This window comes from Yersinia enterocolitica (genome assembly GCA_002082245.2).
Taxonomy (GTDB): domain Bacteria; phylum Pseudomonadota; class Gammaproteobacteria; order Enterobacterales; family Enterobacteriaceae; genus Yersinia; species Yersinia enterocolitica_E.
The window spans coordinates 4,152,176-4,613,548 of the sequence record NBTC02000002.1 but is presented as its reverse complement, the minus strand read 5'-3'; the positions used below and the strand labels follow the sequence as shown (position 1 = coordinate 4,613,548).

Here is a 461,373-nt window from a genome sequence, read left to right as displayed (position 1 = left end):
AAGCACGCCTGTGGACAAAAAAACTGAGGCTGAAGCCGCGCAAAAGGCCATCAAAAATGCAGCGGCAGCACAGCAGGTAGCTGATGACGCAACCAAGAAACATCAGTCTGCCGACGCTGATTTTAATAACATTGAGCTTAAGGTTACTGCTGCCAATAAGATTAAAACTGACGCTGCGGATAAGCTCGCCACCAGCGCCACAGAAATGAACAATGCGGCAGCAGCATTAGCTAATTTAGAGACAGTAACGACTACGACTATTGATATACCTGCATTTGAGCAAAAAATTGCCAGCACTGAGCAGCAAACCGTCGCTACCGGAACCTTTGCAGTCGATACCCAAGTATCAGGCGGCACACAAAATGTGGAAAAAGACGGCGAAATCATTAACAGCGTGATTAGCGAAGATGGCACCGTAACGTTGGCGCTTGGCGCGTTGGCAAATAGTACTGTTATCACCAAAGGCATTATGGAAAATAACGGTGGTACGGATAAAAATACCAATATTGGTGCAGAAGGTCAGTTGAGCCTTAAAGGGATAAGTGAGACTGAACGAGCCAAATCAGAAGGGGCTATTGTTGCCAAAGGCGGCCAGGTTACAGCGGGAGATTATTCTTTTGTCAGTGATATGGTCAGTGAAGGTGACATTACTGCCAAAGATAAAGCTGTTATTTCTAAAGCCATCATCAACGGTGGGAACTTAACCCTGCAAAGCCAAGCTATCGCAGCAGATACCACGCTGAATGGCGGTGTTTTCACCGTTGAAGCTGGTGCGGGAGCGATACGTACGACTATCAATGATGGCGAATTCGCGGTTAATGACAAGGCGAGTGCTTATAAAACCACACTTGAGAACGGTACCTTCACTTTGGCGAGCGGTGCCACAGCAGAGTATACGACGGTTAATGGCGGCAAGTTCATTGTTAACGATGGTGCCACGGCCGAGCATACCGAACTGAATAACAGTCATTTCGAGCTTGCTGGTAGCGCAAGCGCCCATTATACCACGGTTAATAACGGTGCAGAATTCACCGTTATTGGCGATGCGAAAGCTGACAACACCACGGTAAACGGCGGTATCTTGAAGCTTAAGTCGCGCATGCAAGCCAATAAGATATTGGTTGAAGACGGTTATGCGCTGATCTACAGTTCGCTGAAAGACGCGGAGTTAAATGGCGGTACCACCATTTTCACCCAAACTGCCGCAGTCGAAGGGACTATTGATGCCAACCAAGGCAGCTTCCTGAGCGTCCATGACGGTGCAGTAACCCAGAATGCAGACCTGAATTTAGCCGGTAACATGGTGCTGGTGGCCGAAGATGCACCTTATGTCAGGCTACACCCAACTTCCCGTGCGGCCTTTAGCGCCATGAATGGCAAACCCGCTAAATTCGCCTTTAAAGATGTCACGCTAGCGGGCGGCTCTATCGATATGAGCCAAACAAAAGCGCAACTGACCATGAACTCATTGGCAGGTAACGGTAGCTTTAACTTAGGTTCAGCCCTGCACAGCCATACCACGGCACCACTGAATGTAACGGGTGATGCCAATGGTGATTTCAACGTTCAGATCGATGCCAGCGGTGTTGCTCCGGCTAACCTGAATGTCGTTGATGTACAGGGTACCAATAACGCGCGCTTTGCACTGGCTAATGGCCCGGTAGATCTGGGTAACTATAAGCACAACCTAGTCAGTAATGGTCAAGGCGGCTTCAAACTGGTAGCCGATAAAGCAGCTCTGACACCAAGCACCGCTGGTGTGCTGGCTGTCGCCAATACCATGCCGGTTATCTTTAATGCTGAGTTAAGTTCAATTCAGAATCGTTTGGATAAGCAAAGTTCGTCAGCTAACGAAAGCGGTGTGTGGCTCACTTACCTGAACGACAGCTATAACGTGAAAGGCACAGCAGCCAACTTCAACCAGAAGTTGAATGGCATGACTTTAGGTGGCGATAAAGCCATTGATTTAGGTAATGCCGTATTCAGTATCGGTAGCTTCGCCAGCTACAGCAGCTCAAATATCAAATCTGATTACCAGAGCAGCGGCAGTGTGGAAAGCAACTCATTGGGTGCTTACGCGCAATATTTGGCTAACAGCGGTTATTACATTAATGGTGTGCTGAAAACTAACCAGTTTAAACAGAACCTCAGTGTGACTGCTAAAGGCGGCAGCGCCACCGGCAATACTAACTTCTCCGGTCTGGGTCTGGCCATGAAGGTAGGTAAACATATCAATATCAATGAGATGTATATCTCTCCTTATGTCGCGCTGAACACCTTTAGCTCCGGCAAGAGCCAGTACCAACTGTCTAACGGCATGGAAGCACAGAGCCAAGGCGCACGTTCTACCACTAGTACTTTGGGGATGAACACCGGTTATCGCTTTGTGTTGAATGGTGGTACTGAAATTAAGCCTTACGCTATCTTCTCAGTGGATCATGACCTGATGGCCAGCAACAAGGTGATGGTTAACAACGAAATGTTTGATAACAGCCTGAAAGGGACCCGAGCTAACGCAGGTGTGGGGGTCAATGTAAACCTGACCTCTAACCTGTCAATCGGTTCTGAAGTGAAAGTCTCTAAAGGTAAAAACATTGCGACCCCAATGACCATTAATATGGGCGTTGCTTACACCTTCTAAATAACACGTTAAGTTCTTCATGTAGCAATGAGAATGGTGTGTCAAAAAAGGGAGCCTGTTACGGCTCCCTTTCCTATATCTAGCTAACCTGACCCGCCAACAGCGAGTTAATGGCTGGTCGAGGGAATCACATTTCTCAGCCAACTGCCCCAGCGGCGCTGATAAAACGCCTGCGTATGGGTCATCAGATAGTGGCTTACCCCACGCTCTTTCTCATTAACCAGACAGAAATCGACCGGGCGATCATCCGGTGCATGGTCACTGGCCACATTGCCCGCTTCCTGAATTAGCTGGTCTATCTCTTCGGGCGAACCATCCACTTCTAACCCAATCAGTAAGTTAGCTTGCTCATCCACACTTTTATCATGCATCAATGCTAGAAAAGCACGCCGCACCGGTTTGCGCTGGCTGAACAGTTGGATCAACGCATCAACCATCGCCGCCGGATACTCTTCCGGCTGGCCCAACAAGATTTGGCTCTCTTTATCCACCATCATTTCAGCCGGTTGGGCTAAACCGCCATTTTCCAATAGCATCGCCACTTCTTGCGGCCAAAACTCTTTGCCATGTTCTGATTTCGGGTTCAGGAACAGATGTGCACCCTGTGTCATTTCAAATAACACTCGTACTGGCATAGCAACAAAAGGCTGCTTTTCGAGGTCAGTTTGCTCATCCTCAGCCTGGCTCAGCGCCTGTTGCAATACTTCTGGCGAACTGAAGAAAGGAATAACTGATTCACCATCCTGCTTTTCCCAATGCAGAATATTGACCCCATTGCCCGCAGTGAAGGTCATCTCGCTATCCTCACCGCCCGGTTCTGAGCCGGCCACCAGCACTAACACCGTGGCGTCCAGTAACGTGCGGAAAAAAGCAGTGCGATAAATTGACTCAGTTGCCGCCAATTTTAGCAACGACTCCAGACTCTGGTCCTCATCATGGTGGTGATCATGGTTATCATCGGCAGGTGGTTGTAGCAAACTCATCTTGTACTCCGAAAAACGTCAAGCAGATCGAACAAAGGGACGTAAATGCGCCCCATTAGTAGCTTACAAAGCCAAACGAAGGGGAAGCGCGCCGTTCGGGTCGTAGCGGCATGAGCCGCCGGAGTGCCCGTGGGTGTGCTAGCCCCTTCATTCACCAAACTTACTGTTTTGCTTTCGCCAACAACAAATTAGCAATGGTACGAACACCTAAACCTGTAGCACCGGCAGACCATTGTTCAACCGCACTTTTACGGTAAGTGGCAGAGCAGTCAATATGGAGCCAACCTTGTTGGTAGTTTTTCACAAAATGCGACAGGAATGCGGCGGCAGTACTGGCACCCGCACTGTAGGCAGCGCCCGCCACATTATTCAATTCAGCAAAGTTAGATGGCAACTGGCTGCGATGGAATTCCGCCAGCGGTAAACGCCAGAAAGGTTCATGTTCACTTTGCGCGCTGTTCAGCAGCGCTTGTGCCAGTTCATCATCAAAGCTGAACAGAGCATGGTAGTCGTTACCCAATGCCGTTTTGGCCGCACCGGTTAAAGTGGCAGCATCTATAATCAGCGGTGCGTTTTGTTCAGCGGCATCAATCAGGCCATCAGCCAGTACCAGACGCCCTTCAGCATCGGTATTCATGATTTCTACAGTTTTACCATTGCGGTAACGGATAATATCACCCAGTTTAAAGGCATTACCGCTAACCATATTGTCGGCACAACACAGATACAACTTCACACGCTGTTTCAAGCCACGCGCCGCCGCCAGGGCCAAGGCTCCCGTCACGGTGGCTGCACCGCCCATATCGGATTTCATCGAGTCCATGAACGCACTCTGCTTCAGGCTGTAACCGCCGGAATCAAATGTAATTCCTTTACCTACCAGACAGGCCATTACCGGCGCATCAGGATTACCGGTTGGGTTATAATCCAAGGCCAGCAATACCGGTGCACGATCAGATCCACGACCCACGGTATAGATCCCAGCATAACCCTGCTCGCGTAGATCTTCGCCTTTGGTAATACGGTAACTGACCGCATCGCACGAGACGGCACACATCAAATCAATGGCATTTTTAGCCAATTGCTCTGGACCTAAGTCTTCCGCCGGTGCGTTGATCGTGTCGCGCACCCAATCGATAATTTTTATGCGTTGTTTCAGTTCAGTTTTTTCGTTCTCTGGCAGTTCTGCCCACTCCACGCTGCGCTGACCTTTTGGCCCACGGAACCCTTGCCAAAATGCCCAACTTTGCTCCAACCCCCAGCCCTCGCCAGCCAGTTTTATGTGCTTAATTCCCTGCCCATCTATTTTGCGCGCAGCACGTTGAATCGCACCTAATTGACCGTTGTCCGTCAGGTGGATAGTCATCCCTTCAGCATCGGTACTCAACAGCGCTTTCTCGCCCCAACGGGCATCTGCCGGATTATGCGACAGGGATACTTGCATCAATTCTGTTGTCATTATTACCTCGTTATTATTTTTTGCTGTTATTCAGCTAGTTATACGCAGCCCTGTGTTGACTGCGGCGGACCCAATAATATTTCTTTGTATAAGGTATCAGATCAGGTACAAAAAAGGCCGCTTTCGCGACCCTACGATACTCACTCAAACTCATCCAACCACACTAATAGAATGGCCTCTAGCACTTTTTCATTCGATTTCTGCGGATCGTCGTCAAAATCTTCCAGAGAGCAAATCCATTGATGCATATCGGTAAAACGCACAGTTTTCGGATCGGTATCCGGGAATCTGTCGTAGAGTGCTTCACCGATTTCCCGAGTATCTTGCCACGTTAAGCCCATATCAATGCTCCCGCGCATGGTTAATGGTATAACGCGGGATCTCAACTACCAAGTCTTCGTCGGTCACTCTGGCTTGGCAGCTCAGGCGACTCTCCGGCTCCAGACCCCAGGCTTTATCCAACATATCATCTTCCAACTCACTGCTTTCTGGTAAGGAATCGAACCCTTCACGCACCACGCAGTGGCAGGTGGTGCAGGCACAGGATTTCTCACAGGCATGCTCAATATCGATCCCATTGCGCAAGGCAACGTCGAGTATCGTCTCACCTTGGGTTGCTTCCAGTACTGCACCATCCGGGCAAAGGTCTTTATGGGGCAGAAATACTATTTTGGGCATGATTAAACCTCATCCACTGAATGACCAGCCAACGCACGGCGAATGGAAGCATCCATCCGGCGCGCAGCAAAATCTTGCGTTTGCGCATCTAACGCTTTGATCGCAGCTTCGATTGCGTGTGGGTCGTTACCCTGCATCTGCTGCTGTAATAAGGCCATCGCCTGAGCGATAGCGGTACTTTCTTGCTCACTGAGTAATGCTGCATCTTCTGCCAATGCGCCTTGTAAACTCTCCAGCACACGGGATGCTTCGACCTGTTGTTCCGCTAACTTACGCGCACTGACATCACTTTGCGCATTCGCCATCGAATCTTTAATCATATTGGCAATTTCATCATCAGATAGTCCATAGGATGGCTTAACCTGAATCGATGCCTCAACACCGGTGGACTTCTCCATCGCGGTAACACTCAATAAACCGTCAGCATCTACCTGGAAAGTAACACGAATATGCGCACCACCTGCAGGGAGTGGCGGTAGGCCACGCAAGGTAAAGCGGGCTAATGAACGACAATCTTGCACCAATTCACGCTCGCCTTGCAGCACATGGATGTTCATCCCACTCTGCCCATCTTTAAAGGTGGTGAACTCCTGCGCGCGGGCCACTGGAATAGTGGTATTGCGCGGAATAACTTTTTCCACCAGGCCGCCCATGGTTTCCAGCCCCAATGAGAGCGGGATAACGTCAAGCAGCAGCATGTCACTATCGGGCTTATTACCCACTAAAATATCGGCCTGGATGGCGGCACCGATTGCCACAACTTTATCGGGATCAATCGAGGTTAGCGGCGTGCGGCCAAAGAATTGCCCGACTTGCTCACGCACCAGCGGCACACGGGTTGAACCACCAACCATCACCACTTCCAGCACCTCATCAGGAGTCACTGCGGCATCTTTCAACGCACGGCGACAAGACATTAATGTCCGTTTGATTAACGCTGCAATCAGCGATTCAAACTGCCCACGGGTTATTTGCCCCTGCCAGCCAGCAACAGAGACATCTACAACCTCGGCGTCACTCAACGCGATTTTAGCCGCGATCGCTGCATCAAGTAATTGCCGCTGAATACCATGATCATCACGGGAGTCAATACCTGCTCGTTCACGCAGCCAATCGGCTAATAGATGGTCAAAGTCATCGCCCCCCAGGGCAGAATCACCACCGGTTGCCAACACTTCGAACACACCACGGCTCAAACGCAAAATAGAGATATCAAAGGTGCCACCGCCAAGATCATAAACGGCAATCACCCCTTCCTGACCTGAATCCAGGCCATAGGCAATTGCCGCTGCGGTCGGCTCATTAAGCAGACGTAATACATGTAGCCCCGCCAGACGTGCCGCATCTTTGGTACCCTGACGCTGAGCGTCATCAAAATACGCCGGCACAGTGATCACGACACCATCCAGATCACCACTCAGTGCCGCTTGGGCACGTGCAGACAATACTTTAAGAATATCAGCAGACACCTGGATCGGATTCACCAACCCGCTGGCAGTCTGGATCATCGGCAAGCCATTTTCGCTGGGCTGGAATTGGTAAGGCAGATTAGGATAGCGCTGTACGATATCTGCCAAAGAGCGACCTATCATACGTTTAATTGAACTGATGGTATTGACTGGGTCCAATGCCGCCAAATTGCGGGCATTCCAACCAACATCAATACTATTTGCTTGATAATGAACCACTGAGGGCAAAAGATCCCGCTGTTGCTCATCAACCAGCGTTTGTGCTTTACCGCTACGCACGGTGGCGACCAATGAATTGGTCGTACCTAAGTCTATGCCTGCGGCCAGCCGACGTTGATGCGGCTGCGCAGTTAAACCAGGCTCACTAATTTGTAATAAGGCCATGTTGAGCTTCCATCAATCTATACTCGTCATACTTCAAGCTGCATATTCGTTGGCTACGTTCGTTACTCGGCCCATCCATAGGCCTCGCCTCTACGAGGCCGCTGCGAGCAGCGTTCAAATCTGCTCCCGGCAGATTTGTCACCGGAATCATTGACACCCGTCAATTCATCGGGACTCATTCACTTGCCGCCTTCCTGCAACTCGAATTATTTAGAGCATATAAAAACGTTAGTGACGCGCCCTAATAAGAAGTAGCTGGGCATTGCAGTCATCAATAAATTGAATTTTATTTATTCTTATCAATTAGATACAATTTCATTACCTTATCAGGCACTCAGGAAAAGTCATCAAACAGGCGCTCTTCAAGTTGTTCAACCTGCTGTTGTAACTTATCCAAAAAACGCAATTTACGCACAGTATCAGCCGCCAGTTCCCACTGTTGCTTATCCAGTTGCTCCACCATTTGCTGACTGCGCGTTTGTGTCATCAATGCTAAGCGGCTACCGAATGCAGCAAGCTGCGTTTCAGCATCGGGTTTGCGTTCAATCTCATCAAGCTCTTCACGCAGTTCCAACTGCTCTATCAGAAACGCAGTATCACGCATGGTGTGCTGTTCATTGCCTAAATCAAAACCCTGCAAAGATAACATATACTCGGCACGTTTTAACGGATGCTTGAGGGTTTGGTAAGCGTCATTGATGGTTGCGGCTTGTTGCAACGAGGCTAAACGCTCGCGTTCAGGCTGGTTAGCAAAACGGTCAGGGTGGAATTGACGTTGTAATTCCTGATAGCGGGTAGTGAGTTGGTTGCCGTCAACCAGATAGCGGGGCGGCAGCCCGAACAATGTGAAGTAATCCATAGCATGCTCTGGAATATAGTGATGACTTAGCAAATATTATACAGCCCTCTTGTTATGCAAGAGAGCTGTATGAAGCACAAGTGCCTGAGGTAGAAACAAAAACAGGAGTCAGACGTTAAAGCTTTCACCACATCCGCACTCACTTGAGACATTCGGATTGTTAAACTTAAAGCCTTCGTTCAGCCCTTCCTTGACGAAATCTAATTCGGTGCCATCAAGATAGACCATGCTTTTGCCGTCGATGATCACTTTCACACCTTTGTCTTCAAAAATGACGTCATCGTCGTTCATTTCATCAACAAATTCGAGTACATATGCCATACCAGAGCAGCCCGATGTCCTTACGCCCAAGCGCAGACCCAAGCCTTTACCACGGTGATTTAAAAAGGCACTGACCCGTTGTGCAGCACTGTCGCTGATTGATATCGACATACACCTTCCTCAACTCTGCTAACAATTGATAACCTATGTTACAACTACTTGGCAGTATGTTTGCTTTTGTAGTCGGCGATAGCTGCTTTAATGGCATCTTCTGCCAGAATCGAGCAGTGAATTTTGACTGGCGGTAACTCCAGTTCTTCAGCGATTTGAGTATTTTTGATCGCTTCAGCCTGATCGAGAGATTTGCCCTTCATCCATTCAGTTACCAGAGAGCTGGAAGCAATGGCTGAACCGCAACCATAAGTCTTGAAACGAGCATCTTCAATAATACCGGCTTCGTTGACTTTGATCTGCAATTTCATGACATCACCACAAGCGGGTGCGCCAACCATGCCACTACCAATAGTAGGGTCTGCGTTGTCGAATGAACCGACGTTGCGTGGATTTTCGTAATGATCGATTACTTTTTCGCTGTAAGCCATGTGATTACTCCTGAGTCTTAAAGTCTGGAATTAATGGTGAGACCATTCAATGCTGCTGATATCCACGCCCTGTTTGAACATATCCCATAACGGGGACAAATCACGCAGACGGCCAATAGATTTACGCACCAGTGCAATGGCGTAGTCTACCTCTTCTTGAGTGGTGAAACGCCCCAGAGAGAAACGAATTGAACTGTGAGCCAGTTCGTCGTTCATCCCCAACGCACGCAACACATAAGAAGGTTCCAGACTCGCGGAGGTACAGGCTGAACCTGATGAAACAGCCAGATCTTTCAGTGCCATGATCAGCGACTCACCTTCAACATAGTTGAAGCTAATGTTCAGAATGCCAGGTGCGCCATTCTCTAAATCGCCATTCAGGTAAACTTCTTCGATATCTTTCAAACCATTCCACAAACGCAGGCGCAGTGAGCGCAGACGCGCAGCTTCGCTTTCCATCTCTTCTTTGGCGATACGGTAAGCTTCACCCATACCGGCTATCTGATGGACTGGCAAGGTGCCTGAGCGCATACCACGCTCATGACCACCACCGTGCTGTTGTGCTTCGATGCGAATGCGTGGTTTACGGCGAACAAACAGCGCGCCAATGCCCATCGGACCATAAACTTTATGGGCTGAGAAGGACATCAAATCAACTTTCAGTTTGCTCAGATCAATCGGTAATTTACCAACACTTTGCGTTGCATCGACGTGGAAAATGATCCCGCGACTGCGGCACATTTCGCCGATTTCAGCGATATCCTGCACCACACCGATTTCATTATTCACGTGCATGATAGAGACCAAAATGGTGTCTTCACGCATGGCCGCTTCAAGCTGTTTCAGGTCGATAATACCGTTTGACTGTGGTGCCAGATAAGTCACGTCGAAGCCTTCACGCTCCAGTTGACGACAGGTATCCAGCACCGCTTTATGTTCGGTTTTACAGGTGATGATGTGCTTGCCTTTCTTTTGATAGAAATTAGCCGCACCTTTTATTGCGAGGTTATCAGACTCAGTTGCACCGGAGGTGAAGACAATCTCACGAGGGTCAGCACCTACCAGAGCAGCAATATCATTACGTGCAATATCAACGGCTTCTTCTGCCTGCCAACCGAACTTATGAGAACGCGAGGCGGGGTTACCGAAAATACCGTCCAGAGTCAGATACTGCATCATTTTTTCAGCGACACGAGGGTCTACCGGGGTGGTTGCTGCATAATCCAGATAGATCGGTGTCTTTATTTTTGATTCGGTCATTGCTCTTATGCTCCGTACATCACTTCCAAAACGTAAAATTCCGCAGATTCTGCTTATGCGCGCAGATTGACGTTAATCGTCTCTTGCGGTCGGCCATTAGCCGTACGGCGCGTATCGTTATTCTGACGATCCGCAACCTCTAGGATATCTTGGTTATTCACCAGCTCTGCCAGCGTAATATTGTTGAGGAAGCTGCTGATGCGCTCACTCAGATCACGCCACAAGGTGTGAGTCAGGCAACGATCACCGCCCTGACAGCCTTCTTTACCCTGACAACGGGTAGCATCGACAGATTCGTCTACGGCGGTGATTACTGCACCTACCGCGATTGCTGATGCATCTTTGCCCAGCAGGTAACCGCCACCTGGACCACGAACGCTGGCAACTAAGCCATTTTTGCGTAACCGTGAAAACAGTTGTTCCAAATAGGATAATGAGATCCCTTGGCGTTCAGAAATATCTGCCAGAGGAACTGGCCCGTCCTGGGAATGTAATGCCACATCAAGCATGGCGGTCACGGCATAACGGCCTTTGGATGTCAGTCTCATAGCTAAAATTACCTGTTGGTGAAAACAAGCCAGAATTCTGACATTCTTGACTGTTTTAGTCAACTATTTAACCTAGTAATTTACTCAAGTATTATTAACCTATTCCATTTTGAATAATATGGCAGGATTTTAATAATAACCAATTGATATAAAACCTTATTTTTTGTTATCTAACGCACTTTCACCCGCATCATGCTGTGGGTATTTATCCTGTTTTTCAATGGATGTCAGCATACCGCGCAAGATATTTAGCTCTTGAGCCTCTGGGCGTGCACGGGTAAACAGACGGCGCAATTTACTCATAATCTGGCCTGGATGTGCCTGTCGGATAAAACCAGTATGGGATAACACCTGCTCCAAATGCAGATAAAAGCGCTCCAGATCATCTACCAAAGGATAAGGAGCTTCCTCTTCTTCTATTACCGGTGCCGCAGCCGGCTGGCGATCAAGGAATGCTACCCGCACTTCATAGGCTAAAATTTGTACCGCCATCGCCAAATTTAATGAACTGTATTCGGGGTTTGCCGGGATCGCCACATGATAATGGCATTTCTGTAGTTCATCATTCGTCAGCCCTACCCGCTCGCGGCCAAATACCAATGCAACCGGAGCATGTTCTGCTTCGTGGGCGCTGCGCACACCACATTCACGCGGCTCTAACATTGGCCAAGGCAAGGTGCGTGAACGGGCACTGGTACCGACAACCAGACTACACCCAGCCAATGCTTCATCTAAAGTATCGACAATAGTAGCATTACCAATGACATCACTGGCGCCGGCAGATAGCGCAATCGCCTGCGAATCGGGTTTGACTAAAGGGTTAACCAGATACAAGTTGGTTAATCCCATGGTTTTCATGGCTCTGGCTGTTGAACCCATATTGCCGGTGTGCGAGGTTTCGACCAAAACGATACGAATATTGTGTAGCATACAAACTCTGAAGATAACGGGGAATCGCCATATCTTAACACAGACATATACCCAAGCTACTTCGAGTTGCAGGCAGGCGGCAACCGAGTGAGTCCCTGGGAGCTTAGATAACTAAGTGACCAGGGCAAATAAGGGCAGCCAACACCTCTGCATCTTGAAGGGTGACGGGTATAGGCATTTATCAGAACCCCTGCTATACTGCGCCCCGTTTCTCGTTCTTTAACATCCTAGTGGAAGATACCCATGCATCCGATGCTGACTATCGCCATACGCGCTGCGCGTAAGGCCGGTAACCTGATTGCCAAAAATTATGAAACCCCGGACGCTGTCGAAGCGAGCCAGAAAGGGACTAACGACTTTGTTACTAATGTAGACCGTGATGCAGAGCGCCTGATTGTCGAGGTCATCCGTAAATCTTACCCAAAACACACCATTATTGGTGAAGAGTGCGGTGAGTTGGTTGGTGAAGACGATGATGTACAATGGGTTATTGATCCACTGGATGGCACTACCAACTTCATCAAACGCCTCCCTCATTTCGCTGTTTCTATCGCTGTACGCATCAAAGGCCGTACCGAAGTGGCAGTCGTTTATGACCCAATGCGTAACGAATTGTTTACAGCCACCCGTGGTCAGGGCGCGCAATTAAACGGTTATCGTCTGCGCGGCACCAATGCTAAAGATTTAGACGGCACTATTCTGGCGACCGGCTTCCCATTCAAAGTAAAACAACATGCGCCAGCTTATCTGCGCGTGGTGGGTAAACTGTTTGAACAGTGTGCAGATTTTCGTCGCACCGGTTCAGCGGCGCTGGATCTGGCTTATGTGGCCGCTGGCCGTGTTGACGGTTTCTTTGAGATTGGTCTGAAGCCATGGGATTTTGCTGGTGGCGAACTGTTGGTACGTGAGTCTGGCGGTATCGTGACTGACTTTGCTGGCGGTCATAACCATTTCAGTTCTGGCAATATCGTAGCCGGTAATCCACGTATTGTTAAATCTATCGTTCAAGCGATGAGCGATGAGATTAGTGATGCATTGAAACGTTAATATCATATACCCGTCATCTTTCAAATTGCAGGTGTGTTGGCTGCTCTCGTTCACCCGAATCACTTACTCGAGTAAGCTCATCGGGGTTCTCTTGTTTGCCGCCTTCCTACACCTTGAAATCTATAGGGTATATACGCATCCAGCCATATAAAAAAAGCCAGTCGGCTAATCCTGACTGGCTTTTTTCATTGTTAACTTTAGCGGCCAAAGGGCCGTATGCCGCCGATAAACTCCGGCTGACTAGAAAGATAGAGCAGCACACCGGCAAACAGCAGAATAATCCCGCCGGTTAATGCCAGAGTAGACCACGCAATAGCCCCCCAGGCTACCGGTGCACGATTACGGCTTAAGTACACCGCCAGACGCCGCGCATAATGGACAAACAGCGCCAGTAGCGAAATGGTCAGGGATGTTCCGATTGCCATCGCTATCGCTGACAAAATCCCCCACCCGTAGACGCCGATCACTTTGGCAAATAACAGCACCATAATCGCGCCGGAACAGGGCCGCATCCCCATCGCCAGAACAATCGCCAGACGAGTGCGCCAGTCATCACCAGCTTGTAGCTCTTGAGCACTAGGGAGATGGCGATGCCCACAACCACAATGGTCACTATGAACATGGTTGGCAGGCAACGGTTGTATACGTTGGATGCTGACTTTTTGCGGTTTGAGCAGTTTAATCTGCTGATAAAGACGCTTTAAGGCCCGTAAACACAGCAAAACCCCCAGTGCGATAACCAGCAGAAAACTGCCCTTCTCCAACCAGAAACTGCTTTGATGCAAATACCGTGATGAGAGTTGTAAAACACCCAGCAGTAACGTTACCAACAAGATAGCCACACCACCTTGCAATAGTGAGGCGGCAAAAGTTAGCTTCAGACTCTCTTTTAATTGTGCCGGATGGGTCGCCAAATAAGTGACAATCACCACTTTGCCATGCCCCGGCCCCATTGCATGCAATACGCCATAAATCAGGCTAAACATCATCAATGTAAAACCGGTCTGATGGGGATTAGCTTTAACTTGTTGCAGTAATTGGGCCATCTGCTGATGCATGCTTTTCTGCCAAACGACTGTTTTGAAAAGCATCTCAGGCCAATAAAGCCATGCCAGCTGGGCTGCACCGGCTAAGATCAGTAAAAACAGTATTAGCGGCCATAAATTTATCAGCCAGTGCCGGGGGCGTGAAACTGCCGTGATACCTACTGACATTGTACGGTAACCCGCTGTGCAAACTGTTTTCCTAGTTCCATGTCTTCTCCTGGCGAATCACTTTTATCCAACGATAATGCATACGCTTGTAACGAAGCATTGGGATCTGGGGTAAATAAGGTTAACTGGCAACTTTTATCCATGTCAGTTGATAACCTTACCGCCTTGTTGCCCGCATAGGTCATGTCAACAAAATAGGTCGGGTCGTAAGTGGAGATGATGAAAGGCTTCCCCGCCAACGGTTGGGGTTCTGCCAGTGGCAAAATAAACTCTAAAACTGCCTGATGCCCCTTGCGGGATAAGTGATACTCTGTTGGTAAGTTTTTATATTTCACCGGTTTACCGTCACGATAAATATCGGTGAAATAATGCTGCCCCAGCACATTAGCCATCACTTCAGCCGCCAGTTTTTTCCAGATTTCAGAGTCACTTTTGGCATTTTCTGCATCATATAACAGATCGGCAGATGTGATTTCATCCATAGTCCATACCATTTTCATCCCCACCAGCATCTGTTTATCGCTAACGAAAGTGGCATCCATATCAATAAAACTGTGCGGATGGGCCTGCGCCAACTGGCTATAAACAAAAATCCCCCCCGCCAGCAGCAAAGCTATCAGTCGTTTAACCATCATATTGTTATAGTATAACATATCACACATTAATCAATCCTTAGATATTTTATGATGTGCCAAAAGTCATTGGTGTTACCGGCAGGCAGTCAGCTAACGACCCTATAGCTCAAGCACTGCGGGGAAAACTGTGATGTAAGTTATAAGTCGATGTAAAAGCCCAGAGCCCCACTAAACCGAATAGAATCTCTTTTGCTATGCTTAAGCCTGATAAACAACAACACATTCATCACGGAAGGTTATATGAGCTTGGACACTCCCTCTGTGCCCCAGTTATCCGATCAACCGCTATCCGGTCAACAACGACGCTGCCATATGGTGCTGATGCTATTCATGCCTGCACACAAGGTACAACTGGACACCATCAGCCAATTCAATGGCGTCGGGCTAGCGACTACCCGGCAAGATATAACCGAGGTTGCTAATGAAATCCAGCGTTTCTACCATTTGCAGCTTAGCGCCGATAGTGACGATAGTTGTCTGATTCACGGTAGCCATCTTGATAAAAGGCTGTGCCTAATTCATTGGCTACGGCGTGGGTTACGCTATTGCCCGCATTTCGTTGAGAACCAGTTTGCTCCCCACCTGTATCAGGCTTTGTCATGGGATAACACGGTGCTATCGCAGCATCTGCCACAGATAATCAGCCAATGTGAACCCCATCTCAGTCGACAGTTAAATGAAAAAGACCGTCAGTTTTTACAACTGTATTTGGCTTATTGTGCTTGGGAAAATCGACAGCAGGTGTTGCCGGAATTATCACCCACTCAGCAACAGTGGTTAGAATGCAAACCCGCACTGGCGGCGGCTGACAGCTTGTTTGATTCATTTAATCCGTTATTAGGTCATGCGCTGAATAGAGTTGAACGGGATATGCTGATTCTGATGCTAACGATGATTAAAGCACACAGCTATCACAGCACTCAATCAGCGGAAGATGCCCGTCTAATCAACGCCATTCACCAATTGATCACGCATTTTCAGCAACTTTCGGGGATGACACTCAGTAGCAATGAAGCACTTATCAGCCAACTTTTTGCCCATCTCGCTCCCGCAATTGAGCGCTGTTATTTCAATATCGGGATTGATAATTCTTTGTTGGAAGAAGTTATCCAAAAATACCCGCGGCTGTTACGAACCACGCGACAGGCGCTGGCTACTTTTGAACAGGAATATCAGATTCAATTTTCTGTCGACGAAGTCGGTCTGATTGCCATTAGCTTTGGTGCCTGGCTGATGCAGGAAAATGCATTACAGGAAAAGCAGATTTTACTGCTGACGCGGAATAACCCAGAATTGGAAGAGCAAGTGGAACAGCAGGTACGTGAGTTAACCTTACTGCCATTACATATTAAATATTTGCCCCACGACGTTTATCTGCAATCGGGTGCCCCGCCCGGTACTACTGTGGTGCTCACACCGTATGCCGTACGGCAACCTGAATCAACGCCCCCGCTGATTCAGGTACTACTACCGCTCACTGAGCAACAAAACAAGCAGTTACGCAGTGTGTTGGAGCTGCCTTAACTGGCAGACTCTGGCTGACTCGGCACTACCCGAGGGCGAATAAACAGTGCCGGGATCACAATCAATGCCATAACCCAGAACACCCCTCCCTGATAATGCTCAAACAGGAAACCGGAGATCACCGTCATGACCGCAATTCCCCCGCCCATCGCCAGTGCAGAATAAACTGACTGTAAACGGATCACATCCGGCCCACGTCGCGCGGCAATAAAACGCATGGCTGCCAAGTGGCAGACAGTAAACGAGCCACAATGTAAAATCTGAATCAAGATCAACCACGGCAATTCGGTGGTTGATGCCATTAAGCTCCAGCGCACTATCCCGGTGATCGCCGAAAGCAGTAATAAGCTGCGGGCAGTCCAGCGGCGAAATAGTACATTGCTAAATGCGAACACCAGAATCTCAGCGACCACGCCCAACGACCATAAATAACCAATGGTGGCGGCGGAATAACCAGCATCTTTCCAGTAAATAGAGCTAAAACTGTAATAACCGGCATGCGCACCTTGTAATAGGGTCACGCAGAGTAAAAAACGCCAGACCTGTGGCTCAGACAGTAATACTTTCCAGTGGGTGGCGACAACATTACGATGTTTAATCTCACCCTGCGGCATAATACTGGGTTTGAGGAGCGCCCCGAGTAACATGGCGGCGATACCGAAAGTCAGGCTATAGAGAATAGCCGTGTGGCCCCAAACAGAGACCAGCTTACCGGTCAATGCCGAACCGATAACAAAAGCCAGTGACCCCCACAGCCGGACCTTGCCGTAATCCATGGTTATCTGTTTCTGCCAGGTGGCTGCCAACGCATCGGTCAGTGGCACTAGTGGGCCAAAAAACAGGTTAAAACCCGCAATAACCACCATCAACCAGGCCCAACCATTACCAAACCAAAAACCCACCGCAAAGGCCAATGTCAGTAGTGCCAAAATTCGGATTGCTGTCACCAGATGAGAAGGATCTTTGACGCTGGGGGCAATGATCAGACTGCCAAGGAAACGGGAGATTAAACCGGCACCCAGCAAGATACCAATGGTTTCCGGTGGAATGCCTTCCCCTTGTAACCAGATGCCCCAAAAAGGCAGGAAAATGCCATAAGAAAAAAAATAGGTGAAATAGCTGAGCGACAGCCAACGTGTTGATTGCAATACCATGAATCCCTCCAGGCTCAGCCCGATACTGTGACAGAGGCCTCTTCCGCTGGCAACGTTGTAATTATGCAAACATACAGTTTGAGATGAGCTTCACATTTAAATAGGGTAATTTACAAAGTAACAACAGATTGCGCGGCCGCTATCGCATCGTTACATTCACGCTACAGATATCAATATCAGATATAAAAAAACCCGCATTCGCGGGTTTTCATTACAGCTTAACGATATCCAGCAATATTATGCGTAAACCGGTAAGCGGGCGCAGATAGCCAGTACTTTCTGTTTCACGCGCTCAATGGTTGCTTCATCGTTGATGTTATCCAACACATCACACATCCAGCCAGCCAGTTCGCGAGATTCCGCTTCTTTGAAGCCACGGCGGGTAATCGCTGGGCTACCGATACGCACGCCTGAAGTCACAAACGGACTTCTTGGATCATTAGGTACGCTGTTTTTGTTCACGGTAATATTCGCACGGCCCAAAGCGGCATCGGCGTCTTTACCGGTGATCTCTTTATCCACCAGATCCAACAGGAACAGGTGGTTCTCAGTACCACCAGAAACCACTTTATAGCCGCGCTCCTGGAACACTGACACCATCGCTTTGGCATTGTTAACTACTTGTTGCTGGTAAATTTTGAACTCAGGCTCCATGGCTTCTTTCAATGCTACCGCTTTACCGGCAATAACATGCATCAATGGGCCACCCTGGTTACCAGGGAAAACAGAAGAGTTCAGTTTCTTGTACAGATCTTCATCACCGCCTTTCGCCAAGATCAAACCGCCACGTGGGCCAGCCAATGTTTTGTGCGTGGTCGTGGTAACGACATGTGCATGTGGAACTGGGTTAGGATAAACGCCAGCAGCAACCAGACCTGCTACGTGAGCCATATCGACAAAGAACCATGCGTCGATGCTATCAGCGATTTCACGCATTTTTGCCCAATCAACGATACCGGAATAAGCGGAGAAGCCACCGATAATCATTTTTGGTTTATGAATTTCGGCCTGACGCGCCAGATCTTCATAATCAATCTGACCAGATTCATCGATACCGTAAGGTACGATATTGTACAGTTTACCGGAGAAGTTAACCGGTGAGCCGTGGGTCAGGTGGCCGCCATGGGCCAGGTTCATCCCCAATACAGTATCACCGGGTTGCAGCAATGCAGAGTAAACAGAGACGTTTGCCTGAGAACCGGAATGTGGCTGAACGTTAGCGTAATCGGCACCGAACAACGCCTTAGCACGGTCAATGGCCAGTTGCTCAACAACGTCAACATACTCACAGCCACCGTAGTAACGTTTGCCTGGATAACCTTCAGCATATTTATTCGTCAACTGAGAACCTTGCGCCTGCATAACACGCGGGCTGGTGTAGTTCTCAGAGGCAATCAGCTCAATGTGCTCTTCCTGGCGCACCACTTCTTGCTCCATTGCACGCCATAAATCTGCATCATAATCGGCAATGTTCATTTCACGCTTTAACATCCGGCTCTCCTGACTTAGCTAACAAGTTATACCTAGTGGGCTACCCGTTTGGGTTCTAGCCCACAGTGTAAACTGTTTCCCCCCCGGTAAGATAGGTCTTGACAGAGGTTTTTACGCAAACGATTGGCTTCAGACTGCGTAAGGCTTTGACCTGTTCAGACTTCATCCAGTGCAACGGAATTATCCTCATATTCATCATGTGATTTTTTCACATTCTGTGAGCTGACACGTCAAGGTAATCCCTTATAAGTGGAATCTGCATTTACAAATTAGGGTGCAATCTATAAGATGCATTTAAAATACATGTATTGATTTACACACTATAATACCCAAAGTAATTAGCGTGACAGCGAGGCTCGTAGATGGGCCGAGTAACAAAACCGCTGTGACGCCGAGTACCACGGGAATAAGGAGCACACCATGCTAGATAACCAAACCATCGCTACCGTTCAGTCCACCATTCCGTTACTTGCAGCCACCGGCCCCAAACTCACTGCACATTTTTATGATCGCATGTTTGAGCACAACCCTGAGCTGAAGCACATTTTCAATATGAGTAATCAGTTTAATGGCGATCAGCGTGAAGCTCTGTTTAATGCGATTTGCGCCTATGCAGCCAATATCGATAATTTGGCTGCACTACTGCCCGCTGTTGAGCGTATTGCTCAGAAACATACCAGCCTGAATATTCAACCTGAGCACTATGCCATTGTCGGCCATCATCTGATCAGCACTCTGGATGAGATGTTCTCCCCCGGCCAAGAAGTGTTAGATGCCTGGGGTAAGGCCTATGGTGTGTTGGCAGATGTTTTTATTCAGCGAGAAAGTCAGATTTATCAGCAGGGAGAGGCCAGCACCGGTGGCTGGCGGACCTTACGCCGTTTTCGTATCATTAAAAAAGAGATGCAGAGCGAGGTGATTTGCAGCTTTGTGTTAGCGCCGGAAGACGGTGGCCGGGTATTGGATTTCAAACCGGGGCAATATCTGGGGATTTATATTGAAGATGAACAACTTGAATATCAGGAAATCCGCCAATACTCCCTCACTGCGGCACCCAATGGCAAGACTTACCGTATTGCGGTGAAACGCGAAGAGCAAGGCACAGTTTCTAACTATTTACACCAGCAACTGCACGAAGGAGATAGTGTACGTATCGCTCCCCCTCGTGGCGATTTCTTTCTCGATATCTCACCAGAAACGCCTGTTGCATTGATTTCTGCCGGTGTCGGCCAGACGCCAATGTTAAGTATGCTCAATACCCTTCATGATAACCAACATGCAGCGCCGATACATTGGCTACATGCCGCTGAAAATGGCCGGGTACACGCGTTTGCCGATGAAGTCGCGACCCTTGCACAGAATATGCCGAATCTTAGCCGCCACGTGTGGTACCGCGAACCCACCGCTCAGGACCGTGCCGGTGATGATTATCACAGCCAAGGGCTGATGGATCTCAGTTCACATCAGTGGCTGGCGGCCGATCCCAATAGACATTATTATTTCTGTGGCCCGCTGGCATTTATGCAATATGCTGGCAGCCAGTTATTGGCGCAAGGGGTAGCATCCGCGCATATACATTATGAATGTTTCGGCCCACATAAAGTCATCTAACTATTGAATTTATCATCGAGAGGCTGCTCAGCCTCTCCTCTATTTCTGTTCTAAAAAAACCATCTGGTTATTACGTTTAAATTTGGTAGAACGTGATACAGATCTCATATATCCTACCTTAATATTGCCACGATGAGACATTCGGATGAATGTCTAGCTATCCATACAACTAAAATTAATAGTGTGGCTACAATTATCCCCTTACTATTTATTACTCGGTAATAGATTTTATTGCTGAGTGAAATAAGGCTGAATTGACCTACCATGAGTAAGAAATTCATAAAAAAAGAAGGGTTGGCATTGGTATCCATGGCGCGCTATTTAATTGGTGAGCGCCCCGGTAATCGACTTAAAACCATCGATGAATTATCAGAAGATTTCGGTATCTCAGTCGGTGTAGTTCAGCACGCATTAAAAGTACTGGAAGCTGATGGGGCGATCATCGTTGAGCGTCGAGGCCGTAATGGTACCTTGCTTATTGACCTGAATATGCCGCAGTTACTGCAACAGGCTGATTTAGGCAATATGGTATGCGCCATGCCACTGCCCTATACCAAGCTTTATGAAGGCTTGGCCAGCGGCTTAAGAGAACAATTCACCCTACTTCCGCTCTATTTTGCCCATATGCGCGGGGCCGAAGTACGTATCGAATGCCTGATAGATGGTGTCTACGATATGGCCGTCGTATCGCATCTGGCAGCGAAAAGTTATCTGAACGAAGGGAAAGTGTCACTGGCATTAAATCTGGGTAATGGCTCTTACGTGGACGGCCACCAGCTTATTTGCCGCCCTGGTGAGCAGCACAAAATTCGGCGGGTGGGATTGGACCCGCGCTCACCCGACCAATGTTTGCTGACTGACATTAAATTTGCTGGCCAACCCATTGAGCGGGTTGAATTACCTTATAGTGACTGTATCGCACATATTAACCGTGGTGATATTGATGCTGCTATCTGGAATCTGGCCGAAGATATTCCTCATGAACACTTGCAGGCGATCAAATTACAAGGTGATGAGCGATATATTCAGGCTTCGCAGGCGGTGATCCTCATCCGGCCAGATAACCATCCAATCAAATTATTACTGGAAAAAGGCATCAATGAGGCATTGTTGCTTAACCATCAGCGGGCAGTACAAAATGGCGAGATAGAGCCTCGCTATTAATATTATTTGCCTGGCTGCAAACTAAGCCATTTTCAGGAGGTCAACTCTTTGGAAATTTGTATTGATGCGCGTCTTAATATTCTGTGTCAATCAGGGGTTATCGATACCGACATTGGTCAAGGTTTAGACCAAGTTATCAACCGCTTAGAGAATTTTTGGCAACTACCGGTTAGGGGTGAGCAGGGCATGATGGCCATTACCCATATGGCGAATGCATTAATGCGCACCCGCCGGGGCGAAGAGATCCATGCCCTGGATCCGGCGATATTAGCGGAAATTACCCAAAGTGAAGAAATTTACTATATCCGTGAGATCAATCAGGATTTATTGGCCTATTTTTCACTAAAACCGACAGAAAACGAAATAGGATATTTACTCGCGAACCTTTACGGTCTATACCTTTCTAGTGACATACCTCCGCTGCGCTGAAATGAGCTTCGCGGATGTGTCGTTAAACAAACAACATCAGGGTCTTTTTTCACTAAATATTCAAAATAATAATAATTTAGCAAAATAATTCTGCCTCGGGCGCCCTTAGGACATCAAATGTTTTTAAAAACCCTTTTAAAACAAAATACTAAATTAATCGATGCCGCTATCTCATATTGGCAACAGGGGGAAATTTATCCAGACAGCTATGTTATTGACGTCGAACAAACTGAGGCCAATGCCCGTCTACTGGTTGAAACCGCCAGTCGGTACCAGATAAAACTGTATCTGATGAGTAAACAGTTTGGGCGTAACCCTGAACTATGCCGCCGTCTGCTGGCATGTGGTTTTCAGGGAATGGTCGCGGTTGATTTTAAGGAGGCGCGGCAACTATACCGCCATGCTATTCCTGTCGCTCATGTAGGTCATTTAGTACAGCCGCCCTCAGCAATGGTCGAGGAGATAGTGCGCCAGCGGCCAGAGGTCATTACTGTTTTCTCGTTGGAGAAGGCACTGGAGATCTCTCAAGCCGCGTACCGCCAACATACTATCCAACCGCTGATGCTGAAAGTATCTCAGCCCGGAGACGTACTGTATGCCGGGCAGGAAGCCGGTTTCGCCTTAGAAAATTTACCCGTAACTATTGCTGCCATCAATGAAATGCCAGCCGTGCGCCTGGTCGGGATAACACACTTCCCTTGCATGCTGTATGACCCCCACTCGCGCCAGACCTTGCCGACCGCTAATATGCATACCTTGCTGGCGGCCCGCGATATCCTGTTGGCACAAGGCGTTAACATTCAACAGATCAATGCTCCGTCAGCCACCAGTTGCACTACCCTGCCCCAATTGGCTCAATTAGGCGTGACACACAGTGAACCCGGGCATGCCCTCACCGGCACTATCCCCGCCAATCAGCATGCTGACCAACCAGAACAGATTTCTATGCTTTATCTGTCTGAAATCTCACACCATGTAGCTGATAGCAGCTATTTTTTTGGCGGCGGTTATTATCGCCGTGGCCATTTGCAAAACGCATTAATTTGGCATGACAATCAGTTCAGCCAACGCGCGGTATCTCCGATTGAAGATAGCAGTATCGATTACTGCCTGCGTTTGGCCGGTAAATTCCCAATTGGTAGCCCAATTATCATGAGTTTCCGCACTCAGATATTTGTTACCCGCAGTGACGTGGTATTGATGGATGGAATTCAGAGCGGAAAACCCCGGCTACTGGGCTGTTACGACAGTCAGGGTAATCAACTCAGGTAAAACAAGAAGCCAATGCTTTAGCCCTGGTAATAGGTTCTAATGATGGTCTTATTGAATGATATGGCCGATAAACAATATTGTTACTGTACTGATTGATAAAACTGCCGATATATTAGTTGTCGATATCGTAAGCACTACTAATGAAATTATGCATTCAGTAATAAAAAACTGCCGATATCTGGATGAAATTTCGCCCCTATACAAACCCTCTTCGGAGCCTACCCGATGATCAATCCTAACGGATACACCTACGCACACGAGCATCTCCACATTGATTTGTCTGGATTTAAAAATAATCTGGACTGTCGCCTCGATCAATATCAGCCGATTTGTGACGAAATGCGTGAACTGGTGAGTAAAGGGGTACTGAACATCATCGAAGTGACCAACCGATACATGGGCCGTAACCCTCAGTTTTTATTGAATCTGATGCGTGACAGTGGCATAAATATCATCGCATCAACCGGTTACTACACTGACAGTTTTTACCCGCCGAGGGTGCGTGAAAGTAGCGCACAGCAATTGGCACAAACCATGATTGATGAGATCGAGACAGGTATTGATGGCACGGCACTAAAAGCGGGCGTCATTGCCGAGATAGGGACCAGCGAAGGGGTTATTACCCCTGATGAGGAGAAAGTGTTTCATGCTGCAGCATTGACTCATCATGCAACTGGCCTGCCCATCTCAACCCATACCAGTTTCAGTACCATGGGATTGCAGCAAATTGCACTACTCAAACAACATGATGTACCGCTCGATCGCGTCGTTATCGGCCATTGTGACCTGAAAGAGCAAACTGATCTTATTGTGCAAATGATCGAGATGGGCGTGTATGTCCAATTCGACACCATAGGTAAAAATAGTTATTTCCCGGACCAACGCAGGGTCGCGATGTTAGTGGCGTTGGCTGAACGCGGGTTGCTGGACAGAGTCATGTTGTCGATGGATATCACCCGTCGCTCACATTTAAAAGCGAATGGCGGTAGCGGGTTTAGTTACTTAGTTGATTCGTTTGTTCCCATGTTACTGGCCGCAGGGATTTCCCACGCTCAGGTGGAAATGATGTTGCGCCACAATCCTAATAAATTTTTCGCCACGCAAGGAAAGTGATTATGAAGAAGATTGGCATTGCCGGGCTGCAACGAGAGTTAATACGCGAAATGATTGAGCAGACGGCACCTAATACCTTTGAGACATTTATTCTCTCGGACATGGATGCGGCTATCAAAGTGAAAGAAGGTCAATTGGACTATTATATCGGTGCCTGTAACACTGGTGCTGGAGCGGCATTATCAATGGCTATCGCGATTATTGGTTATAACAAAAGTGCCACTATCGCCAAGCCTGGAATCAAGGCGAAACCTGAGCAAATAGAGAAGTGGGTGACTGAGGGCAAAGTGGCATTTGGCTTATCCGTCGAACATATTGAACATGCAATCCCACTACTGATTACACAGTTGCGCTAAAGGGGACACCACCGTGGATTATATTCATATTGTTGTGGTTGCTCTGCTGACAGGGATGACCGCGCTGCTTTCTCACCGTTCCGTTGCCGTGTTTCATGACGGTATCCGCCCTATTTTGCCACAGTTGGTTGAAGGGAATATGAGCCGCCGTGAAGCGGGGAGTATTGCTTTTGGTCTGAGTGTGGGTTTTATCGCCTCAGTCGGTATCTCATTTACCCTCTCGACCGGCTTACTTAACTCCTGGTTACTGTTTTTGCCAACTGACATCATTGGTGTGCTGGCAATCAATAGCTATCTGGCATTTGCTCTGGGTGCTGCGTGGGGTATTTTGGCCCTTACCAGCTTACCGGCAGTTAATACTGCGCTCACCTCATTACCAGTGAATTTTATCGGTTCTCTGGGGGAGTTGAGTAGCCCAGTGATATCCGCCTTTGCCCTATTCCCGTTGGTGGCTATTTTCTACCAATTTGGCTGGAAGACTGCGGTTATTTCCGCCTTTATCGTGCTGCTGACCCGTCTGCTGATTACCCGTTTCACCGGGCTATTCCCTGAATCAATTGAAATTTTTGTCGGTATGATTCTGCTTATCGGCATTGCCATTGCCCAAGACTTACGGGCAAAAACCCACCTGGGAGGTGGTGGCGGACACTCGGTATTTGAAGAGCGAACCCAGCGAATTATTAAGAACTTGCCGATGCTGGCGGTAGTGGGTGGATTAATTTCAGCCGTCGCCAGTATGAAGATTTTTGGTGGTAGCGAAGTATCAATTTATACACTGGCAAAAGCTTACGCGCCGGGTATCACGCCGGAAGAGTCATTGGCATTAATCCATCAGGCATCACTGGCTGAGTTTATGCGTGGCCTCGGATTTGTGCCGCTGATTGCTACTACGGCACTGGCGACCGGTGTTTATGCCGTTGCAGGTTTCACTTTCGTGTTTGTGGTCGGTTATCTGGTTCCAAACCCCTTACTGGCAGGGATAATCGGCGCGGTGGTGATATCACTGGAAGTGCTAATGCTGCGTTCCATCGGAAAATGGTTAGGCCGCTTCCCATCAGTACGTAATGCGTCTGATAATATCCGTAACGCCATGAACTTGCTGATGGAATACGCGCTGTTAATCGGGGCAATTTTTGCGTCGATCAAGATGGCCGGTTATACCGGTTTCACTATCACTACCGCCTTATATTTCCTGAATGAAGCTATTGGTCGCCCGGTGATGAAGATTGCCGCACCAGTGGTGGCGGTGATTCTTGCCGGTATCGTGTTGAACCTGTTCTACTGGCTGGGGTTATTTGTTCCAGCATAAATCCTTGGTACTTGAAGTTGCAGGGGTGTTCGCTTGCGGCCTACCTGCAACGCCAATTACTTCGAATTTAGGCGTAAAAAAAGCCCGCTTGTGGAAACGGGCTTATTATCACGTCAATAGATGGGAAAAAGTGCCGAATGGGTCGTAGCAGCGTGCCCATCGGTGCCGTCTCTCCACCAGTCGCCAAATTTAAATCGCTTCTTCGTCTTGCTCACCGGTGCGGATACGCACCACACGAGAGACATCAAATACAAAGATTTTGCCGTCGCCAATTTTACCTGTCTGGGCCGTTTGCATAATCGCTTCAACGCAGGTATCGACAATATCGTCAGCAACCACAATTTCTATTTTTACTTTTGGCAGGAAATCCACCATATACTCAGCGCCACGGTACAGTTCGGTATGCCCTTTCTGGCGACCAAAACCTTTTACTTCTGTCACTGTCATCCCGGTGATACCGACTTCAGCCAGTGCCTCACGGACATCATCCAGTTTGAATGGCTTAATAATCGCGTCAATTTTTTTCATGGTGAATCCCTGTTTTACCAATTCTTGCGGCCAAAGCCTGATGTAATCGGATAGCGTCTATCTTTACCAAAATTGCGGGCAGTAATACGTGGCCCGACAGCCGACTGACGCCGCTTATATTCATTGATATCTACCAGGCGAATGACCTTACGCACGATAGTTTCATCAAAACCGTCTGCGACCAAATCAGCCACCGACTTATCCTGCTCGACGTACCCTTCGAGAATAGCGTCCAAAATATCATAAGGTGGCAGACTGTCCTCATCTTTCTGATCAGGAGCCAACTCAGCAGACGGTGGACGAGTAATCACCCGCTGTGGAATCACATAAGAGACGGTATTACGGTATTCCGACAGTTTAAACACCAAGGTCTTTGGCACATCTTTCAATACATCAAAACCACCGGCCATATCACCGTACAGCGTGGCATAGCCCACCGCCATTTCACTTTTGTTACCGGTAGTTAATACAATACTGCGACGCTTGTTAGACAAGGCCATCAATACGACACCGCGGCAGCGTGCCTGTAGATTCTCTTCCGTGGTATCGCGCCCTGTTCCGGCAAACATCGGTGCCAGTTGGCCCATAAAAGCATCAAACATCGGCTCGATGGACAGCACATCAAATTCAATACCGAGAATTTCAGCTTCTTCTTTAGCATCCGCAATACTGATATCGGCGGTGTAGCGGAACGGCATCATCAATGCCTGGACTTTATCTTTGCCCAGCGCATCAACTGCAATCGCCAGTGTCAGCGCCGAGTCAATCCCACCGGACAAGCCCAGTACCGCGCCATTAAACCCATTTTTGGTCACGTAATCACGCACCGCCAACACCAGCGCTTCATACACTTGCGCTAATGGCGGTAACTCTGCGACAGGGGCCGTCATAGGGACCACATTGCACTCATTCAATTGCAATAAGGTAGTCTGTTCCGCAAAAGCCGCCAAACGATGCGTCATATTACCCGCCGCATCGAATACCTTGGAGCAACCATCAAAAATCAGCTCATCCTGCCCACCAATCTGGTTGAGATAGACCAATGGCAACCCGGTACGCTGGCAATGTGCTGCCATCAGAGTTTTACGAATATACGGTTTTTCACGGTTATATGGCGAGGCATTGATCGACAATATCACCTCTGCACCGGCAGCTTTAGCGGCATCTACCGGGCCATCGAACCATAAATCTTCACAGATAAGCAGCCCCAACCGGTAGCCATTCAGTTCCACGACACAGCTTTCATGACCGGCAGAGAAATAACGTTTTTCGTCGAACACACCGTAGTTAGGCAATTGTTGTTTAAAATAGCGCCCTAGCAATTTACCATCAGCAAACAGGGACAATGCGTTATACAAGTTGCCCTCTTCGCGCCACGGATGCCCCACCAGTATCGCCGTATGCTGCGTTGCCGCCTGCAAACGATCCAGTTGCGCTTCACAACGTTGATAAAAATCATCACGATACAGCAGATCTTCTGGCGGGTAACCGGACAAAGCCAGCTCGGAGAACATAACCAGTGAGGCACCCGCCTTCTGCTGCTCATTTAAGGTTTGCAACATACGTTCAGTGTTGCCTTCAATATCGCCAACCAGCCAATTCAACTGGGCTAACGCAATGGAAAGTGATCTGCTCATTTGTATTTAAACTCTATTTCAGCTTTATCAGGGAATAACTATTGCCACGCATTCACAATAATTATTCTTTAAAATCATTGGCATCCAGCTCATGGCGCGACAATAACTTGTAAAACTCGGTACGGTTACGCCCCGCCATCCGGGCAGCCTGGGTCACATTACCGGTGGTGATTTGTAGCAGCTTACGCAAATAATTCAATTCGAACTGATTACGAGCTTCAACAAAGGTTGGTAATGCCGTGTTTTCCCCTTCCAGTGCCTGCTCAACCAATGCTTCACTAATGACCGGAGCTGAGGTGAGTGCCACACATTGTTCAATCACGTTGACCAATTGACGCACGTTACCCGGCCAACTGGCGGTCATTAACCGCTTCATAGCATCAGTTGAGAAACTGCGGACAAAGGGCTTATGCCGCTTAGCTGATTCACGTAATAGATGATTAGCCAGCAGCGGGATATCTTCTGAGCGCTCATGCAGTGCCGGGATCTTCAGATTCACCACATTCAAACGATAGTAGAGATCTTCGCGGAATTCATTTTTTGCCATGGCTTTAGGCAAATCACGGTGGGTGGCTGAAATGACCCGCACATCGATACTTAAATCACGGTTACTGCCCAGCGGACGCACTTTGCGTTCTTGCAGCACTCGCAGTAATTTAACCTGTAAAGACAGTGGCATATCGCCAATTTCGTCTAAAAACAGCGTGCCGCCTTCTGCGGCTTGAAATAGCCCTTCACGGCTACTGACCGCACCGGTAAACGCGCCTTTAGCATGACCAAACAGTTCTGACTCCAACAACTGTTCCGGCAATGCACCACAGTTAATGGCGATAAAGGCTTTTTTCGCCCGAGGGCTGGCAGCATGGATAGCTTGCGCCAGAACCTCTTTACCGGTTCCACTTTGCCCGATAATCAGCACACTGACGTCAGATTGCGCCACCATTTTGGCCTGCTCCAGCAGGCGCAACATAACCGGGCTGCGGGTCACTATCTCTTCACGCCAGGTATCATCACCGGCAGGAATAGAAAGCTCTAAAGCTGCATCAATGGCTTTATACAAAGCATCGCGATCAACCGGTTTGGTCAGAAAACTGAACACCCCTTGCTGGGTGGCAGCCACCGCATCAGGGATAGAGCCGTGGGCGGTCAGGATAATCACTGGCATACCTGGCTGATGTTTCTGAATTTCGACGAACAGCGCCATGCCATCCATTTCATCCATACGCAAATCACTGATAACCAAGTCTATCTTTTCACGCATTAACAAACGCAATGCTTCCTGGCCGCTTTCAGCCGTGGTGACATTAAACCCTTCGCTGGTTAAACGCATCCCCAGTAACTTAAGTAAGCTGGGGTCGTCATCAACCAGCAGTAGATTGGCCGGTTTGCGTGGCGTCATGAGATTCCTTATTGGTGGCAGGTGGTACATCCGTTGGTGGTACCACTGGCGGAGTATAAGTATCAGCCGGTTTTTCTACCGATTGTGGGGCCGCTTTAGTATCAGCTTGAGGCGCTGTCGGCTTGGTTTCTGCCGGTTTGGTTTCAACCGGTTTAGCTTCAGTCGGTTTGGCTTCAACCGGTTTAGCTTCGGTCGGTTTGGCTTCAACCGGTTTAGCTTCAGTCGGTTTGGCTTCAACCGGTTTAGCTTCAGTCGGTTTGGCTTCAACCGGTTTAGCTGGCTCAACTTTGGGCTGTGGTTTAGCTTCTAGCGGTTTCGGCACGATGGCTGGTTTGCTATCCACATCCGTTTCTGGAATTTCATTCTGCAACTGCTTGCGTGATGAAAGCTGCCGTTCGATATCAGTCAGGTTTTCCAGCTTACGGGTAGTATCCAGTAAGTTATATTGCAACCGGACCTGGCTTTCTCGCAGGCGATCAATCTGGGTGTCCGATTCGTCCTGTAAGCGCTGGTAGCGAATGCGCTCTTCTGCCAGAGAGATGCGCAGCACCTGTTGCTCACGCCATAGCTGAATCAGTGGGCGCACAGCGCCAGGGACGCTTTGGCTATAACTGTTCAAACGCTCAACCACTTGACGACGTTCCGCCATTGAAGGCTCGGCACTGCTGACTAAAATGCCCTGCTTGAAGGCCGAAGGCCATGCCACTACCGGCAATGACTTCGCTAATGCTCGCGCTTGAGTAGACCCCATACGCTCTGCACAGTCCATTGCCCGTAGCCAGTACAGGGAGTTTTCCAGTGTCTCTTTATCATCAAGATCCCACAGCACATCGCAGGATAAGGTCCGATAATCAACGATTTTCGTTTCCGGTATGACCAACTGCACTGCTTGTGAAAAACGGCTACTGGCGGGATTATCAGTACATCCGGTAAGTAAGAGTGGGGCCAGCAACAATGCTCGCCAAAAAATACCCGTACCAGATTTGCCCGCGGGCATAGCTGCCGCAATTGATGTCGGACATGATAAAAGGACGGTCTTTTTAATAATGCGGCTCATAGACCATTTGTACATTATTCATTCATTCTCGGCGGTTAATGGCAATTCAACACGAAAGCAAACCGCAGCGTAATCAACAGCTACCAGTTGCAAGTCGCCCTGCATACGTCTGATGCAGTCCTGAGCAATACTCAGCCCCAACCCACTACCTTTGACGGCCCCTTTTCGCTGATGGCTTCCCTGATAAAAAGGCTCAAATATCATGGTTTCTTCAGAACGCGGGATCGGCGCCCCGGTATTGGCAATATCAATTTGTACGCGGTTATCTACCCGACGGCTGCGAATCCAAATGGTACCGGATTCCTCGCCATAGTGCACCGCATTGGAGTAGAGATTATCCAATACCCGCATTAATAATGTCGGATCTGCCCAACAAATGTCCGCTTGCAGATCCGTCTCAGTATGTAGAGTCTTGGCCCGTGCGGGTAAACTATGGGCTGAGATAACATCCTCAACCATTTCCGCCAGTTCAACATTCTCATGTTCACCGGGGCCGTCTGCCAGTTTACGGTTATAGTCTAATAATTGCTCAATCAATAATTGCAAATGACGACTGCTGTTATCAAGGATTGCCACAACTTCTTTTTGATCTTGCGTCAATGGCCCGGCAACCTCATCCGCTAACAATTCGGTCCCTTCGCGCATACTGGCGAGTGGTGTTTTCAATTCATGAGAGATATGGCGCAAAAACTCGTGGCGCTGTGACTCTAACCACGCTAAGCGCTCGCTGAGCCAAATAATACGCTGTGCCAGTGAGCGTAACTCGCGTGGCCCTTTAAATAGCGCCGTATTACCTAATGGTCGCCCTTCACCTAAGCGATTAATCATCCGCTCAATGCCTTTAACCGGCCCGATTATCATCCGGGTGAATAACACCACTAACAGCACACTGACCAAAAACAGCAACAGGGATTGCCAACCAAAGAATTGCCCACGTTCGGCAATATCTTTTTGTAATTGCTGACCGCGGGAGAAAATCACATCGCGCGTTGCCTGTACCATTTCGGCATTGGAGCGGGAGAACTGCTCTAATAGCGTTGACGCATTTTGTTCCGGGCCACTATTTTTACATTTAATATCAGAAAGTTGTGTCAGTAAACTGCTCAGAGTCTGATAGTAACGGGCATCTGGCAGGATAGAGGCGTGCGCATCAAGCATTTGAGCGTACTGTTTACGTTGGTGCTGATATAACTTTGCCAGTGTTGCATCATCTAATACACAGTACTGGCGATAACTACGCTCCATTTCGAGCGCCACACTGGTCATCGCCTCACTGCGCCGCGCATCTGCCAGCGTAGTACGATTAATGTCGGCCGCCTGCGTGCTTAGATGGTCAAGGCTTTGATAAGCCTGATATGCCAGCACCAATAAAGGTAACAGCACCAACAGAAATGCCATGAGCACCAATTGACGTAAAGAACGGGGGAATAAACGCCATCTTTTCAACGAAATCATCTCATTACCTATCATTCTGTGGTGATGCTAACTGACTGCGTGAGGATTACAATGCTTGTGCCCCAATTACCCGTCATATTTTAAGTTGCAGGTGTGTTGATTGCACTCAATAACCCGAATCACTGACTGATGTCAGCTCATTGGGATTAATGAGCCTCATCCTTGAGGCTCACCCTGCGGGCTAGCAGAAATGTTGTTCAAATCGGTTCCCGACCGATTTGTATCTCGTTTGCCGCCTGCCCACAACTTGAAGTCTATTGGGTATGTACCAGGAACAATGTCTCTTGATTGAGATAAAAAAAAAGCACCTGGCTTTGAGCTAAGTGCTTTTAATTAATGCGGCTTGTCCATTATCGTCAGAATCATCATCAGACCTGCTTTTATTGTTATTTGCAGTAAAAACGGCGAGCGTAGCGTATCTTTGACCATAATATACCCTAAATAATTCGAGTTGCGGGAAGGCGGCCAGCGCACATGCAGCTTGAAGTATGGCGGGTATAGATGTGACAACGGGGCAATAAATTGCCCCGTCGCAGAATATGTGGATGCCCTTAAGCATCGTCTCCAGTTTGATGAAGCCGAAGCAATCATCGGGAGGATGAGACGAATAGCATCCAAACATGTCCAAAATTGATGAACCATTCATCACAGCAGGACATAGGCGGTACCTCACTCAACGTGTCGTCCGATGTTTGATAAAGTGAATTCACACGATATCGGTTTGGTGGACGATAGGTACCAGTCTTAGGCATCATTCGATGGTTTATGAAGCGCATATTCCGCTTAACTGCGGGACTATCATAATAAGTTGAATGAGCAACTGTAAGTAATAATGCAGCTTGCGTGCCAAGTTTATTAAAAATAAATTAAGATTATGATTTAAAAGAAAAATAAACTTATTGAGCCGATTATTATCCACGTAATGCCCGCCAACTTGCATCAATTACTGCTGTTTTGTCGCCAATCCCCGACAGCAATCCCCTTATTAAATAAAAATGATATAAATCAAATATTTATATGTCTCCTATTTGAGACAGGTTGCAGGGCTTTTGTCGCAATTTACCGACAAAACAATAAAGACATTTAAAATCAGTAAGTTAAAAAATATAGTGGCATTTAATTATCCGTGCATCTTTTGACCGCCCGTTACTCTTCCCTTTGGAGGCATGCTGTTTAAATCATTATTACTTTATAAATTATGAGGTTTGATAACTCACAAATATGAGTAACGTTGATTACTTGACTCAGGTACCGACAAGAAATTGCCAAAATGCAGCAAAAGAAAACACAGACAGCGACACTTATTGATAATCGCTCTAAAAATATGACCTTGTTTTTAGTGAACTTGCCACCTGGGAACTATCGATTAGTCGTTACAGGATTGGCAACCGACCACCAGATTTCTAGCAAAACCTTTCATATGACATTAGCGAATCAGACCACGGGGTATGACTCAATTTATTAAAGATAAATGAATATATCTTAAGCCCTTATCAGCATGCGTAAAAAAGGGGCATCAACTGATGCCCCTGTTATCACAATCAAAGCCGATTCACTTAACCTAATTGCTTACGCGCATTACGGAACATACGCATCCACGGGCTATCTTCGCCCCACTCTTCTGGATGCCAGGAGTTACTGACGGTGCGGAAGACCCGCTCTGGGTGCGGCATCATTACTGTTGCCCGCCCATTGGCGCTAGTCACCGCAGTAATCCCGTGAGCTGAGCCATTCGGGTTAGCCGGATAAACCTCGGTCACCTCACCCTGATTATTCACAAAGCGCAATGCCACCAGATTGTTCTGCTCAAGCTGCGCCAGATGGGCCGCATCACGCACTTCAACCCGCCCTTCACCGTGAGAAACAGCAATTGGCAGGCGAGATCCGGCCATATCTTGCATAAACAGCGATGGGCTATTGGCCACTTCAACCAAGCTGAAACGCGCTTCAAAACGATCAGACAGGTTGCGGACAAAGCGTGGCCAATGTTCAGCCCCTGGAATAAGTTCACGCAGATTAGACATCATCTGACAACCGTTGCAGACCCCCAAGGCCAATGTTTCTGGGCGATGGAAGAAGGCTTCAAACTCATCACGAACCCGGTTGTTAAACAGTATCGATTTTGCCCAACCTTCACCCGCCCCCAGCACATCACCGTAAGAGAAACCACCACAGGCCACTAAGGTCTGGAATGATTGCAAATCAGTTCGGCCGGCCAGCAGGTCACTCATATGTACATCGATTGCATCAAACCCGGCACGATGGAAGGCGGCAGCCATTTCTACGTGGGAGTTAACCCCCTGCTCACGCAATACGGCCACTTTTGGCCGAACCTGCTTGATGATATAAGGTGCGGCAATATCTTCTGCGGGATCAAAGGTCAGTTGGACATTCAGGCCCGGATCAGTTTCAACCTGTTTAGCTTGATGCTCTTGATCAGCACAATCAGGGTTATCGCGCAGCCGCTGCATTTGCCAGGTAGTTTCTGCCCACCACAAGCGCAGAGTACTGCGTTTCTCGCGGTATACCACCTCAGTGCCACTGCGAATATCGAAGCTATCCCCCTCAACAGCACGGCCCAGATAGTGAACACAGTTTGCCAGACCGTGGTCTGCCAGAATTTTTTCCACCTCAGCACGCTGTTCAGCACGTACCTGAATCACTGCTCCCAGCTCTTCATTAAACAGCGCCGCCAGCGCGTCATCACCCAAGGTGTGAATATCAACCTGCACCCCACAGTGACCGGCAAAGGCCATTTCAGCCAGTGTCACCAGTAAGCCGCCGTCAGAGCGATCGTGATAGGCCAGTAATGCCTGAGAGGCCACTAAGCACTGCATCGCATTAAAGAAACCTGCCAGTTGCTGTACATCGCGCACATCAGCAGGTTTATCACCTAACTGACGGTAGACTTGCGTCAGGGCGGTTGCACCCAGGGCATTGTGGCCAGCACCTAAATCAATCAGTAACAGCGCGTTATCGCCTTTATCAGTGCGTAACTGTGGTGTCACCGTATGGCGAACATCTTCGATACGGGCGAAAGCAGTAATGACCAGAGAGAGCGGTGAGGTCATTTCGCGCTGCTCATCACCTTCCTGCCAGCGGGTTTTCATCGACATGGAGTCTTTGCCCACCGGGATGGTAATCTCCAGCGCAGGACATAGCTCTTCGCCCACCGCACGCACCGCCTCGTACAAACCGGCATCTTCACCCGGATGACCGGCTGCTGACATCCAGTTAGCTGACAGTTTAATGCGCTTTAGCTCACCAATCTGAGTGGCCGCGATATTGGTCAGTGCTTCGCCTACCGCCAGACGGGCTGAGGCGGCAAAGTCTAGCAATGCCACTGGCGCACGTTCACCCAATGACATCGCTTCACCATAGTAGCTGTCCAGACTGGCACTGGTAACCGCACAGTCGGCCACCGGAATCTGCCACGGGCCAACCATTTGATCACGTGTCACCATGCCGGTCACACTACGGTCACCGATGGTAATCAAGAAGGTTTTCTCTGCCACTGCCGGTAAATGCATCACCCGTTTGACCGCATCAGCGATGCTTATCTCAGCACGTTGCAATGCATCACCCTGTGCCTGAAGGCGGGTGACATCACGCAGCATCTTCGGCGTTTTACCCAGCAAGACATCCAAAGGCATGTCAATTGGTTGATTATCGAAGTGGCGGTCATTCAGTGTCAGATGTTTTTCTTCAGTGGCTTCACCTATAACGGCATAGGGCGCACGTTCACGGCGACAAATTTCATCAAACTGAGCCATCTGCGCGGGGGCAACAGCCAGAACATAACGCTCCTGAGACTCGTTACACCACACTTCCAGCGGGCTCATGCCCGGCTCATCATTGAGGATGTCACGCAGCTCAAAACGGCCGCCACGACCACCATCACTGACCAGTTCTGGCATGGCATTAGATAAACCGCCCGCACCGACGTCATGAATAAATAGAATCGGGTTGTGGTCACCTAACTGCCAGCAACGGTCAATCACTTCCTGACAGCGGCGTTCCATTTCCGGGTTATCACGTTGTACCGAAGCAAAATCCAGATCCGCATCTGACTGACCCGATGCCATGGAAGAGGCCGCGCCGCCACCCAGACCGATATTCATCGACGGGCCGCCGAGCACCACCAGCTTGGCACCGACTGTTATCTCGCCTTTTTGTACATGGTCGGCCCGAATATTACCGATGCCACCGGCCAGCATGATCGGCTTGTGGTAGCCACGTAACTCAGTGCCGTTATGACTGTTGACGCGCTCTTCATAAGTACGGAAGTAGCCCAGCAGCGCCGGACGGCCAAATTCGTTGTTAAAGGCCGCGCCGCCCAGTGGACCTTCGGTCATGATATCCAGCGCAGTCACAATCCGATCCGGCTTACCGAAATTCTCTTCCCACGGTTGTTCAAAACCGGGAATACGCAGGTTAGAAACAGAGAAACCCACCAAACCGGCTTTAGGTTTAGCGCCACGCCCGGTAGCACCTTCATCACGGATTTCGCCACCAGACCCGGTAGCAGCACCCGGCCAGGGTGAAATTGCCGTCGGATGGTTATGAGTTTCTACTTTCATCAGGATATGCGCCGCTTCCTGATGGTAATCATAAACGCCATTATCAGGTGCAGCAAAGAAGCGCCCGACCTGAGAACCTTCCATCACCGCCGCATTGTCTTTATAGGCTGACAACACGTAATCCGGCGTGTGTTCAAAGGTATTTTTGATCATTTTAAACAGTGTCTTAGGCTGAGAAACACCGTCAATTATCCAATCTGCATTAAAGATTTTATGCCGACAATGCTCAGAGTTTGCCTGAGCAAACATATACAGCTCAATATCCGTCGGGTTACGCCCCAGACCGGTAAAGGCGGCCAGCAAATAGTCAATTTCATCTGGAGCAAGAGCCAGGCCCAGCTTAATATTAGCCAGCTCCAGTGCACTGCGGCCCTGCGCTAAGATATCCACCCGTTGTACTGGGGCAGGTTGATGATGAGAGAATAACTGCTCTGCTTGCTGCAAATCGGTGAATACCGTTTCCATCATGCGGTCATGCAGCAGCGCCGACAATTGCTGCCATTGGCTTTCATTCAGGTCTGGGCCTTGAATATAGAAAGCCAGGCCACGTTCCAGACGCAGAACCTGTGGCAACGCACAGTTGTGCGCAATATCCGTCGCTTTGGAAGACCACGGAGAAATGGTCCCCGGCCTTGGCGTAACCAGTAACAAACGCCCTTCTGGCGCATGTTCAGGGAGAGAGGGTCCATACTTAAGCAGCCGTTGGAGCCTGGCGTGTTCATCAGCACTTAACTGAGCGCTAACATCGGCAAAGTGAACATATTCGGCGTAGATATCACTCACCAAAAGGTGAGCATCCAGGCAACGGGACAGCAGTTTGGTAATACGAAAAGCCGACAAAGCGGGCGAACCACGCAGTATTTCCATAATCTAAGTTTCTCTCTCTTCGAAGCGACTGGAACAGCACTTCATTGGGCGCAGCATTTATTGGCGCAAAACAGGGGAAAACGCGGGCATTATAGTGAATCTACGCCTCCGACGAAACCGTTTGCGTAGCTATTATTAATAATTGAGTCAGAAATTGTCGTTATCTAGAGAACACCAATACTGAATAAATAAGCTCGCAATAAAGTTGCACACTGACGATTTGTTGCGCAAAATGCCACTCCACTGGGGTTTTAACCATGTCGATTCTTACTTCACAACACACACATAAAGAGCGCTGCCGAGAGATAACTATTTGACGCGCATAAAATTAAATTACTTTGTTATCGGTGTAGTTGCCTTACTTCTGGCCCTCGCGCTGTGGCCCAATATTCCCTGGCGCAGTAGTCAAGAAGGACAACTAGACCGTATAAAAGCCCGTGGCGAGCTACGTGTTAGCACGATTAGCTCACCACTTATCTACTTTACCGGAAAGGATGGCCCTTCCGGTCTTGACTATGAGCTAGCCAACCGTTTTGCGGACTATCTGGGGGTTAAGCTCGTCATTACCCCTCATCATAATATTGATGACTTGTTTGATGCACTTGATAACGATGATGCAGACATGCTGGCTGCCGGGCTAATTTATAACCGTGAGCGTCTTAATCGGGCGCGTACTGGCCCTGCCTATTATTCAGTCTCGCAACAGTTAGTATACCGATTGGGTAAACCACGACCAAAATCATTCAGTGATCTAAAGGGTCAATTGATTGTCGCCTCTGGATCGGCCCATATGACCACCCTCAAACAACTTAAGCAGAGCAAATATCCCGATCTTAACTGGGGATCATCCGTTGATCGTTCTGGCAAAGAGTTACTGGAACAGGTCGCGGACGGCAAACTTGACTATACCCTGGGTGATTCGGTGACAATTGCCCTACTGCAACGCATCCATCCGCAATTAGCGGTTGCCTTTGATGTTACGGATGAAGAGCCAGTAACTTGGTATTTCCAGAAAGGGGACGATGATAGCCTGTATGCCGCCATGCTCGATTTCTACAGCCAGATGGTTGAAGACGGTAGTCTGGCGCGGCTGGAGGAAAAATATCTCGGCCATGTCGGTAGCTTTGATTATGTCGATACCAAAACCTTCCTGTCAGCCATCGACAGTGTGTTGCCCTCTTTCCAATCCTTGTTTGAAAAACATGCCGGGGAAATTGACTGGAAACTGCTGGCGGCGATTGCTTATCAGGAATCCCATTGGAACCCACAAGCCACCTCACCGACTGGCGTGCGGGGGTTAATGATGCTAACCCGCGCCACAGCAAATGGTTTAGGGGTTAAAGACCGGGTTGATCCTGAGGAAAGCATTAAAGGCGGTTCCATTTACTTGCAGCGGTTAATGCAAAAAGTGCCGGAGACCATTCCAGAAGATGAGCGTATCTGGTTTGCGCTGGCCGCCTATAATCTGGGTTATGGTCATATGCTGGATGCTCGTCGCCTGACTAAAAATCAGAATGGTAATCCAGACAGTTGGGTTGATGTAAAAATGCGCCTACCGATGTTGAGTCAAAAGCGCTACTACCCAAGTACCACTTATGGCTACGCCCGTGGCCATGAGGCTTATAACTATGTGGAAAACATCCGTCGTTATCAGGTCAGTCTGGTGGGATATTTGCAGGAAAGAGAGAAAAAAGCAGCCCAACATGCCGCTATCGAAGCTGAGCTGGGTAAAGCTTATCCGGTTGTCGGCCCAGGCTGGTCAATCAATAACTAACATGATGCGAAAACACGTAACTAACCAATAGATTTCAATATGCTGCCAGCAGTGGCCTCCTAGACGCAAGGCCCACGGATGGGCCGAATCATGGCTGCCGCGCGAGTTTCAACGCCTTTTGCTGCTCACGTCGTAGGCGGAAAAAAGCACTTAATTGGTGGGAACACGTCTCTGCCAGTACCCCGGCACTGACCTCTATTTGATGATTCATCCCCGGATGGCGCAAGATATCCACCAGCGAACCGGCAGCACCGGTTTTTAAATCATTGGCCCCATAGACCAAGCGACGGATCCGGCTGTGTATCATGGCTCCGGCACACATTACGCATGGCTCCAGCGTCACATATAGCGTGGCTTCCAGCAGACGATAGTTCTGCACCACCTGCCCGCCTTGCCGTAGCGCCATGATTTCTGCATGAGCGGTAGGGTCGTTATCGCGAATAGACTTATTCCACCCTTCGCCAATCACCTGGTTGCCCAGCACTAACACCGCGCCAACCGGGACTTCTCCCTCTTCTTGTGCCCGCAGAGCCAGCGTCAACGCCCGTAGCATCCAGTACTCATCACTGTATTCAACAGGTAAATCAAATTCAGAAAACAAACTTTTATCAGCAGACACATTAACCTCTCTGGTACTTTGGCGGCGTGCATTATACACAGCCAGCGACAACCGCTATACCCACTATCTCCAATATAAAGTAGCTCAGTCCATAATGATCGGTTAATGTTCCGGCAGGATATAAATCATTCCTGATATAAATTATCAGCATATGGAAGCCAGCTACATGAAGCTCAGCAAGAAAAATGCCGCGGTAGTACGTAAAACCCTGAATGGATGGGCCAGTGAAGGCGTTATCCCTGAGGAAGAGCATCAACGTTTGTTACAGAATATCGATGTTCAACCGTTTGACTGGCGCAGATTAGCCGGTTACGCCTTTCTTGCCGCACTGGCTTCGCTGGTTATCGCCATTGGCAGCCTGATGGCTGATACTTTCTTACTCAACTGGATAAGCCAGTTTTTCCGCTTTGATCCCCCGGTACGGGTGGTGGTCACGGCGATATTGGCCGCCGTATTTTACGGCTGGGGCTTTAACCGCCGCCGGCGAGATCCCAGTAAGATCTACAGTAATGAAGCCGTACTCTTTCTCGGCGTAATATTTACCGCAGCCGCCATCGGCCAACTCGGTGAGTGGTTGGATAATGGTAGTGGCCGCATCTCAGTATTACTGCTGTTGGGTACCGTCATCTATGGTGTGGTGGGCTGGTTTGGTCGTGCGCCATTAGTATGGCTATTTGCCTTGCTGTCACTGGGTAATGCGTTTGGGGCAGAAACTGGCTATTTGTCCGGTTGGGGTGCCTACTGGCTGGGAATGAGCTACCCGATACGCTTTATTGCTTTTGGCCTGCTACTTTGTGCAGCGGCACTGGTGTTGCAACCGCAGTTGGCACAACGTCGGCTAGATCGGGTGTCACAGGCGATGGGGCTGCTTTATCTGTTTATTGCCCTGTGGTTATTGTCTATTTTTGGCAATTACGGTGACCTGGACTATTGGTATCAAGTGCGCCAGATAGAGTTGCTGCATTGGAGTCTATTGTTTGCCATTGCCGCCAGCGTCGCTATTTGGCTGGGACTAAAACGAGATGATGCCATGTTGCGCGGCTTCGGCCTGACATTTTTGGCCATCAACTTGTATACCCGTTTCTTTGAGTTCTTCTGGGATGCGATGCCGAAAACTATCTTCTTCCTGCTGCTCGGCATTAGCTTGTGGTTACTGGGTCGGCATGCCGAACGAATATGGCGGCTCGGCCACCATGATAATGACGTCACACACTAGAGCCAAAACCACTTAAAATGGCGAATGACTGCAATGGGCGTTTATTCTAATTGCTGTAATTCGCCGCTTTTACTGACCCGCCAGCGATGCTCGCAAAAATACAATAGTGGGTTATCCTGCTTGCTGTCCGAGTATCCGCTATAAAGTTTCAGCGGCGATCCCAAACGCTGTTCCAGTTGCACCACTTTCTCTGGCCCCAAACAGCGCAGAGGTAGTACCCAGCCGCCATTACGCCGCGCCATGCGGCTACCGACCAACCGCAAACGGTGAATAAACGCCGAATCATGATAAACCTGCTCCACCAGCCGTTGCGGCGAGCCAGTTATCAACCATACCTGTGCGTCATGGCTCTCCAAATATTGGCGCAAACGCATCACGACCACGGGAAATTCGGTAACTTTTTGGCGAAAATCATTCACAAAACGTAATTCCAAATCTTTCAAATGCGCTTCGCGCCGACCGAAGGTTATCGCCCACAGTAACAGGCTCATTGGCCAACGAGCGCAACGACCGCCCTGCAGCAATCCCAACCCAATCACCGGCAGTAATGGGACCACCAGCAACAGATTTAGCGGCAAATGTCGCAACAAAAAACGCAAAAAACTGCCAAACATGTCCTGTTGATGTAACGTGCCATCCAGATCAAAGAATACAATGCGTTTGGCGTTTTCTGATAATGCCTCGGCCGTCCCCTCGCGGTTACTGTCAGTTTGCTCAAAGGTCGATGTGGCCTGCTCTGCGCTCAAACGTTACTCCTCAGGATCATTGAATCCCATAAACCAGTTAAATATGAAACCTGCAAGTATGGTGACAATCATCGCGACTAAATACAACATCACTTTGCCTGCGGCATCGAGGCCAATTATCAACGAGTGCTAATCCCCTGAGTGTGAGTCTTACAATGCTGCACGCAAATAGCCATTATGTTGCTGTAGATCCTGGCGAGCCTGCTCGGCACTCACGCCTTTCAGAATCATCAAAATGGCTGGTTTTACGTCAAACTCGGTTTGTGATAAGGCATTTTCAGCCTCTGCACGGCTGGCCCCGGTGGCTTCAACCACAATACGACAAGCGCGATCAACCAACTTCACGTTGGTCGCTTTCACATCTACCATCAGATTTTGATAAACCTTACCCAGTTTCACCATCGCCCCAGTGGATAACATATTCAGCACCAACTTTTGTGCAGTACCCGACTTCATACGCGTAGAGCCAGTGAGGGCTTCCGGCCCTACTACCGGTGAAATCGCAACCTGAGCTTCTTGCGCGATAGGAGAGTCTGGGTTACAAGAAATAGCCGCCGTTGGGCACCCAAGTTGGCGGGCATAGCGTAGCGCACCGATGACATAAGGCGTGCGACCAGAAGCTGCCAGCCCGACCACCATATCAGTTGCCATCAGCTTTAAATCTTGCAGATCCCGCACACCGAGCGCGATATCATCCTCAGCACCTTCCACCGCTTTGAATAAAGCACCCGGGCCACCGGCAATTAGACCAATCACCCTGCCATGAGGCACACCAAAGGTCGGTGGGCATTCGGAAGCATCCAGCACGCCGAGCCGACCACTGGTACCGGCCCCCAGATAAATGAGCCGACCACCTTGCTTTAAGGACTCCGCGGCTAAATCTACCGCTTGAGCGATAGCCGGTAACACCAAACGAATGGCCTCCGGCACTTTGCGATCTTCATCATTAAAGCAGGTCAACATTTCGAGCGTAGAGAACTTATCCAGCTCCATCGTGGCCGGATTACGACTTTCTGAAATCAATGATCCTAGATTCATGACATATTCCTCTTTGAATATTTAATTCGTAAAATTAAATATATAATTGAATATTATATTCTATAAAGCGACTGTTTTCTTGCGCCATTCATCGAATGATCAGCAAAAAAGGGTGCTATGCTCCATCACTTGCCCTTTATCTTGAGTCTTTCCGGGTATTATTAAGTTCTCCCGCATTCAGGAACTGATTTATGAGTAGTCTTCTTCGCATTCGTCAGCTTTATCCAACGCTGGCACAAAATGACCGTAAGTTAGCCGATTTTCTGCTAACCAATCCTGAGCAGGCACGTCATCTTAGTTCGCAAAAGTTGGCGCTGCAAACCGGGGTTAGCCAATCTGCAGTGGTTAAATTTGCCCAAAAATTAGGCTATAAAGGCTTCCCGGCGCTAAAACTAGCCCTGAGTGAAATTGTCGCGGCCCCTGCACAGGCAGTGACACTGCATAATCAGATCTTGAGCACTGACAGTTTAAAAATCGTTGGGGAAAAACTCCTGAGCGAGAAAGCCGCAGCACTACGGGCTACCTTGGATATCAATAGTGAAGAACGACTTACGCAAGCATTAGAGATGTTATTGTCGGCACGACGGATTATTCTAACCGGTATAGGTGCTTCGGGGCTGGTGGCAAAAGATCTGGCTTATAAGTTACTGAAAATAGGCATTATGGCGGTCTCCGAAACCGATATGCATGCACAACTGGCCGCCGTACAAGCATTGGATGCACGGGATTTACTGCTGGCTATCTCATTTAGCGGCGAACGCCGTGAGATAAATCTGGCGGCTGAAGAGGCACAGCGTTGTGGTGCCAAAGTGCTGGCATTGACCAGTTTTTCCCCCAACAGTTTGCAGCAACGTGCCGATCATTGCTTATATACCATTTCGGAAGAACCCGCGATTCGCAGTGCCGCGATCTCCTCTAGCACCGCGCAATATGCTCTGACTGATCTATTATTTATGGCGATGATCCAACAAGACTTGGAAAGAGCGCAGGCGAGTATTAAGCACAGTGCGGCACTGGTAAAAAAACTGGTCTAAGGATACCAGAGGGGTATAATCCCCCGCAGTTGAGAATACCCGACCTAAGGTAAGAGAAAGCATGGCCCTGTTGATCACTCGTAAATGTATTAATTGCGACATGTGCGAGCCGGAATGCCCTAATGAGGCAATTTCCATGGGTGCAGAGATCTATCAGATTGATCCGATGCGCTGTACGGAATGTGTCGGTCATTACGAAACACCAACCTGCCAGTTGGTCTGTCCTATCGATAATACGATTGCTATCGATCCTGCCTGGGTTGAGAGTAACGAACAATTGTGGGATAAGTTTGTCCAACTGCATCACGCCGAACGTTTGTAATCCCCGCAGCAAGACTCGTTTTTAATACCAACAATATATTCGCGCATAACAAAAAGGGCGGCATTCGCATGCACGCCCCTGCTCTCTTTCACCACTATTCGCGGCTAAAACGGGCCTAGCTTTCAATAATTACGGTTGCGCAGGCATAACGTCGTTCATCGGCCAGCGTTACATGTAAGGATTTGACACCCAGCTCAGCGGCCAATTCTGCCGCGCGCTGATGTAAACGCAGCGTCGGCTTACCCAGTGCATCGTTAACAACTTCAAACTGATTAAATGCCAAGCCATTACGAATACCAGTACCAAATGCCTTGGCCGCGGCCTCTTTAACGGCAAAGCGTTTTGCCAGAAAACGAATTGGCTGCTGATGCTGCTGATAGTGCTGCCATTCCGATGGGCTAAGGATACGCCGCGCCAGTTTTTCGCCACTGCGCTCCACCACCGCTTCAATCCTTGAAATTTCAACAATATCAGTGCCTAACCCCAAAATCGCCATTAACGACGCGCTTCCCGCATTAATACTTTCATCTCAGTAACGGCAGCCGCAAGGCCCGTCATTACTGCCTGACCAATAATTGCATGGCCGATATTCAGCTCATGAATCTCTGGTAAGGCTGCGATCGGTTGCACATTGTGATAGGTCAGGCCATGACCGGCATTCACTTTCAACCCTTTGCCTGCGGCATAGGTCGCAGCTTTGGTGATACGCACTAATTCAGCTTGACGCACCAAATCGGTGGTGGCATCTGCGTACGCGCCGGTGTGGATTTCAATATAAGGGGCACCCACAGTAACGGCTGCATCAATCTGGCGCATATCGGGATCGATAAACAGTGACACCAGAATGCCGGCCTCAGATAATCGGCTCACCGCAATGGTCATTTTATCGAGTTGACCGGCAACATCTAGCCCGCCTTCGGTGGTAACTTCTTGGCGTTTTTCCGGCACCAGACAGCAAAAGTGCGGTTGTAACTCACAGGCAATATCAACCATTTCATCGGTAACCGCCATCTCCAGATTCATGCGGGTCTGGATAGTTTGGCGCAAGATGCGTACATCTCGATCAGTGATATGGCGGCGATCTTCACGTAAATGCACGGTAATACCGTCGGCACCCGCTTGCTCGGCAATAAACGCGGCCTGAACAGGGTCGGGGTAAATGGTCCCACGTGCATTTCGTAATGTCGCAATGTGATCGATATTGACGCCCAACAACAAATCAGCCATGACAGCCCTCCAGATATGGATGCATCTTTAATAGGTCAGTGAGCACGCAAAAACCGGCCCTTAAACGCATAAGTGCCTTGCAGTTTACACCGACTAGACTGTCAGCGGATAGGTTACTGTACGGGAAAGTTGATGATGGGCAGTTTAAAAATGAAGGTATTGCTACTACGGCACTGGATCCGCTGGTGGCTTAATCACAAACTGACGAAACAGTTCGCGACTTTTTAACGGTTTACCCCCCAAATAGGGTTTGAGGGCGATGCGGGTGAAGCGCTTGGCTGCACGTAAAGTATCGGCATCAGGAAATTCACGGTTAGCCAAAGCCGATAATTGGCGGCCAGTAAAGCTATAGTGATCAACCACCAAGCTGGCGATAAATCCTTTTTCTTCCCGATAGCGGTAGGTCATGGTCTCAGACACCGGCTGACCACTCCCCGCACAGTGGAGAAAATCCACACCATAGCCAAGATGAGCCAATATCGCCAATTCAAACTGGCGCAGGGCATATTCGGGCGATCCATCACTGCCTGCCAAAGCCTGTAAGCAATGCAGATAATCGAAGAATAAAGCAGAGTAATTGGTTTGATGTTCTAACACGCGGGAAAGCAGCTCATTGACATATAAACCGCTATACAACATAGAGCCAGTCAATGGAAGAGCCAGTGATACTGGCTCAGCACTGCGTAAGGTTTTAACTTCACCACGCCCGGTCCAGCGAACCAATAATGGCGTAAAAGGCTGCAAGCAGCCTTTTAGATTGGAGCGGCGACCCCGCGCACCTTTGGCCAGCACCCGCATGCGGCCCTCTCCTTCAGTAAATAAATCCAGCATCAAACTGGTTTCACTGTAGGGTCGCCCATGCAGGACAAATGCGCGTTGCCAACCGTCCATTGGCAAGTCTTACTTCAGATCGTCGGTATAGCCTAAGCTGCGCAATGCACGTTCGTCATCTGCCCAGCCTGATTTCACTTTCACCCACAGCTCAAGATGCACTTTTGCTTCGAACATTTGTTCCATGTCCTGACGGGCTTCAATACCAATGGTCTTGATTTTCGAACCTTTATTACCGATGACCATTTTCTTCTGGCCTTCGCGTTCAACCAAAATCAGCCCATGGATGTTATAACCACCGCGCTCATTTGGGACAAACTGTTCAATTTCAACTGTGACTGAGTAAGGTAATTCCTCACCCAAGAAGCGCATCAACTTTTCGCGAATGATTTCTGACGCCATAAAACGCTGAGAGCGGTCAGTGATATAATCTTCCGGGAAATGATGACCCGCTTCCGGCATAAGCTTGCGCACGATGCCAGCGATGGTATCCACGTTCATCCCTTTCTCGGCAGAGATTGGTACGACGTCCAGGAAATTCATCTGCTTACTTAAGAACTGAATATGGGGCAACAGCTTGGTTTTGTCTGTTACGTTATCAACTTTGTTGATCGCCAATAATACCGGGCATTGTAAACTGCGCAGCTTATTAACAACCATTTCATCGTCGGCAGTCCAATTGGTGCCTTCGACTACAAAAATCACTAATTCCACATCACCGAGAGAGCTGCTTGCCGCGCGATTCATTAAGCGGTTAATCGCGCGTTTTTCTTCAATATGCAGTCCCGGGGTATCAACATAAATGGCCTGATAAGGCCCTTCAGTATGGATCCCCATAATACGGTGGCGTGTGGTTTGTGGTTTACGTGAAGTGATGGAGACTTTTTGCCCCAACAGTTCATTTAGCAAAGTAGATTTACCCACATTCGGGCGACCTACAATTGCAATAAAACCACAATACGTTTTTTCTACTTCGCTCATTCAAGCTCCAACTGTTTCAGCGCTTGTTCCGCTGCCGCCTGCTCAGCTTTACGGCGACTTGAGCCGGTACCTATTACCGGTTCATTCAAGCCACTCACCTGGCAGTGGATAGTAAATTCCTGGTCATGTGCTTCTCCGCGAACCTGCACAACCAGATAAGAGGGCAATGGCAGATGACGGCCTTGCAAATATTCTTGCAAGCGCGTTTTCGGGTCTTTCTGCTTATCACCTGGGCTGATTTCTTCCAACCGACTGCGATACCAGTCGAGAATCAGCCGTTCAATCATATGAATATCGCTATCGAGGAATATACCGCCAATTAAGGCTTCGACGGTATCTGCCAAAATTGATTCACGGCGGAAACCACCACTTTTCAATTCACCCGGCCCAAGGCGTAAACATTCACCGAGGTCAAATTCACGGGCCATTTCAGCGAGTGTATTTCCTCTAACCAATGTGGCACGCATCCGACTCATGTCCCCTTCATCGACACGGGGAAAGCGACGATACAGCTCATTGGCAACAACGAAACTTAATATAGAGTCACCCAGGAACTCCAAACGCTCATTGTGTTTGCTACTGGCGCTACGATGAGTCAGTGCTTGCAGCAAGAGCTCCTGCTGTTGAAAAGTGTAGCCCAGCTTCCGCTGTAGCCTGTTTATTACGATGGGGTTCATGAGTTACCAATAGATCAAGAATGCGTCAAAAACTACAGCATACGGAACAGGTCTGATCCGCCAATATTGCAGGACAAAACTGTTTCGTTTGCAGTGGCTCCCATAAAGAAGCCAACTTTTATCGCTCGAAGGGTTATTCTACAACGAGTGGAAATATAATGCTGCGTTTAAATACCCTGCTTACTTGAAGTTGCAGCAGTGCTAGCGGCGTTCAAATCTACTCCCAGCAGATTTGTCACCCGAATTACTGACTTTTGTCGGTTCATCGGGATGTGCTCGTTTGCTACCTGGCTGCAACTCCACCATCTGGGTATAGCCGATACTAATGAATTCCACCAATTCGACTTAAACGAACACCCGTTGGCCATTCACCTTCTTGCTTTTCAAAACTCATCCAAATAGCAGTGGCCTTGCCAACTAGATTACGTTCCGGCACAAACCCCCAGAAGCGGCTATCTGCACTGTTATCCCGGTTGTCGCCCATCATAAAATAATGACCTTCCGGCACCACCCAAACCCCTAAAGGCTGGTTAGGTTGTTGATAATAAGCGCCTATCTGCTCCTGACGCCCAGGGACGGTCAGAATATGGTGTGCCACCGGTCCAAGAGTTTCGGTGCGCTCACGCAAACGTACCCCACCATCAGGCACTGCCTGATTTGTCGGGATTTGGAAGAAGCCAGCAGAAGCCTCGCCATTGCCGCTATAGCGGAATGTCTGCACAAAATCGCTTGGCTCAGATGCACTGTAAGTAATTGGCAACGCACTATCACAAGAAGTACCGGTATTACATGCAGGCTGCACCGTCACTTCCTTGCTGATTGGATTATAGCTAACGCGGTCACCCGGCAAGCCCACTACACGTTTGATATAGTCCAAACGCGGATCGAGCGGATATTTAAATACCGCGATATCACCACGTTTTGGATGTCCCGTAGGGATCAGCGTAGTTTGCGTGATGGGATCTTTAATACCATAAGCAAACTTCTCAACCAGGATGAAGTCACCGATCAATAGCGTTGGCATCATCGAACCAGAAGGGATCTGGAACGGTTCGTAAATAAACGAACGAACGATAAATACCAGAGCTAACACCGGGAAGACTGAAGCACAAGTCTCTATCCAGCCAGGCTGCCTTGCCGCCTGTGCTAAAGTCTTATTATCTACAGCACAACCCGTTTGTGCCTTGATCGCCGCAGTTTGCGCATTAACTGCCGCAATTTTTGCCTGGCGAGCCGGTCCCCATTTAAACCGCTCGAAGCACCAGATAATCCCTGTCAGCAGTGTTGCTATCGCTAAAATCAAGGCAAACATGTTAGCCATCAAAACTCCTTATTTACTGTCTTTTCCAACGTGCAGAATAGCCAGGAAAGCCTCTTGCGGTAATTCAACGTTACCGACCTGTTTCATACGTTTTTTACCGTCTTTCTGTTTCTGCAAAAGTTTCTTCTTACGGCTAACGTCACCGCCATAACACTTCGCCAGTACGTTTTTACGTAACTGTTTCACAGTAGAACGGGCAATGATGTGGTTACCGATAGCAGCCTGAATTGCAATATCAAATTGCTGGCGCGGGATCAATTCTTTCATTTTCTCAACCAGATCACGGCCACGGTATTGCGCATTATCACGATGGGTAATAAGCGCCAGCGCATCTACACGCTCGTTGTTGATTAACACATCAACACGCACCATGTCAGAGGTCTGGAAACGTTTGAAATTGTAATCCAGCGAGGCGTAGCCACGGGATGTCGACTTCAGGCGATCGAAGAAATCGAGCACCACTTCAGCCATCGGAATTTCATACGTCAGCGCCACTTGGTTACCGTGGTAAACCATGTTGGTCTGCATACCACGTTTTTCAATACACAACGTGATGACGTTACCCAGGTATTCCTGCGGCAACAGCATATGACACTCAGCAATTGGCTCGCGTAGCTCTTCGATGTTGTTCAACGCAGGCAGCTTGGATGGGCTATCAACGTAAACAGTTTCCTGACTGGTGGTGATCACTTCATATACGACCGTCGGTGCGGTGGTGATCAACTCCAGATCGTACTCACGCTCCAGACGCTCCTGAATGATCTCCATGTGCAGTAAGCCAAGGAAGCCACAGCGGAAACCAAAGCCCAATGCGGTGGAGCTTTCTGGTTCGTAGAACAAAGAGGCGTCATTAAGACTCAACTTGCCCAGTGCATCACGGAAAGCTTCATAATCGTCTGAACTAATAGGGAACAGACCTGCATAAACCTGTGGTTTTACTTTCTTAAAGCCAGGTAATGACTTCTCCGCCGGGTTACGGGTCAGAGTCAATGTGTCGCCGACCGGTGCGCCTAAAATGTCTTTTATCGCACACACCAACCAGCCAACCTCACCGCAGTTCAACATATCGCGATCTATACGTTTTGGTGTAAAAATACCGAGGCGCTCAGCATTATAACTCTGCCCGGTACTCATTACTTTAACCTTATCGCCTTTACGCAATGAGCCATTTTTAATACGAATTAACGATACAACACCCAGATAATTATCAAACCAGGAATCGATAATTAGCGCTTGCAATGGACCATCAGGATCACCCTCTGGCGGCGGAATATCACGCACCAAACGCTCAAGGATATCGGGTACACCTACACCAGTTTTCGCTGAGCAACGTACCGCATCAGTCGCATCAATGCCCACGATGTCTTCAATTTCTTCCGCAACACGCTCAGGGTCAGCAGCCGGCAGGTCGATTTTATTTAAAACAGGAACCACTTCCAGATTCATTTCCATCGCGGTGTAGCAGTTCGCCAGCGTTTGTGCTTCAACGCCTTGCCCTGCGTCAACAACCAGCAACGCCCCTTCACAAGCCGCTAAGGAGCGGGAAACTTCATAAGAGAAGTCAACGTGACCAGGGGTATCGATAAAATTGAGCTGATAGGTTTGACCATCTTTAGCATGGTAATCAAGCGTCACACTCTGTGCCTTGATGGTAATACCACGCTCACGCTCCAGATCCATAGAATCCAGTACTTGAGCGGCCATTTCACGCTCAGATAATCCGCCACAAATCTGAATAATACGGTCCGACAGTGTCGACTTACCGTGGTCAATATGGGCAATAATAGAAAAGTTTCTTATGTGCTTCATTTATATGAATTTTTCTCTAGTCGTTGTCTTTAATTAATTATTGGTGGACACAGCGATGGACTCAAACCCAAAACTACCCACATAAATATGCACGCATCTTACACTGTAAGTCTGCCTCGTGAAAGGCATCACACTTAGCTTGTTAGCTGATTTATCCTGTAAAAATGTATCAACGCCTTACCTTACATCGCTATTGATAGTACATACTCTTAGCGCTGTTCCGTGCTGATATCCCGGTAAAAATAGTTTAATACCAATAACTTTATTGTGCCTATCGCTTATGAAGCGTGCTAGTGTCTATTATTTAACTGATTATAATCAGCACGATAGATACCCTATCCGCCTAATTTAGGGGTGCATATATTTCTATTTTGTCGAACTGATGATTAATTCATTTTCGGAAAATGCTCATTTACCCGGTTGGATAATAATTTAAAGTATTCATGTGACTTTATAACAACCAAGTGAAATATCCTCTTGGCGGCCATATGGAGAATATTATGATTGATGAAGGAAAAATACTGAGCCGCCATGAGTTTAGAAAAAATAACTCCAGAGCCACTATCGTCGCAATAATACTTATATTAGTATTTAGTTTTATAATAATTACCTTATCAATAGCGACATCTATTTTTTCAACCCCATCAATTCTTTCGATCTTATGTGTCGCTATTGCAGCTATCTCGCTGAGTACCTTCCTGTATTTGCGCTTACACTGTAATCCAATGTTTACCTACTTTCTTTATGAGAAAGGAGTACGGGTCTTCAATCATCACAGTGGAAATGTCTATTTTATTACATTTAATAAAATACAATACATTCATAAATACCATACAGGAGTAAACCCTAATGGCAAAATTAACACAATGGCATTTCGCACCTCTAAATTGCAGCCATGGAATATTATAATTAATAATATAACTAATGCTTACCCGCTGATAAACACAATAATCCATCAACAAGTCATGCATGTCGGGATAGTAAGTTTAAACTCTTTATCCCGAGGAAAAAAAATAGTATTTGATGTAATTAAAAAGAATGACAACTGGCTAAAATCACTCATATACCATGGTCTTTTAAATGTAATCATGGTGAAAAATGTTCAGATAGATACAACTCCACTTTCACTTAGTGCACACTCATTAATTACAACAGACGGTATTATCAGCATTGAAGACATCCTGCGTGTCGAGACGTTACGCGAGAAAGATCATGATAAAATACGCTTATTTGATGCTAAAGGTAATATACTTTTCTCAGTAGATTACTCAGCGCTTATCAGTGCCGATCTTTTTATTGCTTTAGTTGAACATATGATACAGAACCGTATTCCGGCCTATCATGGGTAAGAGGAAAGGAATTATTCTGTTACTGAATTCGTATAGTCGTTGGGGGTAAACCAATCTGTAGAATCATTGGTTGATAGTCACTCTGTCCTTCAATTCTGCTGGCTAATGTTCTGGCGAGCAAAAAACCTAGCCCCGCACCTAAAATAGCGCCTAGAGCAGTAAAAGCATCGGTGACAAATAAAGCCTGAAATAAACCGCCACCCGCAATCAATCCGGCTAAAGGCGTTAGATAAACCAAAGAAGCAGAACGTAATAAACTCCCCTCACTAATACCGACTTCAACCTTTTGGCCAGGTTCAAGCGGTTGCGAGATAGCTATTTGTAATTGGTGCTCCGACTCCGGCCCCAATTCATTTAATAAATGACTACCGCATCCAGTGCGCGCATTGCAACTCCCACAACCAGACTGTGGTTCACAACGCAATAGAGCAACACCATTTTGCCACGAAATAACTGTAGCCCATTCTTTCATCATTTTGTTGATTCCAAAACAATACTGTCAGCGATACGTTTTGCAGTTGTAGGCGGAAGCTCGCCAACTATGGTAATTTCAACATTATTACGAGCTTCAGTATGCACAGTTCTACGACCTTGACGTAAGGATTGCTCTGAAGGCGCATCTTTACCTGCCGGATTTATATTTACTGAAAAACTGAATAACCCATCAGAATATAATCGTGATTCTGTTGGTGCCTCCATATTCGGTAATGTACGGCGACTGCGTGAAATCTCGGAAACACCTTCCGGCAACCAACGTGGGGCCCAGGTAAAATCAACCTTGGTTTTAGCAGGTAATGCAAGTAATGGCGGTAAAGAGAGCTTTACCAGACCTTGCAAAATATCCTGAATAGGTTCACCGATAGCAAAAGAAATCACACGAAATTGCTCAAGTGTTTCACCATCACGATCTAACAAATCTACCCGCATTGGGAGTTTGCTCGTTTCATCCATCCAAATAATATAGCTGTATCGGGTACTGTCACGGGCGACTACCCGAATAACCTGACATGGTCGGTCTGCAATACGGGCACGGCCAAGTGCAATATAGTTATAGTATTTTGACAGTTTTTCAAAATCGGGGAATACGATAGACGGTAATGCATCAACTATATGTTCACCCGCCAGAGTGAAAGCATCGAAACCAGGTTCGAAATAACTTATTTCATTACCACGCTGTAAGATCTCAGTACGTGGGCCATCCATACGCAGCAATTGCGCAAAGGTTTTTTTATCTAAAATAGCATGTCGATAGCGAAGAGAATCAATCCCTTGCTTATTAACATTAATGTAGGATAGCTCATAGTTGAGCGACTGGCTGGCACTGCTCATTTCCTGCAACATTGCTATCGGCGTCGTTTCCGCCGAAGCAATTGTTGGCATGAACAGGCTGCCCGTCATTAAACAGACGGAGAACCAAAGTTGCTTCATTACTGCTGCTGCATTCCTAAGGACTGAGTTCCGGGAACCTGAATAGCGGCTTGTGTCGATGTTGAAGGCTGCTGCAACACGTCAGTTTGTGGCAAGCGGCGTTGCAATTCAAAATCTTGCAATTGAGTCATCATATTGACTCGCCGACGTTGCTCCTGAACCTGATGCTGTTGAGACGTTCCGAAAGAACCATCAGCAGGCACACCAAAACTTACTGGCGAGGCTTTACCCATCATCGGTAAGGTATTAAATGCAGGTGATTCTGGTTGCAAATTACCTGATTCGGGCTGGTTGTATTGTTGAACCCCAACAATTACCGCTAGAGAAACACACGCGGCAACCCCAACCTGAGTAATCTGGCTGGCCCATGGGCGAACTTTTTGCCAGAAAGGCATTTTCTGCCAGACATGAGGTTGTGGCTGAGATTCAGGCACAGCAATAGGTACAAAACGAGCAGGCTCGTTTTTGAGTGCCTCTGCGACTCGGCTGGCGATATCCAGATGCAAGACTTCACCAACATCCCCCCGCAGGGTATCACGGATTAAATGGTAGCTCTGCCAGCTTTGCTGCAATGCTTTATCTTTCGATAAAGAACCAAGCAGCTCACTATCAAGAGTTTCTCCGTCCATCAGAGCGGAAAGCTTTTCTTTCTGCATGCCAAATACCCTTTATGTGTCCGCTTATCGCTGAATTAGCGGCTGAACTTTATTATCGATAGCCTCTCTGGCACGGAAGATACGGGAACGAACAGTACCGACCGGACAGTCCATAATCACAGCTATCTCTTCATAGCTTAGACCATCTAACTCCCTGAGTGTAATTGCCATCCGCAGATCTTCAGGAAGTGACTCTATGGTTTTAAAAACTATCTGCCTCAATTCTTCAGACAACATTAAGTTCTCAGGGTTCGATATTTCTTTCAATGCACCCGCATTTTCGTAATTTTCAGCATCATTTGCATCCACATCACTGGATGGTGGGCGCCGCCCCTGAGCAACTAAGTAATTTTTTGCTGTATTCACAGCAATACGGTAAAGCCACGTATAGAAAGCGCTATCGCCACGAAATGACTCCAATGCACGATAAGCTTTGATAAAAGATTCCTGAACTACATCAGGGACATCACCCTGAGGCACATAGCGGGATACAAGGCTCGCAACCTTATGCTGGTATCGAATTACCAGTAAATTGAACGATTGCTGATCACCTTTCTGGACCCGTTCAACCAGCATCTGATCCGTTAACTGCTCGCTCATCCGAGGTGAACTCTCCCGAAATCTATCCTCACGCTAAAAGTAGTACTGCCAGCCATATCTTTATTTTCCTGAGCAAGCACACGCTTGGAGTTTATAAAAATTGCAAAGTTCCATGTTGCCAGATTATTTGTCTGAATATTCTTTAGACATCTTATAGCCATAGCTTTTGCTCTGGCAGATAGGCTAACATGAATTTCACTCTTCTTCTGCACACATCATACGATATGCAATCATCATCTGAACACGTTAGCGATGTATTGATCATCGGGAGTGGCGCTGCCGGTTTGTCATTGGCTTTACGCCTGGCGCCACATTGTAAAGTAACTGTTCTCAGCAAAGGGCCACTTAATGAAGGTGCCACTTTTTATGCTCAGGGAGGTATTGCTGCCGTTTTTGATGAAACTGACAGCATTAGTTCACATGTCGATGACACCCTGATTGCTGGGGCCGGGCTTTGTGACAAAGACGCCGTAGAGTTTATTGCCAGTAACGCCCGCTCTTGCGTGCAATGGCTTATTGATCAAGGCGTCCTGTTTGATACCGAAACCAATGCCAGCGGCGAAGAACGTTATCACCTTACCCGTGAAGGCGGCCATAGCCATCGCCGTATACTGCATACTGCTGATGCTACAGGTAAAGAAGTAGAAACTACCCTGGTAGGTAAAGCAAGGACCCACCCTAACATTTTAGTGAAAGAACGCTGTAATGCTGTCGATCTTATCACGTCCAATAAAATTGGTCTGACGGGCACTAAACGTGTGGTCGGCGCTTATATCTGGAACCGGGAGCTTGAGAAAGTTGAAACTTTTCGGGCTAAAGCGGTCGTTTTAGCTACCGGTGGTGCCGCCAAAGTTTACCAATATACCACTAACCCCGATATCTCTTCTGGCGATGGTATCGCCATGGCATGGCGTGCTGGGTGTCGTGTCGCTAATTTAGAATTTAACCAATTTCATCCTACCTGCTTGTTCCATCCGCAAGCGCGTAACTTCTTACTGACCGAAGCATTACGTGGCGAAGGTGCTTACCTTAAGCGCCCTGACGGCAGCCGCTTTATGCTTGATTTTGACCCCCGAGGGGAGTTGGCCCCGCGTGATATCGTCGCCCGCGCCATAGACCATGAGATGAAGCGCCTTGGTGCTGATTGTATGTATCTGGATATCAGTCATAAACCGACTGATTTCGTGATGCAACACTTCCCGATGATCTACGAAAAACTACTGTCGCTCGGTATCGATCTGACCAAAGAAGCCATTCCTATCGTACCTGCTGCTCACTATACCTGTGGCGGTGTAATGGTAGACCAACATGGGCGTACTGACCTGGATGGTTTATATGCGATTGGCGAAGTCAGCTATACCGGCTTGCATGGCGCTAACCGCATGGCTTCTAACTCTCTACTCGAGTGCCTGGTGTATGGCTGGTCTGCCGCTGAAGATATTCTTATGCGCTTGCCACATGCCAAATTGGCGAAACATTTGCCAGACTGGGACGAAAGCCGTGTTGATAACTCTGATGAACGTGTCGTCATTCAGCATAACTGGCATGAACTGCGTTTATTCATGTGGGATTACGTCGGTATTGTGCGCACCACCAAACGCTTAGAGCGCGCTTTACGCCGTATCAACACATTACAGCAGGAGATTGATGAATATTATGCCAACTTCCGTATCTCCAATAATCTGCTGGAATTACGTAACCTCGTGCAGGTCGCTGAGTTAATCGTGCGCTGTGCCATGGAGCGAAAAGAGAGCCGTGGTTTGCATTATACGCTTGATTATCCTGATCAAATAGAGAATCCACAGCCTACCATTCTCCATCCATAATAGCTTTTCAGGGCGCGTTTCACTATCGCGCCCTGCTTATCCTGATTTTTGACTTATCACTACAACCACTTATCACGATAACTAATAGTTGAGATAAAACTCGCTGATCAACTGACAAAATTCAGGGGAATAGACCCCTTCAGATTGACGCAAAGCTAAATGCTGATACTCCGTCTCTCCCGTCTGGCGCGATAACGTCAATAACATTCTATTTAGCGGCTTACCAGGACGATCCCTGATGTCTACTTGGCAGTGAACGAACCAGTTTTGTTGAATAGCAAGGCGGGAGAGTTCAATTCCCAAGTCATGAGGTAAAACCACACAAAACGCACCGCTCGGTGTGATAAGCTTCTCAGCACAGTTTAGTAAAGCATCATGCGTTAAGGAGCCGGTGTAACGCGCAGTATCGCGGGCCTCATCCCGGCAGGCGACCGCCGGAGCAAAATAAGGTGGATTGCTGACAATCAGATCATACTGATGAGGGTGGTTTTCAGCAAACTGGTGCACGTCCTGCTGATAAATACGAACCCGCTCAGCCCAGGGAGATGACGCCGCATTGCTGCTTGCCTGCCGTGCGGCTTCTGGCTCCAGTTCAACGCCATCAATCAATACCTCAGATGTTGAACGTTGAGCAATCATTAGAGCAATAAGTCCACTGCCACAACCGATATCCAGCACTTTACGGGCTTTTTCCACCGGCACCCAAGCCCCAAGTAGAACACCATCAGTGCCTACCTTCATCGCACAGCAATCATGTGCCACAAAGAATTGTTTAAAAGTGAAACCACCACCACGTAACACCGGTTTTTTTTTCAATTGTTCGCCCACATTAGTCACCAGAATCCATAACCGGCGTAGCATAGGACAATATGATTGAAGGGAAAAGACATCATTACAGCTTAAACAGGTGAAGAATTCGGCTAACCCGTCTATAATCGGCGCCCCAAGTAGAGGAAGACCATGACTGTAACCAATTTTTCCGAACTCGATCTCGATGAACGCCTGATTGACGCACTGCGCGACAAAGGCTATGAGCGCCCTACCGCCATTCAAGCTGCGGCTATTCCGCCAGCTATGGATGGGCGCGATGTATTGGGTTCGGCTCCAACAGGTACTGGCAAAACTGCCGCCTTTTTGCTGCCTGCCTTGCAGCATTTGCTCGATTTCCCACGCAAAAAATCTGGCCCGCCACGGATACTGATCCTGACGCCAACCCGTGAATTAGCCATGCAAGTTGCGGATCAAGCCCGTGAATTGGCCAAGCATACACAACTGGATATCGCCACGATCACCGGCGGTGTGGCTTATATGAACCACGCGGAAGTGTTTAGTGAAAATCAGGATATCGTTGTTGCGACCACTGGCCGCTTGTTGCAATACATCAAAGAAGAGAACTTTGACTGTCGGGCAGTAGAAACCCTGATTCTGGATGAAGCCGACCGTATGCTGGATATGGGCTTTGCGCAGGACATTGAAACCATCGCCGCAGAGACTCGCTGGCGTAAACAAACCTTACTGTTCTCCGCCACGCTTGAAGGTGAAGCTATCCGTGAGTTTGCGGAACGCATCCTGAATGAGCCGGTAGAGTTGGAAGCCGATCCATCTCGTCGCGAACGTAAAAAAATTCAGCAATGGTACTATCGTGCTGACAATATCGAACACAAAACCGCGCTGCTAGTGCATCTGCTCAAGCAACCGGAAGTGCAGAAATCCATCATTTTCGTCAGAACCCGTGAAAAGGTACACCAACTGGTCAGTTGGCTACGTGAGGCCGGAATTAACGCCTGGTTCCTCGAAGGTGAAATGGTTCAGGCGAAGCGCACCGAAGCCGTTATTCGTTTAGGCGATGGCCGGGTTAACGTTCTGGTTGCCACTGATGTGGCTTCACGCGGCCTCGACATCGACGATATCAGTCATGTATTCAACTTTGATCTGCCGCTGACATCTGACGTCTATCTGCACCGTATTGGCCGTACTGGCCGCGCCGGGCGCAAAGGTGTTGCTATCTCATTAGTTGAAGCGCATGACCATCTATTGCTGGGTAAAATTGGCCGTTATCTGAACGAACCATTGAAGCCACGGGTTATTGATGAATTACGCCCGACCAGTAAGGCACCAAGCGAAAAAACCACCGGTAAGCCTTCTAAAAAGGTTTTAGCAAAGCGTAAAGAGCTAAAAGAAGCCAGCAAAGAGAAGGTAAAGGTTAAGGTACGTCACCGCGATGCCAAAAATGTTGGTAAGCGGCGTAAGCCAAAGGAAAAACCTGATACCAAGAGTGCTGATTGATTTAGCATTCTTGCGAAGAAGCCGCTTACAATAGCGGCTTTTTTATTATCAGCACGATGGCGACAACCTTACTGTATTTCGCACTCAAGTTGCGTTTTAGCCTATCCGGCTAATATTCTGCTACTGCTGATAAATCTCAGCGAGTTTCTTCCCGCGCAGCCAGGTATTCAATTGCTGGTGTTTTTGTTGCATTTCAGCACTTTGAATATTCAAAGGCGTCATGGCAAAATATTGTTGAAAGGTCGCCCCCTGCTTGTTGCGTAATTCAGGATCAGCACCGGCTTTTAATAGCCGCAATGCCAGATCTGGCGCATTGGTTTTGCCCGCTAAATGCAGTGGTGTATCCCCCATCCGATCAGCCATATTCGGATCGACCCCAGCAACTAACAGCAGGATAACCTGAACTCCGCGCCCCGCCATAACAGCCGCAGCCAATGGCGTCGCCAGTGTCACACTATTGCGCGCATTAGGTTTCATACGACCTTCAAGTAAAATTTGCAGGTAATGCGCATCTTGCACACTAGCCGCCGTATGCCAGGCGGTATCACCCTGCATGCCCGACTGAAATGGATCAGCATGCTCTTGCAGCAACGCCGCTAAACTTTCTGGCTGTTGGTTGAGAATAGCCCACTGCATCAGGGTTAGCGACCGATCACCTTGCTGCTGCAACAACTTTTCATTTGCTAACTGATGGATCTGTTTTACATCTCCGTGGACAATCGCATCAGCGATCGGTATTACAGTCGGATCAGTAAAAGCTGTATTAATATCTGTCATCGCCTGCCCCTCAAAACTTATTAATGGCATCAAAACACCGTAGATGGCATAACGCAAATGGCGCCTCACCCTCATTGCCAGTGTCGATTCAGGCATACTGCCGCTCCCAAGGTTGTTGTTCACTCATTGAGCTGATCACTTTATCAATACTGTGTGCCGATAAGCGGCGTTCAAGGTGCTTATGTGGCAGCCAATCATCTATCCCTGTGAGTTTGTCACTATTTGTCAGAGTGATTTTATGGCCTACCGCATCAGGAATTAACCACGTAGATTCCTGTGCATCTGTCAGCAAATCATATTGTTCGCTATAGCAGCGCACACCACCGTTTCCTGCTGAAATCCGTGCTTGAGTGGGGTCCATACCAAGGCGATTTATGGTATGGTCTGAAACACCCGCGGCATTAAATGTCACCGCAAATGTTCCACTCGCTAATGCTGCGGTCGCCGCCAAACCGCCCCCCAATGAGTGCCCGGTAATCACCAGCGCATCACCAAATGCCATTTTTGCTGTTTTCCCTACAGCAACGGCTTGATTATACTGTACATCATCGTAGCCAGTGGCTTGCCGGATGTTACTTAGCCAATCATTTACATCATTAGTACCGGCAAAGGATAAAACATACTGCTGATTATCATGATAAATCCCAGCCTGAAATCCTGAAGCACTATTAAATAAACTCGCCGGATCTATTCCCGCAGCCAGTAACTCACCATCACTCAAACGTGTAAACCCGCCGATGCTCCCAGCAGCAGGAGCGTAAACATCTTTAGCGAGTAATGCTAATGAATAGTCCCCTTGCTGTGATCCTTGTCCATTTGATATCGCAACATGCTCACTCCCCGTCGCAGATCCGTTACTTCGTGTCAGGCTAACGTTAGCTTGCATACTGTAACAAAGCTCATTACCTGCCAGCGTTGCTGCTGTATGATGAGTCGGTTGTCCCACTGAAGGCTTGTCCGCGGTGGTGACATCCCTCTTTGGCAGTTCCGATGGGTTCACTTGACTCATTAAACCTACTAATGCAGTAGGCCCAATCAAACTGACAGGTCCACTCATGCCAACTCCTTGTCGAAAGATAATCCAGATAATTAGTTCGGCGTTATGGGTTTATCTATCGACACATCGGATGAGTTCTTAAATGGAAATGATAAGATTTACTTATAAATATAGAGAAGTGTGATCGTTATCAAATTTATCGACCACTAAATAGCAGAGATGAAAAAGGGAGCCGAAGCTCCCTTAGAATTTTTGAATGACTTAAACGTTATGACAAAAATTACAGACTTTCAGTGAAAGTACGAGTAATCACATCACGTTGTTGTTCTGGTGTCAGGGAGTTAAAACGCACTGCATAGCCAGAAACACGAATCGTCAACTGAGGATATTTTTCTGGATTTTTCACTGCATCTTCCAGTGTTTCGCGGCGCAGAACGTTAACGTTCAAATGCTGACCACCTTCAACACGCACTGTTGGCTGCACTTCCAGTGGAACTTCGCGATATTCAATCTGGCCTAACTCACTGGCAGGAACTATCTGATCTTCGGCATAACCCGCTTTAGCGCAAACGCAGCGCAATTCAGATTTTTCATCATCCAACAGCCAAAAAGAGTTCAGTAAGGCTTCATTGTTAGCTTTAGTAATTTGAATACCAGTAATCATTTGGTGCCTCCATAATGCGGATATAAATTCCAAGGGGGAGAAACTATCTTGGTTATTTGGTAAAACCATTGTTGTCTTATTGTTCTGTATACCAGTCAGACCGTCGCAATTCTTTGACTTAAATCAATCTTTCGGCCATGTCAGTAATAACTCCATCGGCAAATTTATGTTTTATATCAATTTTATCAAAACAACTGACAGCAAATATTTTTGTAAATTTTCAACATTTCTTTGCATAAAGAGGTCAAAAAATCATCATTACGTCACAGAGTCAGGTTTAACGGTTTCACTCACCGGTTTGAACCGGTAAGCTAACGCACATCAATACTTTGCAGAAACCAAGGAGAGTGTTTATGTCTGCCTCCCTTACCTGGCACGATGTGATCGGCCTGGAAAAAGAACAGCCTTACTTTAGAGATACACTGGCCTATGTGGCAGCAGAACGCAGTGCTGGCAAGACTATCTATCCTGCGCAAAAAGATGTATTTAACGCATTCCGCCTGACTGAATTGGATCAGGTTAAAGTGGTTATTTTAGGGCAAGACCCCTACCACGGCCCCAATCAAGCACATGGATTATCATTTTCTGTGTTACCTGGTGTGCCGGCGCCTCCCTCTTTGGTGAACATGTACAAAGAGTTGGCTACCGATATTCCAGGCTTTGAGCGCCCCAATCATGGCTTCTTGCAAAGCTGGGCCGAACAAGGGGTATTGCTGCTCAATACCGTGCTAACCGTTGAAGCAGGTAATGCGCACTCTCATGCTAACCTTGGTTGGGAAACCTTCACTGATAAAGTCATTGCAGCCCTGAATGAACATCGTGATGGGGTGATTTTTATGCTGTGGGGAGCACATGCCCAGAAGAAGGGCCGGATCATTGATACCCAACGCCACTTTATTTTAAAAGCGCCGCACCCATCGCCGCTGTCTGCCCATCGTGGTTTTCTTGGTTGTAAGCACTTTTCACAAGCAAATCAGCTACTGCAACAGCACAATCAACAAGCTATTGATTGGCAACCAAAACTACCAACAGCAGATTAAAATACCAAGATAGTTAAATAAAAAAAGGCACCCGAAGGTGCCTTTTTCACGTCAGGACACCTTAAGCTTTCGCTTTAGATACCGCAACCATTGCCGGGCGTAGCAAACGGCCATTTAGCGTATAGCCTTTTTGCATCACCATCATCACATGATTTGGTTCATGATCAGCAGATTCAAGCATCGTCATTGCCTGATGAACATCAGGATTAAACGGCACATGGGTATCAGCGACAACCTCAATGCCGAATTTACCTACTGCATCGAGCAGTGATTTCAGCGTCAACTCGACACCTTCAATCATCGAAGTCAGTTCGGCATTGCTTTTATCAGCAGTATCCAGTGCACGTTCCAGATTATCGATCACTGGCAATAATTCAGATGAAAATCTTTCCAGTGCAAACTTATGCGCTTTTTCAACATCCAATTCAGTACGACGACGGATATTCTCAACTTCAGCCTTAGCGCGTAGCAAGCTTTCGCGCTCACGCTGTACGGCTGCAGCCAACTGCGCTTCAAGCTCGGCAACACGCGGATCTACACCTTCACCCGTCTCTTGTGTCGCTTCCACTTGCTGCTCTGCTGCATTTTCCATTTCTTCCGAGACTTGCTCGTTTGGTGTTTTCTGTTCTTTACTACTCATGGATATCTCCGCGTTTTAGCATTAATCTCGCTACTTGGCTTATTATGGGGATCAAAACCGGGGATTCAAGGGAACCGGTCATAATGTGGGGTAAAAGACGCCCCAGTAAGGAAAATCACGGCAATGAATAATAAAAGATTCAATTGTATTGGTATTGTCGGTCACCCACGGCATCCGGCGGCACTTGCCACCCATGAGATGCTCTACCACTGGTTAAACGCCAAAGGTTATGACGTGATGGTTGAACAGCAGATCGCCAAAGATCTAAATTTAACCGATGCCATTACCGGCAGCTTGGCTGATATTGGCCAAAAAGCCGATTTAGCCGTGGTGGTCGGGGGCGACGGCAATATGCTCGGTGCCGCGCGAGTACTCGCTCGCTATGATATCAAAGTCATCGGTGTCAACCGAGGCAATCTGGGCTTTCTGACTGATTTGGACCCGGATAATGCCCAACAACAACTTTCAGATGTACTGGAAGGCGAATACCTAAGCGAACAACGCTTCTTACTAGAAGTACAAGTGACTCGTACCAATCAGCAAAGCCGCATCAGCACAGCAATCAATGAAGTGGTTTTGCATCCGGGTAAAGTGGCACATATGATTGAATTCGAAGTGTATATCGATAACCGCTTCGCTTTTTCTCAACGTTCAGACGGCCTGATCATTGCCACCCCTACCGGCTCGACGGCTTATTCGCTCTCGGCTGGTGGCCCAATCCTCACCCCCACCCTAGACGCCATCGTATTGGTCCCGATGTTCCCACACACTCTAACCGCCAGACCTCTGGTCATTAATAGTAGCAGCACCATCCGATTGAAGTTTTCGCAAATCACCAGCGACCTAGAAATAAGCTGTGATAGCCAGATAGCACTACCGATTCAGGAGGGTGAAGAAGTATTAATTCGCCGTAGTGATTTTCACCTTAATCTTATTCATCCAAAGGACTACAGTTATTTCAATACGTTAAGTACAAAACTAGGCTGGTCGAAAAAATTATTCTAAAAAGTGCCGCAAGGACTTTACTGTATATAAAACCAGTTTATACTGTATTCAAATACAGCCATGTGTTTATGTACAGGAGATTTACCATGCTGGCCCAATTAACCATCAGTAATTTTGCAATTGTGCGTGAGTTAGAAATCGATTTTCAACCCGGGATGACAGCAATTACTGGCGAAACAGGGGCAGGTAAATCTATCGCCATAGATGCATTGGGGTTATGCCTTGGTAGCCGCTCAGATGGCAGCATGGTGCGTTTAGGTGCAACGCGTGCTGATATTTGTGCTCGCTTTTCACTGACAGACACCCCATCGGCCCGACAGTGGTTGGAAAATAACCATCTTGATGACAGTAATGAATGCCTATTGCGGCGGGCTATTGGAACCGATGGCCGCTCAAGAGGCTTTATTAATGGTACGGCAGTCCCCCTGTCACAACTGCGAGAGTTAGGCCAACATCTCATCCAGATTCACGGCCAACATGCCCATCAGTTGCTATTAAGACCAGATCATCAAAAACAGCTATTAGATGCCTACGCAGATCAGTCTGCTTTGCTGAGCGAAATGAAAGCAGCCTATCAAATCTGGCACCAAAGTTGCCGGGCACTGGCACTCCATCAACAGCAATCTCTGGAACGTAACGCCCGAAAGGAATTATTGCAATATCAGTTGAAAGAACTAAATTCATTTGTCCCACAAGCGGGGGAATATGAACAAATTGATATCGAATATAAGCGTTTGGCAAACAGTGGGCAGTTGTTGTCACTCAGCCAACAAGCCTTACAATTGCTGTCGGATGATGAACAGAATAACATTCTCAGCCAGCTCTTCTCAGCCAAACACCAGTTAACCGAACTGGCTGGCATGGATGAACAATTTAATAATTTATTAAATATGCTAGAAGAGGCTTCTATCCAAATCAGTGAAGCCAGTGATGAGCTACGCCATTATGCGGAGCAATTTGATATGGACCCTAACCGTTTGTATGAATTGGAACAACGGTTATCTCGTCAATTAAATCTGGCCCGTAAACACCATGTAGCACCAGAAGAGTTACCCTTGTTTCACCAGCAATTGCTGGATGAGCAAGAACAGCTGTCACGGCAAGAAAACGACCATGAGCAACTCAGCCACGCGGTAAATACTCACTATCAACACGCGTTAGAGATAGCTAACCGGTTGCACCAAGAACGCCAGCATTATGCTGATGAATTGGCCGCGCTAATTACCGAAAGCATGCATGAATTATCAATGCCACATGGCCAATTCACGATTGACACCCATTTTGAGCCAGAGCACCTCAGTGCTGAAGGGGCGACCCGCATTGAGTTCTGCGTCACTACCAACCCAGGTCAACCGCTACAAGCACTGGCCAAAGTCGCCTCCGGTGGTGAACTGTCTCGCATCGCATTGGCGATTCAGGTGATTACAGCGCGTAAAATGGATACTCCTGCGCTTATCTTCGATGAAGTTGATGTTGGTATCAGTGGACCAACGGCAGCCATAGTGGGCCGCCTGTTGCGTCAGCTTGGTGAATCGACTCAGGTTATGTGTGTGACCCACCTTCCACAAGTTGCGGGTTGTGGCCATCAACATTTCTTTGTGAGTAAACAAACCGATGGCACTGAAACCGAAACCCATATGCATCGGCTAGATAAAAAAGCCCGCTTGCAAGAGTTGGCGCGCCTTCTGGGCGGCAGTGAAGTGACGAAAAACACCTTGGCAAATGCAAAAGAATTGCTCGCAGCATAGAAAAGATTAACTTTTTTCCTTTCCAGAGGTCATACAGGTGCCCTGTAAAGGTTTCCAACTGCTGCAAGGTCTATTATCATCGTCATCCTACGCCCTAAAGGAATGTGATTACTATGCGCTGTAAAATGCTGACTGCCGCCGCTGTGATGCTTGCAATGCTTACTGCGGGTTGTTCAACGCTGGAGAAGGTGGTCTACCGGCCTGATATTAATCAGGGTAACTATTTATCACCTAATGACGCGTCCAAAATTCATAAAGGTATGACCCAGCAACAAGTGGCATATACCTTAGGCACACCAATGCTACAGGACCCGTTTGGCACCAAAACCTGGTTCTATGTGTTCCGCCAACAACCTGGCCACCAGAAAGTAACACAACAGACGTTGACGTTGACCTTTGATAGCAGCGGCGTGCTGACTGATATCAAAAACGAACCAACATTAGCAGGAAATTAATTTATCCGAAGATTGCAGAACAGATGAAGGGAACGAATACTGATTATGGTTTTAGGCAACAAGCCGCCTAATGCTTATGCAACCATAGGATGGCGTACGCTTTTTCTTCGATAGCAGTTCAGGGCTACAATAAAAATAAGGCACAGACGGTGCCTTATTTTTTTGCCTGTTCGGCGCGTTGTCGGCGTAACTCTTTAGGGTCTGCGCTCAGAGGGCGATAAATCTCAACACGATCACCCGTGGAAAGCTTATCTCCCAGCTTTACCGGGCGGCTGTAAACACCCACTTTATTTTTTGTCAGATCAATATCTGATCGTAACTCAAGTAAACCTGATGCTTTGATAGCATCCTCAACAGTACTGCCAGCCTCAAGTGAAACAGTCCGCAAATATTGGCGTTCAGGCAAGGCATAAACCACCTCAACGCGAATCTCAGACACTGTATACCTCTTTAGCACGTTGAGTGAACGCCTGCACCATATTGCCAGCTAATTCCTTGAATATTTTACCAAAAGCCAACTCAATCAGCTTATTGGTAAATTCAAAATCCAGGTGCAGTTCAACTTTACAAGCATCTGCACTTAATGGGGTAAAATGCCATCCGCCCATTAATTTCCGAAATGGCCCATCTACCAATTGCATATTAATGCTCTGGTTATCAGTCAATGTATTGCGTGTAGTAAACGTTTTACTGATACCAGCCTTGGCGACATCAACTGCGGCCGTCATTTCATTTTCAGTAACATCAAGCACCCGGCTGCCGGTGCAACCAGGCAAAAATTCTGGATAAGAGCGAACATCATTAACCAGTTGATACATCTGTTCTACGCTAAACGGAACCAACGCAGAGCGGCTAATCTGTGGCATAACATTTCCTGTGAGACATAAAACGCGCTGATAATACCATTTATCTACCGCCAGACAAAAAATCTGCTAGGCATTCTACGCAACAAATGAGACAAAATGCACAGGCATCCTGCGGGAAAGGATTTCATTCGCCTCCGCATACAGTATAATGATCAATACTATGACAAAGAAAAAAGCATACAAACCCGGTTCCGCAACCATTGCGCAAAATAAACGAGCCCGCCATGAATACTTCATTGAAGAAGAGTTCGAAGCGGGTCTTGCGCTGCAAGGTTGGGAAGTAAAATCTCTGCGTGCTGGCAAAGCCAACATTAGTGATAGCTACGTAACCTTTAGAAATGGCGAAGCCTTCTTGTTTGGCGCCACCATTACGCCGTTGAACGTTGCGTCGACTCATGTTGTCTGCGAGCCAATGCGTACCCGTAAACTGCTGCTAAACAAACGCGAGCTGGATTCGCTGCTCGGTAAAGTTAATCGCGACGGTTTTACCGTAGTTGCCCTTTCCGTATATTGGAAAAATGCTTGGGTTAAAGTTAAAATCGGTGTCGCAAAAGGTAAGAAAGATCACGATAAACGTGATGACATCAAAGATCGTGAATGGCAGGTCGATAAAGCCAGAATAATGAAACACGCTAACCGTTAAGTCTCTGGCTTATCAGCGTATAGTTCTGGTATACTATAGAAGTTCTTTGGGGCTGATTCTGGATTCGACGGGATTCGCGAAACCCAAGGTGCATGCCGAGGTGCGGAGGCCTCGTAAAAAACCGCAAAAAAAATAATTGCAAACGACTCGCAATACGAATCTGCTGCTTTAGCAGCTTAATCAGCCTAAGAAACTGAAGGTTCCCTCTCTCCCTAGCCTCCGCTCTTAGGACGGGGATCAAGAGAGGTCAAACCCAAAAGAGCTCGTGTGGAAACCTTGCCTGGGGTTGAAGCATTAAAACTAATCAGGATAGTTTGTTAGTGGCGTGTCCGTCCGCAGCTAACCGGCGAATGTAATGACTGGACTAAGCATGTAGTGCCGACGGCGTAGTAATTTCGGACGGGGGTTCAAATCCCCCCAGCTCCACCACTTTTAGTTTTACCGAAGTATAGTAAAGTCTACTAAGCCCGCATGGAACCAGCCTTGTGGGCTTTTTTACGTCTATAGTAGTCTACCGAGAATTGCTAGAAACCACTACTTATGGCACCCTCCTTGGGACCCAACACAAAGGGTCCAAAACTTGAGGGTCCCAAAATGGCAAAACTCGCAAAAAAACTCACGGATACTGAAATCAAAAGCACTAAACCTTCAGACAAAGAAATCAACTTGTTTGACGGTGATGGCTTAATGCTAAGAATCGCCCCCCTCTCAAGGGGTGGAAAGAAAAATTGGTATTTCAGGTATGCAGTGCCAGTAACTAAAAAGCGAACAAAGGTAAGCCTCGGAACCTACCCCCACCTCACGTTAGCAAGAGCAAGAGTTTTGCGGGATGAATACCTATCCTTACTTGCCAATGGCATCGATCCACAAGTCCATAACAACGATAAAGCTAATGCATTAAAGGATGCTACTGAGCACACGCTCCAAGCCGTTGCTCGAAAGTGGTTAGATGAGAAGGTAAAGACATCAGGTATATCCAAAGACCATGCAGTAGACATCTGGCGTAGTCTTGAACGAAATATCTTCCCCGGATTAGGCAATGTTCCTATCAAAGAGATCCGGCCTAAGTTATTGAAGCAGCATCTTGACCCAATTGAACAACGCGGTGTATTGGAAACCCTGCGCCGAATCATTTCCCGCCTGAATGAAATCTTCCGCTGGGCAGCGACAGAAGAACTTATTGAGTTTAATCCTGCTGATAACCTCGGTCAGCGTTTTAGTAAACCTAAAAAGCAAAATATGCCCGCCCTTCCCCCCAGCGAACTACCAAGATTTATGGCTGCACTGGCGAATGCTTCCATACGGCTGGAAACACGTATGCTGATTGAATGGCAATTGCTTACTTGGGTTCGCCCCGGAGAGGCTGTTCGTGCGCGTTGGGCTGACATCGATACAGAGAACAAAATCTGGAACATACCCCCCGAATTTATGAAGATGAAACGTCCTCATAAGGTGCCGCTCAGCAAAGAAGCTCTTCGTATACTCGAAAATATGCAGCCTATCAGCAGCCATCGAGAGTGGGTATTTCCCAGCATAAAAACCCCACTGACCCATATGCATGAGCAAACAGCCAATGCAGCGTTGATCCGTATGGGGTTAGGTGGTGAATTGGTTGCCCACGGTATGCGATCTATCGCAAGGACAGCAGCAGAGGAATGCGGTAAATTCAGGACGGAAGTTCTTGAATCGGCTTTGGCTCATACTAAAAGCAGTGAGATTATAGCCGCTTACAATCGTGCAGAGTATCTCGTCGAAAGAGCAGATCTTATGCAATGGTGGGGGGATTATATTCAAGTGCAAAAACATAAGGCTATTGCTGCGTGATGATATTGCTCCCATGCACTACTTTAACTCACTCAAAAGCCTATTCTTCTCTTAATGACTATGAATAAGGAGCATGAGCGACTGGCTATAGAAGCATAACATTACGACAGCGCAGATTATTTAAATTGCAAGTATGCGATTGAAATTATTCCATTTGATTGACCAATATCTTGAAAAAGATAAGGTTCAATAGGCAGATTTCAAAGAGAATGTTACTTTAAAATTTCTATAGTATAGTGACATAACCATACTCTTTAAGGTGTTTTTATGAATACTACACACGATCCTATCCGTCATATAAAATACTTAAGGCAGTCCCTATCTCAAGATAATGAAGCTATAGGTTTCTTCCTTTCCGCAGGGTGTCCACTGTCAGTCGATATGCCTGAAGATGAATGGCCATTAATACCTGATGTAGTTAATCTTACAAAACACATCCACAAAGAATTGATTGATAATCAACAATATACAAAACTCATAACGGAATTAGTTAAAGCTGAAAAAGATAAAGATAATATCGAAGATATTCTTAGTTTTTTGCGGGGGCTTGTTTCTGTTTCTAAAGGAGGAGAAGTTAGAGGGTTAAGTGAAGAACATCTTGCAGGCCTAGAGAAATTGATATGTGAAAAGATAGCAGTAAAAATAGATGTTATTCTGCCAAATGAAGAAACTCCATATCACAAACTGGCTAAATGGATACGTTCTATTGATAGAAAAATCGCGGTGGAAATTTTCACAACGAACTATGACCTTTTGATGGAACAATCGCTTGAGGAAATGGAAATACCATATTTCGACGGCTTTGTTGGTGCCAACAATCCATTCTTTGACCTAAGAGCATTAGAAGATAATTTAATACCAAAACACTGGTCAAGACTTTGGAAAATTCATGGTTCAATAAACTGGTGCCAAAAGAATATAGGTAATCAAAAGAGAGTTTATAGAACTCATCCGAATCATAAAGAATCATCCCATTTAATATACCCTTCACACCTTAAATATGAAGAAAGTAGAAAAATGCCATATTTGGCTCTATTGGATCAATTGAATAGATTCATTAGAAAAAAATCATCCTTTCTTGTCTTATCCGGTTATTCATTTAACGATGGTCATTTGAATGATGTCATTGTAAGTGCACTAAAGTCAAACCCTACAGCTATGGTTTTAGGATTAATGTATGGTGATTTTAATATTAATGGAAAAGAAAAATATCCTGAAGCATATCGATTAGCTAAAAATCAACATAACTTAAATGTGTGGACTAACGATGCTGCCATTATTGGTACAAATTATGGAAAATGGTTTTACAATGAAAACAATGATGATGACAAAGAGATTTTCAGTTTTATAAAAAGAATTAGCTCAGAAGAGCATAACCAATGTAACTCAAATGTTAGCTTTGGTGATTTTAAGGATTTTACTACATTCTTACAAAGAATCATTGGTTCTATTAAGGATTGAAACCATGTCTGATAAAGAATCTTATTTAGGTAAAGTTCAAGATGTAAATGGAACAACTGTAAGCGTATCATTATCAAAAGACTCACTGAGTGGTTTCATATATATAGATGGTCAAGGATATAGAGCCGGACAAATAGGTAGTTTTGTCAGAATACCAATCGGGTTCAATAATTTATTTGGAATAATCAGTAAGGTCGGAGCAAGCGCATCTCCATTAGATACTGATGAAAATACACAAGTAGATAATAGATGGCTTAGAATACAACTTATTGGTGAAGCACAAAGAAATGGTTCATTTCAGAGAGGACTATCACAATATCCAACTATCGGTGATAACGTTCATCTTGTATCAGAAAAAGAATTAAAACAAATTTATGGACAACCCGATGAAGGATATTTCGTCAAGATTGGCCACATATCAAATGCAGATTCAATACCCGCGCTCATTGATATTAATAAACTCATAACCAGACATTCTGCAGTAGTTGGCACTACAGGCTCAGGAAAATCTACTACCGTTGCCAGTTTAATTTCCGCATTATCTGAAAGTGAAAAATATCCGTCTGCTAGAATAATTATGCTTGATCTACACGGCGAATATGGTCGATGCTTAAAAGATAGGGCTAATATCTATAAAGTCAATGCAGACCCAATCGTAGGAGAAAAAGAGCTTTATATACCTTATTGGGCACTGAATTTCGATGAACTTTCAGAAGTCTGCTTTGGGGGGATTGACTCGGAAAAAGAAAGAAATATATTACTAGAAAAAATACAAAAAGTAAAAAGCGAATCACTTAAAAGGAAGCCACGAAATGGCTCAAACCAAGATACCCTAAGTGCTGACTCACCGATTCCTTTCAATCTACATTGTTTATGGCATCAGTTATATACTGAAACCTTTGGAACATACATTAAAACACAAGGGAAACAACCTCTTGAAACCTTAGCTTATGAAACATTGATCGATGGTTCAGAGCTAAAGGGTAATGCGTTATCTGGAGTTCCCCCTATATTTAAGAATGTATCAAACGAAGCTGGCGCGACTAAAATAAATTACTTACCAACGCCACTTACGTTAGGTAAGCAGTTACAAGCCTTAGGTTCAAAGCTCAGAGTCCCTCGGTATGATTTTATTTTTAAACCGGGTCAGTGGACTCCATCAATAGATGGAGATATACAAAAAGATTTGGATGAATTACTAAAGGGATGGATTGGTGATAAACCAGTAACCATTCTCGATTTGTCTGGCGTTCCTTCTGATATATTAAAAACCATCATAGGTGCTGTTTTACGAATATTATATGAAGCACTTTTTTGGGCAAGAAATCTATCTCAGGGTGGTAGACACCGACCTTTACTAATAGTTATGGAGGAAGCTCATAACTATTTAAATAGTCAAAATGATAGTATGGCATCACGAATGGTGAAAAGAATTGTCAAAGAAGGAAGAAAGTATGGAATAGGGACAATGGTTGTAACTCAACGCCCTTCAGAAATTGATTCAACAATACTTTCACAATGTGGAACTTTCTTTGCCCTACGTCTTAATAACGCTTCAGATCGCAGTCATATAACCTCAGCCATGTCAGATAATCTTGATGGATTAACCAGCATGCTCCCAATTCTCAGAACGGGAGAATGCATTGTGTTAGGAGAAGCAGTCAAATTACCAATGAGGACATCAGTAATCCCTCCCCCCAAAGATCGACGACCCGATAGTCAAGATCCTATTGTATATGATATTCTACCGCAAGACGATTCAATGAATCCCGGTGGTTGGAATATATATCCGGAAAAAGAACCAAACTATGCTGAAGTTATCGAAGCATGGAGATCTCAAAGTCCAAGAATAAGTAAAGTAAAACTATAGAGGAATATATGAATAGACAACCGGTAGTGTCAAGTAATATCCGTAGCGTTGGTTATGACGCTAATGATTCAACCTTAGAGATTGAGTTTAATAACGGTGCTATATATCAATACTTTGATATCCCTCAAAATATTTACTCGGATCTAATACATTCAGATTCTGTTGGTGGGTATCTTGCCAGACATATCAAAGGACACTTTAGATTTTCTCGCGTATAGGTCAAACACTAAAAAGGGCCATTTGGCCCTTTATCCTTCAGTTAAAGGGCCAAATGGAAAAATAACACCCCAAATTTGTGGCAACTATATCAACTCATAGAGCTGTAAATAACCCCCATCCACTGACATATTAGATACGCCATTGAAATACCCCCACTTAAATAATTATTCGCATCTAATAATATTTAAAATATTTACTCTTGCTTATCAATATTTTTCAAGAAAATATATCACCCGCTAATTTAATGCGAATTTAACCTTTGCCTCTAAAATGTTTCGAATGTAATAACAAACTTAGCATAAATTTTTTATCTATATTCATAACATAATAACAGACTGCTATATCAGCTATATCTACTAACTACACGCTGTTGCTGACCATGATGCAGAATAAACCATATGACATTTTTCCCAATTTACGCACGATTCGCAGGAAGGTGTCGTGACTCCAGCCCAGCCAGTTTGTAAGGTGCAATAATTGCCATAGTTAGAACCTCCCGGTTGCGTCCAGTAGCGTGCTACAGGGATTTTATTCGCTGAACATACAGGATTACTCCCGTAAATAACTTCGACCTTTCCACCTGACCCCCAAACACCGGATTGACAAGACAGCATATCCCCTGCACTTGAGCGGCCAATAAGTCCATTGGGTGAGCAAGCAGCACCAGATACAGCAATCCCATTTATCTGCACATACTCATCTGATGTAATACGCCCTGTCGATTGAATATAACCAGAATAAACACGCTTACTGTTAATATCCGAAGTCGTATTGATATTACCGGTTGCGTTAATAACATTATTAACCTGAACCACACCGCCGTAGGTTGAAGCACCACTGACCGATAAGGTAGATCTTACTTCTACAGGGCCAGTCAAAGTCGAATTCCCTATAACAGTTAAGGCATCGCCAACATTGGTTGACCCTGTCGATTTTAATATCTCAGCCATCACAGTGCCTGCAGCGGTAATATCTTTGGCGTTATTAATACTTTTGCTGCCCATATTCAGATCTCCCGTCATTGGCAATGTGCCATCACGGCGCAAATAAACCGAATACATTGATGAATCATAACCCACACGATAGGCCAATAAACCTTCTGTAGTAATATTGCTGTAATCAGATGATTTTTCATTCCATTGACCACCATAGCCAGAAGCTACAGTGGGGGATCGGGTCATTCCGCTGTCTATTCCTGCCGATTGCATCGCTTTACCAAGGAGATCATATCGAACTTTTCCTCCTTCATTCCATATTGCCGTTGTCATCACAAGGCCGTTAATCACATAGTTTGGGGCAATACCTGAACGTTTCAATAAAATCTTATATGAAGATTTATTTGCATTTATCCCGGTATAACTGACAGGCAATAGTCCTTCATTAATTAATGTCTGATAAGTGATTTCACAACCATTGGATGAACAAACTCTTGGCCCCGGATCATTGGATTGACTGGTGCTGCTTGTCAGGGTTGAAAGCTTGTCATAGCGAATACTGATATAGCGGTTAACCGCTTCACCGACTTGCTTTATCTGCGCTCCTACCGTATTAGCGATAGCAACTTCTTGCTCATTTTTCATATTCTGAAATTTAATAAAAGCCATTGCAGTACCAACTCCTAAAACCAATACCAACTCTAATAAGGAAAATCCTTTTTTATATTGTTTAATCATTTTCGCGTCCTTTTTTATTTTCACGTAATCATTAATTAACAAAAATAAAAAAGAGGTCAATAGTGATGGAGGACATAATGAGGGAAATAGTGAATTAATTTAACTACCGCGCCCTCTGGGGCTTGGTCAACAGTTCACCGACCTAAAAGTAAATTTTAAGTCGGTTCACCGTTTGGACGTGAAAGGATTATTTATTGATAAAGGTATTAATGTAGATTTTTCCTTGCTGTTTGAGTTTTTCGATATCACTCTCACGAAGATTAGATATGTTAAGTAAAATACCATACACTAACTCTTTATCTACATAACCAATATCACATCCCAAGACTTTGGCAACCTCTGCACCAAAAATTATTTTCTGACGCGTATTTTCTTTTTTTGTTTGTTGTTTCTTTTTTGCTTCCAAGAAATATAATCGTTCTTGTGCTGCGGCAATTTGTTGTTTAATTGTCTTTTCTGTCATAAATCCCCCTTAGTATTTATTTTTATTTCTGTAAGGGATATTCACACTTTCATGATCAGAACTCAGTTGTTTCTTTATTGATTTTATCTTCAATCGAAACTTACTTTTCTCTTGTCTCTCTTTTGCTTTTTCCCTTATATATATTATTGTTTTTTCTGCTTCTAAATAGGCTTTTTCAAAATCAGTAAAGATCCCGTCATCAAGCAGCCTTTTGGCTTCCAAATCGATAGCCTCATCGTTTTTTTTAAACATATATGCCCCTTGTATTTTACTCCTTTTTTATTCATTAGCATATTTACAATAAAAATCAATATTATAAGTGATATTTATTTCACTATCCATAAGCTCAATAGTCCAATATTAATTCCCCACATTATTGCATTAACGCCAAGTAAAATTAATGCCACGTCGTCAAGTTCACCAAGTCTCATATTATTTCCTTTTTATATTCTCTCTTTATTATCTACATCATATTTATTTAAATAACAAATTATTGATAACATTAACTGCCATTAATCCGCCATGAAACGTATTTATGCAACACGATTTTAGATAATAGTTATTTACGAAACCTCTTACTCACCACGTTACTTAATTTATCTCATTAGTTATTTTATTTTCATAGCCTAATAGATAACTCGTCTTGTCCTTCGGGAATTCATTGGAAGGCATCTAATATCATTAACGGATGACATCTTCCTTTAATCTATATTGCGCCGCTTAATTCGGCGTTTTGTTTTCTCTTTATTTACAGCCTTTCATATTGGTTGTATTAATTAATAAGGAGAGCTTTTACATTGTTATCAAAACAATGCCCACTTATACACTCACTTCGTGAGTGTGTGGGGTCTACCGACGGTTGCCTGCCGCAGGCTAAAAGAAAAACCAAGGTCAACACAAAAGTTTTTCTTGCGAAAAACTAACAGCAGCATGGTTATATTTGAGGTGTATATTTTATGGCTATTTTTCATCTGGAGTTTAAAATTGTGAAACGCTCAGAGGGCATGTCTTCCTGCAGAAAGGCAGCTTACCATGCGCGTTGCAGAATAACAGATGATCGCACTGGCAATACCTATGATTTCAGCCACCGTTCTGATTTATTCCATCATCAGATATTAGCGCCTGTTTCAGCCCCCTCTTATATTACTGAAAGCTCAACAGCCCTATGGAATGAAGTTGAAAGAGTCGAGCGCCAGAAAGATGGTCAGACAGCCCGTTATTTTGATGTTGCTATTCCCTGTGAGCTAAACAACGGGGACAAAATAAAACTGGTGTTGGAATACTGCCAAAATAATTTTGTCGATAAGGGAATGATTGCCGATATCGCTTTCCACGATCTGGACAGTAATAATCCCCATGCACATGTGATGTTGACGTTAAAGCCAATTACGGCTGAAGGCTTTGGCAAAAAGGATAGAGGTTGGAATGAGAAGAAAAACGTGATCCTATGGCGCGAAGCGTGGTCTACCCTCACCAATGGTTATCTTGAAGCCGCTGGCACTGAAGAACGTATTGATCACCGTTCTATTGATGCTCAACACAATGAAGCCTTGGAAAATGCCGCTATTACCTTGGATGTTGAAGACAAGGCGTTATGGCTTGCCAAGGCAACGTTAACCAGTCGTCCCCCGATGCAGCGTATTCACCGTGCTAAGTGGAACAACAAGAGTGTTCAGGAAAACCGTGCTGCTGAACAGGCTGTTCGTGATGAGATGAAACAGGAAGCTCAGGTTACCTACCGAACCTTTAAAGATCTGGACCAACAGATCATTGTTGACCTCAGAAGCTTCACCGTGTCCGAGTTGCCTGAGCCTGTTGAAATCGTATTGCCTGAAACGGGTTCGCAGTCATCATCAGAAGACCAACAGCCAGTTCTGGTTGCCCCAGTACCTCATGCCCGCACTAAATTGAGAAACCCATCCTCAGCAAAAACCAGAGTTGGTAAACGCGCTCCTGTTAAGTCCAAGAAGAAAAAAATTGAACCTCGTCAGGATGGTATCTTCAAGCGTTTTACTCTGTTGGTCGTGGATTTCTTCAAGGAGAAATTTATTTGGGCCAAGAAGAAGCCTGTTGCTCCTGATGTTGAGCACGATAAGCGCATTGCTGAAAACTATGTCTTTGATGAGGTGCTGGGTATCTATGTTCCCCGTGTTGAGTTTGAGAAACGAGCAAGGTTTAACAGTGATGACTATCTACCGACGAAGGAGGAAATCAATCGTTTTCCAAGTCGCTACAAGCAGGAAAAACAAGATATTGATAACCGCATGAAACTCACACCATCCATGCAATCAAAGCAAACCGGAAAGAGCAATGTTTCAAGACTACGACCTCCGGGTTATAGGGATATATAACGATCGTAGACAATACAATATTCTTTTTAATTCATTGGCAATAATGTATCATTAATAATGAATTATACCTTACAACTAAGGATCATATTTTGTTAACCATTAACGAAATAAAAAAAGAAGCAATTAGGTTTCGGGAGTTGATCGAAAAATGTGATAAAGATAACACCTGTCTTGTTATCGATTCTTTTCCAGTTATGAGTTGCAAATTATCCTCAATGCTTCTTTCCTATCATTTTCTGACATTATGGCCTGAACTTGAGTTAAGAGGAGTAAGTGCTACGACTGGAAAAAATAGCCAAATAAGTCACTATTGGCTAGAGATTAATGACTTTGTAATTGATATAACAGGGGATCAATATAACCTTATTGATGACATAGAGCTAAACAAAAAGATTATACAAAGCAGACCATTCCCTGCCGTACATGTATCACATATCAAAGAAAGCTATCTCTATAAATTATTTAAAATTAGAGAAAAAGAGTGTTTAGTGTGCGGATTTCCTACAATTAGAGAGTGTTTTATAGAAGAAATGGAACGTGGGTATAGCCAATTATTGAATCAAGAAAATGGATGATAGTAATAAAATGGCATCTTACTTTAAAAGTTATCGTTATTATCTTCAGCTTAAAGTTAGCTGAATACATAGGGGAGATGGGCGTGATTTTTGTCGAACAACTTGAGTCTCATACTGGTTGTGGGATTGCGGTAGCAGCAATGCTAATGTCGAAACCTTATTCTGAAGCCAGTGACGTTGTTAAAAAATCAAGCTTTGTAATTCAAACCTTAAAATTACAGTAAGTCAAATGCGGCAGATTCTCAATCATATATTTAATGTGAGAATCCAAGGGCGTCAAGTCTCATCATTTGTTATAAATAAAAATTATGTTTGCTATTGTAGGTATTTAGGATCAAAAAGCTACCATTGGATAATATATACAAATGGTAAATATTATGATCCCTTAGAAAAAGGACCAGAAAAATTCACTAAACATATGATAACATCGTTATTCGAACTTCCTGATAGCTTTCTTTAAAATCAACACCTATTTAACTAACTTTGCCATACAATACTAGTCTCAGTCATAGAAATAATAAAGCCATGCATCACAAAACCATTTTATCTCTTCATATTCTGATAAATACTCATAACCAATAATATTTTCTTTTAGATATGATTCTTGTAGTGGTGTTAACTCCTTAAGCAGGATGTGCATTAAATCCTCTGAAGGATATTTATCAAACTCATCTCTTTTTATTCTTGTCTTATTTTCAATAATCACTAATGCTTTTAATATTTCATCTAAAACTTCATTTTGCTTATCACTCATTATTAACTCCTTTGTTTATTATTATATACATTGCAAGTGAAATGAATGTCAAATATATCACATGATATTTTATTGTTTATTTTAAGATTGAACATTTATTAATGAGGTTATGAACGCTATGTACCACATCAAAAAACCACGCCTGCTTAATAAGACGTGGTTCAGGTTTACTCGAAATACTGATATTACATTCTTCGCCTGAAAACAATATTATCTTTAAAAGCGATCTTACCTACAACAAACCCTACAACAGCAATTATTGGCATACTGATTACAGTTCCGGCAATCCCTGCTGCCATACCTATAAAAGCAGACAGTCCAAAGGACAGCAGGATAATGAAAAAGGCATACCAACTGGGATAAGTGCCATACAATACTGAAGCTTGGCACCCTGTGCAGACGTGAACTCCACGCAAGCTCTCTTTGAAACAGTACGGGCATTTAATTGTATTATTTTCCATTTATCAATCCTTCTTAAACTTCACACCCTGATATATGATGCCACCATTGACTTTTTCGATTTTAAAAGTCCAAGCACCGAGATCTTTATTTTGTGTTTTGGCAACATAGACAGGCTTTTGACTTTCATCCCAGCTTTTCACGGTGAATACTCCGTCTTTGAACTTGATCACGTCTTTCTGAATATCAAGCCTCACGCCATATTGAGGACTTTCATAACTGCCATAGATACCATTATCACCGCAACCGGATAACAGAGCCGCAAGACCAACAACGAATAAAAAATTACGCATAGATTTAATCCTTAATTAATGGTTAATAGTGCCGTTGCTCAATACAACGAGACGAACCGGCATATCGGCATTGTTTGCCGTTGCGAAACCACGAACTTCGAAATTATTGATAGTCCCGGTAATACTGACCTTCTGACCCTTCTTGTAAGTCAGAACAGCATCATCCAGCCCGGAGTAGTAATTGATCCACACCATACCGCCGCAATAGCTGGTATCTGATGTTTTGAAGAGCAGGTAATAGTTGGCATGAGCGGCTTTTGGCATACCATTGAGCATATCGCTGGCACTCCTGCCTTTAGTAACTTCAAGAACAGTGGCATTAGCAATTGAGATCCGTTTACCCGTCCAGTTCTTTTCTGCTGCCATGGCATTTTCTTCATAGTCCTTACAGACAGGACCAAGGCCAGCAACTGAGGATGCCGGGCCGGTATCTTGTTTTGCTGTGGAAAGACCTAATGCGTTATCTACTGTTCCGTTCAATGAGGATAACGAGGTATTAATCGCCCCATTGACCTTATTCACGCCTTCATTAAGTTGCTGGCACCCTGATAAAGCTATAACCGTCAGTGCCAGCGATAGCGCAATGCTTTTACTCATACACACCCTCGAAAGAAGTCAGTTTGAGAGGATAAAGGCCGTTCCGGCACCAATAAGATGGCTCTATACGAGGCATCGATTGATACGAAGGAACAAACCAACTTTTTAACCAATTGATAGGATTAAATTATTTTTGTTTTTCGTCATATCGTTTGTAACGATCAAAATCAAACTTATGATAGGTTTTACCTATCACATATAAATTATCGATCGTTATTATCAATTAAAAACCCGATCGATTAGAGTTTATCAATCGTTAAAAACTATCGATATTGATTTATAGATCGTTTTAATCGATCATTTTCTTGCTATATTGAAAGTGGATGAGTAGAGTGAGCTGAAACTCAGAGAGCGATTTAATGGCTATTTGAGTAAAACAGATGAAAAAGTCATCTGATAATATGTAGTTATTCATACAATATCAGGGAAAGTTTTAACAACTTAAAGATCATGATTTATATAATGACTTAATAACAAGAAAGGCCAGCATTAGACTGGCCTTATTAAGACAAGAGATGTTTCAATTATTTCCTCCTCAAATTTGAGTTTTATCTAAGCATTTAATATGTTTCATAAAAATAAAATATTACCAAAGCACTGCAAACCAAATACATTGAGTGATTTATATTTATTGGTATTTTTATCTTTAAATTTAACACCCGGTTTTAGAAGAAATTTCCTGATATCATTGCTCTCTTCGTTTTAGCAGAAACTTATTGAGATCTTTTTTGAAAACATCTTTATCTTATGAGCTAAAGCTCATGGTGCTGTCGCACGGCTACGCCCCAACGATGATATCAAAATTTTTTCTTCACTCGGTGAAGTAGTTTGCATCTATTTCAATGCTAAATATGAAGGTAAATGAAACAACAGTGAAGAAATAGTATCATTATCAATAAAAGATTACTCTTAATCCCATATATCGGAAAAATATCAATTGATAGCAGCGCTTTGTGATTGTCATTAACAATCACTCTGCTGTGAGGAGCTTGCCTCCGATAATGATGGATTTATCCATAAAAAATCGCGGCGTAGCCGCTAATGCAATAACACGGAAAAACAAATTAACAGAACGTCATTGGGTGCCATTTTATTCGGTACTCGATAAATAAAAAGAAAATCCCGTCATCTGTTATAAAAATCTAGGGCGAACGCCAAATCCTCTTATCTCTTATATTTCTTATACTTCTTAAGGGGGAATAACTCATTTAGTAACAATAAGTTAGAAGTCTACTTTCTTCATTATTGTAGATCTTTCTTCACGATTGTAGATTTTTCTTCGTGATTGATGGTGATTACTTCATTATTGATGGTATTTACTTCATTACTCCTATAAGAAATGAAGATAAAACTTCAAACTATATTTGACATTTCTGTTAAAAATATTATATAGATTAAAACATAATAATAAAAAGGAGTATTTATGGCTGGGAAAACATTTAACCAAAATCCATTTATTTTCGAAGATGATATTGAAATAGAAACCAGAGGCCGAAAAAGAACTGTGGCGCGTGGAGAGAAGTTTCAAACACCCGAAGGTGATAAATATGAAAAAGTCATCCACTCGATACAAGAAGTGGATAAAGCCAAGTTCGTAAAAATATTCATATCACGAGTCCGGGTGTTATTTGATCTAACCCTTACCGGCAACAAGCTTTTTTATATTTTTATGTTCGTGATGTCTGACGTCATTGGTAAGGATGAAGTCTATATGAACTTTGAAAAAGCAAAAGACATTGCAGCTCAATGTGACTTTAATTTATCTAACCCTGTTTACTATAGGGGCATCAAAGAACTTATTGATAAAAAGATCATCGCACAAAGTAAATCAAAATATATCTATTACATTAACCCTGCAGTTCTTTTTAATGGTGATAGAGCCAAGTTTATTGAAGAGATTAGAGTCAAGGAAGAAAAAAAGCTAAAGTAATGTATAATACAATACTAAGAAAAACCGCAGATTATCTATACCGGCCTCGTTAGAGGCCAGATATCAATCATAATGGTTAGACTAACCCTTCACTTATTTTTTCTTTCAGGATAACACAGAGCGTCTCTATGACTTGGTCTAAATCTACCTCATCAAGGTTTTCGTTATATCCATAGGTCTCAACCATATTTTCAAAGTTATTGAATATATACATAACGATATTGTTTATCAGAAGTTTCAATAAAACATCGTTGTTTAATGAATCAGTTCCATTACCATTATAATAGCTGCTGATTTCATCAATACTTTCCTGACATGCTATTAAGGATACTGCATAGAAGAAAAATGAATCTTTATTTTTAAAATCTTTGACAGTTAATCTATTTTTCATTTAACACCTCATTATATTTAGTTCAAATTGATGGCGTAGTTCTATCAACCCCTTTCGGGGCTAAATAAGCATTGATGGTATTTTTATTAACTTACGACATTCGTTAATATATGACTAATGTTCTTATTGAAAATCAGCACTCGTTTATTTCTAATACCTCTGTGTGAGTTTCAAACAGTGCTCTTTTCACTGCTTTGAAATCAACATCTGCTAGTTTTTCATCTGCGCCATAACGTTTGACATAGTGATTAAAGTTTTTCTCTATGAGACTTATTATTTCTGAAAAGAATGCATCCATAAATGGAATATTCATTGCTCGATCACAAAATACACTATAACTTTCTTCTGTATCACTGACCGCCTCTATATAAATCTTCATTGATAACACATAAAAAAACTCTGTTGCTGTATTTTCAAAAGTTTTAATCTTCATATTTATCACCTTATTTTAGTTAAAAGAATTCCATACAGTTTTCATCTGTATTTTTATAACGATATTTTTATTTTACGATATTTAAATATCAGGCCGATTTATTTCGGGATAAATCAATCATCTGATCAATCCATTCATCTATTTCACTCTCGACAAATGCTATTGCACGCTCACCAAGTTTTATAGGTTCAGGGAAACGATCTTGACTAATAAGTTTATAGATCCAAGCTTTGCAAAGACCCGTTCTTTTCAGTACTTCAGGTAAACGGATAAATCTTTTTCTTTCTGTCATACATTTCTCCATTGTTGTTTTGATGGAGGTAGTATCTTCAGATCGCTTATGACGATCAACTCTCAAAAAGCACGAATTGATCAAGATATGGGGGATTTTTAGATAGATTAGAGATGGGAATAGCGAAAGCCAGTTACCGTGGGCTTTGAAGCATTTTTGCAAAAAGTGCTATTTTTTTACTCTATTTGAAGTTATTTAATATTTTGTTATTTATCATGCAGTTAATTTCTTTGAGTTTAAATTCTGAACTATCATCTGTTATTCATCTTGCTTCAGGCTATAAAAATGTTTGGGTAGGTGTAAGATTTATCACTGAACGTTAAACATGCTATCTCTGACCCTAATAGGTTTTGATGCTTGTCGTGAGTTCAACTCCTCGGCATCAATGCTATCGATGATTTTAACGCTGAAAAACGACACAACTTTGCTCATGTTGTTTCTTTGGTCCCTTCATTGAACCCTCAATTAAATATAAAAACAAAATAGTTATAAAAATCAATTTATTATAAGTTTAATTACAGGGACCCCAGCACTTTTGATAGGACAGTGACCGGACAGTATCATATAAACCAGTGACTTATGATAAATGACCGGATGAAGCACTGACCTAGTTTGGACCAAAAGGATACGTAAAAAATACGCGGCTCCTTTGAAGATTAAAAAGCCTCTGCTAACCCAGAGGTTTTTTTTCGCCTATAGATCGCCGTCATGGGGTGTCGGGGGTCGGAGGTTCAAATCCTCTCATGCCGACTAAATATCCCAAAGAAAACCAATCCGTTAGGGTTGGTTTTTTGTTTGTGGGATTTGGCAATGGTAAATTAATGGTAAGAGAATGGTAAAACTCCGTCTATATTTGGTCGCTATGGCTCAATATGTCTATTCAGTGTTGAGCCCCATTCACTACTTACCACCTTCATCTCACAACCGGTAATTCAGCCCACCCGGGATAGCATCTCACGTTTCATCTGCCATGCTTTCTGTATGCCTTGTCCGGCAAACCACACCTTTCCTTTGTCTGACCTATTAATATCGTCTAGCGCAGCCATCAGCACTGCACTGTTAATTTCTGGCTGATTATCATCAAATAATCCTAATTGAGCGATGCCCTGGCTGTAGAAATTACCTAGCATTACCCCGCTATTTTGATAACGATAGCATTTCCTATATTGCTGATAATATGGAATCAGGCTGGTTCTGCTGTAAACCGATAACCGGTAGTATCACTACTGAAAAAACTAAATTTTATGCCATTAAAAATGGTTGAGCTTGGTTCATTATCTTTTGTGCTGCTCTTATTCATTGCCATCAGTTTCATCATTATTATTCCTGGCTCACCCGTTTTCATCGTATTTTCTCCCAGCGTGGCGGAGAAAGCCGAAACAACCACAGCGCCAATATCTATACCAGACTTAGCAGTCCCATCGCCGCTTGTTATCAGGGTTATCTCTGATAATTTTTGACTGGGTTTGTCGATCGTTCCCACAATAACCAAATGATCATTAAAGGCATAATTGAACGTATTCTTAACTCCATTTTTTTTAAAATTAATTTTTAGTCTAAGCGAACTATTAGATGTTTCTAAGTTGGCATTCATTCTTTTTTCAAAAATGTCCGGGCTAATACCCAACGTCTTTATGCTTTCATTATTATCAGGATTGCGAGGTTCCTCTATAAGCACTTGAGGCGCGATTGATTTCGTCTTTTCTTCATGCTTATCAATTGTTTTTTCTGGTATAGTCGTTGTGACGGATGAGCGAGAGTTGGCTGATGTCAATATTGTCTCTTCCGGTATCGGGATTACCACAATAATCAAAAAAGTAAAAGCAACAACTGTACCAACAATAACCCCACTTGTTTTACTCATCAAGTCTCGATGCCCTTTATGAATGAAATATTTAGCTAAAAATTTAGCAACAATCACCCAGATTACTAGTGTTGCTATTAGTATTAATAGTTCTTTCATTTAGACTCCATTCGCTATTATTTGGCTTTAATCTGTTTACCACTCTGAATATTTAAGGTGGGTTTAATATTGAATTAACTCAGAATTAAAGTCTGTTTTGCTGTGATATACCATTCCATAACAGCAGAGATCTACCATAGATCTCCGTCCCAGTCATTGAATTATCGTTATTTGAGCTTGTGCTGATATTGCCTATCCGGTTCCTGCAGACAAACGACTTGCTGTCATTGAAAGCTTTGCCGGTGTGTCGTGGAACATCCCGCAGCCATAAGTTGTATGATCCGGTATAGTCTAAGTCCCGCCAGAATGTTAGCTTTCTACAGAAAGTACCGATACTTCGATCCACTAGATAAATATTTCAAATGAAAAGCCACCGGCTTATAAGGCCAGTGGCTTAAACTCGTAGGTGGTTAAAATCTCTGATGAGTATCCTTCTTTGGATACTTAATCGAATACGCCATTTATTACTGATGCAACAATCGCTGTACTTAATGTAATAAGTACTAAGTCATTGCCAACTATACGCCACTCATATCCTGGGTAAGCAGGTAGCTGCCCCAGTAAAGATGCAGGAACTGCTTTCTTAGCGATGCCTGGTGGAAGCGGCTTACCCCGTGCCAGATTTTTAGCGATACCGGGAGGTAATGACTGATAACCAGTCAATCCGTAATTAACAGCTAATGGGCGCACACGGTCATAGGTTAGATTTACTGAAACTAAATTATCACTACCATTTTTGGCTTTACTCCCCTTATTAGCGGGTCCATTGCCCCCACTATTACCGTGGTTTCCGCCACTGTTTCCGTGTCCACCGCCATTCCCATTACCGGGATTAGCTATGGAAGGGGCTGAAGATAACGATAGAGAAGCAATCAGCGCTAATGCGATCACAGACAAACGGTGCTTAAACATTTTCTATTACCTTTGCTAGTCGCTATATATAAATTAAATCTAGTTAATCCTATCTATATAAGCCATATAGAATGGTCTTATTTCATACAATGAAGCGGTAGCTGTAAAATACTAAACCTAAGAACACCACCATTAGCAATGGTAACTAATCAACATCGCGCCATATTTTTATCCCCCACCTTTTGGTGAGACAATTATTCAGGCATGAGGAATATCCTCATAATTTCCATATTGAACTTTATTTGCTATAGGAGTTAACTGAACGTACATATTGAGATAGAGGACCCTGTTATGCTCATTTATGGTGTTTTTGGTCGCCGCTTGGGTGTTAAAAGTGTTGCCAATGAATGGCAGCTATTCCGAGTAGATTGCAATGAGGGGAAATCATCTCGAATATATGACGTCATTATTCCTTCATTTTTGACTGAGGAGGAAATAGCTGCGTGGTTAGCTGATATCTACCATGAAGCCGCGAGTGAAAAACACCCCGATGTAAAAAGGATAAAATGAGTCGCTACAAGGGATGTTGGACAGAAATAATTGCCGCAGCGGAACAAATACCACCAGCCAAGCTAGCCTTAACTTTTGCGGTCATTTATACCTCGGCCTCGATTTTTTTTAATGCTTTACCAATTACCTCAACAGTCGCTGGGCGTTTATCCCCGCATCACTTTCCTACATGAGGATACGTTTAGGAATGCGACACGGATCTTAACTCAATTTTCATCAAAAAATACAATATATTCAAACGCCCAAAAACATAATAACGAACTCTCTTTATTAGTTAAAAAGCCTCAAAAGCGAGGCCTGAAAAGTGATTGCTAATACTGTTAGTTTATTAAAATTTAATGAATCAAATATAGATATCTATATTGCCATCTTGTGCTTTTATCTGGTCTACGTTCTCAATAGCACTACTTTTCCCATCATGCTTTTGCTGCGCTTGTTGTGCCTGACGACGTAACAACTCAGCCAGTTGCTGCTGTAACATCGTTAATTGAGCTTGAATACTTTTTCGCTGATCTTCTGACATATCAATGCCATCTTTGAGTTTTTGCGTAACCTCAGCGATTTTTGCTATTACATTCTTTATCTGAGATGCCAAATCATTTCCTGCACTTGCAGTATTCTTGCTGCCATTTCCCGTCGTTGCTGCTATTGGTAAACTCGCATTTATACCCATCGGACATATCCTTATCACTCGCTAAGTCAGTATAATGATTATCGGCAAAGGGCGACTTTATGTTAATAATTTCAGCAATCCAAATATGACCCCAATCTATAGCCACGCTGCTCAATGGCTTGCTTTAATGCCGGCGACGTCAGCACGTCCAACTCGGTCAAGCGTGGATAACAATAGCCGCTGGTCATGAGGATGTTATCAACAAACGCCGGATGGCACATAATCTCAAGTGAGTTAATTGCTTTTTGACTGGCATTTTCCAACAACCGCAAAAATGTCTGCTCAGATAAAGCCTCACCATAAAAACCGGCATCGAACCACTCACTGCTTCGCGGGTTATTAAGCACAATCTCATGCCGCTGTACTTCATTGCGATCAATACGCAGTGGAAGAGATTTCTCGTGGGCAAAAGCAACAACCAGCGGATAAATTTGCGGCAACATATGTATATGATGATGGCTGTCGATGTGAGTGGGTGCACGGCCGAAGACAGCAACAAACTTATCAAACTGAGCCGCCAACTCCCGAGCTATCTCGCCAGGATTCAGCTCACCCGCTTCGGCGCGTTGCCACAACCATTTGCCCAGAGCACCGCTGGCATCAACTAATGATGGCATTGACGTTAACGGCCGCCCGTAAGTGAGAACAAAATGCATCCCCACAGCCAACGTTGGATTTTGCTTACTCAGTTCCGCTGCATGATAGATATCCGCACAATTCATCATCGCTGTAGTCGATGAGACAACACCATGCCGGAATGCTTCAATGATTCCGTAATTTTGACCTTTGCATAGACCAAAATCATCAGCATTAACAATAAGTAACTTTTCCATTGAGGGTACCTTGTCAGGCCATTCCAGTAGCAGCTATCTGGCCGGAAGCTAATCGGATAACCCCTCTCTGACGCAGTTGAATTTTTTGCGATAGTTCCCCGGCGTAAAAGAGGTGAGTTTTTTGAAGTTTTTAATAAATAACGTGGTATCGCTGTAACCTGCTTCAAAAGCAATGTCAGAGACCAGATAATTTGTCATTTCAAGTTGAGTTTTAGCAAAGTTAACTCTGATTTCATTGATAATCTGCATCGGCGTTTTTTGGTAATAACGCCGGGTAGCGCGGGTCAAATACTCTTGGGTTTTGCCAGACAGTTCGATCATATTCACCAGCGCTTTTTCACCAAACATCGACTTATCATGCATTTTGTCGATACTGGTCTTCAGCCACAGTGGAATATCGTCGTTAGTGTCACTTTCTTTATGATGGCTGATGCGGTTAGTAACATAAAAAGTCAGCAGTTCTACCAGTTCAGTAAGCTCATCGTCCCTAAAGTGTGGCGCAGAAATTGCCGATTCAATATAAGAGAGAAAATCACCCTTTAGGCGATAAGCCTGAGAGGCCACAATAGGCCGCGATAATAGATGAGAATAGTGCTCTTCAAAGAAGGTTTTACTTATTCCCACATTCAGAATACGGGTAGCACCAAACTCATAGAAACTTTTATGATGGGACCCCATCGGAATAAAAACAAAATCGCCGCGCTCTAAAAAGACTCGCTTACCGTTTATTTCCTGATAACACATACCGGTTAATATCAACGTATATTCATAATAATCATGCTGATGTAAGCCGGTGGCACTTTCCGTTTTGTTATAAATAAACAGATGGAATTCTTTTCCGTTAAAAAAGTCTTTTTGACGTACTAACCTGACTTCCATCTTATTTACCTTCACCCTCGTTCAAAATAGCCAATGTGTTAGACAAAGTTCACTGTAACTTTCGATGCAATTCGATCAACTCATCAATTAACTCTCTGGCTAACATTGCCGTCATCAAATGATCCTGAGCATGTACCAGCACCAATGTTACTTTGGTTTTCCCCTCACCTTGATCAGCTTCAATCAACCTGGTCTGAACTAAATGTGCTTCATTCAGCGCCAGACGAGATTGCACCATCAGCTCATCCGCTTGGGAAAAGTCACCCGCCTTGGCTTGTTTCAGAGCCTTGTAGGCCAAACTTCTGGCTTGCCCGGCGTTGATAATCAGCCCCATAACCACATCTTCCATCTCATCGGTAGGCTGCACCTCACCCACGATTTTATCTAAATCAAACATGCTATTGTTACTCCGTAAATTAAAGCCATTAATTAAAACCATTCTGCCTGGCGACATCAGCAAACCAGTAGCCACTTTGTTTCAATACTCGCGTCTGGTCGGCAATATTCAACCGAACTAAACCATAGCGGTTTTTGTATGCATTGAGCCAAGACCAGCAATCAATAAAGGTCCACAGATGATACCCTTTACAGTTACTGCCCTCTTGTAATGCTTGATGTAGCCACTTCAAATGTGCACGGATAAATTCGATGCGATACTGGTCATCAACCCTACCTGATGGCGTGATAAACTGCTCTTCGCCCTCAACACCCATGCCATTCTCAGAGATATAACACGCAATATTGTTATAATTCTCTCTTAGATTTTTCAGGATGTCATACAGCCCTTTTTCGTAGATTTCCCAACCACGATGCGGGTTGATTTTGCGCCCTTGCATCGCATAAAAACTGAACAAATCCTCCAGCGTTTTCACCAGCCCTCGAGGGGTTGGGATATCTTTCGCCTGAACCCGTCTTGGCTGATAATAGTTAACCCCTAACAGATCAACGACGCCCGCCGCAATGCACTGGCAATCACCGTTTTCAATTTGTGGCAATAAGTCGTGCTCTCGCAGCAACGTAATCAGTTCATCAGGGTAAACCCCCTTGGTGACGGGATCGAGGAAGCTACGGTTAAGCAATAAATCGGCATGATTAGCTGCAATCAGGTCTGGCGCACTGTCGGAGCGAGGATAGGTCGGGGTGAGGTTCAAAATGATACCAATTTCCCCCCCCTGCTTTAGCTCTCGGTAGTTTTGCACCGCGTTGGCATGGGCCAATACGCTGTGATAAGCAACAGTCACCGCACGTTTAAAGTCAACCACACCAGGGTAATGCAGGTCGTTCAGGTAGCCGGCTTCAACAGGCACAATCGGCTCATTAAAAGTAAACCAATGCTTTACCCGATCACCAAACAACATAAAGCAGCTTTTAGCATAGCGGCCATAGGCTTCCACAACCGCACGATTTTCCCAACCGCCTTTCTCTTGCATGCATAACGGCATATCAAAATGATAGAGATTGATGAAAGGGGTAATGCCATTCGCCAGTAGGCTATCGATCACCGCGTTATAAAACGTGACAGCTTTGGGGTTAAGCTCACCGTCACCCTTTGGTATCAGCCGCGACCATGAAATCGATGTCCTGAACGTGTTATGGCCCAGTTGCTTTAATAGCAAAATATCTTGCTGATAGTTATCGTAAAAGGTGGAGGTGTTTTCAGGACCAATCTGACCATGAAAACGTTCCGGTGCAATTTCGTACCAATAATCGAAGATGTTCTTGCTCTTGCCATCCCGCAGTGACGCCCCTTCGGATTGGGCTGCGGAGGTGGCACTGCCCCACCAAAAATCATCGGGAAATTGATATTTCATACCGGCCTCCAGCCTTATACGATAAACAGATTTAACGCTTAGAATTTCAAGCTATCAGCAATCTCTTCTTCACTTTCAACCTGACGATCTATCTCGCTCTGCGCCTTATTGGCAATTATTACGAATGGCAAATACATCAATGTCGCGATACCTAAGTTGAATAAACTTAATAACATCGCGGCAATGCTGCCGTTGGTATTGAAGAAGGCACCTAAGCCGACCGGCATGGTCCACGGCGCAATATTGGTGATTGGCGGAATAAGGCCGGTGTAATACGCCACTGAAGTGATAATTGCTAATACCGGTTGAACCAAGATGAACGGAATAAAGAACAGCGGGTTCATTATGACCGGCAAACCAAATAGGATAGGTTCATTAATCTGGAAAATACTAGCCGGTGCACCCAATTTTGCTACCTGACGATAGTCTTCACGGCGAGAAGCAATAAAGATGGCAATAACCAGTCCAAGTGTTGCGCCAGTGCCTCCCAAGAAGATATAGGAGTCAACAAACGGCTTAGCCCACATATGGAATTCTTTACCGGCAGCCAGCGCCGCAGCAACAGAACCATACTGGGTATAGGTTGCGACGTTCTCCAATGCAAATGGCATCATAATGCCACTTTCCAGTGCAGATAAGGCCATCGCACCGTGTATCCCGAAGAACCACAACAGTGAGGAGCACATGACATACACCCATCCCACAACACTGCCCATTTTCGACAACGGTGCTGAAATGGTGTCCATAATGATCTGGTGGAAGTTGGTGCCATGCAATCCAAGGGCATAAGCAATCACGCCCATGATGGAAAGAATGATAAACCCGGGAATTAATGCAGAGAAAGAACGGGAAACTGATGTCGGCACACTGTCTGGCAGGCGGATAACCCAGTTACGTCGCACGATAAAGGTAAAGAGCTCTGCAACCACCAAACCGATGATGATACCGGAGATAATATTCGCCCCTCCCAACCAATTAGCCCCGACGGCATAGGCCTCGCCAACACTGTATGGCGTCACGGTCATAAAGGCAGCAATTGCCAGCAGGGCCGCAGCCAGAGGATCGACCCTTTTCTCTTCAGCCAACGCCATACTGATAAAAAATGGTGTCATTAACGACATGATACCGAGAGTACCGTTATAAACGTTGCCGCCTATCGCTTTAAAACCATTGAGCATGGTAATGGTATCGGCATCTAACCGTACGCCCATTGAGAAAAAGAACGACCCTTCGCCAAAACTTAAGAAAACGTTGTTGATCAGTACAAACATGGCACCCGTCAGGGTTAACGGCATCAGCCGAATAAACCCATTCTTGATAGCATTAATATGTTGCTGTCTGCCTATTTTAATAGCAAAAGGCAAGATGACCCTTTCCAGAGAATTAATAAATGCGCTCACAGTGCACCCCTTATTGTTTTGCTTTTTTTATTGCGGCTACGGCAGCTTTTAATACCCCCAGACCGTCGACTTTGCCGTATAGGAGCGCGTCGATCACTTCAACGGGTTTATTGGGGAACATTTTTGCAACTTCAGGCAACATGTAAGCGATTTGTGGTCCTAACAAGATGACATCCGCTTGGGCACCATGTTCTGCGGCCAGGGCCTCGGGGTAAGCATTGATAATCACTGGCACCTCATACTTCTCTGCTTGTACTTTCATTTTGGAAACCAGTAGCGAGGTAGACATACCGGCTGAGCAAAATAGATAAATTTTTTTCTTTTCCATACCCAACACCTTTTGATGTTCAAAAGACACACGTTAACTGTATGCCAGTGCAATGGTGAATTCCCTTTATCTGTACTTTATCGTGCCCCTTGCCCAGCCCCATTGTTTCTGGTTGTCGGCAGTATATGGCGTTGATAGTTAAGACAGTAATTCAACTAGTCATATAATCGTCTCTAATTGACTTTTCACATTGATGCTCTTCACATTTCTAAGCAAATGCAATGTGATGTTTATCGCAAAATTATGATTCTTTTTCTAGGCGAATTAAGTTTAATGTAGTTATATATCATTAAGTTAATGATTATTCACTCATCAATTATGGATTTCTCGTACTCGCAATAGCCATGAGTGGCTGGCAGCATCATTAATTAGGACACCTTATCGGTTTGCAGAATTGTCTGAACTTAGCCTTTGCCACTTTTTCGTCTGCTCAGCTTGTGAGCTTTTTTTGTGAAACGAAATCAGAATGCACTCCTCAGCATGGCACTGGCTACAGTAATGTAGTCGCTGATTTTACTGGTGTTATTCGCTGACTTGCCCTTAATACTCTAAAGTTAACAGTTGTTGGCATTTTAAAGGAGCAACTGATGACAATATTGGGAAATAGAACACTGGGCTATAGCTTGAGTGGCCTGTTATTTAGCGTATTTGTTTCGATGACCGCCCTTGCCGCTCCGGCGGTGACCGTAACGGAATTACAGGATGGATTGGATCATCCATGGTCACTGGCATTTCTGCCTGATAATGGGGGAATATTAATCACTGAGCGTTCTGGGCAATTACGTTTATGGCAAGCAGGGAAGCCACTATCAGAACCTTTAAAGGGGGTACCAGAAGTCTATGCCAAGGGGCAAGGTGGTCTGCTAGAAGTGGCATTATCACCGACATTCTCTCAAGATCGCCGTATATACCTAAGTTTTGCTGAAGTGGGAAAAGAGGGTAAAGCGGGCACCGCCGTGGGTTATGGCCATCTTAATCCTCAGGGGACAGCCATTGAAAACTTCAAGGTATTCTTCCGCCAGCAACCCAAATTATCTACCGGCAACCATTTTGGTGGCAAATTAGCCTTTGATAAACAAGGCCATATCTTTATTACTCTGGGCGAAAACAATCAGCGCCCTACGGCTCAAGACTTAAGCCTACATCAAGGTAAAATCGTACGTCTGACACTTGATGGTAAGGTAGTAAAAGATAATCCATTTGCCAATAAGTCTCCGGCAAAGCCAGAGATCTGGTCCTATGGCCATCGCAATCCACAGGGTCTGGCGCTTAACCCATGGACTGAAGTAATGTGGGCTAATGAGCATGGTCCTAAAGGCGGCGATGAAATCAATATCCCGCAGGCCGGGAAAAACTACGGCTGGCCATTAGCCACTCATGGTGTTAACTACTCAGGTTTAGCCATTCCAGAGGCGAAAGGTACCCATGTCGAGGGTACCGAGCAACCGGCATATTACTGGGAGAAATCACCCGGTATCAGCGGCATGGCTTTCTATGACGCAGCCCGCTTCCCCACCTGGCAACATTCACTATTTATCGGGGCATTGGCACAGAAAGAGTTGATTCGCTTGCAGTTGGATGGTGACAAAGTGATCGCAGAGGAGCGTTTACTGGGTGATCGCGGTGAGCGTATCCGCGATGTCCGGGTCGGGCCAGATGGTTATGTCTATCTGCTAACTGATGAGAGTGACGGCAAACTACTGAAGCTAGGGCTGGCGGCGGACTCATCACCCAAAGCAAAATAAGGGTTTTGCCCCTAAAAAAGCCGGAGAACATCTCCGGCTTCTCACGTTATCACCGGTTAGCGGTCCGAAGAGGCCTGCCATAAATTAAGCTGACCCTCGGCCACATGCTGATCAATCTCACGTAACTCTTCAGCGCTGAAACTCAGGTTAGTCAGGGCTGCACAGTTTTCCTCCAACTGCTCTGGGCGGCTGGCACCGATCAATACCGAGGTCACACGATTATCTTTCAATAACCAGCTCAATGCCATTTGTGCCAATGATTGCCCACGTTGTTGAGCTAATGCATTCAGTGCCTTGATACTGCGCAGATTGGCGGCTGATAACATATTTTCCTTCAACGAGCCGCCCGCTTCTTTTTTCATTCGAGAATCATCGGGAATGCCATTGAGGTATTTCCCCGTCAACAGCCCTTGAGCCAATGGGGTAAAAGCAATACAACCCACTCCCTGTTGCTCCAGCGTATCTAACAAATGAGTCTGCTCAACCCAACGATTCAAAATATTGTAGGAAGGTTGATGAATAAGCAGCGGAACCTTCCATTGCTGCAATAGCTCGACCATTGTGGCGGTACGCTCAGAAGAATATGAAGAAATCCCCACATAGAGTGCCTTGCCACTTTGTACCGCCTGAGCCAGTGCCGAGGCGGTTTCTTCCATTGGCGTATTTTCATCTACACGGTGCGAATAGAAGATATCAACATAGTCCAGCCCCATGCGCTGTAAGCTTTGATCCAGGCTGGCAAGCAGATATTTGCGCGAGCTGCCCGCACCATACGGGCCAGGCCACATGTTATAACCTGCTTTGGTCGAGATTATCAGCTCATCACGGTAAGGCTTAAAATCGTCGTGCAGCAATTTACCAAAATTTTGCTCGGCAGAGCCAGGAGGTGGGCCATAGTTGTTGGCCAAATCAAAATGAGTAATCCCTAGGTCAAAGGCTTTGCGCAATAATGTACGTTGCGATTCTAATGTATTGTTAAAACTGAAGTTATGCCACAGCCCAAGCGATAACGCCGGAAGCTGTAAGCCACTTTTTCCACAAAAACGATATTGCATTTGGTTATATCGGGAAGGGTCTGCTTGGTAGGGCATGATGGCTCCTGTCTCTGCTTATCGGATTTCTGAAACGGCATTTCTATTTTAACGCTATCCTTTGTCCCTGCAAGTGATACCCCCCACGCAATCGGTATAAAGTGCTATCGTTGGCAGCAATAGCAATATAGTTTCACTAGGGAACAATACAGAAGATGAACTATATTAACTTCCGGTTATCTTCTTCACCGATCTTCATTTTATTTATATTAGTTCCGCGGATTAAACTCGAATAAAACATAATACTTAAGGCCGATAACTCGCCATATTCGAACGATCACGTAGTTTATTTATACTACAATTATTCTTATTCTGACGAATTACCATTGAGGGGTTTGTTATGACTGCAATCGATGTAATGTGGGTTGGATTTGGTGGCGGTATCGGATCACTTTTACGTTGGTGGATAGGGCTGAGGGTTGGCAAAATATATCAAGGTAATTTTCCCCTAGGTACTTTTTTGATTAATATTTCTGGTGCCTTTGTTATTGGATATTTGAGTATTCTCTTTAGTGTTGACTGGCGTGATCGCTATGGCGACTTAATCAATGCAGCGGTACTAACCGGTATTCTTGGCGGTTATACCACCTTTAGTAGCATGCAATTGGATGCAGCAAAACTGGCCACTGCTCGTGGTAGAGCAATGGCTGCTGGATATTTAATTATTTCTGTCATCGTCGGTCTGTCAGCAGCGGCATTGGGTGCCTGGTTGGCTTATTAATCAGAGGGAAATGTTATGCTAAATCTTATTATTTTAGTCTTTGTTGGTGGTGCTTTTGGTGCCATGTGTCGCGAGTTTATTATGTTATCCGTGCCGCGACTGGCCGACGGCTTCCCAATGGATATTTTTGTCGCCAACATTATTGCAGCATTTTTATTAGGGCTGACTACCTCTTTATTTAAAAAAGATAAAATTAACCAATATGTGCATTTGATGGTCGCAACCGGGATCATGGGCGGTCTTTCAACCTTTTCCAGTTTTGTCTTTGGTGCGGTCGAAATGATGAGGAACCCTACAGGAATTTTAGTCTCAATCTGTTATTTGGTCGCCAGCCTGATCATAGGCTTCATCGCTGTTGAATTAGGTTTGATGATTGGCCCTAAAGAAAAACCAAAAGACCCACATGCAGCTACCCAATAAAATACTCTCCAACAATAAAACACCCTCAATGCTGAGGGTGTTTTTGTGTACTACTGCAGATTAAGCTCGCCAGATCAATCTAACTTCTGACAGTTACCAAAGAACATCTCCGTAATAAGATCGTTATTAATGGTATCGCCATTCAGAGTCCTAACCAGTAGTTCACTGCCAAGCAACGGCAATGAGAACACCATATCAGGATTTACCCGTTTAACTTTTTTCATATTCTGGCTTTCATTCACTAATGCCAGCGTCTTGGTGGACTCACCCGCAATTTCTTTGGCAGCTAAAATGGTAAAGGTATTATCAGCATCACTGTTACATAAGGCGATAATATATTTTGCTTTAGCCGCACCTGCCAGTTGCAATGTCGCAACCGATGATGGGTCGCCCTCGATAATATCTGCATCGGAAGGAAATTCATGCTGGCTACCGACGGCGCAAACCACAGTAACCTCATCACCCCGGTCACGTAGACCATTATAGACATTCAGTGCCAGGGAGTTGGTACCGACAATAATAAAATGATTTTTACGTTCCACGTGAGAAATCCTACCTTTAACTATACGTTTGATATTATTACTGATCATCGGTCCGGCAATAGAAGAAATTGAAGCAGCAAAGACCGTTATACCGGAAATAATCACCGTAAGAGTAAACATCCGTGCCAGCGTAGAGTGAGGAATAATATCCCCGAATCCCACTGTCGACATACAAACGATCGCAAAATAGAAAGCCGTAGGTAAATCGGTAACGGCCGGAGCAAACTCATCCCCCATATAGAGCGTACCGAGCATGCTATAGACGATCAATGATGCAATACTGACGACCGCAAAGAAGGTACCGCTGCCGAGGCTGTGATAATCAAAATCGCGCCAATAAAAAAGCAAGGCAACAATAATCACAAGAGAATAAGTCGTCAGCGTATTATGATCTTTAAGAATAAAGAGATTGATAGCAACGATAGTAAACAGCAATAACACGGTGAAAAACCATGCAATGCGGGTTCTCATCGAAAGTGCGATTGCCATCAATATCAATACCAGACCGATCATAAATCGAGGAATTTCAAATAATTCAAGAAAACTTAATGCCTCCTTCCATGTACTGAAATTGTTTACAGCATCGGTTGAATGAGATATCGCCCGCAACAGCACTGGGCTTAAGACCAGATATCCATTTATTGCCACCAGAATAGCGAGGCAAAGTGGTATCGAAACTTTAGACTTAATTTCCTGTAATATTTTCATCAATAGAGTGACTAAAATTGTTATAGGTGAATTAAGTATAGATAAAAAATGAGAAAAATCATGGTTAAGTAGAATTATTTTTGATGAAAATCAAATAATAGTTGTATTTAATCGTGGGTTATTTGCCCTCATTTGTAGCTGCCTAATATTCACGGAGTGTAATTAAAATAAAGTAGTAAAATAACATTCATTACCATTCCTAGATAGATTACATCTATAATATATAAAGCCCACTTTACACATTGTAAAGTTATCCATACTGGATGACCAATTATATAATACGTTTAATTAATGGCGTTAATGCCATTAATATATAATAATACAGCAGCACTCAGGAATAGAACATTATCCTGAGTCGCCATAGCTGAGTGATATACATCACCCTTAGTTTAACTTTGTAAATATTCAATGATATTTGACAAATAAATAAGGAAATAAGCATGTCCTTCAAATCACTTCGTAATATTGCATTGACTGGTTTACTGCTTTCCGCTGCCGCAACAACCTTTGCAGCAACATCTACAACCACTAAAGCAACGGGCACGACCCCGAGTGATATGACCTGCAAAGAATTCCTCGATCTGAATCCTAAGTCATTTACTCCGGTTGTGTATTGGGTATTGAATGATGATACTCAATATAAGAAAGGCGATTATGTTGATCTGCAAGAAACTGATACTGTCGTGACACCGAAGGTAGTTGAAGTATGTAAGAAAGCACCTGAAAGTAAACTTTCTGAAATTAAACAGGATATTGTAGGTTTCGCTAAGAAACATATGTAACTTGTAGGTGCGCAACGTTAAACACAGAGTCGCGAAGTAAATAAGGCGCTAATTAACTTTAAATGTTTAATTAGCGCCTTATTTTTGTGATAAATGTAAAGTTAACGACTAACACTCAACTTATCATAACCTCGCACATAATAATTAACAGCCGAAATTATCCAGCATAATATAAACATGCCTATTATCCAGTAACCAATCTCGCCTAAATTCTCACTAATATTATTAATCGGCGTCCAGACTCCTCCGGTTAAATTCATTTTGTCTGCAATCAATCCTAACGCTTCAATCCCACCGATAAAGAAAGCAATAATAACCGACGCTGCCGTAATGGTAATATTATAATACAATTTTCGCACCGGTTTAGAGAAGGCCCAACCATAGGCACCAATCATGACAAAATTATCGAGTGAGTCGATCAATGCCATACCCGCTGCAAATAAAATTGGGAATACCATAATGGACCACAAGTTCATGCCATGAGTAGCACTGGCGGCAGAAATCCCTAACACCCCCACCTCGGTCGCCGTATCAAAACCCAAGCCAAATAAAAACCCCACCGGATACATGTGCCAACTTTTATTGACCATATTAAATACGCGTCTGAAAACTCTGGCCAGCAGCCCCCCATTGTTGACGACTAAAAGATCCAGTTCTTCTTCTTGATAAACATGGCCCGCTTTGACTTGTTTAAATTTTTTATACACTGAAAGCAAGATAGTTAAATTGAGAAAAGCGAATAGTAATAAAAATACCGATGACACCAGCGTACCAATCAACCCACCGGTTTCATGAAACCACGCCATATCATCTTTAAATGCCATAGCCGTCGCGGCAATAGCCAGCGAGGCTAATATCACAATAGTAGAGTGGCCGAGCGAGAAAAAAGTCCCGACAGCAATCGGCGTTTTACCTTGTTGCATAAGCTTGCGAGTAACATTATCAATAGCCGCAATATGATCCGCGTCAACAGCATGGCGCAGGCCAAAACTGTATGCCAGAAAAGCCATCCCCATCAGTACCGCATTATCATTAAATTCGGTAAAAGCCCAAACCCAAGCTAACCCATTAACTACCAGCAAACCGATAAGCAGATAGATGGCGTGGCGTTTGGTTTGCTGATTACCAAACGCCACTCTTTTTTCTGTCACTGTCGTCATGTTCGCACTCCAGATTATTTTCAGCCGTATAGCGATCAAATGTTCAGAGCAAAACGTCCAGAGCGGAATAGTTATTGTCGATGTGCTGGCATCACATCTTTATTCGGAACCAAGAACAGCCATGAAGCTAAAACAAACGGCATGGTCAGTGTTGGAATACCAATCGGTAACAATAAGGTATTCAGCGCCCCCTGAACCAACACGGTAAATATAACCCCCACAATGGTGTAAGCCAGCACACGCCAACTGGGTTTATTAAAGGTCGAGCCCAGAGCTATCGCGGTCAATACCGCACTGAAAGCATAAAGCCCGGCGTTAATATCATGGGGATTAGCATCTAGAAAAGCGGCGGTGAGGATGGCTAATATCGCACCACAAATGGCAAAAATAGCCGCCCACAAAGATTCCACCGCCAATCCGATAACAAATAGAATCCCTCCGACCAGGCTACTGAATAAGAATACCTGAGAAATACCGTTAAACATGCTGACAAAAGTATTGCCGCCACCAAAGATGCTCCCGGATTCCAATATAAATTGATGTGGCAAAGCCGGTGTGGGTAATGCGCTACTGTGCAAACCGCTAAAGGCGTAACTTGCCAGCAGAATCATCCAAGTGGTGAACACGAAGGGTGCCGTTAATGCCGCGACTTTCCAGGTTTTTAAAATATCGGCAATACACACGGTGGCGATTACCGACACGATACTGCCTAGCACAATGCAAGCCCATACCACCGGAGTTGCCATTAAAAATGTCGGGAGAGCCGCGCCAACCAAGCACCCATTATAGCCATACAACCCCGCACGCCATGATTTACGGTCACGCATGGTTAAACCGGTAAGGGTGGCAACCACCGTACCTAACACACAGCCATAGGCAACAGCCGGGTTACCTTCACCATAAGCACCGACAAATATGGCAATAAAAAAGAATAGCCCGGTGAGTGGATTATTCTGGAACATTACCTGAGCACAGCCACGCAGAGTTGTATCAATAAATTCAATAAAAACATTCGAAGCGGCCAGTTGTGTCCAGCCAGATTGGTTATCTGTTTTTGCATTCATTATCTTTACCCTTCTTACTTGAAGCTGCAGCGGTGTTAGCTGCTCTCACGCACCCGAATCACTTACTGATGTAAGCTCATCGGGATTCATTCGTTTGCTGCCTTGCTGCTCTCGTTACTCGCCCATCCTTGGGCCTCGCCTCCATAATGTTGATTACCCAGCCTGAGTATTAGCGCCACAAAAACTGCGCCGGCAGCGTGATACCAAGAATCTCCTCACGAGCTATCTTCCAGAACTGGCGAATCTCCGCCTTCACTCCGCCGCTGTCGATACCCAGTGCTTTAAACACTAAACCACAGTCATTAGGTAAGCGTGTTGCCCCACTGGCGATACCGGCTTTAATGTCAAAATGGGCCGCCACCCGAGCCAGAATGCGGTCATGATGCTCTTTCGGGGTTAATAAAATCACGTTGCCGAAAGCATCAAATGTTTGCATCACACCAACAGCATCAAGACTCTCTGACTTCGGCTCCAGAACATATTTCTCAACAAATAGCTCTTTTCCTGCCAAATCATGGGCCGCCACTTTCGACGAATACACATCAAAGCCGAACCGTTCTTCGGCATGATGGTATTTACGCCCTGACATCAGTATTTCTGAATAAATTGCGCTTGCCGTCGGATGAATATTAATAGTGGTATCAGTAATAAAACGTGAATTACGATGTGGGATCAGCGGGTCCGGCATAAACTCCAGATAGCCTCCCTCTTCCACGGTGAAATTCTGTATCTGCGAGGCATAGTTCGCATTCATCATATGAACTTTGGTGGCCGACTGTGTGGTAACATGCGCGCAAGCTCCAGCCTCCACATGTATATCAGTTGCCAGCCGGTCCCCTTGTAAAATACACCCCGAGGTCGAAATCATGGTGACGCAAGGTAATTCAGGCATTTCTTCATCCCAGTACAGTGCTTTTTGTACCATCGACGGCACCCGTCTTTCCATTTCGGCCAAAATACTGCGATGCTCACGTTTGGCAAATCTCAGTTTGAGATAACCACTTTTCCCTACGGCCCCGCTACGCATCTGCACCGGTTCATCCTGATATCTCGCTAATTCCGGCGCGTTAACACCTAATGCGTGAGCGCGAACCCGTGAAGGTGTCTCCACGATATTCTGGCTCTGCGATGTCATGCATTTGCTCCTTCAGGCTGTACGTGAGTAAACAGAAAATCACGCATAATCATATCCACCAGCTCTTCAATCCCCTGACCGGTTTTACAGTTAGTCAAAATATAAGGGCGCGTACCACGCACCACTTTGGTATCACTTTCCATCACATCCAAACTAGCGCCGACATAGGGGGCAAGATCAATCTTATTGATGACCAGAATGTCTGCCTGAACCAGTCCAGGGCCATTTTTGCGCGGAATTTTTTCCCCTTCAGCCACATCGATAACATAGATATAGAAGTCAGCCAGTGCCGGGCTGAAAGTCAGTGTCAGGTTGTCACCACCACTTTCAATCATAATCAGGTCACTGTCCGGGAAACGCTCTTCCATCTCTTCTACTGCGGCAATATTCATGCTTGGGTCTTCACGCACCGCGGTATGCGGGCAGGCACCAGTTTCAACCCCAAGGATTTTCTCTTCATCCAAAATGCCTTTCAGGGTACGTTTCACCTGCTTGGCATCTTCTGTTGTCACAATGTCATTAGTAATAATCAGTGGCTTAATCCCCCGTTTAATCAGAATCGGGGTGATCACTTCGATGATGGCGGTTTTACCTGAACCTACCGGGCCACCAATACCAATGCGGGTAATCTTTTTGCGTTTATCGGTTGAATGGCTATTCACGGGGTAATCCTCTTAATTTTGATCTGGCTTTAGCTCTGCACTCGGTTAATACAAAACCAAGCACTCAGAATACAATTTATTAATCAGTTAGTTACTAAATAATCTGACGTGTGCTTTCACATGCACCGCCGCCAATACATCCACAATCGGCACATAAGAAGACATCTGGTCAATATCACCTATCTCGGCAATATCACAGAACGTCTCAATGTCATGGTTCAACTCAAACAAGATGCGCTGGGTGTCGAAATGGGTCACGCGCATCAAACGCATAGCCGCACTTAATATCGTCATCGCTACACCGTATTGATGCATAACCACCACTTCCCGCTGCCTTATCCCTTGTGCAGCCATAACTACCGCCTGAGTCACCGGATAGGTGCCTGCGGTATTGCCACTTTTTATCTGCCCCAGCCACCAACTGATCAGCGGGTGCTCCACCACATGGATAGACATCTCCGCCAATTTTTTCCCCATTCGGGTTGCCATCAAGCGGCTTTCTTCATTTAACTTACGATTATTTACTGCCCAGTCAGCACGGATGATGCCATCACTATCATCCGCCATTACGGCCCGATGGGCCGCGACAACCCCCATACCATCACAGCTCGCTGCCTGCTTTAACGCCGTCAGGACAAAGCCTTTTAATGTGGGCACGTCATGAACCACGCCGGTTTGAATGGCTGATTCCACACCATTGGAAAACGTAAAGGCCCCGACCGGCAGTACGGAATCACCAAATTGCATGATACGAATCAGATCTGATGCATTCATTGCGGTGCCTCCCTGCCTCAATCAGTGTTTATGGTCGCTATCATGATCACCATGACTGTGATCGTGGTCGTGGCTATGGCTATGACCTTCACCATGAGAGTGAATACTGTGAATATGTAAGCCAGAACCATGGGGTTCATCCAGAGGGCTGGCAACATGAACATGGGTATCAGTGTCTTCAGCGCCACCAAACAACAGCCGTGCTTCAGAGTTGGTCAGCAATGGCAGAATCTCTGCCCCTTTAACAAAACGGAAAGGTAAGTGCTGGAAGCCATGTGTTCGCATGACCGAGTCCATCATGGTGGTAGCAACCGTTAGAGGTACGTACACCTCATTATTTTTAGTCACCGCTTTCCAATGCTGATTACCCAATGCGTGGCCCAGTTCGAAGCAGGTTTTAATCAACTCATCCGCTGAACGGTTTTTCAGTTCACTCAAATCAATCACCATCACATCGCGCAAATGGATCTGCACCACTACTGCTACGTTGCTTTCTTCATCCCATGTCAGCACATCACCATCAGCAAGTACCACGTTCCTGTCGAGAGAAATACCGAGATCCAACCCCTGCATGGTGGATTTACGGCAGCGGCTTTTTTGCGCTTCCCGTTGATCCAAAACCAACAGATCAACAGTGGCATTTTTAAGTTTCGCCTGCCAAACCGGATCCTTTTTCACATTGCCAAGAATGTGCTCTATCAAAATCATGTTGTTGACTCCTTGCCTGTGTCAGATTGCCCACAGTAATGAAATCCTTTTCTGTATCATTCATCCAAACGCGCCCCCTCCTTGGCACTAAATAATACTTACTGTGGGCAAGCTGAATTCTGAAGTAACGGATTAGCGTCCAAACTTCCTATTAACCAAAGAAATAGCGCTGGTTCATTGATGCTGTTTCGATAGGTTCACAGGTGGCATGTACGCCATCCACTTTCACCGCAAAGGTTTCAGGGTCCACTTCAATATTGGGGGTTTGATCATTACGCACCAGATCATGTTTAGAGATGGTACGGCAGTTTTTAACCGCCATAACCTGACGTTCCAGCCCAGCTTTCTCTTTCACGCCATCGTCGAGAGCGGCTTGGGAAACAAAGGTGACGCAAGTGTCTTGCAGGGTTTTGCCCATCGCACCAAACATTGGGCGATAGAATACCGGTTGTGGCGTTGGTAATGATGCGTTCGGGTCACCCATCGCCGCCCAGTTGATCATGCCACCTTTGATAACCATTTTAGGTTTAGCTCCGAAGAAGCGCGGATCCCACAGTACCAGGTCGGCCATTTTACCTACTTCGACTGAGCCGATAACATGGCTAACACCCTGTGCAATTGCGGGGTTAATAGTGATTTTTGCCACATAACGTAGTACACGGAAGTTATCGTTATTCGGTGCATCTTCTGGTAATTTCCCGCGTGATGCTTTCATCGCGTTAGCGGTTTGCATTACACGTAGCCAGTTTTCCCCGACGCGCCCCATGGCTTGCGAGTCACTAGAGAACATGGAGATAACACCCATATCGTGCAGAACGTTTTCTGCTGCGATGGTTTCCGGACGCACACGGCTTTCAGCAAATGAGACGTCAGCTGGCACATTTGGATTGAGGTTATGACATACCATGATCATGTCGAACAACTCAGCCTGACTGTTGACACCGTATGGTAGAGTTGGGTTGGTTGAGCTTGGCAACACGTTAGGTTGGCTGGCGACGCGGATAATATCGGGTGCATGCCCCCCACCCGCACCTTCAGTATGGAAGGTGTGAATAGTGCGGCCTTCGAATGCATCAATGGTATCTTCCACATAGCCACATTCGTTCAAACTGTCGGTATGTACCGAAACCTGAATATCCATCTCATCTGCCATGCGCAATGAGTGGCGCAGGGCATTGGCGGTCGCACCCCAGTCTTCATGGACTTTATAGCCAACCACACCAGCAATGGCTTGTTCCAGCAGTGGACCACGTCCGTAGGAGTTACCTTTACCCAGAATACCCACGTTGACAGGCAGACCTTCGATAGAACGTAACATCTGGCGAATATTCCATGGCCCCGGCGTCACAGTTGTCCCGTTGGTACCATCGGTTGGGCCAATCCCGCCACCAAAGAAGGTTGCCACACCGTTGGACAGTGCATGATAAGCCTGCTGTGGGGAGATTAAATGAATATGACTATCAATACCGGCAGCGGTCAGAATCAAATGCTCACCTGAAATGGCATCAGTACTGACACCGACCACCATTCCTGGTGTCACCCCATCCATCACACCTGGGTTACCACTTTTACCGATACCGGCAATTTTGCCATCGCGAATACCGACGTCAGCCTTAATTACCCCTAAACGAGCATCAACAATTGTGACGTTGGTTATCACTAAATCCAGCACACCATTATCGCGGGTCAGATGGTTATTCGCCCCCATCCCGTCACGCAATGACTTGCCACCACCGTAAACGGACTCTTCACCATATCCACGCAGGTCTTTTTCGATTTCGATAAACAGATTGGTGTCACCCAAACGGATTTTATCGCCAGTCGTTGGGCCAAATAGACCCGCGTATTCTTGCCGAGAAATTTGAGGCATCTGTCGCTCCTTTCTTTTTCCGGTACGTGTAACTATAGAGTTGATTACACATATATAGCTGATTACACGTATGTGAATTTCTATATTATAAAGGTGTCATTTAGACGATTTGAAACCACGCTCAGCCGCACGACGGATAGCCTCTAGCTTATCTGGGCGTTCGCTATTAGGCACCACGCCTTCACCGGTCCAACCATCCACCAGATTGTTAAAGCCATACAGTGTTTGCTTGCCACCGAAAGGGATCAGCGGAACTTCGGTTTCATCACCGGGTTCAAAACGAATTGCGGTGGTTGAGGAGATATTGAGTCTCTTGCCATAAGCCGCAGCACGGTCGAACTCCAGTGCACGGTTAACTTCGAAGAAGTGGAAATGCGACCCCACTTGAATGGGTCGGTCACCGGTATTGCGAACTTTAACTTTGGTTACTGGCTTATTTTCATTAAAGGTGATCGGTGTATCAGCTAAAATACAGCCCCCGAGAGGGGTATTCTGTTCTGCATTATCTTTAGTGCTTTTCTTTGCGCTCATGCTTTAATCCTCTGCAATAATCAGTTCAGGTTTTACTCGCATGCTGCCATCGGTGTTATTTAATAGGATCGTGCACCGTGACCAACCGGCTACCGTCAGTAAAAATTGCCTCAACCTGAACATTCGGAATCAGATCAGCTACCCCGTCCATCACATCATCTTTAGTGAGAACTTTGCTGGCTTCTTTCATGACATCTTCTACCGATTTGCCATCTCTGGCCCCTTCCATTGCAGTCACGGTGATGATAGAAACGGCTTCGGGATAATTGAGTTTCAAGCCACGCGCTTTGCGTTTGAACGCCACATCAGACAGCGTGTAGATCATGAGTTTTTCAACTTCTCTTGGGGTGAGCTGCATAAGCCCTCCTGTATGGTGTTAAGAAAGTGAAAGTGAGAAAAACAACCTACTAGCTCTATAACTGCTAGCCCTCTAATTTGCCTTGTCAGTAAAGGGTTATCCCTTGTTATTACTGATAAAATAGGCTTTTGATGCCAGTTAATTAGTATATTTCAGAATTTAAGCGCATCCTCCTGCATATCTTGTTAGATTCTTCATTTGAGTTCTGATTTTGCGTTTTAACCACCCTCAATATGCTGCCCGACATTTGCGCTGCAACTTAAAATATCGAAAGAACGACTGCCGCCCGTTATACAGCAAGATATTACAATCGTGTATAAAGGTGTTATCCCGCTGGATTGATTTGTATGATGAATTTTTGATGGGTATTTTTTACCGCTTTTAGTTATGCCAATCAATAGGTGAATGGCATCCGCTAATATTTTTTTACTAAAACAGAAAAGGATTACTGCATTTATCCACAGTAAACAACAAACGGATGAATCGATTAAACGTTTGCTTCCCATAGCTAACCAATCCCTTATTCAGCGCTCAGTTTCGGTATGTTCTTTTTGTAGCATAGATAATTATAAATCAATATGTTGCTATAAAAAAAACACCTCTAACCAATATAGACCAAAAACTGGAAAATTCATCATTAATTACCAACTTGATAAAAAACACTGTAGCGATGAGGGTAGGGTAATTAAATGTAATTGAAAATCAATTAGTTAGGTGTAAAATGATGCGGGTTTATATTCATCACAAATAAAGAACACCAGAACTCCCACCAAGAATAGATGTTAAGTCGGCATGCTGAGACAGAAACAAAATCACACAAACCCTAAGGGGTGTTAGCCTGATAAGAATACGTTAAAATACTAATCACTGTGTATAGAATATCCACCTACTTCAAGTTAATATTGAACGCTATCTCAATTTATTTATGTAAAGTTATCTTACCGTGATGTTAATTATCATCTCCACTGTATAACCCCGCGTTTTTATCATTATTTAAACAGAACATGATCCTAATCAATAATTCTATTTTCACTTGGAAATAAAACATCTCATACATTGAGTGACTATCACTCTAGATAATTATTTAATCGATTACATTTTAATTTACCGTTATTAACTCATCCTGTTTTTATCAATGCCAAACCAATTTGAGGCTTAACCACTGGTTTTTGATAAAGAGGGATTTTACTTTCACGCTCTGGTATCCATATACGTGAACACACCTTTTCCAATAAGGATTTATTGTGGCTGAAAACAATGAGCCCCAATGGGCGGTGTGCCGCTTCGTCTAATAAAACGCGCCAAATTTGTGCCTGAACATGTGCATCCAGTTGTGCCGTTACTTCATCGGCAATCAAGTATCGGGTGCGCGGATCCAGTGCCCGCAATAGTGCGATACGCGCCAACTCGCCCCCCGACAATTCATCAGGCCGGCGCTTCAACCAATCAGGATTAACGGCCATCCGCTCAAGCCAATGTGCTGCGGGTCGCCAGGCATCATGCAAGCTCTCCCCCGTAGTCCGGTAAGGATTGAAACTTTGTTCTGGATGCTGTGGCACTAACTGAATAGGACAATAACCTTTTTTTGCCAGTGGCGCGCCACCGAGCAAAATCTGGCCGGAAGTGGCTGACTGCCATTGTGCTAATACCCGGCCAAGGGTCGTTTTACCAAAACCACTGGGAGCCGAAATACCTAAGCGCTCTCCGGCTGTTAGAGAAAATGAGATGCTATCCCACAACAGTTTGCCACCTTGAACCACCGTCAGATTATCGACACTAAACATATTCGCCCACCTCCGACAAGGCTATGTGCTGACTGACAAATTGTTGCTCCGGTAGCGCCGCCCATAGTGACTGTAGCCAGGGGCTACCACCGTTATTCTTCAATTCTTCAGCACTCAGCGTCTCATGTAGCTTACCCTGATGTAACACCGCAATCTTATCGGCAAAACGTGCCGCCAATGCCAGATCATGAGTTACCCATAAAATGCCCCGCCCTTGTTGGCAAAAAGCCCGCAGGTGAGTCAGTAACTGGCAGGCATGCTCATCATCGAGCCACGAGGTCACTTCATCAGCCAAAATATAGCGGGCATTGGTCAGGGTGGCACAACTGGTCAGCACCCGTTTTGCCATGCCGCCAGAGAGTTGGCGAGGGAAGTCATGCACCAACCCTGGCGCAAGATTGTAGGTTTGCAGTTGCATTGCCACATCTTCTAGCCGCAGTTTTACACCACTAAGCTGCGCGGCGCGGGTCATTTGTGAGCCGACTTTAATTAATGGATTTAGCGCACTGACCCCTTGAGGGACGTAACATAACGTTTTTCCGCGCCGTTCAATTTTGTCTTGGGCGCACAACACCTCACCATCAAGGATAATCTCGCCATGACAACGCATATTGTCTGGCAATAAACCCAATGCACTTTGTAACAACAGACTTTTGCCTTCACCGCTACCGCCAACTAACGCCACCAGTTCCCCCGGATTCACCTCCAAAGAAATATTACTCAGCAGAGGATGCCAGGTTTTTCGCCCCAGCCAGCGGTAATGAGCAACATCAATAGCAAATTTTGCAAATTTCAACATCAGGTTATCCTCACCCAGAGTTGTTGCAGCGACCGGGCAAACTGGTCAAATACTAATACCAATCCCACCAAAATCAGGCCAGGGAAAAAAGCCAGCCACCATGCCCCACTGCTCAGGTAACGCAGTGCATCCGCTAATAAGATCCCCAACGACGGCTCATGAGGTGACAGCCCAAACCCAAGAAAACTGAGCGCTGCGCTGTGTAACACCGCATGGGGAAACATCAACAGTGTGCCAACAATCCATTGTGGCAGTAATAACGGTAGCAGATGATGACGCCAACGGTAAAAATTACTGTTACCCAACCGATGAGACAACATCACATAATCAGTCTCGCGAATACGTAAGATTTCTGCGCGTAAAATCAGGGCAAGCTTTGGCCAATGGGTGAGGGCTACCGCCAGAATAACGCCTTGTTTCCCGCCCCCCAAAGTGAAGCAGATCAGCACCAATAACAGCAAGTGGGGCAATGCCAACATACTGTCAATTAATCCGCGAATGATATAATCCAGCGTTTTATTGATAGCACACAAACTGGCAGTGAGCATCGCCAGCAGCCCACTGGCAAAAGCAGCAATCAGGCCAATTTGTAAACTGGTTGTCATGCCCTGAAAACAGCGCAACCACAAGTCGCGCCCCAGACTATCAGTACCAAACCAATAAACCGGTGATGGCGGCTGGCGGCGCGCCATCAGATCCATCGGAACTTCAATGGGATAAATAACCCAGCCATAAACAATTAAAATGAGTAATAGCGCCAATGAAACGAACAGCCGAAACAACGCCCGGTTTGGGTTATAAGTCATAATTGCCGCGCAGCTCCCCTATTTAAGCGGTGTAACAGTGCGTTGGCAACGCTGTTACCGCAAAAGACCAATATGGCGCAAAACATGACGATCCCCATCAGTAACGGAATATCGCCGTGAAGCCCGGCATCAATAGTGGCTTGCCCTAAGCCGGGATAGGCAAAAACTTTCTCCGCTAATAGCGAGCCACCCAGTAATTCCCCCACAGAGGCAAATTGCAGACAAAGCGCTGGCGTAATGGCATGGCGTAAAATATGGAAGTGAACCAATGACCAGCCCTTATCTCCCTGAGCACGTGCATAGCGGATAAACTCGCTATTCATCACCTCAGCAACCCTGGCGCGGGTATGCAACGCAATATTGCCAACCCCCAATAATCCCAAGGCCAGCATCGGCAGAATGAGATGACGCAGTTTGTCGCTCCAACTGGCTGTTTCAGCATTGCTTCCAGGTGCCCATGCACAGCAAATCGGCGCCCAATTCAGCTTCACCGCAAATAATGACAGCAACAATAAACCAATCCAGAAAGTGGGTAGCGAAGCTAATAAATATGACAGGGTTGAGATCAAACGATCAGGCCAGCGATTAAGATAACGCCCCGCAGTCAGCCCCAGCAGTAGCCCAACAATGCCGGAGAATAGCCATGCCGAAAGCAGTAACGCAAACGAGGTGGCAAAACGTTCACCAATGACCTGTGAGACCGGCGCGTTATACAGCATGGAGTAACCCAAATCACCTTGCAAAACCTGAGTAAACCAATGCAGAAAACGCTGCCACAAAGGCAGATCCAACCCCCACCGCGCCGCAATCAGCGGATATTGTTCCGGTGGAACATGCAGCAGCTCACTGCCAATATAGGCGCGTATTGGGTCTACCGGGGAAAAACTCAGCAGCGTAAAAGTGCCTACTGCGGTGATTAGCAGCAGGCAAATTAAACGCAGAGTAAATAGCGAGACCCCCTTCATTACTGACAGGTCCATTTCCAGCTATCCAGGCTATTAAGCAGTGACCAGGAACCATGGATTTCCGGTGCCCCCTTACCTAAATCAACGCAATCATTAGCCAGGTAAGTATGCTGAATATTCAATAACCACGCCCACGCCGCATCACCGCGAATACCGGCACCGGTCGTTCCATCCCAATCAACCTGTTGCCAAAATGGCACTGCTTGTTCCCAGGTTGGCGCATCCAGTGCCTGTTGCAGATGTTTATCAACTACCGGATTCTGGTAGTAGCCTGGATTATAATATTCAACACCGGCAGCTTTACTGCTGTAGTGATGGTACAGCTCCATGGGATCAAGGCTACCCCAGCCAAACAACGTGGGGTTAGCATGCATATTACGTTCAACGGTTTCCCAGCTACCGGATTTCAAATCAACATCAACACCAATAGGTTTCAGCATCGAACGCAGCGCCTGGGCTAAATCGCGGCGCGTAGTATCACCGCTGGTATACCAAAGCGTGATTTTGGCCGGCACCCCACTTTTTTCTCGAATACCCTCACTGTTCAGCGCCCAACCGGCCTGTTCTAATATCTGTTTGGCTTTTTCGCTATCACCATCTTTAATGGCCGAATCTGGGTTATTCCATGGCAGCCCCTGTACACCTGTATAGGCAGGAATAGCATGACCCTCCATAATTTGGTCGGCCAGGAGTTGGCGGTTAATGGCATAGTTAATGGCACGGCGGATAGCAACATTAGCCGTTACATCATTACCAATCGGATAACCCTGAGCATCTTTCTTACCCGCCGGAGTGGTCGGGAACACGATGCCACGGTTTTCTACACTTGGCCGCACCCATAACTTCATGTTATTGACCGGACCTGCCGCCATCGATGGTGGAATGCGGACGACCCCTAACTGCCCACTTTGCGCCGCGGCAAAGGCACTGTCTTCATCAAGAAAAACAAAAATCAGTTTATCGAAATCATTCTTATTACCGGCATAATGAGGATTGGCTTCCACGATCATTTGCTGACCAGGTTGGAAGCTCACCAAACGGTACGGGCCAGCACCAATAGGGTTTTGTGCATAGGTTTTGGCATTATATTTATCAGCAGAAACGATCCCCAGCGATCCCAACACATTTACAAAAGTACTTTGTGGCGCTTTCAATTGGATTCGAATATTGAGGGGATCGATTTCTTCGGCGCGGAGGAAATTACCCATATCGACTTTACCGCCACTGGCAGCAGCATTGTTATAGGTAAACACCACATCTTTGGCCGTCAGAGGAGATCCATCAGAGAATTTGAGGCCCGGCTTGAGCGTCAGAGTCCAGGTTTTACCGTCGTTGCTGGTTTTATACTGGCTCAGCAGAAAATTATTCCAGCTAAGATCTTCATTTTGTTTTAGCAACGGGCTATGCAATAGCAGATAACTGCCATGACTCCAGCCTAGCATTGGGTCAAAGCCTTCGGTGGGTTCATCACCGATAGCCAGTTGCAGTGTATGTGTTGCGGCACTAACGGGAACAGAAAAAACACTGAGTAGGGCGGCTGTGAGTAAGGTAGTTCGGAGCCATAGACGTTTAGACATGAATCATCCTTTGATAAATTAGCCAGTGAATATAGGGCATTGCCTGTCAGGCAAAGATTCAACAAATAATTAAGCGTAGCACTAAACATTAATATGGGTAATAGATGTCTTTTTTAGTATTAAAGACCAATTTCACAACTTTAGTTAGAACTTAACAGCATTCAACTAACAAAAATCAGGTTTAGATGAGGTAAATCAAAAAAAAACAAGACAGATCTAAAATTGATTATAAATAAAATTGATCTACATCTATAAAAACGACAAAGATAGTAAATGAAATAGTCGATATATTCCTTATAATATCGCCTTGCAACAAGATTCGCCGATTAGTACCCACAAACCAAGAGATATAGCCTATTAATTCATGGCCGCGTTATTTTCAATCAAGAAGATTAATTATCGAGCCATTGGTGCAATTTTTATTTTTCCGTCAAGCATCGGAACACTGCGAGGATATTAAGATAAGTTCCAATCGGGAATTATTACCCATTGAGGGAAATCTATCATAATAATGAGAGAAAGAGAGTGATTGAGTAGACATTCTTTCGCACCAGAATAATTTTTCTGACACAGATTATCCCTCACAGCCCTTTACACGCCCACCCACCTTGAAGGTAAAATACTTGAATATCTGGGTATACATATCGATGGACATATCACAGACCTTGTCACGATCAACATCGGGTGTAGCTGGATTTTCGGACACCTGTAAATCATTTCATGCACGAAGCCGCTCTGTCGCCAGTTCGGATTAATATACTGGTAATAAATAATGCTCCCAATCCCAATTAGAATAATACCCGCAGAATAGCACCCATATTATTACATTTATTTCTGTTACGTAATGCCGTTGCGATATCTGACAAAACCACACCGATACCTGGATATCATAACCTCCATCTAATTCACCGCTAAATCCTTTATGCGATAAATATTAAAGTAATGAAACTATACTACTTACACGTATATTAAAATTCACAATATGCAGTAGCTATTCTAGCGAACACACAAATTTACAGTGAATACTTAACCATTAGGCTGGTAGGTCATCTCGTAAAAATAAGCGCTAAACGGCAACTCATACAAAACTTGAGTACTCTCCAAAAGCGAAGGGAGGATTTTTGGCTCGCAGCGTGAATAGTCTTCTGTAGGATATTGGCGCTGACAGTATCCCCGAGGGCTATCGATAAAATCCATCTTAGGAATGCGTTTAAGCACTAAAACTTTCCCTTCACTGTTCCCCATTTGAGGTTCAATAAAAAAGAAGCTGAGCTGAGATATGAGCGCCGTAATGCTAATAGCCACTACGACTATCCACAGATAAATAGAACGCATACAGAATTCCTGCAATGAGTAAACACGATTACTCTATCAGCTAACCTATAATGAACGCCAAGAATAATAGCAGTGGTTGTCCATCGCAGGAGAAAAAGCACTTTTATATTCAAATATTGCAGCCACAGCTCACTGGATCCCTGGGTTTATCTATGTCCGTGATTTTCGTGTGCAGCGGTAACCCCTCATCACGCCAGCCGGTGACACCTCCTATCATCTCTTTAACCGCATAGCCAAGTTTGCTCAAATTAACGGCGGCGCGGTGAACACCGTTGCAGTGGGGACCAGCACAGTAAATCACAAATAATGTCTCTGGCGGATAGAGTGAAAGCAAAGTGGTATCCATTAATCGATGAGGAATATTGATAGCTCCCGGTAGGTGTAGCGTGGCAAACGCCGCCTCACTACGCACATCTACCAACACAAAATCTACATTACCTTGCTGCTGGCTGGTATAGACATCTGAGCAATCAGTTTCAAATGCTAAACGCTGGGAAAAGTACTGTAATGCGCGTTCTGCACAAGCCGCTGGGATCTGACTGACTAAACTGCTCATATGATTTCTCCATTCAATATTATGAAGCATCACTTTATGAAATGGCATTAGCCGATTACAGTGGCAGAAATGACAATAAACCACTGAGATACGCCAATGAATATTTCAACTGCATCAATATCTGCCAACAGACCAACGGAGGAGCCGGGATTAGTGGTGACGCTGGCTTACGACGGATTGTGCCTATTTGAGTTTGGTATTGCGCAGGAAATATTTGGTTTAGCTCGCCCTGAATTTGATTTTCCCTGGTACCGGCACCAAGTGGTCGGTGTAGAACAACACATCACTACGGCCAATGGCAGCCTACATATTCAAGTTGATACCGATTTGTCCCTACTGGAACAGGCTAAAACCATTGTGATACCCGGTTGGCGCAGCCCTGACGCCCTCCCTCCAACAGCACTTACCGAGGCTTTGCAGCAAGCAGTTGCACGTGGTGCACGCATTATATCCATCTGTTCTGGCGTTTTTGTACTGGCGGCTGCGGGGTTATTACAGGGGAAAAGCGCCACAACTCACTGGCGCTATACCGATTATCTGGCACAACACTATCCTGACATTCATGTCGATGCCAATGTCTTGTATGTAGATGAGGGGCAAATTATCACCTCTGCGGGTAGCAGTGCCGGTATTGATGCCTGCTTACATCTGATTACCCGTGATTTTGGGGCTAAAATCGCCAATCAGGTAGCACAGCGGTTAGTCATGGCTCCCCAGCGACGGGGCGGGCAACAGCAATTTATTCCGCTGCCGCTTGCCAAAGAAACGCATCGGGATATGGCAAAAATGATGCAGCAAGTGCGCGGGCAACTGGCCCAAAATTGGAGTGTCAGCCAAATGGCCGCCGAATTGGCGCTCAGTGACAGGACATTTTTACGGCATTTTTCTGCCGCCACGGGCCAATCACCCAAAATATGGTTACAGCACGAGAGAATGCACAAAGCGAAAGAATTACTAGAAAGGGATCAGATGAGTATTGCGAGGATTGCCGAATATTGCGGATTTCAGACCATTGAAGGTTTTAGAAATGCATTTCGCCAAAAAGTAGGGATCACACCTGCGGTGTATCGGCGGAAATTTAAATATAACTAAGGGGGATATTCCAGAGTAATGAATCAATATCGACGATTTTAGAAAACTAAAAACCCCGCCGTGGCGAGGTTTTTAGGTTGTTGGTTAATCTTATTTTAGAGATAAGAATAATATTATTGAGGATATTATTGTCTGCTCCGGCTTAGGCCATCATCGCTATCGCAACTTTCCAACAATACTTTTTACCAACAATACGTTTACCAAAAAAAATCTGACCTGAGCCAGATTTAATTACAGCTAAACGTGATAGATAGCAGTGTAAATTACAGTGCTACTACGTTTACAGCTGAAGGGCCTTTCTGGCCTTGCTCGATGCTGAACTCTACGTTCTGGCCTTCATCAAGAGTTTTGTAATCAGTGCCCTGGATTGCAGAGAAATGTACGAATACATCTTTGCTACCGTCAGCAGGAGAAATAAAACCAAAACCTTTACCAGCGTCAAACCATTTTACTAAACCAGTCATTTTATTAGACATAGAGATATTTCCTTCATTATTTGTGCCAAAACGTGGCAATTGTGGTCTGCTGATCAAGAGTTACTTATGGGGGCACTAAAGAAGGAAATTCGTCGGAGAAGTGATGTCTAAAAAATATCGCTTTAACTAGGAACTGCTTTACTTAAATGGCTTACATAAATAGGTCTGTGCTACAAACCGATGAAGCTATTAACGCATGCTGAGATATTAATAGCAAGGCTTATTTATTTTAAGTATTAAATGAATGATAAAAACAAATCGTGCATAAATTATGATATACCCTAAATAATTCAAGTTGCAGGAAGGCAGCAACGAAATGAACCCACGGAGTTGAAATAACTCAATGACCTGGGTGAGTGATGGCAGCCAACGCACATGCAGTTTGAAGTATGACGGGTATAAAACCAACTGTCATACATCGTCCGGTGGCATCCTGTGCCGGGATAGAAAGACAGATTCTAGCGGGTGAGGTTATGCTCAGACTTCGTTATAATGCCAATGAAAATCGGAAGCCGTCATAAAGGAAAAGCAATGACAATGCGTGAGCTTGAAGTACAGTTTCTTAATGCAATGAGTGAGTTGCAGTCAACTTTTGAGAAGCAGCATCAGACATGGCAGGCAAGCTACAATGCATTGCAACATGAACTGGAGCAGTCAAAAGCACGGGAAACAGCATTGCGTGCTAAAAATGATATGTTGCTTAGAAAGCTTAATACTGCCAACACCTTGCCAGAACAACATTCATTAGTTAGGCAGATTAAAGTGTTAGGTGCACATCTTGATGCTCTGGCGAAAGATGCTGCCGCTTTCAATCATCATCTGAATAATCAGCAACAAAATAGCGATAATTTCAGTGGCGATAACCCTTAAACACTTCGTTGACTTTATCTACTCAGGCGATTTAACAGCCAGATAATTTTACGTTGTCAATTACACCTTTTATGGCGCAAAGAAACATTCAATGACGTGGATAATTATTGCTGTTTTGATCGTAGTTTTTATTGTCGGCTACCGTGTGTTGACATCAGATACCCGCAAAGCGGTGGATACACTGGCCAATTTACTGAAGATAAAACCGATTTACATTGAATCCATGTTGCAAGAGATGGGGCAACGTCAGACACAAATGTTTATCCGCTCCACCAGCAATGGCTATGCCGAGGATGTGAGAAAGGCAGCTTATCTGGTCTTTATTTACCAAACCTTTATCAAAGACTCTTCCGATGAAAATGTGATGCAATGGCGCAATACGCTGATTCGCTCACATATATCCCCAATGCTAACGGCCGAACATACCGAAGCGGCTTTGTTCTATTTCGCAGAACTGGATTTAGATGCCTTTGAATTGGCGCAATTCCGCCGACAATATAATATGCAGTTTAATCAGGAAGCTGACGCCGTATTGCATTGATTCTGGCGCTACGGCGCGGTGACATTTATTGCGCCAAGTCGAGCTAGTTTTACGGGTACATACTGTTTAGATAACGCAATAACATTTCTCTTGAGCTAAAACCGTGGGCAATACCGTAGCGGTCATCAGCTTCACCGGCCAGATAGAGCGGAAACTCCACATACTTATCACTGATACGAATAGTTGCCGTGGGTGTGGCAAACAACAAGCTTTTATCTTTATGCGCTGGGTGAATAACCAATGCTGTCCTGCCCATTCGGGCTTCACGGTTAACATAAACGTAATGCTCCGCTTTACGATAACCGTAAGCCTGATCAACCGTATAATCCCGATCAAAACCGGCATTCTCCAGGACCTTAGCCACTTCATCTGGCCGTAAATACATTTATTTCCCCTCTTTTTGACTACTATTGAGCGACCTTACCGTAATAAATAAGGGAAACCACGTATTTATTGGCTCAAAACGACTATTTCGGAATAGTCTACACGCCATGTTCATCTCATCAGCGTTGTTTCTACTCGACTGGCGCGTTAATAATCCGTTGCTGGCGTGGTAGCGTCGCACGCCAAAACCACCACAAAAAGAGGCTGACTGAGTTACGGATAATAAAATCTTATTCCGCCCCCAGTGAGGGCTTGTTTTCACGCCATTGCGATGGGGTAATGCCCTTAACTCGCATAAACTCGCGATTAAAATTTGATTTAGTCTGGAACCCCGCCTCTAGCATAATATCGATCACTAGCAGCTCCGTACGCATCAATAGCATCGCGGCATGATCGACCCGCAACTGATTAACGTATTGCGAAACATTTTGCCCCGTTTGCTGATTAATGGCCTGCGACACTTTGCGCGGGGCAACACCAACTTTGCGCGCCAACGTTGATAAGTTGAGTTGACTCTCCAGATACAGATTATTTTTCTTTAAGGTCAATAAGATGACAGAGAAAAGCGCCTCCAGCGATTCAGCTAATGGCTTATCATCCATTACCGCCAACTCAGCCGACACCGCAGCAATCGGCTCTTCACGATGTGCGCTGGTCGCTAGGGTGTAGCACATTGCCAACGTAATCAAAAGGTTGCTCAAGCTGGCTATTAACCCAGCCTGATTTCCGGCAAAAAATGCATAGTCAGCACTGATAATGATATCGCCCACCCCCGACCCAATCAGCAAGATAGCCATCAGAAGCCATAACCGGTAGCTAAGCCAAATTCTTTCCACAGAGATCTGTTGCAAACGATCCTCACCAGGGCGCAAGTAAACCAGCACCGCAAGGCCATAAGACAAATAACTGATAATGACCATTGCATCGAGCCACTGCGGCGCGATCCAGACACAAATTGCCGTACCGATAGGGCCTAAAGCATGTATCCCAAGCTGGCGAATACCCGCCCTCCTCTCCCCGGTTGTACTGAGGAGTGCTAAATAAGTCAGCGGGGGGATAGTCATAGCGACGATAGGTTGTAAGCCATTAAACAGGGCAAGATGATAGCCATAGCGCAAGCCAATCAACCCGCTTTGTAATGCACAAACCAGCAATAGCAGCAGTAAGAATCCTCTCTGCTTACCGGATTTAATCAAATGATAAAACAAACCAATACATAAAATTGATAACAGAAAAGAGACGGGGATCAGTGGCATAACCCTTGCCTTAACAAGTGGATATCGTGAATAACGGTTTTGTAGTGTAGACAGCCAGATAAGCGAAAACAAGCAGGTTCAGGGACTGGATCATGATCGAGGTCGCGGCTAAATGCTCTTCCCTCTAAGGTGACAAATAACTCAATCAGTCAGGATATTAAATCATGAAAAATGCTGTGCTGTGCTTCTGTTTTTTGCTGTTTTTCCCGATGGTCAGTTATGGCTGGCAAACAGCGGTTACTCACATTTCATTCAATGACACTCAACGCCAGCGCCAACTTGATAGCTTAATTTATTATCCAACGGCGAAACAGGGAACAACGTCCCTACTGGGTGATAGTGCCGTCTTCAACGGTATCTCGGTTTTACCTGATGCCCCCCTTGCCACAGGCCAATTTCCATTGATTGTCCTCAGCCACGGCAGTGGTGGCAACAATACCAGTATGGCGTGGTTGGCAGATAAGTTGGTGCAGCAAGGTATGGTGGTAGTCGCAGCCAATCACCCAGGCAGTACCACTGGTAATTCTATTCCGGCCAAATCGGCACAGCTATGGTTACAAACTGAAGATATCTCTTTTATTATTAGCGCATTACTGTCTGATTCGCGCTGGAAGTCGGTACTGGATAATCAGCCTATTGGAGTAATTGGCCATTCGAAAGGGGGTTATAGTGCTATTGCGGCATTGGGTGCAACGCTTTCATTTCCACGTTTCATTGCCAGCTGCCAACAGCAGCCCGAACAAGCCAACTGCCAGTTTTATACCCGTGCGGACGTAAAATTAAAGGCACTTCCAGTGCGGAAATTTGAAGGGAATTATGCCGATAAACGTTTACGTTTTGCGGTCGCTTTGGACCCCGGCATGGTGCCCTTTTATCAAAACAGTAGCCTGTTTCATTTAACAGCCCCACTGCTTCTGATTAATGCTCACTATTTTATCTCACCGAATATGGCACTAAATCTGGGCGGGAGCGAGTGGATAAAGCAGCTTAATCCGCCGGGTATAACCACAAGAACCTTAGCCCACAGCGGACATTTCGATTTTCTGCCAACCTGTAAACCGGCAGCCCGCGCAGTTCTGGCAGAGGAAGGCGAAGACTTTATCTGTGCGACGTCAGTGACGGAAAGAGAAAAGTTACATCAACAAACGGTTCAACAGATCGTTGCGTTCCTTCATCAACAACATATTTTGCGCTGATATTGCAACACTATTAGGGTGACGCACATGCCATCCAGACTCTGCGAGACTAAATAAAGGTGTCGGTAAGAAACAGCACACAGGCAAGTGATACACCACATAGGGTCATCACACTGAAAATCAGCTCGAACAGATAACGATTGATCATGATGGTTAGCCTATAAAAAAAGACACCCGGCGTTAACCGGGTGTCTGGAATTGGCTAGACTGTGCGGTACTTAGTAGCCCGCATTCCGGCATAATTATGCTGCTGGCGCTGTTGCTGATTTTTTAACAGCTTTATGGTGTTTTTTAGCGGCTTGGGCTTTCTGAGCTGGCTGAGCTGGCGCTTTTTTCACGTGTTTTTTAGCGGCCTGTGCTTTTTGAGCAGGTGCTTTTTTCACATGTTTTTTAGCAGACTGTGCTTTTTGTTCTGTGGTTTGTTTGGTTGCTTTATGTTTTTTATGGTGAGTTGCTTTAGCTGGTGCTGCATTTTCTGCGGCAGGCGCAGCAGTAGTGCTGGTTGCAGCTGGTGCTGCTGTAGCGGCCGCAGTAGTTTCAGCAGCGAAAGCAACAGAAGACAGACCCATGGTTGCAGCAACGATCAGCGCTAATACTTTTTTCATTTTAAAATCCTCAGAGTTTGTTTCGCTAAGCCCCCGGTGGGGCCGTTGAAAGAATCATAGAGGAATCAATTTTTCCTTTCCGTGAGTCATTGGTTTCGCTAAGTAACCAAATGTACAAAGTAATAGTGATTATTATTTACGCCATACATTATGAATCACGCTATTTAAAAGCAGCCCTGTTCGGGAGGCATGGTGGTTAATTCTCCCCTCACCTTCGGATTAGTCCTGAAGCGCATGTCACAGCGACGTGATGGACTATGCTTAATGTTCATCAGGCAAAACGGAGAGTCAAATGTTCAAGAAATCAGAAAAAATTGAAAGAGATCTCAATCAGGACGTGACCCTTCTGGCAGATACTCTTGACGATGTATTGCGTTCATCAGGTGAGAAAACCAAAGAGGAACTGACCAAAGTGCGCCACAATGCCGAAGGTGTATTACGTGATGCGCGAGCGCGTTTCAACGGTTCGACCAGCCTAAAACAGCATGCCCGAGATGTTGCAGGTAACGCAGATGACTACATCCGCGACAAACCATGGCAAGGTGTCGGTATTGGTGCTGCGGTCGGTATCGTTCTGGGTGTGCTGTTAGCACGCCGTTAAAAATAATCTGATAGCTGATAAATCGCCGGTATTTTATCCCCCTCATTGCTGTGTCTACTTATAGGGATGACGATATCTGGCAGTTTGGTTAATCGGTGGCCCCAGTGATAATAGATGCACTGCGGGCCAATTCATTTACTCGGTAAATGGTGGTTATTAAGCAGACATAGAAGTAATAACTTTGGCCAATAGGGTCACCAGCCGATCAGTTTCTGCCACAGAAGTGAGATTAGTAAATCCCATCAACAATCCATTTCTACCGGTTACCTGGCTCGTTTCCGCCAACGCCCAATCTGATAGCGCCTGAACCGCTAACCCTTGCTGCCGCGCCCGTATTGCTACGGCATAATCAGCAAAACCCTTATCCAATCGCGCCAGTAATTGTATCCCTCCAGCTTGCTGTTCAACCTCAACAACGCCTGCCAACTGACGCCTCAGACTTGTCGATAGCATCTCACGCCGTTCGGCATATAAATGACGCATACGTTTCAGATGGCGATAAAAATGCCCCTGATTGATAAACTCCGCCACACTGGCCTGTATCAGTGGTGGGCTGGTACAAATGCGTAACTGGCATCGCTGATTAAATAGTGCCATCCGTTCTGCTGGAACGACCAGATAAGCCAGCCTCAGTGCCGGAAACATCACTTTGCTGAAGGTACCGGCATAGAGCACCCGCCCCTGCCGGTCCAACGTTTTCAACGGTGGCAGTGGCCGCCCTTGATACCTGAACTCACTGTCATAGTCATCTTCAATAATCCATGCATGCTGCTGATCGGCCCAATCCAACAGGGCAATACGTCGTGCCAGACTGAGCGCCACCCCTAACGGGCTTTGATGGGCTGGGGTGACGATGGCAAAACGTGCCTGGGGGCAGTCGTTAATTGCCGCACCGACATCCATTCCGTCCTGATCAACTGCGACCGGATGCGGAATAAGCCCAGCTTCGCGAATCAGTTGCCGTGTCACAGGATAGCCGGGGTCCTCCAACCAGCCACGATCGCCCGGTTGCAGTAAGGTACTGATCACCAGATCCAGCAATGACTGATAGCCTGAGCAAATAAAAACTTGTTCAGGCTGGCAACTCACCCCGCGTGATAACTGTAAATAATGTGCTATTGCTTCGCGCAATAACGCAAGCCCGGTAGCGGGGGGATGTCCAAGGGATGATGCGGTGAGATTATGTAACTGTTTGGCCATGATTCGCCCCCATTGCGCTCGGGGGAAAGCGTCCAGCGCCGGTAATCCTAGCTCGAAGGGCCGCGCCACCGGACTAACCGTTGAGACTTTATTCACCACAACAGGCTGCGCACTCTGAGTTAATGGCAGCAAAGGGGTATCACGTAACTGAGCGGAAACGTAAGTCCCACTCTGCCCACGACTTTGCAAATACCCCTCGGCAATTAATTGACCATAGGCATTTTCCACCGTACCTCGTGCTACCCCCACTTCACTGGCTAGCACCCGAATCGAGGGTAACCGCGAGTCAGGCAGCAATGCTCCTTGCACGATGGCATCTTTAATACGCTGATAAAGCTGACGGTAGACCGGCTCGTTTTGTTGGCTATCCAGGCTCAGAAGATGTGAAAAAGACCTCATCATGACCCACTAAAATAAGTAATTTATGGCTCTATAGTATAGGTCATCACAGCGCTAGAGTAGCGCCATACTCTACGGTACCTCACAGGAACATATCATGGTTGAACAACGTCTTTATTTTTCCGAACTTTCACCTACAACCTATAAAGCACTGGTTAATGCGTCTCTCTCGTTAGATAAGAGTTCATTACCTAAGGCATTGATAGAAATGATTTTTATGCGGGTATCACAAATCAACGGCTGCGCATTCTGCTTGAATATGCACGGTAAATTCTTGCGTGAGAACGGTTTTGATAATGCCAAAATGGATGTGATAGCTGGCTGGCGACTCAGTAATGCATTTACTGAAGCAGAAAGAGCAGCATTAGACTGGGCAGAAGCGGTGACTTACATCACCACCAGTGGCACACCTGATAATATCTTCGACGCCTTAAAAGTACATTTTACCGATGCTGAAATTTCCGATTTAACTTTTGCTATCAGTATCATGAATGCCTTTAACCGCTTAGCCGTCAGCCTGCGCCAGTAAATCATCTTGCCCGCAACAACTCCGCAATAGAAATATTTTTATCCTCCTTATTATTACTAAATCTACCGCCAGCCCCGTGCTGGCGGCCCTGTCGCTGAACAATGCATAAATTCTCAATAAATAACTACATGTAGTGTGGTTGAATTAAATAAACACTAGATATAGTATTTGTTTTATCACCTACGGAAATGAAACCGCAGTTGATTATCAGAGGCAGGTCGTCGCGGCACCTTAACAACCTGACTAATCCGCCTTTCCTCATTAAAAAAGGTAAATGCGAATCATGAGTATTATTATTTACAGTAAACCTGATTGTGTCCAGTGCAATGCCACTTACCGAGCATTCGACAAACAAGGAATATCCTATCAAACAATTGATTTAACAGCAGATTTGCAAGCATTAAATCATGTGAAATCTCTTGGTTATCAGCAGGTGCCAGTGATTATTGCCGGCAATGAACATTGGTCCGGCTTCCGCCCTGACAAAATTAACGCACTGGTTCAGGCCGTCAGTGCCTGATGGGGGGACAAGATGAATCCGCTGGTCTATTTTTCCAGCTCTTCGGAGAACACTCACCGTTTTGTCGAAAAGTTAGCACTCCCGGCAATACGCATCCCCATTGCCGGTGCGCGAGGGAAACTACAACTTGAGCAACCCTATATTTTATTAGTACCCAGCTATGGCGGCGGCAGCACGATAGGAGCAGTACCGATACAGGTTATTCGATTTCTAAATGATCCACACAACCGTTCATTGATCCGCGGCGTTATTGCGGCGGGTAACACTAATTTTGGCGACGCCTATTGCCTGGCAGGGAAAATCATCTCCCAAAAATGTCAGGTTCCTTATCTGTATCGCTTTGAACTACTGGGTACAGCAGAAGATGTGGCTAACGTGCGCAAGGGAGTAACTGAATTTTGGCAACGACAGAACTGAATATCACTGATCCATCCAGTAGCGAGCTTGACTATCACTCACTGAATGCGATGCTAAACCTCTATGATGCTGATGGACGTATCCAGTTTGATAAAGACCGGTTGGCGGCACGTCAATATTTCTTGCAACACGTCAATCAAAACACCGTGTTCTTCCACAATTTGCAAGAAAAACTCGATTATCTGGTCGAAGAAGGATATTACGAGAAAGAGGTGCTGGCTCAGTACGATTTCAGCTTTATCAAAAGCTTATTCCAGCAGGCCTATAGCAAAAAATTTCGTTTTCCCACTTTCCTTGGCGCCTTTAAATATTACACCAGCTATACCCTGAAAACCTTTGATGGCAAACGTTATCTGGAACGCTACGAAGACCGTGTTTGCATGGTGGCGCTGACACTGGCAGCAGGTGACCCGACACTGGCGCAAGAACTGGTAGAAGAGATAATCTCTGGTCGATTCCAACCGGCCACCCCGACATTCCTCAATTGTGGTAAAAAACAGCGTGGTGAGCTTGTCTCCTGCTTCTTGTTACGCATTGAAGATAATATGGAATCAATTGGCCGCTCCATTAACTCAGCGCTGCAATTGTCCAAGCGTGGCGGCGGGGTCGCTTTCCTGCTAAGTAATATTCGTGAAGTCGGTGCGCCAATCAAACGGATTGAAAACCAATCCTCCGGCGTCATCCCTATCATGAAAATGCTGGAAGATGCCTTTTCTTATGCTAACCAGTTGGGCGCACGGCAAGGTGCGGGGGCAGTATATCTCCATGCCCATCATCCCGATATTTTACGTTTTCTGGATACCAAACGCGAAAACGCCGATGAAAAAGTTCGTATAAAAACCCTCTCATTAGGTGTGGTTATCCCGGATATTACCTTTGAGTTGGCGAAGAATAACGAAGAAATGTACCTGTTCTCTCCTTACGATGTAGAACAGGTTTACGGTTTACCGATGTCAGAAATCAGCATCAGCGAAAAATACCGCGAGATGGTCAATGACAAGCGCATCCATAAAAGCAAAATCAAGGCACGCGAGTTCTTCCAGATTCTAGCCGAGATCCAGTTTGAATCCGGCTATCCCTACATGATGTTTGAGGACACAGTTAATCGCGCCAATCCGATTAAAGGTCGAATCAATATGAGTAACCTGTGCTCAGAAATTTTGCAGGTTAATTCACCAACCGAATACAATGACGATCTTAGCTATCGCCATATCGGTAAAGATATCTCTTGTAACCTTGGTTCGATGAATATCGCGCATACCATGGATTCACCAGACTTTGGCAAATCGATTGAAACCGCTATTCGTGGGCTGACTGCCGTCTCCGATATGAGCAATATCCGCTCAGTACCTTCTATCGAGAAAGGTAATCAAGAATCCCATGCCATTGGCTTGGGGCAGATGAATCTGCACGGTTATCTGGCCCGCGAGCGTATTTTCTACGGCTCTGAAGAGGCGCTCGATTTTACTAATATCTACTTTTATAGCGTGGTATATCACGCCATCCGCGCCTCGAACCAACTGGCAATAGAACGAGGCCACCACTTTAAAGGCTTTGATGAGTCAGATTATGCCTCGGGTACTTATTTCACAAAATATATCGAGCAGAGCTGGCTGCCTAAAACCGCCAAAGTACAGGCACTATTTGCTCAGGCAGCTATTGTACTGCCCGACCAGCAAGATTGGGCCGCGTTACGCCAATCAGTGATGGAACACGGTATTTATAACCAGAACTTGCAGGCGGTGCCGCCTACCGGTTCTATTTCCTATATCAATCACTCGACATCGAGCATTCACCCGATTGTCTCACCGATTGAGATTCGTAAAGAAGGCAAGATTGGCCGAGTCTATTATCCCGCACCTTATATGACTAACGATAACCTTGAATATTATCAGGATGCTTATCAGATAGGGCCGGAGAAAATTATCGATACCTACGCTGAGGCAACACAGCATGTCGATCAAGGGCTATCACTGACCCTGTTCTTCCGTGATACCGCCAGTACCCGCGATATTAATAAAGCGCAAATTTATGCCTGGAAGAAAGGGATTAAGACCATTTATTACATCCGGCTGCGTCAGATGGCGCTTGAAGGCACTGAAGTCGAAGGTTGTGTTTCTTGCTCGCTGTAATTCGCGGCACTGAATGAATAAAAATGGTTGATAAGGAAAATGATATGAACGCAGTAAAACCGATAACACACGTCAGTGCCATTAACTGGAATAAGATTGAAGACGATAAAGACCTAGAAGTATGGAACCGCCTGACAGCTAATTTCTGGTTGCCGGAAAAAGTCCCACTATCAAATGACATTCCCTCTTGGGCAACGCTGACACCTAATGAACAACAGCTTACGATTCGGGTTTTTACCGGCCTGACACTGCTGGATACTATTCAGAATACATTGGGTGCGCCGGCACTGATTAAAGATGCCATTACCCCTCATGAGGAAGCGGTATTCTCAAATATCAGCTTTATGGAGGCGGTCCATGCTCGCTCTTATAGCTCTATTTTTTCTACTCTTTGCATGACATCTGATGTGGACGATGCCTATCGCTGGAGTGAAGAGAATGACCCACTACAAAATAAAGCCAATATTATCTTACAGCACTATCATAATGATGACCCACTGAAGAAAAAGATAGCCAGTGTATTTCTGGAATCATTTTTATTCTATTCCGGTTTCTATTTACCGATGTATTGGTCCAGCCGGGCAAAATTAACCAACACTGCCGATCTTATTCGATTAATCATCCGTGACGAGGCAGTACATGGTTATTATATCGGCTACAAATTTCAGAAAGGGTTGGAGAAAGTCGACAATAGTCGCCGCCAGGAAATAAAGAACTTTGCCTTCGATCTGCTGCAAGACTTATATGACAATGAGGTGCGTTACACCGAGGATCTGTATGATAAGGTTGGCTGGACCGAAGATGTCAAAAAGTTCCTTCATTATAATGCTAATAAAGCATTAATGAATTTAGGTTATGAAGCCTTATTCCCTACCAGTCAGGCAGCAGTCAGTCCGGCCATTCTGGCGGCATTATCACCAAATGCAGACGAGAATCACGATTTCTTCTCCGGTTCTGGCTCCTCTTATGTGATTGGTAAGGCAGTCAACACCGAAGACGAAGATTGGGATTTTTAAGCGTTCCCTATCGGTGCCCCACCCTCACTTTTATGGCATAAAAATGAGGCGATCCACATCCACTGGCAGCCGCAGCAAGGCTGCCCTCTATTTGGTGATGATTTAATGCCTCAATCACCTTGTAAACTCACCACCACTCATCCGCTATATTTACCTACGCAATGAACAGAACCACAACTAAAAACTGAAATTATTACCTGACTACTAATTTAGGCGCAGGCCAGTATATAAGGGGGATTCAGCATGTCTCTTGTGACGATAAAAATGTCATATCAGCACGATGACGGATGCTCAAGCCCAAGGCTGACCACAAGAAAAATCGAGGGAATATAATCAATAACAGTATATTCAATAGAATGAATATATATGGACAATATTCACGCTATTAACTGGCTAATTATAGCCCACTCAGCATATCAATATTAAGCAAGATGTGAACATCAAAAAACCACAATATTAACGTATATAAATTAACAGATTAAAAAGATATATCCTGGGATAAGGTCTATTACAATTCAGATTATAAGAACATTGAGGGTTGTCTCAGATTCTCATTGTGTTAGGGTATATGGCGCTCTATTTTTTCATCAGGATAACATTGATCGAATAAACATAATTCAAAATTGACAGAGGAATACACCAGCTGCATGGCAATTAAACTCGAAGTAAAGAATCTATATAAAATATTTGGTGAGCATCCAGAACGGGCTTTTAAGCTGCTTGAATCAGGTAAGAATAAAGAGCAGATATTTGCCAAAACTGGTTTGTCCGTTGGCGTTAAAGATGCCAATCTGGCCATTGAAGAAGGCGAGATATTCGTCATCATGGGGTTATCCGGTTCTGGTAAATCCACCCTGGTACGCCTTCTCAATCGTCTGATAGAACCCACCCGTGGAGAAGTACTGATCGATGGCGAAGATATTGCCAAAATATCTGATAGTGCCCTGCGCACCGTACGCCGTAATAAGATCAGTATGGTCTTTCAGTCCTTTGCATTAATGCCCCATTTGAATGTTCTCGATAACACCGCATTCGGTATGGAGCTGGCTGGCGTCCCTTTGCAGGAACGTCACGACAAAGCGCTGGAAGCACTGCGTCAGGTGAGTCTGGAAAGCTACGCCCACTCCTACCCCGATGAACTTTCCGGCGGGATGCGTCAGCGCGTCGGTTTAGCCCGGGCGATGGCCAATAACCCTGACATCTTATTAATGGATGAGGCCTTTTCAGCGCTAGACCCCTTAATACGTACAGAAATGCAAGATGAGCTGGTCAAATTACAGGCCAAACATCAAAGGACCATTGTCTTTATCTCTCATGATTTGGATGAAGCCATGCGCATTGGTGATCGTATCGCCATTATGCAGGGCGGCGAAGTAGTACAGGTCGGCACCCCGGATGAAATACTGAATAATCCGGCTAATGACTATGTGCGCACCTTCTTCCGTGGCGTCGATATCAGCCACGTCTTTAGTGCCAAGGATATCGCGCGCCGTCGCCCGGTATCATTAATTCGTAAAACTCCGGGTTTCGGCCCTCGTTCAGCGTTAAAACTGCTTCAAGATGAAGACCGCGATTATGGCTATGTGCTGGAACGCGGGCAGAAGTTTATTGGCGTGGTATCGATAGATTCACTGAAAAAAGCCTTGGCGGAGAGCCAGTCGCTGGATAGTGCCTTACTGGCCGATCCAGCGCCGGTTCCCGCAGATATGCCCCTCAGTGAGTTGATTTCACTGGTTGCCCAGGCCCCGTGTGCGGTCCCTGTGGTCGGTGAAGACAACAGTTATATCGGTATTATTTCCAAAGCCATGCTGTTGCAGGCTTTAGATAAGGAGACGCCAAATGAGTGATCCAATTCAAAGCAGTACCCCCGTAGACAGTAATCCTTGGGCGACGGATGCGGCAGCTTCAGCAGCACCGGCGGCAACAGATACCGCCCCTCAGACACTGTCAGCCGCTGTTGACCCGTGGGGAGCGAGCATGGCTGAGGGTAGCCATGCCGCCAGCAGTACCAGCCATGAGGTTGCTTCTCAGGCCGTTCAGAGCACTGCGACACAAAGTACCGATTGGTTGAATAGTACTCCGGCCGCTGCTCCCGAGCATTTCAGTCTGATGGATCCGTTTCATAACACCTGGGTGCCACTGGATTCCTGGGTCACCCACGGTATCGACTGGGTTGTGCTGCATTTTCGCCCCCTGTTCCAGGGCATTCGCGTGCCGGTTGATTTTATTCTCAGTGGCTTTCAGCACCTACTACTGGGTATGCCAGCACCGATCGCCATTCTGGTTTTCGCGCTGATCGCCTGGCAGTTCTCCACCTTAGGAATGGGCGTAGCAACCCTGATATCACTGGTTGCTATTGGCGCTATCGGTGCGTGGTCACAAGCAATGGTGACACTGGCGCTGGTTCTGACTTCGCTGTTCTTCTGTATTCTTATCGGGCTACCGATGGGGATATGGCTGGCACGCAGTAATAATGCCGCACGTATAATTCGGCCGTTACTGGATGCCATGCAGACTACACCGGCATTCGTTTATCTGGTGCCCATCGTCATGCTGTTCGGTATCGGTAACGTCCCCGGCGTGGTCGTGACCATCATCTTTGCTCTGCCACCCATTGTTCGTCTGACCATTTTGGGCATCAAACAGGTACCAGAAGATCTTATCGAAGCCGCTGAATCCTTTGGTGCCAATCCACGCCAATTACTGTTCAAAGTGCAGTTACCGCTGGCGATGCCAACCATCATGGCGGGTGTGAACCAAACCCTGATGCTGGCACTGTCGATGGTAGTCATCGCCTCGATGATTGCTGTAGGGGGCTTAGGTCAAATGGTACTGCGCGGTATTGGCCGCCTTGATATGGGGCTGGCCGCAGTCGGCGGTGTCGGTATTGTGATTCTGGCGATCATCCTTGACCGCCTGACCCAATCATTAGGCCGCGATCGCCGTACCAAAGGCATTGGCCTCTGGTATACAGCCGGCCCGATTGGTCTTATCACCAAACCTTTTAGAAATACTAAGTAATTTCAAATTATTACGCTCAAATTTAAGCGTAATTGTCGCAGGCAGTTTGGACATGGACAGCGCGCAATCACCGCAATGTACACATAGTACGTAAGGATGATGAGCACTGTCCTCGTTCAAAATGGCAAGTAAAATAGCTTAAAAAGGAACAACTATGCGTTCGACAGGAATCTGGGCCTTGGCCCTCACCACACTGATCAGCACTCAGTTATCCGCCGCAGAATTACCGGGCAAAGGCATCACTGTCCAGCCGCTGCAAAGTACCATTTCGGAAGAGACCTTCCAGACCTCTCTGGTCAATAAAGCCTTGGAAAAACTCGGTTACGATGTCCAACCGACCAAAGAAGTAGATTACAACGTCGCGTATTCAACTATCGGCGCAGGTGATGCCACCTATCTGGCGGTAAACTGGGAACCACTGCATAACGACCAATATAATGCTGCCGGTGGCGATGCCAAATTTTATCGTCAGGGTAACTATATTGAAGGATTGGCACAGGGTTATCTGATCGATAAAAAAACCGCTGATAAATACCACATTACCAATATTGAGCAGCTAAAAGATCCGAAAATCGCCAAATTGTTTGATGCTAATAACGATGGTAAAGCCGATCTAACCGGCTGTAACCCAGGTTGGGGCTGTGAAGCGCCGATAAATCATCAGATCAAAGCTTATGGTCTGAGCGATACCGTTATCCATAATCAGGGTAACTATGCCGCGATGATTGCCGATACGATTACACGTTACAAAGAAGGCAAACCAATCCTGTATTACACCTGGACACCTTATTGGGTCAGTGATGTATTGGTGCCGGGCCGTGACGTAGTATGGTTGCAGGTTCCATTCTCTTCCCTGCCAGATAAAACTATCGACACCAAGCTGTCTAACGGTGCGAACTACGGCTTCCCACCGAGTGTGATGCATATCGTGGCTAACAAAAAATGGGCTGAAGCTAACCCGGCCGCCGCTAAGCTGTTCTCTATCATGAAATTATCGATTAATGATGTGAATGCTCAGAACATGCGGATGCACGCGGGTGAATCGTCAGATGCCGATATTGAACGTCATGTGAATGGTTGGATTCAGGCCCATCAGGCCACCTTTGATGGTTGGGTAAAAACAGCCGCGCAAGCAGGTAATGCGAAAGCTACGCAGTAAATTCTAAATGGGTTTATTGATGTGTTACCCAAGGGGGGAGTTCTATTATTTTGCCCCCCAGCGGCTTCAAGTACCAAGGGTATACCCAAAGTAATTGGAGTTGCAGGTAGGCAGCAAGCGAATGCATCCCAATGAGCTTACACAGTCAAGTGATTTGGGTAAGTGAGCGTAGCTAACACCCCTGCAGCTTCAAGTGCCAAGGGTATAGATACAACGAAGCCCTGAGTTAGCAATAACTCAGGGCTTCTGAATGTTGGCGGTGCGGACGGGACTCGAACCCGCGACCCCCGGCGTGACAGGCCGGTATTCTAACCGACTGAACTACCGCACCACGCTGCTGTTCCGGTTAAGAACGAGACGGATATTACGTATGGAATGCAATCTCGTCAATACTTTTTCCAGCAAAATAAGCCGGTTGCGCAGTTTTTCATCTGGAAATCATTTTATTCTGCATTTGCACTATCTTCCGATTCAAGCGGCATCCGCCACAAACAACTGCCGCCCTTCTTCATCACCAAATCCAGACGCGATTCATGGGCTGACAACTCCTCTTCAGCCGCATAAATTACTTTCAACGCAGATGCTGGCCGGGTAATACGCTGGATATTTTCAGAAGAATCATTCTGCGACTGATCACCTTCCATAGAGAAAGACAGAGACGTCTGGCCGCCGGTCATCGCCAGATAAACTTCTGCCAGAATTTCGGCATCGAGTAATGCGCCGTGCAACGTTCGCTTGGTATTATCTATCAGATAGCGATCGCATAACGCATCAAGGTTATTACGCTTGCCGGGGAACAGGCGGCGCGCCAATAACAGGCTATCGGTGATGGTACAGAAGGTTTCCGTTTTCGGAATATCCTGCTGCAACATACGGAACTCGTAATCCATAAAGCCGATATCAAACGCCGCATTATGAATGACTAGCTCAGCACCACGGATAAACTCGAGAAACTCCGGTGTAATATCAGCAAATGTGGGTTTATCGGCCAGAAACTCATCACTGATACCATGGACACCGTAGGCCTCTGGGTCGACCAGACGGTCCGGTTTCACATACACATGGAAGTTTCTGCCGGTCAGACGGCGGTTGATCACTTCAACAGCACCGATCTCAATAATCCGATGGCCTTCATAATGAACGCCCAGCTTATTCATACCAGTGGTTTCAGTATCCAGAACAATCTGTCTGGTCGGGGTAACTTGCATATTGCCAGTGCTCATAGCGCTCGTTTATGTCAGACTTAACGTTTAAACAGATAGGAAGAGTCTACCAGAGATGACTAAACAGGTAGAAATTTTCACCGACGGATCTTGCCTTGGCAATCCTGGCCCCGGTGGTTATGGCGCAATTATGCGTTACAAACAACATGAAAAGACCTTTAGTGCTGGCTACCGTTTGACAACCAACAACCGTATGGAGTTGATGGCTGCTATCGTCGCCTTGGAGGCATTGACATCACCTTGCCACGTGACGCTCAGCACTGACAGCCAATACGTGCGTCAGGGCATCACACAATGGATCCACAACTGGAAAAAGCGCGGGTGGAAAACCACAGACCGCAAACCGGTACGTAACGTCGATTTATGGCAACGGCTGGATCTGGCAATCCAAGGCCATACCGTACAATGGGAATGGGTTAAAGGCCATGCTGGCCATCCTGAAAATGAGCGCTGCGATGAACTGGCACGTCTTGCGGCCAATTCACCGACACAAGACGATATTGGTTATATCCCCAACTAACTCTTCTTACCTGACGTTGCCACGGTATTAGTGGCTTTCACACACCGAATCAAGGTTGGTCGCGATAACTTTTGGTTGCGCCAACCGCACGGCTAAACCAAGGCTTACGTGCACCAAACTTCATCGGATTAAATGTCAAAGGTATGGTGCGCTTACGGGCCACAATCAGGCTGACACACCCCAGCGCATGTAGATGGGTGCTGATAAAGCGCCCACCTTCTTTATGCCAGGGTAAAACGTGAAAGCACGACATATGCATAACTTCATAATTCAGCAAACTCAGCCAATCCAGCAAACGCATCTGAGTAAACATTCGGCTAATATAAGGCTGCCGCTGGCGTAATATTGGCACCAGCTTGCCGGCACCCAGCACACTCATCGGATTGAAGTTACTGATAATCAACCAGCCGTCATCAATAAGCACCCTATCTGCTTCACGCAAAATACGATGTGGGTCAGTGGCATAGGCTAAAGAATGAGATAACAGACAGGCGTCCACTGACTTTTCAGCAAAAGGTAACTGGTATGGGCTGGCCAGCACCTGCATATTAGTACCTTGTTCCCCCACATTAACCTGATGGGAGATAGCACATTTATCGCTGGCGATTTCCGCACTCAACTGGCCTATTTTCAACAGATGAAAACCAAATAGCTTCGGCCACCAAGGTTGTAATTGCTGTTCGAGCGCTGCGCGATAATACTCTCCCCAAGGTAACTCCGCCCAAGATGCAGGCGCATCGATCTGTTGGTGTGTTTGCGCTGGTTTCATGTTTCTACCCAATAGATTTCAAGGTGCAGGAAGGTGGCAAGTAAGTGAACCCCGATAAGCTAACCCCCGTAAGTGATGCGGATGAACGGGAGCCGCCAATACACCTGCGATTTGAAAGATGACGGGTATATTATCTTCTTTCACACTCAAGCGGTTGCCAACAAAAAAGAGGTATCCAATGAATCTTATCAGTATTCCGGCATTTCAAGACAATTACATTTGGTTATTGGCAAACCCACAAAAACACTGCGTTATTGTTGATCCGGGTGAATCAGCGCCGGTGCTGTCTGCACTGGCACAAGGCCAATACACTCCTCAGGCCATCCTGCTCACCCATCACCACAACGATCACGTCGGTGGTGTGGCACAATTACACCGCCATTTCCCCAATATTCCCGTCTATGGCCCGCAGGAAACAGCAAATAAAGGTGCGACAGTTATCGTAAATGGGGGTGATCACCTGACAATTGATGGTCAAAACTACACCATTATCGCCGTCCCTGGCCATACCCTTGGGCACATTGCATACTACAGCGAACCTTATCTTTTCTGCGGCGACACGCTTTTTTCTGCCGGCTGCGGCAGACTATTTGAAGGCACACCAGAGCAAATGTATGCGTCAATTCAACGGCTGGCGCAGCTTCCCGCTGAAACCTTAATTTGCAGCGCGCATGAATATACTCTCGCAAATCTTAAGTTTGCCCGTTTCATTTTGCCCGCAGATCAAGATATTGCTACATATCAACAACAAATCATGCAATTACGGGCAAAAAACCTACCTAGTTTGCCGGTAAAATTGCAATTAGAGCGTAAAATTAATGTTTTTTTACGTTGCAATGACATTGATTTACAAAGGAAAATAGGCGTTATCTCGCCACCAGCCTCACTTGCTTCAGTTTTTTCCGAATTACGCGCCCAGAAAGACCGCTTCTGAGCTTTTAGTTGTGTTTTTTGTCGAAGCAAAGTATGATTGGTCGTCTTTTAAGCAACTGACATTGACACACACATGAAGACCAAAGCGATATTTCTCGCCTCAGTCTTGCTTGTTGGGTGCCAGACGTCCAAGCAGGACGTACAGGTTCCCGTACAGCATGCGCAGAGTTTGTCTTCAGCAGGTCAAGAGAGTGAAGCAGGAGAGTACACAAATAGCGTCCGAGAGGGCAGCGCGCGATGGCTTGATAGTGAAAGTGGCCTCGCGCAGCAAGATTTGTGGAACTTCATTAGCGACGAGCTGAAGATGAAGGTTCCGGAAAATTCCCGGATCCGTGAACAAAAGCAAAAATACTTAAGAAATAAGAGCTATCTCCACGATGTAACATTACGGGCAGAGCCGTACATGTACCTGATAGTCGAGCAGATTAAGAAACGTAAAATGCCGATGGAACTGGTACTGCTACCCATAGTGGAGAGCGCTTTTGACCCACACGCGACATCATCCGCCAACGCCGCAGGGCTATGGCAGATAGTGCCGAGTACAGGTCGAAACTATGGCTTGAAACAAAACCAATGGTATGACGGCCGCAGAGATGTGGTTGCGTCTACCAAAGCAGCGCTTGATATGATGGAGCGCCTGAACAAAATGTTTGACGGTGACTGGTTGTTAACAGTCGCTGCTTATAACAGTGGTGAAGGCAGAGTCATGCAAGCGGTTAAGGCTAATAAGGCAAAGGGTAAACCGACCAACTTTTGGGCATTGTCGCTTCCACGTGAAACGTCAATTTATGTTCCAAAAATGCTGGCCTTGGGTGATTTAATCAAGAACAGCAAAAAGTACGGTATAAACTTGCCAGAACCCGACAAAGACCGTGCATTAGCACGTGTTGATGTAGGTCAGCAGATACAGCTAACTCAGGCGGCTGAGATGGCGGGGATGTCACTTACTAAGTTGAAATCCTTTAATTCTGGGTATAAGCGCAATGTAACGGCACCTGATGGACATGGTCCTCGTTATATTATGTTGCCAAAGGCCCATGCTGAGCAGCTTAAAGATTCATTGGCAGATACTGATATTGCCGCCGTTCAACCAACCAAGTTGGCACAGAACAGCTCAAAATCAGCATCAGGTTCGCAGTATAAAGTTCGCTCCGGTGATACCTTATCTACGATTGCCAAGCGGTTGAATATCAAGACCAGCGATTTGCAGAGTTGGAACAACTTACGTGCCAAGAGCACCTTAAAAGTTGGGCAAACCCTGCAACTGGCAAGCAATACAACGACCAGCAACAGCATCACCTATCAGGTTCGTAAAGGTGATTCTTTTGCCAGTATTGCCAAGCGTCACGGTGTAAACACCGACGATGTGATGCGATGGAATTCGGTAGTCAGCAAGGCTAATAGTTTACAACCAGGCTTGAAATTGACGTTGTTCGTTAACGGCAAATCGACCCCGGATACGTAGAGTCAGAATCGCGATTAAAGCTGTTAAAAAGCACCCTTCGGGGTGCTTTTTTTATGGCTGGAATTCAACCAGCAGTGGATTGTGATCAGAGGCTCGGGTCACTAATACCGATGCATCTGCCAGAGTAAGACCCCGATAAAAGACAAAATCAAGCGGTCGGCCAAACGCACGGCTACGGTTATCAGCCCGGAATTCAACTTCAGCTAACCCCACCACTTGGGCAAAACACTGTAAAGCATTAACCCGCTGTCGGCTCCAGGCATTAAAATCCCCCGCCAGAATCACCGGGCCACGATGCATCGCGATTTGTTCCCCAATGGGCTCGAGTTGTTTACTGTAAACATCAACACCAAGACTGAAATTCACCGCGTGAATATTCACCACCATCAATAAACGGCCGTCATGGATTGGGTAAACAGTAATTAAGGCCGATTTAGACAACCGCAGTAACGGCTCTCTCTCACGCAGGGGGCAACAGTAGACCGGATGGGTGGCTGCAAGCGTCATCACACCTGAAGGGTGCTGAGGCAGTGCAAAGGCAGGAACCTGATCGGCGGCCTGATAGTGAGACGTAGCAAACCGCACCAGCTCAGGTGTTGTTTGTGCTTCTTGCAGTAACATCAGTTGAGTATCACGCCCGAATTCTTTGAGCACCGAGAGCCATTGCGCCCGCTGCTGCTTAAAGATATTCCACACCATCACCCGCAAAAATTCAGATGTTGGCAATGGCGCGCCTGGCGGTAACCCCAGCCCCAGTTGCTTAGCAGAACCTGGGAAGATTTGTTCAACCGGTTGACCTGCAACATATCGCATTGCATATGTTCGTTTCGGCACTTTGATGGCCTATTCCTTATTCGAAATCACTCTGGCTCGAGAGGTAACAACAGCCGGTAGTTCACTGATTATACGCCCAGATGCTCCTGTCAGTAATTTCTTTTAGCCACGATATTATTCTGATGTTGGGATACACAAGCAGAGATTCAATCTATGTGATTCATAATGCACTAATAAGCCTTCTATTAACAAAGAAGCCCACAATCGCGGGCTTCAATAGATACTGGCAGGGATTTAGCTGACAGCAACTTGCCGTGGGTGCTTCTTATCCAGCTTGCCACTCAGTGTCACCAGTAATAGCGCACCAATAACAATCACGCCACCGATCCAAGGGGTCTGAGCCAACCCAACCCGGATAACTGTCTGCCCACCAATAATCGATCCTAACGCGATTCCGACATTAAACGCCGCGATATTCAGGCCCGAAGCCACGTCAACGGCATGTGGCGTATATTCTTCCGCTTTCTGCACCACATAAACTTGTAAACCGGGGACGTTACCAAAGGCAAAAATCCCCATGACCAGCAACGTAATTAATGCCGCAATACTGTGGTTAGCACTGAATTGGAAAACAAACAGTAAGACAGCAAGTGCGGTAAAAATAAAACTCAAAGCAGGTACTGCACCATGGCGGTCTGCGAGTTTACCGCCCCAGATATTGCCGATAGCGACCGATACCCCATACGCCAGTAAGATCCAACTCACTGCGGCAGGTGAGAATCCTGCCAGTTCTTGCATCACTGGCGCGAGGAAAGTAAACATGGTGAAGAAACCACCGTATCCCAAGGCGGTAATGGCATAAATCAGCAGTAAACGTGGGTGGGTGAGCACCTGTAGTTGCTGCTTTATACTGGCTGAAGCCTTATTGGGGATATTACTGGGAACCAAAATGGCGCTGGCAATAATGGCAATGACCCCAATCAGTGACACCGCAAGGAAAGTCTCCCGCCAGCCAAAATGCTGGCCGATAAATGTCCCGAGCGGAACCCCAGTCACCAGTGCCACCGTTAAACCACCAAACATAATAGCAATCGCCGACGCCGCTTTCTCCTTTGGCACCAAACTGGTAGCAATAGTCGAACCAATCGAGAAGAACACACCGTGAGCCAGACCGGTGAGTAAACGAGCAACCACCAGAGTCTCATAACCAGGTGATTGCCAGGCTAATAAGTTCCCTAGGGTGAACAAGACCATCAAGCCAATCAATAGCATTTTACGCGGTATGCGCCCGGTTAATGCGGTTAACACTGGAGCACCAATAGCAACGCCCAATGCATAGATTGAAACTAATAAACCGGCGGATGGCACAGAAACTGCCAGTTGTTCTGCGATGGTCGGAACCAGCCCGACAATCACAAATTCAGTGGTACCAATAGCGAATGCACTGATGGTCAGTGCCCATAATGCAAGTGGCATAATTACTCCAGAAATACGGGTCAATTTGATAGCGGCTATTATGTACCTATGGTTAAATGACAAAAATGCTCAAAATATCAAAATATTTTTGCTGGAGTGGCAACAATGAAAGCGCATTCAGATGAACTGATTACTTTTGTTACCGTAGTGGAATGTGGCAGTTTTAGCCGTGCGGCAGAGCAACTCGATCAAGCTAATTCAGTCGTCAGCCGGACAGTAAAAAAACTCGAAAGCAAGCTAGGGGTGACGCTGTTAAATCGCACAACCCGGCAAATCAGCCTGACACAAGAAGGCGAGCACTACTTTCGGCGAGTGCAAAATATTCTGCGGGAAATGGCCACGGCGGAAAACGAGATACTCGATAATCAGTTAAATCCCAAAGGATTGCTGCGTATCGATGCTTCTACTCCAGTGGTGTTGCACATTCTGGCTCCGCTGATGGCGGAGTTTCGTCAGCGTTATCCGTTGGTGACATTATCACTGGTTTCGTCAGAAACCTTTATTAACCTAATTGAAAGAAAGGTTGATATTGCTATCCGGGTCGGCACGTTACAGGACTCAACCTTACGAGCCAGAAAGCTGATGACCAGTTATCGCCATATTTTGGCCTCACCTGCCTACCTAAAGCAACATGGTACCCCGCAAACGGTGGCTGATTTACAGCATCATTTATGTCTGGGGTTCAATGATTTACCGGTGCTAAATCGTTGGCCGCTCGCAGGTGCTGATGGGCAACTTTATGAAATAAATTCAGATTTAACGTCAAATAATGGGGAGACGCAACGCCGCCTTTGCCTTGAGGGAAATGGCATTGCTTGCTTATCGGATTTCATGATCAGAGGCGATCTACAACGCGGGGACTTAGTGCCGCTACTGGTAGAACAGACTCTACCCGTCGTTATGCCGATTAATGCGGTGTATTACAGTGATCAGGTCGTCAGTAACCGGCTGCGTTGTTTTATTGATTTTATCAATGAACGTCTGGCACAAATGTTCCCTGCAAAATAAAAAACCACCCAACATAGGGTGGTTCAGATAATGGTTTAAAGCGTGATCAATCCCATGCAGGTGCCAGGCCTTCAGGGCTGACTAACCTCTCACCACGATCCAACGACGCTATCAGTGCCATATCTTCGGCACTCAAGCGCAATTCCTGCGCTAACATATTACTGGCCAGATTAGCGGCTTTGGTCGATGACGGGATCACACTATAGCCCAGTTGCATCGCCCAGCTTAAAATCACCTGAGCGGGAGTGGCACCATGTTGCTCCGCAATCGTTTTAATCACGGGTTCTTCTAGCGCTTTACCATAAGCCAGCGTCATATAAGAAGTGATCGCTATGCCATTTTCTCTCGCAAATTCAACGACCTTACTGTTCTGCAATAAGGGTGACAGTTCGATTTGGTTAGTAGCAATTACCTCGGCCCCCACCGCCGCAATGGCCTGTTTCATTAAATCGATGGTGAAGTTAGAAATACCAATCTGCCGGGTTAAGCCCAGCTCTTTGGCTTTCACTAATTCAGCCATAAATTCAGCGACGGGTACTTCATCGTTTGGTGAAGGCCAGTGAATCAATGTTAAATCCACATAGTCTGTTCTCAGCTTCTGCAAGCTCTCTTGCAGGCTAGGGATGAGCTTGCCCTGCGCTAAGTTAGCAATCCAAATCTTAGTGGTGATAAATAACTCATCACGCTGGATGCCGCTTTGCGCAATAGCTTGGCCAACAGCTGCTTCATTTTCATATATTTGTGCGGTATCGATAACACGATAGCCCGCGGTTAATGCCTGACTCACTGAATCAATAACAACTTGATCTTGAAGACGAAAAGTTCCCAGGCCGAATGCAGGTACGCTCATAGTAATTCCTCATTTTGAATTTTTATCGTGCTTAGACATGTTTAAAATTGGCTGATTACCGGGGGCCATTTACCCGAGCCACCCGGTAAAAATCTGAACTGATTATGCCCAGAGTTTTATTGCCAAAAAATGCCATATTCAACACAATACTTTTGATAAAAAATCAACAATGAGGAAAGCAATGGCGGTTACGGCCAGCGACGGATCACCAATGAGGTGTTAATGCCGCCAAACGCGAAGTTATTTGTCTGGAAGAATTCGGTATCAATATAACGCCCCTCGCCCATCAGGTAATCCAGGTCACCACAGGCAGGATCAGGGTCGGTCAGATTAATGGTTGGTGCGAAACGCCCGGCCCGCATCATCTCCAGACTCATCCAGGCTTCAAGAGCACCGCAAGCCCCTAAGGTATGACCAAAATAACTTTTCAAAGAGGAAATGGGGGTCCGGTTACCAAAAACAGCCGCCGTAGCCTGGCTTTCTGCAATATCGCCACGCTCAGTCGCGGTACCATGAGCACTGATATAGCCAATATCAGTGGCAGCCAGGCCCGAGCTTAGTAACGCCTTTTCAATGCAGATTTGCATGGTCTCTTTTTGTGGTTGAGTAATATGGCTGGCATCGCAATTAGTATAAAAACCAATGATTTCACCGTAAATAGTGGCACCACGTGCTTTGGCGTGATCCAGTTCTTCCAGAATCAACGTGCCAGCCCCTTCACCAATAACCAAACCATCACGTTGGCGATCAAATGGCCTTGGTGATAATTTTGGTGAATCATTTAGCTGGCTAGTAGCAAACAAGGTATCAAATACCGCCGCCTCGGAAGGACACAGTTCCTCTGCACCACCAGCAACCATCACTTTCTGGTAGCCATGACGGATTGCTTCATAGGCATAACCAATTGCCTGACTACCTGACGTACAAGCACTTGAGGTAGGAATAACCCGCCCGCGCAACCCAAAAAACAGCCCAGTATTCACCGCCGCCGTATGCGGCATCATTTGCACATAGGTCGTGCCGGTAATATTGTTGGTGTGTTTTTCGGTTAACATCGTGGCAAATTCACTCACCGGCTTAGTGCTACCGGTAGAAGAGCCATAGGCAATCCCAGTATCCCCATTGGTAAGTACATCCTCCCCCATCAGACCCGCTTGCTCTAGCGCCAGCTCAGTGGCTCTGGTGGCCAATAAGGATACCCGCCCCATCGAGCGGATGCGTTTACGGGTGTAATGTGCGGGCACCACAAAATCATCAATCGGCGCACCTAAATGGGTATTCAACCCCTGATATTCTTCCCACTGCGGCATATATTGCACCGCATTTTGACCGGCATAAATACGTGCTGAAATATCCGCCCAGTTATTGCCAAAGGCAGTGACCCCACTCATGCCGGTAATCACAACTCTATTGATGGCAACCATCCTGCTGCTCATACCATTCCTCCATTAATTGAAATCACCTGACGCGTGACATAACCGGCGATATCTGACATCAGGTAACTGGCTAAACCAGCCACCTCTTCAGCTTCTCCCATCCGTTTAAGTGGGATCATCCGCATGGCTTCTTGCAGCGCGATAGGCTCCATATTGATCATGCCAGTATCAATCAACCCAGGTGCAATACAATTCACGGTAATCTTGCGTTTAGCCAACTCCAGCGCCAAAGCCTTACAAGCCCCGATAACCCCCGCTTTAGCCGCACTGTAATTCACCTGACCACGATTCCCCACCACACCGGAGACCGAAGAAAGCGCAATAATGCGCCCGCCGTTACGTAAACCGATCATCGGCATTACGCAGGGGTGCAACACATTATAGAAACTGTCCAGATTGGTATGAATGACGCCATCCCAATCTTCTTGCGTCAATGCTGGGAATGCACCATCACGCGTAATACCGGCATTGTTCACCACACCGTAGTAAGCGCCATGAGTGGCGATATCCTGCTCGAGTACCTCTTTACACTGCGGCCTGTCGCTGATATCAAAACAGATCAAGCGCCCTTCACCACCCGCCTCAATAATCTGAGCCAGTGTCGCTTCACCGCCAGTAAGATCTTGGTGATAATGAACAACCACTAAAAAACCATCCGCAGCCAGACGGTGTGCGATGGCCCGCCCGATCCCTTTGCTGGCCCCGGTGACTAAAACAGAACGCTTCATGCGCCTTTCCTCAATGTGAGTTTTTTTATTTCTTCGGCATCTGGCTGATAAGTATTTAGCCGACCACGAGCAACCTGCTTTCCAGCCATGTTGATACTGCACTCGAAACTGCCAATTTTTTCATCTTGCAGGATTAACTGGACACAAACCTGAAGTTCGCTACCCGCAGGAAATGCCGGTAATTCACAGCTGATAGCTCGCCCACCAAGTAGCATCCCTATCGTGGGAGGTATCGCTTGCGCCAAGCCATGCCAGCCACGCCACACGCCGATAGTTTGTGCCATTAATTCGATAGCAAACCAGTTGGGGAGGCAGCCCTGAGCATCGAGGAACGGCGCAAGCACCCCATGCTTACTCAAGGTGACCCTGCATTCAGCCCCGTCCTCCCCTACCCAATGGACGTTATCCAGCATCACCATTGGTGATTGATGTGGGAGGTAATGTTCAGCGGAATACGCCATCAGCCGGCTCCTAATATCACACACGCATTGTTGCCACCAAAAGCGAATGAGTTCGACAAAATAACCGGGGTTTTAAGTACTTCCGGCTTGGTGACCAAATTAATCTCGGCCAAAGTAGTATCCCAAGAAGCATGAGAAAAATCTTGTACTGGTAAGGGTAGAGTCCGGCTTAACATCAGCCAACTGAGTGCCGCCTCTGTGGCCCCAGCGGCCCCCAGCGTATGCCCGGTAAGATGTTTAGTTGAACTACAAGGGGTCTGATGACCAAAAACCCTATTCACGACCTGCGCTTCTATCTGATCATTTAACCGCGTCGCCGTGCCATGTAGATTGATGTAGCCCACATCAGCGGGCTGCAACCCTGCCTGACGTAATGCCATCCTGATAGCCTGTTCCGCCCCATGCCCTTCAGGATGGGGGGCGGACATATGCCAGGCATCGGAGGACTCCCCAACCCCGAGTAACGCTACAGGTGAAGGTTCACGTGATAATAAAATCAACGCCGCTGCCTCACCCACGTTGATCCCTTTGCGCTCGGCGGCAAAAGGGGTACAACGCTCAGCCGAAAGTGACTCCAGGCTATGAAAACCGTTGATGGGCATACGACATAAACTGTCAGCGCCACCGACTATCGCCGCATCGACTATTCCAGACTCAATCAAACGTTTACCGCTGATAATCGCCCGTACACTGGAAGAACAAGCCGTAGACACGGTATAACTCGGGCCATTCAGCCCCAAATAACGCGAGAGGAAGATGCTAGGATCGCCTAACTCCTGCTGTTGATAGTGATACCCTGGCGGAAACTGCCCGGCGACGTCACCAGAACCAGGCTGATATTCTCTAACCGCCCGTTCCCCCTCAAAAATACCTGAGGTGCTGGTTCCCATAATCACAGCAACCCGTGATACGCCATAGCGAAGAATGCATGCGGAAACCTCAGGTTGAATCTGCGACAATGCCGCCAACAACAGGCGATTATTCCGGCTATTGTGCTGTGAAAGTGGCTCGGGCAAGGTAGGCAATTCAGTATTCACCGCACCCAGCCAAATCGGCGAATCACCCAAGAGCCACCCTTGCTGGGGAGCCATGCCTGGGGCTAACCCGGCACGAAGGCTCGCACTCACTTCAGACAATGAGCTACCTAACGCATTAACCATGCCAACAGCAGAGAAATAGACCATCGCTGTTACTCCTCCACATTTTGGATAGTAATACGGTAGTGAAAGACAAATTGCTCAATAGTGATTGGCTTACGGGTGTTACCTGATAGCTGGTAGCGAATCTCTGTCACTATTTGGTTTTTGTCATCATAGAGTCTGCGTGTATCCCCTTCATCCACCAACCGCCAATTTCCGGGTAATAACGGACGCCATGATATGATGGGCCAATAACTCAGCATAATATCGGCAAGAACCTGATTTGCTGGAGGTAATCCAACAATTTTCATGGTTTGCTCTAAATGAATACCTTGCAGGTCATAGGAAACCTTGAACAAGCGGATCCCAAGCGGCGACAGCCCAACCAAGGTTAAGCGCTGCCCATCAGCCTGAAGTAACACTAATAATGACTGCTGCTTCCCCTGCGCTGTTGCAGTCAGTAATTGCTGCTGATTGATAGGTTGTGCCAAAGTCGGTTGCGGCAAAGCGACCCGCACCCCGGGCTTAAGCCAGGCTTTAGGCTGTGTTTGGTCCGGCGAACTGGCACACCCTACAATCAATAAGGCTAAAACGAGTAACACCCCACAGCGTTTATAATTCACTCAGGCTCTCCTTTTGGCTTGGGCAGCGCCAGAGGCGCTAATAAGAAGGCTGTAAACACACCACTACTCAGCACAATGCCAAAGCTACTGATGGCTTGGGTGTGGCTAAATACCAGCATGCCGAAAGTCAGTTGCGTGGTGAACACCGCCATAAAAATAGCAAACATTGAGGTGCTAGGCGTCCCTCGGGGATTGGTAAAGAACAGGGTATAATTGATACCAATCCCCAGAACCAATATTAATGCCAGCAACGAGAAGAGATTTAACGAGTGGCCGGTAAGAGAAAGTACCGCCAGCCCCATCCCCAATGAAAGTAACGTCGGTGCCACACAATAGAGGCCGCGACGCAGACCCAGGCGCCAGCAATAGACTACAGCTATAGCAACCACTGCAATGAGTAACAACCATGATAGATAGGCGCGGTAGAGAGAAAATAGCGCATTGAACTCTGTTTTCCTGTCAACCCAAGTCACTCCTGGCACGGACTCCGCTAACTGTTGCAGTGCCGCCGGATTACTGACACCACTTACCGGCACCAACATCGCTGTGCGCCCATCAGGTAATGAGAGCCAAAGCAATCGCCAGCCCTCACTGACCACCGAGCCAAGCCATTGTTCCGGGGTCACCCATGTATGCTGGTTGCCTTGTGCTGGCAAATCTGGCAGAGAAACGCTAATACCCGCCTGTTGCAATTGGTGGATAATAGTTGGCGCGGTTTGTTCAAGTAATGCCAGATTTTGTTGCTGCCGCAATAATGATGGCAGCGGCAACACACGATAACTTTCAATCCATCCAGCCTTTTTCGCCTGTGATAGCTGTGGAGAGAATTGCTCCAGACGTTGCAATGCCTGTTCAGCATTATCACCATACACAACGAACCATTTTTGATCGCTGTGCTGACCGGTAAGTGCCGCAATGCGCTGTTCCTGTTGCTGGAACTCACGCGGCATCGCCTGCAATTCACTGATATCGTCATTAATTTTTAATGTGGCTAACCCACTGATAGTCAAAATAGCAATCAGGGCCGGCAAGCCTAAACGTAACATTCGGTTGTTTTGCCAACTCTCTAGCCACAGATAAATAAGCTTTAGGCGCGGAACCGGGCGCACCGGCAACCGTTTAGCCAATATCGGATACCAACACATCACCGTGATACAGGCGGCGGTTAGACCTGCGGCGGCAAAAACAGCCAATTGCTGCAACCCAGGGAAAGGCGCAATAAGCAGAATCAGATAGGCAATTACGGTGGTGAGTAGCGCCATTGACAGGGCTGGGAAAAGTTTTGCCAGGCTCTCCAATGGCGTCGTTTGGCCACCGTGCGCCATGCGGTCTGTCAGGTAATAAAGCGTGTAATCCGCTGAAATACCAATGATACTGGCACTCAATACCAGCGTCATAACATGGACTTCGCCAAAGACCAGTAACGTGGCAACCGCCCCAGCCAATGCCCCAATAGTTATTGATAAAAGGCATAAGGCGAGTGGCAATAGCGATTTAAACATTATCAATATCAGCAGGAATACACCGGCGACGGAGATCAAACCAATGGTCGAGATATCACTTTCAGCCTGCTGACTCGCGTAATTACTGTAAAAAAGGGTGCCGCGTTCCAAGACTTCAGTACCGGGCCAACGCTGCTGAAGTTGCTGCTTTAATTCAGCCAATGACTCAACGGTGCTACGGGCACTGGCCATATCATAAGATGAAGCGCGTAATTCACCGTGAATCAAATACCATGGGCGGCCCTGGCTATCTTTCGCCACCAGCCAGCCCTTACTGATACTTAATGCCCCACTGTTTTGTTGTTGTGCTAATTGAGAGCCACGGACCAACAGTAAAGGATCATACTGCAACTCTTTACCACTCACGCCAGCAAATGCCGAATACGCCTGCCCCAATATCCACTGAGCCTGTGCCGCTCCACCATGGCTTAATCGCAGACGGGTAGCCTCATCCAACAATACATTACGATGCTGAAAGAAAAAGGCGCCCCACGCCTGTAAACGTTGAGCAGTCATCTCACCACTGACCTGATGCAGCGCAGGCATTTTTTGTAACTGCTGCAACCACCAGTTCACCGGAGCCAATTGGTCTTCTGCTGGGCTAACCAGCCACACTAATTGGCGATCAAGACGCTGATTAAACCCTGCGGTTAATTCGACAGGTACGCCTGCCAACTCCTGCTTGGGCAATAGTGCCAAGACACTGCTGTTAATCTGACTACGAGGGATCAGCCAGAGTAATGTTGCCAGTAACAGCAAACAGATAAGTAACCAGCCGATAGCCAGTTTTCGATGGCAATCAGTGCGCAAAAAGCTGCTGTTCGGCATGGCTCAGTATCTTAGGTTCAGTTAATTGGTTGAAAAACCGGATGTGGGTCCCATCGCCCTGCATATCTTCAATATCGATAGTTTCCAGAAAATATTGACCGTGCAACGTGATGCTTTTAAAGAGCTTATCCAATGGTGTGGTTTTCGGGGTGAGCACTAACACCCAACGATCTTGACCACTATCAGTGAAAGCTAAGGTAAAATTCTGCTCCAAAATCGACGTATCAGCATGAAATAGTGCCGTTAATAAGTGATTAAATTGGAACATTTGCGGATTGCTGTCAGCAGTAATAACCTGCGCAGGCTGGCCGGCCATGGTTTGCACCATGCGCTTATCGTCGAGTAGCAGTGTCAGAACGAAAGGTTGCTGCTGTGACCACCACAGCCCTTTATCCTGTGAAATCAGTAAATTACCACTTGATTTTAAAGGTTTATTCATTCCACTAATACTGCGCTGCTGTTCAAATTCGGCGCGCAACACCGGTTGTTCGCTGAATCGTTGTTGTAACGATGCCAACGTTACCGCATGAGCGCTGATACTGAGACACAGTAAGAGAACGGTGAATATCGATTTCATGAGACGATACCCATTCTTTCCAGCAGTACCGGCGGTGAAACAAAGCTCATTTCTTTCGTGGATGCTTTAACGGCAACCTGAATGGTGTAGCCGGTTGTCATGCGCTTCGCGCTGGTCGCATCATAAATCTGGTAACCGATACGTAAGCGGTTCTCATATTCTTCAATAGAGGCACAAATATGAATACGCTGTTCAAATTCGAGCGGGGCAATGTATTTCACTCGCGTATCAACTATTGGCCACACATAGCCTGACGCCTGCATCGCGCGGTAACCATAATCAATTTGATTCAGTAAAGCCTCACGAGCAATTTCAAAATAACGGAAATAATTGCCATGCCACACCACCCCCATAGGGTCAATATCATGAAACGGGATATTGTGAACTATCCGGGTAGTAAAACGCGGGTCATCGGGTAAATTCATGTCACTGATTTCCTTGGTTTGGCTTTTCATCGTTTAAATGCCAAAAATCATAAAAATTAAACCAATCGAGCGGCGCTAATAAACTGTAGTGCTCCAGGCGGGCGGCGTAACTCTCCACTGCCTGTTGCAATGCCGACTGACGATTTGCTCGCGGTAATATCAATGGATCGGCGAAAGGTTCAAAATAAACATGTAATCGGGCAGCAGATGCGGGATCAATAACACCTGATGGTGCAGCCTCCTTCCCCTGCCTACCGAGTTTTAAACCAAACATCAAAAACACCGGGCAGCGCAATGCCGCAGCTAACGCAAACGGCCCAACCGGGAAAGGTGCTGGGTGGCCTAAGAAGGTGCTCCAAATGACTCTTGGTTGGTTATCTCGTTGATAAGGGCTGACGGAGGTTCTATCACCAACAATCGCGACCCACTCCCCTTCATCCAGCTTCTGGCGCAATAAAATGGCAGTATCAGGTCCAATAGAGGTTACCTGGATAAGGTTAATCAGTGCGTGTGGGTTAATCTCCTGCATGACCTGATTAAAACGGGCAGCATGCTGGGTAAAGACCAATGCATTAACTTTTACACCAACAGATAGCTCAGCCAAAGCGCGACAAGATTCAATATCACCTAAATGCGATGCCAGAATTAGCGCCCCCTGACGGCTGGCGATTTGTGCCTCACAGCGCTCACGCCCAACCAAAACCACATCTTTACCCATCACTAAATCCCCTTGCCAGCTCGCCAGTTTATCGAGCATAGACTCACCAAACCGCATGAAATGGCGGAAGCTGTTTAAGGATGCCGGTAAGGGGTGATTTTGCTGTTTGGCGAAAGCCGTAAGGTGTTGTAAATAATGGTTTGATGCCTGGCGCTGACGATGTCCGGTAAGCCAAAAATAGCCAATAACAGGATATAACAACAGGTTAAAAGTTGTGCGCCCCAGAATTTTATAACTGCGTAACATCAAGCGCATCCCCCACAAACCATTGCGTTCTTTCGTCTGGGACCAATGGTGCTCGGGCTTTTGCATATTACGCTTTAGCAACGCAGGAATACGCGGCAACATGCCAAAAAATAGCCGGGTATGCATCCACGAAATACGTAAGTTGTCATGCAGCGCATCAAAATGTGAAATACCTTCTGCGGGATAGGTGACCTGTGTTGGCAAGAACCGGCTCTCAGTTCCCTGCCAATATAATCTCACCATCACCTCAGTATCAAAATCCATTCGCACACCCAATGGGTGCCGGGCAGCCAAAGCCTGTGTTTCGGCAATCGGATAAACGCGAAAACCACACATACTGTCTTTCAGCGACAAAGATAAAGTTTCGATCCATACCCAGAAGTGGGTGATATAGCGGCCATAAAGCCGCGCCTTCGGTACAGACTCATCGTAAACCGGTCGCCCTGAAATTAGATGATGGGGGTATTTTTCCGCCTCGCCCAGCATTATTGGAATATCAGATAATTGGTGCTGGCCATCAGCATCGACTTGTAGCGCATGGCTGTAACCCTGCTTTTGTGCCACGGTCAGTCCATTCAGAACGGCATGCCCCTTCCCCCGATTTCCGGGTTGTGTTATTAGCACCACCCACGGGTATTTCGCCGCCAGGCGTGTTAGCTCATTGGCAGTATCAACATCACTGCCATCATCAATTATCAGACATGGCAATTGATACATAGCCAACTGAGATAACACACCCGCCATGGTCTCACCATGATTGAAACAAGGGATAACCACGCACGGCGCGAAAGTGGTTACTGACATAGAGATATTTTTCCACTACTGGCAGTTATTTCGCCATGGACAAGGTACTTAAACATCAGTTTATGATTTGTTCGTTGCCAATTAAGTACGAGAGTGACTTCATCATCAGGCATCAGTGGCCGCTGGAATTTTACGACATCGATACTTCTCACGACCGGCAACGGACCCAGTAACTGATTGGCGTAGTGCATAACCCAATTGATTTGTGCGACGCCGGGCAATATTGAACAGGTGGGGAAATGACCACTAAACCACAGTAAATCAGCAGGTAATAAGAGATCGATGCTGGCAAAGTGATCACCTGTTATTTGCTGACTGACGACGACGGGCAACATCATAAGAATAGCTCCTGTAAGCGGGCATAATCACGCTTCCCTTGTGGATTCAGCGGGATAACATCAATCACACGTAAACGACGAGGAACAGAGACCGGCTCAAGCCAGTGGCGCAAAGTATTGCGTAAGCTTTGAGTAAAAGACCTCAATGATTCTGCTGCAAGTTGCTCTTTACCTGTGTCGGTCAATACCACAACAGCAGCAATGTTCACTCTTTCGTTTTGGCTTAAGACCAATACCGTCGCATCTGCAATTTCAGGAAGTGACATTAAGCGCTGTTCTATCTCTGTGAGTGAAACACGCTTCTCTTCTATTTTAACTATTCGATCTTTACGCCCCAGCAGATAAAAACGCTGCCGGTTATCGGATAGCTCTATAATATCGCTCATTGGTATACCTGTTGATTCAGGTATCAAGGCAGAGTAAACAGTGAAAGTATTGTCGCTGTTGATGTCCAAACTGACACCGGAGAAAAACTGCCATGCTTGTTCAGGTGCTGATTGGTGGCGATAAGCAATAACACCGGTTTCAGTGGCACCATAAATCTCTGTTGGCAATGTACCCAGTGTATTTAAAGTAGATTGCGCATCCTGATAACTGAGCGGCCCGCCCGCGGAAAATATCTGTCGACACAAAATCGGCGACAATTTTGTATCCATGCGCTTTAGAAATGCCGGACTGCTAATAAATATTGGTGAGCAAGATTCAGGTAGTGACTGAAGTTGTTCATGATAACCAATCAACTCAGCCTGAAAGGGAATACCCAGCGAGAGGGGTAAAAAGATACGAAAAGTCAGCCCGTATAAATGTTGATGAGACACCGACGCAACAATTAATGGGTTATTCTTTCTATCAAAGCGCCCTCCCCATTGAACAGCCAGCCAATGGCTTTCGGTATCCAAACTCGCAACAGATTTAACGACTGCTTTTGGAGCCCCCGTAGAACCCGAGGTGAAGAGGATTAATGACGCAGCAGAAGGCCAATCAGGTAATGGATGATAGGCAGTCTCACTAGAGGCATGGCTTGCGACTATAACGCTTGGACAGGCAAGATTCAGTAATTGATCCGTCAGCAGGCCATCAAACTCATGCAATTGCTCTTTGAGAACGGCCTCACGTGCATGGCCGAAAATTACCGGCGTTTTTTGGCAATACAGCGTAGCCAGCAGCGCAACAGTAAACCAATAGCTATTTTCAAAACATAATGCCCAGCGCTGATTGGGTAAAAAATTAATTTTATTAAATAGATAGGTAACATCGCACCTGAATTGACTCAAGGTTATGGTCTTTGCGCCACACATGGCGATAACCTGGTCATCATCCCGAGAATGATCCAACCAATTCGCCATGGGTAGATTTACTGCTGTTGAACCCTTTTCCTGATTATCCATTCCAGACCCATCAAAGAACCAATAAGTAAATAGCTCAAGCCACCGTTATATAAAGCCCATATATGCATATTGCCGTATAAACAGGTCGCCAGAGCAATAGTGCCATTTACTGCAAAAAATCCGCACCATACCTGTGTCACCTTTCGGGTATAAGCCACCGCTCGGGAAGATAATTCAGGCTCGGACAGCCTTGCCAATCTTTCAATGATGGGTGGGGGGCGAAATAAAGAATAGGAAAACAGCACCAGTAAAATGATGTTTACCGCGACAGGATAAAACAACAACCACTGCGCCTTGCCTAAACCCCAGCTTGCCAAAGACAGAATAATGCCAGCAAGCGCCAGCGCTTTACCTAACCAAAGTTGTTGCTTAATTTTGCTGCGCACGGCAAAGAGGCGCAATGTAAACATTAATAACAATATTGGCGCTAATACCTGCATTCCCCAGCGCGATAAACCAAACCATACCGCCAGTGGGTAGGCTGTAAGTGCAATAACGGTGAGGATTTTGAGCAAAACAGTCAGGCGACCAATGAATAAATTACGCTGATTAGCTGTCACCTGATTTCACCATTTACGACTTGGTGTTTAATAAATTATCGACGGCATCGACAATATCTTGAACCGTTCGAACGGATTTGAACATTTCCGGCATTATTTTTTTACCCGTCACTTTCTGCAAATGTACAACCAGATCGACAGCATCAATACTGTCTAGCTCTAACTCTTCATAAAGCCGTGATTCTGGTTTGATGTCAGCTTCATCAATTTCAAATAGCTTAACCAGAAGAGCTGTAATTTGCTGATAAATTTCTTGTTTTTCCATTATGACAATATCCTGTTAGTTACGCTGTTGAGAAATAAATTTCGCGAGCGTTTCTACCGAATAAAAGTGCTGACGCATATCTTCACTCTCAGCAGAGAGTACAACGCTATATCGGTTTTTGAGTGCTAATCCCAGTTCTAGCGCATCGATTGAATCTAAGCCTAAACCGTCACCAAATAATGCAGCCTGTGAGTCAATATCATCCACCGACATACCTTCCAGATTTAGGGCATCAATAATTAGCTGTTTAATCTCACAACTTAGTAATTCCATTAACTCTTTCTCTTAGATTCAGGCATTAATGCACAGGTTAAATGTTTAGTAAGTCGTCGTGCAGCAAGTGCTAACGATAAATCGCTATCTTGAATAAAGTCATTACTATTGATTTTATTTTGAACAATAATATTAAATTGAGGTTTTACCGGCGGTATATTATACCATTTTAGTTCTTTCGTCAGCATTGGTGGGTTGCAATCAATATATACTACGCGAATATCACACCCACTATGTAGCGCGATATTCGCCGCTCCTCGTTGCAAATTCAGTGCACAACCTGCGGTTGTTCTGGTCCCTTCAGGAAATATAAGGATACTTCCTCCTCGGCCTAAACGCGCTTTACAGTGTGCTAATAATTTATCTGATTCAGCATTAACTAAGTATCCTGCGGATTTAATCACACCGGAAACAAATATGTTATTTAACAACGCTTCTTTGACAATACAATCACATCTTGGCATGTGTGCTGCCAACAGCACATAATCTAATAAGCTAGGATGGTTAGCAACAATCAGACACCCCGAGTCCTCACAAAACAGCTCATTATTTTCTATTTGATAATCAAAAACACCCAGAAATTTAGCAATACGCAAGAACAGTTGAAAACTATAACGAATACTTTGCTGAGTGATCTGGTTACGCACTACTTCAGAGCGAACAATTAGGCGCAGAGAGGTAAACCATAGAATAGATAATAACAGCCCACCTAGGCCAAAAAGTGCAAAACAAAAACCGGTTGCAGCCACTCGCCATAACCGATTTAGCAAAGAAGAATGTTGGGGTGCAGTTTGTACTGCAAGAGAACTGTCCATCACTGACTCCAGTGCCAATTATTATGCTGGCCTTGTATAACGAAAGAACCCTTTTTGCTCAACCAATTACGTAAAAAACTAAGACCCTGAGGCAATTCAGAATTATTAACATCAATCTTAGAAATACGTTCACACTGTAAATCATCGCCGGTGGTTAACACTAATGCCAAGGCATAGGGCAACCCTATTGGAGAAGTCTGAGAATGATAAAAATCAGGCATTACTCCATCGAAATCGACCAATAACACACGCTCAGCGCCGCAAGCCAGCATCCCCATAGCTTCGACTATACCTTGTTGAAAACTATCTATGCCTGCGGCAAGAGACGTCACTGGCATGGTATTGCTCGCCATGATAGTTAACCAGCCGGAGGCAGTATTATGCACTGACATAGCAAAATCTGTTGGCGAAATATTCTGCTGCTGATGGAGGGATTGCAATATTTTATAAGTGCGCTCTAATTCCCCATGGCGACTGGTAAATATCGCCATATCAGCCGTGTCTTCCTCTAGTAACGAAAGCCCCGCTTCAACGGCTAGTCGGCTGCCTGTACTCATTCTTCTAGCGGACATCATAGGGATATGCGATGACTTGGGTAAATCCCCTTGCCATGTCGCCGAGAGTGCCTCCTCCTGTGCCCAGGCAAGCCAGTGCTCTTGCGACTCCATACCAGGAGCCAAAGCACGCCAGTTCAATACATTCAATGAATGAGCCACGATATCAGAACTTCCAGACAGCAAAGCGAGATAATTTATTCTATTTTTAGGTAAAAAGCATTTAAAAACTTTATCTATTATCTTTTGGTTTAATTATCGGCCATTCATATCGCATTTTTTAAAAAATTAAAAAGTAAAATATTTTATTTATCGGCATAACTTCAACATTCTTTAGATAAAAACTTAATAAAAGTAATTATTATTTTAAAATAAAAATGACGCAAAATAACAATATAAATTTTACATTTATTTAAAACAAAACAAACATAAGAATATTTGTGTATTAGAATAAGTCAGAGTATTTTATCTCTGCTATTTAGCATTCTTCCGTTACTCCTATCATGGGTTAACATGAAAATCATTAATTAATTGGATCATCATGAAACTATTAAAAGCACTCTTGGTCGGGTTGGTATCTATCACATTTATTGTTGGATGTGCAGGTACGACGCCTATCCAAAACGTTAACCAAACGATAATTGGTAGTCACACGACTTCAGAAGTACAAAAAGCGATTCTGGCTGGTGGGATAAACCGTGGTTGGGTAATGATACCTGGCGCTGAAGGCGTGATTAACGGGAAGTTAATAAATCGCGATCACACTGTTGAAATCCAAATTAATTACAATGCTAATAATTACCAAATCAAATATATTGGCAGTACTAACATGGATGCCAAAAATGGGAAAATACACTCAAAATATAATCGCTGGATCGCTAACTTGAATAAAGATATCCAGATTCAACTAAATCGCCTGTCAATATAAAAACATTATATAACAAATAGTTATCTTAATTTTATGCTCACCATTAAAGCTGAATAATGCTAAATGGTGAGCTATTACCTGAATTACGAGGACGTAAGCTTGCGCTACGGATATGATAAAGACCAAATTAGTGCTTTGGCGGCAATCACTGAAGCTCAGAAAATAGCTTTTGCCCCTATGCTATTTCAAGCTGCGCTTAACCTGAGAGAGTCAGGAATTTTAGCTGCATTAGATGAATCAGGTAAAGGTGGTATTACACTCGATGAGCTTCAGACTCATTGCACACTAAGCCGATATGCAATCAGCATCCTGCTAGACATGGGGCTTAGCGGTAATATCCTCTACCAACAGGAAAACCGATTTTATCTGGGCAAGGTCGGTCACTACTTATTGCATGATCAAATGACCCGCGTAAATATGGACTTCACTCAGGACGTTTGTTATCAGGGTTTATTCAATCTAAAAGAAGCACTAGAGACAGGAAAGCCAGCCGGATTATCCGTATTTGGTGAATGGCCTACTATTTACCCTGCACTAAGCGAGTTGCCGACTGCCGCACGTGAAAGTTGGTTCGCCTTTGATCATTTTTATTCCGATAATGCCTTTCAGCTTGCGCTAAAAGCTATTTTTGATCTTGAACCAAAACATATATATGACATTGGTGCAAATACTGGGAAGTGGGCTTTACAGTGTGCGGCCTATGACCCTGATGTGAAAATAACATTGCTGGATTTGCCACAACAGTTAGTCTTAGCTAACGAGAACGTCAAAAGCAAAGGCTATAGCGGCCGTATCAGTACATATCCTGTGGATCTGTTATTAGCTGATCGATTGCCAGCAGAAGCAGACGTTTGGTGGATGAGTCAGTTTCTAGACTGCTTTAGTGAAGAACGAATCGTCCATATTCTTAAGCTTATTCATCATGCAATGAAGCCCGATAGTTACGTATGCATCATGGAGATATTTTGGGATAGGCAACAATTTGAAGCTGGTGCATTCAGTTTGAATGCCTCATCTCTTTATTTTACATGTATGGCTAACGGTAATAGCCGTTTTTATCATTCAGATACTTTTTACCAGTGCTTATCTACCGCTGGATTCTACGTTGAGAAAGATATTGATGGTCTTGGTATTGGGCATACATTATTAATTTGCCGTAAAGAACCCGCATAACATTAAGCCCTCTGTCTGAGGGCTTACCCCATCAAGAATCGATATTTCCTTATTCCTATAGTGTATCCAGGCTGCTCTTAACCATTCTGTTCTGTTAAAAGTGTGGTAAATAACCCATTGAATTAAAATTATAAATAGCACAGAGAGCCAGATGGTGGAGTCGCAAACTGACAATAAGAGAGTTGTGGTTGGGTTTTGTCGCAGAAATATATCCAGCAGATCAACAATATATAAAAATTACAATGCAAAAAACCCTGAATCAGAGATCCAGGGTTTTGCAATAAGTGGCGGAACGGACGGGGCTCGAACCCGCGACCCCCTGCGTGACAGGCAGGTATTCTAACCAACTGAACTACCGCTCCACCGATTCTTTTACGCGTATCTTCCCGATACTTACCCTTGACAGGGCCAGCGCTCCGCGCTGTGCAAAACCGCTCTAAGCGATTTTGTCAGTTACCAGATGTCACTCTGGTAACTCGTGTTTGATGCCTGGCAGTGTCCTACTCTCGCATGGGGAGACCCCACACTACCATCGGCGCTACGGCGTTTCACTTCTGAGTTCGGCATGGGATCAGGTGGGACCACCGCGCTATGGCCGCCAGGCAAATTCTGTCTAAACTAACCCGCTATGTAATCCTACACACAGCCAGCCAGCCCAATCTCGGAACTTCGCTGAAAATTTCTATCTCTCAAATCTAAAACACCTTTGGTGTTGTAAGGTTAAGCCTCACGGATCATTAGTACTGGTTAGCTCAATGCATCGCTGCACTTACACACCCAGCCTATCAACGTCATAGTCTTTAACGTTCCTTCAGGGGGCTTAAAGCCCCAGGGAAGACTCATCTCGAGGCAAGTTTCCCGCTTAGATGCTTTCAGCGGTTATCTCTTCCGAATTTAGCTACCGGGCAATGCCATTGGCATGACAACCCGAACACCAGTGATTCGTCCACTCCGGTCCTCTCGTACTAGGAGCAGCCCCTCTCAATCTTCCAACGCCCACGGCAGATAGGGACCGAACTGTCTCACGACGTTCTAAACCCAGCTCGCGTACCACTTTAAATGGCGAACAGCCATACCCTTGGGACCTACTTCAGCCCCAGGATGTGATGAGCCGACATCGAGGTGCCAAACACCGCCGTCGATATGAACTCTTGGGCGGTATCAGCCTGTTATCCCCGGAGTACCTTTTATCCGTTGAGCGATGGCCCTTCCATTCAGAACCACCGGATCACTAAGACCTACTTTCGTACCTGCTCGAGCCGTCACTCTCGCAGTCAAGCTAGCTTATGCCTTTGCACTAACCTCACGATGTCCGACCGTGATTAGCTAACCTTCGTGCTCCTCCGTTACTCTTTGGGAGGAGACCGCCCCAGTCAAACTACCCACCAGACACTGTCCTCACCCCGGATCACGGGGCCGAGTTAGAACATCAAACATTAAAGGGTGGTATTTCAAGGTTGGCTCCATGCAGACTGGCGTCCACACTTCAATGCCTCCCACCTATCCTACACATCAAGGCTCAATGTTCAGTGTCAAGCTATAGTAAAGGTTCACGGGGTCTTTCCGTCTTGCCGCGGGTACACTGCATCTTCACAGCGAGTTCAATTTCACTGAGTCTCGGGTGGAGACAGCCTGGCCATCATTACGCCATTCGTGCAGGTCGGAACTTACCCGACAAGGAATTTCGCTACCTTAGGACCGTTATAGTTACGGCCGCCGTTTACTGGGGCTTCGATCAAGAGCTTCGCCTTGCGGCTGACCCCATCAATTAACCTTCCAGCACCGGGCAGGCGTCACACCGTATACGTCCACTTTCGTGTTTGCACAGTGCTGTGTTTTTATTAAACAGTTGCAGCCAGCTGGTATCTGCGACTGGCTTCGGCGCCGAGAGCAAGTCTCTTTACCTAATGCCAGCGTGCCTTCTCCCGAAGTTACGGCACCATTTTGCCTAGTTCCTTCACCCGAGTTCTCTCAAGCGCCTGAGTATTCTCTACCTGACCACCTGTGTCGGTTTGGGGTACGATTTAATGTTACCTGATGCTTAGAGGCTTTTCCTGGAAGCTTGGCATCAACTACTTCACCACCGTAGTGGCTCGTCATCACACCTCAGCGTTGATAAGCAACCGGATTTACCAAGTCACTCCGCCTACATGCTTAAACCGGGACAACCGTCGCCCGGCTAGCCTAGCCTTCTCCGTCCCCCCTTCGCAGTAACACCAAGTACAGGAATATTAACCTGTTTCCCATCGACTACGCTTTTCAGCCTCGCCTTAGGGGTCGACTCACCCTGCCCCGATTAACGTTGGACAGGAACCCTTGGTCTTCCGGCGTGCGGGTTTTTCACCCGCATTATCGTTACTTATGTCAGCATTCGCACTTCTGATACCTCCAGCAACCCTCACAGGTCACCTTCAACGGCTTACAGAACGCTCCCCTACCCAACAACGCCTAAGCGTCGCTGCCGCAGCTTCGGTGCATGGTTTAGCCCCGTTACATCTTCCGCGCAGGCCGACTCGACCAGTGAGCTATTACGCTTTCTTTAAATGATGGCTGCTTCTAAGCCAACATCCTGGCTGTCTATGCCTTCCCACATCGTTTCCCACTTAACCATGACTTTGGGACCTTAGCTGGCGGTCTGGGTTGTTTCCCTCTTCACGACGGACGTTAGCACCCGCCGTGTGTCTCCCGTGATAACATTCTTCGGTATTCGGAGTTTGCATCGGTTTGGTAAGTCGGGATGACCCCCTAGCCGAAACAGTGCTCTACCCCCGAAGATGAGTTCACGAGGCGCTACCTAAATAGCTTTCGGGGAGAACCAGCTATCTCCCGGTTTGATTGGCCTTTCACCCCCAGCCACAAGTCATCCGCTAATTTTTCAACATTAGTCGGTTCGGTCCTCCAGTTAGTGTTACCCAACCTTCAACCTGCCCATGGCTAGATCACCGGGTTTCGGGTCTATACCTTGCAACTAGACGCCCAGTTAAGACTCGGTTTCCCTACGGCTCCCCTATTCGGTTAACCTTGCTACAAAATATAAGTCGCTGACCCATTATACAAAAGGTACGCAGTCACCCAACAAAGTAGGCTCCCACTGCTTGTACGTACACGGTTTCAGGTTCTATTTCACTCCCCTCGCCGGGGTTCTTTTCGCCTTTCCCTCACGGTACTGGTTCACTATCGGTCAGTCAGGAGTATTTAGCCTTGGAGGATGGTCCCCCCATATTCAGACAGGATGTCACGTGTCCCGCCCTACTCATCGAGTTCACAGCAAGTGTGTTTTGGTGTACGGGACTATCACCCTGTACCGTGCGACTTTCCAGACGCTTCCACTAACACACAAACTGATTCAGACTCTGGGCTCTTCCCCGTTCGCTCGCCGCTACTGGGGGAATCTCGGTTGATTTCTTTTCCTCGGGGTACTTAGATGTTTCAGTTCCCCCGGTTCGCCTTGCATGGCTATGTATTCACCATGCAATAGTGCAACGAATTGCACTGGGTTTCCCCATTCGGGTATCGTCGGTTATAACGCTTCATATCAGCTTACCGACGCTTTTCGCAGATTAGCACGCCCTTCATCGCCTCTGACTGCCTAGGCATCCACCGTGTACGCTTAGTCGCTTAACCTCACAACCCAAAGGTGTTTTTCGTTATTGGTGTGGCTGTGAACACACTCTGCTATGTTGTGCAGTGCGCGCAATCCTCATGAACGTTAAGTTCACTCCGGTTGCTGTGCGCTGTACGCCTTGCTGAGTGTCTTCTCGCTCACACTGCAACAATGATTACCCATTGGCATTGCGATTATTTGAGAGACTCTATTACAGATTACTTTTTATCTCAGTACATCTACGGAGAGATAAGTTTCAGCTGTAATGTTTCAATTTTCAGCTTGTTCCAGATTGTTAAAGAGCAATATTTCACAACACACTGTGCCTTACGACCGCAGTACGTTTTGAAATAGTTTTTTTATATGGTGGAGCTAAGCGGGATCGAACCGCTGACCTCCTGCGTGCAAGGCAGGCGCTCTCCCAGCTGAGCTATAGCCCCATATAAAAAGCAAAATACCTTATCGGCATAACTCATTCTCAGACAAGGCGCAGTCACGCGACGTTTATGGGTATAAACGAGTGTGTCTGTAACGCACTATGAGGATGAGTTGGTGGGTCTGAGTGGACTTGAACCACCGACCTCACCCTTATCAGGGGTGCGCTCTAACCACCTGAGCTACAGACCCAACAAGGTACTAAAGCCCGACTAATCTCTCAGTCCGGCCTTATTTGCTCGTTACTTTCTATCAGACAATCTGTGTGGACACTACGCAATGCGTATCGTTAGGTAAGGAGGTGATCCAACCGCAGGTTCCCCTACGGTTACCTTGTTACGACTTCACCCCAGTCATGAATCACAAAGTGGTAAGCGCCCTCCCGAAGGTTAAGCTACCTACTTCTTTTGCAACCCACTCCCATGGTGTGACGGGCGGTGTGTACAAGGCCCGGGAACGTATTCACCGTAGCATTCTGATCTACGATTACTAGCGATTCCGACTTCATGGAGTCGAGTTGCAGACTCCAATCCGGACTACGACAGACTTTATGTGGTCCGCTTGCTCTCGCGAGTTCGCTTCACTTTGTATCTGCCATTGTAGCACGTGTGTAGCCCTACTCGTAAGGGCCATGATGACTTGACGTCATCCCCACCTTCCTCCGGTTTGTCACCGGCAGTCTCCCTTGAGTTCCCACCATTACGTGCTGGCAACAAAGGATAAGGGTTGCGCTCGTTGCGGGACTTAACCCAACATTTCACAACACGAGCTGACGACAGCCATGCAGCACCTGTCTCACAGTTCCCGAAGGCACCGAAGCATCTCTGCTAAGTTCTGTGGATGTCAAGAGTAGGTAAGGTTCTTCGCGTTGCATCGAATTAAACCACATGCTCCACCGCTTGTGCGGGCCCCCGTCAATTCATTTGAGTTTTAACCTTGCGGCCGTACTCCCCAGGCGGTCGACTTAACGCGTTAGCTCCGGAAGCCACGCCTCAAGGGCACAACCTCCAAGTCGACATCGTTTACAGCGTGGACTACCAGGGTATCTAATCCTGTTTGCTCCCCACGCTTTCGCACCTGAGCGTCAGTCTTTGTCCAGGGGGCCGCCTTCGCCACCGGTATTCCTCCAGATCTCTACGCATTTCACCGCTACACCTGGAATTCTACCCCCCTCTACAAGACTCTAGCTTGCCAGTTTCAAATGCAGTTCCCACGTTAAGCGCGGGGATTTCACATCTGACTTAACAAACCGCCTGCGTGCGCTTTACGCCCAGTAATTCCGATTAACGCTTGCACCCTCCGTATTACCGCGGCTGCTGGCACGGAGTTAGCCGGTGCTTCTTCTGCGAGTAACGTCAATCAACCGTGCTATTAACACGACTGCCTTCCTCCTCGCTGAAAGTGCTTTACAACCCGAAGGCCTTCTTCACACACGCGGCATGGCTGCATCAGGCTTGCGCCCATTGTGCAATATTCCCCACTGCTGCCTCCCGTAGGAGTCTGGACCGTGTCTCAGTTCCAGTGTGGCTGGTCATCCTCTCAGACCAGCTAGGGATCGTCGCCTAGGTGAGCCATTACCCCACCTACTAGCTAATCCCATCTGGGCACATCCGATGGCGTGAGGCCCGAAGGTCCCCCACTTTGCTCTTGCGAGGTCATGCGGTATTAGCTACCGTTTCCAGTAGTTATCCCCCTCCATCAGGCAGTTTCCCAGACATTACTCACCCGTCCGCCGCTCGCCGGCGAAGTAGTAAACTACTTCCCGCTGCCGCTCGACTTGCATGTGTTAGGCCTGCCGCCAGCGTTCAATCTGAGCCATGATCAAACTCTTCAATTTAAGATTTGTTTGATTTGCTGCTAATAAAAGCAGCGATGCTCAAAGATTACTTTCTGCAAATATGCATTCGAACCGAAGTTCAAATGTGTACTGCTTTGGTCACTCTTCAAGACTTTGATATTTCTTCTGCCTGTCGAAACAGGCTTCGATATCGTCTTGCGAGTGCCCACACAGATTGTCTGATAAATTGTTAAAGAGCGTTCGTTACCCGTTTGCCTTTCGGCGAATCTTACGGTAACGCGGGAGGCAGATAATACGCTTTCCCGCTACAGAGTCAACCACTTAATCAGTTAATTTTCTCTGTTCTTCCCGGCCACTCTGTGAAGTTGCTCACAGCGCCGTGTCGATGGATGCGCATTATAGGGAGCCGCCTCAGAATGGCAAGAGTTTATCTTAAAGTTTTTTCCAACTGCTGATTATTTGAACGCAAAGACTACTTATGACGCGTTTTTATCGCTTTTGGCAGGTCAGCCAGACTATTTAGCACCCAATCAGCTAGCGCCTCTCCTTCTGCGCTAACAGGCTTACCAGTGCGAACTAACACTTTAGTGCCGACATTAGCCGCTAATGCTGCCTGCATATCTTCAATTTTGTCACCAACCATATAAGAAGAAGCCATATCAATGTTCAATTCGCTTTGTGCTTGCAGTAACATGCCAGGCAGCGGTTTACGGCATTCACATGTTTCACTGAACTCCGCTACACTGCCATCGGGGTGATGCGGACAGAAGTAGATGCCGTCCAGGTCAACACCACGGTCAGCCAGAGACCAATCCATCCACTCGGTGAGACTTACAAATTGCTCTTCGGTAAACATACCGCGTGCAATACCTGATTGATTGGTTACCAATACCAAAGCGAAACCCATTTCTTTCAATTCACGACAAGCATCAATAACACCGTCTATAAACTGGAAGTTATCAATTTCGTGGACATAACCGTGATCAACATTAATTGTACCATCACGATCTAAAAATATTGCGGGGACGGGCTGAGTCACTTATCTGCTCCTGAGGGCTGTAAACCCCACTAGTATCGCATGTTTCATTACCGATTGAGAATGGAAGAGAATCGGTGTTGCCAGTTGACTTGGCCGTCTAGACGCCTTAACATCCAATCTATACTTTGGTTCCGCTGAAGTTTACTTTTTATCTAGCCACGGAAACGACGATAAAATAAGAATAATATGATTAAACTTTCTCACATCAGCAAAGTGTTCCAACAGGGTTCGCACACTATTACCGCACTTACAGACGTGAGTCTACACGTCCCTGCTGGACAAATTTATGGCGTTATCGGTGCATCAGGTGCGGGTAAAAGTACACTGATTCGCTGTGCCAATATGTTAGAGCGCCCTACCAGCGGCCAGGTTCTGGTTGATGGGCAAGATCTGACAACCTTATCTGAAGGTGAACTGACGCGCGCGCGTCGTCAAATCGGCATGATTTTTCAGCATTTCAATTTACTGTCATCTCGCACGGTGTATGGCAATATTGCGTTGCCTCTTGAGCTGGATAACACGTCACGCGCAGATATAAAGAAGAGAGTTACCGAACTGTTGGATCTGGTCGGTTTAGCGGATAAGCAAGATGCTTACCCGGCTAACTTGTCGGGCGGTCAGAAGCAGCGTGTTGCTATCGCGCGTGCTTTAGCCAGTAATCCAAAAGTCTTGTTGTGCGATGAAGCCACCAGCGCATTAGACCCGGCAACCACTCGTTCGATTCTGGAGCTACTTAAGGACATTAATCGTCGTCTGGGGCTGACTATTTTGCTTATTACTCATGAAATGGATGTGGTGAAACGCATCTGTGATCAGGTTGCTGTAATAAGTGAAGGCAAATTGATTGAGAAAGACAGTGTCAGTGAAGTGTTCTCGCATCCGAAAACTCCGCTGGCGCAACAATTTATCCAATCAACACTCCATTTGGATATTCCAGAAGATTACGCCCAGCGTATGACGCAGGAACCAACTGCAGATCGCGTTCCACTGCTGAAATTGGAGTTCACCGGTCAGTCCGTTGACGCACCACTCATTTCACAAGCGGTGCGCCGTTTCAATATTGATATCGGGATTCTCAGTTCGCAGATGGATTATGCCGGTGGCGTTAAGTTTGGTGTCATGTTAGCAGAGCTGCATGGCGACGATCAGGATGGCCTCGCTGCCATCAAGTTTTTGCAAGATCATCATGTAAAAGTAGAGGTTCTGGGTTATGTCTGAGGCAATGATGTGGTTAATGGGCCGAGGCGTCTGGGAAACTCTAATGATGACTTTTGTGTCTGGTTTCTTTGGCTTTGTGCTAGGGCTACCGGTTGGGGTGCTGCTGTATGTCACCCGCCCAGGGCAAATTATCGCTAACAATAAGATTTACCGCACCCTGTCTGGAGTTGTGAATATTTTCCGTTCCATACCTTTTATTATCTTATTGGTGTGGATGATTCCATTCACTCGAATGATTGTCGGTACATCGATTGGGTTACAGGCGGCGATTGTGCCACTAACGGTCGGTGCAGCCCCCTTTATTGCTCGTATGGTGGAGAATGCCCTACTAGAGATTCCATCTGGTTTGGTTGAGGCTGCCCGTGCGATGGGAGCGACCCCAATGCAAATTATTAAAAAGGTGTTGTTGCCCGAAGCCCTACCCGGCTTGGTGAATGCCGCCACTATTACATTAATTACCCTGGTCGGTTATTCCGCGATGGGTGGTGCAGTCGGTGCCGGTGGCTTAGGCCAGATCGGTTATCAGTATGGTTACATTGGCTATAACGCCACGGTAATGAATACTGTATTAGTATTATTAGTAATTTTGGTTTACCTGATTCAGTTCAGTGGCGATCGGATCGTAAAAGCCGTTACCCACAAATAGTTCTTAACACATCAATTACCCAAAGGAATTGATGTTGCAGGTAGGCGGCAAGCGAACATATCCCGATAAGCTTATTCAAGTAAGTGATTCGGGTAAGTGAAAGTTGCTAACAACCCTGCAGCGCCAAGTACCAAGGGTATAGCGACTGCCTCACACAGCGGCGCATCTTAACGAATGTCTATAGAGGAAGGGATATGTCTTTAAAATTCAAATCTATCGCGGCAGTCAGTGCACTGATTGGTACCTTAGCTCTGGTGGGTTGCGGCCCGGCAGAGAAAGATCCAAACCACATTAAAGTTGGTGTCATTGTGGGTGCCGAGCAACAAGTTGCTGAAGTTGCTCAAAAAGTGGCAAAAGATAAATATGGTCTGGATGTTGAACTGGTTACCTTTAACGACTATGTATTGCCAAACGAAGCATTGAGCAAAGGTGATATTGACCTGAATGCCTTCCAGCACAAGCCTTATCTGGATCAGCAAATTAAAGATCGTGGCTACAAGTTAGTGTCTGTGGGTAACTCATTCGTTTATCCAATTGCTGGTTACTCTAAGAAAATCAAGTCATTGGAAGAGTTACAACCGGGTTCTCAGGTCGCACTGCCAAATGACCCGACCAATCTGGGCCGTTCTCTGTTGCTGCTGCAAAAAGTGGGGCTGATTAAACTGAAAGACGGCGTTGGTCTGCTGCCAACCGTGTTGGATGTGGTTGAGAATCCTAAAAACCTGAAACTGGTTGAACTGGAAGCCCCTCAGTTACCACGTTCTTTGGATGACCAACAAATCGCCTTGGCGATTATCAATACCACCTACGCCAGCCAGATTGGCTTAACACCTGCTAAAGATGGCTTATTCGTGGAAGATAAAGAGTCACCTTACGTCAATCTGATCGTAGCCCGCGAAGACAATAAAGATGCGGAAAACGTGAAGAAATTCGTTCAGGCATATCAGTCTGATGAAGTTTACGATGCAGCAAACAAAGCATTCAACGGTGGTGCAGTAAAAGGCTGGTAAGTGTTAATTGGCTATTTTGCTGAATATGGCGTTAGCTAAAATCAGTGTTTGCTAAATATATTGCAAGACGGGCCATGGCCCGTCTTGTTATTTGCATCATAGATTGCTTCAATAGCGCCTCTTAAATAAAAAAGGCTGAGGAATCTCTATGCGTGCGTTACCTCTGTGTCTGTTAGCACTTTCGCTAACTGGATGCTCCATGCTTCAATCAAAGCCATCCACCACAGAAAGTCCGGTTAAGCAACCACCTCCGGTGACTAAACCCAGCCCAACGGCAGCCCCTCGTCCGGCACCAGTAAAACTTTATAAAAGTGCTGAAGAACTTGTTGGCAAGCCTTTCCGCGACTTAGGCGAAGTATCCGGTGAGTCTTGCCAATCTACCGTTCAGGACTCTCCAGCCAGTATCGCCACCGCCCGTAAGAGAATGCAGACCCGTGCTTCTTATATGAAAGCCAATGCGGTGCTGCTACACGGATGTGAAATACAAAGTGGCGTTCCTGGCTGCTATCAACAAGCGGTGTGCCAAGGTTCTGCACTGAACGTTTCATCAAAATGAGTGTATTTTCCTTCAATCAGATCGGGGTGATTCGCTCACCCTATAAAGAAAAGTTTGCGGTGCCAAGACAGCCCGGTCTAATTGAAGATGGCGGTGGTGAGTTACAGTTAGTGGCTCCCTATAATCAGCCGGAAGCCGTGCGTGGGTTATCTGACTTCAGTCATGTATGGGTGATGTTCGTTTTCCATCAAACCATGGCGGGGGGTTGGCGTCCGACGGTTCGCCCGCCACGTTTAGGCGGTAATACACGGATGGGCGTATTTGCCACTCGCTCCACTTTCCGGCCAAATCCTATCGGCATGTCGTTGATTGAGCTGAAAGGGATACGTTGCCAGGGCGCAGAGGTGATTCTGGAGTTGGGTAGTCTGGATCTGGTTGATGGTACCCCGGTGATTGACATTAAACCCTATCTGCCTTTTGCAGAGAGCCAACCACTGGCGCGCGCTGGTTTTGCGCAGACAGCCCCAGATGCAGGTATGCCGGTGTGTTTCTCCGCCACCGCTGAGCAACAGTTAGTACAGCAGCAGACGCGTTATCCACATTTGCGGCGTTTTATCAGCCAGGTTTTGGCACAAGACCCCCGCCCAGCCTACCGTAAAGACGATAATGAAAGTCGTGAATACGCGGTTCTGTTGCTGGAATTTAATGTGCGTTGGCGGGTTATGGGCCAGCAAACAGAAGTGTTGTCGCTCGACCCACGCTAAATTTCAGCCAGTTCTCTTTTGACAACCCGTACTCGCTGGTAAACTAAACCACTTTTTACTTTTTGGACTGCCTCTACTTGTTGCAGTGCTAATGGAACCAAAACATCATGCGTACTAGCCAATATCTGCTCTCCACTCTAAAGGAGACACCTGCCGATGCTGAAGTGATCAGTCACCAACTGATGCTTCGTGCCGGGATGATCCGTAAACTGGCATCAGGTCTTTATACCTGGTTACCGACCGGAGTTAGGGTGTTGAAGAAAGTCGAAAACATCGTGCGCGAAGAAATGAATAACGCCGGTGCTATTGAGGTTTCAATGCCCGTCGTACAACCGGCTGATTTGTGGCAGGAGAGTGGTCGCTGGGAACAGTATGGTCCTGAGCTATTGCGTTTTGTCGATCGCGGCGAACGCCCTTTTGTGCTCGGTCCAACTCATGAAGAAGTAATTACTGACCTGATTCGCGGTGAGATCAACTCTTACAAACAGTTGCCGCTGAATTTTTTCCAAATCCAGACCAAGTTTCGTGATGAAGTTCGCCCACGTTTCGGCGTGATGCGTGCTCGCGAGTTCCTGATGAAAGATGCTTACTCTTTCCATACCACTCAGGAATCGTTGCAGGAAACTTACGACGCGATGTATGCGGCCTACAGTAAGATTTTCTCTCGTATGGATCTGAATTTCCGTGCAGTTCTGGCAGATACCGGTTCAATTGGTGGCAGTGCATCGCATGAATTCCAAGTGCTGGCCGAGAGTGGCGAAGACGACATTGTGTTCTCAACCGGTTCTGATTATGCCGCTAATATTGAGTTTGCTGAAGCAGTGGCTCCTGGTGAACCACGGGCTAGCGCCACGGAAGAGCTGCGTATCATTGATACCCCGAATGCAAAAACCATCGCTGAATTGGTCGAGCAGTTCAACCTTCCAATAGTGAAAACAGTGAAAACCTTATTGGTGCATGCTCACGAAGAGAGTGGTCACAAGCTGGTTGCGTTGCTGGTTCGCGGTGATCATGAACTCAATGAGATTAAAGCAGAGAAACTGCTACAAGTCGCCAAACCACTGACCTTTGCCAGCGAAGAAGAGATTCGTGCAGTGATTGGCGCAGGTCCAGGTTCATTAGGCCCGGTTAATTTGCAGTTGCCAATCGTGATTGACCGCAGTGTGGCAGCGATGAGTGATTTTGGTGCTGGCGCGAATATCGACGGCAAACACTACTTTGGTATTAATTGGGAGCGTGACTTACCGCTGCCACAAATTGCCGATTTACGTAATGTGGTTGAAGGCGATATCAGCCCTGATGGCAAAGGCACATTACTTATCAAGCGTGGTATTGAAGTCGGTCATATCTTCCAGCTAGGCACTAAATACTCGGAAGCGATGAAAGCCACGGTTCAGGGCGAAGATGGCCGTAACCAAGTGATGACCATGGGTTGTTACGGTATTGGCGTATCCCGTGTAGTAGCAGCGGCCATTGAGCAGAATCATGACGACCGTGGCATTATTTGGCCGGATGCGATTGCACCGTTCCAGGTAGCCATTTTGCCAATGAATATGCACAAATCTTTCCGCGTGAAAGAGTTGGCGGAAGAGCTGTATGCCACTCTGCGTTCCCATGGTATTGACGTGATTCTCGATGACCGCAAAGAACGCCCAGGCGTGATGTTTGCCGATATGGAGCTGATTGGCGTGCCACACAATATCGTGATTGGTGACCGCAATCTCGACAGCGAAGAGGTGGAATATAAAAACCGCCGTATTGGTGAGAAGCAGATGATTAAAACCAGCGAAATCATTGAGTTCCTGCTGGGCCAAATCAAGCGCTAATTGACCCTAAGTAAACCGCTGAGCCGCTGGATAGTTAACTCACTACCAGCGGCTTTTTATTGCAGCAACGGATAGATTCTATTTACTGCCGCAACTCTTACTGGCATTAAACTTAATGTTATCAGCCGGAATCAGCGTTTTGTCTGATTGCCCTTCTTCCATCGATGGCCGCACATCAAAATGGCCATTAAGGGTTAAAAATACCGGTTCACCGACCTTTTTACGGGCTTTTAAATATCCGGTTTCCAGTGCAATATTATTCTCGACTGGGAAGGTTCGGCCGGTAGCACAATCGGTAAATACGGCAGCATCAGCAAAATACTTATACATACCGCTCAACGGCATCGGCGTTTTGGGTAACGGCTGATCACTCGGGGTAAGCTGATAATTCAATGCTGACTGAATCGCCAATCCTTGTTGGTCGAGCATCACCAGATTTTTACCTACCGGCCGAAAGTAGCGTTTCTCCCCTTGCCCATTAGTAAGTACCAACTTATCAGCAGTACGCGCCCACTGACCGTATTCAGCAAAGGTTTGATCGCTCTCGTTGTTATCGCCAGCATGAGCAGTGCCACGATAAATTTCCTTCAGGATAAAAGTCCCATCGCTATCAAGGAACAGTGAGGTATCCAAACCACTGCAATCCGCGCAGGGTAATACGCCCTGATAGCTTTGCTGCATAGGTTGTAAAGCCTGTTCAACCGGTTGATGTCGATTGTTGCAACCTAATAATGACAGTGCACCTACTGCCAAAAATAGCGTTATTGTTAATTTTTTCACAGTCATTCTCCCATACTGTGTCCGATATATAAGGAATGAAGCCACATTAGTCACAATGTATAAATCACAGGCTAAATAATGGCATCACTCCTGATGTATTTTGCCGCGCAGTGCTTTGGTCGCACCTTTGCGGACTTTGCCCTCGACTCGCCTTATTTTTGAGCCTTTGGTCGGTTTTGTCGCCCGACGAGCCTTTTCTACCACCATTGCCTGATGGATTAATGCCACCAGCCGCGCCAATGCCGCTTCGCGGTTCATATCTTGGCTGCGGTATTCTTGCGCTTTGATGATAACGACACCCTCTGCCGTCATCAAATGGCTATTTAGCAATAATAACCTTTCTTTATAGTACTCTGGCAGGCTTGATGCCTTAATGTCAAAGCGCAAATGAATGGCAGTTGAGGTTTTATTGACGTGCTGTCCCCCCGCGCCCTGCGCCCGGATCGCCGTCAGCTCAATCTCACTGTCAGGTAGACTGACATAATTAGATATAATCAGCACGCTTATTGCCCGTCGCCTTGCCATTCATCAAAACTAATTTCCAGATTATTCTGAGCATCCGACAACCAAATAGTTCCCTCTTGCAACGTAGCCTGTAACGACATATTACGATTCGCAAGTGCCGCCAACTTGGCCATCTGTTCATCACCCAAGAAGCGCACCCGCAAATTACGGTGCCCGGATAACTTATCTCGGGCTTGTGGCCACCACACCTTGGCGGCGCGTTCACTGTAGGCATACAGCACCACTTGCTGTGACTGATTACAGGCTTTACGCAGACGTTTCTCCTCTGGTAACCCCAGCTCAACCCACAATTCAATACCGTTATGGTCATTATGACGCCAAATCTCCGGCTCATCGTCAGCGCTCAGACCTTTAGTAAACTGCAAACGCTCATCAGCATGGCAGATCCATGCGAGTAACCTCAGCATCATACGTTGGTCAGTTTCGGAGGGGTGCTGCGCGATAGTCAGGTTAACATCCTGAAAAAAATTACGATCCATATCCGCAATGTTAACAGCAGCTTTATGGATGGTTGCTTTTAGTGCCATGGGTGACCTCTTAATTATCTGGCAGACAGTGTACTTGATCCAGTCTGCCAGCAGCCAGCCAACCCTGCATAAAGAGAACGATTAGTGGCATCAATGCGAAAAAGAAACCTTGTGCCACACTCTAATATCTCTATCACTCCTGTGCTATAGTCCTTATAAGTTCAGAGTTTATCTTCGTAGGTTGACAGTGTGTCGCTTCCGCTGAGAATCTACTGGGTTAAACTTTTCCAGGAGGATTACTGTGCAGCAATACTGTGAATTAGTACGCCGTTTTTATGCCCAAATTGGAAGTGGCGATCTGGGTTACGTACCAGACGCATTGCGCTGTGTATTGAAAGCATTGGACGAAGTTGCGGCTAACGACGCACTACCGTCCTCCGTTAGAGAACAGGCGGCCTTTGCCGCCGCTAACTTATTGGTGAGCGATTATGTCGATGAGTGAAGAGTATCAACCCATCAATTGTGATGACTACGATAATCTAGAGCTCGCCTGCCAACATCACCTGATACTGACGTTGAAGTTGAGAGGCGGTGAGATCGTAGAAGGTAAAGCCAGCGATCTGCTGCTGAGAAAAAAGGTCGAATACCTGATTATCGAGCAAGAAGGAACAATGCGCGAGTTGCGTCTGGACTATATTGCCAGCTTCAGTCACCCCGAGATAGGGACTGTTGTGGTGAGTGCATCATAGCTTCATCCCATTATATTGATGACGGGCCGCTGAAGAGTGGCCCGTTTTGCATTCAGGGCAGACCAAACCGAATCAAGGTTTTAAACTGGCATAGTAAGCCGCCAAATCAGAGAAATCCTCGTCGGTTAAAGGCACAACATAAGCCTGCATCACTCCAGCTTGCCCACCAGTACGCTCTCCTTTTTTATACGCTTTTAATGATTGTTCTAAATACATGGCATTTTGCCCAGCCAGATTAGGATACATCGGCACCGAAACCTTACCTTGTGCACCATGACAAGCCACACAACTGGCAGACTTAACTCGCCCCGCTTCGATATCATTTTTTGCCAACGCCGAGAAACTACTCAATCCCCATAACATCATTATACTGACGACTAATTTCATTATTGCTCCTCAAAATAGACTGTTCTGCGTGTTGTTATTTTATTATTCCGCGTTGGTCCAATTTAGGTACCAACAAGGTTCGCCTTCTTTTGCCTGGCCTGCCTGAGCCACAAACACTCCAGCCGCAGCAATTAATTGTTCGCCAAAGTAGAGTAGCGGAATACGCTCCCGTTGCCACGGCGGTACCCCCAACTCTTGCCAAATCTTTTTGCTATGGCGCGAATGATGCCGCCCGACAATCTTGATATCACCTTGTAAACCGAAACGGATGCTGATTACCTCGCCGGTTGCCGCAGCCCTGACCGCTTGCCCCCCTTCAGTAATAAAACTCAATACCCCCAGATTGGCAGGTAGAATCAAAGGGCCAGGGGGGATTGCGACATGATTAGGCCCAGCCTCAATGTTGGCCCAAGGTAGATGCCGTATATTTATTTCAGCCAGCGGTGGCAATAGATATAAATATTGCCGGAAGCGGCGAACCTGATGTGCCCCCAAAGTAAGCTGAGGCTCTGCATCTTGCCTTGCCATAGCAACTTCTAACCACAAACGTTGCAGTTGGTTTTGCGATGGCATCACTGCTCCCCATCTAGCCAGCCAACGGCGTAATATCGCCCCCCGTTTGGCTTCTGAGGCCAGTAATAACCCCTCAATAGAAAGCGCGCCATCCAGACTTTGCAGTTGTTGCAGATTATCTGCCAACAACTCATCCAATAATTGTTCCTGCTCAGCGCACAGACTTGCACTGCGCGCCGTCGCTTGAGCAAAATGCGGCCAGCGCTGATGAAGCAGAGGCAACACATTTAATCGCAAGAAGTTACGATCGAAACGATGGTCCTGATTGCTGTCATCTTCAATCCACCGTAGTTGTTGTGCTTGAGCATAGTTCTCAAGCGTTGCGCGGGAAAAGGCCAACAATGGTCGCAACAACTGGCTATGGGCAAACGGCATTCTGCCTGCCATTGAGGACAGCCCCGCCGGACCACTGCCCCGCTTAAGTGCCAGTAAGAAGGTTTCACACTGGTCATCCAGATGTTGAGCCGTAAGTAGCACTTCATTGGCAGCTAAATGTAAGGAAAATGCCTGATAGCGAGCCGTTCTAGCGGCAGCCTCTATTCCATTGTGTCGCGGATCAATCTTCACTCGCACCACTTCAAGTGGAACTTCCCATTGATCACACTGCTGCTGGCAATGTTTTACCCAACTGTCTGCCAATGGGTTTAATCCGTGATGAATATGAATCGCACGAACTTTCAGCTCAGGGAGCAATTGTTGGCGCAGGCTAACCAATAAATGCAGTAATACACTGGAATCCAACCCACCACTGAACCCCACCAGCACATGGCGATGATCACCCAATTGTGCGAACAAAGGATTGAGTAACACATTAGGCATAAAGGTGGCTGAGTTCATGTCATTCCAGCGTTATTTCGTATAGCTCCAGAGGTAAACCATCTGGATCAGTAAAGAAAGTAAAACGTGATTGGGTATAGGGATCAATGCGAACCGCTTCGCAAATCACACCGGTAGCCCCCAGTTCACTGACTGCCTGCTCAATATTATCAACCTGAAAAGCCAGGTGACGTAAACCACAAGCCTCTGGGCGGCTAGGTCGTGTTGACGGGGAGGGAAAAGAAAACAACTCGATAGTATATTGCCCATTTAAGGCTAAATCAGCTTTCCATGAGTCGCGTTCTTCACGATAGACCTCGCTTATCAAGCTGAACCCCAGCACCTCACAGTAGAATTTTTTACTGACCTGATAATCTGAGCCAATGATTGCAATATGATGTATCTGACGTATTGCTAACATGTATTACTCCAGTTTAATCATTTGTCTTCAGCACATTGACCCAATAGCGACCATCATCATCACGTTTAGCTCCGTGAATGTCGGTTTCAAACCCAGGATAATGCGCGCCAATGGCACACAGCATCAGCAGGAAGTCCAAGACTGCGCGGCTCTCTTCACTGATCATTTCACCTGGCATAACCAACGGTACCCCCGGTGGGTAAGGCAGGATCATGTTGGCCACGACTTTGCCTTTCAAATCACACATTTCGCAGGCCGCTATATTACCGCGAATCTGCTGTTGGAACATGTCATACGGCGTGAGTTTCATCTCTGGCAGTACATCAAAAGACTGGCGCATTAAACGGGGTAAGTCATGTTTACGGATCAATTGGTGGATACCGGCGGCCAGATCTTGAATGCGCATATGACGGTAAAAATCGGGATCTTCAGCAAACAGATCCGGCAGCATGTTTTTAACCCGCAAGTTAAGATCATAAGCGCGCTTAAACTCCATTAGGCCGCGCAATAAGCTCATCGCCTTGGTTTTATCAATACCAATACTGAACAGGAACAGCAAATTATATGGCCCGGTTTTCTCTACCACGATGCCGCGTTCATCGAGAAATTTAGCGACTAATGCCGCAGGGATCCCTTCGTCTTCAAGTTCCCCTTCACTGCTCATACCCGGCGTCAGGATGGTCACTTTGATCGGATCCAGATACATATGGTCTGCATCCGCATTACTAAAGCCATGCCACTTTTGCCCCGGTTGCAACGGCCAACAGGCTATTTCGTCAATATCTTCTGGCTGCCAGACATCAAAGAACCAGTTGTCACTTTGTGAACGTAAACGGCGAACTTCTTTGCGAAAATGCATCGCACGCTCAATGGAGCGCATAATCATGCGCCTGCCCGGTTTACCACGCATCATTGCTGCGGCAGTTTCCATTGATGCCACAATGCCGTAATTCGGAGAGGTGGTGGTATGCATCATATAAGCTTCGTTAAAAGTGCCTTCATTATAATCACCTTTAATATGAATCATCGAAGCTTGAGAGAATGCGGCCAACAATTTATGTGTCGATTGCGTTTCATAGAAAACTTTACCCGCAATCCGTTCCCCGCTCATGCCACTTTTCCCTTCATAAATCTCATGGAAATTGGTATAAGGCACCCAGGCGGAATCAAAGTGAATTGAAGGGACGTCCAGTGTCTGCTTAATATAATCAGTATTATAGAGCAGCCCATCATAGGTCGAGTTCGTTATCACCGCATGCACTGGCCAGCTGGCATTCTTGGTTTGTGCAATTTTCTCAGTAATAGATTCGCGCGTAAATTCGTGCTGCGGGATGCCGCCCAAAATACCGTAAGCATTACGGGCCGGGCGCAAATATAGCGGAATGATATTGGTCATCATCAAAAGATGTGTCAGAGACTTATGACAATTACGGTCAATCAATACCGTACTGCCCGAAGGGGACGAATACATGCCAATGATTTTATTTGCCGTTGATGTCCCGTTCGTCACCATATAACTCTGCTCAGCATTGAAAGTACGGGCAATATACTCTTCGGCTTCCAGATGCGGGCCACTGTGGTCTAATAGTGATCCGAGTTCAGTCACTGAAATCGACACATCAGCCTTGAGGGTATTAGCACCAAAGAAATCATAGAATAAGCTGCCTACCGGGCTTTTTTGAAATGCCGTCCCCGCCATATGCCCCGGCGTACAGAAGGTATATTTCCCTTCTTTGACGTAATTAAATAACGCCTTGGTTAGCGGCGGAGTGATGCTATCCATATACTCAGCGGTATATTGTTCAATATGCTGGGCAATATCATCTGCCGCATTTAACGTATATTCAAAGAAATAAAGAGCCATGCGCATTTCATTCAAACTGACATCCAATGAGGAGGTCGTATTGATAAATGCGTAAAGTGGGAGATATTCGTTCAGATCATTAATTTCAGTGCAAAGCTCATTACTGTGCTGGTCCCAATCGAAAATCACACCAATAATCCGCGCATTATGCTCGATCAGTTTAAGCAGATCACCACGATCCTGAGGGTAGATCAACTGAAAACCTTTAGCCAGCAGGGCATCGTTTAACTCACGAATAGGTTCATCTTTGTAGTAAACCCCCATCGGCCCCATGATTGCGATGATATTCATCGGTGAATCCTCATATTGTTCGCCAATTACCTATAACAACATGAAATTAAATTTTTGCCAAAATTATTATGGGGTTAGATATTATAACTCAGAATCTATAAGTAAAAAATCCGGCTCATAATATATGAGCCGGATTTCAATATCTCTCTGCGATGCCCAATAAATCGGGCATGCTTAATCAGCAATAACCGTAATTCATCAGACGCTGATAACGACGATTCAATAATTCTTCGTCATTCAAAACATCCAGATCACTAAGATCAGCCAACAGTTGCGCCTTCAAAGCAGCAGCAATAGTGATGTAATCACGGTGTGCGCCGCCTAAAGGTTCAGGGATAACCGAGTCAATCATCTTTAATTCTTTCAGACGATGAGCCGTAATACCCATGGCCTCTGCGGCTAACGGTGCTTTATCAGCACTTTTCCACAGAATAGATGCACAGCCCTCTGGGGAGATAACGGAATAGGTGCTGTATTGCAGCATATTCACTTTATCGCCAACACCAATGGCTAATGCGCCGCCTGAGCCACCTTCACCAATAACGGTACAAACGATAGGAACACTCAGGCGTGACATCTCACGCAGGTTACGTGCGATGGCTTCAGATTGACCACGCTCTTCTGCGCCAACACCAGGATATGCCCCCGGTGTATCAATGAAAGTAATGATTGGCAGCTTAAAGCGCTCAGCCATCTCCATCAGACGCAGTGCCTTACGATAACCTTCAGGCGCTGGCATACCAAAGTTACGGCGAATTTTTTCTTTGGTTTCACGGCCTTTTTGATGACCAATGATCATCACCGGGCGACCATCCAGACGAGCAATACCACCGACAATAGCTTTGTCGTCGGCATAAGCGCGATCACCCGCCAGTTCTTCGAAATCAGTAAAGATATTAGCGATATAATCCAGGGTATAAGGACGACGAGGGTGGCGTGCCAGTTGGGCAATCTGCCATGCGCCGAGGTCCGAGAAAATTTTCCGCGTCAGCTCAACACTTTTCTCACGCAGACGCTGGACCTCTTCATCCAGATTAATATCTAATTTTTCGTCTTGACGGCTGACTGCAGTCAGCGAGTCAATTTTCGCTTCCAGCTCTGCAATCGGCTGTTCAAAATCAAGAAAATTCAGACTCATAGCATTCCTATTTTAGTCAAATTCCAGTTCCACCTGCTCATTACCTACCAGCGTTCGCAAATCTATCAATAAGCGATCGGTGGGCGTCACGCGCCATGTGGCTCCAAACCGCAGCCGGGCGCGAGCATCTTCCCGTTGGTAATAAAGATGCACTGGGATCGTCCCCGCTCGATGGGGTTCCAACGACTGACGGAGACGGTTCAAAAGCTGGTCATCAATTTGCCTGTCGGTCAGCGATATAGCAAGCCCACGGGCATATTTTTCACGAGCTTCACTGATGTCCATTAACTCACGGGCGGTCATTTTAAGTCCACCACTAAAGTCATCAAAGCTGACCTGTCCAGTGGCTATCAGGATACGGTCTTTTTCCAATAAATGCTGATATTTTTCCAATGCATCGGTGAATAGCATCACCTCCAGACGCCCGGAGCGGTCATCCAAAGTACAAATACCAATGCGATTCCCGCGTTTTGTTACCATAACCCTTGCAGCGATTACCAGCCCTACCGCAGTGGTCATTTTGCCCCGATCCGTCGGATGCATATCTTTCAAACGCAGCCCGCCAGCATAACGTTCGATTTCCTTTAGATATTGAGTAATCGGGTGGCCGGTTAGGTATAACCCCAGCGTTTCCCGCTCACCGTCTAAAACAATTTGTTCCTGCCACCGCGGCACATTAGCATAAGATTGCTCAACCTGCTCAGGTGCATCAGCCAATACGCCAAACATATCGGCCTGACCAATGGCCTCTGCTTTCGCATGTTGGTCTGCGGCTTTTAACGCTTCGCCTAAGGAGCTCATTAATGCGGCACGGTGCGGCCCCAAACGGTCAAAAGCACCGGACATGATTAACTTTTCTAATATCCGCCGATTCAGCTTTTTCGTATCGACGCGGGCACATAAATCAAACAAATCTTTGAAGTGACCGCCCTCTTTACGCGCCTCCAGTATCGCGTCGATCGGCGCCTCACCAACCCCCTTGATAGCACCAATCCCGTAAACAATTTCACCCTCATCATTTACATGGAAGTGATACAGGCCACTGTTAATTTCTGGTGGCAGAATCTTCAGCCCCATACGCCAACATTCATCAACCAGGCCAACGACTTTATCGGTGTTATCCATATCGGCGGTCATTACCGCAGCCATAAATTCAGCCGGATAATGTGCTTTTAACCACAACGTCTGGTAGGACACCAAAGCATAAGCAGCGGAGTGAGATTTGTTAAAACCATAACCGGCAAACTTCTCTACCAAGTCAAAGATTTTTATCGCCAATTCACCGTCAACGCCCTGACTTTTGGCCCCATCTTCGAATACCGAACGCTGTTTTGCCATCTCTGCTGGGTTTTTCTTACCCATAGCTCGACGCAACATATCCGCGCCGCCAAGGGAGTAACCAGACAGAACCTGCGCAATCTGCATAACCTGTTCCTGATACAGGATGATGCCATAGGTCGGCTCCAGTACAGGCTTCAGGGATTCATGTTGCCATTCGATATCAGGATAGGACAGTGCTTCACGACCATGTTTACGGTCAATAAAGTTATCTACCATCCCTGATTGCAGCGGACCGGGGCGGAATAATGCCACCAGAGCTATCATATCCTCGAAGCAGTCTGGCTTCAGCCGCTTGATAAGATCCTTCATACCTCGGGATTCAAGCTGGAATACTGCTGTCGTTTCCGAACGTTGCAGCATATCGAAGCTTTGCTTATCTTCCAGCGGAATAGAGGCGATATCTATCGGTTCTAGCCCAGTTTTGGCGCGCTTGGCATTGATCATCTCCAGCGCCCAATTAATGATAGTTAGCGTACGCAAACCGAGGAAGTCGAACTTCACCAGACCGGCATATTCCACATCATTTTTATCGAACTGAGTAACCGGGTTTTTGCCTTCCGCATCACAATATAGCGGTGCAAAATCAGTAATTTTGGTCGGAGCAATAACCACCCCACCGGCGTGTTTCCCAGCGTTACGTGTTACCCCCTCCAGCTTACGCGCCATATCAATCAGCGCCCTAACCTCTTCATCGGCTTCATAAATTTCAGGAAGTTGCGGTTCAGCGGCAAAGGCTTTTTCCAGCGTCATTCCAGGATCTGGTGGCACCAATTTTGAGATACGATCGACAAAACCATAAGGGTGGCCCAGCACGCGACCCACATCGCGGATAACCGCTTTGGCAGCCATCGTACCGAAGGTAATAATCTGAGAAACTGCATCGCGTCCATACATTTCGGCCACATGTTCAATCACCAGATCACGTTTCTCCATACAGAAGTCAACGTCGAAGTCGGGCATTGATACACGTTCAGGGTTGAGAAAACGTTCGAACAGCAGGTCAAATTCCAGCGGATCCAGATCGGTAATCTTGAGCGCATATGCCACCAGAGAGCCTGCACCTGAGCCTCGCCCTGGCCCTACCGGAACACCATTATCTTTAGACCACTGGATAAATTCCATTACTATCAAGAAGTAACCAGGGAATCCCATCTGGTTGATAACTTTTAGCTCAATATCGAGCCGCTCGTCATACTCTGGCCGTTTTTGCGCCCGCACTTGCGAGTCGGGGAAGAGGAATTCCAACCGTTCTTCCAAACCTTGCTTTGATTTTTCTACCAAAAAATCTTCCGTGCTCATCTCACCGGTAGGGAACTGCGGTAGAAAGTATTCCCCAAGGCGGATGGTGACGTTACAACGTTTGGCTATTTCAACACTGTTGAGCAGCGCTTCAGGAATATCCGCGAACAGCTCACACATCTGTTCTTCATCGCGCATAAACTGCTGAGGACTATAATTTTTAGGCCGCTTAGGATCAACCAATGTAAAACCGTCATGAATAGCAACGCGGATCTCATGGGCGTCAAAGTCAGACTCAACGATAAAACGCACATCATTGGTCGCAACAACTGGCAGGCCGCGCTCAGTCGCTAGCGCGACTGCCGCATGAAGATAGTTCTCTTCGTCTGGCCGACCGGTACGGATTAGCTCCAAATAGTAACTGTCAGGGAAATGCTCTTGATAAAACTCAAGACACTGATCAACCTGAGTCTGATTACCGCGCAGCATAAACTTGCCGACATCCCCCATCCGGCCACCGGATAGCAGAATCAGCCCCTCTTTATGCTTGATCAGCCAATCGCGATCAATTATCGGACCAGCTGCGCCATAACCACGTTGATAAGCTTCGGAGATCAATAAGGTAAGGTTTTGATAACCTTCATTATTGCGTGCCAACACAGTAAGGTGAGCCAACTCATCACCCAAGATTTCACTTTGCACGTAGAAATCTGCGCCAATGATGGGTTTAATCCCAGCACCGTGGGCGCTACCGTAGAATTTCACCAAACCACAAAGGTTAGTGAAGTCAGTAATGGCCAGAGCGGGCATACCTAATGCAGCAGCTCTCTTCACCAAGGGTCCAATCTTGGCTAATCCATCGATCATGGAGTAATCGCTGTGAACACGCAGGTGGACAAAACGAGGTTCGGCCATATCCAGATACCAGAAATTAGTGGATTGAATCACACCCGCAGAACAGAGTGTCTGAGGGCATCATAACTATGAGTGTCTTTCAGCGACAATACCGGCTTATATCAGCCCTAGCACGCGCTTAACCGGGCCAAAGCTGCGCCGATGGTGCTCAGTTGCGCCTAGTGCTGCCAGCCGCTCCAGGTGGAATGCTGTCGGGTAGCCTTTGTGCTGCGCAAAACCATACTCGGGGAAAATGAGATCCAGTTCAGTCATTTCACGATCACGGGTCACTTTAGCCAGAATAGAGGCGGCACTGATCTCTGCAACTCGGCTGTCCCCTTTTACAACGGCTAATGACGGCATCGCCAGTTTTGGACAGCGATTACCATCAATCAACACATAATCGGGTGTGATATGTAATCCTGCTACCGCTCTTTGCATTGCCAGCATTGTTGCATGCAATATATTTAGGTGATCAATCTCTTCTGGCTCAGCGCGACCAAGGCTCCAGGACAGGGCCTTATCCGTAATTTCGTCATAAAGTGATAGACGCCGCTTCTCACTCAGTTTTTTCGAGTCTGCCAAACCGACAATTGGCCGTGTCGGATCGAGAATAACCGCCGCAGTGACAACAGCCCCCACTAATGGGCCACGGCCAACTTCATCCACACCGGCAATAAAATTCGCCTGCGGGTATATAAAAATATCTGTCATCGACCTGCTAACTCCAATACCGCCTGTGCTGCCTGTTCATCCGCGCCACAACGGATGCTCTGATGCAAAATCAGGAAACGTTCTTTTAACGCCTCAACTGCATCACCACCTTGTAATAGCGGTAACAATGCATCGGCTAATGTTTGTGGTTGGCACTCTTGCTGCAACAATTCTGTCACCAGCTCTTCGCCTGCCAACAGATTCGGTAATGAGACATAAGGTGTTTTAACTAATCGTTCTGCTAACCAGAAAGTGAAGGGTTTCATACGATAACCTACCACCATGGGGCATTTAGCCAACATGCATTCCAACGCCGCAGTGCCCGAGGCGAGCAAGGTAGCATCACTGGCAATCATCGCCACCCGGGCATTGCCATCTAATAAATGGACGGATAAGTCAGGGGCAATTTCAGCTTTAATTCGTTCGAACTGCTCACGACGCTTGCTGTTAACCAATGGAACCAGCACTTCCAGCTCAGGCAGCTGTTGCCTCAAGATGGCAGCAGTACGCAGAAAATCGGCACTGAGCATTTCCACTTCTGAATGGCGACTACCCGGCAACAGGGCCAGACATGGCGCATGTAACGCAATCCCCAATTCTGTTCTTGCCGCTTGCTTATCAGGGATTAAAGGCATGGCATCAGCCATGGTATGACCAATAAAGCGACATGGAACATTGAAACGATCGTAAAACGCTTTTTCAAAAGGAAGAAAAGCCAACACCATATCGGTCGCTTTACCAATTTTGAAAACGCGTTTTTGTCGCCAGGCCCAAACAGAGGGGCTGACATAATGAATGGTTCGGATGCCACGCTGTTTCAAACGCCCTTCGAGGGTGATATTGAAATCAGGCGCATCGATACCCACGAAAACATCTGGGGAGAGTTCACTAAAGCGTTGGGTCAGATCTTTGCGGATCTTGAGTAACCGTGGCAAGCGTTCTAATACTTCAACAACGCCCATCACTGCCAACTCTTCCATCTCATACCAGGCTTCACATCCCTCAGCTTGCATCAACGGCCCAGCAACACCAACAAAGCGGGCATCGGGAACCTGAGCTTTCAGCGCACGAATCAACCCAGCGCCTAAGATGTCGCCAGAAGTTTCTCCGGCGACTAAACCGATAGTTAAAGGACGCCCGGTATTCGACGGACAATCAACAGCTAATGGGCTATTTTGCATAAGTTAGCGAATAATGCCGCGAGTAGAGCGCGCAAAGAAATCACTGAATGCCTTAACCGCCGGAACCTGCTCCGCCAATTCGGCAATTTCTGGTTTCACTTCATCCAGCGTCCGACCACTGCGGTACAACAACTTGTAAGCATTACGGATCGCATGAAGTGATTCTTTGTCAAAACCGCGACGTTTTAACCCTTCAATATTGATACCAAATGGTGTTGCATGGTTGCCCTGAGCAATGACATAAGGAGGCACATCCTGAGCAACGCCTGAACAACCGCCCACCATCACATGCGCACCAATCACGCAGAATTGATGGATAGCCGTCATTCCGCCAATGATGGCAAAATCGTCAATTTCCACATGACCACCCAAAGTTGCATTGTTCGCAAGAATGCAACGATCACCAATGATACAGTCATGGGCGATATGGGCATTAATCATCAGCAAATTGTCGCTGCCTACTTTAGTTAATCCACCACCTTGGACCGTACCACGGTGGATAGATACGCTTTCACGGATACGGTTACGCGAACCGATCTCAACGCGAGTAGGCTCGCCTGCATATTTCAGATCCTGATTCGCCTCACCAATGGAGGCAAATTGGTAAATCTGATTGTCACAGCCAATCTTGGTTACACCATTAACGACGACATGGGATTTCAGTTCCGTGCCAGCGCCAATTTCCACCTGAGATCCGACAAAGCAGAAGGGGCCAATACGAACGCCGGCACCAATAATGGCACCTTCTTCGACGATAGAACTTGGATGGATAATGGCGGTTTTGTCAATCACGTATCAGGACTCCTTAACTGCGGGTTCGACAACAACAGACTTTGCAACAACAGCTTCTGCTGGTGGGGTTACTGGTCTGCTACGAGCACACATCATCGTGGCAGTACAGACGATTTCACCATCGACTTTCGCAACACCAGTAAAACGGGTCAGACCACGGCGTTCTTTAACGAACTGAACTTCCATGATCATTTGATCACCAGGCACTACCGGACGTTTGAAGCGAGCTTCATCAATGCCAGCAAAATAATAAAGTTCACCCGGCTCAAGTTTACCGCGGCTTTTAAATGCCAAGATACCGGTCGCCTGCGCCATCGCCTCTAAAATCAGCACGCCTGGGAAGATAGGTTTACCCGGGAAATGGCCTTGGAAAAATGGCTCGTTGAAAGAGACGTTCTTCACTGCACGCAGAAATTTTCCTTCTTCGAAATCAAGGACACGATCTACCAGCAAGAACGGAAAACGGTGCGGGAGTAGATCCAAAATCTCTTCAATATGCAGAGTATGAGTGTCAGTAGTCAAAATACTCTTCCTGTCTAAAAAACTAATGCTATCAACAACACGGCCTGCACTGCCCCAAAAGGGAGGCATTAGGCAGGCCGCAAATTAGGAACTCTGTATACCCTTCGAACTTGACGCAACAACGGCGTAACTGCACGTATTTACCTGAATCACTTGACCACATAAGTTCATCAAGATTGATTTATTTTGTCAGGCTGCGACACCAATTTCTTTAAGTATCTACTTTTGGCATCACTTGCCAATAAGCTTAATTATTGACTCAGAGTATCAGTCTTGAGTGACTACTCTTTATCGATTTTACGCTCAATAGCTTTTAAGCGTTTATTAATTCCATCGATATTCATCACTAAAGCAGCGGTCTTGCGCCAAACTTTATTTGGTTGTAACGGAATGCCGGAGGAGTATAACCCAGGTTCAGTGATTGGGCGCATCACCATTCCCATTCCGGTGATGGTGACTTTGTCACAAATCTCCATATGACCATTGATCACACTCGCGCCGCCTATCATACAATAGCGGCCAACTTTCAGACTGCCTGCCATGATAACACCACCCGCAACTGCGGTATTGTCGCCAATCACAACGTTATGTGCAATCTGACATTGGTTATCAATGATGACGCCATTACCAATAATGGTATTATCTAGTGCACCACGGTCAATCGTGGTACAAGCGCCAATCTCAACACGGTCACCAATATGCACTGAACCGAGCTGTGGAATTTTTATCCAATTACCACGATCATTTGCATAACCAAAACCATCTGCACCAATGACCGTACCGGATTGAATCAAGCAGTTCTGCCCAATAACAACTTCATGATAAACGGAAACATTGGCCCACAAACGGCTACCAGCACCAATGTGAGTATTCTTGCCAATAAAGCAGCCAGCACCGATAACCACATTATCGCCTAGCACAACACCGGACTCTATCACTGCATTTGCACCGATAGAAACCTTCTCTCCCAACGTTACCAGTGGAGCGATAACTGCACTCGGTGCAATATCCTGGGCCGGTTGAGGTGTGGTATCCATTATCTGAGCCATACGTGCATAGGTTAAATACGGATTTTTAACCACTAGAGCTGCAGATTTACAGAAAGGTAAGTCAGCCTCAGTCAATACCACCGCACCTGCATTACAAGTAGCGAGTTGTTCTTGATAGCGGCTATTTGACAAAAACGTGATTTGCGAAGGCTCGGCGGAATGCATAGAAGCGATGCCGGTGATGACGAGATCGCCATCACCGTACACCTGTGCATCCAACTGCTGAGCTAAATCAGCCAGTCGAATTGAAGGCATGTTTTATTTAACCTGTTTCAGCACGTCAGCAGTGATATCTTTAGAAGGGTCTGCATATGCAACAGCATTTGCATCAATCACCACATCATAACCACCTTTGCTAGCAACAGATTTAACAGCATCCTGAATACGGCTCAGAATTTTGTTACGCTCTTCCATCTGACGACGGCGATTATCTTGCTCAAAAGCCTGGGCTTTAGTAGAGAAAGTTTCACGCTGTTTCATTACGTCGCTTTCCAGCTTGGTACGATCACTGGCTTTCATGGTAGAACCGTCACGTTGCAGCTTCTGCATTTTAGTTTGCAGGTCGCGCTCCATTCCTTGCAGTTCGGTTGCACGGCCTTTGAATTCATTCTCCAGCTGCTTAGCTACGGTTTCACGCGCAGGTAATTGTTGGAAAATGCTGGAAACGTTAACAATAGCAATCTTGTCAGCGGCTTGAACGCTGGCAGAAGCTGCCAATGCTAAACCAAGACCTGCGGCACACAACCACTTTTTCACTATAAACTCCTTACCATTACCCGTTTGTGTCAGAGACACCTTGAAGTGCACTTAATACTGAATAGTGCCTAAAATAGCGCCAAACTCACTAGCGCTACCTTAGGTTATTTCAACTACCAGTGCTGTCTTTAAAATTCAGAACTACTTTGCCAATCAATTACCAAGTCTTACCAATGTTAAACTGGAATTGCTCTGACTTATCACCTTCGTAATCTTTAACCGGTTTAGCATATGAGAACACTAATGGACCCAATGGCGACATCCATTGTAATGACACACCGGCAGACACACGAATATTACTCGCCTTACTGTAATCAGGTACACCAGCAGCACGCGTCAGTGCGGTATTTTCCCAGTTAGTATCCCATACAGTACCTGAGTCAATGAAGAAGGAGGTCCGTACAGAGTTTGAGTATTTTTCACTGATAAACGGCGTCGGTGTAATCAGTTCTAAACTGGCCACCGCCATCGCGTTACCACCAACCGCATCGGTTGAATCTCTGATGGTCCCATTAGCATTATAGTATGCCGCTTTAGGACCGATATTATTTGATCGGAAACCACGGACAGTGCTGGAACCACCGGCATAGAAGTTCTCATAGAATGGCATCTCTTTCGAACCGATACCGTCGCCATAACCCAAGCGACCACGGCCTAAGAGCACCCATGAATGATCTTCATCTAACGGTTGGTAAGCAGATGTATCGAAAGTGATTTTATAGAACTCGTTATCAGAGCCAGGTACCGTCACTTTGGTATTAACTGATGATTTAACCCCTGACGTTGGGAAGAAACCACGGTCAAGGTTGTTATAAGTCCAACCCAGATTCAGTGTGAAGTCATCCGCTGTGAAGCTGGCACGATCAGTCAGATTAGGATCTTGACCAACAGAGTCAAGATATCGCCACATCGCGACTTGTGGTTCCATGTCAGACAGGGAGTTATGGACGTAACCTAAACCAACCCGTAATGAGTTATTCTCATTAATTGGGAAGCCTAAAGTACCGTCAATACCATAACTGCTGTTGGTATAGCCAGACAGGTCTGCGTTATCTGCTTTAAAATCATTATAGAAGATACGCCCGCCCAGACTTACACCATCAACGGTGAAGTAAGGGTCAGTTAAGGTAAATTCAGCATAAGTCTGATAGTCGTTCTTCGTACCATTAATACCGACGGTATTACCAGTACCCAACCAGTTATCTTGCTGAACCCCAACCTGGAAGCTGACACCACTTTCTGTGCCGTAACCAATACCAAAGTTTAAACTACCGGTATTGCGTTCCTTGACTTTATAAGTGACATCGACCTGATCAGCAGTTCCTGGAACACGTTGAGTTTCAACATCAACGGTTTCGAAATAGCCCAGACGGTTTAAACGTTCTTTGCCCGCTTCGACCTGATCATTACCCAACCATGCACCTTCCATCTGGCGCATTTCACGGCGCAATACGGAGTCTTTACTGGTGTCATTACCTTCGAAACGAACATTGCGGACATAGAAACGGTTACCCGCATCTACGTTGATATGCAGTTTGACTGTTTTATCAGCATCGTTAATTTCTGGTTGAGAGACCACACGCGGATAAGCATAGCCATAGCGGCCCAACATCTTCTTGATGTCTTCTTCAATGCGTGTGACTTTACTGCCGTTAAACAATTCACCCGGTTCAATCGCTGCCAGCTTATCCGCTTCAGATTGATGCCCTGCAAGATTACCGCTCACAACAACGCTATTAAGCTTGTATTGATCGCCTTCGGTAATGTTGATGGTGATATAGATGCCTTTTTTATCTGGCGTCAAACTCACCTGAGTAGAATCGATATTAAATCGGGCGTAACCGCGATCTAAGTAGAAGCTGCGCAAGATTTCGAGATCACCGGCTAGCTTCTGCTTCTGATATTTACGATCACCAACCACGTTCCACCATGGCACTTCATCACGCAATTGGAAGCGTGAGATAAGCTCATCAGTTGTGAAACTGTGGTTACCTACGATGTTAATCTGCTGAATTTTTGCAGAGACACCTTCGGTAAAGACCAGTTTGATATCAACACGATTACGCGGTAGCGGTGTAACAACAGCCTTCACTGAAGCGCTGTATTTACCCACACTGTAGTAGAAGTCTTCGAGTCCTTTTTCAATGCTGGATATAGTGGTACGGTCCAGGGCTTCGCCAACCCGGACGCCAGAGGCTTCCAGATTCTGCTTAAGCATGTCATCTTTCACCGCTTTGTTACCGGAGAAAGTGATGCTGGCAATCGTTGGGCGTTCTTTGACTTGAACAATCAGCGTATCACCATCGCGCAGGACACGAACGTCCTCGAAGTTGCCTGTAGCAAACAACGCACGGATAGTTTTACCGATGTCATCATCACTGACGGTATCGCCTACGCGAACCGGCATATTAAGTAACGCCGCACCGACGGCGACCCGTTGCAGGCCTTCGAAATGAATATCTTTCACTACGAACCCGTCTGCACCGTATACGGTGGCGCTGCCAAACAGCAGCGACGCTATGAGCAACTTTTTCATCGCCATCGTTGTTATGCGTTCTTCCTAACCTATCCCCAGCCGTTAAAGACGGGAGAAATCATTGAAAAGTGCAAGCCCCATTAATAACACCAGCAAAATCGAGCCGATGCGATAACTGAAGTCCTGTACTCGCTCAGAAACCGGCCCACCCTTCAGCTTTTCTATCGCCAGGAAGAGCAGATGTCCACCATCTAATACCGGTAACGGGAACAAATTGATAATGCCCAAGTTGACACTGATTAGTGCCAAAAACATCAGGTAATACACCAATCCGTACTCAGCTGAAACCCCAGCGCCTTGTGCAATAGATATCGGGCCACTCAAGTTATTCAGTTTAACATCACCAGTAATCAGTTTACCCAACATGCCTACCGTCAACCGCATCAACTGCCAGGTTTTATCCCCAGCTTGGTAGAGTGCCGTGAACGGGCCATATTGGCGAATCGTTCTATATTCATCCGGAAGCGGTATAACTTTCGGCACTACACCCGCAAAACCTTCATTGCGGTTTTCTCCAACCGATTTTGTATCTGGTATTAAGGTTAAAGACAAGGGGGTACCACCCCTTTCAATATCTAACACCAGTGGCTTACCGGGGTTATCACGAACCTGTAAAACAAATGTTTGCCAACGATCCAGTGGCTGACCACCAACTTTAACTATCCTATCCCCTGCTTGTAAACCTGCCTTTTGTGCCGCAGACCCGGTTTGAACTTCAGCCAAGACAGATTCAATCTGCGGGCCTCGTGGAATAATACCCAACGCCACGACAGGATCTTGCTTATCAGGCTCGAACTGCCACTGTTGTAGATCCAGTGTCTTTTGCACCACATTAGCAGAACCAAATGGTGCCACACCCACCTGTGTTTGTTTATCACCGATTTTGCCGACGAGGGCCAAACGAACAGAATCCCAGTCAGGCGTTTCGATACCATCTACAGACTTAAGTTCCATTCCTGGAGAAATATTGGCTTGTGCAGCAATGGATTGTGGCGAAATGTCACCCACTACCGGGCGCACACTTGGCACACCAATGATAAACACCAGCCAGTAAGCAATGACAGCAAAAAGGAAGTTGGCAATAGGGCCCGCGCTGACGATTGCCGCGCGTTGCAAAACAGTTTTATTATTAAAAGATTGATGACGAAGCTCAGGAGCAACAGCTTCAACACGCTCATCTAGCATCTTAACATAGCCGCCCAGCGGGATAAGGGCGATAACATACTCGGTACCTTGACGATCCGTCCGACGCCACAGCGCTTTACCGAAACCAATCGAAAAGCGTTCGACACGGACACCACAGCGCCGCGCCACCCAAAAGTGACCGAACTCATGCACTGTAATTAAGATCCCCAGTGCGATAATAAACGCGGCCAGGCTCCAGAGTATGCTCATCATATTCCCTAAACTCCCCGTCAGTGACGGATTAAAACACTAACAGCATTAAGCAGGCAAATACCGGCACAGCTGCGGTCAGGCTATCGATACGATCCAGTATCCCACCATGACCAGGAATCAGATGACCACTGTCTTTGATTCCCGCTTCACGTTTAAACATACTTTCGGTCAAATCGCCAAGTACTGAGGCCAATGCAGCCACCACGGAACAGATTAACAGTTTTTCCGGGATGATATCCAACGGAGCATAACGACCGAACAACCATGATATCAGAGCTGATGTCAGTAAACCGCCAATTAATCCTTCCCAGGTTTTACCTGGTGATACTTTAGGCGCTAATTTATGTTTACCGAATAATTTACCAAACATGTAAGCGCCAGAATCCGCACCCCATACCAAAAGCATCACATACAGCAGCCACCAGGCGCCGATATGGTGGTTCTGCTCATAACCATACTGACGTAATGCCACCATGCCCCAGAAAAAGGGAACAATAGTCAGAACGCCGAAAATTATACGTAACAGACGTGAATCGCGCCACAACGCCGCAGAGCGTGGGTAAGTAAGCACCAACAGCAATGCTGCGACCCACCAGCCCATAGAGAGCCAGAGAGGGACACTCACTTGTGGTAGATGAGCAGAATGCTGATAGGCAGGAAGGCTAAGCAGCATTGAGATCAGTAGAAAACCACAAAGTATGGCTAACCAAATACGCTGAGAACGACTGGCGAACCCAGCTAATTGCCCCCACTCCCAGGCTGCAAGCATACAGACAAAGAGAGTAACAATAGCAAAACCAACCGGCGGAAGCAGGAACAGGGCACCAATGACAACCGGAATCAAAATCAAAGCAGTTATGAGACGATACTTCAGCAAAAGTTCCCCCTAGGATGCAGTGGCATCGATAGGTGTAGTTCCCCCGAAGCGACGCTCGCGTTGTGCAAATGCATTCAGCGCACCTTCAAAGACATGTTCATCAAAATCAGGCCAGAGTACATCAGTAAAGTAAAGTTCAGCATAGGCAATTTGCCATAACAAAAAATTACTGATGCGATGTTCACCACCGGTTCTGATCACTAAATCCACCTCAGATTGCTCATGCAGGCAGATATGCGAGTTTAGCGATTCTTCACTGATATCTGTGGGCTGCAACTCACCTTGCTGTACTTGCTCAGCTAGATGGCGCACACCCTGAATAATATCCCAACGGCCACCATAATTGGCAGCGATGTTGAGTTTCAGACCGTCATTGTCGGCAGTTAGCGCTTCTGAGCGACGGATCCGTTGTTGTAAACGTTCACTAAATCGACTGATATCACCAATAACAGATAAACGAACATTATGTTTATGCAGACTTTTTACTTCACTGTCCAGCGCACGAACAAAAAGCTCCATCAGAGCGGTGACTTCCTGAGCAGGGCGATTCCAGTTTTCACTACTGAAAGCATAAAGCGTGAGCGCATCCAAATGATGATTGGCAGCAAAACTTACTGCACGACGAACTGATTTCACTCCCGCTTTATGACCGAAGACCCTTAATTTACCCCGATTTTTAGCCCAACGCCCATTACCATCCATAATGATAGCGACATGACGCGGAATCAGGGGGCACAAGTTAGCCCTATCTTCATTTACAGACGACATAATGCGAACTCATTTCCTCAATAAATCAATTGTTCGTCCCGAACATTAGGCAGTAAGCCCACAAAAAAAGCCGTGTACCAAGTCACGGCTTCTTAAGTGACAGCCAAAATAGACGGTTTAAATACCTATTGGGCCACTAATCAACAGTCTATCTATCTATTGACGGTGCAGACTATACCATCTCAGCCTTGCCCTAACAAATTCCCAAAACAGCCAATACAACTTAATGATTCAATTTTTCTATTGCTTGAGCTGCCGTATCACGGGCTTGACGATCAATGATCAGCACCTCATCCACACTAGTGGGTTCAGCCAATGATAACTGTTCCACAACCCTAAGGTTGATGGCTGCAATATCAGTGAAACGAATGCGTGAAGCTAAAAATGCCATAACGGATATTTCGTTCGCGGCATTCAGTGCCGTCGTTGCTGCCTGGCCTGCATTAGAAGCATCGATTGCCAATTTTAGGCAAGGATAACGCTGATAATCCGGCGCAGCGAACGTCAGTTCGCGTATCTGGCAAAAATCGAGTGGTGCAACACCAGAATTAACCCGCATTGGGTACGCCATCGCATGTGCAATCGGGGTACGCATGTCTGGGGTCCCCATCTGGGCCAGTACACTACCATCGTGATAACGCACCATCGAGTGAATGACAGATTGAGGATGTAAAATAACCTCTACCTGCTCTGCGCTGGCATTAAATAACCAACGGGCCTCGATATATTCAAGCCCTTTATTCATCATAGTCGCAGAGTCGACTGAAATTTTGCGCCCCATAGACCAGTTTGGATGAGCACAAGCCTGATCTGGTGTGACATCGGCAAATTGCGATAAAGGTATTTCACGTAGTGGGCCACCCGAGCCAGTTAAAATAATGCGCGAGACGCCATTCTCACTTAGTGAAGAGTAGCCTAGTTTACGCTGAATTTTCTCAGGTAAACTCTGAAAAATCGCATTATGTTCGCTGTCGATTGGCAGCAGTTGTGCATGGCTGTGTTTCACTTCATCCATGAAAAGCTTGCCGCAGGTAATCAGTGACTCTTTGTTAGCCAGTAATACCTGTTTACCTGCACGAATAGCCGCCAGCGTTGAAGACAGGCCTGCCACACCGACAATTGCCGCCATCACTTGATCAATATCGTCTAACGCAGCCAGTTCACCGGCCGCTTTTTCACCATGAAAAACTTCGGTTTTCGAACCGTGCTCAGCCAATAACTGGCGCAACGCTTTGGCCGATATTTCATCTGACATCGCGGCATAGCGAGGAGAAAACTCGAGGCATTGCATTGCCATCTGCTCGACATTGCGACCAGCCACAAGTGCAGTAACGTTGAATAATTCGGGATTAGCGCGGACAACACCCAAAGTGCTGTTACCGATGGAGCCAGTAGAACCAAGAATAGTCAGTTGCTTCATGAGAGTGCTCTGAATAACTGTTTTTATGATAGGCGAGAGCGCAACCGACCCGAATAACAGGTGGTCTAATAAATATCCTCGGCCCAATTTTATAGCGTATTACTGCCGATATCGCATGACTCTACTAACCTAGTGAATCGGCAAAATAGTGATCCTGCTAAAAACAAAGCGCCACCTAAGCGACGCTCTGTTTTTTGTCAGTCAGAATTAGAAATCCATCAACTCAGCTTCTTTAGCCGCTAATGCAGTATCAACTTTCTTGATAAAAGCATCGGTCAGTTTTTGGATATCATCCTGAGAACGGCGGTCTTCATCTTCACTGATCTCTTTATCTTTCAGCAAAGCTTTCACTTTTTCGTTAGCATCACGGCGCACGTTACGAATCGATACACGGCCCTGCTCTGCTTCTGCACGAACAACTTTGATCAAGTCTTTACGGCGCTCTTCTGTCAATGCTGGCAGTGGAACACGAATAACGGTACCCGCGGAAGAAGGATTCAGCCCTAAATCGGAGGTCATGATCGCTTTCTCAACCGCGGCGCTAAGGCTGCGGTCAAACACGGTCAATGCCAGAGTACGGGAGTCTTCAACCACAATGTTAGCCAACTGGCGCAATGGCGTAGCAGTGCCATAATACTCAACCTGAATGCCATCAAGAATACTTGGAGAAGCACGACCGGTACGGATCTTACTGATATGGTTTTGGAAAGCTTCAAAGCATTTTTCCATACGCACTTCAGTATCTTTTCTAATTTCGTTAATCACGTTGTGAACCCTTGGAAACTGGTTACTTGGCAGGCCATAGCATGAGTATAGCCGGTGAATATACAAACCAACAGTTGCAGGCATTGGGGGCATATCTGAAAGCCGCATGCCCCTGACAATACAGGCTGCCGCTTATTTAGCGATCGCTGTCACTTCTTTAGTGATCAACGTCCCTTCATTCTCACCCATCACCACGCGACGCAGAGCGCCAGGTTTGTTCATATTGAAAACACGAATTGGCAAGTTATGATCACGGGCCAAAGTGAAGGCCGCCAGATCCATAACTTTTAGCTCGCGCTCCAGAACATCCTGATAGGTTAGCTGCTCAAACAGTGTTGCGTCAGGGTTTTTAACCGGATCTGCGGAGTAAACTCCATCAACTTTCGTCGCTTTCAGCACCACATCAGCTTCGATCTCGATACCACGCAGACAGGCCGCGGAATCGGTGGTGAAGAAAGGGTTACCTGTACCTGCGGCAAAAATCACCACACGGTTATGACGCAGCAAGCTGATAGCTTCAGCCCAACTGTAATTATCACACACACCATTAAGTGGAATAGCAGACATCAGGCGGGCGTTCACATAGGCACGGTGCAGTGCATCTCGCATTGCCAGGCCGTTCATTACGGTAGCCAGCATTCCCATGTGGTCGCCCACTACGCGGTTCATCCCAGCCTGTGCCAAACCGGCACCGCGGAATAGGTTACCACCGCCAATGACCACACCGACCTGAATGCCCAATTCGACCAGCTCTTTAACTTCTTGAGCCATGCGATCCAAAACGCTTGCGTCGATACCAAAACCTTCCGCGCCTTGCAGGGCTTCGCCGCTAAGCTTAAGCAGGATACGCTGATATACGGGTTTTGCATTGGTTGCCATGGTGTTCTGTCCTAAGCAGCAGTAATAAATATTGGGAACTTGACCGTCAAATGTTCAAAGCAATACCGTGCGCTGAAAACTGACAGGACTAAGCTTATACCCTAAATAATTCGAGTTGCAGGAAGACGACAACTGAGCGAATCCTCAGAAGCTTACATAAGTAAGTGACTGAAGTGAACGAAAGCAGTCAACGCACCTGTAATTTGAAGTATGACGGGTATCGAGTGGATAAAATGGAACCGCCGATTGGCGGCCCCATTTTTAGCATTAAGACTGTTTGCTCATTGCTGCAACTTCAGCAGCAAAGTCAGTCTCAACTTTCTCAATGCCTTCGCCCACTTCGAAGCGGATGAAGTTTGTTACGTCAGCTTTGTTCTCTTTCAACAAATCACCAACGGTTTTGCTTGGGTCCATAACGAAGTTCTGACCAGTCAGAGAAACTTCGCCGGTGAACTTACGCATACGGCCTTCAACCATCTTCTCAGCAATTTCACGTGGTTTGCCGGATTCGATAGCAATGTCCAACTGGATTTGGTGCTCGCGAGCAACAACTTCAGCAGGAACATCGTCTGGCTTAACATATTCTGGTTTGCTTGCAGCAATGTGCATAGCAATGTGCTTAACCAGCTCTTCATCAGCGCCAGTTGCTGCAACCATAACGCCGATACGAGCGCCGTGCAGATAAGTACCCAGAACATCGCCTTCCAGAGCAGCAATACGACGAATATTGATGTTCTCGCCGATTTTAGCTACCAGATTGGCGCGTTGCTCTTCAAACTTAGCTTTCAGAACGTCGATATTAGTGATTTTGTCAGCCAGAGCTGCGTTGATAACTTCTTCGCCAAATGCTTTGAAGCCAGCATCTTTAGCAACAAAGTCAGTTTCGCAGTTCAGTTCCAGAATCACACCGAACTTACCGTCGGCTGAAAGTTGAGCCAGGATGATGCCTTCAGCAGCGATACGGCCTGCTTTCTTAGCAGCTTTAGCCTGACCAGATTTACGCATATTGTCGATGGCAAGCTCGATGTCGCCGTTAGCTTCAACCAACGCCTTTTTACATTCCATCATGCCTGCGGCAGTACGCTCACGCAGTTCTTTTACCAAAGCAGCGGTAATAGCAACCATTTAAATTTCCTCGGTTCTCTTGTGAAAACAAGATCTCACATTAGATACGCAAAGGGGGCCTATAAAGGCCCCCTAACCAACATATTTCAATACCTGGTTAATAAGGGCTCCAACGAGCCTGACTTATTATTCAGCTTCTACGAAGCTTTCTTCCGCTTGAACGGCCAGATCTTGAGAACGACCTTCAGTGACGGCAGTAGCAACGGCGTTCAGGTACAGTTTAACTGCACGGATCGCGTCATCGTTACCTGGGATGATGAAGTCAACGCCATCTGGATCGGAGTTAGTATCAACGATAGAGAATACCGGGATACCCAGGTTGTTAGCTTCTTTGATAGCGATGTGTTCGTGATCAGCATCAACAACAAACAGAGCGTCTGGTAAACCGCCCATGTCTTTGATACCGCCCAGGCTGTTTTCCAGCTTGTTCAGTTCACGAGTACGCATCAGCGCTTCTTTTTTGGTCAGCTTGTCAAAGGTGCCGTCTTGAGACTGGATTTCCAAATCTTTCAAACGTTTGATGGACTGACGAACAGTTTTCCAGTTAGTCAGCATCCCGCCCAACCAGCGATGGTTCACGAAGAACTGGTCGCAGTTGTTGGCAGCGTCTTTTACCGCTTCGCTTGCTGCGCGTTTAGTACCAACGAACAAGATCTTACCTTTACGGGAAGAGATCTTTTTCAATTCAGCCAGAGCTTCGTTGAACATTGGTACGGTCTTTTCCAGGTTGATGATGTGAACTTTGTTACGTGCGCCGAAGATGAAAGGCTTCATTTTCGGGTTCCAGTAACGGGTCTGGTGACCGAAGTGAACACCGGCCTGGAGCATGTCGCGCATGGAAACAGTTGCCATGATTAAAACCTCTATAGTATCAGTTGGGGTTATGCCTCCACGTGCCCCATAACGCCGACCCCATAAGAAATTGATAATCATCAAAAACTTTAGGGCACCCCGGCGTATGTGTCGACACGTGTGTGTTATTTACACATATGAGTGCGATTGGTATTACTCAGCTAAACAGCTACCTGCCATCAGGACATGCCCTGAAATCGGACCTGAAACGACAACATAATAGTGCGGTTTGCCGGCGCGCTTTATACCATAAACAGCCGCAACACACCAACTTTTGTTGCATTTAGTGTCGTCACTGCAAACGAAAGTTTGGCAGCTAATTGCAGGGCTGGTACCATTAGCGACAGGTTATTTAGGGTATATGATATTTATTACCTGCTTATTCATATTACGGCGGCTGGTTGGTATTCACAGCCCCTACGGACACTTTTGCATGGCAATCTCAATAAAAACACCTGAAGATATTCAAAAAATGCGCGTTGCTGGCCGCCTGGCTGCTGAAGTGCTGGAGATCATTGAACCTCACGTAAAACCGGGGGTAACCACTGGTGAACTCGATCGTATCTGCCACGATCATATCACCAACCATCAGCAGGCTATCTCTGCTTGTCTGGGTTACCACGGCTTTCCTAAATCGGTTTGTATTTCCATTAATGAAGTTATTTGTCACGGCATTCCAAGTGATGAGAAAGTGTTGAAAGACGGTGACATCGTCAATATCGACGTGACTGTTATTAAAGACGGTTTCCATGGCGATACATCAAAAATGTTTATCGTCGGCAAACCGACCATTTTAGGTGAGCGCCTGTGCCGCGTCACTCAAGAGAGCCTGTACCTGGCAATCAAAATGGTCAAACCGGGTATCCGCCTGCGCACTCTGGGTAAAGAGATCCAAAAATTTGTGGAAGCAGAGAACTTTTCTGTGGTGCGTGAATATTGTGGCCACGGTATTGGCGAAGGTTTCCATGAAGAACCACAAGTGCTGCACTACGATGCAGACGACGGTGGCGTAATCCTACAAACTGGTATGGCTTTCACCATTGAGCCTATGGTCAACGCAGGGGATTACCGAATTCGTACCATGAAAGATGGCTGGACGGTAAAAACTAAAGATCGCAGCTTGTCGGCACAGTATGAGCATACTATTGTGGTAACCGATAACGGCTGCGAAATAATGACGTTGCGAAAGGATGACACCATCCCCAACATCATAACGCACGAGTAATAATGACAAGCCGGCAGCCGCCGGCTTTTTTATGGGCTGCGTCTTTTTATCAGGTCGCATTTATCGGGTAAACATATGTCTGACAATCACACCGAGCACTCTGTATCCCCTGCGGTACCGAAGGTCATTCCTGAGCAGCCCGCACCACCGAGCACTTATCTCGATAGTGACCTTAATTGCCCGATTCTCAAACAGCGGCTTGAGACTTTCCAACTTTGGCAGGCGGAAGCATTCAATGGCGGAATCAGTGCCGAGATATTAATTGCTGCGCGCAGTGATTACATTGACCGCCTGTTACGGCGGCTGTGGACCTTCTATGGCTTTGATGATGTGGCTGAAACCGCGCTGGTTGCTGTGGGCGGCTATGGCCGTGGTGAACTACACCCCTTATCAGATATTGATGTATTGGTTCTCAGCAGGCAGCGTCTAAGCGATGAAGATGCGCAACGCGTCGGCCAGTTGATCACTTTGCTATGGGACCTGAAACTGGAAGTCGGCCACAGCGTGCGCACACTGGAAGAGTGTTTGCTCGAGGGGTTAGCCGACCTCACTGTCGCCACCAATATGATTGAGTCACGCTTGATTTGCGGTGATGTAGCCCTGTTTTTACAGATGCAGAAGCACATTTTCAGCGACAATTTCTGGCCCTCTCCGCAATTTTTCCATGCCAAAATCACCGAACAACAAGAACGGCATAAACGCTACCATGGCACCAGTTATAACCTAGAGCCTGATATTAAAAGTAGCCCTGGTGGGTTACGGGATATCCACACCCTACAATGGGTAGCCCGCCGCCATTTTGGTGCCACATCCTTAAGTGAGATGGTTGATTTCGGTTTTCTGACCAAAGCTGAGCGCAATGAGCTGATTGAAAGCCAGAGTTTTCTGTGGCGCATCCGTTTCGCGCTGCATTTGGTATTAACTCGCTACGATAACCGCCTGCTGTTTGACCGCCAACTGAGTGTGGCTCAGCTTTTGCAATATCAGGGCGAAGGCAATGAACCGGTCGAACGGATGATGAAAGATTTTTATCGTATGACGCGCCGGGTCAGCGAACTGAACAACATGCTGCTACAACTGTTTGACGAAGCCATATTGGCGCTGGGTACCAATGAAAAACCACGTCCACTGGATGATGAATTTCAGTTACGCGGGGATTTGATAGATCTGCGTGATGAGAACTTATTTATCCAGCAGCCTGAAGCTATTATGCGCATGTTCTATCTGATGGTGCGCAATCAGGATATCAAAGGCATATATTCCACCACAGTACGCCGCTTACGCCATGCCCGGCGGCATCTGAAACAGCCTTTATGTAACATTCCTGAAGCCCGCAAGCTATTCATGGCCATTTTGCGCCACCCAGGTGCGGTTTCCCGAGCATTATTACCGATGCATCGCCACAGCGTGCTGTGGGCCTATATGCCACAATGGGGCAGTATCGTTGGCCAGATGCAGTTTGACCTGTTTCACGCCTACACCGTAGATGAGCACACTATCCGCGTGTTACTTAAACTCGAAAGCTTTGCCGATGAAAAAACCCGGCCACGCCATCCTCTCTGCGTCGAGCTTTACCCACGCCTGCCTCAACCTGAATTATTGTTGCTAGCAGCGCTGTTCCACGATATTGCCAAAGGGCGTGGGGGCGACCATTCAATACTGGGCGCTCACGACGTATTGGAATTTGCCGAGCAGCACGGCCTTAACTCGCGCGAAGCTCAACTTGTGGCTTGGTTAGTTCGTTGCCATCTCTTGATGTCAGTGACAGCTCAGCGTCGGGATATTCAGGACCCTGCGGTTATTCAGCAATTCTCCGCCGAAGTACAAAGCGAAACTCGCTTGCGCTATTTAGTCAGTCTGACGGTGGCTGATATTTGCGCCACCAATGAAAATTTGTGGAATAGCTGGAAACAGAGCCTGTTACGCGAACTTTATTTCGCTACAGAAAAACAGTTACGCCGTGGTATGCAAAACAGCCCGGATTTGCGCGAACGTGTCCGTCACCACCGGCTACAAGCTCTGGCGCTGCTGCGGATGGATAATATCGATGAAGAAGCATTGCACCGCATCTGGAGCCGCTGCCGGGCTGATTATTTCCTGCGTCATTCACCCAATCAATTAGCCTGGCATGCCCGCCACTTATTAGAGCATGACTCAACCAAGCCACTGGTGTTAGTTAGCCGTCAGGCAACACGGGGGGGAACCGAAATATTCATCTGGAGCCCTGACCGCCCATCACTGTTTGCTGCGGTGGTCGGTGAGCTGGATCGCCGCAATCTGAGTGTTCATGATGCACAGATTTTCACCAACCGTGATGGTATGGCGATGGATACCTTTATCGTATTGGAGCCAGATGGCAGTCCACTGGCTCAAGATAGACATCCCATCATTAGTCATGCCTTAGAACAAGCGATGACCCAGCCGAATTATCAACATCCGCGCGTCAGGCGGTTATCACCTAAATTACGGCATTTCAGTGTACCGACTGAAACCAATTTCTTGCCAACCCATAACGAGCGCCGTACTTATCTGGAGCTAATTGCACTGGACCAGCCGGGCTTACTGGCTCGGGTAGGTGGGATATTTGCAGATTTAGGGTTATCGCTGCATAGCGCACGTATCACAACTATTGGCGAGCGGGTGGAGGATTTATTTGTATTAGCAGACAAAGATCGCCGCGCTTTAAGTATTGAAACCCGCCGCGAATTAGCACAACGGTTGACAGATACCCTCAATCCGAACGATAAACTGTGATACAAATAACTTTTTAGTCATTAATTTTTCTTACAACCCATTTTGAAGGGAACAGGATGCAGCAACTACAGAACGTTATTGAAACCGCCTTCGAACGCCGTGCAGATATCACGCCGGCCAACGTTGATACCGTAACCCGCGAAGCGATTAACCACGTGATTGATCTGCTTGATACCGGTGCACTACGGGTGGCAGAAAAGATTGACGGCCAGTGGGTTACCCATCAATGGCTGAAGAAAGCGGTACTGCTGTCTTTCCGTATCAATGATAATCAGGTCATGGAAGGCGCAGAAACGCGTTACTACGACAAAGTACCAATGAAATTCGCCGGTTACGATGAAGCGCGGTTCCAACGTGAAGGCTTCCGTGTCGTACCACCAGCAACCGTACGTAAAGGCGCATTTATCGCTCGTAATACCGTACTGATGCCTTCTTATGTGAATATTGGCGCTTTCGTTGATGAAGGCACCATGGTCGATACCTGGGCAACTGTCGGTTCTTGCGCGCAAATTGGTAAGAATGTGCACTTGTCCGGTGGTGTCGGCATTGGTGGCGTGCTTGAGCCACTGCAAGCCAACCCAACCATCATTGAAGATAACTGCTTTGTCGGTGCGCGTTCAGAAGTGGTTGAAGGGGTTATCGTCGAAGAAGGTTCCGTTATCTCTATGGGCGTATTTATTGGGCAAAGCACCCGTATTTACGATCGTGAAACTGGTGAAATTCACTATGGCCGCGTTCCGGCCGGGTCTGTTGTCGTTTCCGGTAACCTGCCCTCGAAAGACGGTAGCTACAGCCTGTACTGTGCAGTTATCGTGAAGAAAGTTGACGCGAAAACCCGTGGAAAAGTCGGTATTAATGAGTTATTACGCACCATCGACTAAGATGAATATAGCGGGCTAATCACCCGCTATTTTTTTGCTTTGTGAAGTTATCGCCTGCAATCACATACTTTGGCGAAATTTACCGTCATAATCATAAACTGTGGAATATAAAATCAAAAAGGTGGCGCTATGTATGACAATCTGAAAAGCTTAGGAATCACACAACCAGAAGATGTCGATCGCTATAGCCTGCGTCAGGAGGCCAATAACGACATTCTGAAAATTTATTTCCGCAAAGATAAAGGCGAGTTTTTTGCTAAGAGTGTGAAATTCAAATATCCACGCCAACGCAAAACTGTAGTGGCGGATAACGCTGGACATGGTTACAAAGAAATCAATGAAATCAATCCTAATCTCCGTTACGTCATTGATGAGTTGGATCAACTGTGTAAGCGCGATCAGATTGAAGTGGATTTGAAACGCAAAATCCTGGATGACTTACGCCATTTAGAAAGCGTTGTCGCCAATAAGATTTCAGAAATTGAATCAGATTTAGAAAAGCTGACCAATGGCCGCTAAATCTAGCTGAACACGTATTGTGGCAGCACACTGCACGCCACAATACGTCATTGAGCAGAAGCTATGTTACTTAAGCAAGCGGCCCCATTTTTCTACCCACAACGCTGAAACCACTTCTGGCTCAGGGTGTTCCATCGCGTCAATATCCAGTCGTTCACCAATCCGGGTCGCCCCTTGCTCTTGCAGCAGTTCATCAAATGCTCGCCCTGCGCCGCAGAAATTATCATAACTGCTGTCACCTAGTGCAATGACGCCATAACGTAGCTCTGGCTGAAACCCTACCTGATCACGAACAGCGACGAACAGTGCTGCTATGCTGTCAGGGAAGTCGCCTTGTCCGGTAGTAGATGTGATAACCAGTGCATAATGTTGACGATAATACTGCCAGGCTTCTAAAGTCCCCTCTTCAAACAGTGTTACCTCATGCCCCTGCTCTTTCAGTATGTTTTCAGCTTCTTCCGCCACTAACAACGCATTACCGTAGACAGTGCCGACAAAAATCCCGACCTGAGCCATAAAAGATATTCCCTTTTAACCAGAAAAAATTATTCACTATCCTGACCTTCGGTCGCCGGAAACTCAACCCTTTCAAGATAAGGGGTAATACCCAACCAGCCAAAGTGTGACATCAAGCCTTGCCAGGATTCATCCCAACGCGCCGTAAGCGAAAGCACCTCACCAGTAACTGGATGATTCAATTGTAAATGGCTAGCGTGCAACATGAGCCGTGAGCAATCAAAGTGTTGGGCAATGCCTCTATTCTGACGCAAATCACCGTGGGCACTATCACCAATAATTGGGTGGCGTATATGTGCCATATGTCGCCGTAACTGATGCTTACGCCCTGTTTCCGGTTTCAGCTCCAATAAACTGAAGCGTGATGTGTCATAGCGCCCAATAGCAACAGGAACTTCCACTTGAGCCAAAGGCTGATAGTGGGTAACTGACGGTTGTGGTGCTTTATCTTGTTTGGAATGTTTATCCGCGATTTTATCCAGTTCTTCGCTCATCGCGTAATCAACCGTACCACCTTCCAGCACATAGCCACGAACCACCGCATGGTATATTTTCTGAATCTGGTGCTGTTCAAACTGCGCCGAAAGAGCACGGGCAACATCACTGGATAACGCCATCAGCAGCACACCTGATGTTGGGCGATCCAGACGGTGGACGGTATAAACATGCTGGCCAATCTGGTCGCGCACCGTTTGCATCACAAATACGGTTTCATTACTGTCCAACCAACTACGGTGAACCAGCCAACCGGCGGGTTTATTCACCGCAACTATATATTCATCTTGGTAAATTATTTCCAGCATTAGTTACTTTCTTTATTCAACAGATCATCGAGACACTGTAATTGTGCCAGCAGTATGGTGCAATCTGGCCGACTATCACCACTTAATGCCTCTTCAAAGTATGGCGTAATGGCGAAACGTGTCGGAAGTGGGTTATTCGATTCCAGCAATGCATACATTCGGGGAATCAGTACCCATTGCAACCACTGCTCGGCATCCATGGTATCGATACTGAAAGGCTCATTACTTTCGAAGGCTGCCGCTGGCGGTGGAACAACTTGCCAAAGATCAATTGCTCGCATGGCAAGCTCAATATCCCGTAAGTTCTGACGCACCTGATTTTCTATACTCATGATTATGCTCTCAACCAAAAAACAGCCATTCGCCGGGCTGGTCCAACGGCGGCCAAGCATACCATTGAAGAAGGCGATGCCCAAACTCACGCCATAGACAACAGAAGGATATTGGGCAAAATAAGCATAAAAAAAGGGGTACTGTTTTACCAGTACCCCTCAATTCGTTTCATAGCTATCCCGCTAAAAGTGATGCTCCCTGCTCAATCCATGAAAACTTTTCCGTGTGGTTATCCTAACCAGCAATCCGTCGCAGTGTCCTACACCATCCCGATGCTAATCCTGAGGTTATCCTAACCCACCATTCATCCTGAACCGGCTCTCAATCTCCATCCTGGAGGTGTCCTTTGTTCCATCCTGAAACATCCCTTCACTCGTCCTAAGCAGTCCCAGTGTTCTTCATCCTGAAGTGGTAGCATCCAGATACCGTCCTTCTCCGCCAGATCCTATCCGGCGATTAGAAGGATCGCTTAATCGACAAAGGGTGGCAAGGCACTGTAAGAATAATGATGCTGATACTTTTACATATAAAAAATGAACGTTTATAACAAAATGATTTTATTGAAGATAAATTTGACACAAAAACTTTACAGTTAAAGAATAGAAGTTATGTCTCACAGCCGGTGTGAGAGATCTCGCACACCGACTTGACTAGAATAAACAATAACCACTCGCTTATTCAGGTAATACTGGACGCAATGCATCAAGAAAATGTATGAGAGTCGATGCCAGCAGGGTGCGCTTACTACTACCAAATTGCTCTAACACCACATTACCTGTGACATTGCACAATGAAGCCATTGTCATCTCTGACTCGGTGGTTGCTAAAAACAGCGTTGGCGAGAGTTTCAGCCTTTTTTGCGTGACCAGATGACCAATTAGATTCTCCTGTAAACGGATAAAATCATCTTCGCTCCACACTTGTAGCAGCGTAAAACGGTGATCACCTAAATCAGCCATCATGTCGCCAGCATATTGGCAGGTGTAAAACGCATGAATATCCGGGTGAAGCTGAATCTCCAACGCCCGTTCAATATTAGCCAATGTGGCATCGGCAACCGCTGGCTGTGGCAACCAAAATACCTGGCTGTCCTGAGTTTCCACGATGCAAGGTGAAGGAACACCATAAAGTTCTTCACTGGCGGGCAGATGCCCGGTCTGCTGCTGCCATAGATTGATATAACGTTGGGTAAAGCTATTCAGTGCCGTTGAAACATTCTGGTCCATTCTCGATTCTCAGTATCGCGGCGGCTTGCGCTGCATTTCTGAGTGTTACCCCCACTCAGAAATGCAGTTAAACGCGGCATAAATTGATAAACTAAAGCTATTGTACCTTTCTCTCATCATGGGAACAGCATGTCTTCATATCAAGACCATAAGGCTCTGGCGGAACTGACGCTGGGCAAACCAACCGCTTATCGCGATCACTATGACGTCACCTTGTTGCAAGCTGTGCCACGCAGCATGAACCGTGAACCTCTCGGTTTATATCCAGATAACCTGCCCTTTCATGGTGCAGATATCTGGACGCTCTATGAATTGTCTTGGCTAAACAGTAATGGCCTGCCACAAGTTGCCGTGGGTGAAATCAGCCTGAATGCGGATAGTACTAATCTGATTGAATCCAAAAGCTTTAAACTCTATCTCAACAGTTTTAACCAAACCGTGTTTGCTGATTGGGAAAGTGTTCGCGCCACATTGCAACGCGATTTGGCGGCCTGCGCTCAAGGTGATGTCAGTGTCACGCTATATCAACTCAATGAAATAACACATCAACCCATTGCCGATTTCTCGGGCGAATGTCTCGACCAACAGGATATTCGTATCAATAGCTATGAATTTAGCGCCGATTATCTGCAAGGGGCTACCACGGCCAACAGAGTAGAAGAGAGCCTGGTTAGCCATCTGCTCAAATCCAACTGCCTGATTACCCACCAGCCAGATTGGGGATCAGTACAAATCAGCTACAGTGGCCCACAGATTAACCGAGAGGCACTGCTACGCTATCTGGTCTCTTTCCGGCACCATAATGAATTTCACGAACAGTGTGTAGAGCGTATCTTCAACGACATAATGCGTTTTTGTCAGCCTGAAACACTGTCGGTCTATGCTCGTTATACCCGCCGTGGCGGACTGGATATCAACCCTTGGCGCTCCAATACTGATTTTGTTCCATCAACTGGCCGTATGGCCCGGCAATAAATATATGCGTACATGTACGCAACATTTAAACACAACGCACGTTAGTATTGGCAAAAACCGAGGGACAACGTTAAGGTTAATTACCGTATCTTCACGCTATTTTTCAGTAGAGAAATCAGGGATAGATACTTAAATATCTCTATGATATTCCACGGCAAAATAGAAAGCAGCATTCTGATATACCCAAAGTAATTGGTGTTGCTGGTAGGCAGCCAACACCCAGCAACGTTAAGTACGAAGGGTATACACGGACACTACCACCCTCTGGGGTGTAAAGGAGTAACTTTGATTACACATGTCAGCCCACTCGGCTCAATGGATCTGTTATCACAGCTCGAAGTGGATATGCTCAAACGTACAGCCAGCAGTGATCTGTACCGTTTATTCCGTAACTGCTCCTTGGCAGTTCTCAATTCAGGCAGCCTAACCGATAACAGCAAAGAGCTTTTATCGCGTTATGAAACTTTTGATATCAATGTATTGCGCCGTGAACGAGGTGTAAAACTCGAACTGGTAAATCCACCAGAACATGCTTTTGTTGATGGCAAAATTATTCGTTCATTACAGGCAAATCTGTTTGCGGTGTTACGCGATATTTTGTTTGTGAATGGTCAAATTGTTAGCGCTGGGCGTTTTCAACATCTCGATATGGAAAGCTCCAGCCATTTGACCAATCTGGTCTTTTCTATTTTACGTAATGCCCGAGCCCTCCATCTTGATGAAGACCCCAATATGATTGTGTGCTGGGGCGGCCATTCAATCAATGAAACTGAATACTTGTATGCCCGTAAAGTGGGGAGCCAACTGGGTTTACGAGAGTTAAATATTTGCACTGGCTGTGGGCCAGGAGCGATGGAAGCACCGATGAAGGGTGCCGCCGTTGGCCATGCCCAACAACGTTACAGAAATGGCCGTTTTATTGGTATGACTGAGCCTTCCATCATTGCAGCAGAGCCACCTAATCCGCTGGTCAATGAATTGATTATCATGCCGGATATTGAGAAACGGCTTGAAGCGTTCGTCCGCATCGCGCATGGCATCATTATTTTCCCAGGTGGCGTAGGGACAGCGGAAGAGTTGCTCTATCTGCTAGGCATATTAATGGATCCAGAGAACAGTGAGCAGGTACTGCCACTTATCTTAACCGGGCCAAAAGAGAGCGCGGATTATTTCCGAGTGGTGGATGAGTTCATCATGAACACTCTGGGTGATGGCGCGCGCAAATACTACAAGATAATTATCGATGACCCGGCTGAAGTCGCCCGTCAAATGAAGAAAGCGATGCCACTGGTGAAAGAAAACCGCCGTAATACGGGGGATGCTTATAGCTTCAACTGGTCTATCCGTATCAAGCCAGATTTACAGCATCCGTTTGAACCGAGTCATGAAAATATGGCGAATCTCAATCTGTCTCATAACCAGCCCCCTGAAGAACTGGCTGCGGCACTACGCCGTGCATTCTCAGGCATCGTTGCGGGTAACGTAAAAGAAGTGGGAATTCATGCCATCGAAGCCTATGGGCCTTATAAATTGCATGGCGATCCACAATTGATGAAACAAATGGATAGCTTACTGCAAGGATTTATTGCACAGCATCGAATGAAACTGCCTGGCACTGCTTATACCCCTTGCTACGAAATTTGCAGCTAAGCCTTAAATAGTAATACCTCACCGGGCAGCGCCAGCACTTAGTCGTGTGGCTGCCCGACATTAATCTGGCTTAATGACTATATAAGACAGGCTATGCAAATCCATCTTCTTATCGTTGATGCACTTAATCTGATTCGTCGCATCCATGCAGTACAAGGTTCACCTTGCATTAATGCCTGCCAGCATGCGTTGCAACAGCTTATTTCACATAGTTTACCCACCCACGCTGTCGCCGTGTTTGATGAGGATGATCGTTCCGATAGTTGGCGTCATCAATGCTTGCCTGATTACAAAGCTGGCCGCTCACCGATGCCGGACAACCTGCAACAAGAAATGCCGCAGATCCGTGAGGCGTTTAGTTCACTCGGGGTCGCTTGCTGGCATTCTCCTGGCAATGAAGCCGATGATCTGGCGGCAACTTTGGCGACCAAAATTGGTGGAGCCGGCCATCAAGTGACGATCGTTTCCACCGACAAAGGTTACTGCCAACTGTTAGCGCCAAATGTACAGATTCGCGATTACTTCCAAAAACGCTGGCTGGATATGCCATTTGTAAAACAAGAGTTTGGTGTATTGCCACACCAACTGCCTGACTATTGGGGGCTTGCGGGCATCAGCAGCAGCAAAATTCCAGGCGTCGCGGGGATAGGTGCCAAAACTGCCGCACTGCTATTGCAGCATGCCAGCAACCTTGAAGTGCTTTATCAAGATCTGGAATCAGTGCCGGAGAAATGGCGGAAGAAATTGCAGCAACACCAAGATATGGCATTTATCTGTAAGCAAATCGCTACACTGAAAACCGATTTGACATTAAGCGGTAATTTGCAACAACTTAGGTTACCTTAAAATTAAGGGGCCAAACGGCCCCTTGCGGATAACACGATACTCATATTCCAGTAATTGGAGCCACCGCTAAACCACTGCGGCTGCAAGTACCAAATATATATGACTATTGACGCTCATCCCGACGCCCCGGAACACCGGACCAAATACGACGCACATGCACCGTCACTTCTTCACGGTCATGATAGAGCTGTTTAGCTTGAATATGGGCATTGATACCGTTTTCTTTCAACTGTTCATCCATCATTTCCATATTTTCCAAAACGATTTCAAAACGTTTTTTCATCGGTAATTTCAAGTTGAAAATTGCCTCACGACACCAACCGTTTACCAACCACTTGATGATAAGTTGCGTCACTTTAGCCGGCTTTTCTACCATATCGCATACTAACCAATAGATATTGCTACGCGTTGGCTCATATTTAAAACCATCGACGCGATGATGGGTTACCTGTCCGGTATCCATCAGGCTTTGTGCCATCGCACCATTATCAATAGCCTGAACCATCATGCTGCGCTGCACTAATTGGTAGGTCCAACCACCGGGGCAAGCACCTAGATCAACTGCATGCATACCACTGGCCAAACGCTCCTCCCATTCATCCGCAGGGATAAACACATGAAAAGCTTCTTCCAGTTTTAAGGTTGAACGGCTTGGTGCGTCAGATGGGAACTTAAGACGGGGGATACCCATATAGAACGGCGAGTTATTATTGCTGTAAGAGTAGCCAACATAACAGCAGCCAGACGCGATAAAGAACACGTGTACTACTGGCCGATGAGGATTTTCACGGGCAGAAAGAATTTTTTGTTCCCGCATTGCGCTGCGTAAAGGTACCGTTAACTTACGGCAAAACTTAAGCAACTCTTTGCTTTCATTGGTATCAGGAACTTCAACACGTAACTCACCGGCTTTTTCAATAACACCGACTAACATCCCCACAATCGGTGAAACACGGTCTTCCGGCGGCAAATCTTTTAATAACTCACCCACCACCATCATCTGGCGGGCAAAAATCAACTCACGAAAAGGCACTTCACGAATCAAGCGATCGGCATCTTCCAACTGATAGCACTCAAACAGCACATAACCGCTGTTTTCTTTTACTCGAGCGAAACCAAAGATTTCAAGCTGTGCCGCTTTCGCGGTAATTTCTGCCGCACACTCTTTCTCAAAGCCAGAGCGGCAATATAAAGCAATTTTATTATTCATGGCGTTCTGCCCTTTTTCTTAGACGCAGCGCGCCAATCAACATCAAAATCCATCCCGCCAGAAAACATACGCCGCCGATTGGCGTGATATATACCCACAGTTTCAGGTGCGATAGAGCCAGGCAATATAAACTGCCGCTAAAGAGTAGCGTTCCGAGCGCTAACAAGGCACCACTCCAGTAAAACCAAATACTTACTTGCCGTTGCATCGCAACAGCTAACGCCAGAATCGCCAGCGTATGGAACCCTTGGTACTCCAGCCCAGTACGAACCCAGGCCATCTCATTCGGCCCCAGTGAGGCGCTCAATACATGAGCACCAAAGGCACCAAAAGCGACATAGAAAAAACCGCTCAGTGCGGCAAATATCAGCATTAAACGACCATTCATCGTCATTAACCTTAAATTAGATAGAGTTATACCCTTCGTACTCGACATTGCAGAAGTGCTAGCTGCGATTCCAATGACGTGGGTATATCGTTATATCGCCCGACAATAGCCCATTTTATCGTAGCGGGTTACCATCGTGAATGGGTTGTCATTACTACGCAGAATAGGGTGATTAATCAGTTCTCATAGCGAAAGCGTAACTTTTCTTGCTCGCTGGCAGCTCTTGCCAATATCCACTGACGAAAGGCGGCTATTTTACCTAGTTCTGCCTGACTGTCATGACAAACCAGATAAAAAGCATTTTTACTCACCAAAACATCATTAAACGGGCACACCAAGCGCCCTGCTTCAATCTCTGCCTGAGCCATGACGTTATTCACTAACGCAATACCTTGGCCGTGAACGGCAGCCTGAACCACCATCGCACTATGGCTGAATATCGGACCTTGTTGCACATTAATTTGAGGAACACCCAGTTGACGGGTATAGGCCATCCAATCCCGGCGGGAAGTATCATGCAACAACGTATGATTAGCCAGATCTGCCGGTACTTTTAATCCATGCTCACCCGTTAATAAAGTAGGCGCACAAACAGGAAGTAAGAATTCTGCATACAAACGCTCAGTACGCAAACCAGTCCAATTACCCCGGCCATAGAAAATAGCCACATCAACGTCATCAGCAAGTTTGTCCTCCTCCCGATCTACCGCCTGAATCCTGACATCGATCCCCGGATAAGCCGCATTAAATCCAGATAGACGAGGGACCAGCCATTGAATAGCAAAGCTAGGAGGGAGGCTTACAGTGAGCGCGCCTTTCGCGCTACGCGCCTGCAATTTACGAGTTGCTTCATTGATGGAGGTAAAAATCTCTTTAATATCGAGGTAGTAGCTTTGCCCCTCCTCAGTCAGTAACAGCGAGCGGTTACGACGGCGGAACAGTTTTAGCCCGAGAAAATCCTCCAGGGACTTTATCTGGTGACTAACAGCCGCTTGCGTGACAAATAATTCATCAGCAGCTTTAGTAAAACTCAAGTGGCGTGCGGCCGCATCGAAAACCCGCAAGGCGTTCAGGGGTGGTAATCGTTTTGACATGAATTGGATACTTTTTTATAACGGCTCATCCTTAGATGAAACCCTTTGTTTACTTATTAGTTTTTATAATCCGAGACATTATAAATTGTCCGTTGATGATGCGCCAGCAAATACCTATAGTGGCGGCACTTCCCAAGCCGGAACGAAAAGTAGGTTTAGTATCCAGGTACTGAAATGCTTTTGGCTTTGTGGTTGTGATGTTGTGTTTGCAAATGGTCTGGTAGTCCAGACATAGTAGCTAAGCTACTGTTTTTTTTCACTTCCTGTACATTTACCCTGTCTGTCCATAGTGATTTTATGCAGCACCGCTATTTTAGCGGTGCTTTTTTTTACCCTATTTTCAGCGCTTAAATTTAAACGCGACTTTGCATTGCACATAGTCAGAGCTTAAATTTAAGTTGTTGCAGAGGGTTTGATTGCCGTATTAGGCATCTTTTGAACGGTGACTTCGCGTTAAACTACTTACCCTCAGCCATTTCTTTTACTTCTGAACGGTTAATTTGCTGCTCGGTGCCGTTGGCATCGGTGTAGCTTATCATCCCAGTTTCATCATCTACTTTAGGTTTACCATCAGCAACGATAGTGCGACCATCATTGGTATGCATAACATAGTTGCTTGAACAGGCTGCTAAGGTAAAAGTGAGCATAAGTGCAGAAATTACGGCAGCTGTCTTTTTCATGGGTGACTCCTTGCAGATTAAAATGCTAAAAAACTCATTTTCATTACCAGACAAATGGTTATGTCCGTTACTATTTAGCATAACTCACTTATGACATATTTCCAGTGAACCGAGCCATTAGCGGGCAAATTATGAACAAAATGAGTCAAAATGAGACAGTTCCGAAGTAACCCAAAGGATGAGAACAACAGTATGAAAGCTTTTAATCCCACGGATTTTCGTCAGGAATTCCCGGCTATTAGTGATGAGATAACCTATCTGGACAGTGCGGCAACTGCGCTGAAACCCCGCGCCATGATTGAGGCGACACAACAGTTTTATCAGCAGGACTCCGCAACAGTACATCGCAGCCAACATCAATCAGCATTGTCATTGACGGTTCGTTTTGAGGAAACCCGCCAACAAGTGGCTGACTTTATCAATGCACCCGCAGCAGAAAATATCATTTGGACCAAAGGCACTACCGAAGCCATTAATTTAGTAGCACAAAGCTATGCCCGCCCTCGTCTGCAAACGGGTGATGAAATTATTGTCAGTGAAGCTGAACATCATGCCAACTTAATCCCCTGGCTTATGGTTGCAGAGCAGACAGGGGCCAGAATGGTTAAATTACCCATCGGCCTTGATCATCTCCCCGATTTACAGCAATTACCGCAATTGCTTAATGATAAAACACGCATATTGGCGCTGGGCCAAATGTCTAACGTCACGGGTGGTAGCCCCGAGTTAGCTCAGGCAATCGAACTTGCCCATCAATATAACTGTGTAGTGATGGTAGATGGGGCGCAAGGTGTTGTGCATAACCCGGCAGACGTTCAAGTGCTAGATATTGATTTTTACGCTTTCTCAGCCCACAAGCTTTATGGGCCGACCGGCATAGGCGTGCTGTACGGCAAGTCTGAATTACTCGACGAGATGCCAGCCTGGCACGGTGGCGGTAAAATGCTCACTCATGCTTCCTTCGGTGGATTTACGTCCCATGAGGTGCCATACCGTTTTGAGGCTGGTACGCCAAATATTGCTGGCGTCATTGGTTTCTCTGCCGTTCTTAGTTGGCTCGAACATATTGATCTGACAGAAGCAGAAACCTATAGCCAAGATTTAGCCACATTGGCAGAGAATAAACTGGCTAAATTACCGGGTTTTCGCAGCTTCCGTTGCCAGCAATCCAGTTTATTGGCGTTTACTTTCGATGGTGTGCACCATAGCGATTTAGTAACGTTATTGGCCGAACAGGGCATCGCACTGCGCGCCGGGCAACATTGCGCACAACCACTCATGGCAGCATTAGGGGTGAGTGGCAGCCTGCGTGCCTCATTCGCACCGTACAATACCGCGAACGATGTTGATATATTGTGTAACGCGATAGCTAAGGCTCTGGAACTATTGCAAGATTAAGAACTAACAGATAATAATTTCGCCCAATAACCACCGGTCTAATTGAGAAGATGATGATTGCCCCACACCCTTTTGGTCACGATATTACTGCTGCTAAACTGCTGGAGACATTCAGCGTTCATAAACAGTGGGAAGATCGTTATCGTCAGTTGATTTTGCTGGCAAAACAGCTTCCGTCATTACCGGAGCCACTAAAACAGAATGAACTGGAGCTAACTGGATGTGAAAATCGAGTGTGGCTGGGGCATCAACGCCTGCCGGATGGTAGCTTACATTTTTATGGTGATAGCGAAGGCCGCATTGTTCGTGGATTACTGGCGGTTATTTTAACTGCGGTGGAGGGGAAAACCCCACAGCAGGTATTAGCAGAAGACCCATTGGCGCTGTTTGAGCAGTTAGGGCTACGCCAGCAGCTAAGCACCTCGCGCGCCAGCGGTTTACTGGCGCTGGCACAAGGTGTAAAGGCTATCGCCGCCCAATATATAGAGTAGGGGTTATTTCACCTGACGGGCTGCTTTCGCCATCATTTTTTTCAATGCATGGGACACAGCAACAAAACCAAAGGTCGCAGTAACCATGGTTACCGAGCCAAAACCTGAAGTACAGTCCATTTTTTTAGGTCCTTCCGCTGTACTGCGCGAAGCACAAACTGATCCATCAGCCTGGGGATAAACCAGTGGTTCGCTGGAAAAAACACAATCGATCCCCAGTTTACCTTTGCTGTTTTTCACCACATTAAAGTCACTTTTCAACCTTTCACGTAGCTTAGCCGCCAGCGGATCCTGAATGGTTTTTGCCAGATCTACTACCTCAATACGTGTTGGATCGAACTGCCCACCTGCACCACCGGTGGTGACTACTGGGATTTTATAGCGGCGACAATAAGAGAGTAGTGCCGCCTTAGGCCGTACACTATCAATTGCATCAATGACATAGCTAAAATTGTCATTTAAAAGCTCCGCGACATTATCCGCAGTAATAAAATCATCAATACACGTCACGCGGCATTCAGGATTGATAGCCAGAATACGTTCCGCCATCACTTCGGTTTTAGCTTGGCCGACATTGTGCCGTAAGGCATGGATCTGACGATTAGTATTGGTTACGCAAACATCATCCATATCAATCAACGTAATCGCGCCGATACCAGTGCGCGCCAGCGCTTCCACTGCCCATGAGCCGACACCGCCAATACCAATGACACAGATATGCGCCTGCGAAAACAGTTCCAGCGCCTGCTGACCATATAGACGCGCTATGCCACCAAACCGCTGTTGGTAAGCTTCGGAAAAGGCTGTGTTCATCAATGTGTTACCTTAATTGCTTCGAAATGACGTTAATAATATCGATGATATGAAGACAAAAGCGGCCAATTGGCCGCCTGATAAAGAGTGAAACCGACCGTATACCGGCAATTGCAGGTAATAAGGAAACTTACTGACCCTGATTATTTACCAGTAATGATGAACCATTACCCGCTGGCGCGACTGTTTTGCCACCTTGATAAGCGGTAAATAGCGGTCCGCTGCTTTGGGCATTTTTCAGTACCCAAACCCGACCATAATGATTGTAGTACCCAGCAGCCTGCCCAGCTTCATGGCCAATCCCCTGATAGATATCAAAGTGCTGACCTTTAATCGCACCACCAACATCCAATGCCACCATCAGGCGCATCTGATATTGACCCGTGAATTTGCCCTGATTATCCAGCAAAGGCACTTCAGCTAGTAATGTGGTGCCTGGCGGAATCAAGGAACGATCAGATGCAACTGACGCTTTGGCAATCAATGGAACCGCACTGGCCCCTTTCACCGGCGCGTACATTTCTGGTTTAAAGAACACAAAGGACGGATTCTGCTCTAAAAGCTCTCTGACCTCAGCTTCACTATGGGTTTCAGCCCAGTGGCGGATGGCTTGCATCGACATATCTGCTTTAGCGACTTCGCCACGATCAATCAGCACTTTGCCAATACTACGGTAAGCATGGCCATTTTTACCTGCATAACCGAAGAAGGTCAGTGGTCGCCCATCGCCATAATCAACATAGCCGCTGCCCTGCACTTCCATCATAAAGTTATCCACCAGCGAATTGGTGTATGCGATAACTAAACTGCGGTTATCCAATGCACCTGCATAGATAGCAGCGCGATCGGGTAAACGGCGCTTTCCTTTAGCAGGCATCCGATAAAGTGGGTGGCGGAATTCACCTTGTGGCGTATAACGGGCCTGAAGCACCGGAGTGTAGTAGCCAGTAAACTGTACGTTACCGAAATTATCGACCCCCTCCATCTGATAGGCATTCAAACCAAATAAACTTAGCTTGCTGGTATCGGCCCCTGCCAACATCCAGTTTTCGACCGCATTGAATGTATTACTATTGCGGTTATAGAGACCCGGTGAAGATTGGTTAATCACTTTCACCTGATCAGAATAATCTTTTGCGTTAACTGGCTTACCTGTTGCATTTGGTTCATTCACCAGTTCCAGTGATTGCTCCAGACGCCCATCCTTATATTGCTGCCCACGATCGGTTGGCCGCGATTGGCACCCCGCCAGAACAGCAATCATTATTCCACTTAGTAGGTATTTGCCCCAACGACTTGTCATTTCACGCCTTCTTTTACTCATTTTATCTACTGGCGAACGATAACAAACGCCTATAGATAAAGGAATCGGCAGGTGGAAAAAAATCCTCCTGACCCCGTTATGGGGAAAAAGGAAACAGATAGTTGATAAATTAATCGAAAAAACCTATTTACCCTAATTAAGTGGCAAAAATACTTGCAACAGATCTCATCCAGAGTATAGTGCGCTCAATCGGACGCGGGGTGGAGCAGCCTGGTAGCTCGTCGGGCTCATAACCCGAAGGTCGTCGGTTCAAATCCGGCCCCCGCAACCAACCGATACTGGCTACCAGCAGTATCAAATGTCGTTCGATAGTCTTGAAAGTTAAGACGAATTAGGTAGAATAGTAGTGAGAAGCAAATAAAGTGTAGTGACGGACGCGGGGTGGAGCAGCCTGGTAGCTCGTCGGGCTCATAACCCGAAGGTCGTCGGTTCAAATCCGGCCCCCGCAACCAATTACACGACTAAGTAGTAAGATAGAAAATAGTATTAAGACGGACGCGGGGTGGAGCAGCCTGGTAGCTCGTCGGGCTCATAACCCGAAGGTCGTCGGTTCAAATCCGGCCCCCGCAACCAATTCTTAATCATTTTCATATCAACATCAGACACCCTCAAGGGTGTTTTTTTGTTTCTGGCTTTATACCCGTCATACTTCAAACCGCATGTGTGTTGGTTGCTTTCGTTCACCCGAATAATTGACTAACGTCAACTCAGCGGGATTATCTCAGTTGCCGCCTTCCTGCAACTCGAATTATTTAGGGTATATATCTCAATCAATAACAATGCCCTACGCGTTAAAGTCGGGCCATCGCCCCACCATTAGCAAAATAGGCTTTGATGCCAGCAAAAATAGATTCTGCGACTTGTTGCTGAAAACGGCTGGTACGTAGTTTGCGCTCTTCTTCCAGATTACTGATAAATGCTGTTTCAACCAAAATTGAAGGAATATCAGGTGCTTTCAATACAGCAAACCCCGCCTGATCGACACGGTTCTTATGCAGCGTATTAATCTTCCCCATGCGATTCAGCACTTCTTTACCAAACTTCAGGCTGTCATTAATCGTCGCCGTTTGCAGTAAATCAATCATGGTATGGTCCAGATAGCGATCACCACTTTTGCTAACCCCCCCAATCTGGTCGGCCTCATTCTGTGTCTGGGCCAGGAAACGCGCGGCGGTACTGGTTGCGCCCTTGGTTGATAGCGCAAAAACGGAGGAACCTCTGGCCGCCTGACTGGTAAATGCATCCGCATGAATTGAAATGAATAAATCTGCTCGCAGTTTGCGCGCCTTCGCTACCCGCACTTTCAACGGGATAAAAACATCTTCATTACGGGTCATAAACACCCGCATATTGGCTTCTTTTTGAATTAACGCCCGTAACCGACGGGCAATTTGTAGCACGATGTCTTTTTCACGGGTTTTATTTCTACCAATAGCACCGGGATCTTCTCCGCCGTGACCAGGATCCAGCATGATAACTATCGGTCTATCGCGCCCTGCTTTGCCTGCTTTTGGTGTCTCTGCGGGTAAGCTACGCTCCACGTCGCCTTTATTATAATCTTCCAATAATGCCAACAATGGATCGTCCTCAGCAGAGTTGTTGCCCTGAGCGGGATATAAATCCACCACTAAACGATTTCGAAATTCAGCAAAAGGTTTTAGAGTAAATAGCTGGGGGCTGATGCTCTGCTTCAACTCCAAAACCAAACGGACGGTATTTTTATCAAACTGCCCTACTCGGGCTTGCTTCAGATAAGGGTCACCGGACTGAACCTGATTAGTTATCTGTTTCAGGACGCTATTTAAATGTACCCCTTCAATATCAACCACAATACGATCAGGATTGGTAAGAGCGAACTGACGATACTTCAGCGGAGTATTGGATTCCAGCGTGACTCGGGTATAGGTTGAAGAGGGCCAAACCCGGACTGCAATAATATGTGAGGAAGCAGCAAATCCAACTCGACTAACACTCAGCATCCAGGCGCTCGCAGCACCTTGCAACAGACGACGACGCCCAGGATTATGATTTGAATCTGCCATGTAACTCCAAAGTAACTACCAAAATATGAATAAAAAGCGCACAAAAAAATTTATGTGCAAAAACTTTAACGAATCAATCCCACGCTGTCATTAGAAAAACATTTTTATGTTATTCAATTTATTAATACAGATACGCCATACATATGCATTTGATAGTAATTTGGTGCTTGCCATCTTGGTCAAAAAAGAATAAAAATACAAAAATACCGAATAAAAATTCAAAGAGGGTCTGCCGTGAAGGAACGTAGTACTGAACTGGTCCAGGGATTTCGCCACTCAGTTCCCTATATCAACGCGCACCGTGGCAAGACATTCGTTGTCATGTTGGGTGGCGAGGCGATTGAGCATGAAAACTTCGCGAATATCGTCAATGATATCGGTTTGTTGCATAGCCTTGGGATCAGGTTGGTCGTGGTATACGGTGCGCGCCCACAGATCGACAGCAATTTGGCACAGCATCATTACGAACCTATTTATCACAAGCATACCAGGGTAACAGATGCCCGAACTCTGGAAATGGTGAAACAAGCAGCCGGCCTATTGCAGTTGGATATCACTGCAAGACTATCAATGAGTCTCAATAATACCCCGCTACAAGGCGCGCATATTAATGTAGTCAGTGGCAACTTCATTATTGCTCAGCCGCTGGGGGTGGATGATGGTGTGGATTATTGTCATAGCGGGCGTATTCGTCGTATCGATGAAGAGGCAATTCACCGTCAATTAGATAATGGCGCAATCGTGTTACTAGGCCCGGTTGCTGTATCGGTGACCGGCGAGAGCTTTAATCTCACATCAGAAGAAGTTGCCACCCAGTTAGCTATCAAACTGAAAGCAGAAAAGATGATCGGTTTCTGTTCATCCCAAGGGGTGACTGACAGTGAAGGTGACATTATTTCAGAGCTGTTCCCAAATGATGCTCAAAAACGGATTGAAGATCTGGAACAAGAGGGTGATTACAACTCCGGTACGGTACGCTTCCTACGTGGTGCAGTGAAAGCTTGCCGTAGCGGTGTGCGCCGGAGCCATTTACTGAGTTATCAGGAGGATGGAGCGCTAGTCCAAGAGCTATTCTCCCGCGATGGTATCGGTACACAGATTGTTATGGAGAGTGCTGAACAAGTGCGCCGCGCTACCATCAATGATATTGGTGGCATACTTGAATTGATTCGCCCGCTGGAACAACAAGGCATTCTGGTGCGTCGTTCGCGGGAACAGCTTGAAATGGAAATCGACAAATTCACGATTATTGAACGGGATAATTTGACGATTGCCTGTGCAGCGCTCTATCCGTTCCCTGAAGAACAAATAGGTGAGATGGCCTGCGTGGCAGTACATCCTGACTATCGCAGCTCTTCTCGGGGAGAAATGCTATTAAAGCGCGTTGCTAATCAAGCGCGACAGATGGGGCTTAAAAAATTGTTTGTACTCACCACCCGCAGTATTCACTGGTTCCAAGAACGCGGTTTTACACCTGCCGAAGTAGAGGTTTTACCGATTCAGAAGCAGGAACTGTATAACTATCAGCGGCGCTCAAAGATTCTGTTGGCTGATTTGTAGCCGTATTGATTATAAATATTGCGACCAAATGCTTTATCAGGGTTTTATTTAATTTATTCCCAACATAATTAGCGTTATAGGGAGGCCGCAAGCAGCGGCCCCCCTTGCCAGACCAAGGAATGGTCCGTGTAACGTGTTCCTTGTGGCTTCAAGCAGCAGCGTATAACTCACGTCAATGCATTCAAACGATCCACTAACCCACTCAGACGAAGAGTCGGTGTGCGTATCGCATTGCCCAATATCGTATCGCTACAATACAGAGTTAAACGCTGGCGGGCGCGAGTGATCGCGGTATAAACCAATTCGCGCGTTAATACCGGCATAAAAGTATTCGGTAATACCAGGGCGGTATGTTCAAACTCTGATCCTTGCGACTTATGAACTGTCATGGCATAAGCCGTTTCATGGCTGGGAAGACGGCTGGGTTGCACCGATTTTATGTTGCCATCCGGCAACTGGAAATGCACCCGTAGCTCTCCTTCATCGTCATATAACGCGATACCAATATCGCCATTAAAGAGACCTAACGCACTGTCATTAAGCCCGATCATCACCGGCCGACCGGCATACCAACGCCCAGATGGGCTAGGTGCACGCTCAATTAACCTCTTGCGATGCAACAACTGCTCAATCCGTTCATTCAAGCCACTGACACCAAATGGCCCACTTCGCAATGCACACAACAATTGATAACGACCAAATGCCGCCAGCACATCCACAGCATGCGCACCTGTAGCTGCCAATTGGAGGTAATGCTGATAGCCCGCAACGCAATCCTCCAGCAACCGTTGGTAGTCATCTGAATCCGTCAGAGAAAAATGTTCAACATCTGAATAGGCCCCCTTTAATACTGATAATGCATCCCGATACTTGCCTGCATTAACCGCTAAAGCGAGCTGCCCGATACCCGATTTCTCATCAAACCGATAGCTCTTACGCAATAAACACAGGCTATCACGCACATTGACCGTATCCGTAGAGACTGATCCAATCGGTATATTTCCGGCCAATGTGCATCCTGTCAGCCGTGCTAACTGTTCTGCACGAGCCTTGCTATAACCCAACTCAGCAAAGCGACAAATATCCCCTAATACCGCCCCGGCCTCAACCGAAGCTAACTGATCTCGGTCCCCGAGGAAAATGACTTGAGCTTTAGCGGGCAAAGCGGCAATTAGCCGCGCCATCATGGGTAAATCCACCATAGACGCTTCATCTACCACCAGCACATCAAGATTTAGTGGATTACCTCGGTGATAACGCAAACGTTGACTATTTGGTTGAGCACCTAATAAACGGTGCAGAGTGGATGCTTGATCTGGGAATAACTTGCGCTCGGCGTCTGTAAGTGTGAGTTGGCGGATGGCATTCCCCAATGACTCAGTCAGCCGCGCAGCGGCTTTACCCGTTGGGGCAGCAAGCTGGATACGTAAACGCTGCCCTTGGCTAAGCTGTATCAGCGCAGTTAATAGCTTGGCTACTGTGGTGGTTTTCCCCGTTCCCGGCCCACCAGAAATCACCGAGATACGGCGAGTAGCGGCTACTGCGGCGGCCACCTTTTGCCAGTCAATCTCCGTGTCTGATCGACCAAATAGGCGGTCCAGTGTCTCTGTTAATAGGCTTTCGTTAATCCCCCTGGCCTCATTAACGAATAAAGCGGTATTGTCACTGGCAATAAACCGCACCACATCACCCTCGTACTGCCACATCCGTTGGAGATACAAACGTTCATTTTGCAACACCAACGGCGTTGGTAATGAGCCATCACTGACCGCTGGGGAATTATTTAATCCTTGTATCCAACGCGACAGCTCTGGAGCACCAGCAGCCAGCCATAATGCTTGAGATAACCCAGCCTGCCGCCCACCAAACAGTTGTTCTGGTTGCAGATAACTTAATGGCAGGCACACATGCCCGGCTCCCGCCTCGGCGCTGAGAATAGCCGCCGCCAATTGCAGCATAGGCTCATCATCCCCTGCAATCATGCGAGAAAATTGAACATCCAGAGGGCGTAGTAAGTGGTCACGAACCGCTTGGTCCAGTAGAACCATCATCTTGATGAATCCTCATCTGCCTGAGCTGTACCACTTTCATGACCTGAAAGTAGAACGACCTCATTGCCACTGAATAAACAATCCATTCCTTCAATCAGCTCCTGTTCAGGGCGACAACTAAAGATACCATTACCCGGATGTTGTTTATCGACACCACGCAAGAAGAGATAAATGACACCCCCGAAGTCCCGTTGATAGTCATAATCGCCCAAGCGATGACGTAAATAACGGTGTAAAGCCAAGGTATAAAGCTGATATTGCAGATCATAACGATGCTCAGCCATCGCTTGGGCCATCAATTGTACGGTATAAGCACTACTGTCTTCTCCCAGCCAGTTAGATTTGTAATCTAATAAGTAATACTTACCCTGCCAGCAGAAAACCAAGTCAATAAAGCCCTTAAGCATCCCTCTGACTTGCTGAAAATCTAACACCGGACACTGACGTGAGAGCGGGTCATAATGCTTGATTAAGGCATCTAATTGATTAGCGCGTAACAAAGTATCGATAGGCAAATAAAACTGTAGTTCCGCCTGCTTACTCTCCGGCGTCAATCCCGCCAGAGTTACGCCCGCATCGTTAAGGGGGACTTGCATAATGTCACTTAGCCATTGATACAACATTGGCGACCATTGTTCACCAAAGCCCTGTTGCTGTAGTTGCTGCGCCAGCCAGTCTGGCTCAATAGGTTGGCTAAAATCTAATGGCTCAAGTAAATCATGCAGGAAAGTCCCCGGTGCCGCCCCCCGCGGGAAGGTATGGGGCGTTAAATCAGCTGCGGTGATGAGTGCCTGCTCACCGACGGCATCACTATCTAGCCGTGGCAATAGCTCCTGTAAAGGGAGATTCAGAACCTGCGATTTGGCACCATGCTGCTGTAGGCCGGAATAACTGGTAACCCGCCAAAAGTCGTGCATTTGTCGGTTAAACTGGCGCGCGGCGAGTTCTGGCAAAACTTCAGGCCGTGGCTGCCAAGCTGTAGCGTCAGGACGTTCCGCCAGTGAGACCGAAATATCACCGCCCGAAAATGTGGTTAGCTCCGCCAACTTATCCGCCAGATATTGCGCGTCGCCAGCTTGTCCATGTTGAACCAAATAGCCTAAAGCGCTAAGGTGCATGTCGCTTTCGCCCTGTTTTTTCCGCCCGCCTTTAATCAGCGGCGCAATACCGATACTGCAATGATAAACCGCGCGGGTCAGCGCAACGTAGAGTAACCGTAAGTCTTCTGCCAACCGCTCTTCTTCCGCCAAAGCCTGGCTCTCTTCATCAGCATTCAGATCAAGCAGAGCCTCAAAGCTATGACGATCGTGATATAGCACGTCCTGCTGCTGACGGAAATTGCCGACAAAAGGGAGCCAAACCAACGGATACTCCAACCCTTTTGATTTATGAATTGTAATCACCTGAACCAAATGGCGATCACTTTCCAAACGCAATTGTTGATTATCTGACTGATGATTTGGTTGTGCTATTTGTTGTGCCAGCCAACGGATTAGTGCGTGCTCACTATCAAGCTGTGATGCGGCCTCTTGTAATAACTCTCCCAAATGCAGTAAGTCTGTCAGCCGACGCTCCCCACCAGGGGTCGCCAACAAGTTTTCAGCTAAATGACGCTGTGCCATTATTTCTCGCAGCATAGGAAGCACACCACGGCGCTGCCAATGTTGGCGATAGCCATCGAATTCATCGACCAGAGAATCCCAAGCCCGTTCATCGTGATTCAATGCATCCAGCATCTGTGCATCCAACCCTAGCATCCCGGTAGCCATCGCACTGCGTAAGGCTCTTTCCTGCTCAGGGGCCAATGCAGCTTGCAATAACCACAATAGATCTTTGGCTTCTGCAGTATCAAAAACACTGTCGCGATTGGATAAGTAAACCGATGGAATAGCTAAGGCACTCAGTGCATCTCGAACCAGCGCAGCCTCTGCCCGGCTACGAACCAAAATAGTAATATCAGATGCCTGAACCGGCCTTGAGCCTGTCGTTGTCACTAATTGCGCCAGCCCATTCTGCCCATCCACCAGCCAGTCACGGATTTGACTGGCGCACTGCCTGGCCATCAATTGCTGGTATTCACTAACCCCAACCCCTTCACCCGGTTGCAGCCAAAAAGAGATGGCTGGCTGTTTTTTCCCTTTAATTTCAAAAGATAGACAGCTATTTTTTTCAGCCGCCGCCACCTTGATAAAAGGGATTTGTTCAAACAGAAAGGGAACCTCAACCGAACTAAAAAGCCTGTTTACTGATTGAACCATCGGGAAAGAGGAACGCCAATTGGTCTCTAACGTGTAGTGGGCACTTACTTCTGAACGAGCACGAATATAGGTAAAGATATCTGCGCCACGGAAAGCATAAATAGCCTGTTTAGGGTCGCCAATCAGTAATAAACCACACTCACCTTGGTTACCATAAAGCGTGTGGAAAATACGGTATTGCTGAGGATCGGTATCCTGAAACTCATCAATCATTGCAACTGGATAACGGGTACGAATAGATTGAGCTAACAACTCACCACCTGGCTGCTGTAATGCCACATCCAATTTACTGAGCAAGTCATCAAAACCCAATTCTGCCCGCTGCCGTTTCTCCTGCTGGACGGAAGTTCGTATCTCGCTAATTGCGCGGGCTAAAATCAAATCTCTTAGTGTCAAAGGTTGTTCGAAGATGCGGTCTATCGCACTGAACACCGAGTGTTGGGGGATCGCACCTTTTTTGGTTTTCTCAGATAATATCGATTGGCGAAACTTTTCTAGCTCTTTAGGTAACTGATAATCACCGGTTTCCTGCTCTGCCCATATAGCGACCTTTTCTAGCCAGTTAGGTAAATATCGGCTGCTATAGCTGCGCTTATCAACGCCAGATGCACTAATTAAAGCTTCCAACTCATGAGCCACCGCACGCCATTGCGCTTTGACAGCATCAATTTGCACAACTATTTGCTGATGCCGGCTGAGTATCGTTTCATCATCACCTGGTGCTTGCCGAAATTTTGGTGTTTCACCTTGTAAATAAGCAGCAAGGTCTTTGAGCAATGCCTCCGGCCCGCTCCATTCCTGGCTGACTGCGCGTGCAACAGCCAACGGAAGCGGATAGCAATGACGCCGCCAAAAATCGGCACAGGCCTGTCTGCGTAAGGGCTGTTCATCCTGAACCAATGTTTGTTCAAACAAGATGCCAGATTCAAAAGCATTGTTCGTCAGCATTCTCTGACAAAAACCGTGAATAGTATAAATTGCGGCTTCATCCATCTGACGCTCAGCAGTAAGTAACTGTGCTGCGGCCTCGCCCAGATCACTAATTTCAGTTAATAAAGCCTTATGCATTAGGTCATCACTGACTCCCCGTACGCAAGCAATACGCAACCCATGGATATTGTCGCGAATTCGCCCCCTCAACTCTTCAGTTGCCGCCTCAGTAAAGGTCACCACCAGGATTTCCTCTACTGTCAGGGGACGACTGAATGCTGCCTCCCCTCCCAAACCAAGCAGCAATCGCAGATAAAGAACCCCAATGGTAAAAGTCTTACCAGTACCGGCAGAGGCTTCAATCAGCCTCTCACCGTATAAGGGGAGCGTCAGCGGCTCCAGCCGCTGGGGAGTCATTGATGTCATGGAGCTAATACCTTCTGCGGCAGGGTAGCCTGCAAGGCAGATGTTGTCGGATAGGTCGTCCATCCTTTAAGCACCGCATATCCGCCAGCCGTTTGCCCCTGACCTTTAACTTGAGAAAGCAGTGCCAGACCTTGCGGTTTAATAACCGCTTGCTGGAAGAAATCAGCTAATACAGTGCTATTAAGTTGCTTCACCTGAGCAATCATTTTTTCGCGACTATCAAACGCAAAATTATTACGATTGAAATCATTACTGTAACGACTAGCCTCTTCATCCAGAGTTTGTGGTCGTTGCAGTAATTGGTTAATTAGCCCTTGTTTATATTGTTCAAAATCAGCAGGTTTCATTTCACGCAGGCGCTTTTCTGCCTGTGGATAGAAGGCAAGATAGCGTTGATAAAGGTAATCAGGTTGCTTGCTGTTACTTTGCAGCAAGAACCCCAAGCCCCACTGTCGGCCAACCGACATCGGGAAGGCAAATACTGCATAGCCGAGTTGCTCTTCGGTTCGTAATTGATCATAGAACCACGGTTGAACAATTTGCCCCAGCAAAGCACTACGCGCCATACCATCAATTTCCGTATAACCGGTTGGAACATAGACTGCCGCCAGCGCAGCATCAGAACTGCTGCCAAGCCGCTCCATATTGGCCAGTTGTGCCTTATCAACAACAACATCCTCGCCGGTCCACCAAGTAGTTCCCGTCAAAGCCAATTGTTTTTTCAACGATTCCGCCAGAGTGGTAACTTGCTGGGTAGTCATATTACCCACTGCCAATACTTCCAGCGCAGATTGCTTCAGCAAGCTATCACGATAAGTCAGCACATCTTGCACGCTGATAGTATCAAGCAATTTGCGCCGTTCGCTGCGTTCAGAATAAGGAACATGAGACAGCAATTTCGCTGGCTGAATCGCCAGTTCATAAGCTTTGCCTTTCTCAGCCACGTCCAACTGCTCGCGATACCAAGATTTAGCCTGCACTAATTGATCTTCTGTTGGCGTAAAACTGGAATAACCTTCAACCAGCGTGGTTAGCAATTGTGGCATCCGCTGTGTGAAGCCATTAGCACTGACATATAAACCGTTGTTAGGGGCGGTTGAGAAGCTGATTCCGCCGATCGAAGCCTGATAGCTCAGTTCATCCAGTGAAAGGCCGGCCAGATAATCAGTCAGGGCGAATAGTACCTGATGGCGGGCGGTATCCAACGCATGAGGATTGCGGAAAGCCAGCGCGATATCGGCTTTCGGTTCATCAGCAAAATACTGACTTGGCATGTAAAACACCCGTAACCCCGGTTGTTCCGCAACATTCTGTGGCCGGGTGATATTTTTATCTGCTTTGATCAGCGTAAAGTCATCTGGGATATAGGGGTTAAGTGCCGGTAGGCTCAGAGTGATATTCTCCCCAAGTTGTTGCCAGTCTTTCATCTCTTGTGGGCTAATTTTATTGACCTGATAAGGGGCATCAACAAAATAGGCCACTTTATTGTGAGGCTCTTCAGGGCTGACAAACCAGATCCGCGCATTCTCTGGCGTCATTTCAGCCAACCGGGCAGCAATGGCCTTGGGATCATAATGATCCGCCAGATAGGGCGCATCAAGCACATGTGCGACAGGTACTCGCAACATCATATCCACCAGCCACTCGATGTAATCCATATCTCGCGTGATTGAGGGATAACGGAAATCCAGATTTAAAACATGGGCTATCTCATCGAAATAGCTCTGTTTAATGCCGTCTTTTTGCAACATTTTGATGTAATCAAAGATAGCGGCCACCACGACGTCACGTTTGGCCAAACCTTTATCCGTAAGTGATACCGAAATAGAGAACACCCCACCATTACGGTCTACCATTGGATCGGCACCAGCATTAATAGCATCTGCCAGCCCCTGTTTTTGTAGCCAGTCGGACAACGTATCTTTACTGCGATTACCAATCAAATAGCTAACATAGGTATCTGTTTTTCTGCGAAATTCTTCGCTATTGTTCTCAATGCGAAAGTCTATTTTTAACTGTTTACGCGGTTGGGCTGGAACATAATGAATAATAATACCGGTTTGGTCCGGTGTTACAGCAGGTACCGTAATTGGAGGGACTTTTGCCTCCCGATTCGGAATCTGGCCAAAGGTATCAGCCGCTAATTGTGCCAACTGCTCCAGAGACTGATTGCTATACAGCACCCCCACCATCAAATTGGCAGAATAGTAACGATGATAAAAACTCAGCAGCTCATCATGTAATTTGCCATCAGGCTTGTCTTTCAGCGTATCAAGATTACCCCCCGAAAAACGCGCACTAGGGTGTGCTGGATTAAGCGTTTCAGCATTAACCTGCGCCATGCGCATCCCATCGCGCGAGCGGGCCATCGTCAATTCAGCATTGACCGCATTACGTTCACGATCAGCATTGATAGGGTCTAACAAAGGCTGTGCAATAGCATCGGCTAAACGCTCAACTGCCGGAGCTAATGCATCATTTTCAATTTCAAAATAAAAAGCGGTTCGATAAGAAGCCGTACTCGCATTATGGCTACCGCCATGCTTTTTCAGAAACTCGGCAAAACTGCCTGGTTCAGGAAAACGCGTAGAACCCATCAATAACATGTGTTCCAGATAATGAGCTAAACCCAACTGGTTATTGGGATCTTCCAATGATCCGACAGGCAACGCCAGTGCTGCCAAGGATTTAGGTGCTTGCGCATCAGAAACTAGCAATACCGTCATACCATTAGGCAACTTTATTGCCTGGTATTTACGCAGGTCATGTTCACTTTTGTGAATGGCTTCTGCCAGAGGTTGCCACGCAGGCGCAGCAGCCCAACTGAGAGGTGCCAGCAAACCTAATAAGAAAAATATACCCATGATGCGAGCAAACTGTTTATGCATTCCGTTTCTCCCCTAACCCCTTAAAAATTACCGCTTAAAGCCGCAGCCAACTTTCTGGTATTGATATGTATGAAAGCCTGGTTTGGCCATCAGCAGTTCTCACGCCTTATTATGGCGGGCAATCGGTAATAAATAACGTTCCGTTTCATGTAATATCTTGTCGAGATGTGGATTATCCATCAGGCGGAACACCCTTTGCACATAGCTATCCTCACCTTCACCTGCAACTCGCTGATCACCCTGCCAAACTTGTAAAAGTTTCATGCGGGCTTTAGTTTGTGTTTCTTCATCCCACAAAATCTGACCTGACTCGCGTTCAAAGCACTGGCTCAGCCATGCCCAACCACTTTTGCTCAGCAATAACAGTGGTTCACACATTCCTTGCTGATACCCACTGATTAACTGTTGTAAATAGTGATGAGCCTCATCACGGCCCAAAGAATCATAGCGCCATGCAGTTCCTTTGCGACCATACATCCGGCTTTGCCCATCACCTCCACCAGCACAATAGACCAGATGTTCAATCCATAATAAAAGCCCGTCTATCGCCGTTAATGCCGCGGGACGCCAACGAATTAATCCATCTTCCTGAACCTGATGAATCCAACCTGTAAGGGTGATGTCACCCAATTCGATATTTAGCTCAATGCTATGATGCTCAAGGCGCTCGCTACGAATCTGTTCAGCTAATGGCACCATTTCCTCTTGTTGGCTTTCCCAATAAAGCTCACCGAACGATCCATAAGGCAGGCTACCGGCCGCTCGAGCTCGGGTAAACACGCTATTGATGTCTCCCTCATCTATCAATGCATTCAGTAACTGAGTATTAAACTGATAGCGGTTGAGGTTATCTAAAGTAAATGGCTCTTCATCAGGTAATTCTGTTTCTTCAATAACAAAATTCACTCCTAGCCGGAGTTGGAAGAATGCCCTCACAGGGTGGCGATAGAAGCGGATTAACTCATCCAATGTAATTTCAGATAAAGGTTCAGGCGATAATGGCTGATTAAACTCTGGATGCGGTCGCCCTTTGGACTCAGCAGAGGGTAGCCATTCAGCAGCGTAACTCTGTAACTCGCTATGCTGAATAAAATTTTCTGCCGCAAACGGCATCCGCGCATGCCAGCAGAGTAAGTGCTGAATCACCCGCTGAGCGCTCTCATCAGCATTGAGCATTTCGTCACCCGGTAAATGATAACTTTGTGAGATATATTCAATCAGTTCACTGACCAACACTGATGGATAACGCTTACTGTTATCCTGGATAGAGCGCCCGATATAGCTGATATAGAGCTGTTGCTGAGCCGAAAGTAGCGCTTCGAGGAACAGATAGCGGTCATCGTCACGGCGGCTACGGTCACCACGGCGAACCTGCTTTGCCATCAAATCAAATCCCAGCGGCGGCAGCGTTCGTGGGTAAACGCCATCGTTCATCCCCAATAAGCAAACAACTTTAAATGGGATCGAGCGCATAGGCATTAGAGTACAGAAGTTGATTGGCCCGGCAAGGAAACGCTGGCTGATGCGCTCATTATCCAAGCGCGAAGCCAGTTCATCCCGTAACAGATTAAGTGGCACCACATCGGGATATTGGGCAGCAATACCATAGCTGATAACCTTCTGCCACTGTTGTTCAATCAGCACCAACACCGCTTCAGTGTCATTATCGGGTTCAAAGAAGGTATCCAATAATTGGCGGCACAGGGGTAACCATTCGCTGAGTGCTCGGGGTTCACTTAATTGCTGCCGCCATTGGCTTAGTTGCATCAACATATCTGCCAATTGCCCAGCGAGTTCAGCAGCTAAGCCACTCGACTCATCATATGGCAGAACACCCTGCCAATCTCCGGCGGTGCTATCCATGGCATAACCCAGCAACATGCGGGTGATACCAAAGTGCCAGGTATGCTGACCCGTTGCGGGTAAGGAGAGTTCCCGTACATTGTCATCATCCAGCCCCCAACGAATACCCGATTCCCCCACCCATTGCCGTAAGCGGCGCAAGCCATCTTCAGTAATACCAAACTTACTGGCTAAAGCAGGTACCTCCAACAGCGCCAACACTTGTTCAGAGGTGAAACGGCTTTGGGGGAGATCAAGTAAGGTAATAAAAGCCTGTAGCGCCGGATGGGCCTGACTGGCTTTACGGTCAGAAATCGCAAACGGCAGATAGCGGTCCCCTGTCGCATTACCAAATGTGGCCTGAATATAAGGGGTATAGCTGTCAATATCGGCAACCATCACAATGACATCGCGTGGAGTAAGTTCAGGATTAGTTGAGAATAAATTCAATAGGTTATCTTGCAAAACCTCAACTTCTCGCTGAGGACTATGGCAAACATGCAGGCTAAGAGATCGATCACTGAGATCTAATCGACGCTTTTGGTCGCTACGCGCTAAGGATTCCGCCGTGATGCCAATAATTGCGTGGTCTTCCAGCTCCAACATATCGTGCTGAATACCATGTAGTAGATTGTCAGGGTCAATATCAACAAAAGCGTGGACCTCTTGAATATCATCAACCTGAGATAATAAATACATATGATCCCGCCCGAGCCGCCCCCACGAGGCTAATAATGGGTTACTGAGTTCTTGTTCACCATTCGCATTAAAGAGCTGTTCAGCCTGCTCTGGCTGGCGGAACAGATTGACTTCAATTGATTCGCGATAATGTCTACGTTTGCGGCTTTGCAATTTAGCCAAAAAAGCATAATCCTGAATATCGCCCCAAAAATAGCGGCAAGGATTCGTAAACATCAGATGAATATCAATATGTTTACCCAGCGCTTGTAGAGCTTGTAAATAGATAGGAGGTAATGCCGATATGCCGCAAATAAATACCCGCTTGGGTAACCCAACGGGGCAGACATTCGCTTCAAGCAGGGTGCGGATAAACCGCTGGTAGAGATTGGCACGGTGCCATTCGGGCTGTTCCAATTGGCGGGTATAATTGGTCAGTTCCACCCACAACTTGGCTTGCCACAGTTGAGCATCGTCCAGATTGTCAATGAGTTGGCCCCGTTCCCAACTGGCAAGCCATTCAGGACGATACACTAAATATTGGTCGAAAAGGTCAGCAACCCGTGCTGCAAGTTGATGGATTTTGCGCTTATCATTATCGTCACTTAAATAGCGTTTCATGGGAGAAAATACCGGGCTTTCCAGTAAATCTGGCAGCAACCACATAAGTTTCCATGTCATGGCGTCTTTGCTAAATGCGCTTTCTTTTGGGATTCCGGGCAAAACACGGGTAAACATATCCCAGATAAAGGTTGCGGGCAGCGGAAACTCAATATTAGCTGCAATACTAAATTGTTGTGCCAGTTGCATTTGTAACCATTGTGCCATTCCTGGGCTTTGAACTAGCACCACTTCTTGCTGGAAAGGGTTATCCAACGGCTCTCGTTCTATCAGCGCAGTCGTTAGCGCTTTGAGTAAATCTAATTGATTAGAATGATAAACCGTGAACATGATTACTCCCTTAAGGCACTATGGAAAATAGCCATAAGTGATTAAACCAGTTTATTATCACTTGTGGGTAAATCCTGAGGCTTAATACTCTAACTTGATAATGAATGAGCGCAATAGGTTATCTCTATTATAAGACCGATATAGTCGCTCATCTGTATACCTCGGCGGTTCATCAATCAGGATCCCCTTGTTTGCCGCCTCAGCAACGTCGTATCTATGGGGGATAACTATGCCGTTAGCCACTTCCATTCGTAGAGCAAAACCAACGGGTTAACTCTGCTGACAGGTTTTTCCGTACCGCAAGAGTGAAATTAAGCTCGGCGCATTCCCCTTCAATTCGGCTAATGGACTGACGATATAACCAGTTAGGTTTCATTCCCGATATGAATCCCCTATCAGGTCTAGCCTCCCCTGCACTGTCAATATGTTGATGAAGCAGAAACCAAGCCTGACGCTGTTGCCACACAGAAGAGAAACCCTGTAAAAGAGTCTGATGGTATTGCAACAACCCCAGTAACGAGACAGAGAAAAACAGTGCCGCAATTAAGGCTTCAGGCAGGCTAAACCCTCGTTGGTTGCGAGGATCGCATTGGTCACTCCGTTTCATCAACAAGCACCTATTGCAGCATTTTAGTAATCGCAAAACTGTGCATCCTTATCAGGACAGAAATCCAACCAGCCATGAGCTGCCTTAACCAGTTGATAGTGACCCACAGACCCTTTGCCAATATTCAGCATGACCCGTTGATATAGCATCAAGGGTGGCTGTGAACCGAGGAGGTAACTCTCCCCTCTGAGAATAAAAAAACCGCTTAGTGATGCTGGTTTAACACAGGCCTTTAAGCCATATTGCTGCTGCTGAATGCAATACCATGTTGAACCTGTCCGCCATGGCAAACTGAACGACCAATCCTGACGTATCCCCCAGTTCAGTGATGATGTTGCCTGATTAAAAGCACGTAAATAGTGCTGTTCTTCAGATGTAATCTGTTGAATATTATCCAATTGACGGTGTAGTGCTGACAGCAGAAATAAACCAAGAGCGAAAAGTGTAGCGACGGCTGCCAATGTACTGGTCCCCCGTTGATGATTCAGCTTCATAGATTGTTCCCGCGTATCGTATAAGTAAGCTGATGATGGATTACCGGATTACCTGTTTTTTGCCCCGCTAATTGCACCCGATAAACCTGATTTGATGTTTGCTGAGGTAACCGACTAATAGAAAAATGGGTTATCGTTATCTCTTGTGGATCAAGCAGCTTTTCCCACCCACTGCCAGCGCAATTCAGTTCACCACGTTGGACCTCTAATGCTTTATTACGCAGGCGGTAGCCAAAGTATTCGGACTCCTGATGTTTCTCCCCTTCCCATCGACCATTTCGATTGAGATCGTAAGCAACTATCAGACACGAATTTGTCGCTTCTGCGGGATAATGATGGGTTGTAACCGCTTTTCCCTGACACTCGCCATGGCAAAATCCTGCACGCCGCAGATCTTTTTCTAGCACAACCATAACCTGACTCAGTGCCAACTCCAGATAATAGCGCTGCTGCAAAATTGATATTTGTTTGCGTAGCTTAGGGAAAACCTCTGCGGCACCAAGCATAATCAAACTACCAATGCTCAATGCCAACATCATTTCCGGTAGCGTAAAACCTGTTATACGTTTCCGCCCAGAACAGACCGATGCTGGCATATTTTTGACCATTATTAGCATATATGAATACCTGACATTGGCTGGCCCTCACTACACAGTCTTAAGCGCCCTCGACTGGAAATAACTAACCGGATAGACCCTGCCGGGTTACTGAGCATGATATTTCCTGCCTGTGCCGTATTCCTCACACCAAAGAAGCCCATCTCTTTTTGCAATGAAGTCGCAATAGCGACATCTGGGTAAGGTGGAATAAACACGCCGTCGGTAAGTGCCGAACAGCGAGCCGTAGGTTTATCACCACTTCCCAGGCACCCCTGGCCATTCTGCTGTATCCACAGCAATTCTGTGTCATTGCGACGATTAGCCTGTGCTTGTAAGTGTGTTAAGAAGGCGAGTAACTGACGAGCACTGTCTGCGAGCCGTTCCCGCTGCCGGTAATGATGCCAACTTTGCGCCCCCCAAAGTGCTGTTATACCCACTAATACAATCACCAGCAGCAATTCAATCAGGCTGATACCTTTTTGTTTTTTAAGAGAATTCCTACGAGTCAGGTAAGTTTTCGTTAATCTTATATTGGTGTCCATGGCGTAAGTTTACGTGGCTGAAATTTGAGGTCGAGTGACGAATTATCAGGGCTGGAAACGGTGCGCAAAATTTTATCTACGACGACATAAATGCAGAAAAGAGTGCGGCGCAGCTCGCATTTTTATTGCAGGAAGGATGCTGGTAGCAAAGAAAAGGGTTTGACGAAAATATACCCAATAGCTTTCCAGATGCAGGGAGGCAACAAGCAGAGGCAAGAGCTGGATATGGGAATGGGAATGGGAATGGACCGAGTAAACAGGAGCAGCCCCCTGAAACTTGAAAGGTGACGGGTATAAAACCGGAGCCATTGCGGCTCCGGTCTAAAGATTAGATAGCAATCGGCGCTTTAATTCCTGGGTGAGGATCGTACCCCTCAATTTCAAAATCCTCAAAACGGTAATCAAACAAAGAGTCAGGTTTCCGTTTGATAATCAGTTTCGGCAATGCACGTGGCTCACGGCTTAATTGCAGATTTGTCTGCTCAATATGGTTGCTGTACAAGTGTGTATCCCCCCCTGTCCAGACAAAATCACCCACTTCCAAATCGCATTGCTGCGCCATCATATGTACCAGTAAAGCATAGCTGGCAATGTTAAATGGCAAGCCGAGGAATACATCACAAGAGCGCTGATACAGTTGACAAGAAAGCTTGCCATCTGCCACGTAGAACTGGAAGAAAGCATGGCACGGCGCCAGTGCCATTTGCTCCAGTTCACCCACATTCCATGCTGAGACGATGATACGGCGTGAATCGGGATCCTGCTTAAGCTGTTTTACCACGTTGCTGAGTTGGTCAATCTTACGACCATCTGCAGCCCCCCAAGCCCGCCATTGCTTGCCGTAAACCGGGCCAAGGTCGCCGTTTTCGTCAGCCCATTCATCCCAGATTGAGACATTATTTTCCTTCAAATAGCCAATATTAGTATCGCCATTGAGGAACCATAACAGCTCATGGATGATGGAGCGCAAATGGCAGCGCTTAGTGGTTACCAGTGGGAAACCGTCTTGTAAATTGAAACGCATCTGATGCCCGAAAATCGACACAGTACCGGTACCGGTACGGTCAGCTTTTGGAGTGCCTTCTTCCAGCACTTTTTTCATCAAATCCAGATACTGTTTCATGTTACCTCACGAAAGTTGTTGCGCAGGACGGCGATACGCCCAAATCATCATAATGATACCGGCCAGAATCATAGGTACAGAGAGTATCTGCCCCATGCTGATCACGCCATCGAACAAGCCGAGTTGAGCATCTGGCTGGCGGAAACACTCCACAATAATACGGAACGCACCATAACCAATCAGGAATAGGCCAGAAACACTGCCCATAGGACGCGGCTTACGGATAAATAGGTTCAGGATGATAAATAACACCACCCCTTCAAGAATCATTTCATACAGTTGCGAAGGATGACGCGGCAGTACACCGTATTGATTGAATATCGCCTGCCATTTCGCCGGGTCAGCAGCAACGATGGCGATATCTTCGCCACGAGAGGTTGGGAATAACATCGCCCACGGGGTATCGGTAGTCACACGGCCCCACAACTCGCCGTTGATAAAATTACCGAGCCGGCCCGCGCCTAAACCAAATGGAATAAGGGGAGCAATAAAGTCAGCGACCTGGAAGAAATTGCGTTTAGTGCGGCGGGCAAACCACAACATCACGCAGATGACACCAATCAAACCGCCATGGAATGACATACCGCCATCCCATACCTTAAACAGGTACAGTGGATTATCGAGGAACATCGGCAGGTTATAAAACAGCACATAACCGACACGGCCACCGACAAATACCCCGAGGAACCCCGCATACAGCAGGTTTTCGACTTCTTCTTTGGTCCAGCCACTACCCGGTTTATTTGCCCGACGAACCGCCAACCACATGGCGAAGACAAAACCCACCAGATACATTAAACCGTACCAATGAAGGGAAACCGGGCCAATGGAAAAAATGACCGGATCAAATTTAGGAAACGCCAGATAGCTATTGCTCATCTATCACCACGAAATGTCTCATATTTTGAGAAAATTAATGTTCTTGCCCGGTTAGGGCTACAGGTTGCGCATAATAGCATAGGCTTAGGCCGGTCTGGGCTGCACCAAACAGAAAAGTTCTGTAAACAACACAACCCCAGAAAGTGAATGTCACTCGCAAACAAACCAAAAAGCCTTGGAATAGTCGCCAGTGACTGGCACTAACAACGCTATAGCGCCAAGGGCCAAGAGCCAACGGGATACGCTTACTTCCCGCCGCGGATCAAGCCGCCTAAGCCCCTGCGTTCCATAAACGCTGCTGTTAAATGACGCACATCAGTGGTCATTTGGGCGCTCAATACTCGTTCGGCCAATGCTGCCGCATCTGCTAAATCGATATTGCGCAGCAGGTATTTAATTCGTGCCACACTGCGACCGTTCATACTGAGATTGCGATAACCCAGCCCGACCAGCAACAATGCGCCCATCGGGTCACCCGCCATTTCACCACAAAGGCTCACCTGCAAACCCGCTTGTGTCGCCTGCGTCAAAATATGGCTAAGCACCTGTAGCATCGCCGGATGCAGGCTGTCATACAGCGACGCAACGCGAGTATTATTGCGATCTACTGCCAGCAAATATTGGGTCAGATCATTGGTGCCAACTGAGATAAAATCTACTCGCGACTTGAGGTAGGGCAGCATAAAGATCATCGCGGGTACTTCTATCATTACCCCCAATTTAGGCTGTGGCAATTTATAGCCCAAGACTTCTTGAACCTCACGCCCAGCACGATCGATCAGGCGTTTAGCTTCATCGACTTCTTCCAGGCTGGTGATCATTGGCAATAGAATACCCAAATTACCGGTTCCGGCATTGGCACGCAGCATCGCTCGAACCTGGATCAAGAAGATCTCTGGCTGATCGAGCGTTACACGGATCCCGCGCCAACCCAGGCATGGGTTTTCTTCGCTGATGGGCATGTAGGGCAACTGTTTATCGGCACCGATATCCAAGGTACGTAACGTGACGGGTTTGTTGGGATAAAGCTGTAACATGCCTTGATATTGCGCAACTTGTTCCTCTTCCGATGGGAAGCCGCTTTGCAACATAAAAGGGATTTCAGTGCGGTATAGACCAACACCATCAACCCGCCCACCCAGCAATTGCTCATGTTCCGGGCTAAGACCCGCATTCAGCATCACCTGAATCCGCTCACCACTTTTCAGGGCCGCAGGTTGTTCGACATCGTCTTCAGCCAGCTTGCTGAGCTCAATCTCTTCAGTAACCAGCCGCTGATACTCTTTGACCAGTACCGGTTCGGGATCAACCAGCACCTCACCACGGTAGCCATCAACAATCAATAGCCGCTGGTTCAGCAAAGCAGGCTGGATATCAGCGCCCATCACCGTTGGGATGCCCATGGCGCGCACTAAAATCGCGGCATGCGAGTTAGCGGCACCATCACGCACCACCACCCCCGCCAGACGATCTTGTGGCACCTCGGCTAATAGAGTGGCGGTTAACTCATCGGCAACCAGGATAAAACGCTCAGGCCATTGGCTGGCCCCAGAGGTGCTATCATCGAGGTGGAACAACAAGCGCTGACCTAATGCCCGCAGGTCACTGGCTCGCTCACGCATATAGGTGTCTTGCAGGCTGGCAAATTGGGCGGCAAATTGTTCAACCACTTGTTTAACGGCCCATTCAGCCACCGAACCGGCGTCAATTTGCGCGAAAAGCTCACGCTTCAGGCGAGCATCATTTAACAGGTGCGAATAGAGATCGAAAATTGCCGCGCTCTCTTTTTGTGAGCTGGCAGCAAAACGCTTACTGAAGCGACGGAATTCTGCCGCAGCCTCTTCCAATGCCTGAGTCAGGCGTTCACGCTCCTGAACAGTATCGAGCGTTGAGGCCTCATAAACCAAATCAAGGGACGGTTGTGAAGTATCCTGCCAACCTTCCGCCACTGCCACGCCAGGAGCCGCCGCCAGCGCGCGGATTCGTGTTTGACGATATTGGCCAAAAATCGCATTCAGTTGCGATTGGGAGAGGATCCCCGCCAGTTGTGTGGCCAGCGTAACCATGAACGACTCTTCGCTCTCATCAAACTGGCGATGCTCGCGCTGCTGTACCACCAATACACCCAGCAACTGTCGACGATAAATAATAGGTACCCCGAGAAACGCCCGGAAGCGATCCTCTTTAACTTGTGGTACATATTTAAAACTGGGATGACTCTGAGCATCGGCCAGGTTAATGGGTTCGGCCAAACGCCCCACCAGCCCGACGATACCTTCGTCAAAAGCCAGCGTAATGGTGCGACCACGGGGCTTTTTCAAACCCCGTGTCGCCATCAGGTAGTAACAACGGCGGTCATTATCTGCCAGATATATCGAGCAGACTTCCGTGTCCATCGCCAGACAGGTTTCATTGACCAACAGCTCTAACGCATCCGTCAGGCTGGTTGCCATCGCCACTTTCTCAACTATTTCTCGCAAACGCATGAGCATGATCGGCTTAACTTAACCTCTTTTACGGCGATAAGCGGGCGGTACCCGTGGTGGAATAACCTCCTGCACAGGCATTACGGTTGCAGCAAATTCTTTCATCACACGACGATAAACATCACGTTTAAAAGAGACCACCTGACGCACCGGATACCAATAACTGACCCAGCGCCAGCCATCAAACTCCGGGGTACTGCTACGTTGCATGTTGATATCGGCTTCATTACACATTAACTGTAGTAGAAACCATCGTTGTTTTTGGCCGATGCACACCGGCTTTGTATCCCAACGCACCAAACGCTTTGGTAATTTGTAACGTAACCAGTTACGGGTTGAAGCCAGAATTCGGACATCCTTTTTGTTAAGTCCTACCTCTTCAAAAAGTTCGCGATACATTGCCTGCTCTGGTGTTTCACCGGGGTTTATTCCCCCTTGTGGGAACTGCCAAGAGTGCTGACCGTAACGCCTGGCCCACAACACTTCTCCCTGCCGATTACAAATTACGATACCCACGTTCGGGCGGTAGCCATCATCATCGATCACCGGACTACCTCGATAAGCTTAAAACTCAAAGATGCTCTGATTGTTTCACACTAGCAACAGGCGGTAAACCACTGCTTATCAGCCAGCTAAACCTGATAACTCGGGGATAACTCACAGATATAAGCAAAGTTATGAACACCCTCAGGGCTACGCACGACATTTTATTCACTTTTTCTGTGGATATAGGTGTGTAGAACTCTAGGGAAAAGTAGGTACAACTCATTTTAACGCAATTATACGACAAAAATATCTAAAAAAATAAATGATTAATTTCAACAAAATAACAGGTTTCCCACAGGTTTTCACGGCAGTAATATGTGATCTATCTCCGTTTTGGATCTGTAGCTGGCTAAAGATCCATCAATGTAGTTTTTATCCACAGATAATGCGTCAAAGTTATGCAAAAAAGAGTAAAACTCGCAAAAAAAGCCGTCGTCAAGGCTGTAAATTGAACCAGTGATCGGGATTTATTGGGGTTATCCCATAAATCTGTGGATAAATAGGTGTAAGATCCTGTTCATTATCGCTGTCAGTAGGTGCACAAGATAATTAGAATAAAAGTATTTCATCCATGAGAGGAAAGAAAACTTCCGTTAAATCATGCTATTATTCATTCCATCCACAATGCATAACAATACATCTAGCGTCACTTTTAATTCAGCTTGTTTTTTAACCGACTTTAGCAGGTTTATCCCCATGTCTGTTTATTCACTGCCACCGGCACCACCCACTGATGAACATCAACTTTTTCAACGTGCTCAAGCTTTGTCAGGTTTTACCCTTGGCGAATTGGCAGCGCGTGCTCAATGGGTTATTCCGGCGGACTTAAAGCGGGTAAAAGGTTGGGTTGGTATGTTGCTGGAGTTTTATTTGGGGGCCAGTGCTGGCAGTAAACCTGAACAGGACTTTGCCGACATCGGCATTGAGCTGAAAACCATACCTATCAGCGCTCAGGGCAAACCATTGGAGACCACCTTTGTTTGTGTCGCCCCCCTGACCGGCAACAGTGGCATCACTTGGGAAAGCAGTCATGTGCGGCATAAACTGGCCCGAGTATTGTGGGTACCCGTAGAAGGAGAGCGGCAGATCCCGCTCGCGGAACGTAGAGTCGGCGCGCCTTTATTATGGAGCCCGAATGCGCAAGAAGAAGAACTACTGCGGCGTGACTGGGAAGAGTTAATGGACCTTATCGTTCTTGGCAAAGTAGAAACCATCACCGCTCGCCACGGTGAGGTACTCCAATTGCGCCCGAAGGCCGCCAATAGCCGTGCGTTAACTGAAGCCATCGGTGAAAAAGGGCAACCGATCATGACACTACCCCGTGGTTTTTATCTGAAAAAGACCTTTACTGGCCCGATGCTGGCCCGTCATTTCTTGTTGTAACCAGTGCGCTAGACTCCCTACTGCAACACCAATTACTTTGACTCTGTTCCGATTAATAAATAAAAGCGTATAATTGTATTTTTGTGTTTCCGTAAGGTGTATAGGCGCAATGTTTGAATGGGTTGCCGATCCAAATGCCTGGTTGGCGCTAGGCACGCTGACTATCCTGGAGATTGTTCTTGGGATAGACAATATTATTTTCCTCTCTTTGGTGGTCGCAAAATTACCTAAAGCGCAACAAAACAGAGCCCGCCGTATTGGCTTGGCTGGGGCCATGTTAATGCGTCTCGCATTACTTGCTTCTATTGCCTGGGTTATCCGCCTGACCGAACCTCTGTTTACAGTGGCAGGCCACGGTGTCTCTATGCGGGACTTGATCCTGTTGTTAGGGGGGCTGTTCCTTATCTGGAAAGCCAGCAAGGAAATTCATGAAACCATTGAGGGGAGCGATACTGAACACACCAGTAATGTCAGCTCTTTCTTTGCGGCTATCGTGCAAATTATGCTGTTGGATATCATCTTTAGTCTGGATTCAGTGATAACAGCAGTTGGGCTGTCAGATCATCTGTTTATTATGATGGCTGCCGTGGTTATTTCTGTTGGCGTGATGATGTTTGCTGCCAGACCAATTGGTGAGTTTGTTAATCGCCATCCATCAGTCAAAATGCTGGCGCTCTCTTTCCTGATATTGGTCGGCTTCACGCTGATGTTGGAAAGTTTCCAGATCCACATTCCAAAAGGCTACATTTACTTCGCTATGTTCTTCTCAATGGGGGTTGAAACCCTGAATTTGATGCGCGGAAAAAAGAGTAAGCCAACTGATAAAAAAACATCTACTCAATAGATTTAAAGGTGCGAGAAGGCTGCTTGCAATAGAGAGGCCCAAGGATGGGCCGAGCAATACACTTGCAAGATAGCGGGTTCAACACCTTCCAGGAGCAGTTCACGGCCCCGTTTCCCACTTTTTTCTGTACTTTTCCCTTACACGCTTCCCCCAACTGCGGTGCTTCGATATAGTCGAATAAGGCAAGTTTTACTTATACCCAAAAAATTGGTGTTTCAGTAAGGCCAAACGAACACATCCTGAAGCAGTTATTCAAATAGAAAATTCGGGTGCGTGGGCGTAGCTAACGACGCTGCAATACCAACTACCAAAGGTATGGCCTGATAATTTCAGACATTAAGGAAGGTCGGCAATGCAATATCATCGTATCCCCCACAGTTCATTAGAAGTCAGCCTGCTGGGTCTGGGCACCATGACATTTGGTGAACAAAATAGTGAAGCCGATGCCCATGCGCAACTGGATTACGCCGTTGCGGCCGGTATTAACTTGATCGATACCGCAGAAATGTACCCAGTGCCCCCAAGGCCAGCAACCCAAGGGTTAACTGAGCAATACATTGGTAACTGGATAAAAGCACGCGGTGAGCGTGACAAAATCATTTTAGCCAGTAAAGTCTCCGGGCCATCACGCGGCAGCGATCAACCGATTCGCCCCAATATGGCACTGGACCGGAAAAATATCCGCATCGCGTTGGAAGATAGCCTTAGACGCCTCAATACTGATTATCTCGATATTTATCAGTTACATTGGCCACAACGTGAAACCAACTGTTTTGGTAAATTGAATTATCGCTACAGCGAACATACTGCAGTGGTCACCTTGCTTGAAACACTGGAAGCCCTGAACGAGCAGGTGCGGGCAGGGAAAATCCGTTATATCGGTGTATCAAATGAGACCCCATGGGGGGTGATGCGCTATCTGCAACTGGCAGAAAAACATGATTTACCGCGTATTGTCTCAATACAGAACCCCTACAGCCTGCTTAACCGCAGCTTTGAAGTTGGTTTGGCCGAGATAAGCCAACATGAAGGCATTGAGCTATTGGCTTATTCCAGCCTGGCCTTCGGCACCCTGAGCGGCAAATACCTTAATGGCGCAAAACCTACCGGCGCACGGAATACATTGTTCAGCCGTTTTACACGTTATACCGGGCCACAATCCGAGTTAGCGGTAGCGGAATATGTGGCACTGGCAAAACGTCATGGGCTGGACCCCGCACAGATGGCGCTGGCTTTCGTTCGCCAGCAACCGTTTGTGGCCAGTACACTGTTAGGTGCAACCACACTGGAACAACTGAAAAGTAATATTGATAGCCAGAATGTCGTTCTGGAGCAGGAGGTGCTTAATGCATTGGAAGAAATCCACACCCGCTTTACCTTCCCTGCACCTTAAATTCAGTTGAGTTCAAATAGCAAAAAGGCCGCTAATGCGGCCTTAGACTACTGACAATAAATAATGCCGCACTCGGTGGCATTGATATTGACTATTATTCCATCATTTAGCCGCTTTACGGCGCAGTTGCTGCCACTGCCAGCCCCATAGCAACGCAATCGCCAGCGCGAAGAGCACACCGAAACCAACGCCAACCGCGACGACCGGCGCACCCAGCTTTACTACCACCGAGTACAGCCCCAGCATCAACAACATTGCGGTATTCTCACCCAGATTTTGCACTGCAATGGCATTCCCGGCGCCCACACTTTGTTTGCCGCGCTCTTGTAACAAGGCATTGAGCGGTACGACAAAGAAACCGCCTAAGATCCCGATAATAATCAACAGTAAATAGGCCATTGGCATACTGTGTTGCAGTGAGAATGCCGCCACCACCACACCAATTAATACCCCCGCCGGTAAACAGCGTTTTACTGTTTTAAGTGTCACGAAACGTGCCGCAGCACCCGCGCCAATCACAATCCCAATCGCCACCATGGCATTTAACAGCGTCGGGGTGCCGTTATCGGCAATCCCCAATGCTACCGGCACCCATAGCACCAGCAGGAAGCGCAACGTGACCCCTGCGCCCCAGAACAGGCTGGTCCCCGCCAGTGAGAAGCGAGTTTCGCCATCCCGCCACAGAATGCGGCATGCGGCAAAAAAACTGCCGGTCATGGCCCGTGGCCGCCATGAGCTGCCGGTTCGGGCAGCAGCCAGATGTGGGATAAATAGATTAGCCACCACCGCAATGGCATACACCAGCGCACAGACACTCAATGCCGCGATCAGATGCCAATCAGCCAGCACCCCACCGGCGACTGAACCGAGTAAAATAGCCGCAATAGTTGATGCCTCCATCATACCGTTGGCTTTAACCAACTGCTCGCCGGAAGTGATTTCTCCCAAGATGCCATATTTAGCTGGTGAATAAGCCGCGGCCCCGACGCCAACCAGGCTGTAACCAAGAAATGGATTCAGACCAAAACAGATAACTAATGCACCAGCCAACTTCAGGCCATTCGCGACCATCATCACACGCCCTTTGGCAAAGCTATCAGCCACTTGCCCGACAAACGGAGCCAGGATGATATAAGTGGCCACAAAGGCCATTTGCAAGATAGGCTGGCTCCAGTCGGGATATAACTGCTGCTTAATTAATGCCAAGGTGGCAAAAAGCAGTGCATTATCACCAAAAGCTGAGAAAAACTGAGCGCCAAGTACAGCGATCATTCCTCTGGAGAGCAAAGGCTTATCTGACAATGCTTGCTGACTCATTCGCTCATCTCCGCATCTTGTGCCATTTTAGTTAACGTAACAAAGTCAGGTTTACCACTCCCCAGTAGGGGTAATGCTTTCACCACTCTGATATCACGTGGAACTGCCAGTTCTGGCACCCCACCCTCACGTGCGGCTTTAATCAGCCGTTCGCGGGTAATTTCACTGTCAGTGGTAAACAGCACCAGTGCTTCTCCTTTGGCGCTGTCGGTTTTAGCCGCTGCGGCATGTTGCCCCTCGGGCGAGATACGTAATGCCAGTTGTTCGACACTCTCCAGTGATACCATTTCACCAGCTAATTTGGCAAAACGCTTCACCCGCCCGCGAATGGCGCAGAACCCCCGCTCATCGAGGGTGACAATATCACCGGTATCGTACCAACCCTCCTCACGCTCACCCTGAGCATTCTCCGCCGCCGGTTGTTCCAACACCCCCGGATGCTCTACGCGCAGATAACCGCGCATAATATTGGGGCCGCGCAATTGCAAACGCCCACCTTGCTCGATTCCCGGCACAGTTATCAAGCGCGCCTCCATACCAGGAAGAATGCGCCCAACGGTATTCACTTTCGCTGCCATCGGCACGTTAATCGCCACTACCGGCGCACATTCGGTGACGCCATACCCTTCCAGAATACGAATACCGAATTTGTCCTGCCAAATCTGTTTGGTGCTATCAGCCAGTTTTTCAGCCCCAGCCACCACATAACGCAACCGAGCAAAATCATAAGGATGAGCAAAGCGAGCATAGTTGCCCAAGAAAGTTGACGTGCCAAACAGCACGGTGCAGTTACGGTCATACACCAATTCTGGCACCACCCGATAATGCAGCGGGCTGGGATAAAGGAATACTCGGCTACCGGTCATCAGCGGAGTGAATAACCCCACCGTCAGGCCGAAAGCATGGAACAGCGGCAGCGAAGACATAAAGCGATCACGCGGGGTGAAATCAGCAATGGTGCGGATCTGCTCAACGTTAGCCAATATACTTGCATGAGAATGTACTACGCCTTTTGGGTTCCCCTCCGAGCCGGAAGTGAACAAAATCAGTGCGCTATCATCCGCCTGTTGTGGCAACATCGCCCGGCGCGGACAACATAAATGGAATAAAATCCACAATTTGTCGGTCAGCGTAACCGTGTCTTTTAAATCTTCCAGATAGACCCAATTTGCCTCAGTAACCTGTTCGGGCAAATGTGTCAGTTTGCCTTTTTCCAAAAACTGGCGCGAGGTGACGATGGTTTTCAACGACGCCGCAGTAATTGCACTCTTCAACCCTTTGGCACCCGAAGTGTAATTAAGCATTGCCGGAATACGGCCACGCAGAGAAGCACCAAAGATCGCCGCCGCAGTAATCGTCGCATTCGGTAATAACATCCCAACATGCTCGCCCTGCGCGGTGAAGCGTTGCAGGATACGGCTGACACCGAGGATTTTTTTCAGTAGCGTTTGATAACTGTCTTCTTTAAATGAAACATCCTCAATACAGGGTTTAAAACGCCCATAACGAGTTTGTGCCGATAACAACGCTTCAAACAGCGTTTCCCGTGGCACGATAGCCATACGCGCGGCCATCATAATGGCGTGTAAGTGTTCACCCGCCAACACCCGACGGTCACGGGCACGCGGCGCTTGCGGCATGGGTAACGTGGTCGCAGGCAAAACATGAATGCTGATTTTTGGGAACCAGCGGAGTTTGAGCACATCACCCAAACGCCCAAAATGAGTAAATTCTGGCCCTTCCAAACGGATTGGGACGACCGTAGCGCCTGATTTGGCGGCAATAAATGCAGCACCATCATAGATTTTCATCAATGAGCCGGTCACGGTAATACGCCCTTCAGGGAACACCACGACTGGCCTGCCTTGTTCCACCATCCTGACCAAATGTTTGATAGCCATTGGCTTGGTAGGATCAAGTGCGACAAAATCGATATAAGGTTTTAGCCAGCGCATATACCAGCTCTCAGAAACACTGGTATAGACCGCAAAAACCGGCTTGATCGGCAGAAATAATGCGAGCAAAGCCCCATCAAGGAAAGAGACATGATTCGGCGTAATTATCAGTTTTTGATGAGTAAACTGATCCGTCACACCATCAATGGTGACACGAAATAATCGACGAAAAAGAGCACGCAATAAGCGATAACCCATGTTTATTTCCCTATAAGACAATGAATATGAAAAAGAGAGAATACTATAATAGTGGCTAAAATATTGCTAAGAGGGGGCTGATAATCGCAACAGCAGGAAGAAATAAAAAAAAACCTACGCATCTGCGTAGGTTGGTGCAAATAAAAAACTGGCTTTTAACACACAGCGTATGTTGATTACTCACCAATTAATACCTCTGGGATGAACACTGTATCCGTTTCAGTGAAGCCACAGCCAGCAAGCAATCGCAACATTTACGTGCAAAGTGTAACCAGTAGTGAACATTGTCAGAAAGACGAAATAGGTTTGTAATTCATTGAGGTGCATTGCCAAAATAATGGGTGCTGCCGCTATCCCACCGGCAACACCCTAAGCCTGGCTAAGATAAAATTAGTACCGCGCCACCTCAACCAGACAACTCATTGCATTCGGGCCTTGAGTTAAACGCGAGGTACCAATGTCTAGCGTCAGAACGTTGGGGTTACCTGATTGTTCAACTTTATGCTGCTTGCCGCCGAAACCGGGATCAAACCAGGCCCCTGTTGCCATTAACACTACCCCTTGAGTAACACCATCAGTAATACGCACTCCCGCCAGACAATGACCCCGTAAGTTGCTGACCTGAACCTGACTGCCCTCAGTAATGTCACGTTTGGCTGCATCTTGTGGGTGCATATACAGCGTTTCACGGCCGGCAGTTTTATTCCCTTGCGCCAATGGTGCAGGATCAAGTTGGCTATGCAGACGATCCTCGGGTTGAATAGAGATCAGATGCAGCGGCCACTGCTCAGCTTGTGGTGCCCCTAACCACTCAACCGGTGGTTGCCACTCGGCATGAGGCGCAAAATCCTCATAGTGATAGCTGGCGATTTTCTCACTGAACAGCTCAATTTTGCCACTTGGCGTTTGCAGCGGATTAGTCTGTGGGTTTTCGCGAAAAGCATCAAAGAACACGAACTCCTTTGGCGGAGCAGGTAAATCAACATGGCCCCGTTGCCAGAAAGATTCAAAATCAGGCCATTCCACCCCGTGTGGCTGTTGTGCCACTCCGCACTCCTGGTAGATATGCCGAATCCAGGCCATTTCATCTCTATTTTCGGTAAATTCACTGCGATAACCCAGTCGTTCGGCCAGATCAGCGAAAATATCAAAATCGTTACGGGCCTGATGTTGTGGCGCAATCGCCTGATGCATCGCCAATACATAGCGATCCCGTGACGAGCCACCAATATCATTACGTTCCAGCGAACTGGTCACTGGCAGCACGATATCGGCCATTTTAGCCGCAGGTGTCCACCAGATATCCTGCACAATCACGGTGTCCGGCTTTTGCCACCCCTCCACCAGCCGATTCAATTGCTGATGATGGTGGAATGGATTGCCGCCAGCCCAATGCACTAAATGAATATCGGGGTAGGTATGGGTTTCCCCTTGGAACTGATACGGCTGCCCCGGTTGCAGCAACATGTCACAAATGCGGGCCACTGGAATAGCCAATCCAGAGGGGTTCTTACCCACTGGCATGCTTGGCCCCGGCGTGTCTATCCGCGGGTTACCCACACCGTTCATCGATCCATGACCAAATGAGAAGCCACCGCCGGGCAGCCCCACTTGCCCCAGCATGGCTGATAAGGCAATCACCATCCAGTAAGGTTGCTCACCACGGTGCGCGCGCTGTACTGAATAGGAACAGGTCATAAAGCTGCGAACACCGATAAGTTGCTGGGCTAACAGGGTAATTCTTGGTGCGGGAATACCGGTAATCTCGCTGGCCCACTCAGGGGTTTTAGCAATACCGTCATTCACCCCACGAATGTAATCAGCTAATTGCTCATAGCCCACGCAATGAGTAGCCAGAAAAGCCTCATCCTGCCCGTCAACACGTTGGATTTCATAAGCCAGCGCCAGCATCAGTGCTACATCTGTATTGGGACGAATCGGTATCCATTCGGCATTCACAAATGCCGGGCAATCATCCCGCATCGGGCTGATGTTAATCACTGGCGTGCCTTTTTGTGCCAGTTTTTCCAACCAGGGTTTTAATGAATGTTCCGCCGAGCCACCGGAAGAGACCTGAGCGTTTTTCAGTGCCAACCCGCCGAACGCAATAAACAGTTCACAATGCTCAACCACACTCGGCCATGATGTCACCCTGCCGGTCAACGGGCTAAAAGTACCAATCACATAAGGCAGAAAAAACTGTGCCGAGCCCCAACTGTAGTTGCCCAGTTGATCAACCCCGCCGCCGCCGCTGAAATAGAAACGCCGGACTAATGAACGCGCGTGATGTAAACGCCCGGCAGAAGACCAACCATAGGAGCCGGTAAATATCCCTGACGGGCCATAACGGTCCCTGACCCGGCGATTCTCTTGCGCCACTAAATCCAGCGCGACATCCCACTCCACCTCAACAAAGTCTTCCCGACCACGCAAAGTTCGATCACTTTTCTCTCGCTGCTGTAACCACGATCGGCGTATCGCCGGTTTGCGAATACGTTTATCGGAATAAACCATGGGTGTAATGGATTCCAACAACCGAGAAGGGTTGGGATCATTGGCAAATGGCTCGCAACGGATCAGTTTGCCATCTTCAACAACAGCGGTAAAAGCGCCCCAGTGGGCAAGCTGGGGGTAACGGATGATGGACATGGCTATCTCAGGCAATTAAATAGATCATAAAAATAACATTCAGCGGGCAGTAAGACCAAAGCACAATTTAGACTAAACATAATCGTTTTGTACTAACCGTTTCATTTGATGCGCTGGGTTAACCAAGGCAAGTCAAATCGAAACCTGTGGCTTGCGAAAACCACAGGTAATCGTGCTAATTGCTGTTTCTGTGATTTTTTCTCACCAAGTTGCGATCTTCCCCCCTTGCGGGCAACACCGTTTTCCGCAAAACTGAGGGATGTAAGCGATTACCCTGAAAATCTCTGGAAGAAAAATGGCCACTATTAAGGATGTTGCCAAGCTGGCGGGTGTTTCCGTCGCGACGGTATCTCGTGTTATCAATAATTCTCCCAAGGCCAGTGAGACATCACGTATGGCGGTCTGTAACGCCATGGAACAACTGCAATATCACCCAAACGCCAATGCGCGGGCGCTGGCCCAGCAATCAACTGAAACGGTAGGCATGATTGTTTCTGATGTGTCAGATCCATTCTTTGGATCGATGGTCAAAGCTGTCGAACAAGTGGCCTATGCCACCGGAAATTTCTTGCTGATTGGTAACGGTTACCATGACGAAGAGAAAGAGCGTCAGGCCATCGAACAACTGATTCGCCATCGTTGTGCCGCCCTGGTGGTTCATGCCAAAAAACTGTCCGATGAAGAATTGACATCATTAATGGAACAGATCCCCGGTATGGTGTTGATTAACCGCACATTACCGGGTTTCGAAACCCGCTGTGTCGCATTAGATGACCGTTATGGTGCCTGGTTGGCAACCCGCCATCTGATTCAGCAAGGGCATAAACGCATCGCTATTATTTGCTCTAATCACCAAATTTCCGATGCCATTGATCGCCTACAAGGCTATTTGGACGCACTAAAAGAGTTTGAGATTCCGGTTGATGACCGCTTAATATCCTACGGTACGCCAGATGAGATTGGCGGCGAACAGGCCATGACCGACCTGCTCGGCCGTGGTAGACACTTCACGGCAGTTACCTGTTATAACGACTCCATGGCTGCTGGCGCATTGTCTGTTCTCAGCGACAACAGCATCGAAGTGCCGCAAGAGATCTCACTGATTGGTTTTGATGATGTATTAATTTCTCGTTATCTGCGCCCCCGGCTGACCACCATCCGCTACCCGGTCGTTGCGATGGCGACACAGGCCGCAGAATTGGCGCTGGCGCTGGCCAACCATACCCCGTTGCCAGAAATCACCAATATGTTCAGCCCAACGCTGGTCCGCCGCCATTCTGTCGCCAGCCCGCAAACGCCCGCAGATGACTGAGAACTGTCGATAACAAAGAGCTGCAACCCGCCTGCGCTATGCTAAACTGCCGCGATATCCGGCAGTTATGCCACAAAAATCGCCCACTACGCCGCACCCAACGAGAGTGCCACGCCCGGCAGTTATCGTGTTATGACACGGGCCGACTGGGGCAATAGCTACCCAGCCAAGAGGTTTACGATTGATGATTACCATGTTGGATGTCTCTTTGCGCGCCGGTGTTTCCAAGGCCACTGTCTCCCGGGTATTAAACGGCACCGGGCAGGTGAAGGAAAGCACCCGTGAGGCGGTGTTTAAGGCGATGGACGAACTGGGTTACCGCCCTAATTTTCTAGCACAATCACTGGCCAACAGAAGCTCCAACAGCATCGGGTTAGTGGTTTCGAACTTTGAAGGCCCCTACTTTGGCCGTTTACTCCAGCAGGCTGCGAAACTGATTGAAGCCAGTGGTAAGCATTTGATCGTGACAGATGGCCACGATACGCCACAAGGCGAACAGCAGGCAGTTCAGTTACTGGCTGACCGTTGCTGTGATGCCATTATTCTTTACACTCGCTCAATGTCTGAAGCTGATTTAATGCAATTGCTTGCCAACGTTGCCGCCCCCTTGATGGTTATTAATCGTGATTTACCCCAGGCCCGTGAGCGCTGTGTGTTCTTCGAACAGCAACAAGCTGCATTTAATGCGGTTAATTATCTGATACAGCAAGGGCATCGTGATATTGCCTATATTACCGGGCCAATCACCACCTCCACGGCCCAATCCCGCCTTGCCGGTTATCAGCAAGCGCTGGAGGCGCACGGAATCGCGCTGAATGAAGATCTGATTATCCATGGCGATAGTGGCGTACCTGACGGTTATCAAGGATGTCAGGCGCTATTGGCACGCGATATTAGCTTCAGCGCGCTGTTTATCTACAATGATGATATGACTATCGGGGCGATGAAAGCCCTTAATCAGGCGGGGAAAAAGCTACCACAAGATGTTTCGTTATTTGGTTTTGATGACGAACCTACCGCACCTTACCTGCAACCGGCACTCTCAACTGTGTATCTGCCGATTGATGCGATGATTGAAGCCGCCATTACTCAGGCGTTGAAGCTGATTGCGGGCAAACCGGTGCTACCGCTGCCCCCTTTCATCGGTGAGTTAAAATTACGTGATTCGGTGGTACCAGGGCCCTATTACCGCTGAGGACGTTTGTATCAAATGCAAATAGGATCAAATCCAGGTAACCGATAGCCTTGAGTTATGTCTCTGGCTATCGGCTGAGGACTTTTTTGTATAAGCTAATTCAACCTATCCTTTTGATAACAAAGTCGTTAAATCTGCTCTAATGCAATAAGTTCTTCAATGGTTTGCCGACGGCGAATTAAGCGTGGCTGCCCCTGTTCGAACAGCACTTCCGGCAATAATGGGCGGCTGTTGTAGTTCGAAGACATCGACGCACCATAAGCCCCGGTATCGTGGAATACCAAATAATCACCAATTTTAGCGGCTGGCAATGCGCGAGTTTCCAATCCACCACCCGCTTCCTGGGTGAATACATCACCTGACTCGCACAGCGGGCCGCCAACTACCGTATCAATCAACGGTGCCGATGTGAGGTCGCGCTCATCAGCAGGCAGCAACGAAATATGGTGATAACTGCCATACATTGCTGGCCGCATCAAATCGTTAAATCCGGCATCCACCAACACATAGTGGCGACGGCCCATATTTTTAACAGCCCGCACCTGCGCCACCAAAACACCTGACTCTGCCACCAGAAAGCGGCCGGGCTCAATTTCCAGACTAACCGGATGACCGAGATAGGCAGCAATTTGCTCTCTGGCTTTATTCCATAAGCCATAATAATGTTCGGTATCAATCTCATCATCACCAAATTGATAAGGGATCGATAACCCACCACCGGCAGAGATAGCGCTGATATCCTGCCCCAGTGCAATCACCTGCTGAACCATGGCATCACAAACTTGCTCCAGATGTTGATAATCAACACCAGAACCAATATGCATATGAACACCCACCAGCGTTAAACCATATTTTTTAATTTTCTCAATAGCTTGTGGTAAATCTTGATGCCAGATACCGTGTTTGCTGTTCTCACCGCCAGTATTGGTTTTTTGGCTATGACCATGGCCAAAACCCGGATTTATCCGCAACCAAACGGGGTGCCCTGGGGCATGTTGCCCCAGTTGATCTAGCATGTCGATTGAACCGGCATTGACCGGAATGTTTAATTCAGTCACCCGTAATAACGTGGCCTGATCCAGCAGATCTGCGGTAAATACGATCTCGGCCGGTTCCTGCCCCGGCTGGAAGCCAGCATGTATCGCACGTTCTATCTCACCCAACGAGACTGAATCGACTTTGACACCCTGCTCACGCATCAAACCGAGAATATGAATATTCGAACAGGCTTTCTGGGCAAAACGAATAACATCAAAGTTTCGTAATTGGTTGATTCGTTTAACAATAATCTCACCATCATACGCCCACACCGGGCAGCCAAATTGCTCAGGCAGAGCCAGCAGATTGTGGGCAGTCAGTGCCGAAGTGGTGTCATAAAGTGTGCGCGGCATAGGTTTTTCCTAATAATTGTTCATCAATATGTTGGGCGAAAAAAATGATTTCGCTGATACCTCATTATTAGCAACTGAATACCTGTTAGGAAAATATCTATTTACCGTGAGTCTATTCATTTATGATATGGCTTTCAGTAAACCGTCGCCACTTCAGGAGTGTTGTGATGCCCACCATTTCCCTACGACAAATCGAGATTTTTCATGGTGTCATGACCACCGGTAACCTGACTGAAGCCGCCTTATTACTCCAGACATCCCAACCCACCGTTAGCCGTGAACTGGCCCGCTTTGAGCAATTAGTCCAATTAACACTCTTCGAGCGTGTACGTGGCCGCCTCTATCCCACAGTACAAGGCTTGCGGCTATTTGAAGAGGTACAACGCTCTTATTACGGTCTTGATCGCATCCGACAAGCTGCTGAGGGTATTCGTCAATTCCAACAGGCGCAGCTTTCTATTGCCTGCCTACCGGTCTTTTCTCAATCGCTGCTACCCGCCGTGTGCAAACCCTTTATTGACCGCTACCCGGAAGTCAGTCTGAGCATCATCCCGCAGGAATCGCCCCTACTGGAAGAGTGGCTTTCAGCTCAGCGTCATGACCTTGGTCTGACAGAAAACACCCAGACTCCTGCCGGTACGTTGCGCCATCCTCTGATGACCGTGAATGAGATTTGCGTATTGCCCAGTGACCATCCGTTGCGGGATAAATCACTACTGACACCACAAGACTTCCAGGGTGAAAACTTTATCAGCTTGTCCGTTACCGACAGTTATCGCCAATTATTGGATAAACTATTTATTGAACAAAGCGTTAGCCGAAGGTTAGTGCTGGAAACCCACAGTGCTGCATCGGTCTGCGCCATGGTACGGGAAGGGGTGGGGGTATCGATTGTCAATCCACTCACGGCATTAGACTATATTAGCAAAGGGGGCGCTGAAGGTGTGTGCGTGCGGCCATTCAGCGTCGAAATCCCTTTTACTATCAGTTTGATACAACCGAAACATCGCCCATCATCTACTTTGGTAGATACGTTTATCGAGCATTTAAAGCAGCAGGCCATCACTTTCCAGCAGCGCCTAACCCAAGTGATTACCCAACAATATTAAGTTTTCGCAACGGGCCTAAACAGCTTTCACCTTACCGGCCCGCGCCCGGGAGAAGGTAAACAGACACAGTAGCAGCCCCATCACCGCCAGTGCTGCGGCGGCAAAGGGCACTGCGGTTAAACCTAACCCACGAGCAATCACCACACCACCAACCCATGCCCCTAAAGCATTGCCGACATTAAAGGCGGCAATATTCAGGGTCGACACCAGATTAGGTGCTTTTTTACCATAGGTAACCACATTGATTTGTAGTGCAGGTACTGCTGAGAAAGCTGCCGCTGACCATAGAAACAGCGTCACTTCTGCTGCCAATAATGAATAGCTGGTCCAACTGAACAAGGCAGAAAACAGCGCGATTAACAGGAAAGTCATCGTCAGACTGACGGAAAGGTGCCAATCGGCCAGCCGCCCCCCGACAATATTGCCCAATGTCAGACCAACCCCCATCAGCAACAATGTCCAACTGACACCATGTTCTGAAACCTGCGTCACTTCTGTCAGAATGGGGGCGATGTAAGTAAAGAGAGCAAACATAGCGGCGGCAAAAAAGACCGTCATCAATAAAGATAGCCAGATTCCCCCTCCGCGCAATGCGGCTATCTCTTTACGCAGTTCGGTCGGGGCCTCCTCCTGAGAAGAAGGTAATTTGCTGTAAAGGGCGGCCAGTGAGAATAAACCGATGACTGAAACCACCCAGAATGTTGAGCGCCAACCGAAGGCCTGCCCCAGCGCGGTCCCTAGGGGCACGCCCAACACATTGGCCAGCGTCAGGCCAGTAAACATCAGTGCCACCGCCGAAGCTCGTCGATTCGGCGCCACCAGATTGGCGGCAACCACGGCACCAATCCCAAAGAAAGCACCATGACACAGCGCCGTTATCACTCTGGCCAGCATCAGGAAATCATAGTTGTATGCCAGAGCACACATCAGGTTACCGATAATAAAGATCACCATTAATAGTAATAATGTCTTTTTACGAGGCAACTTTGCGGTCAGAACTGCCATGATAGGTGCGCCAATTGCCACTCCCAGCGCATAACCACTGATTAACCAACCGGCAGTTGGAATCGAGATATGTAAGTCACCCGCCACCTGAGGTAGCAGCCCCATAATGACAAATTCGGTGGTACCAATAGCAAAAGCACTCAGTGCCAATGCCAGCAGCGCAACAGGCATAATACCAGCTCCCAGTCAGACAATATCAGCTCGCAGTAGATAGCGGGCAAAACAAATTGTTGCCGATAATGGTTAATTAACCGGCACCATGTAGTGAGTCACAGAAGAGGCGAAACCGTGAGCATCGCCAAAAAGGCAGTAATAACCTTATAAATTATAATTGTTTATTTTCTTAACTAACTAAATAGAAATAGCATGAGTTGAGGAATACTGACTAGTAGTGAACAAGGTTATAAATAGCGGAGTAACTAAAAAGGCAGCATTTGCTACGTATAATGCTATGAAATAAAAAGTAATTTATAGGCATCACCGATCACAAAAATATGTTTGAGAATGTAACTCACCGCTATAGCGTCAAGAAAGCAGAGTTAAGCCAATGGCGATTGGTTGCAAACCACTCCACGAGAAAATCTAGCATTGTCCTTAATGTTGCTGGCATGTGCCGCCGTGAAGTATAGATACCGTAAATACCCATTGCTTGCGGCTGATAACCCGGTAATAAGCTGACCAAATCGCCTCGGGCGATATAGGGGGCGGCAGAATAACTGGGTTGCAGAGTAATCCCGGCCCCTTCCAACGCACCACTTAGCAAAACTACTGACTCATTGGCACTCAAATTGCCACTGACTGCAACGGCTGATTTTTCGCCCTGTAAATCAAAATGCCACAAACTTTTGCCAAAATATGAGTATGTCAGGCAGTTATGTACTGCCAAATCATAGGGTGTTTTGGGTATTCCGTTGGCTGACAGGTAGGCCGGAGAGGCACAGACAACGGAATGGCACATGGAAAGTGGCCGTGCAATTAAATTCGGGTCTAACTCATTGGTTATACGCAATGCTAAATCAATGCGTTCTTCTACCAGATTGACTGCCCGGTTATTGATTTGTAAATCAACCGCGACCTGGGGATAACGGCGTAAATAGTCAGTGACAGCAATCACCAAAGCACTCTGCCCAAGAGACTGAGAACAACTGATTCGCAATAAACCGCGCAATTCATCACTGCCTTGCCCTGCAATCACATCCATCTCTTGGGCAAACTCAAGCATACGTCGGCAACGTTCAAGGGTGGTTTCGCCAGCATGGGTCAGGCTCAGTTTTCGTGTTGTCCGATGTAACAGCCGCGCCCCCGCCCACTGCTCCATCTCAGCCAGATAGCGTGTCACCATCGCCCGTGACATCTCTAATGCTTCGGCGGCAGCAATCATACTGCCACGCTCGACAATCGCGACAAAAACCTCAGCAGCAGTGATCCTATCCATTATTAGCTCGATTTAAGCAACAAACAGTTGCTCATTATCAGGTTTTTCTATCGAACGATGCAATCTATTATCTAACCCATACCCCAGTCATCCTCAGGAAAACCGATATGTTTAACAAAACGCTATTACAAATGACCTTTGCCGGCCTGGCAACCTTCGCAGCCGTAGCAAACGCAAGTGCTGTCGAACAACTCAAAATGGAAGTCTATAATCCAGGCGAAAAGAGCATCTTCCCAGTCTCTTCTGAGATTATCAGCGGCAAAACCGAAGTGGTTCTGATTGATGCGCAATTTCAGCGCAATGACGCCGAAGCACTGGTGAAGAAAATCCAGCAAAGTGGCAAAAAACTGACCACCATTTATATCAGCCAAGCCGATCCTGATTTCTATTTCGGTCTGGATGTCATCACAAAAGCATTCCCACAAGCCAAGGTACTAGCCACACCCCAGACCATTGAAGAAATAGAAGCGACCAAAGACGGCAAAATGGCCTATTGGGGACCGATTCTAAAAGAAAATGCGCCTACCCGGATAATTGTTCCGCAAGCACTACAGGGCAAGAGTTTCACTATCGATGGGCAAAACATTGATGTTGAAGGGCTAGACGGCCCATCACCTGAAAAGACATTTGTCTGGATCCCATCCTTGAAAGCTGTTGTTGGCGGTGTCGCTGTCTCCGGTAATATCCATTTATGGGTCGCGGATACTCAAACCGCAGAATCACGCCAGCACTGGCTAACAACATTGGAAAAGATTAAAGCACTCAAACCAGTGACCGTGGTTCCTGGGCATTATCTCGATAACGCGCCACAAACATTGGCATCAGTGACCTTTACTCAGAACTATTTAACCACACTGAATACAGAGATTCCTAAGGCGAAGGATTCCGCAGCACTGATTGCGGCGATGAAAAAACACTATCCAGAGTTGAAAGATGAATCTAGCTTGGAGTTAAGTGCTAAGGTACTGAAAAACGAGATGAAATGGCCGCAATAAGCGGCGCTTAAAATGAATCAGTACGGCATTACCCTGTCATCAACCAAAGTGCCAGAAGGCGGTAACTTGAATGGTGACGGGGACTAAGAGGAGAACATAATGACCCCGCTAACTTTACATTACATTTTCGACCCTTTATGCGGTTGGTGCTATGGCGCAGCGCCATTGGTGCAAGCCGCACAAAGCATTCCTGATCTGACACTGGTACTGCACGGTGGTGGGATGATGTCTGGACCGAATCGTCGCCAGATAGATAGCCAATGGCGTGGTTATGTGATGCCTCATGACAAACGTATTGCCGAACTCACCGGACAAACGTTTGGTAAGGCTTATTTTAATCACTTGCTGAATGATACTTCAGCGATTATGGATTCCACGCCACCTATTGCCGCCATTTTAGCGGCTGAACAATTGGCCGGACAAGGCGCGGATATGCTCCATCACATCCAGCAAGCTCATTACGTAGAGGGCCGCCGTATCGCCGACACCTCGGTATTAATTGAACTTGCCACTGATATTGGGTTAAGCCGGACAGCATTTATCAACGCATTCAGTTCCGCCCAGACAGCATCGACTCAGTATATTGCTGATAGTCGCGCCTTACTGGCGAGGGTGCATGGACACGGCTTCCCAACCTTTGTGCTACAAGATAGGCAGGGAAAACTGTCCGCCCTACCCGCAAATGAATATTACGGTGATCCAATTGGATGGACCAAGATGCTGAAAAGCATGCTGGTGCACTAAAAGTTGGCAGGGGCCGCTTCATAACAACCTTGAGCCGACCGCCCAGTAGTCGGTAAACAAAAACGAGCAACAGATTGATTGAGCTGGAATGCTTGTTTTTGTAATACCTCCGATGCACCGGTGGATTGCTGGGCTAACTCAGCATTCAATTTTGTCACTTCATTAATCATCCCCACTTGTGTGGTTATCCCCTCAATACCTTGACTCTGATCGTGTGATGCAGCAGATATTTCCGCCATCAAATCAGTCACCTTTTTAACTGCATCAATAATAGCCCGTAAGTTATCACCTGACCGCGCTACCAAACCGCTCCCTGTGGAGATAGAGCTGGATGAATTATGAATAAGCCGCTTAATATTCAGCGCGGAATTGCCACTTTGATGTGCCAACAAGCCAACCTCTCGTGCTACAACGGAGAAACCGCGCCCATGCTCACCGGCGTGCGCTGCTTCAATGGCAGCATTTAATGCTAAAATATTGGTCTGAAAAGCCACCGATTCGATGAGCGTAATAATTGCCGTTATTTCCTGCGAACCGGCAGAAATATCAGCCATTGATACCACGACGCTAGACATCATTTCCCCGCCTTCACGGGCGATAACGCCGGTTTCATTAGCCAGAAGATTGGCTTGATCGGCACTCATCGTGTTCTGTTTTACCCGGGTAGTGAGCTGATACATGCTTTGTGTTGTTGCGGCCAGTGATTGTGCTTGCGACTGTGTTTGCTCAGCAAGACGATGGCTATCTGCGGCGATTTGATTAACACCTGTCAGGATGATTTCTGCACCTGCGCGAACCTGACTCACCAAGACAATTAAGCCTTGTTGCATTTGGCATATGCTATCAGCCAATTGACGAGCCTCGCGGCTGGTAAACGATGAATATGTAATCTGGCGTGATAAATCACCGGCGGCAATAATGTTAATATGGGAAATAAGGTCATTAAGTGGCCGGATAATTAAGCGTGTAACACCGAGCCAAACCGAAAAGGCAAGGCACAGCAATACCGCCAATGCTGTAATAACCCCCTGCTTTGCTGACGATAAGGACGATAATAGCTGGCTATCCATTACAGCCCGATTACTCTCACTTTGCTGCAAATAGTGGTAATACTTTTCGGTAAAATCACTTTGAAAGCCTTGTATCGGGACTTCAAAAAACCGATCAATATTACTGTTCTTTGACAACCCCTGCCCAAGCTCAGTCAAACCTTGATATAACTGCTGATAACTTTCCTTTAATGCAATGAATTCTGGTCGTTTATCGTGAACAGAAAGAAGTAATAACTCACGATAATTTTGCTGTGACTGCTGCATAGATTGCAGTGCTTCATTCAAAAGACTATGCCAGCTCCCCTCAGAACCGGTCTCTTTGTCCTCCATATAATAGATACCGGCCCGATTGAATTTGTCGCTAGCAATTAATAGCTCCATTCTGGCGCGATCCATCAACACTTCTTGCTGATGGCTATAGTGCGTTTTTTCAACATTAACGGTGGTACTATCCAATATATGAGATAAATACCCGATGGAAAATAACTGCAATAAGGAGAAAAGGCTAATAACGAGTATTAGACCAAACAATATACCGATTTTTCCATCGGAGATTGGGCCTAATCCTTTAACATGCGAGAGAAGCCTTATAACAAACAACCTGATGTGATATAACATTATTTTTACACCGACGATAATTAATATACCAACATTACTCGCCAAATATTACAAGTATATTTCAGGAGATTACATCATGTATCACTGCGTGTTAATAAGCGAAAATTATGAATAGGATGCCCCTGGGATTGTTCAATCAAAATAGTATTTTCATCTAATTTATAGAAAACAGGGTAACTTATTGCATAGGGTGTATTAAGGAAATCATATAAACAATTATCGTCATTATTATATATTGATAGAGATAACACATCACCGATAAAAACTCCTTTACTCGCATCAACCACACGAAAGACAATATTACGCCGTGCTTTCAAATCATGATTTTCACCATACACATCGGCAGATGAGTTTATCTCTCTTCCCATAATATTAACTCTGGAGTAAACATGATAAGTGTTAGGTGAATGATTAAAACAATAGTTAACCTCCCAATAGCCTTCAATCTCTTTCATTGGGTGAATATAAGAATATATACGCCCAGCGCCATACCCTAGCCCTATTGATATAAAAACACTAAAGATCAAAATAAATATTATTTTCGCTCGCATATCAGCTCCCCAGTTTGATATTTACAAGCAATATACTCCCCCTGTTTTGTTTTCTTTAAGTAAACGTAGGGTGCCTTGCGGTATGTGGATAAGAAAACTTCATCTAGCGTGTTATCCAAACCTATCAATATAGGCATGATTGTAGGATGTAATATCTTAATTGTATGGGAATTTAATGTCACATATAACGAAGTAAAAAAACAACTTATAAACACTGCCAGTAAAACAACTTTATAACGAAAACCAACGCCGGATAAAATATATTTATTATTTTTAACAACATCAAGACAATCTACTCCTCCCCCACCACCTCTTTCTTTTTCTTTTTCTTTTTCTTTTTCTTTACTTGAAATAAAAATCGGTTTAATACCAATGCAATATCCTTTTTTGGGGATAGTCGTCACTAATTCATGTGCTTTATCATCTAATGCATTACGCAAGTTACTAATTGTTTGTGTTAGTGTGTTATCTGTTACATAGCTACCTCCCCATATCTCCTTCTCAATATCATCGCGGGTGAGAGAGTCTGGATAATTATGGCATAATAAAAATAACACTTCAGACTCTTTATTCCTCATTTTTATGAAAGAACCCCCTTTATTGATTATTCTCTTTTGTGGAGTAAAGAGAATATCTCCAATCATTATTTCATCCATTTCCTTCCCCACATGGTAGTCATCACTAAATAAAATAGCAGAAATAGTGTTACCTGACAGTCTCCTTCAAACATTAATAAAGTTAAATTCGTTAGTTTTAAGCGAAAAATGATAGAGAACATAAGAATCAATAGCAAAGGTGAAAGTCTATCAATAAATATTGATAACCAACAAAAAATATCCACCATGAAAATTACATTTTTGAGATATTATTAGTAACAATGAAAAATCAAGAAGGTGAATGATCATAATGAAACTCAGGGTGATTTTATTTTTCACACCAATTATTTTTGGATGCCAAACACACAAAAATGAAAATTTAACTCAAAAAGTAAAAATAGAACAATTAACTGCATTAACGGCTGGGATGCGTTATCTAAAAGAAATATGTGGTATGGAAAAGTTACCAAGTGAAGAGAAAATAGTGAATAGTGCCATAACTATGATGAATTCTGATAACTCTCTCAGTTTACAGCAGAGTAGTCATTCGCGGTCAGAACTAACAGAGGTAAGATATGAAAAATTAAAAAATGACGGTATGAATAACGATTACAAATGTAAAGAGTTGAGCGAAATATTAAATAAATTCATTATTAAAATAAGCTAATAACCTCCCCTAGAAATAGATGAGCCACACTAGCCAGACAAATATAAGGGCCAAAGGCGATGTGTTTTACTTTCTTCTTTGACAAGAGAGAAATCACCATAGAGATAATGATACCTAAACTAGAGGATAACAATATCAACATGGGTATTGCTGATACACCAAACCAAGCTCCCATAGCTGCCATTAATTTAAAATCACCATATCCCATTCCCTCGACACCCTTAAATAACTTAAATAACCAATAGGGTAACCACAAAAAAACATAACCCACTACAGCACCTAGCACTGCAGATGACAGAGAACAAAAAACATTATTTATATTAAAAACAAGTCCTATCCATAATAATGGCAATGTAATACAGTCTGGAAGTAAGTAACAATCAAGATCGATAAAAGACAACGTAATCAGCGACCAAATTAAAAGTAAACAGGCAACTGTTGAATAATCGCTTTCAGCCCAAAAGGCAACAAGTAAGGTTAAAATAGCCGTCAATAACTCTACAATTAGATAACGAGGATTAATTCTCTGATGGCAGCACCGGGATCTACCACATAATAATAACCAACTGACTACGGGGATATTGTACCTAATAAGTAACTGGCTATTGCAATTTGGGCAAAATGATTTTGGAAAACATAAATTAATGTTGTCTTTGAGGCTATCATCCTTAATTCGTCGACTGACGACCCTATGTTTGGGTGCAGTAGCAGAAAGCATAATTGGTAGCCGATAGATAACAACATTCAAAAAACTCCCTATGCATAGCCCAACAACAGTATAAAATAAAAAACCGACCAGACTATAAGTATCAATCATAATTTAATTATATTCCTTTTGATTCTCGCTTTACAAAATAAATATTCCCCATTACATACTCACCACTTTCACTGTCATTACGATAAATATTCACATCACTAATATAAATATTATAGTAGTGAGACATAAAATGAATCACATCTAGTACGTTAGAAAATTTAACCCCATCAAATTTTATAGCAGCAGTTCCATCGGATAATGTCGATATCTGCAAGATGTTATTCCCGCCGTTAAAAATATTAATAATCTCTTTATCAAATTTGTCATGTGAATAATAATCATGCCATACCTTATACTGCCGACGTAGATTTAGATTTGTAGATTCTGTAGAATAATGAAGAATTTCATCCCTTAATAGCACCTGTTTCTGCCGTAATATATTACAATCCACCAAAATTTTAATTGTATAAAGTACCACAATAACCATCAATAAGAATGATAGGATGGTTCTTAATTGCCAAAAATAGTATAGAATAGAATGTGAATTTAACTTCATGGTGTATTATTAAAAATAATATCATGCGTACTATGGCCATTGGCTATTTTATTTAAAATCACTCCTTTAAGACTTTCATTTCCTTCGTTTAATTCAATTGCTATAGCATCAGGTTCACTTGTGGAGATATTATATGACATCATTTGTGTATCTCTATTAAAATTAACACTATTTACATGCAAATTAAACCTATCAATAACAACACCTGATTTGTGCATTAAATCAAGAAAGCTGGTTTTTGATAACATATCTCTATGATGACCGATGTAATCATTAAAATGACTTATATCATCAATGTCACTTTCATTAACTGGAAAAAAATTAGTATAAAAATATGTAGATTCTACATTTAGCATATCAATATCCTTCATTATTTTATATCTATCAACCCCATAATTTATGGCATACAAAAATAGATAGAAGCAAACACAGAAAAATAGGTTTAAAAATAGGTTGGCACTTAATAATTCTTTTAAAGAAATTATTATACTTACCGCAGAGAAGATTAACATCAGTATGAGCGACATTTTCAGCCATAACTCGGAGCACATCGCAATATTGTGTTGATTGCCAATTGATAGCTTTACTGCTAGCCGGATAAAAGGTATTTTTATGAACAGATGACAACCTTGAAGCATATATTTTTTCTAATATTTCACTACAAATTGAAAAGCCTGACATTTCACTATCTCTGATCAACCATTCATGGTCTAATTTTACCGCAAACCATTGTCCAAGACTAAATGGTAGAGCCAATACATCAGGCACAATAGTTTTTGCAGTGATATCAGCATCCTTTAACCATCCTATCCAGCGATTCATTAATTGATGTTCGACAGCGGCTACATAACAGAAATCATCATCACATTTTAAATTAATAGTATGAAATTTATCTATATCATCCACAATTGATTCCTCAAGTAAAAAAGAAATAACTTTCATATTTTTACTTGTTGCCACTCCTTTGATATCAATTCGTCTGAATATTATACAACTTGCTGGAACTAATATTTTAACGGTATATTTAGGATCTAATTTTAGATTTTTAATTTCAGTATGACTCTTGAGTTTACCATAACTACTCTTTTTACCATCATGCGTTTTGATATACCAATAAACAGAATCGTGCTCATAATTCCCGAGTCTAATCAGTAGAGTAGCCCGAAAGGCAACACTATTCATTATATGGTTAGCCAATACCATACATCCGCTGCAATACCGTAACTTGTTTCTTTTTAATATGAAGGAAGTTACTTAATTGATAATATTCATCCTTACCATCAAGACCAAATGATAATGAGATAAAATACTCATCTGTTGCAAAGTTTGACATGGAAATATCTCTTATCTTTTGTCTATCATTGATTGCCACCACTGAATTATTTAACATCGAATCAAAGAAACTTTCAACATTACCCCAGCCAGTTGCTGGTTTGGATAATATAACCCTGACAATATCTTCTTCACTAAGAGTATTCATGAGCATTGCCTGAACGAGCTTGGCATGTTGTATTTCAAGCGTATTTATATTAACTAATAATACGTTGTCATTTCTAGTACAGATCAGTGGTGTCAGTTGTAAAAGTAACTTATTACTATAATCGGGTAAAAAAACAGCTAAATCATCATTGGAATTAGTATACTTTGGCCTAAGTATTGAACCAGTATAGATATTATATTTGTTATTTTCGCAACAATCACGGTTAATAAAACCAGAGATATATTCCATAATATTATTTATTTCTTCTTTTCCTCCCCCTGAATTAATTAACATGTTTTTAAAAACCGTCCTGGCATAAGATTCCACTGTATTATTGCATGACTTATATTTAATAAAGTAAATATTTAAGCAGTTAGTTCTATCAACCAAATTATAATATATATCATTCTCGTTTATTTTAATGGTTTTGGGATGGGTCAAACTGTGACCTAACTCATCACCTATATATTTAGAATTTAATAGAGGCCCAATGATTCTGTTTAACATCTCACCTTCAATTTCTAATAATATCCATTTCTGTGACTTTCTTATTTCACTTATCTTAAATAGATTATATAAATCAGACCAGTGATAAAGTGACGTGAAAGCCATTGTGCTAATCAATAATAGAATAGATAATACTAGCAATAGTGCAGCACCATGCTGTGTCTCTAAACTATCCACAATTATAAAACTCCACTATTCAATAAAATAATAACTCGTCTTACCATGCCAATACCTCCCAATTCTATGGTAAATTCAACGGCGTGAGGTAAGACAACGTCGCTCCGCCACTCATTTAGCCATTTTCTTTCATGATATATCTGCATTCTAAATGCTGAGACTCCATCTATAGCATCTAAAATCTTGTATTCCGGATCTTCTATGCAACCAATTTTAGTATAAGATAATTTTTGTAAAACTTTATTTTTCAACCTATAGCCTATACTTTCTGGCATATAGTCAAAATCGTATTTTAAATTATCATTATTATTTAGTAAGAAATAAACCCCAAAATCATCACTTCCCAAAAGCCCCTTCCCTATTTGGAAGGAAACGCCTTGGTAATCATTTGAAATAAAATTTTGATATGTTATCGCGTGAGATATATCATCTTGAAGTTTTTCTATTACTTGGTATATTCTATATAATATTTTTGCCTTACTACTCGCGGCGGCACTTCCTTTCGCAATAACAATAACAGCCTGATAGATAGTTAAACTCATCATGGTAAAAATAATAACAGCAAGTAGTACCTCTAACAATGTAAAGCCATAAGATAAACGTTTAGTCATTAGTAATCCGGTGTCTTTGTACTATATAATTAGGATGTTCGCTATTTTCCTGACTACGAATTTCAACGATAACTTCATGATATCCTTTACTATGATTATATACTTCCTTCGTTTGCCAATACCAAAATTGGTTAAGCATAAAATGACGTCCCTTCGCCAAATCTCCGCTTTGTGTAACATTCATTATTTTAATTTCAGCTAAAACGTTATCTGCAACCCAAGAAGATGCCATCTTATCTTCTAACGCTTTGGTCAAAATTAATTGTTCACTAATATTTTTCATAATGCTGATACCCGCAATAGCAAAAATAGCTAATGAGATCATAACCTCTAACAATGTAAAACCTGTATAATATCGCAAGTAATTACCTATGCGTTGTCGGGACTCAAGTTACTACGTATATCTGTTTTAATTATGATGATACACTCCAGTTGCCAATATCATCTTCACTACCTATTTCTCTATCCGGTCCTGCAGAAAATATATCTATCTCTCCATTCTTTCCGGGATTACTCATTTGGTAAGCGTTTCCCCACGGATCTTGCGGTAATCGCCGAATATAACCATATTGAGGATAAATTCTCGGGATGGGTACCTCTGTTGGTTTGACAACCAATGAATGAATACCTTGTAACTCTGTAGGGTAATGGCCATTATCCAACTTATACATGTCCAATGCATTTTCTAAAGCAACAATATCGCTTAATGTCTTTTGCCGGTCAGCTCGGTTTTTATTAGACATCAGACTGGGTATCGTTAAGCTAGCCAAAACACCCAAAATCATGATAACCACCATAATTTCCAGCAATGTAAATCCATCCGATTTCGTCTCCTTCATCATCCATCCTCGATATATATTATGAAATTAGGCTGTTAATCTGCAATATTGGTTGAAATATTGACAAAACAATAAAAAAGATAAATGCAGCCATGAAAATCATTATTGCTGGCTCTAGTATTGTTATAAATATATTTATCTTAACCATCAGTTCATCTTCTTGGACAGCAGTCACTTTTTCCAACATAACATCCAATGTCCCAGTTCGTTCACCTGATGCAATCATATGTATTATCATAGGTGAGAATACTCGGCTAATAGTTAAAGAAGACGATAGACTACTGCCTTCGTTAATTAACTTAGCGGTGCTTTTTAACTGTGATTTAATATATTCATTTGTCAATGCAGAGTTGCTTATTTTTATTGCCTGGATTAAATCAACGTTATTGCCGTTTAAAATAGTTAATGTTCTTAAATAACGGGATATGTTCAACCTAATAATCACCTCTCCAACCAGAGGGATCTTCAAATAATAATATTCAAAGAGTTTATTTACCTTCTTTATTTTCAATATTCTATTAATTACAATTAACACAGAAGAAATTAACATTAAAATAGTCAATATGTTATTTTTTATCACGTTGCTAACTGTCATGAGAACTTGTGTAGAAAAAGGCAATGCATTACTCTCTAAGTAAAACTGCTCTACTATATTAGGGACAACTACCGATAAAAGGATAATAATCACACTGAGAGACATTAAAATTAGAATAATCGGATATATAAGTGTTTGTCCAAGTTTTCGTTTCACTTTCTGCGCTTGTTCTATATGGTCTGCAAGTCGAGACAACACCATACCTAAATGCCCCGATAGTTCACCAGCAGTGATCATTGACCTATATAATGGATTAAAAACATTTGAAAAATTTGAAAGTGAATCTGAAAATGAATAGCCTTCTATAATCTTCATCCTTATGTCATATATTATACTATTCATTACATTCATTTTATTTTGCTTCTCGATAATTGCCAATACTTCGTCTAATGGTATTGCTGCATTCACTAATGTCGACATTTGTCGAGTAACTAACACAAGATCATCATTATTAACAGTGTTAAAGTACTTCATTACTCTTGTAAAATAATTTAATTTTATGATATTAATCTTTAATAAATACCATCTTCTTTGATAGATAATATTCCTGGCAGCCAACATACTTTCGGCATCAATATTACCTTTTATTTTCACTCCGTTATTATTGATAGCGACATATTTAAATACAGGCATGCTTGTCCTCTAAGCTTATCCTGACCACTTCTTCAATTGTTGTTAAGCCAGTCATAACTTTATCCACCCCATCTTGTTCAATGCTGCGTATAGTTTGCTGCGCCAACTGGACAAGATCATGCTCACTATAGCCTTTATAAATACCTTCCCGTAAGCGATTATCAACAACTAAGAGCTCATGCAAAGCTATTCGCCCGCGATAACCGGCCGCATTACATTTGTCGCAACCTATCGCACGATGCGTATTTCCTGCTATGGTCATTCCATAATTTATGCCCAAGCTGTTTAGTTGCTCCGGCATAAATGTATACTCTTGCCGACACTCGATACATAGTCGGCGCACCAAACGTTGAGATAATACTGCCAATAATGAGCTTGATAGCATAAAGGGTTCGATCCCCATATCTCTCAGCCTGGTTACAGCACCAACAGCACTGTTAGCATGTAACGTTGATAAAACTAAATGGCCGGTTAAAGAGGCTTGTACTGCTATTTGTGCAGTTTCCACATCTCGTATTTCGCCAATAAGAATAACATCAGGGTCCTGTCGCAGTATTGCTCTTAGGCTTCGAGAGAAAGTCATGCCAATTTTTGAATGAACCTGTGTCTGAGATATACCATCAATATCAAACTCGATGGGATCCTCGACAGTCATAATGTTCCTTTCACCTGAATCTATTCCCATTAGAGCTGCATAGAGTGTAGTACTTTTGCCTGCACCCGTAGGGCCAACAATCAATATAATACCATGAGGCTTGAGCACCAGTTTTTTCATCAAGCCATAGTTTTTTGCTGACATATCTAAAGATTGTAAGTCCAACTTAATACTGCTTTTGTCCAGTAAGCGCATAACTACGCGCTCACCATGATTTGACGGTAGAACAGACACGCGAACATCTAAAACTCGCCCGGCCAAGTTCAGTGCAATACGTCCATCTTGGGGAATACGCTTCTCTGCAATATCTAATTTCGCCATAACTTTAATCCGAGAAACTAATAATAGTGCTACACTGTGTTTCAGTTCTAATATATTTTTTAATACTCCATCAATACGAAATCTGATAGCCAGTTTTTTTTTCGAAAGATTCTATATGGATATCTGACGCTAAATTTTTAATTGCTTCTGTTAAAATGGTATTGATTAGTCTTATTACTGGAGCCTCATTATCTGAGTCCAATAGGTCTTCACTGTCAGACAATTCACTAGCAAATGAATAAATCGCGATCTCATCACTTATTGCATTCATTATTTTATGTGACTGCATTGAACTATTTTGATACGTGGCCGTCAGAGTATTATTAAACTCATCATCAGTAACAAAATCAAGGCCCATAGGTTGATAGGCGACTCTATTCCCTTCAAGTATTGCCTCAAGCGAAGCTGAATGGCGGCATATAATTTGATATCCATTTTCTACTGGGAGTAAGATAACACCATTATCTTTAGACCAATTCAATGTTAATGGTACTAACTTCTTCTCATCTTGGTTCATAACTCAATCCCTACGTCACGGTAAAATGCCCTTATATCCTTTTTAAGTTTATTGAAATCATCATGATTTCTTTTTTCTCCCCCCCTCTCCTTATAATACTTTAGAGCACTATTTATAAAAGGCTTATTTGTATTCCCATGATTATATTCAGTGTATTTCTCTGCGGTCACCAAGTTATAGTCATTTGTTTCCCTGAGTATTGTTGGCTTAATGAATAAGATAAGGTTACTTTTTTCAATTTTCTCTTTTTTCTGCCTAAAAAAACCACCAATAAAAGGAATATCCCCCAAGATAGGAACTTTATTTACTGTTTTATTTATCTTTTTATCTAATAGCCCACCCACAACAACCGTCTCACCACTTTTTACCAGAACTGCATTATTAACGACTCTCTTGTTAAAAATAGAGCCTAAATTATTAGCAGTGACGTCAGAACCGTCAGCAATACTTGATACCTCCTGTCGGATTTCAAGAAGAACCGAATCACCTTTGTTTATCTGTGGTTTCACTTTCAACATGACACCAACATTTTGCCTTGAGATTGAGTTATAGACCCTATCTGTAGATGTTGTTTGTGTCGATGTCAGTACAGGAACCTCTTGACCTACATTAAACTCAGCCTCCATATTATCCAACGTGACAATACTCGGTGTTGCCAGAATATTATTATTTGAATTAGTTGCCAGGGTAGTAAATAAACCACTCCAGTTACCTTTATAAAAGCCTGCAGTTAATCCTGTAATTGCCATGGGCAGTAGACCGTCACTATTATTTCTTGTCCTTCCTGAGTTTGGGATAAAGTTGACCCCACCAGAAAATTTATTTTCCCATTGTATGCCAAGGTTTAATCCCTCTCCATTTTGGGTCTCAACTATGATGGCCTCGACCAAGACTTGAGCTCGTCTGATATCTAACTTTTCGATAACCAAGTCTAACTCTCTCATCATTTTCGGTTCAGCTGTAATGACCAAAGCATTTGTTTGATCATATGCCTTAATGGCAATATTTCCACTCTGTTTCTTGCCTGTCGAGTTTGTTTTTTTGTTACTGAGAAAACCTTGGCTAATGCCAGTTAGCACCTCCAAAAGTTTCGATGCTTGAGCATATTTCATATATATAACTTTTGTGTTTCCATAACTATTCTGTTGATGGTCAAGCTCCTTTATCATTTTAATGGCTTTTTTTCTGATATGGCTATCACCACTCACCAATACAGAGTTAGTCCTATCATCAGCAATCATTCTTCCTAAATTGAATGGCTCTTGTTTGTTGGAAGTTGTTTGATTTATGATTTCATTGACTAGTTTAGTCACATCAACAGCATTAGCATGTTTCAATTTATAGTATTCAACATCTATATCTCCGGCTTGGTCGAATGTATTGATTATCGAGTACAAGCGGTTTACTACAGCAGCGCGTCCCGTAATTAATATAGTATTTGATGGCTCATAGTGAATAATATTACCAGATTCAGAATTATCATTTAATTGGCGCAATAGTGGGGCAAGACTCTTGGCAGAGATATGTTTAAGTGGGAATATTCTATTGATAAGTTCATCCCCATAAGTTTCCCCCGATTCTCTTAGTGTAGGAACAACTGAACCTTTAGCTCGTTTTGATGGTATTACCTTCAAGATATTATTAGGCATTTCCACTACGGTATATCCGTAAACATCGAGTACATTAAGAAAGAATTGATAGTATTTATCTTGATCTAATAGTTCATAACTACGGACGCTAACCAAACCTTGAACTTTAGGATCTATTATTATAGTTTTATTGATATTCTTGCTTACTGTATTAATAAACTCTTTTATATCTGCATCTTTGAACAGCGCAGAGAAACTTTCACTATTTACACCTAGTGGTAAGAAAACTAGCACTATAGTTATTTTTGATAGTGTCAGTGATGTGATTTTAATAAAATAACAAAATATACGACCATATGCCAAGAAGACATTATTGATATGCATTCACACTCCCCTTACATTTTAATTCAGGGCGTACTCACTCCAATATAACCAGTGAATAATAAACCTCATCATCACTAATAATTACTTTATCCTTAAGTATTTTTACAATAATAACACTATTAGTACCGGCTACTCTATCATGAGTAAAGTAGGTTTCTTGTGCCACGCCAGAGTCTATTATGGCGATAGATTTTGACTCGTCTGCATGTTCGAGTATACCAACCAGTTTCAGCCTCCCCATATACAAAGGAGCATTAGCTATATCGTTAGTAACATTGTTTTTTTGTATGTTATCTTTAATGCCCTTGCTAAATAACTTTAACCTTTTGATCTCTTTTATCATTATTTCTTTATTTTTTACCTTATCATTCTCACCATTGTAACCTTTATATAATATTGGAACTGGCATTTCATTTTGACTTGACACTGCATTAATAAGCATTCCGAGGCAATATAAAATAAGTAAGATTAAGAGCACATCTAGCAAATTTATTTTATTACTAAACAGAGTTTGGCTGGGTGTTATAACTATCTTCTTAAAAAATGATAACACCCTAACCTCTCATTTATAATGAGGAAAACACAGATGTGACAAGTCTATTTTAGTAGCCAATAAACCTATCATTCATTTTGTTTGATACCATATTTTTTAATATCCCTGCATCTAATCTAAGACCGTATCTGTTTATGGTTTTAACAATGCCATCAGGTATCCCTGCACTTTTTAAATGTGCTCTAAACTTATGTATTAATTGATGATAATTATTATCTGAAATACTTTTATGATTTTCATACCATACTACTTTTATGATATCTTGCTTACGGTTGACATCACTAAATAAACACATTACCAATCTCTTTTGTTTTTCATTAATATCAATTGTTAGCTTTTTAGTATGAAAATGAATCTTGTTCATACAGCAATCCAGTGATATCTCTTTTTCATAATCAATCACTCCTTTCCCATTGACATCAATAAATTTACTGCCAGAGACAACAGAGACTGTATCGACATACATAAATAACCCCTCAAATACATTCACTCGGTTAATAAAGACCAATCACATACAACATTGATGTGATAAGAAAACAAGTGATTATTATTACTTTTGTTTAATGAATAAAACAAATTAAATTATATATTATAATTATATTTTATATTAAACGATAATTTAATACATATATATAATTCTTAACGAATAAAGTCACCAGATAATAATTGATCAAGTCAATAATTAGACAAAAACCATTAGTCATGAAAATGCATTATTCATAGTAATAAGATAATACAGCATCATGATGGTATCATTCTTATTGAAAATGTTTGAAACTTGTTTTATTCATCCCAAAAGAAACATGCAACCACAGAGGTTAAAATACAATAAAGGCGAAAAACTTCAAGAGATAAATACCATTTAACAATATGAAAGCAAGTTATTTACTTAAAAACAAAATTATAACAATTATATGCTTTGCCTTTACAAATATTCATATACTTATTTTATGCACCCGCGATTCAATTTAAAAAATAATCTTTACTAGACACTCTGCTATCAGCCGTTGATTATAACACCGTCTCATTTATATAAGCATAAATACTATTCTTAGCCAAGCAGGTGTGTGTAATAAAAAAAATAACAGGATATCTAATTTAATACCCTATCAGAAGTAATTATTATTCCCCTTGACGTTTATCAAGGGGAATGGGATAGAATTAAAGCAAACATATTACATAATGAACTCGACCACACCACCATTTAAGTTGTACATGCTACCTACTATTTTTACTTTCCCTTCTTTTTCTAAGTTTCTAATTATTTCGCTATTTTTACGTATCTCATCTATGGTGTGTTTGACATTATTCTTCGCTACAGCATCGACGTATTTTTCATTTTTACTGCTTTTCTCTCCATCAAATTGCGTCGACTCAATTGCTGGCTTAATCTTATTAAGCAGACCAGTCAGGTTGCCAAGTTCAACGTTATCAATAGCTCCCTTGATTGCACCACAAGCCGTGTGCCCCATAACCAGGATGACTTTAGCTCCCGCAGCAGCACAAGCAAATTCCAGGCTACCTAATAAATCATCATTAGAGATGTTACCGGCAATTCTGGCATTAAAGGTTTCACCGATCCCCGTATCCAGCACTATCTCTGCTGGTGCGCGGGAATCAATACAACTCAAAATGACAGTGGTAGGGAACTGCCCTTCTGCACTACTGCGTTTTTGTGCAAGATAATCATGTTGTTGCATTTTACCAGAAACAAACCGCTTATTGCCCTGTTTTAAACTCTCAACTATTTGATCTGGCGTTAACTTATCACGTTCTTCTCTGGTCATAGCCGCTGCATATGATATTTGGGGTAGCCCCAAACCAATCCCACCGATGACGCTCGCAGCAGTGATACCCAATGCAGCTTTTAGTACATTCCGTCGGCTATTCGGGTGGTTATCTTCTGAACAACAACTTGGTATTTTACTCATACTCTCTCCTTGAAACTATTGTTGCCATTTTTGTTACTGCCGAATTAGTGAGCAGTCTTTTAAATGTAGTACATACAACTTGTATTACGCGACTGCCAATAGCGGAATTGAGAAAAAATAGGATCTTCTTGGCACGACAATAATCCTAGTCACTCCTTGCCCTTGAGGGCTTGATGATGGTCTCTCATCCATTGGGCCAACGAATCCAATGTTGGCTGTAATGTTTTGCCCAATGACGTAATTTCATATTCAACACGTGGGGGAACTTCGGCATAGATCTTGCGATAGACCAAACCGCGTTGTTCAAAAGCACGTAATTGCCGGGTAAGCTCTTTTTGGGTGATAGGCGCAATTGCCCGCTGCAACTCACCAAATCGGATAGGAGCCGCAGTGACGATCAAACGATAAAGAATTGGGATAGCCCACTTCCCCGCGATAAGTTCGACAAATTGCACCATCGGACACTTTTCTTCCACAATCGAATTGCCCGGCTCTAATTTATTTTTTGCTGTCAGCGGCTGATAGGTTGTCATTGCTTTCCTGTTGCATCATTAGTATCCAATTGGTACCTACTATACTTTAGATACTTTTGTATTAAAAATGGTCTTCCATTGTTATTAATGAGAAGACTCACCATGAATCGTTTAAATGATAAATATGCACTAATTACAGGAGGAACCAGTGGCATCGGGCTGGAAACTGCTCGTCAATTTCTGGCTGAAGGTGCAACCGTAGCAATCACGGGTAGAAATAGCGCAGCCTTGCAGGCCGCATATGAAGAGCTTGGCGACCAAGTTTTGCTGCTAAATAGTGATGCCAGTAATATTGCCGATCAATATCAGCTAGCGACAAAACTTACCCTGGTTTGGCCACGTCTCGATATCGTCTATATCAACGCAGGCGATGTTACTCATCGTTCGATAGAAGAGTGGGATGAAGAAAGTTTTGAGCGAGTATTATCAACTAATCTGAAAGGCCCTTTCTTCCTGTTACAAGCACTGTTGCCACTGCTGGCTAACCCTGCCTCGGTGATTCTTTGTGGCTCCGCCAGTGTTCATATCGGTTTACCGCAAAGCAACGTTTATGCCGCCAGCAAGGCGGGGTTACTCTCTCTTGCGCGAACCTTGTCAGGCGAGTGGGCAGACAGAGGAATCCGGGTCAATGGCTTGAGTCCTGGGCCGACACAGACGCCGGCACTGCAAAAACTGGGATTATCCGGCAGTGAACAAGAGCACCTTGCTGAACAAATCCGCCAACTGGTACCGATTAAGAGAATGGGAACATCTAGTGAGATTGCCCATGCTGCGGTCTTTCTCGCCTCAGATGAATCCAGTTTTATCGTCGGAACAGAATTACGGGTAGATGGAGGCGTCAGCAGCCTTTAAATACCTTATCTAACAAGAAAATTAGTCACTTACTGGGCATATTGTCTTCATAATAAATTGGGTGCAGATTGGTGACTATTGCTAAATAGCACACTAATGTGAGGTGACACGATGAAGGCTGCAATAGTAGAGGCATTGGGTGAAGCGCCGGTTGTGGGGCAGTTTGTGGAGCCAACACCGCTGCACGGTGAAACGGTGATAAATGTTGCGGTTGCTGGTATCAAACAACTTGATCGCGGTATCGTTAAAGGCACCCATTATTCCAGCCCGAAAACATTACCTATCGTTCCTGGTACTGATGGTATCGGGCATTTACCTGATGGTTCACGTGTTTATTTTGCTTCATTTCGCCAACCTTTTGGTGCCATGGCCGAACGCACAGTAGCATCCTGGTATGTTCCGGTTCCGCCAGAAGTTGACAATGCGACTGCGGCAGCCTTGATTAACCCGGCATTGGCTGCCTGGTTACCGCTTTCCTGGCGGGCCAAGATCCAACCGGGTGAATCCGTGCTTATCCTTGGTGCGACGGGCACCTCAGGCAAACTGGCCATCGCAGCAGCACGTCATTTAGGGGCGGGCAGAGTCATCGCCGCCGGGAGGCGTCAGGATGTATTGGCAACACTGGGGGCCGATGCCACAGTAGACCTGACATTGCAGGGTGCGGAATTGACGCAGGCATTTACTCAAGCGGCGGGTCCCGCTGGGTATAACGTGATTGTGGATTATATCTGGGGGCCTGCTACCGAGGCTCTCTTCGCCGCACTGACCCATCATGACCTTGCCTCTCATGCTGGTGGCTCTGATCAAGGCATACGTTTAGTCAATGTTGGTTCCATGGCATCTCCAACACTACAACTCCCCGCCGCGGTGTTACGCAGCGCAAATTTGCACATACTGGGTAGGGGTACAGGTAATTTCCCAGCGATCCCTGAATTAAAACAAATTGTTTCAGATATTTTCGTTCTGGCGGCACAACAAAAGCTCGCTATTGAGACCCAGCTTCATTCACTGGATGATGTCACGGCAGTCTGGGATATCAATAAAAACAGCGATATCCGCTCGGTGCTATCCATCGGATAATATCTGAGATAGAAAGAGCAAAATACGGGTTGGCCGAAATGGGCACAACCCGTGCTATCGCATTAAGATATCTGCAAGAAACGATCGAGCTGCCTGCGCAGTTGGTCATTTTCTTTCTTTAGCTGCTCAACCCTTTCCAGCAATGTTAGGGTCATTGCTACACCAGACCAGTCCAGATCCAACTCATTTTGTAGCCGCTGGGCGCGTTGAAGGCAACTCAGTGCATCAGCGTCAAAAATCCAGACGCTGTCAGCAGGCTCAAGTGGCACAATCACACCCAACCCGACCACCTCGACCAGTTCATCCTGCATTATTCCTGTTGACTGACATAATTCAGTCACGGTATAGGTGATTTCTATTTCAGCCATAATCTGTTACTCCCACCCGGTGCGAGGATTAAACGATGCCTGATCTGACAGTTGTTGCCAGAGCGCTCGCATTTTCTCGTCCGGTTTTGGCGGCATCACTACCTTGAGGATCGCGTACAGATCGCCGGTGCCTTTTTTGCTGACTAGCCCCTTGCCTTTGATACGCAATTTCTGACCACTTTGGCTACCTGCCGGGACCGTTAACGTTATTTTGCCCGTCAGTGTTGGCATCTCGACATTGGCACCTAATGCTGCTTCCCATGGGGCTAACGGCACCACTATTTGCAAATTCTGACCATCAACATCAAACAATGGATGCGGCGCAATACGAATAACCAGGAATAAATCGCCATTGGCTCCCCCGGCAAAACCCGGTGCACCCTGCCCTTTAAGACGAATACGCTCGCCATCTCCCACACCCGCAGGAATTTTCACTTTTAGCGTTTTGGCGGTCTCCGCTCCCGGATACCCCGAAGCATCAACTGTCGGTATTTTATAAGAAATAGAACGCGTCTGTTCCGCTAAAGTCTCTTCTAAAAAGATGGGTAACTCCATCTCAAGATCCTGGCCGCGTACACCGCGAGGTGATCGCTGAGAGGTGTGATGAGCGGAAGCACCACGGTTGGCAAAGAAAGATTCAAAAAAGTCTGAGAAATCTTGGGAACCGGCACCCGCACTGCTGTGCCATTGTTGATTACCTGAATTATAGGCAGCCTGTTGCTGTGTAAAACGCGGGTCATTACGGTGTAGCCTTAACTCGTCGTATTCGGCGCGCCGTTCAGTATCTTTTAATACCTCATAGGCCTCAGCGACCTCTTTGAACTTACTTTCAGCATCGGGTTCAGAGCTGACATCCGGGTGGTATTTACGCGCTAACTTGCGATAGGCCGTTTTAATATCTTTCAGGGAAGCGGTTGGTTCTACTCCCATCACGGCATAATAGTCTTTAAATTCCATGCGGTAATATCCTTAAATTCAATGTGCTATACCCAATAGATTTCAAGGTGCAGGAAGGCGGCAAGAAAAAGACAAATCGGTGGTGAACCGATTTGAACAACGTTGATACTCGCCCCGTCAGGTGAGCCTTAATCAGGCTCACTAATCCCGATCATGCTCACTCACGACAACTCAGTGATTAGGGGGACAAATCTGTCGGGAGCAGATTTGAACGCTGCTTGCAGCGGCCCAGAGGCAAGCCCATGAATGGGCCAAGTAACGGGAACAGCCAACCCACCTGCATTCTGAAAGATGACGGGTAAGATATAAGATATCCCCATCTGACTTATATAAAACTCATTTATGCATATTTCTCTCTTTGCCCGCCGTAAACAGTGCAAAGCTAACTGTAAACTATAGCGGTAATTGCTATTTTATGAGATAGACATTGATGATTTTCCATACTAAGAATTACAAATCATATAACTGATCCAATGGCTTATTTGCCGTAGACATCACTCTTTTCTGATTGACCTGCTTGACCGAAGCACGAGCCACTAATTTGCCCTGCAATAAGGTATTACTGAAGGGCGCATCTGGGCGTAATAAGCGTCGTTGCAATAACTGTATAGCTTCAGCCCCCAACTCATCTCGGGGAACATGCACCGCCGTCAGTGGAACATCATGAATCTCTGCCAGATTAAAACCATCCATACTCATAACGGATACGTTATCAGGCACGTTCATGTTCAGTTTATTCAATGCATTAACCGCACCAACCGCCATATAGTCCCCCCCGGCTAAAATGGCTGTCGGCAGTTGGCTCTTATCTTCACAACCTATGATAAAAGCGGTTAACGCTTGCTCAGCCTCTTCCGCGCCAAAGCCATGAGTGGTAATCAGATGCTGCCCATCATCAAAGCGCATATTGTTATCGGCGAAAGCCTCTTTTATTCCCACCAAGCGCAGTTCCATTGTGTTGCGGCGTAAACATTGCAGGGTCAGAATGCGCCGATGCCCTTGCTGTATCAAGTAGTTGGCAGAAAACTCACCAATCAGTTGGTGGTCTGGCGACACACTATCCAATGACATTTCTTTGTCACGGCAATTAATTAACACCGACGGCTTATGCACCCCAGCTGCTAATGTATGAATGCGTGGATCGTCGATACCAATAATGATTGCTGCTTCGGTTTGAGGATGGGTTATTTTTTCCAAAAATAACCCAATATCACAGTGAGTTTCGGATAATCCACAGTAGCGAATCATGACTTCATGTTGGCTGACCGCCTCAATAATCCCCTGAATAACTTTGTAGTAAAAAATATCGGTACGTACATCAAAGGCGCGATGAGGAGCAAATACCATAATATTATTTAGCATCAACCGCCCGCTGGACAAATTCTGCAATATCCCCTGCGACTGCGCATACGCCATTACCTGCTGTTTTGCTTTCGCACTGGTATTGGCTTTACCGGCTAATACTCTCGATACCGTGCTAATTGAAAGGCCAGTCTGATTAGCAATTTCTTGTATTTTTAGCTTTCCATTCATTTTGTGATCTCTCTCAAATTAGCAAATGAAAAAATTCTCATAGCCGGTGAATAGCTTATTCAGGCCGTTATTCAATATAAATGCTGAAATATTGCCCAGCTTATGAAAATCCTTTCAAAAAAATGCGTATTAAAGCCAATTTAAGCTAGCTACCTTGTTTTGGTAAACCAATTTTAAAAACTTATCAGTCCGGTTAACTTTGATTAAACATACAAAAAACAAATATTATCAATAAGTTGAGTTTTTTAAATCGAGTTTAATGTGAACGGAGTCACATTAAAACTCAGCGTAATCTTAATAACCGAGAATAGATCATACCAAAACAATAAGTTGGTCCGGTTAATTTACTGCCGACTAACATCAGGAGGCTGGGATGAGTGTTGAGATTAATCAATCCGCTAAAGTTGTCGAGCGGCGAAAAATAAAATCATTACGCTGGTGGATGCTGGCACTATTTCTACTCGGGGTCACCGTTAACTATATTACCCGTAACTCTCTAGGTATTCTGGCCCCTGAGTTAAAAACCAGCCTGAATATGACCACTGAACAATACTCGTGGATTGTGGCGTCTTTTCAGTTGGCTTACACCGTCTTCCAGCCACTCTGCGGTTGGCTGATTGATGTCATCGGCTTGAAAATGGGGTTCCTGATCTGCGCCAGTGTCTGGGCGGTGGTATGCATGATGCACGCAGGGGCTGGTACCTGGTTTCAATTGGCGGTGCTGCGCTTCTTTATGGGTAGTGCTGAAGCGGCGGCAACACCGGCAAACGCCAAAGCGATTTCTGACTGGTTCCCGAAAAAGGAACGCCCCATTGCTGCTGGCTGGGCGGGGGTGGGGTTCTCTATTGGTGCGATGTTAGCCCCACCAATTATCGTATTGGCTCATGTGGCTTTCGGCTGGCAAGGTGCATTCTTATTCTCCGGTGCTTTGGCTATGGTTTGGGTTGTGCTGTGGTGGCGTTTTTATCATTCACCTGACACCCATCCAAACCTGAGTAAGGAAGAGTTTGAACTGATTCACCAAGACAATGAACCGGTACTCCCTCGACTGCCTTTCCTTAAATCATTGGCTATTCTGAGTAAGAATAAGAAATTTTACGGTATCGCTATCCCGGCATTTTTAGCCGAGCCAGCATGGGCAGTATTTAGCTTCTGGGTTCCACTTTATTTGGCAACCGAGCGGGGCATGGACCTGAAACAGATTGCCATGTTCGCCTGGCTCCCCTTCCTGGCGGCAGATATCGGCAGTGTTGCCAGTGGCTATTTAACCAAACTCTACCAAAAATGGTTCGGTTGCAGTCGTATCAACTCAGTGGTTGCCAGCTCCGTAACCGGTGCCTTTATGATGGTTTCACTGGCCTTTGTTGCCATCACCAAAGACCCTTATCTGGCTATTGCTTTAATCTCTATTGGTGGCTTCGGTCATCAGGTTATCTCTTGCATGCTCAGTGCGTTAGTAGTTGATTCTTTTGATAAAAACCAAGTGGCCACCGTCAATGGTCTGCGCGGCTCTTCCGCCTGGATTGCCAGCTTCCTGTTTACTTTATTGATTGGGGCCGTATCCGACACCATTGGCTTTAACCCGCTGTTTATTGCTATGGGTTTCTTCGATTTGATTGGTGCTGTGTTCCTGGTTGCCCTGTTTGCTGAGCGCCGCAATAAAACACAACCGGTTGCCTGATGCTATTAACCCGGCAACGGTGCACCCGTACTGTTGCCAGAAAAAAGATGAGCTGTGATGAAAACATTAAAAAACTGGCAGTTAATAAATCAATATCCCGACCATTTGGAATTACTGGTCGATGATCATCATATATTTTGTCTGTATATATTAGAGCAAAACCTCTGCCGTGTGCTGATTAAAAAGAATGGTGAACTGGCCTTAAACCGCACCTGGAGCATTGCCCCACAAGGCGATGTGCCATGGTCTGGCCGTGACCGACTTAGCCTGGACGGTTTCTCCATCCCAGGTTATCAATTGGAACACCATGAACAACAGTTGATAGTCACCACTGAATGTTTGCGAGTGACCATTTATCAACCGCTATATCTGGCATGGGAATATAAAAATCAGCACGGCGAGTGGCAGCCACTGGCGGCGGATCGGCCCACCAGCGCTTATTTACTCAGCCCCCATGGAGAAGCTATTGCTCACTATCAGCGGCGATATCCCAATGAGCAATATTACGGATTAGGTGAAAAGGCCGGTGATCTTAACCGTGCGGGTCGCCGCTTTGAAATGCGCAATTTAGATGCTATGGGTTACAACGCCGCCAGTACTGACCCACTCTACAAGCATATCCCGTTTACCATCACTCGCCGTGATGATGTCAGCTTTGGTCTTTTTTATGACAATTTAAGCAGTTGCTGGTTAGATTTAGGGAATGAGATTGATAACTACCATCTGGCCTATCGCCGCTATCAGGCTGAAGCTGGCGATCTCGATTACTATATGTTCCTCGGCCCGAAAGTGTTGGATGTCACCAAGGCATTTGTCCGCCTGACCGGCAAAACCAAATTTGGCCCCAAATGGAGCCTTGGGTACAGCGGTTCAACCATGCACTACACCGATGCTCCCGATGCACAGGTGCAATTGCAAAAATTCATTACACTCTGTCAGCAGCATGATATTCCTTGCGACTCTTTCCAGCTCTCATCGGGCTATACCTCAATCAACAACAAGCGTTATGTTTTTAACTGGAATTACGACAAAGTGCCGCAGCCCAAGGTGATGAGTCAGGCTTTCCTGCAAGCGGGCATTAAGTTAGCCGCCAATATTAAACCGTGTCTATTACAAGATCACCCACAATATCAGCACGTTGCCGAACGCGGATTATTTATTCGTGATGGCGAAAGCGGGTTGCCAGAGCGCTCTTCATTCTGGGATGATGAAGGCTCCCACCTTGATTTTACCAATCCGGCAACCGTGGATTGGTGGCAGGAGAATGTGACCAAACAACTGCTGGAGATGGGGATCGGTTCTACCTGGAATGATAATAATGAATATGAAGTGTGGGATGGTGAAGCGCGCTGCAATGGATTCGGTGAATCTATCGCTATCAAACATATCAGACCGGTAATGCCTTTGCTGATGATGCGTGCCTCAATGGAGGCTCAACAAGCATTTGCACCAGATATACGCCCGTATTTAATATCACGCTCTGGTTGTGCCGGTATGCAACGCTACGCCCAGACCTGGAGTGGTGACAACCGTACCAGTTGGCAAACGCTGCGCTATAACATCCGCATGGGGCTGGGGATGAGCCTGTCAGGGTTATACAACCTCGGCCACGACGTCGGTGGTTTTTCGGGTGACAAACCCGAAGCCGAGCTATTTATTCGCTGGGTACAAAATGGCGTGATGCATCCACGATTTACTATTCACTCATGGAATGACGACCACACGGTAAACGAGCCCTGGATGTACCCTGCTGCCACGCCGATGATTCGTGATGCTATGGCGCTGCGTTATCGGTTACTGCCCTATTTTTACACCTTACAGTGGCAGGCCACCCATGATGATGAGCCTATGTTGCGCCCTACTTTCCTCGATCATGAGCACGATAGTGGCACGTTTACAGAAAATGACGACTTTATGCTGGGTCGCGACTTGTTAGTTGCCAGTGTGGTAGAAGCCGGACAACGCCTGCGGGAAGTGTACTTACCTGATAATAGCCAGCCTGATAATAATGGCGGCTGGTATTGTTTCCACACCGGCCAATGGTATGGCGGCGGGCAAAAGATCATCCTTGATGCGCCACTGGAGCGTTTGCCACTATTGGTACGAGCCGGCGCAGCGCTGCCGCTGTCACGCCGCATCGCCTTTGTTAATGCCAAGTTGGACTCACAACGCGAGTTGGCACTCTACCCCACCAAGGGCGCGGGGCGATCGAGTGGAATGCTGTTTGAAGATGATGGCGAAAGCCACCGCTGGCAGCAGGGCCATGCATTGTGGCTGAGTTGGCAGGTGACTACCGATAATCACCGTATTGATATCACCTTTGCGCGCACCGGCAGCTATCAACCGGCGTGGCGTGAATTATCCGTTAGCCTGCCCGCAAATGAATATCGCAAGTTGTATATCAATGGTGTCGCCGGTAACGTATTGCAATTAAGCCAGTTAACTTAACCCACTGATAGCCAATAAAGAAACGGGTTCCATGCCAGAACCCGTTTTTTTTCCATTGATAACCGACCTGACTAGCGCAGCAGTTTTAACGCGCCAGTCAATGATCGAATCCATTTTTCTGGCCCGACCAATCCCAAACCATCGAGCTGTTCATCACAGAGAGAGTGTTGCGGGAACGCATCTGCATAATCCTGAAAGCTGTGCATTGCACGCGCAAATGCCGGGAAAGGCACAATTGCCCGTTCATTGGTCGCCGCCAATGCTTTCAACAACACCTCTCTCATCTGCGAAGCATTTGCCTGTAAAATAGGTACCGGTAATTTTGAGCTAACATCAATTTCTTTCCCCCCTGAATCGGACAACATTGTCCCCGCCAGTTGCGGAAATTTTGCTGCTAAACCAATCCCTACCGCGCTGGTGGTATTGGCAATTAAACCAACAGGGAGTTCAGGGTTAACCATAATCGCGATCCGCATTTGCTCTGCCATAGCCACTGTCCTTTTACCGATAATATATGCTCATAATCATATCCCTCGCTGGTAGATAAGTGCTTTCTTTTATCACCTAAATTCAGCTAATATTGGTAATACATTCCCAAATAAAATAACAATCAGGTAGAAAATGCCATCATCACTCATAACACCGGCAGATATTAAAATACTGAAACAGTTACAGCATGCTGGCCGTATGACGAACCAGGAGCTGGCCGATAAAGTCGGGATGGCAACCTCCCCCTGCTGGCGGCGGGTAAAGCAATTAGAAGAGAGCGGAATTATTACCGGTTATCAAGCCAATATCGATCGACGAAAAATTGGTTTGGGAATCTTGGCATTTATTCGGGTGAAAATTGACAGCCACAGTGAAGAAGAAGCCAAGCTATTTGAAATGCAGGTAGGGGAGTTAACGCCGGTTATCGCTTGCTATGCTGTCGCTGGAGATGCTGACTTCCTGCTGCAAGTGGTCGCGGAAGACCTCGATAGTTTCTCCACTTTCGCCATGTCAGTTATCCGCCGATTATCGGGCATTAAAGAGATGCAAACCACCTTCGTCCTGCGCGAGGTAAAACCACTCGATCATTTGCCGCTGGAATAGATAAATGCTACGACCAGGCTATGGTGTTCGTATAGCGGCTAGTTATCGGTAAAGAGAGGTCAGCTAATCCCCCACTTATCGGCCTATGCCGCCAGCACCCTATTTCGCCCTGCCGCTTTTGCACGGTAAAGAGCCTCATCCATGCGTTTGAATAAGCTATCAGTATCTTCGCCAGCCTGATGTTGTGCTACACCAATGCTTACAGTGAGTCGCGGCATATTGGGTTGACAGACTAACTGAACAGCCTCACGAATAGACTCCGCCACTTGTAATGCGCCCGCTAAATTGGTTGAAGGAAGCAGAATGGCAAACTCTTCGCCTCCCCAGCGGAAAATCATGTCACTTTCACGAATGCGAGATTCCAGGGTTCTTGCCAGTAATATCAAGACTTCATCACCCTTATGATGCCCGTGCAAATCATTTACTTGCTTGAAATGGTCTGCATCAACCAACATCAAGCTGAAGCCTTGTGCATAACGTTGGCTTTGCGCATTAGCATGTTCAACAAGATTAAAGAATTGCCGCCGATTCCCCAAGCCAGTCAGTGGATCCCGTAAGGCCGCATCTTCTAATGCCTGTTCAAGGCGTTTTTGTTCAGTAATGTCATGAATGATACAAAGCATTAACCGCATACCATCCAACTCAACGGGGCCGGCGTAAGTTTGCACGTGGCGGGTATTTCCATCGGCTAATTTATGGATGAAGTTGAGAGGCTTGTGCCCACCAGGTAGCTTGGCCACTTCACGCATTACGGGCAAAACATCCTTACCCATGGTATTAATTTCCCAAGTATGTTTCATACACATCTCATCCCGGGAATAACCATAGAAACGGGTTGCTGCTTGATTAGCATCCACAATTTGGCCATCGTCCGATGGATCAATCAATAACATCGGGGCGGTGTTGGTGTCGAAAAATTGCTCATAAAAACCCCGTTCGTCGCGACAGTAGGGTTTAGAGCACAATCGACCGACATTGGGGCGAGTAACCTCCGCACCTGCAATATAAAGCCCTTCGAAAACAATAACGTCTCCGTGCGGTTCCAATTGTGTCAAAGAGAGCCGACAACTCAGGGGAAAGCTATTGCCTGCTGTTTGAATAGTCCAGATTTCAACGATTTGATCTTCTTCTGCCAAAGCCGGCAGGTATGCATCCAAATGCTGCTGTGCATGTGCTGAAAACCGGCCATTGCGCAGTAACTGGAGTGGGCTATCACCTGCAATTGTTCGGGCTTCCTTGTTAGCAAAAAGTATTTCCTGATTTTTGGGTAAAACGACCCAAACAGGCGTGCTCAAAATATTTAACGCATCTAAGTAGGCTATCAACATAGGGAATACCGATAGATATTTGGCATAAGAACAGAATACAGTTAATTACTTTGGTTTCACTACTTTTTAACGGCCGGCAAACAAACAGATCAGAGAGAATCACACTTCCTTCTTTTGTAGGTTATTCAGCGTAAAAACAATCACCTTCTAGCCGTAAATAGCGAGTGAATGTGATCTTTAAGCGATCTGATTCGTCACAGGCTATTACCAACAGAACTGAACGTATCGGGTGTTTTATCGTTCCTAGTGTTTTGGCTGGTTTTGAAGTGAGGAGCATAAAGAATCGCTCCTTTCAGTATGGCGATATCTGCGTTAACGTGCTCACGGTATCGAGCGTAATTTCATATTCCGAGAAGAGGTTTATAAAATAAAACAATAAGTTAAAAAGAAAAAATACAATCGAATCAGATTAATAATGCGTTTTCTCTCACATCTTTTCCAGAAAGTGCTCGCGTAGGCCCCTCTCCGTTGCCAAACTCGCTGAATATCCCAACAACTAGGGAGGGAATTCTCATGGGTGTGCCACAAACCAAATTAGAACTCCTATTAGCAATAGACAAAAACTTTAATAAATTGTCAGGTTATCTCGCATCAATTCCGCCCGAATCAGCATCAGATGAATCAATGGAAGGACATGCGAAAGACACTGTAATGAGCGTTTGCAATCTTGTCTCCTACTTACTTGGCTGGAACAATTTAGTTATCAAATGGATAACGCTTGATGAAAAGGGAAAGCCTGTTGATTTCCCGGAAACGGGTTATAAATGGAACCAACTGGGTCTTCTCGCCCAACGGTTTTATCGCGACTATAGCTATTTGGATTTACGCTCGCTAAGCAGCCAACTACAGAACGCTAAAAGCGAAATCGTTGAATTGATCAATAAGCGATCTGACGATGACCTGTATGGAAAAGCTTGGTATGGCAAATGGACCATGGGAAGAATGATTTCTTTCAATACATCTTCCCCCTACTCCAACGCCTGCGGCAGGTTAAGAAAATGGGCAAAGGAAAACAGCCTCAAGCTATGAGGGAAGCTGCCGGGAAAGTGGGGCGCGGGAAGTGGTTCTTCTGGGTTTGGTACCTCCTCTCAGGTATAGCGTTCAAAAACTGCGACGACGTCCTTATCTCTGCACGACAAACTGGTTACCAGACTCAACCAGATGGCTATGTGCGCTTTGACTGGCGCGGTAAACCTATGGAAGGGGAGTTTTACCGGTATGAGTCGTTTGGCGCTGAAATTGATCCTAAACTTGGATATGTCCGGCCATTTGGTAAAGCGTTCAGACAGCAACTGGTTGATAATTTGCAGGTAACTCAGAGATAGCCTTAACTCCACACCATGACTTTTCATTACCCGGAATTAAAAACGTGCCAGGGAGGCTCCCGGCGGCGTTTGGTGCATGTTATGGTTTATGTCTGCAACGTGCATTGACGATAGCTGGTATGAAACAACCGGGCGAACCAATGGCGAGTTGAAACTGCGGGTAACTTTTGGGTGGTACAATTTGATACCCCCATATATACCCCCCGCTATAAGTAGATTTAAATAGACGAACATGTATATAGGAATAACTAGATTAGCCTGAGAAGTGCGAATTTACTGGGTTTGATGTACTTCGGGAGATACTGCAAGACGTTAGATTGGAGCGGGTGAAGGGAATCGAACCCTCGTATAGAGCTTGGGAAGCTCTCGTTCTACCATTGAACTACACCCGCTTCGGTGTGCGGTTTGCATTATAACCGGTTCTTTCTCGTGGGCAAGCGAAGATATGGTCTAAGCGCCGGTATTTTAAGCGATTAGATTAAACCAAGTATAACTATGGCGGTTTTTGCTTAGTAAAAAGGGTGCCGTAGCACCCTTATAGATTACCGCTACCACAATAAACTTATTTAACCGGACGCATCGCTGGGAACAGGATAACGTCACGGATGGTGTGGCTGTTGGTAAACAACATCACCATACGGTCGATGCCGATGCCCAAACCAGCAGTGGGCGGTAAACCATGTTCCAGCGCGGTGACGTAGTCTTCATCGTAGAACATCGCTTCATCATCGCCAGCTTCTTTAGCACTAACCTGATCAGCAAAACGCTGAGCCTGATCTTCAGCATCATTCAACTCTGAGAAACCGTTACCAATCTCACGGCCACCGATAAAGAACTCAAAGCGGTCAGTGATAAACGGATTATCATCATTACGACGTGCCAGCGGAGAAACCTCTGCTGGATATTCAGTAATGAAAGTAGGCTGAATCAGGTGGCTTTCTGCGGTCTCTTCGAAGATCTCGCATTGAACGCGGCCTAGGCCCCAGCTCTTCTCAACTTTAATGCCTAATGACTCGGCGATAGCCAAAGCTTTGTCCATATCGTCCAAATCTGCCACATTGGTTTCAGGGCGATATTTGCAAATGGCTTCTTTCATGGTCAGTTTGGCAAAAGGCTTACCGAAATCGAATGTCTGCTCACCATACTGCACCACACTGCTACCCAATACGGTTTCAGTCAGAGTGCGGAACAGCTCTTCAGTCAGCACGATCAGATCTTTGTAATCCGCATACGCCATATAGAGTTCCATCATGGTGAACTCTGGGTTATGACGCGGGGAAACGCCCTCATTACGGAAGTTACGGTTGATTTCGAATACACGTTCAAAACCACCCACAACCAGGCGTTTCAGATACAGTTCTGGCGCGATGCGCAAGTACATATCGATATCCAGCGCATTGTGATGAGTCACAAACGGACGCGCTGAAGCACCACCTGGGATCACTTGCATCATAGGGGTTTCGACTTCCATGAAGCCTTTTTCCACCATGAAGCTACGAATACCAGACATCACCTGCGAACGAACTTTGAAAGTATGGCGAGATTCATCGTTAGCGATCAGATCCAAATAACGCTGACGGTAACGGGTTTCCTGATCAGCCAAGCCGTGGAATTTATCCGGCAGCGGACGCAGCGCTTTAGTCAACAGGCGCAGTTCGCTACAGTGGATAGACAACTCACCGGTTTTAGTTTTAAACAGCTTGCCACGAGCACCCAGAATATCGCCCAGATCCCACTTTTTGAATTCTTCGTTATAAACGCCTTCCGGCAGATCATCGCGGGAAACGTACAACTGAATACGGCCACCGACATCTTGTAGTGTGACGAATGATGCTTTACCCATAATACGGCGAGTCATCATACGGCCAGCCACGGTGACTTCGATATTCAGCGCTTCTAACTCTTCATTCTCTTTACTGCCGTACTCAGCATGTAGCTGGTCAGAGAGGTGCTCACGACGGAAATCATTAGGGAACGCAATTCCCTTTTCCCGCAGCAAGGCCAGCTTTTCCCGACGAGCTTGTAACTCACTATTGAGTTCTGGTTCTTGCGCTTGCTCAGCGACTTGTGGTTTTTGCTCTGACATCTAAGTTCCTCATAGCCCGGCTTTCAAACTTGCTTCAATGAATTTGTCCAGATCACCATCCAGTACCGCTTGCGTGTTACGTGTTTCCACGCCGGTACGCAAATCTTTGATACGGGAGTCATCCAGTACATAAGAACGGATCTGGCTACCCCAACCGATATCAGACTTATTGTCTTCCAGAACCTGTTTATCAGCATTTTTCTTTTGCATCTCAAACTCATACAGCTTCGCCTTCAACTGTTTCATCGCTTGATCTTTGTTCTTATGCTGAGAACGGTCATTCTGACACTGAGTCACGATATTGGTCGGAAGGTGGGTAATACGTACCGCAGATTCCGTTTTGTTGACGTGCTGACCACCCGCACCGGATGCGCGGTAAACGTCAATACGCAGATCTGCCGGGTTGATTTCGATATCAATATCGTCATCAACTTCTGGATAGACAAAAGCAGAACTGAAAGAGGTATGACGACGGCCACCGGAGTCAAACGGGCTTTTACGAACTAGGCGATGAACGCCAGTTTCAGTACGTAACCAGCCAAAGGCGTAATCGCCGATGATCTTAATGGTGGCAGACTTCAGGCCTGCAACATCACCATCAGATTCTTCGATGATTTCAGTTTTGAAGCCTTTTGATTCAGCCCAGCGCAGGTACATACGCAGCAGCATGCTGGCCCAGTCTTGGGCTTCAGTACCGCCAGAACCCGCTTGTAAATCCAGGTAGCAGTTGGCGCTATCATATTCACCAGAAAACATGCGGCGGAATTCGAGCTGGCCCAGCTTGCCGTCAAGGATCTCTAACTCGGCAATGGCTTCGTTAAAAGTCTCTTCATCGTCAGCTTCAATCGCCAATTCCAGCAAGCCGGAAACGTCTTCCATACCTTGATCCAATTGATCAATGGTCGAGACAATCTCTTCTAGCGCAGAACGTTCTTTACCCAGCGCTTGCGCACGCTCAGGTTCATTCCAGACGTCGGGCTGTTCCAGCTCGGCGTTTACTTCTTCCAGTCGCTCTTTCTTGGCATCATAGTCAAAGATACCCCCTGAGAACGTCTGTCCGATCAGACAGGTCCTGAATTCGGTTTTTTACCGGGTTTATTTCAAACATGGTTTTGAGTCTTACGTTGAGTCGTAGATGACGGAATGTCATTATACCCGTCATACTTCAAGCTGCATGGGTGTTGGCTGTCTTCGTTCACCCGGATCATTGACTGACGTCAACTCATCGGAATTTACTCAGTTGCCGCCTTCCTGCAACTCGAATTATTTAGGGCACAGAATTGGTAATTCTAACGGATCTGTCCGGCGGTTTATAGCTCGTTGACTATATTTCCTGCTTACTTGAAATCACAGTGGCGTTAACGCGACTTATTCACCCGAATCACTGGCCTGAGCCAGCTCATCGGGCTTCATTGGAATGTTGCCTAATAAGGCCACAAATGCTGGACCAACAACTGGACACTACGATTACCACGATATTCATTGATATCGAGTTTGTAAGCCAGCTTAACCTCACGCACACTGCTGTCCGGCCATAAGGTGGTATCGATATTAAACGCAATACCATCGAGTAGCGGACCGCCATTTAGCGGCTCAATCATCAGTTTTAGATGACGCTCCCCCACCAGCCGTTGCTGCAAAATACGGAATTTGCCATCAAATGTCGGTTCTGGGAAAGACTGCCCCCAGGGGCCACCATCACGCAACAACTCCGCCGTTTCCAGCGATAATTCGTTGCCTTTCAGTTCACCATCGGACCAAATAACGCCTTCCAATTGTGAGGCATCCATCCATTCACCGACTAAATCGGCAAAACGCTGACGGAACTCATCGAATTTATCTTGTTCCAATGATAATCCCGCCGCCATTGCATGGCCGCCAAACTTCAGCATCAATCCTGGGTTCAATGTATCCAGTCGCTCAAGAGCATCGCGCATATGTAACCCAGCCACACTGCGCCCCGACCCCTTCAGTAACCCCTCACCCGCTGGGGCAAAAGCAATGACTGGCCGATGAAAACGTTCTTTGATGCGCGAGGCTAAAATCCCTACCACACCCTGATGCCATTCTGGATGGTACATCGCAATGCCGTAGGGCAATGTCGTGCTGGTACGTTCCAGTTGGTCGCACAGTTGCAGCGCCTCAACCTGCATCCCCTGCTCTATCTCTCGGCGCGCCTGATTAAGGGCATCCAAATCGATTGCTAAAGCTCTGGCCTGAGCGATATCGTCAGTGAGAAGAAGTGCAACCCCAATAGACATGTCATCGAGACGACCAGCAGCATTAAGCCGTGGGCCAAGGGAGAAGCCGAGATCATTGGCAGCCAATTGACGGGCATCACGGTTGGCGACTTCCAATAGTGCACGGACCCCTGGACGGCATTTCCCCGCACGAATACGGCTTAATCCCTGATGGACCAGAATCCGATTATTGGCATCCAGTGGCACCACATCCGCAACCGTCCCCAGCGCCACTAAATCCAATAGTTCAGCCAGATTGGGCACGGCTAAAGCTCGTTGCTCAAACCAACCACTCTCTCGCAAACGGGCGCGCAATGCCAACATCAGATAGAAGGTAACACCCACCCCAGCCAGTGATTTGGAGAGAAAATCACAACCAACCAGATTCGGATTAATGATAGCTTCAGCCGCTGGCAAGGTTTCACCCGGCAGATGGTGGTCGGTAACCAGCACCTGAATGCCCAAGGCATGGGCCAAATCCACCCCGGCATGAGAAGAAATACCGTTATCAACCGTGACGATCAATTCCGCACCACGGGCAGCGACCTGTTCAACCACTTCCGGGCTAAGCCCGTAGCCATCGTCAAAGCGATTGGGCACCAGGTAATCAACATTACTGCCACCCATGCTGCGCAAAGCCAGTACTGCCAGTGCAGTGCTGGTGGCACCATCGGCATCAAAATCGCCGACAATCACGATACGCCGTTTGTCAGCCAGTGCTTGCTGTAACAGGGTAACCCCGGCATCAATGCCATCGAGTTGCTGCCAGGGCAATAGACCTTTTACGCCTCGTTCCAGTTCTGTCGCAGTTTTAACCCCACGACTGGCATAGAGGCGGCGCAGCAACGGATGCAATTGCGCCGGTAAATGGTTGTCATCCGTCGCCTCACGACGACGAAGTTGAGTTTTGAGTGTCACGGGTGATTAACCCGCCGCTTTTAAGGAAGCCTGATGCTTATTCAGCATTGCCAACATCTCTTTCGGCTCCAGATAACCGGGAACGATAGTGCCGTTTTGCAGCACAATCGCAGGCGTGCCCTGAATACCAAACTGCACGCCGAGCTGGTAATGCTTGCTAATGTCTGTTTTACAGGTAGCCGGTGATATCTCGGTACCTTTCATTGCTTCATCGAACGCTTTATTACGATCAGCCATACACCAGATGGATCGCATATCTTTTTCTGCCTGAGAACTTAAGCCCTGACGTGGGAACGCCAGATAACGCACAGTAATGCCCAGCGCGTTATAGTCTTTCATCTGCTCATGCAACTTATGGCAGTAACCACAGGTGATATCGGTAAACACCGTAACAACATGTTTTTCCTGCGGTGCTTTATACACAATCATTTCACTGCTTAATGCTTCAAGTTTTTTCACCAACATCTGATTGGTCACATTGACTGGCTGGCTACCGCTCACATCATACAGTGGCCCTTGCAACAGATGCTGACCGTCGGCTGAGATATAAAGCACTCCGTTTTCGGTCATCACCGTGCTCAAACCTGGGATCGGCGAAGGCTGGACATCAGCTTGCTGAATATCTAATTTTTTTAGCGTCTGTTGGATAGCGGCATCATCTGCGTTAACCGGGCCGGCGAATGCGGCGATGAACACCGGCAGTAACAATAAACTTTTTCTCATTTATGAATCCTATCTCTTTCCACACAACATCGTTTTTCTACAAAACAATCATGCACGTGGATGATGCTGTTGATGTAGCTGTTTCAAACGTTCCGTAGCTACATGAGTATAAATCTGGGTTGTCGACAAATCGCTGTGGCCCAGTAACATTTGTACCACACGCAGGTCAGCACCGTGATTCAGTAGGTGCGTGGCAAAAGCGTGCCGTAATACATGGGGTGAAAGCCGTTCACTATCAATACCTGCAAGGATCGCATAGTGTTTGATGCGATGCCAGAAAGTCTGTCGGGTCATTTGCTGGCTACGATTGCTGGGGAACAGCACATCTAGTGACTGGCCATTAATCAACCATGGACGCCCATGCTCCATGTAGTTTTCAATCCAGTACACCGCTTCTTCGCCCAATGGCACCAGCCGCTCTTTATTTCCTTTACCAATAACCCGCACCACCCCCTGACGCAGGCTGACATCACTGATGGTCAACCCCACCAGCTCCGATACCCGCAAGCCCGTGGCATAAAGCACTTCCAGCATGGCTTTATCGCGCAATTCTAGCGGAATATCAACATTGGGTGAGTTGAGCAGCCTATCAACCTGTGCCTCACTTAAATCTTTAGGTAAGCGTTGCGGCAATTTAGGTGATGAGAGCAGAGCCGTCGGATCATCTTCACGCAGCTTTTCGCGGTATAAATATTGGAACAGACGACGCATCGCACTGAGTAAGCGTGCCGAACTGGTCGCTTTATAGCCGCCTTCAATGCGCTCAGCAAGAAAGGATTGCAAGTCCTGCGAACCTGCACGCAATAAATCACTGCCGTGATGTTCTAACCATCCGGTTAATGCATGTAAATCCAGACGATATGACGCTAGTGTATTCTCAGCCAGGTTTCTTTCCAGCCATAAGGCATCAAGAAACTGTTCAATCAGCGGGTTATTTTGCTGTTGCATTGTTGTTTCTCTCTTTGATTGAACTCAAGCGCCATTATGCCTGATGACGAGACAAATCTGGTACACTCGATGCTATTCCTTATTAGTAATGCTATGGCTATACATCATGAAGATTGGTCTCTTTTACGGCTCCAGCACCTGCTATACCGAAATGGTGGCAGAAAAAATCCGCGATATTCTTGGCGAAGATTTGGTTGATTTGCACAACCTGAAGGATGCCAGCCCCCAGTTAATGGAAGCCTATTCCATCCTGATTTTAGGTATCCCTACCTGGGATTTCGGCGAATTACAGGAAGACTGGGAAGCCATCTGGCCACAGTTAACGCAGCTTAATCTGAAGGGAAAGATTGTCGCCATGTATGGCATGGGCGATCAATTCGGATATAGCGAATGGTTTCTGGATGCTCTTGGTATGCTGCACGATCATATCGCCCCACTGGGAGTGGAGTTTATCGGTTTTTGGCCGACGGAAGGGTTTGAATTTACTAGCCCAAAACCACTCAGCGCCGATGGTAAACACTTTGTTGGTTTAGCATTGGATGAGGTCAATCAATACGATTTGAGCGAAGAGCGCATCGAGCAATGGTGTGATCAAATTCTCTTAGAGATGGACGCGCTGCTGTAGTCAGCCAAACGGGCACCTGATGTGCCCGCTTCTGTATCCCTTGCGTTATATCAATCCCATAAGCGAAACGCGTCGGTACTGCTGCCCTCTACTGCTACCGGTTTATTCACCGTCTTATCGGTATTGGCTTCGGTCGATTTCTGCCCGGTCAATAGCTGTGGGTTAGCCACTTGATACCAATCTAAATGCCGGGTTAACACCATCACTGCGGCCAGAATAATAAATAGCAACCCTGCGCCGAGTAACAATGCATTGTCTTCCGATTGCAGCAAGCCAAACAAAACCCCGTACAACAGCAATAAACCACCAGCAAACAATCCGCCTCGCCGCCACCCGCCCAGCACCGCACTCAGGTAGATAGCGATCAACAAGCTGCAACTCAAACTGGCGATAGTATAAGCCAGCGTGAAGCCAAGATGTTCAGAGAACGCCAGCAACATTAGGTAGAACAGCACCAGGGCGGCCCCCACCAGCAGATATTGAATTGGATGCACACGCAGTGAGGTTAGACTTTCAAACAGGAAGAAGCTGAAGAAAGTGAGGCCAATAAACAAAATGGCATACTTAATGGCTCGTTCGGTTAACTGGTAGTGATCGACCGGTTCAATCAAGCTGGTGCTAAAAGCGGGTAACTCATTGAAGTCGACATGTGGGTCATCACCCGCAAAGTTGATATTTATGTTGTTGGCCAGCCAGTTAGTGCTCCAATGGGCACGAAAGCCTTTTTCGTCCACCTTGCGCTGCAACGGTAAAAACTCGCCGACAAAATTAGGATGCGGCCAATTGCTTTGTAAGGTTAGCTCACTGCTACGCCCGATAGGGACTACCGACAGACTATTGGTGCCAGTCAGCGTCAGTGTAAAGCTAATATCAAATTTTTTCTGTTGAATTTGCGCTAATGAAAGCTCTGCATGAACACCTTGCGCAGTCCGCCCCAGGAAAGCACCGGGTTCGAAGTTAATTTTTTGGCTGCCCACCGTGAGTGGCGAAATTTGCTGTATACCCCGCGAATCGCTCAGCGCCACCACCAGTGACGGTCTACCGATAGTGACGCCGTCATGTATCAAGTCGTCCAATGCCGTAGCGTCAAATTGCGCGTTGAAATTAAGCGCCCCCTGATAGACTTGCGCTTTATAAATACCCAATCGCCGCACATCAACATCCGGCGCACCGCTAACGGTCATGACCTCCGGCAGTATGTAGCGACTGCGATTAACCCACTCTCTCTTTTTTTTGCCATCAACTTCGCTTTCTACCCATTCGCTATAAGGCACCACAATTAGCGGACCAAGGATCTTCTGCGATCGGCTGGTGCTGTCACTGACTTTATCGATAACACTTTGCCGATAACCACTGCGTTCAGAGATAACGTTCAGTAACATCTCTTTCGGGATCATCATCAATAGAATTAAGCCCAGCAATGTGGCTATTTTCCAAAACAGTACGGACTTGAACATGACTTGCGCTCCTTTTAAGGTCAGGAGAGCAGCTTAAGTCAGTGAAGTGAAAGCAGAATGAGGCTATGTGAAGTGAAGGTGAAGTCAGCCAATCATGTGGCATCCAGCGGCAACGTTAAATAGGCACTCACCCCTTGTGGCAAGCGGTTCTCCAGCGAAATCCGCCCGCGATGAATAGCGGCCACCTCGCGCACAAAATTCAGCCCCAAGCCAGTACTTTTCGGGCTATCGGCCCTTGGTAATGAATAAAAACGGTCGAAAATTCTCTCTTGAGCGTAATCGGGAATACCGCTGCCATTATCTTCAACCGTTATCAGATACTCCCCCTCATGCCGATCGCCACTGAGTATCACGGCCCCGCCCAAAGGCGTGAAATCCAGTGCATTATCAATCAGATTGGTCAGCGCCTGACTGAGTAATAACCCATCCCCGGTTAATATTGCGCTATCGGCGCTTTTTAGTTGCAGGCAAATACCGCGGCTGACAGCTTGTGCCTCTTTCGCACTGAAGGTTTGCTTGAGTATGTGACTGATATCCAATGGAGAAAATTGTAAATCAACCCGGCTCTCGAGCCGTGCCTGCACCAACATTTTATCTACTAGTTGCCGGATGCGTGCACTTTGCTGCTCAATATTAACAATAAACCGCTGGGCGGTGGCTGGCGGGGGCGACTCACGTAGCAGTTCAGCTGCACCGGTAATGGCGGCTAATGGGCTTTTCAGCTCATGAGTCATGGTGTGAACATATTGTTCGATGTAGGCTTTGCCATCCAATTTAAGACGCATACTTTCCAGTGCGCGGGCCAAATCATTCAACTCGCTACTGCCGATCGCTGGCAGCGCCACAACCTGCCCCTCGGCCACCCGCTCAGCGTAATCTACCAATTTGCCGATAGCGCGGTTTATCCACCATACGAAGCCCAAGCCAATCAGCAGAGCAATACCGAGCAAGACACCACCAGCCAACAAGATCTTACGCTCACTGCGTTTGATAACGGGCGCCATGGAAATATTGGGTTTACCCACACTGAGCACCCCAATGATTTTGTTTTCAGCAATGACCGGTGCCGCCACATACATTACCGAACTTTGTTCATCTGCGGGATTGGTACGGGTGCTGCGTGCGCCATATTCACCGCGTAGCGTCAGCCAAACATCATTCCAGCGCGAATAATCTTGCCCTACCGCTTTACCCGATGAATCAAAAATCACCCGTCCGTCGGTATCCGTCAGATAAACGCGATATTCGTTACGATCCTTGCGAATACCTTCAATATTGGCACCTATTGGCCGCAAATTTAGCGAAGCAAACGCTTGTGCCAATTGACCACTGGCAACGTTATCCAGCAGCATATCTTGCCGGGCAAACTGTGCCAGTAGTGTGGCGGTATCCACTAATGTGCCTTCGGTGGCGCGCCGGACGCCAGGTTTCACCTCTTGTACGAAAATACGAATAACAAAATAACCGGCAATGGCCACTATCAGAAAGTAACCTAGCAGTAAGCGCACGCCGATTTTCATCGCTGACTCTTCATCATCGGTAACTCAGACTATAGCCCAACCCACGATGAGTGCGGATTGGTGACTCCTCATCGTAAGCCATACGCAATTTTGAGCGCAGGGTTTTAATGTGGGTATCGACAGTACGGTCCTGACTCTCTTCTGCCTGCGCCCAAACAATATCCATCAGTTGCTGACGTGAAAATATGCGCTCGGGGGCCAGTAATAAGGTTTTCAGTAACAGATATTCATAGCGGGTGAGCCAGAGAGGCTGCTGATGATAGGTCACCCGCGCGCCGGCCTCATCCAGGGTGAAATCACCGAATTGATGCACCATAGCAGAGGCGGCCAGAATTTGTGATTTTTGTAAGCGCCGCAATACCGTGCGCACGCGGGCACTCACTTCACGGGGTGAGAAGGGCTTAGCAATATAATCATCGGCACCAATCTCCAGCCCGACAATGCGATCCAGTTCTTCACTACGGGCGGTAAGAAATACCACCGGCAGCGCGGGTTCGCGCGCCAATAGACGGCGGCACAGGTCAAAACCATTGATATCAGGTAAGCCAACATCCACTATCGCTAAAGCGGGCCGGCCATCCGCCAGTGCTGCCAGCGCCGGTTCCCCCCGGTCAAACCACCGGAGGGTAAAACCTTCGCTTTCTAAGGTATAAATCAGCGTATCAGCGATACTTGGTTCATCCTCTACCAGCCAGATTAAGGGTTTCATTGATTCATCCCCTCATCTGAGCCAAATGAATGCCGCAATAGCTGACATAATTGCCGCCACTCATCTTCTGACATACTGTCGGCGGCCAGCCACAACCGCTTACGGGCTGAACGGCTGCTCGACTGCTGTAGATTTAATAACACGCCATAACGGGTAATCCATGGCTGTTTGGCCACGATCCATTCGAGCCTTTTCCATAGTACCAAATTGCCGGGTTTCAACCGGATCTCGCCTTGACAGGACGTAATATTTTTCTGGCTGCGGATACACTCAAACACTACCAGCGTCAGCAATACCAACCACAATGCGGTATACCCTTGAGGCCAAGGCGCAACCAAGGTAAGTATCACTAAAACACCATGAGACAATAAAGAGAAGAGTTGAGTGTGCCAGGATACCCGCAAATCACATCGCCACTGGGCCACGGGCTTTATTTCGTGTTTGAATCAGTTTGACCATCTGACGCAGCTCGCTATCCTGCGGCTCCCCGTGATTCATCAGCCAGTTGAATAAGTCTGGGTCATCGCACTCAAGTAAGCGAATAAATGCCTGCTTCTCGTTATTACTCAAGCCATCATACTCATGTTCAAAAAACGGCATGATAGAGATATCAAGTTCACGCATACCACGACGGCACGCCCAGTGAATACGGGCCTTATTATCGATTTCCATGTCCTGATTGACTCCTCAGTGAAGGATATTATCCGAACCCGGCCGCCAATAAGCGCCTGATTCGGTGCGTTGCTAGAGTAACAATTTGATACATCCAACGGGAAGATTATCACCGTTGAATTGTCATTTTAAGATGCTAAATGCTCAGCAAATGCTGTTTTTTTCAAACACCTTTAACATGCTGTTGCAGAATCTGCGGTCATTGTACCTCAGATGTCGGTTAATTTAGATATTGGATAATAATGACCAATCCGTGGAATAACTGCTTGCAAAGCTACTCCGCTATTTTACCATTGGGACATAAGCTCACGGCACCGCCTTGGCAGGTGCTATTCATTGGCAGATACTTTTCATTTGCAGGTAAGCATGGCACATAACACTCCGTTCTCTGCACAACCACCGGTCGCCTCTTCCGGGCTGCCATTAACACTCATCTCGCTCGATGACTGGGCGCTCATTACCTTAACTGGCGCTGACCGAGTGAAATATCTGCAAGGGCAAGTTACTGCGGATATCGATGCTCTGTCCACCGACCAGCATATCCTGTGCGCCCATTGTGATGCTAAAGGGAAAATGTGGAGCAACCTGCGGCTATTTTATCGTGGCGAGGGGTTGGCATTTATTGAGCGCCGCAGCCTGCTGGATAACCAGTTAAGCGAACTCAAGAAATATGCCGTGTTCTCTAAAGTGGCTATTGCTGCACAGCCTGACGCCGTTCTGTTAGGCATTGCAGGGGCAGAGGCGAAAACTGCGCTGGCTGAGGTTTTTGCCGAATTACCGAGTGCCGAGCATCCGGTGACCCAGCAAGGTAATAACACACTGTTGCATTTCTCACTCCCCGCCGAGCGTTTTTTGCTGGTAACTGATGCCGCGCAAGCCCAGCAACTAGTAGAAACACTGGCCGACCGCGCGCAGTTTAACAACAGTAAACAGTGGCTGGCGCTGGATATTGAAGCAGGCTTGCCAATTATTGATACTGACAGCAGCGCGCAGTTTATTCCTCAAGCCACCAATATTCAGGCGTTGAATGGCATTAGCTTCAGTAAAGGTTGTTACACCGGGCAGGAGATGGTGGCCAGAGCCAAATACCGCGGAGCCAACAAACGCGCGCTGTACTGGTTAGCGGGTGCTGCCAGCCGTGTACCGGCAGCCGGTGAAGATTTAGAGTGGCAATTAGGTGAGAACTGGCGTCGTACCGGTTCCGTGTTAGCCGCAATTCAACTCAGTGATGGCACTGTGTGGGTGCAGGCGGTGTTGAACAACGATCTGGCGGCAGACAGTGTGCTACGAGTGCGCGATGATGTTGGCAGTGTGCTGACTATTCAGCCGTTGCCCTACTCACTGAGTGATGAGAAGTAGTCTTACTCGAACCAGAGGCCGGTTATCCGGCCTCAATTTATGCATGTGGCTACAGCATCAAACGTACAAATAGATCGCCATAAAGTGGCAGACACTGCCACCCAACACAAAACCATGCCAGATAGCATGACCGAAACGGATACGCTTAGAGGCGTAGAAAACCACCCCTAAAGTGTAAAGCAAGCCGCCAATAGTCAGTAATGCCAACCCGCCAATTTCAAGTTTCACCGCCAGCTGATAAATCACAATCAGTGATAACCAGCCCATCGTTAGGTAAGTCACGAGCGACAACACCTCAAATCGATGAGCAAAAGCCAGCTTAAATATCACACCGAACAGCGCCAGCCCCCAAATGACCGCCATTAACCCTCTGGCCAGTGGCGAATCCAATCCCACCAGCAGAAAGGGGGTATAAGTGCCGGCAATCAAAATATAAATGGCACAGTGGTCAAACTTCTGTAGCCAGAGCTTCGCCTTACGGTGTGGCACGGCGTGATACAGTGTTGATGCCAGAAAAAGCAAAATAATACTGCCGCCATACAAGCTATAGCTGGTTAGCGCTTTGGTATCAGCACCACTGTCTACTGCCTGCACCAAAAGCAACACCAGCCCGATAATTCCAAACACCACACCAATACCATGGCTAATGCTATTAGCTATCTCTTCTGCCCATGGATAGGCTGGGGTCGTTGTGGCCGGTGACAATATCGAGGGGGCCGCAGAAGTAGGTGGTGTAACTGTAGCAGAGGGTGTAACTGATTTATTATTCAATACTTATTATCCTGAATATTAGCTGTTGTATACCCAAAGACATTGGCGTTGCAGTCAAGCTGCAAGGTAATCAATCCCGATGAGCGGCACGGTAGGTAGCCAATTGCGCAAATATACTGCACTCAGGTTAACTGAGAATGATTCCAGTGTACACGTGTAAGCTTAAATATTCTGTCAATACATGTAACTCGCCATGTCTATCGCCAGATGAAGCAAAAAGAACAGAGTAATTGCAGATAATCAGGTAACGTATTACCGGTCTACCTTTATCTGATTTGAGGGTTGTTTGTTATGTCATTAACACTGCCAGTTCTGGATTTTGGCCCCCTGACCGAGACTGTCCAGTTTCTGATGGAAGTTGATAAGCTAAAAGATATACAGCGCCGCACCAAAGTGATTGCCAGCTTACGGCAGGAAAACTCCGCTGAGCACAGTTGGCATTTTGCGGTGGCGGCAATGAGTCTGGCCCCCTATGCAGGCCCGGATGTTGATATCAACCGCGTAATTCAAATGGCACTGCTGCACGATATTGTTGAAATCGATGCCGGTGATGTCATCGTTTATGATTTGGCCGCCAGAGCCGCCATTCATGAACAAGAAGTGGCCGCGGCTAAACGGTTATTCGGTATGCTCCCTCCCGCTTTAAACGCGCAATTTACCGCGCTGTGGGACGAATATGAAGCAGAAGAAACCGCCGATGCGTGCTTTGCGACCGTGCTGGACCGCATTTTGCCAATGCTGATTAACCTGCATACCGAAGGGCAAAGCTGGATAGAAAATGGTATCCGTTTGCAACAAGTGCTGGATCGCAACCAACGAGTCGCTGAGCGCTATCCTCAGATCTGGCAATATTTACTGCCCCAGTTACAGGCTGCGCAGCAAAAGGGCTGGCTGAAATAATCATGTTGAAGTACATGCGGTTAGGCCAGCTATGTCAATCGACTGGCAAACCGCATCTGTTTTATTTTCCGCCCGCCAGGTCCAATACACTGCCGGTGACATAAGAGGCACAGTCTGACAGCAACCAAACAATCGCCTCAGCAACTTCATGTGGGTGACCACCCCGTTTCATGGGTAACAAGCTTTGGATCCGGTCAACCCGCCCGGGTTCACCACCACTGGCATGGATATCGGTATAGATAACACCTGGCCGTACCCCGTTAACCCTAATCCCCTCAGCCGCCACCTCCAGCGACAAACCGATGGTCAGTGTATCAATAGCCCCTTTGGAGGCCGCATAATCCAAATATTCCCCCGGCGCACCAAGGCGGGACGCGGCAGAAGAAACATTAACAATTGCCCCACCATGGCCACCATGGCGCATAGCCATGCGTTTAACCGCCTCGCGACTGCATAAGAAATACCCTGTCACATTGGTCGTTAGCACTCGGTTAATACGTTCGGCGGTCAAGCCTTCAATACTGGTTTGTGGGAACAGAATACCGGCATTATTCACTAATGCACTGATTGGCCCCAGTTGCGCCTCAAGTTGTTCAAACAGCGCCACAACCTGTGATTCATCAGCAATATCCGCCTGTAACGCAATCGCCAACCCTCCCGCAGCCGCTATCTCCGCCACCACCTGCCGCGCGGCCTGCTGGTCATTGATATAATTGACCGCCACCCGATAACCATGTTTTGCCAACAGCAATGCGGTCGCACGACCAATTCCCCGGCTGCCGCCCGTCACTAATGCAACTTTCTTATTCATATCCCGGTTCCCTATGCTGCGATAAAGAGTTGCCAAACTAGCATGCCAATACTGGCGAGATAATCAACATAGCAAAAGGGCCGCATACGCGACCCTCAGATTCATGCACAACTTATCTCTATTTTAAATTACTCATAATCAGCAATTGGGACACATGAGCAGAACAGATTACGGTCGCCGTACACATCATCCAAACGTTTCACCGCTGGCCAGTATTTGTTCTCCATCACACCTGCAACCGGGAACACAGCCAGCTCACGGCTGTAAGGGTGCTGCCAGTCCCCCACCAGCTCCGCCTGAGTATGAGGCGCATTCACCAGCGGGTTGTCTTCCAGCGGCCATTCGCCTTGGGCCACTTTGTCAATCTCGCTACGAATCGCTAACATCGCATCGATAAAGCGGTCCAGTTCCACTTTGCTTTCTGATTCTGTCGGCTCCACCATCAGTGTTCCGGCAACCGGGAACGACATGGTCGGCGCGTGAAAACCGAAATCGATCAGGCGTTTAGCGATATCCATTTCACTGATACCGGTCGCCTCTTTTAGCGGACGAATATCCAGAATACACTCATGTGCCACACGGCCATCGTGACCGGTATACAACACCGGATAGGCGGCTTTCAGGCGGGTAGCGATGTAGTTGGCATTCAAAATAGCCACCTGACTGGCTTGCTTCAAGCCATCAGCGCCCATCATGCGAATATACATCCAACTGATAGGTAAAATTGATGCACTACCAAATGGCGCGGCTGAAACGGCACCTTGCTGAGTGGTCATACCGTCGATTTGCACCACACTGTGACCGGGCACAAAAGGTGCCAAATGGGCTTTGACGCCAATTGGCCCCATGCCTGGTCCGCCACCGCCATGTGGGATACAGAAAGTTTTGTGCAAGTTAAGATGCGATACATCAGCCCCGATATAACCCGGCGTAGTGATGCCAACCTGCGCATTCATGTTCGCGCCATCCAGATAAACTTGCCCGCCAAACTGATGAACGATTTGGCAAACTTCACGGATGGTTTCTTCATACACGCCGTGGGTTGACGGGTAGGTCACCATAATGCAAGACAACTCATCACCCGCGTCTTCTGCCTTTTGGCGCAAGTCATGTAAATCGATATTGCCTTGCTTATCACAGGCTACCACCACCACCGACATACCGGCCATTTGTGCTGACGCGGGGTTAGTGCCGTGGGCTGAGCTTGGTATTAAGCAGATATGGCGACTCGCCTGATTGCGACTTTCGTGGTAACGGCGGATAGCCAGCAAACCGGCATACTCTCCCTGCGCACCTGAGTTTGGTTGCATACACACTGCGTCATAACCCGTCAGTTGCACCAACCATTGTGACAGTTGACCAATCATCTGCTGATAACCGGCCGCTTGCTCCGGCGGGCAGAATGGGTGTAACTCAGCGAATTCCGGCCAGGTAATCGGGATCATCTCGGCGGCAGCGTTCAACTTCATGGTACAAGAACCCAACGGGATCATCGCCTGATTCAGCGCCAAATCTTTGCGCTCTAAACGATGCATATAACGCATCATTTCGGTTTCGCTGTGGTAACGATTGAATACCGGATGGGTCAGAATCGGCTCTTGGCGCAGCATCGTAGCCTGTATCGACTGGCTGCTCTGGCTGACTTTTGCGTCAAGCTGGTCAATATCCAGGCCGTGGCTATCACCGGCTAACAGGGCAAAAAGGGCCTGAATATCTTCGCGGGAGGTGGTTTCATCCAGCGTGATACCCACAGCGCCATGAATGTCAGTGCGCAGGTTAATACCAAAACTCAATGCACGAGCCAATACCGTAGCTTTGTCTTTGACTTCAACTGTCAGGGTATCGAACCAGTGCTGGAAACGGAGACTCAGGCCTACTTGTTGCAAACCCGCAGCCAGGATATCGGTCATCCGGTGAATACGGCCAGCGATACGCTGCAAGCCCTGCGGGCCATGATAAACCGCATACAGGCTGGCAATATTGGCCAGTAGCACCTGTGAGGTACAGATGTTGGAGTTAGCTTTCTCGCGGCGAATATGTTGCTCACGGGTCTGCATCGCCATACGCAACGCAGTATTACCGGCAGCGTCGCGTGATACCCCAATAATGCGGCCCGGCATCGAGCGTTTAAATTCGTCACGGCAGGCAAAGAATGCAGCATGTGGGCCGCCATACCCCATCGGCACACCAAAGCGCTGAGCGGAGCCAAATACCACATCGGCACCTTGTGTCCCCGGCGCAGTCAACAGCACCAGCGCCATAATATCGGCAGCCACGCTGGTAATGATTTTACGTTTTTTCAGTTCAGACAGCAGCGCGCTGTAGTCATGCAGTTCACCAGTGGTGCCTACTTGTTGCAGCAACACACCAAAAACACCATCCAGCTCCAGCACTTTTGCAGCGCGGTCGACAATCACTTCAAAACCAAAAGTTTCAGCGCGAGTTCGCACCACATCCAGCGTTTGTGGATGAACATCATCAGCCACAAAGAAGCGATTAGCGTCCTTCAGCTTACTGGCTCGCTTGGCTAATGCCATCGATTCTGCCGCAGCAGTAGCCTCATCCAGCAAAGAGGCAGAAGCCAGATCCAACCCCGTCAGGTCTTGTGTCAATTGCTGGAAATTCAACAGCGCTTCAAGGCGGCCCTGAGAAACTTCTGGCTGATAAGGTGTGTAAGCGGTGTACCAGCCTGGGTTCTCCAGCATATTACGCAGGATAACCGGCGGGGTCAGTACCGGGCTGTAGCCCATGCCGATGTAGGATTTATAGCGCTGATTCTGGCTGGCAATCCCTTTAAGTTCCGCCAGCGCCTGGTGTTCAGTGGCGGCATCACCCACTTGTGGTGGGCTTGGCAATTGGATATCTGCCGGAACAATCTGCTGGATCAATGTACTTAACGAGTTGGCACCAATGGCGGCCAACATCTGTTGCTGTTGTTCAGCAGAGGAGCCGATATGGCGCTGAATAAAAGCATCGTTATGTTCAAGCTGGCTGAGATTCTGAGTCATTTGCTACACATTCCTGAATAGGGCATGGGACGGGAGATATTTGAGATTAACCGCGCCTTGGAGAGGTATTAGAAATACTCACAAAGCCGAACTAAGGGGAAACACGTCGTTCGGGTCGTAGTGGCGTAAGCCACCGGAACGCCCGTAGACGTGGTCAACCCTTAGCTCATTGCACTTCACTCACCTCAGGCTTTTTTTCATTTATTCTTCAATGGTCGCCAAATACGCCTCGGCATCTAACAAACCTGCCAGCTCACCTTCATCAGAGGCTTTGATGCTGAACAGCCAACCATCGGTATAAGGTGCGCTGTTGACCAGTTCTGGTGAGCTTTCCAGCTCAGTATTAACCGCAACAATTTCGCCGCTGATCGGGGCATAAATGTCGGAAGCCGCTTTAACTGATTCGGCAACAGCACAATCACTACCAGCTGAAACTTCACTGCCCACTTCAGGCAAATCAACAAACACCATGTCGCCCAGTAGCTCTTGCGCATGCTCAGTGATACCGATGCTATAGATGCCATCGCCATCGGCACGAACCCACTCATGAGATGACGCATATTTTAACTCTGCTGGTACATTGCTCATTGCTGCTCCTTAAAAAGAGATAGAGCCAAAAGTTTAGGCTCTTATAATTCGGAAGACTTACAGCGCGACCGGCTTACCCGCCCGCACAAAACCGGGTTTTGTGACCCGCACTGGCATTTCACGGTTGCGGATTTGAACCACCGCACTCTCACCAATTCCCGCAGGCACACGGGCCAGCGCAATGCTGAAACCCAATGTAGGCGAGAATGAACCACTGGTTATCACACCGACATGTGAGTTACCCAGCGCATCAGAAAAATGCACGGGCAACTCATTACGTAATACGCCTTTTTCGGTCATGATCAAGCCGACCAGTTGCTCAGTTCCGTCCGCACGTTGCTTTTCCAGTGCTTCGCGGCCGATAAACTGACGGTCTTCTGGCAACCAGGCTACCGTCCAGCCCATATTGGCGGCTAACGGAGAAACACCTTCATCCATTTCCTGACCGTAAAGGTTCATACCCGCTTCCAGACGCAAAGTATCACGCGCACCAAGACCCGCAGGCTTCACCCCAGCGGCGAGCAATTGCTGCCAAAATTCAACAACTTGCTCTTTTGGCAGTGCGATTTCATACCCTGATTCACCGGTATAACCGGTAGTCGCGATAAAGAAATCACCCGTTTGAATACCAAAGAATGGTTTCATGCCCGCGATCGCCTGCTGCTGCTCAGGAGTCAGTAAAGTAGCCACTTTCTGTTGAGCCGTTGGGCCTTGTACCGCCACCAGGGCAAGATCGTCACGCACCGTCACTTCAACCTGGTAAGGTTCAGCATGCTGGATTATCCAGGCCAGATCTTTGTCACGGGTAGCGGAGTTAACCACTAAGCGGAAATAGTCTTCTTGCAGGAAATAGACAATCAAGTCATCGATAACACCGCCGGACGCATTCAGCATCCCGGTGTAAAGGGCTTTGCCCGGTTGGGTTAGTTTAGCAACGTCGTTGGCTAACAGGTAACGCAGGAACTCACGGGTACGGGCACCGTGCAGATCAACGATAGTCATATGAGAGACATCGAACATACCGGCATCTTGACGCACGATATGGTGCTCGTCGATTTGGGAACCATAATGCAATGGCATCATCCAGCCATGAAAATCTACCATGCGCGCACCGCACGCTACGTGCTGATCATACAGCGGGGTCTGCTTAGCCATCTACTCTCCCTCAATATACCCTTCGCACTTGAAGCCGTAGGGGCGTTGGCTACGTTCATTCACCCGAATCACTTACTGGTGTAAGCTCATCGGGAATTCATTCGCTTGCCGCCTACCTACAACTCCAATTGCTTTGGCTATAACATGTCATGAGTGTTTTATACCGGCTTCATCCCCCCTAATAAACAGGCATGAATACCGTTACGCAAACGATACCTTTTGCCCAACGTTATCACCGAACTCATCAGGTAACCATAAGCTAAAATAGGCAATAGCACGCCCTAAGAGGACAAAAGGCAGGGGTATTGTGCAGAGTTTTCCACTGAAAAAATGCGCACAGAGGCACATTATTAACAATTAATCAGTAAAAATTGCGATGTTATATAACCAAATAACCAAAACCCTGTCAGTTTCAACTTTTCAGGCTTTGGTTATCAGTGAGAAAAACTAATGCGAAAATAGGGCTGAAATTAGATTATTTCAACTAAGGGAGGTTTAGTGACTCACAAGACTACTCATCTAGCCAATCGGGTAAATCATGTAATCCCATGGCCTGCCGCACTAACGGTGGTTTTACCCCCGGCAAGTTATCAGCCAGCGTTAAGCCAATATCACGCAAGAGCTTTTTGGCAGGGTTACTGCCCGCAAACAGGGAGCGGAAACCCTGCATACTGGCAAGCATCACCGCAGCACTGTGCTTGCGGCGACGTTCATAACGCCGCAGATAGAGATGCTGACCGATATCTTTGCCTTGGCGCTGTAAACGGCGCAGCTCAGAGACTAACTCAGCGGCATCCATAAAGCCCAGATTGACGCCCTGCCCGGCCAACGGATGCACAGTATGGGCAGCATCCCCCACCAGCGCCAACCGGTGTGCCGCGAAGCTACGTGCATAGCGCCCCATCAGCGGGAAGGTCTGGCGCTCACTCTCAAGCTGGCATTGCCCCAAACGCATATCAAACGCCATGCCCAGTTCGCGGTTGAATTGCTCGGCAGGTAGCGCAGCTAACTCGGCAGCACGCTCAGGAGGAAGTGACCAGACTATCGAACTCAAGTGTGGGGAGCTAAACGGCAGGAAAGCCAGAATACCATCACCATGAAATACCTGACGCGCCGTTGCCTGATGTGCTTCTTCCGTGCGGATGGTCGCTACCAGCGCATGGTGGGCATAGTCCCAAAAAGTCAGTGGGATATCCGCATGCTGGCGCAACCATGAGTTAGCGCCATCGGCCCCAACCACCAGCCGCGCACTGAGCATACGGTCATCAGTTAGCGTGATAAAAGCTTCGCTTTCACCCCATGCCACCTGTTTGAGGCTGGCCGGTGCCAACAGCGTAACCTCAGCTAATTGGCTGGCACGCTGCCATAGCGCCTGCTGAATCACTCGGTTCTCAATGATATGACCGAGATGGCTGAAGCCATATTCATCAGCATGAAACGCTATTTTGCCAAAACTGTCTTGGTCCCACACTTCCATGCCGCCATAGGGGCTGGCCCGTAGCGCCAAAATGCTGTCCCATACCCCTATTTTTTTCAATAAGCGCTCACTGGCAGCATTGATCGCCGAGACACGTAGCGCCAACTCATCAGTCAGCGGTGCAGTGAGAGGTTCTGGTGCGGGCTGATGCTCCAGAATAGCGATGCGCAAGCCACTGCCCTGTAAGCCACAGGCCAGCGCCAGACCGACCATTCCGCCACCGGCGATTACCACGTCATATGATTGCATGCCAATATATTCCCATTAAATACTAACGCTCTACCCATCCCAATGTCTGCCGGGCGAAAGTATCACGTATTGCAGGCATCAGCTCCATTGACATCAGAGCAAGGTTACGCCCAACCACCAGTGGCCCATAGCGATTGGCAAACAGACGAATTAAACCATCAGTGACACCAATAGTCGCCTGTTGATCCCCTTGTCGCCGCTGCTGATATTGGCTGAGAACCGCATACTCACCGGGGTCGCCCTCCGCCTGCGCGATAGTTTCAGCCAGCGACATCACATCACGCAGCCCTAGATTGAAACCCTGCCCGGCAATGGGATGCAGTGTTTGCGCCGCATTACCCACTAACGCCAGACGGTGACTGATATGGCGCGAAGCCGTCAATAATTGCAGCGGGTAGCTGTAGCGCTTACCCGCATGGAGAATTTTACCCAACCGCCAACCAAAAGCTTGCTGCAATTGCGCCACAAAACGGGCGTCATCCCAACTATCGACCTGCTGCTTTTCGTGTTTAGCGTGACACCAGACCAGCGAGCTACGCCCTTCAGACATCGGTAATAATGCCAGCGGCCCATTGCGGGTAAAACGCTCAAAAGCCCGACCTGCCGGTAGTTCGGAAGTCGTAATATTGGCAATCACGGCGATCTGTTGATAGTCCTGCTGCTGCCACTGAATATTACAAGCCCGCGCCAGTGCCGAATGAGATCCGTCGGCTGCCACTAGCAGCTTTGCACTCAGTTGTTGGCCGTTATCCAGCGTCACACCGGCTGATGCAACAGTACGAACCACATCTACCACTTTAGCCGGGCAATGCAGCGTCACTCCCGGCGCTTTCTGCAATAAGGCAAACAGCCTTTTACCGGCATCATGTAGCTCAATAACATTACCCAGTGCCGCAACACCATAATCAGCGGCGCGTAAGTTAACAAAACCCGAATGACCGCTATCACTAACATGAACATGTTCAATGGCGGTGGCACAATCAACCAGATGCGCCCAGATACCAATGCGCTCCAGTTGTTGGCAGGTGCCTTGTGCCAAGGCAATCGCTCTGGCATCAAAACCCGGATGCTGCCTGCTATCAGGAAGTTGTGCTTCAACCAAAGCAACCGGTACCCGCCCTTTGGTGAGGGATGAAATAGCCAGCGCCAGAGTTGCTCCGGCCATACCACCACCAACAATGATTACGCTCATCAGTTATCTCGCTGCCGCCATCAGGGCTTCAATGGCATCGGGATCTTTCACCACACCGGCGGTCAGATTTTCATTGCCGTCAGCAGTAATCACGATGTCATCTTCGATACGAATACCAATACCACGGTATTCTGGCGGTACATCAGCATCTGGGGCGATATAGAGACCCGGCTCAATGGTCAGCACCATTCCCGGTTCCAAAATGCGGCCACGGTCACTATTGGTATAATCACCGACATCATGCACATCCAATCCTAACCAGTGGCTTAAACCATGCATAAAGAAGGGGCGATGCGCTTTTTCAGCGATCAATTGCTCGATATCACCTTTTAGAATGCCCAAACCAACCAGACCCGTAATCATAATGCGCGCCACCTCCTCGGTGACTTCGCGGATACTGGTACCCGGGCGGAACAATTCTATTGATTTATTAATCGAGGCCAGAACGATGTCATAAATCTCACGTTGTGCTGGCGTGAATTTGCCGTTAACCGGGAAGGTGCGGGTGATATCACCGGCATAGCCACGGTATTCACAACCTGCATCAATCAGCACTAACTCACCATCCTGCAATTCACTCTCATTTTCGGTGTAATGCAAAATGCAGCCATTCTCACCACCGCCAACGATAGTGTTATATGCCGGGTAACGCGCGCCATGGCGGGTGAACTCATGCAGAATCTCCCCTTCCAACTGATACTCAAACATACCTGGGCGACATTTTTCCATCGCGCGAGTATGGGCTAGCGCACTGATTTCACCGGCGCGGCGCATCACAGTAATTTCTTCAACTGACTTAAACAGGCGCATTTCATGCAACCATGGACGCCAGTCAGTTAGCGTGGCCGGTGCACGTAAATTTTTACGAAAACCGTTACGTAATCTTTCCAGCGCGGCAAAAACAATTTTATCTGCATAAGCATATTGCCCCTGCGCGTGATAAATCACATCAAGGCGATTGAGCAACAAATAGAGCTGTTCGTCGATTTCATCGAAGGATAATGCGCGGTCAACACCTAACTTGAGGGGGGCCGCATCTTGCCCTAAACGGCGGCCAAACCAGATCTCGGCGGTTAAGTCCCGCACCCGGTTAAACAACACGCTGTGGTTATGGGTCTCATCGCTTTTTACCAGAATCAACACCGCCTCCGGTTCATTGAACCCCGTCAGGTAGCTAAAATCGCTATTCTGACGATAAGGGTATTCGGAATCCGCACTGCGCGTAGCCTCCGGTGCGGCGAAAAACAGTGCTGCACTGCCCGGGGCCATCTTCGCCAACAGCGCCTGACGGCGGTTCTGGTATTCTTGCTGAGTCATCACACCCTCCTGGAACATCCGATTTAATCGACTTAATTCAACATATTACACCATATCATTTAATGTAGTGTTGGCTTACGCATCTCTGGTGCAGTCGGCTTCTGTTGAGTAAATTCGATATGGCACAAAATAGCCGCCACACGCACATACTCAATAACTTCTTCTAATGATTGAGCCAGCTCTTCTTGATCTTCATCTTCGTCGTAGCCTAATTGGGCAATATTACGTAAATCATCAATGGCTTCACCCACTTCATCTTTCACCTGCGCCAATTTCGGTTGCAACATACCCAAACCTAACAGGAAATGGTTGACCCAACCTGATAATGCGTCAGCACGGTCAAAAACCGAGATATCGTCCCCTTCAGGGATAAGCAACTGGAACATAAAACCTTCGTTCTCCAGCGCTTCTTGTGTTGCTTCATGTAACTGTTGTAACGGCAATCCCAACGCTTGTGAAAAGGCAACGCCCTCATTGGTCAGGTCATGTACCAGCGTGCGCCAGCCATTGTCTTTACTGCCACCACAGAGCATGCCGCTGATCAGGCCATGCATTTCTGCGGGGGTTAATGCTACCGCTTGCTGGCTTAACGCCAAGGCAAGTGATTGGTAAGTTGGTAATGTATTCTCTATAGACATGCGTATTGGTCATCGTTGGCAGGATAAGTTCGTGTTATGCTACCACCAAGAAAGGTCGCTATACCAGAAAACGCAACGCGCTAGACCCTAATACCCAACGGGTATTAGGGGTTGAATCTTGGTATCGAGATATATATAGTGACGCCCGCTTTGCAACTACGAGCATTTTGCCTCTGGTTTACAAGGTTGGCGCGAAAATTAGTCAGGAAGGTGGCATGTCTGCACAACCGGTAGATATTCAAATTTTTGGTCGCTCGTTAAGAGTCAATTGTCCGCCAGAACAACAAGACGCGTTGAACATGGCAGCAGAAGATCTTAACCAACGGTTGCAAGATCTCAAAGTTCGCACTAGAGTCACAAATACTGAGCAGTTAGTTTTTATCGCAGCATTGAATGTCTGTCACGAATTAGCTCAGGAAAGGTTGAAAACCCGTGACTATGCATCCAATATGGAGCAACGTATTCGGATGTTACAACAGACCATTGAACAGGCGTTGCTTGAACAAGGTCGCATCTCTGAACGTCAGGATGCACAGTTTGAATAAATCTCTGTTGAATGATAGATTCAGCAGTGAGTAAAAAATTTCTCTGAGGTGTTTGCCAGCGGGCCAGTCCCCTGAGCCGATATTTAATACCAACAGAATGTAGTGACTCCGTAACTGGTGCGCATGCTCGGTCCGCCGAGAAGCCTTAAGGTTGCGACGCTGCGTTCACCTTGAACCATGGGTTCAAGGGTTACAGCCTGCGGCGGCATCTCGGAGATCCCCTCTTTATCGATTAACCAGCATTTGGGGTTATCACGTTCGTTTTACATTGGCTGTCTACTGGCATCAGCAATATATCTTCCGAATCAATAAAATGTCTTTTTAATCAAAAAATTATCCTTTAAATTAACAACATATTTTTGAATAAATAATATGCCTTTGACTGCGCAATATGCCCTTGAGCGACAAAAGATTCGTAGTGAGATTCGTGAACGTCGGCGTCTGTTGACTGCGGAACAACAGCATCAGTCAGCGCATCTGGCGGCAAAGCATATCGCTGAGCATGACAGAATCCGTCAGGCTAACACCATTGCCGTGTTCCTCTCCTTCGATGGTGAACTCAATACCCGCCCCATTATTGAGCTGCTATGGCAGCAACAAAAACAGGTTTATCTGCCGGTTTTGCACCCTTTCAGCCCCGGTAATTTATTATTTCTGCGTTATCGCCCTGATAGCACGCTTATCCGTAATCGCCTGAAAATCCTTGAACCACAATTAGATGTGCGAGAAGTTCTGCCACTAAACCAATTGGATATAGTAATAACCCCGTTAGTGGCGTTTGATAGCCTCGGGCAACGTTTAGGTATGGGTGGTGGCTTTTATGACCGTACGCTGCAACACTGGCAGCAAGGGCGCCCTTATCCTATTGGCCTGGCCCATGATTGCCAATGGGTAGAGCACTTGCCCTGTGAGCTTTGGGATGTACCATTGCCAGAGATAGTGACACCAACAAAAGTGTGGCAGTGGTAAGAGATAATCCTGCAAAATAAAAAAACACCCGATATTTTATAGATAGCGGGTGTTTAGTCATTCAATACAAATAGTTATTAGTAAAGCAAACGAGCACGGATAGTTCCCGGGATCGCCTTCATCGCCTGCAATGCTTTTTCTGCATTTTCCGCATCATCAGTCTCAACATCAATGACGACATAACCGATTTCAGCACTGGTTTGCAGATACTGTGCCGCAATGTTGACATTCTGTTCGGCAAAGATTTTGTTAATGCTGGTCAGGATGCCTGGGCGGTTCTCATGGATATGCAACAGACGGCGAGTATTATCGCCGTGAGCAGGCAGAGAAACCTCAGGGAAGTTGACCGCAGACAGCGTTGAGCCGTTGTCGGAATACTTCGCCAGCTTACCTGCCACTTCATCACCGATATTTTCCTGCGCTTCCTGAGTGGAACCACCAATATGTGGTGTTAGCAACACATTATCAAACTCGCACAAGGGTGAATTGAACGGGTCCTTATTAGTTGCAGGCTCTTCAGGGAATACGTCGATTGCCGCGCCTGCCAAATGATTGCTGGCCAACGCATCACATAAGGCCGGGATATCGACCACGGTACCGCGTGAGGCGTTAATCAGCATCGCACCCGGCTTCATCAGAGCCAACTGTTCAGGGCCAATCATGTTTTTAGTGGAGTGGTTTTCCGGCACATGCAGGCTAATCACATCACTCATATTCAGTAGATCAGACAGGTGACGCACCTGCTGTGCATTCCCTAACGACAGTTTATTTTCGATATCGTAGAAAAATACTTTCATCCCGACACTCTCTGCCAGAATCCCGAGTTGGGTACCGATATGACCATAACCGATAATGCCCAGCTTCTTGCCACGGGCTTCATAGGAACCCACCGCCAGCTTGTTCCACTCACCACGGTGAGCTTTGGCGTTAGCCGATGGAATGCCTCGGAACATCAGCAGTAACTCGCCCAGTACCATTTCAGCTACCGAACGGGTATTGGAGAAAGGTGCATTGAATACCGGCACACCGCGTTTGGTAGCCGCTTTTAAATCAACCTGATTGGTACCGATACAGAAACAACCTACCGCGACTAATTTTTCTGCTGCCGCAAAAACTTCTTCAGACAGATGCGTACGCGATCGAATGCCGATGAAGTGAGCATCTTTGATCGATGCTTTCAGTGATTCGGTGTCTAAGGCACCTTTATGATATTCAATATTGCTATATCCGGCAGCACGCAGATTATCAACCGTGCTCTGGTGCACCCCTTCCACTAACAGAAACTTAATTCTGTCTTTCTCCAGTGATACTTTTGCCATGTCCCCGACCCTATTTTCAGACTTCAGATGTGGCTGCCGCTATCGAATGAATCCGGTCAGCACCCTGTCAACATAACAAATATTACGCGGGCAGCAATACAAACGATTGCCTGCCGGCTAGCATAACAATCAGTGTCAATGTTCATTTATGGAATAAAAAACTGGCGTGAAGAGGGTTAATGGCAGGTTAATAAAACGAAATGAAGAAATGTGATATATATCACCAAATTTAGCGATTTTAAGAAAAGATATTTAAAGGCAAAAAAACTTTCAGGATGAAGTAGCGAACCTCATCCTGAGAGCGAGTTAACCGATCACTTTAATTTTATGGTCTTAACGCCGTCGGCGGTGCCAATCAGTGCCACATCAGCCCCCCGATTAGCAAATAGGCCGACCGTAACGACACCGGCAATACCATTGATTTTATTTTCTAACGCAATGGCATCCAAAATACTCAGATTGTGGACATCCAAAATAACGTTGCCGTTATCAGTCAGGACGTTCTGACGATACTCCGGTAAGCCACCCAGCTTAACCAGTTCACGAGCCACATAAGAGCGGGCCATTGGGATAACTTCAACCGGCAGCGGGAACTTACCCAGTATAGCAACCTGCTTGGACGCATCCGCGATGCAGATAAACTGACGAGCAATAGCAGCAATGATTTTCTCGCGGGTCAGCGCAGCACCACCGCCTTTGATCATCTGCATCTGGTCGTTAATTTCATCAGCGCCATCAACATAGATATCCAATACATCCACTTCATTACAATCGAATACGTGGATGCCGTAACTTTTCAGTTTGGCAGTAGAGGCATCAGAGCTGGAAACCGCCCCCTCTATCTGGCCTTTGATGGAGCCAAGTGCGTCAATAAAATGTGCTGCGGTCGAGCCAGTGCCGACCCCAACGATGGTACCAGGTTTTACATAATCTAATGCTGCCCAGCCCACTGCTTTTTTAAGTTCATCCTGAGTCATGGTAAGTTCACGCCTTGATGTGAAAGAAAACCTGAGGTCATTATAGAGCATCCGCAGTGGTGATTGTGTGAATAAAGCCAACTCGCGTGGTAGTTAATTCTAGCCGGATCACAGTTATGCCGGTTTATTTGTGGCTGACACCTTGGCATCCTGTCATAACAAACTGGCTAAAATGTGGCATAGTGCTGTATCGACTTAATATTTGGAGAGATGACTCCGATGAAACGCCCAGACTACCGTACGCTACAAGCGCTGGACGCGGTGATCCGTGAACGCGGTTTTGAACGCGCTGCACAAAAACTTTGCATCACCCAATCGGCGGTATCTCAACGCATCAAGCAGTTGGAGAATCTGTTTGGACAACCGCTGCTGGTGCGCACCGTGCCACCACGGCCTACCGAACAAGGGCAGAAACTGCTCGCGTTACTGCATCAGGTTGAGTTACTGGAAGAAGAGTGGCTGGGCAATGATAATGGCGGAGATACACCACTGTTATTGTCGCTGGCAGTGAACGCCGACAGTTTGGCGACCTGGTTGCTACCGGCATTGAAACCGGTGCTGGCTGATTCCCCTATCCGGCTGAATTTACAAGTCGAGGATGAGACTCGAACTCAGGAACGGTTACGTCGCGGCGAGGTTGTGGGTGCTGTCAGTATCCAGCCTCAACCGCTACCCAGTTGTCTGGTTGATCAACTCGGTGCGCTGGATTACCTGTTTGTCGCCTCCAAACCTTTCGCTGAGCGTTATTTCCCCAATGGTGTAACCCGCTCGGCATTGTTGAAAGCACCAGCGGTAGCATTTGACCATCTGGATGATATGCATCAGGCGTTTTTACAGCAGAATTTTGATTTATCACCGGGCAGTGTGCCCTGCCATATTGTTAACTCTTCCGAAGCTTTTGTGCAGTTAGCACGGCAGGGAACCACCTGTTGTATGATCCCGCATCTGCAAATCGAGAAAGAGCTAGCTTCAGGCGAATTAATCAATCTGACGCCAGGATTACTGCAACGACGAATGCTGTTCTGGCACCGGTTTGCACCGGAAAGCAGAACCATGAGAAAGGTGACTGACGCCCTGTTGTCTTATGGGCGTCAGGTATTACGGCAGGATTGATTTATTTAGCGGTACTGGTCGCAGTTTGGAGTTCAAACACGACATCAACCTGATCATCAAAATGGATGGTCTGCTGTTCGTAAGTTTGTGCGGCATCGGTGGCTGGTGCCGCTTCAGCGCTTTTAAACATGCGTGCTACCGGCATAGGCTGGTAGTTAGCGACGTGGTAACGAATGCTGTAGACCGGCCCAAGTTTAACTTTGAATCCATCAGCCAATGATCCTGCCTGGCTGATAGCATTTTCAATGGCTTTTTTACGCGCCTGCTCACGGTATGTGTCCGGGTTTGCTACCCCGAGTTCCACCGCACGGATCTCGTTTAGACCAGACTTCAGCGCACCATCTAGCAGCTCATTCAACTTATCCAGTTGGCGTAATGTTACCTGAACCTGGCGCACGGCACGGTATCCCTTCAAGACCGCTTCACCGCTTTTCTGGTAATCGTATTCAGGTTGAGTACGAATATTGGCAGCATTGATATCTTTCTTTTCAATGCCACTTTTACGTAAGAAATCAAAATATTGCGCGACCCTGGTATCCGCCTGTTTTTTGGCATCTGCCGCATCTTTGGCAGATACACTGACTTCAATAGCGATAGTGGCAATATCCGGTGTCGCATCAACACTGGCGGTACCGGAGGTGACAACATGCGGCCCTTCTGGCACTTCGGCTGCCTGAACTTGTAGCGCCAAAGGTAACGTCCCTAATCCCATCATTGCGGCCAAAGCCAATGTCTTCAACTTCACAGTGCCTCCTAAGATATACATGGCAAATTATTTATGACAACTCAGTCGACCTCAGCTAGATAACCAGTGAATTCAATCAGCGACAAATACATTTGCAGTTAATTACACTCACTCGAATCTCATTGGCAGCGTGATTAATTTGCTGTCGGTAACCGGATTAACACATCAACCGTAGCATATCTTATGAATCATGGGATTCGGATTAATGATAAAAACTCACAGATTTAGTGCTTGTTGCGCTAGCTGAAAAGCAATAAACCACATTACCCCTCCGACCAACAGATTAATCACCCGCTGCGACGTTGGGCGGTTAAGCCACGGTGATAACCACGCAGCCAATAGCGCGAGGGCAAAAAACCAGGCAATAGAGGCACTCACGGCTCCCAAAGCGAACCAAGGCCGGGAGTCGGGTAATAACTGGCTGCCAAGGCTACCGAGCACCACAAAGGTATCGAGATAGACATGCGGATTGAGCCAGGTTACCGCCAGTAGGGTTATAACTATTGGCCAACGCCCTTGCGCGCCGGTTGCGGCTGCAGATGAGGAGCCCCTCCCACGCCAAGCTGCCATCAATGCGCCCCAGCCGTACCACAGCAGGAAAGCCACGCCGCCCCATGTGACCAGTGCCAGTAACAATGGCGAACGGCTCAGCAAAGCACTGCCGCCAAAGATCCCCGCACAAATCAAGATAATGTCACTCAGCGCACAAAGTGAGGCACTCATCAAATGGTGCTGACGCTTAATCCCCTGGTTCATCACAAAGGCATTTTGTGGCCCGAGAGGTAAAATCATCGCAGCACTGAGGGCGAAGCCCTGTAAATAGACAGCTAACATACTGTTACCTTTAAATAATACTCAAAACGGGCCGAGAGAATTGGAGAGGAATTAGCAGCATATTACGGGGAGAGCAGCATCAGAGGAAATTGATATTTCTTATCAATAATAAGTAAAACTAATAATGGCTAAGCAAGAGGGAAAACAAGGATGGAAAAAGGAAAAAACGGGCCGATAACGACCCGATTTGACATGGCTATAGCCAAATTGTAAACAACACTACAGCTTCAGGTACGCAGACTAATCTGCCTCAGTTTTTGCTACCTGATGCAAATGCACGTCCATCTGCGGGTAAGGAATGCCAATTTTGTTAGCATCCAACGCACGCTTGAAGTTTTCCATCAGATCCCAATACACATCCATCGCATCGCCATTGGTAGTCCAGACGCGCACCGTGAAGTTAAGGGAAGAGGCAGCCATCTCATTCAAACGCACGGTAACCCCTTTGTCATGCATGATACGTTTATCTGCGGCAATGATGTCACCCAGCACTTTCTTTACCACATCAATATCAGCATCATAGGCAACACCGATGACCATATCGGTACGGCGATTCGGTTCACGGCTGGTATTGATGATGTTATTAGCAATAATTTTGCCGTTGGGTACCACGATGATTTTGTCGTCGACCGTCCGTAGGGTCGTTGAGAAAATTTGCACCTGAACCACAGTACCGGCTACACCGCCCAGATCGACATATTCACCTGCCTTAAATGGACGGAAGGCCACCAGCAGCACTCCGGCGGCAAAGTTTGATAGCGAGCCTTGTAGCGCCAAACCAACAGCTAAACCCGCGGCACCGATAACGGCAATCACCGATGCAGTCTGCACACCCAAACGTCCCAGCACCGCAACGATAGTGAAAGCCAGAATGCTGTAACGCGCCATTGCTGCCAGGAAGTCTGCGACGGTGACATCAATGCCACGTAACTTCATGACCCGACCAAGCATCCGTGACGCAATTTTGGCGATGATTGAACCGACGGTTAAGATAAGTAATGCTGCGACCAGATTAACCGCGTATTGAATCAGCAAATCTTGGTTATTCACCAACCAGGTACTCGCTTCATTGATACCATCAACTACGTTTAATTCTTCCATTTGAATCATCCTACAAAAAGCTCCCTGCGGGAGAGATTACGCAAAAAATCACCGCAAAATGCTGACGGCTACAACTGACAGCCTGTTTAGGGTAACTAACAATGAGCCTGTTGCCAATTTTGGCAGAGAAATTTACGCTGAAATATCAGACTACTCAGTCAATCAAGGCGGCGGAAATGAGGTTAGATTCGTTTTTTGCAAAGAAAAAAGGCCCCAAGGGGCCTTTTAAGTCGGTCAAAGCAGTATCGAATTACAGAACGTCTTTGGCGTTCAGTTCTTCAAAAGCTTTTTCCAGACGAGCAACCATAGTCACCTGTGCAGCACGCAGCCACGCACGTGGGTCGTAGAATTTCTTGTTCGGCTTGTCAGCACCTTCTGGGTTACCCAGTTGGCCTTGCAGATAAGCTTCGTTCTTTTTGTAGTAGCCCAGAATACCTTCCCACGTTGCCCATTGGGTATCGGTGTCGATATTCATTTTAACTACGCCATAGCTAACCGCTTCTTTGATTTCAGCAGCAGTAGAACCTGAACCACCGTGGAATACGAAGTTCAAGCTGTTGTGCGGCAGATTGTGTTTCTTGGAAACATAATCCTGAGAATCACGCAGAATAGTTGGGGTCAGTTTCACGTTACCTGGCTTGTAAACACCGTGTACGTTACCGAAAGAGGCAGCGATGGTGAAACGTGGGCTGATAGCGTTCAGTTTTTCGTAAGCGTAATCAACATCTTGTGGCTGAGTATACAGAGAAGATGCGTCCATATGGCTGTTGTCCACGCCATCTTCTTCACCACCGGTGCAACCCAGTTCGATTTCCAGCGTCATACCCAGTTTCGCCATGCGAGTCAGGTATTTGCTACAAATTTCGATATTTTCTTCCAGGGACTCTTCAGACAGGTCGATCATGTGAGAAGAGAACAGTGGTTTGCCGGTAGCCGCAAAGTGTTTCTCACCTGCGTCCAACAAGCCGTCTAACCATGGCAGCAATTTCTTGGCGCAATGGTCGGTGTGCAGAATAACAGGAACACCATAGTGTTCAGCCATCTGATGGACATGATGTGCACCAGAGATAGCGCCCAGGATTGCAGCACCCTGACCTTCTGCTTTAACGCCTTTACCTGCGATAAATGCTGCACCACCGTTAGAGAACTGAACGATAACTGGCGCACGCACTTTGGCTGCTGTTTCCAGCACTGCGTTAATAGAGTCGGTGCCGACACAGTTAACTGCTGGCAGAGCAAAGTTGTTCTCTTTGGCTACTGCGAACACTTTCTGAACGTCATCACCTGTGATGACACCTGGTTTTACGAAATCAAAAATTTTAGACATGTACGTTGTCCTGTTTCGTCGACTGAAGATAGCAGCTATCCGGTGAGGATAGGCCCTAAATGTAAATCGCCTATACCCGTCATACTTCAAACTGCATGTGCGTTGGCTGCCATCATTCACTCAAGTCATTGAGTTATCTCAACTCCTTGAGTTCATTTCGTTGCCGCCTTCCTGCAACTCGAATTATTTAGGGTATAAAGCCCGCGAGCTTCATTAGCTAAAAGCGAAACGGGCGGCTTTCGCCCCCCGTTATCTAAATTACTGCTTAGCGCGCTCTTCCAGCATCACCACCGCTGGCAGTTTTTTCCCTTCTACGAACTCAAGGAATGCACCACCGCCGGTAGAAATGTAAGAGATTTGGTCAGCAATACCGAACAGATCGATTGCTGCCAGAGTGTCACCACCGCCCGCGATAGAGAATGCGTCACTCTCTGCGATGGCACGAGCGACTATCTCGGTCCCTTTACGGAAATTAGGGAACTCGAATACACCAACCGGGCCATTCCACAGAATGGTTTTGGCATTTTTCAGGATCTCAGCCAGACGTTGTGCAGACTCGTCGCCCAGATCAAGAATTTGTTCGTCATCTTTGATTTGGTTAGCTGGTTTCAGTGTCGCAACAGCAGTTTCAGAGAATTCGGTTGCAACACGCACATCGGTAGGAACCGGGATATCACAGGTTTCCAGCAGGCGCTTGGCTTCTGGAATCAGGTCTGCTTCGTACAGAGATTTACCCACATTGTTGCCTTGAGCTGCAACGAAGGTATTGGCGATACCACCACCAACAATCAGTTGATCGGCGATTTTAGACAGTGCGCCAAGCACGGTCAGTTTGGTTGATACTTTAGAACCACCCACAATGGCAACCATTGGGCGTGCTGGGTTACCCAGCGCTTTACCCAGTGCTTCCAGTTCTGCTGACAACAGCGGGCCGGCACAGGCGATAGGGGCAAATTTACCCACACCGTGAGTAGAAGCTTGTGCACGGTGAGCAGTACCAAACGCATCCATCACATAGACGTCACACAGCGCCGCATATTTCTTAGACAGCGTTTCGTCGTCTTTCTTCTCGCCTTTGTTAAAGCGAACGTTTTCCAGCACAACCAACTCGCCTGCTGCAATTTCAACGCCGTCCAGATAGTCTTTCGCCAGACGTACCGGAGAAGACAGTTTGTCTTTCAGGTAGTTAACTACTGGCAGCAAGGAGAACTCTTCGTTGTACTCGCCTTCGGTCGGGCGACCCAAGTGAGAGGTAACCATTACTTTAGCGCCTTGCTTCAGTGCCGCTTCAATCGTCGGCAGAGATGCACGGATACGCGCATCAGAAGTCACTTTGCCATCTTTTATCGGAACATTGAGGTCCGCACGGATCAGCACGCGTTTGCCAGCCAGATCCAGATCGGTCATCTTAATTACAGACATGGTGAATCCTCTTGTTGATTCTCTTTAAAGTTGCATAAGCTGCACATCAACGCTGATATAACCGCAGTAAAACTGCGGAAAAACAAGACGTTAGCATGCCATACTAGAAACCACTTCGGGCCATCGCCAATGTCGTATCCAACATTCTATTGGCGAAACCCCATTCGTTATCGCACCATACCAAGGTCTTAATCAGGTGCTGCCCACTGACCCGAGTCTGCGTGCAATCGACAATTGCACTGTGCGGATCATGGTTAAAATCGGTCGACACCAAGGGTAATTCCGTATAGTCAACTATACCACGAAATGAACCTCTTGCTGCCTTTTGAAAAAGCTGGTTAACCTCAGCGACACCAACCGGGTTTGTCACGCTAACGCTTAAATCGATAGCGGTTACGTTGATGGTTGGCACCCGTACCGAGATAGCTTCAAACCTGTCACAAAACTTCGGAAAAATACGGGTAATCCCTGCCGCCAGTTTAGTATCAACCGGGATAATTGACTGACTTGCTGCCCGGGTACGGCGTAAATCCTGATGATAAGCATCGATAACGGGTTGATCATTCATTGATGAATGAATGGTGGTCACAGTGCCAGACTCGATGCCATAAGCGATATCCAACAACTGAATAATAGGAATAATGCAGTTCGTGGTACAGGAAGCGTTGGAAACAATCCGGTGCTCCGCCAGTAAATCTTGATGGTTTACACCATAGACTACTGTTGCGTCTAAATCATTGCCGCCAGGATGGGCAAACAGTACCTTTTTGGCACCGGAGGCAATATGAGCCTCGCCATCGGCACGGCTGCCATACACGCCGCTACAATCTAGAACAACATCAATTCCTAACTCACCCCAAGGTAACTGCTCTATTTCTGGCTGATGTATCAGCCGGATGATATCGTCACCGACGTACAAATTGTCACATTCCTGACGAACATCCCAGGCAAACCGGCCATGGCTGGAGTCATACTTCAGTAAATGGGCCATCCCTTGTGCATTAGCCAACTCATTAATAGCAACTACTGAAATTTCTGCCCGGCGACCCGATTCATACAATGCGCGTAAAACGCTACGGCCAATACGGCCAAAGCCATTTATCGCTATGCGGATTGTCATGTTACTCCCTGTTTCTGGTTATTATCATGCAACCCCATAGCGTACTGCACCGTACCCTAAGATGTTAATCGTCTTATCACAATTCAGCCAGAATACTTCCGGCTTTTTCCTCAGCTAATTTTACTGAAACTGAAAATCAATCATGACTGAAACGCTTCAGCCAGAATAAACCAAACTAATCATAAAAGGAATATCTGCCTGATAAAGGGCACAATACATCCATCAATTGGCGAAAAAAAAGACCGCAGAAGCGGTCTTTTAACAGGTGTATTACCGGGATTGTCATCACCGTTTACACCCGGTATACCCTTTGGCTTGGAACTGCTGGAATGCTAGCGGCACCACCAAGTTTTTTGGGCATATTTCATAGTAACGCAGTCTCTTATTTCAATAGCGCCTGAGCTTTCGCTACCACGTTTTCAACAGTGAAACCAAATTCTTTAAACAGCAATTCTGCTGGTGCAGATTCACCGAAGGTGGTCATACCAACCACCGCGCCATTCAGGCCAACGTATTTGTACCAGTAATCGGCAATACCGGCTTCAACGGCAACGCGCGCGCTAACCGCTGCTGGCAATACAGATTCACGGTAAGCGGCGTCTTGTTTGTCGAATGCATCAGTTGATGGCATAGAAACAACACGCACTTTGTGGCCTGCGCCGGTCAGTTGATCTGCTGCTGCCACTGCCAGTTCAACTTCAGAACCGGTAGCAATGAAGATCAGTTCAGGCTGGCCTGCACAATCTTTCAGTACATATGCGCCTTTAGCGATATTGGCTAACTGCTCAGCAGTACGTGGCTGTTGTGCCAGATTCTGACGGGAGAAGATCAGTGCACTCGGGCCATCTTTGCGTTCCAGCGCATACTGCCATGCCACCGCAGACTCAACCTGGTCACAAGGACGCCAGGTGCTCATGTTTGGTGTTACACGCAGGCTGGCCATCTGCTCAACCGGCTGATGGGTTGGGCCATCTTCGCCCAGACCAATAGAGTCATGGGTGTATACGAATATGCTGCGGATTTTCATCAGAGCAGCCATACGCACCGCGTTACGGGCATATTCCACAAACATCAGGAAGGTTGCGCCGTAAGGAATGAAACCACCGTGCAGAGCAATACCGTTCATGATGGCAGACATACCAAATTCACGGACACCGTAGTGAATGTAGTTGCCCGCCAGATCATCGCTCAGTGATTTAGAACCAGACCAGATAGTCAGGTTACTCGGTGCCAGGTCAGCAGAGCCGCCCAAGAATTCAGGTAATACTTTACCGAAGGCTTCCAGCGCATTTTGTGATGCTTTGCGGCTGGCAATCTTGGCAGGATTAGCTTGCAATTGTTCGATGAAATTCTTGGATTCAGTCGCCCAGTTAGCAGGCAATTCACCGCTGACACGACGTTTGAATTCAGCAGCCAGTTCTGGATAAGCTTTGGCATAAGCTGCGAACTTCTCGTTCCAGGCAGCTTCTTTTGCCTGACCGGCTTCTTTAGCATCCCACGCAGCATAGATATTTTGTGGGATTTCAAATGCAGGGTATTTCCACCCCAATGCTTCACGGGTAGCAGCAACTTCATCAGCACCTAATGGTGCACCGTGTGAGTCATGCGTACCGGCTTTCTTCGGTGAGCCAAAACCGATAATGGTTTTGCACATCAGCAGTGAAGGTTTGTCGCTAACTTTGTGAGCTTCTTCGATAGCCGCTTTGATTGAATCAGCATTATGGCCATCAACACCACGAACCACATGCCAACCGTAAGCTTCGAAACGAGCCGCCGTGTCGTCAGTGAACCAGCCTTCAACGTGACCATCGATAGAGATACCGTTGTCGTCATAGAAAGCGGTCAGTTTGCCCAGCTTCATGGTGCCAGCCAGAGAGCACACCTCGTGGGAGATACCTTCCATCATGCAGCCATCACCCATAAATGCGTAGGTGTGATGATCAACAACGTCATGGCTTGGGCGGTTAAACTGTGCGGCCAGCGTGCGTTCTGCAATGGCGAAACCAACAGCATTCGCAATGCCCTGACCCAGCGGGCCAGTGGTAGTTTCTACGCCAGCGGTATAGCCATATTCAGGGTGACCAGGCGTTTTAGAGTGTAACTGACGGAAGTTTTTCAGCTCTTCCATCGGCAAATCATAGCCAGTGAGATGCAGCAAGCTATAGATCAACATGGAGCCGTGACCATTCGATAACACGAAACGGTCGCGATCAGCCCAGTGTGGGTTGGTTGGGTTATGGTTCAAATAGTCACGCCACAAAACTTCGGCGATATCTGCCATACCCATAGGGGCGCCGGGGTGGCCGGAATTCGCTTTCTGCACTGCGTCCATGCTTAGTGCGCGGATCGCGTTGGCAAGCTCTTTACGAGAGGACATGTTTTACTCCAGGTCGGATTAAAAAAAAGCGTTCAAGTTTACCATTTTCTCAGACTCAGCATTGAAACGGCAATCACTAAAACTAAATGAGCTAAAACTTCCATATTTTCAGAATAAAGCTATAGCTGTAACGATTGAGTCGCGTTACCCTCGCTGCGTTTTTAGCCACACAATGAGTGTATTAACCACTCTGTCGGCTGGCAGTGTTCGTTTTTGCAAACAAACCGATATAAACCATACGTTGCCACGAATATTTCGGGCAAGACCTATTGCCGACAGAGTAGAACAACCGTCGTCGATTCAACAGCGATTAATGCAATAGTTAATAAGAATGCAACAGTGACTGTTGGCGAATAATGATGGATAGATAACGCAACTGATACGTTATCATCACGAAGAGAACGGTCCTCTCCAATAATAAAATGGCATAACCACAGGAAGAAAGTGTTATGAAAATTCGTACCTCAATGATTGCACTGAGCCTTACAGCGCTGCTTAGCGGCTGCCAGAATATGAATACTGATGGCTTAATGCAGTCAGGCGCACAGGCATTTCAAGCGGCAACCTTGAATGATGCTGATGTAAAAATGCTCAGCGAAAAATCTTGCGCTGAAATGGATCAGAAAGCGCAGATAGCGCCAACAGACAGTACCTATGCCAAACGGTTGGTGAAAATTTCAGCCGCATTAGGCGATAACATTAATGGTACGCCAGCTAACTATAAGGTGTATGTCACAAAGGATGTGAATGCCTGGGCCATGGCAAATGGTTGTATTCGTGTCTATAGCGGCCTGATGGACATGATGACCGACAATGAAGTGGAAGGTGTACTCGGTCATGAGATGGGCCATGTGGCATTGGGGCATACCCGTAAAGCGATGCAAGTGGCCTATGGCACGACAGCCCTGCGTACCGCAGCCAGTTCCGCGGGCGGGATTGCCGGGCAGTTATCTCAGTCTCAGTTAGCAGATATTGGCGAGAAATTGGTTAACGCTCAATTTTCACAGAAACAAGAAAGCGAAGCGGATGATTACTCATTCGATTTGTTGAAAAAACGCGGTATCGATCCAAATGGTTTAGTCACTAGCTTTGAAAAATTGGCAACCATGGAAGCAGGCCGTACTAGCAGCATGTTTGACGATCATCCGTCATCACAAGCGCGGGCTGATCATATTCGCCAACGTATTGCTGCTGAGAAGTAAACCCCGTCAATTATCACTGTATAACGCCCGTGATTTTTGCGGGCGTTACTCTCTTATTACTAAATATTACCCGCCACTATCTACGTCCAGATTTACCTCAATCTGATCACCTTTAATGCGCACTGGATAGGTTGCTAAATCCCTATCGCCTGGCTCACGCAAGCACTGGCCGGTCCGCACATCAAACAATGCACCGTGTAATGGGCACTCAACGGTTTCTCCATCCATAAAGCCCTGACTTAACAATGCATTGGCATGAGGGCAAATGTCTTCCATCGCAAAATACTCACCATCAATGACATAGACGCCAATCCTTTTATCATCAATCTGCGCTGAGAAAGGAAAATCGGGCTTGACGTAATTTACCTTACAAACACTGACCCATCCCATTCAAGCACCTCTCAGATAAGCATCATAAATGACCAATATTAGTGTGGTTGATATTTGGACAATCACCAGTAACAGGGGCAAACAAAAAGGGCAAACCTGAGTTTGCCCTTAATATAGAGAGACTTCTTGCGTTGAAAAAGCAGCCGTTAGCCGTTATTCATCTTCGAGATAAGTATAACCGTACAGACCTGCTTCGAACTCTTCCATAAACTGCGCCTGCAACTCGGTATCCAGATCAGTTTCTTTCACCTGATCACGGAATTGGTTCAACAATTTCTCTGGGTTCAACTGAACATATTCCAGCATATCTGCGACGGTATCACCTTCGTCAGTCTGCTCAACTTCAACCGTGCCGTCTGGGAATACATACACATCAACCGCGGCAGTATCACCAAACAAGTTATGCATATTGCCCAGAATCTCTTGATAGGCACCAACCATAAAGAAGCCCAACAATGGCGGGTTTTCAGCATCATATGGCGGCATCGGCATGGTGGTTGCTACCCCATCGCCGTCAATATAATGGTCGATAGTACCGTCTGAGTCACAAGTAATATCCAGCAATACCGCGCGGCGTTCTGGTGGCTTATCTAACCCTTCCAGTGGCAACACTGGGAATAACTGATCGATACCCCAGGCATCCGGCATAGATTGGAACAGCGAGAAATTCACGTACAGCTTGTCGGCCATACGCTCTTGCAGCTCATCAATGATTGGCCGGTGTGCACGGTTGCTTGGGTCCAGTTGCTTCTGGATATCATTGCAGATACTCAGGTACATCTGTTCCGCCCAGGCACGTTGTGTCAGGTCCAGTATCCCATGGGCATATTGACTATGCACATCATGTAAATCCATTTGACTGTCGTGCAGCCATTCGCGCAGAGAGCGGCGGTTTTCCGGCTCTTGCATTTCCAGCCAGGTATCCCACAGGCTTATCAGCGCACGAGGTGCATCTTCTTCCGGTGGCTGTGGCTCATTAAATTCATTGCGTTCTACGCCGATCACATTGGAAACCAGCACGGTATGGTGCGCGGTGACTGCGCGGCCCGATTCCGTAATCACGGTAGGATGCGGCAGGCCATGTTCATTACAAGCATCACCAATACCCCAGATAACGTTGTTGGCATATTCATTCAGGCCATAGTTTACTGAGCAATCGGACTGAGAACGCGTCCCTTCGTAATCCACCCCCAAACCACCACCCACATCGAAGCACTGGATATTGACACCCAGCTTGTGTAATTCCACATAGAAACGTGCAGACTCACGAACCCCGGTGGAGATATCACGGATGTTGGATAGCTGAGATCCCAAATGAAAATGCAGTAATTGCAGGCTTTCGAGACTATTGGCGTCACGCAGCATATCAACCAATTGCAGCACTTGGGTGGCAGACAAACCAAATTTAGATTTCTCACCACCGCTGGCCTGCCATTTACCGGAACCTTGTGATGCCAGGCGCGCACGAACACCCAGGCGCGGAACCACATTCAAGCGTTCGGCTTCTTCCAATACCATTTTGATTTCTGACATCTTTTCGATGACCAGATAAACCTTATGGCCCAGTTTTTCGCCGATTAATGCCAGACGAATATATTCACGATCTTTATAGCCGTTACAAACGATAACCGAACGGGTCATACCTGCATGGGCCAAAACCGCCATCATTTCAGCTTTAGAGCCAGCTTCCAGCCCCAACGGCTCACCAGAATTGACTAAAGACTCAATAACCCGGCGATGCTGGTTTACTTTAATCGGGTAAACCAGGAAGTAGTCGCCTTCATAGCCAAATGACTCACGCGCACGTTTAAATGCACCGTTAATTGAGCGTAGGCGATGTTGTAAAATTTGTGGGAAACAGAATAATGCAGGCAGACGTTGCCCCTGCTCGAGCTGCATTCCTTTGACCAGTTGCGCCAGATCGACACGCGCCTCACGAACATCTGGATCAGGGCAAACGCTGATATGACCCAACTCGTTGACGTCATAATAGTTGCCACCCCAATAGGCGACGTTATACGTGCTCAGCATCTTGCTGGCATTACGGTCATTCATGGCAACCTCCTGCATAGAGCGTAAAGAAACATGTGCGCCCGCTGCTGACGGACGGCCAATCAAGTTATCATCAGACATAATTCGCCTCTATTGCGATACTGACGATAAAGTCAGCCACTATCGCAGCTACAACCAGCAAGGACAACCCACGTGGACGCCGAATCGGCAGAATATTACGCTGCAAAGCGCTATCCACAAGTGGTTTATCACTCAGCTATTCATTACCCAAAAGGGTAAAACACGTTTAAATGGAAAATACGTTCGACTGTAAATACGTATTGAGATTTTGTGAATCGGATTAGCCGCAAAGTGGTCAGGCTAGCCGAATTCAGTGCTTCAGGCGGCTGTTAACCTGCCCGCGAATCCTGAGACGCACCCATGTGGGTGTAACATCGCCTTGATGGAGTACAAGAAAGGAAGGTTGCAAAGGGGGATTGAACGTCAGAACGACGTAGCTGTTGATGTGCAGCAACCAGTTGACAACGGATCATTAATCCAACCACCTCCACGCATGCCGCTCAGATTGAACGGACAAGACTTTAAATAAACCCGTCATCTTTCAAGTTACAGGGGAAATAGCTGCATATTGAAATCTATTGGGTATAGACAGATTAAGTAACAGTTTGATGACGCCGCTATTTTCATGCCCATTCACGGTTAAACACCTGAGTGCAAAACTCTGAAAATGTAACAATGAGCTAATGTCATCCTCTGCCATCTTCATCATTGCATATCAAATAAGCTGCGCGCGCAGTTTATACCTATAACGCGAGCAAAATGCAAAATGAAAATAGCGTGTATACCCTAAATAATTCGAGTTGCAGGAAGGCGGCAAGCGAGATAATCCCGATGAACTTACTGTCGCAAGTGATTCGGGTTATTGAGTGTAGCCAACGCACATGCAGCTTGAAGTATGACGGGTATAACTGTATCAAGCGGTAAATAAACACCATGACAACCAAAGCAAGAAATATCTTGATGCAAAAAGGGCTGGCATTAAGAGTAAAAGCTGACCTAAAATAGACGTCCAGATGTTAATACATCCAAACATTTTAATTGCTAGAATGCTACGTGTGCGACAAATCATGCAAGGCTTCTAAATTTATACGCCCAAAAAACTTGGCGTTGCGGGTGGGCAGCAGACGAACCAGCCCGATGAGCTTACTCAAATGAGTGGTTCGGAGGACTGCGTGCAGCTAACAACCAGGCAGCTTCAAGTACGAATGGGATCGACTGCTAAAGGCTTTGCCTAAAGAGGCGTTGTAAAACGTCAACGTATCAGAAGACCTAACCAAACGTAGGCTTCTGTTGCCTGGCACCCAACGCTATGCAGTGACTTTTCACTTGTATTCAAGGTAAAGAAAATAATGGCTAAACACTTATTTACGTCGGAATCTGTTTCTGAAGGGCATCCAGACAAAATTGCTGATCAGATTTCAGATGCGGTACTGGACGCAATTCTTGAGCAAGACCCAAAAGCGCGTGTTGCCTGCGAGACCTATGTCAAAACGGGTATGGTATTAGTTGGCGGTGAAGTTACCACTAACGCATGGGTAGATATCGAAGAGATCACCCGTAAAACCGTGCGCGAAATCGGTTATGTTAATTCTGAGATGGGTTTTGATGCTAACTCTTGCGCCGTTTTAAGTGCGATTGGGAAGCAGTCACCTGATATTAATCAGGGTGTTGACCGTTCAGACCCCTTAGAACAAGGCGCGGGTGATCAGGGCCTGATGTTCGGCTATGCCACTAACGAAACCGACGTTTTAATGCCTGCACCTATTACCTATGCACACCGTTTGGTAAAGCGTCAGGCTGAAGTGCGTAAAAATGGCACCTTGCCATGGCTGCGCCCGGATGCAAAAAGCCAGATTACCTTCCAGTATGATAACGGCAAGATTGTCGGTATTGATGCGGTTGTTCTGTCGACGCAGCATTCAGAAGATATCAGTCTGAAAGATTTACAAGAAGCGGTGATGGAAGAGATTATCAAGCCGGTTCTACCTGTTGAGTGGCTCACCGCAGCTACCAAATATCATATCAACCCGACAGGCCGTTTCGTTATCGGTGGCCCAATGGGCGACTGTGGTCTGACTGGGCGTAAAATCATTGTTGATACCTACGGCGGCATGGCTCGTCATGGGGGCGGTGCATTCTCCGGTAAAGATCCATCCAAAGTTGACCGCTCAGCAGCATATGCTGCCCGTTATGTAGCGAAAAATATTGTTGCGGCTGGCCTGGCTGACCGTTGCGAGATTCAGGTTTCATACGCCATTGGTGTGGCAGAACCTACCTCCATCATGGTGGAAACATTCGGCACGGGTAAGGTCTCTGAGGATCAATTGATTACCTTGGTACGTGAATTCTTCGAACTGCGCCCTTATGGCTTGATTCAGATGCTGGATCTGTTGCATCCGATCTATCAAGCAACCGCAGCTTATGGTCACTTTGGTCGTGAAGAATTCCCTTGGGAAAAAACCGACAAAGCCGCCTTGCTGCGTGAGGCTGCTGGCTTGAAATAAGTTTCAACCGTTAAGCGCTGAACAGCAAAAACCCCGCCTGGCGGGGTTTTTTATATCTAACGAGCACGCTCTAGTAGGCTAAATATTGCCATTCCCGCCACCATCGCGGCGACAAAGATAACCCCTTTGAACATCCCTGCGCCCAGCAATACCAGTGCCGGCCCAGGGCATATCCCCGCCAATCCCCAACCGACGCCAAACAACAGGCTACCGCCAATTAACCGCCGATCAATACGATTAGAGGTTGGCAATTGCAAGGGTTGCCCCAGCAAACTGACTTTACGTTTTTTGGCCCAGGTAAAACCGAGTAGCGCGATAGCCACTGCGGCTGCCATCACCAATGCCAATGACGGGTCCCATAAACCTCTAATGTCGAGAAAACCTAAGACCTTGGCAGGGTTGGCCATACCTGCAACTATCAGGCCCAAACCAAATATCAGCCCGGCCAACAGCGAGAAAAATAGATTCATATTCTGTTCCTAAGCAAATAGATGGCGAACCAGCCCCACAGTGATAAAGCCGGTAAACATAAAGCTCAATGTCGCCACCAGTGAACGTGGCGAGAAACGAGCTAGCCCACAGACGCCATGCCCACTGGTACATCCGGCACCATAGCGCGTCCCAATTCCTACCAGCAATCCGGCTAAAATCAGAGTGGGCAAAGCTGCATCAATTTGGATAACCGGTAACACGGTAAACAGCGAATAAACCAAAGGTGAAATAACCAAACCAATGATGAATGCCATACGCCAGCCGCGATCCCCTGCTTTTGGCGAAAGTAAGCCCCCCAAAATGCCACTAATACCAGCAATCCGGCCAGTGGCTAACAATAGAAACGTTACTGCAACGCCCAATACTGCCCCTCCGGCCAGTGCACTGTAAGGGGTAAAGTTAATCCAATCGATAGTCATATTGCCTCCTTCTCTTGTGGGCAATAAAGCTGATAGAGCAGCTCCAACAGTGCCAAAACTTTACTATCGGCGATTGAGTAAAATATCCGCTTACCGTCGCGGCGAGTGTTCACTAGCCCATCACTACGCAGCACACCAAGCTGTTGTGATAACGTTGGTTGATGAATCCCCAATGCGGCTTCTAATTCACCTACTGCTTTTTCTCCCTGGCTCAATTGACACAGTAAGAGCAAACGATCCTCATTTGACAGCACCCGTAATACATCACCAGCCGCTGCTGCCGCTTGCCTCATAAGATCCATGCTGATCATTTGATGGTTATTCATAAGCCCTTCGGATAACTAGATTTCATTATATATTTTTATATTATATGTTTTTATATAATAATCTACTCAAAATAGTCCTGCCTACTGGCTTGCATCTGCTTATCGACCGTTTTATTCTTCGGCGATATGAGTACACAACGAATCCCAATCGCGTTACAGCAAGCCGTTATGCGCTGCCTGCGCCACAAATTGCAGTTAGCGAATCAACATCTTGGCACCGCCTACTCGGAGCCGAAAATCAATTATCATCAACGCGGCACTAGCGCGGGTAGTGCCTATCTGCAATCCTTCGAGATTCGTCTTAACCCTGTATTGTTACTGGAAAATCAGCAGGACTTTATCGAGGAAGTGGTGCCGCACGAACTGGCTCACTTGCTGGTTTATCGCCAATTTGGCCGAGTTGCTCCCCATGGTAAAGAGTGGCGCTGGATGATGGAGCAGGTATTGCAAGTCCCCGCCAGCCGCACCCACCAGTTTGAAGTCGCCTCGGTGCGCAGTAAGACCTTCAATTATCAGTGCAAATGCCAGCAACATGCATTAACCATTCGTCGCCACAATAAAGTACAGCGCGGCGAGAGCGAATATCGCTGCCGCCACTGTGGTGAAAAGCTGCAATTTAACGCGCTAAAAAGCTGTTAGGAATTGGTGTTACTTGTTATAAAACAGCATGTTAATTTGCTATCCATCAGTATTATCTATAACCTGCCTGCTTTTCATCATCGGGCTGTTTTGAGATATGTTACGCAATATTCTATTCTTGCTGGTTTTATCCTCCTCGTTGCTTCCTCTGGTCAGTCACAGTCAAAGCATTAATAACTTTTCTCAGGCCAAAGCGGTCGCTGTAAAAATTAATCAGGATGCCCCCGGCAGTTTTTACTGCGGATGCAAAATTGATTGGCAAGGTAAGAAAGGTATTCCTGACCTGAAAAGTTGTGGCTATCAACCAAGAAAAAACGCCCAGCGAGCAGCAAGGATCGAGTGGGAGCATGTGGTTCCGGCTTGGCAATTTGGCCACCAGCGCCAATGCTGGCAACAAGGTGGCCGCAAAAACTGCACTAAAGATCCCATCTATCGCCAAATAGAAACTGATCTGCATAATCTGCAACCGGCTATTGGCGAAGTGAATGGTGACCGCAATAACTTCATGTATTCCCAATGGAATGGCGGCCAGGGCCAATACGGTCAATGTGATATGAAAATTGATTTTAAAAATAAACTGGCAGAGCCGCCAGCGCGTGCTCGCGGAGCAATTGCCCGCACCTATTTTTATATGCGCGATCAATATCAACTGCGACTTTCCAGCCAACAAAGCAAGCTGTTTGAGGTCTGGAACCGCCAGTACCCTGTCACCAACTGGGAATGCCAACGTGATGAGCGGATAGCGAAAGCTCAGGGTAATCATAACCCTTATGTACAACGGGCTTGCCAGCAGCAAAAAGGCTAATCTAGTATATGGGTTGATACTTCCCTGCCTCTGGTCTCCTTAGGCACTTATTTATTTCGCGTGGCACCACTCGCTGCGCGGTATGTTTTCGTTTCAGGACTTAGAGCAACCCATGCGCATACCCCGCATTTATCATCCACAGCCTTTGCAGGCGAATACCGAACTGGCGTTGAGCGATGAGGCAGCCAATCATGTAGGCCGCGTGCTCCGTATGGTTGAGGGGCAAAGCCTGCAACTATTTGATGGTAGCAATCAGGTCTTCGCTGCCGAAATTGTCCGCTCAGATAAAAAAAATCTGCGGGTTCGGCTTGGTGAAGGGCAATTGGAAGACCGTGAATCACCACTGAGCTTACATTTGGGTCAGGTGATCTCCCGGGGCGAGAAAATGGAATTTACCGTGCAGAAATCGATTGAGCTGGGTGTCAATGTGATTACTCCGCTGTTTTCTGAACGTTGTGGGGTTAAGCTCGATGGCGAGCGTTTAGTGAAGAAACTCCAGCAGTGGCAGAAAATTGCTATCGCTGCCTGCGAGCAGTGTGGCCGCAATAGGATCCCGGAAATCCGCAACGCCATGCAACTATCAGACTGGTGTGCTGAGCAGGATGATAGCCTGAAACTGAATCTGCATCCGCGCGCCAGCAACAGCATCAATACCCTTCCCCCTACACTCAACAACGTGCGTTTGTTGATTGGCCCGGAGGGCGGCCTCTCTGCCGATGAAATTGCCATGACCTCGCGCCTTGGATTTACTGATATCCTGCTAGGTCCACGAGTTCTACGTACCGAAACTACAGCTCTTACCGCAATCACTGCTTTACAGGTGCGGTTTGGTGATCTGGGATAAAATTCGTTCCCATTAGGAGAGAAGAATGATCAAGCTCGGCATCGTAATGGACCCAATCTCGTCCATTAATATCAAGAAAGACTCCAGCTTCGCCATGCTGTTGGAAGCACAGCGCCGCGGTTGGGAACTGCATTACATGGAGATGGGTGACCTGTACTTACAGGGTGGTGAAGGCCGAGCCAGTACCCGTCTACTCAGCGTAAAACAGGATAAAGAGAGTTGGTTCAGTTTCGGCGCTGAACAGGATATTCCCCTGCACGACCTTGATGTCATCCTGATGCGCAAAGATCCGCCGTTTGATACTGAATTCATCTACGCCACCTATATTCTGGAGCGCGCAGAAGATAAGGGCACACTGGTAGTGAACAAGCCGCAGAGCCTGCGTGACTGTAATGAGAAGCTGTTTACCGCCTGGTTCCCTGAATTAACGCCGGATACTCTGGTCAGCCGCAATAAAGACCGCATTCGTAAATTCCATCAAAAACACGGTGATATCATTCTGAAACCGCTGGATGGTATGGGGGGGACCTCAATCTTCCGTGTGAAACAAGATGACCCTAACTTGTCGGTGATTATTGAAACTCTGACCGAATTGGGCAACCGATTCTGCATGGCACAGAACTTCCTGCCAGCCATCAAAGAAGGCGATAAACGGGTCTTGGTGGTTGACGGCGAGCCGGTGCCTTACTGCCTGGCACGTATCCCGGCGCAAGGTGAAACTCGGGGTAATCTGGCAGCTGGCGGCCGAGGCGAAGCCCGTCCACTCAGTGAGAGCGACTGGGCGATTGCCCGCGCTGTCGCGCCGGTACTGAAGCAAAAAGGCTTAATTTTCGTCGGGTTAGATATTATCGGCGATCGCCTGACTGAAATTAACGTCACCAGTCCGACCTGCATCCGTGAAATTGAAGCTGCCTTCCCGGATGTGTCCATTACCAAAATGCTGATGGATGCAATCGAAGCGCGGTTAGCTAATAAATAAACCAGATACCCTCCCCAAAGTCATGGGTGTTGCAGGCAGGCGGCAAGAGAGTAACAAATCGGTCAGGAACCGATTTGAACAGCATTTATGCTAGCCCGCAGGGTGAGCCTCAAGGATGAGGCTCATTAATCCCGATGAGCTTACGCAGTCAAGTGATTCGGGTGCGTGAACGCAGCCAACACCCCTGCGGCTTCAAGGACGAAGGGGATCCGTGACTTTATTGGCATTTATCCGCATACTGACAAAAGTTCACCCCTTAACTCAGCGAATCCCCTATATAACATAATGAATTTACAGCATCATTTTCTTATCGCTATGCCTTCACTCCAAGACCCCCTATTTATGCGCTCGGTTATTTACATCTGCGAGCATAACCAAGAGGGCGCAATGGGCTTAGTGATAAACAAACCTATGGAACAGTTCACGGTAGAAACTGTGCTGGAAAAACTGAAAATCAGCCCTTCACCGCGAGACCCGGCGATACGTCTGGATAAACCGGTATTAACCGGTGGGCCACTGGCAGAGGATCGGGGGTTTATCCTGCATTCACCACGGGAGGGATTCGGCTCCAGTATTCCTATCTCAGCCGATACGATGATAACCACCTCCAAAGATGTATTGGAGACCCTAGGGACGCCAGAACAACCTAAAAATCTACTGGTGGCATTGGGTTATGCAGGCTGGCAAAAGGGGCAACTAGAGCAGGAATTGCTGGATAACACCTGGTTGACGATTGAGGCTGATACCAACATTCTGTTCCACACGCCAATTGCAGAACGTTGGCAAGCTGCGGCCAACAAGTTGGGTATCAATATCTTTAATATTGCTCCGCAAGCAGGACACGCCTAATGGCTAATCGCACGATTGTTGCCTTTGATTTTGGGACTAAAAGTATCGGCGTAGCTATTGGCCAAGAAGTGACCGGCACTGCCCGCGCACTAACGTCATTTAAAGCGCAGGATGGCACGCCAGACTGGCAGAAAGTCGAAAAACTGCTGAAAGAGTGGCAACCTGATTTAGTCGTTGTCGGACTGCCGCTGAATATGGATGGCACCGAGCAACCCCTAACTACCCGCGCGCGCAGGTTTGCCAACCGCTTACATGGCCGCTTTGGTGTACAAATAGCCTTACAGGATGAACGCCTCAGCACCGTAGAAGCCCGCGCCAACTTATTTGACAGTGGCGGCTACCGTGCTTTGGATAAAGGCAGTGTCGATGCTGCATCTGCGGTCATTATTCTGGAAAGTTGGTTTGATGAACAGGCTGGCTGAATAGGTTTTTATTCAGCTTCAGATACGGTTACCCAGATTATGTTTCCACCGTCTGGTTTGGCAATCCCCCGCATATCGTGACACCTGTACCCACAGGATTGTATACTGAACCTATGCCAATCAGCGGCTCAAATATTGCACACCCCATGCGGGTGTTTTTTACATTTATTGAGGTTTTCTCATGACAAAAGTGACTGTTGCTGCGACCCAAATGGCTTGCTCTTGGGACCTACCTAAGAACATTGAAAATGCCGAGAAACTGGTACGTCAAGCGCATGCCAAAGGTGCACAGATCATCCTGATTCAGGAGCTGTTTGCCGCACCTTATTTCTGTATTGATCAAAGCCCGGAACACTATGCACTGGCCCAAGAGCTGGATAGTAGCCCGTTAATTAAGCACTTCGCCAAGTTGGCAGCCGAGCTGGAAGTAGTGTTACCGCTGAGCTTCTTTGAGAAAGCCAACAATGCTTATTATAACTCGCTGGTTATGATTGATGCTGATGGCTCGGTGTTAGATGTATACCGTAAGACCCATATTCCTAACGGCCCGGCTTATCAGGAAAAACAATTCTTTATTCCGGGCGATACCGGTTTTAAAGTCTGGCAAACTCGTTATGCCAAAGTAGGCGTTGGCATCTGTTGGGATCAGTGGTTCCCGGAAACGGCCCGTAGCCTGGCACTGCTTGGTGCGGAAATCATCTTCTACCCGACCGCGATTGGTTCTGAACCTGCCTATCCTGAAATCGATAGCCAACCACACTGGACCCGCGTACAGCAGGGCCACGCCGCTGCAAACCTGGTGCCCGTAATTGCATCTAACCGTATCGGTACCGAGAAAAGTAAATTTATAGCGGGCCTGGAAATGACCTTCTACGGATCTTCGTTCATTGCTGACCAGACTGGCGCTCTGCTGGCTCAGGCCAACAAAACGGATGAGGCTGTTTTGGTACATGAATTTGATTTACAAGAAATCGCTGCCCAGCGCGCTTCATGGGGCTTGTTCCGCGATCGCCGCCCAGAAATGTATCAAGCTTTAGCCACTTCTGACGGCAAGACCCGGAGATAATTTATGTCTGCACAAGATGCGATTTTACAAGCTTCAGCTTCACAAGCCCTACCCGGCACACCACAGCAGGATGGCTTCTTTATGCCTGCCGAGTGGGCAAAGCAGGATGCGGTCTGGATGCTGTGGCCATACCGTCAAGATAACTGGCGTGGCAAGGGGGCTCCCGCTCAGCAGACGTTTGCCAAAGTTGCTGAGGCCATCAGCGGTACAACCCCCGTATTTATGGGCGTGCCAGCTGAATTTATGGCTCAGGCTAAAGCAACCCTGCCTGCTAACGTAACATTGGTCGAAATGGCCAGTGATGATGCCTGGATGCGTGACACCGGCCCGACGATGGTGATTAACGGTAGCGGTGAACGCCGCGCTGTGGATTGGCAGTTCAACGCATGGGGCGGCCTTAACGGTGGCCTGTATGCCAACTGGCAACAAGATGAGAAAGTTGCCGTTCAAGTGAGTGACTTCCTGCATAACGCCTATTACAGCGCCCCACTGGTATTAGAAGGTGGTTCGATTCATACCGATGGTGAAGGCACTTTGCTAACCACCGCTGAATGTTTGCTGAATCCAAACCGCAATCCGCATCTGAATCAAGCACAGATTGAACAGTTATTGCGTGAATACCTGGGTGTTACACACTTCATCTGGTTGCAAGATGGCGTCTATAACGATGAAACTGATGGTCATATCGACAATATGTGCTGTTTTGTTCGCCCGGGTGAAGTTGCCCTACATTGGACCGACGATCAACAAGATCCACAGTACGCACGATCAGTTGCTGCTTTTGATGTGTTATCCAATGCGGTTGATGCCAAAGGCCGCAAGCTAAAAATCTGGAAACTACCGGCTCCCGGCCCACTGTATAACACCGAAGAAGAGACTTTCGATGTGCTATCCAGCGATGCGGTTCCCCGTACCGCTGGTGAACGACTGGCTGGCTCTTACGTCAACTTTTTGATCAGTAACCAACAAATCATTTACCCGTTGTTAGATTACCGTACCGATGGCGTGGCGCAAGATCTGTTGCAGCAGATGTTCCCAGACTTTGTGATTACCGGTGTTCCCGCCCGAGAGATCCTGCTCGGTGGGGGGAATATTCACTGTATTACTCAGCAGATCCCGTCAGCATAATTACCCTTCTTACTTGGAGCCGTGGCAGTGTTAGCGGCTCTCATTCACCCGAATCACTTACAGATCGTAAGCTCATCGGGGTTTATTCGTTTGCTGCCTTGCCACAACCCCAATTACTTTGGGTAACTTCTTCCTACCTGGAGCCGTGGCAGTGTTAGCGGCTCTCATTCACCCGAATCACTTACTGTTGGTTAGCGGCGCTATGTTAATTGGCTAACATTATTCTCTGCCAATATCCCCTGCCTCTCCCGCCGCACCATCCCTTGCTCAAAGGTTTGCATCCCCCATTGCGCGCCAGCTTGTATCACATTCGGGAGCTGATAGGATTTACCTTCACGAATCAAATGGCTGACGGCAGTGGTTTGTATCAGAATTTCAAAAACGGCAATGCGCCCACCGGCTGTTTTATTACATAACTTTTGTGCGATAACCGCACGTAAGCTCGCTGCCAATTGTGCCTGAATAGTGGCTTTCTCTGCCGCAGGGAAAACATCTACCAGCCGATCAATTGCCTGTGTTGCTGTACGAGTATGTAGCGTAGCCAGCACCAAATGCCCCGTTTCAGCGGCAGTCAGAGCTAAACGAATCGTATCCAGATCACGTAACTCACCCAACAAAATGATATCGGGATCCTGACGCAATGCTCCAGTTAAGGCATGACTAAAAGATTGGGTATGGCTCCCCAGCTCCCGTTGCTGGATCAAACATGAAAGACTGCTATGAACAAACTCAATCGGATCTTCAAGCGTAATGATATGACGAGCCTGATGCTGATTGATGGCACTGATCATCGCGCTTAATGTCGTGGACTTACCACTGCCTGTCGCACCAGTAACCAGAATCAACCCATTATCTTGCTCAACGAGTTGGTGAATAATCGGTGGGACATCCAACTCTTCCAGTGATGGGCATGCCGCAGAGATAATACGAAAAGCTACCGATTGCCCCTGCTGTTGCTGAAAAATATTAGCCCGTAGCCGTTGTCCACTAATTGTCGTATAAGCACAATCCACCTGCCCCATTTCCCGCAATCGGCGATACTGCGCCTCGCTTAATAAGTGCCGACTGAGCTTATTGAGCCAGTTGACACTCACCCGTGGCCAGTGAGTGAAGGTTTTCAGTACGCCATCAATACGTAATACCGGGTGATAACCGGTACAAAGGTGCAGATCCGATGCGTTATGATTTACACTAGCCGCCACCTTATTCGCGAAGTCCTGTTCATCAAAGCCATCATCGGTATGTTCGGGGCTTTCTAAGTCAATGCATTTAGCTGTGCCATCGCTAAATACAGGGTTATCCTGGTCTGTGTTTTTATCATCCAGACTGGTGAAATCCATATCAAACTCCTGGGTCCATATGAGCACAATTGAGCAGAATCTACAGGATGTCAGAGCGCGGATCGCAACAGTTGCACACAATTGCGCACGCTCTCCAGAAGAAGTGACATTGCTTGCAGTTAGTAAAACCAAACCTGTGAGCGCTATCGAAGAGGCCATCGTGGCAGGGCAATATGCTTTTGGCGAAAACTATGTGCAGGAAGGGGTAGATAAAATCCACTACTTTGCCAATAGCGCCGATCTTGAATGGCACTTTATTGGCCCGCTGCAATCCAATAAAAGCCGGTTAGTGGCAGAAAATTTTGCCTGGTGTCATACCGTTGATCGGCTGAAGATAGCGCAGCGCCTAAGCACTCAGCGCCCAGCAGCAATGCCCGCACTGAACGTACTGATTCAGGTCAATATCAGTGATGAGCAAAGTAAATCTGGGGTTGCCTTAACAGAGCTACCCGCATTAGCAGCCAGTATTAGTGAGCTGCCTAACCTGAATTTACGCGGATTGATGGCTATTCCGGCACCGGAAAGCGATTACCCGCGACAACTGGCGGTATTTGAGCAAATGCATCAGGCTTTCTTGACTTTAAAAGCCAGCTACCCTCAGATGGATACGCTTTCTATGGGCATGACAGATGATATGGCAGCCGCTATTAGTGCCGGAAGTACATTAGTGCGTATTGGTACCGCCATTTTTGGTACCCGCGCTTAACCCCCAAAGTCAGTAGCGTCAGAGCCGCTAATGTTAATTAACACCTTCGGGCTGCGGCTTTAAGTACCAAGGGCATAGGAGAAATTGATGCAACATCGCAACATAACATTCATTGGCGCTGGCAATATGGCTCGCGCAATTATTGCAGGGTTGGTTGCCGGTGGTTATCCCGCTAAAATGATCAGCGTTTGCGCACCTTCAGCTAAAAATCGTGATGCTCTGGCCGCTGAATTTGGTGTCATCAGTAGTGATGATAATAACACTCAAGCACAAAAGGCTGGGGTGATCGTCTTAGCGGTTAAACCTCAATTAATGGCCGATGTATGTCAGGCATTGCGAGATAATGTCGATTTCACCGGCAAACTAGTGCTTTCCATTGCTGCAGGTGTTCAGGTTGCACGTTTCTATGCGCTATTGGGGGATAAACTCAATTTGGTGCGTATTATGCCTAATACCCCATCTCTGGTGGGTAAAGGGATGAGCGGCCTATATGCACCAGAGCAGGTTTCACAGGACGATCGTAACTTTACCGCCTCGCTGATGAGCTCGGTAGGAAAAGTCTGTTGGGTGAATGATGAAAACGGCATCAACAACGTTATTGCCGCAGCAGGCAGTGCACCGGCCTATTTCTTCCTGTTTATGGAAGCAATGCAACAAGAAGCCGAACGGTTAGGTTTTGATAGTGAAACCGCACGCCTACTGGTGCAACAAGCCGCCTCTGGAGCGACTGCACTCGTGGAAGCTAACCCGCAATTGCCACTTTCGACACTACGTAAACAGGTGACCTCGAAAGGAGGGACGACGGCCGAGGCAATTAGGGTATTTAACGAGCAGCATTTACCAGAAACTGTTGCCAGCGCCATGCAAGCCGCTATCAAACGGGCGAAAGAAATGGAAAAGCTGTTCTAACTACGACAAAATTTACAAAATCCGACACTACCCTTATTGCTTTCTCGTTAAGATAGGGGCTTATAAAGTACGCTGATAGATTCTCTATTTGTGTATATCCAATATTAAGGATAAGGACTAAAGCAACTCATGCTAACGCTGACTTTTTTGGCCAAAACGGTCATTGACCTGTATGTGATGGTACTGCTGTTGCGTATCTGGATGCAGTGGGTTCACAGCGATTTCTACAACCCATTCTCACAATTTGTGGTGAAAATTACCCAGCCGATTATTGGTCCATTGCGTCGGATCATTCCTTCCATGGGGCCAATCGACAGCGCATCACTGCTGCTGGCATACCTGCTGATGACCATTAAGTTCCCACTGTTGCTGCTGATTGGTAGCGGTGCTATCTCACTCAACCCTTATAATCTGCTGTTTGGTGTTATTGCACTGTTTAAAGCTGCCGGTTACCTGATTTTCTGGGTAATGATTATCCGTGCATTGATGAGTTGGGTAAGCCAAGGCCGTAGTCCGATGGACTATCTGCTGTATCAGTTGACTGAGCCTTTAATGGCTCCGATTCGCCGCATCTTGCCTGCCATGGGCGGTATCGATTTTTCGGCGATGATCGTTATTCTTATCCTGTATCTGATCAACTTCTTAGGTATGGATATGTTAGGCGAGCTTTGGGTTATGCTGTGAGTGCAGTAACACCCTTGCTGGACGGGCTGGTTCTGAGGCTATATATTCAGCCCAAAGCCAGCCGTGATCAGATAGTCGGTTTACATGGCGATGAACTGAAAATCGCCATTACCGCCCCACCGGTAGATGGCCAAGCTAATACCCACTTGATCAAGTTTATCGCTAAACAATTTCGGGTAGCGAAAAGCCAGGTAGTTATCGAAAAAGGTGAACAGGGGCGGCACAAACAGATCAAAATTGTTAATCCGCAACAGATCCCGCCAGAAGTTGCGGCACTGCTCGAGTGATAGAGACTTCCGCAAGAATAACTGTCAGCTCTAATAAAATTCAGGATCCCTCCATGCAAAAAATAGTATTAGCCACCGGTAACCCCGGCAAAGTGCGTGAGTTGGCAAATTTGCTGGCCGATTTTGGTTTGGATGTGGTCGCACAAACCGAACTAGGCGTAGAATCCGCCGATGAAACTGGCTTAACTTTTATCGAAAATGCCATATTAAAAGCGCGCCATGCCGCACAAATTACCGGTTTGCCTGCTATCGCCGATGACTCGGGCCTTGCTGTTGATGCGCTAGGTGGCGCACCAGGGATTTACTCCGCACGCTTCGCGGGTACTGATGCCAGTGATCAAGATAACCTCGAAAAACTGCTAGTGGCGTTGAAAGATACCCCTGATGTACAACGTGGTGCCCAATTCCACTGCGTGCTGGTTTACATGCGCCATGCAGAAGACCCAACACCTTTAGTATTTCACGGCCAATGGCCGGGTGTGATTGCCCATCAACCTGCTGGTGCGGCTGGATTTGGTTATGATCCTATTTTCTACATCCCGGCGTTGGGTAAAACCGCCGCAGAATTAACTCGTGAAGAGAAGCATGCAGTATCACACCGTGGTCAGGCGCTGAAACTGATGTTGGATGCGCTGCGTAATGCTTAAGTTACCGCCGCTCAGTCTCTATATTCATATTCCCTGGTGTGTGCAGAAGTGCCCTTACTGTGACTTTAACTCTCATGCACTGAAAGGTGATGTTCCTCATCAGGAATATGTAGAGCACTTATTAGCGGATCTTGATGCCGACGTACCACTGGCCAGTGGTCGTGAAATTAGCACTATTTTTATTGGTGGTGGCACCCCGAGTTTACTCAGTGCCGCAGCGATGCAACAACTGCTTGATGGTGTGCGTGCCAGATTACCCCTTACAGCCGGTGCTGAAATCACCATGGAAGCAAACCCAGGCGCTGTCGAAGCTGACCGCTTCAGCGGCTATCAACGCGCCGGTATTAACCGTATCTCCATCGGCGTACAAAGCTTTAGCGCACAGAAATTAACGCGTCTTGGGCGGATTCATGGGCCAGATGAAGCTAAACGAGCCGCAGAGCTGGCAACCTCACTGAACTTACGTAGCTTTAATCTGGATTTAATGCACGGCTTGCCTGATCAAACACTGGAAGAGGCGCTGGATGATTTGCGCCAAGCTATCGCACTGGATCCGCCACATTTATCTTGGTATCAACTGACGATTGAGCCTAATACTGGTTTCAGTTCACGCCCGCCGGTTTTGCCAGATGACGATGCACTGTGGGATATTTTCCAGCAAGGACATCAATTACTTACTGATGCCGGATATCAGCAGTATGAAACCTCGGCCTATGCCAAACCGGGCTACCAATGCCAACATAACCTCAATTACTGGCGCTTTGGTGATTATCTGGGAATTGGCTGCGGGGCGCACGGTAAAGTCACGTTTAGCGATGGCCGCATCCTACGGACGATAAAGACCAAACATCCCCGTGGCTTCATGCAGGGTAAATATCTGGATAAACAGTATGAAGTGGAAACGGCTGACCGGCCTTTTGAGTTCTTTATGAACCGTTTCCGGTTATTAGAAGCCGCACCACGGGCAGATTTCTACCACTTCACTGGTCTGGCTGAAAGCACTATTCGCCCACAGTTAGACGAGGCATTGGCCAAAGGGTATTTAATCGAAACAGAGGAGTACTGGCAAATTACCGAGAAAGGAAAATTATTCCTTAATTCACTGCTAGAACTGTTTTTGTAAATCTATGCGTAAAAAAGCAGGTTCAGGCGAAGCCTACAACCTAAACCTGCTTTAGCTAACCCACAATGGATTGAATATCAAGGGGATTTAGTTCAGCGCCTTAAGTAAATCCTTACGCTGCTGCTCCAGTGTCGTCACCCGCCCACAGACTTCATGGCCAAACTGCTGGAACTCCTGTTCCTGATTATTCCATTCGTTCTGAATAGCCTGTTGTAACCCACCCAGATTGCCCATAATGGCTTGCAACGGATTATTACCACCACTACCACTAGTCGCCTGCTTAACCCCCATCTCGTTCAAGCTATCTTGCAACACACCGCCCATACTTTGCTGCACCAACTGGCGACCATCTTTTTCTACCTGATCGATGGCCTGATGATGGAAGGTTAAACCATCGCTACGTTTCTCAATGATACGGTTCATCTGTTGCTTTAGTTGATCATTCAATGTGGTGAGTCGGTTGCGCACATTACTGCTGCTCCCCAGTTGTTGAATAATCACTTTATCCAAAGAAACTCGTGCTTTTTCAAGATGCTGTTGCGCGCCCTGATCTATCCACGGCAAATCTTTGCGCAACGCAGTCTGGTAGCGGAACGCCTGTTGGCGCTGCGCATCGGTCAGCGTCAGTGTTTTACCATTACGGGTAACATCGCCATCAGGCGAAATCTGCAAATTACCGCTGGCTCCCACTATCTGCACAGATTGCGGGCTGATAATCACATCATCCTGCGGTTTTACACTGCACTGATATTCAGCTTGCACCTGTCCGGCAGTCAGCATCAATACCGTCAGGGCTGCCGTTCGTAATGCTTTCATTTTATGTAACATAAGACTCCTGAAGCGCTGTTTTAATGTAAGTCCCATTTGATAATGTCACTTTTTAGCTAGTTTATAATGTCACCCAGATACGGCGCATTTTCCACCTTTCTGGGAGATCTCTTCTGATGCTGGTAACCATGTCCAATAAAGAACTTCACCGCTTGCCGGTGATCCAGGCCGTTGTTGAAAAGCGCCTGCGTCGCCGTGATGCCGCCTCTCAGTTGGATCTCACAGAACGTCAGGTACAACGTCTGATGAACCGCTTCAGGGAATCCGGTGCTGCCGGGCTGACGAACAGCCGTCGCGGTTTGCCCGGAACTCATCGCATTGATATTGCACTGCGCCATCGGATACTGACGCTGCTACGTGAAAATTACGTCGGTTTCGGGCCCACACTTGCCGCAGAAAAGCTTCAGGAGCGCCATGGGATTTCCGTTTCTGTCGAGACGTTGCGCTGCTGGATGACTGCCGACGGTCTCTGGGTGCCGCATGCCCATCGGCGACCGCGAGTTTATCAGCCCCGTTATCGACGCGACTGTTTGGGTGAACTCATTCAAATCGACGGTTCACACCACGACTGGTTTGAAGGACGTGCCTCCAAGTGCTGCCTGTTGGTTTACATCGATGATGCCACCGGTCGCCTGATGCATCTGCGATTTTGTCAGAGCGAATCAGCCTTCGACTACATGCTGGCAACGCGCGAGTACGTGGATAAACACGGCAAGCCGGTGGCGTTTTATAGCGACAAGCATGCTGTGTTCAGAGTCAGCCAGGCTGAGACTCGTCGGACCGGCATGACTCAGTTCGGACGTGCGTTGCATGATCTCAATATTGAACTGATATGTGCTAACAGCAGCCAGGCTAAGGGGCGCGTCGAGCGTGCCAACCTGACGCTGCAGGATCGGCTGATTAAGGAGATGCGGCTGGAAAACATCAGTGGCATTGACGCGGCCAATGCGTGGCTGGACGTTTTTATTCGCGACTTTAATCGTCGATTCGCCAGACCCGCAACCTACCCGAAAGACCTCCATCGACCTGTCAGCGAGAACCGCTCAGAGCTGGATGATATTTTTGCCTGGCAGACGCTGCGTACGCTCTCAAAATCGTTGACCTTTCAATATGATAAGATGCTTTATCTTGTTGAACCCTCGGGGGAAAATGCGCATATTGCGGGTGAGAAAATCCTGGCTTTTGACTATCCGGACGGCACGCTGGCGTTCCGCTATGGCAACAGAACGCTGAAGTATCAGGTATTCGACAAGCTGGCCTGTATCGATCAGGGCCGCATTGTGGACAACAAGCGACTGGGGGCAGTTCTGAAATTAGCGCAGGAAAAGCAGGACGAACTCGAGACAGCGGGGAAAAGAAATCGCAGCCAACATATGCCTAAAAGGCGTGCTCAGGTTCAGGAACAACTGAGGGCAATGAACCCGGTACTTGCCGACCCGCCCCTGTTCAAACCCAGTCTGAAAAGATGACCTGACTGCCCTTTTCTCTTCAGAATTTGGATAAAAAGTGACATTCAAAAATGGGAAATCAGGGTGACATTTTAAACTGGGATAGACATTTAAAAAATGGAGCGGCCAATCCGCTGTGCCAATAGCTCTAAGGCAGCAGTTCCGGCAAGAGAGTTCCCCGCATGGTCCAATTCTGGTGACCACACCGCAATACACAACTCATCCGGCACAATGGCGATAATGCCACCACCTACCCCGGATTTGCCCGGCATACCAACGCGGAAGGCAAATTCACCCGCCCCATCGTACATGCCACTGGTAATCATCAAGGCATTAATTTGCCGCGCCTGTATCGGCGTAATCAGCGGGCTATGCCTACCAATACTGCGCCCCTGATTCGCCAGATAGACAAAACAGCGAGCCAGTTCGACACAGCTCATGCGCAGGGCGCAGTAGTGGAAATAGGTCTGCAGTACCGTCAGCACATCGTTATCAAAATTATCAAAAGACTTCATCAGATATGCGATAGCCGCGTTACGATCTGAATGTTCAAACTCAGAACGAGCCACTCGAGGATCGTAGCTGATGCTATCATCGCTCACGAGCTGGCGCACCACTTCCAACATCCGCTGTTTCGGCGCACTCAAGCGGCTTTGTAACATATCGCATACCACTAGCGCCCCTGGATTAATAAAAGGATTGCGTGGTTTACCTTTCTCTAATTCTAGCTGAACCAGTGAGTTAAAGGGCTGGCCGGAGGGCTCTTTGCCTACCCGCTGCCACACCTCTTGCTCGCCGTAACGGGATAATGCCAGAGTCAGACTTAACACTTTCGAAATCGATTGGATAGAGAAGCGTTCATCAGCATCTCCGGCTTGAAAAATCTCGCCATCCAGAGTACACACAGCAATGCCCAGCTTATCTGCCGAGACCTCCGCTAATGCGGGAATATAATCAGCAACCTTCCCCTGACCAATCAGCGGGCGAACCTGCTGTAAGATATCTGCCAGTAAGGCATTATTTAAGATTGTTGCTACCTCTAAAATTTTTGCCAAAAAAATGCTCCCAATAGAACTTAGTAACAGCTTCCACTAGCCATGCCTGATAAAAACAAAGGCGCCTGCTTAGGCGCCCTTATTAATTATCTGCCGTTAAACCGGAAGATCAATCCCACCAGATATCAAATAACTCACTGGTTTCTACATTTTTCAACTTGCGAGCTTCCAGCCATTTAGTAACCAATGCACGGTGCTCATCAGTGCAATGACCGATCTCTTGCAGGCAAATCAAACCTTCCCACTGCAAGTAGCCACTACCATCAAATGCCAGACCATTGGCTTCAATGACTTCATCGATAAAAGCATCGACAGTTTTATCAATTACATCAACACCAGTCCCTTCAGGGAAGGTCCACTGTACGGAAAAACCCAATTCCTGAAACTCGTCGATATGCATCTTCTTGCGTAAACGACGACTACGATTGTTAGCCATTATTCTTTCCTATTTGATTTTAATGGTATTTTTAAGCGCGTAGAGTAAAATCTTAATTTCAACCTACACTTTAATAACCATCTGATTTTCAGTAGCTTATCAATATCACGAGTTTAGCAGATACTAGCAGCATGCGCCTAGCTTACCCTCACTCACTTGAGGTTGCCACTGTCACCAAGCCTTGATTCCATTGGAATCAATTTTAATCGACCTCTAAGGCTTTATGGCAACACCACCTGTTAATATCTACCCAAGGACCTCACTCACCCCGATTTCTGCGTGCTCATCGCGTTACACACTGCAGTTCAGGATAAATTTGTCACATCCCCAATGGCGGAACACCCTTTTCACATCCACTGGTTGGTTGACGGGGGATTTCGAGCATGAAGGAACCCATATCACTCATAGAGAGCGGCATCTATTCCAAGGGACAGGTCAGTCATATTTGGAGCGATGCATCGCACTCATCAGTTTTGTGATCATAACTACTAATAAATTTTCTTTTTATGCATAATTGAGCGGTTTTAGTTAAGAACTCTCACTAAAATTAAATAGGCAATATTAAATATAGTGTTTTTGTTAAGAATTAAAAGGAGAATATCTCTATTAAAAAGAGACATATATTATTTATCCTTGCCGATAAATGCCTATAATTGATTACGTTTTAAAATAAAAAACAAGACTAATTTACATAAGACTTTCATATCATTATGAGATTATTCCTATCCAAGAAATTAAATTAATCTATTGATATATAAACCTTAATTGTTAGCTCCTCGTCCGCCGTGGGATTATTCCTACAAAAGTAGTCTTTCTCTCCTATATATATGTATAACCCCGTACGTTTACTATAAGTACCAATAATGCAACATCAGATTTAAAGCATTCACCAGTGGCAGTTCACCAACACACTTACTTTTTGGTTAAGTGAAAAATGTTGCTCGTTAATTATAACCCAAAATAAATAGAGAAAATTGAGCGTTTTATGAATCGAGTATTTAAAGTCATTTGGAATAGTGCCTTAGGTCGCTACGATGTTGCATCTGAGTTTTCTAAATCAGGAAAAAAGATTAAGTCATTTTGCTCAGGTGCAGAAACTGTCGATACAACTTTAGGTTTAACGACACCCTCTCGCCTGAACCAGATTGCCATTACCTTGATGTTTACATTAGGGACGAACTCTGCTTTTGCTGCAGATATAAGTGTTCCCGGATTTACACCTGAAGTTCAATTTGAACAGATCTCCACAGGTTCAGGTAATACCTTGTCGGGGAGCTTTGCGAACATAGCTAAAGGCCAAAACGGTTATATAAGCACGACCTTAGGGGCACTTGATCGGTCTCTGATTACATCTGGTGCGGAATTGATCGATTTCAATCGACTCATTATTGGTGCGCAAACAACAGCTATTGAATATGTTGACCCGATCACCGGCAAAAAAGTGAGTGTCAATGTTTACGATAGCAGTAAAATGCAAAGTGCCCCTGCTTCAGCGATTAATGTTACTACTTCACTTCCAGTCGGTGTTGATGGGCAATATGTCGATCGCCGATTCTTCGTGCTGCAACCTAATAGTGATATGACTGTAAATGTGGGTAGCACCGGCTCTAACTGGACATCAGACACTGCCAACTATTTTAATGCTATCTTAAAAGGTACGCAGAAGAAAACTGACACACAACAAGCAGCAACAACAACGTCAGTGTTCCATGTTGTCTCTGATAATACTTCGGTAAGTGATACGGTTCTTAACTATGATGGGAAAACTATTGTTAGCTTAGGCAATCGTAATAACAATATTTCCGATAGTTCAAGCTATGCGGCTTCATTTGTCATTGACGATTACACAGGCGAATTCACGAGTGTTATCGGTCAGCAAAACGTCACTAATTTTGCAGAATTAAAAGCCTATAATGAAGCGCTTATTCAGGCGATTAAAGATAACAAAGTAACATTGACTGACAAAGAGTATGCAGCTCAGTTGGCACTTGCTTTAAAAAATAATAATACCGCACAAAAAGTTATCTTAGATCCTAAAATCAGTGTTGATGACGCAGTTAATTATTTAGTTAATAAAGACCAGGTTGCCTTTATTCATGGCGAGGGTAAGCACTCTATTGTTAACGTAGGCACTGACGCAAATATTCAGGCATTCTACACTGATGCATCGTTAATCCGTTTAACCAACGGCGCAACATTGAACAATAATGGGACTATTGGCTCTGCTGCAGCTACCATTTCAGGTACCTATATTGTTTTCGCAACAAACAGCACGGTCAATAATAGTGTGACCGGGATTATAGATGCGGGTACCAATGACGAAATCAAAGACTTCGCTGCAACTCAAAAACGTGATGTGACAATCGGTGATCATACTGCGATTTTAGCCAATGGTAGCTCTGTGGTCACCAATGACGGCATTATTAACGTAGCCTCCCGTACCAGCAGTGCGAGCACTGCAGTGGCACTATTAAGTGATACCACCCAATTTACCAACAACGGTACTATTAATATGGCTTCCACAGCTGAGATTGGTGATGCGGCTGGTGGCTATTATAATCGTGGTATCGTTACTCAAGGTACTTCAACGTCTAATAATAATGGCCTGATTTATATTGGTCGTGAAGCACAGCGTCAAATTGGTCAGGTGGCAGATGATCTACTGATTAAAATGCGTTCCTATGCAGTATATCTTTCTGGCAACGGTACATTTAATAATAATGCCAGCGGACATATTATTATTGGAAGCAAGACAAGTAACAGCGTTGGTATCGATGCTCGCGGTGCTAATACTACTGTAAATCAGGCTGGTACTATTACTATCAATGGTGCAAGCAGCGATCCGACTGGTATTAACATTGGTATTTCCTCTACCGAGAAGACCCGTAACGTCAATAATACCGGTAAAATTATCCTCAATGGCACCAACTCAGTCGGTATCAAGGTATTTTCTGATGCCACAAAAGTGAATGATAGTGCTTCTGCCTCAAGCTCTGGTGAGATTGATATCAATGGTGGTGTCGATGCTTCAGGTCGGGCTAATTACGGTATCTGGGCCGAAGGTAATAATGCTGTAGCGAATCTGACAGGTAACGTTAACCTATATGGCGACGGCACCATCGGCGTCCATGCCCGTAATAATGGAACAATCAATGTCAGTGCTAATGGGCAGGTAGAATTTAAAAGTGGTAAAAACCAGATTGGTTACTATGCATTTGGCGCTGGTTCAACCATTAATAATAGCGCCGTGGGTAATGAAAAAGTCTCCACTGAAGGTTCGATATTATATCGTATTGATACCGGAGCCAGTTTCGCGGGGAGCAATGCTTCTACATTAGATGCTGACGGTATCAATTCAACACTTATCCAGGTTACCGGGGAGAACAGTACTTTTAATTCGGGTGCTTTGACAATGAACATCCTGGGCGAGGGCTCTACTGGGGTAAAAGTCGAGGGTGGCGCCAGCGGCACCATCACGGCAGATGCCAGCCTGGAATTGAGCGGTGATGGGGCTACTGCCGGTATCGTCGATGGCAACTACTACGGCCTGGATGGTATTGCCACCGGTGCTACCGGAAAATCTGTCTTAACCAGTTCGGCGGTATTGACCACCGGTAACACCGCGTCTGGTGCCTATGGCTATATCGCCCGTAATGGCGGTGAGCTTATCCACAATGGCTCCATTGATTTTACACAAGCAGGCAGTACTGGCGTGCTGGTAGACGGCGGGATTCTGACCAACCAAAACCTCATCACAGTCAATGGGACTGCGGTCAATATTCAGGGTGCTAACTCTACCGTGAATAACAGCGGTACCGTCAACGCAACCGACGGCACCGCCGCTTATCTGCTGGGTGCGGGGGCGAGCCTGACCTTATCCGGTAACGGTGAAACCAAAGCGGGCGGCACTGCCCATGGCGTACTGCTTGATACCGGTGCCACAGCACTGACCGTGGATGGCGCAACCATCACCATGACCGCGGGCGGCACAGGTAATGCGATTGAAAACAAAGCGGAAATTACCGGTATTCAGTTAAAAGACACCACGCTGACGGTGGGTAATGGTGCAGGTATTCGTACCGGTGCCTCCCTGGCGGCAACCAACTCTGGCACGATCAATGTCAACGGCAGCGGTACCGGTATTCTGTTTGCCAACACCGGCGACACCATCACCGATAATACGCTGGACATGTCCGACTCGGCCGGTCTGGTGATTAACGTCAATTCAGCCGCGGGCAAAGGGATTGTCACCAACTCCCGTCAGGATCTGAAAACCGGTGCCAGCGTAAACGTCAATGATGCCGCAGGCGGTGCAGCCCTGATTGTCAAAGGCACTACCGGCCGTGTCGAGCAGTCCGGTAACCTGATATCAACATCACTCACCAGCCCGGTGGTGGACATCAATAACGGTTATGTCACCAGCTTCGTCAACAGCGGTACCATTCAAGCCAACAGCGCCACGCAGCAGGCTGTCGTAACCAATACTGGGACGGGTCTGGCATTTACCAACGCCACGGGTGGCACAATTGTTGGCAAGGTGGATCTGTTAGCGGGCAACAACACCGTGACCCTGATGCAAGGCAGTAAAGGCACTGACTTCACCACCGGCAGCGGCGATGATGCCTTCATTCTGAAAGGGCTGACATTAGCCGATACCGGCGTGTTCAGCTCACTGAACGGCGGTACCGGCAGCGATACGCTGACGCTGGACAGTTCGCTGTATACCCTGAGTGATGCTGATGCCATCCAGAATATGGAATACATCAACCTGATCAATAACTCAACGCTGACACTGGACAATGTGCTGCTGGCGCTGGGTGACAGTCAGGATGACAATGCCAACACCGGTTTTAATCTGGGTGACGGCAGTCTGTTGCAGGTTAATAACCTGAATGCCGTGAGCTTTAACAGCAAGTTGAACGGCCTCGGCACGATGGCCGTTAATACCGCCGGTAATGCCTTTGATTTTACGGCCAATGCGGCACAGAACGCCTTTAACGGGGTACTGGCATTAGGTCACGCCACCTTTGAACTGGCGGCGGATAACACGGCAGCATTAGTGAATGCCACCCTGAAACTGGGCGCGGACAGTATCACCACCGTCGGTGACGGTGTGCAAACTATCGGTGGGTTGGCCTTTGACGGCGGTACGGTGAAATTTAACACCGGCACTCCGGGTGAGACGGTGGCGAAAAGCACTATCCATACCACCAAAGAGATGAACCTGCTGGGCACCGGGACGGTGGTGGTGGACATCGACAGCGTCGACAACAGCCAGACGCCGGTCAATCCGGTACTGCCCATCATGGAGCAGGATGATGCCAATACCTTGCTGCAACTGGCGGTGAGTGATGTGGTGGTGCAAGGCAATGGTGGCAATCTGGTGCTGAAAGACCAGGATGGCAATGTCATTACCGATGCCACCACGGCCGATATTGCACAAAATGGCACCACGGTCGCCAAAGGCACTTACGATTATCGCCTGAGCAGCGGTACGGGTAACGACGGTTTGTATATCGGTTACGGCCTGACCGAAGTTGAACTGCTGGGCAGCGGTGCAGATGCACTGGCGCTGTATGCCACCAATAAAACCGGTCCTGCGGCGGATTTGAGTGCCAAAGTGACGGGCAGTGGTGAGTTGGCGATTGATACCGGTGCAGGAAATACGGTAACACTGTCCAATCTGGACAATGATTACACCGGTTCTACCGATGTACGCAGCGGCACCTTGCAGATGCTGAATGATAATGTGTTGGGGAATACCTCGCTGTTATCACTGGCAGCAGATACCGCCTTTGACATGAAGGGTCACAGCCAAACCGTGGGCGAACTGAACAGTACTGCGGGCTCAACGGTTGATCTCAATGGTGGCAGCTTAACCTTGAGTCAGGGCGGTATGTCTGAGGGTGAACTGACCGGCAGTGGCGCGCTGACAATTGCCGCCAATGTGCTGAGCGTTAAGGGTGCCAATACTGGCCTGAGCGCGGTGACCACCATTGCCAGTGGCGCACAAGCGTTACTGAACAATGCAGCGGGTCTGGGCGATGGCAATATCGTTAACGCCGGTCTGCTGACACTGAAAGGGGCTGCGGGCCAGTTAGCAAATGCTATCAGTGATGCCGGCAGTGTGGTGCTGGAAGATAGCAGCGACATCACATTGAGCGGTGATAACAGCCTGTTCAGCGGCCTGTTTGCTATCACGAACGGCAGCCAGTTAACTGCTTCTCAGGCAGAACATCTGGGGACGGCGGCGGTCACCAACGACGGCGCATTGGTGCTCAATAGTGCGAGTGACTGGTTGCTGGCCAACAGCATTAGCGGCAGTGGCAGCCTGACTAAAAACGGCACAGGCACCGTATCGTTGACACAATCTGCGGCCTATACCGGCCAGACAGATATCAATGCGGGTGGCCTGATGTTAGGCAGCAGTGCTGACCCCATGACGCTGGCAAGCCAGCAGGTGAATATAGCCAGCGGTGCCTTTATGGGCGGTTTTGGTGGTGTAGCGGGCGCGGTTGATAACCAGGGCGTGCTGTTTGTGGGCAACCCAACGGCACCGGTGGTACCGGCGATGGGCCGTCTGGCTCGCCTGGCGCCGGCCAGTAATATCTTTACCGTTGGCACTGACTTAACCAACAGCGGCACGGTATTTATCGGTAACAAGACCAGTGACGGTACGGGCACCACCGGTAACCAATTAGTGGTCAACGGCAACTATATTGGCAACAACGGTCTGCTGCACTTCAACACCGCGCTGGGCGACGACAGCTCTGCCACCGACAGCATGATTGTGAACGGTAACACCAGCGGCACCACTAACGTAAGCGTAGATAATGCGGGCGGTACGGGCGCTAAAACCTTAAACGGTATTGAGCTCATTCAGGTGAATGGTCAATCCGACGGTGAGTTTGTGAACCCTGGCCGTATCGTAGCGGGTGCATATGATTACTCACTCGTACGTGGGGTGGGTTCAAACGCCAGTAACTGGTATTTGACCAGCCTGAGTAATTTGCCGATTGATCCAGAGAACCCGGTTGATCCAGAAAATCCAGTGGGCCCAGGCGAGGAAACTAAACGTCCTGAAGCCGGCAGCTACACCGCGAACCTGGCCGCAGCCAACACTATGTTTGTGACGCGTCTGCACGATCGTTTGGGCGAAACACAGTATATCGACGCCCTGACTGGCGAGCAGAAAGTGACCAGCATGTGGCTGCGTAACGAAGGCGGACATAACCGTTCACGTGACACCAGTGGTCAGTTGAAAACCCAAAGCAACCGCTATGTGATGCAATTGGGTGGCGATATCGCCCAGTGGAGCAACGATGGTCTGGACCGTTTACACCTGGGTGTGATGGCCGGTTACGGTAATAGCAAAAGCGACACCCACGCGAAATCGGGCTATAAGTCGAGTGGTTCGGTTGATGGTTACACCGCCGGGGTGTACAGCACCTGGTATGCCAACGACGAAGACAAGTCGGGCTTGTATGTTGACGGTTGGGCGCAGTACAGCTGGTTTAACAATAGCGTGCAGGGCGACGGTCTGGCGACGGAAGAGTATAAATCGAAAGGGATCACCGCGTCGGTCGAGAGCGGCTACACCTTTAAAATCGGCGAGAATAAGTCTAAGAACGAAACGTACTTTATCCAGCCGAAAGCCCAAATCACCTGGATGGGTGTGAAGGCTGACGAGCACCGTGAAGCAAACGGTACTCAGGTGAGTGGTCAAGGCGACGGTAATATCCAGACCCGTCTGGGGCTGCGTTCTTATATGAAAGGCCACCACGAAAGTGATAATGGCAAGGATCGCGAGTTCCAACCGTTTGTGGAAGCCAACTGGATCCACAACACCAAAGATTTTGGCACCAATATGAACGCGGTTGAAGTGAAACAAGCTGGCGCGAAGAATATCGGTGAACTGAAAGTGGGTGTTGAGGGGCAATTGAACAAGCAACTGAATGTCTGGGGTAACGTTGGCCAGCAATTGGGCGACAAAGGTTACAGCGATACTGCAGTGATGTTAGGGGTGAAATACAACTTCTAATCGTTATTAGCTCTCATCAATAACGGTGCTTCGGCACCGTTATTGATTCATGCAGATACAATAACTGCTCAAAGAAATTCAGCATTATATAAGCGGTACTGTTGCCAATGGCGGCTTTCATTCTTTGCCTACTTAAGTGTTTGCAGTTCAGCACCAGCCTGCGCTAGCGAGATATTAGGGAAGTGACCGATCTTAACTTGGGTGAGTTTGTGAGTTATGGGGCTGGTATAGCGGTAGAAGAAAGCTTTAATGCCGCTAGCGCACAAGTGATCCGTAATGGCGATTTTCGCCGGTATCAACTGGCCTTATCACCGGGTTTCATCGCGTCGATGGCTTTAGTTGATAGTGGTTTTTTTTCTGGTTTATCCACCTATTAGCGCCATGAGTGTCACTGTTATATGACATCCATTACACCACAGGTGGATTAACGAGCTACATTCTAATCTACAGTAAAATGTAGGATATCGTGGTTTTTAGTGTGATTTGATGAGATAACAAGAAACCCCACTAAATCACTTATTAATCAACAAAATAAAATAAACTTACTGTTAATTTCATCACGAATAATCAGATTGGAAACTATAATTAGCCATTATTCTTTCCTCTCAAACATCAGATCCCAAACGCCATGTCCCAGACGCTGGCCACGTAATTCAAATTTTGTCAGCGGACGCGAGTCCGGACGAGGAACATAATCATTTTGTTCTGAAAGGTTGCGGTATCCGTTTACACCTGACATCACTTCCAACATATGTTCCGCATAATGTTGCCAGTCGGTCGCCATATGGAACACGCCACCCACTTTTAATTTACTTCTCACTAATTCAACAAAAGGTATCTGGACGATACGACGCTTATTATGGCGCGCTTTGTGCCATGGGTCAGGGAAGAATAGCTGTACCATATCCAGTGAAGCATCTGGAATCATATTTTCCAGCACTTCAACCGCGTCATGACACATAATCCGCAAGTTGCTTAGTCCCGCCTCGTGAGCAGCCCCCAAACAAGCACCAACCCCCGGAGAATGCACTTCTATCCCCAGAAAATTCTGCTGCGGATTACTGGCAGCCATGGTCACCAGTGAAGTCCCCATGCCGAAACCGATTTCCAGTACCACCGGAGCTTCGCGGCCAAACAAGGCGTTTACATCAACTGGCGTTGCTTGATATTCCACGCCCATCACCGGCCAGTAGCTATCTAGCGCCAGTTGTTGACCTTTGGTCAGCCGCCCCTGACGACGGACAAAACTACGAATACGGCGTATGGCTCGGCCGTTTTCATCAAATTCCGGGGATATGACGTCATTTATCATGGTACTTTCTGTCTGTTGATTGCGTATGTGAACGCGCATTATGCAAAGATACGGTAGTTTATCAACTCTGGGCGTCATAAGTACAAAATTAAGCAGTAAATAACGTAGATATAACCAAAGTGGCCGATTAAAGTCAGTGATTCGGGTGCGTGAGTGCGGCTAACACAGTTGTAGCTTCAAGTACGAAGGGGGTTTACAGGGTGAGAACTCTATGCTGCAATCCAGCTCTAATTTATTACCTGCCGGATATTGATACCAACTTATGATGCAAGCGCAACAGTTCGCGCACGAGGTACTTGAGTGGTACCAACGCTTTGGTCGCAAAACCTTGCCGTGGCAATTGGATAAAACACCTTATCAGGTATGGTTGTCAGAAGTGATGTTGCAACAGACTCAGGTTGCGACCGTCATTCCCTATTTCCAACGTTTTATGTTGCGCTTCCCTGATATCAGTGCGCTGGCTGCGGCACCGTTGGATGAAGTTCTGCATTTATGGACCGGGCTGGGTTACTACGCCCGTGCCAGAAATCTGCATAAAGCCGCCCAAACGGTTGTTGAACGCCATCAAGGCGAGTTCCCTACTACTTTTGACGAGATTCTCGCACTGCCAGGGATTGGGCGCTCAACTGCGGGCGCTATTTTGTCGCTCTCGTTAGGGAAACATTTTCCTATTTTAGATGGTAACGTCAAACGAGTGCTGGCCCGTTGTTACGCTGTTGAGGGATGGCCCGGTAAAAAGGAAGTCGAAGGCCGCCTGTGGCAAAGCAGTGAAGATGTTACGCCAGCCAAAGGCGTAGGTCAGTTTAATCAGGCGATGATGGATTTAGGTGCCACGGTGTGCACCCGTTCTAAGCCCAAGTGTGAGCTTTGCCCACTGAATACCGGTTGTATGGCTTATGCTAATCACAGTTGGGCACGCTACCCCGGTAAAAAACCCAAACAGACATTACCGGAAAAAACAGCTTACTTTTTGTTGATGCAAAACGGATCGCAGGTATGGCTCGAACAGCGCCCGCCAGTAGGTCTATGGGGGGGGCTATTTTGCTTCCCGCAATTTTCTGAACAAGCCGAACTGGAGCGTTGGTTGCAGCAACAAAGTATTGCCAGCAGCAGTTTGCAGCAGTTAACTGCTTTTCGTCATACCTTCAGCCACTTCCATCTGGATATTGTCCCCATGTGGCTGAATACGGCGTCATCCCGTGGATGCATGGATGATGGTGCAGGTCTCTGGTATAACTTAGCACAACCACCCGCGGTAGGATTGGCGGCCCCAGTTGAACGCCTATTACATCAGTTGGCAAAACAGCCGAGTGACCAACATAGCTAACCCCCTGCAACTTCAAGTATGAAGGGTATAGCGCCATAGAAGAGGATTTAGCATGAGCAGAACAATTTTTTGCACATTTTTAAAACATGATGCTGAGGGGCAAGATTTTCAGCTCTATCCAGGTGAGATTGGCAAACGTATCTATAACGAAATATCAAAAGAAGCTTGGTCACAATGGATAACCAAGCAAACCATGCTGATTAACGAGAAAAAACTGAGCATGATGAATGTCGAAGACCGCAAACTGTTAGAGCAGGAGATGGTTAACTTCCTGTTCGAAGGGCAGGATGTTCATATTGAAGGTTATACTCCACCGAGTAAGTAACCACACGGGGTCTGCGCTGGCCCCGTTGTTATTCCTCATCAAGATATGGCTTGTAAGATGAAGAAAATTTTAGCTTTGCTGATAGTTGCACCATTGTTAGTGTCTTGCTCAGGCAATAAGAATCAAACAGAAAACGAAGCCTATGTCAAAGATACCAACGGTTTTGAGATTTTAATGGGCCAATTTGCCCATAACATTGAAAATATTTGGGGATTAAAAGAAGTCTTAATCGCGGGTCCAAAAGATTACGTTAAGTATACGGATCAATATCAAACCCGCAGCCATATCAACTTCGATGCCGGTACGATTACGGTTGAAACCATTGCCACGACAGATCCGGCGGCTCACTTGCGTCAGGCGATTATTACCACACTTTTAATGGGTGATGATCCTGGCTCTATCGACCTCTATTCGGATGTTAACGATATTCAGATCAGTAAAGAGCCCTTCCTCTATGGGCAGGTGCTAGATAACAATGGCCAGCCGATCCGTTGGGAATGGCGCGCGGCCCATTTTGCTGATTATCTGCTACAAACCAGAATGCAAAAACGCACTTCCGGCCTGCATGTTATCTGGTCGGTCACCTTGCAATTAGTCCCTAACCATCTGGATCAACGTGCCCATAAATACCTGCCACTGGTGCGCCAGTCAGCGGAGCGTTATGGCGTCGAAGAGTCATTGATCCTGGCAATTATGCAAACAGAATCTAGCTTCAACCCATATGCGGTCAGTGGCTCTGATGCGTTGGGCCTGATGCAAGTTGTACAGCATACTGCCGGGCGAGATGTGTTCAAAATGAAGGGTAAAAGTGGCCAGCCAAGCCGTAGCTATCTGTTTGATCCAGAAAATAATATTGATGCTGGTACGGCATATCTGTCAATTCTGCAAAATACTTATCTAGGCGGAATTCAGAATGCCACCTCACGGCGTTATGCTGTTATTACCTCTTATAACGGCGGAGCTGGTAGCGTATTGCGGGTATTCTCCAGCGATAAGAACCAGGCTGTTAATATTATCAACAATATGGCTCCTGGTGATGTATTCCAAACGCTGACCACTAAACACCCTTCAGGCGAATCTCGCCGTTATCTGGTGAAAGTGAACAGCGCGCAGAAGAGTTATCGCCGCCACTAGTTTTATTTATAGCGGATTTTATAGCCCAAGAAATTGGCGTTGCAGGTGGCTAATCCCCCCCTGCAACGCCAACCAAGGGAAAACTGAAATGACAGGCTCCACCCACAGTGTCATTTTTTATGTCTAAAGTGTGATTGCCCGACAAAAGTGCACATTTGAATAACAACCATTCTCAATAAAATGTTTATAGTATCGCTAATCATCCTATCCCTACTATCGGCAGATTGAACAAATGGACTTTGGACTTACCCTGTTTGAAATGGTGGTAATCTTCTCCACTATGGTCATCGCTTATATCATCTTTGGTATTACAGGATTTGGTTCTGCATTAATTGCCAGTCCGATATTAGCGCTATTTATTCCTGTCGCTAAGATTGTCCCATTATTGGCAATTGTCGATATGTTTGCAGCCATTACCAATGTAGCTCGCCATAGCCGTCATGCCGACCTTGCTGAACTTAAGCGATTAGTCCCACTAATGATTATTGGTAGTCTGATCGGCGCGACGTTACTGCTACGTACTCGCCCTGATATTTTGCTACTGGCGCTCGGCATATTTGTCATTTTATATGCCATTTACGCCCTTAGCCGGCGTAAACCACAAGGACAATTCAAACCTGTTGCCGCCATTCCTTTTGGCTTGATTGGCGGTATTTTCAGCGCGCTATTTGGCAGCGGCGGGTTTATTTATGCTATTTATTTATCCGGCAGAATAGCCAGCAAAGATAATTTGCGGATTACCCAGACCACGCTTATCGGCCTGAGTACCCTCACGCGAGTTATTTTGTTTACGCTAGCAGGGGTCTACATGGACCTATCTATTTTATGGATGGTACTACTGTTGGTACCGGGGATGTTAGTTGGTTTGGTTATCGCCAATAAAATCAGTTTGGGGATAAGTCGCGACCAGCTTATCCGATTAATAAATATCTTATTGCTGATTTCCGGCACAGTTTTAGTCGCACGCTATTTAGGTTATTGATAAGCCTAATTTGTAATAACTTATTGTGAGACAGCCGATGCTCTCATCGGCTGTCTATCAGTACCTCAGTTTACGGCGTAATGACATAACCAAAGATACGCCGCCACTCTACATCACCTTTTTCGATATAAACGCCCTGCAATTCAGGCGAGAAGCCGGGCAATAAATTAATCCCCTCTTCCAACGCCAGGAAATAACGCTGTACCGCCCCGCCCCACATTTCACCCGGCACCACGCACAATACGCCTGGTGGATAAGGGAGTGCGCCTTCAGCAGCAATGCGCCCTCCAGCCTCGGCAATAGGGATTAGCTCGATATTATCGCGAATAAACTGGATATTGGCATCTTGCGGGTTCATTAATACCGGCGGTAAGCTGGCTTTGCGGAACATATCCTTTTGCAGTTGTTTAACATCATAGCTGACATAGAGATCATGCATTTCTTGGCATAACTGGCGTAGAGTGTAGCCGCGATAGCGCTCTTCATTCTTACGGTATATCGTCGGTAATACATCACACAATAAAGCATCTTGCTCCACGTAGCGCTCAAACTGAACCAGCATATCAACCAGATGTGCCATTTTTGCTGGATTTTCTGCCGGTGTTAGCAGGAACAAAATTGAATTCAGATCGCATTTTTCCGGCACAATACCATTTTCACGCAAGAAGGTAGCCAGTATCGCTGCCGGAACACCAAATTGGGTATATTGGCCGCTGTTAGCATCGATACCCGGTGTCGTCAGTAATAACTTACAAGGATCAACCAGATATTGGTCTTGGTTATACCCTTCAAATCCATGCCAACGTTCATTAGGCACAAAATTAAAGAAACGTGTGTCATTGGCAATAACGTCCGTATCGTAATCTTGCCAATTTTTACCACTGACAGTGGGAGGAATAAATGGCCGCAACATTGAGCAGCGTTCTAATAATAGTTTACGCGTATCGATGCCCAACTTGACACAATCCATCCACATGCGGCGGCCACTGTCACCAGAATGAATTTTGGCGTTAATATCCAGTGCAGCAAATAATGGGTAGAACGGGCTGGTTGAGGCATGCAACATAAATGCATTATTAAAACGTTTATGATTACAGTGCCGTTTTTGCCCTTTGATATGATTATCTTTTTTATGTACCTGCGAGGTTTGGGAGAAACCAGCCTGCTGCTTGTGCACTGACTGAGTCACAATAATCCCAGGGTCATTTTCATTTAAATCCAGCAATAGCGGTGAGAAATCCTTCATCATCGGAATAAACTGTTCGTAACCTACCCACGCAGAATCAAATAGAATGTAATCACACAAATGACCAATAGTATCAACCACCTGACGTGCGTTATACACCGTGCCATCGTAGGTACCCAACTGAATGATCGCCAATCTGAATGGCCGCGCCTCTTCTGCTCTTTCTGGGGCAACCTCCCGCAATTGCTGACGTAAATAACGCTCGTCGAAACAATGAGCATCAATACCACCAATAAAACCGAACGGGTTGCGGGCCGTTTCCAAATAGATTGGTGTCGCCCCAGCCTGAATCAGCGCACCATGATGGTTGGATTTATGGTTATTACGATCGAACAATACCAAATCACCACGGGTCAATAAGGCATTAGTCACGACCTTATTTGCAGCCGATGTACCATTCAAAACAAAATAGGTTTTATCCGCATTGAAGACCTTAGCTGCATATTTTTGTGCATCTTTAGCTGCACCTTCATGGATCAGCAAGTCACCCAGTTTGACGTCTGCGTTGCACATATCTGAACGGAAAATGGTCTCGCCATAAAACTCAAAAAACTGGCGACCGGCAGGATGCTTACGGAAAAACTCGCCACCCTGATGCCCTGGGCAAGCAAAAGTTGAATTATTCATCTCGACATATTTTTTCAATGTTGAGAAAAATGGCGGTAATAGATTTTTTTGATATTCACTGGCGGCAGCTTCTACCTGAGCATTGTAAAAAGCTTTGTTTGCTTCGCCGAGCGTAATAATCCCCTTAATCAGAGGCAAATAATCGGCAGAAACCGTCTGTTGTGCCGTGACAGCAACAAAAGTAGGAATAGCAAAACCCAGATCATGCAACTTTGACAATATACCGGCATTGGCATCTTCAACCGACATCACCACAGCGGCAACATCAGTAAAATCAGTTTGATTGAGGTATACCATTCCCCGCTGGCTTTCTATATAAGAAGCCAAACGAGCACTTGTTGCTATTTTTAATAGTGTCATGTCACTTACTCTCAAACGGTCAGGTATGAGGCTGCCATTTTGGCATGTATATGACATCGCATAAGGTGAAGATTTTATGCAATGCCGGCAAATTGATATCTATTACGCACACGATCACTCGCTCAAATAGAAGCTAGAATAGTGAGTTAACTGGTCTTCGCATCGACCAATAGACATCAGTAAAATCAGAGATCCAGCTCTATTTTTAATAATGCCTAACAGTGAACGACAGATAGCCTTACCGCATGGAAGTAACAAGGAACTTAACAGCAGATAAACAGGAGAAATAGCATGAGAAGCGCTCATTATGCATTGAATAGTCTACTATTGTCATAACCGCCTCCTGCTTACTTAATCGAAATGATATGGATTAGAGGGATGAATAGTAACGCTAAATTTTCGCAATAATTGCATGTTTTGCCGGTAGGTTCAACCTTTCAGGCCAATAAAAATGCACTTTTAGTGAATATCTAAGCCATTGTTATTTAACACACTAAAAAATAAAAAATCTATAAATCAAGTAGATGAAATATGTAGATGCACCATAAAAATTAACTTCCCAACAGTTTTCTCGCTATTTTTGCATGAAAAGAGAGCAACCGATCGCCTTTATAAGAGAAACTCATTGACGACTTGCCGCCAATACGGTTTAATGCGCCCCGTTGCCCGGATAGCTCAGTCGGTAGAGCAGGGGATTGAAAATCCCCGTGTCCTTGGTTCGATTCCGAGTCCGGGCACCAAATTCATAACCTGCTTGTTAAGAACTAAGATTTTTAACAGGCATGACAAAGTACCCGAATCATCATCGTGAAAGTAGGCTGTAACTGCTACACCTTGGTTGAACATAGGGGAACAATAAACCGGAGAATGTCGATGACAAACTTCGGTTTTATTGTGTCTTAAGGCGGAGGAAATTGACAGTTTTTCAGCGCACCTGTCAATATTCTGTTAAGGAAAGCGGTAATTTTTTCTTTCTGTTATGCCGATTTTTAAAAAAAACCTCTTTTCTCTCAAAAGTCTCTTCCAACGCCAGTCTGAGGCTATCTATATGGACTGTTGCAAAAATCTTGTGATGATAAGCTAAAGCACCATTTCGGCTGAAGGAGTAGCGTATGGCCCCATTCAAAGGTCGGCATTTTCAGAGTGCCATTATCCTCTGGGCCGTTCGCTGGTATTGTAAATACGGCATCAGCTATCGCGAACTCCAGGAAATGCTGGCTGAACGGGGCATCAATGTTGACCACACCACGATTTATCGTTGGGTTCAGCGCTATGCACCTGAAATGGAAAAGCGCCTGCGATGGTACTGGCGTCATCCGACCGACCTTCGTCCCTGGCATCTGGATGAAACCTACGTCAAAATTGGTGGCAAATGGGCTTATCTGTACCGGGCCGTAGACAGCCACGGTAGAACGATTGATTTTTATCTTTCGTCTCGACGTAATACCCAAGCGGCTTATCGATTTTTGAAGTAGATATTAGGTAACTTACGGGATTGGGAACAGCCACGACGCATTATTACAGATAAAGCACCCACCTATGGCAGAGCGCTCGCGTTATTGAAACGGGAAGGCAAATGCCCGCCAAACGTGGTGCACCGTCAGGTGAAATACCTCAACAACGTGATTGAATGTGATCACGGTAAGCTGAAGCGGATAATCAATCCGATGTTAGGCTTCAAATCCATGAAAACGGCTTATGCCACGATCAAGGGTATAGAAGTGATGAATGCGTTGCGTAAAGGTCAGGCTGAACCTTGGTATTATGGTCATCCTCAGGGCGAAGTGCGTCTGGTGAACTACGTTTTCAGCCTCTAATGTTTTTTAGCCTAAGGGAGTGTTGACCCTAACGGGCTATTTGCAACAGTGCCTTAAATATTCTGCCAGATACAGTTGTTGGCGGGTACAGATGATACACAAAGGATAACTTCATCATCCTGCTAGCGACGGATTGTTACCGGCAGAACAATTTTATCTGTTGGCCGCTATAAAAAAATAGGCAGTGCTATTTTGCGGACCTCGATCTGTTAATGCGACATAACTGATCAGAATAGTGGTGTTTTGAGCCTCCAGATCAAAGATGATTGATGAAAAATTCAGCAATACTGACATTTTCCTAGACTGCCTTGTTAAGGCTACTACCTTATAAGTTAATAAAGCTTATGAAACGCTTAAATTTTTCTGAATATTAATTAACATGATATATCATGTTAATTATAGGAGAATCCTTAAAGACAATCAATATGAATATTATACAATGTTCATATTGTAAGTTATTCCATTTTATGAAAATTAATAATTTAATTCCTCGTCTAAATAGATTGTTTTTAGATGACGTATTAATCATTGCTCTATGTTAGTAAAAACACAATATAGAGGTATGTAATTACTGATACTTTTTGTATTTATTTCAATGTCGTTGATATTATGAGGTAGTCATGTCTAAAAGGTTAGCTGCTGAGTTTTTTGGTACTTTTTGGTTAGTATTTGGTGGGTGCGGTAGTGCTGTATTGGCGGCCTCGTACCCTGAGTTAGGTATCGGCTTTACTGGTGTAGCACTGGCATTTGGTTTGTCTGTTTTAACCATGGCTTACGCCGTAGGGCATATTTCCGGAGCGCATTTTAATCCAGCCGTTACTTTAGGTTTATGGGCTGGAGGCCGATTTAAAACTAAAGATATAGCCCCTTATATTTTTGCTCAGGTCATTGGTGGTATCATTGGGGCCTCTATTCTATTTTTTATAGCCAATGGTAAAACTGGTTTTGATGCATCAGTAAATGGTTTCGCCTCAAACGGCTACGGCGCATATTCTCCCGGTAGCTTCTCTATGCAGGCAGCCATTGTTGCTGAGGTAGTATTGACGGCATTTTTCCTTATCGTTATTCACGGAGTGACCGATAAACGAGCTCCGGTTGGATTTGCTCCATTGGCAATTGGCCTAACGTTGACACTTATTCATTTAATTAGTATTCCAGTTACTAATACATCCGTTAACCCTGCACGTAGTACGGCAGTGGCTATTTTCCAGGGCGGTTGGGCATTACAGCAATTATGGTTGTTCTGGATAATGCCTATATTAGGCGGCATTATAGGCGGCCTTATTTATCGTAACTTACTTAGTGATAAAAATTAGCTATTCATTTAACTTAAAGTGATTTAACCTAATTAGAATAGGTAGCCATTACTTTTATGGCTACCTATTCTAGTTGTTGAACCATTGGGCACTGTTGCAAATATCCAGTGGTGATAAACGATTGTGTCGCATTAAGGTGCAGTCCGGTAACATGCTGTTTTTTTTTGTGATGTTACCTGCCCATGTCTCTAATCCGAAACGCCTTCCGTCGACTGCATTACCCCGCTGATGTTATCGCTCAGTGTGTTCGCTGGTATCTCGCTTATACCCTGATCCTGCGCAATCTCGAAGAGATGATGGCAGAGCGCGGCATTATCGTTGACCATTTCCACATTTCACCGCTGGGTTAGCTGGGTTATCCGCCTGGTGCCGTTGTTGGATAAGGCGTTTCGTCGGCATAAGCGCACAGTGGACCGTCGGTGGCGCATGGACGAAACCTACATAAAAATCAAAGGTCAGTGGAAATATATGTACCGTGCGGTCGATACTGCGGGTCAAACCATTGACTTCCTGCTGACCGCCAGGCGAGACGCCGCAGCCGCATTACGTTTCTTTCGCAAGGCCATTAGACATCACGGCGAACCGGAAGTAGTGACCATTGATAAAAGTGGCACCAACACGGCAGCGCAACTTTTGCTGACTAGCCTACGTTAATACGGCACAACCCTATACTGCACTGGGGATTGAAATGAAGGGAAAAACCGCAGAAGCTGGGCTTTGTGTCGCTGATGAAACAATTTACGAATGTAGATCCGTACCAGTGTGTACTGTGTGATAGCCGGATGGTTTTTAACAGTGCGTGGGCCGGTATCCGGGCAGAAGAGTTGTTGCCCCGACGTCGGCTGGAGTTCAAAACAGAGCGATGATTACGATAGGCAGCATAGGGAAGATCTGCCTGAAATTTGGATTGGTTATCAAAATGGTGTTTATTTAAATCAATCGTCAACCTCACGCTACCTGATCTGATGAAACTCATGGCCCAGTCCCCCTCTTTTGATTCTGACCTAAGGGAAAAAAATGGATCCAACTTCCTAACCATCAAGCGGACCCCTTCAACGACACAACAGCCGCTCAGGTAAGCAAATTCTGACAATCTGAAAGCAGATAAAAAGAGATGTGATACTGGAAAGCTATTTGAAATACCGTGATTGGGGACTTTATATAAAAGTACCAAAATTCAATGGAGTAAAGGCCTTCGTCATTGAACGATGGCCTGAAATTAAATTTTTCTATAAAACATCAGTGAATACTAAATTTGATTAGCATTTTGTACCAAATGGAATCCATTTACTTTGCTGAGCAGTATTACCATTTTTATAATATACTGTTCGATAGCACGTAATTGATATAAACCCATTCTGGACCTTTTTCCAAGGACCATAGATGGTTTTACCACCGCCTCCAGCATTGAACGGAACATTTTGTGCGTAGGCAGGGCCAGATGCAGCGATGCCAAAAATCATCCCAGAAATTAAAATGGATAACAGTTTATTTTTCATTAAAAATCATCCTTAATTAATATATCTACTTATGATGCCATAATAAATAATGGTTAACTTCGTTCAACTGTTCGTTGCTCAACAAAATTGATACATGCGTACTATTTTATTTTGTGACGTAACGTAACGGCCATTTTTGTAATAGTCGCGACTACAATATCTCATAAGTGGCATGTTTTTCGATAAAACCACTCTTTTCCAGGACGTCCAGCCAGTTTTCCCCATTTTCCCGCTACTATCAAAAGGAACGTTCTGAGCAAAAACTGGAGCCATTGTCCCCATAATTACACCAGATACTAAAAGTGATAATAAAAACCCTCTCATCCTTGCCTCTTTTTCATCCAATTAAATTGTAAAATATAAAAACCAAAAAGAACGCGACTAATTTAAAACTAGAGTTTAAATTACAAAGCTAAATTTCAGTCGTATATTACCCTCCATTGGAAAGTTAAGCACTACACTCAACATGAAATAATTTCACTTATTGATAGGATAATGGCTATTAGATAATAATTCAGACAATTCCAATCTCTGCACTAAGCACTAGTTAAACTTTTATACGTCCCGTATAAATAGCTATATTTAAGATCGACGTATTCTTATTTTCCCCACGAACTGTGGATGAATGACTAAGTGAAGTTATGTTTTTAAACTGTTTTGGCTCTGCTGGTTAGCCCAGTGGAAGCTAAGTGGCTCTGTTGCATGAAGCTGTCGTCGGTTAACATACAGTTTTAAGGTGTTATTTGAAATGTCTCTGATAAGAAAAGCCTTCAAACGTCTGCACTACCCGTTGATATCATCGCCCAATGTGTTCGCTGGTATCTCGCTTACGCCCTGAGTCTACGCAACCTAGAAGAGATGATGGCAGAACGCGGTATTATCGTTGGCCATTCTACCCTGTATCGCTGGGAACCCCTTTGCTATATAAGGCTTTCAGTCGGCACAAGCGCAGCGTGGGACGTCGGTGTTTACGGCCAGTGGAAATACCTGTGTCATGCTGTGGACTCCAATGGCCAGACTATCGACGCTCTATTGACCGCCAAACGTGATGCCCCCGCAGCCCTGCGTTTCTTCGGCAAGGCCATTCGTCACCAGGATAAACCCTAGGTAGTCACTATCGATAAAAGTGGTGCTAACACCGCAGCTTTGCCCACGCTCAATGCCGACAAACCCGATGAGGAAGCGATTACCGTCAGGCAAAGTAAGATCCTGAACAACCTTGTCGAGCAAGATCACCGGAATATCAAACGTCGGATACGCACGATGCTGGGATTCAACTCCTTTCGACGGGCACAGACCTTGTTGGCGGGTATTGAGCTGGTACAGATGATACGCAAAGGACAACTTCATCATCCTGCTGGCGACGGATTGTCACCGGCAGAACAATTTTATCTGTTGGCCGCTATAAAAAAATAGGCAGTGCTATTTTGCCGACCTCGATCTGTTAATGCGACAGGGCCAATTATCCCACCCATCGATGAGGAGAGTCACCGGCTCTCATTATTTGCAACAAGCCCATGGGATCGTCGCCTCTATTCTTCTGCTGTCTGAGTAATAAACCAGCGTAATGAATTCAACACTTTAGTTTCAGACATCTTGGCTCTGTTCTCATCAACCAACTTCATTAATACTAATCTTGCAGTATAAATATCCAAATGCGCTTTATCAGCCAACTCTCTGGTTTTTGGCCAACTGCCCACTGGGGGGACAGATCCACCAAACTGTTCTTTCAGAACATTACAAGTTTCTTCCAATATGCCCATGACTTCTTCTTTACGTAGATTATTAGGTTTCATTGACCTCGCCTCAAACAATATATTTATTAAAAATGCATTGTTTTTATTATTTATATTTTCTATACCCGCGCAAAACATTCCCTGTAAATTTAAAAGATAACTTTCAAATCCAGCGAGAACTTAACTTATTTACTTCGCATGGCTTTGTAATGCTTATTTAATTGTCATGACTCCCAAATCAGAATTAACAACTAAGCACAGTTTTAGTACCAGCGTACAGACCAGAGAATAATAGCACTCTGAAAATGCCGACCTGTGAATGGGGTCGTGCTTTACTCCTTCGGCCAAAATGGAGATTTATCTTACCATCATCTTATTTTTGCAATAGTGCCGTATTGGATTTAGTAACTAATTAACTTTTTGACTAATTTTGTTCGATGAAATTTTTTAGGAGGTTCACTTGAAGTTAAAAAAACAATTAACATGTTTTTAATTGTTTTTATAGATGCTGTCTTACAAAGTATACAATCAGCCACAACGGACAAATAGCTATAGCCTCCCATCTTTTCATTTTTTCTACCAAGCACTATAATAAAAGAAAGGGGACTTGACTTCCTTATTTTTTCAATGGTTTTAAATGAATCAAAAAGAGAGCTATTATCTACATCCAGGATATATATATCTCTCTCATCTTTTTTTATATATTTGTTATCTATCAATACATATTTATCTGCATTAATACTTATTTGTTTTTTTTGGATTGACATTATTTCTTTAAGGATTATCTCTAGTGAAAAGCGTGTCAAACTACAATAGCCTGAAATAATAACCCGCATAATACGACGCATCCTTTCTCTACTATTCTATCTATATTAAAAATGGACTATAACTTATTTTCGGTGGATGAATAGTGGCACCGAAGTGCCACTATTCAGCTTGTGTCACTCTTATTAGAAGTTGTATTTCACCCCTAACATCACTGCAGTATCGCTGTAACCTTTGTCGCCCAATTGCTGGCCGACGTTACCCCAGACATTCAGTTGCTTGTTCAATTGCCCCTCAACACCCACTTTCAGTTCACCGATATTCTTCGCGCCAGCTTGTTTCACTTCAACCGCGTTCATATTGGTGCCAAAATCTTTGGTGTTGTGGATCCAGTTGGCTTCCACAAACGGTTGGAACTCGCGATCCTTGCCATTATCACTTTCGTGGTGGCCTTTCATATAAGAACGCAGCCCCAGACGGGTCTGGATATTACCGTCGCCTTGACCACTCACCTGAGTACCGTTTGCTTCACGGTGCTCGTCAGCCTTCACACCCATCCAGGTGATTTGGGCTTTCGGCTGGATAAAGTACGTTTCGTTCTTAGACTTATTCTCGCCGATTTTAAAGGTGTAGCCGCTCTCGACCGACGCGGTGATCCCTTTCGATTTATACTCTTCCGTCGCCAGACCGTCGCCCTGCACGCTATTGTTAAACCAGCTGTACTGCGCCCAACCGTCAACATACAAGCCCGACTTGTCTTCGTCGTTGGCATACCAGGTGCTGTACACCCCGGCGGTGTAACCATCAACCGAACCACTCGACTTATAGCCCGATTTCGCGTGGGTGTCGCTTTTGCTATTACCGTAACCGGCCATCACACCCAGGTGTAAACGGTCCAGACCATCGTTGCTCCACTGGGCGATATCGCCACCCAATTGCATCACATAGCGGTTGCTTTGGGTTTTCAACTGACCACTGGTGTCACGTGAACGGTTATGTCCGCCTTCGTTACGCAGCCACATGCTGGTCACTTTCTGCTCGCCAGTCAGGGCGTCGATATACTGTGTTTCGCCCAAACGATCGTGCAGACGCGTCACAAACATAGTGTTGGCTGCGGCCAGGTTCGCGGTGTAGCTGCCGGCTTCAGGACGTTTAGTTTCCTCGCCTGGGCCCACTGGATTTTCTGGATCAACCGGGTTCTCTGGATCAATCGGCAAATTGCTCAGGCTGGTCAAATACCAGTTACTGGCGTTTGAACCCACCCCACGTACGAGTGAGTAATCATATGCACCCGCTACGATACGGCCAGGGTTCACAAACTCACCGTCGGATTGACCATTCACCTGAATGAGCTCAATACCGTTTAAGGTTTTAGCGCCCGTACCGCCCGCATTATCTACGCTTACGTTAGTGGTGCCGCTGGTGTTGCCGTTCACAATCATGCTGTCGGTGGCAGAGCTGTCGTCGCCCAGCGCGGTGTTGAAGTGCAGCAGACCGTTGTTGCCAATATAGTTGCCGTTGACCACTAATTGGTTACCGGTGGTGCCCGTACCGTCACTGGTCTTGTTACCGATAAATACCGTGCCGCTGTTGGTTAAGTCAGTGCCAACGGTAAAGATATTACTGGCCGGCGCCAGGCGAGCCAGACGGCCCATCGCCGGTACCATCGGTGCCGCTGGGTTGCCCACAAACAGCACGCCCTGGTTATCAACCGCGCCCGCTACACCACCAAAACCGCCCATAAAGGCACCGCTGGCTATATTCACCTGCTGGCTTGCCAGCGTCATGGGGTCAGCACTGCTGCCTAACATCAGGCCACCCGCATTGATATCTGTCTGGCCGGTATAGGCCGCAGATTGTGTCAACGATACGGTGCCTGTGCCGTTTTTAGTCAGGCTGCCACTGCCGCTAATGCTGTTGGCCAGCAACCAGTCACTCGCACTATTGAGCACCAATGCGCCGTCGTTGGTGACCGCCGCCGTCCCCAGATGTTCTGCCTGAGAAGCAGTTAACTGGCTGCCGTTCGTGATAGCAAACAGGCCACTGAACAGGCTGTTATCACCGCTCAATGTGATGTCGCTGCTATCTTCCAGCACCACACTGCCGGCATCACTGATAGCATTTGCTAACTGGCCCGCAGCCCCTTTCAGTGTCAGCAGACCGGCGTTAACGATATTGCCATCGCCCAGACCCGCTGCATTGTTCAGTAACGCTTGTGCGCCACTGGCAATGGTGGTCACCGCGCTCAGGCCAGTATTGGCACCCTTAACGCTCAGCACATTGGCGGCAATTGTCAGCGCGCCACTGCCGGTCAGTTCACCCTCAGACATACCGCCCTGACTCAAGGTTAAGCTGCCACCATTGAGATCAACCGTTGAGCCCGCAGTACTGTTCAGTTCGCCCACGGTTTGGCTATGACCCTTCATGTCAAAGGCGGTATCTGCTGCCAGTGATAACAGCGAGGTATTCCCCAACACATTATCATTCAGCATCTGCAAGGTGCCGCTGCGTACATCGGTAGAACCGGTGTAATCATTGTCCAGATTGGACAGTGTTACCGTATTTCCTGCACCGGTATCAATCGCCAACTCACCACTGCCCGTCACTTTGGCACTCAAATCCGCCGCAGGACCGGTTTTATTGGTGGCATACAGCGCCAGTGCATCTGCACCGCTGCCCAGCAGTTCAACTTCGGTCAGGCCGTAACCGATATACAAACCGTCGTTACCCGTACCGCTGCTCAGGCGATAATCGTAAGTGCCTTTGGCGACCGTGGTGCCATTTTGTGCAATATCGGCCGTGGTGGCATCGGTAATGACATTGCCATCCTGGTCTTTCAGCACCAGATTGCCACCATTGCCTTGCACCACCACATCACTCACCGCCAGTTGCAGCAAGGTATTGGCATCATCCTGCTCCATGATGGGCAGTACCGGATTGACCGGCGTCTGGCTGTTGTCGACGCTGTCGATGTCCACCACCACCGTCCCGGTGCCCAGCAGGTTCATCTCTTTGGTGGTATGGATAGTGCTTTTCGCCACCGTCTCACCCGGAGTGCCGGTGTTAAATTTCACCGTACCGCCGTCAAAGGCCAACCCACCGATAGTTTGCACACCGTCACCGACGGTGGTGATACTGTCCGCGCCCAGTTTCAGGGTGGCATTCACTAATGCTGCCGTGTTATCCGCCGCCAGTTCAAAGGTGGCGTGACCTAATGCCAGTACCCCGTTAAAGGCGTTCTGTGCCGCATTGGCCGTAAAATCAAAGGCATTACCGGCGGTATTAACGGCCATCGTGCCGAGGCCGTTCAACTTGCTGTTAAAGCTCACGGCATTCAGGTTATTAACCTGCAACAGACTGCCGTCACCCAGATTAAAACCGGTGTTGGCATTGTCATCCTGACTGTCACCCAGCGCCAGCAGCACATTGTCCAGTGTCAGCGTTGAGTTATTGATCAGGTTGATGTATTCCATATTCTGGATGGCATCAGCATCACTCAGGGTATACAGCGAACTGTCCAGCGTCAGCGTATCGCTGCCGGTACCGCCGTTCAGTGAGCTGAACACGCCGGTATCGGCTAATGTCAGCCCTTTCAGAATGAAGGCATCATCGCCGCTGCCGGTGGTGAAGTCAGTGCCTTTACTGCCTTGCATCAGGGTCACGGTGTTGTTGCCCGCTAACAGATCCACCTTGCCAACAATTGTGCCACCCGTGGCGTTGGTAAATGCCAGACCCGTCCCAGTATTGGTTACGACAGCCTGCTGCGTGGCGCTGTTGGCTTGAATGGTACCGCTGTTGACGAAGCTGGTGACATAACCGTTATTGATGTCCACCACCGGGCTGGTGAGTGATGTTGATATCAGGTTACCGGACTGCTCGACACGGCCGGTAGTGCCTTTGACAATCAGGGCTGCACCGCCTGCGGCATCATTGACGTTTACGCTGGCACCGGTTTTCAGATCCTGACGGGAGTTGGTGACAATCCCTTTGCCCGCGGCTGAATTGACGTTAATCACCAGACCGGCCGAGTCGGACATGTCCAGCGTATTATCGGTGATGGTGTCGCCGGTGTTGGCAAACAGAATACCGGTACCGCTGCCGTTGACATTGATCGTGCCAGAGTTGGTTGCCGCCAGGGAGGCACCGGTACGAATACCTGCACCATTACCCACCGTCAGCGTGGTGTCTTTTAACTGAATACCGGTAATTTCCGCTTTGTTTTCAATCGCATTACCTGTGCCGCCCGCGGTCATGGTGATGGTTGCGCCATCCACGGTCAGTGCTGTGGCACCGGTATCAAGCAGTACGCCATGGGCAGTGCCGCCCGCTTTGGTTTCACCGTTACCGGATAAGGTCAGGCTCGCCCCCGCACCCAGCAGATAAGCGGCGGTGCCGTCGGTTGCGTTGACGGTACCGCTGTTATTCACGGTAGAGTTAGCACCCTGAATATTGACCGCAGTCCCATTGACTGTGATGAGGTTTTGGTTGGTCAGAATCCCGCCGTCTACCAGCACGCCAGTACTGCCTGCTTGTGTAAAATCAATGGAGCCATTGTGGATAAGCTCACCGCCATTACGGGCGATATAGCCATAGGCACCAGACGCGGTGTTACCGGTGGTCAATACCGCCGAACTGGTTAAGACAGATTTTCCGGTAGCACCGGTGGCAATACCATCCAGGCCGTAGTAGTTGCCATCGACGATACCGGCAGTAGCCCCATCACCGCTCAATTCCAGGCTGGCATCTGCCGTGATGGTGCCGCTGGCGCCACCCTCGACTTTTACCCCAGTAGAGCCCTCGCCAGACAGGACCATATCTAACGCGCCGGAGTTAAATGTACTGCCAACACCGGTGACTTGAATAAGAGAAGAATCTTTACCGGTGGCATTCATGGTTGAGGCTGTGGTCCCGATAAAGCTGGCACCCTTATCAACGCGATACAGTGTAGAGCCTTCGGTTGAAACCGTTTCATCACCCGTGGCAATGTTATTGACGCTAGAGCCCGTACCGTAAATCAGGTAGCCCACCTGTTTTTTACCTGAAACAAACTCAACCTGACCGGTACCGGAGACATTAATGGTACCTTTATCTTCAGCAACCACCCCAATAGCACCATCGCCCGCCAGCTTTACCTCACCAGAGAGATTAGCCACCGCGCCCGCACCAACCGCCTGAATACCGTAGTTCGCCAGTTTAGTGGCAGCATCAAGCCCGTTATTTACATAAACGTTACCGGCGTTAGTGGCTGAACTGTTGGTCAGTACTTTGATACCGACGGTATTGATACCATTTATAACGATATCACCATTATTGAAGATATTCGTGGCGTTAGCGCTGGAAGAGATACCGATATTCTGCCCTGCATTTTGTCCGGATACAGCACCAGCACCGTTGAGCTCAATAGTGCCGTTTTGATTGACTACTGTTCTCGCTCCTTGTGCAGCAATAGCTGTAGAGTTTTCAGTTTTGCTGCCAATCACGATTTTACCGGTCGCACTATTGGTAAAGGTAGCGATATTGCTCAAGTTAACGGTATCTTGCAGTAATCTAACTGCATAAGACTGAGTCTTAATGGCCAGGTCAGTGACTACATCAGTTAACGAACGTTGTGATTGACGGCCCACATAGACGGTACCGTTATTTTCAAAGGTAGAGCCTTTCTGAACACTCACCCCCTCATTCAAATAACCTGCTGCAGGAGACAAATCGATAGTTGAAGCAATATTGATCGCGCCGTTATTGACGAAGGTCGAGTTGCCATCGATCACCGCCGCGCGAGTATAAGCGCTTGCCCCACGAGAAGCGGTATTAATCACACCATTGTTGGTAACTGACGAAACTCCATTAGCTAAAATAGCGGTATGACTGCCGTTAGCTATGTACAACGGCAATGTTGAGGTAGGTGTGGGCTTGAAGTCCAGCATCTCAGGATTAGTCCCTGCATCCAGTACCCCAGTAGTGTCAATAATAACCGTACTGTCAGTGGCAAAAATAATATTGGTACCACGAACTGTTGCAGAAGTTGACCCCAAAGTCCCGGCGTTATTCAGGGTTGCACCGTCTTCCAGCCGCACCAGTGAAATATCCGTATTGAACGCCTGAATATTGGCATCAGCACCAATATTCACAATGGCATGCTGACCATCACCATGAATAAAGGCAACACGGTCAGAATCGACAATGTGATTTACGGCATCATTAGCATCAATCCCCATATCAAGATAGATCGGGGTGACTTTTGGTGAAGTATTGGAACCGTTAGTGAAATAGGCCCGCGCCAGCTCGGCTTGATAACCTTTGCTGTCCAGCACGATCGCACCACTTTTAATACCTGCAATCAAGTCATTGTTGTATTTTTGGAAATCAGCAAAATTTTGAACATTTTGGGCCCCTAAATAGGGACTGGTGAAGGTACCGACGAAGTCATCAAGCACCGAATTGGCCACCGCGGTACTACTATCGCGAATGTTATTATTGTTATTACCCAGGTTGACTACAGTTTTGGCGTTATAATTTAAGACTGTATTCTGGGCCGATGTAGTAGAGTCAACATAGAATCCTGAAGAAGTTGTTGTCGCCGCTTCACTTTTCAGGCTGCCTTTAAGAATGGCGTTAAAATAGTTATTGCTGTCATTAACCCAACCTGCGGCCGTGCTACCGACAGCCACGGTCAGATCACTGCTATCCTGCACATGGAATAAGTTGCGATTCACATACTGGCCATTTTCACCAACCGCATAAGAAACAGGTACCACAAAATCGGCAAGCGGTTTAATTGACATCGCAGTACTGCTATACACATTAATAGTAATTAATGCGCCAGTGCCTTTCGGGTCAAGGAAAGTTTCAGTAACCATCTCACCTAAGTTGAAAATGTTTTTACTGATCAGATTCTCAGCACCATAGAGGAAGTTCCCCGGGGGAATATCACCCAGTTTACTGTTTTTAAAACCAATATCTCCCTTAGCGATATTGCTAAAACTGCCTACTAAGGTATTGCCAGTCCCTGTGAAGGTCTGTTCAAATTCTACATCAGGCGTAAATACCGGTACGCTAATATCTGCGGCAAAGACAGAACTCGCCCCTAATGTAAACATCAAGGTCATTGCAATCTGGCTCAGGCGAGAGGGGGTTGTTAAACCTAAGGTTGTATCGACAATTCCTGAGCAAAGTGACTTAGTTTTTTTTCCTGATTTAGAGATTTCAGATGCAACGTCATAGCGGCCTAAGGCACTATTCCAAATGACTTTAAATACTTTATTCATGGTGTACTCTCATTAGATTTAGGCCTGACAATTAGTCATACCTATAAATAGGTATGACTTAATATTCACAGGAAAAATTAGAATATCTCATTACTGCTTTTAAGCTATTCGATATCCTGAATCTACTTAATACATATAGATATTAATATAGGCGAAAAGGATGAATTTAGTAGGAAATTTCCCACAAGATGTATTTTTTTCAAATAAATTATTAATTTATTTGGAGTTTTTGTAATAACTCTGCATTAGTTCTCACCCCAATTTTTTTCATTACCGATCTCTTTTGAGCACTTACTGTTTTTTCACTCTTGTTTAGTATTTTTGCTACAGCATGTCCGGGTAAACCACACTTAAAATAAGTGATTATAATAACCTCTTGTTTTGTTAGATTTATTTTTTTTATGTAATTACTTAATGTTAAATCACCAAGTGAAAAACTTAACTGATTGGTATACTTTTTCTTTCGCTTAAGGACTGACATGATTTTTTTTTCTAAAATAGATAATGGATCATCAAAACAGAGAAGTGTAACCTTTCCTTTTGTTTCCATCTCAATGAAAAAACGATTAAAATCATAATCATACCTAGATGTTATGATGAATACTTTATCAAATAAAATACTATTAGCTGCACTACTCAATACATTAAATCGGTCAATGTTACTGACATCTATGAATAAAAAGTCATTTTCAGAGTAAAATTGAGGTTCTACATTAACAGCACCTTCATAGCCAGATTTTTGTAATACATGATTTAACAATTCGAATAGACCTAACTCTAAGTATTTATTATTAACGACAATAGAAAAATTCTGCATACATACACCTTACCTCCTCCCTCAGATAGCAAGGAAAGAAGCTGAATTAAAACATTCAGACCAGAGATTGGTTTTTAAAAATAGTTAAGCACTATAAAACATTGTTTAAAAAAGAGATACACCGACAACTTTTTAACTTAAAAAAATTAAATCCCGAACCAATCAAAAAAAATGAATTATATAACTTTCATTTCATTCTAGAGCAGGATTTAAAACCAAAAGCAAAGCCTTTAATATTGCAATTGAACTGTTAGGCATTATGGAGTGGGAATGTTCTTAAAAATCATTGGGCACTGAAAAAGAATGGCTGCATTTGGTGATTATATTAATAAAAAATATAGTTATTATGCAAATAGAGATAAGTATATCTTATGTATAGAAATACAGAATGATTCTTATAAATCAAGTTTTTTGCATTTTATTCAGGGTATTAATACATAATACTTTAGGTGTACCGACTATGTAGAAACCATTTTATGAAACTTTATTCTGGCAGTTTCTGGAGCCTGCTTGCATCCCCTATGACCTACTCCCCGTTGATTAGTACACCCCGATGTTAGTAATGTCTTCATTTTGACCCGCTATCTCTTGAGCCAGCGATTACAACAGGAAGGTACCATTCGCGCGATGACTGCCTCCCCGAATGACTCGCGTCTCATGGAGGAGGTACTGGATACCCGCAAAGTGTGTGACAAGACGACGTGGACACTGGCGAGCAGAACGGATGGCAGTGTGCAAGTGATCTATCAGTGCTATATGCCTGTGGCCTGGTTCCAAACGATGTTCGCGCAGCAACTGGAAATTGGAAGGAACAAGGACGGCGAACGCTTGCTGACATAGTGACCAGAAATAAAGTACTGAAAGCAACTGTGCGGGAGAAGAAAAAGCGGGAACCGCTATTGCTTGCAGAAGCCAACGCATTGTTTGAGCAACTTCAGGTCCGTGGCGACCTGGACCGCTATAAATCACTGGTCAAATATGCTTCGATGGGTAATCAGAGTCTGGGAACAGTGAAGGCCTTCTTTGACAGCGAAAATGGGCAGGCGTAGCTGGATACGTATCCCAGGGCCGAGGCGGCGCTGGGCCACCACTGCCACGGAACACAGCTCTTTCGGCATTACCGGCCAATGGCAAAACATTGGCCGCCGGTTGGTTAATTCGAAGGATTTCAAACAAGTGCGGTCACATATTGTGATCTATGAGCAGGGCAGTGGCACTGCATTTAAATCCTTCCAACACGCAGACCATAGCCCTGAACGTGCGTGTCAGCTGCGCGCGGGGCAAAACCGAACTCTTCCACCTCACAATCGCTCAGCGAATGCACAGTCAAATTGGCCACAGCTCCCGCGACATCATTCAATGGGTTGCTCAGTTCAGCACCGAGATTTCTGCTATCTCCGCGAGCTTTCCACCACCACAGTTGATAACAACTCGCGTCAGGTCACGACTCATGTCAGGTACTTCAGTCTTTACCGAATGGGGTGTAATCATCTGCGATACCATCGCGTCGGCGGGCGGCGGGACGACCTTCAGTTCCATCATTACGATAGCTGGATTGAGACCAGCCCCGCCACGCTCAAGCATGACCTCATATCCACCGGTAGAAGTTTCAACCTCGCCTGACACTATAAGCCTGGGCGGCTGCGCATATACAGATGCCTTCCACTCGCCGGATGACTGGATCCGGCATCCCGCCGGTATTTCAGCCGCGACTGTCACAGCCGATGGTATATTCTGTTCAATCGCCGTGGTCGGCAAGACCGCCTGCTCGCGGGATTGTATATTTCCAACCGCAGCAGTGCTGGCACCGGAATTCTGGTTACAGGCAACCAGCATCAAGGATGCCGTCAGCGCGCTAACGCGTAATAATGCAGACTTGTCCAACATAGTCGATGTCTCCCGTGCAATCGCGAGTGATTAATTTTGCAAACATATCATGATTGAACCAAATTTATTGCAAAAAAATGGCTTTGTAATGAAAACTTAGGCTATTCATCTATTATTCAGTGATCCCCATGAAACTCGCTACAGACATGTATCCCCCAAATGGGGAGCTGCGTCCAGATGGGGAAAAATTGCTTGGCTGGGTCTGATTGTGGGTTTATATCACATTGATAACTCACCAGTCTGGGACGTGTAAAAGTCATGTCCCCCTAACCGAACCTTCAAAAAGGGATAATCTCGTGACCAAAAGCATTAGGCTCACTGTCGCAATAACACTGCTTACTGCGACACTGCCCATATTAGCTAAAATGCCAGAAAATTTTGTCTATACCAGCTCTGGCGACCTCGAAGCGGCATCAGTCATTATCGCACGTAGCGATATTGGCGGTGCGCAGATCGTTTACAATTGGCGTTCACTCGAACCTGAGAAGAACAAATACAACTTCTCGCAGATTGAGAAGGACTTGGCTCGTCTTAAGGTAGCCAATAAAAAACTTTTCATCCAGATCCAGGATCGGTTTTTCGAACAGAATGCCCGGTACGTTCCTGATTATCTGATGAATGATGCCAGATACGGTGGGGGGATATCGCCACAATTTGATAATCCTGGCGAAGGAAAGCCGAGTGGTTCGGGTTGGGTGGCACAGCAATGGGATCCTGCTGTGCGCCAACGTTATCAGGCTCTGTTGGCAGCGATTGCAGAGCGTTTCGATGGTCGAGTCTATGGTGTGAACCTACCCGAAACAGCCATTGATCTTGACGAGAAAAAGCTACCCAAGGGATTTTCCTGCGATAACTATTTTGCAGGCGAAATGGAAAATCTCACCTTTGCGCGAAAGGTGTTCACCAAATCCCATGTGGTGCAATATGTCAATTTCTGGCCGTGCGAATGGAACAACGACCACAATTACATGGGCCGGCTGTTTGAGTTCGCGAGTGCCAATAATATTGGACTTGGCGGCCCAGATATTGTTCCCAACCGCAAAGCGCAAATGAAGAACTCATATCCGTTCTTCAACAAATACAAAAGTAAGCTAGCACTCATTGCCATGGCAGTGCAGGAGCCGACCTTGACCTACAAGAACCCCAATACGGGTAAGCCATTTAGCAAGGATGAGTTTGTACAATTTGCCGACAATTATCTTGGCGCAGATATCATCTTCTGGAGCACTACATCTCCCTGGCTGACTAAGAAATAGGTATTAATCGCTAGGGACAGAAAGCCTCACTGCGAGATCATGTATAGGTTCTTTTTCCGGATAAAATCGCGCCAGCCGTCGGACAACAGCACTGATAACCCGCGTAAGTAATGGTGCAGACTGGTTCGAATGTTGGCGCATTTACACAGCGGAAATTTCTGGGGTTCCAGCTTAGGCCCCCTCCTCGGGAACTGATTGCAACATTCAGTTGGGTTCAGTATGAAAGCACCAAGGTATAAATTTAAAACCCATTTTCAGCCCTAAAAATGCCCCAAATATTTAGGGCATTGAGTTCAGTTCGTTGCGGATTTTCTTTGTTAGCTAAACGCGTTGCCCACGCATCCAGGCCACGAGCTGGTATCCGGTTCATTACCAACTGATAGGATGATGCGAACTCTTACAAATATAGTCATACAGACGTTGAGTATCTTCCAATGAACAAAGGCGAGTGCCAAGATTAAGTGTTGCCGCGCTACCTGCTGCAACACCAAAACGTACAATCTCAAACAGGTCTGCACCCTTTGCCAGTTTCAGCGTCATTGCGCCAACCATACTGTCCCCTGCCCCAACGGTACTCATCTTCTTCACCGGCGGGGGAACGATTTGTACCCAGTTATCACGATCGACTGCCAATGCTCCCTGTGGCCCAAGCGACACCACGACTCGCTCGGCAGCGCCACGGTTAACCAACTCCTTAGCAGCATGGCGTACATCATCAGGATGCTTCAACTCCCGCCCTATAAGGGCCGATAGCTCATTCTGATTAGGTTTTACCAAGGCAAGCCCCCCCAAATCTAAGCTCGCTTTTAATGCATCGCCAGAGCTATCAATGATGCACTGCAATCCCATAGCTTTAGCCTGCTGAATCAGGTGAACTAATTTTTCAATACCAGTACCTGGCGGCAAACTACCGCTAATAACCAAAATCGATCCTGAAGGGATGTTTTGCACTTGTAGTACCAGTAGATCAAACTCAGCATCACTCAATCGTGCCCCTGGCATAACAAAACGATACTGTTCACCACTGTTGTCTACGTGGACATGCATGTTCTGCCGTGTCCAATCCTGCGTTTTCAGCGTTTTCGTCTCAATACCTTCCCGATCAAGCAATTCTTTCAAGTGCTCCCCTGTAGGGCCAGCAATAGGAAAAATTGCATGAGCTTGACCACCAAGATAAACAACAGCACGAGCGACATTAATACCGCCACCACCCGGCTCAAAAATAGGTGCTGTGCAACGTAGTTTTCCTTCAGGGTAGATTTTGGGCGTCGTTGTTGCGCTGTCTAGCGAAGGGGATAATGTTAAAGTGAAAATCTGAGTCATGATAATACAACCTTCCTTTTTGGTTTTTATTTCGCAGATTCGGCAAATAAAAATAGAAATTGTGTATTGATGACGGACTTAGAACAGCCACATTAGCGACCCAAAAGCCCGATAAATAACTGACTGTAACCTCAGTAAATACAATGACTACTCTAAGTAAAGCACATAATTCAGTACGTCGTAGTATTAAGATTCAATTGAATAATAGGCTTTATTTATCATTTTATCTGACCATAACGGGGGCTATCGCTGATAAACGATGAAATTAATCGCGATGTTAACATCAGTGAAATTGAGATAATGTTATACGCTATTGAGAATAACAAACGCTCTCATCGAGATTCGTCATCGTTGTTATTTACGCGACAGGATCAATCACAACACCATGGCGAAAATATTAATAAATTGAATCGCTCCTTTCATCGTTAAATCTCCTCTTCACATACTTTACTCGATGAATTATTGCACCCAACAACAGAACGTTAGCTTTTCTTTTCAAAAAACAGTGTCACTTTGGCGACTTCAACACCAAATTTGCGCAGTGATGTCTGGTTGAACAAATGGATATCATCCTGGCGATATAGCCAGTCATCAAAGTGTAGTTTTATGCTGCCGTTCTCTGTTTTCACGTCCATATCATAACGCCAGTTGAAAGCATTACCTGCGGTATAACCATGGGCTACGCCAATGATATCCCCTGCCGTCCCCTGATAGCTGCCATCAGCGTTTCTGATGATGCGCCAGATTCGGGTCTGGCGCTCGCCATCAGCAAAAACAAACTTCTCATTGAGCGTCAGGGTATTGCCGACAACATCGCCCTGGATAACCACCTCAAAACGGCGAGTCTGTTTATTCTGATAATTCTGCAACATTCCCCAGGCGCGGGTTTCACCGCTGAAGTAGCCGAACAAATCGAAAGTAGGTTTATTGTTTTGATAGTCATTGATATCTGCACTGCATCCAGCCAGTACAAACAGGAAAGCCAGTAACAGGCTTTTGATATTCATCAGATACCTCCAGTCAATTGTTGCCGCAAGTCAGGATATTGTGTCGTCGGTGACAACCAGATAGCGAGAAATGCATCTCGGAAAGCACGGTCGAAACGATCACCAATCGGCTTAATATATGGATTAGATGGCGCGCGATAATAAAATTGTCCGCCAGTATTATCACCCACGAAAGTGAGTTGGCTGCCAGAGGTTACTGCCGGCCATATCGTCGCTATCTGCTTGAGCCAACGCTGCTGCTGTGCTGCAGACACGCTGATTTTCATGGCTTGCCATTGTTCTTGTGTAGCGTTCACCAGCTCTTCTTGGGTAATAGAACGCTGATAGTTAATACTCAGTGCCTGCGGCCATCCCCCCTCCTCATAGCGTCCGCTCGGTGTACGCAATACTGAAAAATAAATATCAAAGGGCCCCCAACGTAGCGTGGCACTGCCTACCGTCGGCCACGTGCTCCAATCGCTGGCCTGTGCCACCTGAGTACTCAGACAAAGAAGAAAAGTTAACAGCATCTTCATTCAATTCTCCTGCGTAGTATTGGCCAACTGACAACTGGCAGATAAATAGCCCACCCTAAAGATAGGGTGAGGATCATCATTTCAGGTGCGATTTGTGGGGTCATCGCATTCAATTTCCAGCCGATGACATAGGCTAGTGGGCCGGTAAGCGCACCTAACAACACAACTGTTTTCACCGTCGGGATAATCCGTCTCAGTAGCCAATAAAACCAGCTAGTGAAAGTAAGCCACAATGCGCACATCCATATGGGAACACCGCCCCCGCCAGCAAATTTAAAGATATCGAGATAGCACCAAAACGCATCCATGGTAATACCCAGTAGCGCCGCTAACAGGACCCATATACGCTGTTGCCGCGGGGTAAATATCAGTGCCAGCGCAGCGCCCAGAAGTAGAAAAAGCATTACTTGTTCACGCCAAATAATGGCCAGCGTCCAATAGGCATCAAAACCGAGCGTAGTTAGCCAAAATCCGGTGCCCAATCTCATCGACGCTCAGCACTCAGTTGTACGGTGCTGATGGATCGCGCCAGAAAACCAGCTTCGCAATAGCACAGGTAAAATCGCCACTGGCGCTGAAAACGTTCGTCAAATCCCTGATTCTGTAATAAAGGCCAATTCTGCTCAAAACGCTCACGCCATTGTTGCAGCGTGCGGGCATAGTCACGGCCAATATCGAATAGGTCACACATCACCAGATCGCTATGGCGTGTGAGGGTATCGCACAGCGCGGTTATCGATGGCAAGAAGCCTCCGGGGAAGACGTAACGCTGGATAAAATCCACATTGCTGCTGTATTGCTGATAACGCTGGTCAGTAATGGTGATCACCTGTAACACCATTTTGCCTTTAGGTTTCAGTAACTGCTGGCAACATTTGATAAATAGAGGCAGAAAACGTTTGCCTACGGCTTCGATCATTTCGACCGAGACCAGTTTGTCATATTGCCCCGTCAGCTCACGGTAATCCTCAAACAACAGAGTAACGCGATCCTCTAATCCAGCTTGCTTAATACGCTGTTGGGCATAAACGTACTGTTCCTGCGAGATAGTCGTGGTGGTGACGCGGCAGCCATACTCACGCGCGGCAAATTCCGCCAGCGCTCCCCACCCAGTACCGATCTCCAACAGATGATCTTGTGGTTGCAGATCTAACTGTTGGCACAAGCGACGCATTTTAGCCTGTTGCGCCTGTTCCAATGTCATCTCCGTTTCACTGTACAACGCGCTGGAATAAAGCATTTCACTGTCGAGAAACTGCTGATAGAAGCGGTTACCCAGATCGTAATGTGCGGCAATATTGCGCCGTGCCTGCCGCCGACTATTATCACGTAGCAGGTGCACCAGCCGATGCCAAGGGGCGGTCAGCCAACTTAAACGGGCCTCCATCTTATCGACCAACTGCATGTTACTGGCCAGCAACTGAAGCAGGCGAGTTAGATCAGGACTGCTCCAATAACCGTCAATGTAGCTTTCTCCACCAGCAATGCTGCCACCCAACAGTATTCGGCGGTAAACTCGGGGATCATAAACCTCGATTTCAGCCTGTAGCGGGGCTTGGGTATCACCAAACTGGATTTCACCGACACCTGCTTCACGCAGCAATAATCCGCCCCCTTGCAACTGCTGTAGCAAGGTAAAAATAATGCGACGAGCACCTTTATTGTGACCCGAAAAAGGGGTGCTATCGGCGAGGGTGTATTCTGAGGAACTCATCGTTCATCCTTGCCGCCGGCGGCGGGGTGAGGGTAAATAGGGGTGCGTTTCAGCCATAACTTCAGTGCTTGCCAGTAAATGGCGGTGGCAGTTTTCAGTGTCATTAGAGGCAGAAGCCATAACTGTCGGCGCAACGTTGCCCGCGTTAGAGGGTGTCGATAAAGCAGTAATGTCGCGTCAAATTCGCGGCTGACACGGTGATTTTCGATATGAATGCGCAGTCGCTGTGCGGGGGCAGAGAGCCGCCAGTGGTAGGTCATGTCCATCGGGTTAAACGGTGATACATGAAAAACTTTATCTATGGTTGAGGTACCTTCTGGATTTACGGCATAGGTATGGCGTTCATTCCACGGGGTATTACGAACTTCGGCCAACAACCAACACAGTTTGTCATCATCGTTATACAAATAGTAAAAGTTGACGGGATTGAAGTAACATCCCAGATAGCGCAACTGGCACAACAGCATAACGCGGCCATTCAACTTTTCGCCGGTCAATTGTGCAATACGTTGCTGCGCTTTGTGTTTAATATCGCCACCACCCAGATAATCGCCACGATAAAACGACGCTGGGGCAAAGCGTTCCAACGCAATACCCAGCGCGGGCAATTGTGTCAGTTCATCAAGATCAATCAACGGCATGAAGATTTGGTAATCAAAGCTGTGTTGGACCGGGCTGAAGCGACGATGGCGCACATGTCCTACATAAAGGGCGCTATTCATGCGGCGTTCTCCTGCAACAAAACCTGCGTGACGTCCAGCGCACTGCGTACCCCATCCTCGTGGAATCCGTTATACCAGTAAGCGCCGCAGAACCAGGTATTGTGCTGCCCGTTTATCAGCGAACGCTGCTGTTGTGCCAGTACAGTAGTCTGATTGAATACCGGGTGGTGATAACTAAACTGGCGCAGAATTAGCGCCGGTTCAATCGGTTGCTGTGGGTTGAGTGTGATACAAAAGGTCTGTGGCGCATCCAAGCCTTGCAGAATATTCATGTTGTAAGTCACGCTGGCGAGTTGATTCTCTGCATGCTCGTCGCTGGCTGGTAAGCGATAATTCCAACTGGCCCAGGCACGGCGTTGGCGTGGCAGCAGACGAATATCGGTATGCAGGATGACTTCATTCGCTTGATAGCCCAACTGAGCTAAAACACGTTGCTCCTGCGGGCTGGCATCGGCCAGAAGACGCAGTGCCTGATCGGCATGGCAGGCAAAAATCACCTGATCAAAATGTTGTTGCCCCAAGGCGCTATGAAGTATCACCCCTTGTGGTTGGCGTTCAACCCGCAGGACTGGCATATTCAGGTGCAATGTCAGGTTGTCTGCCATTATGGCCAACATGCGGCGCACATATTCACGCGAGCCGCCTGGCACTACAAACCATTGTGGGCGGTTGGTGATGTCTAACAGACCGTGGTGATCGAAAAAGCGCAAAAACAGTGCTAATGGAAACTGGCGCATATCAGTCATTGAAGAAGACCAAATAGCGGCCCCCATCGGTAACAAATAATGCTGGGCAAAATAGGGGGAAAAACCTTCCTGTTGCAGAAAATCGTCCACCGTTTGAGCCGCAATACCACCATTCGCCAGGTTTTTCTTACATTGGCGATTGAAACGCATAATCTCTGCCAGTAGGCGATAAAAGCGTGGATTCAGCAGGTTACGGCGTTGGGCAAATAGAGTATTGAGCGTATGGCCGTTGTACTCCAGTCCACTGCGAGGATGCGTAACCGAGAAGCTCATCTCCGTGGCTTGCCCACTGATGCCCAATTCAGCCAACAGAGCAATAAATTGCGGATAGGTCCGCTCGTTATAGACGATAAATCCGGTATCGATAGCGTAGCTGCGCCCTTCCAGCGTGACGTCCACGGTCGCGGTATGCCCACCGGGATAATCATTGGCTTCAAACAGTGTAACCTGATGTTTTTTAGCTAACTTCCATGCACAGGTTAAACCGGAAATCCCGCTGCCGATAATGGCAATTCTCATTGGATTACCTCACCAAACGCTTGGCAAGCCAGCGTTGTAGAGCTTGTGGAAGTAGAGCTGTTAGTCGTAACAGCGCGGCGAACAGTGGGGGAAAAGCAATTTCAGCGGCCCCTTTTGCCAGACCACGGCGAATATAGTGCGAAGCCTGCTTAGGGGTGATTATCATCGGCATGGCAAAATCGTTGCGGTCAGTCAGCGGTGTGGCAACAAAACCGGGTAATATCAGCGAAACATTAATACCGGATTTTGCCAAATCCACGGCCAGGCTGCGGGCAAAATAGGCAAGTGCAGCTTTTGAGGCACCATAAGCTTCTGCGCGCGACATGGGGATGATGCTGGCTGTTGACCCCACCAATGCGATCCTGCTCCCGGACGACAGTTGTGGTAACAGGGCATCTAAGCAATTGATCGGACCAAGAAAATTAGTATTAAGCACCCGTGCAACCCGTTCAGCCTCGACGACACCGTTATCAAGGTATTCACAGGTTCCAGCACACAAAATAACCAGATCGGCCGGACATTGCGCCAACGCGCTACGCGTAGCAGACAAATCGGTTATGTCGAAATGATGCGCCGTAATTGCCGAATTATGCGCGCCAAGTGCCATCAACCGGGCTTCATCACGTCCACAGGCGGTCACCTGCCAGCCCTCGGCGGCATAATCGAGCGCCAATTGCTGCCCAATACCGGAACTGGCTCCGGTGATCACCACGTGTTTCATGCTTGTAGCCTCTTCTTCAATTTGACAACAATCCCGCCGAGCAGCGGTATATGTTCATACAGCATGGCACCCAGATCGTAGTAATCACGCTGATAGATAACCCGCTGTTCAGCAAAGCGTAACTGGCTGATACCCTCTAAACTGAGCAAGCTGCCACGGCGCAGACGGGGATGGGCATAAGTCATATGCCAGCACACAGAGGCTTGTTGGTCATGGTGCTGAATGTCAGTGAGGGTAAAGCTACAAGTGCTTAAGTTACTGAGCAGCAATTGAAAATAAACTTCAAGTGAACTCAATCCCTGATGTTCTCCGACGGGATCGATAAAGTGGATATCGCGATGATAAACATCAGATAGCTCGACCAGACGTGCTGTATCCAACGTGGTATAGAATTGTGAAAAACGTGCCAGCAGTGCTTCAGCGTTACTCATGGTAGTGCTCCGAAGCAAGGATTAGCAGAGCATGGTTATCGATAAGCGTAATATTCAAGCCTGCATCGCACCAAGCTGCTAATTGCCGCCGCTTGGCAGTATTGAGTACGCCATCGGTGCAGAGAAAGTAGCGTTCGGCCTTAAACATAGCCAATTGCGGAGCTTCCAGCGATCCCGGCAAAATATCGATATGCATATTGTTTTTCGCCAGAACGATGGCGGCCATCCACAACTCGGTAGGATCGATGTTTCCCCATCCCAGTAGTAATACATTCTCGCCTGGCTTCTTGCGTGCACCCAGCATACAAAAAGTCGCGTATTCAATGATCACGCCATCCAGCAGACGACTCAGCATGTGCAGCAATTGATGTTCATTCTTAAGCTGTGAACGTAATGGTCTTAGCACATATTCAATCAGGGCCTGAGGTGGATATTCGCGCCCTAATTCAAAGATACGACTACGGAGTTTATGCGGTGCGGGAGCCTGAATCAGCGCCAGTAACTGTTGTTGCAGTGTTACCCAGTTAGTGCTGTCGCCAGGTGCTGTGCCACCGTCGAGTAAAGGTTTGATCTGGCTAACTGGGACGCCGCGTTCTATCCAGCGCACAATAGTGCGGATACGGACAATATCGTCGTCATTGAACTGCCGATGGCCACCTTCAGTACGTTGTGGTTTTAACAAGCCATAACGCCGTTGCCAGGCACGCAGTGTTACTGGATTAATACCACAAAGTTGCGCCACCTCACTGATACTGTATGTCGCCATGCCATTTACCTTGCCGAAAACACCTATAGATTAACCATAGCGGGTTAATACAAACTTGTACAAGAAAATAATAATTGTACAAGTTTGAGCAAGAAACGAAGAAAGGGATTACGGTGGTGAAATTAGGCTGATGCAGCTTTCTACATGTTAAGCCAATTCGCAGCAGAGAAAGATGTATCTGTTACCCAATAGCTCTTTTAACTAGCTGAAATGAAACGTTCTATTATCAGGATTACTTGTCAGATCCGCCCTATTCTGATTTCAGCTTGTGACTGAACCAAATAGCATGCCAACCCCCGATGATACCCCCATCGCAAGCGCACTCCAGAAGGTAATTCGAATAATACCTGGCCATATTGGCGCTCCGCCTGCTTTCGCGGCAATCCCCCCCAGAATAGCCAGAGAAGCCAATGCTGACAGGCTAATGGCTGGAATTGCCCAGTCAGCCGTGACAATAAACGCCACCAACAAGGGCAGTATTGCGCCCGCTGAGAAGCTCATCGCAGAAGCCCAGGCCGCTTGTAATGGGCGAGCGGTAGTGATTTCAGATATCCCCAATTCATCACGGGCGTGAGCACCTAACGCATCATGGCTCATCAGTTTTTCAGCCACTTGCTTGGCCAGTGCTACATCAAGGCCGCGATGAACATAAATCGAGGTTAACTCACGATATTCACCTTGAAAATCGGCGTTCAGTTCTGCTTGCTCTTCCGCCAATGCGGCCTTTTCTGTATCTGACTGAGAAGATACCGAGACATATTCCCCTGTTGCCATCGACATCGCACCCGCAACCAGACCTGCAATGCCGGTCAAAAGAATACTTTGATGTGTGGCATTGGCTGACGCGACACCCAATAACAAACTTGCGGTAGAGACAATCCCATCATTAGCACCAAGAACTGCGGCCCGCAGCCAGCCTATCTTTTCTATACTATGCCGTTCTCTGTGCATCGTGGCGCTACCTTTTAGAGTGAAACTTCAGAGTTTATCAAGTCGCTGTTGAATGTCCTGATGACGGCCTTTATCTGCCAATTCTCGGCCTGAACGTGCTGGGGCCGCCAGTGCTTTTTGTAAATAGCCTTTTGCATCCGCTTTGCGCCCTTGCTCCAACAGGAAATCACCATAGAAATAGTTGGGATCTATGCCGGTTGGATTCACCTGTAACGCTTTTTTTAACAACAGTTCGGCTTGTTTTTTATCGCCAAAACCAATAGGCCAACCAGGAACCTGATAATAGAGGGTTCCGAGGCTGGTATAAGCAGAGCCATCCAACGCATTAGCATCGAGTTTTATTGCCAGCTCCAGCTTAACTTTCGCGTCCTTAACCAAATCCAACGCTCCCAGCCCCCCCTTCTCTCCTGCCCAACTGCTTTTAACGATAGCAGACCAAATTAATAGATCAGCACGTGATCCGTTGGCTGAACTGGCCTTATCTGCAATCGTACTGAGTTTTTCCAAACAGGACTCTTTCTGTTTTGCCACCACCTGATATTGGCAAACAGCCCATTGATTTTGGATATCGACCAACTCACTTTGGGCATAAACAGCGGTACTGCCAAAAACGGTAAGTAATAATACTAACGTCTTCATGGTGAATCCTTCTTATCACTGGAAGCCTGAGCATAGCGGGCAATAATAGCGTGTTGCTTCGCGAGAGCTTTATCAACAATGCTGGGGAAAATTGCATTTAATTTGACAAAGAACCGCTCCGGCCAGCCAAGCCAGCGCCGTGTTACTTCTTGATTCAGCGCAATAACTACCTGTTTAGCCACAAACTCGGCACTGTCACTTTTTGTCCCCAATTCTGCATTCATGGCATAAACAGCCGTTGAATTAAGTGTGGTTTGTGTGGCTCGGGGTGCAAAATAGAGAACATTGATGGCCGAACCGCTTAATTCCCGGGCCAGTGCCTCACTAAAGCCACGAAGGGCGAATTTACTGGCGCAATACACGCTATATCCGGCATAACCAATACTGCCAAAGCTGGAACCAATATTCATAATAATGCCGGGATTACTGATATAGGGTAGTAAAGCTCGAGTCAGTAATATCGGCGCCTGAATATTCAGTGATAACTGCTGTACTATCTGTTGCTCACTTTGATCCTCAAGCCACGCAAAGTGATTGGTGCCAGCATTATTGATTAAAATATCAATGCTGGGTTGATCCCTAAGCACTTCAACCTGTTTTGCCAATGCCGCCGAGTCACAAAGGTCGGCTACCCATACTTGATGATCCTCGGGATTAGGTAATGCATTCAAAAGCTGTGTAAGGGCAATTTCATTGCGCCCGTGCAATATCAAACACGCGCCCTGTTTCGCCAATGCATGGGCCAGTGCCCGGCCAATACCGCCACTGGCCCCGGTCAGTAGAACTCGGCTATTATTGAGTTTCATTGCGGTTGATCCATCAGGCCACGCAGCATGTCCCCATAAAGCTGGTAAACCACCTTGGCAGAATGAATAATCGCCGCACGATCTTCGACTTTTTCAACCTGGTTCATTAATGATTCAAAAAAAGTCAGATGTTCTTTATCCAGTTCACCGTGTGAACTGAGGTAGCTCGTGGCTTTTTCCGGTAACCCCAGCCCTTGTTTGAGCTGTTGGGCAACCGTTGTTGCGATAGCAACACTGGTCCCTTCCAGGACGTGCACCATACCAAAAATACCCATCGGGTTAAGGCGGGAGGCATGATCGTAGAGAAACGCTATCATTAACTCTATCGCCAATACTGGCTGACCATGACGAACGGCCTGCGCATCACCGCCACAAGTGCGAATATCATTTAATATCCATTCCTGGTGCCCATATTCTTCATCAATATATTCGGCGATAGCCCCACGAACCCACTCATACTCTGAGCTCATCCGGCCACCCGCCGTCATCAGTAAAGGGACGGTATGGCTAACGTGATAGAAAGCCTGGGTCAAAAAGGCGATATACATTTCGGCGTTAATATTCCCACTACGACAAGCCTCTATAACCGGAGCAGAAAGGAGTTTCTCTCTATCCGCCGCAGTATCATGCTGTAATTGTTGATAGAAATTCATACCCTACCCCCTGCAATTAATTGATCGATACGGAGGTGATACTCGGACAGAATTTGCTGCCTTTTCGGACGCCCGTTATTGGTTAATAACCCGTTTTCTACACTTAGCTGGGCCAGAAGATAATGGTGAACCTGTGCGTAATCAGGCAGCCGTCTATTAAGTTGAGCTATTTGATCTGCAAGACTATTTTCATAACCGGGTGTCGGTTGGATCAAGGCGACATTGGCGGTTAACCCATCACCAAAGATGACAATACGAGATATCGCCGGAAAAACTTGGGCTTCGGCTTCAACCCATTCTGGGGAAAAATTCCGACCAAATGCTGTAATCTGAACATTCTTTTTACGGCCAGTAATATGCAGAAAACCTTGGTTATCAAAATGCCCAAGATCACCAGTCGTCACAGCTTGTGCCGGTGCCGACTCGCCCAAATAGCCAAGCATTGTTGAACCAGAAATCAGAATTTCCCCATCTTGCGCGATGCTTATCTGACAATGCGCTAATGGTTTACCCACTGAGCCGGGCAACATATCCCCCTGCGTATTTAGGGCAACCACCGAACCACATTCTGATAACCCATATCCTTCATAAACCGGCAATCCTAATTGATGTGATTTAGCCACTAAATCCGTGGCAACCTTGCCCCCGCCAACAGCAACAAAACGTAAACTCTGTGTCAGATCTGGATTTATGGCACATAACATCACCAACAAGCGTAATAGCTCGGGTACCAGTACCAAGCTGTGCGGGCGCCACTGTTGAATTGCTTGGGCAAGGATCTGATAGGAGAATTGGCTGGAGCCGGTAAAACCCACTTCAGCAAGCGGCGGTATACGGCTACATGCCCCGCTTAACAGCGGAACATACAGTCCGGTAATGTTTTCAAGTAATGTTGAAAGGGGCAGCAATGTCAGATGCTGTTCAACATTGGCAGGAGCCACTCTGTCGATAAGCGATAGACTGACTTGCATCTGATGATCCCAACTCAGGCATACCCCTTTGGGATGGCTCGTGGTCCCCGATGTATAAGTGATTTTTGCGGTATGCGGTGGTAACTCGGGCACCGCTATCGGTTGGCGGCGTTGCAGAGCGTATTCAAATGATGTGGTAGTTATCCAATCCGCGCGTGCAGGGCCAATCAAAGCATCCGCACCGCTACTATCCAGTAGCCAATTCTGCTGTTCATTACTGAAAAAAACCGGCACCGGTATCATAACAATATTGGCTAATGCGCAAGCCAAATCGATAATGGCCCAGTCAATGCCGTTATCCAGCAAGAGTGCCAGTCGCGCTATTTTCTGGTGGCGGAACCTCTCTGCCAATGCCGCTATTTTGGGCAGTAATTCACCGTAGTTAATCACCTGATAACTATCGCACAATGCAGGGCGCAGAGGGTCTTGCGCCGCCATTTTCGCCAACTGTTCAAAAAGGATCATCGTTGTGTCCTCCTTTGAAAAGTAAAAATGCTGGGCATTGGCGCAAACAAGGAAAGTAATAAGCTGGTTTTACTCAGCACTTGGCGGCCCTGATTTAAGTCCCCCACCATCACACAGGGTTGGCTCTGGTAGTATTCCCCCCATGCAAAAGCCTCTTCACCGAGACGATTTGCCAGCGCAGGGGCCAGTTCCAGTGGTTTTAAATTCAATCGGTGAAAAATATTGCGTAATTTTCGGGTACCGGTAAACACCACGTAATCAAGCTGGTTCTCACATAACAACCGGCAAATAGCCGCAAACATAATTCGTGCATTTCCCGATTCCGAACAAGCAAAATTACCTATTTCAACCAAACGATTACGTAAAACTGAATGCCCTGTTTGCGTTGCAATGACCACCTCAATAGGTGCGTCCAAATAGTGCTCAAGATAAAGTGCCCCGAAATCACCACGATTCAAGCCACAGGCACCAATAAGGACACCATCGGCACGATACAGTCCTAATAAATGAGGTAAAAAATGTGGGATAGTGGCATTGAACTCACGGCTATACTCCCGCTGAATATATTGTTGCAGTTCGTTTTCTTCTTGCTCATTCTGAGCAAATAACAACTGGTAAGGTGCCTGAATATTCATGCTCATAATCGCTCCTTTTACTGATAATAAGGAGTGTAATGATGGATACTTAAGAAAAACTTAAATTGATAACAATATTGGGTTTAGCCGTTAAATGCCTTTATATCCCCAACCCGCACACGTGGGTTTTTCTCCTTAACTCATTGATACTCATTGATACTCATACCACAAGAAATATCTGGAAATGCTCACTATTGAGCAATAGCAAGCTACATTCATAAGCACTATTCAGCTATTCCATATAGTGTCTAAATGAAAATGTACCAAAAATCATATTTGAGGAGATAAACATGTCACAACCCCCAATCAATCAATCAGATATTAAACATTCCAAACAACGGCGCTCACTATTAAAAACTGCGGTAGGAATGTCGGTGCTTGGTATCGCCAGTGGATTAACTCTAGCCACACCAGGGATATCTTACGCAGCAGCATTAACGCGTGAAGAGCGAGATAAACTCACTCCGGAGCAAATTATTGCTGGCATGAAAGAAGGGAATATCCGCTTTAGAGCAGGCAAGATGCAACAGCATGATTATTTGGCTCAAAAACGGGCCAGTGCTGAAGGTCAATTCCCCGCGGCGGTTATTCTCAGTTGTATTGACTCACGGGCTCCGGCGGAAATTCTTTTTGATACCGGGATTGGTGAAACGTTTAATGCCCGTATTGCCGGTAACATTGCCAATAACGATTTGTTGGGCAGTATGGAGTTTGCCTGTGCGGCCGCGGGAGCAAAAGTAGTTCTGGTCTTGGGGCATACTTCGTGTGGCGCAGTTCGGGGGGCAATCGACGGCGTAGAACTCGGTAATCTGACCGGCTTGTTAAATCAAATTAAGCCAGCAATTGACGCAACCCAATTTAACGGAGAAAGAACCGGTAAAAATGATCAGTTTGTCGATGCCGTTGCTAAAACCAATGTTCAGCATACGATCAATGAAATACGGAGCCGGAGTAGTATTCTCAATGGATTAGAGAAAGAGGGGAAAATTAAAATAGTTGGCGCAATGTATAATCTCAATGGCGGGGCCGTTGAGTTTATTAGCTAATAGATTACAAGCTCCGGGCTTTATCGCTCGGAGCAAATTCATAATGATATCGAGCCGCTATTTTCTGTGGTGGTAGGCAACTAATAAGTGATGCCAGATTCCATTATCTATTGTTTAAACAACATGTTATACAGAAAAGCATCACCAAAGACACAGGATAAAAGAAAGTCGTGCTACGCTTTAATTAAGCGATAACGTTAATTTAGCTATTCTTTATGCTAATAGAATTCCTACACGAAAAAGTTCCTTAGCCTCACCGTTATCAGGAGCGTCACCATGAATCCTCCAATATATGTTTGTTAGCCCTATTTAAAAAACTTAAATAACAGATCACTATTTTACCTGTGTGGGGCCTCGATATGTTTCACTTTGATGCTTATGGTACGCTCGTTGCTGCAACGCTGGTGCTATTGCTAGGAAGGCAATGTGTCCAGAATATTCCTCTACTACAAAAATATGCTATCCCGGAACCTATTGCGGGTGGTTTGCTGTTCGCATTACTGTTTCTGCTTATTCATCAGACAACCGGTTGGGAAGCCAGCTTTGATACATCACTACGTGATCCGCTAATGCTGACTTTTTTTGCCTCAATTGGCCTTAATGCGAATCTGGCAAGCTTAAGGGCTGGCGGTAAGGTATTGATAAAGTTTTTTGTGGTCGTTATTGGTTTGCTGTTACTGCAAAATATGGTTGGCATCGGTATGGCCAAAATTCTGGGGCTGGAGCCACTGATGGGGCTGCTGGTGGGAACCATAACACTTTCTGGTGGGCATGGCACCGGTGCGGCTTGGAGTGCCGTATTTGCGGAGAATTATGGCTTAAGTAATGCTACGGAAGTTGCCATGGCCTGCGCAACTTTCGGTTTGGTATTAGGTGGCTTGATCGCCGGCCCTATTGCCCTTTATCTCATTAAACATTCCGCCACTCCCAATGGCAGAGCCGAAGATGCCTTGCAACCCACAACCTTCGAGAAACCTCAGTCAGGGCGGATGATCACTGCGCTGGTATTAGTAGAAACTATCGCCATGATTGCCATTTGTTTGATGGCTGGTCGCTATATCTCGGGGTTACTGGCGGGATCTCTATTTGAATTACCGATCTTCGTCTATGTCTTATTTGTCGGGGTTATTCTTAGTAATCTACTCACTTATACCGGGTTTTATCAGGTTTTTGACCGTGCAGTCTCCGTAGTTGGTAACGTAAGCCTCTCCCTTTTTCTGGCAATAGCGCTGATGAGCCTGAGATTGTGGGAATTGGCGTCTCTGGCATTACCGATGTTGGCGATTTTATTGGTGCAGACGCTAACCATGGCTCTGTATGCCATATTTGTCACTTATCGGATTATGGGAAAGAATTATGATGCGGCCGTTCTTGCTGCTGGGCATTGTGGTTTAGGTTTGGGGGCAACTCCAACAGCAATTGCGAATATGCAAGCGATTACCAAGCGTTTCGGACCATCTCACGTTGCGTTTCTGATTGTACCGATGGTCGGTGCTTTCTTCCTGGATATCGCCAATGCAGTAGTGATCAAACTGTCTTTGTTATTACCGATGTTTACGCAACTTGGCTAAAAGCCAGTATTCATGGTGGCATCAACCGGCCAGAAGACGGAAACCCAGTATAAGCCGGCACATACCCTATAGTATGTGCCGGTGTTTATTCACCACGCACCTCTAACGCGCTAAATCCCCTCCCCCCTCGCGCCATGCTCTTCTTAAGTGATAACTGTTGATCTAGCATTGATTTCATAAGGTATTGCCGGTATAACTAACAGCCATTTAGAGATATAGACGTCTAAACGGATAAAATATCATGCACTCACCTGTTCCCGTCGAAGGGCAGTTCAAACGTACAATGAAGGCCCGGCATCTGGTGATGCTCTCTCTCGGGGGCGTGATTGGCACCGGCTTATTCTTCAACACCGGCTATATAATATCCACCACGGGTGCCCTCGGCACACTGTTGGCCTATATGATAGGTGCTGTGGTGGTCTATCTGGTAATGCTCTGCCTGGGTGAACTGTCGGTAGCAATGCCAGAAACCGGGGCTTTTCACGTGTATGCTTCCCGCTATCTTGGCCCAGCCACTGGCTATACCGTTGCCTGGTTATACTGGCTGACCTGGACAGTAGCCCTCGGTTCCAGTCTGACCGCCGCTGGGTTCTGTATGCAGTATTGGTTCCCTCAATCACCGGTGTGGTTATGGTGCCTTATCTTTTGTCTGGCTATTTTTCTGCTCAATGTGGTCACTACCCGCTTCTTTGCCGAAAGCGAATTCTGGTTCTCACTGATCAAGGTCGTCACCATTTTGGCGTTTATCATTTTGGGCGGTGCGGCGATGTTCGGCCTATTACCGATGAAGGACGGCACACCTGCCCCCTTCCTGCACAATCTGACCCAATCTGACTGGCTGCCAAACGGCACCTTACCGATCCTGATGACCATGGTGGCGGTCAATTTCGCTTTCTCCGGCACCGAGTTAATCGGTATCGCTGCGGGCGAAACAGAGAAACCAGAAAAAGCGATTCCGTGGGCAATCCGCACCACAGTGATCCGCCTGAGTGTTTTCTTTATCGGTACGGTATTTATTCTGGCTGCGTTGATCCCGATGGATCAGGCCGAGGTTGTCAAAAGCCCGTTTGTACTGGTATTTGAACGTATCGGTGTACCCTATGCCGCCGATATCTTCAATTTCGTGATCCTGACTGCCATCCTGTCAGCCGCTAACTCTGGTCTTTACGCCTCTGGCCGCATGCTGTGGTCATTGGCCAATCAGCGAACACTGCCTGCTTATTTTTCCCACATCAATAAACGCGGCATTCCTATTAATGCGCTGATCTTTAGCATGCTCGGCGGCTTGTTGGCACTGTTGACCAGTGTTATCGCGCCAGATACGGTGTTTGTCGCACTATCAGCGATTTCTGGTTTTGCCGTCGTCGCAGTCTGGCTGAGTATCTGCGCAGCCCACTATGTTTTTCGCCGCAACTACCTACGCAGTGGGCTGCCAATCGAGGGACTGAAGTACCGCGCGCCGGGTTACCCGCTGACGCCGATCGCAGGCTTCAGCCTGTGCCTGTTAGCCTGTATCGGTCTGGCCTTCGATCCTGAGCAACGTATCGCCCTATACTGCGGGCTACCCTTTGTTGCCTTGTGCTATATCACCTATTACCTGACCCATCGTGCCGGGAAAAACCAACCATTGGGAGAGAGTCATGCCGGTTAACAACCCTATCTCTGCGCTCTTAAGCGCTGATCGCACATTGATTTTGGATGGCGCATTAGCCACTGAACTGGAGGCGCGAGGTTGCTCTCTTAGTGATCCGCTGTGGTCCGCTAAGGTGCTAATTGAGAATCCTGAACTAATTTATCAGGTTCACTTGGACTATTTTAACGCAGGGGCACAATGTGCCATCACCGCCAGTTACCAGGCGACCCCACAGGGTTTCCTGCGCCGTGGCCTCGACCAGCAACAATCGTTGGAACTCATTGCCAAAAGCGTTCAGTTGGCACAGCAGGCACGCAACGACTTTTTGAATCAGCACCCGCAAGCTGAGCCGCTGCTGATTGCCGGTTCCGTTGGCCCATACGGCGCTTATCTCGCAGATGGATCTGAGTATCGAGGCGATTACCGGCTGCCACAGGATGAGATGATCGCCTTCCACCGGCCACGTATCGCGGCACTGGCTGAGGCTGGGGTTGACCTGCTGGCCTGTGAAACACTGCCATCGTTCGATGAGTTGCAAGCGTTACTAACACTACTGCAACAATTCCCTACTTTGGGTGGCTGGTTCGCATTCACGCTACGCGACAGCCAACACCTGAGTGACGGTACCCCCCTGACCGAAGTTCTGGCGCTACTGCGCGGCAATCAGCAAGTACTGGCCATCGGCATAAACTGCATTGCGCTGGAAAACGTGACCCCGGCGCTACAGCAGTTTGCTGCATTGGCTGACAAGCCACTGTTGGTGTATCCAAACTCAGGGGAACATTACGATGCTGTAAGCAAAACCTGGCATGCCTGTGGTGGCGGACACAACCACCTGATTGATCTGGTTGGGGAATGGCAGCGCCTGGGAGCACGACTGATTGGCGGTTGCTGTCGTACCACACCAAAAGATATTCGCATCATCGCTGAGCACTGTAAGCCGTAATCCCCCAGTGATATTGTAGCTAAGCGCCAACAGTATCACTGGATAAGCTTTGCCGCCTGATGAACTGCGGCAAAGCCTCTAAATATGCTGCTTCACCTGAGCGGCATTATTTAGTCGCCTAATTGCCGGCGTCAGGCTAGCGGCGATAGTCGCTATCACGACAGCAACGGCTGAAGCCAGCAAAACGGCCCGGCTGCCATAATGCATAGCGAGAGGCCCCGCAGCAAGTTCCCCGATAGGAATTGCCACAAATGACCCCATCGCATCATAGGCATAAACACGCGCGAGTTTCTCGGGTGGAATATGGGTTTGTAGAGAATGTGCCCACACAACACCGAATTGCCCAAAACCGACGCCGGCAATAAAAAATGCCCCCATAAGGATGGCAGTCGAAGACACCATACTAAGGAGAGTGATAGGGACTGCACAAAGTGCAACCAGAAGGACACCAATAAACAGATCGCGTCGTGGCCGCCAGCGGAGTGCAATAAAAGAACCGGCAATCAGGCCAATACTTTGTGCGGCAACAATAATCCCCCAACTGGCACGCCCAAATGAAGCATCAGCCACTATCGGGCCAAGGATCATCACTACGCCGCTAAAAGCGGCATTAACAATAGTGAACTGGGCAACAATAGTCCACACCCACGCACGAGCAATAAACTCCTGCCAGCCATCCCGTAGATCCTGCAAGATATTGGTTTGCGATGTGAGGAGCTGTGCCGAGGCGGTTCGAATCAAGAGATAAAGCGGTGCTGAAGCGGCAAACCCCAAGGCATCGACGGCCAATCCCCAGCCAGGCCCAATGGCAGCCGTCAGAACCCCGCCCAGTGAGGCGCCAATCACCGTCCCGCCATAGATGCCCAACTGGATAAAAGCGTTTGCTTCCCTGAGGTTACGTGCTGGTACTGTTTGTGGAACCATTGCTGAAGAAGCAGGAAGGGCAATACCCGCTGCCGCGCCGTTAATCGTCCCAAGGACCGCTAACCACATAATTGTGGCTGTTCCATCCAGCACCAACCAGGCAACAATCCCTTGAGATAAGGCGGCAATAACAGATGAAGACAGCAGAACCTTACTTCGCGAGTAACGATCCGCAAGTACTCCACCAATCAATAAGAAGGCAACATTGAAAACAGAACGTGCAGCTACCACCAGACCTAAATCTGCTGCGGAACCGCCGATATCCAACACTGCGAAAGCCAGTGCAATCGGTGCGATTCCATTACCTAATACCGTGAGGAGGCGGGCAAAAAACAAGTTTCGAAACGGGGCATAGTGAAATACATGTCGGGAAGATGGGACCGTGGCGTTCGCGTTCACTCACTTTTCTCCGCACTGATTTCAATACCTTGCAGGCTCTCACTGCTATCTTTCAATGGGGCTATTTCATACTTTTTTTGTTTATTCATTTTGGGCAACTTTTCATCACATGACGCGCTTGTAGCAGGGGGGCCGCCGTGACATCCTCTGCCTTCACAAATACCATTGCCAAATATGTGTCTTTATCTGTATGAATGCCAAGATTAATTGATTTGAATGTATAAAATTATTCAAATCATCTGATGAAAACCCTAACTTTGTCAGGTAGCAGATTTATTACACCGTTACCCCTAAGTTGCTATAGGGATAACGGCGGTCTCAGCTACGGGTGCTGTTCCGTATTGGGTAACGCCAGCAACGCATAGCGGTTCAGCAGTTGACTAAACCGACTGTCAATCTGTTGGCGCAGTGCCGATGACGGAGTCTGCCCTGACTCGGACTGTACCTGATACTGACGCAACAACTCTTCCAGCGGTAAGGTTTTTGCCAGCGGCTGTTGTATCGCAAACACCACCGTTTTCAGCTCCGAAACCGTCATATAGCGTCCCTTCTTTTCATCCAATCCATTCAGTCGCTCTGCCAGTTGCCGCAAACGCTCTTGTGCCAATGCATAGTGTTTCAACTCCACCAATGGCGCAGCACCGGCTTCTCGTTGTTGTTGCCATAATGCACTCAGTCGGTTGACTTCTTGACTGGCGGGCCACAGTTGCTGCGCTTGTGATAACACCCCATCCCCCCGCATTTGTGCCCATAACGGCGGTAACTGTGTCAGTTGTTCCAACTGTGTGCCACTGCCTTGCAATACCGGGCCAGCCAATCGTACCAACTCAGCATCTGAGGTTTGTTTTCTCAGTTCATCGATTGATTTGGCTGCCAGTGGCGCAGGTAATGGCGCGACGCTGGTCAGCAATGCCTCGCGCAATGGATTAGATGACAGCGACTGCCAGATAAAGAAACTGCCCACCATCAAAACGGCCATCAGCGATAGCCCGGCGACAAACCCCTGCCCCGCTTTCCAACGTGGTGGGGGCGGCAAAGGCGGCGACAACTCCACCTCAACACGCGCCGGGGCCGGTTCGTTGACAAGATAAACCAGTGGTTCGCTGACCGCAGCCGACGAGAATGTCGGTTGTGGCTGTCGTTGTGGTTCAGAGACACCGGCATGCCGTACTGGAATACTTAATCGGTCTGGCGTATCAGCGGCGGCCTCGGCGCTCTCCAGACGTAGTGCTGCGTTATGCAACATCAGGCGCACCCCATCCAATTTACTCAGATGTTTGAGCTCTAGCGTTTGCAACTGCGTGCACAACTGTTCCAACGCACGCTCTGCCCGGTACACCTGAGCCAGGTCACCGTAGCATAACGTCATGGTGCGCCAAACTTGCTGCAACCGGTCACTCAACCAGGCCAATAACGCCACCCGGGCATGTGTTTGCAGCGGCCATAATGCACTCCACTGATGAGACAGCAAGCCCGCCAACAGCTCCAACCCTTCACACAACCCGGCAAGACCGGCAATGTGCGTACGTGCCAAGGTAAAATCTACCGTGGTCTGCAACTCAACCCCGTTCTGGCGAAACAGCGCCAAACAAAGCTGCTCGACCCGCCCCCAGTCAACATCCGGGCGAGCTGGATGATGTAATTTGCCGATTTCGTCACGTAAGGCACTAAATTCAGCAAAATGGCGGGGGTCACCGCCGGTTTTAACCGTGCGCTCAGTATTCGATATCATGTGTTTGTCTTCCCTGAATAGGCGTTAAGATGACTCACCCGGATTGAGATAATGTTGTTGTTTAAGATGACGTATCAGCACCCGGCCTTCCGGCATAAATGCCGTGCCGTAACGCACCAGTCCTAGCCCTTTCAGTTCCGCCTCAATGGCATACTCCAGATGGCCAGGAGCGGATTGTGGCAGTAGCAGCACGTTGATACTTTTCAACCGTGGCTCATATTTTAGCAACGTGGCTGAGAGCGTAGTCAGCAGCGCGTGCGCACTGCCCGGCAATCCCTGTAGGATCTCGCTCATATCCGGCAGACCATAATCGGGCAGATGACTGAGTGTACCGGCGCGGCAGTTGAGAATGCGCTGCATATTGTCGAGCACCGAGAGAATGACCTGGTTAGCTTCACTGACCTGATGTAGTTCAAGCCCGCCAGTGAAATTGCCCAGCAATTGCTCATACAGTGACGGCGAGGAGGCGTCCGGCATTACTTTGTCTCCGCCCGCAATGTCAGGCTGTTATTACCCAATTCAAGGGTCCGAGGCTTATCGGGATGCAGGTCGTCCAGCGTCAGAATCAGACGCCAGTGATCTTTGGCCATATCTGGATGGCGGAACAGCGCTACCACCGCCACAAACCGGGTATCTTTTTCCATCGGCATATCCAATGTTACCGCACCGCCCGGTTTCACTATCACGCTGCGGCTGGCCAGCAGGTCATCTTTAAGTGCCGCCTCCCCGTCGCTCGCCAGTTGTTGATACACCGTTTTTAAGAAGGTTTTATCATCACGTAACTGATAAACCCGCACCATCACCGGCTCCGATGACGAGTTCGCTTCGTGCTCATCGGTATTCAGAGCCTCACGGGCGGTAAAATCCAAATGCAGTACCTTTATCTGCTTATAAAACAGTGATTTTGTGGCCGATACGGTGCCATCAGTCACTGCTTGCGTCAGCCCACAGCCACTGAGCAATAAAACCAATGCTGAGATGCAGATTTTATTTTTCCAGGCGGCCCAAGTTTTATTTTTCGAAGTACAGATTTTATTTTTCGAAGTAATAGCTAACACGTCGGTTTCCTTCTTGGTATTTCTGTGGAGTCAGTCCACTGTAGTGTCCCAGCTCCACGGTATAGTATTCAGGTATATCGTCTGACAGCGTATCGTCATCCAGCCCCAGCACCCCGGTCAGTCCCAATCTTACCGGCGTCTCATCCAACACCAACGCCGGCAGCAACCGTGTTGCGACAGTCAGTTGAATACAGGCTCGATAGCGCCAGCCCAGATACACCCGCAACAGCACCAGAAAATCGGTATACAGCGGGCCATCCGGTAACCAGTCACCGGCCTCGTCGCGGTCTGCCGTCTGCAGAGAAATCAGTAACTGACTGTTGGCATCGATGGCCTCATCGCCCAGTACGGTGTAACCGTCCAGCCAGTTGCCCCCTTCGTCGGCAAATGTCATCTGTGAGGTCAGACGAACCGTACGCAGGCAATGGGGCGTCACATCAGCCTGCGTAAAGGGGGCCAGCAGTCGGACCAGTGCCTGTACCCCTTCGGCAGTTCGCCCCGGTTGACGCATCACCCCCAGCAGGGCCAGAAAGCGTGATGTCGGGGTGGCAAAATGCTGCTGCGAACCTGGAATACCCATGCCAATCAGCCCCAACAGGCTTTGGGAGGTGCTATCTTTGCCGCCCGACTCAAAAGTGGCCGGATAGGAATATTTGCGCCAAATGCGATAAAACTGCGTCATAAAACGATGGTTGAAAATATCGAGGAACCCTTCCAGCGCCTCATGCCCTTCGCGCTGCTGGGTGATATCGTCGATATAGGCTGTCGGCAGTGGCGAATCCACACCGTACAACCCCATAAAGGTGGTGCGCGCCGTCAGCGGGGCATCAGGCTGCGCCGGATCAGTTTCCAGCGCCTTCAGCTCACTGACCGGGAACCCCATGCCCGGATGCGGACGAAAGCGCACCGGATCATCCGCTGGGCTATTGGTACTCCCCAGCGGCAAGGTTCCCGGTTGTTGCTCCAGCAACTGACAGAAGCGGTAAAAATTGATCTGTCCGATATCCCGCTTAAGCCGAGTGATCAGCCGGGAATGCGGGTCGTGTGATTCTCTTCCCATTCCAAACGTTCTCCTGTCGGTTGCAGTATCAGAGTCAGACGATTAAACAGATGAATATCGGTATACAGGGAAAAGAAGCGACTGAGCATTTCCCCGAACAGACAAATATCCCCGGTACCGGTAAAGCCGTTGCTGTCGAGAGTGATTTCAATGTGCACCCCGCGCAACAGATAGCCCCGCTCAAAGCGTTCAATCTCGCTATGTTTAACCTCGGCGATAGCCTCCAGTCGACGTCGGTTCATTTCGTTGTCCGTCCAGTCATACAGCGCCAGCGTTCCGCGCAGCACTTCAGCGTTATCCATCATCCACAAAAAACTGCTACCCAGATGGCTCAGTACCCGCCAATGAAAACGGTCACGGTTGGGCGGATAGCACGGCAACGAAGGCGCCGACAGATTACGCACCCGAACCTGGGCACCGGTAGACTTCACCACAGTATCCAGTACCGTGCTTTGTAGCGCTTTACGCGGTAACTGCCCATTGGTGCCGGTCAGGCTCAGTGACAAGTTTTCATTATCCGGTACGCTGTGGTTATCAAACGCCTCCCCCCCCAGCACCAACCAGGTATCGTGTAATCCCGAAGGCCCGCGTTTGACCCGCGTATGGTAGTAATACTCAGGCGCATCATGGCGCAACATTCCGCCCTTGTGGCGGAAACTGGTGAAAGGGACATAGACCTGATGCCCACTATGGCGGGAAGAAATCACTGAATCTACCGAATAAATTTCGGTATAGCCGTCCTGAATGCGCATCGGGCGCAGCTGATATTCAGTCTGTAATGAAGAGAGCGACAGTGGGTCAGATTCCAGCGGGAACAGGTTAATCACCGGCACACAATGCAGGCGCAGATTCTTTTCGGAGAATGAAAAATCATGTTCCCAGCGTTTTTCCAGCACCACATCAATCTCAAACCAGGGCAGTTCCGCTGGTAGTTCGACCCCCTCCAACCCCTTCAACGCAACAAACATAAACTTTTCGCGGAAGGTGAAATACTCCAGCAGGAGCTGATAACCACTGAACGCGCTGTCTGCCTTCGGCCACAAGGTATCCTTCTCACCGAACCCCAGCGGGGCAAAATAGCCGTCCAGCGGCTGGCGATCAGCCTGCCCCGGCAGACGGATCCAGAGTTTGGCGGTATTCAGGGTCAGCGCCTCATGCAGGGCGCAAGCCAGTGGCGCATCGGCATCAAAATAGAGCGGCAGGCGGCTCAGGTTGATACGGCTCCAGTCGGCCAGTGCGCTGCAATCAAAGCGCAGCCGGATAACCGATCGGCCATCTGGTTCGCTGTCCAATTCGGCACGGCGTAGTGTCAGCGGGAGTAAGTCCATATCCTGCGTGGTGGTGTAGCGACAGCGGGTTTCACGCTCCCCAATGGGGCGGGAAAGCACTTCAAAACCTTTGCTCACCCCCATACGCTCTTTCATCCCCTGCCATTGTGGGGTGAACTCCACAATAGAAAGCGACGGAATGGTACGCAGGTAGTGCGGCCACAGCAGGCTGACCAACCCTTCAGTCAGCTCCGGCAGGTCGTCATCCAGTTTTTCCCGCAGTCGGCCCATCAGGAAGGCAAAGCCTTCAAACAGACGTTCCACATAGGGGTCATGCGCCCCGACTTTATCCAGATTTAATCCGGCAGCCCGATCAGGGTGCGCACGAGCAAACTCTTCGCCCGCTTCGCGTAGGTAGCGCATTTCGGCGTCAAAATAACGCAGGGTTAAGTCATCCATAATGATATTTTTCATTGTGCTAATGGAAAGGGTGAAATACAGGAAAACAGTGTTTCAGAAATGGCGTGGAGCAAGGAAAAACACGTTTTTTATGCAATATTTTTCTTTTCGGTTATCCGCATAATACGGCCGCACGGGCCGGGTCAAGGGCAATAAGCCCACTGAGCAGGCTTTCCATTTCGACATGCAGGCGGGTTTTGTCACTGTCGCTGCGTTGTGCTTTCATCCGCAGCAGCTTCAGACTTCGGGCTTTGACTTCAAACGCCAGCCCCGGCTCCCACTGCGGCAAGGTTAGCAATGCGCCGCTGCTATCAAGGTCAATCAACAGATGCAGTGCCATATCGTTCTTGCCGTACTGCTCCGCCACGCGGGCCATCACCAAACGCAGCAGCCACTGATGGCGGGCAGTGGTAATACCCGGACGGGATTGCAACCAGTTAAGTGCGGCTTCAATCCCTTCACTGTCCGCCTGAGCCAGAGCTTCTGGCTCCAGCAACAGAATGCCATCTTCACCGGATGACACCACGGCAGCAGGCTCGCTGCCCCAGCCCGACACCGACTCCAGCACCTGCTGGTTTATCCACCCCAGCGTCACCTCATCAGCAAACGGCGTGCCGTCACTCCAGCATAGCCCTTCCAGCCCTGGTAGCCGGGTCAGTAACAGACGTAAATCCTGGGTGATACAAGCTGCCCAGCCATCGAATGGGGCTCCCGCTTTACTGAGTGCCTGATGCAGATACCACTGCACATCGAGCCAGAAATGGTTGACCCCTTCGGCAAATATCGATTCCGCCTGTTCCAACAACTCCAGCCAGTTTTGTTGCAGATAAAGACGCTTGAGCAGCGCGCGATATTCCGGGCGCGGCGGTACCAGTCTGGTTCGTCCACTCACATCCAACGGCGGTGACTGGTGTACCGTATCCCAGCGCACGCTCTTGATAAGATGATGCCCAGAGAGCCATCCCTGCGGCTGGTTACGCAGGTATTTTGCTAACGTTTTAGCCTGGTCGAGCAGGTCACGCCCCGACTGGACTGGCCGCAACTCCGGTGAAACCATAGCAGTCTGGCCCTGACTCCCTGCCGATGATGACCCGCTGCTGTTTTGTGGCACCACCGCATTCGGTCCACCGGACTGCGCCAGACGATGTTCCAAGGCAAGATACAATCCACCAAACTGCGGACGGGATGCGTCATCCCAGCAGCTAAGGCTCTGTTCGATTAACGCCAGTGCGCCAACGATGCGTGCAAAATCCGCATTATCCACTTCAGGATAGAGCGACAAACTGTCCAGCACGCGAGAACTCGATAGCCATTCCAGCGCAGTTTTCCGACTGGCTGCGCGCAACGGATGCAGGGTTTCACCAAAACGGCTGATAAGCCCGGCCAGCAGTGCCAGTCCATCCGCCAGCCCAGCCTCGCCATCACGGTGTAAACGCGCCCAAATGTAATAGGTTGCCACCCGCACATCTTTGCCATGCAGGGTTAACAGTTTTTCTGCCAGCTCGCTGGCTAACGTGGTATCAGCACCTGAGAGTTTATTGACCTCTTCACGCATCTGCTGGAAGTCGTCATTGTAACTGAGGTCTTCTCCACTGTGCTGGTCAGTCGTCACCGGCTGCAACCAGCGCTCCCAAAGTGTAACCTGTTGTTCTGCCTTTAATAACAGTGAATCAGGGGCCGCGGCACAGGCAGTGATCAGGGTATTTAACGTCGCCATCATGGCTCCTGTTGGTCAATATCAGGGGGTGACAAAAGAGATTAATCCTCTGCCATATCCTCATCATCGGTCCGATCAGATGCCGCTGGAGGGGCGTTCTGTATCAGAAAAATTTGCGCAGGCAGGGTGAAGTTACGCAGTTGCAGCAGACCTAATGGGCCTTTGCCCAGCTCGGTGCGTAATATCCATTGCAGTGATTGGTTATCCATGGTGGTGAAGGTCAGTTGATAACGCCCTTCATCCAGCTTTTTCTGTTTTGCCTGTTCCAGCCAGCGGATCAATCCCCATGTCCCCTGATAATCACCGTATAAACGGGCCCCGGAATTCACGCCAGTCCAGGTCAATAGCGTGCCGGGTTTGTAGGTATCACCCGGCCAGCGGAAACTCTGCCAACTTTCCATCTGGTTGAAATAATGCAATTTCTGTCCATCAATCGCTAAATTGGTTTCCACCACATTCGGAACTGGACGTGCCAGTAGCTCAAAGCGCAGCCCCTGACTGCCGTCAGTGAACAGAATATCGGAGACTTGACTCAGTTGATTAATGGCCGCCAGAAAGTCCGGGTTAAACGTTAGCCCCTGGCTGTTCACTTTACTCGGAACCCAGCGTGTCCCTTCTTTATGCAGCACGCCACCCAGCTCACGGGTCAGGAAGCTGTCGATACGCCCGCTATCCTTACGAATAAATTCGGCCAGCATCGGCAGTGAAGCATCGCTTTTACTGGCGGCAAACGGGTAACGCCCGTCAAAGGCTGATTTCCAATTGGCCACCACCGCGTTTTTCCACTGGTCGTTAAGGCTGGCCGACGAAGGTTGCAACACGGTCTCCCACGCCTGAGTCAGCGGCTGAACAAACATCGTCTGCCCAAAACTGCTCCATTCCTCTCCCAGACTGGCGGCAATCAGGCTGCCGTACTCCTGCGTGTCCGTCAGGTCGACACTTTTCCCTTGGAAAACGGTCTGGGCCAGTACCTGAGTCATCTCTTGTGGGTTCGAGGCATTAACCACTTGCTGGAGCTTAAGCCGTACCCTAGTCACGCGGGTGAGTAACGTTTGCAGGCTCAGCGAGCTGTCGGACGACATCCTGTTTTGTGCATCACCTTTGCCCATCAATGCCAACAGCGGGCCAAAAGTCTCGTCCAGCGGGCCTACTGGCCCATCGGCACTCTGGTCAATGGCCGGGGTCTGATCTTTATGCATCAGCGCCTTGGCGGACTTCACCAGAGAATCCGATAACGCCTGATTCTGCTGCCCAGTCTGTCCTTGCCACGCCAGCGTGTTCATCAGCGCAATCAGCGGCGACTGGCGTACATCACTCATCAGCGTCAGTTGGTCAATCACATCCGACAAGTTATGCGCCTCATTCCAGTGCAAACTGTTGAGAAAACTCAGCCAACTCCCAGCAAAATCGGTGAAATAACGTTCCGTCAGCCGCTTTTTCAACGCTTCCGGTGAAATGTCTTCTGATACCGCACGGCGGTTATCACTCAATACCCAGTCAATTTCTTCGCGACGGGAGGCCACCGTTTTATCTATTGCCTGCTGAATTTGCTCATCCCAGGCCTTGCGGGTAAACATACCGGGCACAGATTCCGAGGTCTGGAACAGACGCTGAGCATCAGTGTCGCCGGTCATGTCCGTCAGCGTCATGTCGGCATAGTTGCGACGCACCGATAGCAGCATGTTTTCATACAGCGTACTTTCTGCATTGCGCTGACCAATCTGCCCCAGCAAGACCTGCCGTACCTGGCTTACCAACCCGGTATCCGGTTTAATTTTCCAGTCCGGCTGAGCAGGCAGATTTTGCGCATAAAATTGCCATAAGTCTGGGGCCAGACTCTGCCACAGACCAGGAGACACACCGGCACGCGCAGGCTCGGTGGTCTGCATCACCTGTGCATAAAATGCAGCATCGGCTTTTTCCGGGCGTGACATCATCAAATAGGCCTTTAACTGGTCATAGCCTGTTTTTGCCAGTGCCGCACGTTGCGGGCTGTTAGCCGGCAGTTCCGCCAGTTCACTGAGTTTCTGATGCAGGCTTTGCGCGGTGGCATCCCTAAGAATGCGGTTGTTGGCCTGGCCATACCACGGCATCAGGACCTCAAGCAGCGGCGCATTATGATCCAGGCCAAAGCGCTGATACCAAGGTGCCCCCTGCGCCACGCGAGATTGTAAGCGCCCGATATCATTGCGCAGGGCTTGTAGGGCCATGAGTTGCTGGTCAGAGACCGCTTGCGACTGCGCCAGTTGCTGTGCCTGCTGCGCGGCAGAGACCATTTGGTGACGGTTGACCGCAAATGACACCACACTGCCCACGCCCCACAGCACTATCAGTGCCAGCAAGCTGTAGCACAATGTCTGCTCCCACGGCAGCCCGACACGGCGTCCACGGGCAGAACGACAGTCATCCAGTACCCCCTGCCAGCGGTCAGATGCAGTCCAGTTTTTCTCGTGCACACGCGCCGCCGATGTTGATACCGCCGGCAAACTGAACATCAACCCACGCAGGGGAATACGCGTCGCATACTCGGTAAACCACGGTGTCAGGCGCTGCCGCCAGCGGGTGGCGTCACCCTGCTCCAGCGACTGCGCCAGGCGCAACAAAAAATCGTGGTGTGGTTCGACAGAGAGCTGCTGCATCCCCTGCTCACGTAACTGAGGCAACAGAGAGCGCAGTTGAAGCTCAACCGCCTCTGGCGTGGCTTTCGCTGGGAACACCACCCCGACTGGCTGCTCCACCCGCGTATCCTGAGCCCACTCGCTGTCGCAGACCTGCCACAGATATACCGGTGGTTGATAACGCAAGGTTGCACCCATTTTTTCCAGGGTTCGCAGGCCGTTGTCCATCCACTGTGGAGTGCCACTCTGCGCGGCGGTTATCGCCCAAACAATGCCATCAAACGGGCGGCCACGGCGCAGTTTACGCCACTCACTCAGCCCCGCTTCATCAGCCGAATTTTGCACGCTACCACCGTGGATCAGCACCGTACGCTGCCCTTCCAACCAGCCCTGTTCCGCCAGTTGCGGTGCCAATGCGGCGATTTCGTCAGGTTCACCCACCACCATCAGCAGCCGGACTTTGTAGCGCCAGAACAGACCGTAACGGCGGCGCAGACGGGTTTTTAGCTTAATGGATTCAGAGTAGGGTGTTTTCTGTCGAGTGGCTTTAAGGGTACGTTTGGGGCCCTGAACTTTATCTTTGATGAGCTGACGGGCGGCAATAAAACCTAATGTCAGTACGCTCAGCGAGATAATCCAGATAAAGAGACATATCATCACCAGATTGCGCACTACATTCCAGTCGGTAGATTTTTGCTCCCCCCAGAACCACCATGCCAGCCCTCCCAGAAAGATGACCAGCGTCAGCGTAGTGATAAAGATAACAACGGTAAGGGCCACTGATATTTCAGTAGGCTTATTTTCCTGATCCATAGGGTTTAACAATTCCAAGCGCGAGTGTGTGATTAGGATCGCGAGCCAGCCAGCCACAAGGCATTGCATGGTGTTCCGCGAAGAAGGCGGCAAGCGTTTGAGCCACCATCGATTCAATCTCAGCAAGCTCACCCCAGTTGAGATCCTGAACATGCTGAGTCACATTCCACCCCGTTTCGTTCAGGTCAGGAATAGGGGGTTGTGAAAATAAAAAGCTGGTATCGGGGGGCTGAGTTAATTCACTTTGATCTAATGCTCGCTGGGCAACAGCGACGATACTCTCATCAGGGGAAGGGTTATAAACCTCTCCACGCGAGAATTGCACTTTACCTGTCTGGCCCAGTAGCCACAAAACAGCGGCTTCCCCAGCCGGTAATCGGCTTTCATGTGAAGCCGGGAGTGAGCAGCATCCCGCACAGAGAAAGAAAGACTCAGGTGCCGAATGCGTAAGCTCATCAATGATTTCTGTCATGCTTTCCTCACCTCGCCACACGACAGGGTGCGCGGGTAACACGACGTCGGGAAAGGACAAGGCCATTTGTGTGGAAAAAACTAACCAGGACGCCACTGAACCTGACCAGTAACAACGCAGCGGCGTTATTGCCAGTGGCCCCTGATGCTGCTCGCGCCATTGTAATACCAGGGTTTTCGCCAGATGCTTTTCTCTTTCCGTGATATCGACGGCAAACGAGTGCAGTAAGCGCAGTGCCTTGCCACCGGACTCAATACGGACGTCCGGTTGACGGTGATCGCGGTTAATCAGCCGTTGCCACTGGGTTAACGTTGTTCCGGCCGGCCCGATTAAGACCGCCTCGGTCAACGCGATATGCTGGCAGTGCCGCGCCCACCATTGCTGCTGAACCTGTTTCACTTCATGGTGATATAACTGCGCGTTATGCGTCGCCATGCGATAAAACAGGACGCGTAGCCCCCAGACCAACGCACTTAGCACGGTAATAAAGCCAATCACCATGACCACCTGGCCGTACCCTGCTTCCGGGTGACGTAGCAGTGCAGCGATACCGCCGGTCAGCAATAACACGGTTGCCCCGGTAGCCAGCCAGCGTTTACCTGTCGGTGGTCGGGCATGACGGTAAGCGGGAAAGGTTGGCTGGGGTCTCATTGCTCTATCCCAACATCGGGGAAAGAACTCACCAGCGTGCAGCCACAGGCGCAGCGGTGCCCGTGTAACGCGACAGGCTGCCCGTCAACCTCTGAGATGGCACTGCCTTCCACAATGCGGGTCATACCATGGCGGTGACACAGGGCTGCATCTCCTTTGCAGGCGATACCTTTACCAAAGCACTGGTAATGCCCCCCCAACACTTTGCCACCGTATTCCCGCAGGCTATCGCCCTGTCGTATGATATTTTTCATGGTTTAACTCCTGACTACGACGTCAGTAATGACTCCGCCTGTGCCCAGCGCGAGGCAATCATTGTTTTTGCCTGTTCGAGCTGTTGTTCACCGAGGAGCTCTTTCTGCAGACTGGCCACGGCACCAGGTACCTGCGTGAATGCCGTCAACAGATCGGCTTCCGGCAGCATGGGAAGTGGCTCTCCGGTAATTAAATCCAGCGCTTTGGCTTCCAGAGCCATCACACTCGCGGTACCTGCCAGTCCTGACAATTTTCCCGCCAGTTTTTTCTGTTTAAAGCTAAAGATGACTCCGCCAACCAACGTGGCCACACCCACCACATTGCCCGCAATGGTCAGCAGTGACAGTTCTTTATTGCAGTTGTCGCCGAAGTAGACCATTCGGTCGCGGAAATAGCCGCCCCAGGGCTCGCGGCTACCAAAGGTGGCGTGCAGGAACCACGCACGGGAGTCATGAACTTGGTCGTCATATAAGTCACGAAGTAAACCACTGGGTTGCTCGGCATTGCTCGCTTCCCCCTGCGGCGGGAACAGCACCTTGACATGCGCGTCGCCATCGGCTTTCATCCGTTTGAATTCTGCCCGCTCGTCATCGGTATTGATCAGGAAAATGGCCGTTTGTGGGATTTTATCCAGCACCAACTGCCAGGTACTGGTCAGGCTGCGTGATTCGCCACGATAGTCATGACCAAACTCCTGAGCGGCTTCAGCCAATTGTGTCTGGGCGATATCCGGGTCAAAATCCTTCACCCCCGGTGGCAGGGGTTTGGACGGTTCACCCTCTCGCTGTTTTGCCAACTGGTCTTTGCGTTCTCTTTCTATCTTGGCTTGATCGGCATCCCGTTTCGCTTGGGAAGCCTTACGGTCTGCCGGGTACTTATCTTTATCGGTTGCATCTAGATAGAAACGGGTCTTTTTCAGCGTATCACCGGCATAACGGTTAATACGCCAGGCAGTGATCCACCCCATCTGGTTATTCACCGCTTTTTCAAGCGTGACGCTGGCACGCACCGGTTCAAACTGTGCAGCCTGTTCAGCGGTTAACTCTTGTGTGGCTGGTGGCAGATTTAGCGTGACCTCACGCCAGGCGTTGAAGCGATTGATGAGGTCTGGGGCAACGACAAATTGTTTACCTAGATCAAAAGGCATTCCTCGCCAATCATCTTGAGATAAATTTTTAGGCACAGCCTCTTTTGGAACCTTTAATGGCGCTCCCACAGCGAAAGCTGCAGCATACATTTCATGTAACGCAATCTGTGATAATAAAATCCCATCATGTTTTTCATTTGCCTTGCCCTGATCGCCGGGAGGATAACCACCACCTAAATCGGAATGCATACCTGGATAAACCACTTCCACGCTGTTGGATGGGTATTTGCCGTCGGTATGGCGGATAGAGTCCAGCGGGAAGCATAACCGCTGTTCATTAGACGAAATCAGATGCACACAACGTTTGATAAATCCGCCATAGGTGGCCTCATCGGGCAGTTCCTGAGTACCGTCGGCCCAGGCCATATGCCCTTCGGCAACCGGTGCCACATGGGCAATACCCACCGATGCTACCGTATCCAATAGACCAAGGAACTCGACACTCAGTGGGATTTTTAAATCATTTATCGCCAGACATTGTTCCGGCTGCAGGCCTTCGGCTTCTGGTTTTGGCAACAACTCACTCAGCCAGCGGACAAATGCGCGCGCCTCGGCGGCGCCACGGGAAAAACCGTATACATAGAGTTTAATACCCAGCAGTTTCGGCTTGCCCGGCTCCGCCGGTGCCAACGCAGTGCGCAGCTTCGATTCAAGCTGTTTGAGCTGCTTACTGAACTCTTCGTAGCGGTTATGTGACCCACCGAACCCAAGGGACGCCCAGGAGGTATTCATTCCTTTTATCGCCAACAGGCAAGCGCTGTCATCCAGCTTGCCCATACCCATGGTCCGCATCAGGGCATCAATCAGCCGCAACAACCCCCAGTTGATCCGGTCTTCTCCGTAGCGTGCCCCCGCCAGCCCGGTCATACTGTATTCAAGGTCATTAATCTCGGGGAATGGGGTACCAACGCCGGGAATATAGTATTTGAAATATTTTTTGCTGATGCTGTCGCTGCTATCCAGCGGTTCTTTTTCTGCACCCCCGGCATAGCCGGTGCCGATGGTGGCACGGAACAGCCGGGCAATATTGGTCGGGTGTTTAGGGTCGGACAAATACTGGTCGTTGTTAAGGTTATTGCCGGTACCGTCGAAGAACAGGCTGATATGCAAGGTGTTACAGCATGGCGGTTCGACCCGCCGGTCTGCGGCCAGGCACAGCTCCTGCCGATAGGCACGCTCCTGACTGTCCTGCTGATGGCAGTTTTTCCCCACCAGTGCCGCCTGGGTCGGTAACCGCCCTTGAGCCGGAAATTGCGCCGGATACCAGGCAATATCCTTTTCTGTGCTTATTTCGGACATACTTTAGGCTCCGGCATCTTCAACGGTTCTTTAATCGGGTAATTAGGGCTGTTGTAGGTGGCACAGGAGGTGGTGACTTTTACCTCATCACAAGGCATAAAGTGCACCGTGATACCGCAGGTTTTTTGCCCAGTATAATCGGGTACAGGCACAACCTTGCTATGCTGACGGTTTTGAGACGTCATTTTTTTTTCCCATTCCAGATACTTATCCCACTTGTCATAACCTGGAAACCCGTCCATATCACCCACCCCTGTTTCCCAATCAACTCTGACCGTCATTCCCGGTCGCCATGGCCCAGAGACGCCATAACAGCAACCGCCGCCACCGCCCTGATAAGGGCCGATAATGTCGATGCCCGACTGGCCATCGACGCTGAAGTTATTAATAGCCCAATGAGTGTGATTGATGGCTTCGATGGTGCCGCCCCCGCCGCCCTGTGCTTCAGCGCCGGGCTGGGTACATGCTGAGAGCAGAAAAAGCCCCGCCAGCAGGCTGAATTTGTTGAGTTTCATGTCACTGTTCCTTCCGTTGAGGTAAGACTGATGAATACACGTGGCTTAGGATTTACCGCTCGCCAAGAAATCAGGAAATCATAAACGCTGTTTTATCAATTAGTTAAGGGATAAGTCGTTAACCGAGAGACTTATTTCGGACATACTTTAGGCTCCGGCATCTTCAGCGGTTCTTTAATCGGGTAATTAGGACTGTTGTAGGTGGCACAGGAAGTGGTAACTTTTACCTCGTCACAAGGCATAAAATGTACTGTGATACCGCAGGTTTCTTGCCCGGTATAGTCGGGCACAGGTACCACTTTGCTATGCTGCCGGTTATTGGCACTCATTTTTTTTCCCATGCCAAATACTTAGCATCATCACCGAACCCTGGAAATCCCTTCATACTGCTTTCACCACTTTCCCAGTCAATTCTGACTGTCATTCCCGGTCGCCATGGCCCCGGTACACCATAGCAGCAACCGCCGCCCCCTCCCTGATAAGGGCCGATGGCATCAATGCCGGACTGACCATCAACACTGAAGTTGTTGATGGCCCAATGGGTGTGGTTGATGGCTTCGATGGTACCGCCCCCGCCGCCCTGTGCTTCAGCGCCGGGCTGGGTACATGCTGAGAGCAGAAAAAGCCCTGCCAGCAGGCTGAATTTGTCGAGTTTCATGTCACTGTTCCTTCCGTTGAGGTAAGACTGATGAACAACACGTGGCTTAGGATTTACCGCTCACCAAGAAATCAGGAAATCATAAGCACCGTTTTATCAGTAGGTTAATAGGATGAAGAGTCCTCTGGGATACTTATTTCGGACAGTCTTTTGGCTCCGGCATCTTCAGCGGCTCTTTAATTGGGTAGTTAGGGCTGTTGTAGGTGGCACAGGAAGTGGTGACTTTTACCTCGTCACAAGGCATAAAGTGTACCGTGATACCGCAGGTTTTTTGCCCGGTGTAATCAGGTACGGGTACGATTTTGCTATGCTGACGATTATGGGCTTTCATTTTTTTTTCCCATTCTAAATACTTATCCCATTCGTCAAAACCTGGAGCACCTTTTGAGCCACCCATCCCGGTCTCCCAGTCAACTCTGACCGTCATTCCCGGTCGCCACTGCCCCGGTACACCATAGCAACACCCGCCACCGCCTCCCTGATAAGGGCCGATAATATCGATGCCCGACTGACCGTCGACACTGAAGTTATTGATAGCCCAATGGGTGTGGTTGATGGCTTCGATGGTACCGCCCCCGCCGCCCTGTGCTTCAGCTCCGGGCTGGGTACATGCTGAGAGCAGAAAAAGCCCCGCCAGCAGGCTGAATTTGTTGAGTTTCATGTCACTGTTCCCAAGAGGCGTTGCTTGACGAAATCCTCCCTTTCGTCATCCATCAATAACCCTGCCTCCGTGGCCGCCATCATTCCCTCGTAACAAACAGAGAACAATGTTTCCTGCCCCATTGTTAAGGTATCTGGAACAGTGAGGTGTCTGAGTAATAGGTTCACGTCACAGACACACATTAAATTTTCCAGTTGCCTGTCGTCGAGGATCAGCATAGATATCTCCTCCTCACGTTTGAGCAATGCGCCATTCCCTGCGATTTGACGGGGTTGGCTATCTCTGTCCAGCCAGCTCCAAAAAATAGCCGGGCGCAGAAGATGAGCTTGCTGGTTGGCATCGAGAATATGCGAAAATAGCAAAGGAAAAATCCGGGAGTCATAGAACCGAAAAATCCCCTCCTGGCTGCCACAGACCACGTTAGTACAGCGAGTTAAGTAATCAGCGAGACTGGCGAAGGGCCAGACCGAACAGAGCATTAATAATTGCCCTGTCCCGGCTAACTGCATGGCCAATTCAATCATCCATTGCCGCTGTAGCGTATTGTCGAGATCGATACGGATCAACAACGGCGCATCCTCCAAAAGTATTTCTTCAGGAAGGTCTTTAAACAGAGAGTCCCATTGAATGGCAGTTTCAAAGTTTGTGAGTGTCGGGAGCAACGAAAAGTCACTTCCCGCCTGATCGATAATCATATCGATGTGTTTTATTTTTAAATCGCTACAGGATGACTCAATTAATTCAACCCACTTAATAACCTGCTCGTTATTCATTGTTATGCGCTCCTTGGCACAAAGCCTTGCGCGAGTGCCTGTGCCTTTTTAAGGCACTCTTTACACACCGAATTGGGTAATTCTGGCAATGGGAAATCCTGGCTCGCCGGGGACTCCATTTTATGCATCCCTTTGAGGCTTAATAGTCCTGGCCCGTGGATTTCAATTTCACCCTGTGGTGTTAAACGGATATATGCCCCACCGCACCCCAGTGTAATGCCGTTCTTGGCGGTCAATTGCAGATGCCCTTGAGTTGACTGGACAGTGACATCTTTTAATGCTGTCAGGGAAAGTACATCGCCGTGTGACTCAACTTCTAATGGCCCTTTGCCTGAGACCAGCCGCATCCCTTCCTGTTGTGAAAGCAGAGAAACCGCTTGGGAGGCATTTGCCGAAAATCGCTGAGAGCTGGTCAGGTTTATTTCCCCCTGACTTTGCAGATACATTGCTTTGCCACTTTGCAGCAACAGACTTTCTGGCGTAACCGCGCCAATACCTTGTGGCGCACTCATCAGCAAGACAGGACCTTTAAGCTGGGTTGAGTCAGTCAAAAGCTGCTTCAAACTGCTGTTCTCTGGCGGGAAATTATGATGCGTCTGAGTAATGCTTCCCCATTCCGTCATCTGGTTTAGTGCACCTTTCATCAGACTGATAGGTTGCGCCATCTCCAGCACCTGCCCCTGAGCTTTGGCCTGACCGTCGGCACTGATAAAGAGGCCCTTTTCTGCACGCAATGCACCAAAACTGTCGGTACGCAGCTCAAAACCTTCACCCCGTGGCTGTTTCTCGTTATCAACCAAATGCCCCAGATTCAGTTGGCTTTTGCCGCCGTATTCGGTGCTGAGCTTGATGTGCTCTTTACCCCGTTCATCCTCAAGGCGCAGTTTGTTATTCGACGGAGTACGCAGTACGTTGCGTTTGTAATTGCTGATGGTGACATGGTCGCCGTGCGCCGAGTCGTGCAACACAGAGGCAATATACGGCCGGTCCGGGTTGCCATCCTCAAACGCAATCGCCACTTCGGTGCCCGCCAGCAGCGGCAGGTGCAGACCGTAGGTGTCACCCGCATACGGTCGAGCCTGACGAACCCACAAGCTTTCGTAACCCGACTCCCAACTGTCACGGTCGAACATCAGGTTGACACGGTAGCGCCCGTCTTTGTCGATATGACCATAAGTGTCGTTCGCCGTGGTACTGGTCACCCGCGCCGGCAAGGTCCCGGCCATGGTCGGCTTGCGGATAAGTGCTGGACGGAAGCAATAATCTTCGGAGTAAGGGATGGCCTCAAAATGCACTTCATAGCTGCGGTCACGGCGGGCATAGCTGGTGATGCGGGTGATTATCACCCCTTTACCAAACTGTGCCGGCACATCGTTTCCGGTGACTTTCAGTTCCTGACCCGGCCCCAGTGTCGCCGCATTGGCTACCCCCGAAAAGCGCGCCTGATTGTTCAGGTAACGTTCATGGCGCAGGCGGGCATAAAACGCCCCACTTTCACTTTCCGGCTCACGCCCTTCGCTGCCTGCGGTCAGGTAGTTATCGGCGTAATGATAAGCTTCGCCGTAGGTGGTGGTATCACCCCGAGTGATATCGGCCCCGGCCGTCATATCGGCAGTGGCGGTGCGGTAGTTGTAATCGCCGGTACTGACCGATTTTTCAACCACCTGATGAGCACTGGACAAGTCCCAGACCGACTCCACGCCGCTGTCGTGCATTCCCGAAGGTGGCACCGCTTGTAGCGTCAGCCCTGGCGGGTAAAAACGTTGGTCGTCGTAAAACTCCACCACATCAATATTAAGCTTGGGGTCAGCGGTAAAACGAAACCAGATCCCCACTTCCGCCAGCAGGCGGCTGATAAAGGTCAGGTCATCTTCGCCGTATTGCATCACCTGCTCGCGGCGCGGATATTCACGGGCCAGCGTGAAGACAAAATCCTGACCGCGCATGTCATGGCGCTCACGCAGAATTTTTTCCACAATCTGCGGCACCGACATGTCCTGATAAATCCCGTTCTGATGGCTGCGCGACAACAAAGCCAACCGCGGTTGCAGACTCAGTTCGTAACGGCATTCATCTTTTGAAGCAGACAGGCGTTTAAATCCGGTCACCACGCCGTGGATCACCCGCTGGGTCTGCTGAACCGTCACGCCAAAGGCTTCGGCCACCGGGGCCGCCAATGTCAGTGACGCGTCCTGCATCAGCATCGTGGCCGGGTCAATCGCCTTGTCTGCGCTGGTGAATTGAATGTCGTAACAGAACGGCTGGCTTAAACTTTCGTGACCTTCAAAGCCCAGTACATCAACAGAGGCCGTGCTGTCGCGGGCCACCAGTTTGTGGTGGCTATGGTCAAACCGAATAGCAGGGAGAGAGGTATTCATTTTTCGCCTCCTTCAAATTCAAGGGTAATGCCGTCGGCTTCATCCCAGCCCAAGGTCAGCGAGGTGGTGCGCTGTTGCTCACTCATGCGGCTTAACAGTTGTTGGCTCAGCACCGGTAAAATCTGCTGATTGAGCAGGCTATCGATGTTGCGCGCGCCAGTGTCCGGCAGCAGGCAGGCGGCGACTAGCGTGTCGTACAGGCTTTCTTCAATCGAGCAGTGCAAGCCGTAATGTTTGTTCAGGCGTTTAGCGACCTGTGCCAGTTTCATCTCGACGATGGTACGCAACGCGGTGGCATCCAGTGGGCGGTAGATCAGGGTCTGGAAGCGGGCCAGCAAGGCGGGCTGGAAGTGGTCACGTAGGATCGGGCGCAGCAGTTCATGCAGATCGCTATGGGTCGCTTCCGGTTGTTCATCCAGTAACTGCATCAGATGATCACTGCCCAGATTGGCGGTCATCAGGATCACGGTGTTACGAAAATCAATTTCGCGCCCTTCACCGTCGCGCATAAAGCCACGGTCAAATACCTGATAGAACAGGTTAATGACATCAGCGTGCGCTTTCTCAACTTCGTCAAGCAGCACCACGCTGTACGGGCGCTTGCGCACCGCCTCGGTCAGAATGCCGCCCTGACCGTAACCGACATAGCCCGGTGGCGAACCTTTCAACTGAGAAACGGTGTGCGCCTCCTGATATTCAGACATGTTGATGGTGATCAGCGATTTCTCGCCACCGAACAGTGTGTCGGCCAGTGCCAGCGCAGTCTCGGTTTTGCCCACCCCACTGGGGCCAACCAGCAGGAACACCCCCAGCGGGCCATTTTCGGACGTCAGGCCGGTTTTGGCGGCGCGCAGGCGTTGTGCCATCTCAACCAGCGCCGCATCCTGACCGACCACGCGGGTCGCGAGGTGGTTTTCCAGTTGCAATAAATCGGTCTGTTCGTCTTTCAGCAGGCTGCTCAACGGCACGCCGGTCCAATCGGCGATAACCGTTGCCACCGTGCGCACATCAACATCCAGCGACAGCAGCGGCGCATTACCCTGAATCTGACTTAACTCTTCCTGCAACCTGGCCAGATGTGCCGCGTTGGCGATATCCTGACGCGCGTCGATAATCAGGGCGGTGAGGCGTTTCTCTGCTGCATATTGCTGTTCAAGCGTTTGCTGCCCAACCAGCAGTTCTGCGCGGCGTTGCTCAATCTCAGATAAGCGGGTTGAACCGATACTCGGCAGCAGGAGCAAATCCTGTTCGATGGCCTGTTGCTCCATCGCCAATGCAGCCAGTTCGGCGTTAATTTCCATCAGCGCTTCGGGTAGCGTGTCGATGCTCATGCGCACGCGGGCACCGGCAGTATCGAGCAGGTCCACCGCTTTATCCGGCAGTTGGCGACCGGTCAGGAAGCGCCGCGACAGGGTAACCGCAGCGGTAATAGCAGAATCCAGAATATGCACGCCGTGGTGCTGGGCGTAGCGGCCCTTTAAGCCGCGCAGCATCAGGCTGGCTTTGGCGTCGTCCGGCTCGTCAACTTTCACCATCTGGAAGCGGCGTTCTAATGCGGCATCACGCTCAAAATACTGTTTGTACTCCGACCAGGTGGTGGCAGCGATGGTGCGCAACTCGCCACGCGCCAGTGCCGGTTTCAGCAGGTTGGCGGCATCTGCGCCACCGGCCTGATTACCGGCACCGATGATGGTGTGGGCTTCGTCGATAAACAGCAACACCGGTGTTGGCGATTGTTGTACCGCCTCGATAACATTTTTCAGCCGCTGCTCGAACTCACCTTTGACCCCAGCCCCGGCTTGCAACAGGCCCAAGTCCAGGGTGCGCAGGCTGACGGTTTTCAGGCTATCCGGCACGTTACCTTCGGCAATGCGCAGCGCCAGCCCTTCAACCAAGGCGGTTTTACCCACACCCGGTTCACCGACCAGAATCGGGTTGTTTTTACGGCGGCGCGACAGGATGTCGACCATCTGGCGGATCTCGCTGTCGCGACCAAAAATCGGGTCAATCTGCCCGGTTTTCGCTTTAGCAGTAACATCGAGGGTAAATTTATCCAGCGCCGCTTGCAGGGCGTCATTGAGTTGCGGCTGGCCACTGATAGAGGTAGTAGTCGCTGCCTCATTGGTCAGATTGACCGGGCTGTCTGCCAGTGCCGCAGCCTGCTGAACCTCGGGACGTTCGTCGGATTGGCTGTCCAGCAAAGGTAACAGGCGGTGTAACTGGGTGGTGCTCAGGCTGAGCAACGGCCAGGCGGCATCGGCGGCCAATAATGATGGCGAATTTATCAGAGCAGATAACAGATGGGCGGAACGCACCGCATCAGCATTTTCCTGCAACGAGGCATCCAGCCAGGCACTTTTGATCAGTTGCTGTAACGCGGCTGACAACTGAGGTTTGCCCTGCACCGTGCGCGGCAAAGTATCCAGATGGGCCAGCAACCCCTGCCACAGGCTGTCCATGTCCCACTCATAACGACGGGCAATCACCGTAATATCGCCTTCACCCTGTTCCAGCAGTTTCAACAACCAATGTTCAACGGTTATCTCGGCATGGGCACGGGTCTGACACAGGGTTGCAGCACCGGCCAGTGCCTGCGCGCAATAGGGATTTAACCGACGTAATAAGTGTGCTGAATGCGTTGTCATAAATTCTCTTCCTTGTATGCGAAACCTGATACGTTAGCCGGTTTCACTGGCGTTATTGTCGCCGTCAGTTTGAACACGGACAGCGCGCAAGGCCCGGAGCGTACACGCAGTACGTGATGGCCCGAGCACTGCCCAGGTGCAAAATGGCAAGTAAAATAGCCAGATGAAGCTGGCGTCGGGCACGCTACCGCCCATAGCCATAAACCAAGGCCCATAAGGTCATCTGATAAAATGTGTGTGCGTTTGGCTGAATACCGATACCCCGATACTGAGCTAAAAACACAAAAAGCAGACGGCGAACCGCCTGCTGTAAGATCTTACGCAGTGGTACGTTCGTTCCAGGAATCGGAATGAATGATGTTGCCGTCTTTGTAAGTCCAGGTGATTTTTTCGTAACGCAGCTCAATGGCTTCGAGGTGATTGTGTTTCTCTTTGGCCGGATCCTTGATGTCGTGCATCTTCGGTGCCACTTTCACCAGTTTCACGTTCTCAAGCTTGGTATTGAAATATTCCACTTCCTGGCCCGCATCGTTAATGCGATACCATTTGAACTCAGCGGATTTCAGGGTCTGGCCGGTGGTTACCGCTTTGTACAGGTACGGGCTGGAAGAATCGATTTCCTTGGTGAACAGGAACGGGGTATGGATACGGGTGCCGGTCAGCTTGCCCGTGTTGTTGTCTGTCGGGATATACAGGTTATGTTCCTGTGCCACGATCTCAATACTGCCTTCGCGATCTTTAACATCTACGGAACCTTTAATGTCCGCGCCGCCATCATCTTTCAGCCACAGATAGACTGGAATTGCCATGGGTTACTTCTCCATTTCTAGGTTAATCACTCATCAATCATTTGATGAGTCTTGGGGGCTGGTGCTTTGCAGGCATCAACCTGCGGCACCAAACTAATATCGACACGACGGTTGAGCGCACGGCCTTCCGCAGTGTCATTTGTTGCAATCGGGCGTGTCGCCCCGTAGCCCTGAACCGCAAAGCAGGTGGGTGAGACGTCACTGGTTGAGAGCATCCAGTCACGCAGTGCTTCTGCGCGTTTAAGTGACAGCGTCTGATTAGCGTCGGCATCACCCGTAATATCGGTATGCCCTGCAACCACTATCAGCCAGCCCGGTTTGGCTTTAATGTCGATAAGCGCGTTGACCAGCATTTTGGTACTGCCCGGTTTGAGCTGGAACTTGCCCGTATCAAATAACGACAGCGCGTCGAGGCGCACCGTTGTTGCTACACCCACTTCCTCTATCGCTGGCGGTGGGATATAGGCTTGAACAGCATCGAGTAGAGGCTGGTGCAGACGTTCCCCCTGATACAGCCCCAATCCCATACGCAGTGGTTCACCATTACGGAACCACTCATTGAGCTGTGCAGCATCATGGCGTAATACCTCAACAGCTTTTGCTTTTGGGCCATAATCCGTCATGGCTATGCTGTGGTAATGGCGAATATCAAAACTCACACGGTGCAACAATTGTCGGTTTTGCCAGGCACTGCTGTACAAAGCCACTATTGCCGCCAGGGTCAGTAAAGTGACGCCATGGCGCAGCACCCGGCGACGTGACGACACACCACTGCCGAGGGGAAGTGTTGAAAAGACAAAATCTGGCAAAGGCAAGACGTCATGCGCAGCCGTCGACGGTGGATGCCAACCGGACACCTGTCTCAGCGAGGTATGGGCGGTTAGCCAATGTTGCCAGAGGGAGCTTTGCTCTATATCTGGCAGACCAGCAACCTGCTGCTGAATAATCTGCTGTACAGAGACCGGTGCCACATCCTCATTGCGCGCCTGCAACACCGGGAGCACTTGTGCTTTCAGCCAGTCATGATGGCAGCTGAACAACACCGTCTGTTTCAGTCGTTCCGCCTGTACAACATTGCTTTGTGCGCGCTGCCAGTCGGCCAGAGATCCCGGCGTCGAGATGGTTGACCAGAGCGTCAGCGGCGGAGTTTGCTGTTGTGACAACCAAACCGCATCATGGGCCATCAGTGTGGCCACCGTGCTACTCACCAGCAAGGGAATGTGATGGCGGCTATCGCTACGCAGTTGCATCAGTTGCCAGCGCAGCTCTTGCAGATCGGTGGCCAGCAGGCGCTCATCGCTGCGTTGCTGTGGATTCACCACCACCATCACCGCCAACTGAGAGGCCCATTCAGGCCGCTGCCACAGAAGCTGTCGGGTAAACAGTTGTAGGCTGTTTATCTCATCCACTCGCAGCCAGCAGCCTTGCGCAGTCTGCAGCATCCTCTCGGTGCCAAATAATGATGCCAGACCATCACCACAGACCAGCACCACCGGTAAACGGTGGTTTTCAGGTGGAAGCGGATTTTCGGATGGTAGGGAGAATAGCGGTTCAGAGAATGCCATGTTCGGTTGACGTCTAGCCCGCCCTATTCCCACCAAGCAAATAAGGGCAACCAGCAACAGCATAAGCCAGCCGACTAACAGAGAGAAAGGCAGGAACGCCAGACACAATATGACCGCCAGAAGACCCGCCCATAGCCATAACCCATATCGCCACAGCGGACTCATCACATTGGCCCCGGTAACAATGTCGGTAACAAACCAGATAGCCAGTGGTCAAGACCCCACCACAGCAGCGCGACCATCAGCGCAGCCAACCCCAGTCGCACTGGCCAGTAACGCAGCCAGACCCCAAGACGGTTACGGGATGAGGCAGTTGCCAAGATCCCACGTGATGGTGAAAAGCTGAACGCCGGTACCCGTGCGGTCAGTTGGCTGACCAGTTGTTCCCGTTCAGGTACCGCAATAGAGCGATATCCCCCGAGGAACCCCAACATCAACACCCGGTGAAAACAGGTCAGTACTGCACTATCTGGTGCGGGCTCACGCAACACGGTGCGCATCTGCTCATAAAGCTGGTTACCGGCATCTAGAGTGTTGAAAAAATGCGCCTGCAAGGGCGAGTGACACCACACAAAGTAGGCATCATCCTGTACACCGCGGCCTTTCACAGTTTCATCCAGCAGAGCACATTGTGCGTACCTGATGTGCTGGCAACTTTGTTCGCTGTGGCCGGCGTCTTTCAGCGCCTGATGGACACGTTCAATGTCTGCAACACAGCGTTGCCAAAATGCCTGCCCTTCACCTTCGGAGCAGGCCATTCCCTGACGCAGGCTGATCACCTGCAGCCAGGTATCCTGTAGTAATGCATCAATATTCCCCGTAGGGGAGTGTTCAGTTATTTGATGGTTCATGCGCGCAACACCGCAAACAATTCCAGTTGGATCTCACCCAGCGTACCAGGCACATAGAACACACAAGCCCCTGCCTCCATCATCTGCTTCGCAGCAGGGTGGCTGAGATCAAGGGAGAAATACTGATTTTCCAGGCGCAAGGGGATGGCGGCAGGGACATGGCTCAGGGGACGCAATGGGATCCCGCTCAGTGCAACATTCACCACATTACCGACATCATCCGGCGCTCCGGCTTTACACAACTGCGGGAACTGGGTTTGTAACTGCGCTGAAGACAGAGTGGAACGTACCGACAGATAGAAATCGGCCCCCTCACGCAAGCGAGGATCACGCAGGGTCGCTCGCCACTGATTGATACGCGGTTCATGCTCCAGCTCAATCGCCACCACCCGAGAAGGGAGGCTGGCTTCCAGCAGAATATTCAGCAAAGCAAATAAGGGAGGAAAGACGCGGGTCAGGTGTTCATGCTGATAGGCTGGGATCGCTGTCACCTCGTGTTCAAGGGAAAACGTTAGCAAACTGCCCGCCAGTCTTGCCAGTTCCTGATACAGCCGTTCTGGGTGGATCTGTGGATAACGCTGAAAATTCCCCAGCACCGGTTCAGCGCTGTTAAGGGCATTGAGCAGCCAGAACAGCGACACATCCGCGACAGCAAAATCGGCCATTCGTGCATTGCTTTCCCGGCGCATGCCCATCAGTCGCTGTAAACGCGCCCGAAGCTGCACCATCAGTAATTCCAACTGTTCGCCACACCAGGCACTGGCCTGCAGGCTCAGCATAGGCGGGATAAAACGTGGGTCCAGTGTCCAGCGACCTTGCGCATCCCGCAGCAAACGCGCCACCGGGCAGACCTGATAATCGCCGTTTTCCTGACTGTCCAACCGCAGGGTCAGTTGGTGGTACATCACCGCGACCTGCTTTTTATCATCCCCATACTGATTTTGTACATCGCGCCAGGCCTGACGATGGCGCACGGGCCGTTCGCCCCGCTCATCGGGTTGCAGACAGTTCCCCCCGTTGGCATACAGTTGTGGCATCGCCAGCATAACCGTGGCTTCGGTGGCCTCCGGCGGCAGATTGGCGGCCAGTGTCAGTGTCGGGGGCAACACATCAGCACAATCGGTGTCCACCAGGACACCGTCCTGAAAACGAAGGTGCAAACGTTCTGCTTTCAGGCGGCCCTGAGCCAATGCATCTAATGCAAAAGTGGCCTGAAGGACTCCCCAGGGATGCATGACGCCCATTTGTGCGATGCATTCATTGGTCCAGGCCTCCCAAGAAGCCTGTTGTTGAAATTGCTGCGGGGAAATCAAAACTCCGCGAGTCCACAGAGGACGTTCAATCTTCATGGGTACTTCCTTGCGTACAATCATGCCCGATAAATTTCAAATTACGGCAAGGGCATTCACCCCGGTCATTGACTGGGGTGAATGGGCGTAGCCAACAATGCTGCAGTTTGAAAAATGATGACAATCAGGCTTTCGCCTTCGGCATCTGGGAAACCAATGACAGATTCACGTCCATACCTTCAACCTGGAAGTGCGGCACAGCATACAGCTTCACGCGGAAGAAACCGGGGTTGTCTTCGATATCTTCCACCGTGACTTTTGCATCACGCAGCGGATGGGAAGCCTGCAAGTCATCACCCGGATCAGTCATTTCCGTCACCAACCCACGGATCCAGTTATTCAGCTCCAGCTCCAACAGACGGCGGTCTTTGGTGGTGCCGATGTTCTCGCGCTGAATAAGCTTCAGGTAATGGGCAATGCGTGACAGCAAGAAGATGTATGGCAAGCGGGCATTAATACGGCTGTTGGCAGTGGCATCAGCGGTGTCATACAGCGCAGGCTTCTGGGCAGAGTTGGCCGAGAAGAAGCACGAGTAATCACGGTTTTTGTAGTACGACAGCGGAATAAAGCCCAGATTGGCAAACTCAAATTCGCGCGTTTCCGGGATCATCACTTCTGACGGGATTTTGACCTGATTACCGGTACCCAAATCGTACAGGTGAATAGGCAGGTTGGTCACCGCGCCACCGGCCTGCGGGCCACGGATCTGCACACACCAGCCGTTTTTGATGAAGCTTTTCACCATATTGGCGGCAAAGGCAAACGAGGCGTTGGTCCACAGATAACGGTCATGGTCCGGCCCTTTCACCTGCTCTACGTAGTTAAAGCTGCGTACCGGCACCGTGTCCGGGCCGTAAGGTAAGCGCCCCAGCACGCGCGGCATGGTCAGGCCGATATAGCGGGAATCATCTGAGTCGCGGAAGGCTTTCCACTTGATGTATTCGGCACGGTCAAAGTAGTTACCGATATCTTTGATGGCGGCCACTTCTTCCATGTTCTCTTTACCAAAGAACTCTGGACCCACTGAGCCAATAAACGGCATATGGGCTGCCGCGGCGACCTTGGAGATATTGCGCAATAGCGCGATATCTTGCGGGCTACGGTCGAACTCGTAGTTGGAGATAGCGGCGGCAATCGGTTCGCCACCGGGGGTGTCGTATTCCTGAATGTAAGTCTGGGTGTAGAGACCGCTTTGCACGATTTCAGGGGCGTCTTCAAAATCCTGCACCAGATGATCTTTACTGATATCCAGCAGTTCGATACGCACGTTTTGACGGAAATCGGTTTGATCGATAAGGGATTTCACGCCACGCCAGGTCGACTCCACCCGTTGGAAATCAGGGTGATGCATCACCGCATCCAACTGGCGACTGATTTGATCATCCAGCGCCGCAATGTGGCCATCCAGCAGGGTTTTATCCAGCTTTTCCACTTTTTTCGACGACTGCTTCAGCAGGTCTAAAAAGACACTGACGGCGGCAGTGACACGCTCATCAGTAGTGGCATCCGCCATGGTATCGTTGTTCTGGAAAGCATCCAGACCCGTCAATGAGGAGACTGGGCTCAGGTTGATTTTTTCAAATAAAGAGGCATAAACCCCCTGGGCTACGGGACGGTTTTTCTCTAATACGGTCGTCGCAGTACCCTGCGCACTGTTTTCCTGTACAGACATCAGCATGTTCCTTTTCTTCTTTCTACAAGCAGCCAATCCGGCGATTAACAGTCTTTGGGGGCCAATGCCGCCAGTTCAGCACGCAGCTCATCGCTCAATGCTTCGTCTTTGAGGATGTTTTCCAGCTCACGGCGGAAGGTGGCGTTGTCCAGCAAATTGGACTTGAGATCACGCAGCAGATTGCGCATTGCCAGCAAGGCACGCAGTTGTGGGATTTGACGGGCGACACTTTCCGGCTCGAAATCTTTCATGTCGTTGAAGGTCAGAGATACGGCGGTATCGGTATTATCCCCTGCCAAAGTATCAGGCACCGTTAATTTCAGGCTCGGTTGGAACTCGGCCAACACGCTGTTGAAATTATTTTTATTGATATTAAGCTTTTCACGTTCGGACAGCGGACGCTGTTCCTGACCGTTGCTGTAATCGCCCATCACCAGAAGTTTTAAAGGTAGTTCGACTTTCTTCTGGGCACCGCCGGTGTGGAGGTCTAATTTAATATTAATACGCGCTTTGGGTATCTCATTTTGGAAGCTTGACGAGGCCATTGACTTTCCTTGTTAGAGGACGGGAATTTAGGAAATCCACCCCTGAAAAGATGCGTAAAAATAATCGGCATCACCTGGAACAATAGCCATCGCTCACCAATAAACCGTGGCAATGAAATTAAGGAAAATAATTGTTCGTAGATAACCTTCGCATTCGCAGGATGGCATAACACAGTATCTGACAGGTATTTTTCACACACATAAGTATATCGATTAAATACCCAGTGGCGGCAGTGTAAAAACATTAGCCAGGTAACACCAATGGGTTAAATGTTACAAAATGTAACTATTAGCATTTCAGAAAAAATGCAACATCACATTGAAGAATAAGAAGTTTCTTGTTAGGTAAGAAAAAATCCTTGTGCCTTAGCACGTTAAAAATCATCATGAAATTTAAACCAAGACTGCACGAAATGCATTGTAGGAATGGTCCTACATTTTATTTTTTTAAGAGTGTGATCTGACGCCAGAGTATTTCACAACAAAGAGGGATAAAGAGGAACCTAACGGTTATCACAATGAATCAGTTAACTGTTAATAACGTAAAAATGACTTATCGATATATAATTTCATTGAATGATACATGCAGTACCAGAAAATAGAGGTATGTGGCAGATTTATACCGATGAGAAACTGCTGTGCAGCGAAAAATACGATTATCAACGCAGTTGGTAATACAAGTAAAAAATGATATCCGAGAACAATCCGGTTTCGGTTGTACGGAGTTGACTCTCTCCAGCGTCAGCCACGCTAAGTGTATAGCTAGGTGATAAATGTATAAAATCAATTACATAGGTCAATAAGTTGATATTGATCACTTAATCAGCTCGCCTCAGCAAGACTAATCCTATGAAAATCATCACTGGGCGATCATTTTTAATACAGCCAAACCTGGCATTTGCCAGAAAAATCCGCCCCTCACTACTCCGATACCCATCAATTTACCTCGTCAGCATAATGCTGTACGGTCCGGTGGATTCAGAACGAAGGTTAAAAGAGAGCTGTACCATCGTAGCGACAAGTCCCAAATTATCGACAAAAAAACTCTCTTGATTTTGGCACCATCTAGATTACGCCAAACACGCCTCATTAATATGAAAACGATACGATTGTATTCTTTTTCCCATTTTTATCTTTTTCATTATTGAGTTATTATGTGCATTAACCGTTTTGATGCTGAGCTTGATTATCTGGGCTATAGTCACTGGGTTAATACCTAACTTTAAATAACACATAACGGTGCGTTCCTTGCCCATGAGTGCGTTCTCACTGGCCGGGTAACTCATTGCATTACTTTCAGCTTGTAACTCTTTTCCCTCCAGTAAACCAATAGTACTCTGGATTATATCGTCAATTATATTATTACTATAATTACCATATATAATGCCTGGGTTATTATTAGGTAATTTACCGTCGGCAGCTAAACCCTGACTATCATTCAAGAACACAATAAATAATGTATGTTTTTGTTACCCTGAGTATCCCGAACATGGCGTTCACAATAGCGTTGTGTATCCTGCTTTGAAACCAGCTTTAATACTTGTGTTTTTTAGCCAGAATAATAGAGAATCATTAAGTATTAATTCAGTTATCTTATCTAAATGCTTGGATAGTTCAGATTGCAATGCTAAAGAGAAAAAGATATTTTTTTATGAATAACCACCATAACGCATTTGTTCATAAACCCTCTTGGGAGATCTGCTGGTATCTCGGTAATTCTCAACATAAAAATTTAAATCGTATCGATGACACCTAAACACACCTAATGACAACTACAACAAACACCCTAAAAACAGCATTTATTCTATTTCAAGATCAACAATGCGGCAACATACGCCACAAATTAGCAGATATATAGTTTTTTACTCCAAAAATTAAATAAAGGAAGATGCTATACATCTTAAAATATAGCCAATAGTAGCTTGTACATTTTTTAATATCGGAATTCAAAAAAAACTTAAACCGCACTCAGCCATTCCCTAAAAATACAAATTGACAATAAATTATTTAAAGTTTAAATATGCGCTCACTATAACTACATTCAAAATTTATTATAACTCGCTGAGATCATCATTAATAAGAAAAGCCATGTACTTGCCGGTAGAATTGGGAAATGCATGTTGTATGTTAAGAACAACTCCACCTATCCTGCCACTGAGCAGCTAATCAACCACGTTAAAAACGATTTACATTAAGATGAAATAGACTGCAAAAATGATAATAACGAGATTTTTTATCTAAAAGGAAGTAATTATTATAAATTTAATCAACTTACCTTTATTGGTATCTGTGCAAAAAAAGAAGACAGTGATTACCCTTCTTGCAGAACGATCAGGATTAACTCGGGAGAAGCACGATGAAAAAAAGGTTACCTTACCGTGGTTTACCTGACGATATTAGCTGCCGTCGCCATTTTCTGGGTCTATCAACTATTGCCTAAAGTTGTTTTACAGTGCGATTCTGAGCTATACCTGAAAAAAACATTAATACCTATGATTCTGTTTCATTACTGGCAGATATGAGTATCTTTTTATCCCGCAATGGTGATGGTTTTATAAAACTCACCGGAACGGCGCAGGATAAAACATCATCATATATATTAAATCGCGCTCTGCCATTCAACTACACCACCTTGGATAATAACGGTGTTTATACAGTCAACTTCACCACTCAAATTATAAGAGCTATTGATGATGTTCCAGATAATGTCTGGTCGAAATTCATTCAGACAACACGTGATGATGTACAGTATTTTGTCAGTGTAAAAAATATAGATAAAAACCTCTATGTCATTAATGGGTTATCATCTCCTGTGTTAATTTGTGCAACCCCCTGAATGACATCCCCTATCGCCAAAAGAAAGCCCCTTTATTTCTATGATTAATGAAGCAACTCAAGAGGTTGTGAGGTATTTGTCATTTTACCCATCACAAAAGCCAGATTGGCAGCGGCGACCAGCGAAGCGGCGTGGGCATCGGTACTCATCTGTTGTGCATTCAACAAGCCATTGGCCGCTTCGTTAGCGACCGTGATGGTACCTACACCATTACGATAAGATTCCAGTGCAGCGTCATAGGTGATAAATGACGTTTTCACCAGATTGAGTGCCGCCTGATTAGACTCAAGTGCCGAGTGCAAAGTATCCGCCGCCACCACGATTTCACGCACCGCCAACTCCTGAGTTTTCTTAAATCCTTCCGCTGCAACTGCCGCACGAGACTCCGCCTCTTTGACCCGCGCCGCCCGTATCCCGCCATCGTAAAGAGGAACACTGACCCCCACCAAAATGCTAGAGGATGAAGTCTGCTGGCTAATCCCAGGTAGACCCTGAATATCAAAGCGCCCATCACCGCCTGCGACTGCTCCGGCAAGATAGACTTTTGGCAAAAAGTCGGCCTCAGTGGCTTTGATACCTGCCTTGGCAGCTTCTACCGCCGCATAGCTGGCTAACACATCAGGCCGCTGGGAAAGGGCCAGACGAATCATATTTTCGGTCGGCGTGCTGGCAACATCTGGCAAAGCGCGGTCTTCGGCATAAGCGATGTTGATATCTAATGAGGGAGAAACCCCCATCGCCCCCAGTAATGCCTGATAAGCATCACGTTCCGTACCTTTTGTCATCACGCGGCGCAGTTCAGACTGTGCCACCTGTTGGCGCGCCAACGCCACTTCGACGGTGGTGGCAATACCATTTTTTTGACGTTGTTCGGCAGCATCTTGAATCTTTAAGCTATTTTTCAGCGTTTGCTCTGCTATCTGCCTCTGGGTCTGCGCGGCACCATATTGGAAATAAGTCCGTGTGACATCGTAGATTAGCTTCTGATGCATCCCATTAAAGCTAACATTGGCGGCATAAGAGGTTTGTTTAGCTGCGTCAAGTAATGCACTACGCTGCCCGAAATCAAAGATAAGCCACTGTAATGCCAGCGCCGGAACAACTGCGCTCCCAGAGGTATTGACATCCTTATGGCTGCCAATCGCGTAAGGTAACGGTGTGCTGGTACTCTGGTAGCCACCAATAACACTGGCTGAAATGATCGGTAAAAATACCGCCTCCCCCATGCCGACAGCCAATGCAGCCTGTCGCGCTTGCTGCCAGGCAATGCGGGTATCTGGATTCTGATTCTGGGCAATATCAATCAGCTCAGGTAATGAGTAAAGATGTCCGCTCTTTATTGCCGGTGGCTGAGGAAGTTCTGCCACCAGCGGATTAGCTGGCACAGAGAAATTACCCGCGCCCGCAGCACTGCCCGTATTGGCATCCGCGACCCAAGGTTCGGAATAGGAGGCTGGCGCGAGGTCAAGTCGCTCAGTGGCACACCCCGTAATCAATATGCATAAGCCAGCCGCCGTGCAAATAAGGCCCATTTTGGCTATCCTGGCCATCAGTACCGCGTGAGTCGTCATGTCATCAAGTTCCCAGAAGTTCCCCGAGTCTTTTTATACGTTGCCCAATAGTCAGTTCAACTGGCGATAACCCCTGCCATGAAGATTCTCTCTCTGGCACGTGCTCGCCTTGTTGCGCGGTAATGTCACCGACAAGCGAGAGCTGACGCAGTTGTTCCACATCAGACGCCGACTTTTCAGTCGGTAGAAACAGCACTGGGCACAATTTACTCATTTCTGCCAGTATCGCGTACAAGCGTGCGCACTCTTCTCGTGAAGGGCGTAATTGTGCTGGCTCAAAGGGAACCAGTGCCAGCTCTTCTCGCGCTTGGGTAATCTCCGCCTCAATGGTTGTCGCTTCTCTTAGTGCCGCAGGCCGTGCATCAGGCGACAGCGCTGCCAAATTTGTCAGTCCCGTCAACGTGTTACTAATATGTATGCGCACCGCATCTACAATAGCCACCGGCCACAACCGGGTAAAAATCAAATACACCACCAGATTACCCAGTAAGATCCCAAGCACCCTATCGAGTGCCACCCCCAGATCTGTACTTGGCCCGAAGCCTTGCAACACCGTCAGCAGGAATGCCAGCCCAACCTGCACACCGGCATAAGCGATACGTTCGCTGCCACAGGAAACCCAAGCGGCCAATAGAATGCAGCCAAACACCAGCGCCATCAATTGACCAATATCACTCAGGTAGGGAATAATGAAAATGATCGCCAGAACCCCCATTAACGCGCCGATCAAGCACCCGATAATCCGCAGTACCAGTTTATGCACTGTCTCACCGGTGGTACCTAACGCCGCGACATAGCAGGTGATCATGGCAGTATGGATATCCTGCCAATCCAATGCGGTATAGACCAGATAGCAAATTAGGGCGGCGGCGGTGGTCTTTAGCGCAAAACGCTGATGAGCAGGATTGGTCAGTGCATCTGCGGCAAAGAATGAGGATTTCGGGGCAGCCAAATCTTGCCCATTATCCGCATTCGCCAGTGCTAGCAGTGCGTTTCTGATTTCATTGATCTCATCACCCGCATTCTCAATAGCAAAGTGAGGGGTAACAGCAAGATTGCCCGCCGCTATCGCCTGTGCCGCATCGCAACAGTAGCCCGCGAGTTCAATACGCTCATTCTCTGGTGAGCCAGCAGATAAAGCTGACGTTGCCAATAGCAGGCGATAACTGCTTTTTACGGCACTTTCCAACCAGGCTGCTTCAGACGAGGGGCGTAGATGGAAGATACGTACAAAAAGCGCCCGCTGTTGATGCTCATTTTGCCCTTCCTGTAGTAGCTCAGTTAGCTTAGCCATATTGGTGGCATCGGGTTGGCGCAATGTCTCGGCTACGGTGAAAAGTCGCTCGGCTAAACTGGCCCGCAATAACGTCTGGGGTGCCCGGCCAAAGAAAAGGTTAAAGCCAATAATCAGCAACATCGGGGAAACCGCCATTAACCAGGCATACAACAGCCCCCGCGTTGCTACCTCACCCATGGGTATATCACTGAGCAGCGTCATCACAAACGCAATAACCAGCGCAATAATACTCCCCACCGGACCGAGCTTACTGGCTGAGCCAAGATAGAGAAACAAAAACGAACTGACAATCAAGGCTGCCATGCGCAGTGGCGCGGCTTCCAACGTGAAATGAATAAGCAGAAACACCAGACCAACCACCAGCGACACCAGAATGGTGATAGCAATCGCCATCACCATGCTTTCTACGCCATCCGGTTTCATGACGAAAATAATCAGATAGCAACTGATCGCGGATTCCGGGATGCCATACACCATGGCAACCATAGCCATCAATGCACAGAGTGCAGCAACCCGCCAGGCCATCGCCACTCGCCCAGGGAAATAGGCTAAATCCGCTTTTGCCTGACGGATTATGCCACCGAGCGTACCGTCAGCAACCGTCGTCATTGCGCACAACAACCACAGCAGTCGCCCCGATTCGCATCAGGTCCTCCGGCGGTTTTTCCAGACTGATTCTCACTGGGAAACGCTGAACAACACGTACCCAATTTAATGATTTCGGGACATAAGGCAGACCACGTGGAATATTCAGCATATCCTCAGAGCTGACACCCCAACCAATCCCCTCAACTCGCCCCTGAATCGCACGCTGTCTGTCCGCCATGACATACACGGTAGCGCAATCCCCCACGTTGATATGCTTCAATTCCGTTTCACGGAAAAAGGCCGAGGCATGCCAATGTTCAGTATTGATAAGGGTAAAAATGGCCTGATCCGGGACGATAAACTCCCCGGCCGAGACCGTCAGCCCCACCACCCGACCATCATGGGGGGCACGTACTTGTGTATTCGCCAGCTCCCGTTCAGCAATAGCCAGCGCCGCGCGCCGCGCGACTACCAACGCTTCAGCGGCCGCAGTCGTGCTGACTAAAGCCTCCGCAGCAAATGACTGTTTTAATGCCTGTTTCAGGCTGACCTCGGCGTCGTGTTTCGCCGTCGCCGCATCATCGACCTGCTGGGCGGTGACATAACCTTTAGGGAGCAGAGGTTGTAGCCGGGCCAATGTCTGAGTCGCTAACTTGAGATTGGCTTGCGCCCGTACAATTTGTTCATTGGTAATCGCGGCATTGGATTGTTCAGCGACCACCGTCCGTTGCTGGGTATCGCGAGCAGCCTCTGCCATTTGCAATTCAGCTTGCGCCTGTGCGACTTGCAGCCGATAGAGATCCGGCTCGATGGTAAACAGCAGGTCACCCCGCCGAACTTTGCTGTTTTCCACGACATTAATCGAGATAATACGGCCAGGTACCGAACTGGCAACATGCACCACACTGGCCCCTAATTCTGCATCTTCAGATAATGGATTCAGTGTAGTCTGCCGCACGGAAAGCCAGCCTGATATCACTGCCGCGACGATGATAACGCCGGCGACGATAAGCGCCAGTTGCCGCTTACGCCCACTCCCTGATAGTTTATTCATATTCATCATTCATCGTGTAAACAGTAATAGGGAACTGATAAATGCCACAGCAAGCGCCAGGCAGACATACACCAACAGCCGCCATGGCAGCACCTCATCAATACCCATCCGAATAAACAGAATGCGAGCCATCACCGCCACAACTATTCCGATAAAAGCGCACGCCATCCAGGAAGGAAAGTAAGAGCCCACCAATGAAAATGAAGGCGCCGCTACGCCGGTGCAGCCGCTCAGAGCAATAACCGATAACAGAACTAACGACCCGCGCCATAAGTTCAGGTTGGTACTCGCTAACCCCCTGAAAAAAAACCACTCTGGCTTCCTAAGGGAAGTCATATCATTCATTATTCGGCCTCAGTTAATGTGGCGTTAACAGGCAGAAAAACAGCTATTCGATCATAAAAAGTCACTACAGATCGCTGCCCAACGTATTTTTGAAGATTTGCCCATCTTTCATAATGAGCCTGAATGCTTTCTCTGGCCGAGCAATGAGTTGAATATCACTCAGTGGATCACCATCAACCAGAATCAAGTCAGCCAGTGCGTCATTCTCTACCACACCCAACTTACCGGGATACGGGTTTCTTGGACCGGAGAAGGCACAGAGTTCAGCATTAACGCTGGTGGCCATCTTGAGAATTTCAAGCGGTGAGTACCAGCGAGTCAGCTTGGCCAATTGAGCACCCTGTCGGGTTGCCAGTCGGGCATCGAATAATGTATCGGTGCCCCACGCTGTCTTGATGTTATATTTTTTCGCCAACCTATAGGCCGTATCAGTACCGGCAACCATCTCAAGCTGCTTGGCACGTGATGCCGGACTGGCCATTGGCACCGCATCCTCGTCATCAAGGAAGGGTTGCAAGCTCCACCAAATGCCTTTTTCTGCCATTAACTGGACGGTCTCCTCATCCACCAACTGGCCGTGTTCGATACATTTAACCCCACCTTTAATCGCCATGGTGACCGCCCGTGCCGTATAAGCATGGACGGTGACATAGGTACCCCAATTCTCAGCCGCCGTAACTGCCGCTTGAATCTCTGGTACCGATCCCTCGGTCACACTGATAGAGTCATACATAGAGGCTACACCACCCCCTGCCATGTATTTGAGTTGCGACGCGCCTCGCATCAATTGTTCTCTGGCACGCAGTAACACCTGATCGGCACCATCGGCAATCGCCGTCATACCTACGCGTTCGGCATAACTCAAGGGGTCTGATGGCGTATGCGGTAATTCACCAATCAGACGGAAATCGCCGTGCCCACCAGTTTGAGTGATAAATGCGCCGGAAGGATAGATGCGTGGCCCGACCGTCACCTGCTCATCAATGGCGCGTTTCAAGCCAAAAACCGGCCCGCCCATATCACGCACCGTGGTGAAACCACGCATTATAGTCGCCTGCGCCTCTGCAATTGCCAGCGCCTGGATATAATTAAAATCTGCTGTCATCGCCGTCATCATTGATGGCCGAGCCATAATGGCGTGCCAGTGTGCGTCGATCAGCCCTGGCATCAATACACCGCCACCACCGTCTATCCGTTCCACATCCGGTGGCAATGCTTTATCAGCCGGCTCTACCGACTTGATCCTGTTACCTTCCACTAATACTTGCAATCCATCGCGCAAATGGTCTGAAACACCATCAAAAAGGCGAATATTAACAAAGGCCATCACACGCACAGTATTGGCCGCGACATCTCTTCTTTGCTGAGTCGCGCCTGGGATCGCCGCAGCAACGGTTGCCGCTGTTATAGGGGCAGAATGAGCAGCTTTCTGAGCAAACACCGTATTGATACGAACGAACGCCGGACTATGGCAAAGACAACAATCAGAATGAGTGTGGGGAAGCGCTATCAAAGGCATATGAGGCATTGTGTTCTCCTTATATGAACTCTCCCTCCATCAATAACTAGAGGGCCGGTTCTCAATCATAGAACAAATTTATTACGTAACGACTTATTTTAATGGAAAAAATCAACCAGAAATCGTGACAATGCTCTGATCCTGACATGATAAAGCGGATGTTGCCGTGAAGAACCGACCTAAGCACGCCCTGCAAGTAGAACGTGCTTTTTACTCATTTCTGCTGTGCCGCCCACCAGGATAATAAGCGTAAACAAGAGGAGTAATAGTCTTCTTCTGGTTGTAATACTGCCGTTAATTGAGCAGCATCACCTAAGGTAAGATCCCGTATCGCCAGCATCCCAGGTGTCAGTGCATATTCCGCGGTAGCCCCCGTAACAACATTGACCCATGCCGGTGTTTTTAAACGCGAAAAACCTTGCCAATAGCCAATAAAAGGCGCCAATGTACTGCCATTATGTCCTCCCCAACTGAGATATAATGGAATACGCACCGCATCAAAACTAAAACGTGCAGGCCAACCATTGGCTGGTGCGAAACTACCATCCGACTGCAATGACACCCAATCAGTCGGCAAATTGACTTTGCCAAGCTTCATCGCTGATAACTGCTGGATAGCATCGTCATTCAAGTCTTTCCATATTTTCAAATGACTGTATTGGTAGAATGCATTCCAGGCTGGAAATATGTAATAAGACGGGTTGATCACAACATAACTGGTATGATTAAAACTTGCAGAGCCTGGCAATAATACATGATAACCGGCAAAGTTAATGACCGTGTGCTTAATAATAGCATTCTGTATCTGATTAGATTGACTCGTATAGTCGCGATTGTGCCATTTATCCCCAGCCAGTAATAATGCCCAAGCAATCAATATATCGCCATCTGTAGCATTATTTTTATCCGCAACTTTTACTTTAGCATTCGGCTCATAACGCCATGAAAATAATCCGGTATCTGCATTGTATAATGTCTTTTGAGTCCAACCCAATAATGAATCAAAGGTAGGCCGGTCATCATTGAATACGGCAAGTAGCATACCAAAACCTTGCCCTTCGGTATGGCTGATATCATGGTTACCCGTATCAACAATTCGGCCATCGGGCTTAAGAAACCGGCTTTTAAATTGTTCCCAGCCGGGCTGATAAGCCTGTACCCCGGTGGAAAACAGTAGGCCAAATAGCACACCGGCGGTAACAACAACACGCATGACCTTCATAATTAGCATAATATGCCTCAAATGCCGTTTTTATAACGGAACACTAATGGACCTTCGGTTTTATTATCCAGCCAACGGACATTCACTTCTGACTGCCCTCCCTGCTGCCTGAGCCACTCCTTATAAATACCTTCCAAAAATGTTGCAAATGCAGTTTTCCACTGCGACTGTTCAGTCAGATTGTCCGTGTCCGGCCATGCACAGTGACTTAACTGCATTTCCTGTTCATTCGCGGCAATGCGCAAAAATCCCCAATGATATCTGGACCATAGATGATTAATTTGATCTTCAAACTCACCCACGGTCTGACTTATCGGTAAGGGGTTATGCTGTGCCAGTTGAGTCCCCATGTTGCGGATAAAAGCCCTGCCATCCGCACTGTCAGCATTAGCCTGAATACCTGAAAAAAGCACTTGCACCACATTTTGCCATCCCGGCTGATGCTGCTGCTGACGGTAATAATCCTGTTGTTCCGAAAGATAGTTATTCTCTTGCATGATTATTTCCCATCCAACAAATATCTGAAGTAGACCAAGGCGGTAGTTTCGGAGTAGTCGCCAAAAGTATCATAGCCAACCTGTCCGCCGATCTGCATATTCTTCTGTAAGTTGTAACTGCCATCAGCCTTGAAGTTATATCCGATGCCATTTTTACTTTGCGCAGCATAACGGGATTCAGTGCTATAACCATCGCGCACCAATTGCTCCAGTTGAGCCTGCAACTCTGGATTATTCGGGAAATATTTACTCTCATCCTGCGAATAGGATTGATAGCCTACCGCCCCACCCAATTTATAATTCCAGTTACCATAACGTTGGCTATACTCAACCGGGAAAGAGACACTGACATAATCTTGCGGGCTGAAATAGCCCCCTTGACCGTAACTGAAATAACTGAGATTTTTAGAGAAATTCATATAACTGATATTGATGCCCGTTTTTAATTCACGGTCATCATAGCGGTAAGGACGAATATACGCGCCGACTGAAGAGTTAATTGAACCATTACTCGGAACATTATCACCGATATAATTGTAATAATTTAATCCTGCATAAAGGCCGGCATCGCCATCGTCATAGCTCAGGTTTAAGCCACCCCCATTCTTAGTGACTGCCCCCCATCGCGATCCGCTGATCTTATCGGTTGCACCCACGTATGAAAGCAAGCTATCCGTCACTGGCCGACGTTCTACTGTCATCGCCAGTTTAGCGAATTCGCCAAGCTTAGGTGCCCATTGCACGCCGCCAATAAGGGCACTCATATCTTGCCCTAACGGCGTGGTACCAATGTCGGCTTTATAATCTTCCCCCGCCAAGGCCAGTGCCAGCTCTACCCCTGACTCACTTTGTGAGCCTGGGGAGTCGGCGGTGAAATCATTTGGACTAAAGGTTTGGGCTGTGACCAGATTATTAGCCGCCAGTTGTTTAGCACTGTTGGCATCATTTTCCACTACCCTGGCATCAACACAACCTTGCGTTCCAGCACCTGCGCCATTACACGCACTTTCTCTATCCGCCTGAGCCTGCAATTGAGCAGTTGTCGCCGCCGCTAATACCGCCGCTGAGTTAGTTGCGGCAAGTGCTGATGTCTCTGTCGCATTTTTAACTTCCAAACCCTGCTGCAATGCCCCGGTACCAAAACGATTACTGCCCGTACCTGAGGTTGAACCTGCATTGAGGGATACCGGCGTGACGGTAAAACTCAGGCGGGAGGTATCAAAAGGCACACCGGAAAAGGTGAGCGGGGCTTTGGCTTCAGTCAATTGACTCAGGCCCGATTCACCATCGCGACTGCGAATACTGATATTGGCCTGCGCCCAACTGGCAGTTTTATCCTGTAAAGTATCCAGCATCTGATCAACTTGCTTCAGGGTGCCGTTTTGCGCAACGTTAGCGGTAGGTGCCAGATTATTGACGCCCCCCATGGCAGCGCCTTCTGTGCCCGCATTTTGCCACGGCAACACCGCGCCATAGCTTGAATTGGTCCGCGGCTGCGTGCGGGTGGTCTGGTTAATAAACGGATTGTCGCTAAGTTGTAAACCAGCAATATTCGCGCCACCAACACTGTCTGCCCCTTCCAGCCCAATCATTTTACCTTTGGCGGAACGTAACAAAGCCAAAGCCTGCTCATGATCCCCTTCAGCTTCCGCGACCCGGGCAGCAAGCAATAAGCGCTCAGGGGTTCTTGGCCCGCGCATGCCCAACATCAATTGTCTGGCGCTCTGGACATCACCATTAGCCAGTGCCACGTTTACCGCCCCTACCCGCGCCCCTTCATTAGTAGGATCACGTTTTAATAAATAAGCATAAACTTTACCGGCTTCATCATTCATTTTACCGGATTGGTAAAGACGCCCCATCGCCAGCATCAGGTCAATATTTTGCGGATCACTTTGTAGCGCAACAATCAACTTGTCATACGCCGCAGCATACTGGCCTTGCTCACGCAATGCATCGGCCTGATTGATAGTGGTCCCTAGTCGTAATCGACTGATCTCTATCGGCGAACTGCCACTTTGAATCGCGGGATTACTCAATAAGGCTTCCGCTTCTTGCGTCAGGCCAGATTGCGTCAAGACACTGATTTGTGCCGCATAATCGCCCGCCTTGCCATGAATGCCGTTATTGATATTTTTACGCACTAAACTAACCGCCGTGGTGCTGTCACCGGCAGCCATCAAATCTTTAGCCAGATTACCGACATCGGCAGGGGCGGTAGGCGGATTTTGTGCCAGTCCGCGCAATATTACCGCAGCACTGGCTGAATCACCCTTTGCCAGAGCCGTTTCTGCTGTCGCTATTTTTTGATTGAACTCCACACGGTCAGCGAGCGCACGGACCTCTTTAGTTTGGCGGGCTGGCGGGATCTGATTGAGTAAAGCATTACTGGTTGCCCAATCTTTGTTTTCAGCGGCAAACAAAGCGGCAGCATATAGATTATCCGCCGGTGCGCCGGGAGCCGAAGCTTCAGCCATCAGACTTTGCGCCTGGGCTGTATTTCCTTGTTGTTGCAGTATTCTCGCCATATCCAGACGAACCCAGATATTCGATGGCTGCTTAGTTAGCGCCTGTTGTAACAGATTTAATGCCGCCGTAGGATCATTACGTTGCAGCGCTAATGCAGCCTCACGGCGAATCGGATCAACATTGATCCCAGCGGGCGCGGCGGCGGGTTTGAGATTGTTTGGCACGGTTTGTAGCACTTGCTGTGCCTCGGCATCATTCTTTTGCTGCCGCAATACATAATACAGCCCCAATTTCGCATCATTATTTTGCTGTTGCTGCGCCAGGATATTGCGGTAAGCCTGTTCAGCAGCACTCAAATCACCTTTGCGCCGCAACAAATCAGCCCGGAACAGCGCCACCGCAGTGCCTTTGTCCCCTGTGGCCTGTGCCAATGGGGCGCTCAATGCCAGCGCACCGTCAATATTCCCGCTGGCAAAGGCTTTTTTAGCTTTATCCAACTCGCCGTAGAAATGGGCATCTTGCGCTTGCGCCGCCAGTTGTGCGCTGTTTGCCCCACCTTGTTTGGCCGCCTGAGTCAGGTAGTTTTCTGCATTGGCGAAATCACCACTGCGCAAAGCGATAAATCCCAAACCCGCTAATGCATCGCCATCGTTAGGGTTGATCGCCAGCACTGACTCAAACTGGCTTTTCGCATTGGTTAAATCACCGCGATTAAGTTCACTGTAACCCTGGCCTTTTGCTGCTCCACCGATATTCTTTTTATAGTAATCGGCGACAACCTGATCATCGGGATGGCGTTGTTGATAGGCCTGATAAAGCCCTTCATCTGCCGGTTGCGGTGTTATCCACATCAGTGCCTGGCGCAAAGCAGCATCAGCTTCGCGGTTAGTCGCCGCCAGACTATTAAGCATGGCAATACCATCACGGCGGGTTGTCTGTTGGTAGGTCAGCACTTTACCCAGCGCCACGCGGGCTGCAACATCATTTGGGGACTGTGCTACACGTTGCTGTAATTCGGCGATAGCTGTTGGTAACGTCGCCGCATCCCCCGCCATGGTCAAATAATATTCTACCGCTAAATTATCTAACGGTTTATTACCGTTAAATAAATTCTGATAACTCTCAATCGCCTTGGGAATATTGCCCTGGCTGGCAAACTGGCGCGCTGCCGCTAATTGGCTCGGCGAAATGGACTGCATGACTTTGGCATTATCTAACGACTGCAAACGTGGGTCATCCGGGGAGGCCGCATTTAATTTTTTACGCCATTCAAGCGACTCGGCTTTATCCCCTTTTTCAGAGGCATAAAGGGACATTAGATATAAAGCATCAACGTTGGTAGGATCGACCATCAGGATCTTTTGCAGCGCGTTAGTCGCCAGATCATTATGGGCTTTCTCATGCCAGTAGGTGGCCTGATCTAACAATGCCTTTATCGCTGGCGTATTCTCTGCCGCCTGTCCCCAGACAGGGATTGCAGCAAATCCGACCATCCCAGTAAGCAACAGGGCATTAATCAATGGTGACTTTACATGACTTGATTTCATATCAACCCCGCTCCATACAATAGGCCCACATCATCAACAGTTTTATTATCATTCTTCAGGATCTTTGCCTAAGCGTATTGCTGCACGGCGTTTTAATAACCCAAACATGCTCACACCAATGATGACTGAGATCAGTAAAGCAAGTAACGCCAAAATCACGATATGCTGACTGGCATACCAGATAACCATTTGATACCAAGGCAGCTCACCACGAGGGAATTGCTCCCCAACACTAAAACTGCGCACACCATTTTCATTGGTAATAATTGCCAGATCGCCACGCACGCCGGCATTAACCGTCGATAACTTCAAATCGCCGTGAATACTCGCTAATTGATCATCACCTGTTGCGGTTGCCAGCACCACGACTTTCTGCGGATTCCAACCAGAACGGAAACTCAGGAAGCCGCGCCAGTTATCGGTCGATGAAAGGTAGCGATCGGCCTCAACTTGCTGGCGGAACCAAACCCCAGTGAGGTAATCCGCCAACTTTTCTAACGTCGACGGTTCTTTCACTGATAGCACACCATTTTCCAGGCCAAATGATGTCGCGGTTAATAGTGTTTGGCTGAAATCAGCATGGTCTAATGTCGACACCACCAAAATATCGTTATCAGCAAACAGTGAAATATCTTTTTCATTTGCGGACACGCCCAGCTTCACCTTGACGTGGATAACTGGCTTTCCGGTTGAATTACCGGCACGAGCCGCAAGACCAAGTAATGTACGAACTTCTGTTTTGCTTGGTTTTTCGGGCAATAATACCAAGGTTTGTGAGAAATCAGCCAAGCGGGTGAAAGGGAAGGATGCGCCGACAAAATACGAAAGATTAGGCAACAGGGTAAAGTGATGGGTGTGACTCAAGTCAATATAAGAATCAGGTTCGATACGGCTCTTAATATTATTGTTGTTTAGTAGATTACAGGGGGTTCCGGCTTTCGGATTAATCGCGAAATAGAACTCTAACTGGTTATCACCATAAATCAGATAAGGAGCCAAACGCAGGGTATAACTCTCCTGACGAGTATCGCCACCAACCGCCCGCCACAGGGACTCAATCAACCCCTTCTTATTTACCGGCAGGTTATACAAGAAAATATTGTTAATCGATACGTTAAGTTGGGAGCTATTTTCATCAATCCAGTCTTCAATCGGGAAACGGTAGCCGATATGGATGGGTATAGTTTCTCCATCCCACATAAATAGATCGGGTGCCGCCCGGAAATCAACATGAATACCGTCATGATAAATACCATTAGCAGTCAAAGCATCGAGATTTGGCACTAAAGATTTAAGTAATACGGGATGTTCAGTATTAATCCAGCGTGGAGCGTCATAGGGAATGCTACGCGGGATAGCTTGCGCTTTAACACTTAGGCTATTCGCCTCTGGCGGTAATGGCCCGGAAGTTAAACGCCATGCAGCCTGACGCAACTCCTCCTCATTATTGCCAATAACCAAGAGTAATTTAGCCACCGGATTGTGCGGGTTATCAATCAATTGCAGACTTGGGCCGGTGCTTTGCGGTAACACAAAATCACCGATATGCTCACCCGGCTTACCAAATAAAATACCATTACCTTCGGGTAGTGAATCAAATTGTACCGGGAAATCAATATCACGGTAATTAGCCTGATAACCAAACCATGAAGCAACACCGGCGGCAGCACCAATCACATCAGCACGAATATTAGCCGGGAATGCCATAACCACTTTGGTCTCTTTCATCTGCATAGCATCAAAGAATGGCCGGGGGAATAGTCCCAAATTCTTACCAATATTCAGTTGTTGCCCTTCTAATTGAATACTTGAGGTCGGTAAAATACTGACCCAAAATTTATTCAATTGATCTGTTTCACACTGCAATACCGTGTTGTCACCAGTAATACTCATACTCAGATTATTGGTCGCGACCACCATCGCCGCAGGGACATCAACTTGGTATATCGCGCTGTTTTCACTTGACGGCGTTAGTGGCAATGTCCCTAACGGCTGCCCGTTCAGCATTAACTGTAAGCTGTAATTCTTACCAGCCAGCTCTGATGATAATTTTAGCGCCAGAGATAGTTTTGCATTGGTAATCACCAAATCATTGGGTAACGTGAAGACAATGCCTGATTGCAATTGACCGCCACTTAACAGCAACCCATTGGGCTGCCCCATATCTTTAATGGTAATCGTGGTATTCACTATCGCGTTGTATGAGGCCGGGCGGGTCACCACTACCGTGTTATCAACTACGGGTGTCGGTAGAGTTGAATCATACAAAGGGCGGTTTTCAGGGGCGCTGGCGATTTGCGGGTAATTATCAACCGCAGGAGCCACTGCCCCAGCGGTTGAGTCATCACTGTTCGGCCGAGGTAATAAAGGGAAATCTCCCGCGGTGGCTGCATCTTCAGTTTGCTGTTCCTGGCCCGCGATACGATTAGTGTCTACAGCAAGCCCATTGATGGGAAAAAATGCCAGAGAGCACGCGGCCACCACACCTGTAAACCACAATGACGGCAATATCTTGCTCAATATCCCTTTCATGCCGCATTTCCTTTTTTCTGGAGGGCCAGCTTTCTTTTTCTAGCCCGACGTTGCTTCCACGGCAGATAAAAGAGTTCAAACGCACAACGAATAATGCTGAGTAATGAATGTAATGGTCGATCCTGAGGATAAGGCTCGGTAATCCAGGCATCTGCACGGGCCAACACAATACGAACCAGTTCCCGACGTTTAACCAGTGGAATATCACCAAACATCAACCGCACAGCACCGAGTTCAACATCAATAAGCGTGACAGGTAGACTGACAGCACCGCGTTGTAACATCAGCTCCACCTCTTCAATACCCTCAGTTGGGAAATGTTGGTCTTTAATCGCCAGACGAACCCCGCCCATTGACAAGTCCAGGGTGTGAGTACGCAGTGATATGCCATTACTATAATGAATAATGGCCGGTAACTGGACGTCAATGCGGATCGTTTTACGTGTCTGACGAGTCTCGCGCGCAACAGAAATAGCCGCAAATAATAGAATGACACTGAAAGTAGCCCAGGCGATATTAAGTGCAATTACATTCGGATTAACACCAAAATAATCTGGCAATGCTACGCGCACTAATCCCCATATAATGCCGAGCAACATCAGAACAACTGCAATAATATGCGGTCGAACAATATTGAAATCGAAATAACTCTTATCCAGTAGGTCGCCTTTATCCGTCACGTTAAACTTGCCACGTTTTGGTGAAATCATCGTAACGATGGTTGGAATAACCAAATGGAATGCCATTACGGTTTCATAAACTTCACCCCAGAAAGAGTAGCGGAAGCGGCCATTACTGCGTGAGTTGATGGCAATAGACATAATTAAATGGGGCAAAACATAGGCGAAAATCAATTCGGCTGACGAGGCAATAATACTCTGGTTAAAGAGAAGATAGCCCAGTGGCGCGAGTAAAAAGACCACGCGTGGCAAACCAAATTGGTAATAAATCATGGCGTTGAGATAACACAAACGCTGAGGAAGGCTCAGCCCACGCCCTAACAAGGGATTATCCACACGGAAAATTTGTGTCATCCCCCGCGCCCAACGGGTCCGTTGGATCACATGTAACGCCAAACGTTCAGTCGCCAGCCCCGCGGCGAGTGGGATGGAAATAAAGGCTGAGTTCCAACCTAAACGCTGTAATTTCAGCGCAGTATGGGAGTCTTCGGTGACTGTTTCTACCGCAAAACCACCAATTTCATCTAATGCCTTACGGCGAATAACAGCACAAGAACCGCAGAAAAATGCCGCATTCCAGTTATCGTTCCCTTGCTGAATAGGGCCATAAAAAAGGGCCCCTTCATTAGGAACAGAACGGCCTGTTGATAGATTGCGCTCAAACGGATCGGGGGAGTAAAAGTAGTGTGGCGTCTGGAGCAACGCCAACCGCTTATCAACCAGGAACCCACCCACCGTGGCCTGTAAAAAACCGCGGGTAGCTACGTGGTCACAATCAAAAACGCAGATTAACTCCCCCTGCGTAATCTTCATCGCATGGTTAAGGTTACCGGCTTTAGCATGACGGTTATCATTTCGAGTGATATAACCAACCCCTACATCCGCAGCAAATACAGCGAACTCAGTTCGTTTTCCGTCATCCAATACATATATTTTTATTTTTTCTTTTGGGTAATCAATACATTGGGCTGCCAGAATCGTATCTCTAACCACATCCAGACTTTCATTATAGGTAGGAATGTAAACATCAACCGTTGGCCATAAATCGGTATTCTCAGGCAGCGGTTCAATCGTTCGTTTTAATGGCCAAATAGTCTGTAAATAACTAAGACTTAGAATAATCCAGATGTAAAGTTCTGCACTATAAAGAAGTATGCCTAATATTGTCTCGGTTACAGAACCAAAATGAAGCGTTTCAGTCGTGCGCCAATAAATATATCGGGATGACATCAAAAATGACAATACTGTCATTACTATTGTTACTTTTCTGCTTTTACTTATGCCAAGTAAAAAGAACGCAGCAATGCTGAATAATGCAAAAATGTACTGCTTCTCACTGTCCATTGGTGTAACAACAACCAAGATAGCGATTGGCAATAACAGTAACAACAGAAGATAAAATTGAATTTTCTTCATCTTGAATTCAGCCAGTATTTAATAGAAGTCATGTTTAGGCGTAGAGTAAACCTCCCCCCCGCCGATCTTTATTCCCAAAATAGCTGCAACTTTTTTACTAATAAGCTCAATATCAAATGCGGCAGCTGACACGGGGCTGAAATCAATAATTGAACGTTGAGAAGCATTCGCTTCTGGCACACATTCATCCCGATGAATCATTCCTAACAATTTATCGCCCAGACGTTGCTCAAAGAATTGTGAGACATCATGGCTGAGTTGACGACGATTATCACTTTGATTAACAACAAAATAGGTTCCCATTTTGTTATCTAAAGGGGCGCCGATAAGTTTGCCTTTCTCTATTTGAGGTAATAAAGATAAAGATGCCGTGTCTGCCAACATCACCACCAAATGCATATCCGCAATCCCTTGCATCGCTTTTAACGCCGGGCTTGGTCCCGGAGGAAAATCAGCGATAACCACTAATCCAGGATAATTGAGGACTGAATGTAGCCCCCGTTGTAAAAAATGTGGATCAGCCGTTAATTCATGCTCGAAAGCCAGACGTTTCGCTTCATCCACCTCGCCATAAGGCAAGACAAAGGTATTCGTTCCCGCTTTAAGGATAAATTGGCTCCAGTCAGATGCATTACCTGACTCAGAAACATAACCACGTTCATCCGACAAAGGGACACCAAAGTGCAAGCGCAGAGCATTTTGTACATCGAAATCAATAAGTAGAACCTTGCTACCACTACGTGCCAGTGAGTGCGCCAAATTGGCTGCAAAAGTAGTTTTACCGACACCACCTTTCGGTGAACATACACAAACTAACGGCATAAGGCGATGCTCTCTAACAACGTTTGTAAAGGAATATCCCGCGATGACTCGGCAAAAACAACCTGCTCTTTTGGTGGTTCTTTTTGTGAAAAAATGTTTTTAAATTCAGTTTTTTTACCTGATTCCAACGGGCCAGTTGGTGAGGATGAAAATTGTGTCGTAAGTATAGGTTTAGAAACCGCTTGCGGTATAGCAGGTTCGTTTAAATTGACTGGCTGCGGAGCTAGAGTATGGGCAACCGGTGGCGCAGGAAACAGTGATCGCATTGCGGCTGGCCGGTTTGTTACCTCGGTATTTAGCAGAGGATCACTATTTATAGCGTGAGGTTCACTCATCACGTTTAACACATCAGGCTCGGCGAACTCAGTGGCTGAAACAAGCTGAGGTGTCGGCTGTATAGTTCGACCATTTTCTAAAAATGAATCATTGTCTTGTGAAGCCAACTGTTTAATAAGCGGCCATGAAAAAGCATCCGCTTGAACTTCTTTTTCAGAAATTTCTTTATAATCAATATCGTGCATGTCTATTTTATCTTTGAACTGCTTAATATCATCATATTTATTCATAAATAACACACCTATTTTGATACAAAGCTCTGCAAATAAATTTGCATCATGGGTTTATTTTTTAAGGGTCGCCCACTAAAAAACTCCCCTGAATAATCTTGTTGACTCTGGAACTGATGATTGGTATCGGTTTAATACTGACATTAGCATAATGTCAGTATTTATATAGGTTATTAATACATTACGCAGTTCGTAACATCGGTGTTTGCGAGGGGAGAGGGAAAGATATTTGAAATTGTCACTGCCCCGCCATTTTTATGACGGGGATTGAATAACTGGCCCAGAGGGGCTAATTTTACAGGGGCATTTGATATAGCAAATTGATTAACACCAGTACGCCATAAAGTTCACGCAAGTACGACCCAGACAGCGTTCACCAATCAGATAGCGGCGCAAAGCTTTCACTGTTGAGGATTCAGCCGCCACCCAGGCATAGAAACTACTGGCACCTTCGGCTCGCTCCCATAACACATCACCACCCAGACTATTCTCTGCTAATGATTGTGCCGCGACTTGCGCCGCAGCCGGAATTTGTACCCATTGACGTACCGCGTCAACTAACAAGCTGCCATGGGCGGGGTGATGCGGCGTATCACGTGGCAACCAGTAAACCTGCGCAAACGGAAATCGCTTAAGATTGATGCAATCACCCACCAGCGGTACCTCAAAAAAAGCTTGAACATGTGGAGGGTTAGCTTGTAATGCCAGCTGTTCCAAAATAGCCACCGCCGCCGGTAATGCTGTTTCGTCGGCAATCAGTAACGCCTGCATCATCTGCGCTGGCGGGATCCACTCATAACCGCCACTGTCAGATTGATACTCGGCATTCGGCGCAACAACCTGAATAGCATCGCCTGGTTTGGCATGTGTTGCCCAAGCCGATGCTGGGCCGGTCACGCCGTGCAAAACAAATTCCACGTCCATCTCGTTCTGCTCAGCACGCAATGCACGCAGTGTATAAGTGCGCATTATCGGTCGCTGCTCTTTCGGGATAGTCAGGTAATTACGATACCAATCGTCGCCTTTTGATACCTGAGTAATCAGACCGTTGTCTGCGGGCAATAGCAGCTTAATACGCTGATCTGGCGCTTCAAGTTTCATACGATTGACTTCTGGCCCTTCAAATACGCAACGTAACAGTGACGGTGAGATATTTTCTTTTACTTTCAATTTGATATCGAAAACTCGGTAGCTTGATGCGCCGGACATGACAGTTACTCTCCCGCAGAATGTGCTGTGACCCGATGCTGGCACCACAGCCAGCCACTTATCCCGCCCAACAGAACGGCCATCATCAGAGCCGCAGCAATCAACTGCGACTCACCGTAAAATTTTGCTACTAACGGCACCATCAACGCACTCATGCCATAACCCAATGTATGGCTGGTCGCTATCACCCCGGAACCTTTGCCCGTGGATAATTTATCGTTCAGCATCAATTGGTAACCCGGCGTTGCCATCGCCGCACCGAAAGAAGCTAGCGCACACCCCGCATAGAATAATACCAATGGCTGGGTACACATCAATCCTAAACCACCTACCATGAATAACGCTGCCACCAACAGAAGCTGAGAGGGGCTGAAACGTTGGGGGCGTACCACCAAAAACTGAGCCAACAAGGTACAACCTGCGGCCACGCTAAGCAAAATTGCCACATGGTGGCTCACCATGGTGGCTGAATGCCTGAATAATTGGTTTAAATGCGGTGCCAGACCAAGCTGCATCAGGCTGACAACTGCCGCCAGCAGCAGTGCACAGAGTAAATAGGGTAGCATGCTGAAACGTAAATGATTTTGTTGATGTGCAACCGGCGGCAATGGCGGATCATTGTATTGGCAACAGACCACCAACAGTGCGATCAATGGTGCTATTGCCATCAACCACAGCGGTGCCATTGGGTGTATTGAGAGGGCAAGAGCGGCACAAAGTGGGCCAAGAAGACGACCACAACTCAAGCCTGAACTGATGGTAGCTAATGCAGCCATGCGCTGCTCATACACTGCGCGCTGCAAGGCCCAGGTCTGGCAGGCGGGCACCATGCCTGAGACTGTCAGGCCATAGATAATACGTGCCACAATCAGCCCACCCAGCCCGACCATCTCCGGTAACCATCCCGCTGCTAAGCCCCATACCGCCAGCGTCAACAACACAAAACTTAGCAAGTAGCCAGCCAGCGCCATGATGACCACAAATTTACACCCACGAACCTCCGATTGCCGTCCCCACCACGGTGATCCGATCAAAAACAGCATGGATCCGAGGGTAAGTAAACCGGCCCACACCGACAGTGACAGATGTGTTCTGCTAACCAATACCGGTAACATGACCAATAAACCGTTCTGCCCAATCCCCAGCAAGCCGGCACAAAAGGCTAACGGCCAATTAGAAGAAGGTATATGCCCGCTTGAACGTGTTTCAGACTGTGATGAAATTTGCATTAAAAGTGAATTAACCGTTAATAACATAGGGGATTTATGCATATTTAATAGAAAAACTGTATCATAAGTTAATTGATAATGATAAATATTATTGATATAAGAATGATTCTCAATTGAATCAAGAGTGGCATGGAATAATGACTATCCAGTTAGAAACCGCGACAACCGATGTGGCTGCGCAATGTTTCCTCAACGCATTGATGCGTGAAACCCGGGACTGGCAAATCCTTCCGACAGCAAACAATCAACCCTATCCACAGCTCCATATCCCTCTTTCATCGTCACAAGCTATTCGTATTGCTTTACGCCATATATCCCCAACACAACATCATCACTATCTGTTCCCAGCCTATCTATATCAGCAGGACGATGGGGCGGGTACGGCACTTGGCATGGAACAGTTGGTGACCTTGTTGTTGGATAAACCCGCAGTAAAAGGTGACCTGTCAGATGAGGTGGTTACACGTTTCCGCCAGCGGGTTCTGGAAAGTCATGACAACACCCAACAGGCTATCAATATTCGTCTGGATTGGCCGTCACTGCGTGATAAGCCACTCAATTTTGCTCAGGCTGAGCAAGGCTTATTGGTCGGTCATGCCTTCCATCCAGCGCCAAAATCCCATGAACCCTTCAATGAAAAAGAGGCCCATCGCTATCTGCCAGACTTTGCCGCTCGTTTTCCACTACGCTGGTTTGCCGTGGATAAACGCTTTTTGCGCGGTGAGAGTCTCACCCTGACACTGCAACAACGTCTGCAACGTTTTGCCAGCGAGAGTGCACCACAGCTACTGGCACACTTTACCGATGATATTTGGCTGCTGCCGATGCACCCCTGGCAGGCTGATCACCTGTTGTCCCAAGAGTGGTGTCAGCAGTTGGTACAACTGAAAGCACTGCAAGACTTGGGTGAAGCAGGTGAACGCTGGCTGCCGACCAGTTCCTCGCGTTCGCTGTATAGCCCATCAAATCGCGACATGATCAAGTTTTCCCTCAGTGTCCGCCTGACCAACTCGGTACGTACGCTATCGGTAAAAGAAGCTAAACGTGGAATTCGCTTGGCCCGCTTGGCTCAAACCCCGCGCTGGCAAGCACTACAAACGCGCTATCCAACCTTCAGGGTCATGCAGGAGGACGGTTGGGCCGGTTTATGTTCCGCTGATGGCACGGTGCAAGAGGAGAGTCTGATGGTGCTACGCGACAACCTGTTGTTCAGCCAGCCAGATGCTCAAACCAATGTGCTGGTCACCTTAACTCAGGCCGCGCCAGATGGAGGCGACAGTTTGCTGGTTGCCGCAGTGCGCCGTTTGGCGGCGCGTCTAAATCTTCCGTTACGCCAGGCCACCCACTGCTGGCTGGATGCCTATTGCCAACAGGTCTTATTACCACTGTTCAGCACCGAAGCTGATTACGGTTTGGTGCTATTAGCCCATCAGCAAAACATTCTGGTAGAAATGCAACAAGACTTGCCGATCGGTATGTTGTATCGCGACTGTCAGGGCAGCGGCTTTACCCAAGATGCCACACCGTGGCTGGAAGAAATTGGCGAAGCCGGAGCGGAAAACCGCTTCACTGAACAACAACTACTGCGCTATTTCCCCTATTACTTGCTAGTCAACTCCAGTCTGGCAGTAACCGCCGCATTAGCGGCTGCCGGTTTCGACAGCGAAGAGAATCTGATGATGCGGGTGCGCGACGCACTCCATAACCTGCGGGCTACGGCTAAAAATACCCTTTGTTTAGATTACGTACTCGATAGCACGCATTGGAACTGCAAGGGTAATTTCTTCTGTTATCTGCATGACCACAATGAAAATACCATCGTTGATCCGGCAGTTATCTACTTTGATTTCGCAAACCCATTTCGTTTCCCTCACCAAGAGCGCCTGGGAGTTGCCCAATGATGCCACAAGCTAAGTTGATGCACTCCGCAGGCAGTTTTCGCTGTGAACAGTTGGAAAAAAATCTGACCCTCAGCTTAGGGTTGGACGGCAGCGCGGTATTGCACTCACCCGGACCATTGCCACCAGGCTGGCTGGTACCGGCATTGGATCAGTTGTTCGTTGCTGCACCGCAATTAACCGGTATTGCGTTGCCCTATGCAGAGTGGCGGGAAGAGCCGCAAGCACAGGCCGTGTTTGCCTTGAGCTATGGCGACTATCTGGCACGGGATCTATTTTATCAACTACCACTGTGGCTGGGAGCGGAACGCCATCGGGCGACTGATCAGATGCAGTATGACGCCGAGCGAGATATCTGGTTCCCACAACGTGCTGCGCGCCCTAACGGCGAAGTTTATCGCCGTTTCGATCCGCACATTAAACATACCCTGAGCTTCCGCTTACCGGAAATTGATCGCGACACAGAGCAGTTTACCCGCTGGATGAACTCGCCGCGCGTAGATGCTTTTTGGGAAATGAGTGGCCCGCTTGAGGTTCAGGCAGCGTATCTGCAACGTCAGTTGGATTCGCATTATTGCTATCCGCTCTTGGGTTGCTTTGACGATCAACCTTTTGGTTATTTCGAAGTTTATTGGGCAGCAGAAGACCGGATTGGTCGCCATTACCGTTGGCAGCCTTTTGATCGTGGACTACACATGCTGGTAGGTGAAGAGCGCTGGCGAGGAGCGCAATACATCCGCAGTTGGTTACGTGGCCTGACACACTATCTGTATCTGGATGAACCACGCACAACCCGGGTAGTAGCTGAGCCACGCGCCGATAACCAGCGCCTGTTCCGCCACCTGCCTGCCGCGGGCTACCACACCTTGAAAGAGTTTGATTTCCCGCATAAACGCTCGCGGCTGATAGTGAATCAGCGCGCAGATTTCTTCCAAGAGGGTACGGTATGACCACTGACAATTACGCCAACTGGCAGCGCGTTAACCGTCAGATGATCGCCAAGATCCTGGCTGAACTGGAATATGAACGCACCCTGCGTGCCGCGCCAGCAGGCCAGGCATGGATCATCACCTTACCGGGCGCGGTTTATCGCTTTAGTGCCGAACGGGGTATCTGGGGCTGGTTGCATATTGACCCCGCCTCATTGCACTGCGAAGGAGTGCCGCTGACCGCTGACCATATGCTACGCCAACTGGCGCAAGTGTTGCAGATGGACGATGCACAGGTTGCTGAACACCTGGAAGACCTCTATGCCACGCTGCGCTCAGACATGCAGTTACTCTCTGCCCGTCAGGGCATGAGTGCCGAAGATCTGATTGCCCTTGATGCTGATGCACTACAATGTCTGCTGGCTGGCCACCCAAAATTTATCTTCAACAAAGGCCGCCGTGGCTGGGGTCTAACCGCCCTGCATCACTACGCGCCAGAATATCAAGGGCAGTTCCGCCTGCATTGGGTCGCCGCCAAACGTGGCAGTTTTGTCTGGTGCGCGGATGCACAATTCCCGTTGGACAGGCTGCTCGACAGTGCGATGGATAGCTCGGAACGCCAGCGATTTGAGCGCCACTGGCAGCAGCTCGCGTTGAATGACGACTGGGTACCGGTGCCCTTACACCCATGGCAGTGGCAGCAAAAAATCGCCCTGCACTTCCTGCCACAATTAGCCGAAGGTGAATTGATCGAACTGGGTGAGTTTGGTGACCACTATCTGGCGCAACAATCATTACGTACCTTAACGAATGTCAGTCGCTGCGTACCATTTGATATCAAATTGCCACTGACCATCTACAACACCTCTTGTTATCGCGGCATCCCCGGTAAATATATCAGCGCAGGTCCTGCGGCTTCGCATTGGTTACAGCAAGTCTTTGCACAAGACCCTACGCTACGAGCAAGCGGTGCTGAGATCCTCGGAGAACCCGCTGCCGGTTATATGATGCACCAGACCTATGCCACCTTGAGTAAAGCGCCCTATCGCTATCAGGAAATGCTTGGCGTGATTTGGCGAGAAAATCCGTCCTGCTATTTACAACCGGGCGAACAGGCAATTTTGATGGCCACACTGATGGAAACCGATAATCAGGGGCATCCGTTGATTGCCGCCTATATTGCACGTTCGGGGCTGAGTGCCGAAGCCTGGTTAGCACAGATGTTTCGGGTGGTCGTGGTGCCAATGTACCACCTGATGTGTTGTTACGGTGTGGCACTGATCGCCCACGGCCAAAACATCACTTTGGTGATGAAAGACCACATTCCACAACGTGTGCTATTGAAAGACTTCCAGGGCGATATGCGCCTGGTTGATAAAGAGTTCCCGCAAGCGGCCTCACTGCCCAGTGTCGTGAAAGCCGTCACCGCACGCTTATCTGCCGACTACCTGATACATGACCTACAGACCGGGCATTTCGTCACCGTGCTGAGATTTATCTCACCACTGATGCATGTGTGTGGCATCAATGAACACCAATTCTATCAACTGCTGGCACAGGTACTGCAGCGCTACATGGCACAGCATCCAGACATGGTAGAGCGTTTCTCCCTATTTGATTTGTTTAAACCACAAATTATTCGTGTAGTCCTCAACCCGGTGAAACTCACCTATTCAGAGCAGGATGGTGGCAGTCGAATGTTGCCAAATTACTTGCAGGATCTGGATAACCCTCTTTATTTGGTCACCAAGGAGCTAGCCCAATGAATCAAACTTTAGATTTCATCGGCATTGGCATAGGCCCATTTAACCTCAGTATTGCCGCCCTCGGCAGCGAAGTTTCCGGCTTTAACAGCAAATTCTTTGAGCGTAAATCGCACTTTACCTGGCATCCCGGCATGATGGTGCCTGATTGCCACATGCAGACCAGCTTTTTGAAAGATTTGGTCAGTGCGGTGTCGCCAACCAATCCCTATAGCTTCCTTAACTACTTAGTCCAAAGGAAGAAATTCTACCGATTCCTGACGACTGAACACCGAACGGTTTCACGGGAAGAGTTTGCAGACTACCTCAGTTGGGCTGCCCATGGGTTGAGTTCGCTAGAGTTCAGCCAGGATATTCAGAGTGTGGATTTTGACGACCAGCAGCGCCATTTTGTCGTGACC

Annotated in this window: 417 protein-coding genes, 9 tRNA genes, 3 rRNA genes, 2 other RNA genes and 14 pseudogenes (2 of these 445 only partly in view); 148 read left to right on the top strand and 297 right to left on the bottom strand. The window is 47.3% G+C overall.

Features of this window, described 5'->3' with window-relative positions; genetic code table 11:
- A protein-coding gene (locus A6J66_022605; GenBank protein PNM26693.1) for an autotransporter outer membrane beta-barrel domain-containing protein crosses the window boundary here: on the top strand, positions 1–2,641 show its 3' portion. Its footprint begins 1,004 nt before the window's first position; 2,641 of the gene's 3,645 nt are visible here — the last part of the coding sequence; its start codon lies off the left edge, out of view; the stop codon is at positions 2,639–2,641.
- Between the two features lie 107 nt (positions 2,642–2,748).
- Here A6J66_022605 and A6J66_022600 read toward each other — a convergent pair whose 3' ends face one another.
- From A6J66_022600 to A6J66_022550, 11 genes are all read right to left on the bottom strand, one after another.
- A complete protein-coding gene (locus tag A6J66_022600) occupies positions 2,749–3,624 on the bottom strand; it encodes an endopeptidase IV (protein PNM26692.1) in 876 nt (291 codons plus the stop codon).
- 160 nt (positions 3,625–3,784) lie between these two features.
- Entirely contained in the window at positions 3,785–5,083 is a 1,299-nt protein-coding gene (locus A6J66_022595) for an aminopeptidase PepB (GenBank protein ID PNM26691.1), read from the bottom strand.
- 140 nt (positions 5,084–5,223) lie between these two features.
- Positions 5,224–5,424, bottom strand: a complete 201-nt coding sequence (locus A6J66_022590) for a Fe-S cluster assembly protein IscX (protein PNM26690.1) — start codon at positions 5,422–5,424, stop codon at positions 5,224–5,226.
- Position 5,425: 1 nt separating this feature from the next.
- A complete protein-coding gene (gene fdx, locus A6J66_022585; protein ID PNM26689.1) occupies positions 5,426–5,761 on the bottom strand; it encodes an ISC system 2Fe-2S type ferredoxin in 336 nt (111 codons plus the stop codon).
- Positions 5,762–5,763: 2 nt separating this feature from the next.
- The gene (hscA, locus tag A6J66_022580; GenBank protein PNM26688.1) at positions 5,764–7,614 is read right to left on the bottom strand and encodes a Fe-S protein assembly chaperone HscA; all 1,851 of its coding nucleotides are present in this window, start codon (positions 7,612–7,614) and stop codon (positions 5,764–5,766) included.
- Between the two features lie 334 nt (positions 7,615–7,948).
- Positions 7,949–8,473: a co-chaperone HscB gene (hscB, locus tag A6J66_022575; GenBank protein PNM26687.1), complete on the bottom strand. Its 525-nt coding sequence runs from the start codon at positions 8,471–8,473 to the stop codon at positions 7,949–7,951.
- 108 nt (positions 8,474–8,581) lie between these two features.
- Positions 8,582–8,905: an iron-sulfur cluster assembly protein IscA gene (locus tag A6J66_022570; GenBank protein ID PNM26686.1), complete on the bottom strand. Its 324-nt coding sequence runs from the start codon at positions 8,903–8,905 to the stop codon at positions 8,582–8,584.
- Positions 8,906–8,949: 44 nt separating this feature from the next.
- Complete coding sequence (locus A6J66_022565; protein ID PNM26685.1) at positions 8,950–9,336, bottom strand: Fe-S cluster assembly scaffold IscU; 387 nt, start codon at positions 9,334–9,336, stop codon at positions 8,950–8,952.
- A 30-nt stretch (positions 9,337–9,366) separates the two neighbouring features.
- Positions 9,367–10,581 (bottom strand): IscS subfamily cysteine desulfurase, encoded by a 1,215-nt coding sequence (locus tag A6J66_022560; protein PNM27130.1) that lies wholly within the window; start codon positions 10,579–10,581, stop codon positions 9,367–9,369.
- Between the two features lie 68 nt (positions 10,582–10,649).
- Positions 10,650–11,144 carry a Fe-S cluster assembly transcriptional regulator IscR gene (locus A6J66_022555; protein PNM26684.1) on the bottom strand — a complete coding sequence of 165 codons (495 nt, stop codon included), beginning with the start codon at positions 11,142–11,144 and terminating at the stop codon, positions 10,650–10,652.
- 156 nt (positions 11,145–11,300) lie between these two features.
- Positions 11,301–12,074: a tRNA (cytosine(32)/uridine(32)-2'-O)-methyltransferase TrmJ gene (locus A6J66_022550; GenBank protein ID PNM26683.1), complete on the bottom strand. Its 774-nt coding sequence runs from the start codon at positions 12,072–12,074 to the stop codon at positions 11,301–11,303.
- 243 nt (positions 12,075–12,317) lie between these two features.
- Between A6J66_022550 and A6J66_022545 the strand changes: the two genes are divergently transcribed.
- Positions 12,318–13,121 (top strand): inositol-1-monophosphatase, encoded by an 804-nt coding sequence (locus A6J66_022545; GenBank protein PNM26682.1) that lies wholly within the window; start codon positions 12,318–12,320, stop codon positions 13,119–13,121.
- A gap of 197 nt (positions 13,122–13,318) precedes the next feature.
- Here the strand turns inward: A6J66_022545 and A6J66_022540 are convergent, their stop codons facing one another.
- Positions 13,319–14,335, bottom strand: a complete 1,017-nt coding sequence (locus tag A6J66_022540; protein ID PNM26681.1) for a nickel transporter — start codon at positions 14,333–14,335, stop codon at positions 13,319–13,321.
- Positions 14,326–14,997 carry a DUF1007 domain-containing protein gene (locus A6J66_022535; protein ID PNM26680.1) on the bottom strand — a complete coding sequence of 224 codons (672 nt, stop codon included), beginning with the start codon at positions 14,995–14,997 and terminating at the stop codon, positions 14,326–14,328. Before A6J66_022535 ends, A6J66_022540 begins: the two co-directional genes overlap by 10 nt.
- A gap of 213 nt (positions 14,998–15,210) precedes the next feature.
- Here A6J66_022535 and A6J66_022530 point away from each other — a divergent pair, with 213 nt between their 5' ends.
- Positions 15,211–16,494, top strand: a complete 1,284-nt coding sequence (locus tag A6J66_022530) for a PRD domain-containing protein (protein PNM26679.1) — start codon at positions 15,211–15,213, stop codon at positions 16,492–16,494.
- On the opposite strand, the gene A6J66_022525 is transcribed toward A6J66_022530, so the two are convergent.
- Complete coding sequence (locus A6J66_022525; protein PNM26678.1) at positions 16,491–17,648, bottom strand: 3-phenylpropionate MFS transporter; 1,158 nt, start codon at positions 17,646–17,648, stop codon at positions 16,491–16,493. The two genes, A6J66_022530 and A6J66_022525, sit on opposite strands and share 4 nt — an antisense overlap.
- Before the next feature lie 237 nt (positions 17,649–17,885).
- Positions 17,886–19,139 carry a serine hydroxymethyltransferase gene (locus tag A6J66_022520; protein PNM26677.1) on the bottom strand — a complete coding sequence of 418 codons (1,254 nt, stop codon included), beginning with the start codon at positions 19,137–19,139 and terminating at the stop codon, positions 17,886–17,888.
- Between the two features lie 420 nt (positions 19,140–19,559).
- On the opposite strand from A6J66_022520, the gene A6J66_022515 reads away from it, so the two are divergent.
- The 7 genes from A6J66_022515 (at position 19,560) to A6J66_022485 (ending at position 26,393) form a co-directional block, all read left to right on the top strand.
- The gene (locus A6J66_022515; GenBank protein PNM26676.1) at positions 19,560–20,750 is read left to right on the top strand and encodes an NO-inducible flavohemoprotein; all 1,191 of its coding nucleotides are present in this window, start codon (positions 19,560–19,562) and stop codon (positions 20,748–20,750) included.
- 264 nt (positions 20,751–21,014) lie between these two features.
- Positions 21,015–21,914, top strand: coding sequence for a hypothetical protein (locus tag A6J66_022510; protein PNM26675.1), 900 nt, complete (start codon positions 21,015–21,017; stop codon positions 21,912–21,914).
- 48 nt (positions 21,915–21,962) lie between these two features.
- The gene (locus A6J66_022505; protein PNM26674.1) at positions 21,963–22,343 is read left to right on the top strand and encodes a PRD domain-containing protein; all 381 of its coding nucleotides are present in this window, start codon (positions 21,963–21,965) and stop codon (positions 22,341–22,343) included.
- A 117-nt stretch (positions 22,344–22,460) separates the two neighbouring features.
- Entirely contained in the window at positions 22,461–23,615 is a 1,155-nt protein-coding gene (locus tag A6J66_022500; protein ID PNM26673.1) for a YhfX family PLP-dependent enzyme, read from the top strand.
- Positions 23,616–23,840: 225 nt separating this feature from the next.
- Entirely contained in the window at positions 23,841–24,728 is an 888-nt protein-coding gene (locus tag A6J66_022495; protein ID PNM26672.1) for a phosphotriesterase-related protein, read from the top strand.
- A 2-nt stretch (positions 24,729–24,730) separates the two neighbouring features.
- Positions 24,731–25,084, top strand: a complete 354-nt coding sequence (locus tag A6J66_022490) for a DUF2620 domain-containing protein (protein PNM26671.1) — start codon at positions 24,731–24,733, stop codon at positions 25,082–25,084.
- Positions 25,085–25,097: 13 nt separating this feature from the next.
- On the top strand, positions 25,098–26,393 hold the full coding sequence (locus A6J66_022485; GenBank protein ID PNM26670.1) for a hypothetical protein: 1,296 nt from the start codon (positions 25,098–25,100) through the stop codon (positions 26,391–26,393).
- 189 nt (positions 26,394–26,582) lie between these two features.
- On the opposite strand, the gene A6J66_022480 is transcribed toward A6J66_022485, so the two are convergent.
- The 6 genes from A6J66_022480 to A6J66_022455 all read right to left on the bottom strand — a co-directional run bounded on the left by A6J66_022480 (position 26,583) and on the right by A6J66_022455 (position 33,028).
- Entirely contained in the window at positions 26,583–26,921 is a 339-nt protein-coding gene (locus tag A6J66_022480; protein PNM26669.1) for a nitrogen regulatory protein P-II, read from the bottom strand.
- A gap of 14 nt (positions 26,922–26,935) precedes the next feature.
- Positions 26,936–28,558, bottom strand: coding sequence for an NAD+ synthase (locus A6J66_022475; protein PNM26668.1), 1,623 nt, complete (start codon positions 28,556–28,558; stop codon positions 26,936–26,938).
- 61 nt (positions 28,559–28,619) lie between these two features.
- The gene (locus tag A6J66_022470) at positions 28,620–29,957 is read right to left on the bottom strand and encodes a two-component system response regulator GlrR (GenBank protein PNM26667.1); all 1,338 of its coding nucleotides are present in this window, start codon (positions 29,955–29,957) and stop codon (positions 28,620–28,622) included.
- On the bottom strand, positions 29,920–30,954 hold the full coding sequence (locus A6J66_022465; GenBank protein ID PNM27129.1) for a two-component system QseEF-associated lipoprotein QseG: 1,035 nt from the start codon (positions 30,952–30,954) through the stop codon (positions 29,920–29,922). The genes A6J66_022470 and A6J66_022465 overlap by 38 nt, the downstream gene beginning before the upstream one ends.
- A gap of 78 nt (positions 30,955–31,032) precedes the next feature.
- Entirely contained in the window at positions 31,033–32,484 is a 1,452-nt protein-coding gene (locus A6J66_022460; protein ID PNM26666.1) for a sensor histidine kinase, read from the bottom strand.
- A gap of 304 nt (positions 32,485–32,788) precedes the next feature.
- A complete protein-coding gene (locus tag A6J66_022455; GenBank protein PNM26665.1) occupies positions 32,789–33,028 on the bottom strand; it encodes a hypothetical protein in 240 nt (79 codons plus the stop codon).
- Between the two features lie 720 nt (positions 33,029–33,748).
- Here A6J66_022455 and A6J66_022450 point away from each other — a divergent pair.
- Positions 33,749–33,934 (top strand): annotated as a pseudogene (locus A6J66_022450) (hypothetical protein).
- 91 nt (positions 33,935–34,025) lie between these two features.
- On the opposite strand, the gene A6J66_022445 reads toward A6J66_022450, so the two are convergent.
- Positions 34,026–37,916 carry a phosphoribosylformylglycinamidine synthase gene (locus tag A6J66_022445; GenBank protein ID PNM26664.1) on the bottom strand — a complete coding sequence of 1,297 codons (3,891 nt, stop codon included), beginning with the start codon at positions 37,914–37,916 and terminating at the stop codon, positions 34,026–34,028.
- 313 nt (positions 37,917–38,229) lie between these two features.
- Here A6J66_022445 and A6J66_022440 point away from each other — a divergent pair, with 313 nt between their 5' ends.
- Complete coding sequence (locus A6J66_022440; GenBank protein ID PNM26663.1) at positions 38,230–39,690, top strand: membrane-bound lytic murein transglycosylase MltF; 1,461 nt, start codon at positions 38,230–38,232, stop codon at positions 39,688–39,690.
- 88 nt (positions 39,691–39,778) lie between these two features.
- Here the strand turns inward: A6J66_022440 and A6J66_022435 are convergent, their stop codons facing one another.
- Positions 39,779–40,348 (bottom strand): tRNA adenosine(34) deaminase TadA, encoded by a 570-nt coding sequence (locus A6J66_022435; GenBank protein PNM27128.1) that lies wholly within the window; start codon positions 40,346–40,348, stop codon positions 39,779–39,781.
- Between the two features lie 127 nt (positions 40,349–40,475).
- Here A6J66_022435 and A6J66_022430 point away from each other — a divergent pair, with 127 nt between their 5' ends.
- Complete coding sequence (locus A6J66_022430; protein PNM27127.1) at positions 40,476–41,525, top strand: DUF2157 domain-containing protein; 1,050 nt, start codon at positions 40,476–40,478, stop codon at positions 41,523–41,525.
- A 41-nt stretch (positions 41,526–41,566) separates the two neighbouring features.
- Here the strand turns inward: A6J66_022430 and A6J66_022425 are convergent, their stop codons facing one another.
- From A6J66_022425 to murQ, 3 genes and pseudogenes are all read right to left on the bottom strand, one after another.
- Positions 41,567–42,181, bottom strand: coding sequence for an acid phosphatase AphA (locus A6J66_022425; GenBank protein PNM27126.1), 615 nt, complete (start codon positions 42,179–42,181; stop codon positions 41,567–41,569).
- Between the two features lie 93 nt (positions 42,182–42,274).
- Positions 42,275–42,373, bottom strand: a pseudogene (locus A6J66_022420) (PTS N-acetylmuramic acid IIB subunit / PTS N-acetylmuramic acid IIC subunit).
- Positions 42,374–42,421: 48 nt separating this feature from the next.
- Positions 42,422–43,309 (bottom strand): N-acetylmuramic acid 6-phosphate etherase, encoded by an 888-nt coding sequence (gene murQ, locus A6J66_022415; protein ID PNM26662.1) that lies wholly within the window; start codon positions 43,307–43,309, stop codon positions 42,422–42,424.
- Between the two features lie 191 nt (positions 43,310–43,500).
- Between murQ and A6J66_022410 the strand changes: the two genes are divergently transcribed.
- Together A6J66_022410 and A6J66_022405 are read left to right on the top strand one after the other, a co-directional pair.
- Positions 43,501–44,343, top strand: coding sequence for an SIS domain-containing protein (locus tag A6J66_022410; protein ID PNM26661.1), 843 nt, complete (start codon positions 43,501–43,503; stop codon positions 44,341–44,343).
- 61 nt (positions 44,344–44,404) lie between these two features.
- Complete coding sequence (locus A6J66_022405; GenBank protein PNM26660.1) at positions 44,405–44,665, top strand: ferredoxin; 261 nt, start codon at positions 44,405–44,407, stop codon at positions 44,663–44,665.
- A 115-nt stretch (positions 44,666–44,780) separates the two neighbouring features.
- Here A6J66_022405 and acpS read toward each other — a convergent pair whose 3' ends face one another.
- The 5 genes from acpS to A6J66_022380 all read right to left on the bottom strand — a co-directional run bounded on the left by acpS (position 44,781) and on the right by A6J66_022380 (position 48,381).
- The gene (gene acpS, locus A6J66_022400) at positions 44,781–45,161 is read right to left on the bottom strand and encodes a holo-ACP synthase (GenBank protein ID PNM26659.1); all 381 of its coding nucleotides are present in this window, start codon (positions 45,159–45,161) and stop codon (positions 44,781–44,783) included.
- Positions 45,161–45,892: a pyridoxine 5'-phosphate synthase gene (locus tag A6J66_022395; GenBank protein PNM26658.1), complete on the bottom strand. Its 732-nt coding sequence runs from the start codon at positions 45,890–45,892 to the stop codon at positions 45,161–45,163. The genes acpS and A6J66_022395 overlap by 1 nt, the downstream gene beginning before the upstream one ends.
- A gap of 165 nt (positions 45,893–46,057) precedes the next feature.
- Positions 46,058–46,783 carry a DNA repair protein RecO gene (locus A6J66_022390; protein PNM26657.1) on the bottom strand — a complete coding sequence of 242 codons (726 nt, stop codon included), beginning with the start codon at positions 46,781–46,783 and terminating at the stop codon, positions 46,058–46,060.
- Positions 46,784–46,792: 9 nt separating this feature from the next.
- Complete coding sequence (locus A6J66_022385; protein ID PNM26656.1) at positions 46,793–47,704, bottom strand: GTPase Era; 912 nt, start codon at positions 47,702–47,704, stop codon at positions 46,793–46,795.
- Positions 47,701–48,381 carry a ribonuclease III gene (locus A6J66_022380; protein PNM26655.1) on the bottom strand — a complete coding sequence of 227 codons (681 nt, stop codon included), beginning with the start codon at positions 48,379–48,381 and terminating at the stop codon, positions 47,701–47,703. Before A6J66_022380 ends, A6J66_022385 begins: the two co-directional genes overlap by 4 nt.
- Before the next feature lie 198 nt (positions 48,382–48,579).
- On the opposite strand from A6J66_022380, the gene A6J66_022375 reads away from it, so the two are divergent.
- Positions 48,580–48,783 carry a hypothetical protein gene (locus tag A6J66_022375; protein PNM26654.1) on the top strand — a complete coding sequence of 68 codons (204 nt, stop codon included), beginning with the start codon at positions 48,580–48,582 and terminating at the stop codon, positions 48,781–48,783.
- On the opposite strand, the gene A6J66_022370 is transcribed toward A6J66_022375, so the two are convergent.
- Both A6J66_022370 and A6J66_022365 read right to left on the bottom strand, forming a co-directional pair.
- Entirely contained in the window at positions 48,704–49,702 is a 999-nt protein-coding gene (locus tag A6J66_022370; protein ID PNM26653.1) for a signal peptidase I, read from the bottom strand. The two genes, A6J66_022375 and A6J66_022370, sit on opposite strands and share 80 nt — an antisense overlap.
- A gap of 9 nt (positions 49,703–49,711) precedes the next feature.
- Positions 49,712–51,511 carry an elongation factor 4 gene (locus A6J66_022365; GenBank protein PNM26652.1) on the bottom strand — a complete coding sequence of 600 codons (1,800 nt, stop codon included), beginning with the start codon at positions 51,509–51,511 and terminating at the stop codon, positions 49,712–49,714.
- A 500-nt stretch (positions 51,512–52,011) separates the two neighbouring features.
- Here A6J66_022365 and A6J66_022360 point away from each other — a divergent pair, with 500 nt between their 5' ends.
- Positions 52,012–52,860 carry a hypothetical protein gene (locus A6J66_022360; GenBank protein PNM26651.1) on the top strand — a complete coding sequence of 283 codons (849 nt, stop codon included), beginning with the start codon at positions 52,012–52,014 and terminating at the stop codon, positions 52,858–52,860.
- 19 nt (positions 52,861–52,879) lie between these two features.
- Here A6J66_022360 and A6J66_022355 read toward each other — a convergent pair whose 3' ends face one another.
- The 4 genes from A6J66_022355 to rpoE are packed head-to-tail and all read right to left on the bottom strand — an operon-like array spanning position 52,880 to position 55,544.
- Positions 52,880–53,335, bottom strand: coding sequence for a SoxR reducing system protein RseC (locus A6J66_022355; protein PNM26650.1), 456 nt, complete (start codon positions 53,333–53,335; stop codon positions 52,880–52,882).
- Entirely contained in the window at positions 53,332–54,288 is a 957-nt protein-coding gene (locus A6J66_022350; GenBank protein PNM26649.1) for a sigma-E factor regulatory protein RseB, read from the bottom strand. Before A6J66_022350 ends, A6J66_022355 begins: the two co-directional genes overlap by 4 nt.
- Positions 54,288–54,944 carry an anti-sigma-E factor RseA gene (locus A6J66_022345; GenBank protein ID PNM26648.1) on the bottom strand — a complete coding sequence of 219 codons (657 nt, stop codon included), beginning with the start codon at positions 54,942–54,944 and terminating at the stop codon, positions 54,288–54,290. Before A6J66_022345 ends, A6J66_022350 begins: the two co-directional genes overlap by 1 nt.
- A gap of 24 nt (positions 54,945–54,968) precedes the next feature.
- Positions 54,969–55,544, bottom strand: a complete 576-nt coding sequence (gene rpoE, locus A6J66_022340; protein PNM26647.1) for an RNA polymerase sigma factor RpoE — start codon at positions 55,542–55,544, stop codon at positions 54,969–54,971.
- Positions 55,545–55,732: 188 nt separating this feature from the next.
- Between rpoE and A6J66_022335 the strand changes: the two genes are divergently transcribed.
- Positions 55,733–57,370 (top strand): L-aspartate oxidase, encoded by a 1,638-nt coding sequence (locus tag A6J66_022335; protein ID PNM26646.1) that lies wholly within the window; start codon positions 55,733–55,735, stop codon positions 57,368–57,370.
- A gap of 81 nt (positions 57,371–57,451) precedes the next feature.
- On the opposite strand, the gene A6J66_022330 is transcribed toward A6J66_022335, so the two are convergent.
- Positions 57,452–58,207 carry a tRNA1(Val) (adenine(37)-N6)-methyltransferase gene (locus A6J66_022330; protein PNM27125.1) on the bottom strand — a complete coding sequence of 252 codons (756 nt, stop codon included), beginning with the start codon at positions 58,205–58,207 and terminating at the stop codon, positions 57,452–57,454.
- Between the two features lie 123 nt (positions 58,208–58,330).
- Between A6J66_022330 and A6J66_022325 the strand changes: the two genes are divergently transcribed.
- On the top strand, positions 58,331–59,656 hold the full coding sequence (locus tag A6J66_022325) for an ATP-dependent RNA helicase SrmB (protein PNM26645.1): 1,326 nt from the start codon (positions 58,331–58,333) through the stop codon (positions 59,654–59,656).
- 120 nt (positions 59,657–59,776) lie between these two features.
- On the opposite strand, the gene A6J66_022320 is transcribed toward A6J66_022325, so the two are convergent.
- The 3 genes from A6J66_022320 to A6J66_022310 form a co-directional block, all read right to left on the bottom strand.
- Entirely contained in the window at positions 59,777–60,433 is a 657-nt protein-coding gene (locus tag A6J66_022320) for an ankyrin repeat domain-containing protein (GenBank protein ID PNM27124.1), read from the bottom strand.
- An 88-nt stretch (positions 60,434–60,521) separates the two neighbouring features.
- Positions 60,522–61,490 carry a DUF2974 domain-containing protein gene (locus A6J66_022315; protein PNM26644.1) on the bottom strand — a complete coding sequence of 323 codons (969 nt, stop codon included), beginning with the start codon at positions 61,488–61,490 and terminating at the stop codon, positions 60,522–60,524.
- Positions 61,491–61,710: 220 nt separating this feature from the next.
- On the bottom strand, positions 61,711–62,094 hold the full coding sequence (locus tag A6J66_022310; protein ID PNM26643.1) for an autonomous glycyl radical cofactor GrcA: 384 nt from the start codon (positions 62,092–62,094) through the stop codon (positions 61,711–61,713).
- Positions 62,095–62,173: 79 nt separating this feature from the next.
- Between A6J66_022310 and A6J66_022305 the strand changes: the two genes are divergently transcribed.
- The gene (locus tag A6J66_022305; protein PNM26642.1) at positions 62,174–62,404 is read left to right on the top strand and encodes a hypothetical protein; all 231 of its coding nucleotides are present in this window, start codon (positions 62,174–62,176) and stop codon (positions 62,402–62,404) included.
- A gap of 43 nt (positions 62,405–62,447) precedes the next feature.
- Positions 62,448–63,134 (top strand): uracil-DNA glycosylase, encoded by a 687-nt coding sequence (locus A6J66_022300; GenBank protein ID PNM26641.1) that lies wholly within the window; start codon positions 62,448–62,450, stop codon positions 63,132–63,134.
- 61 nt (positions 63,135–63,195) lie between these two features.
- Here A6J66_022300 and A6J66_022295 read toward each other — a convergent pair whose 3' ends face one another.
- Positions 63,196–63,774, bottom strand: coding sequence for a nucleotide exchange factor GrpE (locus A6J66_022295; protein ID PNM26640.1), 579 nt, complete (start codon positions 63,772–63,774; stop codon positions 63,196–63,198).
- Between the two features lie 123 nt (positions 63,775–63,897).
- Here A6J66_022295 and A6J66_022290 point away from each other — a divergent pair, with 123 nt between their 5' ends.
- From A6J66_022290 to A6J66_022280, 3 genes are all read left to right on the top strand, one after another.
- Positions 63,898–64,779 (top strand): NAD(+) kinase, encoded by an 882-nt coding sequence (locus tag A6J66_022290; protein ID PNM26639.1) that lies wholly within the window; start codon positions 63,898–63,900, stop codon positions 64,777–64,779.
- A gap of 68 nt (positions 64,780–64,847) precedes the next feature.
- Positions 64,848–66,527: a DNA repair protein RecN gene (locus A6J66_022285; GenBank protein ID PNM26638.1), complete on the top strand. Its 1,680-nt coding sequence runs from the start codon at positions 64,848–64,850 to the stop codon at positions 66,525–66,527.
- Between the two features lie 113 nt (positions 66,528–66,640).
- Positions 66,641–66,982, top strand: coding sequence for an outer membrane protein assembly factor BamE (locus A6J66_022280; protein PNM26637.1), 342 nt, complete (start codon positions 66,641–66,643; stop codon positions 66,980–66,982).
- 154 nt (positions 66,983–67,136) lie between these two features.
- Here A6J66_022280 and A6J66_022275 read toward each other — a convergent pair whose 3' ends face one another.
- Entirely contained in the window at positions 67,137–67,421 is a 285-nt protein-coding gene (locus A6J66_022275; protein PNM26636.1) for an RnfH family protein, read from the bottom strand.
- Entirely contained in the window at positions 67,414–67,902 is a 489-nt protein-coding gene (locus tag A6J66_022270) for a ubiquinone-binding protein (protein PNM26635.1), read from the bottom strand. Before A6J66_022270 ends, A6J66_022275 begins: the two co-directional genes overlap by 8 nt.
- Before the next feature lie 106 nt (positions 67,903–68,008).
- Here A6J66_022270 and smpB point away from each other — a divergent pair, with 106 nt between their 5' ends.
- The 6 genes from smpB (at position 68,009) to A6J66_022240 (ending at position 73,864) form a co-directional block, all read left to right on the top strand.
- Positions 68,009–68,491 (top strand): SsrA-binding protein, encoded by a 483-nt coding sequence (smpB, locus tag A6J66_022265; GenBank protein ID PNM27123.1) that lies wholly within the window; start codon positions 68,009–68,011, stop codon positions 68,489–68,491.
- Between the two features lie 48 nt (positions 68,492–68,539).
- Positions 68,540–68,920: a transfer-messenger RNA gene (ssrA, locus tag A6J66_022260) on the top strand.
- A 165-nt stretch (positions 68,921–69,085) separates the two neighbouring features.
- Positions 69,086–70,315: a DUF4102 domain-containing protein gene (locus A6J66_022255; GenBank protein PNM27122.1), complete on the top strand. Its 1,230-nt coding sequence runs from the start codon at positions 69,086–69,088 to the stop codon at positions 70,313–70,315.
- Positions 70,316–70,582: 267 nt separating this feature from the next.
- Positions 70,583–71,776, top strand: a complete 1,194-nt coding sequence (locus A6J66_022250; GenBank protein PNM26634.1) for an SIR2 family protein — start codon at positions 70,583–70,585, stop codon at positions 71,774–71,776.
- A gap of 4 nt (positions 71,777–71,780) precedes the next feature.
- On the top strand, positions 71,781–73,646 hold the full coding sequence (locus tag A6J66_022245; protein PNM26633.1) for a DUF853 domain-containing protein: 1,866 nt from the start codon (positions 71,781–71,783) through the stop codon (positions 73,644–73,646).
- 8 nt (positions 73,647–73,654) lie between these two features.
- Positions 73,655–73,864, top strand: a complete 210-nt coding sequence (locus A6J66_022240; GenBank protein ID PNM26632.1) for a KTSC domain-containing protein — start codon at positions 73,655–73,657, stop codon at positions 73,862–73,864.
- Positions 73,865–74,221: 357 nt separating this feature from the next.
- On the opposite strand, the gene A6J66_022235 is transcribed toward A6J66_022240, so the two are convergent.
- The 3 genes from A6J66_022235 to A6J66_022225 form a co-directional block, all read right to left on the bottom strand.
- Positions 74,222–75,538: a shufflon system plasmid conjugative transfer pilus tip adhesin PilV gene (locus A6J66_022235; protein ID PNM26631.1), complete on the bottom strand. Its 1,317-nt coding sequence runs from the start codon at positions 75,536–75,538 to the stop codon at positions 74,222–74,224.
- A 187-nt stretch (positions 75,539–75,725) separates the two neighbouring features.
- On the bottom strand, positions 75,726–76,001 hold the full coding sequence (locus A6J66_022230; GenBank protein ID PNM26630.1) for a conjugal transfer protein TraD: 276 nt from the start codon (positions 75,999–76,001) through the stop codon (positions 75,726–75,728).
- Positions 76,002–76,010: 9 nt separating this feature from the next.
- Positions 76,011–76,253 (bottom strand): hypothetical protein, encoded by a 243-nt coding sequence (locus tag A6J66_022225; GenBank protein PNM26629.1) that lies wholly within the window; start codon positions 76,251–76,253, stop codon positions 76,011–76,013.
- Positions 76,254–76,957: 704 nt separating this feature from the next.
- Here A6J66_022225 and A6J66_022220 point away from each other — a divergent pair.
- From A6J66_022220 to A6J66_022210, 3 genes are all read left to right on the top strand, one after another.
- The gene (locus A6J66_022220; GenBank protein PNM26628.1) at positions 76,958–78,352 is read left to right on the top strand and encodes a conjugal transfer protein; all 1,395 of its coding nucleotides are present in this window, start codon (positions 76,958–76,960) and stop codon (positions 78,350–78,352) included.
- Positions 78,353–78,441: 89 nt separating this feature from the next.
- On the top strand, positions 78,442–78,927 hold the full coding sequence (locus tag A6J66_022215; GenBank protein PNM26627.1) for a hypothetical protein: 486 nt from the start codon (positions 78,442–78,444) through the stop codon (positions 78,925–78,927).
- Positions 78,924–79,151: a hypothetical protein gene (locus tag A6J66_022210; protein PNM26626.1), complete on the top strand. Its 228-nt coding sequence runs from the start codon at positions 78,924–78,926 to the stop codon at positions 79,149–79,151. The genes A6J66_022215 and A6J66_022210 overlap by 4 nt, the downstream gene beginning before the upstream one ends.
- 278 nt (positions 79,152–79,429) lie before the next feature.
- Here A6J66_022210 and A6J66_022205 read toward each other — a convergent pair whose 3' ends face one another.
- The 4 genes from A6J66_022205 to A6J66_022190 all read right to left on the bottom strand — a co-directional run bounded on the left by A6J66_022205 (position 79,430) and on the right by A6J66_022190 (position 81,030).
- Positions 79,430–79,681 carry a hypothetical protein gene (locus A6J66_022205; protein ID PNM26625.1) on the bottom strand — a complete coding sequence of 84 codons (252 nt, stop codon included), beginning with the start codon at positions 79,679–79,681 and terminating at the stop codon, positions 79,430–79,432.
- A 185-nt stretch (positions 79,682–79,866) separates the two neighbouring features.
- Positions 79,867–80,142, bottom strand: coding sequence for a hypothetical protein (locus A6J66_022200; protein ID PNM26624.1), 276 nt, complete (start codon positions 80,140–80,142; stop codon positions 79,867–79,869).
- A 3-nt stretch (positions 80,143–80,145) separates the two neighbouring features.
- Positions 80,146–80,433 carry a hypothetical protein gene (locus tag A6J66_022195; GenBank protein PNM26623.1) on the bottom strand — a complete coding sequence of 96 codons (288 nt, stop codon included), beginning with the start codon at positions 80,431–80,433 and terminating at the stop codon, positions 80,146–80,148.
- Positions 80,434–80,448: 15 nt separating this feature from the next.
- The gene (locus A6J66_022190) at positions 80,449–81,030 is read right to left on the bottom strand and encodes a hypothetical protein (protein ID PNM26622.1); all 582 of its coding nucleotides are present in this window, start codon (positions 81,028–81,030) and stop codon (positions 80,449–80,451) included.
- A gap of 1,423 nt (positions 81,031–82,453) precedes the next feature.
- Between A6J66_022190 and A6J66_022185 the strand changes: the two genes are divergently transcribed.
- On the top strand, positions 82,454–82,960 hold the full coding sequence (locus A6J66_022185; protein PNM26621.1) for a hypothetical protein: 507 nt from the start codon (positions 82,454–82,456) through the stop codon (positions 82,958–82,960).
- Between the two features lie 76 nt (positions 82,961–83,036).
- Here A6J66_022185 and A6J66_022180 read toward each other — a convergent pair whose 3' ends face one another.
- From A6J66_022180 to A6J66_022155, 6 genes are all read right to left on the bottom strand, one after another.
- On the bottom strand, positions 83,037–83,351 hold the full coding sequence (locus tag A6J66_022180) for a hypothetical protein (protein ID PNM26620.1): 315 nt from the start codon (positions 83,349–83,351) through the stop codon (positions 83,037–83,039).
- A gap of 133 nt (positions 83,352–83,484) precedes the next feature.
- Positions 83,485–83,784, bottom strand: coding sequence for a hypothetical protein (locus A6J66_022175; protein PNM26619.1), 300 nt, complete (start codon positions 83,782–83,784; stop codon positions 83,485–83,487).
- 88 nt (positions 83,785–83,872) lie between these two features.
- Positions 83,873–84,076: an AlpA family transcriptional regulator gene (locus A6J66_022170; GenBank protein ID PNM26618.1), complete on the bottom strand. Its 204-nt coding sequence runs from the start codon at positions 84,074–84,076 to the stop codon at positions 83,873–83,875.
- A 932-nt stretch (positions 84,077–85,008) separates the two neighbouring features.
- Positions 85,009–85,206 (bottom strand): DUF4113 domain-containing protein, encoded by a 198-nt coding sequence (locus tag A6J66_022165; protein PNM26617.1) that lies wholly within the window; start codon positions 85,204–85,206, stop codon positions 85,009–85,011.
- 53 nt (positions 85,207–85,259) lie between these two features.
- Positions 85,260–86,039 (bottom strand): hypothetical protein, encoded by a 780-nt coding sequence (locus A6J66_022160; protein ID PNM26616.1) that lies wholly within the window; start codon positions 86,037–86,039, stop codon positions 85,260–85,262.
- 444 nt (positions 86,040–86,483) lie between these two features.
- Complete coding sequence (locus tag A6J66_022155; protein ID PNM26615.1) at positions 86,484–86,951, bottom strand: hypothetical protein; 468 nt, start codon at positions 86,949–86,951, stop codon at positions 86,484–86,486.
- 291 nt (positions 86,952–87,242) lie between these two features.
- Here A6J66_022155 and A6J66_022150 point away from each other — a divergent pair, with 291 nt between their 5' ends.
- Positions 87,243–87,461 carry a hypothetical protein gene (locus A6J66_022150; protein PNM26614.1) on the top strand — a complete coding sequence of 73 codons (219 nt, stop codon included), beginning with the start codon at positions 87,243–87,245 and terminating at the stop codon, positions 87,459–87,461.
- A 343-nt stretch (positions 87,462–87,804) separates the two neighbouring features.
- Here A6J66_022150 and A6J66_022145 read toward each other — a convergent pair whose 3' ends face one another.
- From A6J66_022145 to A6J66_022115, 7 genes are all read right to left on the bottom strand, one after another.
- Positions 87,805–88,134 (bottom strand): FlxA protein, encoded by a 330-nt coding sequence (locus A6J66_022145; GenBank protein PNM26613.1) that lies wholly within the window; start codon positions 88,132–88,134, stop codon positions 87,805–87,807.
- A gap of 71 nt (positions 88,135–88,205) precedes the next feature.
- Positions 88,206–88,967, bottom strand: a complete 762-nt coding sequence (locus A6J66_022140; GenBank protein ID PNM26612.1) for a chitin disaccharide deacetylase — start codon at positions 88,965–88,967, stop codon at positions 88,206–88,208.
- A 48-nt stretch (positions 88,968–89,015) separates the two neighbouring features.
- A complete protein-coding gene (locus A6J66_022135) occupies positions 89,016–89,846 on the bottom strand; it encodes a transcriptional regulator ChbR (GenBank protein PNM26611.1) in 831 nt (276 codons plus the stop codon).
- A gap of 49 nt (positions 89,847–89,895) precedes the next feature.
- On the bottom strand, positions 89,896–90,243 hold the full coding sequence (locus tag A6J66_022130) for a PTS N N'-diacetylchitobiose transporter subunit IIA (GenBank protein ID PNM26610.1): 348 nt from the start codon (positions 90,241–90,243) through the stop codon (positions 89,896–89,898).
- A 28-nt stretch (positions 90,244–90,271) separates the two neighbouring features.
- Positions 90,272–91,657, bottom strand: coding sequence for a glycoside hydrolase family 1 protein (locus tag A6J66_022125; GenBank protein ID PNM26609.1), 1,386 nt, complete (start codon positions 91,655–91,657; stop codon positions 90,272–90,274).
- 38 nt (positions 91,658–91,695) lie between these two features.
- Positions 91,696–93,057, bottom strand: coding sequence for a PTS N,N'-diacetylchitobiose transporter subunit IIC (locus tag A6J66_022120; protein ID PNM26608.1), 1,362 nt, complete (start codon positions 93,055–93,057; stop codon positions 91,696–91,698).
- Positions 93,058–93,067: 10 nt separating this feature from the next.
- Entirely contained in the window at positions 93,068–93,385 is a 318-nt protein-coding gene (locus A6J66_022115; protein ID PNM26607.1) for a PTS sugar transporter subunit IIB, read from the bottom strand.
- A gap of 587 nt (positions 93,386–93,972) precedes the next feature.
- Here A6J66_022115 and A6J66_022110 point away from each other — a divergent pair.
- Positions 93,973–95,130, top strand: a complete 1,158-nt coding sequence (locus A6J66_022110; GenBank protein ID PNM26606.1) for a PQQ-dependent sugar dehydrogenase — start codon at positions 93,973–93,975, stop codon at positions 95,128–95,130.
- A gap of 56 nt (positions 95,131–95,186) precedes the next feature.
- Here A6J66_022110 and A6J66_022105 read toward each other — a convergent pair whose 3' ends face one another.
- Entirely contained in the window at positions 95,187–96,221 is a 1,035-nt protein-coding gene (locus tag A6J66_022105; GenBank protein PNM26605.1) for an L-glyceraldehyde 3-phosphate reductase, read from the bottom strand.
- Positions 96,222–96,561: 340 nt separating this feature from the next.
- On the opposite strand from A6J66_022105, the gene A6J66_022100 reads away from it, so the two are divergent.
- Positions 96,562–96,942: a CrcB family protein gene (locus A6J66_022100; protein ID PNM26604.1), complete on the top strand. Its 381-nt coding sequence runs from the start codon at positions 96,562–96,564 to the stop codon at positions 96,940–96,942.
- A gap of 15 nt (positions 96,943–96,957) precedes the next feature.
- Positions 96,958–97,362, top strand: coding sequence for a fluoride efflux transporter CrcB (locus A6J66_022095; GenBank protein PNM26603.1), 405 nt, complete (start codon positions 96,958–96,960; stop codon positions 97,360–97,362).
- Positions 97,363–97,436: 74 nt separating this feature from the next.
- Here A6J66_022095 and A6J66_022090 read toward each other — a convergent pair whose 3' ends face one another.
- Entirely contained in the window at positions 97,437–98,612 is a 1,176-nt protein-coding gene (locus A6J66_022090; protein PNM26602.1) for a voltage-gated potassium channel TrkA, read from the bottom strand.
- A gap of 440 nt (positions 98,613–99,052) precedes the next feature.
- Here A6J66_022090 and A6J66_022085 point away from each other — a divergent pair, with 440 nt between their 5' ends.
- A complete protein-coding gene (locus A6J66_022085; protein ID PNM26601.1) occupies positions 99,053–99,394 on the top strand; it encodes an acid-resistance protein in 342 nt (113 codons plus the stop codon).
- A gap of 101 nt (positions 99,395–99,495) precedes the next feature.
- On the opposite strand, the gene A6J66_022080 is transcribed toward A6J66_022085, so the two are convergent.
- The 17 genes and pseudogenes from A6J66_022080 to A6J66_022000 all read right to left on the bottom strand — a co-directional run bounded on the left by A6J66_022080 (position 99,496) and on the right by A6J66_022000 (position 115,478).
- On the bottom strand, positions 99,496–100,554 hold the full coding sequence (locus tag A6J66_022080; GenBank protein ID PNM26600.1) for a HoxN/HupN/NixA family nickel/cobalt transporter: 1,059 nt from the start codon (positions 100,552–100,554) through the stop codon (positions 99,496–99,498).
- Positions 100,555–100,625: 71 nt separating this feature from the next.
- Positions 100,626–101,618 (bottom strand): urea transporter, encoded by a 993-nt coding sequence (gene yut / locus A6J66_022075; GenBank protein PNM26599.1) that lies wholly within the window; start codon positions 101,616–101,618, stop codon positions 100,626–100,628.
- Between the two features lie 169 nt (positions 101,619–101,787).
- Positions 101,788–102,753 (bottom strand): urease accessory protein UreD, encoded by a 966-nt coding sequence (locus tag A6J66_022070; protein ID PNM26598.1) that lies wholly within the window; start codon positions 102,751–102,753, stop codon positions 101,788–101,790.
- Positions 102,750–103,415, bottom strand: coding sequence for an urease accessory protein UreG (ureG, locus tag A6J66_022065; GenBank protein PNM26597.1), 666 nt, complete (start codon positions 103,413–103,415; stop codon positions 102,750–102,752). The genes A6J66_022070 and ureG overlap by 4 nt, the downstream gene beginning before the upstream one ends.
- A gap of 87 nt (positions 103,416–103,502) precedes the next feature.
- Positions 103,503–104,189 carry an urease accessory protein UreF gene (locus A6J66_022060; protein PNM26596.1) on the bottom strand — a complete coding sequence of 229 codons (687 nt, stop codon included), beginning with the start codon at positions 104,187–104,189 and terminating at the stop codon, positions 103,503–103,505.
- 21 nt (positions 104,190–104,210) lie between these two features.
- A complete protein-coding gene (gene ureE, locus A6J66_022055; GenBank protein PNM26595.1) occupies positions 104,211–104,897 on the bottom strand; it encodes an urease accessory protein UreE in 687 nt (228 codons plus the stop codon).
- Positions 104,898–105,048: 151 nt separating this feature from the next.
- A complete protein-coding gene (locus A6J66_022050; protein PNM26594.1) occupies positions 105,049–106,767 on the bottom strand; it encodes an urease subunit alpha in 1,719 nt (572 codons plus the stop codon).
- Positions 106,768–106,863: 96 nt separating this feature from the next.
- Entirely contained in the window at positions 106,864–107,298 is a 435-nt protein-coding gene (locus A6J66_022045) for an urease subunit beta (protein PNM26593.1), read from the bottom strand.
- A gap of 55 nt (positions 107,299–107,353) precedes the next feature.
- The gene (locus tag A6J66_022040) at positions 107,354–107,656 is read right to left on the bottom strand and encodes an urease subunit gamma (protein PNM26592.1); all 303 of its coding nucleotides are present in this window, start codon (positions 107,654–107,656) and stop codon (positions 107,354–107,356) included.
- A 325-nt stretch (positions 107,657–107,981) separates the two neighbouring features.
- Positions 107,982–108,162 (bottom strand): annotated as a pseudogene (locus A6J66_022035) (hypothetical protein).
- Between the two features lie 612 nt (positions 108,163–108,774).
- Complete coding sequence (locus A6J66_022030) at positions 108,775–109,440, bottom strand: nickel ABC transporter ATP-binding protein (GenBank protein PNM26591.1); 666 nt, start codon at positions 109,438–109,440, stop codon at positions 108,775–108,777.
- Positions 109,433–110,239: a peptide ABC transporter ATP-binding protein gene (locus A6J66_022025; protein ID PNM26590.1), complete on the bottom strand. Its 807-nt coding sequence runs from the start codon at positions 110,237–110,239 to the stop codon at positions 109,433–109,435. Before A6J66_022025 ends, A6J66_022030 begins: the two co-directional genes overlap by 8 nt.
- Positions 110,239–111,045: an ABC transporter permease gene (locus A6J66_022020; GenBank protein ID PNM26589.1), complete on the bottom strand. Its 807-nt coding sequence runs from the start codon at positions 111,043–111,045 to the stop codon at positions 110,239–110,241. Before A6J66_022020 ends, A6J66_022025 begins: the two co-directional genes overlap by 1 nt.
- The gene (locus A6J66_022015; protein PNM26588.1) at positions 111,042–112,010 is read right to left on the bottom strand and encodes an ABC transporter permease; all 969 of its coding nucleotides are present in this window, start codon (positions 112,008–112,010) and stop codon (positions 111,042–111,044) included. Before A6J66_022015 ends, A6J66_022020 begins: the two co-directional genes overlap by 4 nt.
- Positions 112,010–113,587, bottom strand: a complete 1,578-nt coding sequence (locus A6J66_022010; protein PNM26587.1) for a nickel ABC transporter substrate-binding protein — start codon at positions 113,585–113,587, stop codon at positions 112,010–112,012. The genes A6J66_022015 and A6J66_022010 overlap by 1 nt, the downstream gene beginning before the upstream one ends.
- 1,026 nt (positions 113,588–114,613) lie before the next feature.
- Entirely contained in the window at positions 114,614–114,922 is a 309-nt protein-coding gene (locus A6J66_022005) for a DNA-directed RNA polymerase subunit beta (protein ID PNM26586.1), read from the bottom strand.
- A 109-nt stretch (positions 114,923–115,031) separates the two neighbouring features.
- A complete protein-coding gene (locus tag A6J66_022000; GenBank protein PNM26585.1) occupies positions 115,032–115,478 on the bottom strand; it encodes a rhodanese in 447 nt (148 codons plus the stop codon).
- Positions 115,479–115,574: 96 nt separating this feature from the next.
- Here A6J66_022000 and A6J66_021995 point away from each other — a divergent pair, with 96 nt between their 5' ends.
- Positions 115,575–116,570, top strand: coding sequence for a transcriptional regulator FtrA (locus A6J66_021995; protein ID PNM26584.1), 996 nt, complete (start codon positions 115,575–115,577; stop codon positions 116,568–116,570).
- Positions 116,571–116,833: 263 nt separating this feature from the next.
- Here the strand turns inward: A6J66_021995 and A6J66_021990 are convergent, their stop codons facing one another.
- Positions 116,834–117,046, bottom strand: a complete 213-nt coding sequence (locus A6J66_021990; protein PNM26583.1) for a cold-shock protein — start codon at positions 117,044–117,046, stop codon at positions 116,834–116,836.
- A gap of 531 nt (positions 117,047–117,577) precedes the next feature.
- Here A6J66_021990 and A6J66_021985 point away from each other — a divergent pair.
- Together A6J66_021985 and A6J66_021980 are read left to right on the top strand one after the other, a co-directional pair.
- The gene (locus A6J66_021985; protein PNM26582.1) at positions 117,578–117,916 is read left to right on the top strand and encodes an MbeD/MobD like protein; all 339 of its coding nucleotides are present in this window, start codon (positions 117,578–117,580) and stop codon (positions 117,914–117,916) included.
- Between the two features lie 91 nt (positions 117,917–118,007).
- Positions 118,008–118,457 carry a DUF1198 domain-containing protein gene (locus A6J66_021980; GenBank protein PNM26581.1) on the top strand — a complete coding sequence of 150 codons (450 nt, stop codon included), beginning with the start codon at positions 118,008–118,010 and terminating at the stop codon, positions 118,455–118,457.
- A 49-nt stretch (positions 118,458–118,506) separates the two neighbouring features.
- Here the strand turns inward: A6J66_021980 and A6J66_021975 are convergent, their stop codons facing one another.
- Both A6J66_021975 and A6J66_021970 read right to left on the bottom strand, forming a co-directional pair.
- Positions 118,507–118,842: a hypothetical protein gene (locus A6J66_021975; protein ID PNM26580.1), complete on the bottom strand. Its 336-nt coding sequence runs from the start codon at positions 118,840–118,842 to the stop codon at positions 118,507–118,509.
- Positions 118,843–119,071: 229 nt separating this feature from the next.
- The gene (locus tag A6J66_021970; protein PNM26579.1) at positions 119,072–120,097 is read right to left on the bottom strand and encodes an AraC family transcriptional regulator; all 1,026 of its coding nucleotides are present in this window, start codon (positions 120,095–120,097) and stop codon (positions 119,072–119,074) included.
- Positions 120,098–120,576: 479 nt separating this feature from the next.
- Between A6J66_021970 and A6J66_021965 the strand changes: the two genes are divergently transcribed.
- A complete protein-coding gene (locus tag A6J66_021965) occupies positions 120,577–121,293 on the top strand; it encodes a hypothetical protein (protein PNM27121.1) in 717 nt (238 codons plus the stop codon).
- A 242-nt stretch (positions 121,294–121,535) separates the two neighbouring features.
- Here the strand turns inward: A6J66_021965 and A6J66_021960 are convergent, their stop codons facing one another.
- Positions 121,536–121,898 carry an acid-shock protein gene (locus tag A6J66_021960; GenBank protein PNM26578.1) on the bottom strand — a complete coding sequence of 121 codons (363 nt, stop codon included), beginning with the start codon at positions 121,896–121,898 and terminating at the stop codon, positions 121,536–121,538.
- Positions 121,899–122,190: 292 nt separating this feature from the next.
- On the opposite strand from A6J66_021960, the gene A6J66_021955 reads away from it, so the two are divergent.
- Positions 122,191–122,499: a DUF883 domain-containing protein gene (locus A6J66_021955; protein PNM26577.1), complete on the top strand. Its 309-nt coding sequence runs from the start codon at positions 122,191–122,193 to the stop codon at positions 122,497–122,499.
- Between the two features lie 156 nt (positions 122,500–122,655).
- On the opposite strand, the gene A6J66_021950 is transcribed toward A6J66_021955, so the two are convergent.
- On the bottom strand, positions 122,656–124,101 hold the full coding sequence (locus A6J66_021950) for a PLP-dependent aminotransferase family protein (protein PNM26576.1): 1,446 nt from the start codon (positions 124,099–124,101) through the stop codon (positions 122,656–122,658).
- A gap of 94 nt (positions 124,102–124,195) precedes the next feature.
- Between A6J66_021950 and A6J66_021945 the strand changes: the two genes are divergently transcribed.
- The 7 genes from A6J66_021945 to A6J66_021915 all read left to right on the top strand — a co-directional run bounded on the left by A6J66_021945 (position 124,196) and on the right by A6J66_021915 (position 131,733).
- On the top strand, positions 124,196–124,627 hold the full coding sequence (locus A6J66_021945) for a carboxymuconolactone decarboxylase family protein (protein ID PNM26575.1): 432 nt from the start codon (positions 124,196–124,198) through the stop codon (positions 124,625–124,627).
- 283 nt (positions 124,628–124,910) lie between these two features.
- The gene (locus tag A6J66_021940) at positions 124,911–125,147 is read left to right on the top strand and encodes a glutaredoxin-like protein NrdH (protein ID PNM26574.1); all 237 of its coding nucleotides are present in this window, start codon (positions 124,911–124,913) and stop codon (positions 125,145–125,147) included.
- A 12-nt stretch (positions 125,148–125,159) separates the two neighbouring features.
- Positions 125,160–125,564, top strand: coding sequence for a class Ib ribonucleoside-diphosphate reductase assembly flavoprotein NrdI (locus A6J66_021935; GenBank protein PNM26573.1), 405 nt, complete (start codon positions 125,160–125,162; stop codon positions 125,562–125,564).
- Positions 125,546–127,696: a class 1b ribonucleoside-diphosphate reductase subunit alpha gene (locus A6J66_021930; protein ID PNM26572.1), complete on the top strand. Its 2,151-nt coding sequence runs from the start codon at positions 125,546–125,548 to the stop codon at positions 127,694–127,696. Before A6J66_021935 ends, A6J66_021930 begins: the two co-directional genes overlap by 19 nt.
- A 44-nt stretch (positions 127,697–127,740) precedes the next feature.
- Positions 127,741–128,712 (top strand): class 1b ribonucleoside-diphosphate reductase subunit beta, encoded by a 972-nt coding sequence (nrdF, locus tag A6J66_021925; protein PNM27120.1) that lies wholly within the window; start codon positions 127,741–127,743, stop codon positions 128,710–128,712.
- 647 nt (positions 128,713–129,359) lie between these two features.
- Positions 129,360–130,559, top strand: coding sequence for a proline/glycine betaine ABC transporter ATP-binding protein ProV (locus A6J66_021920; GenBank protein PNM26571.1), 1,200 nt, complete (start codon positions 129,360–129,362; stop codon positions 130,557–130,559).
- Positions 130,552–131,733, top strand: coding sequence for a proline/glycine betaine ABC transporter permease ProW (locus A6J66_021915; protein PNM26570.1), 1,182 nt, complete (start codon positions 130,552–130,554; stop codon positions 131,731–131,733). Before A6J66_021920 ends, A6J66_021915 begins: the two co-directional genes overlap by 8 nt.
- Here A6J66_021915 and A6J66_021910 read toward each other — a convergent pair.
- A complete protein-coding gene (locus A6J66_021910) occupies positions 131,641–131,853 on the bottom strand; it encodes a hypothetical protein (GenBank protein ID PNM26569.1) in 213 nt (70 codons plus the stop codon). The genes A6J66_021915 and A6J66_021910 overlap by 93 nt on opposite strands.
- A 34-nt stretch (positions 131,854–131,887) precedes the next feature.
- Here A6J66_021910 and A6J66_021905 point away from each other — a divergent pair, with 34 nt between their 5' ends.
- Positions 131,888–132,892: a proline/glycine betaine ABC transporter substrate-binding protein ProX gene (locus tag A6J66_021905; protein ID PNM26568.1), complete on the top strand. Its 1,005-nt coding sequence runs from the start codon at positions 131,888–131,890 to the stop codon at positions 132,890–132,892.
- 254 nt (positions 132,893–133,146) lie between these two features.
- On the opposite strand, the gene A6J66_021900 is transcribed toward A6J66_021905, so the two are convergent.
- Positions 133,147–133,223 (bottom strand) — tRNA-Asp (locus tag A6J66_021900).
- Between the two features lie 112 nt (positions 133,224–133,335).
- A complete protein-coding gene (locus A6J66_021895) occupies positions 133,336–134,100 on the bottom strand; it encodes a DNA polymerase III subunit epsilon (GenBank protein PNM26567.1) in 765 nt (254 codons plus the stop codon).
- Positions 134,101–134,170: 70 nt separating this feature from the next.
- Here A6J66_021895 and A6J66_021890 point away from each other — a divergent pair, with 70 nt between their 5' ends.
- A complete protein-coding gene (locus A6J66_021890) occupies positions 134,171–134,635 on the top strand; it encodes a ribonuclease HI (protein PNM26566.1) in 465 nt (154 codons plus the stop codon).
- Between the two features lie 49 nt (positions 134,636–134,684).
- On the opposite strand, the gene A6J66_021885 is transcribed toward A6J66_021890, so the two are convergent.
- Positions 134,685–135,404: a class I SAM-dependent methyltransferase gene (locus tag A6J66_021885; GenBank protein ID PNM26565.1), complete on the bottom strand. Its 720-nt coding sequence runs from the start codon at positions 135,402–135,404 to the stop codon at positions 134,685–134,687.
- A 178-nt stretch (positions 135,405–135,582) separates the two neighbouring features.
- Between A6J66_021885 and gloB the strand changes: the two genes are divergently transcribed.
- The gene (gene gloB, locus A6J66_021880) at positions 135,583–136,338 is read left to right on the top strand and encodes a hydroxyacylglutathione hydrolase (GenBank protein PNM26564.1); all 756 of its coding nucleotides are present in this window, start codon (positions 135,583–135,585) and stop codon (positions 136,336–136,338) included.
- A 72-nt stretch (positions 136,339–136,410) separates the two neighbouring features.
- Positions 136,411–137,802: a murein transglycosylase D gene (locus A6J66_021875; protein ID PNM26563.1), complete on the top strand. Its 1,392-nt coding sequence runs from the start codon at positions 136,411–136,413 to the stop codon at positions 137,800–137,802.
- A 51-nt stretch (positions 137,803–137,853) separates the two neighbouring features.
- Here A6J66_021875 and A6J66_021870 read toward each other — a convergent pair whose 3' ends face one another.
- Positions 137,854–138,636 carry an EEP domain-containing protein gene (locus tag A6J66_021870; GenBank protein PNM26562.1) on the bottom strand — a complete coding sequence of 261 codons (783 nt, stop codon included), beginning with the start codon at positions 138,634–138,636 and terminating at the stop codon, positions 137,854–137,856.
- Positions 138,637–138,870: 234 nt separating this feature from the next.
- Positions 138,871–140,052, bottom strand: coding sequence for an MFS transporter (locus tag A6J66_021865; protein PNM26561.1), 1,182 nt, complete (start codon positions 140,050–140,052; stop codon positions 138,871–138,873).
- Positions 140,053–140,157: 105 nt separating this feature from the next.
- Between A6J66_021865 and A6J66_021860 the strand changes: the two genes are divergently transcribed.
- On the top strand, positions 140,158–141,060 hold the full coding sequence (locus A6J66_021860) for a LysR family transcriptional regulator (GenBank protein PNM26560.1): 903 nt from the start codon (positions 140,158–140,160) through the stop codon (positions 141,058–141,060).
- Positions 141,061–141,106: 46 nt separating this feature from the next.
- Here A6J66_021860 and A6J66_021855 read toward each other — a convergent pair whose 3' ends face one another.
- From A6J66_021855 to A6J66_021775, 17 genes are all read right to left on the bottom strand, one after another.
- Complete coding sequence (locus A6J66_021855) at positions 141,107–141,910, bottom strand: 2,5-didehydrogluconate reductase DkgB (protein PNM26559.1); 804 nt, start codon at positions 141,908–141,910, stop codon at positions 141,107–141,109.
- A gap of 188 nt (positions 141,911–142,098) precedes the next feature.
- The gene (locus tag A6J66_021850; GenBank protein ID PNM26558.1) at positions 142,099–143,346 is read right to left on the bottom strand and encodes a beta-ketoacyl-ACP synthase II; all 1,248 of its coding nucleotides are present in this window, start codon (positions 143,344–143,346) and stop codon (positions 142,099–142,101) included.
- Positions 143,343–144,074 carry a 3-oxoacyl-ACP reductase FabG gene (locus A6J66_021845; protein PNM26557.1) on the bottom strand — a complete coding sequence of 244 codons (732 nt, stop codon included), beginning with the start codon at positions 144,072–144,074 and terminating at the stop codon, positions 143,343–143,345. The genes A6J66_021850 and A6J66_021845 overlap by 4 nt, the downstream gene beginning before the upstream one ends.
- Positions 144,071–144,535: a 3-hydroxy-fatty acyl-ACP dehydratase gene (locus tag A6J66_021840; GenBank protein PNM26556.1), complete on the bottom strand. Its 465-nt coding sequence runs from the start codon at positions 144,533–144,535 to the stop codon at positions 144,071–144,073. The genes A6J66_021845 and A6J66_021840 overlap by 4 nt, the downstream gene beginning before the upstream one ends.
- Positions 144,535–145,719, bottom strand: coding sequence for a beta-ketoacyl-[acyl-carrier-protein] synthase II (locus A6J66_021835; protein ID PNM26555.1), 1,185 nt, complete (start codon positions 145,717–145,719; stop codon positions 144,535–144,537). Before A6J66_021835 ends, A6J66_021840 begins: the two co-directional genes overlap by 1 nt.
- A gap of 5 nt (positions 145,720–145,724) precedes the next feature.
- Positions 145,725–146,297, bottom strand: coding sequence for a DUF3261 domain-containing protein (locus A6J66_021830; GenBank protein ID PNM26554.1), 573 nt, complete (start codon positions 146,295–146,297; stop codon positions 145,725–145,727).
- Positions 146,294–148,609 (bottom strand): hypothetical protein, encoded by a 2,316-nt coding sequence (locus tag A6J66_021825; GenBank protein PNM27119.1) that lies wholly within the window; start codon positions 148,607–148,609, stop codon positions 146,294–146,296. Before A6J66_021825 ends, A6J66_021830 begins: the two co-directional genes overlap by 4 nt.
- Entirely contained in the window at positions 148,599–149,204 is a 606-nt protein-coding gene (locus A6J66_021820) for an outer membrane lipoprotein carrier protein LolA (protein ID PNM26553.1), read from the bottom strand. The genes A6J66_021825 and A6J66_021820 overlap by 11 nt, the downstream gene beginning before the upstream one ends.
- Positions 149,201–149,659 (bottom strand): acyl-CoA thioesterase, encoded by a 459-nt coding sequence (locus tag A6J66_021815; protein PNM26552.1) that lies wholly within the window; start codon positions 149,657–149,659, stop codon positions 149,201–149,203. The genes A6J66_021820 and A6J66_021815 overlap by 4 nt, the downstream gene beginning before the upstream one ends.
- The gene (locus tag A6J66_021810; protein ID PNM26551.1) at positions 149,631–151,397 is read right to left on the bottom strand and encodes a glycosyltransferase family 2 protein; all 1,767 of its coding nucleotides are present in this window, start codon (positions 151,395–151,397) and stop codon (positions 149,631–149,633) included. Before A6J66_021810 ends, A6J66_021815 begins: the two co-directional genes overlap by 29 nt.
- Positions 151,388–151,735, bottom strand: a complete 348-nt coding sequence (locus A6J66_021805; protein PNM26550.1) for a hydroxymyristoyl-ACP dehydratase — start codon at positions 151,733–151,735, stop codon at positions 151,388–151,390. Before A6J66_021805 ends, A6J66_021810 begins: the two co-directional genes overlap by 10 nt.
- Positions 151,732–153,123 (bottom strand): AMP-binding protein, encoded by a 1,392-nt coding sequence (locus tag A6J66_021800; protein PNM26549.1) that lies wholly within the window; start codon positions 153,121–153,123, stop codon positions 151,732–151,734. Before A6J66_021800 ends, A6J66_021805 begins: the two co-directional genes overlap by 4 nt.
- Positions 153,090–153,683 (bottom strand): DNA gyrase subunit B, encoded by a 594-nt coding sequence (locus tag A6J66_021795; protein PNM26548.1) that lies wholly within the window; start codon positions 153,681–153,683, stop codon positions 153,090–153,092. Before A6J66_021795 ends, A6J66_021800 begins: the two co-directional genes overlap by 34 nt.
- 13 nt (positions 153,684–153,696) lie before the next feature.
- On the bottom strand, positions 153,697–153,948 hold the full coding sequence (locus A6J66_021790; protein PNM26547.1) for an acyl carrier protein: 252 nt from the start codon (positions 153,946–153,948) through the stop codon (positions 153,697–153,699).
- A gap of 15 nt (positions 153,949–153,963) precedes the next feature.
- Positions 153,964–154,221 (bottom strand): acyl carrier protein, encoded by a 258-nt coding sequence (locus tag A6J66_021785; GenBank protein ID PNM26546.1) that lies wholly within the window; start codon positions 154,219–154,221, stop codon positions 153,964–153,966.
- Positions 154,221–155,048 carry a 1-acyl-sn-glycerol-3-phosphate acyltransferase gene (locus tag A6J66_021780; protein PNM27118.1) on the bottom strand — a complete coding sequence of 276 codons (828 nt, stop codon included), beginning with the start codon at positions 155,046–155,048 and terminating at the stop codon, positions 154,221–154,223. Before A6J66_021780 ends, A6J66_021785 begins: the two co-directional genes overlap by 1 nt.
- Positions 155,036–155,752: a beta-ketoacyl synthase gene (locus A6J66_021775; protein ID PNM26545.1), complete on the bottom strand. Its 717-nt coding sequence runs from the start codon at positions 155,750–155,752 to the stop codon at positions 155,036–155,038. Before A6J66_021775 ends, A6J66_021780 begins: the two co-directional genes overlap by 13 nt.
- 379 nt (positions 155,753–156,131) lie before the next feature.
- Here A6J66_021775 and A6J66_021770 point away from each other — a divergent pair, with 379 nt between their 5' ends.
- Both A6J66_021770 and A6J66_021765 read left to right on the top strand, forming a co-directional pair.
- A complete protein-coding gene (locus tag A6J66_021770; GenBank protein PNM26544.1) occupies positions 156,132–156,518 on the top strand; it encodes a hypothetical protein in 387 nt (128 codons plus the stop codon).
- Between the two features lie 63 nt (positions 156,519–156,581).
- Positions 156,582–157,691, top strand: a complete 1,110-nt coding sequence (locus A6J66_021765) for an SAM-dependent methyltransferase (protein ID PNM26543.1) — start codon at positions 156,582–156,584, stop codon at positions 157,689–157,691.
- 285 nt (positions 157,692–157,976) lie between these two features.
- Here the strand turns inward: A6J66_021765 and A6J66_021760 are convergent.
- From A6J66_021760 to A6J66_021735, 6 genes are all read right to left on the bottom strand, one after another.
- Positions 157,977–158,053: transfer RNA gene (locus A6J66_021760), tRNA-Asp, on the bottom strand.
- Positions 158,054–158,178: 125 nt separating this feature from the next.
- Positions 158,179–158,294, bottom strand: a 5S ribosomal RNA gene (rrf, locus tag A6J66_021755).
- A 92-nt stretch (positions 158,295–158,386) separates the two neighbouring features.
- A 23S ribosomal RNA gene (locus A6J66_021750) occupies positions 158,387–161,324 on the bottom strand.
- A 335-nt stretch (positions 161,325–161,659) separates the two neighbouring features.
- Positions 161,660–161,735: transfer RNA gene (locus A6J66_021745), tRNA-Ala, on the bottom strand.
- A 110-nt stretch (positions 161,736–161,845) separates the two neighbouring features.
- Positions 161,846–161,922, bottom strand: a tRNA-Ile gene (locus A6J66_021740).
- Between the two features lie 99 nt (positions 161,923–162,021).
- Positions 162,022–163,567, bottom strand: a 16S ribosomal RNA gene (locus A6J66_021735).
- The 16S, 23S and 5S rRNA genes sit together here with 3 tRNA genes alongside, the layout of an rRNA operon.
- Before the next feature lie 5 nt (positions 163,568–163,572).
- Between A6J66_021735 and A6J66_021730 the strand changes: the two are divergent.
- Positions 163,573–163,750 (top strand): annotated as a pseudogene (locus A6J66_021730) (hypothetical protein).
- Between the two features lie 250 nt (positions 163,751–164,000).
- Here the strand turns inward: A6J66_021730 and A6J66_021725 are convergent.
- Complete coding sequence (locus A6J66_021725) at positions 164,001–164,567, bottom strand: D-glycero-beta-D-manno-heptose-1,7-bisphosphate 7-phosphatase (protein ID PNM26542.1); 567 nt, start codon at positions 164,565–164,567, stop codon at positions 164,001–164,003.
- Positions 164,568–164,753: 186 nt separating this feature from the next.
- Between A6J66_021725 and metN the strand changes: the two genes are divergently transcribed.
- The 6 genes from metN to proS all read left to right on the top strand — a co-directional run bounded on the left by metN (position 164,754) and on the right by proS (position 170,527).
- The gene (gene metN, locus A6J66_021720; protein PNM26541.1) at positions 164,754–165,785 is read left to right on the top strand and encodes a D-methionine ABC transporter, ATP-binding protein; all 1,032 of its coding nucleotides are present in this window, start codon (positions 164,754–164,756) and stop codon (positions 165,783–165,785) included.
- A complete protein-coding gene (locus tag A6J66_021715) occupies positions 165,778–166,431 on the top strand; it encodes a D-methionine ABC transporter permease MetI (protein ID PNM26540.1) in 654 nt (217 codons plus the stop codon). Before metN ends, A6J66_021715 begins: the two co-directional genes overlap by 8 nt.
- A 194-nt stretch (positions 166,432–166,625) precedes the next feature.
- On the top strand, positions 166,626–167,441 hold the full coding sequence (metQ, locus tag A6J66_021710; protein ID PNM26539.1) for a methionine ABC transporter substrate-binding protein MetQ: 816 nt from the start codon (positions 166,626–166,628) through the stop codon (positions 167,439–167,441).
- A gap of 148 nt (positions 167,442–167,589) precedes the next feature.
- Positions 167,590–167,997: an Rcs stress response system protein RcsF gene (locus A6J66_021705; protein PNM26538.1), complete on the top strand. Its 408-nt coding sequence runs from the start codon at positions 167,590–167,592 to the stop codon at positions 167,995–167,997.
- Positions 167,994–168,701 carry a tRNA (N6-threonylcarbamoyladenosine(37)-N6)-methyltransferase TrmO gene (gene tsaA, locus A6J66_021700; protein ID PNM26537.1) on the top strand — a complete coding sequence of 236 codons (708 nt, stop codon included), beginning with the start codon at positions 167,994–167,996 and terminating at the stop codon, positions 168,699–168,701. The genes A6J66_021705 and tsaA overlap by 4 nt, the downstream gene beginning before the upstream one ends.
- Before the next feature lie 107 nt (positions 168,702–168,808).
- Positions 168,809–170,527, top strand: coding sequence for a proline--tRNA ligase (proS, locus tag A6J66_021695; GenBank protein PNM26536.1), 1,719 nt, complete (start codon positions 168,809–168,811; stop codon positions 170,525–170,527).
- Positions 170,528–170,605: 78 nt separating this feature from the next.
- Here proS and A6J66_021690 read toward each other — a convergent pair whose 3' ends face one another.
- From A6J66_021690 to A6J66_021680, 3 genes are all read right to left on the bottom strand, one after another.
- Positions 170,606–171,313: a copper homeostasis/adhesion lipoprotein NlpE gene (locus A6J66_021690; protein ID PNM26535.1), complete on the bottom strand. Its 708-nt coding sequence runs from the start codon at positions 171,311–171,313 to the stop codon at positions 170,606–170,608.
- Between the two features lie 78 nt (positions 171,314–171,391).
- On the bottom strand, positions 171,392–171,808 hold the full coding sequence (locus tag A6J66_021685; protein ID PNM26534.1) for an aminoacyl-tRNA hydrolase: 417 nt from the start codon (positions 171,806–171,808) through the stop codon (positions 171,392–171,394).
- Between the two features lie 2 nt (positions 171,809–171,810).
- Entirely contained in the window at positions 171,811–172,359 is a 549-nt protein-coding gene (locus tag A6J66_021680; protein ID PNM26533.1) for a hypothetical protein, read from the bottom strand.
- Between the two features lie 241 nt (positions 172,360–172,600).
- Between A6J66_021680 and A6J66_021675 the strand changes: the two genes are divergently transcribed.
- Both A6J66_021675 and A6J66_021670 read left to right on the top strand, forming a co-directional pair.
- Entirely contained in the window at positions 172,601–172,801 is a 201-nt protein-coding gene (locus tag A6J66_021675; GenBank protein PNM26532.1) for a hypothetical protein, read from the top strand.
- Positions 172,788–173,048, top strand: coding sequence for a Rho-binding antiterminator (locus A6J66_021670; GenBank protein PNM26531.1), 261 nt, complete (start codon positions 172,788–172,790; stop codon positions 173,046–173,048). The genes A6J66_021675 and A6J66_021670 overlap by 14 nt, the downstream gene beginning before the upstream one ends.
- A gap of 72 nt (positions 173,049–173,120) precedes the next feature.
- Here A6J66_021670 and A6J66_021665 read toward each other — a convergent pair whose 3' ends face one another.
- The 21 genes from A6J66_021665 to rpsB all read right to left on the bottom strand — a co-directional run bounded on the left by A6J66_021665 (position 173,121) and on the right by rpsB (position 197,646).
- Positions 173,121–173,438, bottom strand: coding sequence for a cytochrome C554 (locus A6J66_021665; protein ID PNM26530.1), 318 nt, complete (start codon positions 173,436–173,438; stop codon positions 173,121–173,123).
- A 39-nt stretch (positions 173,439–173,477) separates the two neighbouring features.
- Positions 173,478–174,845, bottom strand: a complete 1,368-nt coding sequence (locus tag A6J66_021660; GenBank protein ID PNM26529.1) for a tRNA lysidine(34) synthetase TilS — start codon at positions 174,843–174,845, stop codon at positions 173,478–173,480.
- 1 nt (position 174,846) lies between these two features.
- Positions 174,847–175,245 (bottom strand): VOC family protein, encoded by a 399-nt coding sequence (locus tag A6J66_021655; GenBank protein ID PNM26528.1) that lies wholly within the window; start codon positions 175,243–175,245, stop codon positions 174,847–174,849.
- 13 nt (positions 175,246–175,258) lie between these two features.
- Positions 175,259–177,400, bottom strand: a complete 2,142-nt coding sequence (locus A6J66_021650; protein ID PNM26527.1) for a lysine decarboxylase — start codon at positions 177,398–177,400, stop codon at positions 175,259–175,261.
- Positions 177,401–177,578: 178 nt separating this feature from the next.
- Positions 177,579–178,538 carry an acetyl-CoA carboxylase carboxyltransferase subunit alpha gene (locus tag A6J66_021645; protein PNM26526.1) on the bottom strand — a complete coding sequence of 320 codons (960 nt, stop codon included), beginning with the start codon at positions 178,536–178,538 and terminating at the stop codon, positions 177,579–177,581.
- A 12-nt stretch (positions 178,539–178,550) separates the two neighbouring features.
- Entirely contained in the window at positions 178,551–182,033 is a 3,483-nt protein-coding gene (locus tag A6J66_021640; GenBank protein PNM26525.1) for a DNA polymerase III subunit alpha, read from the bottom strand.
- Positions 182,034–182,129: 96 nt separating this feature from the next.
- Positions 182,130–182,726, bottom strand: coding sequence for a ribonuclease HII (locus A6J66_021635; protein ID PNM26524.1), 597 nt, complete (start codon positions 182,724–182,726; stop codon positions 182,130–182,132).
- Entirely contained in the window at positions 182,723–183,907 is a 1,185-nt protein-coding gene (locus A6J66_021630; protein ID PNM26523.1) for a lipid-A-disaccharide synthase, read from the bottom strand. The genes A6J66_021635 and A6J66_021630 overlap by 4 nt, the downstream gene beginning before the upstream one ends.
- A gap of 3 nt (positions 183,908–183,910) precedes the next feature.
- Entirely contained in the window at positions 183,911–184,699 is a 789-nt protein-coding gene (locus A6J66_021625) for an acyl-ACP--UDP-N-acetylglucosamine O-acyltransferase (GenBank protein ID PNM26522.1), read from the bottom strand.
- Between the two features lie 3 nt (positions 184,700–184,702).
- Entirely contained in the window at positions 184,703–185,221 is a 519-nt protein-coding gene (gene fabZ / locus A6J66_021620) for a 3-hydroxyacyl-[acyl-carrier-protein] dehydratase FabZ (protein ID PNM26521.1), read from the bottom strand.
- A 281-nt stretch (positions 185,222–185,502) separates the two neighbouring features.
- Positions 185,503–186,525, bottom strand: a complete 1,023-nt coding sequence (gene lpxD, locus A6J66_021615) for a UDP-3-O-(3-hydroxymyristoyl)glucosamine N-acyltransferase (GenBank protein PNM26520.1) — start codon at positions 186,523–186,525, stop codon at positions 185,503–185,505.
- A gap of 3 nt (positions 186,526–186,528) precedes the next feature.
- Positions 186,529–187,026, bottom strand: coding sequence for a molecular chaperone Skp (locus A6J66_021610; protein PNM26519.1), 498 nt, complete (start codon positions 187,024–187,026; stop codon positions 186,529–186,531).
- A 157-nt stretch (positions 187,027–187,183) separates the two neighbouring features.
- The gene (bamA, locus tag A6J66_021605; protein PNM26518.1) at positions 187,184–189,568 is read right to left on the bottom strand and encodes an outer membrane protein assembly factor BamA; all 2,385 of its coding nucleotides are present in this window, start codon (positions 189,566–189,568) and stop codon (positions 187,184–187,186) included.
- Between the two features lie 36 nt (positions 189,569–189,604).
- Entirely contained in the window at positions 189,605–190,960 is a 1,356-nt protein-coding gene (locus tag A6J66_021600) for a sigma E protease regulator RseP (GenBank protein PNM26517.1), read from the bottom strand.
- 28 nt (positions 190,961–190,988) lie between these two features.
- The gene (locus A6J66_021595; GenBank protein PNM26516.1) at positions 190,989–191,837 is read right to left on the bottom strand and encodes a phosphatidate cytidylyltransferase; all 849 of its coding nucleotides are present in this window, start codon (positions 191,835–191,837) and stop codon (positions 190,989–190,991) included.
- Between the two features lie 9 nt (positions 191,838–191,846).
- Positions 191,847–192,605 carry a (2E,6E)-farnesyl-diphosphate-specific ditrans,polycis-undecaprenyl-diphosphate synthase gene (locus A6J66_021590; protein PNM26515.1) on the bottom strand — a complete coding sequence of 253 codons (759 nt, stop codon included), beginning with the start codon at positions 192,603–192,605 and terminating at the stop codon, positions 191,847–191,849.
- Positions 192,606–192,828: 223 nt separating this feature from the next.
- Positions 192,829–194,025: a 1-deoxy-D-xylulose-5-phosphate reductoisomerase gene (locus A6J66_021585; GenBank protein ID PNM26514.1), complete on the bottom strand. Its 1,197-nt coding sequence runs from the start codon at positions 194,023–194,025 to the stop codon at positions 192,829–192,831.
- 207 nt (positions 194,026–194,232) lie between these two features.
- Positions 194,233–194,790 carry a ribosome recycling factor gene (locus tag A6J66_021580; protein PNM26513.1) on the bottom strand — a complete coding sequence of 186 codons (558 nt, stop codon included), beginning with the start codon at positions 194,788–194,790 and terminating at the stop codon, positions 194,233–194,235.
- 132 nt (positions 194,791–194,922) lie between these two features.
- Positions 194,923–195,669 carry a UMP kinase gene (locus A6J66_021575; GenBank protein ID PNM26512.1) on the bottom strand — a complete coding sequence of 249 codons (747 nt, stop codon included), beginning with the start codon at positions 195,667–195,669 and terminating at the stop codon, positions 194,923–194,925.
- 267 nt (positions 195,670–195,936) lie between these two features.
- A complete protein-coding gene (gene tsf / locus A6J66_021570; protein ID PNM26511.1) occupies positions 195,937–196,794 on the bottom strand; it encodes an elongation factor Ts in 858 nt (285 codons plus the stop codon).
- 126 nt (positions 196,795–196,920) lie between these two features.
- Positions 196,921–197,646 (bottom strand): 30S ribosomal protein S2, encoded by a 726-nt coding sequence (gene rpsB, locus A6J66_021565; GenBank protein PNM27117.1) that lies wholly within the window; start codon positions 197,644–197,646, stop codon positions 196,921–196,923.
- A 433-nt stretch (positions 197,647–198,079) separates the two neighbouring features.
- On the opposite strand from rpsB, the gene map reads away from it, so the two are divergent.
- From map to A6J66_021545, 4 genes are all read left to right on the top strand, one after another.
- The gene (gene map, locus A6J66_021560) at positions 198,080–198,871 is read left to right on the top strand and encodes a type I methionyl aminopeptidase (protein ID PNM26510.1); all 792 of its coding nucleotides are present in this window, start codon (positions 198,080–198,082) and stop codon (positions 198,869–198,871) included.
- 75 nt (positions 198,872–198,946) lie between these two features.
- A complete protein-coding gene (locus tag A6J66_021555) occupies positions 198,947–201,625 on the top strand; it encodes a bifunctional uridylyltransferase/uridylyl-removing protein GlnD (protein PNM26509.1) in 2,679 nt (892 codons plus the stop codon).
- 56 nt (positions 201,626–201,681) lie between these two features.
- A complete protein-coding gene (gene dapD, locus A6J66_021550; protein PNM26508.1) occupies positions 201,682–202,506 on the top strand; it encodes a 2,3,4,5-tetrahydropyridine-2,6-dicarboxylate N-succinyltransferase in 825 nt (274 codons plus the stop codon).
- A gap of 129 nt (positions 202,507–202,635) precedes the next feature.
- Entirely contained in the window at positions 202,636–203,025 is a 390-nt protein-coding gene (locus tag A6J66_021545) for a hypothetical protein (GenBank protein PNM26507.1), read from the top strand.
- 66 nt (positions 203,026–203,091) lie between these two features.
- On the opposite strand, the gene A6J66_021540 is transcribed toward A6J66_021545, so the two are convergent.
- From A6J66_021540 to A6J66_021525, 4 genes are all read right to left on the bottom strand, one after another.
- The gene (locus A6J66_021540; GenBank protein ID PNM26506.1) at positions 203,092–203,541 is read right to left on the bottom strand and encodes a flavodoxin; all 450 of its coding nucleotides are present in this window, start codon (positions 203,539–203,541) and stop codon (positions 203,092–203,094) included.
- Between the two features lie 29 nt (positions 203,542–203,570).
- Complete coding sequence (locus tag A6J66_021535) at positions 203,571–204,344, bottom strand: tRNA pseudouridine(65) synthase TruC (protein PNM26505.1); 774 nt, start codon at positions 204,342–204,344, stop codon at positions 203,571–203,573.
- Positions 204,344–204,676, bottom strand: coding sequence for a hypothetical protein (locus A6J66_021530; protein PNM27116.1), 333 nt, complete (start codon positions 204,674–204,676; stop codon positions 204,344–204,346). Before A6J66_021530 ends, A6J66_021535 begins: the two co-directional genes overlap by 1 nt.
- Positions 204,677–205,351: 675 nt before the next feature.
- Positions 205,352–205,903: a SecY-interacting protein gene (locus tag A6J66_021525; protein PNM26504.1), complete on the bottom strand. Its 552-nt coding sequence runs from the start codon at positions 205,901–205,903 to the stop codon at positions 205,352–205,354.
- 129 nt (positions 205,904–206,032) lie between these two features.
- Here A6J66_021525 and A6J66_021520 point away from each other — a divergent pair, with 129 nt between their 5' ends.
- The 3 genes from A6J66_021520 (at position 206,033) to A6J66_021510 (ending at position 209,374) form a co-directional block, all read left to right on the top strand.
- Positions 206,033–206,878 (top strand): NADPH-dependent 7-cyano-7-deazaguanine reductase QueF, encoded by an 846-nt coding sequence (locus tag A6J66_021520; protein ID PNM26503.1) that lies wholly within the window; start codon positions 206,033–206,035, stop codon positions 206,876–206,878.
- A 285-nt stretch (positions 206,879–207,163) separates the two neighbouring features.
- Complete coding sequence (locus A6J66_021515; protein ID PNM26502.1) at positions 207,164–208,528, top strand: LOG family protein; 1,365 nt, start codon at positions 207,164–207,166, stop codon at positions 208,526–208,528.
- A 93-nt stretch (positions 208,529–208,621) separates the two neighbouring features.
- The gene (locus tag A6J66_021510; protein PNM26501.1) at positions 208,622–209,374 is read left to right on the top strand and encodes a flap endonuclease Xni; all 753 of its coding nucleotides are present in this window, start codon (positions 208,622–208,624) and stop codon (positions 209,372–209,374) included.
- 103 nt (positions 209,375–209,477) lie between these two features.
- Here the strand turns inward: A6J66_021510 and A6J66_021505 are convergent, their stop codons facing one another.
- From A6J66_021505 to A6J66_021490, 4 genes are all read right to left on the bottom strand, one after another.
- Positions 209,478–210,584: a 23S rRNA (cytidine(2498)-2'-O)-methyltransferase RlmM gene (locus A6J66_021505; GenBank protein PNM26500.1), complete on the bottom strand. Its 1,107-nt coding sequence runs from the start codon at positions 210,582–210,584 to the stop codon at positions 209,478–209,480.
- On the bottom strand, positions 210,577–210,972 hold the full coding sequence (locus A6J66_021500; protein PNM26499.1) for a hypothetical protein: 396 nt from the start codon (positions 210,970–210,972) through the stop codon (positions 210,577–210,579). The genes A6J66_021505 and A6J66_021500 overlap by 8 nt, the downstream gene beginning before the upstream one ends.
- Before the next feature lie 176 nt (positions 210,973–211,148).
- The gene (locus A6J66_021495; GenBank protein PNM26498.1) at positions 211,149–212,066 is read right to left on the bottom strand and encodes a transcriptional regulator GcvA; all 918 of its coding nucleotides are present in this window, start codon (positions 212,064–212,066) and stop codon (positions 211,149–211,151) included.
- A 458-nt stretch (positions 212,067–212,524) separates the two neighbouring features.
- A complete protein-coding gene (locus A6J66_021490) occupies positions 212,525–212,746 on the bottom strand; it encodes a YgdI/YgdR family lipoprotein (GenBank protein PNM26497.1) in 222 nt (73 codons plus the stop codon).
- Between the two features lie 150 nt (positions 212,747–212,896).
- Here A6J66_021490 and A6J66_021485 point away from each other — a divergent pair, with 150 nt between their 5' ends.
- Positions 212,897–214,144: a cysteine desulfurase CsdA gene (locus A6J66_021485; protein ID PNM26496.1), complete on the top strand. Its 1,248-nt coding sequence runs from the start codon at positions 212,897–212,899 to the stop codon at positions 214,142–214,144.
- A gap of 50 nt (positions 214,145–214,194) precedes the next feature.
- Positions 214,195–214,635: a cysteine desulfurase sulfur acceptor subunit CsdE gene (csdE, locus tag A6J66_021480; GenBank protein ID PNM26495.1), complete on the top strand. Its 441-nt coding sequence runs from the start codon at positions 214,195–214,197 to the stop codon at positions 214,633–214,635.
- Between the two features lie 3 nt (positions 214,636–214,638).
- Here the strand turns inward: csdE and A6J66_021475 are convergent, their stop codons facing one another.
- Together A6J66_021475 and A6J66_021470 are read right to left on the bottom strand one after the other, a co-directional pair.
- Positions 214,639–215,448 carry a tRNA cyclic N6-threonylcarbamoyladenosine(37) synthase TcdA gene (locus tag A6J66_021475; GenBank protein PNM26494.1) on the bottom strand — a complete coding sequence of 270 codons (810 nt, stop codon included), beginning with the start codon at positions 215,446–215,448 and terminating at the stop codon, positions 214,639–214,641.
- Positions 215,449–215,578: 130 nt separating this feature from the next.
- Positions 215,579–216,751 carry a murein transglycosylase A gene (locus tag A6J66_021470; GenBank protein ID PNM26493.1) on the bottom strand — a complete coding sequence of 391 codons (1,173 nt, stop codon included), beginning with the start codon at positions 216,749–216,751 and terminating at the stop codon, positions 215,579–215,581.
- Positions 216,752–216,966: 215 nt separating this feature from the next.
- On the opposite strand from A6J66_021470, the gene A6J66_021465 reads away from it, so the two are divergent.
- From A6J66_021465 to A6J66_021450, 4 genes and pseudogenes are all read left to right on the top strand, one after another.
- Positions 216,967–217,043, top strand: a tRNA-Met gene (locus A6J66_021465).
- A 104-nt stretch (positions 217,044–217,147) separates the two neighbouring features.
- A tRNA-Met gene (locus A6J66_021460) sits at positions 217,148–217,224 on the top strand.
- 44 nt (positions 217,225–217,268) lie between these two features.
- Positions 217,269–217,345 (top strand) — tRNA-Met (locus tag A6J66_021455).
- Positions 217,346–217,431: 86 nt separating this feature from the next.
- Positions 217,432–217,533, top strand: a pseudogene (locus A6J66_021450) (type I methionyl aminopeptidase).
- Between the two features lie 30 nt (positions 217,534–217,563).
- Here A6J66_021450 and amiC read toward each other — a convergent pair.
- Entirely contained in the window at positions 217,564–218,814 is a 1,251-nt protein-coding gene (gene amiC, locus A6J66_021445; protein PNM26492.1) for an N-acetylmuramoyl-L-alanine amidase, read from the bottom strand.
- 234 nt (positions 218,815–219,048) lie between these two features.
- Between amiC and A6J66_021440 the strand changes: the two genes are divergently transcribed.
- Positions 219,049–220,374: an amino-acid N-acetyltransferase gene (locus tag A6J66_021440; GenBank protein ID PNM26491.1), complete on the top strand. Its 1,326-nt coding sequence runs from the start codon at positions 219,049–219,051 to the stop codon at positions 220,372–220,374.
- A 167-nt stretch (positions 220,375–220,541) separates the two neighbouring features.
- Here A6J66_021440 and A6J66_021435 read toward each other — a convergent pair whose 3' ends face one another.
- From A6J66_021435 to A6J66_021400, 8 genes are all read right to left on the bottom strand, one after another.
- The gene (locus tag A6J66_021435; protein ID PNM26490.1) at positions 220,542–222,425 is read right to left on the bottom strand and encodes an exodeoxyribonuclease V subunit alpha; all 1,884 of its coding nucleotides are present in this window, start codon (positions 222,423–222,425) and stop codon (positions 220,542–220,544) included.
- Entirely contained in the window at positions 222,422–226,039 is a 3,618-nt protein-coding gene (locus A6J66_021430) for an exodeoxyribonuclease V subunit beta (GenBank protein ID PNM26489.1), read from the bottom strand. Before A6J66_021430 ends, A6J66_021435 begins: the two co-directional genes overlap by 4 nt.
- Positions 226,036–228,927: a pitrilysin gene (locus A6J66_021425; protein PNM26488.1), complete on the bottom strand. Its 2,892-nt coding sequence runs from the start codon at positions 228,925–228,927 to the stop codon at positions 226,036–226,038. Before A6J66_021425 ends, A6J66_021430 begins: the two co-directional genes overlap by 4 nt.
- Before the next feature lie 99 nt (positions 228,928–229,026).
- Positions 229,027–232,398: an exodeoxyribonuclease V subunit gamma gene (locus tag A6J66_021420; GenBank protein ID PNM26487.1), complete on the bottom strand. Its 3,372-nt coding sequence runs from the start codon at positions 232,396–232,398 to the stop codon at positions 229,027–229,029.
- Between the two features lie 235 nt (positions 232,399–232,633).
- Positions 232,634–233,005, bottom strand: coding sequence for a peptidase (locus A6J66_021415; protein PNM26486.1), 372 nt, complete (start codon positions 233,003–233,005; stop codon positions 232,634–232,636).
- A gap of 23 nt (positions 233,006–233,028) precedes the next feature.
- Complete coding sequence (locus A6J66_021410; GenBank protein ID PNM26485.1) at positions 233,029–233,499, bottom strand: DUF2509 domain-containing protein; 471 nt, start codon at positions 233,497–233,499, stop codon at positions 233,029–233,031.
- Positions 233,496–234,095, bottom strand: coding sequence for a prepilin-type N-terminal cleavage/methylation domain-containing protein (locus A6J66_021405; protein ID PNM27115.1), 600 nt, complete (start codon positions 234,093–234,095; stop codon positions 233,496–233,498). Before A6J66_021405 ends, A6J66_021410 begins: the two co-directional genes overlap by 4 nt.
- 14 nt (positions 234,096–234,109) lie before the next feature.
- Entirely contained in the window at positions 234,110–234,640 is a 531-nt protein-coding gene (locus A6J66_021400; protein PNM26484.1) for a prepilin-type N-terminal cleavage/methylation domain-containing protein, read from the bottom strand.
- Positions 234,641–234,730: 90 nt separating this feature from the next.
- Here A6J66_021400 and A6J66_021395 point away from each other — a divergent pair, with 90 nt between their 5' ends.
- Positions 234,731–234,928, top strand: a complete 198-nt coding sequence (locus tag A6J66_021395; GenBank protein ID PNM26483.1) for a hypothetical protein — start codon at positions 234,731–234,733, stop codon at positions 234,926–234,928.
- A gap of 40 nt (positions 234,929–234,968) precedes the next feature.
- On the opposite strand, the gene A6J66_021390 is transcribed toward A6J66_021395, so the two are convergent.
- The 5 genes from A6J66_021390 to A6J66_021370 form a co-directional block, all read right to left on the bottom strand.
- Positions 234,969–235,763, bottom strand: coding sequence for a thymidylate synthase (locus tag A6J66_021390; GenBank protein ID PNM26482.1), 795 nt, complete (start codon positions 235,761–235,763; stop codon positions 234,969–234,971).
- Between the two features lie 6 nt (positions 235,764–235,769).
- Positions 235,770–236,642: a prolipoprotein diacylglyceryl transferase gene (locus tag A6J66_021385; protein PNM26481.1), complete on the bottom strand. Its 873-nt coding sequence runs from the start codon at positions 236,640–236,642 to the stop codon at positions 235,770–235,772.
- Between the two features lie 245 nt (positions 236,643–236,887).
- Positions 236,888–239,134: a phosphoenolpyruvate-protein phosphotransferase PtsP gene (locus A6J66_021380; GenBank protein PNM26480.1), complete on the bottom strand. Its 2,247-nt coding sequence runs from the start codon at positions 239,132–239,134 to the stop codon at positions 236,888–236,890.
- Positions 239,135–239,146: 12 nt separating this feature from the next.
- On the bottom strand, positions 239,147–239,674 hold the full coding sequence (locus A6J66_021375; protein ID PNM26479.1) for an RNA pyrophosphohydrolase: 528 nt from the start codon (positions 239,672–239,674) through the stop codon (positions 239,147–239,149).
- A gap of 25 nt (positions 239,675–239,699) precedes the next feature.
- Entirely contained in the window at positions 239,700–239,897 is a 198-nt protein-coding gene (locus A6J66_021370; GenBank protein ID PNM26478.1) for a hypothetical protein, read from the bottom strand.
- 473 nt (positions 239,898–240,370) lie between these two features.
- Here A6J66_021370 and A6J66_021365 point away from each other — a divergent pair, with 473 nt between their 5' ends.
- The 3 genes from A6J66_021365 (at position 240,371) to A6J66_021355 (ending at position 243,294) form a co-directional block, all read left to right on the top strand.
- The gene (locus A6J66_021365; GenBank protein ID PNM26477.1) at positions 240,371–241,057 is read left to right on the top strand and encodes a DNA mismatch repair endonuclease MutH; all 687 of its coding nucleotides are present in this window, start codon (positions 240,371–240,373) and stop codon (positions 241,055–241,057) included.
- A gap of 109 nt (positions 241,058–241,166) precedes the next feature.
- Positions 241,167–241,901 carry a TerC family protein gene (locus tag A6J66_021360; protein PNM26476.1) on the top strand — a complete coding sequence of 245 codons (735 nt, stop codon included), beginning with the start codon at positions 241,167–241,169 and terminating at the stop codon, positions 241,899–241,901.
- A 352-nt stretch (positions 241,902–242,253) separates the two neighbouring features.
- Complete coding sequence (locus A6J66_021355) at positions 242,254–243,294, top strand: NADP(H)-dependent aldo-keto reductase (protein PNM26475.1); 1,041 nt, start codon at positions 242,254–242,256, stop codon at positions 243,292–243,294.
- Between the two features lie 102 nt (positions 243,295–243,396).
- On the opposite strand, the gene A6J66_021350 is transcribed toward A6J66_021355, so the two are convergent.
- From A6J66_021350 to A6J66_021340, 3 genes are all read right to left on the bottom strand, one after another.
- On the bottom strand, positions 243,397–244,611 hold the full coding sequence (locus A6J66_021350) for a lysophospholipid transporter LplT (GenBank protein ID PNM26474.1): 1,215 nt from the start codon (positions 244,609–244,611) through the stop codon (positions 243,397–243,399).
- Complete coding sequence (locus A6J66_021345) at positions 244,608–246,764, bottom strand: bifunctional acyl-ACP--phospholipid O-acyltransferase/long-chain-fatty-acid--ACP ligase (GenBank protein PNM26473.1); 2,157 nt, start codon at positions 246,762–246,764, stop codon at positions 244,608–244,610. The genes A6J66_021350 and A6J66_021345 overlap by 4 nt, the downstream gene beginning before the upstream one ends.
- Before the next feature lie 390 nt (positions 246,765–247,154).
- Complete coding sequence (locus A6J66_021340) at positions 247,155–249,413, bottom strand: Asp-tRNA(Asn)/Glu-tRNA(Gln) amidotransferase GatCAB subunit C (protein PNM26472.1); 2,259 nt, start codon at positions 249,411–249,413, stop codon at positions 247,155–247,157.
- Between the two features lie 295 nt (positions 249,414–249,708).
- Here A6J66_021340 and A6J66_021335 point away from each other — a divergent pair, with 295 nt between their 5' ends.
- Positions 249,709–250,725 carry an HTH-type transcriptional regulator GalR gene (locus A6J66_021335; protein ID PNM26471.1) on the top strand — a complete coding sequence of 339 codons (1,017 nt, stop codon included), beginning with the start codon at positions 249,709–249,711 and terminating at the stop codon, positions 250,723–250,725.
- 184 nt (positions 250,726–250,909) lie between these two features.
- Entirely contained in the window at positions 250,910–251,920 is a 1,011-nt protein-coding gene (locus A6J66_021330; GenBank protein ID PNM26470.1) for a LacI family DNA-binding transcriptional regulator, read from the top strand.
- A gap of 128 nt (positions 251,921–252,048) precedes the next feature.
- Here A6J66_021330 and A6J66_021325 read toward each other — a convergent pair whose 3' ends face one another.
- Entirely contained in the window at positions 252,049–253,311 is a 1,263-nt protein-coding gene (locus A6J66_021325) for a diaminopimelate decarboxylase (protein PNM26469.1), read from the bottom strand.
- Between the two features lie 16 nt (positions 253,312–253,327).
- Between A6J66_021325 and A6J66_021320 the strand changes: the two genes are divergently transcribed.
- Positions 253,328–253,537 (top strand): hypothetical protein, encoded by a 210-nt coding sequence (locus A6J66_021320; protein ID PNM26468.1) that lies wholly within the window; start codon positions 253,328–253,330, stop codon positions 253,535–253,537.
- Entirely contained in the window at positions 253,479–254,420 is a 942-nt protein-coding gene (locus A6J66_021315; protein PNM26467.1) for a LysR family transcriptional regulator, read from the top strand. Before A6J66_021320 ends, A6J66_021315 begins: the two co-directional genes overlap by 59 nt.
- 15 nt (positions 254,421–254,435) lie before the next feature.
- On the opposite strand, the gene A6J66_021310 is transcribed toward A6J66_021315, so the two are convergent.
- Positions 254,436–255,596 carry an MFS transporter gene (locus A6J66_021310; protein ID PNM26466.1) on the bottom strand — a complete coding sequence of 387 codons (1,161 nt, stop codon included), beginning with the start codon at positions 255,594–255,596 and terminating at the stop codon, positions 254,436–254,438.
- Between the two features lie 346 nt (positions 255,597–255,942).
- On the bottom strand, positions 255,943–256,860 hold the full coding sequence (locus A6J66_021305; GenBank protein PNM26465.1) for a LysR family transcriptional regulator: 918 nt from the start codon (positions 256,858–256,860) through the stop codon (positions 255,943–255,945).
- Positions 256,861–256,967: 107 nt separating this feature from the next.
- On the opposite strand from A6J66_021305, the gene A6J66_021300 reads away from it, so the two are divergent.
- Together A6J66_021300 and A6J66_021295 are read left to right on the top strand one after the other, a co-directional pair.
- Positions 256,968–257,855 (top strand): MBL fold metallo-hydrolase, encoded by an 888-nt coding sequence (locus A6J66_021300; GenBank protein PNM26464.1) that lies wholly within the window; start codon positions 256,968–256,970, stop codon positions 257,853–257,855.
- Positions 257,856–257,954: 99 nt separating this feature from the next.
- On the top strand, positions 257,955–258,599 hold the full coding sequence (locus tag A6J66_021295; protein ID PNM26463.1) for a DsbA family protein: 645 nt from the start codon (positions 257,955–257,957) through the stop codon (positions 258,597–258,599).
- Here A6J66_021295 and A6J66_021290 read toward each other — a convergent pair.
- The 3 genes from A6J66_021290 to A6J66_021280 all read right to left on the bottom strand — a co-directional run bounded on the left by A6J66_021290 (position 258,596) and on the right by A6J66_021280 (position 261,476).
- Entirely contained in the window at positions 258,596–260,269 is a 1,674-nt protein-coding gene (locus tag A6J66_021290) for a HAMP domain-containing protein (protein ID PNM26462.1), read from the bottom strand. The genes A6J66_021295 and A6J66_021290 overlap by 4 nt on opposite strands.
- 74 nt (positions 260,270–260,343) lie before the next feature.
- Entirely contained in the window at positions 260,344–260,820 is a 477-nt protein-coding gene (locus A6J66_021285; GenBank protein PNM26461.1) for a hypothetical protein, read from the bottom strand.
- The gene (locus tag A6J66_021280) at positions 260,805–261,476 is read right to left on the bottom strand and encodes a hypothetical protein (protein PNM26460.1); all 672 of its coding nucleotides are present in this window, start codon (positions 261,474–261,476) and stop codon (positions 260,805–260,807) included. Before A6J66_021280 ends, A6J66_021285 begins: the two co-directional genes overlap by 16 nt.
- Positions 261,477–261,717: 241 nt before the next feature.
- On the opposite strand from A6J66_021280, the gene A6J66_021275 reads away from it, so the two are divergent.
- The gene (locus tag A6J66_021275; protein PNM26459.1) at positions 261,718–262,083 is read left to right on the top strand and encodes a hypothetical protein; all 366 of its coding nucleotides are present in this window, start codon (positions 261,718–261,720) and stop codon (positions 262,081–262,083) included.
- Here A6J66_021275 and A6J66_021270 read toward each other — a convergent pair.
- From A6J66_021270 to A6J66_021200, 15 genes and pseudogenes are all read right to left on the bottom strand, one after another.
- Positions 262,070–262,900 carry a prepilin peptidase gene (locus A6J66_021270; GenBank protein PNM26458.1) on the bottom strand — a complete coding sequence of 277 codons (831 nt, stop codon included), beginning with the start codon at positions 262,898–262,900 and terminating at the stop codon, positions 262,070–262,072. The two genes, A6J66_021275 and A6J66_021270, sit on opposite strands and share 14 nt — an antisense overlap.
- Before the next feature lie 7 nt (positions 262,901–262,907).
- On the bottom strand, positions 262,908–263,396 hold the full coding sequence (locus A6J66_021265) for a hypothetical protein (protein PNM26457.1): 489 nt from the start codon (positions 263,394–263,396) through the stop codon (positions 262,908–262,910).
- Positions 263,393–263,752, bottom strand: coding sequence for a hypothetical protein (locus tag A6J66_021260; protein PNM26456.1), 360 nt, complete (start codon positions 263,750–263,752; stop codon positions 263,393–263,395). The genes A6J66_021265 and A6J66_021260 overlap by 4 nt, the downstream gene beginning before the upstream one ends.
- A 28-nt stretch (positions 263,753–263,780) precedes the next feature.
- On the bottom strand, positions 263,781–264,599 hold the full coding sequence (locus tag A6J66_021255; protein ID PNM26455.1) for a hypothetical protein: 819 nt from the start codon (positions 264,597–264,599) through the stop codon (positions 263,781–263,783).
- Positions 264,586–265,560: a hypothetical protein gene (locus A6J66_021250; GenBank protein ID PNM26454.1), complete on the bottom strand. Its 975-nt coding sequence runs from the start codon at positions 265,558–265,560 to the stop codon at positions 264,586–264,588. The genes A6J66_021255 and A6J66_021250 overlap by 14 nt, the downstream gene beginning before the upstream one ends.
- Positions 265,561–265,562: 2 nt before the next feature.
- Positions 265,563–266,171, bottom strand: a complete 609-nt coding sequence (gene gspJ, locus A6J66_021245; protein ID PNM26453.1) for a type II secretion system protein GspJ — start codon at positions 266,169–266,171, stop codon at positions 265,563–265,565.
- On the bottom strand, positions 266,164–266,532 hold the full coding sequence (gspI, locus tag A6J66_021240; GenBank protein PNM26452.1) for a type II secretion system protein GspI: 369 nt from the start codon (positions 266,530–266,532) through the stop codon (positions 266,164–266,166). The genes gspJ and gspI overlap by 8 nt, the downstream gene beginning before the upstream one ends.
- Positions 266,533–266,584: 52 nt before the next feature.
- Positions 266,585–267,010 carry a type II secretion system protein GspG gene (gene gspG / locus A6J66_021235; protein PNM26451.1) on the bottom strand — a complete coding sequence of 142 codons (426 nt, stop codon included), beginning with the start codon at positions 267,008–267,010 and terminating at the stop codon, positions 266,585–266,587.
- 19 nt (positions 267,011–267,029) lie between these two features.
- Positions 267,030–268,238 (bottom strand): type II secretion system protein F, encoded by a 1,209-nt coding sequence (locus A6J66_021230; GenBank protein PNM26450.1) that lies wholly within the window; start codon positions 268,236–268,238, stop codon positions 267,030–267,032.
- A pseudogene (gene gspE, locus A6J66_021225) lies at positions 268,225–269,731 on the bottom strand (type II secretion system protein GspE). Before gspE ends, A6J66_021230 begins: the two are co-directional and overlap by 14 nt.
- The gene (gspD, locus tag A6J66_021220) at positions 269,728–271,704 is read right to left on the bottom strand and encodes a type II secretion system protein GspD (protein PNM26449.1); all 1,977 of its coding nucleotides are present in this window, start codon (positions 271,702–271,704) and stop codon (positions 269,728–269,730) included. The pseudogene gspE and the gene gspD overlap by 4 nt, the downstream one beginning before the upstream one ends.
- 34 nt (positions 271,705–271,738) lie before the next feature.
- Positions 271,739–272,257 (bottom strand): general secretion pathway protein GspC, encoded by a 519-nt coding sequence (locus A6J66_021215; protein ID PNM26448.1) that lies wholly within the window; start codon positions 272,255–272,257, stop codon positions 271,739–271,741.
- 49 nt (positions 272,258–272,306) lie between these two features.
- On the bottom strand, positions 272,307–272,723 hold the full coding sequence (locus A6J66_021210; GenBank protein PNM26447.1) for a helix-turn-helix domain-containing protein: 417 nt from the start codon (positions 272,721–272,723) through the stop codon (positions 272,307–272,309).
- 709 nt (positions 272,724–273,432) lie between these two features.
- The gene (locus A6J66_021205; GenBank protein PNM26446.1) at positions 273,433–274,188 is read right to left on the bottom strand and encodes a carbonic anhydrase; all 756 of its coding nucleotides are present in this window, start codon (positions 274,186–274,188) and stop codon (positions 273,433–273,435) included.
- 149 nt (positions 274,189–274,337) lie between these two features.
- Positions 274,338–274,721, bottom strand: coding sequence for a transcriptional regulator (locus tag A6J66_021200; protein ID PNM26445.1), 384 nt, complete (start codon positions 274,719–274,721; stop codon positions 274,338–274,340).
- A gap of 102 nt (positions 274,722–274,823) precedes the next feature.
- Between A6J66_021200 and A6J66_021195 the strand changes: the two genes are divergently transcribed.
- Positions 274,824–275,573 carry a short-chain dehydrogenase gene (locus tag A6J66_021195; GenBank protein ID PNM26444.1) on the top strand — a complete coding sequence of 250 codons (750 nt, stop codon included), beginning with the start codon at positions 274,824–274,826 and terminating at the stop codon, positions 275,571–275,573.
- A gap of 111 nt (positions 275,574–275,684) precedes the next feature.
- On the top strand, positions 275,685–276,653 hold the full coding sequence (locus A6J66_021190) for an alcohol dehydrogenase (GenBank protein ID PNM26443.1): 969 nt from the start codon (positions 275,685–275,687) through the stop codon (positions 276,651–276,653).
- Between the two features lie 62 nt (positions 276,654–276,715).
- Here the strand turns inward: A6J66_021190 and A6J66_021185 are convergent, their stop codons facing one another.
- From A6J66_021185 to A6J66_021175, 3 genes are all read right to left on the bottom strand, one after another.
- Complete coding sequence (locus A6J66_021185) at positions 276,716–277,021, bottom strand: chaperone modulator CbpM (GenBank protein ID PNM26442.1); 306 nt, start codon at positions 277,019–277,021, stop codon at positions 276,716–276,718.
- A 6-nt stretch (positions 277,022–277,027) separates the two neighbouring features.
- Positions 277,028–277,978: a curved DNA-binding protein gene (locus tag A6J66_021180; GenBank protein ID PNM26441.1), complete on the bottom strand. Its 951-nt coding sequence runs from the start codon at positions 277,976–277,978 to the stop codon at positions 277,028–277,030.
- Between the two features lie 450 nt (positions 277,979–278,428).
- Positions 278,429–279,511, bottom strand: coding sequence for a cytochrome-c peroxidase (locus A6J66_021175; protein PNM26440.1), 1,083 nt, complete (start codon positions 279,509–279,511; stop codon positions 278,429–278,431).
- Between the two features lie 373 nt (positions 279,512–279,884).
- Here A6J66_021175 and A6J66_021170 point away from each other — a divergent pair, with 373 nt between their 5' ends.
- Together A6J66_021170 and A6J66_021165 are read left to right on the top strand one after the other, a co-directional pair.
- Positions 279,885–281,192, top strand: coding sequence for an MFS transporter (locus tag A6J66_021170; protein PNM26439.1), 1,308 nt, complete (start codon positions 279,885–279,887; stop codon positions 281,190–281,192).
- Positions 281,193–281,249: 57 nt separating this feature from the next.
- Positions 281,250–283,640, top strand: a complete 2,391-nt coding sequence (locus A6J66_021165; protein PNM26438.1) for a glycoside hydrolase family 31 protein — start codon at positions 281,250–281,252, stop codon at positions 283,638–283,640.
- A 71-nt stretch (positions 283,641–283,711) separates the two neighbouring features.
- On the opposite strand, the gene A6J66_021160 is transcribed toward A6J66_021165, so the two are convergent.
- A complete protein-coding gene (locus A6J66_021160) occupies positions 283,712–284,128 on the bottom strand; it encodes a DUF2000 domain-containing protein (protein PNM26437.1) in 417 nt (138 codons plus the stop codon).
- A gap of 133 nt (positions 284,129–284,261) precedes the next feature.
- On the opposite strand from A6J66_021160, the gene A6J66_021155 reads away from it, so the two are divergent.
- A complete protein-coding gene (locus tag A6J66_021155; GenBank protein ID PNM26436.1) occupies positions 284,262–284,732 on the top strand; it encodes an Lrp/AsnC family transcriptional regulator in 471 nt (156 codons plus the stop codon).
- An 83-nt stretch (positions 284,733–284,815) separates the two neighbouring features.
- On the opposite strand, the gene A6J66_021150 is transcribed toward A6J66_021155, so the two are convergent.
- A complete protein-coding gene (locus A6J66_021150; protein PNM26435.1) occupies positions 284,816–286,060 on the bottom strand; it encodes a sensor domain-containing diguanylate cyclase in 1,245 nt (414 codons plus the stop codon).
- A 170-nt stretch (positions 286,061–286,230) separates the two neighbouring features.
- On the opposite strand from A6J66_021150, the gene A6J66_021145 reads away from it, so the two are divergent.
- The 3 genes and pseudogenes from A6J66_021145 to A6J66_021135 all read left to right on the top strand — a co-directional run bounded on the left by A6J66_021145 (position 286,231) and on the right by A6J66_021135 (position 287,364).
- Entirely contained in the window at positions 286,231–286,431 is a 201-nt protein-coding gene (locus A6J66_021145) for a hypothetical protein (GenBank protein PNM26434.1), read from the top strand.
- 142 nt (positions 286,432–286,573) lie between these two features.
- The gene (locus A6J66_021140; protein PNM26433.1) at positions 286,574–287,089 is read left to right on the top strand and encodes a DfsB family protein; all 516 of its coding nucleotides are present in this window, start codon (positions 286,574–286,576) and stop codon (positions 287,087–287,089) included.
- 95 nt (positions 287,090–287,184) lie between these two features.
- Positions 287,185–287,364 (top strand): annotated as a pseudogene (locus tag A6J66_021135) (hypothetical protein).
- Positions 287,365–287,703: 339 nt separating this feature from the next.
- Here A6J66_021135 and A6J66_021130 read toward each other — a convergent pair.
- The 6 genes from A6J66_021130 to xerD form a co-directional block, all read right to left on the bottom strand.
- Positions 287,704–287,777: transfer RNA gene (locus tag A6J66_021130), tRNA-Gly, on the bottom strand.
- 170 nt (positions 287,778–287,947) lie between these two features.
- Positions 287,948–289,471: a lysine--tRNA ligase gene (lysS, locus tag A6J66_021125; GenBank protein ID PNM26432.1), complete on the bottom strand. Its 1,524-nt coding sequence runs from the start codon at positions 289,469–289,471 to the stop codon at positions 287,948–287,950.
- Positions 289,472–289,480: 9 nt separating this feature from the next.
- A protein-coding gene (prfB, locus tag A6J66_021120) for a peptide chain release factor 2 (GenBank protein ID PNM26431.1) occupies positions 289,481–290,579 on the bottom strand; the annotation gives its coding sequence in 2 pieces (ribosomal slippage) (positions 289,481–290,503 and positions 290,505–290,579; 1,098 coding nt in all).
- 316 nt (positions 290,580–290,895) lie between these two features.
- Entirely contained in the window at positions 290,896–292,629 is a 1,734-nt protein-coding gene (locus A6J66_021115) for a single-stranded-DNA-specific exonuclease RecJ (protein PNM26430.1), read from the bottom strand.
- Positions 292,630–292,635: 6 nt separating this feature from the next.
- On the bottom strand, positions 292,636–293,352 hold the full coding sequence (locus A6J66_021110; protein ID PNM26429.1) for a bifunctional protein-disulfide isomerase/oxidoreductase DsbC: 717 nt from the start codon (positions 293,350–293,352) through the stop codon (positions 292,636–292,638).
- Between the two features lie 48 nt (positions 293,353–293,400).
- Positions 293,401–294,300 (bottom strand): site-specific tyrosine recombinase XerD, encoded by a 900-nt coding sequence (gene xerD / locus A6J66_021105; protein ID PNM26428.1) that lies wholly within the window; start codon positions 294,298–294,300, stop codon positions 293,401–293,403.
- A 106-nt stretch (positions 294,301–294,406) separates the two neighbouring features.
- Between xerD and A6J66_021100 the strand changes: the two genes are divergently transcribed.
- Entirely contained in the window at positions 294,407–294,925 is a 519-nt protein-coding gene (locus A6J66_021100) for a flavodoxin FldB (GenBank protein PNM26427.1), read from the top strand.
- A 50-nt stretch (positions 294,926–294,975) separates the two neighbouring features.
- Here A6J66_021100 and A6J66_021095 read toward each other — a convergent pair whose 3' ends face one another.
- The 5 genes from A6J66_021095 to A6J66_021075 form a co-directional block, all read right to left on the bottom strand.
- Positions 294,976–296,382 (bottom strand): cell envelope integrity protein CreD, encoded by a 1,407-nt coding sequence (locus A6J66_021095; protein PNM26426.1) that lies wholly within the window; start codon positions 296,380–296,382, stop codon positions 294,976–294,978.
- A gap of 92 nt (positions 296,383–296,474) precedes the next feature.
- Positions 296,475–297,902 carry a two-component system sensor histidine kinase CreC gene (locus A6J66_021090; protein ID PNM26425.1) on the bottom strand — a complete coding sequence of 476 codons (1,428 nt, stop codon included), beginning with the start codon at positions 297,900–297,902 and terminating at the stop codon, positions 296,475–296,477.
- A 13-nt stretch (positions 297,903–297,915) separates the two neighbouring features.
- Positions 297,916–298,611 (bottom strand): two-component system response regulator CreB, encoded by a 696-nt coding sequence (locus A6J66_021085; protein ID PNM26424.1) that lies wholly within the window; start codon positions 298,609–298,611, stop codon positions 297,916–297,918.
- Positions 298,608–299,036: a hypothetical protein gene (locus A6J66_021080; GenBank protein ID PNM26423.1), complete on the bottom strand. Its 429-nt coding sequence runs from the start codon at positions 299,034–299,036 to the stop codon at positions 298,608–298,610. The genes A6J66_021085 and A6J66_021080 overlap by 4 nt, the downstream gene beginning before the upstream one ends.
- On the bottom strand, positions 299,017–299,283 hold the full coding sequence (locus A6J66_021075) for an FAD assembly factor SdhE (GenBank protein PNM26422.1): 267 nt from the start codon (positions 299,281–299,283) through the stop codon (positions 299,017–299,019). The genes A6J66_021080 and A6J66_021075 overlap by 20 nt, the downstream gene beginning before the upstream one ends.
- A gap of 366 nt (positions 299,284–299,649) precedes the next feature.
- On the opposite strand from A6J66_021075, the gene A6J66_021070 reads away from it, so the two are divergent.
- Positions 299,650–300,642 (top strand): tRNA-modifying protein YgfZ, encoded by a 993-nt coding sequence (locus A6J66_021070; protein ID PNM27114.1) that lies wholly within the window; start codon positions 299,650–299,652, stop codon positions 300,640–300,642.
- 57 nt (positions 300,643–300,699) lie between these two features.
- Here the strand turns inward: A6J66_021070 and A6J66_021065 are convergent, their stop codons facing one another.
- On the bottom strand, positions 300,700–301,347 hold the full coding sequence (locus A6J66_021065) for a hemolysin III family protein (GenBank protein ID PNM27113.1): 648 nt from the start codon (positions 301,345–301,347) through the stop codon (positions 300,700–300,702).
- Positions 301,348–301,704: 357 nt separating this feature from the next.
- Here A6J66_021065 and A6J66_021060 point away from each other — a divergent pair, with 357 nt between their 5' ends.
- The gene (locus tag A6J66_021060; GenBank protein ID PNM26421.1) at positions 301,705–302,313 is read left to right on the top strand and encodes an HD domain-containing protein; all 609 of its coding nucleotides are present in this window, start codon (positions 301,705–301,707) and stop codon (positions 302,311–302,313) included.
- A gap of 61 nt (positions 302,314–302,374) precedes the next feature.
- Here A6J66_021060 and A6J66_021055 read toward each other — a convergent pair whose 3' ends face one another.
- The 8 genes from A6J66_021055 to A6J66_021020 form a co-directional block, all read right to left on the bottom strand.
- Positions 302,375–303,124: an NAD(P)-dependent oxidoreductase gene (locus A6J66_021055; GenBank protein PNM26420.1), complete on the bottom strand. Its 750-nt coding sequence runs from the start codon at positions 303,122–303,124 to the stop codon at positions 302,375–302,377.
- 128 nt (positions 303,125–303,252) lie between these two features.
- Positions 303,253–306,132: an aminomethyl-transferring glycine dehydrogenase gene (locus tag A6J66_021050; protein ID PNM26419.1), complete on the bottom strand. Its 2,880-nt coding sequence runs from the start codon at positions 306,130–306,132 to the stop codon at positions 303,253–303,255.
- A gap of 201 nt (positions 306,133–306,333) precedes the next feature.
- Positions 306,334–306,720, bottom strand: coding sequence for a glycine cleavage system protein H (gene gcvH / locus A6J66_021045; GenBank protein PNM26418.1), 387 nt, complete (start codon positions 306,718–306,720; stop codon positions 306,334–306,336).
- A 57-nt stretch (positions 306,721–306,777) separates the two neighbouring features.
- A complete protein-coding gene (gene gcvT / locus A6J66_021040) occupies positions 306,778–307,875 on the bottom strand; it encodes a glycine cleavage system protein T (protein PNM26417.1) in 1,098 nt (365 codons plus the stop codon).
- 511 nt (positions 307,876–308,386) lie between these two features.
- The gene (locus A6J66_021035; GenBank protein PNM26416.1) at positions 308,387–309,601 is read right to left on the bottom strand and encodes an FAD-dependent 2-octaprenylphenol hydroxylase; all 1,215 of its coding nucleotides are present in this window, start codon (positions 309,599–309,601) and stop codon (positions 308,387–308,389) included.
- 22 nt (positions 309,602–309,623) lie between these two features.
- Positions 309,624–310,793 carry a 2-octaprenyl-6-methoxyphenyl hydroxylase gene (locus A6J66_021030; protein ID PNM26415.1) on the bottom strand — a complete coding sequence of 390 codons (1,170 nt, stop codon included), beginning with the start codon at positions 310,791–310,793 and terminating at the stop codon, positions 309,624–309,626.
- A 3-nt stretch (positions 310,794–310,796) separates the two neighbouring features.
- Positions 310,797–312,110 (bottom strand): Xaa-Pro aminopeptidase, encoded by a 1,314-nt coding sequence (locus tag A6J66_021025; protein PNM26414.1) that lies wholly within the window; start codon positions 312,108–312,110, stop codon positions 310,797–310,799.
- Between the two features lie 59 nt (positions 312,111–312,169).
- Entirely contained in the window at positions 312,170–312,748 is a 579-nt protein-coding gene (locus tag A6J66_021020) for a YecA family protein (GenBank protein ID PNM26413.1), read from the bottom strand.
- A gap of 215 nt (positions 312,749–312,963) precedes the next feature.
- Here A6J66_021020 and A6J66_021015 point away from each other — a divergent pair, with 215 nt between their 5' ends.
- From A6J66_021015 to A6J66_021005, 3 genes are all read left to right on the top strand, one after another.
- The gene (locus tag A6J66_021015) at positions 312,964–313,293 is read left to right on the top strand and encodes a cell division protein ZapA (protein ID PNM26412.1); all 330 of its coding nucleotides are present in this window, start codon (positions 312,964–312,966) and stop codon (positions 313,291–313,293) included.
- Positions 313,294–313,330: 37 nt separating this feature from the next.
- A non-coding RNA gene (gene ssrS / locus A6J66_021010) (6S RNA) lies at positions 313,331–313,514 on the top strand.
- A gap of 151 nt (positions 313,515–313,665) precedes the next feature.
- Positions 313,666–314,262 (top strand): 5-formyltetrahydrofolate cyclo-ligase, encoded by a 597-nt coding sequence (locus A6J66_021005; protein ID PNM26411.1) that lies wholly within the window; start codon positions 313,666–313,668, stop codon positions 314,260–314,262.
- Between the two features lie 77 nt (positions 314,263–314,339).
- On the opposite strand, the gene A6J66_021000 is transcribed toward A6J66_021005, so the two are convergent.
- Positions 314,340–315,581: a phosphoglycerate dehydrogenase gene (locus A6J66_021000; protein ID PNM26410.1), complete on the bottom strand. Its 1,242-nt coding sequence runs from the start codon at positions 315,579–315,581 to the stop codon at positions 314,340–314,342.
- A gap of 314 nt (positions 315,582–315,895) precedes the next feature.
- A complete protein-coding gene (locus A6J66_020995) occupies positions 315,896–316,558 on the bottom strand; it encodes a ribose-5-phosphate isomerase RpiA (GenBank protein ID PNM26409.1) in 663 nt (220 codons plus the stop codon).
- 219 nt (positions 316,559–316,777) lie between these two features.
- On the opposite strand from A6J66_020995, the gene A6J66_020990 reads away from it, so the two are divergent.
- On the top strand, positions 316,778–317,671 hold the full coding sequence (locus A6J66_020990; GenBank protein ID PNM26408.1) for a chromosome initiation inhibitor: 894 nt from the start codon (positions 316,778–316,780) through the stop codon (positions 317,669–317,671).
- A gap of 1 nt (position 317,672) precedes the next feature.
- Here A6J66_020990 and A6J66_020985 read toward each other — a convergent pair whose 3' ends face one another.
- The 7 genes from A6J66_020985 to tkt all read right to left on the bottom strand — a co-directional run bounded on the left by A6J66_020985 (position 317,673) and on the right by tkt (position 326,597).
- Entirely contained in the window at positions 317,673–318,416 is a 744-nt protein-coding gene (locus A6J66_020985; GenBank protein ID PNM26407.1) for an oxidative stress defense protein, read from the bottom strand.
- Positions 318,417–318,632: 216 nt separating this feature from the next.
- Complete coding sequence (locus A6J66_020980; protein PNM26406.1) at positions 318,633–319,250, bottom strand: arginine exporter ArgO; 618 nt, start codon at positions 319,248–319,250, stop codon at positions 318,633–318,635.
- A gap of 240 nt (positions 319,251–319,490) precedes the next feature.
- Complete coding sequence (locus A6J66_020975) at positions 319,491–320,351, bottom strand: mechanosensitive ion channel protein MscS (protein PNM27112.1); 861 nt, start codon at positions 320,349–320,351, stop codon at positions 319,491–319,493.
- Positions 320,352–320,601: 250 nt separating this feature from the next.
- Positions 320,602–321,678, bottom strand: a complete 1,077-nt coding sequence (locus tag A6J66_020970; protein ID PNM26405.1) for a class II fructose-bisphosphate aldolase — start codon at positions 321,676–321,678, stop codon at positions 320,602–320,604.
- Between the two features lie 258 nt (positions 321,679–321,936).
- Entirely contained in the window at positions 321,937–323,100 is a 1,164-nt protein-coding gene (locus A6J66_020965) for a phosphoglycerate kinase (GenBank protein ID PNM26404.1), read from the bottom strand.
- Between the two features lie 103 nt (positions 323,101–323,203).
- Positions 323,204–324,220 (bottom strand): erythrose-4-phosphate dehydrogenase, encoded by a 1,017-nt coding sequence (locus A6J66_020960; protein ID PNM26403.1) that lies wholly within the window; start codon positions 324,218–324,220, stop codon positions 323,204–323,206.
- Between the two features lie 382 nt (positions 324,221–324,602).
- Positions 324,603–326,597, bottom strand: coding sequence for a transketolase (gene tkt / locus A6J66_020955; protein PNM26402.1), 1,995 nt, complete (start codon positions 326,595–326,597; stop codon positions 324,603–324,605).
- Positions 326,598–327,046: 449 nt separating this feature from the next.
- Between tkt and A6J66_020950 the strand changes: the two genes are divergently transcribed.
- The gene (locus A6J66_020950) at positions 327,047–327,799 is read left to right on the top strand and encodes a metalloprotease (protein PNM26401.1); all 753 of its coding nucleotides are present in this window, start codon (positions 327,047–327,049) and stop codon (positions 327,797–327,799) included.
- 66 nt (positions 327,800–327,865) lie between these two features.
- On the opposite strand, the gene A6J66_020945 is transcribed toward A6J66_020950, so the two are convergent.
- The 3 genes and pseudogenes from A6J66_020945 to A6J66_020935 form a co-directional block, all read right to left on the bottom strand.
- Positions 327,866–328,189: a non-heme iron oxygenase ferredoxin subunit gene (locus tag A6J66_020945; GenBank protein PNM26400.1), complete on the bottom strand. Its 324-nt coding sequence runs from the start codon at positions 328,187–328,189 to the stop codon at positions 327,866–327,868.
- Positions 328,190–328,342: 153 nt separating this feature from the next.
- Entirely contained in the window at positions 328,343–330,322 is a 1,980-nt protein-coding gene (locus A6J66_020940; protein PNM26399.1) for a biosynthetic arginine decarboxylase, read from the bottom strand.
- A gap of 721 nt (positions 330,323–331,043) precedes the next feature.
- Positions 331,044–331,145: pseudogene (locus A6J66_020935) on the bottom strand (type I methionyl aminopeptidase).
- A gap of 466 nt (positions 331,146–331,611) precedes the next feature.
- Between A6J66_020935 and metK the strand changes: the two are divergent.
- Complete coding sequence (gene metK, locus A6J66_020930; protein ID PNM26398.1) at positions 331,612–332,766, top strand: methionine adenosyltransferase; 1,155 nt, start codon at positions 331,612–331,614, stop codon at positions 332,764–332,766.
- Positions 332,767–332,822: 56 nt separating this feature from the next.
- Here metK and A6J66_020925 read toward each other — a convergent pair whose 3' ends face one another.
- From A6J66_020925 to A6J66_020915, 3 genes are read right to left on the bottom strand one after another with little or no spacing between them, the layout of a single operon-like run.
- A complete protein-coding gene (locus A6J66_020925; GenBank protein PNM26397.1) occupies positions 332,823–333,236 on the bottom strand; it encodes a hypothetical protein in 414 nt (137 codons plus the stop codon).
- Positions 333,237–333,245: 9 nt separating this feature from the next.
- A complete protein-coding gene (locus A6J66_020920) occupies positions 333,246–333,677 on the bottom strand; it encodes a hypothetical protein (GenBank protein PNM26396.1) in 432 nt (143 codons plus the stop codon).
- Entirely contained in the window at positions 333,674–333,979 is a 306-nt protein-coding gene (locus tag A6J66_020915; GenBank protein PNM27111.1) for a transcriptional regulator, read from the bottom strand. The genes A6J66_020920 and A6J66_020915 overlap by 4 nt, the downstream gene beginning before the upstream one ends.
- Before the next feature lie 150 nt (positions 333,980–334,129).
- On the opposite strand from A6J66_020915, the gene A6J66_020910 reads away from it, so the two are divergent.
- From A6J66_020910 to aguA, 8 genes are all read left to right on the top strand, one after another.
- Positions 334,130–334,642 carry a SprT family zinc-dependent metalloprotease gene (locus A6J66_020910; GenBank protein ID PNM26395.1) on the top strand — a complete coding sequence of 171 codons (513 nt, stop codon included), beginning with the start codon at positions 334,130–334,132 and terminating at the stop codon, positions 334,640–334,642.
- Positions 334,643–334,739: 97 nt separating this feature from the next.
- Positions 334,740–335,447, top strand: a complete 708-nt coding sequence (locus A6J66_020905) for a deoxyribonuclease I (GenBank protein PNM26394.1) — start codon at positions 334,740–334,742, stop codon at positions 335,445–335,447.
- Positions 335,448–335,559: 112 nt separating this feature from the next.
- Complete coding sequence (locus tag A6J66_020900) at positions 335,560–336,291, top strand: 16S rRNA (uracil(1498)-N(3))-methyltransferase (protein PNM26393.1); 732 nt, start codon at positions 335,560–335,562, stop codon at positions 336,289–336,291.
- Positions 336,292–336,316: 25 nt separating this feature from the next.
- Entirely contained in the window at positions 336,317–337,270 is a 954-nt protein-coding gene (locus A6J66_020895; protein ID PNM26392.1) for a glutathione synthase, read from the top strand.
- Between the two features lie 285 nt (positions 337,271–337,555).
- Positions 337,556–338,119 carry a YqgE/AlgH family protein gene (locus A6J66_020890; protein PNM26391.1) on the top strand — a complete coding sequence of 188 codons (564 nt, stop codon included), beginning with the start codon at positions 337,556–337,558 and terminating at the stop codon, positions 338,117–338,119.
- Entirely contained in the window at positions 338,119–338,541 is a 423-nt protein-coding gene (locus A6J66_020885; GenBank protein PNM26390.1) for a Holliday junction resolvase RuvX, read from the top strand. Before A6J66_020890 ends, A6J66_020885 begins: the two co-directional genes overlap by 1 nt.
- 181 nt (positions 338,542–338,722) lie before the next feature.
- Positions 338,723–339,607: an N-carbamoylputrescine amidase gene (gene aguB, locus A6J66_020880; protein ID PNM26389.1), complete on the top strand. Its 885-nt coding sequence runs from the start codon at positions 338,723–338,725 to the stop codon at positions 339,605–339,607.
- 3 nt (positions 339,608–339,610) lie between these two features.
- A complete protein-coding gene (gene aguA / locus A6J66_020875) occupies positions 339,611–340,735 on the top strand; it encodes an agmatine deiminase (GenBank protein PNM26388.1) in 1,125 nt (374 codons plus the stop codon).
- Positions 340,736–340,935: 200 nt separating this feature from the next.
- Here the strand turns inward: aguA and A6J66_020870 are convergent, their stop codons facing one another.
- Positions 340,936–342,000 (bottom strand): type IV pili twitching motility protein PilT, encoded by a 1,065-nt coding sequence (locus A6J66_020870; protein ID PNM27110.1) that lies wholly within the window; start codon positions 341,998–342,000, stop codon positions 340,936–340,938.
- Between the two features lie 94 nt (positions 342,001–342,094).
- Here A6J66_020870 and A6J66_020865 point away from each other — a divergent pair, with 94 nt between their 5' ends.
- From A6J66_020865 to A6J66_020840, 6 genes are all read left to right on the top strand, one after another.
- Positions 342,095–342,781 (top strand): YggS family pyridoxal phosphate-dependent enzyme, encoded by a 687-nt coding sequence (locus tag A6J66_020865; GenBank protein ID PNM26387.1) that lies wholly within the window; start codon positions 342,095–342,097, stop codon positions 342,779–342,781.
- A gap of 87 nt (positions 342,782–342,868) precedes the next feature.
- Positions 342,869–343,690 carry a pyrroline-5-carboxylate reductase gene (locus A6J66_020860; GenBank protein PNM26386.1) on the top strand — a complete coding sequence of 274 codons (822 nt, stop codon included), beginning with the start codon at positions 342,869–342,871 and terminating at the stop codon, positions 343,688–343,690.
- A 129-nt stretch (positions 343,691–343,819) separates the two neighbouring features.
- Positions 343,820–344,374, top strand: coding sequence for a YggT family protein (locus tag A6J66_020855; protein ID PNM26385.1), 555 nt, complete (start codon positions 343,820–343,822; stop codon positions 344,372–344,374).
- A complete protein-coding gene (locus A6J66_020850) occupies positions 344,371–344,661 on the top strand; it encodes a YggU family protein (protein ID PNM27109.1) in 291 nt (96 codons plus the stop codon). The genes A6J66_020855 and A6J66_020850 overlap by 4 nt, the downstream gene beginning before the upstream one ends.
- 53 nt (positions 344,662–344,714) lie before the next feature.
- A complete protein-coding gene (rdgB, locus tag A6J66_020845) occupies positions 344,715–345,308 on the top strand; it encodes a non-canonical purine NTP pyrophosphatase, RdgB/HAM1 family (GenBank protein PNM26384.1) in 594 nt (197 codons plus the stop codon).
- Positions 345,301–346,431 (top strand): YggW family oxidoreductase, encoded by a 1,131-nt coding sequence (locus A6J66_020840; GenBank protein PNM26383.1) that lies wholly within the window; start codon positions 345,301–345,303, stop codon positions 346,429–346,431. Before rdgB ends, A6J66_020840 begins: the two co-directional genes overlap by 8 nt.
- A gap of 87 nt (positions 346,432–346,518) precedes the next feature.
- Here A6J66_020840 and A6J66_020835 read toward each other — a convergent pair whose 3' ends face one another.
- The gene (locus tag A6J66_020835; protein PNM26382.1) at positions 346,519–347,259 is read right to left on the bottom strand and encodes a DUF2884 domain-containing protein; all 741 of its coding nucleotides are present in this window, start codon (positions 347,257–347,259) and stop codon (positions 346,519–346,521) included.
- A 128-nt stretch (positions 347,260–347,387) separates the two neighbouring features.
- Here A6J66_020835 and A6J66_020830 point away from each other — a divergent pair, with 128 nt between their 5' ends.
- The gene (locus tag A6J66_020830; protein PNM27108.1) at positions 347,388–348,728 is read left to right on the top strand and encodes an ISNCY family transposase; all 1,341 of its coding nucleotides are present in this window, start codon (positions 347,388–347,390) and stop codon (positions 348,726–348,728) included.
- A gap of 89 nt (positions 348,729–348,817) precedes the next feature.
- Here the strand turns inward: A6J66_020830 and A6J66_020825 are convergent, their stop codons facing one another.
- Positions 348,818–349,735 carry a glutaminase gene (locus tag A6J66_020825; protein ID PNM27107.1) on the bottom strand — a complete coding sequence of 306 codons (918 nt, stop codon included), beginning with the start codon at positions 349,733–349,735 and terminating at the stop codon, positions 348,818–348,820.
- Between the two features lie 136 nt (positions 349,736–349,871).
- The gene (locus A6J66_020820; protein ID PNM26381.1) at positions 349,872–350,198 is read right to left on the bottom strand and encodes a DUF469 domain-containing protein; all 327 of its coding nucleotides are present in this window, start codon (positions 350,196–350,198) and stop codon (positions 349,872–349,874) included.
- Between the two features lie 985 nt (positions 350,199–351,183).
- Between A6J66_020820 and A6J66_020815 the strand changes: the two genes are divergently transcribed.
- Both A6J66_020815 and A6J66_020810 read left to right on the top strand, forming a co-directional pair.
- The gene (locus A6J66_020815) at positions 351,184–358,239 is read left to right on the top strand and encodes an autotransporter outer membrane beta-barrel domain-containing protein (protein ID PNM26380.1); all 7,056 of its coding nucleotides are present in this window, start codon (positions 351,184–351,186) and stop codon (positions 358,237–358,239) included.
- A gap of 182 nt (positions 358,240–358,421) precedes the next feature.
- On the top strand, positions 358,422–358,616 hold the full coding sequence (locus A6J66_020810; GenBank protein ID PNM26379.1) for a hypothetical protein: 195 nt from the start codon (positions 358,422–358,424) through the stop codon (positions 358,614–358,616).
- Positions 358,617–358,831: 215 nt separating this feature from the next.
- On the opposite strand, the gene A6J66_020805 is transcribed toward A6J66_020810, so the two are convergent.
- Positions 358,832–359,551, bottom strand: coding sequence for a tRNA (guanosine(46)-N7)-methyltransferase TrmB (locus A6J66_020805; protein PNM26378.1), 720 nt, complete (start codon positions 359,549–359,551; stop codon positions 358,832–358,834).
- A 265-nt stretch (positions 359,552–359,816) separates the two neighbouring features.
- On the opposite strand from A6J66_020805, the gene A6J66_020800 reads away from it, so the two are divergent.
- The 4 genes from A6J66_020800 (at position 359,817) to A6J66_020785 (ending at position 363,319) form a co-directional block, all read left to right on the top strand.
- Entirely contained in the window at positions 359,817–360,878 is a 1,062-nt protein-coding gene (locus A6J66_020800; protein PNM27106.1) for an adenine DNA glycosylase, read from the top strand.
- Between the two features lie 52 nt (positions 360,879–360,930).
- Positions 360,931–361,203, top strand: coding sequence for an oxidative damage protection protein (locus A6J66_020795; protein PNM26377.1), 273 nt, complete (start codon positions 360,931–360,933; stop codon positions 361,201–361,203).
- A gap of 57 nt (positions 361,204–361,260) precedes the next feature.
- Positions 361,261–362,337 carry a membrane-bound lytic murein transglycosylase MltC gene (locus tag A6J66_020790; protein ID PNM26376.1) on the top strand — a complete coding sequence of 359 codons (1,077 nt, stop codon included), beginning with the start codon at positions 361,261–361,263 and terminating at the stop codon, positions 362,335–362,337.
- A 232-nt stretch (positions 362,338–362,569) separates the two neighbouring features.
- Positions 362,570–363,319, top strand: a complete 750-nt coding sequence (locus A6J66_020785) for a sulfite exporter TauE/SafE family protein (protein ID PNM26375.1) — start codon at positions 362,570–362,572, stop codon at positions 363,317–363,319.
- A 70-nt stretch (positions 363,320–363,389) separates the two neighbouring features.
- Here A6J66_020785 and speF read toward each other — a convergent pair whose 3' ends face one another.
- A complete protein-coding gene (speF, locus tag A6J66_020780; GenBank protein PNM26374.1) occupies positions 363,390–365,552 on the bottom strand; it encodes an ornithine decarboxylase SpeF in 2,163 nt (720 codons plus the stop codon).
- Between the two features lie 664 nt (positions 365,553–366,216).
- Here speF and A6J66_020775 point away from each other — a divergent pair.
- The 5 genes and pseudogenes from A6J66_020775 to A6J66_020755 all read left to right on the top strand — a co-directional run bounded on the left by A6J66_020775 (position 366,217) and on the right by A6J66_020755 (position 369,315).
- A tRNA-Phe gene (locus A6J66_020775) sits at positions 366,217–366,292 on the top strand.
- Positions 366,293–366,664: 372 nt separating this feature from the next.
- A pseudogene (locus A6J66_020770) lies at positions 366,665–367,369 on the top strand (IS6 family transposase).
- 85 nt (positions 367,370–367,454) lie between these two features.
- Positions 367,455–367,550 (top strand): annotated as a pseudogene (locus A6J66_020765) (IS6 family transposase).
- 439 nt (positions 367,551–367,989) lie between these two features.
- Complete coding sequence (locus A6J66_020760; protein ID PNM26373.1) at positions 367,990–368,685, top strand: aquaporin Z; 696 nt, start codon at positions 367,990–367,992, stop codon at positions 368,683–368,685.
- Positions 368,686–368,867: 182 nt separating this feature from the next.
- Positions 368,868–369,315: pseudogene (locus A6J66_020755) on the top strand (IS6 family transposase).
- Between the two features lie 629 nt (positions 369,316–369,944).
- Here the strand turns inward: A6J66_020755 and A6J66_020750 are convergent.
- The gene (locus tag A6J66_020750) at positions 369,945–370,184 is read right to left on the bottom strand and encodes a hypothetical protein (protein PNM26372.1); all 240 of its coding nucleotides are present in this window, start codon (positions 370,182–370,184) and stop codon (positions 369,945–369,947) included.
- A 748-nt stretch (positions 370,185–370,932) separates the two neighbouring features.
- Here A6J66_020750 and A6J66_020745 point away from each other — a divergent pair.
- Positions 370,933–371,600 (top strand): annotated as a pseudogene (locus A6J66_020745) (IS6 family transposase).
- Between the two features lie 116 nt (positions 371,601–371,716).
- Here A6J66_020745 and A6J66_020740 read toward each other — a convergent pair.
- The 4 genes from A6J66_020740 to A6J66_020725 form a co-directional block, all read right to left on the bottom strand.
- Positions 371,717–371,980, bottom strand: a complete 264-nt coding sequence (locus A6J66_020740; protein PNM26371.1) for a faeA-like family protein — start codon at positions 371,978–371,980, stop codon at positions 371,717–371,719.
- Positions 371,981–372,321: 341 nt separating this feature from the next.
- On the bottom strand, positions 372,322–372,756 hold the full coding sequence (locus A6J66_020735; protein ID PNM26370.1) for a hypothetical protein: 435 nt from the start codon (positions 372,754–372,756) through the stop codon (positions 372,322–372,324).
- Between the two features lie 114 nt (positions 372,757–372,870).
- On the bottom strand, positions 372,871–379,950 hold the full coding sequence (locus tag A6J66_020730) for an autotransporter outer membrane beta-barrel domain-containing protein (protein ID PNM26369.1): 7,080 nt from the start codon (positions 379,948–379,950) through the stop codon (positions 372,871–372,873).
- 211 nt (positions 379,951–380,161) lie between these two features.
- On the bottom strand, positions 380,162–380,500 hold the full coding sequence (locus tag A6J66_020725; GenBank protein PNM27105.1) for a hypothetical protein: 339 nt from the start codon (positions 380,498–380,500) through the stop codon (positions 380,162–380,164).
- 894 nt (positions 380,501–381,394) lie between these two features.
- Here A6J66_020725 and A6J66_020720 point away from each other — a divergent pair.
- The gene (locus A6J66_020720; GenBank protein ID PNM26368.1) at positions 381,395–381,607 is read left to right on the top strand and encodes a hypothetical protein; all 213 of its coding nucleotides are present in this window, start codon (positions 381,395–381,397) and stop codon (positions 381,605–381,607) included.
- Positions 381,607–381,816 carry a hypothetical protein gene (locus tag A6J66_020715; GenBank protein ID PNM26367.1) on the top strand — a complete coding sequence of 70 codons (210 nt, stop codon included), beginning with the start codon at positions 381,607–381,609 and terminating at the stop codon, positions 381,814–381,816. Before A6J66_020720 ends, A6J66_020715 begins: the two co-directional genes overlap by 1 nt.
- 319 nt (positions 381,817–382,135) lie before the next feature.
- Here the strand turns inward: A6J66_020715 and A6J66_020710 are convergent, their stop codons facing one another.
- Positions 382,136–382,654, bottom strand: a complete 519-nt coding sequence (locus tag A6J66_020710; GenBank protein ID PNM26366.1) for a hypothetical protein — start codon at positions 382,652–382,654, stop codon at positions 382,136–382,138.
- A gap of 296 nt (positions 382,655–382,950) precedes the next feature.
- Here A6J66_020710 and A6J66_020705 point away from each other — a divergent pair, with 296 nt between their 5' ends.
- Entirely contained in the window at positions 382,951–383,910 is a 960-nt protein-coding gene (locus A6J66_020705; GenBank protein PNM26365.1) for a hypothetical protein, read from the top strand.
- A 369-nt stretch (positions 383,911–384,279) separates the two neighbouring features.
- Here A6J66_020705 and A6J66_020700 read toward each other — a convergent pair whose 3' ends face one another.
- From A6J66_020700 to A6J66_020625, 16 genes are all read right to left on the bottom strand, one after another.
- Positions 384,280–385,233: a 6-phosphofructokinase II gene (locus A6J66_020700; protein PNM26364.1), complete on the bottom strand. Its 954-nt coding sequence runs from the start codon at positions 385,231–385,233 to the stop codon at positions 384,280–384,282.
- 482 nt (positions 385,234–385,715) lie between these two features.
- Entirely contained in the window at positions 385,716–386,240 is a 525-nt protein-coding gene (locus tag A6J66_020695) for a DUF3833 domain-containing protein (GenBank protein ID PNM26363.1), read from the bottom strand.
- Positions 386,240–386,749: a hypothetical protein gene (locus tag A6J66_020690; GenBank protein PNM27104.1), complete on the bottom strand. Its 510-nt coding sequence runs from the start codon at positions 386,747–386,749 to the stop codon at positions 386,240–386,242. Before A6J66_020690 ends, A6J66_020695 begins: the two co-directional genes overlap by 1 nt.
- 2 nt (positions 386,750–386,751) lie before the next feature.
- Entirely contained in the window at positions 386,752–387,243 is a 492-nt protein-coding gene (locus A6J66_020685; protein ID PNM26362.1) for a DUF2878 domain-containing protein, read from the bottom strand.
- Positions 387,240–388,388 (bottom strand): SAM-dependent methyltransferase, encoded by a 1,149-nt coding sequence (locus A6J66_020680; protein ID PNM27103.1) that lies wholly within the window; start codon positions 388,386–388,388, stop codon positions 387,240–387,242. The genes A6J66_020685 and A6J66_020680 overlap by 4 nt, the downstream gene beginning before the upstream one ends.
- Positions 388,389–388,465: 77 nt before the next feature.
- Positions 388,466–389,191, bottom strand: coding sequence for a DUF1365 domain-containing protein (locus tag A6J66_020675; protein ID PNM26361.1), 726 nt, complete (start codon positions 389,189–389,191; stop codon positions 388,466–388,468).
- The gene (locus A6J66_020670; protein PNM26360.1) at positions 389,188–390,456 is read right to left on the bottom strand and encodes an FAD-dependent oxidoreductase; all 1,269 of its coding nucleotides are present in this window, start codon (positions 390,454–390,456) and stop codon (positions 389,188–389,190) included. The genes A6J66_020675 and A6J66_020670 overlap by 4 nt, the downstream gene beginning before the upstream one ends.
- Positions 390,457–390,460: 4 nt before the next feature.
- Positions 390,461–391,177 carry a KR domain-containing protein gene (locus A6J66_020665; protein PNM26359.1) on the bottom strand — a complete coding sequence of 239 codons (717 nt, stop codon included), beginning with the start codon at positions 391,175–391,177 and terminating at the stop codon, positions 390,461–390,463.
- A complete protein-coding gene (locus tag A6J66_020660; GenBank protein ID PNM26358.1) occupies positions 391,174–391,608 on the bottom strand; it encodes a nuclear transport factor 2 family protein in 435 nt (144 codons plus the stop codon). Before A6J66_020660 ends, A6J66_020665 begins: the two co-directional genes overlap by 4 nt.
- Complete coding sequence (locus A6J66_020655; GenBank protein PNM26357.1) at positions 391,601–392,374, bottom strand: MerR family DNA-binding transcriptional regulator; 774 nt, start codon at positions 392,372–392,374, stop codon at positions 391,601–391,603. Before A6J66_020655 ends, A6J66_020660 begins: the two co-directional genes overlap by 8 nt.
- A 261-nt stretch (positions 392,375–392,635) precedes the next feature.
- Positions 392,636–393,325: a VIT family protein gene (locus A6J66_020650; GenBank protein PNM26356.1), complete on the bottom strand. Its 690-nt coding sequence runs from the start codon at positions 393,323–393,325 to the stop codon at positions 392,636–392,638.
- A 27-nt stretch (positions 393,326–393,352) separates the two neighbouring features.
- Entirely contained in the window at positions 393,353–393,964 is a 612-nt protein-coding gene (locus A6J66_020645; protein ID PNM26355.1) for a hypothetical protein, read from the bottom strand.
- A complete protein-coding gene (locus A6J66_020640; GenBank protein PNM26354.1) occupies positions 393,961–394,770 on the bottom strand; it encodes a short chain dehydrogenase in 810 nt (269 codons plus the stop codon). The genes A6J66_020645 and A6J66_020640 overlap by 4 nt, the downstream gene beginning before the upstream one ends.
- Positions 394,767–395,423: a biliverdin-producing heme oxygenase gene (locus tag A6J66_020635; protein PNM26353.1), complete on the bottom strand. Its 657-nt coding sequence runs from the start codon at positions 395,421–395,423 to the stop codon at positions 394,767–394,769. Before A6J66_020635 ends, A6J66_020640 begins: the two co-directional genes overlap by 4 nt.
- Positions 395,420–396,832 carry a long-chain acyl-CoA synthetase gene (locus A6J66_020630; GenBank protein ID PNM27102.1) on the bottom strand — a complete coding sequence of 471 codons (1,413 nt, stop codon included), beginning with the start codon at positions 396,830–396,832 and terminating at the stop codon, positions 395,420–395,422. The genes A6J66_020635 and A6J66_020630 overlap by 4 nt, the downstream gene beginning before the upstream one ends.
- 23 nt (positions 396,833–396,855) lie before the next feature.
- Entirely contained in the window at positions 396,856–397,500 is a 645-nt protein-coding gene (locus A6J66_020625; protein ID PNM26352.1) for a thermostable hemolysin, read from the bottom strand.
- A gap of 284 nt (positions 397,501–397,784) precedes the next feature.
- Between A6J66_020625 and A6J66_020620 the strand changes: the two genes are divergently transcribed.
- The 4 genes from A6J66_020620 (at position 397,785) to A6J66_020605 (ending at position 402,690) form a co-directional block, all read left to right on the top strand.
- Positions 397,785–398,540: a carbonic anhydrase gene (locus A6J66_020620; protein PNM26351.1), complete on the top strand. Its 756-nt coding sequence runs from the start codon at positions 397,785–397,787 to the stop codon at positions 398,538–398,540.
- Positions 398,541–398,899: 359 nt separating this feature from the next.
- A complete protein-coding gene (gltS, locus tag A6J66_020615; protein ID PNM26350.1) occupies positions 398,900–400,111 on the top strand; it encodes a sodium/glutamate symporter in 1,212 nt (403 codons plus the stop codon).
- A gap of 241 nt (positions 400,112–400,352) precedes the next feature.
- Positions 400,353–401,762 carry an amino acid permease gene (locus A6J66_020610; GenBank protein ID PNM26349.1) on the top strand — a complete coding sequence of 470 codons (1,410 nt, stop codon included), beginning with the start codon at positions 400,353–400,355 and terminating at the stop codon, positions 401,760–401,762.
- Positions 401,752–402,690 (top strand): homocysteine S-methyltransferase, encoded by a 939-nt coding sequence (locus A6J66_020605; GenBank protein ID PNM26348.1) that lies wholly within the window; start codon positions 401,752–401,754, stop codon positions 402,688–402,690. Before A6J66_020610 ends, A6J66_020605 begins: the two co-directional genes overlap by 11 nt.
- A gap of 78 nt (positions 402,691–402,768) precedes the next feature.
- Here A6J66_020605 and A6J66_020600 read toward each other — a convergent pair whose 3' ends face one another.
- From A6J66_020600 to A6J66_020480, 25 genes and pseudogenes are all read right to left on the bottom strand, one after another.
- Positions 402,769–404,013 (bottom strand): MFS transporter, encoded by a 1,245-nt coding sequence (locus A6J66_020600; protein PNM26347.1) that lies wholly within the window; start codon positions 404,011–404,013, stop codon positions 402,769–402,771.
- Between the two features lie 322 nt (positions 404,014–404,335).
- On the bottom strand, positions 404,336–405,745 hold the full coding sequence (locus tag A6J66_020595) for a type VI secretion protein ImpA (GenBank protein ID PNM26346.1): 1,410 nt from the start codon (positions 405,743–405,745) through the stop codon (positions 404,336–404,338).
- 24 nt (positions 405,746–405,769) lie between these two features.
- Complete coding sequence (locus tag A6J66_020590) at positions 405,770–406,222, bottom strand: type VI secretion system baseplate subunit TssE (protein PNM26345.1); 453 nt, start codon at positions 406,220–406,222, stop codon at positions 405,770–405,772.
- The gene (locus A6J66_020585; GenBank protein ID PNM26344.1) at positions 406,222–406,803 is read right to left on the bottom strand and encodes a type VI secretion system lipoprotein TssJ; all 582 of its coding nucleotides are present in this window, start codon (positions 406,801–406,803) and stop codon (positions 406,222–406,224) included. Before A6J66_020585 ends, A6J66_020590 begins: the two co-directional genes overlap by 1 nt.
- Positions 406,778–407,863 carry a type VI secretion system baseplate subunit TssG gene (locus tag A6J66_020580; protein PNM26343.1) on the bottom strand — a complete coding sequence of 362 codons (1,086 nt, stop codon included), beginning with the start codon at positions 407,861–407,863 and terminating at the stop codon, positions 406,778–406,780. Before A6J66_020580 ends, A6J66_020585 begins: the two co-directional genes overlap by 26 nt.
- Entirely contained in the window at positions 407,827–409,590 is a 1,764-nt protein-coding gene (vasA, locus tag A6J66_020575) for a type VI secretion system baseplate subunit TssF (GenBank protein PNM26342.1), read from the bottom strand. The genes A6J66_020580 and vasA overlap by 37 nt, the downstream gene beginning before the upstream one ends.
- A gap of 112 nt (positions 409,591–409,702) precedes the next feature.
- Positions 409,703–411,307, bottom strand: coding sequence for a type VI secretion system protein TssA (locus A6J66_020570; GenBank protein PNM26341.1), 1,605 nt, complete (start codon positions 411,305–411,307; stop codon positions 409,703–409,705).
- A 41-nt stretch (positions 411,308–411,348) separates the two neighbouring features.
- Positions 411,349–413,946 (bottom strand): type VI secretion protein VasK, encoded by a 2,598-nt coding sequence (locus tag A6J66_020565; GenBank protein PNM27101.1) that lies wholly within the window; start codon positions 413,944–413,946, stop codon positions 411,349–411,351.
- A gap of 775 nt (positions 413,947–414,721) precedes the next feature.
- Complete coding sequence (locus A6J66_020560) at positions 414,722–415,861, bottom strand: hypothetical protein (protein PNM26340.1); 1,140 nt, start codon at positions 415,859–415,861, stop codon at positions 414,722–414,724.
- A complete protein-coding gene (locus A6J66_020555; protein ID PNM26339.1) occupies positions 415,858–416,115 on the bottom strand; it encodes a PAAR domain-containing protein in 258 nt (85 codons plus the stop codon). The genes A6J66_020560 and A6J66_020555 overlap by 4 nt, the downstream gene beginning before the upstream one ends.
- Positions 416,116–416,129: 14 nt before the next feature.
- Entirely contained in the window at positions 416,130–418,562 is a 2,433-nt protein-coding gene (locus A6J66_020550) for a hypothetical protein (GenBank protein ID PNM26338.1), read from the bottom strand.
- Positions 418,550–419,077: a DUF3304 domain-containing protein gene (locus A6J66_020545; protein PNM26337.1), complete on the bottom strand. Its 528-nt coding sequence runs from the start codon at positions 419,075–419,077 to the stop codon at positions 418,550–418,552. The genes A6J66_020550 and A6J66_020545 overlap by 13 nt, the downstream gene beginning before the upstream one ends.
- A 131-nt stretch (positions 419,078–419,208) precedes the next feature.
- Positions 419,209–419,735, bottom strand: a pseudogene (locus tag A6J66_020540) (hypothetical protein).
- 133 nt (positions 419,736–419,868) lie between these two features.
- Complete coding sequence (locus tag A6J66_020535; protein PNM26336.1) at positions 419,869–420,396, bottom strand: DUF3304 domain-containing protein; 528 nt, start codon at positions 420,394–420,396, stop codon at positions 419,869–419,871.
- Complete coding sequence (locus A6J66_020530) at positions 420,393–421,169, bottom strand: DUF4123 domain-containing protein (protein PNM26335.1); 777 nt, start codon at positions 421,167–421,169, stop codon at positions 420,393–420,395. Before A6J66_020530 ends, A6J66_020535 begins: the two co-directional genes overlap by 4 nt.
- Positions 421,170–421,171: 2 nt before the next feature.
- On the bottom strand, positions 421,172–423,547 hold the full coding sequence (locus A6J66_020525) for a type VI secretion system tip protein VgrG (protein PNM26334.1): 2,376 nt from the start codon (positions 423,545–423,547) through the stop codon (positions 421,172–421,174).
- Complete coding sequence (gene clpV / locus A6J66_020520; protein ID PNM26333.1) at positions 423,544–426,192, bottom strand: type VI secretion system ATPase TssH; 2,649 nt, start codon at positions 426,190–426,192, stop codon at positions 423,544–423,546. The genes A6J66_020525 and clpV overlap by 4 nt, the downstream gene beginning before the upstream one ends.
- Positions 426,189–426,355 (bottom strand): annotated as a pseudogene (locus A6J66_020515) (L-asparaginase). The gene clpV and the pseudogene A6J66_020515 overlap by 4 nt, the downstream one beginning before the upstream one ends.
- Before the next feature lie 154 nt (positions 426,356–426,509).
- Complete coding sequence (locus A6J66_020510; protein PNM26332.1) at positions 426,510–427,001, bottom strand: type VI secretion system tube protein Hcp; 492 nt, start codon at positions 426,999–427,001, stop codon at positions 426,510–426,512.
- A 26-nt stretch (positions 427,002–427,027) separates the two neighbouring features.
- Positions 427,028–428,731 (bottom strand): OmpA family protein, encoded by a 1,704-nt coding sequence (locus tag A6J66_020505; GenBank protein PNM26331.1) that lies wholly within the window; start codon positions 428,729–428,731, stop codon positions 427,028–427,030.
- Positions 428,731–429,417: a type VI secretion protein ImpK gene (locus tag A6J66_020500; GenBank protein PNM26330.1), complete on the bottom strand. Its 687-nt coding sequence runs from the start codon at positions 429,415–429,417 to the stop codon at positions 428,731–428,733. The genes A6J66_020505 and A6J66_020500 overlap by 1 nt, the downstream gene beginning before the upstream one ends.
- Positions 429,414–430,766, bottom strand: a complete 1,353-nt coding sequence (locus tag A6J66_020495) for a type VI secretion system baseplate subunit TssK (protein ID PNM26329.1) — start codon at positions 430,764–430,766, stop codon at positions 429,414–429,416. Before A6J66_020495 ends, A6J66_020500 begins: the two co-directional genes overlap by 4 nt.
- 124 nt (positions 430,767–430,890) lie before the next feature.
- Complete coding sequence (locus A6J66_020490) at positions 430,891–432,444, bottom strand: type VI secretion system contractile sheath large subunit (GenBank protein ID PNM26328.1); 1,554 nt, start codon at positions 432,442–432,444, stop codon at positions 430,891–430,893.
- 38 nt (positions 432,445–432,482) lie between these two features.
- A complete protein-coding gene (locus A6J66_020485) occupies positions 432,483–432,983 on the bottom strand; it encodes a type VI secretion system contractile sheath small subunit (GenBank protein PNM26327.1) in 501 nt (166 codons plus the stop codon).
- Positions 432,984–434,053: 1,070 nt separating this feature from the next.
- Positions 434,054–434,431, bottom strand: a complete 378-nt coding sequence (locus A6J66_020480) for a hypothetical protein (GenBank protein PNM26326.1) — start codon at positions 434,429–434,431, stop codon at positions 434,054–434,056.
- A 1,070-nt stretch (positions 434,432–435,501) separates the two neighbouring features.
- Here A6J66_020480 and A6J66_020475 point away from each other — a divergent pair.
- Entirely contained in the window at positions 435,502–435,819 is a 318-nt protein-coding gene (locus A6J66_020475; GenBank protein ID PNM26325.1) for a hypothetical protein, read from the top strand.
- 44 nt (positions 435,820–435,863) lie between these two features.
- Here A6J66_020475 and A6J66_020470 read toward each other — a convergent pair whose 3' ends face one another.
- From A6J66_020470 to A6J66_020405, 14 genes are all read right to left on the bottom strand, one after another.
- Complete coding sequence (locus A6J66_020470; GenBank protein PNM26324.1) at positions 435,864–437,390, bottom strand: TolC family protein; 1,527 nt, start codon at positions 437,388–437,390, stop codon at positions 435,864–435,866.
- A gap of 4 nt (positions 437,391–437,394) precedes the next feature.
- A complete protein-coding gene (locus A6J66_020465; GenBank protein ID PNM27100.1) occupies positions 437,395–439,164 on the bottom strand; it encodes an FUSC family protein in 1,770 nt (589 codons plus the stop codon).
- A 115-nt stretch (positions 439,165–439,279) separates the two neighbouring features.
- Positions 439,280–440,329, bottom strand: coding sequence for a multidrug transporter subunit MdtN (locus A6J66_020460; protein PNM27099.1), 1,050 nt, complete (start codon positions 440,327–440,329; stop codon positions 439,280–439,282).
- Between the two features lie 9 nt (positions 440,330–440,338).
- Positions 440,339–440,665: a hypothetical protein gene (locus tag A6J66_020455; GenBank protein PNM27098.1), complete on the bottom strand. Its 327-nt coding sequence runs from the start codon at positions 440,663–440,665 to the stop codon at positions 440,339–440,341.
- A 73-nt stretch (positions 440,666–440,738) separates the two neighbouring features.
- Complete coding sequence (locus A6J66_020450; protein ID PNM26323.1) at positions 440,739–442,202, bottom strand: amidohydrolase family protein; 1,464 nt, start codon at positions 442,200–442,202, stop codon at positions 440,739–440,741.
- 205 nt (positions 442,203–442,407) lie between these two features.
- Positions 442,408–443,424 (bottom strand): endoglucanase, encoded by a 1,017-nt coding sequence (locus A6J66_020445; protein PNM26322.1) that lies wholly within the window; start codon positions 443,422–443,424, stop codon positions 442,408–442,410.
- An 8-nt stretch (positions 443,425–443,432) separates the two neighbouring features.
- Positions 443,433–443,912 (bottom strand): cellulose synthase, encoded by a 480-nt coding sequence (locus A6J66_020440; protein PNM26321.1) that lies wholly within the window; start codon positions 443,910–443,912, stop codon positions 443,433–443,435.
- A gap of 2 nt (positions 443,913–443,914) precedes the next feature.
- Positions 443,915–447,874 (bottom strand): hypothetical protein, encoded by a 3,960-nt coding sequence (locus tag A6J66_020435; GenBank protein PNM27097.1) that lies wholly within the window; start codon positions 447,872–447,874, stop codon positions 443,915–443,917.
- A gap of 102 nt (positions 447,875–447,976) precedes the next feature.
- Entirely contained in the window at positions 447,977–450,460 is a 2,484-nt protein-coding gene (locus A6J66_020430) for a cellulose biosynthesis cyclic di-GMP-binding regulatory protein BcsB (protein PNM26320.1), read from the bottom strand.
- A complete protein-coding gene (gene bcsA / locus A6J66_020425) occupies positions 450,457–452,556 on the bottom strand; it encodes a cellulose synthase catalytic subunit (UDP-forming) (protein PNM26319.1) in 2,100 nt (699 codons plus the stop codon). Before bcsA ends, A6J66_020430 begins: the two co-directional genes overlap by 4 nt.
- Positions 452,557–452,574: 18 nt before the next feature.
- Entirely contained in the window at positions 452,575–453,378 is an 804-nt protein-coding gene (gene yhjQ / locus A6J66_020420) for a cellulose synthase operon protein YhjQ (GenBank protein PNM26318.1), read from the bottom strand.
- Positions 453,369–453,944, bottom strand: a complete 576-nt coding sequence (locus A6J66_020415) for a cellulose biosynthesis protein BcsO (GenBank protein PNM26317.1) — start codon at positions 453,942–453,944, stop codon at positions 453,369–453,371. The genes yhjQ and A6J66_020415 overlap by 10 nt, the downstream gene beginning before the upstream one ends.
- 324 nt (positions 453,945–454,268) lie before the next feature.
- Positions 454,269–455,153: a siderophore-interacting protein gene (locus A6J66_020410; protein ID PNM26316.1), complete on the bottom strand. Its 885-nt coding sequence runs from the start codon at positions 455,151–455,153 to the stop codon at positions 454,269–454,271.
- Positions 455,154–455,158: 5 nt separating this feature from the next.
- Complete coding sequence (locus tag A6J66_020405) at positions 455,159–456,382, bottom strand: MFS transporter (protein PNM26315.1); 1,224 nt, start codon at positions 456,380–456,382, stop codon at positions 455,159–455,161.
- Between the two features lie 137 nt (positions 456,383–456,519).
- Between A6J66_020405 and A6J66_020400 the strand changes: the two genes are divergently transcribed.
- The 4 genes in view from A6J66_020400 to A6J66_020385 are tightly spaced (each overlapping or abutting the next) and all read left to right on the top strand, a layout consistent with a single transcriptional unit that may run on beyond the window.
- Complete coding sequence (locus tag A6J66_020400) at positions 456,520–458,283, top strand: aerobactin synthase IucA (protein ID PNM26314.1); 1,764 nt, start codon at positions 456,520–456,522, stop codon at positions 458,281–458,283.
- Positions 458,280–459,230: an N-acetyltransferase gene (locus A6J66_020395; protein ID PNM26313.1), complete on the top strand. Its 951-nt coding sequence runs from the start codon at positions 458,280–458,282 to the stop codon at positions 459,228–459,230. The genes A6J66_020400 and A6J66_020395 overlap by 4 nt, the downstream gene beginning before the upstream one ends.
- Entirely contained in the window at positions 459,227–460,975 is a 1,749-nt protein-coding gene (locus A6J66_020390; GenBank protein ID PNM26312.1) for an IucA/IucC family siderophore biosynthesis protein, read from the top strand. The genes A6J66_020395 and A6J66_020390 overlap by 4 nt, the downstream gene beginning before the upstream one ends.
- A protein-coding gene (locus A6J66_020385; GenBank protein ID PNM26311.1) for a lysine 6-monooxygenase crosses the window boundary here: on the top strand, positions 460,972–461,373 show its 5' end (the start). Its footprint extends 963 nt past the window's final position; only the first 402 of its 1,365 coding nucleotides appear in the window; it begins with the start codon at positions 460,972–460,974; the stop codon falls past the right edge of the window. The genes A6J66_020390 and A6J66_020385 overlap by 4 nt, the downstream gene beginning before the upstream one ends.

What these genes read in the sequence shown, in the direction of transcription:
- A6J66_022600 (PNM26692.1), bottom strand. Translation starts at nt 3,624, where the DNA reads ATGAGTTTGCTACAACCACCTGCCGATGATAACCATGATCACCACCAT.
- A6J66_022595 (PNM26691.1), bottom strand. Translation starts at nt 5,083, where the DNA reads ATGACAACAGAATTGATGCAAGTATCCCTGTCGCATAATCCGGCAGAT.
- A6J66_022590 (PNM26690.1), bottom strand. Translation starts at nt 5,424, where the DNA reads ATGGGCTTAACGTGGCAAGATACTCGGGAAATCGGTGAAGCACTCTAC.
- fdx (PNM26689.1), bottom strand. Translation starts at nt 5,761, where the DNA reads ATGCCCAAAATAGTATTTCTGCCCCATAAAGACCTTTGCCCGGATGGT.
- hscA (PNM26688.1), bottom strand. Translation starts at nt 7,614, where the DNA reads ATGGCCTTATTACAAATTAGTGAGCCTGGTTTAACTGCGCAGCCGCAT.
- hscB (PNM26687.1), bottom strand. Translation starts at nt 8,473, where the DNA reads ATGGATTACTTCACATTGTTCGGGCTGCCGCCCCGCTATCTGGTTGAC.
- A6J66_022570 (PNM26686.1), bottom strand. Translation starts at nt 8,905, where the DNA reads ATGTCGATATCAATCAGCGACAGTGCTGCACAACGGGTCAGTGCCTTT.
- A6J66_022565 (PNM26685.1), bottom strand. Translation starts at nt 9,336, where the DNA reads ATGGCTTACAGCGAAAAAGTAATCGATCATTACGAAAATCCACGCAAC.
- A6J66_022555 (PNM26684.1), bottom strand. Translation starts at nt 11,144, where the DNA reads ATGAGACTGACATCCAAAGGCCGTTATGCCGTGACCGCCATGCTTGAT.
- A6J66_022550 (PNM26683.1), bottom strand. Translation starts at nt 12,074, where the DNA reads ATGCTACACAATATTCGTATCGTTTTGGTCGAAACCTCGCACACCGGC.
- A6J66_022545 (PNM26682.1), top strand. Translation starts at nt 12,318, where the DNA reads ATGCATCCGATGCTGACTATCGCCATACGCGCTGCGCGTAAGGCCGGT.
- A6J66_022540 (PNM26681.1), bottom strand. Translation starts at nt 14,335, where the DNA reads ATGTCAGTAGGTATCACGGCAGTTTCACGCCCCCGGCACTGGCTGATA.
- A6J66_022535 (PNM26680.1), bottom strand. Translation starts at nt 14,997, where the DNA reads ATGTGTGATATGTTATACTATAACAATATGATGGTTAAACGACTGATA.
- A6J66_022530 (PNM26679.1), top strand. Translation starts at nt 15,211, where the DNA reads ATGAGCTTGGACACTCCCTCTGTGCCCCAGTTATCCGATCAACCGCTA.
- A6J66_022525 (PNM26678.1), bottom strand. Translation starts at nt 17,648, where the DNA reads ATGGTATTGCAATCAACACGTTGGCTGTCGCTCAGCTATTTCACCTAT.
- A6J66_022520 (PNM26677.1), bottom strand. Translation starts at nt 19,139, where the DNA reads ATGTTAAAGCGTGAAATGAACATTGCCGATTATGATGCAGATTTATGG.
- A6J66_022515 (PNM26676.1), top strand. Translation starts at nt 19,560, where the DNA reads ATGCTAGATAACCAAACCATCGCTACCGTTCAGTCCACCATTCCGTTA.
- A6J66_022510 (PNM26675.1), top strand. Translation starts at nt 21,015, where the DNA reads ATGAGTAAGAAATTCATAAAAAAAGAAGGGTTGGCATTGGTATCCATG.
- A6J66_022500 (PNM26673.1), top strand. Translation starts at nt 22,461, where the DNA reads ATGTTTTTAAAAACCCTTTTAAAACAAAATACTAAATTAATCGATGCC.
- A6J66_022495 (PNM26672.1), top strand. Translation starts at nt 23,841, where the DNA reads ATGATCAATCCTAACGGATACACCTACGCACACGAGCATCTCCACATT.
- A6J66_022490 (PNM26671.1), top strand. Translation starts at nt 24,731, where the DNA reads ATGAAGAAGATTGGCATTGCCGGGCTGCAACGAGAGTTAATACGCGAA.
- A6J66_022480 (PNM26669.1), bottom strand. Translation starts at nt 26,921, where the DNA reads ATGAAAAAAATTGACGCGATTATTAAGCCATTCAAACTGGATGATGTC.
- A6J66_022475 (PNM26668.1), bottom strand. Translation starts at nt 28,558, where the DNA reads ATGAGCAGATCACTTTCCATTGCGTTAGCCCAGTTGAATTGGCTGGTT.
- A6J66_022470 (PNM26667.1), bottom strand. Translation starts at nt 29,957, where the DNA reads ATGACGCCACGCAAACCGGCCAATCTACTGCTGGTTGATGACGACCCC.
- A6J66_022465 (PNM27129.1), bottom strand. Translation starts at nt 30,954, where the DNA reads ATGCCCGCGGGCAAATCTGGTACGGGTATTTTTTGGCGAGCATTGTTG.
- A6J66_022460 (PNM26666.1), bottom strand. Translation starts at nt 32,484, where the DNA reads ATGATAGGTAATGAGATGATTTCGTTGAAAAGATGGCGTTTATTCCCC.
- A6J66_022455 (PNM26665.1), bottom strand. Translation starts at nt 33,028, where the DNA reads ATGCTTAAGGGCATCCACATATTCTGCGACGGGGCAATTTATTGCCCC.
- A6J66_022445 (PNM26664.1), bottom strand. Translation starts at nt 37,916, where the DNA reads ATGGAAATACTGCGTGGTTCGCCCGCTTTGTCGGCTTTTCGTATTACC.
- A6J66_022430 (PNM27127.1), top strand. Translation starts at nt 40,476, where the DNA reads ATGAAGCTCAGCAAGAAAAATGCCGCGGTAGTACGTAAAACCCTGAAT.
- murQ (PNM26662.1), bottom strand. Translation starts at nt 43,309, where the DNA reads ATGAATCTAGGATCATTGATTTCAGAAAGTCGTAATCCGGCCACGATG.
- A6J66_022410 (PNM26661.1), top strand. Translation starts at nt 43,501, where the DNA reads ATGAGTAGTCTTCTTCGCATTCGTCAGCTTTATCCAACGCTGGCACAA.
- A6J66_022405 (PNM26660.1), top strand. Translation starts at nt 44,405, where the DNA reads ATGGCCCTGTTGATCACTCGTAAATGTATTAATTGCGACATGTGCGAG.
- acpS (PNM26659.1), bottom strand. Translation starts at nt 45,161, where the DNA reads ATGGCGATTTTGGGGTTAGGCACTGATATTGTTGAAATTTCAAGGATT.
- A6J66_022395 (PNM26658.1), bottom strand. Translation starts at nt 45,892, where the DNA reads ATGGCTGATTTGTTGTTGGGCGTCAATATCGATCACATTGCGACATTA.
- A6J66_022390 (PNM26657.1), bottom strand. Translation starts at nt 46,783, where the DNA reads ATGGACGGTTGGCAACGCGCATTTGTCCTGCATGGGCGACCCTACAGT.
- A6J66_022385 (PNM26656.1), bottom strand. Translation starts at nt 47,704, where the DNA reads ATGAGCGAAGTAGAAAAAACGTATTGTGGTTTTATTGCAATTGTAGGT.
- A6J66_022380 (PNM26655.1), bottom strand. Translation starts at nt 48,381, where the DNA reads ATGAACCCCATCGTAATAAACAGGCTACAGCGGAAGCTGGGCTACACT.
- A6J66_022370 (PNM26653.1), bottom strand. Translation starts at nt 49,702, where the DNA reads ATGGCTAACATGTTTGCCTTGATTTTAGCGATAGCAACACTGCTGACA.
- A6J66_022365 (PNM26652.1), bottom strand. Translation starts at nt 51,511, where the DNA reads ATGAAGCACATAAGAAACTTTTCTATTATTGCCCATATTGACCACGGT.
- A6J66_022360 (PNM26651.1), top strand. Translation starts at nt 52,012, where the DNA reads ATGATTGATGAAGGAAAAATACTGAGCCGCCATGAGTTTAGAAAAAAT.
- A6J66_022355 (PNM26650.1), bottom strand. Translation starts at nt 53,335, where the DNA reads ATGATGAAAGAATGGGCTACAGTTATTTCGTGGCAAAATGGTGTTGCT.
- A6J66_022350 (PNM26649.1), bottom strand. Translation starts at nt 54,288, where the DNA reads ATGAAGCAACTTTGGTTCTCCGTCTGTTTAATGACGGGCAGCCTGTTC.
- A6J66_022345 (PNM26648.1), bottom strand. Translation starts at nt 54,944, where the DNA reads ATGCAGAAAGAAAAGCTTTCCGCTCTGATGGACGGAGAAACTCTTGAT.
- rpoE (PNM26647.1), bottom strand. Translation starts at nt 55,544, where the DNA reads ATGAGCGAGCAGTTAACGGATCAGATGCTGGTTGAACGGGTCCAGAAA.
- A6J66_022335 (PNM26646.1), top strand. Translation starts at nt 55,733, where the DNA reads ATGAATTTCACTCTTCTTCTGCACACATCATACGATATGCAATCATCA.
- A6J66_022325 (PNM26645.1), top strand. Translation starts at nt 58,331, where the DNA reads ATGACTGTAACCAATTTTTCCGAACTCGATCTCGATGAACGCCTGATT.
- A6J66_022320 (PNM27124.1), bottom strand. Translation starts at nt 60,433, where the DNA reads ATGACAGATATTAATACAGCTTTTACTGATCCGACTGTAATACCGATC.
- A6J66_022315 (PNM26644.1), bottom strand. Translation starts at nt 61,490, where the DNA reads ATGAGTGGACCTGTCAGTTTGATTGGGCCTACTGCATTAGTAGGTTTA.
- A6J66_022310 (PNM26643.1), bottom strand. Translation starts at nt 62,094, where the DNA reads ATGATTACTGGTATTCAAATTACTAAAGCTAACAATGAAGCCTTACTG.
- A6J66_022300 (PNM26641.1), top strand. Translation starts at nt 62,448, where the DNA reads ATGTCTGCCTCCCTTACCTGGCACGATGTGATCGGCCTGGAAAAAGAA.
- A6J66_022295 (PNM26640.1), bottom strand. Translation starts at nt 63,774, where the DNA reads ATGAGTAGTAAAGAACAGAAAACACCAAACGAGCAAGTCTCGGAAGAA.
- A6J66_022290 (PNM26639.1), top strand. Translation starts at nt 63,898, where the DNA reads ATGAATAATAAAAGATTCAATTGTATTGGTATTGTCGGTCACCCACGG.
- A6J66_022285 (PNM26638.1), top strand. Translation starts at nt 64,848, where the DNA reads ATGTACAGGAGATTTACCATGCTGGCCCAATTAACCATCAGTAATTTT.
- A6J66_022280 (PNM26637.1), top strand. Translation starts at nt 66,641, where the DNA reads ATGCGCTGTAAAATGCTGACTGCCGCCGCTGTGATGCTTGCAATGCTT.
- smpB (PNM27123.1), top strand. Translation starts at nt 68,009, where the DNA reads ATGACAAAGAAAAAAGCATACAAACCCGGTTCCGCAACCATTGCGCAA.
- A6J66_022255 (PNM27122.1), top strand. Translation starts at nt 69,086, where the DNA reads ATGGCAAAACTCGCAAAAAAACTCACGGATACTGAAATCAAAAGCACT.
- A6J66_022250 (PNM26634.1), top strand. Translation starts at nt 70,583, where the DNA reads ATGAATACTACACACGATCCTATCCGTCATATAAAATACTTAAGGCAG.
- A6J66_022245 (PNM26633.1), top strand. Translation starts at nt 71,781, where the DNA reads ATGTCTGATAAAGAATCTTATTTAGGTAAAGTTCAAGATGTAAATGGA.
- A6J66_022240 (PNM26632.1), top strand. Translation starts at nt 73,655, where the DNA reads ATGAATAGACAACCGGTAGTGTCAAGTAATATCCGTAGCGTTGGTTAT.
- A6J66_022235 (PNM26631.1), bottom strand. Translation starts at nt 75,538, where the DNA reads ATGATTAAACAATATAAAAAAGGATTTTCCTTATTAGAGTTGGTATTG.
- A6J66_022230 (PNM26630.1), bottom strand. Translation starts at nt 76,001, where the DNA reads ATGACAGAAAAGACAATTAAACAACAAATTGCCGCAGCACAAGAACGA.
- A6J66_022225 (PNM26629.1), bottom strand. Translation starts at nt 76,253, where the DNA reads ATGTTTAAAAAAAACGATGAGGCTATCGATTTGGAAGCCAAAAGGCTG.
- A6J66_022220 (PNM26628.1), top strand. Translation starts at nt 76,958, where the DNA reads ATGGCTATTTTTCATCTGGAGTTTAAAATTGTGAAACGCTCAGAGGGC.
- A6J66_022210 (PNM26626.1), top strand. Translation starts at nt 78,924, where the DNA reads ATGATAGTAATAAAATGGCATCTTACTTTAAAAGTTATCGTTATTATC.
- A6J66_022205 (PNM26625.1), bottom strand. Translation starts at nt 79,681, where the DNA reads ATGAGTGATAAGCAAAATGAAGTTTTAGATGAAATATTAAAAGCATTA.
- A6J66_022200 (PNM26624.1), bottom strand. Translation starts at nt 80,142, where the DNA reads ATGGAAAATAATACAATTAAATGCCCGTACTGTTTCAAAGAGAGCTTG.
- A6J66_022195 (PNM26623.1), bottom strand. Translation starts at nt 80,433, where the DNA reads ATGCGTAATTTTTTATTCGTTGTTGGTCTTGCGGCTCTGTTATCCGGT.
- A6J66_022190 (PNM26622.1), bottom strand. Translation starts at nt 81,030, where the DNA reads ATGAGTAAAAGCATTGCGCTATCGCTGGCACTGACGGTTATAGCTTTA.
- A6J66_022185 (PNM26621.1), top strand. Translation starts at nt 82,454, where the DNA reads ATGGCTGGGAAAACATTTAACCAAAATCCATTTATTTTCGAAGATGAT.
- A6J66_022180 (PNM26620.1), bottom strand. Translation starts at nt 83,351, where the DNA reads ATGAAAAATAGATTAACTGTCAAAGATTTTAAAAATAAAGATTCATTT.
- A6J66_022175 (PNM26619.1), bottom strand. Translation starts at nt 83,784, where the DNA reads ATGAAGATTAAAACTTTTGAAAATACAGCAACAGAGTTTTTTTATGTG.
- A6J66_022170 (PNM26618.1), bottom strand. Translation starts at nt 84,076, where the DNA reads ATGACAGAAAGAAAAAGATTTATCCGTTTACCTGAAGTACTGAAAAGA.
- A6J66_022165 (PNM26617.1), bottom strand. Translation starts at nt 85,206, where the DNA reads ATGCTAGGTAATTTCTACAGCCAGGGCATCGCTCAATTAGGATTATTT.
- A6J66_022160 (PNM26616.1), bottom strand. Translation starts at nt 86,039, where the DNA reads ATGAAAGAACTATTAATACTAATAGCAACACTAGTAATCTGGGTGATT.
- A6J66_022155 (PNM26615.1), bottom strand. Translation starts at nt 86,951, where the DNA reads ATGTTTAAGCACCGTTTGTCTGTGATCGCATTAGCGCTGATTGCTTCT.
- A6J66_022150 (PNM26614.1), top strand. Translation starts at nt 87,243, where the DNA reads ATGCTCATTTATGGTGTTTTTGGTCGCCGCTTGGGTGTTAAAAGTGTT.
- A6J66_022145 (PNM26613.1), bottom strand. Translation starts at nt 88,134, where the DNA reads ATGGGTATAAATGCGAGTTTACCAATAGCAGCAACGACGGGAAATGGC.
- A6J66_022140 (PNM26612.1), bottom strand. Translation starts at nt 88,967, where the DNA reads ATGGAAAAGTTACTTATTGTTAATGCTGATGATTTTGGTCTATGCAAA.
- A6J66_022135 (PNM26611.1), bottom strand. Translation starts at nt 89,846, where the DNA reads ATGGAAGTCAGGTTAGTACGTCAAAAAGACTTTTTTAACGGAAAAGAA.
- A6J66_022130 (PNM26610.1), bottom strand. Translation starts at nt 90,243, where the DNA reads ATGTTTGATTTAGATAAAATCGTGGGTGAGGTGCAGCCTACCGATGAG.
- A6J66_022125 (PNM26609.1), bottom strand. Translation starts at nt 91,657, where the DNA reads ATGAAATATCAATTTCCCGATGATTTTTGGTGGGGCAGTGCCACCTCC.
- A6J66_022115 (PNM26607.1), bottom strand. Translation starts at nt 93,385, where the DNA reads ATGGAAAAGAAAAAAATTTATCTATTTTGCTCAGCCGGTATGTCTACC.
- A6J66_022110 (PNM26606.1), top strand. Translation starts at nt 93,973, where the DNA reads ATGACAATATTGGGAAATAGAACACTGGGCTATAGCTTGAGTGGCCTG.
- A6J66_022105 (PNM26605.1), bottom strand. Translation starts at nt 96,221, where the DNA reads ATGCCCTACCAAGCAGACCCTTCCCGATATAACCAAATGCAATATCGT.
- A6J66_022100 (PNM26604.1), top strand. Translation starts at nt 96,562, where the DNA reads ATGACTGCAATCGATGTAATGTGGGTTGGATTTGGTGGCGGTATCGGA.
- A6J66_022095 (PNM26603.1), top strand. Translation starts at nt 96,958, where the DNA reads ATGCTAAATCTTATTATTTTAGTCTTTGTTGGTGGTGCTTTTGGTGCC.
- A6J66_022090 (PNM26602.1), bottom strand. Translation starts at nt 98,612, where the DNA reads ATGAAAATATTACAGGAAATTAAGTCTAAAGTTTCGATACCACTTTGC.
- A6J66_022085 (PNM26601.1), top strand. Translation starts at nt 99,053, where the DNA reads ATGTCCTTCAAATCACTTCGTAATATTGCATTGACTGGTTTACTGCTT.
- A6J66_022080 (PNM26600.1), bottom strand. Translation starts at nt 100,554, where the DNA reads ATGACGACAGTGACAGAAAAAAGAGTGGCGTTTGGTAATCAGCAAACC.
- yut (PNM26599.1), bottom strand. Translation starts at nt 101,618, where the DNA reads ATGAATGCAAAAACAGATAACCAATCTGGCTGGACACAACTGGCCGCT.
- A6J66_022070 (PNM26598.1), bottom strand. Translation starts at nt 102,753, where the DNA reads ATGACATCGCAGAGCCAGAATATCGTGGAGACACCTTCACGGGTTCGC.
- A6J66_022060 (PNM26596.1), bottom strand. Translation starts at nt 104,189, where the DNA reads ATGAATGCATCAGATCTGATTCGTATCATGCAATTTGGTGATTCCGTA.
- ureE (PNM26595.1), bottom strand. Translation starts at nt 104,897, where the DNA reads ATGATTTTGATAGAGCACATTCTTGGCAATGTGAAAAAGGATCCGGTT.
- A6J66_022050 (PNM26594.1), bottom strand. Translation starts at nt 106,767, where the DNA reads ATGCCTCAAATTTCTCGGCAAGAATACGCGGGTCTATTTGGCCCAACG.
- A6J66_022045 (PNM26593.1), bottom strand. Translation starts at nt 107,298, where the DNA reads ATGAGCGCAAAGAAAAGCACTAAAGATAATGCAGAACAGAATACCCCT.
- A6J66_022040 (PNM26592.1), bottom strand. Translation starts at nt 107,656, where the DNA reads ATGCAGCTCACCCCAAGAGAAGTTGAAAAACTCATGATCTACACGCTG.
- A6J66_022030 (PNM26591.1), bottom strand. Translation starts at nt 109,440, where the DNA reads ATGTTTAGTGTCGATAATCTGACGGTGGTTCAAGGTGGCAAACTGTTG.
- A6J66_022025 (PNM26590.1), bottom strand. Translation starts at nt 110,239, where the DNA reads ATGTTGAAATTTGCAAAATTTGCTATTGATGTTGCTCATTACCGCTGG.
- A6J66_022020 (PNM26589.1), bottom strand. Translation starts at nt 111,045, where the DNA reads ATGACTTATAACCCAAACCGGGCGTTGTTTCGGCTGTTCGTTTCATTG.
- A6J66_022015 (PNM26588.1), bottom strand. Translation starts at nt 112,010, where the DNA reads ATGAAGGGGGTCTCGCTATTTACTCTGCGTTTAATTTGCCTGCTGCTA.
- A6J66_022010 (PNM26587.1), bottom strand. Translation starts at nt 113,587, where the DNA reads ATGTCTAAACGTCTATGGCTCCGAACTACCTTACTCACAGCCGCCCTA.
- A6J66_022005 (PNM26586.1), bottom strand. Translation starts at nt 114,922, where the DNA reads ATGCGTTCTATTTATCTGTGGATAGTCGTAGTGGCTATTAGCATTACG.
- A6J66_022000 (PNM26585.1), bottom strand. Translation starts at nt 115,478, where the DNA reads ATGAGCAGTTTAGTCAGTCAGATCCCAGCGGCTTGTGCAGAACGCGCA.
- A6J66_021995 (PNM26584.1), top strand. Translation starts at nt 115,575, where the DNA reads ATGAATATTTCAACTGCATCAATATCTGCCAACAGACCAACGGAGGAG.
- A6J66_021990 (PNM26583.1), bottom strand. Translation starts at nt 117,046, where the DNA reads ATGTCTAATAAAATGACTGGTTTAGTAAAATGGTTTGACGCTGGTAAA.
- A6J66_021985 (PNM26582.1), top strand. Translation starts at nt 117,578, where the DNA reads ATGACAATGCGTGAGCTTGAAGTACAGTTTCTTAATGCAATGAGTGAG.
- A6J66_021980 (PNM26581.1), top strand. Translation starts at nt 118,008, where the DNA reads ATGACGTGGATAATTATTGCTGTTTTGATCGTAGTTTTTATTGTCGGC.
- A6J66_021975 (PNM26580.1), bottom strand. Translation starts at nt 118,842, where the DNA reads ATGTATTTACGGCCAGATGAAGTGGCTAAGGTCCTGGAGAATGCCGGT.
- A6J66_021970 (PNM26579.1), bottom strand. Translation starts at nt 120,097, where the DNA reads ATGCCACTGATCCCCGTCTCTTTTCTGTTATCAATTTTATGTATTGGT.
- A6J66_021965 (PNM27121.1), top strand. Translation starts at nt 120,577, where the DNA reads ATGGTGGTAGTCGCAGCCAATCACCCAGGCAGTACCACTGGTAATTCT.
- A6J66_021960 (PNM26578.1), bottom strand. Translation starts at nt 121,898, where the DNA reads ATGAAAAAAGTATTAGCGCTGATCGTTGCTGCAACCATGGGTCTGTCT.
- A6J66_021955 (PNM26577.1), top strand. Translation starts at nt 122,191, where the DNA reads ATGTTCAAGAAATCAGAAAAAATTGAAAGAGATCTCAATCAGGACGTG.
- A6J66_021950 (PNM26576.1), bottom strand. Translation starts at nt 124,101, where the DNA reads ATGATGAGGTCTTTTTCACATCTTCTGAGCCTGGATAGCCAACAAAAC.
- A6J66_021945 (PNM26575.1), top strand. Translation starts at nt 124,196, where the DNA reads ATGGTTGAACAACGTCTTTATTTTTCCGAACTTTCACCTACAACCTAT.
- A6J66_021940 (PNM26574.1), top strand. Translation starts at nt 124,911, where the DNA reads ATGAGTATTATTATTTACAGTAAACCTGATTGTGTCCAGTGCAATGCC.
- A6J66_021935 (PNM26573.1), top strand. Translation starts at nt 125,160, where the DNA reads ATGAATCCGCTGGTCTATTTTTCCAGCTCTTCGGAGAACACTCACCGT.
- nrdF (PNM27120.1), top strand. Translation starts at nt 127,741, where the DNA reads ATGAACGCAGTAAAACCGATAACACACGTCAGTGCCATTAACTGGAAT.
- A6J66_021920 (PNM26571.1), top strand. Translation starts at nt 129,360, where the DNA reads ATGGCAATTAAACTCGAAGTAAAGAATCTATATAAAATATTTGGTGAG.
- A6J66_021915 (PNM26570.1), top strand. Translation starts at nt 130,552, where the DNA reads ATGAGTGATCCAATTCAAAGCAGTACCCCCGTAGACAGTAATCCTTGG.
- A6J66_021905 (PNM26568.1), top strand. Translation starts at nt 131,888, where the DNA reads ATGCGTTCGACAGGAATCTGGGCCTTGGCCCTCACCACACTGATCAGC.
- A6J66_021895 (PNM26567.1), bottom strand. Translation starts at nt 134,100, where the DNA reads ATGCAAGTTACCCCGACCAGACAGATTGTTCTGGATACTGAAACCACT.
- A6J66_021890 (PNM26566.1), top strand. Translation starts at nt 134,171, where the DNA reads ATGACTAAACAGGTAGAAATTTTCACCGACGGATCTTGCCTTGGCAAT.
- A6J66_021885 (PNM26565.1), bottom strand. Translation starts at nt 135,404, where the DNA reads ATGAAACCAGCGCAAACACACCAACAGATCGATGCGCCTGCATCTTGG.
- gloB (PNM26564.1), top strand. Translation starts at nt 135,583, where the DNA reads ATGAATCTTATCAGTATTCCGGCATTTCAAGACAATTACATTTGGTTA.
- A6J66_021875 (PNM26563.1), top strand. Translation starts at nt 136,411, where the DNA reads ATGAAGACCAAAGCGATATTTCTCGCCTCAGTCTTGCTTGTTGGGTGC.
- A6J66_021865 (PNM26561.1), bottom strand. Translation starts at nt 140,052, where the DNA reads ATGCCACTTGCATTATGGGCACTGACCATCAGTGCATTCGCTATTGGT.
- A6J66_021860 (PNM26560.1), top strand. Translation starts at nt 140,158, where the DNA reads ATGAAAGCGCATTCAGATGAACTGATTACTTTTGTTACCGTAGTGGAA.
- A6J66_021855 (PNM26559.1), bottom strand. Translation starts at nt 141,910, where the DNA reads ATGAGCGTACCTGCATTCGGCCTGGGAACTTTTCGTCTTCAAGATCAA.
- A6J66_021850 (PNM26558.1), bottom strand. Translation starts at nt 143,346, where the DNA reads ATGAGCAGCAGGATGGTTGCCATCAATAGAGTTGTGATTACCGGCATG.
- A6J66_021845 (PNM26557.1), bottom strand. Translation starts at nt 144,074, where the DNA reads ATGAAGCGTTCTGTTTTAGTCACCGGGGCCAGCAAAGGGATCGGGCGG.
- A6J66_021840 (PNM26556.1), bottom strand. Translation starts at nt 144,535, where the DNA reads ATGGCGTATTCCGCTGAACATTACCTCCCACATCAATCACCAATGGTG.
- A6J66_021835 (PNM26555.1), bottom strand. Translation starts at nt 145,719, where the DNA reads ATGGTCTATTTCTCTGCTGTTGGCATGGTTAATGCGTTAGGTAGCTCA.
- A6J66_021820 (PNM26553.1), bottom strand. Translation starts at nt 149,204, where the DNA reads ATGAAATCGATATTCACCGTTCTCTTACTGTGTCTCAGTATCAGCGCT.
- A6J66_021815 (PNM26552.1), bottom strand. Translation starts at nt 149,659, where the DNA reads ATGAAAAGCCAAACCAAGGAAATCAGTGACATGAATTTACCCGATGAC.
- A6J66_021810 (PNM26551.1), bottom strand. Translation starts at nt 151,397, where the DNA reads ATGTCAGTAACCACTTTCGCGCCGTGCGTGGTTATCCCTTGTTTCAAT.
- A6J66_021805 (PNM26550.1), bottom strand. Translation starts at nt 151,735, where the DNA reads ATGATGTTGCCCGTCGTCGTCAGTCAGCAAATAACAGGTGATCACTTT.
- A6J66_021800 (PNM26549.1), bottom strand. Translation starts at nt 153,123, where the DNA reads ATGGATAATCAGGAAAAGGGTTCAACAGCAGTAAATCTACCCATGGCG.
- A6J66_021790 (PNM26547.1), bottom strand. Translation starts at nt 153,948, where the DNA reads ATGGAAAAACAAGAAATTTATCAGCAAATTACAGCTCTTCTGGTTAAG.
- A6J66_021785 (PNM26546.1), bottom strand. Translation starts at nt 154,221, where the DNA reads ATGGAATTACTAAGTTGTGAGATTAAACAGCTAATTATTGATGCCCTA.
- A6J66_021770 (PNM26544.1), top strand. Translation starts at nt 156,132, where the DNA reads ATGAAACTATTAAAAGCACTCTTGGTCGGGTTGGTATCTATCACATTT.
- A6J66_021765 (PNM26543.1), top strand. Translation starts at nt 156,582, where the DNA reads ATGGTGAGCTATTACCTGAATTACGAGGACGTAAGCTTGCGCTACGGA.
- metN (PNM26541.1), top strand. Translation starts at nt 164,754, where the DNA reads ATGATTAAACTTTCTCACATCAGCAAAGTGTTCCAACAGGGTTCGCAC.
- A6J66_021715 (PNM26540.1), top strand. Translation starts at nt 165,778, where the DNA reads ATGTCTGAGGCAATGATGTGGTTAATGGGCCGAGGCGTCTGGGAAACT.
- metQ (PNM26539.1), top strand. Translation starts at nt 166,626, where the DNA reads ATGTCTTTAAAATTCAAATCTATCGCGGCAGTCAGTGCACTGATTGGT.
- A6J66_021705 (PNM26538.1), top strand. Translation starts at nt 167,590, where the DNA reads ATGCGTGCGTTACCTCTGTGTCTGTTAGCACTTTCGCTAACTGGATGC.
- tsaA (PNM26537.1), top strand. Translation starts at nt 167,994, where the DNA reads ATGAGTGTATTTTCCTTCAATCAGATCGGGGTGATTCGCTCACCCTAT.
- proS (PNM26536.1), top strand. Translation starts at nt 168,809, where the DNA reads ATGCGTACTAGCCAATATCTGCTCTCCACTCTAAAGGAGACACCTGCC.
- A6J66_021690 (PNM26535.1), bottom strand. Translation starts at nt 171,313, where the DNA reads ATGACTGTGAAAAAATTAACAATAACGCTATTTTTGGCAGTAGGTGCA.
- A6J66_021680 (PNM26533.1), bottom strand. Translation starts at nt 172,359, where the DNA reads ATGGCACTAAAAGCAACCATCCATAAAGCTGCTGTTAACATTGCGGAT.
- A6J66_021670 (PNM26531.1), top strand. Translation starts at nt 172,788, where the DNA reads ATGTCGATGAGTGAAGAGTATCAACCCATCAATTGTGATGACTACGAT.
- A6J66_021660 (PNM26529.1), bottom strand. Translation starts at nt 174,845, where the DNA reads ATGAACTCAGCCACCTTTATGCCTAATGTGTTACTCAATCCTTTGTTC.
- A6J66_021655 (PNM26528.1), bottom strand. Translation starts at nt 175,245, where the DNA reads ATGTTAGCAATACGTCAGATACATCATATTGCAATCATTGGCTCAGAT.
- A6J66_021650 (PNM26527.1), bottom strand. Translation starts at nt 177,400, where the DNA reads ATGAATATCATCGCAATCATGGGGCCGATGGGGGTTTACTACAAAGAT.
- A6J66_021645 (PNM26526.1), bottom strand. Translation starts at nt 178,538, where the DNA reads ATGAGTCTGAATTTTCTTGATTTTGAACAGCCGATTGCAGAGCTGGAA.
- A6J66_021640 (PNM26525.1), bottom strand. Translation starts at nt 182,033, where the DNA reads ATGGCCGAACCTCGTTTTGTCCACCTGCGTGTTCACAGCGATTACTCC.
- A6J66_021635 (PNM26524.1), bottom strand. Translation starts at nt 182,726, where the DNA reads ATGACAGATATTTTTATATACCCGCAGGCGAATTTTATTGCCGGTGTG.
- A6J66_021630 (PNM26523.1), bottom strand. Translation starts at nt 183,907, where the DNA reads ATGCAAAATAGCCCATTAGCTGTTGATTGTCCGTCGAATACCGGGCGT.
- lpxD (PNM26520.1), bottom strand. Translation starts at nt 186,525, where the DNA reads ATGCCTTCAATTCGACTGGCTGATTTAGCTCAGCAGTTGGATGCACAG.
- bamA (PNM26518.1), bottom strand. Translation starts at nt 189,568, where the DNA reads ATGGCGATGAAAAAGTTGCTCATAGCGTCGCTGCTGTTTGGCAGCGCC.
- A6J66_021600 (PNM26517.1), bottom strand. Translation starts at nt 190,960, where the DNA reads ATGATGAGCATACTCTGGAGCCTGGCCGCGTTTATTATCGCACTGGGG.
- A6J66_021590 (PNM26515.1), bottom strand. Translation starts at nt 192,605, where the DNA reads ATGTCGTCTGTAAATGAAGATAGGGCTAACTTGTGCCCCCTGATTCCG.
- A6J66_021585 (PNM26514.1), bottom strand. Translation starts at nt 194,025, where the DNA reads ATGAAGCAACTGACTATTCTTGGTTCTACTGGCTCCATCGGTAACAGC.
- A6J66_021575 (PNM26512.1), bottom strand. Translation starts at nt 195,669, where the DNA reads ATGGCAACCAATGCAAAACCCGTATATCAGCGTATCCTGCTTAAGCTT.
- tsf (PNM26511.1), bottom strand. Translation starts at nt 196,794, where the DNA reads ATGGTTGCTATTACCGCTGCTTTGGTAAAAGAACTGCGTGAGCGTACT.
- rpsB (PNM27117.1), bottom strand. Translation starts at nt 197,646, where the DNA reads ATGGCAACTGTTTCCATGCGCGACATGCTCCAGGCCGGTGTTCACTTC.
- map (PNM26510.1), top strand. Translation starts at nt 198,080, where the DNA reads ATGGCAATCTCAATAAAAACACCTGAAGATATTCAAAAAATGCGCGTT.
- A6J66_021555 (PNM26509.1), top strand. Translation starts at nt 198,947, where the DNA reads ATGTCTGACAATCACACCGAGCACTCTGTATCCCCTGCGGTACCGAAG.
- dapD (PNM26508.1), top strand. Translation starts at nt 201,682, where the DNA reads ATGCAGCAACTACAGAACGTTATTGAAACCGCCTTCGAACGCCGTGCA.
- A6J66_021545 (PNM26507.1), top strand. Translation starts at nt 202,636, where the DNA reads ATGTATGACAATCTGAAAAGCTTAGGAATCACACAACCAGAAGATGTC.
- A6J66_021540 (PNM26506.1), bottom strand. Translation starts at nt 203,541, where the DNA reads ATGGCTCAGGTCGGGATTTTTGTCGGCACTGTCTACGGTAATGCGTTG.
- A6J66_021535 (PNM26505.1), bottom strand. Translation starts at nt 204,344, where the DNA reads ATGCTGGAAATAATTTACCAAGATGAATATATAGTTGCGGTGAATAAA.
- A6J66_021530 (PNM27116.1), bottom strand. Translation starts at nt 204,676, where the DNA reads ATGAGTATAGAAAATCAGGTGCGTCAGAACTTACGGGATATTGAGCTT.
- A6J66_021525 (PNM26504.1), bottom strand. Translation starts at nt 205,903, where the DNA reads ATGGACCAGAATGTTTCAACGGCACTGAATAGCTTTACCCAACGTTAT.
- A6J66_021520 (PNM26503.1), top strand. Translation starts at nt 206,033, where the DNA reads ATGTCTTCATATCAAGACCATAAGGCTCTGGCGGAACTGACGCTGGGC.
- A6J66_021510 (PNM26501.1), top strand. Translation starts at nt 208,622, where the DNA reads ATGCAAATCCATCTTCTTATCGTTGATGCACTTAATCTGATTCGTCGC.
- A6J66_021505 (PNM26500.1), bottom strand. Translation starts at nt 210,584, where the DNA reads ATGAATAATAAAATTGCTTTATATTGCCGCTCTGGCTTTGAGAAAGAG.
- A6J66_021500 (PNM26499.1), bottom strand. Translation starts at nt 210,972, where the DNA reads ATGAATGGTCGTTTAATGCTGATATTTGCCGCACTGAGCGGTTTTTTC.
- A6J66_021495 (PNM26498.1), bottom strand. Translation starts at nt 212,066, where the DNA reads ATGTCAAAACGATTACCACCCCTGAACGCCTTGCGGGTTTTCGATGCG.
- A6J66_021490 (PNM26497.1), bottom strand. Translation starts at nt 212,746, where the DNA reads ATGAAAAAGACAGCTGCCGTAATTTCTGCACTTATGCTCACTTTTACC.
- A6J66_021485 (PNM26496.1), top strand. Translation starts at nt 212,897, where the DNA reads ATGAGACAGTTCCGAAGTAACCCAAAGGATGAGAACAACAGTATGAAA.
- csdE (PNM26495.1), top strand. Translation starts at nt 214,195, where the DNA reads ATGATGATTGCCCCACACCCTTTTGGTCACGATATTACTGCTGCTAAA.
- A6J66_021475 (PNM26494.1), bottom strand. Translation starts at nt 215,448, where the DNA reads ATGAACACAGCCTTTTCCGAAGCTTACCAACAGCGGTTTGGTGGCATA.
- A6J66_021470 (PNM26493.1), bottom strand. Translation starts at nt 216,751, where the DNA reads ATGACAAGTCGTTGGGGCAAATACCTACTAAGTGGAATAATGATTGCT.
- amiC (PNM26492.1), bottom strand. Translation starts at nt 218,814, where the DNA reads ATGGCAGATTCAAATCATAATCCTGGGCGTCGTCGTCTGTTGCAAGGT.
- A6J66_021435 (PNM26490.1), bottom strand. Translation starts at nt 222,425, where the DNA reads ATGATGGTTCTACTGGACCAAGCGGTTCGTGACCACTTACTACGCCCT.
- A6J66_021430 (PNM26489.1), bottom strand. Translation starts at nt 226,039, where the DNA reads ATGACATCAATGACTCCCCAGCGGCTGGAGCCGCTGACGCTCCCCTTA.
- A6J66_021425 (PNM26488.1), bottom strand. Translation starts at nt 228,927, where the DNA reads ATGCATAAACAGTTTGCTCGCATCATGGGTATATTTTTCTTATTAGGT.
- A6J66_021420 (PNM26487.1), bottom strand. Translation starts at nt 232,398, where the DNA reads ATGTTCACGGTTTATCATTCTAATCAATTAGATTTACTCAAAGCGCTA.
- A6J66_021415 (PNM26486.1), bottom strand. Translation starts at nt 233,005, where the DNA reads ATGAAACGGAGTGACCAATGCGATCCTCGCAACCAACGAGGGTTTAGC.
- A6J66_021410 (PNM26485.1), bottom strand. Translation starts at nt 233,499, where the DNA reads ATGAAGCTGAATCATCAACGGGGGACCAGTACATTGGCAGCCGTCGCT.
- A6J66_021405 (PNM27115.1), bottom strand. Translation starts at nt 234,095, where the DNA reads ATGCCAGCATCGGTCTGTTCTGGGCGGAAACGTATAACAGGTTTTACG.
- A6J66_021400 (PNM26484.1), bottom strand. Translation starts at nt 234,640, where the DNA reads ATGGACACCAATATAAGATTAACGAAAACTTACCTGACTCGTAGGAAT.
- A6J66_021395 (PNM26483.1), top strand. Translation starts at nt 234,731, where the DNA reads ATGCAGAAAAGAGTGCGGCGCAGCTCGCATTTTTATTGCAGGAAGGAT.
- A6J66_021390 (PNM26482.1), bottom strand. Translation starts at nt 235,763, where the DNA reads ATGAAACAGTATCTGGATTTGATGAAAAAAGTGCTGGAAGAAGGCACT.
- A6J66_021385 (PNM26481.1), bottom strand. Translation starts at nt 236,642, where the DNA reads ATGAGCAATAGCTATCTGGCGTTTCCTAAATTTGATCCGGTCATTTTT.
- A6J66_021380 (PNM26480.1), bottom strand. Translation starts at nt 239,134, where the DNA reads ATGCTCATGCGTTTGCGAGAAATAGTTGAGAAAGTGGCGATGGCAACC.
- A6J66_021370 (PNM26478.1), bottom strand. Translation starts at nt 239,897, where the DNA reads ATGAGTTGTACCTACTTTTCCCTAGAGTTCTACACACCTATATCCACA.
- A6J66_021365 (PNM26477.1), top strand. Translation starts at nt 240,371, where the DNA reads ATGTCTGTTTATTCACTGCCACCGGCACCACCCACTGATGAACATCAA.
- A6J66_021360 (PNM26476.1), top strand. Translation starts at nt 241,167, where the DNA reads ATGTTTGAATGGGTTGCCGATCCAAATGCCTGGTTGGCGCTAGGCACG.
- A6J66_021355 (PNM26475.1), top strand. Translation starts at nt 242,254, where the DNA reads ATGCAATATCATCGTATCCCCCACAGTTCATTAGAAGTCAGCCTGCTG.
- A6J66_021350 (PNM26474.1), bottom strand. Translation starts at nt 244,611, where the DNA reads ATGAGTCAGCAAGCATTGTCAGATAAGCCTTTGCTCTCCAGAGGAATG.
- A6J66_021345 (PNM26473.1), bottom strand. Translation starts at nt 246,764, where the DNA reads ATGGGTTATCGCTTATTGCGTGCTCTTTTTCGTCGATTATTTCGTGTC.
- A6J66_021340 (PNM26472.1), bottom strand. Translation starts at nt 249,413, where the DNA reads ATGTCCATCATCCGTTACCCCCAGCTTGCCCACTGGGGCGCTTTTACC.
- A6J66_021335 (PNM26471.1), top strand. Translation starts at nt 249,709, where the DNA reads ATGGCCACTATTAAGGATGTTGCCAAGCTGGCGGGTGTTTCCGTCGCG.
- A6J66_021330 (PNM26470.1), top strand. Translation starts at nt 250,910, where the DNA reads ATGATTACCATGTTGGATGTCTCTTTGCGCGCCGGTGTTTCCAAGGCC.
- A6J66_021325 (PNM26469.1), bottom strand. Translation starts at nt 253,311, where the DNA reads ATGCCGCGCACACTTTATGACACCACTTCGGCACTGACTGCCCACAAT.
- A6J66_021315 (PNM26467.1), top strand. Translation starts at nt 253,479, where the DNA reads ATGCCCACCATTTCCCTACGACAAATCGAGATTTTTCATGGTGTCATG.
- A6J66_021310 (PNM26466.1), bottom strand. Translation starts at nt 255,596, where the DNA reads ATGCCTGTTGCGCTGCTGGCATTGGCACTGAGTGCTTTTGCTATTGGT.
- A6J66_021305 (PNM26465.1), bottom strand. Translation starts at nt 256,860, where the DNA reads ATGGATAGGATCACTGCTGCTGAGGTTTTTGTCGCGATTGTCGAGCGT.
- A6J66_021300 (PNM26464.1), top strand. Translation starts at nt 256,968, where the DNA reads ATGTTTAACAAAACGCTATTACAAATGACCTTTGCCGGCCTGGCAACC.
- A6J66_021295 (PNM26463.1), top strand. Translation starts at nt 257,955, where the DNA reads ATGACCCCGCTAACTTTACATTACATTTTCGACCCTTTATGCGGTTGG.
- A6J66_021290 (PNM26462.1), bottom strand. Translation starts at nt 260,269, where the DNA reads ATGTTATATCACATCAGGTTGTTTGTTATAAGGCTTCTCTCGCATGTT.
- A6J66_021285 (PNM26461.1), bottom strand. Translation starts at nt 260,820, where the DNA reads ATGCGAGCGAAAATAATATTTATTTTGATCTTTAGTGTTTTTATATCA.
- A6J66_021280 (PNM26460.1), bottom strand. Translation starts at nt 261,476, where the DNA reads ATGGATGAAATAATGATTGGAGATATTCTCTTTACTCCACAAAAGAGA.
- A6J66_021275 (PNM26459.1), top strand. Translation starts at nt 261,718, where the DNA reads ATGATCATAATGAAACTCAGGGTGATTTTATTTTTCACACCAATTATT.
- A6J66_021270 (PNM26458.1), bottom strand. Translation starts at nt 262,900, where the DNA reads ATGATTGATACTTATAGTCTGGTCGGTTTTTTATTTTATACTGTTGTT.
- A6J66_021265 (PNM26457.1), bottom strand. Translation starts at nt 263,396, where the DNA reads ATGAAGTTAAATTCACATTCTATTCTATACTATTTTTGGCAATTAAGA.
- A6J66_021260 (PNM26456.1), bottom strand. Translation starts at nt 263,752, where the DNA reads ATGCTAAATGTAGAATCTACATATTTTTATACTAATTTTTTTCCAGTT.
- A6J66_021255 (PNM26455.1), bottom strand. Translation starts at nt 264,599, where the DNA reads ATGGTATTGGCTAACCATATAATGAATAGTGTTGCCTTTCGGGCTACT.
- gspJ (PNM26453.1), bottom strand. Translation starts at nt 266,171, where the DNA reads ATGACTAAACGTTTATCTTATGGCTTTACATTGTTAGAGGTACTACTT.
- gspG (PNM26451.1), bottom strand. Translation starts at nt 267,010, where the DNA reads ATGAAGGAGACGAAATCGGATGGATTTACATTGCTGGAAATTATGGTG.
- A6J66_021230 (PNM26450.1), bottom strand. Translation starts at nt 268,238, where the DNA reads ATGCCTGTATTTAAATATGTCGCTATCAATAATAACGGAGTGAAAATA.
- gspD (PNM26449.1), bottom strand. Translation starts at nt 271,704, where the DNA reads ATGCATATCAATAATGTCTTCTTGGCATATGGTCGTATATTTTGTTAT.
- A6J66_021210 (PNM26447.1), bottom strand. Translation starts at nt 272,723, where the DNA reads ATGTATGTCGATACAGTCTCTGTTGTCTCTGGCAGTAAATTTATTGAT.
- A6J66_021205 (PNM26446.1), bottom strand. Translation starts at nt 274,188, where the DNA reads ATGAGTAAAATACCAAGTTGTTGTTCAGAAGATAACCACCCGAATAGC.
- A6J66_021200 (PNM26445.1), bottom strand. Translation starts at nt 274,721, where the DNA reads ATGACAACCTATCAGCCGCTGACAGCAAAAAATAAATTAGAGCCGGGC.
- A6J66_021195 (PNM26444.1), top strand. Translation starts at nt 274,824, where the DNA reads ATGAATCGTTTAAATGATAAATATGCACTAATTACAGGAGGAACCAGT.
- A6J66_021190 (PNM26443.1), top strand. Translation starts at nt 275,685, where the DNA reads ATGAAGGCTGCAATAGTAGAGGCATTGGGTGAAGCGCCGGTTGTGGGG.
- A6J66_021185 (PNM26442.1), bottom strand. Translation starts at nt 277,021, where the DNA reads ATGGCTGAAATAGAAATCACCTATACCGTGACTGAATTATGTCAGTCA.
- A6J66_021180 (PNM26441.1), bottom strand. Translation starts at nt 277,978, where the DNA reads ATGGAATTTAAAGACTATTATGCCGTGATGGGAGTAGAACCAACCGCT.
- A6J66_021175 (PNM26440.1), bottom strand. Translation starts at nt 279,511, where the DNA reads ATGAATGGAAAGCTAAAAATACAAGAAATTGCTAATCAGACTGGCCTT.
- A6J66_021170 (PNM26439.1), top strand. Translation starts at nt 279,885, where the DNA reads ATGAGTGTTGAGATTAATCAATCCGCTAAAGTTGTCGAGCGGCGAAAA.
- A6J66_021165 (PNM26438.1), top strand. Translation starts at nt 281,250, where the DNA reads ATGAAAACATTAAAAAACTGGCAGTTAATAAATCAATATCCCGACCAT.
- A6J66_021160 (PNM26437.1), bottom strand. Translation starts at nt 284,128, where the DNA reads ATGGCAGAGCAAATGCGGATCGCGATTATGGTTAACCCTGAACTCCCT.
- A6J66_021155 (PNM26436.1), top strand. Translation starts at nt 284,262, where the DNA reads ATGCCATCATCACTCATAACACCGGCAGATATTAAAATACTGAAACAG.
- A6J66_021150 (PNM26435.1), bottom strand. Translation starts at nt 286,060, where the DNA reads ATGTTGATAGCCTACTTAGATGCGTTAAATATTTTGAGCACGCCTGTT.
- A6J66_021140 (PNM26433.1), top strand. Translation starts at nt 286,574, where the DNA reads ATGGGTGTGCCACAAACCAAATTAGAACTCCTATTAGCAATAGACAAA.
- lysS (PNM26432.1), bottom strand. Translation starts at nt 289,471, where the DNA reads ATGTCAGAGCAAAAACCACAAGTCGCTGAGCAAGCGCAAGAACCAGAA.
- A6J66_021110 (PNM26429.1), bottom strand. Translation starts at nt 293,352, where the DNA reads ATGAGAAAAAGTTTATTGTTACTGCCGGTGTTCATCGCCGCATTCGCC.
- xerD (PNM26428.1), bottom strand. Translation starts at nt 294,300, where the DNA reads ATGCAACAGCAAAATAACCCGCTGATTGAACAGTTTCTTGATGCCTTA.
- A6J66_021100 (PNM26427.1), top strand. Translation starts at nt 294,407, where the DNA reads ATGAAGATTGGTCTCTTTTACGGCTCCAGCACCTGCTATACCGAAATG.
- A6J66_021095 (PNM26426.1), bottom strand. Translation starts at nt 296,382, where the DNA reads ATGTTCAAGTCCGTACTGTTTTGGAAAATAGCCACATTGCTGGGCTTA.
- A6J66_021090 (PNM26425.1), bottom strand. Translation starts at nt 297,902, where the DNA reads ATGAAAATCGGCGTGCGCTTACTGCTAGGTTACTTTCTGATAGTGGCC.
- A6J66_021085 (PNM26424.1), bottom strand. Translation starts at nt 298,611, where the DNA reads ATGAAACCCTTAATCTGGCTGGTAGAGGATGAACCAAGTATCGCTGAT.
- A6J66_021075 (PNM26422.1), bottom strand. Translation starts at nt 299,283, where the DNA reads ATGGAAATCGATAATAAGGCCCGTATTCACTGGGCGTGCCGTCGTGGT.
- A6J66_021070 (PNM27114.1), top strand. Translation starts at nt 299,650, where the DNA reads ATGGCACATAACACTCCGTTCTCTGCACAACCACCGGTCGCCTCTTCC.
- A6J66_021060 (PNM26421.1), top strand. Translation starts at nt 301,705, where the DNA reads ATGTCATTAACACTGCCAGTTCTGGATTTTGGCCCCCTGACCGAGACT.
- A6J66_021055 (PNM26420.1), bottom strand. Translation starts at nt 303,124, where the DNA reads ATGAATAAGAAAGTTGCATTAGTGACGGGCGGCAGCCGGGGAATTGGT.
- A6J66_021050 (PNM26419.1), bottom strand. Translation starts at nt 306,132, where the DNA reads ATGACTCAGAATCTCAGCCAGCTTGAACATAACGATGCTTTTATTCAG.
- gcvH (PNM26418.1), bottom strand. Translation starts at nt 306,720, where the DNA reads ATGAGCAATGTACCAGCAGAGTTAAAATATGCGTCATCTCATGAGTGG.
- gcvT (PNM26417.1), bottom strand. Translation starts at nt 307,875, where the DNA reads ATGGCTAAGCAGACCCCGCTGTATGATCAGCACGTAGCGTGCGGTGCG.
- A6J66_021035 (PNM26416.1), bottom strand. Translation starts at nt 309,601, where the DNA reads ATGCAATCATATGACGTGGTAATCGCCGGTGGCGGAATGGTCGGTCTG.
- A6J66_021030 (PNM26415.1), bottom strand. Translation starts at nt 310,793, where the DNA reads ATGAGCGTAATCATTGTTGGTGGTGGTATGGCCGGAGCAACTCTGGCG.
- A6J66_021025 (PNM26414.1), bottom strand. Translation starts at nt 312,110, where the DNA reads ATGACTCAGCAAGAATACCAGAACCGCCGTCAGGCGCTGTTGGCGAAG.
- A6J66_021020 (PNM26413.1), bottom strand. Translation starts at nt 312,748, where the DNA reads ATGTCTATAGAGAATACATTACCAACTTACCAATCACTTGCCTTGGCG.
- A6J66_021015 (PNM26412.1), top strand. Translation starts at nt 312,964, where the DNA reads ATGTCTGCACAACCGGTAGATATTCAAATTTTTGGTCGCTCGTTAAGA.
- A6J66_021005 (PNM26411.1), top strand. Translation starts at nt 313,666, where the DNA reads ATGCCTTTGACTGCGCAATATGCCCTTGAGCGACAAAAGATTCGTAGT.
- A6J66_021000 (PNM26410.1), bottom strand. Translation starts at nt 315,581, where the DNA reads ATGGCAAAAGTATCACTGGAGAAAGACAGAATTAAGTTTCTGTTAGTG.
- A6J66_020995 (PNM26409.1), bottom strand. Translation starts at nt 316,558, where the DNA reads ATGACTCAGGATGAACTTAAAAAAGCAGTGGGCTGGGCAGCATTAGAT.
- A6J66_020990 (PNM26408.1), top strand. Translation starts at nt 316,778, where the DNA reads ATGAAACGCCCAGACTACCGTACGCTACAAGCGCTGGACGCGGTGATC.
- A6J66_020980 (PNM26406.1), bottom strand. Translation starts at nt 319,250, where the DNA reads ATGTTAGCTGTCTATTTACAGGGCTTCGCCCTCAGTGCTGCGATGATT.
- A6J66_020975 (PNM27112.1), bottom strand. Translation starts at nt 320,351, where the DNA reads ATGGAAGAATTAAACGTAGTTGATGGTATCAATGAAGCGAGTACCTGG.
- A6J66_020970 (PNM26405.1), bottom strand. Translation starts at nt 321,678, where the DNA reads ATGTCTAAAATTTTTGATTTCGTAAAACCAGGTGTCATCACAGGTGAT.
- A6J66_020965 (PNM26404.1), bottom strand. Translation starts at nt 323,100, where the DNA reads ATGTCTGTAATTAAGATGACCGATCTGGATCTGGCTGGCAAACGCGTG.
- A6J66_020960 (PNM26403.1), bottom strand. Translation starts at nt 324,220, where the DNA reads ATGACAATCCGCATAGCGATAAATGGCTTTGGCCGTATTGGCCGTAGC.
- tkt (PNM26402.1), bottom strand. Translation starts at nt 326,597, where the DNA reads ATGTCCTCTCGTAAAGAGCTTGCCAACGCGATCCGCGCACTAAGCATG.
- A6J66_020950 (PNM26401.1), top strand. Translation starts at nt 327,047, where the DNA reads ATGAAAATTCGTACCTCAATGATTGCACTGAGCCTTACAGCGCTGCTT.
- A6J66_020945 (PNM26400.1), bottom strand. Translation starts at nt 328,189, where the DNA reads ATGGGATGGGTCAGTGTTTGTAAGGTAAATTACGTCAAGCCCGATTTT.
- A6J66_020940 (PNM26399.1), bottom strand. Translation starts at nt 330,322, where the DNA reads ATGTCTGATGATAACTTGATTGGCCGTCCGTCAGCAGCGGGCGCACAT.
- metK (PNM26398.1), top strand. Translation starts at nt 331,612, where the DNA reads ATGGCTAAACACTTATTTACGTCGGAATCTGTTTCTGAAGGGCATCCA.
- A6J66_020925 (PNM26397.1), bottom strand. Translation starts at nt 333,236, where the DNA reads ATGAATCTATTTTTCTCGCTGTTGGCCGGGCTGATATTTGGTTTGGGC.
- A6J66_020920 (PNM26396.1), bottom strand. Translation starts at nt 333,677, where the DNA reads ATGACTATCGATTGGATTAACTTTACCCCTTACAGTGCACTGGCCGGA.
- A6J66_020915 (PNM27111.1), bottom strand. Translation starts at nt 333,979, where the DNA reads ATGGATCTTATGAGGCAAGCGGCAGCAGCGGCTGGTGATGTATTACGG.
- A6J66_020910 (PNM26395.1), top strand. Translation starts at nt 334,130, where the DNA reads ATGAGTACACAACGAATCCCAATCGCGTTACAGCAAGCCGTTATGCGC.
- A6J66_020905 (PNM26394.1), top strand. Translation starts at nt 334,740, where the DNA reads ATGTTACGCAATATTCTATTCTTGCTGGTTTTATCCTCCTCGTTGCTT.
- A6J66_020900 (PNM26393.1), top strand. Translation starts at nt 335,560, where the DNA reads ATGCGCATACCCCGCATTTATCATCCACAGCCTTTGCAGGCGAATACC.
- A6J66_020895 (PNM26392.1), top strand. Translation starts at nt 336,317, where the DNA reads ATGATCAAGCTCGGCATCGTAATGGACCCAATCTCGTCCATTAATATC.
- A6J66_020890 (PNM26391.1), top strand. Translation starts at nt 337,556, where the DNA reads ATGAATTTACAGCATCATTTTCTTATCGCTATGCCTTCACTCCAAGAC.
- A6J66_020885 (PNM26390.1), top strand. Translation starts at nt 338,119, where the DNA reads ATGGCTAATCGCACGATTGTTGCCTTTGATTTTGGGACTAAAAGTATC.
- aguB (PNM26389.1), top strand. Translation starts at nt 338,723, where the DNA reads ATGACAAAAGTGACTGTTGCTGCGACCCAAATGGCTTGCTCTTGGGAC.
- aguA (PNM26388.1), top strand. Translation starts at nt 339,611, where the DNA reads ATGTCTGCACAAGATGCGATTTTACAAGCTTCAGCTTCACAAGCCCTA.
- A6J66_020865 (PNM26387.1), top strand. Translation starts at nt 342,095, where the DNA reads ATGAGCACAATTGAGCAGAATCTACAGGATGTCAGAGCGCGGATCGCA.
- A6J66_020860 (PNM26386.1), top strand. Translation starts at nt 342,869, where the DNA reads ATGCAACATCGCAACATAACATTCATTGGCGCTGGCAATATGGCTCGC.
- A6J66_020855 (PNM26385.1), top strand. Translation starts at nt 343,820, where the DNA reads ATGCTAACGCTGACTTTTTTGGCCAAAACGGTCATTGACCTGTATGTG.
- rdgB (PNM26384.1), top strand. Translation starts at nt 344,715, where the DNA reads ATGCAAAAAATAGTATTAGCCACCGGTAACCCCGGCAAAGTGCGTGAG.
- A6J66_020840 (PNM26383.1), top strand. Translation starts at nt 345,301, where the DNA reads ATGCTTAAGTTACCGCCGCTCAGTCTCTATATTCATATTCCCTGGTGT.
- A6J66_020835 (PNM26382.1), bottom strand. Translation starts at nt 347,259, where the DNA reads ATGTTACATAAAATGAAAGCATTACGAACGGCAGCCCTGACGGTATTG.
- A6J66_020830 (PNM27108.1), top strand. Translation starts at nt 347,388, where the DNA reads ATGTCCAATAAAGAACTTCACCGCTTGCCGGTGATCCAGGCCGTTGTT.
- A6J66_020820 (PNM26381.1), bottom strand. Translation starts at nt 350,198, where the DNA reads ATGGCTAACAATCGTAGTCGTCGTTTACGCAAGAAGATGCATATCGAC.
- A6J66_020815 (PNM26380.1), top strand. Translation starts at nt 351,184, where the DNA reads ATGAATCGAGTATTTAAAGTCATTTGGAATAGTGCCTTAGGTCGCTAC.
- A6J66_020805 (PNM26378.1), bottom strand. Translation starts at nt 359,551, where the DNA reads ATGATAAATGACGTCATATCCCCGGAATTTGATGAAAACGGCCGAGCC.
- A6J66_020800 (PNM27106.1), top strand. Translation starts at nt 359,817, where the DNA reads ATGCAAGCGCAACAGTTCGCGCACGAGGTACTTGAGTGGTACCAACGC.
- A6J66_020795 (PNM26377.1), top strand. Translation starts at nt 360,931, where the DNA reads ATGAGCAGAACAATTTTTTGCACATTTTTAAAACATGATGCTGAGGGG.
- A6J66_020790 (PNM26376.1), top strand. Translation starts at nt 361,261, where the DNA reads ATGAAGAAAATTTTAGCTTTGCTGATAGTTGCACCATTGTTAGTGTCT.
- A6J66_020785 (PNM26375.1), top strand. Translation starts at nt 362,570, where the DNA reads ATGGACTTTGGACTTACCCTGTTTGAAATGGTGGTAATCTTCTCCACT.
- speF (PNM26374.1), bottom strand. Translation starts at nt 365,552, where the DNA reads ATGACACTATTAAAAATAGCAACAAGTGCTCGTTTGGCTTCTTATATA.
- A6J66_020760 (PNM26373.1), top strand. Translation starts at nt 367,990, where the DNA reads ATGTCTAAAAGGTTAGCTGCTGAGTTTTTTGGTACTTTTTGGTTAGTA.
- A6J66_020750 (PNM26372.1), bottom strand. Translation starts at nt 370,184, where the DNA reads ATGAAAAATAAACTGTTATCCATTTTAATTTCTGGGATGATTTTTGGC.
- A6J66_020740 (PNM26371.1), bottom strand. Translation starts at nt 371,980, where the DNA reads ATGAAACCTAATAATCTACGTAAAGAAGAAGTCATGGGCATATTGGAA.
- A6J66_020735 (PNM26370.1), bottom strand. Translation starts at nt 372,756, where the DNA reads ATGCGGGTTATTATTTCAGGCTATTGTAGTTTGACACGCTTTTCACTA.
- A6J66_020730 (PNM26369.1), bottom strand. Translation starts at nt 379,950, where the DNA reads ATGAATAAAGTATTTAAAGTCATTTGGAATAGTGCCTTAGGCCGCTAT.
- A6J66_020725 (PNM27105.1), bottom strand. Translation starts at nt 380,500, where the DNA reads ATGGAAACAAAAGGAAAGGTTACACTTCTCTGTTTTGATGATCCATTA.
- A6J66_020720 (PNM26368.1), top strand. Translation starts at nt 381,395, where the DNA reads ATGACTGCCTCCCCGAATGACTCGCGTCTCATGGAGGAGGTACTGGAT.
- A6J66_020710 (PNM26366.1), bottom strand. Translation starts at nt 382,654, where the DNA reads ATGTTGGACAAGTCTGCATTATTACGCGTTAGCGCGCTGACGGCATCC.
- A6J66_020700 (PNM26364.1), bottom strand. Translation starts at nt 385,233, where the DNA reads ATGACTCAGATTTTCACTTTAACATTATCCCCTTCGCTAGACAGCGCA.
- A6J66_020695 (PNM26363.1), bottom strand. Translation starts at nt 386,240, where the DNA reads ATGAATATCAAAAGCCTGTTACTGGCTTTCCTGTTTGTACTGGCTGGA.
- A6J66_020690 (PNM27104.1), bottom strand. Translation starts at nt 386,749, where the DNA reads ATGCTGTTAACTTTTCTTCTTTGTCTGAGTACTCAGGTGGCACAGGCC.
- A6J66_020685 (PNM26362.1), bottom strand. Translation starts at nt 387,243, where the DNA reads ATGAGATTGGGCACCGGATTTTGGCTAACTACGCTCGGTTTTGATGCC.
- A6J66_020675 (PNM26361.1), bottom strand. Translation starts at nt 389,191, where the DNA reads ATGAATAGCGCCCTTTATGTAGGACATGTGCGCCATCGTCGCTTCAGC.
- A6J66_020670 (PNM26360.1), bottom strand. Translation starts at nt 390,456, where the DNA reads ATGAGAATTGCCATTATCGGCAGCGGGATTTCCGGTTTAACCTGTGCA.
- A6J66_020665 (PNM26359.1), bottom strand. Translation starts at nt 391,177, where the DNA reads ATGAAACACGTGGTGATCACCGGAGCCAGTTCCGGTATTGGGCAGCAA.
- A6J66_020660 (PNM26358.1), bottom strand. Translation starts at nt 391,608, where the DNA reads ATGAGTAACGCTGAAGCACTGCTGGCACGTTTTTCACAATTCTATACC.
- A6J66_020655 (PNM26357.1), bottom strand. Translation starts at nt 392,374, where the DNA reads ATGGCGACATACAGTATCAGTGAGGTGGCGCAACTTTGTGGTATTAAT.
- A6J66_020650 (PNM26356.1), bottom strand. Translation starts at nt 393,325, where the DNA reads ATGCACAGAGAACGGCATAGTATAGAAAAGATAGGCTGGCTGCGGGCC.
- A6J66_020645 (PNM26355.1), bottom strand. Translation starts at nt 393,964, where the DNA reads ATGAAGACGTTAGTATTATTACTTACCGTTTTTGGCAGTACCGCTGTT.
- A6J66_020640 (PNM26354.1), bottom strand. Translation starts at nt 394,770, where the DNA reads ATGAAACTCAATAATAGCCGAGTTCTACTGACCGGGGCCAGTGGCGGT.
- A6J66_020635 (PNM26353.1), bottom strand. Translation starts at nt 395,423, where the DNA reads ATGAATTTCTATCAACAATTACAGCATGATACTGCGGCGGATAGAGAG.
- A6J66_020630 (PNM27102.1), bottom strand. Translation starts at nt 396,832, where the DNA reads ATGGCGGCGCAAGACCCTCTGCGCCCTGCATTGTGCGATAGTTATCAG.
- A6J66_020625 (PNM26352.1), bottom strand. Translation starts at nt 397,500, where the DNA reads ATGAGCATGAATATTCAGGCACCTTACCAGTTGTTATTTGCTCAGAAT.
- A6J66_020620 (PNM26351.1), top strand. Translation starts at nt 397,785, where the DNA reads ATGTCACAACCCCCAATCAATCAATCAGATATTAAACATTCCAAACAA.
- gltS (PNM26350.1), top strand. Translation starts at nt 398,900, where the DNA reads ATGTTTCACTTTGATGCTTATGGTACGCTCGTTGCTGCAACGCTGGTG.
- A6J66_020610 (PNM26349.1), top strand. Translation starts at nt 400,353, where the DNA reads ATGCACTCACCTGTTCCCGTCGAAGGGCAGTTCAAACGTACAATGAAG.
- A6J66_020605 (PNM26348.1), top strand. Translation starts at nt 401,752, where the DNA reads ATGCCGGTTAACAACCCTATCTCTGCGCTCTTAAGCGCTGATCGCACA.
- A6J66_020595 (PNM26346.1), bottom strand. Translation starts at nt 405,745, where the DNA reads ATGATATCGAATACTGAGCGCACGGTTAAAACCGGCGGTGACCCCCGC.
- A6J66_020590 (PNM26345.1), bottom strand. Translation starts at nt 406,222, where the DNA reads ATGCCGGACGCCTCCTCGCCGTCACTGTATGAGCAATTGCTGGGCAAT.
- A6J66_020580 (PNM26343.1), bottom strand. Translation starts at nt 407,863, where the DNA reads ATGGGAAGAGAATCACACGACCCGCATTCCCGGCTGATCACTCGGCTT.
- vasA (PNM26342.1), bottom strand. Translation starts at nt 409,590, where the DNA reads ATGGATGACTTAACCCTGCGTTATTTTGACGCCGAAATGCGCTACCTA.
- A6J66_020570 (PNM26341.1), bottom strand. Translation starts at nt 411,307, where the DNA reads ATGGCGACGTTAAATACCCTGATCACTGCCTGTGCCGCGGCCCCTGAT.
- A6J66_020565 (PNM27101.1), bottom strand. Translation starts at nt 413,946, where the DNA reads ATGCAGCAGCTCTCTGTCGAACCACACCACGATTTTTTGTTGCGCCTG.
- A6J66_020560 (PNM26340.1), bottom strand. Translation starts at nt 415,861, where the DNA reads ATGAGACCCCAGCCAACCTTTCCCGCTTACCGTCATGCCCGACCACCG.
- A6J66_020555 (PNM26339.1), bottom strand. Translation starts at nt 416,115, where the DNA reads ATGAAAAATATCATACGACAGGGCGATAGCCTGCGGGAATACGGTGGC.
- A6J66_020550 (PNM26338.1), bottom strand. Translation starts at nt 418,562, where the DNA reads ATGTCCGAAATAAGCACAGAAAAGGATATTGCCTGGTATCCGGCGCAA.
- A6J66_020545 (PNM26337.1), bottom strand. Translation starts at nt 419,077, where the DNA reads ATGAAACTCAACAAATTCAGCCTGCTGGCGGGGCTTTTTCTGCTCTCA.
- A6J66_020535 (PNM26336.1), bottom strand. Translation starts at nt 420,396, where the DNA reads ATGAAACTCAACAAATTCAGCCTGCTGGCGGGGCTTTTTCTGCTCTCA.
- A6J66_020530 (PNM26335.1), bottom strand. Translation starts at nt 421,169, where the DNA reads ATGAATAACGAGCAGGTTATTAAGTGGGTTGAATTAATTGAGTCATCC.
- A6J66_020525 (PNM26334.1), bottom strand. Translation starts at nt 423,547, where the DNA reads ATGAATACCTCTCTCCCTGCTATTCGGTTTGACCATAGCCACCACAAA.
- clpV (PNM26333.1), bottom strand. Translation starts at nt 426,192, where the DNA reads ATGACAACGCATTCAGCACACTTATTACGTCGGTTAAATCCCTATTGC.
- A6J66_020510 (PNM26332.1), bottom strand. Translation starts at nt 427,001, where the DNA reads ATGGCAATTCCAGTCTATCTGTGGCTGAAAGATGATGGCGGCGCGGAC.
- A6J66_020505 (PNM26331.1), bottom strand. Translation starts at nt 428,731, where the DNA reads ATGAGTCCGCTGTGGCGATATGGGTTATGGCTATGGGCGGGTCTTCTG.
- A6J66_020500 (PNM26330.1), bottom strand. Translation starts at nt 429,417, where the DNA reads ATGAACCATCAAATAACTGAACACTCCCCTACGGGGAATATTGATGCA.
- A6J66_020495 (PNM26329.1), bottom strand. Translation starts at nt 430,766, where the DNA reads ATGAAGATTGAACGTCCTCTGTGGACTCGCGGAGTTTTGATTTCCCCG.
- A6J66_020490 (PNM26328.1), bottom strand. Translation starts at nt 432,444, where the DNA reads ATGCTGATGTCTGTACAGGAAAACAGTGCGCAGGGTACTGCGACGACC.
- A6J66_020485 (PNM26327.1), bottom strand. Translation starts at nt 432,983, where the DNA reads ATGGCCTCGTCAAGCTTCCAAAATGAGATACCCAAAGCGCGTATTAAT.
- A6J66_020475 (PNM26325.1), top strand. Translation starts at nt 435,502, where the DNA reads ATGAGTATCTTTTTATCCCGCAATGGTGATGGTTTTATAAAACTCACC.
- A6J66_020470 (PNM26324.1), bottom strand. Translation starts at nt 437,390, where the DNA reads ATGACGACTCACGCGGTACTGATGGCCAGGATAGCCAAAATGGGCCTT.
- A6J66_020465 (PNM27100.1), bottom strand. Translation starts at nt 439,164, where the DNA reads ATGGTGTATGGCATCCCGGAATCCGCGATCAGTTGCTATCTGATTATT.
- A6J66_020460 (PNM27099.1), bottom strand. Translation starts at nt 440,329, where the DNA reads ATGAATAAACTATCAGGGAGTGGGCGTAAGCGGCAACTGGCGCTTATC.
- A6J66_020455 (PNM27098.1), bottom strand. Translation starts at nt 440,665, where the DNA reads ATGACTTCCCTTAGGAAGCCAGAGTGGTTTTTTTTCAGGGGGTTAGCG.
- A6J66_020450 (PNM26323.1), bottom strand. Translation starts at nt 442,202, where the DNA reads ATGCCTCATATGCCTTTGATAGCGCTTCCCCACACTCATTCTGATTGT.
- A6J66_020445 (PNM26322.1), bottom strand. Translation starts at nt 443,424, where the DNA reads ATGCTAATTATGAAGGTCATGCGTGTTGTTGTTACCGCCGGTGTGCTA.
- A6J66_020440 (PNM26321.1), bottom strand. Translation starts at nt 443,912, where the DNA reads ATGCAAGAGAATAACTATCTTTCGGAACAACAGGATTATTACCGTCAG.
- A6J66_020435 (PNM27097.1), bottom strand. Translation starts at nt 447,874, where the DNA reads ATGGTCGGATTTGCTGCAATCCCTGTCTGGGGACAGGCGGCAGAGAAT.
- A6J66_020430 (PNM26320.1), bottom strand. Translation starts at nt 450,460, where the DNA reads ATGAAAGGGATATTGAGCAAGATATTGCCGTCATTGTGGTTTACAGGT.
- bcsA (PNM26319.1), bottom strand. Translation starts at nt 452,556, where the DNA reads ATGAAGAAAATTCAATTTTATCTTCTGTTGTTACTGTTATTGCCAATC.
- yhjQ (PNM26318.1), bottom strand. Translation starts at nt 453,378, where the DNA reads ATGCCGTTAGTTTGTGTATGTTCACCGAAAGGTGGTGTCGGTAAAACT.
- A6J66_020415 (PNM26317.1), bottom strand. Translation starts at nt 453,944, where the DNA reads ATGAATAAATATGATGATATTAAGCAGTTCAAAGATAAAATAGACATG.
- A6J66_020410 (PNM26316.1), bottom strand. Translation starts at nt 455,153, where the DNA reads ATGTCCGGCGCATCAAGCTACCGAGTTTTCGATATCAAATTGAAAGTA.
- A6J66_020405 (PNM26315.1), bottom strand. Translation starts at nt 456,382, where the DNA reads ATGCAAATTTCATCACAGTCTGAAACACGTTCAAGCGGGCATATACCT.
- A6J66_020400 (PNM26314.1), top strand. Translation starts at nt 456,520, where the DNA reads ATGACTATCCAGTTAGAAACCGCGACAACCGATGTGGCTGCGCAATGT.
- A6J66_020395 (PNM26313.1), top strand. Translation starts at nt 458,280, where the DNA reads ATGATGCCACAAGCTAAGTTGATGCACTCCGCAGGCAGTTTTCGCTGT.
- A6J66_020390 (PNM26312.1), top strand. Translation starts at nt 459,227, where the DNA reads ATGACCACTGACAATTACGCCAACTGGCAGCGCGTTAACCGTCAGATG.